The sequence below is a fragment of the Parabacteroides gordonii MS-1 = DSM 23371 genome (assembly GCF_000969825.1).
GTDB lineage: Bacteria > Bacteroidota > Bacteroidia > Bacteroidales > Tannerellaceae > Parabacteroides > Parabacteroides gordonii.
Genome location: NZ_KQ033919.1, coordinates 2,474,671 through 2,832,743, shown reverse-complemented (window position 1 = coordinate 2,832,743; position 358,073 = coordinate 2,474,671). Strand labels below are relative to the sequence as shown.

Below are 358,073 nucleotides of genomic sequence, written 5' to 3'. Positions count from 1 at the left end.
TAAATCTTTCAAAGAACTTTCGCTTTCTTTTCGATTGCGGCTGCAAAGGTAAGGACTTTTTTTTAACTACCAAATTTTTCAGAAGAAAATTTGAAAAGTTTTTTTTCAGTCGCTGTGGCGGTTGGATTGTTGCTTAGCATCGCTAACCTCATCCCCTCTCCTCAGGTTACCTCTTTCATCATGTATCATGCGCCGTTCTCTCTCGAATGCGGGTGCAAATGTAGTCGATTACTACATATACTCCAAACTTTTCACCAATTATTTTTTATTTATTTTTTCACGGCAGGCACTGTATTATAATGTACGCATAAAAGAGAAGAAAAAATCTTTTCGGCAGTAAAACACGAAACGATCCGCTAGTGACCTTTACAACAGTACGGCCTTAAAAGTGTTTCACCTATATGAAACAAGTGTTTCTTCTGGGTGAAACAACTGTTTCTCTATAATGAAACACTTTTAAGGCTATATTGTATAGACATGCAAACGCTCTAGATTACATCACAGGAGCATCCGGAGCTTTACCAGGCTTCGGCGCTTCTCCTTCTTTATAGTCAGGTAATGCTCCCATTTCATATTTCTCCGGGCCATAGCGAAGAGTAGATGCCATAATCTCATCCCAGGAAATAGGTTTTCCGGTATAAGCAGCTTCACGTCCGAGAATAGCAACCTGAGTAGAATAGGCCAATGCCTCTGCCTGATTGATTTTTTTATCCAAACGTATTGACTCCACCAGATGAACATGTTCCTGATCATAAGGATTCTTCACTGGTTTATTCTTATAATCATATTCCCAAAGGGTATTTCCATTATAATCGAGGATTTTTATTTCCCCGCGGTCATTCAACTGGGCAACACCTTTGGTTCCATAGACTTGTTCGGAAACATTTCCGTCGCAACCATCGATCTGACGGGCGGTTGCCAACATGCGTTTATTATTGTTATAGTAATAATCTACGCTAAAAAAATCGTAGATATCACCGGTAAGACGTTGCGCACGGCCTCCGAAACCGACTGCACGAACAGGACGGTCTTCCATAAACCAAGTCACCACATCAATATTATGAATAGCCTGATCCAGCAGATGGTCACCACTTAACCATTTAATGTTAAACCAGTTGCGGATACAATATTCCATATCGCTCCATTCTGGGCGTTTACGTTTGTTCCACCAGGCACCCTGATCCCAATGAGCTGAACTAGATACGATATCGCCGATCAAACCGTTCTTCACCTGTACATAGGCTTCCCAGTAATCTTTACGGTGACGGCGTTGGTTACCGGTAACGACCGTTAGCCCCTTGGAAGTAGCCACTTTAGCTGCCGCAATCACAGTACGGATGCCCGTCGGATCAACCGCACAAGGTTTCTCCATAAAGATATGTTTGCCTGCCTCAACAGCTGCTTTAAACTGTTCCGGACGGAAATGCGTCGGAGTACAAAGCAGAACTACATCGATATCGTTCAATGCCAACACCTTCTGATAGGCATCAAAGCCGAGGAAACAATTGGCATCAGGTACTTCATTCTGGAATTCATCTTTTAATACTTTCCGGCAAGTAGCCATCCTGTCGGGAAACAGATCGGCCAAAGCAATGATAGATACATTCGGCCCGGATTTGAGAAACTGGGTAGCTGCTCCGGTTCCACGGTCGCCACAACCAACTAAAGCTGCTTTCAAAGGTTTTCCGTCGGGAGCGACTTCTACGAAAGAAAACATTCCCAATTCTTCCGGAGAATAATTTTTCGCAGTAGTATCTGCATCTTGTTGTTGTGTACACGAGGTCATTACAGCCGACGACATACCCAGCGGTATTCCGGCCCCCAGCAAAGCTGTGTTTGTTAAGAAATCTCTTCTTTTCATGGTATTTAAAATAAATAGTATAGTTATCTGACGCCCAAATATATGAATTCAAAAGCAAAGAGACAAGTATAAATCAGGTTTTATACCCCACATTACTAGACGTATATACAGAACTTATATGTATTCTATACAATAAGATAACAGATATTGTAGAAAATACGGCAAGTATACAGCCTGAGTGCCAACATTCAGTAATACAATAACTAAAAAAGTCTAAACAAAAGATGTATCATCTTCCAAAGCATATTTTTCGTACCTTTGAAGCCTAAACAATAACATTTATAGTATGATGAAAAGCTCAAATTATCTTCTCCTCCTCGGATTGGGGCTTACTACTCTATTCTCCTGCGAAGAAGCAAAAGCACCGGATCCTGTTTATCCTATCCCGACTCCGGAACAAGTAGAATGGCATAAAATGGAAACCTATGCTTTCGTTCACTTTGGTTTGAACACGTTCAATGATCTCGAATGGGGATATGGAGATACTCCTGCCTCCACTTTCAATCCTACCAACCTGAATTGCGACCAATGGGTACGCACGATCCAGGCTGCCGGGCTAAAAGGAGTGATCCTCACCGCCAAACACCACGACGGTTTCTGCCTGTGGCCTACCGCAACAACAGAATACAGCGTCAAAAACTCTCCTTGGGAAGACGGTAAAGGAGATATGGTAAAAGAGCTGTCGGACGCCTGCCACAAACACGGACTGAAATTCGGTATTTATTTATCACCGTGGGATCGCAACAGTGCCAATTACGGACAACCCGGCTATGTGGAGAAGTTCCATGCCCAACTGCATGAACTGGTTTGCAACTACGGCCCTTTATTTGAATATTGGTTCGATGGTGCGAACGGGGGAAACGGCTGGTATGGCGGAGCGAACGAAAGCCGCTCCATCGATCCTACCACTTATTATAAATATGAAGCAGCTGTCGATACGATCAGAAAATATAATCCTTCCGTGATGATCTTCGGTGGAACCGAGCCGACTATCCGTTGGATCGGCAATGAAGAAGGCTGGGCCGGAGATACACAATGGAGCATGTTCACCAAAAAAGAGGGTATCCACTACCGTCAAAGCCAATGGGGACTGGAAGACGGCGACCAATGGCTGGGTGGCGAGTGCGACGTATCCATCCGTCCGGGTTGGTTTTATCATGCACGCGAAGATCATCAGGTAAAATCATTATCCCACCTGGTCGACCTGTATTACCGCAGTGTAGGCCATAATGCCAACTTCCTATTGAACTTCCCCGTTGCCCTGAACGGACAAATAAGTCCGACCGACTCTATCCGTGCAGTCGAATGGTACCAGACGATTCAGAATGACCTGAAAACAAATCTCTTGAAAGGAGTTTCCGTAGAAGCCAGCAACTCCCGCGGCGGCCAGTTCAAAGCCGGCAAGGTTAATGACGGCGACTGGGATTCCTATTGGGCTACAGAAGACGGCGTTACAAGCGGAACACTTACATTTACATTTAAGAAGCCGACGGATGTAAACCGCCTGATGATACAGGAATACATTCCGTTAGGCCAACGTGTGAAAGCTTTCACCATCGAAACAGAAAAAGACGGACAATGGACACCGGTTGAAGCTGCCGACTCGACTACCACCGTCGGCTATAAACGTATCGTCCGTTTCCAAACGGTAAAAGCCGATAAGATACGTATCAACTTTGAAGACGCACGCGGCCCGTTATGTATCAATAATGTAGAAGCCTTCCTCGCTCCTGCGTTGCTGACAGAACCGGCTATCCGGCGCGACCTGAAAAATATGGTTACCATCCGGGTAGAAGACAAAGGTTCCGAACTCCACTACACAACAGACGGATCAGAACCCACAAAAGACTCCCCTCGTTATACGGAGCCTTTTGCCTTCGATCAAAAAGGAACGATCAAAGCTATTTCATACGACCGCACCTTCGATAAGAGCAGCCCTGTATCGGCTAAGGAGTTAGATATTCCGGCTTCCGGTTATACGGTTGTTTACCCGAAAGATGAGAAAACAACGGTTATGTTCGATGGAAACGGATATACTACTTTCTATCTGCCGAAAGGAAAACAGGAAATTGAAGTACAACTGTCTGCCGAAATGCCGATTGCCGGCTTCCGGTATGTACCGAACCAAGGACGTGATGCAGGTGGACATATCTCAAACTATCAATTGTTTGTAAACAACAAGAAAGTAGCAGAAGGCGAATTCTCCAACATCAAACATAATCCGATAGAGCAGGAAATACGTTTCCCGGCCGTAAAAGGGGATAAGATACGCTTCGTGGCAACACGCATTGTCGATAACCAGCCACAGGCGGGAATTGGGGAGTTTTCAGTGATTACGAAATAATTAAAAAATCAACATTAGATGGGACTACCTTAAAAAGATAGCCCCATCTAATTTTTACACAATTTCACACCAATGAGTCATTTATTACCCCTATCGTTTTTTCATAACTCATTTTCAAAACTTCCTTCACATCCATACTCTCCCAATATCCTTTATTAAATAATTCTACCGATAAAGCACCCTGAAATCCGGAATCATACAATAAAGGGATTATCTTCTTAAAAGGGCATATACCATCACCAGGAAATACCCGATCCGAATCTTTTAACTTTTCCCGAGGAGGCAAATCTGGATAATCGTTAATATGTAATACAGGAAGAGCTTTCCCATTTACCAGATGTAGGCTATCAAAACTATTTCCACCTCTATACAGATGGTAAAAATCCAATAAGACCGATGCCTGAGGATGCCCCGTGGCTATAGCAATAGCAATAGTATCTGACAATTGATTTAACACACCTGCTCCCCAAAGCTCCAAGATAGGAGTTACACCAATCGCATTGCCCAATTTCAATATTGCTTTATAACGTTCTGCATATTCGAATAATTGTGACCGATCAAAATGAGTAATGCCTTGTACAGGAGCTGCGATAAATTTACCACCAAGCCTCGAGGTCATTTCCATATCATGCCTCATCTGCTTCAATCCTTCTTCACGCTTCAGAGGATCATCTGCAAACCAGGCTGCAAAGCCAATCATATTTTCCAATAAAAGTCCTGACTCTTTCAACTGTTTACTCAATTCCTCATATGATCCTCCTTGATCCACAAAAGCTTGTACATCCCGAGTCCACAATTCAATTCCTTCAAAGCCAGCCTCAGCACATAAAGCGATTTGTTGCTGTACTGATAATTTATATCCTGATATCGTCGAAACATTTAGACTTACACGGAACGGTCGTTTATCTGAAGAGGCATTCATCGAATTCTTTTTTCCAGGAATACAGGAAGTCCATTCAGCGAATGCACTCCCCAAGAAAGCAGATCCGGTAGTTAGGAGCATATCACGTCTTGAAATCTTTTTCCCAAGCATATTTTTATGCATTAATATTAAACTTCTAATGATTTCCGAGCCTCACGATCCGGATCATTCCGAACCTCACACACATTATTCAGTATCATAACTTCTCCATTTTCCTCTGAATATTCCGGCCAAACAGATAATTCACCACCATTCGGATCGCCTGTCCGCATAAAGTTTAATAGAGCTCCTGACATTTTATCGGATAATACACGAGGAATTTTGCCTCCTCCTGTATGTGTAAACATCCGATCTGTATTTTTAAACCAAAAACAAATATCCAGGCAATGAAATGCACGCATACGATTATTAAATAAAGGGGGACACCAACCAAACCATGCCACATATACAGGCTGACCTTGTTTCAATTTTGCATTGGCAGTCTTTACCACCTGCTGACGGGAAGAAGATATCATAGCCCACAACTCCATCGGAGTTTTATCCGGGAAATTCTCAGCAAAAGCTCTCACTATCGATTCTGCCTTATCTCCATATTGAGTTCTAATCTTTTCTACAACCTCTTCTTGAGTAATCATTTCTAAAACGGCATCCGCTCTATTGGGATTCCACTCATAGAAAGTCGTACAAAAAATCATAGGTACAACCGGAGAATCCAAAGGACTCTCCCCCGAATAAAAGACTCCAACAGGAATATTCCTATCATCGGCAACAGGACCAAAAGTCCTTCTCATATTGATATTTTGATCCTCCCTGCACTTTTTACAAGCCCTATCGGCAATATCCAGATAATCCCTCCAGGGTATTTCCTGGAGTTTATCAATTTGAGAAGGGGTTAACCCAGCCTCTTTCAATATATACTCGCCAACTTTCCGGGTCATCGCCTGATCTGAAGCTCCTATTGTTGATCCGCTTAATGCAACAGCCCTATGGATCAACCCTTTTGCAGCAGGCATAGCAGCCACAGTACATACTTTGGACCCTCCGCCGGATTGTCCCATTATCGTTACATTTTTCGGATCTCCTCCAAAATTAGATATATTATTATGAACCCATTCTAAAGCAGCAATGATATCCAACATTCCTACATTACCGGAATCCTCAAACTTATCACCTCCCACAGCTGAAAGATCGGAAAAACCAATTGGTCCTAACCGATGATTAATAGAGCAAAACACCACATTCCCTTCCCGACTGATATTCTCGCCATGATATCCATCCTGCTCAATACCACTACCATTTGTAAAACCTCCCCCATGTAGCCAAACTAAGACCGGACGTTTTCTCCCATCCGCTATCCCCGGAGTCCATACATTTAAGTAAAGACAATCTTCACTTACATCCCAATAATTCCAATGATCAGCAAAAGTCCCATAATTATTAGGCCAGCGATTCTCCATTCGCTGAGGAGCCGTATTTCCATAAAAAACAGCGGGTCTAACTCCTTCCCATGATTCAGGCTTCTGAGGTGGCATAAAACGATTTTTACCAGAAGTATCCGCCCCATAAGGAATCCCGAGAAAAGTATATACATTATTCAATAAATAACCCTGTATTTTCCCATATTCCGTCTGGGCTATAGCGATATCATCACCTATAAAAAGGATCTGATCATCGTTATTTACCTTTCCACTTTCATTATGGGAGTTTCCGGATGAAACACATGAAGCAGAACACATCAAACTTCCTATACTCAATGTAGCTGTACCCATCCCCAAATTTCTTACAAATTGTCTTCTGTTTATTTTCATAATAATCATTCTTAATTCATATCAATAACCAAAACCTCTTTGGGGGTTAATTCAAGATTTTCTGTGAAAGTGATCACTCGCTTCGTTAAAACATCCTTTCCTTTTGTTCTTCCTCTCAATGATTCGGCATAACGAGCAAGTGGTAATTCCACCTCTTTATTTGAGCCATTGATAAAAACCATAACACTTCTATTGTCCAAATAACGTTCATAGACATAAACACCAGATTGAGGCATGAAATGTTTCATTTTACCTTCTGAAATAATCTTATTACCTTTTCTCCATTTTAATAGCGTCTGCAAGTAGTCCCATGCCTCATTTTGTAAAGAGGAACGTCCTTCACGAATAAACCAGTTTTGAGAATCATCGGCCCATCCACCTGGAACATCCAATCGAATATTTCCATCTCCACCCGGACGATTCTTTGTTCCATACATTAACCACTCATGTCCGTAATATAATTGAGGAGTACCCGGAATTGTCAATAAAAACGCTGCACCCTGTTTATATCCATCTAAATCCGTAGGTTCAGACCGCAGGAAACGATCCGTATCATGATTATCCAAAAAACGCAAGACATTTTTAATATCCGGATAAACAAAATCATAGCACAAATGATCATAGATTTTATTTAATTGTCCTTCAGATGCTGATTTATCATTAAATATACCACTGGCAATATCCATTAAAGTAAAATCCATAACTGATTTTAGTTCTGTGCTTTTCCCGAAATTCAACTTACAGTCCTTTTGCCACCAAGCCGTACCAATCGTATAATTCGTCCAAATTTCTCCTACAATATTAAATTGAGGATATTCATTCATTACCTGAATATTCCATTCCCGCATCATATCAAAATCTGCATAAGGATAAGTATCTTGCCTTATCGCATCAATCCGGGCATATTCTATCCACCAAATTGAATTTTGGATAAGGTATTTAGCGATATGCGGATTAGCTTGATTAACATCAAATCCAAAACCAGCATATTTCATCACATCAGAATCATATGTAGATGCATAAGTATCATAAAATATAGCTTTAGCATGATTCCCTCTTTTAGATGGACTCTCATTGAACCAATCTTTAGAAGGAACATCCAAAACCCATGGATGATTTCCACCTATATGATTAAAAATCATATCCATTACCACTCGTAAACCTTTTTTATGCGCTTTGTCAATCAAACGCAAATAATCCTCATTTGTTCCCAAACGCCTATCTACATGATACATATCTGTCGAGAAATAACCATGATAAGATCCGCCCTTTGCATCATTCTCCAAAACAGGATTTAGCCAAATAGCAGTCACACCTAAATCCACAAAATAATCAAGATGGTCTTCTATTCCTTTCAAGTCACCTCCATGCCTTGCTCCCGGCTTACTGCGATCCACTACATATTCAGCAGACATAGGGACATGGTCATTGGAAGGATCACCATTGGCGAAACGATCCGGCATAATCAAGTACAATACATCTGAAGAATCATATCCCTGAATATCAGAAGTGTTTGCTTTACGTTCTTTTAATTCATAGGAATACACAATTTTCTTTTTCCCTTTTACAAAAGTTATATCAAAAAAGCCAGGTTGAGCTTTAGATAAATCAAGATATAAAATCTGATAATTGGGACTTTCAACCGTTACATAGTTTTTCAAACAGACATGAGGATCACTTATAATCGGATGATATTCAGAAATATGATCCCCATATACCATCAATTGAAGTTCCGGATTTTTCATTCCTGTCCACCAAAACAGAGGCTCTATTTTATTTATATTTTGAGCAGCAATATCTCCAATTATAAACAAAAAGTAAAAAACAAATACCATTATTTTTCTATACATAACTAATCTGGATTTAAGAGTAACTGATAAAAAGAGCGAGGAATACTCGCCCTCAATAAACATAGTTCTTACATCAATTCATATTAACATCTGGATTTCCATTTTGCTCAACATCCGGAATTTGGAACATAACTTTATGAGAATCCCATGCTTCTCCACGAATAGGTTGTTTCAAGCGTTTTAACTCAAACAATCTTTCTCCTTGCAATGCTATTTCCAAACGACGTTCTTTTTGCACCGTTTTGATAATAGTTGCTTTATCACGATTTACAGTCATCACTTTTCCATAAGCCCTTTTCTCTATTTTTTGGAGTGCATTCAATGCTAAATCCATATTACTGTCAGATTCAGCCAATGATTCTGCATATATCAGAAGTAACTCATTATAACCCATAATTATCCCGTCCATATGTTCATAATCGAATTTAACAGTGTACCATAAGCCATCAATATTTTTATAGAAAGTCTGAAAACGACGGTCGTTGTTATGATCATAAGCTGCTATCAGGGCATTAGAAGGTCTACTTGTAGGCAATGCCAACCCATTAGTACGATAGTCCCTTAATCCTCCCCATGAATCTTCGATTAAAGATACAGAAGGAATCATCATAATAGTTTCTTTTGTAATCGTCTTCTTCTCTGCTCTTGCATATTTAGCAGACAAATCTTCATCTAAATCATATTTTTGAGTATTAATTAATTCTTCTGCACATTTTGCGGCATTTGCAAAGTCATGTTTATAAAAATAGACTTTTGCCAGTAAAGCTTTAGCACCGTCAGCAGTAGCTCTTCCTGAAGCTGGATTTTCTGTTTCGGAAAGATGGGCTATTGCATATTCTAAATCCGAAATAATTTGCGAATAGACTTCTTTTACACTTGAACGTTGAACTATTTCAAACGCAGATACCCTATCCATCACTCCACGTAAACGCAGAGGGACTCCCATCTCGGGCACATCCTTTGTTTCTTGAGCATAAGGAAGCCCAAAGGCACGAACTAAATGAAAATACCCAAACGCGCGAATAAAAGAAGCTTCCGCCTTAAACTGAACCTCCTTTTGTGGATTTTCAGATAATATGCTTTCTCCCAAATCACTAAATGCAACTTGATTCACCATATTAATTGCTTTATATGTAGCTGTCCAAGTATCACGTCCAACGGCATTTACTAAGTTCATCGTATGAGCACTCATCTGGACCCATTCAAATGTTGCAACATCTGCAACACCATCATCGGCAATCACATCAAATCCACGTAATGTACGTCCACCATAAAAACCTGAAGACCGAATTTCATTATAAGCTCCTAACAACAATTTATCTAAATCTTCGACTGTCTTTATGCGATCATCCGTCAATTCCAGACTATCCGGTTTGATTTGCAAAAATCCCATATCATCACATGAAGTATAGGCTAATTGAGCGCCTAACATTATTATTGCAATATATTTTGTTTTCATAATATCTTCAATTTAAAAGTTTACACTTAATCCAACTGTATATGTACGAGCCTGAGGAGGAGTCAAATAAGTTACATTCAAACTTAAATTTCTCTTTTGGGCCGAATCGACATCACGCATAATTTCAGGTTCACCACTGTATTTATTATAATACTCACTGAAAAGAGTTAGTAAGTTGGTAGCCTGGGCATATAAACGAATGTCACGAATATTAAGCTTATTAATTTTAATACCTTTAAACGTATAACCTACGCTCACATTTTTCAAACGCAAAAAACTCGCATCATGTAAATACTCCGTTGTATTTCTAGCTAATTCAATTCCACTTTTACCCAAACTAACACGAGGTATATCGGTAATATCACCAGGCTTTTGCCATCTGTCAAGAACATTGCTTTTCAAATTCCACGTACCGACATTATTCATTTGGAACTTCTCTCCGTCATCATAAATATTACCACCGATCTGGAATGTAAACATAAATCCAAAATCCCAATTCTTATAAGTAAATGTATTATTTAAACCGCCAACAAAATCAGAATAAGGGTGTCCTACTGGTTGCCGATCTCTATCTGCATTATATTCCTTTGTTTCTCCAATGGGTTTCTTATTTTCATCAAGCATTTCATAAACAGGCATACCGTCCTCCGGATCTACACGCAAAACTTTAACAAGGTAGTTGACTCCAATAGGCTGACCTACCAGAACTCGTGTATCGCCTTCTCCACTTAATGCATCGGGTCCGGCATTGCCAACATCCAATACTTTGTTCTTATTGTAACTGATATTAAAATCAGTAGTCCAGGCGAAATTTCTATTTGTAATATTCACTGATTTAATATTAAATTCCACACCAGTGTTACGTACCTTTCCTATATTTGCCAAAAAAGCTGTATATCCGACAGAGGCTGGTACACTTACATTCAGGAAAAGATCCTTGGAATTTTTATTATAAAAACCTATTTCACCGGAAATACGATTCTTCAAAAATCCATATTCCAACCCTACATCAAACGTAGATGTAGTTTCCCATTTTAAATCCGAATTTTTCAGCGAATTAATATGCCAATAATTATCTCCTACATATAATTGATTCGTATTCACACTAACAGCTCCCCATTGTGCATAATTGGGAATCTCAGCATTACCGGTTATACCAAAACCTGTTTTCAATTTCAATAAACTTACTACATCATTGTCCTTCAAAAAATCCTCTTCCGTTATAAGCCAACCGATAGAAGCAGCGGGGAAATTACCAAATTTATTATTTTCCCCAAATCTAGATGAACCATCCCTACGATAAGTTCCGGTAAACATATATCGATCCATTAACGTATAATTTATACGTCCGAAGAAAGAAATAAATGAAAAATCCTGATTGGGATATCTCGTAAATGTCTTATTTGCCTCATCAAAAACAGGATTTTTAAATAACCAATTTTCTTTTCCCTGTTCAAATACAACATTCGTATAATTTGAAACACGTGTAGACTTGAGAACTTCTGTACCTAACAGGAAATGAAATCGATGTTTATCATTAATTGCCAGACTATAATTTAATAGAGCTTTTGCATTCCAATTTGTTTCATAACGATTTGTCACGTTACTATTGGGCTTTGTCGATAACTCTTTAGTTCTCAAATAATTTGATTCATTATCCCGGTAATCAATATTTCCTTCCAAACGCAATGACAGCCCTTTTATAATCTGTAAATCCGTATATAAACTAGCCATTGTCCGTTGAGTAAATATTCTACGCCTTTTCTCATTAACCTCTGTCACCGGATTTGTTGACAGAGGAAAAACATAATAACTGCCATCTGAATTATATGCCGGATAGTAAGGTAAGGAACTACTAACAGCACGTCCCCAGCCACCATCCCAACTTGAAGGAGTAGGACGATGATCTGTATGAGAGAAACTAAAATTTCCTCCTATCTTTAAAATATCAATAGGTTTATAATCAATATTGAGGCGTATACTTGTCCTTCCAAAATGATCATTTACCAAATATGAATTCTCCGCAACATTAGATATACCTAGGTAGGTTTGAATCTTCTTATTACCCCACGAAACTGAAAGATCATTATAAGTAGAGACTCCCGTTCTGGTAATAAGATCCTGCCAATCTGAATTATTTTGTAATGCTTGTTCTTCTGTAAAACCTCCAGGATAGGTTGAAACTGTAGAAGGATCAGGAGCTCCAGTAGGATTATAATTATAATCATTATCCAAAGCCTCTTTATAAATTTTCAAATAATCTTGCGTTCCTAACATATCAACTTTACGGTTAAGAGTTGAAAATGCAACTTTAGAACTAAAATTAACTTGTGGTCTTCCTGATTTCCCGCGTTTTGTACTAATCAAAACAACACCATTCGCACCTCTGGAACCGTAAATAGCCGTAGCTGAAGCATCTTTCAAGATTTCAATACTCTCAATATCATTCGCATTAATTGACGACATCGGATTATCTTGTGCTGCTCCTACCCGATCTCCTGCATTTTGCATAATAGGGATTCCATCAATGACAATCAGGGGATCACCACCTGCAGTAATAGAAGCAATACCTCTTACACGAATAGCGGCACCCGAACCAGCTAAACCAGATGTTTGAGTAACCTGTACTCCAGCAGCACGCCCTTGTAATGCTGCATCAAAAGAACTGGTTGGAACCGACATCAGTTCTTCACTACCTACTTTGGCTATCGAACCAGTGACATCCCTTTTATTTTGTACACCATACCCAACGACCACCACTTCATCAAGTGCTTCTATATCTTCCGACAAACGAATATCAATACGAGTTTGATTACCGACCTTTATTTCCTGCGATTTATATCCAATATAAGAATAAACCAAAACCGCATCTCTATCAGGAACATCTATATTATATTTCCCGTCTATATCTGAAGTTGTCCCTGTTATTGTTCCTTTCACCTGTATCGCTATAAACGATAATGGCTCTCCAGTATTGGCATCAGACGCCGTTCCTGTAACCTTAATTTGCGCAAATGCTGTTAATGAGAAAAGTGTAAGCGCAAAACTGATTAGAAATTTACTAATACTTCTCATGATTATTAAATTTAAAGTTAAACAAGTTCTAAAATATAAACACCACGGGCAGGAATGCTCACAGCCGTATCTAATGTAATATTCGTATCATTTATAATATCCTTTCCAGACTTATACTCTTTTACGACTTCATGAAAACGCCCCATATCCAATATCTGATCTTGATCTGTACCATTCATCAAAACAAGTACTGTTTTGTCATCCTTTACACGTGCATATACATAACAGCCCGATTTATCTGGTGTGTAATGTACTAACTTTCCAGTTGTTATAGCATCATTACCTTGCCTCCACATCAATAATTTTTTCATATAATTCCAGGCTTGATTCTGTAAAACTGTACGCCCTTCAGATGTAAAAGCATCTTTCTTATCTTCTGCCCATCCTCCTGGAAAATCAGTACGTATAACTCCATCACCTTCTGCTTTTGTACCAGACATCAGAATTTCCGTTCCGTAATAAATTTGAGGAATACCACGAGTTGTCAATAAAAATGCAATAGCCTGTTTATACCGCCTTAAATCAGAATCTTCTTTTTGCATAAATCTGCCTAAATCATGATTATCTAAGAAAATCAATACATTATTTGGATCTGGGAACAAAAAGTCTTGTGCTATTACCTCATAAATTTTAAACAAGCCAGCCTCACTACCTTCACGACTGGAGCACTCATCCGTGAATGCCTTCTGACAAGTAAAAGTCAAATCAAAATCCATGACCGTTTTTAAATTACTGTTTGAATTATTGATTTTCGAACCTTTTTGCCACCATGCCGAGGCCGTACCTCTAGGATACCAGGCCTCACCTACAATATTAAAATCAGGATACTCATCTTCGACAGCCTTACACCAGGCAGCCATAAAGTCATAATCAGCATAAGGATGCGTATCTTGACGAATACCATCAATACGTGCATACTCAATCCACCAAATACTATTTTGTATTAAGTATCTGGCCAGATGTTTATTCTTCTGATTCAAATCTGGCATTCCTCTTCCAAACCACCCATTCACAAGAATATCTTTTTCCGACTCCGGAGCATGAATATCCATCAGAGTCCATTTAAAATGAGTTGTCTGAACAAAGTTATCCTGATTATTCAGCCAATCAGAAGAAGGAAAGTCTTTTAACCACCAGTGTGAACTTCCACAATGGTTAAAGATCATATCCATCACAACCTTTAAGCCTTTATCATGCGCTTTATCAATCAACTCGCAATATTCTTCATTTGAACCAAACCGAGGATCCACGTTATAAAAATCAGTAATTGCATATCCATGATAAGATCCTCCAGGCATCTTATTCTCCAAAACTGGGTTTAACCAAACTGTTGTAACCCCCAACTCATGGATGTAATCTAATTTATTTATTATCCCCCTCAAATCACCACCATGACGGGCTCCTCCTTTAGAGCGGTCCACTTTCACCTCATCCAAATTATCATTCGATGGATCTGCATTGGCAAAACGATCCGGAGTAATCAAATACATTACATCAGTTGAAGAGAAGCCGGCAGCACCAGGTTTCCGACTTCTTTCCTTTAACTCAAATTGCTGTACTTTCTTATCCTTTCCATTCTGGAAAGTAATATTCATAATACCCGGTTGAGCGTCCTGAGATATATCCAGATAAATGAATAAATAATTAGGATTTTCCAATCCAACAACTTCTTTCATTCTGACACCGGGATACTCAATCCGTACTTGAGAATGGGCTATGTTTTTACCATATACCATAATCTGCAATTCGGGATTTTTCATACCTACCCACCAACAGGCAGGTTCTAGTCTTGTAATGTCAATCGCATACACAAGACAAACATTAAATAAGAAAATGGCAAATAATAATAGTCGTTTCATAATTATACATATTAAATTTCAGGAAATCTCCAAGGCTCCCGATAAACCTTCTTCAGGTATGCGTCTGCTTTAGGATTATTAACAAACTTGCGAGCATTAGGGTCATATGCGACACGAGTTCCTGTCAGATACGAGATGTTAGCCATATGGGCAAGGATCGTTGCAAATACACCTTTCTCTATTGGGCTGTTCGTAGCCGTTGATTTATTTAATATGCACTTACACCAATTCGTTGCATGAGCCTCAACACCACCATCTTCGAATTTTCCGATCAATTGTGCACGGTCTGTCAATAAAATACCCTCTCGGGTTTTCTCCGGAATCAGCTCATAGCCGTCACGGTTGCACACCAAAGTTGCTTTGCTTCCGACCCAGGCTACTCCTTGATTTCTGTTGTATAAATAAGCTACCTGTTGAGCCCATTCTATATGAAAATTCTTATATTGAAAAATACTTGTCTGACAACTGGGAGTTTCGTTAAATGATGTGGGATCTTTATATGCTGTAGAAAACACGGCTTCAGGATATTCACGATCACATAATCCCAATGCTTTCAGACCGTCAAAAGCAGAATCGATCCAATGCACGCCCCAATCCGTTTGCTGTCCACCACCATAATCCCAAAAACCACGCCAGCCACGAAAGCGGGAATTATTGAAGGGACGTTCGGGAGCCGGCCCTAACCACATATTATAATCTAATGTAGAAGGAGCGGAAGAGTCCGCCACTCCCGGACGCGGATTGGTGGATTGACACAGCCATAACTGTACCTTATAAACATCACCTAAGACTCCTGATTTCAATATCTCGTTAGCCGCCTTGAAATAACGTTGGCTTGTTTGCCAAAGCCCAGTGGTCACTATTCCCCGATATTTTTTCTGAACATCCATCATCACATTACATTCCGAAATAGAATTAGCTACGGGTTTTTCCACATAAATCGCCTTTCCGGCTTTCAATGCCTCGACAAATATATAAGGATGCCAGTGATCCGGCGTAGCAATAATCACTCCATCAATATCCTTGTTTGCCAGAACTTCTCTAAAATCATTATAGGCTTTAACGGAGGCTGTTTGTTCCGGATAATCCGCCTTAAATCGGGCAATCTGTTCATCAAGCCTTACTTTGTTTACATCACACATTCCCACGCAATGCACCCAGGGATTATCCGTTAATGCTCCCTGCAGATCCCGGCATCCCATCCCCACACCGATCACTGCAATATTCACCCGTCCATTAACTACTTCTTCCTTTTTCTGAGTTGCTGGCGATGGTGATGCCGATGATAAAAGAGGAGAAATACCCAAACCTGCTGCTAACATCGTCGAACTTTTTAAAAATTTTCTGCGTGTTGTCATAAGTTATTATTTTAAGGTTAAACATTATTCTATAAATTACGAATCCATATATTCCGGAAAGCAACTTCGACTCCATGATCCTGCAGACTAAGGGGCATACGACCATGAGCAACATATTTAGGCAAACCGGTATAAGGAGTTGTACCTTTCAGCACATAATTATTCTGTACTACAATGCCATTCAACACAACCGTTATCATTGCCGGAGATTCCAATACATCGTTCGTACCAAAACGAGGAGCTTTCCAATATATATCATATACCTGCCATTCATTCGTCTTCGTAAAAGCATTTGCCAATGGCGCACTTTGTTTATAAATACTACCAACCCAACCGTTTACGTAAGTAGGATTATCTTCACAATCCAAAACTTGTACTTCATAACGGCTCTGCAACATGATACCACTGTTGCCTTTCATTTGCAGTGTATTCTCTTTTCCGGGAACAGGAGTTTTAAATTCAATATGCAGCTGACAATCTCCAAAGTATTCCTTCGTTCGAATTGATCCAGTTCCTGGAACTACAATCATTGCCTGATCTTTCACTGTCCATTTGGCCGGTCCACCTTCTTTACCTGCCGATTCCCACATAGAAAGATCTTTCCCGTCAAACAGAATAACAGCATCGGAAGGAGCTCCGTTCCCTATCCCTGGTTTTACCTTAGGCGGTACGGGAGAATACCATTCTGTACTTTCCGGTTTCCATTTTTGTTGTTGGCTACTCTGTTGGGCATTCATACAAAATGTCACACATAAAAGGTAGATAAATACAAATTCTTTTTTCATATCAATAAGTATTAAATTAATGTATCCTGTATAAATCAAAATATGAAGCTATCACAAATGTATTACTGATTCTAAAAATCAAACCATCTAATCATATCAAAATCATTTCAGATTGTTGCAATCTCTCAATATCCGGACTTTTTCATCTATTGATGAGAAAAACAGATCATGAATGATACGATTTTACACAACGAAGCAAACCATATCCTTCCGTCATATTGCGTCTTCTTTCACGAATTTCTTCCAATGTCTGTGAATCTCCGATAGAAGGCATTTCGTGTTTCTTCGCATCTGTCAAAAACCTCCAGGCATATTCAGAAGCTATCGCCGCATCAGCCATTAAGGGTAACTGTGGATTGATTGTTTTTGTCTGAACAGAATCTGCAAACAAATTACAGAGGATATCTATATTCTTTCCACCATAAGGTTTTTCTATTTGAAGAGTCGTATTTACTCCTCGTAAATCTACGATTGCCGTTTTAAAATCATGAGTCATGCGGACGATACCTTTCGTACCTATTATATCAACATAGGAGTTATGCGTTTGTTTTTTAGACAATTGCCCGTATACATGCCCTTGGGTTATATCAAAAACGATTCCATTCTCGAAAGTGCCATGACACTGCAACCACCAGGGTTCGTGATAGTCCCACATTCTAACAGCCTGTGCATGCCAGGTCTTATATTCACATTCGGCATACCAACGGGCGATATCCACATAATGCATACCACAATCATGAAAAGACGGCCCCTCATACTCATGTCCTTCACCCGGTGCTAACCCCGGAGTCATATGGCAAATGCGGATAATTGCCAGTTCTCCGATTTCCCCTTGTTGAATAAACTCTTTAATCGCATTATGATACCAGGAATTACGCAAATACAGGTTTACCGTCGAAAATAAAGCAGTATCCTTTACCGTTCTGACAACCTCCCATTCATGTTCAATCGTGTCAGCAATCGGTTTTTCTGAAATTATATGCTTCCCAAATGTCACAGCTTTTCTGATCTGTCTCAAGCGGGAATCAGCCAGAGTGAACAAGCCGACCACCTCTACCTCCGGATCTTCAAATATAATTTGCTCATCAGCTATTATTTGTGTATTCGGAGATTTACTTTTTGCCAACTCTCGTGCAGCTGGATCTGTATCACAAATATATACAAGATCCCATTTCTCACTTTTCCGCATCTCTTCCAAATAAAAACCGCCCATGCGGCCAAAACCGATTATTCCTACTTTTACTTTTGAACTCATATGATTAATCTTTACATGTTCATACTGACTATGCCAAAAGTAAACAGCCACAGAGCAAACATCCCGGATTATTTTATCAAATTTGTTATCTTTCGTATCAAAAAGGCCATATTTCAACTGACAGATAAAAATACCCATACAAAAAGACGGATATTGATACGATATGAAATGGAATGACACAAATATTCAAGAACAAAAACAAAAAAGTTGATATCTTGCAAACCAAATAAGAAATACAAAAAGGATATGAAATATCTATTTACTTTATTATGCTTATTCAATCTCGCTAATACGAGTGCTAATCCCTATTACTTCAAATCTTATGGTATGGAGGACGGATTAAGCAACAATCATGTTACATGCTGCATACAGGATCATTATGGTTTTATGTGGTTTGGAACCAGGGACGGACTGAACAGATTTGACAGTAAGAAATTTCATACGTTCAAAAACTATTCTACTGAAAACGGATCATTAGTCAGTAACTATATATTAGATTTAGCAATCAGTCCGACCGGAGATATTTGGGTTAGTACCAATATAGGCATTCAAAAGTATGATTATCAAACAGATTCATTTTCTCTTATAGAATTTACAAAAGGAATAAGCTGCCATTCATTACAATTTGATCAACAAGGAAATTTATGGACACTTCTCTACGGAAATTCTCTCGTAAAATACAATGATTCTCAGAATTTACATATAAATTATTCATACAAAGGAGATCCTGTTACTTCTTTTTATATCACCACACAAGATCAAATCTGGGCAACGACATCCAACGGCGATATTATATTCTTCGATCATATCCTGAATGAATTTGTAGCTTTAGACTTAAACAATCAAAATATGCAACAACCTATTTATAATATGACAACCATATGGTCTTCTCCTTCAAACGATATATTATTAGTAGGTACTAAAGATAATGGTATCAAACGAATTGACACACAGACAAAAACATACAAAGACATTTTGCCTCTACAAAAAAAATCGCCACTCTATACGAGGAATATTATACCGATAACCAATGAAAAAGTATGGATCGCCACTTTCAATGGCATTTACATTTATGATATTCTTTCAAGCTCCATAATGCAAATACAACAAAATAAAAGTAATCCCTACTCACTGTCCAATAACGCGATTAAACAGATTTACAAAGATCAGGAAGAAGGAATTTGGATTTGCACGGATAACGGAGGCATTAACTATTGTCCTCCATATTCCAATATCAAACGGTATTACAATATCCCAGGAGAAAAAACGATCAATGGAGATATTGTTCATGATATTTGTATCGATACAAATAATAATATCTGGATCGGAACAGAAGACGCAGGAGTTAATAAACTAAATACCAGGGAACAAACTTATACTTATTTCAACGACACAAACGGGCTTTCCCAGAATTGTATACATGGTTTGACCTTAATCGGGAATCACCTTTGGATAGGGACACATGCCAACGGGATTGATGTCATGGATATACATACAGAGAAAATTATCAAACACTATACCATAGCCTCTAATCCTTATGTCGATAAAAATGATATCATTGTATATTTATATAAACTCCATGATAACAACTTATTAGTAGCAACAGCACTGGGTCTGTATCAATATAATGCTCAAAAAGATATCTTCGAACGATTCAGCCAGTTTCCTGATAATTGCAGAATACAAACTATTTTTGAAGATCATGAAGGAGTTATCTGGGCAGGAACATTCAGTAAAGGACTGTATTTTTATAATCCGGTAAATCAGCAACAGGGAGAATTCAGACTGGACTCAGTAAATACAAACTCAGACCGGATGATTAATGATATTTATGAGGATAGTAATAATAACCTATGGTTTGCCACCGGAGATGGATTAAAAATGTATGACCGCGTTAGCCGGAATAATATAAAATACAGCGTAAAAGATGGATTACCCAGTAATGTGATTTATCGTATTGAGGAGGATAATAAAGGACAAATGTGGATCAGTACAGCCAACGGGCTTGTTTGTCTTAATCCTATAAGCCGTGAAATAAAAGTTCTGAAGAAAGAGCACGGCTTAACTTCAAATCAGTTAAATTATAACTCTTCGATGAAAACACCCGATAAGGAATGATCAGTTTTCATCCGGACAATATCCGGGAATCTACGAGTCAGCCCAAAGTATATATGACACAAATCAACTACAATGACCCGGAGAACAACATGTTACAGCAGGAAGACATCACATTCAAACAGAGCATCATCTTAAAATATGACCAATCGACATTCTACATCGATTATACTTCATTAAACTTCCAGGCTCCCAATCTTACTCAATATGCTTATTGCATGGAAGGATTAAGCTCCAAATGGTATCATGTAGTCGGAGAAAACCGGGTATATTTCACTAAACTCTCACCCGGGAATTATACTCTTAAAGTAAAAACAGCCAATCTATCCGGTATATGGAATGATGTACCTGCCACTTTTAATATTACCATCCTTCCCCCCTGGTGGCTCTCTACTACTTCACTAATTATATACGGAATAATAGCAATTGGAATTATTATTTTACTATTTATCATGATAGATAAACATAGCAAGACCGAAATTCGAAAAAAGATACAGGAGTTCGAAAATGAAAAGGAGAAAGAACTCTATCTTGCTAAAATCAACTTTTTCATCAATATAGCCCATGAGATCCGGACTCCGCTAACGCTCATTAAAAGTCCATTGGAAAAAGTAACCAAAGATATAAAATTATCACCTGCTGCTAAAAATTATCTGGCAATAGTAGATAAGAATGCAAACCGGTTACTGGATCTGGTAAATCAACTTTTAGATTTCAGAAAAACAGAGATAGAAGGATATAAACTTAATTTTGTACATACGGACGTCATCTTGCTTATACATGAAACTTATGAGCGTTTTCAGGATACAGCCGAAAAAGAATCTCTGAAAATGGTCATTGAAGAGGATATAAAATCATTCTACGCATTTGTTGATAAAGAAGCCTGTACAAAAATACTCAGCAACCTCCTGTCGAATGCTATCAAATATGCAAAAAGTAAAATCATCATTCGTTTTGAATCAAAAGTGAATGACCATTTTACTATAGATATAATGAATGACGGAAATCCAATATCCAATGATATAAAAGAAAAAATATTCAAACCTTTTTACAGGGATGAATCTTCCTTTCACAAATCCGGAACCGGATTAGGATTACCATTGGCCCGCTCATTGGCCGAGATGCACGAAGGATCATTAACACTGGAGGAAGTATTTTCCGGCTTAATTACTTTTAGATTGCGTTTGCCAGTCAACCAACCCAATTCCCTGAAGCTAGACGAGGAAAAGGAGAAAAAAGAAATTACTCCCACCATTGATCGGGAATATATTATAAAAGAATCACAGCCAACTATACTTATTGTAGAAGATAACCGGGAAATGCTACACTTTATAGGACAAGAAATAAACCTTCACTATAATGTAGTCACAGCCAGTAACGGCGAAGAGGCCATTCTATGTCTGAAAAAACACGGCATACAGCTGATTATCAGCGATGTCATGATGCCAGTCATGGATGGATTTACTTTATTGAAAAAGATTAAAACCGATCTTGAGTTCAGCCACATTCCGGTGATCCTTCTTACTGCAAAAAGTACTTTGCAATCCCGTATGAAAGGCCTTGAACTCGGAGCGGATGCGTATATAGACAAACCTTTCTCTATGGATTTATTATTAACTCAAACAACAAACCTGCTGAACAACCGGACTAATATGCGGACTTATTATTTCAACTCCCCGATAGCAAATATGAAATCCATAGCCTATACCAAGGCTGACGAGAGTTTTCTGAAAAAACTCAATGAAATCATTAATAGCCATATCAACGACGTTGATATGGATGTCGATATGATAGCCGGCTTAATGAATTTAAGCCGGCCCACTCTTTACCGTAAAATCAATGGTTTATCCAATATGACTCCGAATGAACTGATTAAGATCAGCCGCTTGAAGCGAGCCGCAGAACTAATCCTACAGGGAGATATGAAGATTTATGAAATAGCCGAAATAGTAGGATTCAACTCCCAGTCATATTTCAGCCGGGCTTTTGCCAAACAATTTAACATGAGCCCTTCACAATTCGCAAAAGAAAACAACGTAGAGATAAAATAAGCCGATTGTGATGGAGTAGCGATAATTAAAATAAGGCAACTATCACCCTTATAATCATAATGCCACAGATATAAAATTGTTTTTTATTTTCACGACGAATACGTCATAAACCAATGTGTCACCTTTTCGCTATAGGTTTTTGAGATAGGGATATCAGGGACTTTTTCGATACCGAGTTCCAGGTAAATGCCATCCTTTTCGCGGCGTATTACTTTCACCTGGTCGAAATTGACCATATAGGAACGATGACAACGCAACACATTCGTTTCCGCCAGGCTTTCCTCTATGGCTTTCAACGAATTCCGAAGCATGAACTTTGTCAGGATACCTTTATTAAGGTACCAGATACAGACATAGTTATCGGCAGATTCGATATACAAAAGATTACTCCGTTTCACCGACAACCGCAATTCATGCTTCTCGTCATAAAAAGAAAAGACAGACAGCTTATTCGCCGTCTCAGCCCTATCCTCCTCCAATAAGCGCAGCTGCCGCTCTTTCTCCTTATACGAAAAATACAGGTGTAAGACAGAATAAGGCAGCAATAATACCAGGCTCGTATTGATGGATGACTCTTTAAAGGCACTCAGGTACTCCCGTTCCGGATTTAACACCAACGTATAGATGGTATAGAATAAAGACATAAAAAATATCTCCAGCAATATCCATAACGCATATGCCCCGGTTGTTATCTCATGCTTCTTCCCCCAATAATACATCACGATCCGGCTGATAACGACAACCAGTACACCCGTCAGAATGATCAGGCTGGAGAAAACGAAAAACTTGAATTCGGAAACCGAATACCAACTGGAAGAACTGAACGGTTTATAGATATTGATAAACACCAAAGCAAAAAGTGCCGTCAGCAGAATCAGACGAACAATATTCGACTTCTCATAAATATATCCGGGGATTTTATAACCTAACATTCCCATATCTTTTGCCTCTTATTTGGTAACAAATGTACTATAAATCCCGAAACATTCGCCCCGCATATAAAAAATTCGCCCCTATATACTACTTTCCGCCCCTTTTGATATTCGCCGGAACCATTTATTTGCCGGGATTGTTTTTATAGTGTTTGTTTGCAGAAAAAACAAGAATGTTATGGATATCTCACTTCGCACACAACAACTCAACAGCCTTTTCTCGTACGATAAAAAGGCACGCCTGGAAGAGAGCCGTCTGGATATAATTCCTTTTCGCTTTACGCAAACAATAGCAGCCGGCGAGATCGATGAATTCCAGAAAGAACTTGCCACAACCGAATTCTGTTCTCTCACGGACGACCATATCCAGGAAAATAAATCATTCAATTATACAATCTTTGCACCTTCCGGAAAGGAGAAACGGGACAAAGCGATCATTCTCCTGCATGGGCTGAACGAACGTACCTGGGAAAAATACCTGACCTGGGCCGAATACCTGGCCGAAACAACCGGAAAGCCGGTCATTCTTTTCCCTATCGCTTTCCACATGAACCGTACACCGGGCAGCTGGTGCAACCCGCGGGCTGTTCTTCCCTGGGTAGGACAACGTAAGCAGAAAATCAACGATCTGGTCAACTCCACCTTTGCCAATGTAGCATTGAGCAGCCGATTGTCGATCAATCCGCTACGCTTTTATGCATCCGGCCGCGAATCGGTTTACAATCTCTGGCAACTGGTACATGAAATTAAAGACGGACGGCATCCTTTATTCAAGGAAGATACTTCCATCAACCTGTTCGCCTATTCGATCGGGGCCTTGTTATCGCAGGTGTTACTACTCAGCAATCCGGAGAAAATGTTCAGCGACACCCGCCTGTTTATGTTTTGCGGCGGCTCCATCTTCAGCCAGATGAATGGAAGTGCACGCGATATCATGGATCAGGAAGCATTCGACAGCTTGCAACGTTATTACCGTCATGACTTCCTGGAGAACCGTTTGTTACCGGGTTCCTTCAAAAATGATTTTCTAGAACAAGCTTTTAAAGCGATGATACGTCCGGACGTATTGCAGGACTACCGCGAATCGTTCTTCCAGCGGGCCTGCAACCGTATCAGGACTATTTCATTGAAAAAAGATATCGTAATGCCAACCACCGGAGTGATCAAAGCATTGGGCAAAGCATCCGATAAAATACTGGAAGAAATAGATTTTCCGTTCCAGTATTCTCATCAGATACCGTTCCCATTCCGGTCGAAAGCGGATCAAAGGCTCGTCAATCAGGCTTTCGACTCTATTTTCAGTAAAGCGGCTGCATTCCTTTAGAAAAAAGTGTTTAGCTATATAACATGTAGCGTTATTTCAGTATTTTATGCAGCCAGGGAATTATCAACTCATTCTTAAAATAATGGGAAGGCGGATCAACATTTACCAATTCGAAATAAGCTTGTGGAGTCAGACCTTCCGAAAGGTGCTCTACATCATTTCTCTTAGTTTTATCGGCAAACTTCGGATAATGATGAAATTCCACATTTTCTGGCTTCCCACAATCATCATAAGCAGACTGAATCAGGCGGAAATCGCGATCAAGGCCTCCTTCCGTAAAGATAATCGGACGGGGAGCGAGAGAAGCTGCAACATCCGGAAAGTTGAAATACTTCCAATAGTCAGGAATCAAATGACGGATAGAGTTAGGAAAAGGTCGCCTGTTTTCTTTATTCGGTGCCGTTATAACAACAGCCCGTTCCTGTGTCTGACATAAAAAATCATTATACACAAAAGCATAAATATCCCTATCCAATACACCTAAAACCATCATAGGCTCTGTTCCCAACGAAAAACCACTTACTACGATCCGATCTTTTTTTATGAAAGACTGTTTTTTCATCCATTTCAATACCTGCATATCCAGATAAGAGGTGTATCCAAGCCAATTCCAGCCCAGTTCCAACAAATAACGGGAAACCACGTCATAATCATAATTCCATCCTTTATCATAACACTCAAGGTCGGAAGCTTCACCGGCCGCAGCATTATCGACAGCAACAGCCACATAGCCTTCCTTTACAAGGTTCAAAGCCATTGTCACTTTCGGATCAGTCGTATCTTCTGTTAACTTAGGACATATACCGGGTTCTCCGGCCAACCCTTCCTTTGTTCTTCCAGACCCCGGAATACACAAGATACCGGGAACAGCATCCTTCAGGTTGTGCGGTTTCAATACAAGAAAGGTCGATACACTCTTAGAAAATGGATAAAACTCCCATTTTTCTATTGTATATCCATCCCTTTTTTCCGTTTTGACACAAACAGGATCGGGCTGATTCTTCACCTCCGGAAATTTCATAATTGTAACCATAGCACTTCGGACACTATCCTTCCATTGCTCAAATTCGTCGCCAGACATACCCGTCCGATAAGCAAACTTCGGATGCGTATCTTTCAGCATTTCATGTACAATACCATACGAACTCAGAAAGCGCCCATCCGGACGATCCGATTTCAAAACTGCATGTTCCTGGGGGTTATAATTCTGCGAATAACCAGTCAGGAAGAAACTACAGATTAAAAGAAGAAGAACAGATATTTTCATTTTCATCAGAATTTAATAGTATACATATAAAAAGAGCCGGACATAAATAATACATCCAGGCTCTTTTCTATTTTAATTATCATAGCCCGGAGTCTGTTTGATCTCCGGATCACCGTTCAAAACCTCAACATCTACAGGCCACAACATCATATAAGACTGATCGTCTGTCAAAATAGGTAACGTACTACCATAATGTGCTTTAGCAGAAAAGACAAATGGTTTACCGTTGGCATCCTTCAGACGAAGAAGGTCGAACCAACGACTACCTTCACCAACAAACTCCTTATCACGCTCCTGTAAAATAGCCCATTCATTATCCGCAAAACTACCTCCTATAAATTCATGTCCCGCAAATTTATCACCGTAAGCACGTTGGCGGACATCATTAATATATTTCGCACACTGAGCCGAATTTCCTAAACCGTTTTCACACTCTGCCAGCATTAGCAACACATCCGAGTAACGGTAAATAGGAACGTCCGAATCATAGTAGTGAGTACCTCCATCGGTATGACCTATCAGCTTTTTCCAACAAGCACCACGGGTTTTTCCTTCAAATAAATATTGGAAGAAGGTCGCATCCAGACGCGAATCGTCTTTATCATAGATATCTACAAACGCTGTCTTATATTCATAGCGAAGCGGCCCTGCCGTCAACAACTTCAAAGGATCTGCATCATACCTATTACCATCCAGGTCTGTTGCATTCGTGAAAAGAGCAACATTATAGAACCAATTCGCTCCCCAATTGGTCAGTTCGTTTTTGTCGAAACACAAAGCAAAAATAAGTTCCTTATTTTTCTTTCCTTCCGGTGTCCATAAACCGGCGTAGTCCGTTACTAACTCAAATTGTTGGTTCAAAAGATTCGACAAGGCAGTTTTTGCTGTTTGCAAATCGCTGTTACCCGGATCGACCGTGGTTACCGAAGCAATATGGCCTCCCTCTCTATCCGCACCTGTCGTCACCTTGGCAGACCACATATAAATCTTTGCTTTCAACATTTCCGTTGCATAATACGACCATTCATATAAAACGGAAATTTTCTTATCAGCCTTACCGAAGAACTCTTCCGATTTATTTATATCCGTTTTAATAAAGTTCAATGTTTCTTCCGGAGTCGAACGAGCCTTGTATAAGGCTGTAATATCAATGTTACCCTCTGTGACAGTCGGCTCCGTTTCCAGTGGAACCCCACCAAACGTACGATAAAGATAAAAATAATAATAAGCACGCAAACCATAGGCTTGTCCGAGATAGAATGATTTCTCGGCTTCGGTCATATAGTCGATATCCCTGTCTACATTTTTTATAAACAGATTTATATGCATGATACCCGGATATAGCTCATACCAATCCTTAATACCTGTATTATCTTTGGTCAGCAAGTTATTTGTCATAGGGGGACCATATACTCCTTCCCCCATAGAGGTAACATCGCTTATAAGAAGTTCGCTTCTGAACTCTCCCAAAGTAACCGGCATCTGGTATTTACTTCTCAAATCAGCATGGATACCGGTCATGAACATCTCAGCCTGTGACTTTTGACTCCAGAAGTTAGTTGAGCCGTAATAATCTTCAGGCGACAAATCTAATGAATCGCAGGAGTTAAGTCCGATCATCCCTGCTAATAATATGCTTATGCTATAAAATAACTTTTTCATAATCTATCTTATTAGAATGTAACATTTAGGCCAAACACAACCGATCTGGGCATCGGATAGCCACCATTCTGACTAACACCATATTCAGGAGTAGCCATATTCTTAGCTGCCGTGATATAACCCAAATTCTGAGCTGTAACAGACACATTAACTTTACTCAAACCCGTCTTCAGAATCCAGTTCTGGGGCAATGTATATGCCAGACTTACTTCACGGAAAGCAAGGTAGTCGCCACGATAGCAATTGATATCCGAAATTCTGTCATAATTACGCTTTCCCAAGAAGTCAGCCCATCCATAAACAGGATATTTTCCATTCGGATTGGTTTCCGACCATGAATCTTTTACCAAAGAAATAGTATTAAATGTTCCCTGCATATTCCCCATGATCCAAGGTGTTTTAAAATCGTGCACCCAGAATCCAAGAGCATAATCGAGGCGACAATTCAGTGATAAACCTTTCCAGGATGTATTGATATTAAAACCTCCTGTCCAATGAGGAATCGTATTACCCAGCTTCACCCGATCATAATCGTCGATAACTCCATCACCATTTACATCAAGCCATTTAACATCACCGGCCTGTATAGGTAAACCTTTTTCTTTTTCAGCATCCGACATCTTGGCCCATGCATCAGGTCCATACAGAACTTTTGCATCCGCACCATTCTCGGTATAAGTAGATCTGTCGATTAAGTTACCGGCAATTTCACTCTCACTTTTATAAATACCCAACGATTTAAAGCCGTAGATAACACCATATTCCTGTCCTTCCTGATAGCCGCCTACCCATTTTTTCTCATAACTTCCGTCAGACAACTTATTACCGGTGTAAACCTGATAAGCATCCTGCATATTATTAGGCAGACCGTTATATGGTAATGATACTATTTTATTTTTATTATATGCCGTATTCATACTAACCGTAAATTTCCAGTCTTTCGTGCGCAGGATATTGGCAGTGAGTTCCAACTCCATACCCTGGTTCTGTACTTCTCCGTTATTCGACAGGAAAGAAGAAACACCGCTATGAGAGGGTAATGTAATTTCCGCAAACTTATCTTGTGTATGTCTGTTGTAGTAGGTAAAATTCAATACGTACTTATTATTGAGGAAACCCAGATCCAAACCTGTTTCAAACGTATATGACTTTTCCCATCGCATGGTCGGATTAGGCAGATCGTTCAACATCAAAGGAACTTTACCGTTATAATTAGCTACAGTCTTTCCGTCTTTGTCTTTCATAATACCATAAGAACCCTGCACGGTATAATAATCGAGTCCGGTTACAATATTGCCGTTAGCATCGAGTACTCCCGACACATTTCCATTAGCACCATAGCTGGCACGTACCTTTGCATAAGAAAGTACATCCGCCATATCTTCCATAAAGCCCTCTTTTGAAAATACCCAACCACCGGAAATACCGGGGAATGTTCCCCAACGATTATCTTTCGGTAATTTTGAATATCCGTCACGACGCAGAACCAGACTCAGCAAGTATTTAGATTTATAATCGTAGTTTACTCTACCGAAAAATGAAAGAATACGCTGGCGGTAATGCCATGAATCGATTTGTCTTACACCGGAAGCTGTCGATGTGTAATTCAGATCTTGAAAATCGGACAATGGCGAACCATAACCGGAAGCAGAGAAACCTTTCTTGTAAGAATCATAATATTCCACCCCCAGCATGGCATCCAACGTATGATCCTGCAAGAAAGTAGTCTGATAATTCAAAATACCATTGTATGTCTGATCCAATAAACGCTCATGTTTGTTGGATGTACTATGGTTGGTATCGTAGACTGGTCCGGTAGCTACAATATAATCGCCTTTAAAAAACTCACGACTATCGTCAAAATAATACCAGGCTCCGGTAGCCTTAAAAGTCAGTCCCTTCATAATATTAAAAGTAAATGACTGGCTAATATTGAACTTGTCGGTGTTATTATCGTAATTCAAAGCATCTTCATACACCTTTGCTGTGGTCCAACCACGTGCGTAAGAAGCCACGGCAGGTCCGGCCAACCAATCACCATCAGGACTTTTTACCCTGAAAGTTGGAGGTACGGATAATGTGGTACTAAAGAAATTTGTCTCACCGGCATATCCGGCAGCACCATCGTCCCATTTTGAATCGGTAAACGATAAAGAGGAATTGGAAGTCAGCCAAGGCTTGATCTTATAGTCGGCATTGATGGTAAAGTTCAACCGGCGATACCAGTTATTTACAGCATTACCTTCACTATGATTGTATCCCAGGCTGGCATAATAATGTCCTTTATCATTTCCACCCGAAACACTCAGGTTGTAATCCTGCGAAATAGCCGGCGATTTAATATTATAATCCTTTAGCTGATTATCGGCATAGATAAGCTTCTGACCCGGATTAACAGGATCATCCATTGTTTGCCAACCCTGCTTCAACAGAAAAGCCAGGTCGTCGGTATAATTCATTACGCCCCAAACAGCCGTATTATCTTTGTTTCCGTTCAGTATATTCCCGTTAGCATCAAAATAACGGTTTCCCGTACCATAAGGCTGTGTACCAGAAAGCGTTGCATCACTGGCAAAACCACGCCAGTTTCCCGATTGATCCTGCCAGATATGAGAAGAACGATGAAAAGCCGAGCGCATATAATAAAGATAATCGTGCGCATCTAAAAATTCATATTGGCTATGAAAGAAATTCAATCCGACTTTAGCACTCAGATTCACTTCCGTCCGGCCTGCTGTTCCTTTCTTGGTTGTGACCAGGACAACACCGTTGGATGCACGTGCCCCGTAAATTGCAGTAGCACCGGCATCTTTCATCACCTCCATCGATTCGATATCTTCGGGATTAACATCGCTCAACGATTCACGAACCGCTCCGTCGATGATAATTAAAGGCGAACCGCTACCATCCAGGTTAGTTCCTCCACGCAGAACCAGTGTCGGTGTTGCATTCGGCTTACCGCTTGTCTGCTGCACTCTCAATCCAGCCACTGCTCCAGATAATGCCTGTGCAGGATTGGTATAAGTACCGTTGGCTAATACCGAGTTATCGACCTTAGCTATAGAGTTGGTCATTTTCGAGCGGAGTTGCGTTCCACCATACCCGGTGATGACAACTTCTTCCAATGTTTTGTTATCTTCTCTGAGAGATATCTTTAAAAAATGGTTTTGTCCCACCGGCAGAGTCTGCGTCATATAACCGATATACGAGATTATCAGCTTCGCCCCTTTATCGACTTGCAAACTAAATTGTCCGTCGATATCAGTTATGGTTCCGTTGGTCGTTCCATCCTCTATGATGTTAGCACCGATAATAGCCTCCCCCTTTATGTCGGTTACGGCACCTTTTATCGTAACCTTTTCCTGTTGTACAAACTGATTTACCGGAGCTGTCTTAACTTCCGCTTTGCGGATCATTACCTGCCGGTTGCGAATATTATATTCCAGGTTCGTACCGGAAAAAATTTGTTTAAGAATCTCTTCTACAGGCTTATTATATACATCTACGCTTACGCGGTGAGACAGATCGAGGTCCGTATCGTAAATAAAAATAAACTGACTATTCTTTTCAATCCACTCCACAACACTTTTCAGCGTTTGGTTTTCCATGGAAATGGTGAAATTGGTTTGTTCTGCATAAGTCAGTTCACTATTGTTGGCATTAGAATTGCCGGAAAATGTTAAAAAAATCGCCAAACTCATACATTTTGTGAAATCAGGCATGAGTTTTATTCTATTTATATTCTTTTTCATATATTCGATTGTTTTTTCTATTATTTCGAGGAAAATAATTAGATCACTTTCTAAACCAGGTAGTACTGCAAATACTATCTGGTTTGTTAATTCTACTACTTTTTCACTTATATCATAGGCAACAAATGTTTTTATGGTTTATACTATTTTTTAAGGCTCACATATATTTCTTTCGATTCGTTCATTGTATATTTTAAAGGGAATGACAAACAAAGATTATCCAACACATCTTTGATATCGGGAAGCAGATCCAGTTTACCGGTAATCGACATGGCAGCCACTCCCGACGTATACTGAATCCGGTAACCATAATACAAGGCCAACTTACTGAAAACTTCATCGAGATGCTTCTGATTTATTTTAAGCATGTTTTCTTTCCAACTGATATACTCGGAAACATCCACTTCGCGTACCTGCGTTTGATTTCCTTTAATGTCGATCAGCTGATTCGGCTTCAGTTGTACTTCGTGCTTGTCTTCCGTAGTCACCACGACACTTCCCTGTACCAGCACAACCGATGCAGAAGTCTCTTTTCCATAAGCCGAAACATTGAAGGATGTACCCAACACACGGATATCAAATCCTTTTGTCTTGACTATAAACGGACAATGGGGGTTTTTCGCGACATCCAGATATACTTCGCCTTCCACCAGTATTTCGCGTTTATCGTCAGCAAACACTGCCGGATAAATAACCTTACTGCCGGAATTTATATACATTTTCGTCCCATCTGAAAAGACGATGTCCACTCGTTTACCATCGGGCACGACAATTTTATGCATTTCATTTTTCAGAACAGGCGCTTCCGTTGTCTGATTATCTAAAACATATTGTCCAAGGTTTAAACTATCACCCGCATCATATTTCAGAAAGGATTCGTTTTTAAGGTTCACCGCCTGATTACCGGCTACCAGAGTTACCTCTCCATTATTTATTGTCGTTGTATCGTTCAATAAAGCGATGTCTAATCCGGAGGGGGTGGCAGTATCGGCAACCCACCAGGTTGCAACAAACAGTAGTCCGACAACGGCCGCTACAGAAGCAGCCCACCAATAAAGCCGGCGCAACTTCGAATGCGACCGGATCTCCTTCACCTGCCCCATCACAAGCCGGAAAGAATCGTCGATTTCACGATCGTCAACCGTGTCGGCTTTCCGAATCCGTTCAGCTAGCCTACGACTTGCTTGTAGAAACTCGTCCGGAGAAAATGTCGGTTTATTTTTTTTCATACTGCACTTCTTTTACAGGAAAACGGTGCAGAGAAAAAAACATACTCAAAAAAAGAAAAGAAAATTTCAATCAGATCAATTTTTTTCGCCATCATCGGAAAAAAAATATTCACGCAGATGCACTAACGTCCGTGACAAAAGATTTCGGCACGATTGCAGATTCATTTCCAAAATAGCTGTGATTTCCTTATAACTTAATTCCCTTATATAATATAGGTATAAGATTTCACGCTGGCGGGTAGATAAAGAGGCGATCGCGGAAGCCAATTTCTTCTCATTGATTACGTCTGTATCATCTTTTGCAAATAAAGAATTGATAATTTCTTCATTTAGCGAAAAAAAGTCCTGGTATTCCTCAATCGTCTCCATCCGACGTGAAGACTGAATAGCGTCAAGCAGTTTATTTCTGAAAGCACAAAGCAAATAGGCCTCAGGATTATCGGTAGAGTGCAGATTCTTACAGTTCAGAATAAGTTTGACGAAAAGGTCCTGAATCGTATCGATCACCATTTCACGGTTTCCAACCATACGGATGCCATATGCATACAATGAAGAATAGAAGCGACGATAGATTTTTCCAAAAGCTATCTCATCCCCCTGCAGGAAGTCGTTCCAGCATTCAACATCGTTTTGTCTCGTTTCATCCATAGTATTATCTCATCGTCTCCCTTCTTGAATATCATTCCGATAACGAAAAAATCAGTAGATAAACACAAATATAGTTATAGTTTCCACAAAACAAAACCCTTAATAAAATAATTTTAATATATTAGAGCAAATTTCGTACTATTATTACATACAGAAGCGGAATAAATAATATATTTTCTAATAACAAAAGAGATAAGACACAAAAAACGCAGACTTACGCAGACTTATTAACCGAAAAATTAATAATATCTGCATGAGTCTGCGTTCTTTCTATACTGTCCGCTTTGTCAGTATTTCTTAACAGCGGGACTGCTATTTTGTTTTATTCTAACGTAATCACCTTATACTTCGGAACCAATGCCTTCATGATCACCCATCCGATCAGATAGGCAACAGAGCATACACAGAAGATAATGAAATAACCGGCCGGTTTACCCTCAAATCCCATAAAGGTCATTTGAGTTTCATCAGCATAAACGAACAGGTTACCGGCCACTTTCTGCAGGATCATCGAGCCGACACCACCGGCCATACCACCGATACCCGTGATACTTGCAATAGCCGATTTCGGGAACATATCCCCTACGGTAGAGAATATATTAGCCGACCAGGACTGATGAGCCGCTCCACCGATACCGATCAGGATAACCGGAAACCACGGGGAAATAGTACCCAACGGTTGTGCCAGCAACACCACCAACGGGAAGAAAGCAAAAATCAACATCGCTTTCATACGTGCAGCATATGGGTTCAGTCCCAAACGGTTAATAAAGATCGTCGGAAGTTTACCTCCATAGATGGAAAGCATTGTAACGGCATATAAAGTAAAGATCAGCGCCATCCCCAGAGGATCGGAAGTCTTGATCCCAAACTGTGTATTCAGATAAGAAGGTGTCCAGAAAAGGAAGAACCACCACACACCGTCTGTCATAAATTTACCGGCAATGAACGACCAGGTCTGTTTGTAGCTGAAGCACTGCAGGAAACCGATCTTCTTCTCTTCTTCCTCCGTTTTTACGATACCGCCATCTTCATCCTTATCTTGTTCGATATAAGCCAACTCCGCTGCATTCACATGCTTACTCTTATCAGGAGTCGTATACATGAACACCCACATACCCATCCAGATGAAACCAAGCGCACCAATCACGATGAAAGCCATTTCCCAACCCAGCCATTTAGCCAACGGGGGAATAGAGATCGGAGCGATCAACGCACCGATAGAAGCACCGGCATTAAAAATAGAGGTCGCATAAGCACGGTCTTTCTTCGGGAAATATTCGGCAGTTACCTTAATGGCAGCCGGAAAGTTCCCGGCTTCACCCAATGCCAGTACACAACGTGCTACCAGAAAGCAATACATACTGACAGTTGCCAGGATTACGACCACATCCCCTGTTGCTGCGATCAGCTCGGCAGCGCTGTTCATTCCTACATAATGTTCTGTCACTAGACCGCAACCGGCATGCATACAGGCACCTACCGACCAGACTCCGATTGACCAAAGATATCCTTTTTTCGTTCCCATCCAGTCGATAAACCGTCCGGCAAACAACATACAGATAGCATATACAATAGAAAAGACAGATGTAATCGTACCGTAGTGTGATTCGTTCCAATGAAATTCGGGTTTAATAAATTCGTCCCAGGTAAGGGATAAGACCTGACGGTCGAGATAGTTTACTGTTGTTGCAAAGAACAACATCGCACAGATTGTCCATCTGTACTGGGTCATTTTCTGACCTACATTGCCTAATGTGCTCATTTCTTACTGGTTTTTCATGATTTGCGGCAAATATATATCATTTTTTTTAAATACAAAGCATATTGTGTGTGCGAATACACGTTTATTAATATTTTATCAAATTCTTATTAGACTATTGGGGGATATAGTTATTTTTAGCACCTTTGTATAAGGTTTCATGAAACATAAGATTAAGCAGGTTTATGAAAAAACACATTCTTAGCATTCTTCTGCTGATATTCTTCTTGTCTGGGATACAAGCTGCAGACAGAAAGCCGTTCAACTATTACTTTTCTCATATTTCGAGTGAAGAAGGTTTGTCGGAGAGTCAGGTAAAAGTGATCCTCCAGGATAGCTACGGGTTTATGTGGTTCGGAACCAAAAACGGACTCAATCGTTACGATGGAACCTCGATACGCACTATCAACTGCGACGATTATATAGCAGGGACGGGCAACCATAACATATCCGCCCTGTTTGAAGACGAACAGAAAAAGCTATGGGTCGGCACCGACCGGGGGGTATATATTTACGACCCGGTATATGACATCTTCACTTTTGTCGACCTGAAAACAGAAAACGGCGAACGGATGGGAAACTGGGTGGCCCGTATTACCTCCGACCAGGCTGGTAATATCTGGGTACTAATCCCCGACCAGGGTGTATTCCGTTATAAAGCAGGGAAACTCTACTATTATGCCATCACTAACAAGGATAACATCAAACGCGAAAGTCCCGGTGCTATCTGCGTACGCAAAAACGGCGAGGTCTGGATCGGTACGGCCGGCGTAGGTCTTTTCCTTTACGATCCTAAGACGGATTCGTTTACCCAGTACCATACCGATAAGGATGGCAATACCCTGATGGGGGAGTATATATTCGCGATGTGCGACTACGGCGATTGGATTGCACTGGCCATCCATGACGGAGAATTAAAAAAATACAATCCTTCCACAAACACCTTACAGACCATAAACGCTCCCGGCGTCCATCATACAGTCTTGCGTGATGTAACCAGCTTCGACGGTAAGCGATTGTGGGTGTGCTCTCATGCCGGCTTATTCATCGTCAATGAACCGGAAGGAAAAGTGACCCATCTGAAGGAAGACCTGATGCACTCTTACAGCCTCTCCGACAATATCATTTTCTGTATCTATAAAGACCGGGAAGGCGGTATCTGGCTCGGCACGAAATTCGGCGGGGTTAATTACCTGCCAAACCATAAGCTGTTGTTTGAGAAATACGTACCTTCCAGTTCCGAAACCTCCCTCAATACCCGGCGTATCCGTGAAATGGTAGAAGCACCTAATGGTGATATATGGATTGGAACGGAAGATAACGGAATCAATATCCTCGATCCGCGTACCGGGGAAGTGTCGCAACTCAACTATCCGGCTGCCGAACAGAAAAATCACCTGATGACACATTCTATGATCCTGCATGACAAACAGGTTTATTGCGGCCTCTTCAAATATGGGCTCGACGTGATTGATATCGACAACCGCCGTATAAAACATCACAGTCACCAGGCACTCAATATCGATGAAGAAAGCGTCTATGCCCTTTTGGTAGATAGCAAAGGACAGACTTGGTTAGGCAACGGATGGGGGCTTTACCGTGCCGAAGCCGGATCATTGCAATTCAGTAAGATCAGCGAAGTAGGACTCGACTGGATCTTCCACCTGATGGAAGACAGCCGGGGCCGGATATGGGTTGCCTCGATGGGAAGCGGTGTATGGAAATACGATCCGAAAGACAACTCATACAAGAAATACGACAACGATCCCAAAAAGCCGAACAGTCTGAGTTCTAGTTCCGTCAGTTCCATTATGGAAGACAGCCGGGGACAAATATGGTTTTCGACCGATCGTGGCGGTATATGCCGTTACAATGAAGCGGACGATAACTTCACGACCTTCTCTAAAGAACAGGGATTGCCGGATGATGTAGCCTATAAGATACTGGAAGACCGCAACCACAATTTTTGGTTCGGTACAAACCAAGGACTGGTTAAATTCAATCCGGAAACAGGAGATATCCGTGTATTCACCACCGAGGATGGGCTGACCGGCAACCAGTTCAGTTATAATTCAGCTTTGAAAGCCTCTGACGGAAAATTCTATTTCGGCAGTATAGACGGTCTGATAGCTTTCAATCCCGATGACGACGAAGACTCAGAGTTTATTCCTCCTGTTTATATTTCCCGTTTCAACATATATAATAAGGAAGTAACCGTACATACCCCAAACTCACCGCTCACGAAAAGCATCGTACATACCGGAAAGATCGTTTTACCCCACGACCAGTCGAATATCAGTTTCGATATAGCGATCCCTTCCTACTCGTCGACCCGTTCCAACCAATATCTTTATAAGATGGAACCGCTCGACAACGATTGGGTCAAATCCGGGGATAACCAAAATATCTCGTATGCCAAACTACCTCCCGGAAATTACATATTCCAGGTAAAAGCCCGGCACGAGAACGAGCATACCGATCCTCCCATCACATCCCTACGTATCACGATCCTTCCCCCGTGGTGGTTATCCACATGGGCCTATATAATATATGTAATAATCGTACTATGTATTATATATGGTTGGTTCCGCTGGTACAAACGCCGCAAGGAACGGCAGATGGAAGAAAAGCAGAAACTCTTTGAGATAGAAAAGGAAAAAGAGCTTTACGAAGCCAAAGTAGAGTTCTTTACCGAGATCGCTCACGAAGTACGCACCCCCCTTACCCTGATAAACGGGCCGCTCGAAAGCATTCTCGATATGAATATCCAGGATAACAAGATCACGCGTAACCTGAACGTTATTGCGCAAAACACCAAACGTCTGCTCGAACTGACCAGTCAACTGCTCGACTTCCGCAAAGTGGGAGCCAATAAATTCAAGATGGATTTCACGATGGTTAATGTCACAGCCTTGCTGAATGAAACCATCCAACGTTTCGATCCAACGATCACCCAGCAGAAGAAAGAGTTATCGTTGCAAATTCCTGATGAGGAGATCATTGCGGCCATCGACCGGGAAGCGGTTACCAAGATACTGAGTAATCTGCTGAATAATGCACTTAAATATTCCAAACACTCCATTCTTGTCTATCTGGAGCGCAACGACACAACCTTCAGCATCCGTGTGACAAGTGACGGCGACCGCATCCCTGCCGATCTCAGCGAACAGATATTCGAACCTTTCTATCAGATAAACAAAAAAGAGAACACCTCATCAGGTGCGGGTATCGGTTTACCGCTGGCACGTTCGTTAGCGGTACTTCATTCCGGAAAACTATATCTGGATGACGATCTATCCAATAACACCTTTGTCCTCACTCTACCTCTAATGCAGGAAAAAGTTCGTGTACAGGAAGAAATAGCCATACACGAAGAAATGATCTATCCGGAAGAAGAAATGGCAACTACCGCTGACACCAGGAATCATACGCTCCTTTTGGTAGAGGATAACGAGAACCTCCGCTCTTTCCTGTCTGAAAAGCTGAGTGAACTATTCATCACCGAAACAGCCACCAACGGACGGGAAGCCTTGGAAATACTACGCAACCATAGCATAGACATTGTAGTAAGCGATATTATGATGCCTGTTATGAATGGCCTTGAACTCTGCCGCGAGATCAAAGCAGACATCGACCTCAGCCATATCCCCGTTATCTTCCTTACAGCCAAGAATGACCTCGACAGTAAGATCAACGGCCTGCGACTGGGAGCAGAAGCTTATGTAGAAAAGCCTTTCTCGTTCAATTACCTGACAACACAAATCCTCTCGTTGTTGAACAACCGCCGCAAAGAACGCGAGGCTTTTGCCAAACGCCCGTTCTTTCCGGTTAATAATATGCAAATGAATACGGCCGACAAAGAGTTTATGGATCACATTATTGCCGTCATCCATGAGAATATTGCCGACGAGAGTTTCGGCGTAGAACGTTTGGCGGAAATCCTGCACATGAGCCGTTCAAGCCTGCTGCGTAAGATCAAGGTGTTGTCCGGACTATCGCCGAACGACTTCATCCGTCTGATCCGCCTGAAAAAAGCAGCCGAACTGATACTCGACGGTAAACACCGCATCGGAGAGGTTTGTTATCTGGTAGGCATCAATTCGCCATCCTATTTCAGTAAAGTCTTCCTCAAACAATTCGGTGTTACGCCCAAAGACTTTGAGAAGCAACACCAGGCGTCTTAAATACAATATTCATAAAGAGGAAAGAGGAAGAAACGGAAATACATCAACAAAAGTTTTCTAAAATAAATCCTTCATTCATTCAGCATTGCGGATATATAACTGATTATCTAATATTTAAAGCTGAAGGAAAATGATTTAGCTGAAGGAATTATCCTGGATTTTGTTTTTTTATTCATAAACTGCAACCTCCGGTAGTATAAAAAGAGCAAATAACTTCCGGCCGATTACCTGTTAGCCTATTTTAGGCTAACGCATGAGTAGTGACCTTCTAGCTCTATTGTCCTTTCCTTTTTTCTATTTGTCACTTGTCGAACGCTTGTTTGTCAGATGTCGAACGCTTGTATCACGGTTATCGAACAAGCGTTTGACATCTGACAAACAACGAAGAAGTACTGACTTACATGATAACAGCATATTATATATCCTATTATCAGTTATTACTACAGCCTTACTCTTTGCCTAAAGGAATGGACTAAGAGATGTGTTGATTTTGGCCGGGAATATGAAACATTAATCTGAAAATAAAGCCGTTTCCTTCATTCAGTAGAAAAATCATTCAGCTTTAAATAAAAGATAATCAATCATATATCCGCAATGCTGAATGAATGAAGGATTTATTTTAGAAAACTTTTCCAGTATGCCATAAGCGCAGTGAAAATAATAAAAACATCGCTATTATACATGCTGAGAACAGAAATAATGGTTATATTTGTGATTTACAAAATAATAACCATTATGACTAGTATAGAGTTAAGAACATCAATATTGACAGAAATAGCCTCTATCATGGATAACGAAGAACTGATGAAGCAAACACTTGCTTATTTGCGTAAAATAAGGCAAAGGAATATAGATACGCCTTGTCGCTTTACAGTGGAAGAATTGAAAGAAGAGATTGAATTATCGGAAGACGACGATCGTCACGGTCGGTATTACACAACAGAAGAGTTGCGCAAAAAGCATCCATTATGCAACAAATGAAACTAAGATGGATGAAACGTGCTGTCAAACATCTTGATACAGTCTATGATTTCCTTGCTAAGAAAAATGAACAGGCCGCAATAAAAGTATATAATGAATTACTTGATACGGCAGATACTTTATTAACTTTTCCATTAGCAGGAAAAGAAGAAGATGTATTAAAAGATAATCCGAAAAATTATCGTTCTTTGGTTGCCTGTAAGCATTATAAATTAATATATCGTATAGAAAAGGATATTATAAAGATTGTTGCAGTCTGGGATTGCCGACAAAATCCAAAGAAACTGAAAAGAGTTATTTAAGTACCCTTATCTACAATTATAAACAAGACATGCCTGTTTTTATTCCATTTTGTGTAAATGTTTTCGCGCACACATCATAGGAAATTAAATATAATCTACTACTTTTGCACTGGATAATAAAAGTTTATGCCATGAATAAAAAAGTAATAACCTTTGGAGAGATAATGCTCAGACTGGCCACACCAGATTATCTCCGTTTTAGTCAGAGTAATCAACTGAATGCCACCTTTGGCGGTGGTGAAGCCAATGTTGCCGTATCATTGGCAAACTATGGGATTGCAACAGAGTTTGTTACCCGTTTACCGAAAAACGATATTGCACGTGCCTGTGTAATGGATTTACGGAAATATGGTGTCGGTACTTCACATATTGTTTATGGAGGCGACCGCCTGGGTATCTATTTCCTGGAAACAGGAGCCGTAGCCCGTGCCAGCAAGGTTGTTTACGATCGTGCACATTCTTCTATCGCTGAAATCCAGCCGGGAATGATCAACTGGGAAGAGGTATTGAAAGATGCTTCCTGGTTCCACTGGACAGGTATCACTCCGGCTATCTCACAAGGTGCAGCCGATGCTTGCCTGGAAGCTATACAGACGGCCAATAAACTGGGTATTCCGGTATCCTGTGATATCAACTACCGCAAAAACTTATGGAAATACGGAAAGACAGCATCCGAAATAATGCCCGAACTGGTTGCCGGATGCGATGTTATCCTGGGAAATGAAGAAGATGCGGAAAAAGTATTCGGAATCAAACCGGAAGGATTTGACGTGGCACAGACGGCCGGTCAGGTAAATGCTGCCGAGTTCGAATCGGTTTGTACACAATTAATGAAGAAATTCCCGCGTGCAAAGAAAGTGATCATCACCCTGCGTGGATCTATCAATGCCAACCATAACACATGGGGCGGCGTTCTGTATGCCGACGGAAAACTATATCAGTCACGCCGTTACGACATCACACATATCGTAGACCGTGTAGGTGGTGGCGACTCTTTCATGGGAGGCCTGATCTATGGTCTGCTCACTTATACAACTGACGATCAGAAAGCGCTCGACTTCGCTGTTGCTGCTTCCTGCCTGAAACATACCATCTACGGGGACTTCAACCAGGTAACTGTAGACGAAGTGGAGAAACTGATGGAAGGCGACGGTTCCGGACGCGTTTCAAGATAACAATTACATTAAATAATTATTTACAATGGCCAGATTTAGTAAAATGCAGGTATTGGATGCGATGATCAGCACCGGGATGGTACCTGTCTATTATAATAAAGATATAGAAACAGCCAAACAGGTATTGAAAGCCTGTTATGAGGGTGGTGTGCGTGCATTTGAATTTACCAACCGCGGTGACTTCGCCCATGAGGTGTTTGCCGAACTGGTAAAATATGCTGCCGTGGAATGTCCGGAAATGGTGCTGGGTATCGGTTCGATCGTCGATCCGGCTACAGCAGCCTTGTTCCTGCAATTGGGGGCAAACTTTGTGGTAGGCCCGCTGTTCAATCCGGAAATCGCTAAAGTATGCAACCGCCGTCTGGTTCCTTATACACCGGGATGCGGTTCTGTTTCCGAAATAGGTTTTGCACAGGAAGTGGGATGCGACTTATGTAAAGTATTCCCGGCAGGCAATGTGGGAGGCCCTTCTTTTGTCAAGAATATCAAAGCCCCGATGCCCTGGTCTATGATCATGGCTACAGGTGCGGTAGAGCCGACGGAAGAAAACCTGTCAGCCTGGTTCAAAGCGGGTGTAACTTGTGTAGGAATGGGTTCCAACCTGTTCCCGAAAGAAGCCATCGCCGCAAAAGACTGGAAAGCGATCACGGCTCTTTGCAGCAATGCATTAAGTATTATCAAAAAATACCGTTAAGATATGAAACCATTTCTTGATTCAGATTTCCTGCTTCAAACGGAAACAGCCAAAAAGCTGTATCACGAACACGCAGCGAAAATGCCGATCATCGACTACCATTGTCACCTGATCCCGCAGCAGATTGCCGACAACTACCAGTTTGCCGACCTGACAGAGATTTGGTTGGGTGGGGATCATTACAAGTGGCGTGCCATGCGTGCCAACGGTGTCCCCGAAGAATATATCACCGGCGACAAACCGTCATTCGAGAAGTTCCAGAAGTGGGCTGATACTTTGCAACACGCTATGCGCAACCCGCTTTACCATTGGACACATCTGGAGCTCAGCCGTATATTCGGTGTCGATAAGGTGTTGAACCCTTCGACAGCCCGTGAAATATACGACGAATGTACAGCCAAACTACAAACGCCCGAATTCCGTGCCCAGGCCATTATGGAGCGTATGAACGTGGAAGTGGTTTGTACTACTGACGATCCGATCGACTCACTGGAATATCACCAGGCGATCCGCAACACCGGCCTGACCACGAAAGTGCTTCCGACCTGGCGTCCGGACAAAGCTATGGCTATTGAAAACGTGGCCATTTACAATGACTATCTGACTAAACTGGAAGCCGCTTCCGGTATATCGATCCTGTCTTTCAAAGATTTGCTGGCTGCTTTGCAAAAGCGTCACGACTTCTTTGAATCGATCGGTTGCCGTGTATCGGATCACGGGTTGAGCACATTCTATGCTACTCCTTATACCCATGCGGAAATAGAGGCTATCTTTATGAAAGCCCGTATGAATAAGGTGCTGACAGGTGAGGAAATTGATAAGTTCCGCTCCGCCATGCTCTACGAACTGGCTGTTATGGATGCCCGCAGCAACTGGGCGCAACAGTTCCATATCGGCCCGACCCGTAACAACAATGCCCGCATGTTCAAGAAACTGGGCCCGGATACTGGTTATGATGCGATCGGTGACCTTGAAATAGCCGAACCGATGATCCGTTTCCTCAGCCGCCTGGAAGCAGAAGGATTGTTGACAAAGACAATCTTCTACAACCTGAACCCGAAAGACAGTGCCGTGATGATGACAACGGCGTATAGCTTCAACGACAGTTCACTGCCGGGCAAAATGCAATACGGTGCCGGTTGGTGGTTCCTGGATCAGATCCACGGTATGGAAGACCAGATGAACACGCTTTCCGACCTGGGATTACTGAGCCGCTTTGTCGGAATGTTGACCGACTCACGCAGCTTCCTGTCGTATCCGCGTCATGAATACTTCCGCCGCATCCTCTGCAATATGTTGGGGAAAGAGGTGGAAAACGGAGAACTGCCAGCTTCCGAACTACCTTTCATCGGCAAGATGGTAGAGGATATCAGCTACAACAATGCAAAGCAGTATTTCGGATTTTGACCATTGATAGTTTTTAGCATAATAAAAGGTGTATCGAAATAGCAATGCTATCAGATACACCTTTTTCTATTATTTCCTATTTTCGTTATTTCTTACGAGCACGAGCTGCCGCCTCTTTGGCCTTTTGGGCTTCACGGCGGGCTTTCTCTTTGGCTTTGAGTGTCTCCCGATACTGTTTTTCCTTTTGCTTGCGTGCTTTTTCTTTCTGCTTCTGCTTTTCCTTATAATCGCGTTCCTTCTGCTTACGCAATTCTTCGCGGGCTTTCATCTTGACTTTACGATCGGCTTCTGCCTGTTTCAGCTTATTCTTACGATCTTGTTCAAGCTGTTTTTCACGTTCAGCCTTCGCTTTCAGAAGGGCTTTTTCTTCTTCCTGCTGCTTCTTCAGTTCGTCCGCACGCTCCTTGGCCTTTTGTTCCTGCAATTCTTTTTCAGCTTTCTGTTGTGCTTCAAACTCTTTGCGGGCAGCCTCTTTACGAGCGGCTTCCTCTTCGGCTTCACGCTTACGGATGGCTTCGATCTCTTTTAATGTGAGCTCTTTCTCTTCCGGAGCCTGAACGGCAGGAACAGTATCCTGCGGTGTTACGGTAGTTACTGTTTCCGGTATAATTGGTTGTACAGAGACAGTATCGACCGGCAATACAGGGACAGGAACAGTTGCAATACTGTCAGGAATCGTGACTTCCGGGATGACGGTATCTTTCTCAGTTGGCTGCTCTACCGGTCTTTCGGCTTCTGCCGGAACTTCTTCACGACGGGCAGGCTCTTCAGCTTCAGTCGCCTTGGCCGGAGCATCTTCTTCCGGACGAACTTCTTCCGATTGTTGTTCTTCAGCTGCGGCTTCTTCCGCCTTCTCTTCTTCGGCTTCCATACGGTTCTGCCAGCGGGCAGCCAGTTCGGGGACTTCTTCACCGTAGTTTTCATCAAAGAAGTTGATGTATTCTTCCAACGTCTTTCCGCGCATCAACGTTTCGTAGTTGTCGTCGGAGATCGGAAGGATAGCCACATTCTTATCCAGTGCCTGGGCGTAACCGTCCTTACCATATATCATCTTATAATACTGGAGTATTTCATTGATTCCGTTAAATCCACTGATGTTCAGCATTGACATCGGGCCTGTCTCTTCAAAGGTCAGGTCGAACTCCTTCACCATAAAGTTGGCAAAGTTGTAAGCGGCTACGGCAAACAGCAACTGGTTCTTATCCACACTTCCAGTCGGATACATCAGGATCATGCGATACGAAGTATTCGGTTCGGCAGTGAAGGTTCGTGCCGAGTCTGCAGCCGACAATGAACCGTCTTCACCCAGGCCGAAGCGCAGGTTCCAGCTCATACCGGTTACGCTACCCTGCATCAACGTACGGCCACGAAGAATACCTTTCAGCATTTCGCCGGCCAACTCCGTTACGTCGGCTGTCGGATATTTTTCAACAAGCGCTTTCAAGGCTGCTTTAAAGCCTTCGGCGTCGCCGGCTTGCACATAAGTCAATGCTTCCAGGAACATGAACTTAGGAATAAGTGTTGCCAGCGGGTATTTGCTTGTGACTTCGCGGTAGTTTTTACGCACGGCACTCGTGTCGCTTGCCAGATAGCTATTATACGTCTGTTGGTAGATAGAATCCTGTACAGAGTCCATCATACGTATATTATATTCGTAATTCGGATCGGATATGGCGATCGTGTAATCGGCATCCGGGAAAGCATTCGTCATCTTGGTCTTGTACTCGGCCGCCAATGCGGTATTACCCGTACGGAGTGCCATCAAGTAGACCTGGTAATAACTTTCCAGACGATGCGAGTTATCCGGAAAACGGCGTTCCAGTTCCTCGAACGCTTCTATCGATAAGGGCAGATCTTCCAGTTTATCTTTATAGATCATGGCCATATTATACAAGCCGTCTTCTATAATAATATTGGATGCGGCTACCTCTTCTTCGGTGAACGGTAATTGCTGTATATAATATTCGCGTGACTTCGGATCATCGGCAGCGACTCCGGGCAAGCCGGCTTCCAGCGAATCGGCAGCGAGCGGCTGACCGTCTGCACCTACTGCTACGGAGTCTGCCTCTTCCATTCCTTCTTCCAAAGGTTCTTCATTGAAAGTAGACATCTCCTTCTTACGGCGGCGCCAGTTATCTTCCAGGGCGCGTCGTCCCCATTTACGCTGGAACTGCGCTTTACCTTGCGAGACGGTAGAAGGGTTATAGAAATAGAAAGTAGCTCCGCCGGCTGTAGTCGGCAGCACAATACCACCTGTTTCTGTTCCGGGGCGGTCGATACCTGAGCCTTTCGCCGCCTGGTCTGCCAGATAGGCTTCCTTCTCGGCCAGCGCCTTGGCTTCTTCTTCCTCTTTCTTTACCTGTTCGATGATCTTGTCGATCACAGCTAGACGTTCCGGTTCCGGCATCTTAGCCAGGGTCTGCAGGCTATCCTGCAAATGCACGGCTTCTACGTGCACGACCAGTTCGTCGAGAACGGCCGACAGTTTCGAGACGCGCTTAAAGTCTTTGTATTCTTTCTGGATACCCGATAAGGCTCCACTAAAACAAGGTTGTGCCTTTACATAGTCACGCATGGTGAAATAGATATCCCCCAGTTTGATCTGGCAGATCGCTTTCTCCAATCCGTTCTGTGTACTCTTTTCGATACCCAGTTCGTAGTTCTTGATGGCGTTTACAGTATCTTCACGGTTCAGATAGATATTTCCCAGAGCATAATATACCTGATCCAGATAGTTTTTATTCTTATCACTCTTCGCCATACGTGTAAGCATCTTGACTACCTTCTGGTAGTTGGCGCCGGTAAAAACTTCAGTCTGACGGATACGGGCGGCAAATTCCAGTTCGTAAGGTGGATTGGCCCTGGCTACTTCGTTGAACATCTTATAAGCCATTCCGTCCTGATCCTGTGCGGCATAGATCTGTCCCAACAGGTATTTCATACGGGTACGCTGCCGCTTGTTCTTTTCCGACTTGATGGCCGATTTGAAGTAGGGGACGGCATCGTCGAACTGCTTGTTCTTCACCAGATAATCGGCATATACGGAAGCATACTGTTTCAGGTTCTTTTTAGGTATCCCGTTCGTATTCAGCTTACCCAGAATATCTTCGGCTTCATAGAACCATTCCATTTCCGAATAGCAGCGGGCTTGCCACAGGCGAGCCTCGGCAACCATTTCTTCATCCTGTGCATAATGGCGGGCAATATAAGAGAAGGTGGCGGAAGCTTGCAGGAAGTCGGCATTATAGAATTGCCCCTGCCCTATCAGCAGCCAGCATTTCTTCAGGAAAGGGTTGTATTCCTCCTGCTCCTGGAAAGCACGTTGCTTGGGATCATTTCGCCAACCGGGTTTCTTGGCGGGTTTCGCTTTGATGGAATGCAGTTTGATCGCTTTGTTACCTTTCTCGATGGCCCGGTCGAAAGGCCCTCCGGTCTCCTTCTTGTCCTTCGGCTGTGCACTGATCGGGTACATATGGATCATTTCAGAGAAACTTTCCTTGTAGCCGGTCTGCATCCCCAACAAGGCCTCATCGAAAGAAGTCTTCCCGTTAAAGTAGATGTTATAGCGGGAGTTAAAAGCATGGTAGAACCGGCTTGCCTTGGTGTTTTTCTTCGTGCTGCACGACCAAAGTAAGAGTACTACGAATATCGAAATTATATAGTAAAAACCTTTCTTCACGTATTATGATAGCTCTTTATCATATAATAAACTAAGAATAACCTGTTTTATTGCTTTTTTGTAAAGAATAATACGCCTTTAAGGATCAGAAAGACCAGCACCAGCACCAGGATGATAAACGCCCCGGAAGGCACGTTCAGAAAATAAGAAAGAACCAGGCCGGTTACGCATCCCAGGAAGCCCAGGACGATGCTACCCAGGATGATCTTCCTGAAGTCGGATGTGAAGAGGTTCACTGTGATCTGCGGCAAGGTCAGCAGGCTCATCAACAGCATGATACCGACCAGCCGGATCGACAACACGATGGTGACGGCTATAAAGAACATCATCATATATTCGATCCATTTCACATGGATATGTTGCGTTTTGGCAAAGTCGCTGTCGAAAGCCACATATACGATTTCCCGGAGATAAAGGGTAAAAACGGCGATCAGCACCACGGCAAAGGCCGCTATCCAGATGATATCGGACATAGAGATTGTCAGGATATTTCCAAACAGATAGGCGGAAAGGTTCGGTGAATATCCGGGGGTCAGGAAAATAAAGATGACCCCGAGTGCCATCCCCAATGCCCAGACACCGGCTATCGCCGAGTCTTCACGGACATTCTGCGTCTTGCTGGCCCACTCTACCCCGAATGCGGAAAGGACGGAAAAAACCATCGCCATCAGGATAGGGTTCGTTCCCAGATAGAAACCGAGCCCCAGACCTCCGAAAGAAGCATGGGTAATACCGCCACTGATAAATACCAGACGGCGTGCGACAACGTATGTCCCGACAATTCCGCAGGTAATGGCGGTAAGCAGGCTACCCAGCAGTGCATGTTGAAAAAAAGTATATTGTAGTAAATCCATATTTAATGTATTCTCCGTTCCCCAACGATCAGGAACGCTTCATCTTTCAGCGCATCCGGCAGGTTCACGGCGCGAAGCTGCAAGCTGCGGAGCCATCCGGCCACTTCTTCCGACTGCAAGGTGTAAAGCACTTCGCGGAACTCGTTGACGGACTCTTCATCATATTCGTCGCTTTCCAGTCCCCGGAAACGATCCAGTTCCTCATCGTCGTAATATTCGATTTTTTTACTTACGGCAGCCAGCAGGCTGTCGCGTTCGCAGGTTTCATGCTGTCCGCAACACTCTTCCGGTATTTCGCGGGCTTCAGGGATCTCGCTGATCTCCCCGCGTTCCAGCATCTTCTGCAATTTCTTATTCCTGAAATAACCGGCTACGGCGGCAATTACCCCCAGCACAATTATACCTATGACGATATACCACATATTAAACCTCCTTCACTGTAAAGCCCTCTTTCCTGAGATTGTCCCAGAAAGTCGGATAACTCTTAGTCACCACTCCCGGATCGGCTATTGTAATTCCCTGCGGTAAGACCAAAGCGGCAGGGGCAAAAGCCATCGCCATCCGGTGATCTTCGTAAGTGGCGATAACCGGATCGGCTTCCGGTTCGCATCGCTCTCCGTTCCATTCCAGGATGCTGTCGTTGCTGTCGGTCAGCAGATAACCGAGTTTGCGAAGTTCTGTTTTCAGTGCTTCGATACGGTCGGTTTCTTTTATCTTCAGCGATTGCAGTCCGGTGAAACGGAAGGGGATATTTAGTAACACGCAGACCACGACAAATGTTTGCGCCAGGTCGGGTTCGTTTATGAAATTATAAACAAGTTTCTTTACCACATTTCCGTTATGTTTCAACCGGACACCACGGTCGGTAAAAGTTGTTCCTACTCCCAACTGAGCGAACAGTTGTGCTCCGGTAGCGTCTCCTTGCAGACTATTTTTAAACAGTCCGAGCAATTCGACCTCGGCGTTTTTCGACAAAGCCATCATTGCATACCAGTAAGAGGCGGCACTCCAATCTGATTCGACAGTGAAATGAATCGGTTTATATTCCTGGGGAAGTATCTTGATCGTTTGTCCGTTCCAGGTTGCTTTCACACCGAATTGTTCCATCAACTGCAAGGTCAGATTGATATAAGGGCGGGAAATGATATTGCCTTCCAGGTTCAGCGTCAGGCCATTCTCCATCAACGGGGCGATCATCAGCAAAGCGGATATATACTGCGAACTGACACCTCCGGCCAATGAGATCTCTCCTCCCTGCAAAGCACTTCCGAAGATACGCAAAGGCGGATAACCTTCCTTTTCGATATATTCGATGCGGGCTCCGAGCGAGTTGAGCGCATCCACCAGCAATTTGATAGGACGGTTCTTCATCCGTTCTGTCCCGGTAATCGTCCATTCGCCGATCACTTTGGATAGGAAAGCGGTAAGGAAACGCATCGCTGTACCGGCTGCTTTAATATCGAAATCGCAACCGTTGGAGTTAAGCGCTTTGATCATCACTTCCGTATCGTCACAGTCGGAAAGATTCTGTATGTCATACGGACTATAGCTTAAGGCATTCAATATCAATGCACGGTTACTGATGCTCTTGGAAGCAGGGAGTTGTACGGAAGCCCGAAGTACGTCTTCCGGGCTTTTTATCAGATATTTCATTGCTTTTGTCTGTTCGTTAAAATGAGAACACAAAAGTACGGAAATTTCCGGATAGTTAGGTGTTCTTTCCACGAATACGACGTGTCAAATATCTAATACTGGTTCCAGTAGTCGCGTTCATGCCTTCATACACACCTGCATCCACTGATTAATAATAGATATCGGATGAATCCACATTCCGTTTCGGCTTCATAGAGGTTTCATTTGACCGTCATAAGACGATGAAGATAGTTGCTGAGCGCTCATAAAACCAAGAACCAGGACGCGGATGATGCGGATTAACGCAGATTTGATATATGGTTACCACTGTGCCATATATTATGATACTGTAGTATCATATATTATAACATTTAAATATCATATATTGTGACACTTTATTGCCACAATATATGGAATTTTCATGAACACTGAACCCTATTACCGATCATTAAACTCTTTTACCGCATCAAACATAGCAATAATATTAGCCGGTGGAACATCGGGAAGGATATTATGTACGGTATTAAAGACAAAGCCACCACCGGCCGACATAATCTCCAGCCGTTGCAATACCTGCTCGCGCACCTGTTCCGGCGTACCGTTATTCAGTGTGCCGACAGTTTCCACACCACCACCCCAGAAGGTACAATCCTGTCCGAATTCTCTCTTCAGGAACTCCGGCTCCATATTCAGGGCATTTGTCTGAATCGGATTGAATACTTCAATACCGGCTTCGATCATATCGGGCATCAGTGCAGAGATGGAACCGCAGGAGTGGATAAAGGTATGCATCTTGCTATGCGATTTGACGTAATCGCATAATTGTTTATGACGGGGTTTGAACAGGGTCTTATAGGTATCCACATCCATGAAAGGGCCGGTAGTCATTCCCAGGTCATCCCCGAAACGGATGATGTCGACGATATCGCCAACAGAAGAGCAGACCTTTTCGAGTGTAGCCAGATGACGCTTCAATAATTCGTCCAATACCCGTTCTACCTGGTCGGGATCACAAAGCAAATCCATCAGGAAGTTATCCATCCGGCGCAGGAAGGTTCCCCATTCGAAGAGATTGCAGCCGCAGACGATCATCAATGCCTTATCGGTCGTTTCCCGCAGATAGATGGCATTCTTCCGTAGCTGTTCCCAAAAGCCTGAGTCGGCTGCATGATCCCAGGGACTATGTACGTAACGCGACCAGAGGACACGTCCCATTTCCTCATCCAATCCCTCGTAATTATCCGGGTAGCCGTCTACATAAGGGAAATAAGACTGGTCGAAGAAAGTAGCTCCTTTCGGCATCATAGCCAGGAGACGTTTCCCGTCCGTATCATAACAGTGATACGATCCGTTCGGCTGAAGAACAGGATTGAACCAAGCGGGATATAAGGCCTTATCACCATTTGCCAGTATGGTTTCCTGCCAGTCGGAAGGCTGCAGGTTGAAGGTACGGCCAATGTCGAGCACGTCGATTCCGAACTGGTCGATGATCGACATATCCGGCTGCGCCAGTTGCTGTACGACATCGTATATTTGTACGGGAAGTTCAATCCGCCCCAGATGTTTCAGCAGGTTTGAATAGGCGATAGCTGAGATACCCGAACTGGGAGTTGCACCCATATCGACCGGGACACGGTCGGGTTGTTTATGTGCGATAGCTGATAAGACACGTTCTCTTGAAGTCATTGAAATACTATTTATTTATTTGTTATTCTATTCTTTATTCACCGCCGCTCATTCCGATAATGAAAGAAGCAGCGATCAGTACGACCAGCCCGGCATACATCCATCCTTTTGTCTTCAGGTCAGTCGCTTTCCATTCTCCCCGGTACAACCCCCAAAGGGTAGCAAAGACAATGGTCAACGACATCAGTATCCCCCAGGCTGTGAACGAGAATTCTCCCATGCGGCTTTTCCCCATACCGTAGAAGATAAAGTTTACGAACCACAGGAAACCCGCCAGTCCGCAATACAGGTAATTCTTTGAAACGGCAATCTCTTTTGTCTTTGTAAATACTTTCAGGTTCTTATTCTTTCCGGCAAGGAACAGGCACCAAAGCGCAGTCGCCACAAAAGAACCGCCGAACATCAACAGAAAGACAGGTAAGGTTTGAAACAACGGATCGATACCCGATGCCACCAACGAAGAAGAAATACCGCTTCCCTGTTCTATCCCCAGGGCTTGTGAAGCTCCGGTGATACCGACAAAGAATACCAGTATCAATCCTTTACCGAAGTTCAGCTCTGAATTGGCTTCCGGCCCGGCTCCCTTATCTTTCCTGTAACCGGCATAGCCGCTTAACCCGATACCGACAGCAGCGATCAGCAGCCCGGCAATCAACATCGTCCCACCGGATTGTTGCAGCATAACCGCCAGCCGTCCGTCGATAGCCGGTGGAATAATCGTCCCTAAGATCATCATTAATCCCAGAGAGAGCGAGAAGCCGAGCGACAATCCCAGGTAACGCAAAGACAACCCGAAGGTCAAATTACAGATGCCATAGATAATACCCAGCAGGAATATCCAAGCCAATGTACCTGACGGCACACCCGACAAGACATCCATAAAACCGGGACAAAACACCCAGCAGGCGACTGCCGGAACGAGTACATAAGCAAATAAACTATATATCAGCCAATAGTTTTCCCACGCCCACCCCCGGGTCTTCCCGAACGGGATGGAAAAACTTCCGGAAGAGAATGCACCGATGGCAATCAATCCGATTCCTAAAAACAATTCAATGGTCATATTCTATTAATGGGTTTTACGTTTTATTCTTCTGTACACACAAGTTGCACTATTGCATATTTCACAGCCATAGGGACGTTTCTTAACAGCGTCGCCTATACCGATTATCCCGCTTACCGACTTGATCGGTTGCATCAGACAGGATTCATTGAGGGTTATGCCTGTAGGATGGTCTCCGATATAAGCAAAGAGATCACGCTGCCCGGATAAGGGCCATTCGCAATAACCGGGGCTGTACCGGTTCGTGATCTTCTTTCCTTCCCTTGACATTTCTTCTTCCAGGCAGCGTTGTACTTTATCCATTGCGTTCTCTACCGTAGCTGATCCGATCGATTCGACGACAAAGGCTTCCAGAAAGTCGCCATTCTGCTGGTAGGCATGGGACAAATCCGTGAAAGCGGCACCAGCCGTACAAATGAACAGGGCTATTTCCGAAGCTCCTGCCATATACCCGCTGATCCTTCGGCCGGGTTGTAACACGACATCCCCGTAATCCAGTATCCGGTACCCGCCAATGATCTCGCGGGAGTCTTTCAAGGCCGCAAAGGTGGACTCCACGATCCCGGCAACCAACGGGTAACTGTCGTTATCCGGTATCTGAAGATAATCCATCAGCACCTTTTCATCCGGCCTGACCTCATCGAAAGTAAATGTATAAGAGCGGAACATGATTATACAGCGTTAAAGTCAGCGATAGCCCGGTAAAAAGCCTTGATATTTACATCCGGAACAAATGGCGGCATATCGCATCCGGAAGAGATAACAAAGTTCTTATATTGTGCAGTCTTTGCCAGCAGATCGGCTGTGATACGGTATACTTCTTCCGGTGTTGCCTGCTTCAGGATTCCTACCGGATCGATATTACCCATCACAACTAGATTTGACGGACACTGTTCCAGGGTTTCCACCATATTCACCGCATTACCGAAATGAAGTGCAGCCGCACCCGAATCGATCATAGCTTGTGTACAGTGGCCTTTATTCCCGCAATTATGCAGAACAACAGTGAAGTTATCGTCCTGTACGGCTTCTACGATCTGTTTGACATAGACGGTCGAGTACTCCAGGCAATCTTCATTGGAGAGCAGTCCCGCAGCAGGTTCCGCCATGATAACACCTGTTGCACCGATTGCTTTCAGTTCCTTACAGTATAAGGTAATATACTCGGTACATTTATCCAGCAGTGTTTTGAGCACATCCGGCTCTATATAGATCCCGACCATGATCTCCGACATGTCGTACAACCTGCCGGCCAGGGAAAAAGGGCCGATACAACCGGATAATACAGCCTTGTCCTTTATATTCTCAACCGCCAGGCGGTTCGCTTTCAGATATTCAGGCATTCGCCTTGCCGACAAAGAGGGAACCTGCAAGCGGTTCACAGACTCTTCATCACAGACCAACCGGCCTGTAACACTGGGCACTTCATGTTCCGGCATGCTGATCGCACAACCGAATGCTTCCGCTTCGACCGTCAGATCCATAATAACGGTACAAGCCGTTGTATCATACGTTTCCGTCACATTCTTTATGGCCTGATAATGAACTTCACCATCTGTTACGGCATCGATCACATTCTTTCCGATCGCTTCAATACCGGGATGTGTCATGATAGGGATAGCTATCCGCTTATCGCTATTCAGTAGTTGTTGGATAAAACTATTCATACGCGTTCAGGCTACAATTGAGTCCAACCAGTTGATATTATCCTGCGGGTCGCGGGCATAAGCATCCGCACCGATCTCCTGAGCAAAAGTGGCATTCAAAGGAGCTCCCCCCACGATTACTTTTGTATCTGGATGCTTCTCACGGATACTGGCGATCATGGGTTGCATATTACTCATGGTTGTTGTCAGCAAGGCAGACATTCCACAGATAGCTCCCGGATGCTGGTTCAAGGTATCGATATACTTCTCTGCCGGTACATCCGTTCCCAGGTCTATCACTTCCCAGCCGGCACCTTCCACCATCATTCCTGTCAGGTTCTTTCCTATATCATGTAAGTCTCCCATCACGGTTCCGATCACGAAAACTCCTTTACGCTTGATCTCGCCACTCTGGAAATAAGGTTTCAGATGCTTCATCGCACTGTTCATCGCTTTGGCCGACAACAACATCTGTGGTACAAATATTTTCCCTTCGGTAAATTTATTGCCTACCCGGTTCATGGCCGGGATCAGCGCATCATTCAGGATAGCCTGGGGAGAGATACCGTTCTCCAAAGCCTCACGGGTCAGTTCGTCTGCACCGGGCAGTCCTTTCATTGTCGGTGGATAGGGTGATGCCAGATTGATCTTGCCGAATTCCACGCATTCGCCAAGTTTACTAATAATGTCATTCATGTTCTATAATATTTAAAGCCTGTTTATTTCGAAAGAGAGAGAATATAGATTCAATCCGTATGGAATACTTCTTCCATTGCCGCCCACCATTCTCCAGGAGCACGATTTTCTACTGCCTGCTGACAAGGGTCGGTCAGCTTCCACCATTCCTGCGTGGTCGGGTCTGCCGCCATCCTTTGCATGTCTTTTTCGTAGTTGTCACCGATGTATTCATAATAACTGTACAATATCCCGTCTTTATAAAAGATAGAATAGTTACGGATATTGCATTCCCTGATCATTGCCAACACGCCCGGCCATACGGCGGCATGCAACTTCTTATATTCTTCCAGCTTTTCCGGCTTTACACCGATAATACTCCCATAACGTTTCATATTCTTCTCTATATTAGATTAAGTATCACAAAGATAAAGGATAGAGAACTGCAGGAGTTTTCAATATTCGTGGTTATTTTGACTGTTTCAGGGATTTACCGGTTTAAAATCGATATAAAACAAAAAGCCCCTGACAGGAGAAGTCCCACCAGAGGCTTTTATTATTAATAGATGATCAATATCCCGGGTTCTGTACCAACGCTCCTTTAGACAAATCAATTTCAGTCAGAGGAAGTGCCCATAAATAGTTCTTGTTCGGATCGAACTTACGCTGTTCCACCAAAACCTTTTTCCCGTCGAAAGTCATACCGTAAGCCGGTTTGTTTACACAGGCTTCCGTCGTTCTCCAGCTGCGGGTCTCGAACAGGTGAATGCCTTCAAACGTAAACTCAACACGGCGTTCTCGGCGAATAGCTTCGCGCATCTGGTCTTTTGTCAGATTAGCCGGTAAAGGCGGAAGTTCCACGCTCGGACGTTGGCGAATCCTATTGACAGCTTCATATACGGATGCATCCGGCCCGCTCAATTCATTCTGTGCTTCCGCATAGATCAGTAAGACTTCTGCATAACGGAACAGGATATAGTTAATCCAGCCCGGATATTCATTCCCTACATTCTTTGGATTAATATATTTACGCATCGTATATCCAGTACGGGTGGCATTACCATTCCCCATTGTCCCTTCTGTACTATAAATCTGTCCTCCGAACTCGCAACCATGCCACAGGATAGAATAGGCCAGGCGGGGATCACGGTTCTCAAACGGCTTTTCAGGATTGTAAAGCTTCGACTCACCAATGGATTTCCCATCCGTACATTCGTATGCATCGATAAGATCCTGTGTCGGCGACAATGCTTCCCAGCCTCCCATCATCAGCGGAGAGAAGAACTGGTCGATCCAACTGCCGGTATAATCATAATCCAATGCATTCTCCATATATTGATGATCGAATATCACTTCGCTGTTATTTTCATGTTCTGCAGAGAACAGATCGCCGTAATTACCATACAGGTTGTAAACACCCAGGTTCATCACTTCTTTAGCTGCGCTGGCCGCTACATCGTATTTCTTCATCAGATAACTGATATGAGCTTTCAATGCTAATGCAGCCCCCTTGTTGGCACGTCCTAGTTCCGTGTTATCGGAACGGGTCAACGGTAACTTTTGTGCAGCCTTATCGCATTCCTCTACAATAAACTTATAGACTTCTTCTTCCGTATTCCGTGAAGGGATCGTTTCGTTCAACTCCAAAGCACGGGTCAGGATAGGAATACCCCCATAGAATTTCAATAAAGTGGCATGGAAATAAGCCCGTAAGAATTCAATCTCACCGATCAGGATCGTTTTCTCATCTTCTTTCATCTCCACCTTGGCTATATTATCAAGGAAGATATTACAGCGGCGGATACCACGGTAAGCATCCTGCCAAACCTGTTTAAAGTGAGGATTTGAAGCCGTTGCCGTACAAGAAGAGATATCCCCCTGCTCCGCATGGATATGAACAGGAATGGCATTGTCGGTATAGCAATCGAGCATGACCATATGGTTTCCCGACTGGACAAGATAGCGATAAGTAGCTGCCGAATATTTCACGGCATCCTCTTTTACCATCCAGAAAGACTCGTCGGAGAGCTGGTCTGTCGGGATCTTATCCAGAAACCCGTCGTTGCAACCGGTTCCGAATAACGAGATAAGCGATATAAATAAATATTTTAGTTTCATAATTCGTCTACAGTTTTATTAGAATGAAAGGTTAACACCAAATGAATAATTTCTTGTCAGCGGATAATAGCTACTAACCACGGATAAGTCTTTCATGTTGTAAGCCGATTCCGGGTCAACACCGTCAAATCCGGTAATAGTGAACAGGTTATCGACACTGAAGTATACTCTCAGGCGGGTAATACCCGAACCGGCCAGTACCTGTTTAGGCAATGAATAACCGAGTTGCATATTTCTCATCTTCAGATAAGAAGCATTCTGCATCCAGAAAGTAGAAGTCATCCAGTTCTTTTTAGAATCTTTCATCGACAAGCGGGGATATGTAGCATCAAGGTTTTCCGGCGTCCAGCGATCCAGGTGATATTCAGTCACTTTACCTCCATTGTAGAATGCCTTGTTGATTTCATCCTTCACAATTGCATTAACCATTCCGGCACCTTGCAGCAAGGCTGAAAAGTCAAAGTTCTTATATTCGAAGCCCAGACGAAGCCCGTAGTTTATTTTAGGGAAATAAGTACCCAGCGACTGACGGTCGTTTTCATCGATCTTCTTATCATTGTTCAAATCCTTATATTTAAGATCGCCCGGTTTAGCACCCCAGATCTGTGTAGGATGTCCGTCGATCTCCGCCTGGTCTTTGAAGATTCCTTCGCAAACATATCCATAGATATTGTTGATAGGATCGCCTACAGAACGTCCGGGAGTATCACCTCCGCTCAGGTCGGTAATTTCATTATGCACATAGCTGAAGTTGAATGTTGCATAATACTTGAAATCATTGATCTGGTTGTTATGGCTGATCTGCATTTCCATACCTGTATTACGAACCTTACCGGCATTCTGCATCGGCGGTTTCACCCCTACGATTTCCGGGATAGGCAACTCCAGCAGGATATCTTTTGTGTTCTTAACGAAGAAGTCACCGGTGAAGCTCAGCTTGCCACCGAAAGCATCCGCATCGACACCGATATCAATCTGGTCTGTCTTTTCCCAGGTAATGATCGAGTTAGCCATCTTTTCATTGATTGAAATACCCGGATATAACATATTACCGAAGTTGTAGTTCTGGCCGAACATATAGGTATTATAGAAGGCATAATCGCCAATCTCCTGATTACCTAATTGTCCCCAGGAAGCACGTAACTTCAGATTATCGATCCAGGAAGCCGTGAAGAAACTTTCTTCAGACACACGCCATCCGGCAGAGAAAGAAGGGAATGCACCGAAACGGTTATCTTTCGGGAAACGTGAAGTACCGTCGTATCTGATATTCGCTTCCAGCAGGTAGCGGTTGTCGAATGTATAGTTCACACGGGCAAAGGCTGAACGCAAAGCGTATTCCACCATATTCCCCTCGGAAGTCTGTGTCGTTATATCGCCCGCATTAATTTCACCCAGGCTGTTATTCAAAGGTAGATCCTTACGGGATGCTCCTAAGATGCGATACTGGTTATATAACTGGGAATATCCCAACAAACCTTTCAGGTCGTGTTTACCGAAGCTCTTTGCATAATCCAGATATGCCTGAAGATTTACTTCCAGCATCTTATTATCCTTGTTCTCCACTTCACTGCGAGTCGTACGGATAGGATCAACAGACTCGGCGGTATAAAACTTCATACTCCTGAGGAAAGTATGTTCGTCTTTCAGATTGAATGTCGTTGAAGCATTTCCACGCAAGGACAATCCGTCGATGATCTTATAGGTAAAGGAAGCACTTCCCTGGAAATTATTATTGTAGGTACGTGCCAGACCACTTTCACGGGCAGAAGCGACTGAGTTATGTTCGTTCTTGAATAATCCGTAATTTCCATTCTGGAACTGGATCGGAGTAACCGGCGTTTCACGAAATGCATAATACATTATACTGGTCATGCCGGTAGCAGGAGCCGCCATACGGCTACGATAGGCCGAAAGGTTCAAAGAGACATTCAACCGGTCGTTGATCTTCGCATCGAGGTTCGAACGGACATTGAACTTATTATATTCAGTGTTCGGCATCAACCCTTCCTTATTATGATAACCAAAGGAAAGAGAATATTTAATTGCCTCAGACCCACCGTTCACACTCAAATGGTGATTATGAAACAGCCCGTTTTCGCTGAATAACGTACCCAACCAATCGCTATTGGCAAAATGATCCGGATCGGAACCATCTTTAAACTTTTGCAGGTCAGGGTCTGAATACAATCCCTCCAATCCGTCATTCTTATAAGCCTCATTCAAAAGGACAGCATAATTATACGAGTCCAGATATTTCGGTAAGCGGGTCGCTTCCTGCCAGCCAACATATCCGTTATAGGAGATCACGGGCTTGCCCACAGCACCTCTTTTGGTAGTAATCAACACAACGCCGTTTGCCGCACGCACACCATAGATAGAAGCTGCCGCAGCATCTTTCAATACGGAAATATTCTCGATATCGTTCGGATCGACATTGCTCATCGACGACTCCACTCCATCGATGATAACCATCGCTTCGGAATTCCCCAGCGTACCGACACCACGGACACGCAAAGCAGCTCCGTCGGCTCCCGGCTGTCCGGCATTCTGTACAATGGTCACACCCGATACGTTACCGGTCAGCATATTGACCGGGTCGGAAGTCGTTCTGTTCTCCAGCACATCGGCCTTTACACTGCTGACTGCACCGGTCAGGTTCACCTTCTTTTGTGTTCCGTAACCGACAACAACGATCTCATCCAGATTCTGTGTATCATCCAAAAGAGAGACAGAGATATCGCTCCGGTTATTCACCGGGATTTCCTGTTCCATATAGCCGATATAGGAGACTTGCAAAACGGCATTCTGGGGAACTTCCAACGTAAAACGCCCATCGAGGTCTGTCACCGTACCGTTTGTTGTTCCGCGTTCTATTACATTGGCTCCAATCACCGGTTCTCCGGTTTTGTCCTTCACAACACCTGTTACTTTCTTCTGTTGTTGCGGAGCCGACGCTTTAGTGGTCTTTTGCGAGATAACGATCATTTTCCCCTGGATAGAGTAGCTTAATCCTTTATCCAGGATAGCCGACAAGACTTCTTCGACAGATGCATCCTTAAAATTATGATTGATCTGTTTTTGCTCATTCACTTCATCTTTTTTATAGATGACTGAATACTGGAGCTGTTTCTCCACTTCCTCCAGTACTGTTTTCAAAGGGACGTTCCTGAACTGCTGAGTGATTTTCTGAGCGTCCACCGATAATGAGCCGGAAAGTAGCAAGGCCAATATTAAAGACCTTCCCACATGCTTTTTGTACATCATAAGATAGATAGTTAGTTATTAGATTTAATACATATATAAACAAAGCGCGCTATTGTTTTTTGATATAAATATCTTCTCCCTGCCGCTCAAAGCGTATCGGAATGATATCGGAAAGTGCCTGCAGGAACTGGCCGATAGTCTCTTCGTTCCGCAATGAGACCCTGAAGGTGGCGTCTTCATCAAGTGCAGTATCCAGATGTATCTTCACATCATACTTCCTTGACAGGCGGACAGCCAGTTCGCCTAATGCTATTTCGTCATATTCAACTCTTCCTTCAATCCATGACCGGTATTGCGAAGCCTGTACATGGTGGCTGGAAAAATCTTTTTTCTCCTTATCGAAGCAAAGTAATTCGCCGGGCTTTACTTCCAGTTGCCTTCCTTCGTACAAAACATTGACAGCTCCTTCCAATAGAGTAGTTGTAGAAAAAGGATCTTCAGCATAAGAGGTCACATTGAACTTTGTACCTTTCACCAATACATCGTAACAACTTGTCTTAACCAGAAACGGCGATTCGTCCGATTGCTTTTCTACTTCAAAATAGGCTTCTCCCTCCAGTTGCACTGTCCGGTTGCTTGCATTAAAGTTATCCGCATACCGCAAAGTCGATCCGGCATTCAACCAAACGACCGTTCCATCGGTCAGTATCACTTTGCTTTTCTCACCATAAGCAGTGACCAGAGCGAAATAATTCGGATCGGCTTGTTTATTGAAGAAAGACAATGCCCCATAAGCACCGCTCAACATGACCACCACGACTACAGCAGCCACGGCAACTACCTGACGCAGGCTATATTTCTTATGTCCGAACATATCCGGCATATTGCGTTGTATCTGAACACGTCGTTGTAAATGTTTCCATTCGCTGATCACACCCAGGTCGGGTGTAGCCGATTGCATCCATTCTTTTTCCCATCGACGGAACATCTCATAATTATCCGCACAGGCATTCACAAAGCGAAAGAGTTCTTCCTCCTCCTGCAAAGTAATACGCCCTTCAAAATAGTGTACGGCTAACTGATGAATATTCTCCTTTTCCAATTCCATAATTTCCTCTTTCTATATGATGTAACAACCCATTCTTTTTTTACCCAACCCCCGATGTTCTATTTTTTTCTCCTTATCCCTTTTTTTCTTTCTGCCTGCCTACTAATATAAAGTACCGGACGTTTTATATTTTTGACCAAGGTCGAAAAGATTTACCACCTAGGTCAAAAACGTTTACTACCAAGGTGACAAACGTTTACTACCAAGGTCAAAAAATTAAAACATAGGGAGAAATGTAATAGCAAGTCTCCTGTTTCTTGCTAATCAGATAGCAACCATGCAATAATAACAATATAGATATCGAGAGGATACTTGTCTTTAAAGTGTTTGGAGAAAGTCGTTAATGCTTTGGCTATATGCTTTTCCACAGCAGTCGTAGAGATACTTAAAGCTTCTGCTATCTCACGATTCTTCTTTTTATCAAAGCGGCTCATAATAAATACTTCACGGCAACGCGTAGGCAGCGTGTCTATAACTACATTCACTTGTTCCTGCAATTCGTTGTATAATAAAGTGTATTCCGGAGAAGGATTAAAATCAAGGCTATACAGTTCCTCTCTCCCGGCAATAGAGGCCAGATGTTCTACGTTGTGTTGTTCTACTATTTGAAGATGTTTCAGATAATTCAGACAGGCATTCCGAACCATAGCAAACAAAAGGGCAGAGACGGATATGGCTTCTATCAACTCACGCTTTTCCCAGAATTTCAGGAAACTTTCCTGAATAATATCCCTCACAGCCTCCTGATCTTCCACAAAACGAGATGCATATCCACGCAAACGAGGATAATAGCTTTTGAAAAGAAATTCAAAAGCCTGATCATTTCCATCCTTTATTTCTTTCAGTAATATTTTCTCGTCGGTAAAATCTGCCATAAAAAGTTTACAATAAAAGAACGCTGTATCTTACTAATAATAATTGTACAAATCTATTAGTTTTTTTCGAAAGTCATTCATTCCCGGAAATATAAAAGCTGTAAAGGAACAGTGAAGTCTCTTTACAGCTTTTACCGGCACTCTCTGTTTTACAAAGATGTAATCAATGAATTAGTTATTTATCTTCACTTAGGATTTTCTTTACCCAGGGTATAATCAGATTTTCCTTAAAACAATGATTCGGTGCATCCACGTTCGTCAAATCAAAATAAGCTTCTCTATTTACCCCCTCCGGCAAATTCCCTTTTGTTTTCCGACTGTCAGGATCTGCATATTTAGGATAAAAATGAATTTCTATATTTTCCGGATGACCGGCTATTCGATAAGCCTGCCTTACCATCTCCAAGTCCCGATCCAATCCTCCTTCCGTGAAAATAATCGGCCTGGGTGCCAAAGACGAAACGATGTCGGGGAAATCAAAATTACACAGGAACTCAGGAATCAGGTGCTCAATCGAATTTGGAAAAGGGCGATATCCGTTTTCTTTCGGTTCAGTCATTACAATTATGCGCTCTAATGTACGACAAAGAAAATCGCTATAAACAAAACCATAAATAGTCGGGTCCAAAGCACCTAGAACCATTAACGGCTCAGTGCCCAAAGAATGTCCGCTTACAATCAAACGCTCTTTCCGGATAAATGGTTGCTCTTTCATCCAACTTAACACATGCATATCCACATAGGAAGAATACCCTAGATAGCTCCACCCCAATTCTAATAAACAACGGGCAGATTCATCAAAGTAATAAGAAGGAGCAACCGTGTATTTCTCCAGATCAGAGCATTCTCCTATACAGGGATTATCAACAACTACTGCTACTAATCCTATCTTAACGTATTTAAGCGCCATTTCGTTTTCCTCCTGAAACCTGGGTCTGGCATATTTTGTCTCAAGTTCAGGTTCACCTGCCAAAGACTCCTTCGTACGTCCTGATCCTGGTATACACAAGACTCCTGGAACTGGATTACCGGCATTCACTTGATCCGGAATCAGCATTAAAAAAGGTACGACACATTCCGGTAATGGATAAGATTCCCATTTCTCAATCCGATATCCCTCCCGCTTCTCACAACTAACTCGTTTAGGAGTCGGCAAGTCCCGAAGGTTCGGATGACGCATCAAATCTTTCATTTTCCCCCGAAGCCCCTCTTTCCAATAATTAAACTCACGCTGAGAAAAGTCGGAATGGAAAGCATAAGCCGGAACATTTCTTTTCATCAATGCATGTACTACCCCTCTGGTACTGATATAGCGTCCGTCTTGTCTATCTGTTGAAATCACTTTGTTCTTTTCAATATCTAACCCATACGCTTTATTCTGTCCATCCGTCTGCATTAGAAACGGATACAGACAGAAAAGAAGAAAAATATATTTTATCTTTTTCATCATGTTCTCTTATTTAATTTAATTTTCATATCCCGGATTATTCACTAACTTCGGATCATTATTCAATGTCTCAATATCAATCGGCCATAAAATCATAAATGACTTTTGCTCATTCAATACCGGAGACGGATCATCATAATTTGCCTTGGAAGAAAAAACTAATGACTTCTTTGTTCCATCACACATACGAACAAGATCGAACCAGCGTTTTCCTTCCCATACGAATTCTTTATCCCTCTCTTTCAATATTGCCAATTCATTCTGTTCAAAGGTCGAGTTCTCATAGACATGAACTGCCGGTTTAAAACTTGCACCATAAGCACGTTGACGAACCTGATTGATATATCCGGCCACATTTCCTCCTTGTAGGTTCTCGATTTCAGCCATCATCAACAAAACATCAGCATATCTATAAATGATGTAGTCATCGCAGTATGAACGATTGCCGTTTGAGTTCAGCATCCCCATAAATTTCCGTAGTATCAGACCGGCTTGAGCTCCATCCTGGTAATAACAGTCGAGAAATGTTGACCTTTTTCTCGTATCGTCATCATCCATGGAAGCAAACAACCCCCACTTATATTCATTTCTCAACAATCCGTTACCCTTCGTTTCTAATGTATCGGCCATCAACTGACCGTTTTGTCCATAAAACTGATTATTAAAATGTTGAACATAGTAAGTAAAGTTCTCTGCGAAATTAGACTTTTCACCGTCGGCAAATCCTATCGCAAAAATGATTTCATCATTGCCTTTATTCTCATAATCAAAGACATCCTTAAAATCAGGCAATAGTCGGAATTGACCGATCAACGGCTCCAGGGCCTTTTTAGCAATCGTTGCATCATCAGGTACAGCTATTTGATCTTCAGTTGACACTTTAGCTGACCATAAATAAATTTCAGCCTTCAACATTAGAGTAGCCGGCTTAGACCATAAAGTTCTTCCTTTCCCGATCTGTCCATTTGTCCCAAACAATTCTTCTGATTTTTGAATATCACCTTTGATAAAGTCAAATGTTTCTTTCGCTGAGCTCCTTTCCAAGTACAAGTTCTCAGCATGTGTGACACCATTCATTACATTCGGGAGCTTGACTAAAGGTACACCTCCATATGTCCGGTAAAGCATAAAATAATAGAAAGCCCGTAGTCCATATGCCTGGGCTAAGCCTTGATTCCTCTCTTCCGACGTAAGAAAATCACATTCATTTTCTACCTTCTGAATGAACAAATTGACTTCCAATATATTCTCATATAATCCATTCCAGTTATTTATACCTGTCAGGTATTTGGAAAATGTATTCGTCTTTATTGGTGAACTATAATCGAGACTATTATTGAGAAAAGACGTTCCGGATTTAAGTGTTCCACCTCTCGCCTCCCCTAAAATAAATAATGACTCTGCTTTCTCCCGCAAACGGCCATGCAGACCGATCATATATCCTTTTACCTGCGAACTGTTATTCCAAAAATTACTACTTCCGTAATAATCTTCCGGAGAAAGATCCAAAGCATTGCATGACACAAGCAAAAAAAGAATCAAATATGTCGAAATAATATAATTTATACGTTTCATATCGTTTATTTTTCGTTCATAACAAGTTATCAAAATGTAAGATTTATACCTAAAATAAAAGATTTAGGCAATGGGTATCCTCCGTTATGAGGGTATTTGTCACTTCCATCCTCTGAATACTCCGGAGAGAATATACTTTTGGCAGCAGTTAGATATCCTAAGTTTTGTCCGGTAATAGTAAAAGACAAATCCTGAATATTCCATTTGCTCAATAAACTTTTCGGCAATGCATACATTAACGAAAGTTCTCTAAATGCCAGATAACTGCCTTCGGAAACAAACATAGAAGAATTTCTTGCATAGTTTCTTTTTTCCAATTGGTCAGCCCAGGTATAAGTCGGATATTGGGCATTCGGATTAGATGGAGTCCATGAGTCCTTCGTTGCCTCCACCGTATTATAGTAGCCGACCATATTCCCCATAATCCACGGAGTACGGTTATCTATTATTTTATAATCTAGCGCATAATCCATTCTGGCAAATAAAGAGATGTTCTTATAACGAAGCGTCGTACTCAGCCCACCTGTCCAATGTGGCACCGTATTTCCCATCTTGACCATATCATAATCATCAATAACACCATCATTATTTACATCTTTCCATTTTACATCTCCGGGCTGAATGGGTAATGCCGCAGCTTTACCATCCGACTTAATCTTTTCCGATTCCGGTAATTTTGCCCATGCTTCCGGCCCATATAGCCATAAACCGTTGCTACCGTTATTTCCACTTGTTTTATCTATCAGATTCCCTGGAATTTCACTTTCATCCCGGTATAAACCCTCTGCCTTAAAAGCATATAGCATACCAGGTTCTTGTCCTTCCTGATATCCTCCTACCCACATTAAATTGCCGCTCTTAGGATCATATACCTGAAATGCATTCTGCCGGTTCCTCTCCAGGCCATTATCCGGTAATTTTATGATCTTATTTATATTATAAGCTCCATTCCATTGTATATTCCATGTCCAATCTTTTGTATTCAACACTTTAAAAGACAGTTCCATCTCAAAACCTCTGTTTCTGATCTCTCCATTATTGGTACGAAAAGAAGTAATACCAGAAGAGCCCGGCAATGGTATATCAGCATATTTATCCTGGGTCAATCGGTTATAAAAAGTGAAGTTGGCATTTATCTTATTTTCCAATATGCCCAGATCCAAACCGGCCTCTACCGTTTGTGACTTCTCCCATCTAAGACTTTCATTCGGCAAGCCGCTTTGATCCGGAACTCCTCCCAGTATAAAGCCTATATTCCCCATGTAATTAGTTGTCCCATAAGATCCTTGTAGTTCATAAGCCCCAATTCCGGAGACATTCCCATTCAACCCATAACTAAGTCTCAATTTTGCGAAAGAAAAAATATCTTGTAACGGTTCCATGAATTTCTCTCTTCCAAAAATCCATCCGGCAGAAAAACCAGGAAACACCCCCCATCTGTTTTTTCCCATCAATAAAGAATATCCATCATCACGAAGAGTCATCGATAATAAATATTTTCCTTTATAATCATAGTTTATACGTCCAAAAAAAGAAGTGATACGTTCCCGCTGATGCCAGGAATCGATCTCTCTCTTTTTCTCTTCAGTAGATGTCAATCCCAGATCTGCAAAATCATCCGTGGGGGCACCCGAACCGGAAGCACTGAAACCCTTCACATAATTATCAAAATATTCAAAACCAACCAACGCATTTAATGTATGTTCCCGCAAAAATACCAAATCATAATTGGCAACAGCATTGTAAGTCTGCTTGTGAATGCGTTGATACTTTGCAGAAGATGTTCTGGTTCTATTCCATGTCCCTGCAGACTGAAGATAGTCCTTATCAAAATGCTCATTCAAGTCCTCATCATACATCCAGATTGCACCTATTTTCAGATATAAATTTTTCAGGATATCAAATTTAAAACTCTGGCCTACTGTTAACTTCCGGTTATTATTATCTCTGATAAAACGTCCCAGGTTTACCTGCATATTACCGGCATCACTTTTATTCCCCAATAAAACTTCGCCATTAGGCCCACTACCGCGAACTGTCGGAGGACAAGATATGATTGCTGTGAAATACCGGTCTTCCCAATCTCTGTTCAATTCACGCCCATTAGGCAATTGATTGTATTTTGCATCCGAGAAATTAAAATTCGTATATGAGGTAAACCAAGAGCGAATCTTATAATCAGCATTGAATGTCGCTGTGATACGTTGATAATAATTATCTAACGGAAGCCCCTCCGAATGATTATAGCCCAAACCGGCATAATAACTGCCTTTATCATTTCCTCCTGATATATTCATATTGTAGTCCTGAGTAATAGCGGGGCTCTGGATATTGGATTTAACCATATCATGGTCATAAAAAATAATCTCTCCCCCATAAACCGGATCGGTCATGGTCTGCCAGCCCTGATCTAAAAGAAATGCCAGATCCGGTGTATAATTCATCGGACTCCACATGGCATTCCCATCCTCATTTCCAATTGCTGGTATTTTTCTTTCTGCATCCGCCCAATAAATATTACCTGTACCGTAAGCTTTCGGAGCAGATAATGAACTCATATCCGTTGTACCTACCCATTCTCCCTTTTCACTTTTAAATATCTGGGCAGAACGTTGAAAAGATGTCCGCATCCAATATAGATAGTCCCTTGCATTCAAGAATTTGAATTGACTGTTGTAATAATTAAAGCCTAATTTAGCTTTTACATTTACTGAAGTCTTTCCTTCTTTACCTCTTTTTGTTGTTACTAATACCACTCCGTTATTGGCCCGGGCACCATATAAAGCTGTCGCTCCGGCATCCTTCAGTACATCCATAGATTCTATATCTTCAGGATTAATATCACTCAAACTCTCACGCTGCTGTCCATCCACAATAATCAACGGAGCACCTGTTCCATCCAGATTGGTACCTCCACGAAGAACTATTTCTGGAACTCCACCCGGATTTCCGGTAGACTGGATCACTCTCATCCCTGATACAGCACCGGATAAAGCCTGTGCCGGATTGGAGAACATACCAACCTGTAAATGTTCCTCTTTCACACTCGCTATAGAATTCGTCAGTTTAGAACGTACCTGCGTTCCTCCATACCCGGTAACAACCACCTCGTTCAGCTGCTCTACATTCTCGGATAACTTTATATTAACTACAGATTTACCACGTATATCAACTTCTTTAGGAACATAACCTATATAAGAAAATATCAATGTACCATCATTTTTTTGAAGCTCCAATGAATATTGGCCATCCAAATCTGTTATTGTGCCGTTTGATGTTCCTTTTTCAACAACATTGACACCAATAACAGGTTCACCTGTTTCATCAGAGACAGTACCTTTTATCTGTACATTTTGGGGAGACTGTTGATTTTTTGACTTCGAGGATAATACAATCTGGTTATTTTCTCTCAAAAAATAAGATATATTAGTCTGTTGCATAATCTGTTGCATGACTTTTTTAATATCAGAATTCTCTGCAGCAACAGAAATACGTTTATCCAAGTCAGCAAGGTCTTCACTATAGAAAAAACGATAATTGCTTGTCTTCTCTATTTTCTCTATCACTTCCCTTACCGGTTTATTTTTAACTGTAAGGGAAACCTGGGCCATAGTCATGAAACCGGATACAACCAGTATCATATTACAAAATAAAGCCCGTATTATAAAATGCTTGATGTTACTCATTTTTAAGTGTTTTTTTGATAATACATAGATTATATATAGTAACTTTACAAGCTGAAATCGAATACGAAATGCCTTTAAAGACAGCCTGCCAGTTGTCTTTAATTCAAAGGTGTCTTATGTATTTATCGATTTTAGCTAAAAAACTTTGATATTGGGACAACTTCAATGATAGTTGTCCCTTTTCATTATATTAATACTATTCCATAGGCATTCAATTTTAAGATTAACACTCCCTTTATCCTCTCACATTCTATCTATCGTTTTTCACTTAATATAATTGTATCTTCTTTTGCTTCGTATAAAATTGGAGCAGTCAGACTTATTATCTCAATCACATTATCCAGACTATTATTCTTTATAACCCCGGAGAATCGATACTGCTTGATCTTTTCTGACTTAAATTCAACCTGAACATTATAGATCCGATTCAATCTGATGGCTATATCATAAAGAGTCTCTCCTTTAAATGCCAATTCATTATCCCTCCACATTCGGGAATAAGCAATATTATCCGGTCGTTCCACTTTCAACTGTCTATTTTCACGATTGAACAGGACTTGCTGATCCGGTAAAAGTATTACCGAATGATCCCCACCTGTAGCCTGAATACTTCCATTATACAACGTTGCTACAATACTTTTATCTTCTTTATAAGCCTTCACATTAAATGATGTACCCAAAGCTTCAACCTCCATTTCCCCCGCATTCACGACAAAACGATGTTCCTTGTCCTTTGAGACCTCGAAATAAGCTTCACCATTCAAAAAAACATTACGTTCTTTTAGGCCATAATCACTTTTATAACGGATTTCAGTATGAGAGTTCAACCATACTTTGGTCCCATCAGGTAATGTAACACTTGCTCTCTGTCCCTTCTCTGCTGATACTATATATTCACTGGTTATCGGTAAATCCTTCTGAGTGTATAAGTAAAAAGAGAATGAAATACCTATGCATAACAAAATAGTGGCAGCATAAGGTAGAAAACGCGAAAAGGACGATCTTAATTTGAATCTCTTTCTATCCTCCTCTTTTTTATGCAGGTTTTCCATTTCATGCATTCTCTCTTTGATACGCAGGTACATACGTCCCTGTATTTCTGCCGGCAATTCATCTTCAGGAACCTCACTCCAGCGCTGTTGATAAAATTCTAGAATCTCATCTTTGGACGCCGAATTGCGGAACCATTCCAGAAGTAACTGTTCTTCTTCCGGCAATGTTTCACCACGCATAAAGCGATCAAGCAAGTCAATATTTATATTATTTTTTGTCATCGTTTAAGTTATATATCCAAATAGAAGGGGAATCCCTTACAAGGGGAATGAAAAAAGTACGTATTTAACATTCGTTAGCCAAAATAACTAATAATATAGCCAACAAATTATCATCAGATAATTTCTGTTTCAGGAAACGCAACGAACGATAAAGCTGAGTTTCAACCGTCTTCTCGGAGATTGACAGACGGATAGCAATTTCTTTATTCGACAGGTGGTCTCTTCTACTTAATTTAAAGATTTCTTTTCGGGAAAGGGGTAATTGTTCTATCAGTTTATCAATATACAAACGTAATGAGTCTGCATCAATTTTTTCTTCGGTCAAGACATCTTCATTCGTTTGCTGCTGGGATAATGCATAAAAAGCGGATTCAGATAACAACCGATTTTCCGTTTCCTTATAAACCATATTACGGGCTATTGTGAACAGATAAGCATCAAACCCTTTATCCAGGTCGATCGATTCATGCTTCTCCCATATCTTCATGAAAACACTTTGGGTAATATCTTCAGATAAGATCCTATCGTATAATAATGAGTTAATAAAATTAAAGACATGAGAATTGTATTTCCAATAAATAGATTCGAAAGCAGCCTCATCTCCTTCCTTCAGGCGCTTCAATAAAGCGATATCAATATTCTTCAGTGTGTGCTTTTCCATCTCTCTCCTCTCTTTATTGAGGCAAAGATAAATATTTATTCGAATATTTGATATTCGGCAGTGCCAGAGTCTTATCCGAAATAAAGAAGAGAGAATCTTGCCGGATCCTCTCTTCTAAAATGCGTGATTCAATTAAACTTCCATTGCCGTGGAATAATGTTTAATCTTAAAACGCTCAAAAGTATGAATAATAGACGTATACTTGCTTCTGCAAACCTAAAAAGAAGCATAAAAATATTGAATTATCCATCGGAGAACTGATCTTCGGCCGATGCAGGAATATTAAATCACACCTTTTAAAGAATAAAACTTATATTTGCATCATAAGAAAAGTATGTCTGTAAAAACGGCTTTTCTTTTTTAAAAACTAAATTACCATGAACAGTAAACACTTAATCTTATTTTTTCTTGTCTGTTTCTCTTTTTCTTTACAGGCAAGTCCGATAGACGGTTTGTTGGAGCGCATAGACAAAGGCGCCTCCCGTAAGTTCATTATCGAACAAGTAAAATCACCCACCGACTTTTTTGAACTGGATCAAAAAGGAGAGAAAGTTGTCATCCGCGGTAACAACTATGTAAGTATTGCAACCGGAATAAACTGGTATCTGAAATATCATGCCGGTATCCATCTGTCCTGGAACGGTATGCAGGCTAAACTTCCGGAAATTCTTCCGTCGGTGTCAAATAAAGAAAGGCACGAGACAGAGATGAAGCTTCGGTATGATTTCAATTATTGTACATTCTCCTATACGATGGCCTTTTGGGACTGGAACCGTTGGGAGGAAGAAATCGACTGGATGGCTTTGCATGGCATTAACCTGCCACTGGCTATGGCAGGTGTAGAAGGCGTCTGGTATAATGTGTTGAAAAAGTTAGGATACACCAAAGAGGAGATCAATGAATTTATCGCCGGCCCCGGTTTTATGGCATGGTGGCTGATGAACAACCTGGAAGGTTGGGGAGGCCCTAATCCCGACAGCTGGTATCAACAACAGATTGCTTTGCAAAAAAAGATACTGAAACGCATGCGTGAATACGGTATTGAACCGGTATTGCCCGGCTACTCCGGGATGGTTCCTCACAATGCAAAAGAAAAACTGGGGCTGAATGTCTCTGATCCCGGATTATGGTGCGGTTATCGTCGTCCGGCTTTCCTTCAACCTACAGATCCTCGCTTTCAGGAAATAGCCTCTCTCTATTACAAAGAGATGGAGAAATTATTCGGTAAAGCAAACTATTACAGCATGGATCCATTCCATGAAGGAGGCAGCGTTGCCGGAGTAGACCTGGATGCTGCCGGAAAAGCAATCATGTCCGCCATGAAGAAAACCAACCCGAAAGCAGTCTGGGTAGCACAGGCATGGCAAGCCAATCCACGTCCTCAAATGATAGAACATCTGAATGCAGGAGACATGATCGTTCTGGATTTGTTTGCTGAAAGTCGTCCGCAATGGGGAGATCCGGAGTCGACATGGTATCGTAAAAACGGATTCGGCCAACATAAATGGATCTATTGTATGCTGCTGAATTATGGTGGTAATATCGGTCTGCATGGAAAGATGGCTCATGTAATCGATGAATACTATAAGGCGAAAGAGAGTTCTTCCGGTAAAACACTATGCGGTGTCGGTATGACGATGGAGGGTAGCGAGAACAATCCGGTCATGTACGAATTATTAACCGAATTACCCTGGAGGAAGGACAAGTTCTGTAAAGATGAATGGTTGGCAAGTTATATCCGTGCCCGTTACGGGACAGAAAACAAAACAGTGGAAGAGGCCTGGACGATACTTAGCAACTCTATCTACAACTGTCCGCCACAATCCGTACAGCAGGGGACACATGAGTCTATCTTTTGTGCCCGCCCGTCGGAACATGCTTATCAGGCATCCAGTTGGTCGGAGATGTCCGACTATTACAATCCTCAGGATGTTATACGTGCCGCACGCCTGATGGTATCGGTTGCCGATCAATATAAAGGAAACAATAACTTCGAATATGACCTGGTTGATATCGTTCGCCAGGCTATTGCGGAAAAAGGACGCCTTTTATATAAAGCGGTTATGGCAGCTTATGCTTCAGGAGATAAACCACTGTTCAACCTTGCTTCCCAACATTTCTTGCAACTGATCCTTCTACAGGATGAGTTATTGGGAACCCGCCGGGAGTTTATGGTAGGTAACTGGATCACTCAGGCTCGCAACCTGGGAAATACCTCGGAAGAAAAGGATTTATATGAATGGAATGCCAGAGTACAAATAACAACCTGGGGCAATCGGCAGGCAGCCGAAGAAGGTGGCTTAAGAGATTATGCACACAAAGAATGGAACGGGATATTGAAAGATTTTTATTATATGCGATGGAAACATTATTTCGATAATCTTTCCCTGAAGATGGAAGGAGAAAAACCGGAAGAGATAGACTTTTATGCGTTGGAAGAACCCTGGACAAAGGCTACTAATCCGTATTCATTTAAACCGGAAGGTGATTGTATTCCGACAGTAAAACGTATATTCAAGGAGATTTTCCCACACACTTGTCGTTGAGACCTTGCCATCCTTGAAAAAGTTTCCCGCCGATGAAACAAATGTTTCTTCCTTGTGAAACAAAAGTTTCATCGGTAGGAAACAAAAGTTTCGCCCTATTGAAAAAGGTGAAACTCTTTAGTCTGACCAGATACTCTTCTTATTTTATTCTCTCGAACCAGGGCAGACGTTCCAAAGGAGCATTCACCTCTATTGTCTTAGGTCCGCGGAATTTCTTACCAGTATCATCCTTCCATTGTCCTTTGGGCAACATCACTTGACGTGTATGTTCTTTGGTCAGGATCGGTGCGACCAGATATTTATCGCCCAGCATGAACTGGTCTTTACAGTCTACAAACCCTTGATGTGGAAATGCATATTCCATATGGCGCAATATCGGTTCACCAGTTTGTGCCGAATGACGTGCCTGTTCCAGAATATATCCACCCATCTTTTCATGCAGATGAGCGTATTCACGGCAAATAGCTAAATGCTTTTCATCCAAAATACGCCAAGGAGCCACAGAGAACTGCATCATAGGCATCAAAGTATGTACCTGACAAGAACGGACGATCAGCTCCTGGTCGAGTTTCGTCTGATCGACACCGAGGAACGAACCAAACTGACCTCCACCGATCATATCCGGGCAAGCATATGCATACCCCATCAGTCCGGCTGCAATCATATCCGGGATCAAAAGCCCTACAGCATTCCAGGAGTAATCTTTATCCCCCAGACGCTGTACCAGTGCCTGTCCACCCATCTTCCAACCGGCACGATATTCATTGAAAGGAAAATCCAAACCGATCTTGGCCCAATATTCGCACATATCGACAGAAGTCGCTGACTTATCATAAAATTCCAGGTTCGGATCATTATAATGGCCAATATCACCAGCATCAAACTTAAAACCATCAACTCCGTATTTCTCCTGCATTGTGCGCAATTGCAACTTCAAATGTTCGGCTGCAGCCGGATTACTCAAGTCATAGCAAGCGCTATATCCATTCCACCAGGGAATGATGGCTGCCTGCTTTGTCCCCTTTTGTTTGATCAGGTATCCCTTTTGTTGCAACTCACGGAATTCAGGGCTATCCGGACTGACAAACGGACAAATCCACAACATAATACGGAACCCGTCTTTATGTAACCGGTCGATCATTCCTTTCGGATCTGGAAAACGTTCCGGCTTAAAATCAAAGTTTCCGTAATACTTCTGCCAGTTGTCATCTACCATGAATACTCCAACCGGGAATTTATTGGTCAATATATTGTCGGCATACTTCAGGATATCTTCCTGGTTTTGATTGTACATCAACTCGATCCAGGTATTATACTGCGGCATGGAGAAGAACAACGAGTCAGGCAGTTGGCCGGAAGAAGGAAAATGTTTGGCAGCAGCGGCCAGATAGGCTTCCTTCAATGTGCTGCCGGCCAATACAGGTTCCATCTTCTCGTAATCGGAGTAGATATGTATATTCCCATTTTCCACCTTGAAAGAAAATGGCTTATCACTCCAGATATAGCGTCCTTCGGAAGATAATAGAAGAGGGACATTCTGATTATTTAGGTTTTCTGCCGAAAGATCGAACAAACGCAGATTCTCTTTAAACGGCATCTGAGAACCAAGTGCCACCATACCTCCCCACCATTTCTCATTTTCCAGGGATGATATCCGGGATTCGTATTTACCAGCAGCCCGGCAGGGTAATGCCACTAAAAGGATAAGTAAAGACAAGAAAACAGTTTTCATCGAGTTATTCATGTTCATTTCATTAGATTTATTAAATATCTCCACAAAGATATATTTACGGGCGGAATATAAAAAGGAGATAACTCCATTAATTTCAGAGTTATCTCCTTTTCTTTTGATAAATAGTCTTATAATTTCATTTGATTGACAGCTCTACTTCCGTTGATTGTAAAAGAGGAGATGTCAGTTTTACCTTTACTGAACCGGCATTGTCCGTCACTTTCAGATAACCGACAAGTTTACCTGATCTGCACCGCTGCTTGTTATCTCTGTAATTGTCCGTCACATTCCCATCCCCACTTTCAAGACCAATTAGACGAACCGGACCTTCCAAATGGCAGGTAACTTCATTATCTGCCAGAACAACCGGAATATCATTTTCATCCACAACACGGATCAGCATTTGCAACATTGTGTCTTTTCCAATATGTTCTTCCTCTAAGAATACGGCTTTCAACGCATAAGGACGTCCGGAAGTCTGTATCTTGTCTTTCGATACGATTTTCCCGTTATTATAGCCAACGACTTCCAAAACACCTGAGATATAAGGTATATCCCAGGAGATAACAGCAGTCTCGTCATCATAAGGTTTACGAACTCCTACCAGCTCCCCGTTTAAATAAAGTTCAGCTTCCTGGCAATTCGTATAAGTTACGACACGTATCGTCTCCCCCTTCTCATAATTCCATACGGCCGGGGCATTTGTCATCAGCCAACGATTCCGCTCTTCAGGCTTATAAGTACCCACATAGACAACCGGGGATTCCGACCATAAAGCACGTTGATAATATCCGCCAGGTTTTATATTTCCAGCCATATCTATTAATCCGGCAGTCGACCCACGCGAGGGCCAGGGACCAGCTTCCCCTAAGAAGTCATATCCTACCCATATAAACTGTCCAAAAATATAATCATTATCCCGTACATATTTCCAAGGTTCTAACCCATGTCCTGTTTCACTTCCATACAAAATACGATCCGGATATTTCTCGTGATCTTGCCGATAACGCTTTTCCGTATAATTATATCCTACCACATCCAATACTTTCGGATAATCCGTTTCATTAGACATGACTGGACCCGCCAAAGCAGCAGTGACCGGACGGGATAAATCATACTTTTTAGCTTCACGCACCAGGTTGCGGGCAATCTCGCCCAAACGTTCCGCACACGGTTGTTCTTTCTGATACCCTTTGACATGTTGTTGTCCGATGCCTTCCTGATCCAAGACTGGATGTGAATAAGGATCATTTGGATAATCGACCTCATTTCCTATACTCCACATAATAACGGAAGGATGATTTCTATCGCGACGGATCATATCAGCCAGATCACGTTCCGCCCATTCCCGAAAATAGTCGGCAGATCCCTGAAAACCAGGGATACCACGATTCCAACCGGTAATCCATTTTTTCTTAGGATATTCCCATTCATCAAAAGCCTCGTCTTTAACCAACAATCCTAATTCGTCACACAAGTCATACATATAAGGAGCTTGGGGATTATGACTCATTCGAATTGCATTGCAACCTATTTCCTTTAGAATTAATAAGCGGCGACGCCAAACTTCTTTCGGGACAGCTGCTCCCAAACATCCGGCATCATGATGTATGCAGACTCCTTTTATCTTCATGTTCCGTCCATTCAATGAGAACCCTTTATCCGGATCAAAATGCAGGGTACGAATACCAGCACGTGTTTCCGAGCCATCTATCTGTCTCCCATTTTGAGAAATATGCGTTTTTATCGTATACAAATAAGGATTATCCAAATCCCACAAAACCGGAGAGTTGATCGTACACGACTGTTCCAATTTCTCCACACAGTTTGCCGGTAAACTAAGGCTTTTGGAAACTTCACCGACCTTATGGTTTTCACGGTTAAACACTTCCTGTTTCACTGTTAATGCAGCAGGTTTATCCGTTGTATTGTTTATTTCCGTCTGAATAGTGAGAGCAGCATTCTTTCCTTTTACTTCAGCAACATAGCTCACTCCCCACAAATTAATATGTACAGGATTTGCATAAACTAAATAAACATCCCGGTAAATTCCGGATCCGGTATACCACCTCGAATCAGCAGACTGCGAATGATCGACTCTTACAGCCAAAACATTACGCCCTCCCCAATGGATGTAGGGAGTAAGGTCATACATAAAAGAGATGTATCCGTTGGGTCGTTTCCCAATCCATTTACCATTTATAAAGACTTCGCTGTTGTTATATACACCTTCAAAATAGACATACAGGTTTTGTCCTTCCTTATCCGCAGGAATATCCAGATCTTTACGATACCATCCAATACCTCCTGGCAGGAATCCCGTACAACTGGCATTACCGGGACTCGCAATCTGTTCAACACTCCAGTCATGAGGGATATCCAGCTTTTGCCAACCGGAATGGTCAAAATACTCAGCTCCTGCATACTTAGTATCACCCGGATAGAAGAACCAATCATGATTAATCTGTTCACTTTTGCCAAAACCCTGGCACCAAACATTAACAGAGAATAATTGCATCAGCAATAACACAACCCAATATTTCATGTTTTTCATAATTTAGATGTTCTAAAGACAAATGTGGCCAAGAGGCTAAAACCTCCTGACCACCAAAGATATATCATTATTACTTATTAGAATGTATGATTCAGGAATTGTTTCGCCCAAATCAGATTCGGATTCAGATCTATCGCCTTCTGAAGCAATGCCTTTCCGGAACTGTCATTACCGTTTGCACATTCCAGCAGACCTTTCAGATAGTTCAGATTCGCTATCCGCTCATCCTTTGAACCATCTTCACCAAATTTGGAATAGGCATCAACAGATACACGTCCGGCCAATTGCCCGTCGATCTCTGCCGAGAGCTTCTGCAACAAATCTTTCGACTCTGCCATTCTTCCAGTCTCACCCATAGCCAAGGCATTGAACAATGTATTTTCCGAGGCCAACTGCACTCGTCTTCTTCTCACCTGGCTGTTTGCTGCTATTTCAAAACATTCTTTGGCTTTCTTTTTGTTACCTAATGCCTGGTAAGCTTTACCCATGTAATAATAACCCTTTGCACTATGACCACCTGTTTCCGGTCTTCCGACTTCCAGGTTCTCTGGATAGAGATCGGCCACCTCAAATTCACTGATAGCCTCCTTCTGTTTTCCGGATTTAAGCAGATCCATCCCTTTCAGTAAATGGGAGTCGACATAAATATCATGAATTTCTCCGCCGCCTTCCCAGACATGGAAATGGCGGTTTGCCATAATATCGATCGCTTTATCATAAGCGCCGGTTTCATTATACAATGTCAGCAAACGCATTACAGCCTCATCGTGTTTCATTACAGTCTGAATATTTTGTTCGAGTATAGCCAGACGTTCTGTTGCCGGTTTTTTATTCTTTTCATATAATATATCCAGCTCCTGGAAAATACGAGGATCCTTATTATTAAATGCGATAGCCTTTTCATAGCCGGCAATTGCTTTACCCGGTTCATTCTGACGATTATAACCAAAGCCTAAATTACGCCAAGCCTGAGCAAATTGGGTATCTTTTGATACAGCCTGTTCCCAACAAACCATTCCTTTTTCTTTTTGTCCGAGGAAATAGTACAAATTACCCAGATAATAAGGAGCACGGGCATCAGCAACAGATTCCGAGCATACAGTATTCAGGATATTTATTTCTTCCAGGCGGAACGGGAAACACCAATCAGTGGACAATGAAGAAGCTTTCTTCCATTGTGCCAATGCAGCTTCCTTATTTCCTGATTGCAGATCGTAATAACCCATATAATAATAAACCAATGGAGATGAAATATAAGGTTCACCTATCTGCAGTGCTTTATCCAGCAAATGTGTTGCTTCTGCATAAGCTCCCACATGCGCATATTCCAAAGACATTTCCAACAATTCCTGAACGCGGATAATACCTTCACCACGTTGTTTCTCTGCTTTATCCAGGAAGTTTACTCCATTACCATTCAACAGACTTTGCTCCGACATGCTCCAATAATCCAATGGATCGATCTCCATAACCAACTCTAGCAGTTTGGCAGCCTCATCAGCCTGCCCCAGCTTTCTTAGCAAATAAGCTTTTAATGTAAGAGCTTTCGTATCCCTTCCTCCGACAGCCAGTGATTGGTCAACTAACGCCAGTGCTTCCGGTAAATTACCTTTCAGACCGGATAGCTGTGCCAATGCCAAATAAGCCGAATGCTGGAAAGTCGGATACCAGGTAGCCTTCCAGTACTGGTCTGCCGCTTCTTTGTAACGACCTTGCATCTGATAGATCAAACCCAGATAATAATGAGGTTCCGGGTCTTTCACCACCGTATAATCCTTGGCCGGACGAACCAACGCCCTTTTCAGATGTTTTTCTGCCAAATCCCACTGTCCGGCTTTTGCATATCGTATACCTACAACAGTATTGACACGCGAATCGAGTGAATCCCTGCTTAATGCCTCATTATAAAAATCCATTGCATTTAAACGGGCATTATGGAACTGGTCGACACGGAGCCCTGCATAATACAACTCCTCCACAGTCTGATACTCTTTAACCGGCTTTGTACCTTCAACAACAGACGGGAGTTCCTTATTATCCAGTTCTACCGGCTGATAAGCAACTAACTCATTACCCTGCTTATCCAGTAAAACAGCATATAGATCGGCATCTTTCACCGTTTTAGGGACAGGTAGAGTAGCAGTAAAAGGTGTTGCAGGATCAATAGAAATAACTTTCTCAAACAAGACATTGCCACCTTGTTTCAACAAGACTTTTGCATCCGTATATTTAGTCGTTGCATTAAAACCCAGGAATACTTTATCCGGTGCCCGTCTTTCCAGATTAACGGCTGCATCGTCATTCGCATTCTTTACAGAACCGATATCACGGATGCCATACCAACGCTGCACGAATTCACGAGTTTCCCCCGGTCCTACCCAGCTATAATCCGGTTGATTGTCTGAATAGGCACCCACCATCAACTCCAGATAATGACCATCTTTATCCGACAACATTTTATTCCACATTTCTGCACTGGGGTTATTGCCCCACAAAAAGAATTTCTTCCCATTTACAATATGGTGATTAGCTACATGAACAGTACCGGCTTGTTTGCCATGATCGTAACCAGCTAAAAAGTCATCCTCAAAGTTCCAGGCAAAGATAGAACGTGAATTACCGGTATAGTTCTTCCACCATGCAAGTTCAACATCGTTACCACTGCCACGAACAGCTTCTCCCATCGGCCACTTTGTAAAATACACTTTCGAATGGTCTGTTCCGAATTGTGTTGCCGGTGGGAAAATTACTTCATAATCCTTATTACAATGTACTGACACATTCGCCCAATAAAGAATGGATTGCACAAATGGAGTACGGTTGATGATCTTCACCCGTGCTTCCACCCACGAACGATTCGGATAAACTGTTACACCAACCGACCATTTCATACGATGGCGTAATTCCATTTCACCCACCCAGATCGTTTTACTTCCATCTTTGTTTTCTTCGATTTTCCAATCGATCGGCATATAACTGGAAGGGCGGTGATGATGCGGTATATTCCATTCTACCCCACCCGACAACCAAGCTCCGAGCATGCCGATCAAAGCTGGTTTTATTCCTGTCTGCCGATAAAATATTTCATAATTGTTCGTTTTATCCGTAGCCGATAGTATCCTACCGCCAATTTCCGGTAAAACACAGACACTGACATACTCATTATCCAGGTAAACAGCATCATACGTTTTATCAATCTTTTCATCCGTTAATATATCGTACAGGGGATATGGATAAATATGTCCCTGTGCTCCCTGATAAACACGGCCTGTAAAAAATATCGGATTGACATCCGGCGCACCTATCTCATAGGTGGGAAGAACTAAAGGTTTCTCCGTAACCTTTACGGTTTGAGCTGATAGTTGGGGGACTGACAATAATAAGGACAGTCCCAGTAAAAGTGTATTTTTCATAGACAAATCTATTTAATGTTACAATTAATAATGGATAGCCGGTGTTTTAGGAATATCGACACTATATGGTTCAACTTTACCTGTTGCCACATCATATATGCGTTCATTCGTTATTGTCATAGCCTCTGTTAATTCCGGATAAGGAATATTACAAGCCGTAACAACACCTATGTTATAATTCTCACCATCGAAACGGCCATAATAAGGCTGATCGATCCATTGAAAATAATGCATACCGACCAATTCTGGCCTTGCAAAGCCCTGTTCGATATAATTCCGGTAAGCGGCGGCACGTTCCTGCTGATTCAATACCCCAATAATACCGGTTGCAGGCAATGCTCTGTCTACTGCCCCCTGATGGAACTCTCCGATCATTACCGGTTTTCCGCTTCGTTCGGCAATCTCGGCCGTTGGAGGAGGAACCAGACCATAACCATTGATAGAAAATACATCAAAACGTTCTCCCGCCTTATAAAGCAGGTCGGAACTTAACCAGGCATAACGCATCCCTAAATTCAGATGGTTCTTATCTATTTTAATCACTTCATCACAAGGAATATCGACATACATCTTGACCATAATGGTTGAGAATTCATGAAAATCATCTTTGGCCACTTCCGACGGATATTCTTTAAACGTACGATCCTTCAAAGAAGCAAAATCCTTAAGATCCAAATTCCATTTGGCATTTACCTCTTTTACATTCCCTTGATACTTCTTTTCCAACCAGTTAATAAACCCATCTTTTGTGTGGGAAACTTGTTGGGTCGCAAACATTTCATAAGCCAGATTATGATAGCCGAAAGCCCATTGAGGTTCATTTCTCAAAAAATAACCAACCATATACGGATCATCTTTATAAGCTTTCAGTTGCTGTGCAAATTCCTTTGCATTTTGCAGATACTCATCGGAAAACACATCCGGGAAATCGCGATAAATAGAAACTTCCGTGCTTGGAAAATCCCGCAAAGGTAAAACATACGGAATGCGGCTTTTACGGGCAAAATCAATATCCGACCAATTGCCAACCGTGTTAAACCGAATTTTCTTCATCAAATTCTCTGTCACCTTATCCCATTGGTTTCTCCAGTCCTGTCCATATATACGGATCATATTCGCCACATAAAAGTCTACTGTTTTAAACCCTCTACGCTCTTTTACAGCTTCTGCGTATTCAGAATCATTATCCCCGGGAAGCCAATCGAACAAATCTTCAATACCATTAACCGGGCCACTGGAGTTCGGACCGATACAATCAATACCGACACTCAAAAAAGCATAACCGTCCGGATCTACCAGCCACCAACGGGTTCCGTCATGCTGAGTTCTGAAAAAACCGGTACTTTTAAACGGTTTCTTTTTCCAACCACCAAAACGCCCCCACTCCGATGGGAATCGGGCATTCTCAATCTTTTTAGCCATCTCTTTATTTTGTAGAACCATGTCTTTCTCATCTTTCAGCCTACCCGGCCATTCTTTATCTTTCCACTGTCCGAGCCGGTCTATAACCGGTGTTGAAATATCAGGGTAAGGTTCAGGCAAGGAGTCTGTAATAAAAATGGAAGCCAACTCATAAGAAGGTAGATAGTTTGTACCGTCGTAAGGTCCGAAACGGAGAACTACCTTGACGATATCTTCAGGAGCCAAACGATTACCACTTACAGTCCCTTTCAACTGGCGTGGAGAACGGGGAACAAACAATTGCTGTGCATCCAAATAAGACAAAGGAAAAACGACCTGAGTCTTCAATTGGGGTAATGTCCCCATCAAACAAGATATCCACGGCATATCCTTCTCCGTGCCGGATGTTTCCCCTCCTTGCAAAACAATCTTTTCAGCAACGAAATTTTTCATATCCTTATAAAACTCAATATTGATAACACCGCTGTATTCTGCTTCGCCATACACTTCGAAAACCAGATAATTACCTTTATCCCAGGCAGGCTTATCACCTTTTTCCCAGATCACCACACCCTCATTACCATCTGCCGGCGAAATATACAATATATCCTTTCCAAAGATATCGCTTGCTTTCACCTTTGTCTCTGCATTGGAATAGTGTGCAGCTATTTTCTGCATATCAAATTGCTGTACTCCGCCAGTCTGCGAATTACACGAAACAAACAATACACCCAGTATGCCCCAGATAAAAGTACTTATACTATTCTTTTTCATAGACTATCTCCTCCTTCCTTCTGTAAACGGAATATTCCATGTTTCCTCCAAATCTTCATACTGCAAATCTACCTGCACCGAAGAAGCCAGTAAAGTAGCCTTATCTGCTTTTACCTTTAGAGTAAACTCATCCCGTTTTTTCTGTTTATCCAATACCTGAACAACCTTCTTCCCTTCTGGATCGATCCACGTTATCGCGCCTTTCACGTTTTCATCTAGTGGCTCCAGCAATCTGATATTTATAATGTTACCTTCTTCTTCCACCTGTATTTGCAAGGGGAAGCTCCATTTAGCCCAGGCCATAGTCGATTCTTTGGTATACTTCCGATCCGCGCCTTCCAGTTTTACCTTGTCGGCAAAAACGCCGGATCCAATCTGTTCGTAAGCTCCAAAATCTGTATGACCATCATCCAGAGGATTTCCCCAAAAGTCATGTTCACCGGATAACGGGACATAAACTCCTGTATTAATACACGGAGAATTAGGTTGTAGCTGATAACCTTTTAATGAACACAATCCTTCACCACCACTTCCCGGAGCAACAAATAACGGATCGGCAACCAACTTTTCAGGATCATCCGGTATACCGTTTTTCCAGGGGCCAAAATAACAATTATGATAGAATAATTTGTCCAATGCTCCAGTTTCGGGCTTAACCGATTCATCAAAAGTTCGACTCAATACCTCACCTGTGGAATAAGCTGTTCTGAAATAGCTCTGCCCGGACGCATAGAAAATATTGTTGTAATATACAGCCCCCAGCTTACTCTTATCCGCAGAACCATCATTACCGCAGAAAAAATCCAGATCTACTGTACCATAGTCAATATAAAATACATTATTGTACAATACATTACGATCACTGATATCGCACTGCATCTGAACCAGATGAGTCTGGTCGTTCTCACTGATATTATAGCGGGTTACATTTTCAAAAGTACGATTCATCAATAATAAGAAGCCATGATTATTACGGCTGTAATTGTATTGCGCTATACAGCGTTTACAATAAAAATCGAAATCATAAGCAAATCCATCTCCGTTACCGGGTTGACGACCAGTATCATAAACAGCATTATACTGCATAATCGTTTCTTCTGCATCCTGTATCCAGATCGCTGCCGTATGAGGCCACCATGTTTCGCCACCTTTCAAATCCAAGTATCCTGAACGCATACAGGTACGTTTTGCCACATTATGTTCGATCATACCTCTGTAACAACCTCCTACAAAAATACCGTCGCCCCCCAAATTCTCCATATAATTATAGCGGACATTCAGATTATTTTTACATCCGCGAACGATGATCCCGCACTTATCAAAGCGTTCGATACGATTATTCTCGATCAGTACGTCATTCAGGCTTGTATTCAGACGATTGTTGTTCATCCCGCCTCTTTTATTTTGTATCTGTACCAATATGGCACAACTGTTGTAGCCTGTATATTCCGTATTACCACCGAGCTGCCCCCAAATATCATGGATATGGCAATTGCGCACAATGATATGTTCCACATGCTGATCTTCCCCCTGAGCCAGTGCGACAATTCCCTGCCGTCCGATTTCCAGCTCCGGGGCTGCACCACTGGTAACTTCCATATTTTCCACAATCCACCAAGATTGATTATAAAGGCGGATACCAGCCCCCTCGGCCTTTCCTATGTTAATCACGGGTCGGTTCTCACCCCCATAACTGGAAAGAAGGATAGGGTTTCCCTCGGCTCCCGAACCTTTCAATTTTAACTGTCCATACCAGACAGCTCCCGATTCAAACAAGATTTTGTCGCCAGGGAGAAACGTAGTATTGTTTACTTTATCCAGACTTTTCCACGCATCCTTAATAGATAATCCAGAAGCATTGTCATTACCGTCCAGAGAGACAAAATATGTTTTATTCTGGCTATATACAGCCAATGCCGTAAAAATCAGGCATACTGTTAATAAAATCTTCTTCATGTTCATGATATTAGTATTAATTACTTACTGAAGAGGAATACATAGGAGAGGTAGTATGGGAACAATGTTATTGACACCTGCCTCGACAGCATTGTTCCCATATACCTCAACAACGTTGTTCACATGCTACTCGATAATGCTGTTCACATGCACCTCGACAACGTTGTTGATATACCCCTCATAAATAAATGTTAAAACACACCTGTTTGTGCTACAAGATCGGAATCAATAACCCGGATTTTGTTCCAGAGCACCATTAGAGAGAGTCACCTGATCTTCAGGAATAGGCAGCAATTCACTTTTCCCCTCTACAAAGTTCTGTCCTTTTATAGAATTGTATTTCTGAGAATAAGCTTTCATGACCTTACCCAAACGGCCTTGTCTGGCCAAATCCCAGAAACGCTGTCCTTCACCGGCCAGTTCAACACGTCTTTCATGCCAAATCAGATCACGCAACTTCGATTTTTCAGTCTCCGTTATTCTAGGTAATACATTCTCTTGGGTTGCATTCAGGCGGGCTCTCGAGCGTACCTGTTCCAAAAAGTCTAACGCTTCAGTAGTCTTACCTAACTCATTGGCGGCCTCTGCCATATACAATAGTACATCTGCATAGCGGTAGAAAATTATATTCTTCGGACAATCACTCTGGTCAACCTGGGAACGCTGAGCATAAGGAATATACCATTTCTTTGGTTGATATCCGGTAGAACTGGCTTTATTCTCATTGATACGTCCGTCGAAGAATTCGCCGGGGAAAATAACCGTTGCATTCAGACGAGGATCACCATCTTCATAACTATTTACCAAATCCGCAGTAAGACAATGCATAGACCAGCCATTATGCCATTTTACAGGATCGTCAGGATCTGCATCATGTTCATAAAACGACAGGATCGACCCTTCATTGTCATCCGCCCAGCCAGTACCACTTATACCGTGCTGAATCTCAAAAAGGGATTCTATTCCATTTTCATGTTCTAAGGTAAAGACATCGGCATAGTTAGGTTCCAAACCATACTCTCCAGAATTAACAACCTCCTTTAAAGCCTCGTATGCTTCCTGAAATTTCCCCTGATAAATATAAACTTTACCAAGCATTGCATAAGCAGCTCCCTGTGTTGCACGACCTAAATCTGCAGCCTGATACTCACTTTTCTTGGGTAAAAGCTCTATCGCCTGTTTCAAATCCTGTACCATAAACTCCCATGTTTCTTCGATAGAGGCACGAGGTGTATAATATTCATCATAAGTTAGCACATGATCGATAATAGGCATCCGACCATATTGACGAGTCAGGAAGAAATAATTAAAAGCCCGCAAAAAGTATGCTTCGCCCAAAAACTGATCTTTCTTTGCCGGAGATAGATGCTCACTATTGGCAGTTATACTTTCTATTGCCTGGGTAGCAGCAGAAATACCCCTAAAAGCCTGTGCCCATAAAGCATTACTTACCCAATTAGTCGGCAAGTTATCAAACTTCTGTAAAGATTGAGCAACAGAGCCAAGCCATGAAAAAGCTTCACTATTGCTATTTCCCAGATCCGAATCGTCCGAACAATCATCTCCGATAATCATAAAAGGAGCCAATTGAAAAGATTCATTCTGCATAATAGAATAAATACCGATAATAGACGTATTTGCCTCATCATCTGTCGAGTAATAAGTTTGAACCGAGGTCTGAACCAAAGGAGTCTTATCCAGAAAATCCGAACACGAACTCAGCAACAACAATGATAATCCTACTAATATATTTTGTGTTTTCATATACAAATCTCCTTAAAAGTTAATAACTGTTCCAACCATAAATGACTGAGCCTGCGGATATTGCCCTCTATCCACCGACAAGTCTGTTGCGACTTCCGGATCAAATCCGCTATAACCGGAAATAGTAAATAAATTCTGGGCTGAAATATAAAGACGAATAGAAGGCTTAAATCCTTCAGCAAGCTTTGGAGAGAAAGTGTATCCTAACTGGATATTTTTCAAGCGAAGATAAGATCCGTTTTCAACATAATAATCAGAGTTACGGAAGTTACGGCTATTTCTTGTCAGATCCTTGGTAGGGATAGGTTGGGTGTTCGATGTATTTTCTCCTCTCCAATAATCATCCAGATATTCCGCACGTACATTCTGCTTCCCGTCGAAACGCATATAATAATACTTGGCAGCATTATATATTTGATTTCCTGCAACCCCCTGGAATAATATACTCAAGTCGAAATTCTTATAACTAGCATCAAATGACAAGCCATAAGTAATATCCGGAATAGGATTACCTATAAAATCCATATCGCCGTCATCAATCTTTCCGTTGTTATTCAAGTCCTTGAACTTACGATCACCAGGCTTGGCATCCGGTTGGATCAGTTTACCGTCTTTCACATAAGCATCGATCTCGGCCTGATTCTGGAATATGCCATCCGTCACATAACCATAGAATTGTCCGTAAGGTTTGCCTACTTCACTCCGAATTATATTTCCTAATGCACCCTGTAAATCAATCAACGTATAATCGTAAGGGAAACTAGCCACTAAGGCTTCGGAAGTACCTAAACTGGTTACTTCGTTTTTAACCAGTGCCAGATTTCCATTCAGACTATAAGAGAAATCACCTTTATTCCCTTTAAACCCAAGTGTAAACTCAAATCCTTTATTCTGCATACCACCTACGTTACGAACCATACTTCCAAATCCTGAAATCCGGGGGATCTGTTGTGTCAACAAAATATCTTTTGTCTTTCTGATATAATAATCAGCCGTAAGGCTGAACCTGTTATTAAACAAGCTTAAATCTACACCGAAATTCAACTGTGTGGAAGTTTCCCATTTAGCATCGACATTACCGATACCGGAAGGTAACGAACCATTCACTCTGTCCTGGTTTTGTCCCAAAGTATAATACCTCTGTTGCGCTATAGGAGTCAAATACGGATAATAAGAAGATATATTTTCATTTCCGATCTCCCCATAACCAGCCCTTACCTTCGCTGAACTTAAGACACTCTGTTCCCAGTTTTTAAAGAAGTTTTCTTCTGATAATTTCCAGGCAAGGGCAGCAGAAGGGAAGTATCCCCATCTGTTATTTTTCATAAAGCGGGAAGAACCATCCGCACGAATACTGGCCGTAATAAGATAACGATCCAAAAGGCCATAATTGATACGTCCCAGATAAGACAACATAGTCAGTTCCGCACCATCACCTTTTGCCAGAGGATTTTCCGTAGCAGCATCAAAATACCAGAACTCCTCATCTTCGATCGGAACATTTTGTTTAGTCACTTCATAAGCATCGTTTGTATAACTCCGGGCAGACATAGCAGCCATCACTGTCAAATCGTGCTTCTCATTGAAATTATGATGATATGTCAACATGTTCTCCCATGTCCAGTCTATTGTTCGAGCTGTTTTTCTAGTAACCGTATTCATTAATGTCGAATTATCGGCTGTTTCATAAAATACAGGTTGGAAATCACTATCATGATTATTTCTAAACTTTATACCAAAGCGGGAAGTAAATACCAGATCTTTCGTCAAATTAAGATCGGCACTAAAGTTACCTACAAAATAAAGGCGTTTATTGTTACCATTATTCCTGGCGATACGCCCGGCCGGATTTTCCAATCTCATTTTACGGATACCTGTATAATAGTTCGTTTCCGGATCGATAACTGGAATATCAGGAGGAGCAATCAAAGAAGACAGGAAAATACTGGTAGGATCCAATCTTTTATGATTGGTCATAGCAACGGATAGCGATGTCGTGAATTTCAGAAAGCTGGTTGCTTTGAACACATTGTTCTGGTTTAACGATATACGGTCAAAATCCGTAGATTTAACGATACCTTCCCGTTTATAATAATTGGCACTGAAAACAGATTGTACTTTCTCGCCTCCACCTGTCATGCTGATATTATAATTCTGGAACTGGCCTAAATGAGATACGGTATCATACCAATCCGTATTATAAGGCATATTGGTAGTGCTTGAATACAAAGGCCCTTCACCGGCATTCTGGTACGCGATATTCGATAGTTCCGCATATTGTGAAGAATTAAGCATCGTCGGTTTTGAAGCAAGGTGTTCAATACCATAATAAGCATTGAAATTAACCTTCAAATCACCTGCTTTCCCTTTTTTAGTCGTAATTACTACCACACCATTAGCACCACGTGAACCGTAGATGGCACAGGCTGAGGCATCTTTCAATATCTCGATCGATTCGATATCGTTAGGACTTAGATGATTTATATCACTCATAGGAAAACCGTCGACTACATACAATGGCGAAGAATCGTTCGGAGTACCCACCCCACGGATCTGAATAGATGCCGTCGCATCCGGAGAGCCTGAACCTAGCGAAACAGATACGCCGGCAGCCCGTCCTTGTAATGCCGCAACCGGTGAACTGGTGGCTATTTTCGTAATATCTTCGGCTTTAACAGAGGATACAGATCCCGTCAGGTCGCTTTTCTTCACTGAACCGTATCCAACCACAACCAGTTCGTCCAACGTCTGGCTATCCTCTCTCATCACAATATTCAACGACTTCTGATTGGTTATTTTTATTTCCTGTGGTAAATAACCTACATACGTAAACTTCAACACGGCATCTTCCGAAACTTCTAAAGTAAACCGGCCATCCATATCAGAAATAGTACCGTTCGAGGTACCCTCTTCCAAAATATTTACACCGATAATAGGGCCACTCACATCTTTAACGATTCCAGTGATTGTCTTTTTTCCACTTTGCTGAGAAGATATTACTTCAGCCTTATACAATACAATATGGCGATCTTTAATCGCATACCGGAGCCCGGTATTTGCCGATATTGTATTCAGTAAATCCTGAATATTAACATCCTCCTTATTTATAGAGATTTTCTCATTCTTATTAATCTCTTCCAGATTATAGAAAAACAGGAATTCGGATTGTTTTTCTATTTGTTTCAGTACATTCTCCAACGTTTCATTCTTGGCAGAAACTGTTAGTTTGGCTGTCTGTGCATAGGTTGCGGCAAACACCTGCGACAGACAAACAGTTAGCATTAACACGGTTAACTTCATAATGTTTATAGCTCTTTTCAGGTTTACAAAAGCAACTATACGTTGATTATTCATACTCTAATAGTTTTAAGATTAAACACATTTTCCACGGCAATGGAAGTTTAATTGAATCACACATTTTAGAAAAGGGTATCCGGCAAGATATTTTTCCCAACTTCTTACTTTTTACTTTATCCACTCATACATTTAATTTTAAAGGTTAACTAATCCATACCTCTTATTCCGAAATTGTAACATGTCGTTTGTCGATCTTATATTTGATCGGGACAGACAGGTTAATGACCTCCATAATATCTTTTATACTTTCTCCCCGATAGAATGTACCGGTAAAAGTTCGTTTATTCAATGATTTTGAGAGAACGGTAAATTCAGCTCCGTAAACATGACTCAACCGGTCGAGAATAGCATCCAATGTTTGTTCCGAAAAATAATAGTAGCCGGTTGTCCATGATGTATATTGCCGGGCATCCACATAATTCAAAGAGGCAGTTTTCCTGTTTCGGTTATAAATAAACTGCTGATCAGGTCTTAGGATAGTCTCCCGGCCACCGCCTAAAGTCATTAAACGCACAGAGCCTTCCAACAAAGTGGTAATGACCAGCGAATCTGTCGGATAAGCCATTACATTAAATTTGGTTCCGAGAACTTCGATATCCTGCTCCATGGTCTTAACGATAAACGGTTTCTCCTTTTGCTTAGCTACTTCAAAATAAGCTTCACCTTCCAAATAAACAATGCGTTGGCTTTTGCCATAATTCTTATCATAATAGAAATTTGTTTTCGCACCTAAACAAACTTGTGTACCATCCGGTAATTCTACAATATCAGCCTCCAGGCCATCACCTCCTATATATTTGGTAAACAAATCACTCTCCACCTTCGCTGGATAGAAAAAGAAATACGTAGAACTAACCGCTACAGCAATTAAAGCGACAGCAGCATAGCTAGCAATCCGGTACCAAAGACTAAATCTGCGGGCTTGTGGCTTTTCCTTTTTATTAAGCAAGCGTTGCCAACTTTCATCTACATTCAAAGCGTTTCCTAAGGAAATGCCGGCATCGTACATTGCCTTTATCTCAAAGAACAGTTCCTTGTTTGAGGCACTCTCATTTACCCAATCATAAAAAAGATCGATCTCTTTCTCAGAGAGATTACCTTGTAAATAGCCAATGATTAATTCTGTATATTCGTTTTCCATGATATATCTCCTAAGCTTTTTCCTATGGGGTGACTTACCCCTTTATTTCCTTAACGAACGGTAGGAAAAAAGTACTCACATGAAAACGAACTTTTTTTCAAAAGAAATGATAAAGATGGAATAAAGCTCAAATCAATGTAAAGAAATAGAAAAACAGATGGGAACAATGTTTACGTAAATAAAGTAATGACCTGTACAGTTGATTCTCGACAGTACGGACAGAAAGCCCCAATTGATCAGCTATCTCAGCCGCTTTCATGCCCTTCAAATAAGAAAGACGAAAGATCTCCTGTCCACGTTCAGGTAATTCTTCTACTTTCTTCATCAGAAGATCCAGAAGGTCCTTCCGCATGAAAAGTTCATCGGACGATTCAAAATAATCCAACTCATCCAGTTTGAGTTGCACGGCACGGTTATCCAAAATTTCCTGTTCTACATTTGAACGACGCAGATGGTCGATACAAGCATTACGGACAGCAACATAGAGAATACGTTTCAGATCGTCATCCGGAAGAAGAAATACTTGCCTATCCCACAGTTTTAGAAAGACATCATGCACGATATCTTCAGCAAAGAAACCGGAAACAAACTTACCCGCAAAGCGAAGTAGCATTGGAGCATATTCAAGATATATGCGCTGATAGCAATTCGTGGTCTGATCTTTCACTTCCATCTTGCAAACATATAAAATATCAGGTATTATTCCGCAACTTCGCCAGCTTTTAACGCATATTGCCCGCTCAAATAGTTAAGTATAAGAGTTGTTTCACTTAGGAGAAACACTTGTTTCACCCTAATGAAACACTTGTTTCTCCTAAGTGAAACAAAAATAAGGTCACTTTACATAAATAATATGTACGGATGGTTCTTCGAAAGAGATAGAGTCGATCGTACCCGTTTCGGTGTTGAAGCAGCGGATCGTATCTTTTTCCGTATTCTGGATCGCTACTTTCCAGCCGTCAGCTTCGCGGTCGATCGACAGGATATCCGTTGTGTTGCTGCCGGGGGAGATTGCCAGGCCGTGGGCGTAATGGACGGTTTCGATATGATAACGTCTTACGTCGAGGGGGAATTTCTTGCCGTTGCAGACGAAAGTGGCGGTATGCTGTTCTTCATTGCTCTGCCAGTCGGTGTTCAGCAGATAGATGGTGCGGCGGTCTTTGCTGTCCCAAACGGTAAAGCCGATGGAAGGGGCAGACTCGATCCAGCCGGCAGTATGTTCCGCAGCAACGGTCGTTTCGCCGATCTCACGCAGGGCTGTTTCATACTGGCTTCGCAGGGAAGTTTCTGCCGGATAAGCGGGAGACGGGAAATAGACGATCTTTCCGTTTCCGAAGGCAATCTCCGTTTTGTCCGTCAGTGACTGGTAGTTATCGCCCAGCATTTCACGAATAACGGCATCGTTGGCCGGGAAGCGGACAGGTTGATCCGGCTGAAGTTCCGCATTCAGGTGGGCGGCGGTCAGCACAAGCGTTCCACCGTCGAATACATAGTTACGGATACGAAGGAAATCGTTCTCGTCGAAGCTGTTCCAACCCAGAAAGACCATTGCTTTATACTTATTCATTACATCCAGAGGAGCTTCCACCGGCAAGAGATCGACAGTTCCGTACGGAGTAGCCGTAAACCAACCTTGCGGGCCGCAAGCATCCACAATATTATCCGGATAGAAAACATTCAGCAGGTCGAAACTTTCGGTAGCCTTGTTGAACGCCCACTTATCGCCTTTCTGCGACCACAGGCTGGAACGTCCGAAAGATTTCCAGGCGTCGTTTCTTCCCTGGATCACGGCAATATTGCTTTTCTGTTCGCCACGGCGGGTATGCGTCTCGATAAAATCCAGTACGCGGTGCTGGGCATACAGATGCTCCTTGCCGGATTTTGTAAAACGATCGTTGGCATATTCGTCTGTCCACAAAGCCTCTTCCGTATTTATATGGGACGAGCCATGCATATAGGCAACCGCCAGCGACATATACAGGCGAAGCGCATGTTTCGGATCAGTAAACGGACGGGAGCCCCATTGCATGGCATGCAACGAACCGTAATGCGGCCGGCTGTAAGCACGGGATGCCCCGCGAAGGGAAGAAAGGATGATTTCTTCGGGGCCGTACATTTGCTCGGCTCCGAGCCAATTGTAACCTGCCTGATAGAGATAACGGAACAGGGAAGACGGGCCGGTATGGCGGGTACTTTCTCCTTTCGAATAACGGAAGTTCTCCACCAGTTTACGGGCACCGTCGGCCATATCTTTCACACCTTCGGGATCGTAATGGATAAAGACGCCGTGGTCGGTATAGATCGGACGATGTTTGGCAAAGATACCGCCGTAAGGACGGTTGCGGGCAGCCATATCGGAAAAGACTCCCTGATAGAGGAAATGTTGCCAGTAATAGTAACCGCCATCATTCTCGTGCGCCTGCTTGCCACGGAACATCGGTGAAGCGAGTGTTTCGAGGTCGGGATTAATACGTTTTCCGGCCAGCGTGCGTCCTTCCACCTGCCAGGCGTAAGGCATCTGAAGCTTATTCAACAAACCGGTATAGTGGCGGATAATTTCCGGATTAGCGACACGGAAACCGCTCCATTGGTACGAGGGACGGAACTGGTACCAGTTGCCGATACGGTTTGAAACGTACCATTTAAAGAAATAGTCATACGGAGTATATTCCTTATCGATATGAATTTCATCCCCGGAAGAGAGATACACTTCGTCCGGTTCCTTCTGAATGATCTGGCGGATCGAAACTTCCGCCTTGCGGGAACCATCGTCGAAAACCAGCGGCACGGCCGAAGCAAACTCATCCGCCCTGAACTCGACGACATGCAGGCCTGTCTCCTTCAGTTCTATCTCTTGTTGGGAAGGAGAGACGGAAGCCGGAGCCTGTACCTTCAGTTTTACGTTCGGCTTATTTGTTTCCAGCAACACTCCGAAAGCACTTCCGGCAGATACATATTCGGGAACGGATACTATTTCATAGTCACGCGCGCTCTCTTCTATGATCTCCAGGGAACGGAGTTCGTAGGGATAAGCGGCACGGTTATCTTCTTTCAATAGGGTTAGTTTCAGATCGCCCTTTCCCCCGACGGAAGCAGGCAGAGGGATATAAAAGTCGGCTACATCGGAAGCACGGTCGAAGATATTGCCTTCAAACACGGTCGTACCGTTATAATCCAGTTTCCAGCGCGGCCAGCTGCGGGTAGAGAGGTTACAGCCTGTCCAGTAATTATAATCGTCGGTTTTATCGGCAAACTTAGTAAAAGGGATAGCACAAACCGGTTTCTTGTTTTGCACCAGGCGGGGAGCTTCCACCCAGCATTCGCCGCTGAAATGAGTTCCACCGATACGCAGGAAGGCACAAGCCACATTCTCCGGAAGGGTAAACTTCGCGGTTACATCCCGGTATTTGCCTGTTCCTTCGGGTACACTGAAATATAGCAGGGAGTCCGGATGGTCGTAGATATCATCCTTATAACGCCCCGGTTTCTTATAAAAGAGTTCTATCTCCACGCCGAAGTCGCCACCGGAAGAGACCGACAGGTTCTGCCGTTGAATGACCGGTAAAGTAACAACCAGCTCGCCGGGTTTCAGCAAATCTCCCGAAATACGGTAATAGGCATGACGCTCGAAGTTATTGTCTTCCCCCTTGAAATAAAGGGAATACTTATCTTTCTTTACATGAACGGAGTCGAGATTATCATCGATATAGAACTCGGAGCGGCGGAACATCTCTTCCCCCCTACTCTGGAAAGGGGCAGGCATCTTCACACCACCTACCACACGAAGGAATTTCCGCGTCGGATAATTCGCCTGCTGAAACGAAACATCTTCGGTAATACTGTTTCCGGGAGTTAATAAATAAACTTTCTCACCGCCGGAAGGAGTGAAAACGACAGTTCGCGTCTCTGTCTGTATAGGGCCGGCAAAAAGCAACGACACCGCAAAAATCTGACTAACCAGAAGATAAAAGACTCTTTTCATAACTAATATTTAGATATATCTGTTAATAGATAGGTCAAATGTACGATTAATTTCCTTCTTTATGTACTTTTGTCTTTCCATTGAACGAGCGAAAGAAAAGAAAAATGATAGTTGTTAGAGATACGGAGTTATTGAAAGGGAAGAAACTGGCTGCCACCATCGGGTTCTTTGACGGTGTACACCTGGGACACAGGTTTCTTATTAATGAACTGAAAGAGGTTGCGCAGGCGCGCGATCTGCCTTCGGCCGTGATCACATTCCCGGAACATCCCCGTGCCGTATTGCATTCCGATTATCAGCCGAAGTTACTCAATTCGTTTGAGGAGAAACTGGAACAGCTGGCCTCGACGGGGATCGATTATTGTATCGTGCTCGACTTTACGATCGAACTATCGCACCTGACTGCCCGTGAATTTATCAGCAACGTGCTGGCCGACAAGCTGCATGTGGAAGCCCTGCTGATCGGTTACGACCATCGTTTCGGGCATGACCGGACAGATGGGTTCGAGCAGTATGTCACCTATGGAGCCGCCTGCGGGATGGAAGTGGTAAAAGCGTCTCCCTACGACGAAGGGCGTACGGCTGTCAGCTCTTCCGAGATCCGCAAATTGTTGACGGAATGCCGGGTGGAAGAAGCGAACAAGTTGCTTACTTACCCGTATCAACTACGGGGGACGATTGTAAACGGCTACAAAGTAGGGCGTAAACTGGGATTTCCGACTGCCAATATACAGGTGGACGAGCCTTTCAAGATCGTTCCGGGTATCGGTGTCTATGCCGTATGGGTATACTTGAATGGGGAGAAATATAAGGGGATGCTTTACATCGGCGACCGCCCCACACTGGACAATGGCAGCAATATCACGCTGGAAGTGAATATATTGGACTTCTCCGGAGATATTTACAATAACGAAATAACCGTTGCGTTTATATATTATGTACGGGGAGATATCAAATTCGGTTCGCTGGAAGAACTGAAAGAGCAATTGGGTAAAGACCGGAATACGGTCGGTAAATTATTAACGGAATAAACAAGATGGAACTTTACTACGAAGCAATAGATACTTTAAAAGGAATGATCAGCCGGCCTTCTTTCAGCCGAGACGAAGCGGCGGTAGCCGACTTTCTACAACAGACATGGCAGTCGGCCGGACATACGGTACATCGTAAAGGTAACAACCTGTGGATTGTCTCTCCCGGTTTTGACCTGGATAAACCAACCCTACTGCTCAATTCCCATATCGACACCGTAAAACCGGCATCGGGCTGGACAAAAGATCCTTTCAATCCCGAAGAGAGTGAAGATGAGAAGTTATATGGCCTTGGAAGTAATGACGCGGGAGCCAGTGTAGTCTCCCTGTATGCCGCCTTTACCCGGTTGATCGAAAAAGAGCAGGCTTATAACCTGATCTTTCTGGCTTCGTGCGAAGAAGAGGTATCAGGCAAGAACGGTATTGAAAGCGCCCTGGCGGATCTACCGCCTGTCGCCTTCGCCATTGTCGGAGAGCCTACGGGCATGCAGCCGGCCGTAGCTGAAAAAGGGTTGATGGTGCTCGACTGTGTTTCCATAGGGAAAGCCGGACATGCTGCCCGCAACGAAGGTATCAACGCGATCACTCTGGCCATGAAAGAGATAGAATGGTTCAACACGTATCAATTTCCGGAGAAGAGCGACTTTCTGGGGCCGGTAAAGATGAGTGTGACGATCATTCATGCCGGTACGCAACATAATGTCGTGCCCGACCGTTGCGAGTTTACCGTAGATATCCGTACCAACGAATTCTATCCCAACGAAAAGTTATTCGAACTGATCCGGGAAGAGGTCGGTTGCGAAGTGAAAGCCCGCAGCTACCGCCTCAACTCGACACGGACAGACCTGAATCACCCGTTCGTTCAGCGGGCTGTCATGATGGGGAAAGAACCTTTCGGTTCCCCTACGCTGAGCGACCAGGCACTGATGCCTTTCCCTTCCGTCAAGATAGGCCCGGGAAACTCTGCCCGCTCGCATGCGGCAGACGAGTACATCGGTTTAATGGAGATCAGGGAAGCGATCGACATGTATGTGCGTTTGCTGGATGGATTGAAACTATAATTATATGCTGAAAAAGATACTGGGGACAATAGGCACACGCTACCTGATTGCTTTCCTGAACCTGATGCTTATTTTCATTAATGCCAAAGCATTAGGGGTGGAAGGTGTCGGTTTGGTGGGTATTATCTTGGCATCGATCAGCATAGCGGTTGTATTTAATGGGGTACTTTCCGGAAATACGATCGTATATTTCATGAACCGCTATTCCATGCATACGATCCTGCTCCCGGCTTACATCTGGCCGCTGGCCGGCTCAGGCATTGCCTGCGGAGCCATGTTATTGTTCGGCTTGTTCCCAAAGGAATACTTCATTGATATTTACCTGTTATCTATTATATCTTCTTTTATAACGACTAACGCCCGTTTCCTGCTCGGGAAAGATAACATCACTGGTTTTAACCTGACTTATATGATGCAGGGTGGACTGTTGTTCTTCATTCTCCTATACTTTTATTATATAGCCGGCTTGCAGGAAGTATCTTCTTACGTTTACGGATTATATATTACCTATGGGATTGCATTAGTAGGCAGCTGCATCCTGCTATATCCTTATTTGACCGAAAAGGAAGATAAGCCGGTCAACAAACCCACCTTCTCCATATTAAAAGAGATGTTCACCTACGGACTATGGGGAAGTGCGGACAATATAGCAGAAGTACTGACTACCCGCCTGAACTATTTCCTGATACAGCGTTTCGCGGGCTTGGGAAGTGTAGGTTTGCTCGATGCCGGTACAAAGATCTCGGAAAGTGTCTGGCATATCAGCCGAAGCGTCAGCTTCATCGAATACAGCAGCGTAGCCCAGACAACCGATCCCGACAAACAGGTAAGGATTACGCTGAAGTTATTCAAACTTACCTTTTGTGCCATTGCAACCACCACCATCTGCATTCTGTTTATTCCGGAATGGGTTTATACCGAATATCTGTTCAGTCCCGAATTTACAGGCATGCGGAAAGTGATCTTCGGTCTGGCTACCGGGATTGTTGCTTTAGGTTGCAACAGCATATTAAGCCATTATTTTATAGGAAGCGGGAAAATACGTTACAGTGCTTACAGTTCAAGCATAGGGCTTATCACGTTGTTGATAGCCGGATACATACTGATACCCATCTACGGAGTGGTCGGGGCAGCCGTCACTTCCAGTATTGCATTCTGTGCCATGCTGACATTCTCAATAACCGTATTCTGCCGAAAAAACAGAACACGGTTATCTGAATTCATCCCCGATAAAGAAGATTTTAATGAATTAGTGAAACGGATTCATAAGAAGCTTAATATCTGAAACTTCCTCCTCCCAGGAACTCACGCAGAAGCGATGTACCGGGCAGTCCTACATCCGGGATATAGTTGAAATAACGAAGGAAGCGCAACAGGCGGTAGGCTTCCGCATTCTCGTCATCACTTTCACGTACCTCGGCCAGGATCGGCTCGGCAAACTTACGCAGGGCGGCCAACTCATACAACATGGCGCTGTTGAACATGGCATCCGCATTCTCCTGATAAGGGAAAATCCATTTGTCTTCTCCCCGGCGTACGCTCGGCCAACGGGCAATCGTGTCTTTTGCCGAATATCCCCGGAAACGGTAGTCACGGATGATACGGCGCAACAGGCGGTTGTCGGTTGTCGGTATCCAGTTATGGTTGTCCAGCGAGATAGAGGTAAGAACGGAGACATAAACCATGTACTTATACTTATCGTCTATCATCGAGGTCAGTTCGGGGTTCAGGGCATGGATACCTTCTATCACCAGGACTGAGTTTTCCTGCATCTTCAGCTTTTTGCCTTTATAAATCCGTTTGCCTGTTCCGAAATCGAAAGTGGGCACTTCTATTTCCTTTCCAGACAGTAAGTCTTTCATCTCACTGTTGAAATAAGGCAGGTCGAGGGCATAGAGCGACTCGAAGTCATACTCTCCGGTTTCGTCTTTCGGCGTATCTTCCCGGTTCAGGAAGTAATCGTCGAGTGAGATGGCTACCGGATGAACCAGGTTCGTTATCAGCTGGACTTCCAGACGTTTACAGAAAGTCGTTTTCCCGGAAGACGACGGCCCCGAGATCAGGACGATACGGACGCCCTCCTTATATCTCTCCGCTATTTCCTCTGCAATCTTGGCCACCTGCTTTTCCTGCATCGCTTCCGAAACCATAATAAGTTCAGAGGTATGGCCTTGTTCAATGGCACGGTTCAGATCGCCTACATTATTCAAATCCAGTGTACGCTGCAAGGTAAGGTGTTGCTTATAAGCCTCGAACATCTTATCCTGCTGGATAGCCGGTTCCAGTTCCAGCGGATTGCTTCTTTTGGGTATCTGGAGTAATACGCCGTCGAAATAAGGGACGATGTCGAACAGCTGGACATAGCCGGTCGAAGGAGTCAGACAGCCGTAAAAGAAGTTAATATAACCGTCCAGTTCGTAATATGAGGTATAAGGCATTCCGGCTGTTTCGATCAGACGGGCTTTATCATTCATGCCCCGTTCACGGAACAAGACCGTAGCGTCCACCGTACGAACCGTTTTATGCAGGAAAGGTAGATCGGCATCGATAATCTCACGCATCCGCTTCTTTATCTTGTCGATCGTTTCGGTATCGATCTTCTTGCCGTTATGGATTACACAGTAGTAACCTTTCGATATCGGATGCTCCAGATTCAACGTGGCGGAAGGAAGCACATCGTTCACCGCCTTAGAGAATATATGGCACAGGGAACGGACATAAGTTCGAAGCCCCGAAGACTGCGTATAATCCACAAACTCAACATCCTTCGGATGCCAGCAACGGAAATTCAGCCCTTCTACCTTGTTATTCACTTTTGCGTTCATCGGACGGTAACGCAAAGGCGCTCCCATCGTCGTATAGATATCCAATAAAGAAGAGCCCATAGGGACTTCTTTATAAGTATTGTTATTTTTGCAATAAATTGTGATTGTTTCAGACATATTATATCAGTTATTATTTGTAGTTTTGCTCACTAAAGTTAGGAATATTAATCGGATATACATCTACGTATAACTATTTTTTGATGGATAATACAATTTTTACCGTACTTAAACTGCTTGGATCACTTGCGCTATTAATGTACGGAATGAAAGTTATGAGCGAAGGTCTCCAGAAATTGACGGGAGATCATTTGCGAAATATCCTAGGCGCCATGACAACCAACCGGTTCACCGGATTGCTCACGGGTGCGTTTATTACGGCCGCAGTACAATCTTCAACCGCTACCACCGTTATGACCGTAAGCTTCGTGAATGCGGGACTCCTGACTTTAGCACAGGCCATCTCCGTTATTATGGGAGCCAATATAGGGACAACGGTCACAGCCTGGATCATGTCTATTTTCGGCTTCCAGTTCAACATGTCCAATATCATTTTCCCGCTGTTCGCAATAGCTCTTCCTTTAACTTTTTCGAAGAAAAGCGGACGCAAGTCATTCGGCGAATTCGTATTCGGATTCGCTTTTATGTTTTTAGGGTTGACGACCTTGAGGGAGAATGCGATGCATATGGATCTGGAACACAACCAAGCAATCCTTACTTTCATCACTTCCTGCAAGGAATGGGGCATGTTCTCCGTATTGTTGTTCCTGCTGGTGGGAAGTATCATAACGATGGCCGTCCAGTCGTCGGCTGCCGTCATGGCTATTACATTAATATTATGTTCGAGCGGGGTACTGGATCTCTATCTGGGTATTGCGTTGGTCATGGGAGAAAATATCGGTACAACCGTGACTTCCAATATAGCGGCGCTTACCGGGAATGCCCAGGCACGCAGGGCTGCTTTCGCCCATTTCATATTCAACTTCTTCGGGATCATCTGGATACTCTGTATCTTCCATCCGTTCATAGATGCCGTTTCTGGTATCGTCAATTATCTGGCTCCGAATACTCCGAAAGAGATTTCGATCACCTATACGCTTTCTGCGTTCCATACTGCTTTTAACATCTGCAATGTATTAATTTTAATATGGTTCATAAAACCGATCGAACGGTTAGTTTGTTTCGTGATCAAAGCAAAGCCGGAAGACGAGGAGTACCGCCTGCGTTATATAACCGGAGGTCTGCTATCCACAGCCGAACTATCTATATTACAGGCAAATAAAGAAATATCTCTGTTTGCGGAACGGACTACCCGTATGTTCAACATGGTGAAGGACGCATTTTATGAAAAAGACGAAGATGTCTTCATGAAAACGTATAACCGGATCGAAAAGTACGAGAATATCAGCGACCATATGGAGATTGAGATAGCCAACTATCTCACCCTGGTAGCGGAAGACCGCCTTAGCTCGGAAAGTAAAGAAGAAATCCGCATCATGCTCCGCGCCGTCTCGGAAATAGAAAGCATAGCCGACTCCTGTAATAATCTGGCACGTACGATCAAACACCGGAACGAAGGGAAGTCTGTCTTTACCGACAAGCAGAACCATAGTATAGACAAGATGTTCGAGCTGGTTACGAAGGCACTGCTGCAAATGAACTCGGTACTGAAAAAGCCGGAGTTGAGTCGTGACGATATCAACCCGTCGTACAATATCGAGAATGAAATAAACAATTATCGCAATCTGCTGAAACAACATAACGTAGAAGATATCAATAATAAGGACTACCAGTATCAGGACGGGGTATATTATATGGATATCATCAGTGAAGCCGAAAAGTTAGGTGATTACGTATTAAATGTTGTCCAAGCTGTTATCGAGAAGAAAATATAATATGCATACATTCATTTTAATCGGATATTTATCCACTTAAATTTACATAAATGGACTATTCTTTTTTTGATTTTCTTACGCTTGTAGGAGCATTAGGTATGTTCCTATACGGAATGAAAGTGATGAGTGAAGGTTTACAGAAAGTCGCGGGAGACAAGCTACGCAGCATCCTCTCGGTAATGACGACTAACCGTTTCACAGGTGTGCTGACCGGGATACTGATCACTGCACTTATTCAGTCATCAAGTGCTACTACCGTGATGGTTGTTAGTTTTGTTAACGCAGGACTTCTGACACTGACCCAATCAATCAGCGTTATCATGGGAGCCAACGTCGGTACGACGGTTACGGCATGGATTATCTCACTCTTTGGTTTTAAAGTAGACATCAGTGTCTTTTCCCTGCCACTTATCGGTATTTGTATCCCGTTAATATTCTCCGGTAAAAGCAAACGGAAGTCATGGGGTGAGTTTTTAATGGGTTTTGCATTCCTTTTCATGGGGCTGTCTTATTTGAAATCTTCTGTCCCCGACTTGCAAAGCAACCCTGAAATCCTTTCTTTTCTACAAGATTACACCTCCCTGGGATATCCTTCCCTCCTTATATTCCTGCTCTTAGGAACTATCCTCACAGTCATCGTACAATCATCCAGTGCAACCGTAGCCATCACATTGATCATGTGTACGCAGGGATGGATTCCTTTTGAAATGGCGGCTGCTATGGTATTGGGAGAAAACATCGGAACAACTATTACCGCTAATATCGCGGCTATTTCGGCCAACGTCTCTGCCCGTCGTGCAGCAATTGCCCACCTGATGTTCAACGTATTTGGCGTATGCTGGGTGATGGCCTTGTTCTATCCGTTCACCAATATGATCTCCTGGATCGTAACCAACTACGGCCCCGGCGATCCGAACGAAATGACCCAGTTCCTTAGCACACTCGATCCGAAGACGATCTCGCTGATCACTTCCAGTGCACAGATCACAGATCCACACCTGCTTGCCTTGCAAAAGCAGCTGATGACATTACAAGTTTCCGTTTCATACGGTCTTTCCCTCTTCCATACCGTATTCAATATAACGAACGTTTGTATCATGATCTGGTTTGTGAAGTTCTACGTATACGTTTGTTCCGCTCTTATCAAGCCGAAGAATGTAAGCGACGAAGAAGAATTCCAGTTGAAATACATTCCTTCAGGTATGCTTTCCACCTCTGAATTATCATTGATGCAGGCCAAGAAAGAAATCGCAGTATTCGGCGAACGTACACAACGTATGTTCGGAATGGTTAAAGAACTGATTTACGAAAAGAACGAAGACAATTTCCTGAAGATATACAGCCGTATCGAGAAGTACGAGAACATCAGCGACCGTATGGAGATCGAGATAGCCAACTATCTGACATTCGTTGCAGAAGGACGTCTGAGCTCGGAAGGTAAAGAAGAAATCCGCGTCATGCTGCGTACAGTAACGGAAATAGAAAGTATTGCCGACTCCTGTAACAACCTGGCACGTGGGATCAGACGCCGCAATGAAGGCAAATCGGAGTTTACAGACGGTCAAAATCACAATATAGATCAGATGTTCGCCCTGGTGGAAAAGGCATTAACCCGCATGAATCAAATCCTGCATATGCCTGAAGTGGAACATGACGACATCAACCAGTCTTACAATATTGAAAACGAAATAAACAATTATCGTAATCAGTTGAAGAGCCATAATATGGAAGATGTAAACAACAAAGTATACCAATATCAGGATGGCGTTTACTATATGGATCTTATCGCCGAATCTGAAAAATTGGCTGACTACATTCTAAATGTTGTCCAGGCAGTTATCGAAAAGAAAATATAATCGCATATTTGTTGGCATAACACACTTTAAAGTCCTGGTCTTACATAAGATCGGGACTTTTTCAATATAGAAAGAGGATAAATTACTGAGATTATTCAGCAATAAGGAAAGGTCTATAAACAATTAAAGCCTGTCTCACGACAAGCCCTAACCAACTTTGTTAACCTTAAATCTAATACTATTATGAAAAAACCACGATACAAAGATAAGGCTGCAGCAAGCGTTTGTCAAGTCTTTTACAGACAATATATGTTAAGTCCAGCCGCGTTCTTCTCCAAAAAATGTTATCGAACACAAAACTATATACACTATAATCAAAAACTACTAAAATTAACACAAAAGAGGTCTTTACAGGAGATTTTCCGAATCGGGAACACTTACAGTGTGTCTACAATTTTTCGTTGCTGTTCAAAAAACATGATGCGGTCTTTCTCCCCGCTTTTCGAGATAAGGGTAGATGTCCGGATAAGGGATTGCAACCACTTTTTCATCCGCTGAAAGATTTCCTCATCACATGAAGTTGCATCATTCAAGGTAAACGACTTAAGCATAGTTACATGGCTGTTACGGGTTTCCACATAACTATAACTGGTTTCAAAGTTGATACTACTGACAAAAAAATGAACATTCTTGCCTTCTTCCCAACATCCGCGAGCAGCCAGAACCTCCATATCATCGAGGAATTTATGCAACTCCCTTTTCAATAATTCTATTTCTTCATCGGTAATAAGATAGATGCTGGCAAAATATTTAATATCGTTCACCAGATACCGGAATGTCATGTTGTCTATTATATGGTAGGCATTGGCAGCCTGCCTTACTTCCATTACGATCTCATGATTAATCATCAAAAGCCTGTCGGGAGGAGTTATTTCACTATATTTTACCGGTACAGGATCACCACACTGATACATCCATTTGAAAAGATAAAAACGATAGATATTCCTGTAACCCAACACGATCGATTGGGGAAGGATATTCAAGGCATCCCCCACCTCCGAATTCGGATCATCCCTAAGATACCTCAAGCCATCGAGAAAATGTTCCAGCATCCTGTAATCCTCCTCCCTTGGATGGAGGAAATTTACCATCTTCATCTGAAAAGGCCTGCTCTTTTTCAGGGAACAACCGATAATATGATCGAGGGAGATATCCAGCTTATTGGCAATAGCTGCAATTTCGAAGATTGTGAACGGGACATCTCCCCTCAACCTCCGGTAAACTGCTTCTTTCTCTATCATCAACAGATCGGCTAACATATTTGTCAACTTTCCTCGCTCCGGATATTTCTCCCGGATCGCCATCACAAGGTTTTCATACAACACGTCATTTTTCATATTAAAATCTTTCATTCAAAATTGGTCTTTAACTCCTGCTGTGTGCTTGCCAAAACAACCTGACACCTTCCACAAATATATTAAAAACTTTTGATTATGTTCACATTAGGTAAGCCGACAGATGATGTTGTTTACTCTACAATTTGTCGTATATTTGCCGGACTCGTTAAATTTTGGGCGAAGGATGAAAGAGGCATTTATCAAACTTCATATCTCTATTTTACTGGCAGGCTTTACCGGACTGTTCGGAAAACTTATTTCTTTGAATGAAGGATTGCTGGTCTGGTATCGTATGATGTTTGCCGCTGTTTTGCTTTTCATCATTTTGAAAATCAGCAACAAGCTACAATCTATCACCAGGCAGGAACAGTTGAAAACAGCCGGTACCGGCTTTATACTCGGTCTGCATTGGGTATTTTTCTATGGAAGTATCAAGATGGCGAATGTATCTGTCGGGGTCGTTTGCTTTTCGCTGGTCGGGTTCTTTACCGCTTTACTGGAACCGTTGCTCATTCACCGTAGGTTTAAAATCAAGGAGTTGTTATTCAGCCTGATCACCGTAGCCGGGATCCTGCTGATTTTTCAATTTGATATGCGCTATCGTGCAGGCATCATAGTGGGCGTTATTTCATCGGCTTTAGCGGCTTTATTCACTATAACCAATAAAAAAGTAGGAGTACGGCATCCTTCACGTATAATGCTGCTATATGAAATGGTCGGTGGTTTTCTGGGACTAAGCTGTTTGCTTCCTGTATATCTCTATTTCTTTCCGGTCGAAACAATCCTGCCGGACATGAGTGATTTCCTTTATTTGCTAGTGCTGGCCCTGGTTTGTACGATCGGACTCTACCTGCTGCAAATACAGGTGTTGAAAACGATATCAGCCTTCACCGTCAACCTCAGCTATAATCTGGAACCGGTTTACAGTATTATCCTGGCTATGCTGTTTTTCGGAGAAGCAAAAGAATTAAATCCGGCTTTTTATACCGGATTAGGACTTATCTGCATATCCGTATTGCTACAAACCAGAGAGGCCCTCGTCAATAAGGCAAGGTGAACCAGAAACGAGATCCTTTACCGGGAGTTGAGCTTACACCGATATCTCCGTTCAATGCTTTAACGATCGTTTTGCAAATGGATAATCCTAACCCTGTTCCTTGTCTGAAAGAGTCCACTTTGGTGAAACGTTCAAAGATAGATTCAAGATGCTTGGCCGATATACCGATTCCGGTATCGGATATCTCAAACAGGATATGATCTTTTTTTAGAGTATAAGAAAGAGTAATCGAACCTTGTTCGGTAAACTTTATCGCATTCGACAACAAATTAGAGATAATCTGAGTAACTCGTTTAGGATCTGTATGGAGAGTTACATCAGGCAAAGCAGCCAGATCGCACACCATAGTCACCCCTTCCTGCACCTTTAGTGAATGTATCCGGTACTGTTCGCTACATATTTCTTTTATATTGACATCACTCAGCGAATATTCCATCACTCCGGATTCAATCTTTGAGAAATCAAGAATATCCGTGATCAGGCGAAGAAGCAAGTCGCAATTCTTGTTAATGATCTCTACATACTCACTTTTATCCTCTTCGGTATCCATCTCCGCAATAATGCCGGAAAAACCGACAATCGCATTCAGAGGAGTACGGATCTCATGGCTCATATTGGCCAGGAAGGTTGATTTCAGCATATCAGCTTCCCGGGCTTTCTGCATTTCCATTTCGTTCCTGCGTGATTCATCACGGGCTTGTTGCAACTTTTCCTCCAGTCTTTTTTCTTCCGTCAGATCAGTGATATAACAGATCACTTTACTGGGCTGCCCTTCTTTATTTATTTTATGGGCTTGTGCATTGATACGAATCCAGACAAGTTTATCTTCGACAGTTAGCTTATAGGTAAAACTACAATTGTTTATCTCTCCACGAATAACCCGCAGCAGAGGTAGCATAGTATTCTTCTCTTCCTCTCCGAACTGCCCGAGGTTGCGCAACTCCTGAATAGACAAGTAATTGTACATCTTCAGATAGTTGAACAAAGGATTATTTACCGCATGATCATTTAAAACCGGATCGATATACAACTCGTCATCCACGACATCATACTCACCCACAATAGAGCGCCCGGACAACAGGACAGCTTTCAGGATAGCCAGATTGTTTTTGGTCTGTTCGGCTTTTAGCTGGACATCCGTATTATCCGATATGATCACCAGATATCCTACCCGGCCAAATTCAGGATCATCCAGCCCGATACCCTTTATCTGCAGATACTTTATCTGATCGACAAAGGCGGAGGAGTAATAACTGGTATTTTGTATGGCACTGAAATCATAAACCAAAGGGAAACTGAACGGCTGCCCGTGTTTAACATTGGTAAGGATGTGAGGAGGAATCGCCGGATTGGCAAACAGGTCGATACCCAAAAGATCCTCCCGTGTGGTACCGAACATCCGGGCATCCGCCTCATTAAGGTCAACTAGAAATCCTTCAGCATCATACAACTCTACCCCGACAGGAAGATTATTAAAAAATTGTTTAAACTTCGTGCTGAGTTCCGAAAGATGCTTTCTCGACTCTTCCAGACTGTTTTGTGTTTGCAGCCGTTCTATAATGATGGAAAACATCCGGGCTATAATATGTAAGTCTTCAATATCATCCGAAGTCCAGAAACGCTGAACCCGAACGGAATCAAAGCCAATAAACCCTTTCACCTGATTATGAAAAGAGAGCGGGATAATAAGCATGGATTTGAGACGCTGCATTTCGAGCAACTGCTTATCGACATGTGCCTCCGGCGGTAAATCCTCCATACTACACATTATAATATCGCGTCCGGCCTTTACAGTATCCATAATCCACGGGATCGTTTCGTAGGTTAGCTCGGAATGATCTTCCTTCGGGACTTCAACCCATTCGCTCATCACCTCGCAAGGGAAGTCTGCCGTCTTGCCATCTTCTTCAAAAATAGCCACATACCCCCAATCCGCCTCAAAGAAGTTGAGAAGTAATCTCATGGATTTCTCTATCGGCTGTTCTTCTTCGTTGAATAACAAGACAAGCACCTCCGATATAATCCGTTTAATATTGGGAAATCCGGAAGAAGTTCTGTTTACGTTGGCTTTCTGTTCTTTGTCCCGTGCTTCCAATAATCGTATTAGCTCTTCCCTGGATAACTGACTATATTTACTCTTAGTTAGCGTTGACATCATATAGGGTATCTCTTTATAAACGCAAAAATATGGAATTGTTTTGATTTTTAAGGCATTTCAAGAAATTAATTACATTACATCTATGTTAAAATTGAAAGATAACCGCCAGTACCGGCGTTTCTTTAGAACAATTATGTTTTTAATCATAAGTCTGTTCAGCGTAAAAAGTTATATTTGCATGTTCTAATGTAGACGATTTTAATATGTTGAAGCAACAGTTACAACAAAAGTTACAGCAAAAGCTCTCTCCGCAGCAGATACAGCTTATCCGGCTTCTCGAGCTTCCCGCCATCGAGCTGGAAGAGCGTATAAAGCATGAGCTGGAAGACAATCCTGCCCTGGAGGAAGGAAAAGATATTGCGGACGACTTTGAACGGACTGACGAAGAAGGTGGTGATGATATATCTACAGGCGAGACAGAGACGGATATCTCACTCGGCGATTATATGACTGAAGACGACATCCCCGATTACAAACTACGCGAAATAAGCGAGAAAACAGAACGTAAAGAAGATATCCCTTTCTCCGTCAGCCAATCATTGAACGAATTCCTGCTGCAGCAACTCGGGTTACGCGACCTTCCGGAAAAACAGATGAAGATCGCCGAATATATTATAGGTAATATCGACGACGACGGTTACCTGCGCCGCGAACTTTCCGCCATAGCCGACGACCTGGTCTTTCAGGCCGGACAGGATGTAGACGAAAAAGAAATAGAAGAAGTACTGGCAATCATACAAGACTTCGATCCCGCCGGAGTCGGAGCACGCAACCTGCAGGAATGCTTATTACTGCAACTCAACCGCAAAGAACCGACAGCCGGAGTAGAAATGGCTACCCGTATCCTTACGGAGTATTTCGAAGAGTTTACCCGCAAGCATTATGACAAGATCATGCGGGGGCTGAACATCAGCGAAGCGATTCTGAAAAAAGCTATTCACGAAATAATTGCCCTCGATCCTAAACCTTGCAGTAGCTGGGGTGGTTCTATGGAAGTAGCCATGAGCCAGGTGATCCCCGATTTCCTGGTGGAAGCTATAAACGGAGAGCTGATCTTAAGCATGAACAACCGGGATATCCCCGATCTGAGGATCAGCCGCGATTATGCGGAAATGTTTCAGGATTATGCAGGCAACAAGGCCAACCAGACATCCCAGATGCGTGAAGCCGTGCAGTTCGTCAAGCAGAAACTCGACTCGGCCCAATGGTTCATTGATGCAATCAGGCAACGCCAGGAGACATTGCAACGCACAATGGAAGCCATCATTCTCCTGCAACGGGACTTTTTCCTGACCGGAGACGATGCCACCCTGCGCCCGATGATACTGAAAGATGTAGCCGAACGTGCCGGATATGATATATCGACCATTTCGAGGGTTAGCAACAGCAAGTATGTGCAAACCAACTTCGGCATCTACCCTCTGAAATTCTTCTTCTCTGAATCGATGCAGACCGACAGCGGCGAGGAAATATCCACCCGTGAAGTGAAGAAGATTATGAAAGAACATATTGACAGCGAGGATAAACGTAAACCCCTCACCGATGAGGAACTCACCACCATTCTGAAGGAGAAAGGTTATGTAATCGCCCGCCGTACAGTGGCCAAATACCGCGAACAGTTGGATATTCCGGTAGCAAGGCTTAGAAAAGAAATATAAAGTTGAAACGTTATGAGATTGTTTTCAAACATAATATCCGGTATGTTCCACCCGTTGCTGATGGTAACGTATGGAGTAATACTGGTACTGACATTTACATATCTTGCCATCTATCCCCCCACCATGAAACTGTTTCTGGTAGGCGGTGCGTTCCTGTCTACAGCCGTAGTGCCGGGACTGTTCATTTATCTGATGGTCAAGAACGGAGCGGCCGGCGACCTGGAGCTGACAGACCGTAAAGAACGAGTCGTTCCCTATCTGATCATCATCACGTCCATGATGGTCTGTATCTTTTATATGTATAAGATGATGATTCCCTTCTGGTTCCTTTCATTGCTGATGGGAGGATGCGTCGCGTTGCTGATATCCCTGTTCATCAACTTTTACTGGAAGATCAGTGCCCATACGCTGGGGATCGGAGGACTACTGGGAGGTATGATGGGTATCGCCCGTATCCACCTTATAAATCCTTACTGGGGCTTTATAATTGTGCTTGTGGCGGCCGGTTTGGTCGGTACGTCGCGTATCTTTTTAAAACGGCATACACCGATGCAGGTATATGCTGGCTTTTGTCTCGGATTTATATGTACCTTTGTAGCTTCATTATTAAGTTATATCTATTTATTCATCTAATAAAAACACTAAAATTATGAACTTTCCTGCTGATTTAAAGTACACAAAAGATCACGAATGGATTCGTGTGGACGGTAATGTTGCCTATATCGGAATCACTGACTATGCTCAGGGCGAACTAGGTGAAATCGTTTTCGTTGACATCACAACTGAAGGTGAAGTTGTTGCCAAAGAAGAAGTTTTCGGAACGATCGAAGCTGTAAAAACGGTTTCCGACCTGTTCATGCCGGTTAGTGGCGAAGTGATCGAAGCAAACTCGGAACTGGACGACAAACCTGAATTAGTGAACGAAGACGTTTATGGAAACGGATGGCTGATCAAGATCTCTATCTCTGATCCTTCTGAACTGGACGAACTGTTGTCTGCTGCCGAATACGAACAATTGATCGCAAAATAAATGACACCCGTAGTAAGTATTATCATGGGCAGCACTTCCGACCTGCCCGTAATGGAAAAAGCGGCCAAGCTGCTCGACGAGATGGAGATCCCGTTCGAAATGCACGCTTTGTCTGCCCACCGTACCCCGGCTGAAGTGGAAGCCTTTGCCAAAGGCGCTAAAGACCGTGGTATCAAAGTTATTATTGCTGCTGCCGGTATGGCTGCACACCTGTGTGGTGTTATCGCGTCGATGACTACCCTGCCTGTTATCGGTGTCCCCATCAACTCGACACTCGATGGTATGGATGCTCTGCTGGCTATCGTACAGATGCCTCCGGGAATCCCTGTTGCCACAGTCGGTATCAACGGTGCACTGAATGCCGGTATCCTGGCTGTCCAGATGTTGGCTGTCGGAGACGAACAACTTCAGGGCAAGCTGGCCGATTACAAAGAAAATCTAAAGAAAAAGATCGTAAAAGCGAACGAAGAGTTGGCTCAGGTATCTTTTAAATACAAAACTAACTAATCAGTTGACAGTTCACAGCTGACAGTTGACGGTCACAAGGCTGGTTCAACTGTCAACTGCGAACTGCCACTTGTCAACTATAAAAGATGGATTACTTTAATTACAGTCGCCGTAAATCGTCTGTTGTCAACATAGGGAACACTCCGCTGGGAGATGAGAATCCGATACGTATCCAATCCATGGCAAACGTTTCGACCATGGACACCGAAGCCGCCGTCCGCCAGGCCATCCGCATGATTGAAGCGGGAGCGGAATATGTACGTTTCACAGCCCAGGGCGAACGCGAAGCCCGTAACCTGGGAGAAATCCGCAAAGAACTGAACGCACAGGGATACACTACTCCTTTGGTAGCCGATATCCACTTCAACCCCAGAGCCGCCGATGCTGCCGCTGAAGAAGTGGAAAAAGTGCGCATCAACCCCGGCAATTACGTTGACAAAGTAAAGACATTCGATCTTCTGGAATATACCGACGAAGAATACGCCGCCGAATTACAGAAGATACGCGACCGTTTTGTCCCTTTCCTTAACATCTGTAAAGAACACGGTACCGCCATCCGCATTGGCGTAAATCACGGATCACTGTCCGACCGCATCATGAGCCGGTATGGTGATACCCCCGAAGGAATGGTTGCTTCCTGCATGGAATTCCTGCGCATCTGCCGGGATGAGAATTTCCCGGACGTAGTTATCTCCATCAAAGCATCCAACACGGTCGTAATGGTGAAGACCGTACGCCTGCTTGTCCGGACAATGGAAGCCGAAGGTATGCACTACCCGCTTCACCTGGGAGTAACAGAAGCCGGAGACGGCGAAGACGGCCGTATCAAAAGCGCCGTCGGCATAGGCACCTTGCTGACTGACGGCATAGGCGACACGATCCGCGTCTCCCTCAGCGAAGACCCGGAAGCAGAAATGCCGGTTGCCCGTAAACTGGTCGACTATATCCTGGAACGCCAGGGGCACAAGCCGATCACTGCCAGCCTCACCCCCGGTTACGATCCGATCACCGCCACCCGCCGCATCAGCCGTGTAGCGGAAGGCATCGGCGGGAACTTCCCCCCCATCGTGATCTCCGACCGCAGCAACGGCGACTTTGAATTCGATCATTTGTCCATGCCGGACTATATCTATATCGGGGCGGAAGATCCCGAAAACCTTCCCGACACGTTCCGCATGCTGGTCGACGCCCATTTCTGGAAAGAACGTCCGAATGCATTCCCTTACTTCATCGCCTCTGAAATAGAAGAAATGAAGAAATTCAACTCTCCGTTGAAGTTCATTCGTCTGACATTCAACGACCTGACAAGCCGTACGCTGGAGATCCTAAAACAAGACCCGACCGTCGTAGTCGTGCTAAGCACGCATCACCGGAACGCAGTAGGCTCACAGCGTGCCGCCATGCACAAACTGATGATTGCCGGTTGCGATGTCCCCGTCATTCTGCACCGTGAATATCATGAGACGGATAAAGAGTCGCTGCAACTGAAATCGGCTGCCGACTTCGGAACACTGTTGCTCGACGGTTTCGGCAACGGCCTTATGCTGCAAGACGACGATTGCGAAGCGACGACGACCGACAGCTGCATGTTCGGTATCCTGCAGGCTACCCGTACCCGTATCAGCAAAACAGAATATATCTCCTGCCCCAGCTGCGGACGTACGCTTTACGACCTGCAGACCACCATCGCCCGTATCAAAGAAGCCACTTCACATCTGAAAGGGTTGAAGATCGGTATCATGGGTTGTATCGTAAACGGCCCCGGTGAAATGGCCGATGCCGACTATGGTTACGTAGGTGCCGGACGCGGACAGATCAGCCTCTACAAAGGCAAGGAATGCGTACTGAAAAACGTCGCTGAAGAAGATGCAGTAGAACGTTTAGTTCAGTTAATAAAAGAGAACGGAGACTGGCAGAACTGATATTTGTACTATCTTCGTCCCTCAAAATCAAGATATAATAATGGAAGTAAAGATAATTAATAAGTCACATCATCCGCTGCCTGCCTATGCAACCGAATTATCGGCAGGTATGGATATCCGTGCAAACCTGACAGAACCCGTAGTATTAAAACCGCTGGAACGTAAACTGATCCCGACAGGGCTCTACATCGCCCTTCCCGAAGGATACGAAGCACAGATGCGTCCGCGTAGCGGCCTGGCACTGAAACACGGTATCACTCTGTTGAATACACCGGGCACGATCGATGCGGACTACCGTGGCGAGATCGGCGTTATCCTGGTCAACCTCTCTTCCGAGCCATTCACCGTGAATGACGGGGAGCGTATCTGCCAGATGGTAATCGCCACCTACAGCCAGATCGACTGGAAGCCGGTAGAGGTACTGGACGATACGGAACGGGGAGCCGGAGGTTTCGGACATACGGGCAAGAAATAGACCCTCCTTTTGACGGTGATCGTCAAAGGGCGTTGACGGAGGTCGTCACCCCTCGTTGACGGAGGCCGTCAGTTACCGTTGACGACTACCGTAACAAATCAGATTAAAATAAGAACATAGAATAATATATATGTTGAAACAATTAATATACGGGATACTCTTTTCACTCCTTCTGCTTACAGGCATCCATCCGTTGCAGGCTGAAGAAGTAAAGAAAGACGTCCCCACCAAAGCGAACGAGCTCAATGCAGCCCAACAAAGGAAGTTCGATTACTTCTTCTATGAAGGATTGAACCTGAAGACGGCCGGTAAATTCGACGCCGCTTTCGACGCCTTTAACCACTGTCTCGCCATCGACTCTACGGCCGCTCCTGTATTGTACGAACTTTCATCGTTCTACATACAACTGAACCGTCCCGAGAAAGCGGTCGATATGCTGAAACGAGCCGTTGCCAACAGTGCCGACAACTTCACCTACCGCATGGCACTGGCTACCATCTCCCGCAACCTCGGTATGTACGGAGAGGCCGCCGAAGAATACGAGAAACTGCTCAAAGCCTATCCCGGAAAGCCGGAGCTCAACTATTACCTGGCGGAAGCCCTGACCCAGGAAGGCGAGATCGGACAGGCTATCGACGCCTACAACGCCCTCGAATCGTCGATCGGCATGAACGAAGCCCTCTCCATGCAAAAGTACAAGCTCTACAATTCGTTGGAGCAGTCGGACGCCGCCTTCAAGGAGATAGAGAAGCTGGCAGCCAAATACCCGATGGAAGCCCGTTACCAGATCATCCTGGGCGACCTTCATCTGGAAAAGAACGACACGATAAAAGCACGTGCCTACTACGACAAAGCGCATGAGATCGACCCGGCCAATCCCTACTATATCGTATCGATGGCCAACTACTACGAAGCAACCGGCAACAAAGACGCTGCCGAAGAACAGATACGTACTGCCCTGGTCAACGAGAAACTGGATGTAGATACCAAAGTAGGCATCCTCTCCCGTTATATCCTGAAACTGCAACAGACGCAGAAAGATACCGACAGTTCGAACGCCCTCTTCCAGACCTTGCTCGAACAGCATCCGGAAGATACCGAACTGAAACAGATGTACGGCAGCCTTCTTCTCTCGCAGGGAAAGACGGATGAAGCACGTTTCCAGTTCCAGCTCATCACCGAAATGGAACCGGAGAATGCCGGAGCCTGGCAGCAGCTTCTCAACATGTCGCTCAAAGCCGAAGATATACCGGAAGTGATCCGCATCTGTACCAAATGCCAGGAGCTGTTTCCGGATGCCCCGGAATATTATTTCTACCTGGGTATCGCTTACTACCAGCAGGAAAAGTATCAGGAAGCCCTGAACACTTACTATGCCGGTATCGACATCATCCCAGCGGAGAACCCGAGGTTGAAATCTGACTTTTACGGCCAGATCGGTGACATCTACTACCAGATGAAGCAAATGGATCAGACCTATAAAGCCTACGACGAAGCATTGAAATATAACGACAATAACATCGTTGTCCTCAACAACTACGCTTACTTCCTTTCTTTGGACAAGAAAGACCTGAAGAAAGCGGAGCGCATGAGTGCACAATGTATCAAACTCGAACCGGACAATGCCACTTATCTCGACACCTACGCCTGGATATTCTTCGTACAGGGCAATTACACCCTTGCCAAGATATACATCGAAAGTGCGTTGGAGAAGGATAATACAAAAAGTGCAGAGCTGGTAGACCACTACGGTGACATCCTCTACATGACAGGCGATAAAGACAAAGCCGTCGAACAGTGGAAGAAAGCCCGCGAACTGGGTAAGGAAAGCGAAGTGCTCGACCGCAAGATAATCGAAGGCAAATACATCGAAGAGGAGGTTGCCCAATGAGAAAGATGACAGGCCATGTCCCCGCGCCCGACGCGGGGCCGCAGAAGAACCAACGGTTAAAGGCCGGTGCCTTTGCGATCCCGTGTCAGGCACGGGAACGGGTGGGTTTATTTTTTATTTTATTGCTCATCTTATTCTTTTCCGGTTGTAAGTCATCCAAGAAGATCGGAACGATCGTATCCGGCGGAGCCAAGGCACATAACGAGTTCTTCGAGCTGATGGAAGAACGGGCTTTTCAGTTCAACACCCTGACCGCCCGCCTGAATGCGGAGTTGAAGATGCCTAAAAACAATATGAGTTCCCGTGTAGACCTGAAGATGGTGCGCGACAGTGCCTTCCAGCTATCCGTACAACCGTTCCTCGGGATAGAGGTATTCCGTGCTGAGTTTACCGTTGACAGTATCAAGGTAATCGACCGCATGAACAAACGCTACGTAGCCGAGCGCTATGCCGACCTGAAAGGACAAACTCCGATCGAGTTCAACTTCTATAACCTGCAGGCATTGTTCACCAACCGTATCTTCCTGCCCGGTTATCAGGAGATCGAGCCGAAGCAATTCAAACGTTTCAAGCTGAATCAGGACGGAGATAAAGCCGAGATCAAGGTAAAAGATGCTCTTGGGCTACTCTATACCTTCTTTGCCGATGGCGAGGAGAAACTGCTGTCTACCTATATCACAGACCCGTCCGAACAATACGCCCTGCAATGGGACTATTCGGATTTCCGTGTAACGGACGGACAACCTTTCCCCCAGCTGATGGACGTGAACGTACTGGCAAACGGCTCCTCACAGGGAGGTATCGCCTTCCGTTTCTCCCGTATACAGACAAATGTGCCTGTTAATCTCGATTTTTCTATTCCTGCTAAATATAAACGTATTACCTTTGCACAAATCATAAAGTCAATCAGTAATAGCCAGAAATAGAGATGAAGTATATTTGGATTGTCATATTCACGTTATCTGCCCTGACCGCCTTCGGACAGAAGTCCGCCCGGGTGAGACAGCTTGAAGAACAGCGAAAGAAAGCGCTGGCCGAGATAGAAATGACAAACCAGTTACTGAAAGAGACAACCCAGACAGCCCAAAACTCCCTCAACCGCCTCAACCTGCTCTCGCAGCAGATCCTTTCGCGAAAGAAAGTGATCAGCCTGCTCAACCAGGAAGTAAGTGAGATAGATAACCAGATCGCTGCCACCCGCCGCGAGATCAACAAGCTGGAAAAAGAACTGGGGGAGAAACGCGCCAACTACGGTAAGTCCGCACAAAGCCTCTATAAACGTCGCAATTCGCAGGATAAGCTCTTGTTCATCCTCTCTGCCGACAACTTCGCCCAGTCTATGCGCCGTATGCGCTACCTGCGCGAATATTCCGACTGGCAAAAACACCAGGCTACGGAGATCATCGACAAACAAACGGAGATCAACCTGAAACAGCGGGAACTGGAAAAGACCCGTTCCGAAAAGAATGCCTTGCTGGGAACCCGCGAACAGGAAAGCCAGAAGCTTCAGACCGAAGAAAGCAGCCAGAAAGTAGAGGTACAACAACTCAACAAGAAACAAAAGCAACTGAAGGACGAACTCCGGAAGAAACAGCAACAGGCCAACGCCCTGAACCGCCAGATCGAAAAACAGATCGCAGAAGAAATAGCCCGTGCCGAAGCGGAAGCCAAGGCAGCCCGCGAACGCGAACGCCGTGCCCGTGAAAAGGCCAATGCCAAGGCAAAAGCCGAAGGAAAAGAGCCTGTGCAGGAACCTATCCGCGAAGAGCGTGTAGCCGACACCAAAGGCGGTTACGCCATGACCAAGGCGGAGAAAAAGCTCTCCGACGACTTTGCCAGCAACCGTGGACGCCTGCCGTTCCCGGTATCAGGACGCTATACCATTGTCGGTACCTTCGGCGAACAGCAGCACTCGGAACTCAAATACGTCCGCACCAACAACAGCGGTATCGATATCCAGACGACACCGGGAGGAGATGCCCGCGCGATATTCAACGGTGAAGTGACCCGTGTATTCGTAGTGCCCGGTTACAACAATTCGGTGATCGTCCGTCACGGTAACTATCTGACAGTCTACAGTAACCTGAGCCAGGTCTATGTAAAGGCAGGCGATAAGGTCAGCACCCGTCAGGCTATCGGCAAGATATTCACCGATACGGAGGCCGGCAATGCAACAATCCTTCATTTCCAGCTCTGGAAAGAAAAGACGAAACTGAATCCTACCCCGTGGCTTGATTAATTTTCGTATCTTTGCCCCGATTTTAACAGGATTATTATGTATTGGACGCTCTTTCTTACTTTCCTCAAAATTGGTGTGGGTACAATAGGCGGCGGATATGCCATGTTACCGTTGATACAGCGGGAAGTCGTAGACCGCGGCTGGCTATCCAAAGAAGATTTCATCGACCTCTTTTCCGTTGCACAGTCGTTGCCGGGTATTTTCGCGGTCAACATATCCATCTTTGTAGGCTACAAGCTGAAAAAGAACATGGGAAGCGTGGTCTGTGCACTCGGTACGATCCTGCCCTCGTTCCTGATCATCCTGCTGATCGCCACATTCTTTACCCAGGTTCAGGATAACGAATGGGTGGAAAAGATATTCAAAGGGCTGCGTCCGGCCGTTGTCGCCCTGATCGCAGTTCCCTGTATTACTACGGCACGCTCCATTAAGCTCAACTACCTGACGATGATCATTCCGATTGTGGCGGCATTGCTTATCTGGATGGGGGGCGTTTCGCCGGTATGGATTATCCTGGCGGCTATTGCCGGAGGATTAGTGTATGGTTTAAAGATAAAGAAGAATTGATATGATCTGGTTACAGTTACTTTATGTCTATCTGAAGATCGGCATCTTCGGTTTTGGTGGCGGATATGCCATGCTTTCACTGATACAGGCGGATGTAGTAGACCGTTACAAATGGATTTCCCTGCAGGAGTTCACGGATATAGTGGCAATCTCACAGATGACACCGGGCCCGATCGGCATCAATAGTGCGACTTATATCGGGTACACAGCTATTCATAACGCCGGATATTCTCCTGTGATGGCTGTTCTGGGTTCCTGCCTGACAACGTTTGCCGTCTGCCTGCCCTCATTCATCCTGGTATTGGTAATCTCCTATTTCTTTGCTAAATTCAAGAACAACAAATACGTAGTTGCCGCTTTCACCGGCCTGCGCCCTGCAACGGTTGGACTGATCGCCGCCGCCGCATTAATGCTGATGAACAAAGAAAACTTCATCGATTACAAAAGCTTCCTGATCTTCGGTGCCGCCTTCATCCTCACCTGGAAGTTCAAGGTTCATCCTATATTGATGATTTTCCTGGCTGGGATTGCAGGATTGATATTATACTGGTGAAAACAAACAATACAACGAAAGCCCCGGAAGGAAATCCTTCCGGGGCTTTGTTTTTTATCCATGTTCCCTCTTCACAGGGGTACTGACAGATGAACTTTATTTTATTACTTTAGTATTAATACGGCTACTTGTTCGCCCGTCGCGGGGTAATTGGTTGGAGTATAGACGCTGTAAGCAACGCCTATACCCGGCAACCGCGTAGCGGTAATTTTAGAATTATTTCATTATTTCTTATTTAACGATTGCTTTTACAGCAGCTTCGCCTTCGACAGCTACCACAACGATACCAGCAGGAGCAGCGATTGTAGCCTTGTCAGAAGTAACTACTGTGTTAGCAACAGTCTGACCAAGAACGTTACTGATAGTAACTTTCTTACCTTGAGCACCGTTAATGATAACTTCACCTTCAGAAGCAATAACTGATACATCAGAAGTACTTACACCTTCGTTAGCTGTCGGCATACCTTCTTCTTCTTCATTCATATTGAATACATCGCCATCAATGATATCATCAACAACAACTACTACACCGTTCATCCATTTTACATAACCTTCACCGTCACGTACAGCTTTGGTAGCACCCGGCAATCTGTTATAGTTAGCTGTTTCGATGCGGAATGACTTAGCATCTGTATCTACATATCGGAATGCAAACTTAGCCTGGTTGTAATCTTCAGTACCTACCATCAAAGTATCGTTTGTGCTGGCAATAACCAAAGAGTCTTCAATATGCTTAGCCTGAACAAAACCTAAACGATAATACTTTTCAGTATTGATATATGGATTATTGTCTTTGTGCTTGTTTGCAATATCCCATGCAATAGCTGTATCAACCAGGTTCACCAGATAACGGCCTTCTACCCAACCCTTAGATTCAACCTTGTGAGCATCCGGGCATGTAGGATCGTCACCGTGGATCGGACACCATTTACCAGCCGGAGTGATCTTCGGATCTACTACCAACATATACTGAGGACGATATGTATTGTTACGTACATAAGCTGTATCAGCAACCATTGCAGGAGCAATTGCAGGATATTGTGCCAGATTTTCCATTCCTAAGAAACCACCGTCTTCAAACAAAATCGATTTCGGATTATCGTTACGGAAAATAGAGATTGTATCCAAAGCATTTACAACCGGACGATACATCGGCTTTTCTGTCGGTTCTACTACGAACAAGTCATTTTCTGTACGGTTATAAATCCAAGTAGTATTCAAAATACCATTAGTTGCATCGCCTGCATATACTTTAGAATATTCGTCCCAAGCATTAAACACCTGATACATAGAAGCATCTCCCCATGTAGCATATTGTTCTTCTGTCATCGAAGCAACTTCATTAATTACCGGACGTAAGTTCAACTTACCGTTATCCACACGCAAAGTAAATTTCTGAGCATCTTTAGCTGCTTCTTCAACAGATTCATAACGCTTTTTAGTGTCTTCATCCTTATAAACTTGAGAGACATATCTGTTTTTATCATAAACCAACGGTTCTGTGAATTGGTTAACGAATGAGTAAGAAACAACCTTCAATGTATCTTTTGTCTCTTTATAATCTTTACCGGAATAGTAACCCATTGTACTGATTACATAGATAGAGTCTGTCGGAACATATATATCTTTATGCGTATTTACTTTGTCGTGATCAATCTTACGAGCAGCAGCATATTCTGTTGCAGTGAAGATCAACGCATCTTCCTGATCAATATTCAAACCGATTGTATGATTGTCTGTTCCTTCATGATTTTCAGTAAACCATGCATTTTCACCAAATACATTAGAAGAGAAACCGATATGGAACTTATTGTTCTTTACATCAGACAATGTTTCATAACCATCGTTTGAACTATGACTTTCAACAGTTTCGATCTTATAAATTACATTTCCACTTACATATAAGTTTTCACTTTCACCTTCATACAAAGTATTTGCAGCTAAAGACCATTTGTAATTTGGAGCTTCGCGATTTGTAAATACGTACTGACCTTCTTCATATGTTAAAGCGAACTGACCTTCCAATACGTTACCATAAGACGTTACAAATTCACAATATGTATGGCCATCTCCATTATACAGATCGTCAGCCACAGCTAATTTGCCAAGGACTTTACCTTTAGCATCCAATTTAGTTACAGTGTAGAACTTATTTTTTACCAGGAAGTCTTTCGGATCAACCACCTTGTTGCTACCCAAAGAAACCAGGATCGGCTTCAAAACAGTACTTACAGAAGCGGCCAATGTCGGAACTTCTTTAGTACCCAGATCTAAACGACCAACTTCAGCCCAACCTGCTGCCAAATTAACTCTCAATACATCAATTGCTTCAAGTTTTGTATAATCCGTATATTTAGCAGATACTTCAGCACGGAATTCTCCAAAGTAATTACCTTCTTTACGCAGAATATCATGTGTCAAAACAGTTTCTGAAACTGTAGTAAATGTATAATTAGACTGTGAAGTTACAGAACCGCTGGAAGCATACTTCTGGGCAACAATATAGTTACCTTCTACATCTTTCAGGTAAAAGCTATCCTCATCTTTAGTAGTAGTACCAAAATCAACGAACTTGCTGCCATTCCAATGCATCGGAGTCAAATGTTTCTGGAACGGATTACCTGCGATGTCTTCTTTCTTGAATTCACCATCTTCGTTCAGATATTTGATTGTTACGGAGAAACCGTCATTTTCAAACCACATCAGGTCTGCAACAGACAATACGTTGTTGCCGGCTTTGTAAAGACCAAAGCTCGCTGGAGTGTTATCATTTAATGTTAAACCATTAACAGCAAAAACGACACCTTTATTATATACAGCATTATTTTCAGGATAGAAAGTTCCATTAGTTCCTGTGCCAGCATTTGTTACAGATTTCAATTGAACACCATTCTTATTAACAAACTTATAATAATATCTACCGTCAGACTCCTGGCCTCTTGTCATTTTCCACAAAGCAGCAGGATTAGTTGCGTATTCTTTGATATTTGTTTCAGTTGCCGCAGTTGCGCTTGCAGTATTTGTTCCATCAATATTAATAATATATGCGAAACCATTTGCACTGCTAAGAATTAACATACTATAGTCTGAAGTTTCTTTTTCCTCCAATGCATAACCAAATACGTCTGATTTTGCCGGAGCAACAGCTGCAATTACAGGTAACTTTCCGTTATTAGGATTCTTTGCTTCACCATACAGTACGTTATTGTCAGTACATTCAATAGCTACATTAGCTGCAGTTACATCTACATCGGCCAAAGCTTCTAATAAATCTTCACTTGAACCATTAAAAATAACATCTGCATCAGCCGGTGTACTAGTTACAAGAGCCTTAATATAGTCCGCATTTAGATATTCTCCATTTGTACCTTTAACAGGAGTCACCTGAACTGATTTATAACCTTTGTTATCATCTGTAGCATAGTCTTTATACAAATAATCGACAGCACAATTCTCAAAAGTATTATTGCTAATTGAAGCTACATCAAAATCAGTGAGTTCGGCACTCTTTGTTTCACCCCCTGTAGGTAAAGCAATATCTTCAGCTACGATGATTGCGGAAGACTGCCATTTATCGTTTATAGTCTTGGCATTCTTAAATACATTTCCTTTTACTACAATTTTGGCATCTGCATCTGTCGGGAAAATAGAAATACCATTTGCCAATAAATTAACTCCTCCATCACAAATAATATTATTATCAATAATTGTTACTGAAGAAGAAACTACCGTAATAGCATTCTTATGATAAGAAGATGCATTACTTGTTGTCTTATTAAGAATAGTAAGGTTTTTTACAGTTACATTTTCACCTGTAATAACCAAACGGCCTGTAAATATCTTACCATGTCCATCGATAATCAGATTATTCTGATCAATTAACAGATAAGGAGTACTCTCATCTAAAGAAATATCAGCCAAGAAATCAATTTTACTGTCTCCCATATTTGTTACAGTATACGTCGTCGCATCAGCCTTAAAATCAGCCAATGTCTTCACATCTGTAGCATTCACGGAGACTAGCGCACCACTCAGCAGTAGCGTAGCCACAAGCGTAGAAAACTTTTTGTTCATAATCTAAATTTTAATATTAATAATAGTGTTAATGAAATAGTTCTTTTCTTCTTTGCGAACGTCCTTTCAAAGCAAATGACTAACTAAAAGGATCGTTTATTCTAGTCAATAATTTTGGCCTTAAAGCAATTGGTAAGCTAAATGCCGATTTTTGTACTGACTTTGCTATTGCGTTGATAAGAAAGAAGATACCAAAGGAAAAAATAATTGGAAAAGAATTGTGGTTTCAAAAGTTATAATTAATTTTGTTGGCGTATTTAAACGATCCTTTTTTTTAGTCATACTATATTTAGGCATTAAGCCTTGTTTTACAAATCATATATAGCATTTTTAATTCTCTATTTCATTCTTACTTTTATCATCTTTTCTATTTACCTGATACATTAATAATAAGTACGCGTACGTTAATATATATTACACAAATATGCAACTCTTTCTCTGTCGTTTTTCCGGTTCATTTATCGTTTTCTCCCCACAGAAAAAGTTTTCCTCATTTAGCCTTCATGGGTTCATACACCATTACATGAATTGAATAACAATCCATCCAGCATGAACCCACTTTTTGTTTCACCTTCATACGGCCTTCATTCCGGCTTCATCCCATCAGCCTTTTATTCTTCTTCCCGGGCATTACACAAGGCATCCGCAACCTTCTTCACCATCCCAATAAAATCGCTCACAAGAACTAAGCTCCCGGCACGGGAAAACTAACCTTTTTACTCCCTACAAATATTACCTTTTCTCCTTACTTTTATATTAGAAATATATACTTTACAAATAAGAAAGGCATGCCTTACTTTTTAGAAACTCTAGCTTTACATATTCGTAAAGCATGCATTACATATTAAAGATAGCGGAGTAAAATTATTAATTGTCCTATGCTAAGACCTTACTCTTCCCGAATAAGAACCTTAGCTTCCGGCACAGACTCAAAAGCAACGGAGCAGAGATATTGCCCAACCAAAACAAAGACGAGACAACCTATTTCAGGACGGGACACAGTCAACCAAAATCAAGACGAGACACATGAAGCCGGAATGAAAGCCGTATGAAGGCAAAACAAAAAAGCGGGTTCATCTAACATCAATTGTATATCAAAGGACATCTTCCTATATGAAGGCAATGAAGGCTAATATGCCAAAACTTTTTACAATTGCCCCGTTAAACCTTTTCTTTTTACTCTTGTCTATATTCCGATTGAGTTGTGTATATTTACAAACCTATTGATAAGTTTTAAAGTAGATACCATTGAAAATATGACGAAGAGAGTGAAGTGGGGCGTAACCGCCGCAATCCTTCTGCTGATTGCAGGAATGATTGCCTATCCACAGATTAAGACCAAGTTGACAGCATCCGGTAAGGCAACCGAAGTTGTTCCCGCACCGGGAACAAGCGTAAGGAAGCAGGTACTTAACATTAACGCTGAAGTGTTGAAATTCCAATCGCTAACCGACAAAGTCATTAGCACCGGCAGTATCATTCCCGACGAAGAAGTAGACTTATCCTTCGAGTCGTCCGGGAAAGTGGTGAATATCTATTTCACCGAAGGTACCCATGTGAAAGCAGGCGACCTGCTGGCAAAGATCAACGACAAACCGCTGCAAGCCCAACTCAGGAAACTGGAAGCCCAGATTCCGCTGGCTAAAGACCGGGTATATCGCCAACGTACCCTGTTGGAAAAAGATGCCGTCAGCCAGGAAGCCTACGAGCAAGTTACTACCGAATACGAAAAACTGATGGCCGACATCGACCTGGTGAAGGCTAATATCTTACAGACAGAATTGCGTGCGCCGTTCGACGGTATCATCGGTCTTCGCTCGGTCAGTGAAGGCGCTTATGTCTCCCCTACTACTTTCATCACCAAGCTGACGAAGATATCGCCGCTGAAGATCGAGTTCTCTATCCCGGAGAACTATGCGACCGACGTAACCGACGGTACTTCCATCGTGTTCCGCCTGGAAGACTCCAACGGCAAGATGCGCGATTACAACGCCAAAGTATATGCCGTAGAAAGTAAAGTGGATATGACGACCCGTACCCTGAAGGTGCGTGCCACTTACCCGAACACCAACGAGTCGATCTTCCCCGGACGTTATACTTCTGTGGAGATCACCAAACGCGAGATAAAGAATGCTTTGGCCATCCCGAGCGAGGCGCTGATCCCTGAAATGGGAAAGAATGTGGTCTACCTGTATAAGGGTGGAGTGGCCGAACCGGCCGAAGTCACGATCGGGCTGCGTACGGAAAGCCGTGTGCAGGTGCTCGACGGTGTACAGCCGGGCGACACATTGATCACTACCGGTGTGATGCAACTTCGTACCGGTATGAAAGTTACTATTGATAATCTGTATTAAATTCCCCTATGGCAAATATATCGGAAACCAGTATAAACAGGCCGGTTCTCTCGACAGTAATGATGCTTGTCATCCTGCTGTTCGGTATGATCGGCTACAAGTTCCTGGGGGTTCGCGAGTTCCCCAGTGTAGACCAGCCCATTATCTCGGTCAACGTTTCCTATCCGGGAGCGAATGCCGAGGTTATCATGAACCAGATCACAGAACCGTTGGAGCAGAATATCAACGGTATACCGGGTATCCGTTCGCTGAGTAGCGTCAGTAGCCAGGGTAGCAGTCGTATCACCGTCGAGTTCGAATTGTCGGTAGATATGGAAACGGCTGCCAATGACGTGCGCGACAAGGTTTCGCGTGCCCAACGCTACCTGCCGCGCGACTGTGACCCGCCAACCGTATCGAAAGCCGATGCCGATGCGTCACCGATCATGCAGATCGGTATCCAGAGCAACAGGCGTTCGCTGATGGAACTGAGTGAGATCGCCGAGCTGACGGTAAAAGAGCGCCTGCAAACGATCTCGAATGTGAGTAGTGTGGATATCTGGGGACAGAAACGTTATTCCATGCGCCTGTGGCTCGACCCGATCAAGATGGCAGGTTACGGTGTCACCCCGCTGGATGTGAAGAATGCGGTGGATGCGGAAAACGTGGAGCTACCTTCCGGTAGTATCGAAGGAAATACGATAGACCTGTCTATCCGTACCTTGGGATTGATGCATACGGCAAAAGAGTTCGACGACCTGATCATCAAGGAAGACGGCAACAATATCGTCCGCTTCAAGGATGTAGGGCGGGCGGAACTGGCACCGGAAGACCTGCGCAGTATATTACGTAAGAATGGCGAGCCGATGGTGATCGACGTGATCGTCCCCCAGCCGGGAGCCAACCATATAGAGATTGCCGACGAAGCTTACCGGCGTATCGAACAGCTGAAGAAAGACCTTCCGGAGGATGTCACGATCGAAATGGTGTACGACAATACCCGTTTCATCCGTGCTTCTATCTATGAGGTGGAAGAGACGATCTATGTGGCATTCGCCCTGGTGGTGCTGATTATCTTCCTGTTCCTGCGCGACTGGCGTGTGACGCTGGTGCCGTGTGTCGTTATTCCGGTATCGTTGGTCGGTGCTTTCTTTGTGATGTATATCTCCGGCTTCTCCATCAATGTATTGACCATGCTGGCCGTCGTGCTTTCGGTAGGGTTGGTGGTGGACGATGCGATCGTGGTGGCCGAGAATATCTATGTCCGTATCGAAAAGGGGATGAACCCGAAGGAGGCGGGGATAGAAGGTTCGAAGGAGATTTTCTTTGCGGTAATATCCACGACGGTCACCCTGATTTCCGTATTCCTTCCCATCGTGTTTATGGAAGGTATGACCGGACGTTTGTTCAAGGAGTTCAGTATCGTGATTGCCGGTTCCGTTGCTATTTCTTCCTTTGTGGCATTGACCTTTACACCGATGCTTGCCACCAAGCTGCTGCGCAGGCGCGAAAAGAAGAACTGGCTGTATGTGAAGACCGAACCTTTCTTCGAAGGGTTGAATAATATATATTCCCGGTCGCTCAACTATTTCCTGAGCCATAAATGGTGGGCTATCCCTATCGTGGTGATCCTGTTCGGTTCGATCGGGTATTTCTGGACGACGATCCGCTCGGAACTCTCTCCTTTGGAAGACCGTTCGTCTATCTCGATCAATATGCGTGCCCAGGAGGGAGCCACCTTCGAGTTTATCCGCGATTATTCCGACCGGATAGCGGAACTGGCCGACTCGATCGCTCCCGAACGTAAGTTCCTGACCAACCGTTCATCCAGCAGCAACGCCAATATCAGTGTAATCCTTCCGGATATCCAGGAACGTGAACGTTCACAGATGGAAATAGCTGAGAAACTATCGGCCGCCGTAAGGAAAGAGACGCAGGCGCGTGCATTCGTACAGCAGCAGTCCACTTTCGGAGGACGACGCGGAGGTATGCCCGTGCAATACGTATTGCAGGCGCCGAGCCTGGAGAAACTGGCGGAACATCTGCCCGAATTCATGCTGAAGGTAAACGAAAGCCCCGTATTCCAGATGGCAGACGTGAACCTGAAGTTCACCAAGCCGGAGACGCGTATCGAGATCGACCGCGACAAGGCTTCTTCCCTGGGAGTAAGTACCCGCAACATCGCCCAGACATTGCAGTATGCGTTAAGCGGGCAGCGTATGGGTTATTTCTATATGAACGGTAAACAATACCAGATATTAGGCGAGATCAACCGCCAGCAGCGTAACACGCCGCTCGACCTGAAATCCATCTATGTACGCAGCGATAACGGGGAGATGATCCAGCTGGACAACCTGGTAGCACTGCATGAAGACGTAGCCCCGCCACAGTTGTACCGCTACAACCGTTTCGTTTCGGCAACCGTTTCCAGCGGTCTGAACAAAGGCTATACGATCGGCGACGGTCTGGACGAAATGGATCGTATCGCATCAGAGACATTGGATAACAGCTTCCGTACAGCCTTGTCGGGCGAGTCGAAGGAGTTCCGCGAGAGTTCTTCCAGCCTGATGTTCGCCATGATCCTGGCATTGCTGATGATCTATCTGGTGCTTGCCGCCCAGTTCGAGAGCTTCAAAGACCCGTTGGTGGTGATGTTCACCGTGCCGTTGGCCATTGCGGGGGCATTGATGTTTATGAGTTATTCGGGTATCACGATGAATATATTCAGTCAGATCGGTATCATTATGCTGATCGGGCTGGTGGCAAAGAACGGTATCCTGATCGTGGAATTTGCCAACCAACGCCAGGAGGCGGGACTAAGCATGGCGGAAGCGATCCGTTCGGCTTCTACACAGCGTTTGCGTCCGATCCTGATGACCAGTGTATCCACGATCCTCGGACTGGTTCCGCTAGTATATGCAACAGGCGAAGGGGCACAGGGACGTATTGCGATGGGTATTGCCGTTGTAGGCGGTATGTTGGTATCTACCTTCCTTACCTTATTCATCGTCCCGGCAATGTATAGTTTTATCTCAACAGACAGAGCAAAGAAAAAATGAAAAGAGTAGCAATGATCATACTGGCTGTTTCCTGCTACCTGGGCGTACAGGCGCAGGATGTATACAGCCTCAGAGAATGTATCGAAACCGGACTGGAACGCAACTACTCCATCCGGATTATACGTAACGAACAACAGATAAACGATAATAACGCCACACCGGGCAATGCCGGCTACCTGCCTACCGTAGATATGAGCGGCGGGTTCAGCGGATCGGTCAACAACAACCGCAACAAGCTGATGGACGGCACAACGGAAAAACAAAACGGCGTAAACAGTGAAACTGGCAATATCGGCCTGAACGTGAACTGGACTGTGTTCGACGGTTTCGGCATACAGGCCGAATACTCCCGCCTGAAGGAATTGCAACGGATGGGCGAACTGAATACACGCATGACGATAGAGGATTTCGTGGCCGACCTGTCTACCGAATATTACAACCGGATACGCCAGAATATCCGCCTGCGTAACCTGCGTTCGTCCCTCGATCTTTCCCGCGAACGTGTCCGTATTGCAGAAGAACGCTACCATATCGGTTCCGGTTCGCGTATGGACTTGCAGCAGGCACAAGTCGATTTCAACTCCGACAGTTCGAAGGTGCTGAATCAGTTGGAAGTAGTCAACACCTCACGCATCCGGCTCAACGAACTGATGGCACTCGAGAATGTAGAAGAAAACATCGCAGTCAAAGACTCAGTAATCTATCCGAATATCTTCCTGGATGAAGTGGAGCTATGGAAAAGCACGATCGAGTCGAACGCTTCCCTGCTGATCGCCCAGAAGAACAAGACGCTTTCCGAACTGGATTATAAAAAGGTGAAAAGCCGCAATTACCCTTACGTCAAACTGAATGCCGGTTATGGCTACACCGCCAACTGGTATGAAGTAGGCACCACCGACCTGCAGCAACGTTTGGGTCTGAATTACGGTATAACCGTCGGACTGAGCCTGTTCGATGGATTGAACCGCCGCCGCGAACGCCGGAACGCCCGTATCGAGATCGAGAACAAGGAACTGCGCATGCAGGAACTGGAACTCGCCTTACGTGCCGATATGAGTAACCTGTGGATGGCTTACCAGAACAACCTCGACCTGTGGAGCCTGGAAAAAGAGAACCTGGTTGTCGCACAGGAGAACTACCGTATCGCCATCGACCGCTATAAGCTGGGTGAGCTGTCGGGTATCGAACTGCGTGAAGCACAGAACAGTTTGCTGGAAGCAGAAGAACGCCAGTCTATCGCGGAATACTCTACCAAACTTTGCGAAGTATCCCTGCTGCAACTGAGCGGCCAGATACTGACCTACGTAGCTCCCGATCCGGAGAAAGCCAGCGAATGATCGTCACCGGTATCAATTGAACATATAACGTATGCCGATCTGCATCTGCCAGCAGTTACTGCTACTCTGAACAGCACTAAAAGTTTGAGTGGGAAGCAGTAACTGCCCATCTTCCACATAGTGGGTCATATTGTAGAGGGGAACGTTATCGGCCGTTACGCCTTTACGTTCCAGGATACGACCGCCACCGGACTTGGCCGCCGACTTATAAAGTCCCCATGAGTTGTTAAGCAGGTTGCCCACATTCAGTATATCAAGGCTGATCTGCAATGTATTGTTCTGTTTGCCGGCCTGCACACTGAAGTTTTGCAGGATACGCAGGTCAAAACGATGCGCCCAGGGATTAAAAGCAGAGAAAGCCTCGGCATATTCCCCTTTATGTTTGCTGAGATATGGATCCTGGTTCACGAAGTTCCAGAAAGCATCCGCCTGCTCTGCTGCGGTAAAGATTACTTTGTCCTTATCCTTTTTATCCGTAAAAGTCAACTCATCCTTTGTCTTGGGGATATAGAGAAGATCATTACTCACTCCGTCGTTATTCATATCGCCAGTATAGCAATAGGTGTAACTGCCGGTACGTTCACCCGTATAGATCAGAGCCACCGAAGTAGCCATATGCTTGCGGGCATAAGGTATCGTATAGTTGACAGAAGCAACCACACGGCTGGGCGAAGCAAGGAAAGACGGGTTCTGAAGGAAGAGGTTATTAGGGCCGTCGACAGACATCTGGTTCTTCCAGGAAGATATAGGGTCATTGCCTTGGTTATAGAACAGGCTCTTGGAGCCGGTATACGTGTACGACACAAGAAGATCCAGGTTCCGCACAGGGCTGGCCTGCAAGGAGGTATTCAAGGTGTAACTGTATCCTTTGGAGGTATTGCTCATCAACAACGCATCGCTGTTTTTCGCCAATACCTTATTATCAGCACCGCCCGGATAGAAATAACGGTTGTCAGGGCCGCTGAAACGCTGCATCTTCCCGTTATCCAGCGAGATCACATTATAATTACTCTGCACAATCGCATTGATATCCTTTATAAAGATACCTTCGAATGTGAAGTTGGCATCGAACGGGAGTGGCAACCGATAATCGGCAGCGATAGACGTTTTCCATACCTGAGGGAGCTTGAAATCTTTGTCGAGCGTAGCCAGGGAGTTGACAGTACCGGGCTCTGTGGGGAGATCGAGCAGTTGGATCACCTCGGAAGCGGAACGGATACCGCCGGCCAGCTTATCGAGTGCGGCCTGGTTATCCTTTTCGGTATAAGTAACGGTATTTTGTATCATACCGCTGTTACTCTGTATATTGGTAAGAAATACGAGCGGCATGCGTCCCGTAAAAATGCCTGTTCCTCCGCGTAGCTTAAGCGACTGGTCGCCCAGAATATCCCAGTTAAATCCTACACGGGGAGAGAATAGCACTTGAGTTGCAGGCCATGCATCGGCATAAAGACGGCGGCCGTCAAAGTCGAGTCCGGCTACGGCCGGGTTAAGCAGCTTATCACTGAGGTAGATCGGCAGGTCGATACGGAGGCCGTAGATCAGCTTCAGGCGGTCGCTCACATTATGCTCGTCCTGCAGATAGGCGGCAAACTGCCCCATTTTGACCTCGGCGGTAGGACTGTCACCACCGGTAAGTGAGTAAGTAAGCGTATAAACAGAGGGAGCTACTTCATTCACAAAATCTTCGTAACTGTTGTAACGGTAATAACCGAGTCCGCTCCTCATATAAGAGTTGGATACATTGATCAGATCGAACGAAAGTCCGGTAGTCAGGCTGTGACGTCCCAAATTGTAGGAAAAGTTATCGCTTATCGAAAGGGTCTTATCGAGCACACCGTTATTCCAGGCATACTGGTCGTAACCTGCATTCATAAAGGTATAAAGGCTTCCGCCCTCGATAGGCTTCATGATATCGATAGTAGGAAAAGGCCCTCCGTCGATCGCTTTCCGGCGATTATTCTCGACAGAAGTATAGGAAATGGAGAACTTGTTATATTTATTTCTTCCCAGCGTACTGTTAAGTTCAGCCGTGAGAGAAAAGAGATTATTATCGACCGTGTAACAGGAGTTGCGGAAAGACATACTGTACGGACCGATACGGGCACCGTTCATGGCTACTTCACCTCCGCGGCCATTGCTGTAGACAGGATTATAAACGCTGTTTTGTGTATAATTATAGCGGAACATCAGTTTATGAGCCTGATTAATATTCCAGTCGAGGCGCACAAGAGCCCGGTAGGCTTTCTCACCACCGGAGAAATCTGTCCATGAACCGGTATTATAGCCGTAGCGGTTCTTCAAAACGGAGGAAAAGGCCGCCATATCAGCTTCTGTTACCCGCGAAATAAGGTTGGCATCATCCCTGACCCCATCCGTCGAATAGGTGTACTTGGTCATCGGCTTAGGGGAATTATCCATCTCACCATTGATGAAGAAGAAAAGTTTGTTCTTAATGATAGGCCCGCCCAGCGTCACCCCATAAATATAAGCGGCTTCTTCCGCACGTTCGCCGAGATCGAATCCGTCTACCGTATTCCCCCGCAATTTCTCATTCCTTATATAGGTATAACCACTGCCTTTGAACTGGTTGGTTCCGCTTTTAGTGACAGCATTAATACTACCGCCCACAAAGTTGCTCTGGCGCACATCGAAAGGGGCGATATTGATCTGTACCTCTTCCAACGCTTCGGTAGAGATCGGTTTACTTCCTAACAGGAAATTTCCCAGTCCCATATTATTGTTGAAGCTGGCTCCGTCGACAGTAAAACTGTTCTGGCGCTGGTCGCGTCCACCAAAAGCATAAGTTCCCCCATTGGCATAAGCAGAGTATTTGACCAGTCCGTCCAATGTCTGCCCGATATTAGGAGTCTGTGCGATCTGGCGGGAGTTGATATGGTTGGAAGCACCTGTCTTCGTACTGGCAAAAGGACGTCGGCTGGCAGTAACAACCACCTCCGACAGTTCGGTCGATTCTTCAAGGGATACATTTAGCACATACGTCTCGCCCAGAACAAGCCGCAAATCGGTATAGCAGACCGGCTGGCATCCTACATAGGAAACTTCCACCTTATAAGGCCCGCCTGTATACAAGCCCTGAAGAAAGTATTGCCCTTCCAGGTTAGTTATCGTCCCATAACGGGTACCTGTCGGCTGATGAACAGCCAAAACCGTAGCACCGGCCAGTGCTTCCCCTTCAGAAATTACCCGCCCGGACAAACCGGAGGTAGTGACTTGCCCCGTTACTACCTGAAACATACAGATGAGACATCCGATGATTAAAATAAATCGCTTTAACATACCCCCTCAATCATTTTCTTGTTTAAACCGAAAATCAAGGGGCAAATATCTTTATAAATCTTTTAATACACAAGCAAAATCAAAGGATCTTAAAAAAATAAGAATATGCCAAAAAGCCTTAAGGCGAGAGATAAGCTTGCCATCACAGACATACAACCAAGTACTATTCATAAAAATACTTGAGAATACTTACCTAAAGCAAAAAATATTTCTATAATTTTGGAACAAGATAGCACTGCGTAATGAACACCATGACATGATAAAGATATTACTGTTAACCGATTTTTCCAGTGGCTATAGCAGATCACTTCTGGAAAATGTAGTCAGATATGCAAAGGAAGTAGGCCCCTGGGCTTTTTACCGGATGCCCTTGTATTTCAGGGAGCTTTACGGTGATGAAGGAGTCGTGGAGTGGGCAAAGAAATGGGGAGCGGATGCCATCATCGCCCAATTCACAGATATAGACCTGTCTGTACTGAACCAGTTGCACATACCGATCATTGTCCAAAATTACAAAGAACGAAGCCCCGGTATCTCTAACCTGACTGGTGACTATTTCGGAACCGGTGTAATAGCAGCAAACTTTTTCCTGCACAAAGGATATAAATCGTTTGCCTATTATGGGCTGACGGATACAGTATGGGGACGTGAACGAGGCGAAGGCTTTAAGAAAGCTGTCAGCAATCAGGGCTATGACGTTTATGAGTTCAGTAACCGGAAACGGATACCCAGTGAAAAGTGGAGTTTTGATGTTGAACTCGTAAGCAAATGGCTACAAAGCCTGCCAAAACCGGTAGCTCTTTTCGCTTGTGACGATTATTATGCATTGCAAATCACCGAAGTCTGTAAAATGTATGATATAAGCATTCCGGAGGAAATTGCAGTCCTGGGAGTAGATAATGACAAACTGCTGTGTAATATTTCCGACCCCCAATTGTCATCCATAGAACTGGATATCAAGAACGGAGGTTATGAAGCAGGGAAACTGATTCACCAATTCATCGAAAAAAAGATCGTTACCCCCGTCGATATAATCATAAAGCCAGTACGAATCGTCCCTCGCGCTTCCACCGAACGCTTTGCCGTTTCCGACAAATATATCGAACAACTGTTGCATTATATAGATAACAACCACCGGGATCCCCTATCTATAGACGACCTTATCCGGATGGTCCCCTTTTCAAGACGTGTTCTGGAGAAAAAGTTCAAAAGGGAAACAGGTACATCTGTCTGCCAGTATATTCAGGAACTGCGTATAGAAAAATTTGCCGATTTATTGGTTACAACTGATCTACCATTGGTAGAAGCCGCTGCTAAAGTCGGTTTTACGGATTACAAGAACATTTCCCGAACATTTACAAAGGTAAAGGAAATGACCCCCTTTCAATATCGGAAACGATTTACTTCTAAAAACAAATAAAAGATGTACCGACTTTCTATCCGGTCCGTTCGTTTTTTGAGGATTTTATTTCGCAATCAGCACATAAAAAGAAGATTCATTCTACTTACTTTGTACTGTTTGAACAATAAAAACAGTGCCATATGAATACAATATCAGCATCACACGAAAAAAAAGTAGTCCGCAGGCTCATCACCAACGGAAAATTAATCCAGATCGACAAGATTCTGGAAGATGGTTATATCATCATTGAAAATGATAAGATAACTGCTATCGGCACAGGCCATCCGTCATCGGATGATATCGATGAAATCATCGATGCTGACCAGCAGTATATATCTCCCGGGTTTATTGACCTTCATACACATGGAGCCGGAGGTGCCGATTTCATGGACGGTACGGTAGATGCTTACCTGACCGTAGCCAACACACATGCCTGCTATGGTACAACCGCCCTTTTACCCACCACGCTGACCTGTCCTGACGAAGAACTCTTCCACACATTTGAAATCTACCGCCAAGCAAAAAAACAAAACACGAAAGGTGCAAAGTTTCTGGGCATTCATCTGGAAGGTCCGTACTTCGCCTATAGCCAACGTGGTGCGCAAGATCCCGCCAATCTGAAGGCACCGACTCCCGAACATTATACCAGCATATTGAATGCCACTGACGATATCATTCGTTGGAGTATAGCACCCGAACTCGACGGTGCCCTCTACCTGGGTAAACTATTGAAAGAAAAACAAATAATTCCATCCGTCGGGCATACGGATGCCATTTGCGAAGAGGTCATGGAAGCCCATAAGGCCGGATACTCCCTGATGACGCACCTCTACTCAGGTATGCAGACCGTTACCCGCCGGAATGCACTCCGTTATGCGGGCGCTGTAGAAGCCGCTTTCTTACTGGAAGATATGGATGTAGAAATCATTGCCGACGGCATTCACCTCCCCAAAAGCCTGCTTCAACTTATACATAAATTCAAAGGAGCAGACAGAATAGCATTGGTTACCGATTCCATGCGCGGCGCCGGAATGCCGGAAGGGGTATATAAATTAGGAAGTTTAAAGGAAGGACAAACTGTAATGGTAGAAGAGGGAGTAGCCAAACTACTCGACCGAAGTGCTTTTGCCGGCAGCGTGGCAACTGCAGACCGTCTGGTCCGGACAATGGTTCAATTGGCAGAAGTATCCTTAACAGATGCAGTAAAAATGATGACGGTAACGCCTGCCCGTATTCTTCATATGGAAAATAGAATCGGTTCTTTAGAAGTAGGTAAAACGGCAGATATTCTTTTATTCGACAATCAGATCAGGATATCACGTACCATCATAAACGGACAGACGGTTTACCAGGCATAACTTCTTTCCAGACATTATTACCGGCCTCTCCATTCTGACGCATTTTGAGGATTTTATTTCGCAAGATGGGAGAAAATGAATAATTCATCCTTTTACTTTTGTCGTATTGAGATCCATTAAAAATTAATCAGTATGACAACGAGACGCAGTTTTATAAAAAAAGCAGTAGCCGGTACGGCTATGTTATCATTCGGTGGCGTGTTGCCTGGGTTCAGTGCAAAAAGTTATGCAAACATAGTAGGAGCAAACGACCGGATCCTAATCGGTTGCATAGGAGTGAACTCCCGCGGAGCCGCTTTAGCCCGGAATTTTACCAAACAAAAAAACTGCATCGTAAAACACATTTGCGATGTCGACTCCAGGGCCTTAAACAAATGTATCGCAGAAGTCACAAACATCAGCGACACGACTCCGAAAGGATATAAAGATCTGCGCCTGATGCTTGAAAAGAAAGACTTGGATGCTGTAGTAATAGCAACTCCGGATCATTGGCACGCCCCGGCTGCCTTACTGGCAATGAAAGCCGGAAAGCATGTTTATCTTGAAAAACCATGCAGTCACTCTCCCGAAGAAGGCGAAATACTAATCCAAGCCGCACAAAAATACAACAAGGTCGTACAGATGGGAAACCAGCGCCGTTCGTGGCCCAATGTTGTAGAAGCGATCAATGAGATCAAAGCCGGAACAATAGGGAAAGTTTATTTCGGCAAATCATGGTATACGAACAACCGTGCCCCTATAGGCAGAGGAAAAGAAGTTCCCGTCCCCGACTGGCTCGATTGGGACTTGTGGCAGGGAGCGGCTCCACGGACAACCTACAAGGATAATATCGTTCATTATAACTGGCACTGGTTCTGGCGATGGGGCACCGGTGAAGCCTTAAACAACGGAACCCATATGATAGACCTGCTACGATGGGGTATGGAAGTGGACTACCCGACTTCCGTGCAATCCACGGGTGGACGTTACTATTATCAAGACGACTGGGAAACTCCTGACACGCAAGTGATCAGTCTGAATTTCGGAGACAAGAAGTCAATGATCTGGGAAGGACACTGTTGCAATGCTTTTAAAATAGAAGACAATTCCGTCGGTGCACTTTTCTACGGGGAGAAAGCCAACCTGCTGATCGGAGGAGGTAATTATTACAAAATCATGGACCATAAAAACCAAATCATCCGCGAGGTGGAAAGTAAAATACAAACCGATCCCCGCAACCGGATGGATCCGGCGCAGCAATTGGATGCAATCCATATCCAAAACTTCTTCGATGCAATCAAAAAAGGAGAAAAGCTGAATGCGGGAATAGAGTCCGGGCACATAAGTACATTACTCGTCCAGTTAGGGAATATAGCCCAGCGTTCAGGAGAAAAACTGGAAACAGACCCGGCTAACGGACATATCAGAAACAAACAAATTGCGGATAAATACTGGAGAAGAACTTATCAGGAAGGATGGGAGGTAAAATTATGATAAACAATCATCATACAACAGAAAAAAGGCAAGTCATAACAGGAATCATTATCATCGGAATTGTATTCTTTATCATCGGCTTTGTATCATGGGTCAACTCGATACTGATTCCTTACTTCAGGATTGCCTGCGAATTGACAAATTATCAATCATATTTTGTTACATTCGCTTTCTATATAGCCTATCTCGTCATGTCGATTCCGGTTTCCTATCTATTAAAAAAGACGGGATACAAAAAAGGAATGATGTACGGTTTCTTTTGTCTGGCCGCAGGCGCATTGCTATTTGTACCCGCTGCGCTGGACAGAACATACTGGATATTCCTTACCGGTCTGTTCACGATGGGTACAGGATTGTCGGTTCTGCAAGCTGCCGCAAATCCATATATCACGATCATCGGTCCTATTGAAACAGCAGCCCGGCGCATCAGCATAATGGGTGTATGCAACAAGTTCGCCGGAATCGTTTCACCTATTATCTTTGCTGCAGTCGTGTTGGGGAAAAGCCAAAATATCCTGACATCCGTCGAATCCGGGCTCCTCAACGGCATAGAAAAGGAAGCAGCACTCAATGAACTTATGCGTGGAGTAATACTTCCTTACAGCATACTTAGCCTCATCCTTCTCACAATCGGATTGTTTATCTATAAATCAAAATTACCGGATATCAACCCTGAAGAGGAGAATGAAGAGATAGCAACCGCCAATTGCGGAAAAACCTCCGTCTTTCAATTCCCCTACCTGCTACTCGGCGTATTGGCCCTGTTCCTGCATGTTGGGACACAAGTCGTAGCTATAGATACGATCATCAGTTATGCAGGTTCTATGGGCGTAGGACTTTTGGACGCCAAGTTCTTTCCTTCCTATACGCTTGGAGCGACAATTCTGGGTTACTTGCTCGGAATCCTGTTAATCCCGCGTTTTATATCCCAGAAAAATGCATTGATCGTTTGTACAGTTTTAGGGTTAATCCTCTCTCTAGGAGTAATTCTCACCCATACGAATATTTCCCTATTGGGACACAATGCAGGTTTATCCATCTGGTTTCTGGCTTCCCTCGGTTTACCGAACTCTTTGATATATGCAGGTATCTGGCCCCACGCCATCCGGAATCTAGGGCGTTTCACCAAAATTGGTTCATCCATGCTAGTTATGGCATTGTGCGGAAATGCCATCCTTCCCCTTGTTTACGGCAAACTGGCAGACATAACTTCTTTGCAAACCGGATATTGGGTATTGATACCTTGCTATTTATATCTAATATGGTATGCCGCCTGGGGATATCGCATCGTAAGTTGGTCATCAAAAGTATAAATACAAACACCGACTTCCTATAGCCTAATAACAGTTTCTTCCTAATGAAACTAATGTTTCACCTAAGAGGAACAAATGTTTCACCAGCATGAAACAAGTGAAACAAACGGAAAGATCACGTTTGCTAACAGTATAAATCAAAAATAATCAATATGATAAATTTAAAAAAGAACAAGCTTACTGTACAGGTATTCCCTGACAGGCAATCTATGGGAAAGAGTGCAGCATCGGATGTTGCGCAGGCTATATGCAAATTATTAAAAGAGAAGGAAGAGATCAATATGATCTTTGCTGCTGCTCCCTCACAAAATGATTTCCTGGCAGCACTCACAGCCGATAAATCGATCGAATGGAACCGTATCAATGCTTTCCACATGGATGAATATATCGGATTGAAACCCAATGCTTCTCAGGGATTCGGCAATTTCCTGAGTGAGCATATATTCACAAAAGTGGCCTTCAAACAGGTCTATTATATACAAATGAAGAAAGACGATTTTGAAGCCGAATGCGAACGCTATACCCGCCTGCTGTCAAAACGAGCGATCGATATCGTTTGTATGGGAATAGGAGAAAACGGACATATCGCCTTCAACGATCCGCATGTAGCCGATTTCAACGACAAAGACTGGATGAAGGTAGTCGACCTTGCCCCCCAATGTAGAGAACAACAGGTGCACGACGGATGTTTTCAATCTCTTGATGAAGTTCCCACACAGGCATTCACGCTCACCATCCCGATTCTGATGTCTGCCGCATATACATTCTGTATCGTTCCAGCCTCCACAAAGGCAGAGGCTGTTTACAATACCTTATATGCTCCTCTATGCGAAAAGTATCCCTCTACGATCCTGCGCGAAAAAGAAAACGCCCGGTTATATCTGGATATGGACAGCGCTTCGCTTCTACCTGTAAAAATACAAGAAAATAATTAACGAATCCCTAAAAAGAACAACTTATGAAACGTAATGTATTATTACTGCTCATTATTCAGTTTCTTGCCATAACTTCACTTCACTCGCAAGAGATCATCCGGTTAGGCATTATCGGACTGGACACCTCTCACTCCGAAGCTTTTATCAAATTAATAAACGGAGAGAACCCGCAACCAGATTATATTGGTTTCAAAATTGTAGCCGCCTATCCATACGGCTCCAGAACTATCGAGTCCAGTTATAGCCGCATTCCCAAATATACGGAAACAGCCCGGCAACACGGAGTCCGTATAACTTCATCGATTGCGGAGCTTCTGAAAGAGGTAGACTGTGTATTACTAGAAACAAATGACGGGACTTTGCACCTCGAACAGGCAAAGGAAGTGATAAATAATGGTAAACCCCTATTCATCGACAAACCGGTTGCTGCACGGTTGTCCGATGTACTGAGTATCTACGGAATGGCAGAAAAGAAACAGGTTCCCATTTTTTCATCATCGGCATTACGCTTTTCCCCCCGGAACCTGGAATTAAGAGCCGGAAACGGCCCGGAAGGGAAAGTCGCCGGTGCAGACTGCTACTCTCCCTGCACGAACGAACCCTCACACGCCGGATTTTTCTGGTATGGAATTCATGGAGTAGAAATATTGTATACGCTAATGGGGACCGGATGTAAATCTGTCTCCTGCATCTCGGACGAAAGCGCGGACCTGGCTGTCGGACTATGGAACGACGGAAGAATAGGAACCTTTCGCGGGCTACGGAACAGTGCACATACATACGGTGGTACGGCAATCTGTACAAAGAAAGTTGTACCCGCAGGAGGATATGAAGGTTACGAAGGACTGTTGAAGGCCATCCTTACTTTTTTCCGCACGGGCATAGCACCTGTCAGTAAAGAGGAAACGATCGAGATATACACATTCATGGAAACAGCCAATGAAAGTATCCGGCAAGGCGGTAAGCCTGTGAACACAAAAGAAATTTATGAAAAAGCATTATCCTTAGTAAAGGATCAGGAAGTTTATTAATCTTAAAAGTACGATGGTATGAAAAAAATCAACAATGCAAAAAGACTGGTATTAAATCTATTAGTTATGGCCTTCCTGTTTATGACCATAGTACCGGTTTTCGCAGAAGAAACAACGAACAACACTTCTGCTATCGAGCAAAAGCAAACAGTAACTGGAACCGTCACCGATAACAACGGTGATGCGATACCTGGTGTAAATGTAATGGAAAAAGGGACTACCAACGGAGTGATAACCGATGTCAATGGTCAATACACCATAAGCGTAACGAATGGAAATTCGATACTGGCTTTCTCCTTCATCGGATACGTCACCAAAGAAGTTCCTGTAAAAAAACAAAAGACCATTAATATCTCCCTAGCGGAGGAGGTATTAAATCTGGAAGAAGTAGTTGTTGTGGGCTATGGAGTCCAAAAGAAAAGAGACCTGACAGGTGCAGTGACCCAGGTAAAGGCTACTTCATTGGAAAAGGAACGTCCGGCTACCGTACAAGACATATTAAGAGCAAATGTTGCTGGGTTGAACATCGGACTCGACAACTCAGCCAAAGGAGGCGGCAGTATGGAAATTCGCGGAAAACGCTCCATCAAAGCCAGCAACGAACCCTTATTGGTTGTAGACGGTATTATTTACTACGGCAGTCTCGATGAGATCAACCCCAATGATATCGCCCAGATCGACGTCTTGAAAGATGCCAGTTCGGCAGCCGTATACGGAGCGAAATCAGCCGCCGGTGTCGTGCTGATTACAACGAAAAAAGGAGCAGCCGAAAAACCCACCGTTCAATTCAATGCCAGCGTAGGTATCGCAACTTTGGCAAAGAAGATGGACGTTTACAGTCCCCAGGAATACCTGGCCTGGAGGGAAAATGTACAGGAAAGTATTTTCGAAGATCATAAACCTGGCGAGTTCTCGAACCCGAACAATCTTCCGGCAGGAGTAACCCTGGAAGATTGGATCTCCTACCGCCCCACTACCGGCAATTATGAATACGATTGGCTAGTTCGACTGGGACTGTTCGAACCGGAAATCGATAATTATTTCGCCGGAAGAACATTCGACTGGTATGATGAGACTTACCAGAAAGCATTTCGCCAGGACTACAATGTCAATATCTCCGGAAAGAAAGATAAAGTAAGTTACTACTGGTCATTAGGATATCTTAATAATGAGGGTATCGTTATCGGTGATAAATACAAATCCTACAGAAGCCGCCTGAAACTGGATTTCGATGTCACCAGCTGGTTCTCTGCCGGAGTGAACGTACAATATTCTTACCGCGACCAGGGAGCCATTCCACGTAGTGTAAACCAGATATGGGCAAACACTCCTTACTCCACTCCTACTGACCTGGATGGTAATCCAATGCTTTATCCGACAGGAATTGACAACGCAAGTTCCATCAACTCAGCCTACAATGATTCATTTATCGACCGTTCTGCCATACGTAATTCCTTTACCGGGACAATGTATGCAAAGATCAAATTGCCATTCGGTATCTCATACCAAGTGAATTTCTCTCCGCGCCTGTTACTGTACAATTACAGGAACCACCGTTCGTCACAGCATCCCGTATGGAAATCTTTCGGGGGAGATGCAGAACGAAGAAGTGAAATGGCATATAACTGGCAGGTGGACAACCTTATTCGTTGGGAACATACCTTTGCAAAAAAACATCAGGTGGAAGTCACTTTATTACAGAATGCCGAGGAAAACCAAGCCTGGCAGGAGATACAGACTACCCAGCAATTCGCACCCAGTGACGTATTGGGATATCATCGGATGCAGGCAGGTACAGTCCCCGCCATTTCATCCAACGACACCAGAAATACGGGAGATGCCCTGATGGGCCGTGTGTTTTACTCATTCGACAAGAAATACATGCTTACAGCCTCCATCAGACGTGATGGTTACTCTGCATTCGGTGTATCCAACCCACATGCCACCTTCCCTTCCGTTGCCCTAGGATGGGTGTTTACAGAAGAACCGTTTTTCAAATTTTCTGCAATGGATTTCGGTAAACTCCGTGTCTCATGGGGTAAGAACGGGAACAGGGATATCGGTATGTATGCAGCTTTGGCAGAAATGAATACCGACCAGTATCTATACCAGACGCTAAACGGTAATATTAATTTATCGAACTCTGTATATGTAAAAACAATGGCAAATAAAAACCTGAAATGGGAAACGACGAGCTCCTTTAACTTCGGTCTCGACTTCGGTTTTCTCGACAGCCGCATTTCAGGAAATATCGATGTATACAAAATGACGACCTCCGACTTACTGATTAACCGCAGTCTGACAGAAACGATCGGCTTCGGCGAAGTAATGGCCAACCTGGGTGAAGTACAAAACACCGGGTTCGAGATCGCTTTGAGAACGCTCAATATCGATAACAGGAACTTCCAGTGGAATACCACCTTCAACTTTTCCCTGAACAGGAACAAAGTAAACCATCTATACGGTGATTACGAAAACATTCTGGATGACAACGGAAATGTAGTCGGCCGGAAAGAGATGGACGATATCAAAAACGAATGGTTTATCGGGAAGGATATCAGTTCTATCTGGACATATAATGTAACCGGTGTATGGCAGGAAAACGAAGCTGAACAAGCCGCAGAGTACGGTCTCCGACCTGGCGACATGAAGATCAAGGATGTGGACGGTAATAAAATTTACGATAACAATGACAAGGAATTCATTGGCTACAAGACCCCACGTTTCCGTTGGACCCTCCGTAATGAGTTCACCCTGTTCAAAAACTGGAACCTCTCTTTTATGCTCTATTCATATTGGGGACATAAGGCTCCTTACCAGCGTGCAAAACATTTTGAAGCAGGCACACTGACAAAAACAAACTACTTCAAAATCCCATACTGGACTGCCGAGAACCCGACGAACGAATATGCCCGCCTGTATTCGGATGATAAAAATATCGGTGCTAATTTCTACCGTTCTCTGTCATTCATCCGCCTGGACAATATTTCGGTCGGCTATACCGTACCCAAATCATTCCTGAATAAATTCCATATCGAAGGTATGAACATATACGGTACGATCAAGAATGTAGCATGCTGGGCTCCCGACTGGGAATACTATGATCCTGAAGCCTATAATCCGGACAGTCCGAACACAGTAAGCAGTACCAACCGTACTTATACACTGGGTCTCAATGTAACATTCTAATGTTTAACTCAATAATACTATTCAGTCATGAAAAAAATAATATATACAGCACTGACAACAATACTTCTGACCACAAGTTGTAGCGAATCCTGGTTGGAACCGGATCCACTGTCATTCTATTCACCGGGCAACACCCTGATCAATAAAGAAGGTATGCTGAGTTCCATCACCTCCTGCGACCGTTTGTTACGTGAAGAGTTTGTGGGACAGCACGCCCCTATACTTACCGCTATGATTTTTTCGGAACAATGTGTATTAGGAACAACAGATATCTCCGGACCTGCTCAGAACCTGAATGAGAAAATTCTACCGACAGCCAACAATAACTGGGACCAGACAAATCGTATGTACTGGTACTGGACGAACGATTATCTGGGAATACGTTATGCCAATACCGTTATAACCCGAATAAACGATGCAATATACAGTTCCGAAGCCGAACGCAACAACATTCTGGGTATGGCTTTATGGCACAGAGCCTTCCGGTATTACCGTCTCTGCATGTTATTCAATGATATACCGGCTATCTTCACAGAAGTGGAAACACCAGTCACCAACCTCTGCTCTGTTGAACGCGACGGCATACTGAAGAAGATCAAGTCGGATATGGAGTTCGCAGCTCAATGGGTTGCGGAAAACAATGACAGGGGACGTGTCTCCAAAGGAGCCTGCTACCACCTTCTGGCAAAGATATGCCTGACGCTGGGTGAGTTCGATGAAGCAATAAAAGCTACCAGTTCCATTATCGATGACGGACGCTATAGCCTAATGACCAACCGTTTCGGTATCGATGCCTCTGATAATTCCAAAAATGTTCTTTGGGACTTACACCGCCCACTGAACAAAAACAGTACGGAAAACAAGGAGGTATTATTGGCTACACTCGACCGCTACGAATATCAAACAGCCAAATCCTCCCAAAAAACATTGTCAATGCGTAACTTCGTTCCATTCTGGGTCAATACGACCAACCGTATACAAACTCCCGACGGGAAACCAGGTATGTCCGACAAACGTTTAAAGGAACCCGAGCTGGATTATAACGGTATTTATGGCCGTGGAATCGGACGTTGTCGCCTGACCTGGTATAGTTCGAATGGAGTATGGGACGATGGCAACGACCTGCGTCATACTCCCGGTAACTGGATGAAAATGACCGATCTCGTCTATAACAATCCGGATCTCAAAGGAACTCCGTATTACCACCAACCGATACGTTTATGGAGCGACGACGGACAGCTATTATGTATCGACACGCTAAGAAACTGGGGCGAATGGGCTCATTACAAATTATACATTGAAGAACCTGACGCAGCCACAGCCGCCCAATATAACGGAGGTTATTCGGATATGTACATCATGCGTCTGGCTGAAACTTACCTATTACGTGCAGAGGCTTATCTATGGAAAGACGACCCCACTTCGGCAGCCCGCGATATAAATGCAGTACGTACCCGTGCTGGTGCTGCTCCGTTAAATGTTGGAGAAATAAATATGGAAACCCTGTTGGACGAACGTACCCGCGAACTGCTATACGAAGAAAATCGCAAGATCGAGTTAACCCGTATTGCATTGTTATATGCAAGAACAGGAAAGTCCGATTACAAAGGAAGGACCTACAGTATGGCCACATTGTCACAAAATAACTACTTTTACGACCGGATTATGGATAGAGGGAACTTCTATAACAAAGGGGTGAAAGCATTGAATGGGGCAGAATTTAAAATGAGTCCTTACCATATCTGGTGGCCGATACCACAGAACGATATCGACGGTAATTCATCCGGGCGAATCAATCAAAACCCCGGATATACAGGAGTGGAGTTGAATATAACACCATTGGCGGAAGTTCCGGAAACCGGCTTATCTACTCTATAAATATCAAATTATAAACAATCATGAATATGAAAAACATATCAACAAGTCCTATACATAGCCTGAAGTACATATGTATACTGATACTGCTTACCTTCGCGTTATGTCCATCTGTTTATTCATCGCCTAAGGCGATGAATAAACAGGATTTCACTGTCAAAGGTTTCCACATTGATCTTCGTTGCGAGGTAATGACCATGCCTGCTCTGAAAAACTTTGCTAAAGAACTAGCTGGCTTCGGCATCAACACAATCATTATGGAATGGGAAGGTTCCTTTCCTTACAACAAACATGCGACCATCTCCAACAAATATGCCTATACACGTGAAGAGGTAAAGTCGTTTATCACCTACTGTACTTCCCTCGGTATCGATGTAATCCCACTGCAAAACTGTTTTAGCCATTCCGAATACATTCTCCGCCACGACCGATATGCTCACCTGAGAGAAGACAGGAAAGAGGTATCACAGGTATGCCCTTTAAAAATAAACGAATGCAAACCCATATTCACAGAAATATTCAAGGATATGGCCGAACTTCATCCTTCCCGTTATTTCCATATCGGATGTGACGAAACCTACTTGTTAGGCAGTTGCAAAGCATGTGCTGAAAAAGTACAGAAAGAAGGCAAGTCGAAGCTCTTTGTCGATTACGTAAAGGCAATGTGCGAAATTGTCAAATCAATGGGAAAGCAACCTGTCCTTTGGGCAGATATCATCCTGAAATACCCAGAAGCACTGAATGAATTGCCTAAAGATATTATCTATGTCGACTGGAATTACGGCTGGGACCGTAATCATTTCGGGAATCTGGACAACCTGTTCAATGCCGGAGTGACTTTCTGGGGAGCCCCATCCATCCGAAGCCATCCGGATAATATCTATCTGACACAATGGGAAAAGCATTTCAACAACCAGAAAACATTTATACCTTATGCCCGTCAAGTCGGCTATCAGGGAATGGTCATGACTTCCTGGTCCACATCCGGAACTTATGGGTTCAGTTACGATACCGGCTGGGAAGTCATCGAAATGTTTCCTGTCAGATATGTATATCCGTTATCAGGCTTCCGAATCCTGGTTGCAGCCTACGGAGAATCTCTAAAAAACAACACACCTATCGACCCGCAAACATTTGTCGTTAAATACGGGCAGGAACGTTTTGGTTTTACGCCACAAGAAAGCGAAATACTGTGGCAAACACTGAAAGCACCACAGGAAACTGTCACTCGAGGAAAAGATCCTAAAGGAAAACCTGTCCAAGAGATGAAAACTGATGCCATCGCCGTGCAAAGACAATTATCTGCACTGCAACCGAAAAAAAACAATACAGAATTCGAGCATCTGCGTCTGATGAACGATATACGCGTACAATACCTAAGTTTTAAGGAGATAGAAAACAGATACCAGTCAGATCGGTTTGAAAGGGGGAGTGCTAAAACATTCTTGAAAGAACTGGAACCGCTAATCCGGGAAGCAAAGATGCTGGACAAACGTTTCCTCACCTTGAACAAAGGATTTCTACACGACGAAGAGATCGCAGAAATAAACCGTACACGCAATGAGAAATTATATACGATGTACGAAACACTGAATAGAATAGTAAATTAAACCTTATTTCCTATGGCTTCAGAAGAAGGATTAACCAGACGTAATTTCTTGGCTGGCATAGCGACTATGGGCCTGGGCAACAGTATTGGCTCCGGTTTACTGCTCACCTCCTGTTCGGATAAGGAAAAACAGATTCCTTTGCATCCCGTCGACGAGCTATATATACCGGAACTTCCGGACAAAGCAATTGACGGAAAACCGATAAAAGCGGCATTAATAGGTTGCGGAGGGAGAGGTATCGGAGCAGCTTTCAACTTTTTAGAGGCAGGAGATGATCTGTCAATAATGGCTTTGGCGGATCTTTTCCCAGATAAACTGGAAGCAGGACGGCAACGACTAAAAACAGGGAAAAACGTGGATATCCCTGACGAATTATGTTTTACAGGCTTCGATGCCTATCAGAAGGTCTGCGAGCTACCTGTCGATCTTGTATTGATAGCTTCTCCCAACTGTTTTCACCCCGAACAGATGAAATATGCCATAGAAAAAGGGAAACACGTCTTTGTCGAAAAACCGGCAGCTATCGATCCGGTGGGTTACCGTACCTTTCTGGCAGCAGCAAAACAAGCTGTAAACGTAGGTCTCAGTATCTTACCCGGCACACAGTACCATTTCGACCGCCCATTTGTCGCTTCCTTCCGGAAAGTGCAGGAAGGAATGATCGGACGGATCATATCCGGATATGTCTATTACCACACGGGACGCGACCAGTACATCGTACGCCATCCCAAATGGACAGATATGGAATACATGATTCGCGGCCATTTCAACTGGAACTGGGTAAATGGTGACCAGATCAGTAATATGCTGGTTCATTGGATCGATGTATTTAACTGGTTCTCTATGTCTAAACCGATAAACGTCATAGCTTATGGCTCCAGGATACGTAAAAATATCGGGAATGTATACGATAACTTCAGCATGCATTTTGAATACGAGAATGGGGTCACATTAGATGGCATGGTACGGAGAATCGATGGTTGCGACAACGGAGCCGGTATCATCATCCACGGAGAGAAAGGCTCCTGGCACAGCAGTGACTTTTCCATCCGAAACAGGAACGGAGAAGTGATCTGGCAATACGACCGTGAAGAAGCAAAAGCAAAGTTCAAAGTACATGATATGTACACGCTCGAACATATCATGCTGATAAACCATATTCGGGAAGGGAAAGTACTGGATATAGCAGAAACAGTCGCTACGTCTGCCCTAACCGCTGTCATGGCACGTGAATCAGCCTATTCAGGAAAAAAATATACCTGGGAACAAATAATTTCTTCACCACTGAATACATTGCCAGAAGAAATTGCGCTGGTCAATGTAGACTTGAAAAAGTTTGAAATACCTCTTCCTGGCATTACTTTTACAAAAGACGAATAACCGGTTATCGAATAGATGAATTAAGGAAGAGACTGCCCCCACATTACCGGACAGTCTCTTTTTCTTCTGTGTTAAAGATCAATGCTCCCCTGTCGCACCATCTTTGCTCAACACGATATTCCTTGCCACATACGATTCATTGCCGGCTGCATCGGTGCAATAGACCATCAGGTGGTAATTTCCTTCCTTTGCGTTGGCCGGTATCTCGATCTCGTGATGGTGGATATGCGTATTCTTCTGGCCTGATACGTCCCATGACCTGTTGAATGCGAAAGCGACCGTTTCATCTGCTGCCGCCTTCGTATGGTCGTGTCCGTCGAAATTGTTATGTATCTCCACCTTATAGGAACCGAGCATCACATCGTCCAACAGATCCATTTCAAAATGGATGGTAGAACCGGGCTTCAACATCGCTCCCTCTTCCGGTTCGATCAGGTTGATGACCGGCTTCGTTGTGTCGCCGTCTTTTTCATCGTCCGAACATGATACAAACAAGGCAGATACTGCCAGAATACTTACTATCGATAGATAAAATGCTGTTTTCATTTGAGTAATTTTTTAAATGGAATCTTTATTAAAATCTGGAAGTTACGTCCCGGTTCCGGGATCTCAACCTTCCGGTAAAAACTAAGGTGATTGTAATATTTCGTATTCAGTAAATTCCGGGCAGACAAGGTTACCTCTACATCCGTGCTTCCCACAGGAATACGGAAACCGGCACCCAGATGCAATAATTGCGCACCCGGCGTAGGGTCTTCATTCCGGGCTACCCGGTTCTGATCGGCTATATACTGATGCTCAGCATAGAAACGCAAACGTTTCTTTTCCCACGAAAGCGTGTTCCGTAAAGAACCCGGAGGGGAGAAACTAAGCGGTATATGCTCGTCGCAGTTGTAGGTATAGACATATTCGCCACCCAACTCGTAAGTGAAATGCAACGGTAGATACACCTTCGCCGAGATTTCTCCCCCGGCAAACAGGGCTTCGGCTCCCGTATAGCGGTAGATCTGTCCCGCATGAGGAAGCACAGACCATTCACCGGTCGGTTTCAGATAGATATAGTTGCTGAACCAACTGGCAAAGGGCGATATAGTTACCGAAAAGAACTTTCCGAAGAAGGAATAAGCCATATCCAGTTGCCAGCCCCGCTCGGAGTCGAGGTCGGGATCACCCTGCTCATGGCGGAAAGTACCGTGATGTACGCCATTGGATGCCAGCTCATTCGCTCCCGGCAAACGGAAACTGTGACCGACATTCACTTTCAGAAGATGCTCCTTTGCCGGCGACCAGACGATACCCAATGAACCGGAGTAATCGCCGAAGCTCCTGTCTACGGCATGGCTGCGAATCTTATTCATCTCTATGACTTCCTGGCTATATCCTTGTTCCTGAAGATAAGTGGCGAGATAAGCGTCCGTAAAAGGACTGATATCAGTTTTCCCAATATCATAACGCAACCCGCCGCTGACCGAAAATACATCCGTCGGCTTATAGGTAGTCAGCCATGAAAGGCCTGTCGTAAAACGGGTATATTCCGGCAGCAGGAACGAATAACCCGAAATGGTATTCCGCTGATACTGCAAATCCCATCCGGCACTATGATCCCACACCTGAGATCCCGTAAACCGCACCTTCACCCCCGAACTGAACGTATTCAGGGTAAAAGCCAGCTCCTTATCCGGATCTTTGTCAGGCACAGGCTGCGTGCCGTAATGGGTATGGAACTGGCTCCATTCCTCCCGGTGGTTATTCTGGTAACCCAGATCCCACTGAAGCAACAGCTTCTCCCACGCATACTCCTGGTGGGTAGTCGCTTTCAGGTGGTTTACAAAACTATACGGCAACTCTATATTCCGTGAACTGCCGTCGTCCTGCACCCGCGACGGATCAGGAATACCATGAGCCCCTGGAAAGAAACCCACCTTCTGATAAGCATTACTGACTGCATAATTACCCATATAACGCCCCTTCCGGTACTGAGTGAACAGACTTGCGTCGCGCTCAAACCCGGCGGTATTCTTCAGCCGACGGTTATAGACGGGGATCTTCTGTGTCAGGTAACTGATCGTATCCGTCGGGATACGGTAATCGCCGAAATGCTGCTCCGAATAGCGCAGCTTCGTATACCAGCGGTCTTTCTTTACACCAAGCATTAGGGAGCCACCGAACAGGCCGTTGACCGACTTGCCCAGCAGATCGACTTCGCCGAACACCTGGTCGTCGAACGGAGGAGCCGCCTGTGTGATCTCCACCACGCCGCCCATCGCATCGCTCCCGTACAAGAGCGAAGCCGGCCCTTTCCTGATATTAACCTGCTCCACATTGAAAGCATCTATTTCGAGCCCATGGTCGGCACCCCACTGCTGCCCCTCCTGCTTGATGCCGTTCTCCGTAACCGATACCCTGTTGAAACCCATACCACGAATCACCGGCTTGGAAAAGCCGGAACCGATATCCATAGAATGAACCCCGGGAAGTTGTTCCAGAGTCTGCATCAGATTGCCGGAGAAATGCTCTTTTAGAAACTCTTTCCCAACCACATCCAGATGAAGCGTCGTATTCTTATTCCGCAGATACTGGAAATTTTCAGTAACCACGATCTCGGAAAGCGACACATTGCGGAGTGAATCGGGATCTTGGGCATGAAGGGTACATACATGACATACCGCAAGCATACCCGGAATTATTCCGATACGCATAAATACAATCTGTTTAATTTAGAAAATAATGGATTTAATATGTATCAGGCTACCGGCGGAGCACGGAGGTTAGGAGAATAAGAAAGCTGGAAAGCCTTCCCATTCGGGGTAGTCATGCGCTCGACAGGACTGAGCGTCAGTATAAAATGTAAATCAAGTGAATGCGACTCAAGGAAAGGAGACAGGAAGAAATTACAGATCAGACAGTGGTCGGGATTCTGCGAATGGGTATCCCCTTTTTCGGTATGTGAAGCAGTGCAGCAGGTCGTCTCTTTCAGTTCATGCCGGTGCGCGATCTTCACGACGAAGAACGGAAGCATGACCAAAAGCAATACCCACGCCAGGAATACTTGTTTTCTTCTTTCTGCCTTCACAAATGGTTCCACTAGAATGATAAATAACCTTATTGCCGCGACAAATATATAGATATTCTCTTTCTGTCCGTAATCATTAGATGCTAATTATTGCCAATAAACAAGAATATCTTACTTTTGTGTGGCAAATACAAAATGTGAAATGCAGATAATACCCAAAGCTAATACCTTGCGCAAAAGCGTACTCTTATACCGGGGCATACGGTACCGCCGCGGTTACGGAGTTCATTCGCCATTCGTATTCAACCTGATAACGAAGGTGATTGAGGAACGTTGCTCGTATTATAGCTTTTACGATATAGAGCTGATCCGGAAACAGCTTCTTTTCCGCGACGATGTCATTGCCTATCCCGACAGGCAGCAGAAAGGGAAGTTGCGCCACCGTACGGTCGGAGAGATAGTGGAACGCGAAGCGATCAAGCCAAAACACGGGGCTTTGCTCTTCCGGCTGGCAAACTATTTTAAATCGCGGAACATACTGCAACTGGGTTCGTCGATGGGATTATCCACCCTCTACCTGACCTCGTATGCCCCCGGACTGAAATGTATCGCCTTCGAAAACGTTCCGGAGTTTGCACCTATCGCCCGGATCGCCTACGAAAAAGGAGGCCACAACCCGGTCGACCTGCGCATCGGGTCTAATAAGGAACTGCTTCCACAAGCACTGGAAGACCTTAAACAAGTGGATTTTGTATTTTTTAATACCTTATATGAACAACCTGATAACGTTTGGTTGTTTAATGAATGTACGAAGTATGCACACGACGGCTCTCTCTTTGTTTTTGAGGGAATCAAGGCCAATCAGAAAATGAGGGAGTTCTGGAAGGAAATCTGTGCGCGTCCGGAAGTAACGGTAACGATCGACCTCTATTCAATGGGGATCGTATTCTTTAATAAGAAACTGCATAAACGGAATTATATCGTCTACTTCTGACGGCGGGAACAGAAAAGAGAGTGTTGAAAATTAAAAAAAGAAGTATATGAAGAAAAGTATTATTTACACCGGAGGCGGAGACAAGGGTAAAACCTCTCTCGTAGGAGGCCAGCGGGTATCGAAAGCGCACCAGCGCATAGAAAGTTACGGAACGATCGATGAACTGAATTCATTCATCGGGTTGCTTATCACTGCCCTCGACGACCAGGCGGATATCGACTTCCTCTCATTCATCCAGCATAAGTTATTCACGATCGGTTCCTACCTGGCAACCGATCAGGAAACAACCGAGCTGAAGATAGAAAGTAAAGTCACCCCCGAGAGCATCACACGCATCGAACGCGAAATAGACCGCATCGACAGCGAACTGCCGCAGATGAAAAACTTTATCCTTCCCGGAGGAAGCCGTTCCGCCTCACTGGCACATGTCTGCCGCACAGTCTGTCGTCGTGCAGAGCGCCAGATCTACCGCCTGGCCGAAACAAATCCGGTAGAAGAGCCTGTACTTATTTTTATCAACAGACTCTCTGATTATCTGTTTGTTCTGGCCCGGAAAGAGTGTATAAAGAATAATGGCAAAGAAATTATTTGGGATTATACTTGCATCTAAGAAATATTGTTTTATTTTTGCGGAAAATTTGAGAACCAAACTGCCTTCAAGGCAGTTGTTAATACTAGACAACTATGTATTGGACATTAGAGTTAGCTTCAAAACTGGAAGACGCACCCTGGCCTGCAACCAAGGACGAATTGATTGACTATGCACAACGTTCCGGTGCGCCACTGGAAGTAATTGAGAACTTGCAGGAAATGGAAGACGAAGGCGAGATTTACGAATGTATGGAAGACATTTGGCCTGACTATCCAAGTAAAGAAGACTTTTTCTTCAATGAAGAAGAATATTGATGTGCTGTAAACACAACGTATTGAAATAAAAGCGAGGTGGTGGGCTCTAACGGTTCCCTGCCTCGTTTGTTTTTTTGTGCGAAATACAATTTATACCTTTTCGCCGCGTTATTGTAGGGGTGAAACTTCTTTCACCTCGTTAGTTATAGTTAAATGAAGAGAGTCTTCCTGTTTATTATTGCATTGATTACCTGCACGGTCAGCGTGCGGGCACAGGATGATGTGCAGTTAAGCCAATACTTCCTGGGTATGGGGTATTACAACCCCGCCTATGCCGGAACGACAGGAGATTTGAACATGCTCGGCTTCTTCCGCCAGCAATGGATCGGGATGCCCCAGGCCGGAACCTCTTTCTTTGTGATCGCCGATATGCCCCTGACATTCGGAAAGACAAACCACGGTATCGGACTGGTAGTCAACACGGAAAGTATCGGACTTTACCAAAACACGAAGGTCGCCTTTCAGTATGCCTATAAGCAGAAACTTTTCGGTGGGACATTAAGTGTCGGACTGCAGGGAGGCATCTTCAATAAAACTTTCGACGGGACAAAGGTATATATTCCCGAAAGCGACTACCACCAACTGGAAGACGAAGCCATTCCCCGTACATCCGTACAGGCTATGGCACTCGATGTGAATGCCGGCGTTTACTATACCCACAAGCATTTCTACGTCGGTTTCGGAGCAACCCACCTGACCGCCCCTGAAATGCAATTTGAAGAAAATGCCTATACCTACCTGTCTACAGGATTAAATTTGACAGGTGGATACAATATTCAATTTAATAATCCGTTGTATGAATTACAGCCTTCTGTATTTCTAAAAACGGACATGCAGACGTTTCAGGCGGACATTACCGCCCGAATGGTATATAATAAAATGTTTAACGGAGGTCTTTCCTGGCGTGTGAATGAATCGGTAGTAGTATTATTGGGAGCCACATTCGGCAGATTTCAGGTTGGATATGCTTACGATTTCCCTACCACGGCGATATTAAAGGCAAGTACCGGTAGCCACGAAGTAGTAGTACGGTACCAGTTGAAGTTGAAGAAGACAAAAACAGGAAAGAACAGACATAAAAGTGTACGTATATTATAGTATATGAAAAAAGTATTATTAGTACTTATGGCAGTAGCCTTGCTTACCTCATGTGGTAAATCCCTTTCCGGAGCGGGAGGAGAAGTTACCGGGGTACGGTCAGTGGCTTTTAATGAACCCTCGCCTTATGGCATGGTTCTGATCAAAAGAGGTTCGTTCGAAATGGGGCCGGCAGACAAAGACTCGTTGTGGGGGATCAATCCCGAAACAAAGGGAGTTTCGTTTGACGCTTTCTGGATGGACGAAACAGAAATAACCAACGCCAAATACCGTCAGTTCGTCTACTGGGTACGCGACTCTATCATCCGCGAACGCCTGGCCGACCCTGCTTTCGGTGGCAACGATCTGTTCAAGATCACCGAAGACAGATATGGCGAACCTGTGACTCCGCATCTGGACTGGAGCCGTCCGATCCCCTGGAAACGGGCCAACGAAGACGAGCTGCGCGCCATCGAGAGCGTTTACTATGTGCACCCGATCACCGGCGAGAAACGTCTGGACGAAAAGCAGATGGTCTATAAATATGAGTGGTACGACTACACATCAGCCGCTCTCCGCAAGAACCGTCTCGATCCGGACGAACGTGTGCGTAACACCGATATACAGGTCGACCCGAACGAGGTAATCATGATCTCGAAGGATACGGCCTACATCGACGACGACGGTAATATCATCAACGAAACCCTCACCCGTCCGCTGAGCGGCCCGTGGGATTTCCTTCACACCCGCTTCGTCAATGTCTACCCGGATGAAACTTGCTGGGTAAACGACTTCAACAATGCTTACAACGAGCCTTATATGCGCATGTACTTCCAGCACCCGGGATATGACGATTATCCTGTAGTAGGTGTTTCCTGGGAACAGGCTACCGCATTCTGCGTATGGCGCACCGATATGTTCAAACAGTCGTTGAACTTCCCGTCCGGACAAGCCATCGAGCCGTTCCGCCTGCCCACAGAGGGTGAATGGGAATATGCCGCACGTGCCGGTAAGAACGAGAACAAATATCCCTGGTCGACCGACGAGCTACAAAACTCCAAAGGTTGTTTCATGGCCAACTTCAAACCCGGAAAAGGAAACTATACGGAAGACGGCCACCTGATCCCTTCACGGGTAGGTTCCTTCGCCCCGAACGAATTCGGCCTGTTCGACATGGCCGGTAACGTGGCGGAATGGACATCTACCATGTATTCTGAATCAGGCCCGAGCCAGATGAGCGATATGAACCCCGACCTCCGTTACAATGCGGCGAAGGAAGACCCGTATGCCATGAAGAAGAAAGTGGTACGCGGCGGTTCATGGAAAGATGTCGCACAGTTCATCCGTTCGGATATGCGTACGTTCGAATTCCAGAACGAAACACGTTCATATATCGGTTTCCGTTGCGCACGTACACAAGTAGGGTTCTCCCGTTCAAAAGGTAAAAAATAATATAAGAAACATACAACATTATGGGAAAATATAGAAGATATAAAAACAGAATTGAGATGTTCCTTTCCAGCGAAATGGGAAAGAGAGCGTTGAATTTCTGTTACAGCTGGGGAGCATCTATCGTTATTATCGGTGCCTTGTTTAAGTTACTGCACGTACCATATGCTAACTGGGTACTTGGTATAGCCATGACTGTGGAAGCATTGGTATTCTTTATCTCTGCGTTCGAACATCCTTCAAACGAATATCACTGGGAAGAAGTATTCCCGGTTCTGAAATCGAAGAATCCGATGGATCGTCCCGACTTTGCAGGAACAGGCATGAGCAATCTGATCAATTCTCCTGAAAACCAGGAAGACGATAATACCTCGACAGGCATCAACATCAACGTCGGTGGCGTTAAAAAAGCAAGTATCGCAGGCGACCTCGGTGGAGCTTCCGTCCTGAGCAACCTCGACGTCAGCGAAGAAGACACCAAGAACCTCTCAGAAAGCATCAAGAAACTGAGCGGTGCAGCCGAACAGATCTCGAAGATGGCGGAACTGACCGAAGCCACCCAGAAATACCTGGAACAACTGTCGGGCATGTCGGAAAACATGGAACGTTTCAGTCATGTAACCAACTCACTGACCGACGTTTCGGACACGCTGCTTAACTCTTATAAGAGCATCACCGACAACTCGGACGGTATCAGCCAGAACTCACGCGGCTATGTGCACCAGATGGAAACGCTGAACCGCAATATCTCCGGTTTGAACACTATCTACGAAATACAATTGAAGAGTATCAGTTCACAGATCGAGTCGATCGAACATATCAACGGCGGCCTGAACCGCATCCGCGAAATGTACGACGGTTCGGTAACCGACAGCTCGGTATTCCGCAACGAAACGGAAAAGATGACCCGTCAGCTGGCCGAACTGAACCAGGTATACAGCCGTTTGCTGCAAGCTATGACTGTCAATATGGGTGGAGCCCCTGCTTACCAGCAACCCGCACCGCAACCACAACAGCCGCAGCCTAATTACCAGCAACAGCAGACTGCCTATCAGCAGCCGTACCAGCAACCGTACGGATACCAGCAGCAGCCTCCGTATACAAACAATCCTGGCCAGCAACAAGCCGGTAGATAACAAACAAACGAAACTGAAGAAAAATGTCTGGAATAGCAAATAATCCCAACTCGCCCCGTCAGAAGATGATCAACCTGATGTATCTGGTGTTCATCGCGATGATGGCACTGAATGTGTCGTCGGAGGTTCTCGATGGTTTCGAGTTAGTGGAAGACAGTTTACGAACGTCTATCGACAACTCGTCCCACCGAAACGATATCGTATCCGGCGAACTGGCTGCCTATTACCAAAGTAACCCCGAAAAGGTGAAAGAATGGTACGACAAAGGCCAGCAGGTCAAGACGGCTTCCGACAGCCTGTACAACTACGTACAGGAGCTGAAAGAACGTATCGCAGTCATTGCTGACGGAAAAGATGCCGACGTAAATAAGATCGACCATAAAGACGACCTCGAAGCCGCTTCACGCGTCATGCTGGCCCCGGTCACCGGTGAAGGCAAGAAATTGCGCGAAGCCATCGACTCCTACCGTTCCATGATGGGTGAAATGGTGGAAGACAGCGCCAAGACCCGTGTCCTGGAAGCGAGCCTGAGCACGACACCTCCCCACAAAGCCGGTATCAATACCCGCACCTGGGAAGAGGCCTTGTTTGAAAATATGCCGGTGGCAGCAGCTGTTACTTTGCTGACCAAGCTGCAAAGCGATATCCGCTATGCGGAAGGAGAAGTGCTGAACAACCTGTTGAGCAGCGTCGACGTAGGCGACTACCGTGTAAACCAGATCAGAGCCCAGGTAATACCGGAAAGCCAGATCGTGATGCGCGGAAGCCAGTATAAAGCGAACATCGTCCTGTCGGCAGTCGACTCGACCAAACGTCCAACCGTCTTTGTCAACGGAAAGGAACTGCCGGCTGACAGCAAGGGGCTATTCACCGCCGTAGCAGGTACACCGGGAACTTACCCTATCAAGGGATATATCGAAATGCCTAATAACGACGGTAGCATAATGCGCCAGAACTTCGAAAGCGAATATTTCGTGACCGAACCGAGTGCAACCGTAGCACCGTTGTTAATGAACGTATTATATGCCGGTATCGCCAACGATATGCGTATCGCCGTACCGGGTGTACCGAGCGGAAACATTACAGCTACCATGACCAACGGTACCCTGACACGCAAGGGCGATATATGGGAAGCCCGCCCGTCGAAGGTAGGAACCGATGCCGTGATATCCGTCAACGCCCGTATGGCCGACGGCCGCAGCGTGGAAATGGCCAAGAATACCTTCCGCGTACGTGCCCTGCCCGATCCGATGCCTTACATCGAGTATAAGGATCAAAACGGGAATGTGCGTAAATTCCGCGGTGGTAACATGAGCAAGCGTAATCTGATCGAAACAGAAGTCCTTCAGGCTGCTATCGACGATGATATATTGAATATCAAATTTAACGTATTACGTTTCGAACTGCTTTTCTTCGACTCGATGGGAAATGCCATACCTGAAGTATCTCAGGGTGCCAGCTTCTCGGACAGCCAGAAAGACAGGATACGCCGTCTGACAAGAGGTAAACGTTTCTTCATCCGGGGCGTAGTAGCCAAAGGGCCCGACGGACTGGAACGTACCCTTACACCGATCGAAGTCATTGTAAATTAAGTAGGGGCGGTTCGCGAACCGCCCTCAAACTAAGAATATAAAATATGAAACGTTTTTATTACATACTGGCAATTGCAAGCGCCCTGTTCTTCACAGCGACCTCCATACAGGCACAGGAAGAAGCAGGAAACACCCAGCAACGGGCAAGAAGAAGCCCGCAGGCCACCCGCGGAGAACGGGCAAATGATAAGAAAGACACCGGTATACCCGAACTGACCGTGCGGGCACAGGATATGAACGAGCGTATGACACAGGAAGTGGGCAACGCCCGCTGGATGCGTGTCATGTACCGTCAGATAGACCTGATGAAGGAAAAGAACGCTCCCCTGTATTATCCGGTCACTCCGATGAACGGGCAGATGAACCTTTTCTCCATCATCTTCAGTCTGATCAGCGAAGGTAAGATCGATGCATACCAGTATGAAGACGGTTACGAAGATTTCAGCGAGGGCAGCAAGGTCAACCTGAAAGAGATGCTCGACCGTTTCAGTATCTACTACGAGGAAGTGGCCGGCAGAGGGACTGAAGGCAGCACTTTCGTGATCAACGAAAGCGACATACCTTCCGAAAGCGTCCGCTCCTACTATGTAAAGGAAGCCTGGTATTTCGACCAGAATAATTCGGTATTCGATGTAAAGACACTGGCTATCTGCCCGATCATGACCTCTTCGGGTGATGTGGGCGAAGTAACCATGCCGATGTTCTGGATCCCTTACGAAAGTATCCGTCCGTATATCAATACAGCGTTTATCATGACGTCCAACATCAACAACGCTATGACCTTTACGCTCGACGACTATTTCCGCCGCCGTATGTTTGAAGGAGATATCATCAAGACACAGAACCTGATGAACCAGCCGTTGCAGGCTTATTGCCCGACTCCCGACTCGATGAAGAGGGAACAGGATCGCATCGAAGGCCAGTTGGTTGCCTTTGAAAAGGCTCTCTGGTTCCAGCCTGACACAACCCAGGTGGAAGACCCGAAAGTGGCTAAGAAGGCTAAGAAATCGGCTCGCGGACAGCAAGGTGCCACCACCGAAAAGGCGGTCAAGGAAACCAAAGAAAAGACAGTCAAGACAAAAGCTCCGAAAGCCCAGAAATCATCTCCGGTACGTAGCGTACGTCGCAGAAGATAAAAGGAAACTGAAAGATAATACCCGCTAGTCGGGATAATAACAGTGAATAGCCGCCGGTTGTTATTCACTGTTATTTTTTTTGCAGGAGATAGCACATACGGAAAAACATCCTCTAGTCCCCAATCGGGGCGCTTTCAAAAATTAACTAAATACTTATCTCTTATTCCACTTACAATCATTACCTTTGCAAAAGCGTGAACTTTATTTTATCAATACGTCAGGCTAAAGACGTAGAACATGAGTATGTAATTTCCTATTTCGTTTGTAATTGGCACCTTGAGATACAACGTTATACCCCCCTGAACCAGTAAAAGCAAACAAAAGGAAAGTCATATTTGTTTATTATTAAAAAGAATGGCGAAGGCATATATATATTATTTCATCGGATTACTGTCCTTACTATTCCAGGCATGTACAACCGGAGAAGAGTTGAAAGATAATTCACCTCCTTCTAATAACAAAATCCAATTCGAACTTTACACAAAATCAAGTTCTTACGGATTACCTATCACCCGTGCAGGTGCGAACGAAAATGCACTCGATCAAACTCCTTGGGTTCTGGTATTTACCGGTTCTGACGGCAACGCGACATTCGCGGAGGCAGCCAAGGCGGAATACAACAACGGCAAGTCGTACGTTTATCTGGATAAACAGACAGGCCCCTGCCAGTTATTGATGCTGGCCAACCCCCAGGATAAGTTCTATATCGGAAGCACAGCCTACGATTACAGCGAAGATGGATTTAATGCGGCATTGAAGGATCCTGTCCGCAGTCTTCAATATGCCAGCGAAAAGATATTAACGGAACCTCTGGGCAATCCGCAGACTACTGCACCTTTCGTAGGTGAGAAACTAAGTATGAATGCCCTGGTCAGTGTTTCCGGCATCGATGTCGGCATCCCGATACCGACTGTCGAGCTGAAACGTGTTGCAGCCAAAATCGTTGTGTCGAGCACATCCCCCTATTTTACACTGCTGGGTATCACAGCCGTTGTCAATACATCGAAACAGTCAAGGTTATATAACTGGAACAGTTCGCTCACTTATGCGAATACAAACCTGATAGAATACCGCAGCAACGCATCCTACAGTCCCGACTTTATACAGGCCGAATCGAACAGTACGGCAAGCAACCCGATCTACCTGTATGAATCGGGGTATGATGCTGCCGCCAACGACACCTACCTGATCATCAGGGGAGAATACAGGGGACAGGCGTCTTATTACAAGATGGGCTTGGTGGCAAACGGAGAAAGGCTCGATGTGGAACGCAATTATTTATACGAATTTACCATTACCTCCGTGGAAGGGCCCGGATATGCCACGATAGAGGATGTAAAGAAATCACTCGCCTCGAATACGGGACTGAACTACGAGGTACTCATACAAGACAACTCAGGATATGAGATACAGGCGAACAACGATTATTACCTCGGCGTAACCAACTCGCATTACGAGCTCTATGCACCGCAAAACGGTGCAACCGAATATACGGCATTTACGATGGTGACCGACTGCAAAACGCCTTTCCCGGATAAGAGGACGGTCAGATCCCTGACTACAGGTCTGGAGATCGTCGCTCCGTCGGACGGGCTGATTCCTCTTTCGAGCACTACCCCGTATGATGTCAAGATAAAAGTCACCAACGGGTTTACCGAGGGTGAGATCGAAATCCATCTCGGAAGCCTGCAAAAGATTATCACCGTCCGACGCTATGCTCCCGTAAGCACCGGAACCGTGATCAGCAACTTTACTCCGGATGTCGGCAAATACACATCGGCCTATATCGAAAATTACCCGATGATAGACAGCAACACGCCCAATCCGAGCAATTGGCTTCAACTTTCGCCCGGAGGGGAACCGGTTCGCAACGATCCCCACCGGATTACGGTTGACAACGGATTGATTGACCTGCATGTCAACGGGAGCGGCGAAGGCGATGCGTACGTATCGATGAGTAAAAAGATTACAGAATACTTGACAGCAGAACAACGAATAAAAGTACATATCATTGTATTATAATTATAAATGCACTAATGAATAGAAACTTACATTTTATATTACTGCTTCTCGGCTGTATCGTCTCTTTTGTGTCCTGCTCCGAGGAGTTCGAGCAAAAGCAAACAAGCGGAATAGCCCATTTGTTTATCAAAAGCAACACGCTTTTCCGTTCTAATTACCCGGAAAATGCGGAGCTCGACGATAAGATCGTAAATCTTCGTATCCTGGGATTCGATGCAATGGGTGTATGTGTCAGCAACAAAAGATACGAGGCAAAAAAATACGATATCATCAAGCATGAGATCCCCAAAGGGACATACAATTTTATCTTTCTGGCCAACGAGCCGTATCCGGAAACCACCTCCCCCTTAAACGGGATAATGACCTATTCCGACCTGAAAAACATCTCTTATCCGGCTTCGGCGGTCAACTCTTTGAACGAGATCCCGATGAGCCAGGAAATAAAAGAGGTGGAAGTGCTCGGCAACGAAGGCCAATCGAAGGTAGACGATGTGACACACAATCCGCTGGAACTTAAACTAAGCCGGCTGGCCACCCGTATCGACATCCAATTGGAAGCCAACGAAAACCTGTCGGACGATTTCAAAGGCGTGACATTCGGTAATATCCCTGCCGAAGTGCCGTTACTTTCCGGCGACAACAGCTCTGCCGCCAGGAACGTCACCCGTACATTTACTGTCGACGAGGATTATTTTCAACAGGTTGCACCCACCTCCGAACAAACGGCCAGGGGCGTAGTATGGGTGCAGCAAATGACCCGCTTCATCCTCCCTTTCAGTAATTTCTCGCCGACAGACGAAGAAGACAAGGCGGTGGTATTCAGCGTTAATTTAGAAAGCCTCTACGATCCCGCCGCCAAACTGAAAATACATACGGCAGGAGTCGACGGCGCGGAGAAAGATAATTATACCCTTCCCCGTGATGCGGCGCTGTTGGTGCAGGCATCGGTCAAACTTCCATTCGACCTGAATATCACCGTCTCCAACTGGGGAGAAAGAGAAGGAGACTGGCAGGTACAAGACCGCCAGCTGAATGTCTCGCAGGTAGAAGCCGACATAACCGATTTCAACGGGGCGCGGATCACCTTCTCTTCCAATCTGGCGAAGGTACATGTATTGCCAGACGTATATGTCGGCACTTCCGGTACGACAAGCAGGTTGACAGATGAAACATTTAATGATCTGCCGCTCAAAGACGGAGATATAACAGATTACGGTACTTATGTAGAATACAAAACCTCCCGCTTCTCGTACACCTACGACAAGGGCCTGAAGACAGGACACGGCTACATGGATATATTGCTCGACGAATATAACGATCCGGGCGAACAGACATTCCGCCTGATCCTTTCGGGAGAAGATCTGTATGGAGGCAAGCTGCAACGGGAAATTACCGTCCGAACCAAACAACAAGGTCGCCGCTTCGGACACATGACCTGGGAATATCCCTATGTAGGTGTATTCTCCCGCGACAACGAAACCGGCGAACGAATCATTACCGGACAAAAAGGAAGGATCGGAAGTACCAGCAGGCTGGCGAAATGGGAAGCCTGGGTAGAAGACGGAGAGGATCAGGTAATTATAAGCACTACCCCCAGCTTCGATCCAAAGGTCGGAACAGACTCGCCCGGCGATCCTGAAAAATATCCTGTTGTCCCTAACAGTTATCAAAATGAAGGAGGTACGTATATCAAAGGAAGAGGCCGAATCTATTTCCGGGTGGGCTGGAAGACGGCAAATACTTCGGATGCGTCAGGACAAGGTAGCTTAAAGAAGCCCAGATATGCCACCATATTTGTGAAGCACGAATATGGTAATGACGGATGGGAACCGGGAGACCGCATCTACGTCAGACAGGGGGAAGCCGACGATTACGTCATGCGCCCGGAAGACGGTATAGGACAAGGCCCTTTAGCGTCGCAAACCCGTAACATGGCAAGGAAGGTTTCCAACTTTAACCTGACGGCCAACCAGTTCCTGAATGCAAGTAACAGGACAAACATATATTACGACCTTTCGGTGAAAGGTGCCAAATTCGTGGAGTATCCGTCGCAAGCCGGCAGCCTGTTCCAATGGTACTCGCCTGTAAATCCCCGCCGGGCTTACAATCCGGCCTACCCGGACGCGACTAACCTGGGAAGCGACTGGAGCGAAGAGGAATACCCGCGCCCGATCTGGGATAACGGCACCGGAGACGGGGTGACATGGAATATGAAGGCTAACTACGAACTGTGCCCGGAGGGATACCATCTTCCATCGGACGGATATACCAATCAGGTGAGTTACAACGGGCTTTATCCCAACTTCAACCGGGTTAACGATTCCAACGTTTTTATGTTCCAATGCGATTACCTGGGGAACCAGACAACACCGACCGACCATAAGGATCAAATACAATATTCGGAATGGCGGCAATCGATGTGGGCCAATCCTGTAGCAGGAGATATCGGTGAATGGACAGGGCCGCTCGACACATACCCGAACAGGATAGTACAACGCTACAACTCTTCGCCGACCTATCTCGAAAACGTGGAAGATGAAAAGAACCTGAAACAGCGCTACGGCCTTTATGCCGACGGTTATTTCGACCGCCGCCCGATCAAGAGGCAGGTGGACGGTACAACATCAGCAAGCCGTTATAGCGTTGCTTCAAGCACGGCACAGGTAGCGTATCCAGGGGTGGTTATCTTTAACCCGAATAACAAGGCCTCTATCTTCCTGCCTTCAGCAGGAAGAAGAAGCCCCAATCAGGAAATGGGATTGCTGTATTATCCCGGAGAAACCGGTTATTACTGGACGTCTTCTGCTTCGGCACCGTTTCAGAATACAGGAAATACCAATGTATGGGCGCAAGAACACAACAGATGGAAACCGGGTAGCATATCTACCACATCATTGAATGCCGCTTCCATCCGTTGCGTCAGGGATTAAGCGATACTCAGATCATCTTTACCACCCATACTCCCTGCTGTACATAACAGCAGGGAGTATCACCGGGTAACACACGAGCCACCACCGGCTGATTGTCCGGCAGAGCCACTTTCTCTTCTTTCTCATTTGTCTCCTTCTTTTTAAGGCCCAACAAAAAGCCCAGCAGGGCCCTGATAAATTGCAGGATTTGTCTTAGTTTGTTCATTGTAGTCGTTGTTTTATAGTTCATAATTATTTCCGGTTATGCCGCCCTGCCCCGCATCCAATCGTACATATCCTTTAATGTGACGATCTGCTCGTAGACGGCAACCAGGCTGCGGCGATACTGCTCGCGGTTATCCCCGTTCTGTTCGCTGATATAGGGGCTGTAGGCAATCTCCTTGGCATAGGCTTCCGGCTGGCGGCTGAAACTCCAGGCACGATGATAACCGCTGCGGATCAGCCGGGCAAAATCCAGGAAAGAGAATTCCGCCCCGCCATAACGACGGAAATAATGTACCCCGTTCGCCCCCTCTATCCTGGCCCTCTCACCGTGCCAATAGCCATTCGATGCGCCATACCCCATAATGCCGAAGTAGTTACGATGTTCCCTGGCCAGGAAGGAAGTACCCCAGCCGCTTTCCAGGGCACCCTGTGCCAGGATCATTACCGGGTTCATGTCATACGTGTAACCTGCCTTCTCGGCCGCCGACAGACAGGTTTGCAGATACTGCACTTGTTGATCTTTTTTCATACGTAATTTAAGTGTTTAATGTTTGCATATATGCCTGGTTATTAGTATATTTATAGCTATACAAACCTTCAATAACAAGCATTATGGAAAATTCATTCAATCAAAACAGAGTATGGGGATGGGGCGAGCTTGCCTTGCAATATTTCCCGAATATTTCTCAGAAAAGTGCTACGATGCAGCTGCTGAAATGGGTTCGCGTAAGCGACAAGCTCGTCGACCAACTGGAAGCCTCCGGATGGCATCCCCGTAAGAAGTTCCTTACACCCAGGCAAAAAGACTATATCGTCCACCACCTGGGTGAGCCCTGAGGGGTGGTTACTCGATCACCGGGCGGTCGTCTTCGCCACCGCCGCCTTCGTTGCCCCCTGTGGTGTCGGACGGTTCGGGTATCTTTTCAAAGGAATAATTGCTGATCGAGTCGCGCAACACCTTACCGGGACGGAATACGATACGCTTGCTTTTGATCAACGCCTGGTTGAATTCCTTCTTCGTCGCCGTACCGGTACTGCCGAACTGCAACTGGAAATTACCCAGTTCGCCCACCTGTACGACTTCCCCTTTCCCCAAACTGCGCTTCATCACCTCGATCAGCGAGTCGAGGATCAACCGCACATCGCCCGGCGAAGCGGTAGACGACAGCGAGATCAGATCGCACAATTCATACATCCCGCAGGTTCCCGCCGCTTTCGCATTGGCATAATATAACTTGCTGTCTTCCGCAGCCCCTTTGCGCATGTCCTTGCGCAACACTAATGTGTACTTTGCTGGCATAATCATTTAGTTTTTTAAGTAAAACACCTTGTTTATTAATCACATAACAAAGATACAACCACCCCCGCCCGGCCAGCGGAAAGCAACGGAAAGAGAGGGAGAGAGTGGAAAGATGGGGAAGAAAGAGGAAAAACCACCCTATAACCTATCCCCCGCCCCCCTAAAGGGTACTCCCTCCCACGATATAGGGTGTTGCAGGGTACGTCATAGGGTAGGCTACTGATTAATAAGCATTTGAAAGAGCAAAGGACAGAAAAGGACAAAAAGGACACCGCCACAATTTCAGGCGGCGGGGGTAGTCGTTTTGCGATAGAGGCCGGGAGACAGGCGGGTGATGTACTGCGGTTCCAGACGGGAGAGGTGGCGGCGGACGGTGCGGTCGCTGATACCTACCGCCTGGGTGAGCGCATAGAGGTCGGAGAGATTGAACTCGGCAGGCAGGCGGTCGAACAGCTGGCGGAAATAATCCGGACAGGTCAACTCGGGTGTCTCGTCGGATGCTTTCAACTGCGTCATCAGCAGGCGGCTATGTTCGAGGCAGACATCCACGATAGCCAGGGCGGCACGGAAATGCACGGCGTTGCAATATTGCTTATCCACCCCGTAATCGAGCGAGGCGGCTTCGAGCGCCGTAAAGATCATACAGAGGCGGTAGGCCATCAGTCCGTGACGCTTTACGGCACCCAGGAAGGTCTCGTCGCCAAACACATCCGTTTCGTGCAGCAGACGCTCGAAATGACGGTTCAGTTCCACCCATTGCTCCTGCGTAAGCAATACCTGCAAACGACGCTTACGCAACAGCAGGGCAACCTCCATGACCCGTTCGCTGAGCGTGCTGAGATACGTATCGAAATGGATCGCCTCGCCCGCCGACGATACATCCTGCCATACCGCCTGGCTCCGGCAGGTATAAAGCAACAGGCGGCTGGCAAAACCGTTCTCCACATCCGGCACCAGCCGCGAAAACTGTCCCGGCGTACCGGCCAGCAACACAGCCAGACGCGGACGTTCGATGCGTATCATCTCGTTGCCGGTCTTCCGTGAAGAAGCCACCGGTTCGTGCTGGAAAGCCTTACGCAGCAGGTCGTCGAACTGGCCGTAGTCCTGCCGCCCGGCACTGAGCAGGGTATCGATCTCACTGTCTACCATCAGGCCGCCCGTCTCGCCGTTCTCGGCCAGATGGATCAGCAGCTTCGCCTTGGTGATCTGGGTAGGGATAAAGAAATAGCAGGTGGATGCTTTTTGCGGGGCATCCGCCATCCTGACCGGTTGCTTCTTCTGATGGGCGAGCGTCTTTTTCAACTCCCATTCTTCGAGTTGCTGCAGGTAGTCGTCCTCCTTGCGCTTTGTCTCCGCTTCGATCAGCGAGGCGTACCGGTCGGCCAGGCAGCGCATATCGTTGATACAGCCTTTACCGGTAGCCGGGGGAGCCACTTCGACCGTGAAAAGATGGGGGTAGACACGCTTACGGTTATATACGCCCCACACACCCGGCAGGCAGGCGCTCAATACGGTGCAGGCGGCCAGAAAAGCCATGTCGCGTTCCCGACGGTCGGCATAGAAGCGAAGGGCATCGGCCAGTAACGGGGGCAGGCCGTCGGTGATTGTGAACGGTAGAAAAGGGGTACGTTCACGCAGTTCCTCACCTGAAATTGTGGCGGTGTCCTTTTTGTCCTTTTGTGTCCTTCCGGTATTCCGGCGGGTGTCGTGTTCGCAGGTATTACCCTGATACGCAGACGATAAGGCTTGCAATATTTCTTCTTCGGAAAAGTCCGGAGCCTGCAACAGGGGTACGCTGAAACGGGCTGTTTCTTCCGCGTTGAAGCCCCGCCGGTTGGCCTCACAACCGAGACGGTAGACGGTGTGATTGCGGTTGCCTTCGAGGGCGGGATGGGCGCGCAGCCAGTCGTGTACAAACACCTGTGCGGGAACAACGGAAGCGGGGGAAAAGGTTTCGGCATCGGGATTGTACCAGGCTTCGGGATCGTCGCTGACATAACAGCAGCGGCAGATATCCTTACAGGCACGGTCGGCCGTGAGCCCCGACGCTTGTTCGTAGCAGGCAGCCACCGCAGCAAAGGCGGCGGCATGGTGTTCGCGGTCGGTATCGACCACGACAAACACTTTCAGTCCCTGCCCGCCGGGGCTGACGAAAAGGGCCAGCGTAAAAGCCAGTCCCCGGAAAAGGGCGGCCAGGGCAGCCGGGTCGGGCACATGGTCGAAATCGAGGCCTATGATACGGCTGTAGGTTTTCAGCTGGTTGGCACGGTGACCGCCGTCGAACGATCCCGACGGGGTGAAGCCGGGTAGTTGGCTTTTCAGCTTCCCCGCTCCTTCCTTGTCGCCGGCAGCCAGTGCAGCCCGGTAGGCGGTTATCCCATGTTCCCAGCGGCGGGTACGGATCAGGATGATGATCTCTTCGAGGGTCAGGGGGTTGGAAGCCGGTAGGTAAAGTCTCTCAAAAAAGGAAACAGAGGATGTTGCATTCATAATGTTTAGTATTGTGCCCTGAGGCCGGTTTATTATACGCGAAAGTTAGCCATTTCGTTTCGAAGGATAAAGCCTTAAAAAAGACCGGATACAGAGGACTCGGGCACTCTTCGGCAAAGCCCGAAACAGCCCTGAAGCCGTCTGAGCCGTGCAAGAGACAACACAGAGCCTCCATAGCCGGTCATTTTTAGAGCGGAGAGGGGTAAAATTTATTTACCTGTTTTCTTCTCATCTTCCGACATGTAGTAATATCGCAGGATGGTTCTGGGGGAAACATCGAAATCGAAGATGTCGAGCATCAGATGGAGAAGCTTCCCGTCATGTTTTTCGCCGCTGCGCTCCTTCAGGTAGCTGTTTATCTTTCCCATATCGAATGCGATCCGCACATGTTCCGTAGTTGGCACCCGACGTCGGTCTTCGGGATAGATCACTGCGGCACCGAGCAACTCCCTGAGGAGTTGTTTGTAATGCTTCAACAGCCGTTCATTACTACGCGACAGCCTGCCGTCGGTTTGTTTCATCCGGCGCAGCCGTTCGATTTCGCTGTGCAGCGCTTCCAATGAAGAAGGGGCCGCATGAGAGGTTTGTTTTTTTTCATCTTGTTGGATGTTTATGTTTGAATTATTTCTAACGACGAAAGCCCGGAAGACGAATCCTCCGGGCTTTGTTTTTGTCTGTTTTTGCTCTTCACAGAGATCGAACAGAAGAACTTTATTTCATTACTTTAGTATTAATACGACTGCTTGTTCGCCCTCACGGGGTAATTAGTTGATTCTTGTATAGGGCATCAACCGCGCAGTCAAATTTAAATTTATTGATTATAAATAGTTTCTATTATTTTACGATTGCCTTTACAGCTGCTTCGCCTTCTACGGCTACTACTACGATACCTGCAGGAGCAGAGAGGGTAGCGTTGCCGGAAGAAAGAACTGTGTTAGCGATTGTCTGACCAAGAACGTTGCTGATAGTAACTTTCTTACCCTGAGCGCCGTTGATAACAACTGCACCTTCTTTAGCAATTACTGATACTTCACTTGCGTTGATACCTTCGTTGGCTGTCGGGATGCGAGTTTCGTCAGCATTCAAGTTGAAGATGTCGGCTTTCTTAACGTCATCTACTACAACTAATACACCGTTCAACCATTTCAGATAACCCGGCTTTTCAGCGTATTCGCTTGAACCGAAATCTTTACGGCCTGTTTCGATAACGAATGATTTAGTATCCTGATCTACGATGCGGAAGGCAAACTTAGCTACGCTATGAGAGTTTGCTTTTCTATCCATCGGCAGACGATCGAACTTACCGGCTACTCGTTCTACGAACAAAGAATCTTTTGTATGATAACCTTTCACGAAGCCCAGCTTAGCATAGCTTTCGCCATCTTCTTCGTTGATGTACTTGTTGTCATGGATATGCGTTTCGGCATATACATTGGCAGAATCCATCAGGTTAACCAGGAAGCGTCCGTAAGTAGTATCGGCATGGAACTTCTCGTGAGAAGGTATACCGCAATCGTCGTTCACAATCTTGCGAACAGCTTCCACTGTCAACAAATATTCCCAACGGTTGTTGTTGCCACGATCTACATAAGCGGTGTCGACATACAGAGCAGGATTGATTTTCGGGAACTGAACTGCATTTGCAATGCTCAGGAATTCACCCTTTTCATATACCACCTGTGCATCGTTTTCAGCACGGTAGATACGGATCGTATCACCCATAGCGATCTTACGATATGCAGGAGCATCCATCTTTTCTACAACGAACAGGTCGTTTTCTGTCTGGTCATAGATGTCGGCACGGTTAGTAATACCATTGTTTTCGCTGGTTCCGGCATACATCTTCAAATCGCCTAATGTATTAGTCTTATATGAACCAATCTTATCATCAGTCTGATCGATCTCAACCAGGTTGTAAGTACCGTTCGGTTTCATCTTCAGAGCGAAACGCTGGGCAGCAGCCTTAGCACCTGCTTCATCCAATGTACTTTCACCATTGAACGGATTGCATACATAATGCTTCATCAGATCGTTATCCTTGATATTAGAGTCAACTCCATATCTTACATATTCGCCGTTAGCATCGTTTTTCACGATATACGGAAGGATAGCCAATGTATCTTTCTTATCCGATTTGTAATCGTTGCCATCGTAATAACCTAATGTGCTTACTACATATACGGTATCGATTCTGGAAACGTTCTTGGCCGGGCGTCCTGCATATTCTTTTGTCAAAGACCAGATAACTGCATTGGCAGCATTCTTATCCAAACCGATCTGGTGTTTGCCGGCATGGTTTTCTGTCAGATAAGCATTTTCTGTTACAGGCAGATAAGCAGCGATCTTGAACTGTTCGTCTCTCAATGCATTTTCATCCATGTTGGCGAAACCGTCGAACTTAGTTGCATTGTTTACGAATTCGATCTTAACAGTATCCTGAGAACCTGCGAAAGCATATACATTGTCAGCTTCTACATTATATAATGTCTGAGCATCCAATGCGATTGACGGATTTTCACGGTTGGTGAATACCAACTGGTTGCTACTGTTCTTCGTTACAGCCCACTGAGCTTCCGGAGAAGTCAACAGAACCTTAGAAGCATCCACATAACCGGCTTCACTTTCTGTATTGATTGCATATACTTTACCATACCCTTTTGAGTTGTATTTAGCAGCAGTATTTGCATTCACGATAGTAACGAACTTACCTTTCAGCAAAGTCTTGATGTCTGTCAGGTTAGAACCACCGAACTTGATGAACGGCCAGTTTTCTACACGGCTACCGTCTGTTTCGATAGAGTTGGATGTTGTCAGCATGTTCTTGCCGTCTACAGTAGCAACATACAGTTTACCGAACAAATCGCTTTCAGTAGTTGCACCAGTATTGTACACATTAATAGCCAGAGCTTTTGCATCGGATGCTTTATAAACACCGGCACTATAACTTACACCAAAGGTATATTTATACTGAGCTTTCATGTCTGCATCACCGCTACCTGATTCTCCTACGGTCATTGCCCAGAAGTCTTCTTTAGAGATAGTAGCCAGTTTGTAACCACGATCCTTAGAGTTTTCACCATTCAAGCTTTCAGAAGATTCACTCCATGTAGATTCAGTATCCAATACGATGAAGTCGCCGGCTGCATTCTGCAGGTAGAAACGTTTATCCGTATTTGCATTTGCAGCAGTTGAAACAACTTTATTGTTCGTCTTTGCAACAGATCTTACCGGAGTCAAAGTACCTGTGAACGGATTTGCTTCGATAGAAGTCTTCTTGAAGTCTTTGTCGATAGCAATCGTTACATCAAAACCGTTACCCAGCTTTTCAGTCAGATATTTACCATCCAGCAACATACCCGGAGCTGCATACAAACCGAAGGTTGCAACTGTTTCACCCTGGGCAGCCTGCGAAAGAGCAATACCATTAGTAGCATCAGTGATAACCATTGTCTTTGATGTTGCACCATTCAGCTGTAACTGTACGGCTAAGTTTGTATTATAAGACAAACCGCCAACGCTTTCAAAGTCGGAACCGCCTCCCAATACTAAAGGCTTATCTGTTGTACTTGCAACAGTCGATAAAGTATAGTGCTTAACACCACCGAATGTAGATTCTGTTACTTTCCACAATACATTCTTCAATGCATCATCTGTAGCTGAAACAGCACCGGCATTCTCTGCACTAACCACCTCTGCAGAAGTCTTTTTCTCTAAAGTAGTACCATTCCAAGACAAGTAGTTCTGTCCGCCATCAACAGATAACAGATAATAATTACCGTCATTCTTAACCAAACTATAAGCTTCGTGAGTTGTGTTTTCAGGAGCCTGAGCGATTACGGAAGAAGCAGCCAATTTGGTAGCGGCGGCAGCAGCATAATTTTCAGCTTTAGCACCTGTATTCGTAAAGAATACATTTGCACCTTGCTTTGTATAACCAAATTTGAATGTTCCACTAATAGTCGTAGTTGTGTTTGTTGCATCCGTATAATAAGCAAACGTACCACCGTTAGCAGTCAAAGCAAAAGCAGTTGCTTCAGCAGGATCTGCAGATTTTAAACCAGGAGCGACATCCAGGAATCTTTTTGCTTCACCGGCATTCTTCAATGCTACTGATTCGTATTTACCATTGTTTACCAACCAGGATGCAGCAGCGGCTTTAGCACCATCTGTCAGGCTCCATTCGCTAGCAGCAATTGTCTTAACTTTACCACCGTCAACGATCAGTAAGTTTTCACCTAACTTAACCAATACAGGAGTAGTAGCATCCGGAGCGACCGTCAAGTTTCCACCAGCTTCAGGATCAGCCGGAGTTGCCGCTTTTTCTACTGCGGTAAGAACCTGAGCACCGTTAGCCAGAGCTACCTGTGATTCTGTTCTTTCAGCAATTACGTAAGTTCCGTCAGCCGGAGCTTCGCCTGTGCCTAGTTTAGGAGTTCCTGATACAGTATTAGTTGAAACAGCATACAGATATGCATATTTAACACCGTCACCTTCAGCTTTTAATTGTAGCTTATTGCTTACAATTGCTAAATAATTGCTTCCTGATTTCAAACGACCATCGGCACACAAAGTGAAGGTAACTTCACTTGTTGCTGCTAATGTCATATCAGCATCTGCACTTCCTGTCAAAAGGCTCTTAGAAGCACCGATCTTGCCATCTTTTACTGTCCACTGGCTAGTAGCGTCTACTGAGCTAAGATTAGTAATATTAGCGGCTTCTGCTTGTGCTAATTCTTCGGGGGTAAAGATAATAGGATCTGCATCCGCAGAGCCAATAGATCCTTTATTATCATCAGCAACCTTTGCTAAATAGATCTCTCCAGCAGTTATTGACTGTTTCTGGCTACCTCCACTTTTAGGATAAGCATAAATATTATTACCTGTGCTTGCCGAACTTCCTAGAACAATATCACTACCTGAAACCTGCAAGAATTTCGTACCGATCTTTACTTCATAAGTGGATTCATTTAAGCTAATAGCAGAAGCATCATCAGCATTATCTACAAACTCAAGAGTTGCATCATTCTGTTTCAAGTAAAGTGTTCTTCCATCGGGAGTAGAGAAACTTACTTTATTACTTGCATCAACAGTAAAAGCAGAAGTTGTAAAAGTTCCATCAGAAATAGTAGTTCCCAAAGAAAGCTTTTCAGCAGTAGTCTCCGAATACCCTGCAGCAACCTGGCTACTAACAGCTATTTCAGCAGCTTCCTTCACATTCTGTCCCAAAGCAAAAGCCTCAGTTGTACTTGCTGTATTTGCCACTGTTCCTACAGCAGTAAATACGCCAACAAAAGCTTCACCAGCCCCCGGAGTCGCTTTCAAAGATAATGCACCAGTAGTGGTATTTACAATAAGGAAATCAGTACCGGATTTAAGATTTTCACCTTCAAATGTAAAAGCAACAGCGCCATCAGGTGCTGCGTCGCCAGAAGCAGGAAGCAATACGACTTCTCCTGTTGCAGCCTTTCCGATATAACTTCCGTTAGCAGTAACCAGATTAGTAGCCGATTGATTTGCTTTACCTTTCCAGATCTTTGCATTTTCAAAAGTCAGTTCAGCAGACAGTGCCTCACCTTTAACAGTATACTCTGCAGGAGAAGCAGCTCTGGTTTGAACCATCACATACTTAGCTCCACCATCCACATCCGGCAGGATCATTGCATCTACAGCGTAGAACAATCCACCAGAAGCTAACAGTGCAGCTACTAACGTAGAAAACTTTTTGTTCATAATTCTTTAATTTAATATTAATAATAGTGTTACTTAAAAAGCCTATTCGTAGAGGATGCCTTAGTGTTGCCTATTGTTAAATGACTAGCCAAAACGTTCCTTTTTTTTAGTCATTCTTCCGGAGGCCTTTTGCTTTCGTGTAGAAAAGGAGCAATTTCATACATATTTTGCTATCCGGTTGATAAGAAAGCACATAGATCAGATAAAATAATTCTTAAAAGGATTGCACATTCAAAATTAAGCGATACCTTTGTATGACTAAAAAAAAGGAACGATTTATCTAGTCAGTCCTTTTTTGGCATCTATCCTTTATTATTCAAAAGTTCATACCCCGTATTCGACTACCCCTATTTATATAAATATGTACCCGCGCGCGTTTCATAATAGCCTGTGTTTCAATGGGCATTATTTCGGGTTTTTGCCGGGGATTGTAAAAAGGGGGTTTTTGGAGTGATTTTCCCCAATATTTCTTATTGGTGGGGAAAGAGTCTCTAAACTTCACATGCTCATTCTCTTTGAAGCCATGAAAAAAGCAGCTTCATCTTTTGATATAAATAAAAAACAACTATCTTTGTCCCGTTACCCGCTAGTGGGTAACAGACCATTAAAACCATTGACATATGGAAAAGTACGTTAATATCATGCTGGATAGCGCTTTTAAAACCGTATTCGGAGTAAAGCAAGTAGCCATCGACTTTATCAATGCCGCCCTCGAAGGCGAGCACCGGGTGAAAGACCTGACTTATCTCGATAAAGAAATCCAACCGGAAGTAGTAGAACAGCGCACGGTGATCTTCGATCTCCTTTGCGAAGATGTGGATGGAAGTAAATTTATTTTGGAGATGCAGAATTGCCCGCAACGTTATTTCTTTAACCGCGGATTCTATTATCTTTGTAAAATGGTCTCCCGTCAGGGAAGGATCGGTGATGACTGGAAGTACAGCCTGCTTCCGGTGTATGGTATCTACCTGTTGAACTTCAGCCTGCCTGAGTTTCATAGTTGGCGCACGGATGTGGTTTTGGCGAACGAGGCAACGGGTAAAGCATTTGGCGAGGTCAAGTTGAAGCAGATCTATCTGTCGTTCGACCTGTTCAATTTAAGTGAAGAGGAGTGTAAGACGCCTCTTGAAAACACGATTTTTATATTGAAGAATATGAATTTATTTGATATGTCTCCGTTCAAGGAGAAAAATGATGCCTTCAAGCGTCTGCTCGATGTATCGAAATTAGAAGCAATGACCGATCACGAACGTGCCGTCTATGAGGAGAATCTAAAGATTTACCGCGACTGGCGTGCTACGCTGGAATATGCTGTAGAAGAAGCTGAAGAGAAGGGTTTGAAGAAAGGATTAGAGAAAGGCAAAATGGAAGGTCTGGAGAAAGGCAAGGCAGAAGAACAACGTCTCATTGCTGCGAACTTAAAAAAACAGGGAATTAATATTGAAACGATCGCTCAGTGTACCGGATTGTCGGTGAAAGAGATTGACGAATTGTAATTTATGACTGCATAATATATTAAATCAGCCGGGGTATCTTGATATAACACCCCGGCTGATTTTGTTTCTGTTCTTGCCAGATCTTACAGCTTATGTATCACCTTCATCAACTGTTCACCCAGGCCGATCGTGTATCCCTGGGATACGAATACGACGCGGTTGAAAGTGTCGGCGATGATGAAGATCGGCAACTGGCTTGCATTCTGCAGCTTCATGGCCGATGCGATCTCCTTCTGGATATGGTTGTCTGCATCGATACCGTAAGTGATAGTGCCGGGCAGGTCGCCGAACTCTTTCGGATCGAAGCTGTTGTAACCCTTTTCATCCGGGAAAAGAAGCACCATGCTGCGTCCCCATGCTTCGAGGTCTTTCTTCACGGCGGCGATGTCGCGCATAGCGTGGTTGGTCGGTTCCTGACGGGCACCGAGGATAGCCACTACGAAGTAACCACGGCCGGTTGTTGCCAGTACACTGGTTTCTTCGCCGTTATCGGCACGTTTGAACTTATTCTCGGAGTTGAAGTTACCGATCACCTGCACTTCTTCGAGGTTCTCACGCATCTCCAGTTTGATATTGGTTGTCTTATCCGGTTCTATGTTGAAGAACGATACTTCGGCCAGTACGCTGCCGTTTGCCATACGGGTTCCGGTCACCATCATATAGTTGCCTTCGTCGATAGCCTGCGGTTTCTTCAACAAGCTGCTCCAGGTGGTACCTACACCCATATCGGTACTTGCACTGCGGAAGTTCAGCGTCTGCAATTTAGCATCCGGAAGGATCTTGGCGATCGTGAAATGGCTGTAATATTTCGGATCCTGCAATGCCTTGATCGGAGCGTAAGTAGCTGTAACCTTACCTTGCTTGGCTGTAGTCTGAACGGCTGCTTCGAAGTCTACATCCATCCACCGGCCGTCTTTCATAAACTGTACCTTGCGTGCTACCGGCTCGATACGGGCAGGGATACCCAGGCTACGTGCCACAGCGATAAAGAAGATGTCGCGCGATCCGGTATCAGCCACACGCGATTTGAATACGCCCATCGGCATAACAGGGATACGCTGCGAGTTGAGTTCGTTCTTGATCGTGATATTCTTCTTCACCCAGTCAACCAGTGCCATCGGATCTGCCTGAGCCTGTTTGGCCAGTTCCGGATCTATGTTGGCAATGAAATAGCTGCGGTAAGGAGACAGGAATTCGTTGGCTACACGCGGGTTCAGGATATATCTGTTGAACTGATCCGAGTTAACCACTTCCGTATTGTTCAGATGGTCGGCCAGTACAGAAGCAGGTGTATCGCGAAGGTCTTTCGCAGAGATCACATCCAGCAAAGCCATTGCTACCGGACGTTTGTCGGACGGAGTTTCGCGCAGGAACTTCTCGATCTCCATCCAGTTGCCACGGCTGCCGATCAGGAAGTCGGACGTTTTCAACGGGTCGATACCCAGCTCTTTTGCCAGGGCTTCCGCTTTCTCTTCGGTATAGAAGGTAGCTACGTATTTATTACGGATAGCGTCTTCTTCCAACAGGCGTTTCGCATTGGTTTCCTTCTGTTCGGGAGTTACTTCAGCAGGGATGGAACCGTCTACCGGCGGGATAACATCCAGAGCGACTGCTTCGATGGCGTCACCCGGCTTCTTATCCAACTTGATCGTTACATCGCCTTTACCGAAAGATACTTTGTCGAAACCGAACTTGCCGTCTTTGGTAGCCCAGACGAACATATCGCCTTTACCGGCTGTCAGGAAGGTCTTTCCTTCGGCGTCGGTCTTTTTATTGGCTACGGTATAGAACTCGGCATAGTTGTATATCTTGAATTCAACGCTGGCATCGGGAACGGGCTTGCCGTCGGCATCCACTATCGTTACGATGGCTTTGCCTGTCGGTGCGTAGTTGTCGATCACATTGATCTCGGTGTAACCGTCTGTTTCGAGCATGACTTCTTCGGGGCCGTTGTATTTGCCGAATACCTTGGTGTGCATCAGCATGCCACGGTAAGCGGGGCCGTTAAACCATCCCAGGTTCAGGATCGGTTCCGGTTCGCAAGCGCCCAGGAACATCCATTTGCCGTTCACCCAGGCTTCCACCCAAGCATGGTTGTCGTCGGTGTGTGCCCAGCGCGGGGTATATACCTGGCGGGCGGGGATACCTACCGAGCGGAGTGCGGCCACCGTAAAGGTTGACTCTTCACCGCAACGTCCGTAAGCTGTCTTTACAGAGGCCAGCGGCGAGCTGGTACGGGCATCGGAAGGGGTATAGATTACTTTCTCATGACACCAGTGGTTTACTTCCAGCACGGCATCGTACAAGGACAGGCCTTTTACACGGTCTTTCAGTTCGTCGAAGAAGACCATACGGCTTTCGTCCAGGTTCTCGTTGTTCACGCGGATCGGCAGGACGAAGTGACGGAAGATGTCTTCAGGGATACTGTCGCCCCAGGGCATTTCCTGTTTCGCCTTGAAAGAACTGCGGATGTTATCCAGATAGAGTTTCCCGTCATAATCGGTAATGTCACCGATCGGCATGTAGGCGTAAAGGAAGGTCAATGCCTCTTTCTCCTGCGGCGTCATTTCCTGATTGAAAACTGCGAACAGATCTCCGTCAGGCAGGGCAACCTGTTTGGCCTGGAAATCTTTCTCTACTTCCGCTCTGAATGCATTGTCAGAGATGAAGTGTTGCTGCTTGCTGCATGCTGCACATAAAAGAAGGGTGCACAGCAATGTGAATAGATGTTTTTTGTTCATAGAGTGATTATGTATGTGTGCCAAAAGTAGTGAATAAAACGATAAGATACAAGTCTATACAAAAGGAAGAGGATGTTTTTACGGAATATATCCACACCCTCTTCCTTAATTATGTAATTACTGTTCAAACGTTTCCCGGCAAGACTTATTTCTTATCCCACCACAGGCGGCCGAACTCGTCGGTAATCAAACCGAATTCAGGATCTTTAGCCATTGTTTCGATTCTTTCAACCAGGTTGTCATGGTTAGGACTACCCACAGCCGGGTATGAGAAGCGCGTTCTGCGCGGTACATCCTGCTGGATACCGCCGATGAAAACCGGATCGAAAGTAATAACGGTAGACTGCTGGTTGGGATAACCTGTACGGCGCCACATAGCCCATGTCTCATTGTTGTTCTTGAAGTGTTCGACGAATGACTGGCAATAGATCTGTTCCTTTGCGATGGAAGGATTCCACTTGATGCCGTCCTGAGCCATAAAGGCTTCCAGTTCTGCATCGGTTACCGCTTCGTAGTCATTGATCTTGCAATAGTCACCGATCTTGCTCCATTGCGTGATAGAAGCACGTACGCCTTCTTCATACCATTCCTGTGCCGTCTTGGAGCTGTTCACACCATCCAGTACGAACTCGGATGCCATAAAGCAGAAGTCGGCATAAGTAAGGATCGGGAACCACGAGCCACCGCTACCGTTATCCTGCATACCTTTCCAAAGGCGGGTCTGAGGTTTGTTGGCCGCACGCATATCCGTACCGTCCGATTTCAAAGAGCGGGCCAGGTAACGTTTGTCGGTTGACTTGAAATCGTTGCTGACCGTACCCCCTTCCCAACGGGTGAAATCTTCCGGGATATATTTATCCGGGTCTGTCTGCTCCGCATTATATTTCGCTACATTTTCCGAAGTCAGGTTGTTGATCTGGAAAAACAAGCGTTTTCTGGGGTCGTTATATTTCTTCAGATAAGTCATGAACGGAGCAGAAGCGCGATCCATGTCGATTACCGAATGCCAGTCGCCACCGCTGGTGAACAACTTATCGAAATACATGATAAAGCTATCGTCGATACTTGCCGGGATATCAGCTGAAGCCAATACCTCTTTGACGATGGCTTTCGCTTCTTCCGGATTCCGTTTATATATACGAAGAGCGATACGCATACGGACTGCATTGGCCGTCTTTACCCATTTCTCCATTTCGCCATCAAAGCAAACATCGTAGCCTTGCAGAGAGATCTGGTCACCGCCCAGGTTCGCTTTGATGGTAGCAGCAGCTTCTTTCAGCTCCTTATTCCATACATCGAAAAGCTCTTCCTGTGTCTGGAAATGCGGTTCGATCAGGTCTTCATGTCCTGAACGCATTCCCCATCCTTCGGAATAAACCAGTGATCCGTGCATATCGGTCGTAGCGATGCCTTTTGTGATCAGGATAATACGGCCTACTTCGATCAAGTCCTGATATCTAGCCGCTTCCTCAGCCGGCAATTGCGAAACAAGATATTCGATATGCTTGGTATAGGAACCTACATCATTATATTCCGTATATAACGTCTCGCCAATACGGGAGTTGAAGAATGTAAAGTTAGTCGTACCGTATCCCCAGATACCTGTACAATATTGCATCCATCTCAGTTTGCAGGCATACGAGTCGTCCCACATAGACTGGTAGGTATTATATTTAGACTCGGCCTGGTAAAGCATTGTTACCGGATCTACCTCCAATACGGTACCGGTATCGGTATTGATTTTTACGAAATCATTGTTGCAGGAACAAAGCGATCCTAAAAAAACCGGAAGGGCATAGGCCCATATTTTTAATTTATTCATGATTTTCTTCGTTTAAATAAGGCATTAGAAAGATACGTTGATACTGAAACCATAGTTACGGGTCAGGGCAGAACCACCGGCTTCGTAGTATTCTGAAGTGTAGTTACTTCTCAGACCTTCCGGGTTGATGTTATCCGGCAGGCTATTATACAGGAAGCCGACGTTACGGCAAACAAGGCCTACGTTTACGTTCTGCACGTATAACTTGCTGATCCATTTTGACGGTAATGAATAACGCAGCGACAGCTCACGCAAAGCGATCCAGGAACATTTCTGGATACCTGTCTCACGGATACCCGATCCCCAGTCGGCCAGGTTAGCATAATATTTGTAGGCCGACAACGGCTTAACCAACCCCTTTTCGTAGGCTTCCTGATAGCTCATACCGGAAACATCCGTACCGTTGATGTTGATTCCTTCGGCAAACACTCCTTCCGGGATCATACCGTCGTTGATAACACGTCCGTCGTCGAGTGTACGGGGCAATCCGCCGTATTCTTCCGTACGACCGAACAGAGAGGATTTCAGAATACCGTTAGACATACCATAGTTGTAAGAACCGGAGAAGATATCACCACCGAAGCGGGCATCCAGCACCACGTTGAAAGAAAGGTTCTTCCAGGTCAGGGAAGAGCTTAAACCACCCAGCAACTTAGGCTGGATACTACCGATCTTTTCGCTGGTACCCGAGCGGCGCCATGAACCGTCCTGGTTCAGGATCTTTTCACCTGCCTCGTTGCGTGTATAAGCATAGCTGGTGTAGATATCGCCATAAGCACCACCTACCGTAGCCCATGCTTCCGTATCACCACCACCGCCTTTCAGCTTGTAGCGTTCAACGCCCGGAGCCAGTTCGATGATCTTGTTGCTGTTGTGTGTCAGGTTAAGAGACAGATCCCATAACCAGTCTTTTGTCTCGATAGGAGTGGCATTGATCAACAGTTCCACACCGGAGTTCTGAATATTACCGGCATTGATCCAGCGGGCGGTTACCCCTGTTTCTTTAGGCATACTGAGTGCCAGGATCTGGTTCTTTGTATTCGTCTTATAATAAGCAAGGTCAAAGCCTAAGCGGTTATTAAAGAACTTGGCTTCGAGACCGAACTCGAGAGCATACTGCTTTTCAGGTTTCAACGCATTATTCCGCAGATACTCGGAGTCGTATTTGTAGTAAGGATAATCCTTGCTGTCGAACGGGTTTACATACGTATTGTCGAATGTATAATAACCGGTAGCTGTTGTCAGATACGGATCACAGTCATTACCTACCACGGCATAAGAACCTCTGATCTTTGCGAATGACAGGAAGTCGGGCAGCCGGTCGCGGAACGTTTCCGTCATGATCCATGAAGCACTGACAGAAGGATAGAAATAAGAGGTCGTACCTGTTCCATCGGCATAGATCAAAGCAGACGACCAGTCGTTACGGCCGGTGATATCCAGGAAGATCTGACTCTTATAGTCCATATTGGCAAATGCATAGACCGAGTTGATGCGTTTACGCTTTGTCTTATAACGTACTTCTGTCGTAGCCGGAGCCACCGAGTTAGTCATATCATACTGTCCGGGAATACGCAGACCGTTTGTAGATTTGGTCTTGTGGTAACCTGAACGGGTATCCCATTGCTCGGCAGCCACTGATCCGCTGATATTGAAATCCTCGAAACTATGATGGGCACTCAACATACCGGTCACCTTATACTGATCTTTACGTTCGTCGTTGATTTCATATTTCGATCCGTCGTAATTGCTTTGGCCTGTTGCAAAGACTTTTGCTTCATATGTCTTGAATATCTTGTAGATATCCCCTTTCACCTTCAATGTCAACCAGTCCAGGATCTTCACATCCAGTCCGAGGTTGGCACGGAAGTTGTCTTCCACCTGCGAATAGCGGTTCTCCAGATAATCGAACAACGTGCTGGAGTAGCCGAACGGATCTTCCCCGTTGTAACCGTCGCCTTTAGCGCTCTTGTAATTATTCAGCCAGTATTTCACGTCATATTCACGCGGAGCGTTGAACATAAAGTCGTACACCGGTGATTTATCTCCACCCTGGTAAGTCGGGTTGATTGCTTTGGAGCGGATGTAGGCAAATCCTCCTTCTGCTTTCAGGAACTTGCTCAGGTCGCGGGAAGCGTTCAAGCTAAAGCTATTTCTTGAGAAGTCGTTGTTGAAGGTTACACCATTTGATTTAAGGTTGGAGTAAGAGAAACGGAAAGCTCCTTTTTCATCACCACCCGATACAGCGACGTTGGTATTCATATAACGCCCTGTCTGGTACATGTCTTTAATGTTGTTCTTGGAAGCCTGGAAGATTCCTTCATAATTATCCACGTAATAGGGCTGGCCATCAAAACGCGGGCCGAAGTTACGGCCGGTCGAGATATGACGGTTGTCGCTTCCATCCGAATTCAGGCTCCATACCGGCTGCGTACCCATACCGAATTCGTTCTGAACGTCCGGAGTGGCATACACCACATCCCAGGTTTCAGAGTGCGACAGGCTGACACCTATACCTGATCCTTTTTTACCTTTCTTGGTTGTGATCAGAACCACACCGTTAGCGGCACGCGAACCGTACAAGGCGGTTGCAGCGGCACCTTTCAGGACAGACATCGACTCGAAGTCGTCGGCATTCAGGTTCTTCAGGTCGTTACCGAAGTCTTGTGTCTGGCTGTTCACCTTATCCGGATCCATTACTTCGTTGTCGATGATAACGCCGTCGACCACAAAGATCGGCTGGTTGTTACCGCCCAAAGAAGAGTTACCACGGATCAGGATACGTTGAGAAGATTGCGGCCCGGAGTTACCCATATTGATCTGTACACCGGCCACTTTACCCTGTATACCATTGATCGGGTTCACCACGTTCACCTTGGCGATTTCATCCCCTTTGATTTCTGTCATTGCATAACCCAGCGCCTTCTTTTCGCGGCTCATACCTAAAGCGGTTACAACGACTTCATCCAGAAGCTCCGAGTCTTCTTTCATTTCAAGATTGATCACAGTCTGTCCCTTTACCTGTATAGTTTGGGATTGATACCCCATAAAGGAAAAGACCAACTCGGCATTTGCCGGTACATCGATAGAGTAATTTCCATCCACATCAGAAATCGTACCGGTGGTAGTACCTTTCACGGCAATATTAACACCCGGCAACCCGAAACCGGTTGCATCGATAATCTGACCGGTAACCTTAATAGTCTGCTGTTGGGTTACTGCCATTTCCGTGCCGGCCTTGGCGAATACCGTCTGCGGAAATGCTAATCCTGCCGTCAAAGCCAAACATAAGCATAAGGATGATGCTTTTAATGGCTGGCCATTAAAAGCAGAGTTATAACTCTGCTTTTTTGAACAAAACATTTGTTGGTTCATAATTTGAAGTTTGTAATAGTAATAGTAGTGTGTTTAATACTAGTGCGAAATCAACATCAAGTCACTTTGTTTTTCCATATTTGAATTTACTTTTTCCTTATTTGGAATAACTTATCTCTCCCGCACCAAATATATATCTGTAGATGTATTATTAATATCTATTTTTGTTAATATTGGTTATCGATGTTTTACAACATTGCTTCATTTCCTTACACCATGACAGCCAGACCAAGGGTAATCAATCGTAAAACCAGTATTTTAGCAACATATTGCCATTCTTGTTTTTTATTTTAACGTTAGCAATTATTTTTATTTATCATGCACGTTATTTGGTATAAGTTTGCGAACTTTGTATCATATTATACATCACAGAGTAAAACCGTTTCCGCTTATGTTCCACGACTTAGAGATTCTACATAATGCGGAAGGAATCTTGTTGATTGCTTCCGTCATTCTTTTTTTCAGTATTTTCGCCGGTAAGGCAGGTTATCGTTTCGGACTCCCCGCGTTATTGCTATTCCTGGGAGTCGGTATGTTATTTGGTAGCGACGGACTGGGTATTCAGTTCAGTAATCCGAACGCCGCACAGTTCATCGGTATGTTGGCGTTGAGTATCATTCTGTTTTCGGGCGGTATGGATACGAAGATATCCGAGGTTAAGCCGATTGCATCGCAAGGGGTTATCCTGGCAACGGTCGGGGTGCTGGCCACTACGTTTATCACGGGTGGCTTCATTTATTACATCTCCAAACTGGTTACGGGCTACGAAACCCTCACCTTTCCCGAATCGCTGTTGATGGCGGCTGTTATGTCGTCTACCGATTCTGCGTCTGTCTTTTCCATCCTCCGTAGTAAAGGGGTATACCTGAAGCAACGGCTGCGTCCCACGCTGGAGTTGGAAAGTGGTAGTAACGACCCGATGGCCTACATGCTTACCTTGCTGCTGATCGCTTATATACAGACAGCCGGGATGAACCTGGCCGATGCTGCTCTTTCGCTGGTGATCCAGTTATCGGTAGGTGCTATTGCCGGCTTCCTGCTGGGTAAACTGGCCGTGCTGATCATCAACAAGATCGATATAGATAATGAGTCGTTGTACCCGATCTTATTGCTGGCTACCGCTTTCTTCACCTTCGCCGCCACTACGCTGTGCAAAGGGAATGGATATCTGGCTGTTTATATTGCCGGGCTGGTGGTTGGAAATGCCAAGATCGTACATAAGAAAAGTATCGGTACTTTCTTCGACGGCTTTGCCTGGTTATGGCAGATTGTGATGTTCCTTACGCTGGGATTGCTTGTCAACCCCCACGAATTGCTGCCGGTTGCCCCGATCGGGCTCACTGTCGGTATCTTCATGATCCTCTTTGCACGTCCGATCAGCGTATTCCTTTGTCTGCTCCCTTATAAGAATTTTACAACGAAAGGGAAGTTATATATCTCCTGGGTGGGCCTTCGCGGAGCCGTCCCGATCATCTTCGCCACTTATCCGCTGATTGCCGGAATTGAACATGCCGGGCTGATATTCAATGTGGTATTCTTTATCACCATCCTCTCCCTGCTTATCCAGGGAACTACCGTGACGCAGGCAGCCAAATGGCTCGGACTGATCGACGAACCGGAACGGAAAGACGTATTCGGCATCGAACTCCCGGAAGGCATCAAAAGCGCCATGAGCGAGATCGATATCACTCCGGAAGTCCTTACGCACGGTAACAAGCTGATGGAACTTACCTTGCCCGACCATACACTGGCCGTTATGGTGATGCGCGACGAACGTTATTTCATCCCCAAAGGCAATACGGTTCTGATGGAAGGCGACAAGCTGCTGATGATCTCCGACAACGACGAGGCATTGCTCCAGGCTTATGAAGCGCTGGGCATCACAGACTACACGATGAAAAAGAATTAACATCATCTACATCCCTTTTCAAAAGAACAGTAATAGCGAGGAAGCAGAGAGGCTTTCCCGCTATCGCTATGCAGATTCTGTCTCCTGCGGGCGGATATAAAAGACCGTAAAAAACAGCGAAGAATATACAAAACAGTAAAACGCATCGTTATTATGTAAACTATTCCGATTAAATTTGTAAGAACTAATAAGGTAATAATATGGCAGTAAAGAAAGACAGAGTACTTTGGGCAGATGATGAGATCGATTTGCTGAAACCTCACATTTTGTTTTTGCAGGACAAAGGATATGAAGTAGTTCCGGTAATCAGTGGGCAGGATGCTATCGACTGTTGCAGGGAGCAATCGTTCGATATTATTTTCCTCGACGAGAACATGCCCGGTCTGACTGGTCTGGAAACGCTGGCCCATATCAAAGAGATCAACCCCAACGTACCGGTCGTGATGGTGACCAAAAGCGAAGAAGAAAGCATCATGAACCAGGCTATCGGCAACAAGATTGCCGATTACCTGATCAAGCCGGTCAACCCGAATCAGCTTCTTCTGTCTATCAAGAAGAATGTACATAAGAATGTGATTATCTCGGAAACGACTACGGTCGGTTACCAGCAGGAATTCGGCCGTATCGGCATGCAGATCAACGACTCATTGACTACCGACGACTGGATGGAACTATATAAGAAGTTGGTTTATTGGGAGCTGGAACTGGAAAGCAGCCAGACGCAGATGTCCGACATGCTCCGGATGCAGAAGGAAGAGGCTAACAATGCTTTCGGTAAGTTTGTAAAGAAGAATTACGTAAACTGGATACAGAACCCGGCCGAACGCCCTTTGATGAGTCCGGATCTTTTCAAGAAAAAGGTATTCCCGTTGCTGGACAACGAGGAGAAGGTTTTCTTTATCCTGATCGATAACTTCCGCCTGGATCAGTGGCGCGTTGTAAAAGACCTGTTGGCCGAATACTTCACCTTCGACGAGGGGTTGTATTACAGCATCCTGCCTACCGCTACGCAGTATGCCCGCAACTCCATCTTCTCAGGCTTGATGCCCTCGCAGATAGAAAAGATGTTTCCCGACCTTTGGGTAGACGAGGAAAGCGAAGAGGGTAAGAACCTCAACGAGGCTCCGTTGATCCAGACACAGATAGACCGTTTCCGCAAGAAATATACGTTCTCCTACAACAAGGTACACGACTCGCAATATGGCGAAAAGTTGCTGAATATGATCTCATCCCTGACGCATAACCAGCTGAATGTCGTGGTACTGAACTTTGTGGATATGTTGTCGCATGCCCGTACGGAAATGAAGATGATCCGCGAGCTGGCACAGAGCGAAGCGGCTTACCGCAGCCTGACCCGTTCCTGGTTCCAGCATTCCACGACCCTGGAACTGTTCCGCCGCATCTCCGACAAAGGTTATAAAGTGATCGTGACTACCGACCATGGGACAATCCGTGTAGATAATCCGATAAAGGTGATAGGCGACCGGAATACCAACACGAACCTGCGTTACAAGGTAGGCAAGAACCTCAACTACAACCCGAAAGAGGTATTCGAGATACGCGATCCGGAAAAGATAGGTCTCCCCTCGCCCAACCTGAGCAGCAAATATATCTTCGCCATGAACGACGATTTCTTTGCCTATCCGAACAACTACAACTATTATGTGTCCTACTACAAGAACACATTCCAGCACGGGGGTATTTCAATGGAAGAAATGATGGTGCCGTTTATCACCATGATCCCAAAATAGTTGGCGGTTGACGGCTGACAATCGACAATTTAATATACCTTTGCGGCATAATAAAAGAACATTATCGACAGACATCATGAGTACTATCAAGATTGAGAATTTAGATACCATCCGTCAGGCAGCGAAAGAGTTTATTGCCGGTATGGATGATCGTACAGTCTTTGCATTCTACGGTAGCATGGGAGCCGGAAAGACTACTTTCATAAAGGCTATCTGCGAAGAACTGGGTGTAGAAGATGTTATCAACAGCCCGACATTCGCCATTATCAACGAATACCGTAGCGAAACTACCGGCGAACTGATCTATCATTTCGACTTCTACCGTATCAATAAGATCAGCGAAGCGGAACAGATAGGCACGGAAGATTACTTCTACAGCGGTGCCCTTTGCTTCATCGAATGGCCGGAAAAAGTTGAAGAGATGTTGCCGGGTGATGTGGTAAACGTAACGATCAGCGAAAACCCTGACGGATCACGAACCGTTGAAGTAAAATAACCGATGGAACCGACCGATTATTTCATATTAGTCATTTTCATGGCGCTGGGAGCCTTCTCCCTGATCGCCGCGATCTTCAACTTCGACTGGTATTTCGAGACCAACGGAGCAGCGACCTTCGTAAATAAATTCGGAAGAAAAGGGGCACGCATCTTTTATGCTTTATTGGGATTAGCGCTAATTAGCTGCGGCACACTCGGTTTGATTTACTGGTAAAAAAATAACACATCATAAACAAGGAATAGAAGTCTGTCTAAGGATTTCTATTCCTTGTTTTTCCTACCTTTGTACCCTACTAGTATTGCTATTGTATTTACCTGTCTAAATAAAAATGCTTATGAAGCGAATAAACTATTTTCACAACATCGTAGCATGTATGCTACTTATGTGTATTACTGCCTGTGATAAAGAGAACTCAACAATAGAAGATGTGATTCCCGCAGCAATCAAAAGCGACTTCTCCAAAAGATATCCATCTGCTGAGATCACTTCTTTCATGAATTATTCGGATGGCATCGACCAAATAAAATTTAAAGATCCGGAACAAAATGAGGCATTGATCTCGTATGTCAATGATAGCTGGAAAATGACCTATACAGAGATCAGCGATATCCAACAACTCCCCATTGAAGTTCAGACTTCTTTCCTGCAAGCCGGATATATTGGCGTACAGGACATTGAGATATTTAAAACAGAACGAGCAGGGATAACAAGGCCCCTTTACACATTACATTTCACGTATCCCTGGAAAAAATCCGACAACATGCAACATTATATTTATATCAATGACGACGGACTTTACTTGAGAACCCTTAGATGTATTCCAAACGATACACGCTGGTTTGTAAATCTGCCCGAAGACCATTTTAATTTTATACACGAAAAATATAAAGGGGCAGAGATAAGAGGATACATGAATGACGGAGAGCATGAATACTTCATCCTTCACAATGATACAATTAAACATGTTTTCTTTCATGGGGAAATAGCAACGGACAGAGGTTTCTGGAGAAGGACAGTGTATGAATTAAGCATGGATACTCCTATCCCGGACAATGTTGCCAAAGTATTAAAACATGACAACCCGGACTTTATCTATACAAACCTTTACTATATCGAATCCGAAGAAGGAAACTCATATCTTTTCCAGGATAAAAAACGTGATGACGAATTAGGATACACTATCGGCGAAAACCTCCAGCCTGCTGAAGAATAATACGACTTTATCACTTTCCTTATAAAATAAAAGAGACAACTGATTATTAATGATAGGTTGTCTCTTTTATTTTATCCAGCAATATCTTCTTTATTCCATCAACATAAAGTCGAGCTGCTTACGTTCCAGGTTGGCATTGGCTATCTTAACGGTAACCGGATCACCCAGACGGAAACGGCGTTTCTTACGACGACCGATCAGGCTGTAGGTTTCTTCGTCCATATCGTAGAAGTCGTCACCCAGATCACGGATAGGAACAAGGCCTTCGCACTTATTCTCGTTCAACTCGACGTATAATCCCCATTCGGTAACACCGGAGATAACACCGTCGAACACCATACCCAGTTTATCCTGCATAAATTCTACCTGCTTGTATTTGATAGAAGCACGTTCGGCATTGGCTGCCACCTGCTCCATAGTAGAACAATGGTCGCATTTTTCTTCATATTTCGCTTTTACCACGCTGCGGCCGCCATCCAGATAACGCTCCAACAGGCGGTGCACCATCATATCCGGATAACGACGGATGGGAGAGGTGAAATGTGTATAATATTCAAAGGCCAGACCATAGTGGCCGATATTTTCTGTCGTATAACGGGCTTTCTGCATCGAACGGATAGCCAGTGTCTCGATCAGGTTCTCTTCCGGCTTATCGTGTACTTCATCCAGCAGACGGTTCAGGTTGCGTGAGATATCGATCTTACTGCTACCTTCCGTCTTCATCTTATATCCGAAACGACGGATAAAGGCGGCGAAGTTCTCCAACTTGTCTGGATCGGGCAAGTCGTGGATACGATAGACAAACGTCTTCTTCGTTTTCCCTTTTGGCACTTTGCCGACAAATTCTGCGACCGTACGGTTTGCCAGCAGCATGAACTCTTCAATCAGCTTATTGGCATCTTTCGACTCCTTGATATAGGTGCTGATAGGCTTTCCGGTTTCATCGATCTCAAACCTTACTTCAAAGCGGTCGAAGTTGACGGCCCCATTCTTGAAACGTTTCTCGCGCAGCTTCTTTGCCAGCGCATCCAGTTTCAGTATCTCGTCTTTATAATCGCCTTCCCCTGTTTCAATCACCAGCTGTGCTTCTTCGTAAGTGAAACGGCGGTCGCTCTTAATCACCGTACGCACGATACGCGATTTCTTCACATTGGCATCTTCGTCCAGTTCAAAGATGGCGGAGAAACTTAACTTTTCTTCATCCGGACGCAGCGAACAGATCTGGTTGCACAACCGTTCCGGTAGCATCGGGATCGTACGATCCACCAGGTAGACGGATGTCGCACGGCTTTCGGCTTCACGGTCGATCAGGCTTTCCGGTTTTACATAATGGGTCACGTCGGCGATATGTACGCCCACTTCCCAGTTGGCATTATCCAGTTGGCGGATGGAAAGAGCATCGTCGAAGTCTTTCGCATCTTTCGGGTCGATAGTGAAAGTCAACACATTACGGAAGTCCTCACGTTTAGCGATCTCTTCTTCCGTAATCGTATCGGGTATTTTATTCGCAGCTTTCTCCACATTTTCAGGATAGACATACGGCAAACCGAACTCAGCCAGGATCGCATGCATTTCTGCGGTATTCTGACCGGCCACACCTAATATGTCGACCACTTCACCCAGCGGGTTCTTGGCATCTTCCGGCCATTCCACGATACGGACGATCGCTTTATCGCCGTTCTTACCACCTTTCAGTTTGTCTTTCGGGATGAATATATCGTTTGCCAATGTCTTGTTCTCTGTAATCAGGAAGGCAAAACCTTTCGTTACCTGCAGTTTACCGACAAAGCTCTTGTTCTTACTTTCCAGCACCTCGATCACTTCGGCTTCCGGCTCTGCACCTTTGCGTTTGGCAAATAGCTGTACTTTTACCTTATCACCGTCCATAGCATGTCCGGAGTTGCGCTCAGCCACAAATACAGGGGTTCCGCCATCTTCGGGGATGAACGAGTTCTTTCCGTTGCTGCGGCGTCCGAATGTACCGATAGCTGTTGTTCCCAGGCCGTTATAGCGATAACGGCCGCGGTCTATTTCCGTAATAAAGTTTTCGGCGGACAGATCATACAGAAGATCCACTACCTGGAGCTTCTGAACCTGACTTTCCACGCCGATCAGCTTGCTTATCTGTTTATAGTTAAATGGTTCCTTGGGAGAGGACTGAAAAACGGACATTACGGAATGCAGCATGGCTTCTTTCTTCATGCGCTTTCCTTTTCCCTTTTTCGGTTTGTTTTCTCTATTGTCCTTTTTCCCGGATTTGTTTTTCGTCATATATTTCTTTCGTAATTAAATGAGAGATGTATCATCTCCCTACAAAATAAACAATTATAATCGAGATACTGTTTACAAACAGACTAAATTATATCGCTTACCCTGTTATTATTTGAAGCAGTAAGGCTCCGGGCCGTTTACTCCCGGCTCACAAACAAAAAGACTGCCGCTAAGGGGGTATTCTTCCAGTTGTTCGTCAGAAAGTCCGGCGCGTGCCGTTGTTATGTAGAGCGTATTCATATCCTCGCCGCCGAATGCACAGGAAGCGACATGAGGAGCCGGCACCTCTACTTTTGCCAGCAATTCTCCCGTATAGGGATTATAACAATAAACACCGAAACCTCCCCATTGGGCTACCCAAAGGTTATCGTTGCTATCGATCGTCATACCGTCGGGGGAACCGGTACCCGGACGCATCATAACAGCCACCCCGTCGAACAGGATCTCGGCCGTCTTTTCATCATAACGGTAACGGGCAATCCTTCCTGTTGCCGTATCATTATAATACATGTATTTCTTGTTGGCAGACCACACGATACCGTTGGAGATCGTCACTTCATCCAACTTGGTCGTTACGGTTCCGTCAGGAAGTACGGTGTAAAGTGTTCCGGCACCTTTAGGAGCACCGAATCCCATCGTACCGATCCACAGACGGCCGGCCGGATCGCATTTCCCGTCGTTACAGCGAACCTTTCCTTCGTGGTCGGGTATCGGAGCGATGGATGACAGACCGCCGTCGTTCAGGTTTACCCGCACGATCTCATCCTGAAGGGAGACAACAACCGTACTATCCGTTTCCGGCACTACGGTAGACACCATGCGGTCGAACTCCCAGGTTTTACAATCCTGCTTTTCAGGATAATACTCATATAACGTTTTGCCCTCGATATCAACCCAGAATAACGTATTTCTATCCGGATGCCAGATAGAACCTTCTCCGGTTGTCGCTTCTGCTTTAAAGGCTAAATTTGCATTGAGAACTTTCGGCTCGGACGAACATCCGCCTGTTATAAAAGGTATTGTCAACATAAGTATTCCTATTAAGTTTTTCATGGTAAATAATCAATTTCACTGCCTGTTATTAAGTGCAAATATAGCGTATTTTACTCATCAGCAGGTAATCGATATCAATTAAACGACCTTATTCGTGTTAAAAGTCCTAATCTTAGCTTCAAAGAAACAATCTAACGAATTAATTATGTAAATTTGCCGTTCAAACTAAAAATAACCGATGAGCGTAGTAATTAAAGAAGTTACCAGCAAAAAAGAGCTTAAGAAGTTCGTTAAGTTCAATATCGATTTATATAAAGGCAATCCATACCACATACCGGGATTGATTGAAGAGGAGATGGTTACGTTAGATAAAGAAAAGAATCCGGCTTTTGAAGTCTGTGATGCTGTCTATTATCTGGCTTACAAAGACGATAAGATAGTCGGCCGCATTGCCGGAATGATCAACCGCCGCAGTAATGAGGTGTGGAACCAGCAACGTGCCCGATTCGGATTCCTCGACTTTATCGATGACGCTGAAGTAGTAGACGGTCTGTTCAATGCTGTTGAAAAATGGGCGACTGAGCAAGGTATGACTGAAATTCACGGGCCGATGGGATTCACCGACATGGATCATGAAGGGATGTTGGTTGAAGGTTTCGACCAGCTGGGTACAATGGCTGCCATTTACAACTACCCCTATTATCCGAAACATATTGAACGTATCGGTTACGAGAAGGATCAGGACTGGCACGAGTTCAAGATATATATACCCGAAGGTATTCCGGAGAAGCATCAGCGCATCGGAGAGATCGTAAAAAAGAAATACGGCCTGAAAACCATGAAGTTCAAAAAGACAAAGGAGATATGGCCGTATGCACAAAAGATATTCGAAACGCTGAACGAATCCTATGCACCTCTGTACGGCTTCGCTCCGCTGACACAAAAGCAGATCGACTATTATGTAAAAATGTATATTCCGATGATCCGCCTGGATCTGGTCACCCTTATTATCAGGGAAGAGGACGATACGGTAGTCGGTTTTGGTATCTCACTGCCCAGCCTTTCGCACGCTATGCAAAAAGCAAAAGGACATTTGTTTCCTTTCGGCTGGATACATTTGCTGAAAGCGTTGAAGACAAAACCGAAGGTAATCGACCTGTATCTGACGGGCGTATTACCGGAATACCAGAATAAGGGAGTAAATGCGTTACTGTTTAACGATCTTATCCCCGTATATATCGGCTTAGGTGTCGAATATGCCGAAAGCAACCCGGAACTGGCAAGCAATAATGCCGTACAGGCTCAATGGGATTACTTCAAGCGTGAACATCATAAAACAAGAAGAGCTTTTATCAAAAAATTAAAATAAGGATTTTCTATGGAAGAACTGAATTCAACAATGCAACAACCGACAGCGTATAATGACGACGATATCAAGACGCTGGATTGGATGGAACATATCCGCCGGCGCCCAGGTATGTATATTGGTAAATTGGGAGATGGTAGCTATGCGGATGATGGTATCTATGTATTGCTGAAAGAGGTACTCGACAACTCCATTGACGAATACATGATGGGGTATGGCAAAACCATAGAGGTCACCGTAGAAGAAGGAACCGTTTCTGTCAGGGACTACGGACGCGGCGTTCCTCTGGGAAAAGTTGTCGACGTTTCCAGCAAGATGAATACAGGTGCCAAATACGACAGCAAGGCTTTTAAGAAGTCAGTCGGACTGAACGGTGTCGGTATCAAGGCCGTAAACGCCCTAAGCAGTTATTTCCTTATCACCAGTTTCCGCGATGGAGAATGCAAACGGGTGGAATACAGCAAGGCGATCATTACAGAAGAGTCAAAGATACAGCCTACTACGGAATCAAACGGTACATCGATCTATTTCATCCCCGACCGCGAAATATTCAAGGAATACCAGTACAAAGACGAGTTCATCGAAAGTCTCCTGAAGAATTACGTCTTTCTGAATTCCGGCCTGACGATTATATTCAACGGCAAGAAGTTCCACTCCCGCAACGGGCTGGTCGACCTGCTGAACGAGAACATGACCACCGAACCGTTATATCCGATCATTCACCTGAATGGCGAAGATATTGAAGTGGTTATCACCCACAGTAACCAGTACGGCGAAGAATATTACTCATTCGTCAACGGCCAGTACACGACACAGGGGGGAACGCATCTTTCCGCTTTCCGTGAAACACTGGGACGTGTTATCAAAGAATATTACAATAAGAACTTCGAATACTCCGATATCCGTGCCGGTATCGTTGCCGCCATCAGTATCAAGGTGGAAGAACCGGTATTCGAAAGCCAGACAAAAACAAAGCTGGGATCGAAGGATATAGGCCCCGAAGGCCCTACGGTAGCCAAGTTTGTTGGCGACTTCATCAAGAAGGAGCTCGACAACTACCTGCATAAGAACGTAGACACCTCGGAAGCCCTGCTTCGCAAGATACTGGAATCGGAAAAAGAGCGCAAAGCCATTGCCGGTGTGACCAAACTGGCCCGCGAACGAGCCAAGAAAGCCAACCTGCACAACAAAAAGCTACGCGACTGCCGTATCCACCTGAACGATACCAAAGGCGACCGTACGGAAGAAAGCTGTATCTTCATCACCGAGGGCGACTCGGCCAGCGGATCTATCACCAAGAGCCGCGACCCGAATTATCAGGCTGTATTCAGTCTGCGTGGTAAGCCGCTCAACAGCTTCGGTCTGACCAAGAAGATCGTATATGAAAACGAAGAGTTCAACCTTCTGCAGGCAGCCCTCAATATCGAAGACGGCCTGGACGGTTTGAGATACAATAAGGTTATTATCGCAACCGATGCCGATGTCGATGGTATGCACATCCGCCTGTTGCTGATCACTTTCTTTTTGCAGTTCTTCCCCGACCTGATCAAACGTAATCATGTCTATATCCTGCAAACCCCGCTTTTCCGTGTCCGCAACAAGCAGAAAACGTATTACTGCTACAGCGAAGAAGAGCGTCTGGCAGCCATACAAGCTGTAGGAAAGAACCCCGAAATCACCCGATTCAAAGGATTGGGAGAGATCTCACCGGACGAGTTCAAGCATTTTATCGGCAAAGATATACGCCTGGATCCGGTTACAATGAAAAAAGAAGACCTGGTAAAAGATATGCTCGAATTCTATATGGGTAAAAATACCATGGAAAGACAGAACTTTATCATTGATAACCTGGTTGTTGAAGAAGATGTGGTTAATTAAACACGAAGAATGAAAAAGCGTATCGCCCTTTTCCCCGGAACATTCGACCCGTTTACCATCGGACATCAGTCGCTGGTAAGCCGTGGACTGGCTCTGGTAGACGAAATCATTATCTCTATCGGTATCAACGAGAAGAAGCAAACCTATTTCTCGATTGAAAAACGGATAGAAGCGATCAGTAACCTATATAAAGATGAACCTCGGGTTAAGGTGATGTCATACAACTCGCTCACGGTAGATTTTGCCAACGAGGTGGGTGCTGCATTCATCCTGCGTGGTATCCGTACGGTAAACGACTTCGAATACGAGAAAAGCATTGCTGACGTAAACCGTAAACTCAGCGGCATCGAAACGTTCATCCTGTTTACAGAACCCGAGCATACGCATATCAGCTCCAGCATCGTACGCGAACTGCTGAATTATGGAAAAGATATATCCCAGTTCGTGCCGAAGGGTACGAACTTATATTGACAACTTACGAAATAAAGATCAAAAATGAGACAAATCCTATTCACCCTGCTCGCAGCAATGCTCGTCATCACTTCGGCAGTGGCCCAGAAACCGAATCAGGATGCCCGCAAATTATCCATGGCCCTGTATGCCATATCGAATCTGTATGTAGATCCGGTGGATGATTCCAAGCTGGTAGAAGATGCGATTATCGGTATGCTGGAAAAGCTGGATCCACATTCAAACTATATGGATCCGGAAGAGACAAAAGAAATGACCGAACCTTTGCAAGGGAATTTCGACGGTATCGGTATCCAGTTCAACATGCTGACCGATACGCTATACGTTATCCAGGTTATTCCCGGTGGCCCGTCTGAAAAGGTAGGCCTGGTAGCCGGTGACCGTATCATCATGGTTGACGACACCCTAATTGCCGGTGTTAAAATGAAAACAACCGATATTATGAAGCGTTTGCGCGGGCCGAAAGGTACCGAAGTAAGCGTAAAGGTATTGCGTAATAAAAATCCGGAACTGATCGAATTCAAAATCATCCGTGGAAAGATACCTGTAACGAGTATGGATGCCGCATATATGGCCGACAAACAGACCGGATACATCAAGCTGAACCGTTTCGCAGCCTCATCTGCCGACGAATTCCGTGAAGCGCTTGCCAAGCTCCAGAAACAAGGAATGAAAAACCTGATCCTCGACCTGCAAGGAAACGGGGGCGGTTATCTCAACATTGCCATCGAACTGGCTGATGAATTCCTCAACAAAGACAAACTGATTGTCTATACCGAAGGGAACAAGCAGCCGCGCGACGAAGCCAAATCGACTGCACGCGGTGGATTTGAAGAAGGACGCCTGGTAGTATTGGTTGACGAATCGTCTGCTTCCGCCAGCGAAATCCTGGCCGGTGCCGTACAGGACTGGGACCGTGGAGTGGTTGTAGGACGCCGTACATTCGGTAAAGGTCTGGTGCAGAAACCAATCCCCATGCCCGACGGTTCTATGATCCGCCTGACAGTAGCACGTTATTATACGCCTACCGGACGAAGCATACAGAAACATTACGAAAACGGTAAACTGGAAGATTACCAACACGACCTGATCGACCGTTATAACCGTGGCGAACTGATGAGTGCCGACAGCATCCATTTCCCGGACTCGATGAAGTACAATACACTGGAAACAAAACGTATCGTTTACGGTGGCGGTGGCATCATGCCTGACGTATTCATCCCGGTAGATACCACCCGCTATACGGATTATCACCGTAGCCTGGTTGCCACCGGACTGGTGAACCGTGTTGCCATGAATTATCTGGATCGTAACCGCAGTGAAATGAACAAAAAATATCCGAAGTTCAGCCAATATAAAAAAGGATTCGTCGTTCCCGAAGAGACGCTGCAGGAACTGATCGATCTGGGTAAAGAGGAAAAGATCGAGTTCAACGAAGAGCAATATAACCGTTCAAAACCGCTTATCACACTTCAGGTAAAGGCCTTAATAGCCCGCGACCTGTACGATATGGCTGAATATTTCCAGGTAATCAATGACGATAACCAAAGTTATCAGGAAGCGCTGCGCATCATCAATGATGAAACGGTTTACAATAAGGAACTAGGAAGGTAAAGAAGATTTCAATGCGAGCCTGTTATGGTTCTAAACAAATAAAGGGGATGTGCCAAAAATTAAATAACTGGTACATCCCCTTTTTAATTAGTTATCACATACGATTATCTTTGTATCCATATTTAAACTTTACAAAATGAATTTATCAGGAATAGACACTTTAATCTGGGATTGGAACGGAACACTATTAGATGATGTAGACGTAAACGTCAGGGTTATCAATGAAATGCTTTTAAAAAGAGATTTACCTCAACTGGATTTAAATACTTATAAGGAATTATTCTGCTTCCCGGTCAAACAGTTTCACAGACAAATAGGTATCGACTTTGAGAAAGAGTCGATCGAGGAAGTATCAGCCGAATATATGGAACGTTACAAGAGTTATGAGAAAGAGATAAAGTTGCATATGGATGTTCCTTTCATTTTAGACACAGTCAATAGCCTGGGGATCAACCAATATATCTTATCTGCTGCCGGAAAGAATGACCTGCTGCGTATGCTCGATCATTTCCGGCTGACCGGAAAGTTTAAAGGTATATACGGCTCGGGAGATATATGCGCAACAGGAAAAGTAGGGATCGGCCAGAAGTTATTGAAAGACAATTTCCTGAACCCGGATAAGGCCCTGATCATAGGAGACACATTACATGATGCCGAAGTTGCAAATGCTTTAGGAGTAAACTGTGTGTTGTATGCTGGCGGACATAATAGTCATAACCTCTTAATAGAAAAAGCCGAAGTAATTACAGACCTGAAAGATATTATCCAAGAATAAAAACACCCGATTGGAAACTCCAACCGGGTTAATAATATATAGTCCGAATACGGTCTTACATTAATATAAGTACAGCTCCTTCATCTTTTGGATATCTATATCTAATGTCTCCGTAAGGAATTTAGTCATAGAACCATATTTCTTATCAATTGCATCATAAGCCGCATTCAGGTATTTTTCATCGACAGTAACCAGCGGGGCAATCTGAGGATAAATTTTCAAGAAACTGCTATATTTGCTTGCAATATAATCTTTACTAAGCAGATAATCCTTCATGATCGTTTCCTTATCCACATCAAGAGCCGAGAGTATAAGCATAGTAGCAACTCCCGTACGGTCTTTACCTGCTGAACAATGGAAGCTCAACGGCAAAGTATTTGCGTCCTGAACATATTTAAAGAATTCCTTATATTGAGCGACATAATCATCAAAGTTTACCATTTCCACATAAGAATCAATCATGATCTGTGCTGTTTCTTCTTCGCTCATACCCTTTGATATTGCTCCGATGATTTCATCTGAAAAGATATTACCGGCATTGATCTTTAAATCATAAGTATTCTTTACGGTAGATGGCAGAATATCCGGAGCAGCAGGCAACATACCACCCAGACCTCCTTCTTTTTCAGTATCAGTACGGAAATCGACAACAGTTTTCAAACCGGTACTTACCAAATAAGCAAGATCGGCTGCGTTCAATTTGTTCATTTCATCGGTACGGAATAATTTTCCCCAACAAACAAAACGGCCTTCTTTGTTCTTTATACCGCCCAGATCTCTGAAATTGTACCCTTTTTCGATAGGCAAACGTCTTTCTGCCAATAACACCTGACCTTCAGAAGTCTTAAACAAGAAAATGGATCTTTTTTGTGTATCGACACTCAACTCGAAAGAACCTTTCCCATCCCCACTCTTGCATGGTGTACTCATATCGATATCGTCTGCCGAAGAACCTGCATATAAATCCCAGGCATTATCACCAGAGACATTCAATGTCGCTTCTTTGGATGTCAGATCACGCACAAGTTCAACCTGTCCGCTTATATCTTTACCGGAATAACCGGTAGTTGGTTTTTCATCATCATCATCACAAGAAGTTAATACCCCGGAAGCACAAAATAACAGCAACAAATAACTAAATAAACTCTTTTTCATAACACGCTTTTCTTCTCTATTTTACATTAATAAAGCGCGCAAGTTACAGGTTTAAAACCAATTACGCAAAATCAAAACCCCATTTAGGCTCATAAATGAAATTTAGAATATCGTTTATTTATTTTAGAATATAAAAGGAATCATCTGCTTTTCGAGACTCTTTTATATAATCCTCAAAGTCCCCATCTCTCCCTGTTCTGCTCCGTATCCGGATAAATATGCCATAGGCTGACTTTGTCTTTGATTATTTCCGCTATCCAGATGGCAGGAACGTTATTTAACACTTCATCGGAGCAGACAGCGTATCCCTGCAATATAACGGTCGATCCTTTTACGAGTATTTTCTCAAAGATATTATGATAACCGGGAAACAAACGAAAGAAAGGTTCCCAAGCCATTTTCCGGTTATTCAATTTCCCCTCGATACGGGCATTTGCCATGTCAATAAAAACATGGTCATCCGTCATTAAGCCAACAAGGCCTTCAATATCTGCATTACCAATGTATTCATTGAACTTCAATGCGATTGATTTAGGATCGATCGGTGTTTCCATTTTATATTTTTTGTGTAATAAAGATCATATCGGTAAGGAACATCCCATCCGGCTCAGGATATTCTTTCCGCAATAAATTGACTATTGTAAATCCGGCATCCGACAACAATATCTAGGAAATTCGGATTTTTATCATTCGTTTTATATATTACTCTGCTCCCCATACTCCTTAATCTTCTCCTCACAAATCCGCTTCGTTATATCCCTAAGCAATTCTACCTTTGGGATAAGCGCATCGATATCCTCTTTAGTCACGACGAAGTGGGGATTGTACCGGGCATCTACATAAGCGGCTTTTAATAGTTTAAAAAGTCGTTTCTCTTCAGGAGTGTTCTGAGGGAACACAGTACTCAGATCATCGGAATAACGCCTGGTTGTAGAAGACAGTTTCGATAAATTATGCTGTTTATTATTTCGTAAAGTAAATGTCAAGCGAATAGCATAATAATAGTTTTCACAGGCCTGGTGAAGCATAAAAGAGGCTTTTTTATACTGTTCTTTTTGATAAAAATATTCTGTAGAATCCAAAAATTCATTGGCATTGACAAACTTCTCACCAAAATACTCCTGAGCTTGCTCCTTTATCTCCGCAAAGTTGAGTTTTCTCCTACGAGACAATTTGTATTTTCCACTATTATAAAGTATTACTCCTTCCTGCTTTATCTGTGTATGGAAATACCGTCCCTCTTCAATAAACTTATTAAGCTGTGCAATATCATCGTTAATAAACTCAACAGGGGTATCGCGGTCAAAATCTTTTCCGGCAAAGAAGATATCTTCTACGTTATCCAGTATGGTTTCCGCCTTTTTGCTGTTTATTCCGCTCGTTATCACGTAAATATCATAATCTGAAATTTTAACGGTAGGAATGCCGCCGTCTTCAATCCGTATGCTACGGCGAACATAATTGCCCCTCGCATAACTTCCATACAGAATAATAAACTCCGTCTGAGGTAAGCGACGAAGTATCTCCGTTACAAGAAAATTTAGTTCTTCCTGTTTGTCTTTAGGTAGATAAGCGATCGAGTCTTTCATTATGCTTGATTATGTACAACGTTAAAATACAAAAGTACAAAAAAAGCAGAATTGCCTTTAGCTTTTTGATTCTAAATCATATATTTGTACAACGTTCCTGTTTTTATTTGTTTTGTTTGTTATTACAAAATGAATAAGTCTATATAATACAGGTAATTAAAATATCATAGTATTAATATAGGCTCGATTCCCCCGAATCAGGCTTAAAAAGGAACGTATTCATATGGACAATAATAATATAGTTGGGATAAAAAGCTATTACTATCTGCTACAACAAATTACTTCTTTATTAAATCTGTCATTACCAGAAATCAGACAGAAATATATAAACTATCCATATTGCTTAATAGACTATTTCGAAAAAGAGGTGGAAGAAAAATCGATCGAGATACGATTTGACCAGGAAGAGTTTACATTGACTTGTCTTTTCAGCAATGATGGTAAATGTGAGTTTGTTTATTTATTCCCTGATAAAAATGAGTATATAAAAGGATTCATCTCTTATCTGGAGATAACCCAGAGCTACGACTATTTAAAGAATAGATGGACGACATCAGGCTGTTACATAAAAGCACAAACAATAGCCCATCTACCCAGTGACATTTGTCTGATGTTTTATAATTAATCGTATAGTCCCTAAACCATAAAAGACTATACCCAAAAGCCTCTTTATACTTTTTACAGGCACGGATTATACGGATTTGACAAATTGTTTATTTATCTGAACAATGAAATCTGTGTAATCCGTACTTGAAATATATTATCATGAAGAACTCACGAATATCAAACTGTCAATTCAACCCGCCTCCAGAAAGGCTGCACGGGGGAGAATCAACACTTGCTGCTTTTCACGCTCCTGTCAGAGACTTCATGAATAACACATTATCCAATCAAAGCCAAATAAAACAATATTATAATGCAAATATCAAATTAAACAGGACAATCAATCAAATATTTATCACATACACTACATATATGTCAACCAACATACAACACTCATTTACTCTGCCGCAGAGGACAAAAAATGTTATTCAACACACTTTTGTACTACAAAACAGTACCCGAAAATGCCAAATTCAATATTTATTAACATAAATCTCACTTCAAATAAACCTTAATCTCGTTTTAAACGAATTATATTTTCGTTTAAAACGAGATTAAATTCCCTTTCAGACGAATTATAAAAGCCATATATGAAGAAAATATTGTTAAATATTGTATTCAACAATCTTCTACAACACCAATTTGGCGCAATACACAAGTTACAAAAAGGGCTGTAATAAAATCTTTTTTATTCAAAAGCAAAGTATTATTGTTTCATTTTGTCAAACCCCATAATTTCACTTCAAAAGTTCGTGTTGCCATCTTATCATTTCACGTAATATCCCACTTTAACACATTGCTTTAAAGAATAAAATATCTGTTTTCCAAATATTTACTATCTTTAGGAACCCTATCGAATCAGTTCACATTAAATAGCAACAAAAGAATAAAAAGAAAAGACATATGATTGAATCCAAAAACGTCGATAAAACCGGTACTACTTTCGGCAATATTCTGACCGACAGGTTGATTATACGGTTAGCAAACCCGGATGATGCGGAAGAAATATACGCTTACCGCTCTGATACCATTGAAAACCAATATCAGGGTTGGTTCCCCGAATCCGCAAAGGAAGTTCGTAATTATATAACCAATATGCCGATGACTATAGATATAGCCGACGTATGCTTTCAATTTGCCATTCTAACCAAGAATGAAAACCGCCTGATCGGAGATATGGGAATAATCTTCACAGGACATGAAAGAATGCAGGTAGAGGTCGGTTGTACGTTGAATAAAGCTTTTCAGGGCAAAGGATATGCCACCGAAGCATTGACGGCAATGGTAAACTATTTTTTCACAATCCTAAAGAAACATCGTATTGTAGCATCTATCGATCCAAGAAACACCGCCTCTATCCGACTTATCGAACGATTGGGATTCAGGAAAGAAGCTCATTTCAAAGAGAGTTATTTCCTTCGTGGCGAATGGGTAGATGATATAATTTATGCCATGCTCGATAAAGATTGGAGTAATTGAGTAGGGGAAGCTAAATAAATATCCACATATTGTATTTCTAAACAAATTTGTTTATTTTTGTAGTGATATGAAAGATCAATTAGAAATATTGAAAGGTATTCACCCTGGCTTATTTTTAAGCAGGGAGTTACGAAATCGTCAATTAAGAAGTGGTGCATTTGCAGAATCCATAGGAGTTCATCCTCAAACGTTAAGTGCCATCATTAAGGGACGAAGAAATATGAACATACCTTTGTCTCTAAAGATCGAGAGATCACTCCATTTAGACGAAGGACTACTAATGACCTTACAGGTTTATTATGATATTGAATTGGAAAAGAAGAAAGAAGCTCAATCATATCATCCTGATCTTTCTATATATCGTAAGATCTTGTTTTGGGATACAGACTTTGATAAATTAGATTGGAACACCAATAAACGGTATATCATTAATCGTATTTTTGAACGGGGAAATGAAAAAGAAATACTTGAAACAATTCGTTTCTATGGCAGAGACACAATCCTGTCGTTGCTGGACTTAAATAATAAGTATGCAGTCAATCTAAAATCTAATATTCAAAAATATCTGAATTATGCCAACAAAACTCAAATATCAAACAGTAACACCATTACTAAAAAAGGTATTGACACAATTAATGTCTAATGAACTTTTTCAACCTTTCCAGCTTGTAGGTGGAACATCATTGAGTTTACAGTTAGGACACCGTATCTCTGATGATATAGATTTATTTACTGATTACGAGTATGATTCTATTGATTTTAGGGTTATTCAAAACTGGCTAAGACAAACCTAGTAAACAGCATTAAACAAAAAATCCTTCTAAGAACATCTTAGAAGGATTTTGCATTTTGTGCGGCTGAAGGGACTCGAACCCCCACGCCGTGAAGCACCAGATCCTAAGTCTGGCGTGGCTACCAATTACACCACAGCCGCATTTGGATTGCGGTGCAAAGGTAATCCTTTTTTATTAATCTGCAAGTTTTTTAGCGGAGATTTTACTTTTTATCTGCCTCAAAGACTATTCATCAAAAAGTTTCATCTGTCCTGTTATCTCATCGATAATATCCGAATTACTCTGATCCAGCTCTTCATCGTCATCCTCCGAATTACCGGTGTTCCCCTCTCCTGTCGGTTGGTCAGGTGACGCAAACCGGGTCGGTTCGAGTTCGTTGACTGTTTCTACCTCAAAGGTAGTGATACGTTTGCCTTTCGCTTTGAAGCCTTTCACAGCGATAAACTCTTCGGCATCCAGCACAAGAGGTTCGCGGAAAGCGTCGTGCCCACCGAATACCACCTCGATACGCGGATACGTTTCGTCGGTAAGCAACAGCAAGCGGCTCTTCGGGTTGTCCCCCAGGAAGTTCTGTTTACGGCTGCCGGCTTCAAGCTGGAAGCGCTTCATATAAGGATATTTCTGATCTGCATCATACAGGGCAGCCGTCCATACCTTATTCGCATCGAATTTCTCGATTATCTGTATATTATCTTCGTAATGGTTACTAAGATCGAAGTTCGTTGTGTAGAAGTCACCGTTGCGCAAAACAACCAGGATCACATCGTCGCTCTGGAACTCGCCCAGTTCATCGCCACGCCCGTCATAGTTCAGGCGTAACACATCCCAGTCGAACCAAACCTGACGTCCTCCGAGAGTTGAGCTACCCTTTTGTTTCAAGCTGATCTTATGTACATCGGCTTTTGTCAGGATATTACCCATCGAACCACGTCCCTTGATAGCAATCTCACTGAAATCTTTCTCAAAGACAAGCAACTTCTGACGTGGTTTAGGTTTCAGTATCACTTTCACCGTTTCAGCTTCTCCATTCGGGTTGGCACTGAAATACAGGACACGTGATCCCTCTGATCCTTTCGTTACATCATACTCCTTGTCACGCGTTACCCCTGTAACTGCAAAACGCTTGATATAGTTATAACCGACCTTACCATCGCGATAGATAACATTATAGATCGTACGGTTATCGTTGCGCTTGAACACATTCAGATATAATACGTCTTTTCCGACAAACATCTTATCGCAAACCTTCACGATCTTATACGTACCGTTGCGATAGAAAATAATTACATCGTCGATATCAGAGCAATTGCAAACATACTCGTCCTTTTTCAGGCTCATACCAATGAAACCTTCGGCACGGTTGATATACAGTTTTTCGTTTGCTTCCACTACTTTGGTCGCTTCAATCGTATCGAAGTTGCGTACTTCGGTCATACGCGGATGATCCTTGCCATATTTCTCCTTCAGCATAGTGAACCAATCGATCGTATAATCTACGATATTTTCCAGATGATGGTTGATACGTTCGATCTCTTCGCGTATCTGGGCAATCAGGGCATTACTCTTATCTGAATTGAATTTAAGGATACGGCCCATCTTGATCTCCATCAGTTTAAGAATATCCTCACGGGTCACTTCACGGATAAAATCAGGCTTGAACGGAGTCAGGCGCAGGTCGATATGGGCAATTGCTTCATCCATATCTTTCGCGTTTTCAAACTCTTTATCCTTATAAATGCGTTCTTCGATAAATATCTTTTCGAGGGAAGCAAAGAACAGCGTTTCTTCCTGCTCAGCCTTATGGATTTCCAGCTCGGTACGCAGCAGATGCAAGGTATCGTCTGTTGAATGGCGCAACACGTCACTTACCGTGAGGAAGTGGGGTTTGTTGTCCATGATCACACAACAGTTCGGAGAAATACTGATCTCACAATCGGTAAATGCGTACAGCGCATCGATCGTTTTATCCGATGAAACGCCCGGAGCCAGATGCACCAGTATCTCTACGCCGCTTGCCGTATTATCGTCTACCTTCTTAATCTTGATCTTTCCCTTATCATTTGCTTTCAGGATCGATTCGATCAGGGAAGAAGTCGTTCTACCGTAAGGAACTTCACTGATAACTAATGTTTTGTTATCCAGCTTTGTTATTTTGGCACGGACTTTTACGGAACCACCGCGTTCGCCGTCATTATATTTTGTTACATCGATAAATCCTCCCGTCTGGAAATCGGGATACAAAGTGAACTCCTCCTCTTTCAGATAGGCGATCGATGCGTCCAGCAACTCATTGAAGTTATGCGGCAATATTTTGGAAGAAAGACCAACCGCAATACCTTCCACACCCTGAGCCAGGAGCAGAGGGAATTTTACCGGCAGAGTGACCGGTTCTTTGTTACGTCCGTCATAAGACAGTTGCCAAAGGGTTGTTTTCGGGTTGAACACTGTTTCAAGAGCGAACTTGGAAAGACGCGCTTCGATATAACGGGGAGCAGCGGCACCGTCACCGGTCAGAATATTACCCCAGTTTCCCTGACAGTCGACCAACAAGTCTTTCTGTCCCAATTGCACCAGCGCATCGCCGATAGAAGCATCACCATGCGGGTGAAACTGCATGGTATGTCCGACAATATTGGCCACTTTATTATACCGTCCGTCATCCAGACGTTTCATAGAGTGAAGGATACGACGTTGCACCGGCTTCAATCCGTCGTTGATATGCGGCACGGCACGCTCCAGGATTACATACGAAGCGTAATCCAAAAACCAATCCTGATACATCCCTGAGAGATGATAGGATACACGTCCTTCCCCTTTACCGGGTATTTTGTATTCCGAATGTGTAGCAGCATCAGACGGCTCATTTGGTTGAGAGTCTGCATTTGTTTGCTCTATTTCCTCGTTTTCGTTTTCTCCTGTGAAATCTTCAATATCCTCTGGTTTCATATACTTATATCGTGCTCTTTCTTCTATATTCAGCCCCTGAATGGAAATAATTCCGGGGCGTAAATATACGAAATATTAGCGAGATAATAAAAAAGCGTTATTGTTTCGATGAGATATATTATTTCTCCCTATATTTGCCCCCTCAAAATAGACATTCATGCTCACACTTGATAAGATTTATCAGGCATCTTTTGCCCTGAAAACAGTTATCCGTCGCACAGATTTGATTAGTGCGCCCAATATCAATCCGGACTCACAGATATATCTGAAACCGGAAAACTTGCAGATAACAGGTTCATTCAAAGTCCGCGGGGCTTGTTTTAAAATATCCCAACTGACGGAAGAAGAGAAAGCGAAGGGCGTCGTGGCGTGTTCCGCCGGAAACCATGCGCAGGGAGTTGCTCTGGCAGCTACTACACATGGTATCAAATCGTTGATCTGTCTCCCCGACAATGCTCCGATCTCCAAAATAGAAGCGACCAAATGGTACGGTGCCGACGTTTGTCTGGTAGAAGGCGTATACGACGATGCTTACCAGAAAGCGTTGAAGCTGAGAGACGAGAAAGGGTATACCTTTGTTCATCCATTCGATGACGACGATGTAATTGCCGGACAGGGAACAATCGGCCTGGAGTTGCTGGAACAGTTGCCTGACCTGGATGCCGTTATCGTTCCCATTGGCGGGGGTGGCCTGATCTCAGGAGTCGCCTTTGCAATCAAGCACCTGAATCCAAATGTAAAAGTATATGGCGTACAAGCCAGTGGCGCTCCGAGTATGCTTAATTCCATCGAGCACAACAAGATCGAACGAATGGGTTTTGTCCGCACGATTGCCGATGGTATTGCCGTAAAAGAACCGGGTGAACATACGTTTGAATATTGCCGCCAATACGTTGACGAGATTGTAACTGTCAGCGACGATGAAATATCTACCGCCATCCTGGCTTTGATCGAACAGCAAAAGCTGATAGCCGAAGGAGCCGGTGCCGTCGCAGTTGCTGCCGCCATGTTCAACAAGGTTCCGGTCAAAGGGAAGAAAGTGATCTGCCTGGTATCGGGTGGCAACATCGACGTAACGATCCTCTCGCGTGTGATCGGACGTGGTTTGCAGAAATCCGGCCGTTCTTATACCATGACGATCGAACTGGTCGATAAGCCGGGACAGTTACAGCATGTATCCGAGATCATTGCCGGTACAGGAGCTAATGTTGTCTCCGTACACCATGAACGGGTCAGCCATACAGCCGACATCAACGGTTGCTATCTCCGCCTGGAAATGGAAACCCGCAACCAGGATCACATCGACCAGATACAATATACGCTGACAGCAGCGGGGTATAAGATTATTCCGGGATAGTGATTCCGCATCGATAGCTTGCTTATACCGGTAAAGGAACACAGTAGTGTTAAGACAGCCAACACTACTGTGCTGATTTGCTTAATACTACTGTGCCAATCTACTTATTACTATAGTGCTAAGGATGCAAGACCTTCGCATCCTTGCCCATTTCAATAATAATCTTTCCTCCTTTCAGCACTTCCTCCTGTGATATTTTAAAGCCATTGATCGGTTTTCCGTTTAAGGTAACCGATTGAATGTATTTATTTTCCTTGGAGGCGTTGGGAGCTTCTATCACAAAAGTCTCGCCCCGGTTATACTTTCCATCCAGGCGGATTGTTATTTTGGGGTAACGGGGAGAAGCTAACTCATAGAACGGTTTCTCCGAACAACCACCCTCCATCTGGAACAGGCCGATAGCACTCATCACAAACCAGCTGCTCATTTGTCCCAGATCCTCGTCTCCCGGATAAGCATCATAAGGAGTAGTTCCGTAGTACTGTTCCTGTATCGCCCGTATCCATTTCTGTGTTAAATGGGGAGTACCCGCCCAGTTAAAAAGATAGGCCACTTCCATAGAAGTTTCATTTCCATGATTGATCGGGAAAGCGGAGAAATTATCTCCCGCCGCATTAAAGTTAGCATGGGCGGATTGCTCCATCGCCTTGTCTAACCGATCGACAAAACGTTCCTTGCCAACCATACGAATCAATTTTTCAGGATTATGAGGAACAAACCAGGAATAGTTAAATGCATTCCCTTCCGTAAATCCGGGTGTATGATAAGGGTCGAAAGGTTCTATCCATTTCCCGTGCTCATCTTTAGGACGGATGAAACCGGATTCAGCGTCAAACAAGTTATACCAGTTGTCAGACCGTTTGTCAAAGAAATGAAAATCGTCTTCTTTTCCCAGCAGGTGAGCCATTTGCCCCAGACACCAGTCGTCGTAAGCATATTCCATCGTATTGGAAACAGTACCTTTCCCTGCCGGAATATATCCATACTCCATATAAGGCACCAGATTCTCAACGCCGACAGTGCCTCCTCCCTCATACTTTTGGGGTGGTGTCAGCATCATCTTCTTCAAGCCGTCGTAAGCCACATGCATATCAAAGTCACGTATACCACTCTGCCAGGCCCCCAGAATCTGGGAAATCGGATGCATAGCCACCATAACTCCCGTATGCTCGATTCCGGCAGGGTCTGTATTGAACCATCCGCTGTTCTGATACAACTGGATAGCCGAACGAGCCCATAGACTCGATATTTCGGGAGTAATCAGGTTAAACAACTGTTGGTTATTCCAAAACGTATTCCAGTATTCACCGCTGACAATACAATCGCCTGGTTTCTCCAACTGTCTGATTCTCTCATTCTCATCCACAAAACGACCGTCCACGTCGCTCCAGGTTGCTTTGGCAGCCAGCGCACGATAAAGATTCGTATAGAATTTCTTCTTTTGCAGGTAATCGTCCGTTTCAATATCGATCCTTCCCAAATACTCATCCCAGACGGAACGGGCGTTATTCACTACTTTCTCAAAATCCCATCCGAATGGGTCAGCCAGTTCCTGTTTCAAATTATTTCTTGCTCCTGCCATGTCTACCAGAGAGACACCGGAACGGACAAGAACCTCTTCCCCCTCTGCAGTCTTATAGCTCAGGAAGATTCCGACATCACCCTTCCCTTCTATCTCGTCAATATTCTGACTGATCTCTGCAGGTGTATCAAATTCATGATTTCTGTTCCATCCCGGTATATAACCCGTCACAGGTTTAACGCCTTCATTGACCCAGCCCCCCATCGACTCGAAAGGCTTACTGAACTGAAGGACAAAATATAATGTATAAGATTGCTCCAACGTATAACCGGTAAAGGCATTGTAATAGGTTGCATATCCCTCTATTTCAGTATCATTGACTTTAGTTATATGTGCGTTCACCAGATTATGCGGATACTCGTTGGGAGTAAACATATCGATCAGGATACGGGCATCTTCCCTTGCCGGAAAAATATAGCGTTGTAAGGCGGCGCGACGTGTTGACGTAATCTCCGCCTTGATTTTTGTATCGGTCATATAGACGGAATATCTGCCTATTTCGGCCTTTTCGGAAGCCTTATCAATACGAGAACGATAGCCTTCGTCGGGAAAATCTTCCCTGCCGGGATTTACTTGCAACTCCCCACAGGTTGGCTGCATCAGGAAACCGGTCATCGTCCAGTCGCTGAAATGATTGAATCCCATGATATTTTCGATCGTATATTCATATCCGGCTTTCCATATCTCGTCCTGGTTGTCGGGAGCAATCTGCACCATACTCAGCGGAAGGCTAGGTCCCGGCTTGAACATCCAGCGTGAATTACCAGTTCCCATCAGCAAATCGACATCATCCGAATAGGAATGAAGAGGTTGCCGGCTACGGGTAATTTCGCCTTTATAAACAATCTCCTTTCCATCCTGTATTGTGAACTTTAAAGTTTCCTGTTTACCTGTTGTTTTTGCAGCAGGCATTAATATTTCCTGAATGCTCTCCCCTACTTCGATTGTACGCGAAACAGGCTGACATCCTTCTACCCGGAATATTAATTCCCGGGAACAGTCAAACTGGTTCATATCCACCAAAACCGGTTGCATACGTTCTCCGTTTTCTTTTTGGTATTCAAACGGAGCTGCTTCGACAGAACGTATCAGGGAAGAAGAAGCTTTTCCCAATTGCATGTTGGCCGGAGTCTCCAAGCGGATACAATCGAATATTGCCCAGGTTCCTTTGATTGTTCCCAACTGGATTTTATTCATCCCTGTGGTAAGCCACGAGGCGGGGAACTGTATTTTTATTTCTTTAGCCTTTCCGTCTTCCTTATTCGTAAGTAACTCTCCAGAGTTTTCTCCATTCAAATCCTCCTCAAACCGGTTACCGTTTATCTCCACCCGTATCTTAATAGGATTACTGTTATGTGCTCCGGTAAAGAAAAAGGTCAGATAACATTCTCCCTCTGCAGATGTCTTATCAAGATTAAAAAACACAGAAGGGAAATGACGCGGATGGAATCCGGCCCAATACCCACCACCGGCCCAGTTATCCAACGGCCCCGGTAAAACATAAGGCCAATGCTTATCGGCAGTCGAATAACCGACATAAAAAGATTTCTCCCCTCCGAAGTTAGCCAGAAAGCTATTATAGTTATCAGGATATAATGCAAACTCAGCCGCTGAGTTATCCTGCTGTCCTATTTCGAATAAGACTTTATTTCCGGCAGACAGGCCGGAAGACGATAAAAACAAGAATAGAAGTAAGAGTAAATGCTTCATTTCAATTATTAGAATTAGAGTCTGTTACTAACAAATTACAAAATAAAAACAACCATCATTATTGGAAAATAGCAAATAGTTGCCTATTTGATGGATTATTATTGCTTTTATATGAACTACCGGATTATTTGGATCTGTTTAGGGTCTTCTGATGTTATCACTGATAATTGCAAGAATATTGCTGGCAGCTATCAATCTATTTTGTTGCTGATAATTATGCGCAGGCTTGTTGACAATTATGAGTAAGTTTGTTGATAATTGCAAGCAGGCTTGCCGATAATTATCAACATATTTAAGTTATCTTTACCTGCTAATTACAGAATACACGAAAAATGAAAATATTAATCCTATGTACCGGCAACAGTTGCCGTAGCCAGATGGCACAGGGCTGGTTACAATCTTTCGATAAGAATCTGATCGTTCATTCAGCCGGAACGGATCCTGCAGGGGAAGTAAACCCGCTCGCCATTAAGACAATGAAAAATTCCGGAATAGATATCAGCAGCCATACGCCGGAATCGGTCGAGCGCTATCTGGATGAACCCTGGGATTATGTAATTACAGTATGCGGAGACGCAAACGAGAATTGCCCCGTATTCAGAGGAAAAGTCCGCCATCGGTTACATATCGGCTTCTATGATCCTTCACGTGCAACAGGAACACCTGAATTTATCGAAAGTGAATTCCGCCGGATATGCATACAGATCAAAACAAAGATGTATGACTTTTATAATGATGAAATACTTAACGGTGACGGAGGCCCGACCTGTACTTGTGGTGCCAATCGTTTCTGCCGATGTAACTAAAAAAAGCACTACATATAATATGTAGTGCTCTTTTACTATATCATCGATTTTCTGTTATACATTATAATATTCTTCCCAACCTTTACGTGGCGGCTCACCAACCAACATCTGGTTAGCAAAATCATCGTTCACAATCTCTTTTGTATTGCGATCGAAAACTAGTTTACGGTTCAGGCGCTGTGCCAATACACCCATACAGAACACCTGACTTAACGGGCCGGCAATAGAGAACGGAGAGCGGGTCTTTTCTTTTCCCTGGCAAGCCAGCAGAAAGTTTGCATAATGATTAGATGTGCTCTTTTCGTATTCAGGCAACTTCGGATTCATATCCTTGGCTACCTGATCAGGAATAACAGACAATGTACTGCCATGAGACCCCCCTTTAAAGGTAAGCGTCTTCGAATATATCTCTTTACCCGGATTCAGTTTCATCAATTGCAGTTTACCGCCTGCAACAGTCGGAATATTTGGATCGACATCCGATGAACCGAAGTTCTCGGGAACAGCCGGAATATTATCCAAGCCATCATACCAGGTGACATCTACAGCCGGCATATTATTCCTTTCGGGGAATTTAAACAAGATGGTAGACGACATCGGGTAGAAAAATGGATTATGATCTTTCAGGTATAACGGATTAACTTCCGAAGGCAAACCTAAATCCAGGAATTCGTGTGCCGTATCCAGGATATGTGCCCCCCAGTCACCCAGCGCACCCATACCGAAGTCATACCAGCAACGCCATTGTCCCATATGGTAATCATGGTTATAATCATGATGCTGCACTACACCCAGCCAGGTATCCCAGTCCATTGTCTCAGGAATAGGCTCACCCATCGGCATATGTTTGATATTCGGATTCCATCCGTGCCAGCGGCGGGGAGAGTTCATATGCGCTGTTATGGCTGTTACATCTTTTATAAGTCCGGCTTCTTTCCAGGCTTTGAACTGGTAATAATTCGCTTCAGAATGTCCCTGGTTACCCATTTGAGTGACTACTCCGTATTTCTTTTCGCCCCTCATCATCAGTTCCACTTCATTGAAGGTACGAGCCATCGGTTTTTCCACATAGACATGTTTACCATGAGCCATCGCTTCAATTGTAATAGGGAAATGCGAGTGATCGGGAGTTCCTACCGAAACTGCATCGATCTTGTCCGCCATCTTATCAAACATCTGGCGAAAATCCTGAAAACGCTGGGCTTTCGGGAACATAGATATAAGTTCCTGCGTATGCTTGGCCCCCATATCCACATCACAAAGAGCCACTACATTACATAAGCCTGTCTTATATAACTCTTTGGCAATCTCGCCACCCCGGTTTCCGATGCCGATAAATGCAATATTAACTTTTTCGTTAGGACTAACGAAAGGTACACCTGGAAAAGCATTCGCCTTTGAAGGAATCCAAAACGACGGGATCGCCGTAGCTGCAGAAAGTGCTAATGCCCGCTTCAGAAACGAGCGGCGTGAAATGTCTTCTGATCTCATGGTATTTTATATTAGATAAATTAAGTCTGTTTGCGCAAACATTAAAAACATCAACTATGCAAAAATAGATATTTTTTGTTGATTCAAAAGGAATCAGCTAATAAACTTCTCTATTTTATTCAAAAACAGAATGAAAGTATATCGGAGAAGAATTACCAAGTACTATTGGTTCCATGATCAGAGAGCATGGCTTCCACCTTCTGTTTATAAGCTTCCGCACCAGCAGCAATGTTCTTGGATGCGTCACTTGTCCCCATGCCATAGACAACCAAAGGCGTTTGCCAAACCATTCCGGCATGGATAGCACAGCCCTGATAAGGACGCAGCAATTCATCCATAGTGAAACAGTTGCGTCCGCCACTCCGGTAGGCCGCATATTCCGATCCGGTAGTCGTAACGACTTGCAAAGGCTTACCGGCCACGGCGGGTGTCTTGGCAAGCGATGTAAATACCTCATCAAGCCATCGTTTTAACAAGGAAGGAGCTGACATCCAATGAAACGGGAACTGGAAAATAACCATTGAAGCATCAGAAATAATCTTACTCCAGATATTCACATCGAAAGATTGATTCTGATATTCATATAAATCATATACCATTACACCGTCAATATCTTTAACTGAATCAGCCAGAGCTTTGTTTGCCTGCGATTCGTTTAAATTGGGGTGAGCCAGAAGAATTACTACTCTCTTGGAATTGTCATTCATAATATTTAGTTTTATATTGTAATACCCTAGTTGATCCGTTATCACAAAAATAAGCAAATCCATAAATATCCTACAATGAATCAACATATTTATTTTATATCAAAGACTTTCTTATAATAACCTTTTGAGAGACTAAAGAATAAACCCGGGACCAAATATTCAACATAATTTTTGATGGTGAAGAGTGGTTGTAGTGGTCACACTTCTTTATATGTATTAACGAATAAGGCGCGTAAAATGCTGTAACTTACAGAAAAAATCATTTACTTTGCAGGTTGATAATAATGTGCAGGGCACATTGGCATATTAAACAAATTGGCAAATTATAGTTATGGCACAAGAAGATGTTTTCAAGAAACTGGTTTCACACTGTAAAGAATACGGATTTGTATTTCCCTCTTCAGAAATATATGATGGTTTAGGCGCAGTGTATGATTACGGACAGTATGGCGTTGAGCTGAAAAACAATATAAAAAAATACTGGTGGGACAGTATGACATTACTCCATGAAAATGTAGTAGGTCTCGACTCCGCCATCTTTATGCACCCGACTATCTGGAAAGCATCCGGCCACGTCGATGCATTCAACGATCCGTTGATCGACAACAAGGATTCAAAGAAACGTTATCGTGCAGACGTCCTGATTGAAGATTATCTGGCTAAGATCGATGACAAGATACAGAAAGAGGTGGACAAAGCTGCTAAGAAATTCGGCGAAGCTTTCGACGAAACACAATTCCGCGCCACGAACGGCCGCGTATTGGAACACCAGGCTAAACGTGACGAGATACATACCCGTTTTGCAAAAGCACTGAACGATTCCAACTTCGAAGATATCCGCCAGATCATTATCGACTGCGAAATAGCCTGTCCGATCTCAGGAACACGCAACTGGACAGAAGTACGCCAGTTCAACCTGATGTTCTCTACAGAAATGGGTTCTACTGCCGAAGGAGCTTCTAAAATATACCTGCGTCCCGAAACGGCACAAGGTATTTTCGTGAACTTCCTCAACGTGCAGAAGACAGGCCGTATGAAGATTCCTTTCGGTATCGCACAGATCGGTAAAGCATTCCGTAACGAGATCGTTGCCCGTCAGTTCATCTTCCGCATGCGTGAGTTCGAACAGATGGAAATGCAGTTCTTTGTTCGTCCGGGCGAAGAAATGGAATGGTTCAAGATGTGGAAAAAGACTCGTCTGAACTGGCACAAAGCGATGGGACTGGGTGATCAGAAGTATCGTTACCACGATCACGAAAAACTGGCGCACTATGCTAATGCCGCTACAGATATCGAGTTCGAAATGCCGTTCGGCTTCAAGGAAGTGGAAGGTATCCACAGCCGTACAGACTTCGACCTGAGCCAGCACGAGAAATTCTCCGGCAAGAAAATGCAATATTTCGATCCGGAACTGAATAAGAGCTATACTCCGTATGTGATCGAGACATCTATCGGTGTAGACCGTGTATTCCTGAGCGTTATGGCAGGTTCATACTGCGAGGAAACGCTTGAAAACGGTGAAACCCGTGTTGTATTGAGACTGCCGGCTGCCCTGGCTCCTATCAAACTGGCGGTATTGCCATTGGTAAAGAAAGACGGTCTTCCTGAAAAGGCAGAAGAAATTATCAACATGCTGAAGTTCGACTTCCGTTGCCAGTATGATGAAAAGGATTCTATCGGTAAACGTTACCGTCGCCAGGATGCTATCGGAACCCCGTACTGTATTACAGTTGACCATGACACTTTGAAGGATAATTGCGTAACGATCCGTTTCCGTGATACGATGGAACAGGAACGTGTCAGCATCGACAAGTTGCACGACATTATCTCCGAAAAGGTAAATATGAAGACATTATTAAAAAAGATAATTGAATAAGTACATGAAGAAGTACCTGCAAATCGCGTTGATGATTTTTTGTATATCCGCCGTCTTTACTTCCTGTAAGGATGACGATGATAATAGTGATGATATAGCTGTTGAAGCATATAAATTGGAAAATGAAAAGGCTTTCCAGGCGAAAGCCAATGATCCGGATTATATACAAATGAAAATAGCCGGGGCAGGTGATTATTTCGTCTATGCCAAAAAGCTTCAGGAAGGGAAAAAACCGGCAATTCCAATCTACTACAATAGCCGTGTTACTGTTTATTATAAGGGATGGTATGCCACTGGCAAAGATGATGAATATTTCGACAAGAGGGAATTCGAAGACGGAAATCCTGCCCTATTTGCAGTCAGTGCAGCCTCAGCTGTTTACAATCAAATTTCCAACCCTATAGCTGGATGGACTATTGCCTTACAAAATATGACAGTAGGCGAAAAATGGGAAGTCTGGATTCCCCAGCAACTTGCTTATGGTACAGCAGACTATCAAGCTCCCGGATCTAGCGAAATTATTCCTGCTTACTCCACTTTGGTTTTTGAAATAGAAGTGGTTGAACGAACTGTAGAAGCGGCTGGTACTACTATTTAGCCGGTTTTTATATAATTAAAAAAGGGAATATCTGTTTTGGATATTCCCTTTTTATTATCTGTTAGTTTGATATAAAAAGGCTTGCAGCAAAGCAAACCCCTATAAACAATTAAAGCCTGTCTCACGACAAGCCCTAACCAAACTTTGTTAACCTTAAATCTAATACTATTATGAAAAAACCACAGTACAAAGATACGGCTGTAGAGGGCTTTTGTCAAGTCTTTTCAGACTAATAAACGTTAAGCAAGACACTTATCCGTGCCAAATTTTGTTACTGAACACAAAACTATATACATTACAATCAAAATCTGCTAAAATTAACAGTTTTCCCGTCCGATTTTAGCAGATCTGATTGTATATATACGATTTGTCAGTTATCAGTATGCATCACTTAGCGAGATAATTTTCAACTGCTTCTCAAAGTCCGATACCGAAAGTGTCGATTTTACTTTGACTGCAACGGTTTCTCCCGGAAGTATATCAAAGTAATTATTTTCGAAGAAATTATCGATCCCATTTAAAGACATAAATACCGCACGCGCAAATTTGTCAGAAGTGAGAAGAACCTCATATCCTCCATCCACTGATTTAATTTGCTTTGAGATCATGGCTCGGGGATAATTTATCTCTTTTTGCTGTAACAAAAAGTAATTATTGGTATATATCTTTCCTGTTTTATCCACCAAACGTGCATGTATTACCACTTCGTTCTTTGAGCGATCTTGTATCAAGTGACCGACATTCATCGACAAAACATTTTTACTTGTATTGGCTGCAATTGTCACTGTCTTCTGTACTTTATCAATAACCGTACCATCCAATGTCAATGCTGTCAAAGTAAGTTCCCCTTTGGTGGCTGTTAATCTGTCGGACACTACATATACTGATAACCTGTTATCTTTTTCTATAGGAGAAATCAATATATCCCTATAAGCATCACGGGCAAAATAATGTTGGGCTTTCCAACGACCATAATAATCACGGCTAGACCATGAAGCCACAGGCCAACAATCATTATGTTGCCAAAACAAAGTACCCATGCAATAAGGCATATCCCTCCGATGAGCCTCCATCGCAATCTTAACGGCATCACCCTGTAAGACCTGATTCATATAAAGGAAAGATTCAAAATCTTTAGGTTTTCTGTATTCATTCAAAAGATATTCTTCTATCAAATTGTTCGCATAAGATCCGGCTCGTTGATGTTCCATCATAACCTCAGATGTAATCGCCCAGTCTCCGGATTCCGGCGCATATATCTTAACCGACTCAAACTCAGGGAAGGATTGAAATCCGTATTCACTAAAGAATCGACTTCGCTCATTGTTATATTGAGTAATAGGTTTCCTGCCATGCCATACTTCCCAATAATGCCGGTCTCCATTTTTATCATCACATCCTTGCCCCGGAAGACCATAGGGGGAAGAAGGCCAATAAAATGCACCCGGAGCATACTGTTCCACCATATCCGGCAACAGTTTATGGAAAAGATCAGCGTACTGTTTCCACATAACACGCGCGTATTCCGGATTTTGTTTGGTATAGTCTTCTTTACGGCCCCAACCGAACCAACCATCGTACGATTCGTTATTCCCGCACCAAAGAGCAATTGAAGGATGGTTCCTCAAACGTTTTATATTATCTATCGCCTCATAGCGAACACTTTCAAGATAGTCTCCTTCAGAAGGATACATGCCACAGGCAAACATAAAATCCTGCCAGACCAAAATACCGTGTTGATCACAAAGATCATAAAATATATCGTTCTCATACGTTCCTCCACCCCAAACCCTGAGCATATTCATATTGGTATTCACGGCATCGAGGATCGTCTTTTCATATTTTTGCTTGGTAACACGAGGTAAGAAGTTATCACCAGGGATGTAATTCGCTCCCTTCATAAATACCGGAACTCCATTTAATTCAAAATAGAATGTCGTACCATACTGATCCGGTTTATTAATCACTTTTACCGACCGTATGCCTGTTCTGGAAATATTGGAATCAATCACCTGAGAACCTAAAACGATATCTGTCTGAAATTCATACAGGTGAGGTTCTCCTAATCCGTTTGTCCACCACAATTGAGGATTATTGATTACAAAATCAGTTGTTGCAACGTTTGTACCCTTCTTTAAATCTGCCGTATATGTAGCATAAGTCTTTCCTGATTTTTTGTCTTTTACAATGATTTGCGCACCGGAGATATCCTTATCAGACAAAATATCAACGTGAACTGTAATTGAAGCCTTTTGTTTATTCACCTCTTTTTGCTGGATAAAAACATCTTCCAGCTTGGCCTCATTCCATGCCTCTAAATAAACCGGACGCCAAATGCCGGATGTAACCAGGCGCGGCCCCCAATCCCAGCCATAATGATATCCGGCCTTACGTGCAAACGAACTAACCGTTTTATTAAAGATACCACCTTGTTGCGATTGATCCGGTCCTGTAGGGTATTGATAAGGCAACGCATCCCATTTAGGTATATCTTCTTTTATAGGAGAACGAAACAGAACCTCCAACTTATTGTCTTTCTGCTTTACCTTATCTTTTATATCCACTTTCCATTCACGAAACATATTGTCGCCTTCCAATATCTTTTCGCCATTCAGATATACACTGACGTAAGTGTCCAATCCCATAAAGTGCAACCGGATGTTTTTCTTATCAAACATTTCATCGTTCAGATCGAAAAATGTTTCATACATCCAATCTTCCTTATCAACCCATTGCACGCTTCGCTCGTTAAGACGGAAAAAAGGATCTTCAATAATCTTATTTGCAATAAGATCCGTATGAACCACACCGGGAACCGTAGCCGGATACCAGTTGTTCAACCTCCACTGTCTAAAACGCCATCCGGAATTCAACTCCGTTTTTACTGGAGCCCCGCTAACTCCCGTATAAGATAAAATCAATAGAAAAAAGATTATGATTCGAGTATAGTTATTCTTTCTTTGAATGTTCATGTCAATACGTTATTAAATACTTGAAAATAAAAGGGGGTAATATAGAATATAACAATATTACCCCCATACTCCACAACTACAGTTTATATTTCAGATTGCCTTGTGCAATTTAATTAATAACCCGGATTCTGATCATCCTTTGTTAAACTCGGATTATTATTGATTTCGGAATCAGGGATAGGATAACGCATGTGGTATTCCTGAATCGTATTCGATTCTCTTGCCCAACGGTTACGTTGTTTGATCAACTCCACAAATTTACCTGTCCTGATAAGGTCCATACGCCTCCATCCTTCAAAACAAAGCTCCCGCATACGTTCATCCATAATTTCGACCCGGAACTGTTCTTTCGACAATCCTTTCCATTGCTTATCTGCCGGAAGATTCCCCCCCCAGGCACGTCTACGGATTTGATTGTTTACAATATCTATCGCCTGAGCAGTGTTTCCTACTTCATTCAAACATTCGGCATAACAAAGCAGAACATCGGCAAAACGGATCATCGGATAATTCTTACCCACGCGATAATAACTTCTATTGAAAACGTTGGGATATTCAGGTGCAAATCTGTCGATACGTCTGTCTTCCCATTTCTTAATATGCGGGTCCAACTCGTCGGCAGCATCCGTAGGAACAGTATAGGTAATACCATCATAAGTCCATTCATAGCGCAAGTTTACATTTTTACGCAAGTCGCCTTCTTCCCATACACCACCGTCTTCTCTCATGCTATACTGGTATACTGTCGGCATAATCACATCCCATCCGCCTAAATAACATTCTTCACTATAACCGGCTTGTCCTAAGGTTTTAGAACCCATATCCCATTGCCAGCCGCTTCTTCCGTTATCATTCGGTTCGTAATCGATCTCAAACACCGATTCAGGAGAGTTAAATTCCAACGTTCCCCATTCGTCGAATAATGTTCCGTAATCCGGTTCCAAAGAATAAAGCCCATTATTCATTTGCTCGAAATAACCGATAGCCTTCTGGAAGTCGCGATAACCGCTTTCTTCAGGTGCATACATGCAAACCTTACCCAACATGGCAATAGCCGATCCTTTGGTAGCGCGTGGGCCTGTTTGTCTACCTTCGCTCAGGTTTTCTGAAGCGTATGTGAAATCATCGAAGATTTGTTTCCATACTTCAGGCAAAGGTCTTCTCGCATAATCCGTATCTGTTTGATCCAAAGATGTAATTTCAACGATAGGAACCTCTCCCCAATGCATAGCCAGTTCAAACATAGACATGGCACGCATGAAACAGGCATTTGCCTTCAGCAATTTGATTTTTTTCAGATTTTCGTCATTTGTTTCTGACTCCTCCAGGATAGTAAGACCACAAATAGACAATGACGCCGTATTTATGATAGGCCATTTGCTTTGCCACATAGCCGAAATCTTATCGAGTGCGCTGTTCAGCTGTCCGTTATAATAATCAAAGCCCGGCTGGCTCGAATAAGTGAGCACTTCTTTAATACCTTGCTGAGCTTCGTCCGTACCGATCATATAGAAAGTAAAACCTTCCCTGTTGACTTTCGTGTTACGAAAACTGGTGTACAATCCGTTAACCGTAGGCTCCAATCTGTCCAAATCCGTATAGATCTGGTCCGCTGTCAATGCGCTCTGTGGTGTCTTATCCAAAAAATCCTGACAAGAGCTTGTCCCAAACAAACACAAAGCCGAAAGTGATAATATAGTTATTGCTTTCATAAATTTCATTTTAAACATTATAAATAAGTTCTTTTATCAATGGTAGCTTAGAATGATACATTAAGACCAAAAACAAACATTCTTGTCGGTGGATACCAGTCGCCCGTTTCCGGATCATACCCCTTATACGGAGTCAGACAGAATACATTCGATGCCGTACCGTACACTCGCAGATTATCCAGTTTCAGACTATTGACAATCTTTCCGGGAAGCGTATAAGCCAGCGTCAGTGTAGATAAGCGCAGGTAAGAAGCTTTCTGTACAGAAAAATCCATCTGGCTGGCACTAAACGGGTTATACGACGGAGCCGAATCGTTACCATCCTGATACATCGGACGGGGGAATTTAGCTCCCGTATTTTCAGGTGTCCAACGGTCAAGCAGATCGACCGATGCAAGCGAACTACCCGTACTTCCAACCAATGTTTCATACAAAGGACTTAATTTTTTTGCACCGTAAGAATAATTGAATACAAGGTTCAATGAAAGACCTTTGTAACTAAGATCCGTACTGAATCCTCCGTAAAATTTAGGATCGGGAGAACCTACAACAACGCGGTCGTATTCATCGTCGATCTTTCCATCGGGTACACCATCAGGACCAGAAACATCCAACGGATATAGATCACCAGGACTTACATTTTTCCCCTGCCAATTGATCTGATTCAGACGATCCATATCACCAACCTGGGCAATACCTCCGGTTTTCCAGATATAAATAGTGTTACGCGACTGGCCCAGGAACAGGTTACCCTCTTTTTCCAGGTTATGATCCCCATTATATTTCTTAATGAATTCCACTCCGTCACCATACAACTTGGTCACCTTGTTACGGTCTCTTGAGAAATTGGCTGATATATTCCATTCCCAATCTTTCGTTTTTAGAGCATTTACATCCACAGTGAACTCAACCCCTCTGTTCTTGATTTCACCGATATTCATTACTGCAGTTTTAAAACCGGAGGTCTCTGCCAGATTTCGTGTCAGCAGCAAGTCGCTGTTGATAATATTGAAATAGTCTGCCGAAAATTTAATCCGGTTATTAAGAAATGCCATATCGAATCCGAGATTGAACTGACGCTGTCCTTCCCAAGTAATATCTGATGTACCTTTTTTAGAATCAGGAACATAAGTAGTAGATCCGGTAGTGACATTAGGTTTATATAATGTAAGGAAAGCATAATTATCGATTTCCTGATTACCCACGATACCATAACCCAGACGTAATTTTAACTGGTCGAAGATTGTCTGATCCTGCATAAAATCTTCCTGAGTAATATTCCATGCACCGGAGAAAGAAGGGAACAAACCCCACCTGTAGTCTTTGCCGAATTTGGAAGATCCGTCGTAACGAGCCGTTACAGTCAGATAATATTTATTGTCATACGTATAGTTGGCACGCAAATAATAAGACATCAATGAAGAAGAATAGAAATCCGATTCAATACGTCTGTCTCCGGTTTGTTCAGATGCACCGATGTTATGGTATCCCAAAAGGTTAGAATCGAATCCACGGCCGGTTGCATTAGTATAGTTACGGGAATTATTAGAAGCACTAGTACCCAACATAGCATTGATACGGTGAACTCCACCGAAAGTATTATCATACGAAATAGTATTATCCCACTGCCACATAGTTACATTATCCCGCTTATGCTGCGTTTCTCCATGATTGGAATAACGGATAGCCTGCTGGATATCGTTCGGTTGATATCTGAAAGTCGATTCTTCCAAATGGTTCAGTGAAAAAGTCGTACGGAAGTTCAAGCCCTTGATCGGATTAATATTCAAAAAGTTAGAACTGATAAAACGGTTTCTTATCCGATCGTGGTCGATACGCATCGTACCCAGCGGGTTAAAATAGTTTTCGTCAATACGATCACCATAATTCAATGTAAGCAAATCATAATCAATTGGTAACATAGGGTTCGCACCTCTTGCTTTATCGAAAACATCGTCATTTTCTGCTATTTCCGATTCAGTACGTATAAACGAAGTATTGGTACCGACTTTCAACCAGGATTTAACATTGTAATCGACATTGACACGGCCGGTAATATTCTTGTTACTCAGGTTTTTCACCATTCCTTCCTGATTGGCAAAGCCAAGGCTTATAAAATAAGTACCTTTATCACTTCCACCGGCAAAACTCAATGAATGATTATGTTCTATGGCATTACGAGTCACTTCGTCCAGCCAGTCGTAATCCTGGAAATTAGGATTGTTGTAGGCATCCAATTCGTATTGTCCGAATACATATCCTCCTCCTCCAAGCGGGTTATAAGGTGTCATGATACGATTTTGCAGATTGGCATTAATCTCTGCTTCCGTTGCATTAGGATGACGAGCGGCAAAACTATTCATTGCAGCATCTCTACGAAGTTCGAATAACTGTTTGGAATTCATTGTTTCAGGTCTTTTTGCATAAGAACGAACGCCAATCCATCCGTCATAGCTAACTTTACCTTCTCCCTTGCTTCCTTTTTTGGTTGTGATCAAAACGACACCATTGGCTGCGCGTGAACCATACAAGGCTGTAGCCGAAGCATCTTTCAAAACTTCGATGGAAGAAACGTCATTCAGGTTGACTGCATTAAATCCACCTCCATAATTGTCCATGATCAAACCGTCGACCACATAAATAGGATCTGTAGCCCCATTAATAGTATTGATACCCCTGATCTTAATAGATGAGTTATCTCCCGGTTTTGCTGCAGAACTGATAAACACACCAGCCACACGACCTTGAAGTGCCTGGTTTATATCGGTTACAGGCTTTTCCTTTAACACTTCACCGCTAACACTGCCCACAGCACCGGTCAGATCACTCTTTCTCATCACAGTACCCACAACAATCACTTCGTCAATGGATTGTGAATCTTCCGAAAGTGCAACGTTGATCACATTCTGGTTTCCTACTCTTATTTCTTTGGTATCATAACCGATATAGCTGAACACCAGTGTGGCACCCGGTGTCGCCGTGATAGAGTAATTTCCATCCATATCGGATACAGTCCCTTGCGTTGTTCCCTTGAGAACAACGCTCGCTCCTAGGAGCGGCTCCGACGTATTAGCGTCGGTGATTATCCCTGTGATCGTGGCGTTCTGGGCAAACATCGTGCCGCAACATAACACAAGCATCATCAAAATACTGAAAATCTTGATCTGTTTCATAATTGATTAATTTAGGTACACCTTAATTGTTTATAATTTTATATAGTAATACATCTGCGGAAGGAACTGCTACCTGCATGTATCCCTTTACGTTTTGCTCCTGTCCGCTCCAAAGTTCTTTAGCTTTATACTCTGTGGCCGGGTTCAACCCTATTCTTTCGAGTGAAATCGTGGCATTCATATCTTTATCCGCATAGTTAAAGATAGCGAAATATGTGGTTCCATCGGCATTGTGAAGAACAAATTGGTTCTCCGAGCGCTCGCCGTTCCCTTCCACCGGAGCAAAAGAAACACCTGTCGCAACGGCATTAACTTCGGGATTGGTCAGGAACTTCATGGCACGTTCCTTGTCGATGGATTTACCTCCTGCACTGAAATCATCCCCTACAATATACAATCCGGTGATGGCACCCGAAGTAATGCGGGCACGATTTTCACCCTCGGTAGCTTCGCGCAGCACCAGATGGTCGGCGTCATTATACTGATACACTTCATCCTGCCACCATCCGTAAGAAAGGGCATTCAACGTATATTCGGTATCTTTGATCTTATTCCAGGCATCACAGGCGATACGGCGCGACTGTGCATAATGAGCCGGGAATACAGGCGAGATAGACAAATTGATGTACATATCGCCAAAATACTTATCCAGCAGCTGCATACCATAGTTATACGCCTGGATACCTGTCTGAATATCGGGGTTATACCACTTGTCGGCTTCCATCGCGCCGTGCGTCATAAAGTCCATCTTGACATACTTGAAACCACTGCGGTGGAACAGATCGGATGTCTTTTTCATCATTTCCTCGATAGCCGGGTGAGTCGGGTCGATGGCATAAGCACCGTCCAGTTCTTGCGGCTGTCCGTTGGCATAGAGATAAACATCTTTATAGGTGTAACCGGGAGCATCCTTGATGATATTATCAGGGCGTTTACCCCAATCGGTGAAAGGAGTCCAGTAAACACCGGCTATCTGGCCGTTGGCAGCACAATGATCGACAAAGCTTTTCAACTCTTCGTCGGAAAAGCTGTTCCAGCCGGAGTCGAGCCCGATCGTTACGTTACCGTCAGTATTCACGAAATGGTTGTTCTGAAGATTGTTCTTGAAGAAATCAGACACTTCAAGCGCTTTCTTGTAAGTCAGGTTGAACTGCAAAGCACCCCAGCTATTCCAACCGAAAGTAACGGCACCCGGCCATTTCTTTACCGGAGCAACGACAGCGTTTGCCTTTCCATACTCCTCCAGCCCGGTACGCCAGTCATTGAAGAAGCCGAGGAAGATCTTCGGCGATTTCACTTCCTTGCCTTTCAGTGCGCCATGTGCTTTCGAGTCACGCGTCAACGTGTCGGCCACACCACCGAAGCAAACCAGCGAACCGATATTATTACGGTCGCCCCGGCTCATATCGATACCAGTCTTCCAGTCCGTATGTTCCACCGATCCAACGATAAGACCGTTACGGTCGTTATTATTCAGGACGGTAGCCACTTCATAACTACGCAATTTATCGAATGTAAGCGGATGAGACTGATAGCGGATCCAACAGTCGTTATCGAATGGCTGAAACAGGGCACGGTTATCCCCTTCGGCCAGAATAGCAGGCATCGGGTCGATATTGACCGGAGCCATGTAGTTCGATTCAATGTCGGCATCCCCTCCCTGAAGAGTGAATTCCGTCAATAGATAATCTTTCTCCGGGTAGATATAGAAAGATTGTACCAGTGTAGGCAGGTTACTGTCCGTATAAGTAACCTGTAATAAAGATCCCTGGCCGAAAGCGTCGTTGACAGGAGTCAGCTTCGCCCGGCTCTTTTGGTAATCGCGGGTCGTGACTAGTTTATCACCCAGCTTATAAGAAGCGTAGGTGCCACCGGAAAGAAGTTGATTTTCTTTCTCGATGCGATAGCCTTTCTGTTGGCGGTCGTAACTAACCTTCCATTTACCCGATGAAACGGACGGTTCGCTACAAGATACCAGCAAGGCGAGAAATAGCAGCAGATTTAAATTGATAAGTCTCATTTGTTGATAATTAATATGTGTTCTTATTGTTCCGTGATCAGCAGGACGGTACTTTCGTACGTATTCCCGATTGTCAGGCTGATACCGGCTTTCATCAGATAATCGCCGGGGAAGACCTGGCCGTCGCCATAGAAAGTACTGTTCCCGGCTTTATTCAACTCCGTTACCTTATACATTTTAGCCGGGTCCAGTCCTTTCAACTTGGTCTCAAAGAATGTTGTACGTCCATGGTATTTCAGGCTGTATGCGAAAAATACCGATTCTTTTTTATCTTTAGATATATACATATGTGAAGCCCAACCGTTTCCGTCGTAAGGGGATTTCAGGCGATAAAGGTCGCCCATCTGCACGATCGGACGGATACGTTTATAATTCTTCACGGCTTCTTCTGCAAAAGGAAGTTCATCGCCGGTCAGGTCTTTGGGTTGCAGTTCCATACCCAGACGGCCGGTCATAGCCACATCAAAGCGGAACTTCAGCGGTGCCATCATACCGGTTTGATGATTCGGAGTGGTCGAAACATGGGCTGCCGTAGCCTTAGCCGGGAAGAAAAGGTTTGTGCTGTACTGAATGAATATACGGTCGAGCGAGTTGGTATTGTCGCTTGCCCAGAACTCATCGTGGTATTTCAACGCACCGAAGTCGAGACGGCCGCCACCGGAAGAACATAGCTGAATCATAATATCCGGATGGTTCTCACGGATACGTTCATAAGCACTGTACAGTCCTTTCGTATATTCAATCCAGAAATGAGTCTGGTTTTCTTTGGAAAGATAATCGGAACCGAAATTGTCGACGTGACGGTTTGCATCCCATTTTATATAGGAGATATGGGGCGACAAGGCCACTACCTCATCGAATGTCTTTACCACGAAGTCCTGCACAGCCGGATTACTCAAGTCGAGCAGCCACTGGTTACGCATCGGGATAATATCACGCTTACCGCTCTTTACAATCCATTCGGGATGTTTTTCCGCCAGTTCGCTCTTGGGGCTTACCATTTCCGGTTCGATCCAGATGCCAAATTTCAGTCCTTTATCTACCGCATATTTAGCCAGGTAATCGATTCCGCGCGGCAGTTTCTTCTTATTCACCTGCCAGTCTCCCAGACTGACCTTATCCGAATTACGAGGATACTTATTTCCGAACCAACCGTCGTCGAGTACGAACATTTCAACACCGAAAGCAGCAGCGTCATCGATCATATCCGTAATCGTTTTTTCACTGAAATCAAAATAAGCACCTTCCCAGCTATTCAGGACAACAGGCAATTCCCAGTCACCATGAGCCAGCGCATAGTTGCGCGACCAGTCGTGCAGGTTTCTCGATACCTGTCCCTTACCGGTAGAACTGTATGTCCATACCATTTCAGGCGTCTGCAACGTTTTACCCGGTTCCAAATTATAGGTAGAGGCAAAATCATTCATACCGCTCATAACATGAAGCAAACCGCATTCATCTATCTCAAAGGAAGACAGATAGTTGCCCGACCAGGCCAGAGAACCGGCATACACTTCGCCCCTGTCTTCATTAGCCGGGCCATTCAGCGAAAGCAGGAAAGAAGAGTTTTCGGACTGGGTAGTACGTACTCCCTTCTTCGACTCCACCCGTTTCACACCCGGCGTCAGCTTCTCTTCTACCAGTTGCATTTCAGAAGCCCAGGCTCCGTGGAAATGGGTCAGATAATAAGAGTCTGCATGCAGGGGAAGGTAAGCGGAAGCAATATTCTCGACAGCCAGTTTGTTCTTCTCCTGATGAGATATGGAAACTGACTGGCAGATCACATTTTCTTTGCGGTAAGCCGTGAAGTTCAGGTTAACGAAAACTGGATACAAAGGATCTTTCAGCCGTATCACTGTTTCCGTTCTGTTATTATCTATATTCTTTACCTGATGATCTGCATAGATTAATTCGGTAGTCTGCACACCATCGTTATGGGTCAGTTTCAACGCCGGGTTCAGGAAGAAACGTCCCCCGTAGGCCGGATAGATCACCGGAGCATAACCGATCCCGTTATCCGGTTGTTCCTTATACTTCTTATTAAGGAAAGGAGATACATGCTGGAATTTATCCCCGAAATAGTTATACACCACTTTCTTATCCGCCGAGATGGAAAAGACCATACTCAGGTCGTTCGTAGAAACGGTAATGATACCCGTATCCTTATCTTGCGAGGAAGCAGTTATACATCCCAACAGCAGGGCAACAGTTAACAATAGTGCTTTCATGTCTATCAATTTTATACTTATTATTCATGGTTGACGATGCAAACTAAACCAATAAATAATAGTACAAAAAGCACGGATTCGCCAATTACTTGTAATTATGAGCTTAATTAATAAGGACTTAATGAAGATGCAACATTTGTGTCATTTTTTGACGCATCTGTTACAATGCGGAGAATAAAAAAAGGCCTGCATCGGATAATGCAAACCTCTATAAAACATTAAAGGCTGTCTCACGACAACCCCTAACCAACTTTGTTAACCTTAAATCTAATACTATTATGAAAAAACCACAATGCAAATATACAGCTGCAACAAGCATTTGTCAAGTCTTTTACAGACAATATATGTTAAGCCGTCGAGGCATTGTAGCTAAAAATTGTTTCCGAACACAAAACTATATACATTACAATCAAAATCTGCTAAAATTAACAGTTTTCTTTCCTCTTTTTATAGAGAAAGACGCTCTTTCAGTAACTTATATCCGCCTGCACTTGCCCGCAGGGAAACACCTGTCTTCAGCCGAACCTGCCAGGTTTCTTTTCCGAATAACTCTACACGCATGATATAGTCACTATTCACAATACAAGAGCGGTGAATACGGATAAATGTCTTTTCCGGCAGATGCGATTCAAAATATTTCATTGTCTGTTCTTTGACGTATTGCCCATCTGAAGTAAATAGTGTGACATAATCGCCACTTGCCTGAATATAAAGTAGTTCATCCAGCTGGATTAAATGAATGCGGGAACCGTCTTTAACGGAAATTCGATCCAACAATTCCTCTTCAGCCGACAATGCCGTTCCTGTAACAATTTGCCGATCCTCAGACTGAACATCCACCTGCTCCTCCTTCTGAATCTCCTTCCAACGAATAAAATACCATTGAGCCAGAATGATCCAGCCCAAAAGGCCGAACAGAAGACGGAAAGGGATTGTAGAAACAAACCAATCCATATGATCAGGACAAACCAGTGCCATCACCATATATCCTCCTATAATAGAAATAGCCAAAACACCCAAAGCTAATGCAATCTGAGCTTGTACCTGTCGTAATATGCCTGTTACATACCAGAACAAAAAACCTGCCATTGAGAAAAGGCCGACTGAAACCAGACTGTCCAGCCACGCAACGAGCCATCCCGCATGCCCATAGTAATACAACAACAGAGCACCTATACTACAAGCGAGCAAAACCAAAGTAATACCGGCAATCCTATACAGAACAGAATTTATAAATGGATGATTCTGCATAATCAGCTCTTAATTTCAACTCCCCCGAAAGTAATATTTCCACGTATAATCAATACATGTCCCTTATCCAACTCCACAGAGGAGTTAAAACGTTTGTCTTCGCATCCCCCCATTATTGGAGAAGTACTAAAATGAATACGCCAATCGGAAGGAACATAAATCTCCAAACCGGCAAACCGGCAATCAACATCAATATAAGTTTTCGGATCACCGAGCGTTGTTCGTCGCAGATCCAGAACTGTTCCACCAAACAACACTTTAATCCGTGCACCTTTAAAAACCGGATCCAATATGATCTGTTCCACTGAACTGAATGTATTATCTGATTCCACATAGCCATCGGTATTAACGAAGCTTTCTGTCGTACGCCCCATAGATACATTTTCGGGATTTAAATGACCATGACGTTTATGGTGTGATTTCCTGAACAGAGGTTTCAGCAGAATGATGATACCTATTACGACTAATGTAATCGGCCAGTTCACACTCAGCCAGTTGCTGTCTATCCATCCCAGTTCGGGCATCAGGAACAGTGCACCAATCATAAAGGTGATCAAACCACCGGTAAAATGCCGGCTCAACATATTGCCTACGCCAACATACATCAACAGCATCTGCCAGGAGACAATTATATCGAACAGTTCGAATGTAACCATCCCCATATTTCTAAGCAACCATACAATCCCCACCACAATAAACGGGATCGCCCAAAATACATTTTTCCTTACGTTCATAATAAATACAGTTTAATTGTTTGAGGACAAAAGTATGCTCCGGCCAGCCTTCCGGCAATAGAAATACGTTGTACCACCGTCAAATATCGGTGAATTACCGATAATTACCGACAAAAAAGGGGAGATATTTAGCATATCCCCCCTAATTTTTACTTACTTGTTTGTTTATTTCACGCTAACCTTGCGAACGGAAGTATCGTTTCCGGTTCCAAGTTTTACGATATAGATGCCTGCAGCAGGAACAGGTATCTGTGTAGCGGAACTAACGATATCGTTATAGATCAGTTGTCCGTTCATACTTACCACCAGAACATTGACAGACATAGCCGGTTCGATACGGATCGCATGATCCTGACCGTATACACGGGTATTGGCAATCAATTCTTCCAGACCGGTAGCTGCATCGACAGTCACCACACAGGTAGCCGTCTTGCCGCCATCTTCGGTTGTTACCGTGATAGTAGCTTTACCGATGGCAACCGCTGTTACTTTACCGTCTTTATCGACAGTCGCAATCTTATCGTCGCTGCTCTTCCAGGTTACGCTCTTGTTGGAAGCATCGGATGGGGCAACAGTTGCTTTCAGGGTATAAGTGCCCTTTACAGCCAGAGTCAGCTCGGATTTGTCGAGGGAAACACCGGTTACGTCAACGTCGGGATCAGTACCGGTACCTGGGTTAACCGGCTCAGATTTAAAACCAATAGAGTTGGTAGGATAAGCAATTGTATAATTATCCGTATCGCCACCATTAACCAGGAACGAGTTAGTACCGGTTTTAACCACATTTACCTTTGCTGAAATAGCTTTAGCCTCTGCACCGGTAATCTCTGCACCTGTTTCACGGATTACATAGGTGATTTTGTTCTTTACATCACTTTCACTGGAAGCACTTGAAGGCAGTTTTGCCTCTAAAGTGGACTTAATAATATTACCTTTGCTAGTAGATGTACCCATCGTATAGTTTCCGTTTAACTTCCCCCAAGTTATATCAATGTCTGTTTTCACCTCTATTGAAGTAAAAGTAGCTGTCAACGGAACTTCTTCGCCGGCAGCAAGTCCTTCAGCAGAGTAAGTGTTTAGAACAACTTTATTGGTACCGTCATAGTATTTGCTGACAGCGCTGGTTACTTTCAATTCGCTTGGAGTAATATTTCCCTTCAACGAAGCTGTTTCCAGTTGATAATTGCTGGCATTAGCACCTTGCAACAGAATTGTCTTGGACGGATAGATAGCAATATTATCTTTAGCATCTTTAGATGCATAATCAAATGTGATATCTTTCAGATCAAGAGCAGCATCGACCATGCCTGTTGCACTTAAAAGGATATTGGCAGTTGTGGTACCATCGTATGATTTATTAGTACCCGTAGCTGTCAACTTGATCGTTTTCGGATTCACTTTGACAGTCATGGAAGAAACGGCACCATCCTTTGTAAATATCAAGGCTGCATTACCTACACCTACTGCTTTTACTGTTCTTGAGGCAGCAGAACCTTCCACTGTCAAAATATTCGGGTTCGAAGATTCAACGGTATAGCCGCTTACTCCTGTAAATGTAGCAGATTCATCATAAGTAAACTCTTTATCAACAACAACCGCTGCTTTTGTCAAGCTGTTCGTTGTTGCCTTTTGTGTCCAACTAATAGTTGGTAATGTTGCTTGTGCTGCTGCGAGTTCTACCCCCCGTGAAATCTGTGTATTACCATAGTTGACATAAGCATATTTTTTACTATCGGAGCCGTTTCCTATTTGTACAGTTAAACCTTCCCAGCCTTCCGCATCGACCAATACACCGGTCACACCACTGGCATTTGTCGTATTAACAGTAATAACCTTCGGAGTTCCTTTGATGATATCAACTTTTCCTCCATTTGCGGTAATAGTACCGTAATTAGGGAAAGATACTTTGCTTACATCAATTGTATAAGAACCTTCCGGCCCTTCGGTAACAATGATAGCACCTGTACGCATAGCTGTGGTAAGCGTTTCATTATTAACGAAACCTTCTACTTCTAAGTCATACTTAAGCGCATTTACAGGATCATTATATTTACGGCTTACGTTCGTTGCTTTGACAACCAAATTGCCGGCTTTGCCAATAGAACCTTTCAGGTCTGTTGGCTGTACCAATTGATAATTAGTTTTTTTTTCTCCACTCAATTTAAGAGGTTCGGACAAAGTGATGCGTTTATCAACTCCACAATTGGCATCAGCATAGGTTGCGTCAACTTTCGCTACTGTTATAGCATCGTTATTAACCAAACCATTCACCTTGTAAGTTACATCGGCTGTGTTCGTTCCGTCATAGGTTTTTGAAGCTACGGTCGGAGTAACAGTCAGTGTTTTCGGTTCAACAGTAATGGTTTGTTTGGCAACTGCCGTTACATACTGGTCTAATGTTGCCGTAACAGTAATTGTAGCCTGACCTGCGCTCTTAGCAATAACCTCCGTCTTATCAGCATTGAAATCAAGAACAGCTGCGCTTGAAGTAGTATACTCTACCGTTGCTCCTTCTGCATACCCTTCAGCCAGTATGGATGCTGTGCTACCATACACCAAACGATTCAGTTCGGTAGTAAAGTGGATGTTCTGCAATTTTGCGTTCAGCGCAATAGAAGAAGAAGTAACTTTTTCCGATGTAAGTTCCTTAGAATCAGAAACAGTCAGATCCACCGTATAAGCAGCAGAGGTTAGTCCTGTTATATCTGCAGCAAAAGTACCATCAGCATTGACTTTGATATCATCGACAGTCTTAGTTGTTTGATTTCCCGTTTTAGCTTCCAGCTTGGCAACTAACTTATCTGTTTGCGTACCGCCATTTGATAAGACACGGCCGCTAACGGTAACAGAAGCATTTGCTCCTACCGAATTAACCTTTACACCTGTCAGTTCGGCTGTCGGTGCTATTGCATTAATTTTCAATTGTGCAGCCTTGTAAGTAATAGTATAGTTCTGTGAAGTATAACCGAAAGGTGTCACAGAATACTCGCCAGCCAAAGAGGTGGTAGTTGCAGGACAGTCAAATTCGAGCTTACCGCCTAAAGCCTCACTATTTTCGCCATTTACAAAGCCGGATGCTGTTGCTCCGAATGTCGGTATTTCAGCACCAAAGTTTATCGCGCTTGGTTTTGTAGCTGTTACTGTCAAAGCTACTTTATTAATCTTAGCAGTAACGCCTGTTATTTCTGCCAGGTCGTAATAATCATTCTTACTCTTAAGTGTAGCTGTTACTTCAACAGGCACGGCATCGCCGGCATTAGCAGAAGAGAGTTTACCGGTAGGAGTATTTAGTATATTGGCACCGGTATCATCACCAACAAGGCCATTTACTACCATCTGATCAGTGACCAGTGTAATATCTGTTCCCCCGTTATAATCTCTTGCTGTTGCAGTGATACCACTTACCGTAAGCATTTTCTTTGTTACTTTCAATGTTTGGGTATTGGCAGCATCGTCGTTGTCACTAACAGTTAGATTGAGAGTAACTGTACCGGGCTTCAAAATTGTCAATTTCTGACTCTGTTCTTCAGTAGCCAAGCTCGCAACATCCGAACTACTTCCATCAATTGCAGCAGTCACATTCTCCATATTGAAAGCCAGTGTAATTGGTTCCGTACCATATACTACGCTTTCAGGTAGGTTCGTGATAGTTGCAAGAGTTTTTACATAGGTGCTGATAGTATATCGGCTTTCAGCATATGCCAACAACTGTACATTCCTACCCGCCTTAAGCAGTTCTTTCGCTTTAGTTTCATTTGTTGCAATTACGGCATCGGAACATTCGATGATGATATCTTTAGAAGAAAGATCTTCTTTCTTTTCGGCTTTATTCATTTCAGTCACCACCTCATTCGCCGTAGCCTTTATTTGAATTGTTCCTCCAACAGCGATAGCTGTCATCACATTATCTAAAGGCACACTCAATGTCCCGTTATTAGTCAGCGTTACATCATTGGCTATTTCCAGACCATTGTTGAATGCCCAGGTCTTACCTTCAGGGATTGTAAATGCTTTTATCGTACTTGAAGAGCTGGCTACAAAAGGCTTAATATATCCTTTTGCTCCGGTAAGCGTAACATTTGCACTACCCAAACCATCACTTACACCAACTTCCGGAAAAGCTTTTGTACCCTTAAAAACAAAATTCACACTTTCAGGAACTCCATATTCCGATCCCTGGTAACCTAATAGTGTGTTGTAAGTTGCACCTAAATAAGCATAGATATCAGTAGCCTGATCAGGGAAAGTACAATTATCAAACGTAAGTGATATCTCTTTAGACTTTCCACGATTCACTGCTGCAATCTCAATTGGATATGTTGATTTTTTAAACGTACAGTTAGTCAATGAACCAACTACTTTATCGCTACGCCCGTTTGATCCATTACCATATATTCCACCTGTTATAGTTGCATTTTTAATATCAGCCGTAACATTTTTAATATACCCTTTGGCTCCATCTGTTCCACCTAACGCGATAAGGCTATATGTACCTCCATTAATATTCAGAGTTGCAGACTCAACCGTATTATTGCTTTGGTCAAATTCTACATAGTTACCTCCGGATGTCTTTCCATTTTCATCGCCACCACAAATCAACCAATAGTTGCCTTTACCTGCAGGATCTCCAATAAATGTGTTACCCGATATATTGATTACAACATCTTTTGAATGAGCATAAAATCTACCGCCACCAAACATGCTGTTTGATACTGTCCCTCCTGTTATAATCAAAGTCGTTGTTTCTGTTACACTTGCTGATTTGCCTTCAGCAGTACCATAACCACCACCATACAATCTGTACACAGTACCACTTTTCATTGTAATATTGGAAGAAGTAACTGTTCCTTCTTTACTACCACCAAATATAACCGGATTTTCAGATTCGGCTAACTCTATAAAATCACTTTCACTCAGACTGATTCTAACCTTTTTATCAGCTACACCTTCTATGGTTACAGGATTCCCGTTTGCATAGATAAATTGAGTATTGTTTATTGTCCCTTTTTCTAACGTAAGTTTTGAATTCTTCCAATAACGCATATCTGTCGTATTATCGGCCCCTCCTTTTCCCAGATAGCTAATCCATCCTTCGGGAGCAATAACAATGTTTTCATTATCTGTAACTTCCGACCATATCTTTGCCGGTTCTTCAAATAATGAAGCAGCATCGAATTTGAAAGAAACCGTATAAGATGTCTTTTTACTCTTATCCACATTTACAGCCCCCCATACATTTTGTTGGGTATGTAAACCTGTAGCTTCTACTGTTGAATGAACCAGCAAACCGGCATTTGCATTGCCTGACAAGTATACGTTATTAAGTACAGTTTTCATTGCAGACTGTGCATTGATACCGGAAGCTAAAGAGCTACCCACAGTCACGTTTTCAAGAGTCACAGTTCCGGTTGCATCTCCGAGAATGGCAACCAAATGTTTATTCTCACCCTCTATCATCCCGGAAGGAATAATCCAGTTGTGGGGATCCAACGGTTGAATAATCGTCTTTATCGGATCTACAGCCTTTATAGAAAGAGGCTTGTTAATAACCAACATCCGGTCAAGGAAAAAGTGGCCTTCCGAGAGATTGATTGTAGCATTTTCCGCAGCAGAAGCAACAGCAGCACTTAAAGAGGCATAGTTTTCGTTGCCAATAGAAACAGTCGGTGCATCTGCATTCTCACTGACTGTCAAACTAAAATCAGCCGTTTTTACTACAGTACCTTCACTTGCTTCTTTAATCGATAAAGAATAAGTATATTCGCCAGCCGTAGCAGGGGTCATTCTAAAATAAGAGGTTCCGTCGATCAATGGAAAACCATTAGCCGGACCGTACATATAAACGCCGTTTTCCGGTGTCCAGTCTTTCCATCCGTTTGGTTGTTGATTTGCTTCATAATATTCCATCTTCCAACCGCTCAGATCAGTATCAGCATTCATTTTCAATTCAACACGAACTGTTTTATCTTCAGAGCCTTTTTGTGTGGTTACTGAAAAAACAATAGGTTTTCCCTTTTGTGCAACCTCCAGATCGGTTTTAATATCTGCAGAGATATTTCCTGCCCATCCAACACTTGTCGCCAACCCTATCATGGCTACAAGCAATAGAAGTATTCTTTTCTTCATAAATCTTCTTAATTAAAATATTAATATCTAGTGTTTGTTTCCGGGTGTGATTTTAAGTTGCCCGGACAACTTACCTGATTTGCATGCCCTTTCCCTATAAAAGAGTATACAGATGTGGTTTTCGAAAAGATTATACTTACCTCATTAGCAATATGGATTTAGGTATCCATCAGTTCCCGGAGTGGATGTTTATAAAAATAAAGAAGGCGTAGGAACTGTTGAATATATCTATAGATGAGGCCTTCGACTGCCCTAGGGATTGATATAAACAACGTACCCACGCCCTTTATCTTGTATATAGACGTATGTATGGCATACGAAAGATATAACAAGGAAAGGTACGTGAGCGTTCTGTTGTCCATTATCCAATCCCTATGAAAGTGTCGAAGTTTCATCTACTGGATAATATCTTTTAAACGCTTCTCGTAATCAATAAGATGTACTGAACAGCAACGCTTTGCCGGAGTACAGGGGCAAAAGTAGGTAGAAGGGATAAGATAAACAAGTAAAAATCAGTTATTTTTCTGTCATGCACCGATATTCCGTCTTTCGCATTCGTTGCTTGTTGCTCTTTCAGTCTCCCGAAAGAATGTTTTTAGCCATCGTGCCTTCAGGGTTCATTGAGGGTCGATAGTTACTGTTTTTCAATAGAAACGAGCATGAACCCTGAGTCGGTTTTGCTTTCATAGGGGCTTCATTTGGGGTTCATTAATTTAGTTATTAAAGATGAATGTTTCAGTGATTGCCAGCCTCAAGACTCAAAATCTTCCTATAACGACTCTATTTCTTCGACCGACAAACCTGTACATTCTGCAATGCCTGTAGTCGCTATACCCATACGCTTCATGTTAACGGCCGTTTGACGCAGGGCTTTAGCCTCGCCTTCGGCCAGACCTTCGATCCGGCCTTCCCATTTGGCGGTGTCGAGGACGTCGTTCTGGATCATGATTACATTCAGGTGTTCGTCGTAACCATTCGCATCCGGAAGGATTGTTGACTGGTAAGTTACTGGTCTTTAGAAGATAAAAATGCCATATATTGTGATACTGGATTGTCACAATATATGATACTTGAGTGCCATAATATATGATACTATAGTATCACAATATATGACACAGCAGTAAGCCTGTATCAATCGATATCGACATCTGCACCATCCGCGCTCTATGAAGGCACAATGAAGCCACTATGAAGGCAAAAAGCAAAGCGGGTTCATTCGCTATGCATTATTAATCAATAGATGCGAAGGTAATGAAGGCCATGAAAGCAACTTTGGGAAGTGGTGGTCGATAGATTAAAGAAACCCCTATAAACAATTAAAGCCTGTCTCACGACAAGCCCTAACCAACTTTGTTAACCTTAAATCTAATACTATTATGAAAAAACCACGATGCAAATATACTGCTTACTCTAACTTTATCAAGACTTTTTGTGCTAAATCATGTTTCATGCCGTATAAGAAAAGCTAACAAGTTTCAATATGTTTGTTTTTTGCTTCCAAAGTGTTAAAATAAACACTTTCCTTTCCTATTTCTTCTTCAAAATACGTTGTGCACAGTCGGATAACACGACCAATGCTCCGGCTATGATAGCCGTGTCTTTTATCACCAGGCGGCCTGCCCCGGTCAATAACGGGAAACCATGCTCGCCACTACCCAAGTCAGGCACCCATACTTCAGGAGTTGTGACAAGGAAAGAGAGCGTCCCGATAGTCATTATAATAGCCAGGCCGGCACCGACCAGGCCGATCTTCGGTGAGAAGATACCGAGGAAAGTAAGGATACCTATCCCCATGATAAGAATACCCAGGCCATGCGAAAAGCCATACGTATTATTTTCTACATGCCACTGATGTTTTGCTTCATTGAATTCGCCTTCCTTCAACTTATATTCCTTGTATTCCGGAGCACTCTTTGTATAAAAGAAACTCATAAAAGGACTGTTTGCCACAAAGGGTACAATACCTTCCGCCTCATAATTATAAAACTTCAGGCCGCCGATCCATACAAAGATGATCAGGATAGCTACACGTATCAGGTTGATACCCAGCTTCTGAGTGGAAGCGGCAATGTTGAGGAATGTGTAAAATAAATCTTTCAGTTTAGTAGTCATGTCTTTCTCTTTTTTATGTGTTTAACTTATGATGCAAAGATCAGACATTTCTACCCTTTGATAAATGGCAATTCTGCCAGATAACTTGTCAATTGTTCCCTATTATACGAAAAAGAGGTTGTGTCGGTGAATATTTCGACACAACCCCTGCAGTATTTTATCAATGAATGTTATTTCCGAACGCCTAGTTCCGTCAGTTTTTCCACATCCAGTGCATATTTACGTTCGATGCTCTGCAATACATCTTCGCTGATATCCACGGGGCGGTTCAGTTTCTTCATTTCACGGTATCCCTTATAGACCTGTGTAATCATCTTGCGGGGATTGAAAACAAGCGACGATGTGATCCAGCATCCATGCGTACACCAGCAATTAGCCTTATCGCCATGACCGATAGCGGCAATCTCCTGCTTCATGGCATCGCTCGCCATGATCTTTGCGATATTGCAATCGTAATCCTTGACATTGCCGAGCGGTTCGCGAAGTTCGCAAGCACGGAAACGGCCGTCATAGTCGATCACCAGTGTTGTTTCGCCAGCCGTACAATCCATTCCCCAGGGAGTAGGATGATCGATGTTGGTGGCACGTACATTATATAAGGTACGGATAAAGCCCAGATAGAAGAAACGGGCGATAGGTTTCCTGAAACCACCGGTTTCCTCCGCCATACGCTCTCCATAGACATTATAGATAGGTACAACCTTATCCTGCAAAGCACGTAAAGTAGGCTCGGTAAGGATCTTCACTCCGTCGTCGCGGGTCATTCCGCGGGCAGCTTCGATGATATGGTTGGAAAGATGGAAACGTCCCAACATCCATACCATCAGATCTTCCACTTCGGTCTCGTTATATTTGGTAATCACGGTTGCCAGGTTTTTCAGGACTCTGCCGTCGTCAGCAAAGTTTTTCTCAATCAACTTCAGCGTTCCCATTGCTTTGTAGAAGTTACCGGGAACCCCGCGTTGCACATCGTGCGTATCACCGAAACCGTCCAGAGAAAGGCTGAGATTGATGTTCAGCTCAGGACAGTTCTTGCGGATTTGTTTTACCCAGGCAACGATCCGGTCGGGCTTCAACCCGTTGGTAGGAATGTTTACGTCTTTGATCTCATTGTTCTTATAGAACATTTCTATAATCTCCGGCAGCTCTTCACGAAGGGTCGGTTCGCCACCGGACACCCACAGGCGGTTGAACTGACCGGCTGTTTCGGAGATCTTCTTTATTTCTTCAAAAGTAAGGTCTTTTTCCTTTTTATCCATGTCCTCGGCATAGAAACACATCTTACATTTGGCATTACACCGTCCTGTGACAAACAGGAAGATAGATTCTAATTTTCTGTTTGTGCTCATTGCCCTGAAAGAGCTCTTTGTTCGTTTCGTACTCATTGTTATTATCGATTAGATTTCTCTATTAGTATTAGCTCCCATATCTTATATAGCAGATAGACAAATATATACCATCCCAATTAAAACTATCGGCCAGACCTGAAAACATTCGCAAATTTCAACTATTATATAGCACCAAACAATCTCCATTTGTGGGATTCGATGTTCTATATTTAAGAATATCGACCAACAAATCTAAATAATCTTATATTTGTACATTCAAAATAGTGAAGACAACAACATGGAAGACAATATTCCTAAATTCGATCTTCCCCGGGACTTTATTGTCGGAGACAGTATTACGGGTGAAATTTTAAATCAATACGGTCGCTTCCCTTGTAAGATCAAAGCCGGTATTTTCGTACTTTGCGTACAGGGTACTGCACGTGCAACCGTCAACCTGACTGAGTTCATTATCAAGCAGAATGACTTCATCACGCTTCCACCGGGCTGCTTCATCCAGATACATGAAGTGTCCGACGATATCAAACTCTGTTTTGCGGGGTTCTCATCTACGTTCGTGAGCCATATAAACTATATAAAAACGATCACGAACTATCTGCCTGTTATCTTCGACAGTCCGGTCATGCCGTTACCTGAGCATATATCCTTATTATACCAACAGGCTTTTTCTGTCCTGATCAATGCTTATACCATGCCTAAAGCGATCGAGAATAAGGAGATCATCAAGGCGGTCTTTACTATTTTTATGCAGGGGGTTATCGAGTTGTACCGGAATCACACTCCGTACAGCAATGCACCGATGACGCGCAATATGGAGATCTGCCGGGAATTTATCCAACTGGCGATGGAGAACTATACGAAAGAGCATAGCGTCTCTTATTATGCGAAGCGGCTCAATATTACTTTACAGCATTTCTGCTACGTAATTAAAAAGGTGAGCGGGCGCACCGCTTTAGAGATACTTTCCAACATTATTATCATGGATGCAAAAGCGCAGTTGAAATCGACCGACCTTCCGGTAAAAAAGATTGCATTCGCCCTGGGCTTCGACAATCTGTCGTTCTTCAACAAATACTTCCGGCAGCATGTGGGAATGACTCCACAGGAATACAGGGAGAGCTAAAAAAAGGGATATGCCGGACGCAAACCCCTATAAACAATTAAAGCCTGTCTCACGACAAGCCCTAACCAAACTTTGTTAACCTTAAATCTAATACTATTATGAAAAAACCACAGTACAAAGATACAGGTATTCTCCAACTTGTCAATAGTTAAAGTGCTAATTAGTGTTGTATAGCATATAAGAAACACTAACAACATTCAATATATTTATCTATGGCTTCACAAATGTTAAAATAGAGGCAAAAAAGAAGAGGCGCTGCTATAAGCAACGCCTCTCCGGTTATACATTATATATATGTATATTAGTCTTGCAATTTAGCACAGATGAACTCACGGTTCAAACGGGCGATGTTGCTGACAGAGATGTTCTTCGGACATTCCATTTCGCAAGCACGCGTGTTGGTACAGTTACCGAAGCCCAGTTCGTCCATCTTGGCAACCATTGCTTTCGCACGGCGAGCAGCCTCCACCTTACCCTGGGGAAGCAATGCCAACTGGCTCACCTTTGCAGAAACGAACAGCATAGCCGAACCATTCTTACAAGCAGCAGCACAAGCACCACAACCGATACATGCAGCAGCATCCATAGCCATTTCAGCATCTGCACGAGGGATAGGTATAGCATTCGCATCAGGTACACCACCTGTATTCACAGAGGTGAAACCACCTGCCTGGATGATTTTATCGTAAGCATAACGGTCTACCATTAAGTCGCGGATTACCGGGAAACCGGCAGAACGCCACGGTTCGATCGTAATCGTTTCGCCATCGTTGAAACGACGCATATAAAGCTGGCAAGTAGTTGCACCGGTTGCAGGTCCGTGCGGATGTCCGTTTACATATAATGAACACATACCGCAGATACCTTCACGACAGTCGTGGTCGAATACGATCGGCTCTTTACCTTCACTGACCAAACGTTCATTCAAAATGTCTAACATTTCCAGGAAAGAAACACTCTGATTGATTTTGTCTATTTGGTAAGTCTCAAATTGTCCTTTATCTTTCGGACCTTTCTGACGCCAAACTTTAAGTGTTACTTTTATATCTTTATCCATGATTCTAATTTTTGTGATTGATGATTATTACTTCTTGTAGTTACGTGTTTGAGGAACAACGAACTGATAGTTCAAATCTTCCTTCAGCATAACCGGGTCTTTGTCTTCACCCTGGTATTCCCAACAAGATACGTACATGAACTTATCGTCATGACGCAGGGCTTCGCCTTCCTCGGTCTGGTGTTCTGTACGGAAGTGTCCTCCACAAGATTCGGCACGATCCAATGCATCGTGTGCCATCAATGTACCAATCTCAATAAAGTCAGCCAAACGCAATGCCTTATCCAACTCTACATTCAGGTTATCGGCTTCACCCGGGATATATACATTACTCCAGAACTCTTTCTTCAGCTCTTTCAACATCTGGATCGCTTCCTGCAAACCTTTTGCATCACGTGCCATACCTACATGTTCCCACATGATATGACCCAGTTTCTTATGGATAGAATCTACCGACTCTTTACCCTTGACGCTCATCAATTTCTTGATGCGGTCTTTGATACCCTTTTCAGCTTCTGCAAACTCAGGCAGGTCGGTGCTGAAACGCGGAACCTGAATCTGGTCTGACAGATAGTTCTGAATTGTATAAGGCAATACAAAGTAGCCATCGGCCAATCCCTGCATCAACGCAGAAGCACCCAGACGGTTAGCTCCGTGGTCAGAGAAGTTTGCTTCACCGATAGCGAACAGACCCGGAATAGAAGTCATCAATTCATAGTCAACCCACAGACCACCCATCGAGTAGTGCAATGCAGGATAAATCATCATCGGAGTTTCGTATGGATCGTCGTTGGTAATTTCTTCGTACATGTCGAACAAGTTACCATATTTAGCTTTTACAACATCTTTACCCAGACGGTTGATGGCGTCGGAGAAGTCAAGGAACACGGCCAGACCAGTGTTGTTCACACCGAAACCGGCGTCGCAACGTTCTTTAGCGGCACGTGAAGCCACGTCACGCGGAACCAGGTTACCGAATGCCGGATAACGACGTTCCAGATAGTAGTCGCGGTCTGCTTCAGGAATGTCTTTACCTTTCTTTGTTCCAGCCTGTAATGCTTTTGCATCTTCCAGTTTCTTCGGAACCCAGATACGACCGTCGTTACGCAATGATTCAGACATCAAAGTCAGCTTAGACTGGTAGTCGCCTTTCACCGGTACACAAGTCGGGTGGATCTGCACCATACAAGGGTTAGCGAAGTAAGCACCTTTCTTGTAGCACTGCCATGCAGCAGAACCGTTGGAAGCCATTGCGTTAGTAGACAGGAAGAAGGTATTTACATAACCACCTGTTGCCACCACTACTGCGTGAGCAGAGAAACGTTCGATCTGACCTGTGATCAGGTTACGTGCAATGATACCGCGGGCACGGCCATCCACCTTAACAACGTCCAACATTTCGTGGCGAGTATACATCTTTACTTTGTTCAAACCGATCATACGGCTCAAAGCAGAGTAAGCACCCAGCAACAACTGCTGTCCGGTCTGACCGCGGGCATAGAACGTACGGGATACCTGAGCACCACCGAATGAACGGTTATCCAGCAGACCACCGTATTCGCGGGCGAAAGGAACACCCTGTGCTACGCACTGGTCGATAATAGAGTTTGACACTTCAGCCAGACGATAAACGTTTGCTTCGCGGGCACGGTAGTCACCACCTTTAATTGTATCGTAGAACAGACGGTAAACAGAGTCACCATCATTCTGATAATTCTTTGCAGCATTGATACCACCCTGTGCAGCGATAGAGTGAGCACGACGGGGTGAATCCTGGATACAGAAGTTCAATACGTTGAATCCCATTTCAGCCAGAGAGGCAGCAGCAGAAGCACCTGCCAGACCTGTACCTACTACAATCACGTCCAGACGACGTTTGTTCGCGGGGTTCACCAGTTTCTGATGATCTTTATAATTTTTCCACTTCTCAGCCAACGGGCCCTGAGGGATTTTAGAATCTATTTGAGTCATAATGATTTATTTTCAATATTGTTACACCTTAAATTAATGTCCTGCACAAACAGCTACATAGTCACCACCTACACCATTCAGGTAGAAAACGATAGTAATGATAGCAAACACTACACAGATTACTGTTGCAAGAACCTTAGAGATACAGATCCAACGGTTCATCCAGATTGTATTACTCCAACCGATTGTCTGGATAGCGCTCCAGAAACCATGAGTCAGGTGGAACCACAAAGCTACATACCATACCAGGTAAAGAACTGTGTTCAGGATATTACCCTGGAAATAGTAGTTGATGAATGCTGCACCGTCCTGAGGAGATACGGTGGTCGTTCCGTCGCAAAGAGTTACCATGTGATTGCCCAGAAGTTCGGCGAACATCATCTTATACCAGAACTGGCTGAAGTGCAACACCATGAACAGGATAATGATAATACCCAGTACCAGCATGTTCTGAGATGCCCATTCCACACCTTTCGGACGAGCGTTAATTGCATAACGGTCGTTACCGCGGGCCTTACGGTTCTGCAGTGTCAGAAGAACAGCATACACAAAGTGAATCACAACTCCTGCCGCAAGTACCAAAGTAGCAGCAACAGCATACCAATTAGCTCCCAACAATGAGCAAATCATGTTATAGGCTTCTCCCGAGAAAGCTGCCGCCACATTCATTGACAAGTGGAACAATAAGAACAAAACAAGAAAAAGGCCTGATACACTCATTATCAGCTTTTTCCCGATAGAAGAATTAAGTAACCACATAAGATAATAATTTAAGTTATTTAATTGTTTTTAAAGATTCGTTTCAACTAGCTTAATTATCACGCAAAGGTATGCTAAATACACGTATCACGCAAACGATTAAAGAAAAATTTCGCCAATCAAACCCATGCTTTTCGGGGGAAATAAACTAAGCATTCTTTACCGTGCAATAATTAACTGATATATTCCGTTTCTTATCAGGAAATAATCTATTTTCACCGGATAAATTATGGATTTGCATGTTACATCATAAAATACTGTGTCTCATAGTTGTCGCACTTTACAGTACAACGGTTTCTTCCCAACAGAAAGACAGTGTAGTTGCCGTGCATACAACACATGAGTTTGAAGCTGCTTTCAATAAAATATCAGACAATAAGGTTTTCAAAATGCTGCATATCCCGGTACCCCTGTTTGCCATATCAGCGTTGACTTACAGTCAGGGAAGCAAGTTCCGGACTATGAGGACTCTTATGCTCCGAACTTCCATTACCGCTACGACGATTTCCTGCAATATGCCCCTTTGGCCGCCGTAATCGGAATGAAGCTGGGGGGCGTGGAAAGCCGTAGTTCATGGGGACGAATGCTGGCTTCGGATGCTTTCGCGATGACGCTGATGGGAATCACGGTAAACAGCATGAAGTATTCCATCCACCGGACGCGCCCGGACGGTTCGGCTAACAACTCCTTTCCTTCCGGACACACTGCCACGGCTTTCATGGCTGCCACGATCATGCACAAAGAATACGGGCTCACCCGCAGCCCTTTATACAGTATCGGAGGATATACGGTTGCCACCGCCACCGCATTCAGCCGCCAGTTGAATAATCGCCACTGGCTGAGCGACGTACTGGCAGGTGCGGGTATCGGGATATTGTCTACCGAACTCGGTTACTTTCTGGGGGATCTTATATTTAAAGACAAAGGATTGAACCTGCCCGACAAAATAAGGGAAACGGCTCCTAAAGGCGGCCGGCCGTCATTCCTTGAATTCGGTGTGGGATACAGCATTGTAAACGGAAGTATCGAGATCGGGAAAAATATCCGGCTTTCTTCACCGGGTGCTACTCATATCAGTGCCAAAGGTGGTTATTTCTTTAACCCTTATATCGGTGTCGGTGCCGAAATTACAGCGATTACCAGCCCGATGGCTTTCGATATGTCCTTATTCACCGGGAATTCCCCTTCCGAGAAATATAACATCACCCAGGTTCATGCTGATCCGACAAGCATCTTCACCTTTACCGCCGGCCCTTACTTTTCACTACCAGCAGCAGGAAAGCTATTACTGGGCACCAAATTCCAGGCAGGCTATTCCCAGTTGATAGGGAATGATGTTGAAATGGATTTGCAAGAAAGGAAAGCTCCTTATACTAAAAAAGACAATGTCATCTTTATGAAAGGCAGGAGCAGCAGCAACGTCATTATGCGTACCGGAATTTCTGCGACAGGCATTATCAACCGGAACCTGGGTATCCGCATGTATGTGGATTACGACTACACCTTCCTGAACGCTCCTTACCAGATATTAATGAATCCGGGCGAAGAAAAACCTGTATACGACGACCTTCATTACAGTAAACACAAAATGCATTATTTCACGATCGGTGCCGCGGTAACGGCTTTATTCTGGTAAATGTTTCATCTGGGAGAAACAGTTGTTTCTCCCAGATGAAACAAAAATTACCTAATCTGTGATACTACACAAGATGAAAGAAGAAATTAAACGAATTAGTTAGCCGGTGAGTCGGAAGAATTGAACTTTTTTAGCTATGTTTGCAAAAGCATAATTAAAAAGGCAATGAAAACACTGGTACACACAGAGAAAGAACATATAGAGGAAATTATCCGCAGCTGCGACGTTTGTTTCGTCGGCTTGGCTGATACGGATGGTACACCTTATGTAATTCCCATGAACTTTGGCTATCGCGATGGTGTTATTTATTTACATTCCGCCCAGGAAGGCCGCAGCATCTCGATACTGGAACGTAATCCGAAGATCTGTATTACATTCAGTACCGATCACGACCTGGTATTCCAGCATCCCGAAGTGGCTTGCAGCTATCGTATGCGCTCAAAGAGTGTTATCGCCTGGGGAGAAGTGCGGTTTGAAGAAGATTTCGACAAGAAAACGGAAGCACTGGATATCATCATGAAACAATATTCAGATAAAGAATTCCGTTATTCGGATCCGGCAGTAAAGAACGTGAAAATATGGCTGGTAGACCTCGATGAAGTGACTTGCAAAGAGTTCGGGGCGCCACACAAGAAATACTAAACATTAATAAGAGAGTGAATTTATGAAGAATCTGTTAGCGATATTTTTAATGGCGATCCTGTTCGTTTCGTGCGAAGGACCACAAGGAGAGCCAGGCAGAGACGGTGCATCAACCTACTGGATAATAGAAGATGAAATAGAAGTCAAATCGAACGATTGGAAATTGAGCAGTAACGAAGAAGGAGAGCCAATCTATACCTATGATTTCAGGATCAAAGATAAAGATTACGATCTTTATATGAATGCCTATTATACGGGATTGGTCAGCTGTTATATGTATCTGGATTTTGGAGACGATAAGCTGGAAGCACAAACACCGCTCCCTAACCCGGTTGACCGGCAAGATAAGGATGGCAACAAATGGACAGAAACTTATTCATACGATTACACTATCGATGGTTTTATCATCTTCAAAGTGTCAATCTCTGACTTCTTTCTCGACCAGAAGCCACCAACAACATATTTCAGAGCAGCAGCTTTAACCTATTAAAAAGTACGCATATATCAGATATTTAATGTACTTTTGCCCAAAATAAGACTTTCAAAATAATGGGATTGCAAAAGCATAGCAAGGTACTGAATGAAACAGTAGAGAAGCTTTCGGACGAGAGCTCGTACAAACAACTGTTCCATGCCTACCGTGACGAAGAAGCACTACCTTCAGGAGAGGTACTGAAGGACATCATAGACCTGTGCCGTGCAATCCTGTTTCCGGGCTACTACGGGAATGCGCGGATCAGCAAACAAACGATCCGCTTCCATACCGGAGTAAATATAGAAACCTTGCACACCTTGCTCTGCCGGCAAATCTATGCCGGACTTTGCCTGGCCGATACGAGCTGTACCTCCTGCCCGGAAGAAAAAATCCAGGCAAGGGCGGAAGAGCTTACCGAAGCATTTATCGCTACCCTGCCGGAAATGCGAAGCCTGCTTGCCACCGATGCCGAAGCCGCCTACAACGGTGATCCGGCTGCACAGAACATCAACGAAGTCATATTCTGCTATCCGGGGTTCCGGGCAATCTGCAACTACCGCATCGCACACCAGCTCTATAAGCTGAACGTTCCTTTCATCCCCCGTATGATCACCGAAATGGCTCACTCCGAGACAGGTATCGATATTCATCCGGGCGCTGAGATAGGACACTATTTCTCTATCGACCACGGGACAGGAACCGTGATCGGCGAAACCAGTATCATCGGAAACCGTGTACGTATCTTCCAGGGTGTCAGCCTTGCAGGAGAAAAGCTACCTCCCGACGAGAATGGGAATGCTATCCGTGGCGTAGCCCGCCACCCGATCCTTGAAGACGATGTAACCGTCTATTCCAACGCGACATTGCTCGGAAAGATACGGATCGGTAAAGGCGCTACGATCTGTGGTAACGTATGGATCACCGGGGATGTTCCTCCCGGCGATGTAATCACGCAAAATAAAGTAACTAAATAATATCTTTTCTTACAACGCACACAAATGAGTAACGAGACATTTGACATGGTGGCCAAAACCCTTTACGGGTTAGAAGAAATACTGGCCGGTGAGTTATTAGCTATTGGCGCCAACGACATAGAGATCGGACGCCGGATGGTATCCTTCACAGGAGATAAGGAAGTGCTTTACAAAGCAAACTTCTGTTGCCGCACCGCACTGCGCATCCTGAAACCGATCTATCGATTCAAAGCCAAAGACGCCGATACGGTTTACAAGGAAGTAAAAAAAGTAGTATGGGAAAACTATATGTCGCTGGACAAGACCTTCGCGATCGACTCCGTGATCTATTCCGATGACTTCAACCATTCAAAGTTCGTTGCCTACCGCACAAAAGATGCTATTGTCGACTACTTCATGGAGAAGCACAACAAGCGTCCTTCCGTACGTGTAAACAATCCGGATCTGTATATCAATATACATATCTCACACAACGACTGTACATTGTCGATCGACAGTTCGGGCGAGAGCCTCCACAAACGCGGCTACCGTGTCGAACAGACCGAAGCCCCGCTGAACGAGGTACTGGCTGCCGGTATGATCCTGAAAACAGGTTGGAAAGGCGATTCAAACTTCGTCGATCCCATGTGTGGTTCGGGAACCCTGCTGATCGAAGCGGCTATGATCGCGCTCAACATCGCCCCGGGTATCCACCGCAAGGAATTTGCCTTCGAGAAATGGATCGATTTCGACCAGGAACTGTTCGACCGTATCTATAACGACGAAAGCAGGGAACGCGAGTTCACCTTCAAATGCTACGGTTCGGATATCAACCCGGCCGCTATCGAGATCGCACAGAAGAACATACGCAGTGCCGGACTCGTTAAATACATCGACCTGAAGACATTGCCCTTCCAGCAATATGCCGATGCCCCGCAACCGGGCATCATGGTTACCAACCCTCCTTACGGCGAACGTATCTCTTCCCGCGACCTGCTGGGACTTTATAATATGATCGGCGAACGCATCAAGCATGTATTCACCGGTTATAAAGTGTGGATCTTAAGCTACAAAGACGAATGCTTTGACAAGATCGGGCTGCGTCCGAGCGAGAAGATGAAGCTGATCAACGGCTCGCTCGATTGCGAATACCGTTGCTACGATATCTTTGAAGGAAAGAACAAAGACTATAAGAAAGCATTGAACGAAGAAGGGGGAGAATCCTCTTCCGGCAACTCACGTCCTAAAACGGAATTTCCGAGAAAAGAATACGGAAGCCGCGGCAACGACCGTCCTTCGCGTCCCAACTTCAAGTCCGACCGCCTGGATCGCCCCGAACGCCGCTTTGCCGCCGCCCATAGCGAAGATGAAAGCGAACGCGCTTCAGCTGCTCCCGGCAAACGCTTCTTCGGTGAAGAACGTAACGACGGACGCCCTGCCCGCAAACAGTTTGCCGGCGACCGCCCCGTATTGCGCAAAGCCGGTGAGAAACGCCCTGTCAAGATGCGCTACAACGACGACGACGATAAATACTCAAAGAATAAAAAGAGCTTCGGAGACAGAAAACGCGGAGAAGGTCGTGCATTCAAGAAACCATTCAAAAGAGGTACTGATGATTTTAAGAATGACTTTGAAGATTAAGTATCTGTTACTCCTTTGCGTGTTCGTTTTATCAACCCCTCTGACACTGATGGCGCAAGACAAGCAGTTTACATTGCACGACCTGATCCCGGGCGGGAAGACATACAGCCGTTTCGTACCCGAGAACCGGTCGCAGTTGCAATGGGTAGGCGACGACATGTATATATATGTAGAGAAGGACATCGTGATAGGTGCCCAGCCCAAGCACTATCCGGAGATACGCGTCAGCCTTACCGGACTGAACCAGGCTTTACAGGCTGCCGGACTCGATACGGTAGCCCGCATGCCCAATTTCTCCGTACCCTATAAAGGCCAATGGATACTGGCGTTCACCCAGAAGCAGCACCGCATCCATTATGATATGGAGCAGGGAAAGGTTGTAGCCGATTATCCGTTGGATAAGAAATGGAGCAACTACGAGTTCTGCCCGGCTAACAGCTACCTGGCTTTCACGGAAGGGAATAACATAAAGATTCTCTCACCGGACAATCAACAGGGAATTGTTACACGTGAAACAAAAGAGGGTATCGTATGCGGACAGGCCGTCCACCAACGGGAGTTCGGCATCAGCAAAGGCCTGTTCTGGTCGCCGGAAGGTTCCGCCCTGGCGTTCTACCGCATGGACGAGAGCATGGTGACCGACTATCCGATCGTCAATATCGACGCCCGCTGTGCCAAGGCCGAACCGGTGAAATACCCGATGGCCGGCATGAAGAGCCATGAGGTAACGGTCGGTGTCTACCACCTGTCGACAGGCAATACCGTCTGGCTGAAAACAGGCACCCCGAAAGAGAAGTATCTGACTAACATCGCCTGGAGCCCCGACGAAAAGAGCATCTATATCGCCGAGCTGAACCGCGAACAGAACGAAATGCATCTGGTACGCTACTCCGCCCTGACAGGCGAGAAGGAAGCCGACCTGTTCACCGAAACGAACGAGCATTACGTCGAACCGCAGCAGCCCGTCCTCTTCCTGCCCGGCGATCCGCAGAAATTCATCTGGCAAAGCCAGCGTGACGGATACAACCATCTCTACCTCTACGATACCACCGGCAAGCTGCTGAAACAGCTCACCAAAGGCGAATGGGTAGTCAGCCGGGTGATCGGCTTCGATGCCAAAGGCGAGAACCTTTTCCTCACCTCCACCCAGCCGCACGTATTAAGCTCATTCAGCTACGGAACGCCGATGAATGTAAACGGCTGGAAGCTGAACCTGAAGAAAGGGACAACGCAGCTCCTCACCCGGAGTGCGGGACTGGAAAGCGTGCACAACCTGTCTGTCAGCCCTTCCGGCAAATACGCGATAGACAGCTACGACGCGCCTGAAATCCCCCGCAAGATAGACATCGTGCAAACGAAAGACGGCAAGGTGATCGAAAACCTCCTGACCGCCAAAGATCCGTACGAAGGCTATGCCATGCCGGAAATAGAAGCCGGAGTCATAAAGGCTGCTGATGGCGTGACCGACCTGCATTACCGCCTGGTGAAACCCGTCGGACTGGATGAAAGCAAGAAATACCCGACCATCGTCTACGTATACGGCGGCCCCCACTCGCAACTGGTGACAGGCGGCTGGCTGAACGGCGTCAGGGGTTGGGATATCTATATGGCACAACGCGGATACGTGGTCTTCACTGTCGACAACCGCGGAACCTCCAACCGGGGATTCGCCTTTGAAAGCGTGATCCACCGTAACCTGGGTGTCAACGAGATGGCCGACCAGATGAAAGGCGTGGAGTTCCTCCAATCGCTGCCCTACGTGGATGCCGACCGCATCGGCGTACACGGATGGAGCTACGGAGGCTTTATGACGACCAACCTGATGTTGACACATCCCGACGTATTCAAAGTGGGTGTAGCCGGCGGCCCGGTAATCGACTGGAGCAACTACGAGATCATGTACGGCGAACGGTATATGGATCGTCCGCAAGATAATCCCGAAGGATATAAGAATGCCAACCTGAAGCTGAAGGCCAGCAACCTGAAAGGACACCTGTTGCAGATACATGGCGACATCGACCCGGTAGTGGTCTGGCAGCACAGCCTGGGCTTCCTCAGAGCCTGCGTGAATGCGGACACCTACCCCGACTATTTCGTCTACCCCCGTCACCAACACAACGTGATCGGCAAAGACCGCCCGCATCTCTACGAGAAGATCACGCGGTATTTCGACGACTATTTAAAATAACCGATATAAATAATTAAGATATGAACATATTACTATTAGGCTCCGGCGGCCGCGAACACGCAATAGCCTGGAAGATTGCTCAAAGCCCGAAAGTGGACAAGCTATTCATTGCCCCCGGTAACGCCGGTACTGCACAGGCAGGAACCAACGTATACATCAAAGCAGACGATTTCCAGGCCATTAAAGACTTCGTACTGGCAAACAACGTAAACATGGTAGTTGTCGGCCCGGAAGACCCGCTGGTAAAAGGTGTTTACGACTTCTTCAAGAACGACGCTTCACTGGCCGGCATCCCGGTGATCGGCCCCTCCAAAGCCGGTGCACAGCTGGAAGGCAGCAAGGATTTCGCCAAGGCGTTCATGATGCGCCACAACATCCCGACCGCCCGTTACAAGAGCATCACCGCCGAAAACATCGCCGAAGGTTATGCTTTCCTCGAATCGCTGCAAGCTCCTTACGTGCTGAAAGCCGACGGACTGGCAGCCGGTAAAGGCGTGCTTATCCTCGAAACACTGGAAGAAGCGAAAAAGGAACTGGGCGACATGCTGAACGGTATGTTCGGCGATGCCAGCAAGACAGTCGTTATCGAAGAGTTCCTGACAGGTATCGAATGCTCCGTATTCGTCATGACCGACGGTACAAACTACAAAGTGCTCCCCGTAGCCAAAGATTATAAACGTATCGGCGAAGGCAACACCGGTCTGAATACCGGCGGTATGGGTGCCGTTTCTCCCGTTCCTTTTGCCAACGACGCTTATATGGCGAAGGTGGAAGAACAGATCATCCGCCCGACCATCGAAGGGCTGAAAGCGGAAGGCATAGACTATAAAGGTTTCATCTTCCTCGGCCTGATCAACGAGAACGACCCGAAGGTGATCGAATACAACTGCCGCATGGGCGACCCGGAAACGGAAGTAGTGATGCTCCGTATCCAGAGCGACCTGGTAGACCTGCTGGAAGGCGTAGCCGAAGGCGATCTTGACAAGCGCACCCTGACGATCGACCCGCGTGCTGCCGTAACGGTCATGCTCGTAAGCGGCGGTTACCCCGAAGCGTATGAGAAAGAGAAGATCATCTACGGACTCGACGACATCACATCCGACAATATACTCTTCCACGCCGGCACCATCTCCGCCAGCGGCCGTATCCTGACCAACGGTGGCCGTGTCATCGCCGTCAGCTCTTACGGAGCCAACAAGGAAGAAGCCCTGGCCAAATCATTCGCCGGAGCAAAGAAGATCCTGTTCGACAAGAAGTATTTCCGGAGCGACATCGGCTTCGACTTGTAAAAGGTTCAGACAGGAAGCAAAATGAACAGTACATACAGTTACTCCCGCAGACATAACTTATTCGGCACCACGACATTTGTTGTGGTGCTGTTGGCATGTATCGGCTGCTGGATCGCCAGTTATCTGAATTCGGTCGGTTATCCGGTATATGGGGAAGTGACTGCCACACCGTTATGGAATGCCATCTGCCAGGTACTGCCCGGCAAGGCTTTCACCTACGGGATCGGTATGCTGCTGATGTTCGGTGGGGCTTTCCTGCTTCACCGCGCCAACTACATCCTGGTGTTGATACGCGAAAAGACACTGCTCCCCTTCCTTTTCTATGTGCTGTTCATTAGTACCAATCCGGACTTTCTCCCGCTGAAGTCCACTTCGCTGGGCGTATTCTGCCTGATCCTGGCTATCTACCAGCTATTCACCTCCTACCACGATCCCGAGGCCAAAAGCAATGCCTACAACGCGGCGCTGCTAATCGGTGTAGGTAGTCTCCTGTGGGTGCATATCCTCTGGTTCCTGCCCCTGTTCTGGATGGGGATGTATAATTTCAGGACATTGAATATACGTACTTTCCTGGCCTCCCTGCTGGGTATCGGCACCATCTACTGGTTCCTGTTAGGCTGGTGCGTATGGTTCCGCGACTTTACACCCTTCACGATCCCGTTTGCCGCCCTGTTTAAGATCCGTTTCCTGATCTCCCAGGAGCTCGGCCTGCTCGATTGGATCGGTATCCTCTGGATGGCGTTGCTGACAACCGTGTCCGCCATCAACATCATTACGCATGAGTTTGAAGACGTGCTGCGTACGCGCCAGTTCCTGTCTTTCTTGATCGCCATGTCGGTATGGGCTTTCGCGCTCTACCTGCTTTACGAACAGGTTTCCGAAGAATTTCTGGAGACAGCCTGTATCCCGGCTTCCATATTGATCGCCCACTTCTTCACCGTGATGCGGGGTAAGGTCATCTTCTGGACTTTCTATTCAACGATTGTGCTTTATATAACTCTCCTGGTATTACGCTTATGGAATTTCTTATAGAATACGGATATATCGGGGTGTTCATCGCCTCCTTCCTGGCAGCTACCATCCTGCCGTTCAGCAGTGAGGTGGTACTGACGGGTGTCTTACTGGCCGGTTCGTCCTACTGGCCCTGCATGGTTGCCGCCACCCTGGGGAACTTCCTCGGCGGCATGAGCTGCTACTGGCTCGGTATGTTGGGCAAGGTGGAATGGATCGAGAAATACCTCAAACTGGATGCCAAAAAGCTGCAAAAGGTACAGGACTGGATCGCAGGCAAAGGCTCATGGATGGGCTTCTTCGTCTTCCTCCCTGGCATCGGCGACTTTATCGCAGTGGCACTGGGTTTCCTCCGTGCCAACGTCTGGATCGTCGCCATCTCCATGTTCCTGGGCAAAGCCATCCGCTATTGGGTGTGGATGGAGTTCGTTTATAAGGTGCAGGGGTGGCTGTAAAGAGTTTCAGATATTCCTAATAATAGTATGATAGAAAAATAGGACTATAATGATAGGATATCTATCACTATAATCCTAACCTACCTGACACTATAGTCCTACGATGGTCAGCACTACTATGCTATTCGTAGCTTAAAAATTATTCCGCCAGCCACTGGTTCAGTTGCGTCAGAATCTTTTCCTTGATATCTTCCGGCATATTACCGATACGCGAACGGTGGCTGCCGCGGGGTTGGAAGTAGACCTGTTCGTTCTTCTTGCCTTTGAAGACGGGGACATGTGCCGCACTCCACGGATCGATCTCTCCGTAGATGAAGATCATCTTCGGGTCGTTGTCCTTCAGGAAGTCGTAGATCTTATGATAGAGAGCCGGGCGGAATTCGATCTTGTCGACCAGCTCTTTGGGGAGCATGATGCGGTTAAGATAGCCTTTGCTGCTGTCGATGGTGAGGTACTTGCGGAAAGGCTTCGTGTCGTAGCCATAGTAACCCAGTTCACGGGCGGCTTGTACGAAGAAGGAGATGTTGGGCTGGTTCTCGGCAAAGTAGTCGGGGCTGCTGATCTCCATCAGGTGTTTGAATAGGGTTTCGTTGTCGGCATTCGATGAAGGGATGACGGAGACCGGGGTGCCCCATTGCCAGAGGGCGAAAGGATATTCCAGTACACAATAGTCTAGCACTTCGGCCATCGGAATACGGTATTCCAGTTTTTTATCTTTGGAGAAGACTTCGAGCAGAGGGAGCATATCGGCTTTGCGCTTCAGGACTTCTTGCTGAAAATCTTCTATCTTACGGCGTTCCTTCTTGGTACCTACCTTGCGCAGGAACGGTTCGTGACGGCCGTCTTCAACACCTTTGCACAGCGGGCCGACGTACGGGACGGAGATATCCACATCGTCGGGAAAGAAGGCACGGTAGAGCATGGTGGTCTGGCCGCCCTTGCTGATACCGGTGCTGATCCATTTGCCGGTGTAGAGCTGGCGGAATGTCCGGTTGACGTTATGCAGGTCGTAGGCGGAGTTCTCGGCAGTCAGGTAATCCCAGTTACAGGGTTCGGGGGTCGACTCGAGGAAGTAACGGTATTCGACGAAGATCAGGTTAGCGTCGAGCAGTTTGGTCAGCTCTTCCTGGTATTTGGGGTTGAGGGCGTAAGCGCCGCCGTATCCTTCGGTCACGATCACGGTAGGACGGTCGAAACCGACATGGCCCACAACGACACGCTGGGTAAATGTACCGGCCGAAGGATCTTTCGGGTCTACGGGTTGGGTGATGCGTACCAGGTACTTTTCCGGATAGACATCCGATTCGAGTTGTTCGATGTTACTGATCCCTTTGAGGGAAGCGAGCTTCTCTTTCAGTTCGCCCGGAGCGGCAAAGGCTGCCAGGGTACAGAGGAAAGAGAGGAGCAGGAGGTTGAATGTTCTTCTCATGGTGTATGTTTATTTGTTGTTGATATCCTTTTTATTGCTGATTGTACGGATCAGCCCTTCATATTTCGCCCGCTTAACAGCCGACTTGGCAAAGATACGATTATAATCTTCACGGGTAAAGTCTTGCAGGCTCTCTTTTTGAAGGGAAAGGAAGTCGGGCGTGGGATGGAAAGCAGCTTCGCGGGTGGGACGGGCGAAACGGTTCCAGGGGCAGACTTCCTGACAGGTGTCGCAACCGTAGAGGCGATTGCCCAGACGGGCGGCCTGTTCGGTAGGGATATCGCCTTTATGCTCGATGGTGAGGTAGGAAAGGCATTTACCGGCATCGAGATGGCCGGGGCGTTCGAGGGCTCCGGTCGGACAGGCGTCGAGACAACGGCGACAGGAGCCGCAACGGTTCGCTTGGGGGTGGTCATAATCCAACTCCAGTGTCGTGACGATCTCGCCGAGGAAGAAGAAAGAACCTTTGCCGGGGATGATCAGGTTGGTGTTCTTCCCGATCCAGCCGAGACCGGCTTTCCATGCCCAGTAGCGTTCGAGAATAGGGGCGGAGTCGGTGAAGATACGGGCGACAGAAGGGTGATCCGTATGAATATCCGATTGATCCGGCCTGTTCGCTTGCGACCCCGTGTCGAGCACGGGGACAAGGTCTGTGATGTATTGCCAGAGTTGGCGCAGTTTGTCTTTTACTACGAGGTGGTAGTCTTTTCCGTAAGCGTAATAGGAGATGCGGGGGGCATCGGGCGATTGCTTCACGGCCGGGTAATAATTAAGGGCGACGGAGATAACGGAACGGGCACCTTCCACCAATCCTACCGGATTGAGACGGATGTCGCGGTAGTTCTCCATATACTTCATGCCGGCATGACAGCCTTCGGCTATCCACCGGTCAAAAAACAAAGCTTCGGTGTCTGCGGAAGCTACTTCGGCTATTCCGCAGGCATCGAAGCCCAGTTGGTTGGCTTTGTTCTTTATTTGGGTGGACAAGTCCGCCATGACAGATTATTCAAACACCTTAAACGTATATCCTTCCTTTTGCAGCCATTCGATGGCGCGGGGCATGGCTTCGCGCATGTTCGTTTCGGCTTTGAGGGAATCGTGGAAGACGATGACGGAGCCGTTGCGGGTATAGTTCTTTACCACATTGAAGACACCGTTCGGGGTCATATGGGGACTGTAATCGCGGGTGACGACATCCCACATGATGATCTTGTACTTCCTTCGTAGAGCAACTACCTGGGGGAAACGCATATGACCGTGCGGCGGACGGTAGAGGTCGCTATGGATATATCCGGCGGCCTTCTCGATGTTATCCAGATAGTTTTTCGTCCAGTATTGAAGTCCCTGGATATGGTTAAAGGTGTGATTGCCTACCCTGTGTCCGCGGTCGAGCACCATCTGATAGATATCAGGATGCTTACGGACGTTATCTCCTACACAGAAGAAGGTAGCCTTCACACCATATTTATCGAGTATATCCAAGACCCAAGGGGTAACCTCGGGAATAGGGCCGTCGTCGAAGGTGAGATATACACACTTCTCCTTGGCCGGTATCCGCCAGATTACCCCTGGAAACAGGACCCTGTAAAACCAGGGTGGTTGTTCTATAAACATATATTACTTATTCCCACGAACCGAACCGTAAGCCATCCGATAGTTGTCAAACTCTTCCTGATACTTAGTTGCAAATTCGGGATTATAATGTTTGCTGACTGCCAGCACTTGCTGCATAACGGCCAGGTTATGTTCCAATTCTCTTGTTACAGAGGCCAGCTGAGACGGTTTCAGACGGAAGAACCAATCGATATTACGCATTGCATTCTCTGCAATTCCGGTAAATACCTCTTCTGCCTTTTCGTTTTCATCGAGTGCATAATACAGTTCGCCGGTAGAAAGAGCCGTGTAATCCAACGGCACATTTTCCGGGGGCAATACTTCCATGCTCTTGTTCAGCACGTTCAATGCTTTCTCGTTCTTACCTTCTTTCAGCAGGTCTTCCGCCAGTTTGTTGAACAGGGCCATACGGTAGCTCTTACACATACGCATCACGTTCTCGTCGATGTAAACGCCCGGCTGGTCTACGCCACCCCATTTGAACTTGTTCATGACGTTATCATACATCTTTTCCGTGTTCGTTTCCCTGTTGGCATTCTTCGGAACGATCTGGTAAGCCAGACCTGTTTGTTCGAAGTAGCCGTCCAGACCGACGAACTGGTCGGGGTTGACAGTGATCGCGTAATAGATAGGACGTTCCCAGTTATTTGTCTGCAACATATCCAGGATCATCAGTTCCTGTTTGCCCAGTGCGTTCTTGCCTTTCAGGTTGATCGTCATTTCCTTCAGCAGACCGGTTGAGTCGGTTGCCAGGCCTTTGGCTACTGCTGTGGCAGAGTCGACTTTATAGATCAACGTTTCAGAAGGGATATAATCGAGTTCCTGGCTGATACCCGGTATCTTCTTGAACTTCGGATCGTTGCTACGGACAAAGTTCAACGCTGTATTCAGGTCGATAGGCTGATCCGTCATCGGGAATACATAAGCCGCATCGCGTGTACCCTGCACATAGTCCGCACGGTTCCAGGAGATAGGCAGCGGAGCCGATTCGTAAGCCTGCTTCTTCATCTGGTCGATATACCAGTCGGTTTGCAGGTAGCTGGTGTTACATACACGTACGTCGGTACGGATGCCTTCCACTTCCTGTGCATACCACAGCGGGAATGTATCGTTATCACCGTTGGTGAAGATCACGGCATTCGGTTCGCAGGATTCCAGGTAGTTAGCACCGAAATCGCGGCAAACGTAACGCCCTGAACGGTCGTGGTCGTCCCAGGTCTGGCTAGCCATCTGGATGGGAACGAACAGGCACAGCACGGTTGCGAGAGAGCCTGCCACTACCGGAGACAACTTGCCATACTGCCGCATCAACTTGGCCAGTGCCGCGACACCGAACCCGATCCAGATACAGAACGCATAGAAGGAGCCTGCATAGGCATAGTCTCGTTCACGCGGCTGATAAGGCGTCTGGTTCAGGTAGAGCACAATGGCAATACCCGTCATGAAGAAGAGGAAGAAAGTGATCCAGAAGCTCTGGATACCCCGCTGTCCGGAATAAGCCTGATACAACAGACCTAAAATACCGAGCAGGAGCGGCAACATATAGTATACGTTGTGTCCTTTATTATTGGCTATATCATAAGGCATGTTATCCTGCGGGCCGACAAGTACTTCGTCGATGGCTTTGATACCGGTGATCCAGTTACCGTTCATCACCTCGCCATTTCCCTGGATATCGTTCTGACGTCCGGAGAAATTCCACATGAAATAACGCCAGTACATGAAGTTGAGCTGGTAAGCGAAGAAGTAACGGAGATTCTCGGCAAAGGTCGGTTTCATCACCGTCACATTCTCTCCACAACGGTTAAACTTCACGGGCTCTCCCTTGAATTGCGACCATTCCTTATAAGCTCCCACATGGGCATCCACATTACTGTACATACGCGGGAAGAGCATACTCAACTCGTCTACATATTCATATTCAACGTCGTGACGGGAAACATAATACTTATCTTTCTCGTTCGGATCTTGTTTGATCACGCGGCTCCAAACGGCTTCACCTTCCTTGGTTACAGGAGAACAGTTACCACCTTGGTTTTCGCGCTTCACTTCCGAAGCAAATGTCTGTCCGTAGAGCAGCGGGGTTTTACCATACTGTTCACGGGCCAGATACGAACGCAGGGTGAAGATATCGCTCGGCGCATTCTGGTTCATAGGCGTATCGGCGGTAGCACGGATCATAGTCAGTGCATAAGATGAATAACCGACAACGATTACCATCAGGCAGACCAGTATCGTATTCAGCAGCTTGATATTAACTTTCTTGCTCATGAAGAGATAAGCGCTCAACGCAGCCGTCAGGATAACGGCCAATACATAACCGCTACCGATGAACGGAACACCTACCAGTACAACGGCCAGGATAAAGGCGATCTTCATACGTGTCGGATTGATCTCGTCGCGCATCGTCTCCCAGATAGCCCATATCAGTACACCGGACAGAGCAAATACATAAGCAAATACACCCGAGTTGTAAGGCATTCCGAGTACGTTGACGAACAGCAGTTCGAAATAACCGCATACCTCAACCAGTCCCTGTACGACACCATACATCATCAGTCCTACGATTGCGAACGAAACCAACAATGCATAGATGGTACCTTTCATCGTCGGATTCGGGAATTTCTTATAGTAATAAACCAGCACGATCGCCGGGATACACAACAGGTTCAGCAGGTGGACACCGATACTCAGCCCCATCAGGTAAGCGATCAGTACGATCCAACGGTCGGCATGAGGGCGGTCGGCCGCCTCTTCCCACTTCAGGATCAACCAGAATACCAGGGCTGTGAACAGGGAAGAATAAGCATATACTTCACCTTCTACCGCACTGAACCAGAAAGTATCGCTAAAGGTATAAGCCAAAGCTCCTACCAGACCGCTACCCATGATAGTGATCATTGTACCCAGAGAAATTTCATTCTCCTCGTTCACCATGATCTTACGGGCCAGGTGGGTAATACTCCAGAACAGGAACAGGATAGTCAGCCCACTGAACAGTGCCGACATAGAATTGACCATTTTAGCTACTGTGGAAGTGTCCGACGCAAGCTGTGTGAACAGGTTGGCCGTCAGCATAAAGAACGGTGCTCCGGGCGGGTGTCCTACTTCCAGTTTAAAGGCAGAAGAGATGAACTCACCACAATCCCAGAAGCTGGCAGTGGGTTCGATCGTCATCAAATAAACGGTGGTTGCGATCAGAAATACGACCCATCCCAACACGTTGTTGATTAGTTTATACTTTCTCATACGTTTGTATAAAGTGTGATAATTAATTGTCTAAAAAAGCTATCCTAACACAGACAGTCGGCCGCAAAGGTAAGCATTTACGTTTAATACCAACGCCCTAACACTCTATAAATTGTATTGAAGAGATTAGAATTATATTAAAAAACGACTGATATTTAGCTGACAAAAAAATGACACCAATGTCACACTGATGTCATTTTTCATTTATCTGTAAATCAATTAGATTCACTTGATCTTTTTTACCTTATTCAATATTTTATAAACCGGATAAGCCCAGTAGTTACGAAGTCCGAAGCCTCTGGCTTTTTCAGTAAACTGCCTGTTAAAAATAATGTCTTTGGTGGCGATATCGAACACAACGACATTGTAAGTAGCCTGTGTCTTTCCTTTGTTAAGCAGCCCCGCAATGAAAACTGCGCCATATCCCTGAGCATTTCCGGTATTAAACTGACGGATATGTTCCGCTATTTCGTCACCAATCAATTGATAACTATCGTCACTGGTAAAAAGATCAGCTTTCTTTATCTGCTCGATAAGATTCTGAGAAGTTTCCAGATCGGTTGTTACAGCAGCGTCAAAGGCCTTAGCCGTATCATACTTTTTCGGCTCGCGCTGGAATAGCGTATTTATACCATAGAAAGCATCCTTGAACTGTTCCGTCGTCTCATCAGCACCGTACACTTTAGCCATAGAAAAGTCCACACCAAAAAATGTCAGTTTGTCTATATCCTTCAAATTTGTTTTATCCTGCGCATTTACAAGGCTTGTCAGGAATAAAAACATCAATACCATCAACTGTTTCATACGATTACATTTTAAATTAGTACTAAATTATCGCAAATCTATAAATTTAATTGCTTTCCTGCTCATCTGGGGCATCTGAATTTTAGCCACATAGTCAGGGGAAGCAAACTGAATGGTAGGCGCCACCCGTACTTTTGAACGGAACAGATCCTTGATTTGCTTGGCAAAAGCTTCTGTTTGCCTGTCGCTTCCTACCCGGATCAAAATATCATCGGTACCGAGATCGTTCGTATATACTTCCACTACATAATTCTTTACGCCGGGAATATTATCGAGGATATCATATAAAGCAGGCGGATAAAGGGTTGTTCCTTTATATTTTATCATCTGCCCTTTGCGACCCAACACAGAACTCAGCCTCACCGTATTCCGTCCGCAGGAGCAAGGTTCCGTATAGTGATAACAGATATCGCCCGTCTTAAAGCGTAACAAAGGCATTCCTCTAACCCCCAATGTAGTGATAGTGACCTCACCGGCTTCTCCTTCGGCTACAGGTTGGTTCTTATCATCCAGAAACTCTACAATGATCAGTTCCGGCTGCAAATGTCCTCCCCGACAGGCCTCGCATTCCGTAAAAGAAGACTGCATTTCTGTTGAAGCATACGTAGACTGCAACAAAGGAGTACTCCATTTCTCATGGATACGCTGTCCCAGAGTGTTCAGGGAGAAATCCGGATTGCGTAAGGCTTCACCGATACAAATCGCTTTCCGTATGGAAGAATTGTTATAATCGATCCCGTTGGCTTCCGCATATTCTATCAGTTTGACCAGAAAAGAAGGGACAACCATGCAGAAAGAAGGATGTATCCGATGGATCGTATCCCATTGCAATTCCGGTATTCCATTACCGACACGCACCACGCCGGCTCCCAGTTCACGGGCACCCATATAATAAGCCAAGCCGGCCATAAAGCGCCGGTCGAGCGTTGTCATCAACTGCATGACATCTTGCTTCGTACAGCCGGCAGTCGTGAACGATAAATATTCATTATAAGATAACCTGTCCAGATCGTCACCGGTGAGAACAAATGTCACCGGATCACCCAACGTTCCGGAAGTCGTTACGTAATCAATTATATCCGCTTTGTCTACACAAATAAAATCGTCATTATGCAGTTGCAGGTCTGTTTTTGTCGTGACCGGCAGTTGCTGCAAGTCCTCTAATGTCCGGATATGGGAAATATCGATCCCTTCTTCTCTGAACATGCGTTGATAAAATACGGAATGATTATTCAGGTATTCCAACTCACCGGCCAGTCGAAACTCCTGATAAGCCTTTATCTCTGCCGGGGTTTTAAATTGTATAGCACTATACTTATCCATATCGTTCATTATTTTATTTTCTCTTGTAGAGCCGTACGCTCCTCTTCTTTAGGAATTTCTTTTGTTAAAGCGGTCTGCCAGGAGAGGATCGCTCTATCTTCCGCACCAAATGCCTGATAATAATCGCCGACCAACTGCCAGGAATAGTAGAACTCGGGATTTGATGCTATAAACTCATCCAGCAAAGCTTCATCAAGGGGAGTATGACTACCGATACTATGACGAATATCCTTCGCCAAATTCTTATAAGTCAACAATTGCCGATAGACCGGACTATCCAACAAGGTATCCGCCGGCAATGAAAGACTATCGATCCGTAACTCTCCCGTATCAGTGGGATGAGCAAATATCTTATTCAGATCATAGGCCACATATTCACCCAGTTGCCAGGGAGCAGTCGATACCCACATCAAGCGATTAGCAGGTTCAAAGATGACAGAGTGGTGGGCTATAAACTGGTTGATCGCCTTTTCATTGGTCAATCCGATCTCTTTTCCCTCTTCTCCAAAGCGGTTACGCAGTATGGAAGCCGCTTTCGATGGATCTACCGGGAGATTATCACTTAATAATTCATCCAGCCGGGCCTGTCGGTAAGGGCTGTCGGAGGTAGCTATATTTTCCTTGTTACGGGCATCTTCTTTAAAAGTATCCGACTGGTAATGGTTTGTACAGATAATCCGGTTTGTTCCCGAATAGAAAAGAGCAATCTTATCGGTCGATTTCTCAATAATAGCCGCTTTACCATCTTTCGCCGAACCGATCAGCAGAGACTCCGCGACAAAGGTTTTATGCTTCTGTGCAATCGCATAAGCCTCCTCTATCGTAGAAGCATACTGCAATATCTCACGTGCCAGTAGGGAGATAGGCATAGCAGCCGATACCGGCATCGTTGATTTGGCTGCATTGATCGTCACAGTCAGTCCCGTTTCGTTCATACCCGACAATACTCCGGTCATTCCCGCCCAACCGACAGAAGCAAAACGATACCCGGCGGAAGGCTGATAAAAAGAGATCAGTTTATTACGGGCAAAATCATCCCCTACATAAAAGTCAAAATTACGCCCGATCAGTAAAGTAGAGTCCGCACTTTCATCTCCCCAAACACCGAAAGAGCTGCATCCGACCAGCATATAGTCCTGCATGGCATGGCCGATGTCATGCGCCGCATGATAATTCAACTGACGCTCATAAGGAGTTCCGATCGCATCATATTCATGGGAACAGGAAAGAGATATTCCATAAATCTCCGTCCTGTATTCTTCCGGTATATACTCACCCAGATTACGGTTAAAGAGGATCAGGAAGAAACGCAGGAACTTCAGATAACTGTCTGAAGGAATGATCTGGCGTATCTGATCGACAAAGACCTCTTCCTGATAATGCAACAAATCTTCCGCCAGCTTCCCGAAAGCCACTCCCCGCTCGGCAGGACTTCCCTGCACCGATAACTCCCACAAACCGCTTTTACTTTGCCGCAGATGATTAGGGCCATAGGTGCGTAAACTATCCGTTTTTATCAACGGATAATCCGGTAGGGTGTTCATATCTATTACCGGTTGCTTCATATCCGCAGTCAGGTAGAGAGCAGACGAAACAACCACTATCAATCCAATGAGACTAATAAAGGACAGGACGAGGTATTTCAGTATTTTCTTTATCTTCATATCAGGCTTCTCCTATTTTACGGGCCAGGTATTCCGAACCCACTAATTCCGTACAAGTCAGCATAGAGGTCAAAGTCACCCCCAAAGCACCATGTACATTCAGACTCTGTCCGGTCAGGAACAGGTTAGGGATGCGCGTACGCGTCGGGATCAGGGTAGTCAACGGATTATTATAATTCTTCATAATCCCATAGGCCGAACCTTCCGGGGTTCCGGTATAATCGCGGTAAGAGAGCGGCGTAGTCGTTACGATCTTCTCCGTGTTCAGTGATATACCGGGACAATAGCGTTCGGCAAAAGCGATCAACTGCTGCGCTTTATCTAATTTGAACTGCTCGTAATCGGAGCCACGCTGCCCGACAGTTGTATTTTCCCAGGCTTGTACTTCCGACAGATACATAGGCGAAAGCAGGCAGATCACATCCGTGTACTGCTCCAAGACGGAAGAAGGTTGCATCGAAACCATACAGGTATTGATCCGGGTATCTTCCTTGTGTCCGGTATTATACCAGGCATTCTGATCGCCCAATAAAAAGAAGTTCCGGTTACTATACGGAGTCGTCCCCCGCTTCTGAAGCAGATAGACAGAGAACAGCCCATACGAATTAGGCAGATGCTCCAAACGGGATAAAGCCGCTTTCCGTATGAGCGGCGATTTCTCCACCAAATTCAATGTATTGAAAGGATGCAGGGAAGATATCACATACCGGGATTCCAATCTTTCCGCCCGGTTGATTTCCACTGCTTGTATCTCATTTCCGGACAGGCATAGTTTACTTACTTCCGCACCAGTCAGCACCGTCCCTCCATTTTGACGGATCACATTCACCATCGCATCCACCACCTGCATACTCCCATCTACAAAACGCCAGGCTCCCTGCAAATAAGAATTTGTAATAATGGCATGATGATAGAAGGTAGAAACCGACTGATCGCCCCCATAAAGTAATACACTGCCGGATAAAACCTGTTGTAAGGTTGTATCTGAAGTGATTTCCCTGATTTGCTCCCAGGCGGAGATATAAAAGTTATCCATATTCCCGGATGACAATTTGCCTTTCCGCAACTGCTCCACACTGATAGAACGCCCCACACTATCCAGCAAACCAACATAACGTTTGAGCGCCTCTTTCTCTTTCGGAAACTCACGGGTCAATGTCTCGGCAAACCGTTCATGCCCCATAGCAAAAGGATAGAATTTATCCTGATAACAGATCACATCAAAAGCCACCTCATCCATCCGCCTCATCTTCAGCTTATCCATGATACCGAAATAAGTGAAGTATTGCCGCATGATCTCCCCTTCATCCATACTCCCGATATAATGAATACCGGTATCCAATACCCTGCCATATCGTTTAAAGGATTGAAAACAACCGCCAGGCAAAGCATTCTTTTCAAGCACACAGACATTATACCCTTCCTTGCTCAACGTTACACCGCAAGCCAGGCCGCCTAATCCGCTTCCTATGATAATAACATCATACCGGTTATCATTCATAAGCGACCTCCTTCTTTCTCAGGATATAGATCATATTGGAAGTAAAGCGGTCGTTTGCCCGCTGCTCTATCTCCAGATGAAAACGTTCCGCTACACGGATAAACTGTTCATGCGTCGGAAAACAGAGGTCATTCTCCCTCTTGTTAAATTCCAGCAAACGGGTGGAAAGTAATTCGGTAAACCGCGTCACACGGTGCTTTGTCGTTCCTCCGGCATCCCCGTCACGGATAATCAGCATACCACCCGGCAACAACTTGCCGATACAGGTTTCAAGCAACCGTTCCTGTGACGGATAATCCATATAATGGAGCATATCATTCATAACAAACACATCGCTTTCCGGCAGATCATAGTCTGCAACATTGGCACAAACGAAGCGTATACGCTCATTCCGGGAGAAATTATGATTAGCTACGGCAATCTTATCCGCATCATAATCGATCCCCAGTACCGTTCGCTCTCCGGAAAGCATCGCAAGCATATAGGACAAAGGCCCCAGGCCACAACCGATATCCGTAATCCGGGCTCTGCGCGGAACAATCCGGTTAAAAAAGTCATACTTATCCTCCATACGGACTTTGATACGGATATACCATTCTTCCACCGGGCCCTTATAAATATAGTTAGCCACCAACTGCCGGTAGAAATACGGGTTCCCCGGATTTGAATAAATATCACAAGTCTCCTGATAAGCCCTGCGGAAAGTTTTAGCTATCGCTTTGGAACGTTCCTGGTAAGTGACTCCGTAACTCGCATCCGTATACAAAATACGCGGTAATATCCGGGTGCATAACACTCCCCGTTTTACATAGAAAGGCTGCCGTTTCGAAATGATCATTCCGGTTCCGTAAAGAACTACCGGAAGTATATCCAACTGCAATTTCTCCGCCAGATAGAAAGCCCCTTTGTGGAAACGATGCACCTGGCAATCGGCCGAACGTGTCCCTTCGGGGAAAACAACAACGGAATATCCCTGCGCCACCTTGTCCCGAAGATGATGCAATACCTTTTCGTACCCATCTTCCGTTTGTACAAAGTCGGCATACTGTACGATCTTTCCAAAGACAGGAGAATGCCAGACCCACCTATTCGTCACCATCACCAGCTTAGGAGCCAGTGAGAGCATCACCAGGATATCGACAAAAGACTGATGGTTGGCAATGATCACCGCCGACTTCTCAAACGTTTCATTACCCGGATTGATATTCTCACGCCGGGCAATCCAGGCCGCTTTCAGGAAGATACGCAACATATACATCATGATCCGGCTGAACACTTGCTTCTTTTTCCGCCGCTTCACCGGAAGCAATACCAGCAGAAGGGCAACCCCCATCATCAACAGGCAACCGACAACGAACAACCCGAAGAACCAGACTGTAACCAGCAATCCGGAGAGCGTATAAGGGAAATTACCCCTCGATGCCGGCCCGGAGATAAAGAAGCGGAACAGAATCGGTAGAATAGTGTAAGACACCAGCACCACGGAGATCATTCCCAGGATCGAGATCACCGAAATGGATTGTAATGCCGGATGTTTGGCAAAGACCAGTACCCCCAGCCCCACTACAGCAGTGAATGAAGAGAAAAATATAGCCGTCTTATGGGAAGTCAGCATCTTCTTCCCCGTCCGGTACTCTTGTTGCAGGCCGTCCATAATAAAGATACTGAAATCATCCCCCAAGCCGAAAATAAAGGTGGAAAGGATAATATTCACGATATTGAACTGCGTTCCGGTAGCCGCCATCAACCCCAGGATAATCACCCAACTGACAGCCATCGGCGTAAAAGTCATCAAGGTCAGTTCGATCCGTCCATAGGAGATCAGCAAAGCAAAGAAGATAAGGAACGAAGAGATATACAGTATCAGGTAAAAGTCGTCGTTAATGGCAGACACCCATTTATTGGCAAAATACCCGCGATCAAAAATCACCAATCCGTCATTACCCGCAAAACGGTCGTAGACAGTCTCTTTATCCTCCTCATTCAGACGTACCTGTGTAATAAACATAGACAGGGAATCAGCTGAAGAAACCCAACTGTCCAATAGAGGTAAAGAAGAATCACCCGCAGTAAAGTCACAGGGAAGATACTGTTTATCTAGAAGGGCAAAGAAATCATGGAAGGTATCTTCGCGGAAATGGTACTTCGCAGCCCCGTTTTTAATATCCTCCCTTACCTGCGTTTTCCGTCCCTCCGTCCAATAACTATTCCAGCGTTCAATACGGCGCTGTTGTTCCGCATAAGGGATAAATATCTTTTCAGCAGAAGCGAATTCTTTGATCCTGCCCTCTGCTTTCAACGAATCCAGTTTACGGTTCGTTTCGGCATAATGCCGTAGCCCCTCATCGGGGGTGCTTCCGACCGATACGAAAAGCGTCGTTTTATTATCCGACTGGAACAGGTCGTTCAAACGTTGTTCGGCCGCCTTCAGGTTAGCCGGCTCAAAACTCAGGTTCATCATATTACTGTCGAACGTCACCTTCCCCGACATATAAAGAGACACAAAGAAGACAACTACGATCGTAATAACCAACGGCTTATTCTTTTCATACGCATACCCGTTAATCTTCTCAATAAAACGGAGAACCCTCCCCGACTCCTCATGCCCTTCCTTCACTTTCAGGAAATGCGGCAGGAACACCAGACAGAAGAAGGTGGTTCCAATCAGCGCCAACGATGAGAACAGCCCAAAGTCACGCAACAAATCGGAACTGGTGAAAACCAACCCGAAGAAAGCGCCGACCGTCGTAAAACTACCCACAGTAAGCGGATAAGCCAGCTCCTCGATCAACTGCCGGATAGACGAAACATGATTAAAATGCGACAGCACATGAATGGAATAACTCAGTGCCACCCCAAACACCGCCGCCCCTGCTCCGATAGCAATAGCCGAGACAGACCCTTTCAGGAAATAGATCAGAGCCAGCGAAAACACAGCCCCGTACAATACCGGCAATATAATCAGGATCACCGCCGAACGGCTCTTGAATACCAACGTGATAAAAACAATGATGATAATCAGCGCGATCGTCATCGTCAGCATCGTATCCGACTTGATCTGCCGGGCATTATATACACCGACCGACGGCCCGCCGAAATACTCTGCTTTCACGCCGGGATACCTGTCCATCGTCTCCCTTAGCTGCTTCTCGATCGTATCGATCAGGAACTCATTCTTCCCGGTACTTCCCGTCCCGTAATGCGGAGTAATAAAAAGCAGCAGGGTAGACATATCCCTCGAAAAGATATGCCCGTCATAGATCTCATAATTAGCCGTCATCTGGAAATCGCGCAACTTTTCCAGCGAGGTAGTCCCCAGCCCTACCGGGTCACGGGGTAATATACTTTTCAAAGCGACTCCCGCAGGAGATAGTAAATGCAGATAATTACTACGCATACGGCGTTCTATCCCATCGACCGTCAGTACAGAATCCATGCGGGCATAATCGTCCTCCGTCAGGAAAACCGGCAGATTATCATAAATGAAATCTGTCACTTTCCCGATCATATTCTCATCCACTTCCGAGAATATATCCGTGATGTATTCGGAACCGGCCTCAGCCAGCAAACTGTCTTTCAGCAAGTCACCCGCCTCGATCAGCCGATCGGACGGAACCGCACCGGAAACAGTGTCGGCAGACGACAACATAACGATGATCTTGTCTTTGACTTTCAGGTTCTGAAAAACGATCTCCGTACTCCTCGCATCCTGCGTATCAGGAAAGAAACGGGTTACGTCTTCCTCAAATTTTACCTGTACGGCGAAGAAAAGCATCAGCAGAAAGCTACCGGCCAGTAACAGGTAACGGAGAGCCGTATGGCGTTCCAGATAATTATATATATGAATAAACAACTTACTCATCCGGCAATACGTTCAGGTTTCCTGAACAACGAAAGCAACGTTAAACAAACAAAGCCGGCCAGCAATCCGCAGATAACGGCAAAAACCATACTCCCGGCCAGATATTGCAGCAGCGAATCTTTGATCGTATCAAAAGTAACCTCGTGCAACGTCAGCGTCACAGGCTGATCCAGCACCCAGCCACCCGTCACATAACTGCCAAACAGCAGAAAAGGAATCATGGGCGGGATACTGATATTCGAGGCCACAATGGTAATGACCTTGTTCAATCCCATCAAATGCGCCAACACCCCGGCAACGATCATCTGATATCCCCAGATCGGAACAATCCCCATGAACACGCCGAACATGACCGCCAACGCGATCCGCAAATTCGACTCTGCGGAATGCGTAATATTCTTAGAGACAAACTTTTTCACATTCTCTTTCGTCACACTCCGCACACATTTCCACGGCCAGTACCATAACAAGGCGATCAAGACGAGCACCGAGTTCAGCAAACTGATACGCGTAAAGTCGCGCAACGGACGAAAATGGCTGATCCTTTCCCCAGCCGGCGGATAATACACCTTTATCGGTACATTCGCCACCCGTATATTCCTCCAAGCAGCCTGTACGATTATTTCCAGTTCATATTCATATTTCGTAGTGAAAAGATGCATCTTCTTCAGCTTGTGCAAAGGATAAAGCCGAAAGCCCGACTGCGTATCCGACAGCCGGATGCCTGTCTCCAGTGTAAACCAGAAATTAGAGAATTTATTGGCGAAGGTATTTTTCCCGGGCATGTTATCGGAAGCCAGATTACGGGCTCCGATCAGCAAACTATCGGGATAAAGGGCTATTTCTTTCAAGAAAACAGGTATATCATCCGCATAATGCTGCCCATCCGAATCAAGGGTAATCGCATAACGGTAACCGGCTTCCGTAGCAGCCTTCAATCCGGTATTCAAGGCATATCCTTTTCCCTGGTTGTCAGGATAACTGATTACACGTATCCCGGGAAATCCTTTCAGAACCTCCAACGTATTATCCGTAGAACCGTCATTCACCACTATGACAGGAAATGAATAAGCCAATACATCTGTCAGTACCTGACCGAGTGTCCCCCCGTTATTATAGGTCGGGATCACAATAACCGATCGACTTTCCTGCTGATGATATTCCGGAAATGTATGTGTAGTATTTGTTACCATTTATAAGTCGTTACTCTGCCACAATCGTTGCTTTTAGTTTCAGCACAGTTACTCCGCCTGCATTAGCTGTAACCTGTAGCCTGTTTGAATCCTTCAATGAAAATATAAAGTCCAGCAACTCCTGCTCCGATGGATTTACCACAGAAAGGAACTTGCAACTGGTTACTGTCTGAAAACGAACCGGGGTATCTAAGATTGTCGACATGCATTCCTTAATTATACGAAGCATACAAACGCCGGGAACCACCGGCATACCCGGAAAATGCCCTTTATAAACATCATGTCGCGGATTCAACCGGATCGTACAATTATATTCCCCGCCTTGTTCTGCAATAGCTTCTATCGTATAAAAGTTAGTCAACATCCCTTTCCAATATGCATTTAGTGTGACAAAGGTAGGGAAGTTTTTCTATTATGTTGGTCAGTTTCGAATCTTTTTGAAGGTATTAACCCTTGCTATACAATATCCCTTTCCTCAGATAATCAGAATGATGAAGAATTTCTTAATTCAACACATCCAACCCGATGGAAAGCTTCAACCCCGTATGCCTGATACGGATCGTTTCCTGTCCGGAACTGTCCGGGAAAGAGCGGAAAGTGGTTTTGCGCAGGCCGGAACCGAGTTTGATCTCCCGCATACGATTTTCCACACCGTCTATCCGGTAATAACCGTTGAAGCCGGGAGTGGATAGCTTATATACGATATCTGTCTGTGGATTGGTGCAGTTATAAACAATCGCCTTATTTTCCGGCGGTATGTTCAAACCGAAAAGGACCGAGAAGTCGCGATAGAACAGAGACAGTATCTTTTTCTTATTCAACGGTTCGATGCAGTGATGTACCGTCAGACTATCCGAACCGATCTCCAGGTCGAAAAGACTCAGTCCGAAATGCGTACTGAACAGCGTACGGTACGTGCCCGTCTCCGTCTTCTTCACCAATAACAGCCCACTGAAGTGCTTCCGCATAAAGTCGATCGTCATATTGTATTTACACAGGCGGGAAGAAGCATCTATCATAGGTGGGAATTGCCCTTTCGTAGCGGACACAGTTTCCCCTTTCCGGCATTCACGTGTGATAGAGGGGGCACACGAACAACAGACCAGCAACAAGCAGAGACTAGCGGATAACAAACTTTTCATCACTGGTCAGCGTATTGTATTTCCGGTTCGTAAAATGATATTCCGTATAATCCTTTGCATTCTCCGACAAACGCAGAGTCTGTACAGACATATCTTTCTTATCTATCGAAATGATGATCTCCGAGATATAAGCCTGTACGCTCTTGGAAACCGGACGGATCTTCACCACATAAAGGGAAGGGGATTCATAATATTCCAGCCGGTAAGCCGACGACATCACTGTCAGGTCGCCGATCATGCAGGCTGCCAGCATTCCTTTCATCTCGTTCATCATCTGGTTGGAACCGAGGTTGACTACATTGCTTTTCCCTTCGGAAACGATCTTCAGCTTCTGCCCGTTTATAATGATCTGATAATCTATCGGAGAGGTGTAATCCATCCGGATCATATTCTCCTGCTTATAATAGAAACGGCCTTTCGATACGATCTTCTCATTAAAGACATCCAGAAATTTCTCCTGCGTGAAGTCGCTTTCAATGGAAGAAAGCGACGCTGCTTCCTTTTTCAGCCGTTCCTGAAACGCGGTAACGGATGCCAGCGGGGTTAAGTCTTTCTGTGCAGCTAACGGCAGACAAAAAACCACCAACAGGAATGTATATATATATTTATTCATCTTCTTTTCCATACGGATCAGGTATATCAAACATTTTATCCAAAGGAATAACCTCGTAATTTATTGTCTTCAAATGTTCCAGCAAACGGGTTAGCAGAGAAGCTGCACCCGGCATACGGTCGTGTAAAAGGATAACGGAACCCGGCTCTATCTGTTTTATTATCCGACGAAACACTTTATCTTCCGACTCTCCCCGCGTATCAAAAGAACGGATACTCCAACCTATTATTGTATATAGCATATCGTCCACCAACCAAGCAACTGTCGGATTTGTCACGCCAAAAGGAGGGCGAAAAGTAAGAATCGGCCCTGCATGTGACAGTAAAGAGTCTTCACACAACGACACATCCCAACGCATCTTTTTCCGCGAAAGAAACGGGAATTTCCATGAATGACTGTCAGAATGATTTCCGACGTGATGCCCCTCCGATGCGATGCGTCTCATTACGGCAGGATTTTCGCGTACCTTCGCCCCGATGCAAAAAAAGGCAGCCTGCACCTGATACTTTTTCAGTACATCGAGCACCTGCGGCGTATATTGGGGATCGGGGCCGTCGTCGAAGGTCAAGCAAACAACGCGCTTATCGGTGTTTCCCCGGCACAAAGCTTTCACATATACTCCTGAACGAATGCTGTAAGAGGCATAAAAGAGAAATGCACCCATACAGATTAAAACCGCTATAAAGACCAGCCATACCATAAAACTATACCCTCCTTATTAATAGAAACGAGTGATTATCCAGAAAAGAGTTATACAGCAGGATCGAACGCGGGGCATCCGTCTCCTGCACGCGGTGACAGGCCTGCCACAGAGCAAAGGACATCGCTACCGGATATTCGCCGCAATATTGTTTGTATTCATCCGGAAAGACCACCTCTGCATCGCTTGCTTCGTTATGAAGCAGGAAGGCGGTCATCCGTTCCTTTATCTCTTCTTCCGTAAAACGGCCGCTGAACAATTCCATATCCCGGAGCTCCGCCACGCATTGCGGTGAGCAGTTCCCCGACAAAAGGAAGAATGCCGCCCCTTCTCCCGGCTTGTTCTTCTCCCAGAAACCCAAACGGCCGAGGATCGTTTGCAGCGTCGGTGTCATTTCATCGACCGCCCCAACCAGAACAAACTGCGCTTCTTCCTCTTGAACTAGCAAAGCGGCATCGAGCAAAGCGCTTTCCAGAGAGAAGGCACGGTGCACATAGGTCGTATTGTAACTATGGTTTCCGGTAAGCAGGGCAATCTGTGCCCCGATCGTATTGAAAGTGGACTGGATAAAGGCCGTAGGGGTAAGCAGCTCCTCGTTATGATCCAGTATCGTATTCATAAACTTTTCCGTATCGGCCAGACATCCCAAGCCTGTAGCCGTCAGGATCGCATCGACAGGAGCCGTTGCGTCTTCAAAACACTGCAACCCGGTTGCCACCCCCATACGAACCATACGGCTCATCCGGCGGCGAAGCGTGGCATTGGGGATCAGGAACTTGTAGTCCGGTTCTTTCAACACGTAACCATCGTCTGTCCGTTCAAAAGAGGCTGCCGCCTTATCTATATAAACCGATTTCGTAAGCATAACCTATTTATCGTATTTCCGGAAAAGCAGGGAAGCGTTGTTCCCTCCAAAACCAAAAGAGTTAGACAATACCGAACGCAGGGATATTCCCTCCTGATAACGGGTAACGGGAATCAAGCCCGTTTCCTCTATCGGTGTAGTGAAATTCAGATTGGGATAAAGGATACCCCGTTTCAGAGAGAGTACGCTGAATACGGCTTCGAGGGCTCCGGCAGCCCCCAGGGTATGCCCGATAAAGGCTTTCGTCGAACTGAAAGACGGTATCCGGTTCCCGAAAAGACGGCGGATCGCCTGGCTCTCGGAAGCATCGTTGTTCGGTGTGCCTGTTCCGTGCGCATTGATATAATCCACCTCCTCCGGTTGCAGGCCGGCCTTTTCCAAAGCGCCTTTCATGGCGAGGAAAGCACCCGTACCTTCGGAAGAAGAAGCCGTCTGATGGAAAGCATCATTGGCATTGGCGTAACCGGATAAGAGGCAATAAGGAGTTTTACCGACCGTTGCTTCCGACTGAAGCACCAGATAACCGGCCCCCTCGCCCAGATTTAACCCGGCACGCGAGACATCAAAAGGACGGCAAGGCTTTTTATCGAGTATCATCAGCGAAGCGAAGCCGTTTAAAGTAAACTTGCACAGTGCATCCGTTCCTCCGGCGACCACTACATCGAGCATCCCCTGCCGGATCATCCGGGCACCCAGCATAATCGCGTTGGCGGCAGACGAACAGGCGGTACTGACGGTTGTACGAAATCCGGTAATGCCCAGGAAAGAAGCGATCCGTTCCGTACTGTCACCCGCATCGTGCGAAGCGACATACCGCAACCGACCCTGTGCCGGATTTTCCCGGAAGGAAGGGTAGAAAGACTCTGTCAGATCCATACCTCCGGTAGAGGTAGAAGAGATCAGGCCGACGCGAAGGGGACAATCCCGATCGGAGAGATCCAGCCCGGAGTCGGCAAGCGCTTCGAAAGCTGCCGTCATTCCCAGCAAGGCCGTGCGTGACAATGCTGCGGATACGGGAATACCCAGTTGCTCTTTCAAAGCCTCATTCGTGCGCTTCACTTCGGAGACCGGTTCTTCATGGCGTGTAGGAAAGAGCGTGACAGCTCCCAGCCCATCCCGCCCGTCACGAAACGAGCGAAGATGTTCCTCCACATTCAGACCGATGCCGGACACACAACCGATGCCTGTGACGCAGACTCTCATTTCGTACGGTTTGCAGTGATAAAGTCAGCCAGCGTACGCACAGAATAGAAGATAGATTTACCTTCAGCCGGATTCGCAATACGAATGCCGTAGTTGCGTTCCAGGATCAGAATGATTTCGAGTGCGTCGATCGAGTCGAGCCCCAGCCCTTCATCACCGAAAAGAGGTGCTTCGTTATCGATCTCATCCGGGGTGATATCTTCCAGGTTCAGCGATTCGATCAGCGCTTCTTTCAATTCTTGCATTAATTGTTCCATATCGTTTGTTCTTTAATTATTTGCTATTATTGTTTGTTCCAGCAGTCGAAACGGGCTTCATACCGGTCCCCCAGCAACTCGCACCAACCGGTCAGGCAGGCACGCAGTTTCTGTTTCCGCATCACCAGCGCGGCGTAGTCGCAGATGAAAGATTCCGGATAACGGTTATTGATAAAGAAGGTGTTCTCGCCCTGTATCTTATAGCGGATACAGAGTTCGCCCAGCACCACATTCGGCAAGGTATAGACAAACACAGCCGGGCTTGCTTCCCGATCGCCCATCGTATCGATAATATGTTGATGTTTCAGATCCGTATCCATCGAGGAAGAAGCATTTGCGCATATGATTCCGACTTCGCCGGGTTCATATCCCGTTTCCCCCCCGTTCCGGGCAAAAAGACAGGCTGCCGCGATATATCCAAGCTTACACAGATCGTCCATCTTATAAAACTTCCGGTCATCCAACGCTAAAGACTTATAAGCAGCACGGATAAAGGTAGCAAACGCCCCCGCCGGTTCCGTTTCCAGAAGCACCTCTCCATCCAGCACGATCTTCCCCCGCTCTATTACCACCGTGCGCCGGGAGTATCCTTTCCCCTCTCGAGAGGGGGCAGGGGGTGTGTCAATGCTCTTCCCTTCCAACGACAGCACAACCGCCGCATTACACCCGCCAAAACCTGACGCCGTTTTCACGCAATGCGCCATCGCCACCTTTTTATGCGCCGCACTTACCGATAACGGGTAAGGAACCCCACAGGCTTCAAACCCGAATGTCCCGAACACCTCACCGCTACGAAGCTCCTCCATACAGGCAATCACTTCGATAATGCCGGAAGCGCCGAGCGTATGCCCCCAGTAAGATTTCATACTGTTGAGCGGCAGATGATCGAGCCCCGCCCAATGCAGGGCTTTCGATTCCATTTCATCGTTATATAAGGTTGCCGTCCCATGTGCATTGACAAAAGAAATGGCTTCCTGTTGCAGGCCTGCCTCATCCATCGCCTGGCTGATCGCATAATACAGGCCATCGCCGGTTCGTGAAGGCCCCGAAATATGGTTAGCATCGTTGGTGATGGAACCGCCTGCTATACTAACCGGCTGTTCCTCCCCGACCAATCCCCGGTCGGAAGTCACCAGCACAGATCCGCAGGCTTCCCCCAATGACAAGCCGTCACGTGCCTTATCATAGGGTTTACAGATCTCCGGACTGACCGATTTGAAAGATTGAAAGCCGGTGACAACAAAGCGGGTCAGCAGATCCCCTCCGGCCACCAGTATATGTTTATATTTCCCGGCTTCTATCAACCGGGAAGCTACTATCAACGCAGACACACCGGAGATACAGGCATTGGAGATAACTACAGGTTCATTTACGCAACCGAAATGGCCGGCAACACGCATCGCCATTTCATAAAGTTGGGAAGAAGCTCTTCCCTTACCTGGGAAGTCAGTCTTCCCTGCACTAGTAAGGGTGTCTTCCCTGCTCTGGGAAGCCTGTGTTACCAATACTGGTAAGTCCCTCTTACCAAATAGAAGGTCTATATTTCCTTTTGTAGTAGAAATAATCATCCCGCAGCCCGGATCGGCAGGATCGATGCCACTCTGCCTAATTGTATCCGACAAGGACAAGATAAAGAGTTGCTCCATCCGGGTGTAGCCGTCCAGCTCCTGTGCCAGTACCTTTAGCCGGGTATTGTCTATCCGTGCCGCCATAAAAGGCGTATCGAAAAGGGCAGTATCTTCCACCCGGGCAATACCCGAACGGTATTCACGGATGCGGGAGAAATTTTCTTCCGTGCCGAAGCCCAGCGAACTGATGATCGAGCCGGCGGTTATATAGCTGTTTATCCGATATTCCATTTCTCTCTCCACGCTTGATAAAAGTCCGGATTATTCAATTCCAGCTCCCCCGTGCGGCTATCCACGAAAACCTGCGTACTGGAACCGGTAGCCATCACCGCCCCGTCGCTTTCGCGAAAGATTATATATTCGAAAAGGATCTTAGCCGCTTCCGTCCGGATATACCGTGTCTCGACAATAGCCGACTCACCGTATTTCAGCGATTGCTTATACTGGATGTTCAGTTCGACGATCGGAACTACATAGCCGGCATCCCGTATCTCCGTATAGCCGATACCGTACTGGCGACCGAAAGCTTCCCGCCCGTCTTCCATATAGCGGACATATTCGCCATGCCAAACGACTTCCATCGAATCTACCTCGCTGAACCTGACCCGCAAAGTCGTGCGGTTGGTCAATGCCGCTTCCTGTATTTTCATCCGTCTCATGCGTCTTTCTTTAGAAATATCTTAAGCTGACCTTCGGCTACCGTAGTGCCATTCACCTGTACGGTGGCCGAGATAAGCGTTATATCAAAAATCTCCTGCTCTACCCGGATCGTGGTATGCAATTCGTCCCCCACCTGCGGCAAAGCATAGAAGTTCATTTTATTCACCGAGCCGATAAAACCGACCGGGATCTTTTCGCCCGCACACCGATAGAGATAGCCCACCCTTACGGCAGCCGATTGGGCGATATGTTCCGTTATGCCGCATTCATCCAGTTGGCCGTCCTGGCAAAACAGGTTCGAGTCCTCTACCTTCAATCCGGTATAAGACCCGTTGTCGTCCATCCCGAAGAAACGGTCAACCATCACGATCGGCGCACGCTGCGGGATCAAGTCCAGAAGGGCATCACCGGACAATAATGGGGTATCGAACGAGATTGCTACCATATCTATTTCAGTTTACATTGCATAATACTATGTCCCAGCCCCAGGCCGTCATGTATCTGTTCGATCGCCAGTCCGGCCTTTTCTACCAGGCGGGCCATATCAGCGGAATAATACATTTTGCTGTTACCGTTGGCCATTGCCGTAAAATAAAGGCTGGTCTGCGCCAGGCAATAAGAAGCGGTCTCGAAACGCTGACGATCCCAGAAAGTCTCCATGATATACAGGCGGCTGCCTGCTTCCATCGACCGGGCTGCACGTGACAGGATGCTCAGTACCTGCTCCTCCGAGAAACAATCGAGGAACTGGCTCATCCAGATGGCATCGAATGGCTGAGGGAAACTTGTTCCGTCGTCCAACAAATCCGCTGCATGGCCATGAATACGGTCGGCCCCTTCCAGCTCCCGGGTCTGTTCACGCATCATCTCCAACTGCTGGGGCAGATCCATAATAGTCACTTCCACCTCCGGCGAATAAGCCACGCATTGCGTCGCCCAACGCCCGGTATTGCCGCCTACATCCAGTAACGTACGCACCGGATTGGCAAAAACAATCTCCAGAGCTTGCTTAAAGGAGTTGTCGGAATAGAAATGGTCGAAACCGAACCAGCTCTCCTGCACCTTTTCCGGCAGGCTGGACAAGCCTTCGTAAATGGTCGGCCAGTTACCGAAAACCTTCAGGCCTTCGGGCTTGCCATTCAGCAAAGCCTCTTCCAACCGGAACAGTCCCAGATAGTTCACATCGTGGTTGAAATCCATATTGACCCGGGCCATTTCATCGTTCAGCAGGAACCATCCGGCTTTTCCCAGATGGAAATGCCCGTCTTTCAACAGGATCGTACCGATCGTCAACGACGATTCCAACAACACCTGTACGGCATAATGGGAAAGGCCTGTCTTTTCCGCAATCTCATCCATCGTCAGGCCGCCCTGTGCTTCGCGGAGCATTCCGAAGATCCCGAATTTAACCATCAGGCGCGACACCTGGAAGACTACCGGGCCAAAAGCGATCTCCTGTGCCAGACGTTGCGCCTGTACAGCCGAAAAACGATCCTTTGCGTATATTTCTTTTTGAGGAGATGATAATTCCATGTTCTCTCTTATTCTATCTGTTATTTCCAGAAGTCATAGTAATTAAACCATTGTTCCGGAGATTGTTTCACTACCGATTCCAACGCCGAGACATACTGTTTCAGCAATCCCTGTCCGGGAACCACCCCTTTGACGCGCTTCTCCGGTTGCGCCAGTACAAAGTTAAACTTATAGTGCATTCCTTTCTCACGCACAGCGAAATAAAATACGACAGGTACCCCCAGGCGGGATGCCAGCAGAAAAGGGCCGGCAGGAAAAGAGGCCTCCGCACCGAGGATAGTTTCCTTAAAAGTCTGCGTGCCCTCCACATAACGGTCTCCCTGAAAACAAACATATTCCCCGTTGGCCAGGACATCCCTGATCCGGAATATATGTGTCAGATTATCTTCATTTACAGGGATAACCTTGTAGTTCTTTCCGTTCGTATTCTTCTCCAGTAACTCTTTTATCTTCTGATATTCGGCATCGAACATCACAATATTCATCTTCTTCCCGTAATCGTCGAAGAAAGGGGCGCCGATCTCCCAGTTGCCTACATGGGCACCGATCATCACCACTCCCTCGTTCCCGTTCAATACCTCCAGAAAATCGGAATATTGCGTACCGAAGTCAAAAGTATATTGTTCGGCCATCCCGGCACCGACCGCCACTTTATCGATCAGGGTTTGTCCCAACCGGTAATAATTCTTCAACAGGAAACAGGCGGAACGGAAACGGCTGTAACCCAGCCTTTGCCGCGCATATCTCCAGACCGCACAGGTCGCCTTCGGGGCAAACGGTACAAAATAGACCACGACCAGACAAAGAAATGCATACGCTGCCTTTACCCCCAGCCCTTTTATCAAGAGAATGAAGAAGAGGTAACCGAAAGAACCTCCGCGCGTTTTACCTTTCCAGCCTGTATCGTTACTATCACCCATTCACACGTGAGTCAATAAAGTCGTAGAAGTCCTGGAACGTTTTAATCCCGATAAAGTCCTGCGCTTTCAGGGTAAAGCCGAAGTTGTGCTCTACCAGTACGACCATATCCACCAGGTCGAGGCTATCGAGTTCGAGTGTCTGCATCAACGGGGCATCGGGCTGTATCAGTTCTATATCTATTTCGAACTCCTCCGATAGTTTCTCGTTGATCTTTTGAATTAATTCTGTGCTTGCCATTTGTTTATTGTCTGTTAAGATTTGAATTTCCTGATTATTAATGTAGAGTTGGTTCCTCCGAAGCCAAACGAGTTGGACAGGAACGTATCGAACTCCAGTTGTTTCGTTTCCGCCGGAATGTTCAACAAGGCAGAAGCCTCGTCGGGTTCCGTAAAGTTTAGATTGGGAGCGATAAACCCGTTCTGCATCATCAGCATGGAATAGATCACTTCGCTTGCCCCGGCCATCCACATCTCATGTCCGGTCATTGATTTGGTAGAGGTGACATACGGAGACGTTTCTCCGAAGACGGCAGCAATCGCCTTCGCCTCATTCAGGTCGCCCAGCGGAGTGGATGTTGCATGTGCATTTACATATTGTATATCGCAGGCAGCCAGTCCTGAGTCTTTCAATGCCATTTCGAGTGAGCGCTGTGGCCCGTCTACGTTCGGGACGGAAATATGTTCGCCGTTGGAAGAAAAGCCATAGCCTACCACTTCCGCCAGGATATTCGCCCCCCGCCGTTTGGCCGACTCGTAACTTTCAATGATAACGGTCGCCCCTCCCCCACTGGGAACCAGTCCGTCACGGTGTTTGTCAAACGGGCGCGATGCCTTTCCGGGCTCGTCCTCCCTGACAGAGAAAGCCGCCAGCCCATCGAAACTGCCGACCGAATACATATTCACTTCCTGCGCCCCGCCGCATACGATACAATCCTGCATACCCGAACGGATCAGGAAATATCCCATCCCAATGGCATGAGAACCGCTGGCACACGCACCGGAGATCGTAAAGTTGACACCCCGCAGCTTGAAAATAACCGACAGGTTCATCGTCACCGTCGAGTTCATGCTCTGAAAGATAGAGCCGGAACCGACCAGCGCCGTATTTCTTTTCTCACGGATGATATCCACCGCATTGATCACAGGAGCCGTACTGCTGTCGTTTCCGTAAAGGATACCGACTTCGTGGTTCAGCAGATACTCTTCGTCTATCCCCGCCTGTGCAAAAGCTTCGGCCGTTGCCAGATAAGCATATTCGCCCTGTTCGGGAAGACCGATACGCTGACGGCGATCCAGTACGCCTTTCAGGTTCGGTTTATCCAATAGTCCCGTTAATGCCGAGCGGTATCCGAATTCTTTACGAACCGGATCGATACCGATACCCGATTTCCCTTTATATAATGAAGTCTTTACCTCCTCCAGGTTCTTTCCGATGCAGGAGTAAATACCCATTCCTGTAATAACAACTCTATTCATATATCTTTATTATCAGGTATATAATCCTCCGTTTATTGAAATCACTTCGCCGGTAATATACGAGGCGGCAGGCGAAACAAGGAAAGCCACCAGGGCGGCCACCTCTTCCGGTTCGCCGAAGCGGCCTGCAGGCACCAGTTTTTTCAGCTCCGCTTCATCCAGATCGCCGGTCATATCCGTACGGATAAAACCGGGAGCAACAGCATTTACCGTGACCTTCTTCTTGGCTACTTCCTGCGCCAGCGCTTTGGTTGCCGCAATAATACCGCCTTTAGCCGCCGAATAATTGGTCTGTCCCGGCATCCCCTTTATCCCTGACAAGGAAACGATATTGACAATCCGTCCAAAACGTTTTACCAGCATGTCTTTCAATAAAGGCTGCGTAACGTTAAAGAAACCCGACAGGCTGATATCGAGCACACGGTGCCACTCCTCTCCGGTCATCCAGAGCAGGAGGTTATCTTTGCGAATGCCTGCGTTATTGATCAGCACTTCGATATAGGCATCCGGATGGGCTTCCGTCCATCCGTTAAGGGCAGCAGTCACTGCTGCGGCATCCGTTACGTCAAATTTCAGCAGTTCGCCGTCCGATCCTTTTTCGCGGACAAGTTGCAGGGCATGTTCTGCCTCCGTATCGTTACTCTGGTAGTTTATCAATAGGGCATATCCCATTTCCGCCAGCCTGACACTGACGGCACGCCCTATGCCGCGGCTTCCGCCTGTTACTAATGCGTATTTCATGCAATCGGTTCTAAATTCTTGTTCTTCAACCACTCGATCATTGTTTCGATCTCCTTGTATTTGGGAGTATCTTCGGTAAACACCGGGAAGAAAGAACGTATTTCGTTATAAATATCCTTTGTACGGGGAGACAACCGATCCTGTATCTTCAGGTAATCCACTGCCTGCACGATTGCCATAAAATGGATCGCCATCACCTGAAAACCGTTCTCTATAACTGTTTTAGCCAGCAGGGCGGAATTTGTCCCCATACTGACAATATCCTGGTTATCGTTATTATTCGGAATGCTGTGCACATACATCGGATTCGACAAGGTCTGACTCTCTGCCGTTGTGGAAGTTGCCGTAAACTGGGAAGCCTGCAATCCGTAGTTCAAGCCCAATACCCCCAGATTGACAAACGGCGGCAGAATACCGTTGATACGGTCATGGAACAGATAATTCAGCTGGCGCTCGGTCAGCATGGTTAATTTGGTTACGGCGATCTTCAGTTTGTCCATCTCAAAAGAGATATAATCGCCGTGGAAGTTACCCCCATGATATACATTTTCCGTTTCCGGGTCGACGATCGGGTTATCACAGGCAGAGTTCAGCTCGTCGATCAGTACCTTTTCCGCATTGACCATCTCGTCGAATACGGGGCCCAGTATCTGGGGAACACAACGCAGCGAATAATAAGGCTGTACCTTATGTTCAAATATCTTTTCCGTATGGCGACAGTATAATTCATTCTCACGTTTACGGACAGAAGAACTTCCCGCCACCCATTCACGCATGGCACGGGCAATCGTCTGCTGCCCTTCATGCCGTTTAACGCCGTTCAGGGCAGGCGACATGAAGTCGTCATACGAAGATGCGATCTCGTTCATCATCACGGAAGCTATTACCGACCAGGTAAGCAGCTGTTTGGCATAGATCAGGTTGACCATACCGATACCGGTCATGACCGATGTCCCGTTCGTTACGGACAGGCCTTCACGTATCTTCATAGTAAAAGGTTTCAGTCCGGTTTCCTTCATGACCTCTGCCGTATCGCGGCGTTCACCTTTATAGAAAACCTCGCCTTCACCGATCAGGGCCAACGCCATATGTGCCAGCTGCACAAGATCCCCACTGGCTCCCACACTGCCGTGTTCGGGAATATAAGGGCAAATATCCCGGTTGATAAACTCAACCAGCAATTCGACCAGTTCTACATGTACACCCGAATACCCCTGTAAAAAGGTCATCAGTCGTGCAATCATCGCCGCCTTGACATACAAAGGAGACAGCGGAGCACCCGCCCCGGTCGAATGACTGCGTATAATATTGTATTGTAACTGTTTCAGGGAATCATCCTCTATGCGGTACTGGGCCATCGGGCCAAAACCTGTATTAATCCCATAAATGATCTTATCCGCTGAAAAATCTTTCAAAAAAGTATAGCTATGATCCACCTTTGCCAAAGCCTCTGTGGATAATGTAAGTATTCTCTGTTGAAACAACAAAGCCCGTACTTCATTCAGGGTTAAGTTAGCATTGGGGTTGTATAATACATCCTTCACCATATATTCCTTTATATTCTCGTGCAAAAGTAGCTTTTTTGCTCAAGTATACAAAGCTAAGTAACACTTTAACTTAAAGTTATAAGCCTCCTCATTCCCCACAAGCTCTTTTCCCGGAAAATATGAAAGTCAAAGATGGATAAATCAATAAGATGTCACCGCACTCCAGCTACCCGACAATTGCAGGTTATTCACACCCAGCAAGGGTAGATTAACAGGGATGGAAACTGTAATATTCTTTATAGGAGTCAGAACTGTACTCAATATAGCACTCAGCAAAGGTATTCCTCCCAGTATACCATCGATATTCGCAATATTCCCAAGTTTTACACTCAGCGTAAGCGAATGGTTTCCATCGGTTTGCTGGGTATATGATTTAAGCCCTAAGTCGACAAAGGAATAATCGGCTTTATAACGCATATTCGTCGCCACGTTAGCCGTTACCGGATCTGTAATATCGATAAAAGCACCATTCAGCAAAAGAGGCCCGTCGATCGTATTCTCAATCAGAAAACCGGATATAAGCCCGTCACGTATGGCACTGATACGGCGAACATCGAAACTACCATGAAAACCACGGATAAGGATATCTTTTTCACTGTAAACATTTCCTCCGGTAAAATTAAACCTGAACCTGTTCACTCCGGTATAATAGTCTGTCACATTATTGTTCAGATCAACCGACTTCGGGAAATTATTAATACTGACAATGGCCGTACGAGCCGAATCGCCCACCCAGGGATTCAACAAAACACCGATTCCGCTAAGCGCTCCCTGCTGATTAGCATTTCCGGTCAGCGCCAATCCGATCTGATTTACTAATTGTTGCAGCAAAATATTATAAAGAGCATCTGTTACAGGAATCAGCAAAGCATCGGCTACAGCATTTACAACATTATCAGCAAGAGGGACAAGAGGAGTAACAGTAATTTGTTTTAATAAATACCGCAATGAGCCAGGAGTCGTTATCGATCCTCCTACCGTAGTTTGTATATAATTCTTATACTGTATCTGTGTCACAATATTGTTAACTAGTTGGTTAAGCGCTGTCTGTGCATCCACAAAATTACGGTGTACCTTAAACATTCCGATGATCCGTTGTAACACAATATTCGGATTCGGCGCAGCAGGCGAAAAACTCACCTTCGCTTCATAATATTCCGACGTATCGGAAAAAGGGCCGTTGGGCAATACGATACGTGCATCCGACATCTGCCCTTTATAGTTCAGTAACACATCTGCCACTCCCTGTCCACCGCCCGTAACAGGGTAAGGGAACAAATTCTTATCCGTGTTTCCCAGGAAAACAGCCGTATAGACTCCCCTTGGCAAAGTATCTCTTATGGCAGATAATGGCCAGGTCGTTGTCTCGGAAGTCAGAGGCAACACCTCTTTTTCCTTTACAAACGTCCCTGATTCATTATAAACAAGGTAACGAAGATGACGAACCCGCCCATCCAGGCCACTCACAGGAGTCCGGGTCATACCGCTTTCCGGTGAGAATGTTACTACAAAATATCCCTCCGGGACAACACCGGAGCCTCCGTCATCAGGAGTCTCTGCCGGCTTTTCCGTTTCAACGGGCGCCAATTCTTCCTTCTCACAGGCAGCAAAAAGCAAGAGCGGAAGCAAACCAACCCAAACAAGAATAAATGTCTTCATCTTCGTTACTCTTTTAATAGTTTTGAATACCATCCCAGGCATTATCATCCAGATTAATATTATTGGATAAGGTAAAACCCAAGTTGATTTTATTGTAATCACCATCAATCCGTACCCAATGGTTCGGTGAGAATATGATTCGATTGCCGGAGACAACATTGGCAACATCAGCAATCTTCACCGTGTACTGCTCCGTAATACCCGCATAAATAACATCCAGATATAAAAGCGTTTTACGTGCATCCAAAGTAGGCAACATAAACATGTTGAATGTGACTTTACCGGATGCGGGAGCTAATAACCCCAACGTCCTTACCCCGGTGTCACCGACAACCTGCCATTGCACAGGAGTACCATCAGCGGCCTTCACTGCCGTAACCAGCTGTTCGGCTCTCAAACGAATAGAGCTCACATAGGCGGGAATATTGGTAATATTCAGCGTTAAACCACTGGAAATCCTGTTTAACGTCCCTTTTATATTATTTACCAGCTCGGGTTTAAATAATCCTCCAACCGAAACAGTTCCATTATATCCATTACCCATACAGGAAAACAGTTCGGGAACATCCGTTGCATTGATCAACTTCAAATTCACATCGGCCAGGGTCGACGGCCGACCGGATATTCCCAGGTCGAAACGTCTGCCGGAAGCGGCCGGATTAGCGAAGTCATAATCATTCCGGTTATAACCGATCACCATTAACTGGTATGTCGAGCCGGCAGTCATCCGGAGCATAGCCGTATTCAAAGGGAATGCATTTAGATCGATCTGTTTGACGGCTGTATAATCCGGTACAAAATTGGCCGGATCATTCGCCAGGGATTCATTCGTCTTTTTAAACGGCAGGATCAATACCCGATTCACGGAAGGGGTAGCATCTCCCAACGCACGGGTGAGATTGCTCCCTTCTTCCATGATCGACAAAGGAACAGAAACCGTTCCGACTTCCTGATCGAGAGGAATATCATCCGTAGAACACCCTCCCAGCCATAAGGAAGCCAGGAGAGCGGCCCAAAAATAAACATCTGTTGTCCGACGCATAATATTCATACGACATTCAGTTTAAGGAGTCTGTAGAACCAAATCGTGAATAGCCACCCAGTTAGGAGAGATAGTGATGGTGATTGTTTGGTCAGTCAGCAAATCGATCGGATTATCGTTATCATTCGGATCATCCGGATCTCCAACAGTACTGCCTGCAGTCACTTTCCTACCTAACGTATAGAAATGGTTGGCCAGAATATCGAAGCTCGTACCTGTTCCGGGAGAAGAAACCGCCCATGTCCTGAGAGCTGTTCCACTCGCATCATACAAGCCCAAAGTCATTGTAATAGCACTAACAGGAACCATATATTTACCGCTAAGCTGTGAATTCGCAACTTTGACAACACCAGACCCAACCGTATTTCCGGTATAAACATCATTCGCTGTACCTTGTGTAGAAAGGTCGATATCGATAATATTGTACGGACTGGTTCCCGCTGTCGATCCGGCACCTGTAGAAAGGTTCGTCACTTTATTGGTGGCCGATACTGAAAGCCGCAGGTACTTAACAGCAGTTCCGTCTACCGTTGTCGGTACATTCTTAAAATATCCCAGAACACCGGCTATCTGACGAGTCATCTGGATACTGACACGGCTACCCTGGGCGATGATCGTATAAGGGGTAGAACCGGCAAAGATCTCCGTTTCGTTACCTGTCGTAGCAATAGTAGCCACCATATCTTCAAACTTAGTCGTGGAAGCAGTAGGTGATGTTATTGCAAACTGATTATCCGCTCCGACTCCAACCGCCAGGAACTTATAATCTCCCATAGCCAGTTTGTTCTCTTCCGGAACGGAAAAACGTTTGAAAGTCGTACCGTCCGTCCAGCCTGCAATATTGTACGATTTTTCAAAAAGATAATCCGAGCCACTCTTTTTAAAAGCATACACATCCACCTGGGTTACATGCTGGGTGGCTTCCTGGCTATAAACCGGAGCACGTGTCACCGAGCCACTCTCTATTTCATTCACTGCTGACAGTTCAAAAGTAACTGAACCGTTTTCACTCTCTACAGGATCTACGTTGTCTTCATTTGAACATGAGGCAAACATCAGTAAAGAAATTACTGATAAAAAAACAACACTTTTCATAAGCCGAAATTATTAAAGTAAATAACTAGAAAAAAGAATATATTATTTGGTGTTTAAGATATCCAAATGATGGATCATAGTCCACTCACCATCGACATACGTCCATATCTCCAATACGTCGGTGATCTTATTATAGTTAACCTCCACAGCAGTTACCTGATTTCGATTCATTATAAGAGGTATTTCCGGAACAACAAGTTCTTTAGATGCATTCCCGGAAGTACCGGAAAAGAAACGAAGGTGTAACTTCGAACTTCCCCCCGCCACAGAAGGTGCCAGCACAGTCTCAATAAGAGGTTTAACAGGCCCCGTTTTGTGAACAGTCGTATTCCCCGTATACTTCAAATAAGGATCTACCGTATCATATAATGAAGTAACTTTTTCTTCTACCTGCGTTATCTCAGACGGGAAATTCGAACAAAGCAGAAGCAAATCACCTTTAGCTCTCTCCAGCATTAACAGGTCGGAAAAAGGCTCGGAAGTAAAAGTGATATTTTTATTGGCAACATAAGTATCTGTCAACTCATTACCATTATTATGTAAAATACCGGTTGCCATATCCGATTGTATATTCCCCCACACAGTAAGATTATAATCACCCTGAGGCAAATTATTGAACTGAATTGTATAGAACTGGTCACTATCACTTAATGCATTATCTGACTTTTCTTCAACAATTTGTCCGGTTTTTATATCACGTAACTGATAATGCACCGTACTAATAAATGCACGATAAGGCAAGTTTTCATCTTTCTTTACCAGCTGGAAAACACTCTCTATATTTGAATAATTCTTATCCTTTACATATACTTTTACAGTATGTGTTATTACACAATCATCCATATCTTCTTTTATGCAAGATGATAATAAAAAAAGTATACCAATGGCATGAAGAAAATACACAATTCTTCCCATAATAAAACAAATTTATCTTGTGATTAACTTAACACCTAAAATACCGACCAGAGTCATTTTAGTACAAGGAAAGGACAGAGGAAGTATATTTCTTTCGATTTGCATATAGAACAGAAGCTGTAAAAGTTTTGTTTAAAAAGTAAATCCTCTTTTTGGTTAAAAATCAATCGTATAAAAGTTAAAGTAATAAACATTCAAATATACCCAAAAATGATTTATAAAAAGCCATTAAAATGCAAGGTAAATCAGATAAAAAGGATCAATGGAAATAAAAAAATAGAGCCTATATATGAAATATAAACTCTATTCACCTGATTTTACCACTAACTAAATAGTTAGTCAGTTTCACACACTCTCAAAACACTTTGCAAACATCTTATTACCTATAGACTATTACTTCCTTCTTTTTCAAATATTCCATATAGGTGATCTCCCCATTGGTTTGTCAAATCCAGAACATACGTATCTGCATCTAAACCACCTAAATCAATCATAGTATATTCTGCTTCTGAAGCCGAAACTCTCGCTTCATAAAGAACAATGCCATCTTTCGATATTCGTACAACAATATCGGAACGCTGGCTGGAACTTTGAATAGATAAGATATCCCCATTAATAACAGCAGAAATAGGAACAACTCCGGAAGCAGAACGATGCCCTTCTGTCCACCAACCGCCAAATGTAACTGCGGACATTGTCTTTGCAGACAAATCCTGTACTATTAATCCACTGAAAATAAGTACAAAAAATACACATACAATCCATGTAAACATTTTTTTACCCTTTACCATGATTTTAATTATTTGAGATGATTAATACATAACAAAGATATGTGTTTTGCAACAAACAAGGATAGAATCAATGTGGACATCCACAAATTATAAAATACTATTAATAAAGCAATTACCATCTATTATATCCATAAAATACGGACAAATCATTTTTCAATATTCCCAAAGAAAAGCGTCGACTGAAGTTTCCCTATCCAGGGGAGTAACCAAATGTTGGCTGATACGTTCTTTTAAACGCTGTTTCCGTTTAGTTACGGAAGAAGAGGAAATTCCTGTTAATGTCGCTATAATGGGGTTGCTCAGATGCAATTTAATCAGACAACAAATCCGGAGATCACTATCCGTTAATGTGGGGAAATCTTTCTGCAGACGATAAGTTAAATCCTCATAGACCATATTTACTAAATCGAAGATTTCAGTCCATTTATCATCTGTTATATAACGAGGAGATACTGCCAGGTTATTTAATACTTCCATTCGTTTTACCAATTCGTTACAAAGGAACTTTTCACGGTCATGCAAAACTGTATTTTGAACTGCCAAACATTCATAAGTCTCTATCTCAATTCCTTTTTCCTGTAACTTATAAATGTAGTTTTCTATATTCTCCTGTAAAAGCTTATTTTGACCAAGTAGTGATTCATTCTTTTGGCGAATACATTCAATTTCAAAAATTCTATCCTGCAAAGACTCCTGCAGTTCCGTATTTTCTTCTATTTGCAAAGATAATGATTTGATCAAACCTTCATTCTTTCTGATAACAGATTCATTTTCACGCAAATGAACTAAATGAGACTGCAACTGCTTTTTCGTTTTCTGAATATCACGCTCTTTACGCAATAATTTACGTTGGTAGACAAATATCAATGAACCGATTAGTATAAGCAATAAGATCAGAATGGACAAAGCACTTTTTATAAAATGACTTTTTTGAATCAACAATTGATTATTTTCGTTTAAAAGCTTTTGCCGGTCATATTTTGCCTGTATTTCAGCCACTTTCATACTACGATTAATATTCTCTACCGAATCCATATACATTCGATATAAATCATTATGCGCTATCGCTTCTTTATATTTTCCGAAATCCCGATACAAATAGTATAATTCCTGGCTTGCATTTTTTTTAACATATACATTCGTCGTATTCAACGCACTTTCTAAATAGTAATACGCCGAATCAAACTGCCCCATCAAGCGATATGTCTCTCCTATACCTAAACGTATCTGTGAAAAATCAAGGGAACCAGATCTTTCATCTATACCTAATGATTTTACCTGATAATACAAAGACGAATCCAGCTCCCCCATTCTGGTATATGCCATTGCTATTTCTGCACAAGCCGAAGTTAAAGCTCTTTGACTTCGACATTTTTCGGCAATATCTATAGCTTCCTTATAATAGCCCACAGCTTTATCCATATCGCCACAAATTATAGAAGCACGCCCTAAATATGAAAAAGAGTATGATATAGTTGCACTGTCTCCCAATAACAGGGAGTAATCATGAGCAAGCTTATAGGCCTCAGTTGTTTGAGTACATAAGTCCCTATGAAGATACAATGTTCCCAGATGGGAATTTATCAAACAGAGCAAATTATAATCCGTTGTATTCTTTGCTACATCCCGTGCACGTAAATAGAATGTTGCAGCTTCCTCTGCCCTATTCATATCGTAGTTCACACGTCCTTCATAATACAAGGCTGTTGCCTTTCTGAGCGGATCATCCTGTTTTTCAAAATATTCGAGAGCTCTATTTATTAAAGAATCCGACGTATGTTTCAGGTAATTTTTATCTCGAGCCTGTGTAATAAGCAAACACCAGGTAGCATACTGTAATTCATTTTCTGGAGACGGTATCTTCATTGAATCAAGAATAGCCAGAGCACTGTCCGGATGGCTCAACATTAAAGATTCGGCATGTACTAACTCAGGCGGCAATACTTCAGAGTGTTTATTACACATCACAAAAGTTAACAGACAGAGTATAAAGTAAAAAGCGCTTTTCATTCGTTTATCGTGTGTCATTATAAGTTAATCAGATAATTTCCGTCAGCTTCCAAGCCTGAATATGCTGTATCCCTTTATTGGAAGGAAAAGAGAAATCATCAAGAGACACAACATACTTTTCATAGTTATCCTGAATCGCTTCCAAAGAAGCATATTCGCGACGGACAGTTTGTTCGTCCGAAAGCAGATACGTACTTTGCAAATAAATAATACGATCACCTTTACTGGCCACAAAATCGACCTCTTTATCCCGCATCGCGCCCACATACACATTATATCCGGAACGTCGCAATTGTAAATAAATAAGATTTTCCAGTTTATAACCAATTCCGTAGGCAAAACCAGAATAAAGATAATTCTTAAAAGCAAGATCGTTAATATAATACTTACAATTACCCGATACAGTATCTTTCCCTTTTATATCATAGCGTTCAGCCTTATGAATCAAAAAAGTATTCTCAATATAACTTATATAGTTAGATATTGTATCATAAGTAGTTTTCCTTTTATTGCTTTTAAAGAAGTTCAGAATATTAGTGATCGAAACCAGGTTGGAGGCATTATTTATAAGATAAATAAAAATATCTTCCAGCAACTTCGGATCTTTTATACTGTTTCGTTGAATAATATCCCTTAATAAGACAGTATCTTTTATTGCCGCGATATAATTACGCTTGGTTTCATTATTGGGTAAAATAAATAACTCCGGCAAAGCCCCGCTTTCCATATATTCAATATAGCTTTGTCTGCTCTCACTTTTACCAGTTATGCCTGCATATTCTTGAAAGCTAAATGGAAATATTTCAAAATTCACATATCGCCCGGACAGAAGGGTAGCCAATTCTCCCGATAACATTTTCGAGTTCGAACCACTGATAAAGATTTCATAACTATCTATAAAGTTCTGAGAATAAGAGTTTACAAAATGCTCCCAGCCAGATATATTTTGTATTTCATCTATGAACAACCAAACTTTCCCATCAGGATTCAAAGCTTCTTTATACTGTTTCAACAAAGTTTCCAAATCATGATAATCTTGTACACAGTCAAAATCAGTAAATTCTTTATTGATATAAAATATATTCCGAGGATTTATTCCACTTTGAATTAACCGGTAAGCAATTTGCCGAAGCAGATAGCTTTTCCCTACACGACGCTGTCCTACAAGAACTTTGATCAGCTTATTTCCTGTGTAATCAAAAATCTTATCTGTATAACCAACCCGTATAAAACCTAATTCAGGAACATTCCCATTCCAAAAATTGTATTGACTCAGTAATGCAAAATTTTCTTCCATACTCGAAAATATTTCTTCAAATGTAAGAATATTCTTCCATACTCGAAAATATCACAGTGTCAAAATCATGTTTCCGGTCTTATTTCTGATTTGTCTACTTTACAAAAGCTCCTTTTTCAGGAAATCCGAAAGATGAAGATGCATAATCCCTTCCACATCGCTTCCTCTGTTGAACTCATCCAGACTAACTACATATTTCGGATAATTATCCTGGATAGCCATCAGGTTCCCAAATTCACGTTCCCGGGTTTTTTCATCCGGAATCAGATAAGTCACCTGTATATACACTTTCTTCCCCTGCTTTAAGGCAACAAAATCAATCTCTTGATTATCTTTCTGACCGACATATATTTCATATTGAAGAAAAGAAAGATGTAGATAAACAGCATTCTCCAACAATTTATGAATATCTCGTTGCAGGTTAAAGCCCAAACGGCAATTACGCAACCCCAGATCTTCAAAGAAATATTTATCCCCTATTTCAAATTTCTTCAATCCGTTTACATCTACCCGCCCTACTTTATTGATCAAATAAGCATTACCTAATGCTTTCAAATAATTTATCACCTGTGTTGTTGAAATATCTACCCGTTGAGATTTAAGATATTTACTGATATTATTGGCCGAGAACAAATTGCCGACATTATCTGCTGCATAAAGAGCCAGCGTTTCCAGGAAATCAACATTACGGATACCCTCGCGCTTGACTACATCCTTCAATAAAATGGTAGCATAGACATTTCGAAGATATTCGAACGCCAGTTCATCCGTCAATGCCAACTTTGAAAGATAGGGCATCCCTCCGTAAGTAAGATACAGGAGCAAGCTCTGATTATTATCCGGTAATTGGTGGAAAACAAGAAATTCCGTATAACTCAGGCTATGTATATGAAATTCTATATAACGTCCGGAAAGGAAGGTTGAAAGCTCACCTGACAACATCCGGGCATTACTACCCGTACAAAATATATCACAACTTTCTTTCGCCTGCAAACTGCGTAGCACATGTTCAAACCCTTCAATATCTTGTATTTCATCAATAAAAAGATAATTGTCACCCCCTTCTATTATTTTATCTTTCAGGTAAGCAAACAAATCATCTTCATTATGGATCATACGAAACTCCTCATGTTCCATATTGATATATATGATGTTGGCATCCACATTTTCCTTACGAATATCTTCCATCAACTGCATCATGATGTAGCTTTTACCCACTCGGCGTTGACCGGTGAGCACTTTTATAATGCCTTTACCAATAAAAGGTTTTATTCGTTTGCTATAAACAGGCCGCTCTATTATCTTCATAATTTTATAAGTTATACTTGATAAACGAAGCAAATATAGCATTTTTATCAATCATAACTTATAAACAACAGAAAATATAACTATATATAAGTTATGTTTGATAACCCAACAATGATACAGCAGTATCGTCGTACTTTCTTTCATTCAAAATGAAAGATATCATTCATTATTATCGAAAGATATTTTATCTTTGTAGCAAAAGGTTATTCCTGTTAAGATTACGGCTATGATAAGACAAGAAGAAATAAGCCTGGTGATAGACTCACAGCGGGAAGTGTTTTTGAAACAAGATTCTGGCTTTAGCCGCGATGCCTTGTCCCAGATACCAATAGTGAATTCATTCGCGACCATCATAACCGGGATACGTCGTTGCGGGAAAAGTACATTATTGCTACAATTACTTCGCCGGGATTATCAGAATGCCATATATCTTAATTTTGACGATATACGTCTTTCCGGTTTTGAAACAGCCGACTTTACCCGTCTGCACAAAGAAATTGAACGTAGAGAAATACGGGTATTATTCTTCGATGAAGTGCAGGTCATAGAAAACTGGGAAAAGTTTATTAACCAATTATTACGTGAAGGTTATAAAGTTTTTATTACCGGTTCTAATGCCTCTATGCTTAGTGTAGAGCTAGGCACACACCTTACAGGCAGATATTTATCAATGGAACTGTTTCCGTTTTCCTACTCCGAGTTTATTCGTTTCAAAAAATTGAACAATGACGAAAATGCAGTGATCGATTATCTGAAGACAGGAGGAATTCCCGAGTATGTGAAAAGTAGCGTTTCATACGTACTGAATGCTTTAGTGGATGATATATTAATGCGTGATATAGCAATCAGACATTCTGTTCGGGATGTTAATTCACTGCGTCAACTCACTGCATACCTGATAACCAATATTGGAAATCTTGTTTCCGCAAATAAGTTGGCAGGAATGTTCGATATAAAATCGCCGGCAACCTTTCTGGAATACTTTTCATTCCTGAAAGACGCTTATCTACTGGATTTCATCCCCATGTTCAGCCATTCACTGAAGATACAGGCACGTAACCCCAAAAAAGTGTATGTGACAGATATGGGGCTCTACACTGAAAACGCCCTATCAACCAGTGACAATATGGGCAGGCGCCTGGAAAACCTCGTTTTCTTACATCTGCGCAGAAAATACAAACATATTTTCTATTATAAAGACCGTGGCGAGTGCGATTTTATCGCAATTGAGAAAAGCACTGTAAAAGAAGCCATACAAGTCTGTTTGACTATCACCAATGAAAACTTCGACCGTGAATATAACGGCTTATTGGAAGCCATACAAAATCTCGGCATAAAACAAGGTACTATTGTAACCCTTAACCAGAGTGACACATTTGAAAAAGACGGCATAATCATCAAAATGATGCCTGCCGCCTCTTTATTGTATGTTTAATGATGTCCGAATGACTTAACATAAAAGATTCGGCATGTACTAATTCAAGCGACAACACTTCAAAGCGTTTATTACACATCACAAAAGTTAACAGACAGGATATAAGGTAAAAAGCGCTTTTCATTCATTTATCGTGTGTTATTCAAAGTGGAAAATTAGTAATTTTTCCACTAATTCAGGTACTATTATATAGAATAAATCATAGGAATAGACCCGATTCTTTAACACTTGTACTTACAACATCTCTTTTTTCAATCTAAGAAAGGGAAAAAGATGGAATTATGCCCACTTCTTTCCCTTGTATTTTGCTCCTTGTTGACTAACTGATTAAAAATTTACTCTTACACCTTCGTAAACAGCCATAAAAAGACGTTCCATTTCTTCCAGTTTCAACTTACGTGGATTGAATCCTGTACACGGATCAGACATTGCATGTTCAGCCATACGCTTTACTTCCTGATCCCAAGTCTCTTGCTCAATACCACAAGCCTTTACCGACGGTGCAACATTTACTTCTGTGCGCAACACCTCTATTGCTGTAGCAAACTCCTCACTAGTGCTTTTTCCCAACAAACGTGCAAGGTCTGCGTAACGTCCGGTTACAGCAGCATTATAACGAATTACACTCGGCAGAACAATCGCATTGGCACAACCGTGAGGAATACCAAAAGTTCCACCAATCTGATGAGCCATCGAATGAGCAATACCCAACCACGCATTAGTAAAGGCATATCCTCCAAGACAAGAAGCATCGTGCATATTCTGTCTTACAGTTTCGTTTTGAGGATCAGCTATTGCTTGTTTGAGATTATTAAAGATAAGTTCAATACCACCTTTGGCAAATGCATCAGCATAATTATCGTCAATATTAGAAACGTAGGCTTCCACGCAGTGAGTCAGCGCATCAAGTCCTGTATTTGCAGTAACATCAGCAGGCATCGATTTACATAATACTCCATCGACGATTGATATATCTGGAAGCAACTCATACGAAACTAACGGGTATTTCACATTGTTCGTACGATCAGTAATAACTGCCAATGCTGTAATTTCCGTACCTGTTCCGCTGGTTGAAGGGATAGCAATAAAGCGTGCCTTGTTACGCAACGGTGGAATACCACCAATTTGAGTCATTGTTTCAAACGTCAGTTCAGGATGTTCATACAAAGCCCACATAGCTTTTGCTGCATCAATTGCCGAACAACCACCTAATCCGATCACCCAATCGGGTTGAAACTCCATAAAAAGGGTTGCGCCCCGTCGGGCTGTTTCAATGGACGGGTCTGCCTCTACGCCACTAAATACGGTATGTTGCAATCCGGCTTCATCTAAAAGAGCCGCAACCTTCTGTAAACTTCCGTTTTTAACCACCGAACTACCGCCAATTACAATGACAGCCTTTTTACCTTTAATGTTTTTAAGTTCACCAAGTGAACCTACTCCGTGATAAAGCTCCGGAGTTCCAAATAATTTAGCCATACTATTTTATCTTTAGAATTATGCCGCAAAGTTACCGCTGTTCTTTGTAGCCGGATTTATAAAATAGGGCTGATGATTTATAAAATAGGGAAACAACTACAACTTTCCTGCAGACAATCGCAAAACATGTTCTTTCAACTCCGATGGTGTCATTGAGAATTTAGTGGCAATATATTTATTCAAAGCTGACTGTGAGGAAAAGCCAAACCTGAATGCCATTTCTTTCAACGTGATGTCTTCATACAAGAAACATTTCTTAATTTCCAACGATAAACGTTCATGAATTAATACGGATGGGGATATTCCACTATAAAGCAGGCATAAAGCTGTCAGTTTTTTGGCAGACACCCCTAATCGAGTGGTATAAAAATTCAATTTACGCTCCGTGGCATAATACTCGTCTATCAAGGATCGAAAATGAATGTAATGTTGAATATCCTTATCCGCACCTGAAGGTGAATGATAGGTTGGGGCTTGGTCTATTAATTTTAGAAGAAGTATCTTCATCATGAACTTAATCTGCATTTTTCGAATCAGATTAAGTTCTGCATACAATTCACGAATATTTTGTTCGATGGTGAGTAAACTTAAAAACTCTTTTTCTTTACCATTAAAAGAGATTGAGTTTAGCCTTTTGTGAATATCCAAATTATATTCTTTCAATTCATTGGCAAGTATCTCCGAACAAAACACTGTCTTGTCAAATAAAACAACCTTACCTTCTGCATCCGCAGAAAACTTACATTTGTGTATTTGCTGAGGGAAAACGACAGCTGCAGCAGGTGACTCAATGGAATGTGTAACAAAATCGATTGTATGAATAGCCGAACCTTTTGTCAGCAATACTATTTGATAATAATCATGCCGATGCAACTCTTCGGGGTGAACATACATTGCGTCAGGAAAGCTATCCACCCCGAAATTCATACATTTTCCCCCACTTAAAAGATCTGTAAGTTGTATGGTCTGCAATTTTTGTCTAACAATATCTATCATTGTTTTTTACTTGTTATACTTATAGTTACACAATACAAAGGTATTGAAAAAACTGAAAGTCAAGGACAGAAAGTTATATTTTCATTCTTCTTCCCTTACGGATAATTATTTCGTATATATTCCAAAAAGATCCCGATCTCCTGAACAATTCACCCCGTTGTTTTGTATATTTGTAGCCAACTTATTCAGTGGCCGATAATTGTCGACCAACTGGCCGATAGTTATGAGCCAGTTGGCTGATAAATGTGAGCAGGCTGGCCGACAATTATCAGCCAGCAATTACCCGGCGAAAAAAAGAGATTACTCCTAAGAATAATTACAAACAGATCGTAACCCAAATAAACAGATATGGGAATAAAATTCAAGATACACGACACTCCACAGCCCAACGGCAGGAAAGGAAAGGCTCTAAGCCATGCCCGGGCTTTATCACGCGGGACTGTGAAAATGGATGATCTTTGCGAAATTATCTGCCAACGCGGATCGATTTCTTCCGCCGATGTCAAAGCCGTACTCGACTCGTTTGTATGGGCAATCGGACATTCATTAAAATATGGAGACAACGTAGAACTGGAAGACTTGGGACATTTCTCTCCTTCCCTACGTACCCATCCACTACCGGACGGAAAAATGCGGGTGACAGTAGACAATGTAAATTTCCGCTGTTCTAAAAAGTTGAAAGAGACATTGAAAGCAGCCAAACTGGAACAGGTCAGTCCACCCGCCAAACAGACTTTTCCCCAACGTAAAGCCAAGCTAATCAAATATCTGGAGCGAAACGAACATATCACAACACGAGGATACTCCATTCTCAACGATTGTTCACGCTATCAGGCACAGAAGGATTTGAAACTGTTAGTAACCGATAAAGAAATATATCAATTGGGAAGTGGTACACACATTATGTTTGTGTTACCCGATGATAATGATAATAAATAAGTAACTAAATAATAAATATATAGTAATGAGACAACAACGACTCCTCTGTCTTTTCCTGCTGACCTTCTTCAGCCTTTTCCAGCTGGCAGCACAACAGCAGGAACTGCAACCACTGCCTATCGATCCGCAGGTTCGTTATGGTAAGTTACCCAACGGATTAACGTATTATATCCGTCACAACAAACTGCCGAAAGAACGGGCGGACTTCTATATCGCCCAGAATGTAGGTTCCATGCTGGAAGAAGAAAACCAGCGCGGACTGGCTCACTTCCTGGAACACATGGCCTTTAACGGATCGAAAAACTTCCCCGATAAAGGGATGGATGAATTTACCGAAAGTGTCGGTATGCGTGGCGGTGAAAACTTTAATGCTTATACCAGCTTCGATGAAACGGTGTATATGATCATGAATGCACCGGTAACCCGTGAAAGCGTAGTCGACTCCTGCCTGCTGATCCTGCACGACTGGTCGAACTTCATTACGCTGGCCGACTCTGCGATCGAAAAGGAACGCGGCGTGATCCGTGAAGAATGGCGTACACGACAGGATGCACAGGCTCGTCTCTGGGAACAACAATTGCCGAAAATGTATCCGAACAGCCGTTATGCCCATCGGATGCCGATCGGAACGATCGATGTAATCAACAATTTCAAACCGGATGAACTACGCGATTATTATCATAAATGGTACCGTCCGGATCTGCAGGCTATCATTATTGTAGGAGATATTAATGTCGACCGGGTAGAAGCGGCCGTTAAAAAGATATTTGCTGATATTCCGGCTCCGGTAAACCCGGCTCCGCGTAAAATGTTCGAAGTAGCCGACAACGATATGCCGCTGATCTCCATTGCAACGGATAAGGAAGCATCAAACACCATCTTATCCATCTTCTACAAACATGAGAAGATGCCGCAGGATATGTACGGAACGATTGCCGGCGTGGTAAAAGATTATATCCAGAGCGTAGCCGCCACAATGATGAACGAACGTTTCAACGAAATGGTACAGAAAGCCAATCCCCCGTTCGTTGCAGCCCAGGCTTCAGACGGCGATTATATGATCTCGAAGACGAAAGGTGCCTGGTCGGTTGCCGCACTGGTGAAGGAAAACGAAGTGGACTCAGCGATGAATGCATTGGTGACAGAGACGGAGCGTGTAAAACGTTTCGGTTTCACACCTTCGGAATACGACCGTGCCCGTATCAATGTGCTGAAACAGTACGAGTCTATTTATAACGACCGCGATAAACAACGCAACAGTGCCTTCACCAATGAATATGTGCGCCATTTCACAGAAGGCGGATATATCCCGGGGATCGAAACCGAATATGCACTGATCGGGCAGATCGCCCAGGCGGTTCCGGTGGAACAGGTCAACAAATATATTCAGGATATGATCGACGAAAAGAATATCGTTATCAGCTTGACCGGGCCTGAAAAAGAGGGCATCACTTACCCTACGGACGAGGAGCTGCTTCGCGACTTTATGAAAGCGCAACGTATCCCTGTCGAACCCTATAAGGAAACTCTTTCCAACGAGCCGCTGATCTCTGAACTGCCTGCTCCCGGCAAGATTACGGAGAGTAAAGAAGATCCGCTGTTCGGTGCAACCGTATTGACTTTAAGCAACGGCATCAAAGTGGTATTGAAACATACCGACTTCAAAAAAGATGAAATCGTTATGACGGCAACCAGCCCGGGCGGAAGCACGCTGTTCGGCAACAAGGACATCGACAACCTGAAAATATTCAACGAAGTCATCGATTTGGGTGGCCTGGGTAACTTCTCGTCAACCGACCTGAACAAACTTCTGGCCGGAAAGAAAGTGTCCTGTTCTCCATCACTGGGAATGGATAGTGAAAATATGAACGGTTCTTCCACACCTTCCGACCTGAAAACGTTGTTCGAACTGATCTATCTCTATTTCACCGCTCCAAGAATGGACGAAGAGGCATACGCATCGTTCGAGAACCGTATGATCGCCCAGCTAAAAAACGTGGAACTGAACCCGATGGTGGCTTTCAGCGACTCGCTGACCAAGGCTATTTACAATAACAACCCGCGCGCCATGCGTATCGAGCCAGCTGATTTCAAAAACATAAGTTACCCGCGTATCATGGAAATGTATAAAGAGCGTTTCGGTGATGCTTCCGGCTTCGTCTTCACTTTCGTAGGAAATATCGATACCGATAGTATCCGTCCGCTGGTAGAACAATACCTGGCAACCTTGCCGGCCAACGGTAAAATTGAAAAAGGAAATGTAAAAGAAGTCCCGCCCATCCGCAAAGGCGAATACGTCAACCGTTTCAAACGCCAGATGGAAACCCCGAAAGCTTCCGTCGTAAACTTCTATTCCGGTCAGATAGATTACAACCTGGAAAACATCCTTACGGCAACCATGTTGAAGCAGGTGCTTGACCTTGTTTATATGGAAAAGGTACGTGAGGAAGAGGGTGGAACATACGGTGTACAAACATCTGCACGTATCTCCACTTTCCCCGAGGGACAAACCTTCCTGCAGGCTTACTTCGATACCGACCCGGATAAACGGGAACAGATGAACACAATCGTCCGCAACGAGCTGAAACGTATCTCCGATATCGGCCCGCGTCCCGAAGATTTCAAAAAGACGCAGGACAATATTCTGAAACGTCATGCAGAAAACCAACAGGAAAACAGTTACTGGCTGAATACGCTGGATAATTATTACTACAAAGGCTTCGACGGTGCAACAAAGTATGTCGAAACGCTGAATAGTATTACTCCGGCTAAAATACAGGCTTTTACCAAAAAGCTACTTGGTCAGGGAAATAGTATCGAGGTGGTGATGGAGCCGTAAATAAAGAGCAAATTGAGAAACTACAAGTAAAAAAATATTCTCAATTTGCTCTTACTTCTATTCATTACAACACAAAAAATCACTATTCTATACTAAATAATCATATTTATTAATATATCTTCATTTAATCTATTTGCAATTGAATATATGTTTATCGAATAATAAAATATACAAAAGTAATTTTGAATTGTATTTATTAATCATTTAAATTATAAGTCATGAAAAAATTACTATTCAAAATTATGGTACTGACAGCCATATGTGCAATGACATCTTGTTCAGATAATATATTATCTGATGATGGTAGTATTCCTGTAACAAAAGCATCTTCCACCGAACAGAAAGATCTTACAGCAATAGGAATAAATTTAATGGAATCATTTAATGCAACTCCATTACGTTCTAATACCCTGCTTTATCCTGATTATTACTGCGGTGCATACATTGATAATAATAATTTTGTTATTCTTGTTAATAAAGACACGGCTCTGTATAAAGATAATTTCATACAGAGAACAAAAAGTAACGATTTTATTCTGAAATTAGCAACATATTCAATGAATGAATTAAATGAAACATTAGATTTACTAAATTCATTTATGTTCAACGAAGTAAATAAATCTATAATTGAAAAATGCGGATTAGAAAGTTTTGGACTTCTTCCTAACAAAAATAGAATATTCATTGAATTGAATGATTGCAACGAGGAAAAAATCACTCAATTCAAAGGTCTTGTTATGGATTCGCCAATGCTAGTATTTGAAAAATCAGTTGACAAAATAATGGCACATGCAGAGGTTTATCCTGGAGAAGAATGCCAAGGTTCTGGGGTCGGGTCTTTTGGATATCGAGCACGTTCAAATGGATCCAATGGCATAGTAGCATCAGGCCATGTTGTAAGGAGTTATGGAGAGTCTGTTTATGGGCCTGAAGGCTTTATTGGAACATGTACAAATACAATGATTGGTGGTTCAGTTGATGCAGCTTTTGTACAAACGAATAATCCTAGCAACTACACATTTTGGCAAAATATCTATATATCATCTTATGTAGAAACTCCTTTTCAAGGAGCAAATGTAACTATGGAGGGTAAAAATAATCATGCAGGATTAAGATCACAAGTCATTGCAACTAATGTTACCGGAACAATAACTATTCCTAGTATGGGAATAAAAGTAACACTTTACGGACTAACTAAAGCGAATTATCCTAGTCAAGACGGAGATAGTGGTGGAATCGTTTATTCAGGTAGTAATAATATTTATGGAATACATGAAGCTGCAGGTGGTGGCTATTCATACTTCATTTCTGCGTCAGAAATAAATAGAACAATGAATCTCACAACATACTAAACCTATAATAAATACGAAAGTACTATGGAAAACCATAATACTTTCGTATTTTTATCATCCACTATATACAAAGTATGAAACAACTCCTAACAATACTAATTATAATACTATTCCTTTGTTATTGTACAAGTCCCAACAAGGATAGTTCCATCAACTCCAATCAGGATTTTGCTCAAAAAAAGATTTTGGAGCAAAGGAATAAATCAGAGGGTGAAGCTTATCCCCTTAAACCCGAAAATTGGCCAAGAAGAATTTCATTGGCTACATATAGAAAAAACTTATTAACAATCAGAGATTATTATAGAGAGAAGAAAAAATACCCGGATTTCTATGGTGGGAATTTTACTGATGATGATTATAATCTCATAATCTATATTGTAGGAGATACATTGAAAGGGAAAAAAGAAATGACCAAAATTCTTAATAGTACAGACTTTTCTATTAAATCATGTAATTTTTCGTATAACCATCTGACAAAGGTAGATAGTATATTAACCCAATTTCTTCAAGATAAAAAGAACAGTTCTATTATAGATAGTATCAAGATAGTAGGTCATATGCTGAATTTTGAAGATAATCACATATATGTAAGCCTGAAAGAATGTAGTGATACCATTATAAATGCCTTTAAAAACACTATTTTAAATGATAAATGTATCGTCTTTATAAAAGAGGATCCTAATGCTCCCATAATAATAACAGAGTAAATATTTCATATTTACTCCCTGCATAATGAATCTATATTAATAAATACAAGGCATTCCCATAATTTTTTCATTTTTTGTTTGACGGTTCAGACATTATTCTTACTTTGCGTTGATACGTTGAAAATAAGACGCCACATAAACACCATTTAACAAAAAAGAAATTGTATGAAAACGAATATAGCCTTACTAATAGAACAGTCCGTAAATGAGCTTGACTCCTTGAACAAAGGTTTACGGCTTACCACGGAAGAACAATCCTTTTTCTGTGAACACTTCAAACGAGAAGAAATAAAGAAAAATGAATTTTCCATCAAAATCGGTGATTTTGAGAACTATCTTTACTTCATAGAAAAAGGTATCCTCCGTTATTGGACTACTACTAGTCATAATGATCCTGATAAGGAAATTACTTTTTGGTTCTCCTTTCCCGGAGAATTTGCGAATTCCTATTTCTCTCTTAAGCAAAAAGAACCCTCTATCATAAATATTCAAGCTCTGACTAACTGTATAATCTGGAAATTGGCAAAGCAAGACCTGGTCAACTTATATGAAACCTCCTTGAATATAAATAAAATCGCACGAATCGTTCTAGAAGATGCTTTAGTACGAAAGATTAACCGAGAAATACAATTATTGGGACTTTCATGTGAAGAAATATATAAAGAGCTAATGACTAAAAACAAAGATTTTATTCAACAAATTCCTTTAAAATATATAGCTTCTTATATAGGAGTAGCTCCTCAAACACTAAGCCAGATCCGTAAAAAGATCCATTAAATATATTATTTCCTTTTATAGTTATAATTCCAAAAACAGTTTACCTTATGCAAAACAAATTCGACAACATGACATTAAAAGACTTTGAGAACCGGGGAGAAGACCTTTTGACCAGAGCCAAACAAATAGATGATTATATTTCATATAGACATCAAATCCAACATTTGCCCTACCGTGTTATCTCATTAACAGGTTCCAATGCACGAATGAAATTGATAGATCCTTACTCCAATAAAGAAAAAGAAGTAATCAGCTACGTATCAAATGATTATCTAGGGATATCACACCATCCGGAAGTAATAAAAGCCGGTATAAAAGCACTAGAACAGTATGGAGCCGGTGCTGGTGCCAGTCCATTAATCGGGGGACATAATTTTTTACATGAGCAATTAGAGCAGGAAATCGCCCGTTTCATGAAAAACGAATACGCTCTATCATACACTTCCGGATATGCAGCCAATTCAAGCACCTTACTCTCATTAATGGGAAAACAGGATATTGCAATAATGGATATGTTCACACATGCCAGTGTTTTTGATGGTTGCTTATGTACCAATACGAAAAGATTTCTCCATAACAATGTAGATTCACTTATTCATGTACTAAAAAACGCAGGAGATTTCAAAAATAAGTTTGTTATTATAGACGGCGTGTATTCACAAGATGGCGATATCGCTCCGTTAGATAAAATATATACGGTCTGTAAGGAATTTGGTGCTTACTTAATTGTGGATGATGCACATGGAATTGGTGTCTTAGGAAAAACAGGAAGAGGAATTATTGAAGATTATGACCTATTGGATAAGGTAGATATGATAACCGGAACATTCAGCAAGTCTTTTGGATGTGTTGGCGGATATGCAATTGCCAGAAAAGAAATCATAACTTTATTAAGATATTATTCAAGACAAAATATATTCTCCGCTGCTGCCACTCCGCAAACGGCTGCTTCCGCCATTAAAGCGATCCAGCTCGTTGATAAGGAACCGCAATTAAGAAACAACCTACTTGATAACATCAATTACTTTAAGAAAGGACTTGAGCAACTACACCTGGATTTCGGGAATACAGAATCAGCTATATTTCCTGTTATGGTGCGTAGTGAACAAAATGTAAAAGAGGCTGCTCGTGTATTGTTCGATCGAGGTATATATGTAAATCCGATTAGTTATCCGGTTGTCCCTGAGAAGTTATCCCGGTTACGTTTCAGCGTAACAGCCATGCATACAACAGAAGATTTGGATCAAACGTTGGATATTCTTGAATCAATTAAGAGCACATATAATCTAATAAAAGAATAATACTGCTATGAAAACATATATAGAAATGTTAAATTATTAAATTTAATGAGGGTGTGCCAAACTAAAATGAACTCTAAAAATTAGACAAAAAACTTTTGGAATTCACTTTAGTTTGGCACACCCGTTTATATCTTTCCTCTATAAATCTAGTCACGTAAGAATCTTGATGTTACCATCTTATCAAGAAGTCAAACGAAAAGTCTCGGGCATCCGTTGTTCGATCTCAGGCTCTTGCACACAAAGTGTTTAGTCTCATTTACCAAAAGTAAGGTTGACAAATACAAAATGTAGTTAATTAATACTCATAAATCAACAACTCAATATAAACAACTATATAAATTAATGAAAATTCAGATTCATAGTCAAATTATGAATACATATTCATCTTAGCCATGCATAATATTACTTAATTTTGAAGTGAAAACAAGAATTTATCACATTAAAACAAATATAGTCCATGCTTTCAATTCATAAAACATTTACAATATTATTATTATTCATTACTCTCACTCTTTTTTCTTGTAATAAAGAAACAATATCAATAGAATCATCTATTAATAAGACCTATGTCTTTGATGGCAGTTATTTATTAACAGATTTAAATTTATACCTTGGAAAAAGGGGATTAATAAAAGATTTTAATGAACAAAAAGCATTAACCTTTTGGCCTAATATTAAAATGCCTTACTCTGATACAATAATAATTAACGAAAATTCAGATTCACTAATTCTGAAAATCAAATCAATGGATCCAATTTACTTTGAAACACACAAACATAATGATTCTATATTCATTTTAAGAAATGATCAATCATACACCTTTTTCTGTACAGTAGATAACAACAATGACGAAATTACAACACATCTCGGTTTTTATATTGTGCGCAAATCTAATAACGCATTGGGAGTCAGTTTATGGAAAGGAAGTGATTTTGATTTACAATCATTTAATAAAATATTTCACAAAAATGGTTATTTTGAAAAACCTAGTGATATGTTAAATAACAATGATATAGCTGCTTGGTGCAATATATATTATAGGTTTAAGAAAATGAATTAGTATAAGCTAAATAATATCAAACAATTAAAAAGCGAAGATTATGAAAAAGAAAATTTATTATTTTGCAATTTTATTACTTATTTTTGCATCTTGTTCTAAAGAAGATCTGGAATATAGTGATATCAGTGAAAGTAGTTCAGACAAGATCTACACACCAGATCCCATTATTATCCCTTCCAAAACTCTTGATTGGGATGAATCTTTTCATCCTTATGGAATAATAAGTAAAGGACAAAATCAAAGTTCTGAAATAGCAATTACCTCTGTTAATTTATTTATTGGAGGAGTCTATACTGCAGCTTCTATAAATGATTTAACTATAAATCCTATAAATAAACCTGTAAAATCAATTTCTGTAGCTTATACTTTTCCAGGATTTTTTACAGACGTAATTCCAACTCCTGGAGTTGTATCTATGTATACATCTTTAGGTAAAGCTGTAGAATCTCCTAAATTTTCAGGACAACAATCATTGTCATTTGAATATGATTTTCGACAGTTCTCATATTATAATGAAATGAAATTAGCATTTGGAGGAAATATCAATATTTTCAATATTTTAAAAATAGATGCAACATACGAAAGCGGTAAAATAAAGCAAAAAACTGGTCTATTTGCAAGAATCCTACAGAAGAATTTCTCTGTAATCATGGATTATCCTACTGATGGTAATATTTTCAAGAATCAATCAGATTTAGCTGCAACATCTCATCTATCCCCTGTGTATATTAATTCAGTCACTTTTGGAAGAATGGGTATAATATCAATAGAAAGCGAATCAAATTATGAAGAAGTAAAGAAGGCTTTTAAATTAGCTTTAACCGTAAAAGCTGTCGGAGGTGAGTTACAACTAGATGCCACATCCAAAGAATTACTCGAAAAAGCAGAAATTCGGATTTTAGTTTACGGTGGAGCAGGCTCAGAAGTAGCAAAATTAGTAATGGGATTCGACAAATTTCAAGAATTTATTGTAAATGGGGGAGAATTTTCAAAAGAAGTTCCTGGTGTACCTATATTCTTTACTTGTAATTACGCAAGTGATAACTCTATATTTTCAACATCATTTACAACCAATTAATCATGAAAAACTATATAAATATAACAGCGTTAATTTTCTGTTTCACAATTGTTTTATCATGTTCAAACGAAGATGAAAACGACATCACTAGTATGATAGAATCAGTAAAAAACACTCCTCTATCAATTGATATATCTACATATAGAAATATAGAAAACATAGATTCAATTAGCTTATTAACAAAATCTTCTGGAAATCCTTTAATACAGGTAAGAAATGTTGAAACATCAGAATCTATTGTGCTTCCTGAGCTTTTGCCTCATGTATGGCTTGGAAATATCATAAAGAAAAGTTCAGTAGCTGATTTGGATTATAAACCCTTAACATATCAAAGAAATCCGATAAGAGTGGGATTAACTTTACTTGGAACAACAGCTAGTACAATCAATAATCCTTCTTATATAACCATTGGCCAATATGTTGAATCTCAAACTCAAAAAGGTAATTTCAGTCAGAATCAGGAATTCAATTTTTCTGTAGAACAATTCACTTCATATAATGAACTCAAAAGTTCATTTGGAAGCAACAAAGACGTATCAGGGCTATTCTGGGGTTATTCGACAGAAGAAGGTGGAGAGGATATAACCATTTCTAAATCAACCGGACTTACTGTAAGATTTTACCAAACCAGTTTTAAAGCCATTATGGACTATCCTCAAAACGGTATAGCTTCTATACCTGAAAATGAAATTGACGAAGCTGTCTATATGAATTCTATTGCTTACGGACGATTAGGTGTTTTAACATTGGAGACTGATTCTTCTGTTAATACATCTAAGGAATATATCAATAAAGTATTTAAATCAATTTTTATAAATAATTCAACGAATTTCACTAAAGAAGAGAAAGATTTTCTACAAAGTTGTGATTTTAAAGTATATTTAGTTGCAGGGAATGGGATGAGTTCGGCTCAATCATTTACTGGTTTAACTGGCTTCTTAAACCATATAAAAAAGGGAACCTTTAGCAAAAATGAACCAGGAGTACCCATATTTGTAACTTACGCTCATGCTAGAGACAATTCACCACTATTAATAAAATTCACTTATAATATTAAAATAATACCGGTTTATGTTGAAATGACAGAAGAAAGTCTTGAAAGTTCATTTAAAAACCTTTATTTGACTTTTTATAAAAATTCTTCTAAAATTCCAACAATTGCACCATCTTTTATACAATTCGAAATTTCTCATAGAAATAAATTTATTACTTATCGACCAAATCATAAGGAAACTATATCATATGAAGATATAAAAATTAAAAACAGTAGTCATAAGACAACATTAAAAGTAGTATCTGAAGCCAGATATAATCAATCTCATAGTGTTGGTCAAGTAGATATGTGGGATAGATACCATTCGTATACTCTTAAGGAAAGTCCATATTATCGCATTTTAGGAACAAAAAAATTCGGATGGGATTAATTAGTGACCTAAGTCCTTCATCAGAGGCCAGGTAATTTAAGATATAGACAATAAAATGCTAACAGACAACATTAAAGAAACAGACTTTAGTAACTTGGACATTATTAAATGAGCAAGTCACTAAAGTATGCTTCATATGCCCCTCTATAAATCGCTTACTTTCAACTTCATACCTCATCATAAACAATCCTTTACCAGAACGATGCTGACCTACAAGAACTTTTACCAGCTTATTTCGCAAGCCCCCGATAAAGTATCCGTATAAATTATAGAATCGCTATATAAATCTAATAAGTTTATAGCGATTCTCTGTTTATAAGATGCTTTTCATTAGAGTATTGTTAGATTTCTTTGGATTTTCTCTGTTTCCAGTAATTGGGTAGCAACTCTTTTAGGTCTTTTCCCTTATCTCTTGTGTAATATGGTAGCCAAGCAATTATATCGATAAGCCATTCTCTGGGATTAACTTGAGATGCTTTGCATGATACTAACAATGAACATATAACAGCTGTGTTTTCCGCCGCCTGATGATTCCCACAAAACAAGAAGTTTTTTCTCAATAAAGCTATTATTGAAAAAGGAAATGTAAAAGAAGTCCCGCCCATCCGCAAAGGCGAATACGTCAACCGTTTCAAACGCCAGATGGAAACCCCGAAAGCTTCCGTCGTAAACTTCTATTCCGGTCAGATGGATTACAACCTGGAAAACATCCTTACGGCAACCATGTTAAAACAGGTGCTCGACCTTGTTTATATGGAAAAGGTACGCGAAGAAGAAGGTGGAACATACGGTGTACAGACTTCCGCACGTATCTCCACTTTCCCCGAGGGACAAACATTCCTGCAGGCTTACTTCGATACCGACCCGGGCAAACGCGAACAGATGAACACAATCGTCCGCAACGAACTGAAACGTATCTCCGACATCGGCCCGCGTCCCGAAGATTTCAAAAAGACGCAGGACAATATCCTGAAACGTCATGCAGAAAACCAACAGGAAAACAGCTACTGGCTGAATACACTGGATAATTATTACTACAAAGGCTTCGACGGCGCAACAAAGTATGTCGAAACGCTGAATGGTATTACTCCGGCTAAAATACAGGCTTTTACCAAAAAGCTGCTTGGTCAGGGGAATAGTATCGAGGTGGTGATGGAGCCGTAAGACTAAAATAGCAGATTGTTTATAAGTAGTAAAAAAAGAGGATGAATTCATCCTCTTTTTTTATCTTTGACCCGTAAACCTTAAATTAGACAACAATGTATATCAGAATAATACTATTTATTACCGCTTTATCTATCTTTTCAGGGTATGCCACAGGACAAATAATATCCGACAATATAGAAAGGATGCTGCAAAGTCTTGACTCTCTGGTTGTAGAAAAGGAAACATTTGTTGTTGCCAAAGAGAAACGGATCGAAGAGTTGAGGAAAATGGAGAAAAAGGTTCAGACAGAGGAAGAACAATACTGGATGAACAAACTGTTTTACGAGGAATATATGGTATATGACAGTGACTCTGCCCTGAGCTATATACATAAGAACCTGGATATTGCCCAACGGCTGAATAATCTCCAATGGGTGGCACAATGGAAAATAGAACAATCATTCATATCATCCGCTACCGGCTTTCTGAAAGAGGGACTGGATCTGCTGAACGAGATAAAAGTAGAAAACCTGTCATCCTATGCCAAGACAGATTATTACGGACAGATGATGTATCTGTATTCACACTACGGACAATACTCGGGAGAGAACTCCAGCCAGACCGCTCTTTACAACATACAGGAAAAATCATACCGCGACTCCGTCTATTTTCATATTCCCGGCGACCATCCTTTATATTTGTGGTACAGAGGATGGCAGTCCAAAGGAACGCCTCAGGCCGCAGAGGTAAGAGATCAGCTGTCCCACGTACTGGCTACTTCCAAATTCAATTCACGTCCGGACGCCATGAATTCTTATATCCTGGCCCAGCTATATAAAGAGGAGAACAAGGAAGAAGAATTTCTCCGTTATCTGATTCTCTCGTCAATGGCCGATATAAGGTCTGCCAACCATGATATTGCATCATTGGAGGAGTTAGGGAAAATACTCTATGAGAAGGGAGAGATAGACCGGGGATATTCTTACCTGAATTATTGCCTGAGTTGTGCACAACTCTACAAGAACAGGATACGGATGATCGGTATCTCCTCTGCCCTGGATGCCATTCATAAAACCTACGAACAGAGAAATAAGAAACAGGAAGCCGATCTACGCCGTTATTTGCTTATCGTCAGTATGTTGTCGTTAGTCCTGCTTGCGGCCATCTTCTTTATTGCCCTACAAATGAAGAGGTTGAAAGATTCACGAAAGAAGCTCAATGTCGCCAATCAGGCGTTGAATAATCATGTGGACGAACTGGAACTGGCACATGTGCAACTGGCCGAAGCAAACAACCAGCTTCAGTCGTTGAACGGACAGTTGCTGGAAGCCAACAACAAACTGACCGAATCAAATTACGTCAAGGAAGAATATATCGGTTATGTATTCAATATCTGTTCCAGCTATATCAGCAAGCTCGATGAATACAGGAAAAACATAAACCGGAAGATCAAAGCCGGTATGGTGGAAGAGGTAAAAAAGATGACAGATGCCTCTTCGTTGGCTTCTAACGAACTGAAAGAATTCTATGCCAATTTCGATGCCATCTTCCTGCATATCTATCCTGACTTTGTTTCCGATTTCAATGCGTTGCTGCAACCGGACAAGCAAATCATACCCAAGGAAGGGGAATTACTGAATACCGAACTCCGTATCTATGCGCTCGTGCGGCTGGGGATCAGTGACAGTGTAAAGATAGCCGAGTTCCTGCACTGCTCTGCCCAGACTGTCTACAACAACCGGCTGAAAACACGAAGTAAAGCGATCGTCCCCAGAGAGAATTTTGCGGAAATTGTAAAATCTTTAGGAAAAATAGAGCGCTGAAACAGTTCTCAAAGCCTCCTTTGCTTCGTATAACAACTTACTTTTTGCACATTTGCAAAAAGCTTACACAGCTGTGTAACAATAATATACAAAAATTATCAACTTACTTCTCCGGTTTACCAGCCTATTGAACCCAATAAGCCACACACTACTTTTGCAAGTACAACAAAAGTAAAAACGATTAGTATGTTAACTTTAAAAAATGTATTTATCTTATGAAAAGCATTTTACCAAAAAGAAGGCTTTGTAAAGGGATCATTCCTCTATTATGCCTGTTATTATTTCCTACATTAGTGTTTGCCCAGAAACTTACAGTTAACGGACAAGTAAAAGACACCCAGGGTGAACCGATCACCGGTGCGAATGTTGCGATAAAAGGCACTACCACCGGTACGATAACGGATCTGGATGGAATGTTCTCAATTCCGGATGTCGAGCAAGGCTCCATCGTGGAAATCTCTTTTATAGGTTATTTGGGCCAGACAGTAAAAGCGGCGAACAATAACCCTTTATCTATTATCCTGAAAGAAGATAACCAGGCATTGGATGAAGTAGTCGTTATCGGTTACGGTGTCCAGAAAAAGAGTGTGGTTACTGCCTCTATCGCCCGGGTTTCGGCCGACGATTTAAGCACGACAGCCCCCGTTCGTGTGGATAATGCGCTGAAAGGTCTGGCATCAGGTGTACAGGTAACGACGACCAATGGTCAGCCGGGTTCAGAGGCCAAGATCCGTATACGTGGTACCGGTACCATCAACAATTCCGACCCCCTTTATATTGTTGACGGTATGGCTATCGACGGCGGTATTGACTATCTGAACCCGAATGACATCGCTTCTATCGAAGTGCTGAAAGATGCGGCTTCCGGAGCTGTTTACGGGGCACGTGCCGCCAACGGCGTTGTTTTGGTGACCACCAAAAGCGGTAAAGAAGGTAAGGTAAGAGTGACTTACGATTTTTCTTTCGGATGGCAGCGTCCCTGGAAAGAACGCGAACTCCTCAACGGCACACAGTATGCCACTTTGATGAACGAGGCCAGCAACTATGCCGGTGAAGGGAATATGTATGACAATCCTGCCCAGTACGGAGCAGGTACAAACTGGCAGAAAGAAACTTTCAACTACAACGCTCCGGTACAGAACCACCAGGTAAGTGTAAGCGGTGCCACGGAAAAGATCAATTATTTCCTGTCTCTGGGTTACTACAACCAGGAAGGTATTGTGGGTGGCGACTACGACCGTTCCAACTACAAACGTATGACCATGCGTTCCAATACGACTTATACCCTGTTTGATGAAAGCAAAAAGCGCAATTGGCTAAGTAAAATGGTTATCGGTGTGAATGCCGCTTATTCCCGCATTAAGAATACCGGTATCGAGACTAACTCATTGACCGGTTCCGCATTGGGTAATGCCATGTTCCTCTCTCCGCTGGATGGCGTATATGCAGATGATGAAGCAGCTATGTACAAACAATATGCCGAGGAGATCAAGCAATACGGCGATCTGGTAAGAGACAAGAAAAGCGGCCGGTTGGTCACTATCCCCAGCAAAGATTTCAACGAGATCAGCAACCCGCTGGGATATCTTTCCCTGCCGGGAGAAACGAACAACTCAGATAAGTTCGTTGCCAACTTCTATGCAGAAGTAACCCTTTGGGATAACCTGAAGTTCAAGACATCTTACGGTACCGACCTGGCCTTCTGGGGCAAAGACGGATGGAGCAAGGCTTATTACCTGGCAGTAAACAGCCACAACGACAAATCGAAAGTATGGTCGGAAATGAACCGTGGCTGCACCTGGCAGCTTGAAAATATCCTGACTTACGACAAAACATTCGGTGCCCATTCGTTTGCAGTCGTATTAGGACAGTCGGCAAAGAAATATACCGGTCGTAAGATTGGCGGTAGCGCTTATGATATGATCGCGGAAATGGAAGACAAAGCCAACCTCGATTTCACATCCGGACTGGCATCCGACGGTAAACGCGATGTATACGGCGGTATGTTCGACCCTTCCACCCTGGCTTCGTATTTTGGCCGTATCAGCTACAACTACAACGAACGTTATATGTTGCAGATGACCGTACGCCGTGACGGTTCTTCCAACTTCGGCCCGAATAATAAATGGGCAACTTTCCCTTCCGTCTCTTTAGGATGGAATATCACCAACGAATCATTTATGGAAAAACGCCCGGACTGGCTGACCAGTACCAAACTGCGCCTGTCGTGGGGTAAGAACGGTAACGAGAACATCGGAGCCTTCAGATATACTGCCAACGTAGCAACCGGCAACAACTATGTATTCGGTGGCGGAACAAACCAGCAGATCATCATGGGTAGCAAGCCGTCGGGCACGCCCAATGCCGACCTGAAATGGGAAGAATCGGAACAGTACGACGCAGGTCTCGACTTCGGCTTCTTCGATAATGCCCTGACATTGAGCGCAGATTACTTCAAGAAGAAAACGAACGGCATGTTGAAAGAAATGAGCATACCTTCCTATTTGGGTGAATCCAAACCCTGGGGTAACGTGGGTAGCATGGAAAACTCGGGTGTTGAAGTAGACCTGGGGTATAAGTTCGGAGCAGGCGACTGGAGCTTCAAGGTGGGCGGTAATATCAGTTACCTGAAGAACAAACTGATCAACCTGGGTAACTCGGACGGCTTCGAAATGAAGGACAACGTTCACCAGCTGGGAAATGTCAGCCGTGCGGAAAACGGTGAAGTCTACCCGTTCTTCTACGGTTATAAGACAGCCGGTATCTTCCAGAACCAAGCACAGATCGATGCGTATGTAAACAGTAAGGGAGAAAAACTTCAGCCCAATGCCGAGCCCGGTGATGTTATCTTCGTCGATGTAAATGAAGACGGAAAGATCAGCGATACCGACCGCACAAAAATCGGTAAAGGTACACCGGACTGGACATATGGTCTTAACTTCCAGGCTGCCTGGAAAGATTTCGACTTCAGCATGTTGATCGCAGGATCTATCGGCAACGATATTTTCGATGCCACCCGCCGTATCGACCTGCGTTACGTGAACCTGTCATCTGAAATGATGGATCGCTGGCACGGCGAAGGGACATCCAACTCCGTTCCCCGTTTCACCTGGGCCAACAACAACGACAACTACCGTGTTTCAGACCTTTACATCAAGAACGGTTCCTATATGCGCCTGAAGAATATCCAGTTAGGTTATACATTGCCTAAGACGCTGACTTCAAAAGCATTCATTTCCAGCCTACGCGTATATGTAGCGGCTGAGAACCTGCTGACACTGACCGGTTACAAAGGTTTCGATCCGGAGATCTCTTACGACGCATCTTCAGGTATCGACCGGGGTATCTACCCGCAAGCCCGTACGTTTACAGTTGGTTTAAACCTTAATTTCTAACATTCAAAAAGATAAGACAACATGAAAAAGATAATAATAACATCCTGTGCAGCTCTGACTATCTTCGGAGCGACCTCATGCGGAGACGATTTCCTGTCCGTTGAACCCTCCAGCAGCGTACCTATCGACGGATATTACAATTCGGAAAGCCGTATCATGGAAGCGGTTACCGCTGCTTACGACCCCTTGCAATGGTACGATTATTTCAGCGGTTGGGCTCCTTTAAGCCTGGTGTACGATTGCATGAGCGACGATGTATATGTAGGTGGCGGTAGCACCAGCGACCAGGGCGAGCTCCATCTGATCTCACAATACTTGTCCGACCCGATCAAGACGATCGCCGGCGCATGGACAACCAGCTATTCCGGTATCAACCGTTCAAACCTGGTGATCGCCGATGTGGAAGCATCCGAAATGGGTGAAACGGATAAGAAGAAATTGATAGCCGAAGCCCGGGTGTTGCGTGCCTGGTACTATTCCGTCCTGTGGAAACTGTGGGGTAATGTTCCTTATTACGATGTAAACCTGACTTTCCCTTACATAGCCGAACAGAAAACGGCTAAAGAAGTGTACGACCTGATAGAAGCAGATCTGGCCGATGTGCTCGACAGCAATGTGCTTCCGATGAAACAACCGGCAGAATGGGCCGGCCGCGTGACCCAGGCAATGGCGTCCATGCTATACGCCGAATACGTTATGTACCAGCAGGACGAAAGCAAATATGCCAAAGCGCTGGGTTATATGAAGAGCGTTATTTCTTCAGGCCAATACTCCCTGCAACCGTTTGAGAACTTGTGGGAAGCTGAATTCGAATGGAACAATGAAACGATCTTCGACATCAATTATATCTCCAAAGGCGGTAAGAGAACCTGGGGAGATGCCAACTTCACCGGAGGTACCGTAGTTCCCGCCATGATCGGCATCGACGGCCTGAGCGGTAGTCCCGATTATGTAGGAGGCTGGGGATTCGAAGCGGTTGCCAAAGAGGCATACGATGCTTACGAAGAAAACGATAAGCGCCGTGACATCGGTATCCTGAATATGGATAAGTATATCGCAGACAATGCAGCCAAAGGCATAACCGTTACCTACGGAGGCCGTTACCAGAACACCGGACTCTTCATGCGCAAGTATCTGGGACGCATCGGCGGCAATGCAGGTTGCGTTGGTGATGCCGACCTCAACTGGGACAACAACCTTCGTATCTACCGCTATGCGGAAACACTGCTGAATGCCGCTGAACTGTCCCTGCGCACCGGCGACACAGGAACAGCCAAAGGCTATCTGGATCAGGTTCGCGAACGTGCAGGCGTTGCCCCGATCGATGCCAACCTCGATAATATCCTGAATGAACGCCGCCGCGAATTTGTAGGCGAAGGGAAACGCTACTTCGACCTGGTTCGTTTCAACAAAGCGGAAGACGTACTGAAAGCCAAAGGCGGAAAAGTATTGGATAAGAGAGGCGGCAGCTATGTAAAAGACGGTATCCCCGAACGCGTTCAATGGACGGTAAATAAGAAGTATCTTCCTATCCCACAGAGTGAAATTGAAGCATCGAAAGGAACCATCACACAAAATCCGTATTAATAACCAGGAATAACTATTATACCCATGAAAACATCAGGATCAACCATTTTCTATACAGGCCTGCTGGCGCTCTCCCTAACGGCGTGCAGCCAACCTTCGGGATCAGGGAAGGAGGCCTCTGTCGACAGGCAGGTAGAGGAACTGCTCGGTAAAATGACTTTACAGGAAAAGATCGGGCAGATGAACCAGCTCAGTCCGTTCGGCGGCCCGGAAGAGGTAGCGGAACAGATACGTAAAGGAGAGATCGGATCTTTACTGAACGTGACAGATCCGGACGTTGTCAACCGGATACAGAAAATAGCGGTGGAAGAATCCCGGCTCGGCATTCCTGTATTAATGTCGCGCGATGTTATTCATGGGTATAAAACTATTTTTCCTATCCCCTTGGGACAAGCAGCTACCTTCAATCCGCAGATCGTGGAAGACGGCGCCCGTGTGGCAGCCATCGAAGCGTCTGCCGACGGTATCCGCTGGACATTTGCCCCGATGATCGATATTTCACGTGATCCCCGCTGGGGACGTATAGCCGAGAGTTGTGGCGAAGACCCGTACCTGAGCGCCGTTATGGGTGTAGCTATGGTGAAAGGTTTCCAGGGCGACTCCCTGAATGATCCTACTTCGATAGCAGCCTGTGCCAAGCACTTCGTAGGTTATGGAGCCGCAGAAGGGGGACGCGATTATAATTCGACCTCTATCCCCGAACGCCAGTTACGCAACGTCTACTTCCCCCCGTTTGAAGCAGCCGCCAAAGCCGGATGTGCCACCTTTATGACCTCTTTTAATGATAACGACGGTGTGCCTTCGACAGGCAACAGCTTTATCCTGAAAGATGTATTGCGCGACGAATGGAACTACGACGGCATGGTTGTGACCGACTGGGCATCGACTGCCGAAATGATCTCCCACGGTTTCTGTAAAGACGAAAAAGAAGCAGCCATGAAGTCTGTCAACGCCGGAGTCGATATGGAAATGGTGAGCGGCACCTTTATCCGCCACCTGGAAGCGCTCGTAAAAGAAAAGAAAGTATCGGAAGCAGCGATCGATGAAGCGGTACGCAACATCCTACGCCTTAAGTTCCGCCTGGGGTTGTTCGACAATCCTTATGTAAATACAGACCAAGATGTAAAATATGCCCCCACCCATCTGGCAAAGGCCAAAGAAGCGGTCGAGCAATCGGTAATCTTACTGAAAAATGACGGGGAGACTTTGCCTTTTACAGATAAGATCCGCACCATTGCCGTCGTAGGCCCGTTGGCTGATGCCGCCCACGACCAGATGGGAACCTGGGTATTCGACGGGGAGAAAGCCCATACCCAAACGCTACTGCCCGCCTTGAAAGAAATGTATGGCGACAAAGTTACATTCATCTACGAACCGGCTTTAGGTTACAGTCGCGACAAGAACACCGCCAATATCTCCAAAGCCGTCAGCGCCGCCATGCGTGCCGACGCCGTACTAGCCTGTGTCGGAGAAGAATCCATCCTTTCCGGTGAAGCCCATTCGCTGGCCGACCTGCACCTGCAGGGAGCACAAAGCGAACTGATAGCCGCCCTGGCAAAGACAGGGAAACCGCTCGTGACGGTGGTTATGGCAGGCCGTCCGCTGACGATCGAACAGGAAGTAAAGCAATCGGACGCCGTCCTCTACGCTTTCCATCCGGGAACGATGGGGGGCCCGGCCATCGCCGACCTGCTTTTCGGTAAAGCGGTACCCAGTGGCAAAACGCCCGTCACCTTTCCGAAGATGGTCGGACAGATCCCCGTTTACTATGCCCATACGAACACAGGCCGCCCCGCTTCCCGCCAGGAGACATTGATCGACGATATCCCGTTGGAAGCAGGTCAGACCTCTTTAGGTTGCACCTCTTTCTATATGGATGCCGGCTTCGATCCCTTATTTCCCTTCGGTTACGGATTATCCTATACCACTTTCGGATACGATAACCTGCGGCTGGCTACCGATAAACCGTCTGCGAACGGTACGCTGGAAATCAGCTTCGACCTGACAAATACCGGCAAGTACGACGGCACGGAAGTCGTACAACTATACGTACAAGATAAAACCGGCTCCGTCACCCGCCCGGTAAAAGAACTGAAAGGGTTCCAACGCGTATCCCTGAAGCAGGGGGAAAAGAAAACAGTCTCCTTCTCCCTTCCTATCGAAGAACTGGCATTCTGGAACATAGACATGCAGAGAGTGGTCGAGCCCGGAGAGTTCAACTTATGGGTAGGCCCCAACAGCGCAGAAGGGTTACAAACATCATTCACCATCGAATAACAACAAAAAACAACTGATATGAAAAAGAATATATATATAACGATACTGCTCCTGCTGGTTTCCTTCACCGGATGTCGGCAGCATACAGGGCCGGGCGAGGCGGAAATCTCTGCCCTGCCTCCGGAAGCCTTTATCCGCATATCCGGAACCGACCTGATCACTCCCAAAGGACAGAAGTTCTTTATCAAAGGGACAAACCTCGGCAACTGGCTGAATCCGGAAGGCTATATGTTCGGTTTCAGCAAGACGAACTCCCCGGGACGCATCAACCAGCTATTCTGTGAAATGGTAGGCCCCGACTTCACCGCCGAATTCTGGAAAGCATTCAAAGACAACTATATCACCCGTGAAGATGTACAGTTCATCGCCGGGACGGGAGCCAACACCATCCGTCTCCCCTTCCATTATAAACTGTTCACCGACGAGGATTATATGGGACTGACCGCCAACCAGGACGGTTTCGCCCGCATAGACAGCGTTGTGAACTGGTGTCGGGAAACAGGCCTCTACCTGATCCTCGACATGCATGATGCCCCGGGCGGACAGACCGGTGATAACATCGACGACAGCTACGGGTATCCCTGGCTATTCGAAAGCGAAGCCAGCCAGCAGCAGTTCTGCGACATCTGGAAAAAGATCGCCGCCTACTACAAGAACGAACCCGTTATCTTGGGCTACGAACTGATGAACGAGCCTATCGCCCCCTATTTCAGTAATATGGAAGAGCTGAATGGTAAACTGGAACCGTTGTACAAACGGGCCACCGCCGCTATCCGCGAAGTAGATACCAACCATATCATCCTGTTGGGCGGTGCCCAGTGGAACGGCAATTTCCGTCCTTTCACCGACTCCACCTTCGACGACAAGATCATGTACACCTGCCACCGTTACGGCGGCGAGGCCACCAAAGCGGCCATTCAGGAGATCATCGACTTCCGCGACCGCGTCAACCTGCCGATGTATATGGGAGAGATCGGACACAACACGTCTACCTGGATGAACGCTTTCTGCCATACAATGCAAGAGAACAATATCGGCTGGACATTCTGGCCGTATAAGAAGATCAACGACTCCGCATTCGCCGGCATCAAACCTCCGAAGAACTGGGAACGGGTGGTCGCCTTCTCCGAAGCCCCGCGCGGCACTTACCAGGAGATCCGCGACGCCCGTCCGGATCAGGAAGAAGCCAGGGCTGCCCTGATGGAGTTCATCCGCAACAGCCGCCTGTCGAACTGCATCATCCAGAAAGAATATATCCGCTCACTAAGTTTAAAAATACACGAATAAGATGAAACTGATCAAGTACATAGCCTGTTCCCTGCTATTGTTGCCCGCTTTTGCACAGGCGCAGCAGGAAGTCCCGGTTTACCTGGATAACAGCAAACCGATAGAAGAACGTGTGGAAGACGCCTTGTCGCGCCTGACACTCGAAGAGAAAGTAGCGCTGACACATGCGCAATCCAAGTTCTGTTCGCCGGGAGTGGCCCGTTTAGGCATTCCCGAGTTCTGGATGACCGACGGCCCTCACGGCATCCGCCCCGAAGTATTATGGGATGAATGGGAACAGGCCGGATGGACGAACGACTCTTGTGTTGCCTTCCCGGCACTAACCTGCCTGGCGGCAACCTGGAACCCTCAAATAGCTTTGCTGTACGGAAAGAATATCGGCGAAGAAGCCCGCTACCGCAACAAAACGGTATTGCTGGGCCCCGGTGTGAACATATATCGCTCACCACTGAACGGTCGTAACTTCGAATATATGGGCGAAGACCCTTACCTGGCCGGAAAGATGGTGGTTCCCTACATACAAGGCGTTCAGCAGAACGGTGTAGCCGCCTGTGTGAAACACTACGCACTGAATAACCAGGAAGTGAACCGCCACACGACCAACGTAATCGTAGACGACCGCGCCCTGTATGAAATCTACCTGCCGGCCTTCAAAGCCGCTGTCCAGGAAGGAAAGACCTGGGCTATCATGGGCTCGTATAACCTGTATAAAGACCAGCACGGCTGCCATAACCAGTATCTGCTGAATGACATCCTGAAAGGCGAATGGGGCTTCGACGGCGTTGTCGTTTCCGACTGGGGTGGCGTTCATAATACGCAGGAAGCAATCACCAACGGGCTCGACATGGAGTTCGGAAGCTGGACCAACGGATTATCCAACGGGGCAAGCAACGCCTACGATAATTATTACCTGGCAAACCCCTATCTCCAATTGATCCGGGAAGGTAAAGTCGGGACGAAAGAACTCGACGACAAGGTAAGGCGTATCCTTCGCCTGGCCTACCGCACCAATATGGATAGAAACCGTCCTTACGGGGCGCTCTGCTCGGAAGCCCATTTCGCCGCAGCCCGCCAAATCGGTGAAGAAGGTATTGTCTTGTTGCAGAACAACAATAATGTACTGCCTATCGACCTCAGCCGTGCAAAGAAAATAGCCGTTATCGGTGAAAATGCCATCAAGATGATGACCGTAGGCGGCGGCTCTTCTTCCCTGAAAGTGAAATACGAATTATCCCCGCTGGATGGTATCCGCAAGCGGGTGGGCGACCAAGCCGAGGTCGTTTATGCACGTGGTTATGTGGGTGATCCGAGCGGTGAATACAATGGGGTGAAGTCCGGGCAAGACCTGGAAGACAACCGTTCGCCGGAAGAACTGCTGGCCGAAGCCGTGGCTGTGGCCAGGGAAGCCGACTATGTGATCTTTATCGGTGGCCTGAACAAGAGCGCACACCAGGACTGCGAGGATGCAGACCGCAAGGAACTAGGCTTGTCTTACGGACAGGATCAGGTAATAGAAGCTCTGGCTCAAGCTAATAAGAACCTGATTATGGTTAATATCTCCGGTAATGCCATCTCCATGCCGTGGGTGAAAGAGGTTCCGGCCATCGTACAGGCCTGGTATCTAGGATCGGAAGCAGGCAGTGCCATTGCTTCGGTATTGGTAGGTGACGTAAATCCGTCCGGCAAGCTGCCGTTCACTTTCCCTGTCTCTTTGCAAGATGTAGGTGCGCATAAACTGGGCGAATATCCGGGTACTCCCAGAAACGACGGAAGCCATATAGTAGACCAGAAATACAACGAAGGTATCTTCGTCGGTTACCGCTGGGCCGACAAGCAGAAAGCCAAACCGCTCTTCAGCTTCGGCCACGGCCTGAGCTATACCACCTTCGAATACGGCAAGGTGACTGCCGACAAGAAAACGATCGCCCCGGGCGAACCGATCACCTTCACCCTGACCGTCAAGAACACAGGCAACCGCGAAGGAGCAGAAGTCGTGCAGCTTTATATCAGCGACAAGAAGTCGTCCTTGCCCCGCCCCGTAAAGGAACTGAAAGGTTTCCAAAAAGTCTACCTGCAACCGGGCGAAGAGAAACAAGTCTCCTTCACCATCGGCACCGATGCCCTGAGCTTCTTCGACGACGGCAAGCACGAATGGGTAGCCGAACCGGGACAGTTCGAGACACTGATCGGTGCATCAGCAACCGACATCCGCAGCAAAGTAGCATTTGAATTGAAATAACTACTCATCCTTTCCTTAAGGAAGTGAAGTAAAATTTATAAATGAAAAGGTATGCCCCATAAGAAGCATACCTTTTCACTTCAATCTGTTTTGCTATTATTCTCCGGCTACGAAGGTATACACATTCCCTCCGAAGTCGACCGCGATCAGCGCATTACCCGATACGGCCACCGAACCGAATACCGGGGCACCTGTGGCATGTTTCCATACCAACTGGCCGTCTTCCTTATTGATCCCGTAGATCGTACCGTCGGAAGCACCGACATAGACGGTCTTTCCGGCCAGTACCGGGCTGGTTTCGATAGTCGAAGCCGGTTTGCGGGAATAAGGGGAAGTATAGACAAGGGCATTCTCCGTCGCGAACTTCCATTTCAGTTCCAGCGTCTCATTATCCAAAGCGATCAGGCCGTCTTTCGCCGAACCGAAGATGATCTCCTTATCCGTCAGCAAAGGAGTAGAAGTGACATCCACACTGAACGGCAACTCCTTACGCACAATCACACGGCCATTCTCAGCATCCAGGATAAAGAATGACTTATCCGAGATGATATAAAGCAGACCTCCGTGGACGGCTGCCGAGGCACCGCGGTTACGCAAGCCGTTCGTGTTGGCTTCCCATTTCAGCTCGCCGGTTTTCAGGTCGTTGCCGTAGAGGGCACGCCATTGGGAAGAGCCGACCAGTATGTTGTTGGCGACAGAGAAGGTGGAAGTTGTACCTTCGCCTTGCCCCCATCCTTTGTTCCGCCAGATCTCGCGACCGTCTTTGGTGTCGATGGCACAAAGGCCTTTGCCTGTTCCGGCATAAACAACACCGTCGGCAGCCACCAGTCCTTCGATCAGGGCGGGCAGACCATTGATAGGCAACTGCTTCTCCCAGCTGAGCTTACCGCTTGCCGCATCGATGGCGTAGAGCCAGCCTTGTGCATCCTGTGCCAGCACACGGCCATTGTCTACTACGATCGTGTTCTTGATGGAGTTGCGCACGGGGTATTTCCAAACCAGTTCACCGGTTTTACCATCGAGGGCATATACATGGCCTTCACCCTGCAGGTTCTCGTCGACGGAAGCAATATAGACTTTGCCGTTATGAACGAGAGGAGAAGTCATATAGATATTGGCACCGACGTTTTTGATCCAGGCCAGCTGCAAAGGTTGGTTTAGCGCAGGCTGGGCGGTGGCGGCGTGCTGCGGGTTTCCGAGCAGGTTCTCCCAATTACCGGCCAGCTTTACTTCTGCCGGAGTGGCGTGGTAGGTGAAAGCGCTTTCCGTCTCTGCTACTTCGCCGTTGTTGAAGCGGGCTTTCAGTTTTAGGGTGACGACTTTACCTTCCTGCTTGGCGGTCAGAGGGACTTCCGTGTTCCAGCACCAGTCGGTAGCCTGTTGCAGCTTCTTGTTGGAGAAGATGGCTTTACCGTCTACCAGGCAGGTATAAGTCACTTCCTTTACCGGAGTGACCGACGAATATACATTCACCGCCAGCGGGACGGCGCCGGATGCCAGAACAGGTACCTGGCCTTCTACGGGAGAAGCGATCTGTATGTTCTTATCCAGATACGTATAGCGAAGTTCGGATACGAAGTCGCCTTTCTTGTCTACATGCAGCACACGGAAAGCGCTTGTCGAGTGGTCGATACCGCCTTTGTCGAGCGTAGCCGTGGAGATGGAATAGACATCGCCCTGCTTCTTCATATAATTGATATGCCAATGACCGTAGACCCAGGCTTTCAGGTTATGTTCATTCAGGTTGATCTGTTCCTGATCGTTGATACCGAAGATGAACTGGTCACCGTAAGTCAGCAGGTCGTGGTTGAAGACAACGATAGGTTTTCCCTGCGGAACCTGTGCCAGATCGTTCTTTAACCAGCGGTAGACATCTTCCTTGGTATAGCCCGGCTGATAGTCTCCTCCGGCCATCGGGGTGACGATATAATGGGTACTTCCGGCATCGAAAGAGTAATAGACCGGGCCGTAGATACTTTCAAAAAGCTCTTCACCGTATTTGCCTTTTACGAGGTCGTGGTTACCGATGCAATAGAACATCGGGCAATCCATATTGGCAGTGTTCATCAGTTTGATATGGGCTTTCAGGCCGTTATCATAACAAATATCACCGGTGTGAATAATGAAAGCAGCCTGTTCATTAGCGACATAGTCGCGGACGTTGTTCACCCAGTCACCGTGATTTTCGGTGTTGAAGATCTCAGTGTCGGCGATATGCACGTATTTATGGCTACCGTCTTTCTTGATGCCACCGTTGTAGGATTGCAGGCCGAAGTCATAAGATACCTGGTCGCCATTGATTCGGTGGTAATGCTTGTTGTCTGTCTTATATCCGGAAGGGGTCGTGATAAAGATAAAACGTTCACGGTCGTGACCGGGAAGGGAGAAAGTACCGTCGGATGCCGTCTTTACGACATTCAGGCCGTCGGAGACGGCTACACCTGCCATCGGTTTTTCGCCTTTATCAAAGACGCCGTTGTTGTTCTTGTCTACAAATACACGTCCTGTATAAGCGGCACTGGCAGAGAATGCCACACAGCTCAACAAGGCGATGTTCAGAAATGTCTTTTTCATGTTTCTCAATGTTTATATTTAGAATGTGAGTTGTAAGTCTTCAATCCAGGGCACCAGCGGTTGCGAACGGTCGGTAATACCCAGTTCTTCGGGGCCGGGGGCGATGAATTCGCTTTTTACGCCTTTCAACTGCATGCCGTCGCCAGTCAGTGTAACGATCCCGTAGAGGGCATCCTTATAAGGTAAGGTGTATTTCAGAGCAGGCCGCTTCTGATTGATCTCGTCGCTGAAACGTTCCGGGCAGGCGTACTTCTCTCCCACCCACTGGTTAGAGGCGCTGTTGATCTGGATATAAGCAATGCCGTTAATCTCTTTCATATAATTGGTATGATCATGGCCACTGAAGGCCACTGCTACTTTCTTATAACCGGCACGCAGGTTCTCGTCCTCAAAGATCTTGCGTATCTCTTCGCGGTTCTGTGAGGAGCATTCAAAGCTCTGGTGGGAGAAGATGATGCATCGTTTATCGGTAGCCTGAAGATCTTTCTTCAGCCATTCGACCTGTTCGGGGTCGACGTAAGAAACTTTCTCGCCGTAACCGAAGTAGTTACCGTTCTCGTATGGGATATACTTTTCCCCATCATATATATTATTAGGGTCGAGGATGACGAAATGGAAGTCTCCTTTATCAAAGGAATAATAGCGGTTGTTCATACCGATAAACTGCATGACTTCCTCTTTCGAGCAGTTATCCATATCATGGTTACCCAGCAGCATGTATTTCTCGCCGGCGTAATCCTGCCAGCGTTTCAGGAAAGGTTTGTTCTCTTCCTTGGGCATACAGAAGTCGCCCAGCTCGATAATGAAGTCGACCTGGTTATCGTTGGCTGCACGCAGGAAAGTACTCAGGCGTTCTTCCGCATCATGTGCTATATCCTGATGAAGGTCGGAGACGACGGCGAACGTAACGGGTTTCATTTCTTTCTGGCAGGCGGCAAAGCCCAGACAGACAAGAAGGGATAAGAATAAGTGTTTCATCTGATTATTTCTTGATTTTAAAGGTTGTCAGTACAAATCCGTGATCGGAAGCATAGAAGAAGTCTTCTCCCTTGAAGGAAAACGTTTCACCGAGGATATTATCATAGCATTCAGACTCGGTAGCCTGTATGGTCTTGCCCTGATAATAGATGAAGTCAATGCGATCCTGGCGGTTGACGGTTTCCAGCGAGTCGGCATCAGTCAGCCAGGTAGTGCCGATATTCTTCACCGGGTCGGGGTTGATCTCACGGAAGCTGTCTTTAAAGTTAGCGGCTGCGATCTCCTTGGAGACAGTCCAGTTGACAACGGCACCACCGTGGTTATACATATCTTTGGTCGCTTCCGTCCAGTCAAGATGCGAATGGCTGTTGAAGTCGCCGCCCATGATAAGAGGAATACTGTCGGTTTCTGCGATCATCGGTTTCAGGACGGAAAGGATCTTACGGATCTCTTCGTCGCGAGTGCCGGCATCATCCCAGGCCAGTATCTCTTCTTCCGTTTTGTCTGTCGGAACAAGACGCATATCGGGTAGGTAATGTATCCAGGTATCGAACAGGCGGACAGGTGTACCGTCCATATCGATCTCCACCCCGCCGAAGTTGAATGTCCCGATCTGATCGGGGAATGCATATTTCTTTACGATCGGATAGCGGCTGTAGATGCAGAGGTTATCCGATATCAGGTGATAGTTATAGCCCAGCGAATCGGCAACCATAGGGGCGGATCCGTAAGTTTCGACCATCAGGATGACATCGGCCTGACTTTTCTTCAGCACGCCGATAATCCCGTCACAGGCTTTCTGCCCATAGGTTTTAGAATGTCCGCCATGCCAGATATTCCAGGAGAGGACGGTGAGGTGCTGCTCTTTTTGTTGTTCTGAACAAGAGGTGAACATGCCCAGAAGGAGTATTACCAATGTAACACTGGTAAGAATTTGTGTTTTCATGTATATAACTTATCGATATTAATATAATTCAATCACAAAGATAGAAAGATAAAAACGAATCAAAAATATATCTCAAAAGTCTGTATCTGTTAATGCAAAAGATACAGCTTTTGAGATATAAGAATTATCAGCTCTTACTGAGAGTAAGAAGCAATAAAACATCACTTCCAGTATTGGTTCTGAACCAAGTTCGGATTATAAGTCAAGTCTTCAGTTGCAATCGGAGTATAGTAATATTTAGGATCAACAAAGGTCCATCGACCAACTTGTGAAATCATGCGAACATATCCCTTATCACCATTGGTAAGCGAATACGTATTACCATCCAATATTTCAACCTGCAAATTATATTTATCCTTATCCTCCTGGGGAATAGCATCTGCATCTGCCTTTGTAGCTACGATAGCATAATCCGGTTGTCCATCACCAGTCACATCCAAATAGCCAGGTTCCAAATAAACACCTTCCGGAACGTTGGCAAGCAATTTACCACAGCCCCAACGTCTCAAATCACCATAACGAAAACCTTCACAAGCCAACTCAATACGACGTTCACGGCGTATCTCATAAACCGCCCCTTTTTGTGAGGAAGAAACATTCGAATAACGGTTAGCTTGAACCGGATCTATATTACTCAACCAATCAGTCAATGAAGCACGTGGCATTCCTACACGATCACGTAGCAAATTGATCGTCCGATCTATATCATCCTGCGTTAACTCTCCCAGTTCAGCCTTTGCTTCGGCATACATCAACAATACTTCGGCATAACGAATCAAAGGAAGGTCTGTATAGGAGTTATTCCAAGTTATTTGATCAGCTGTACGAGGGGAGAATTTCACTTGCGGATAACCACCCATAGTTAACTTCGGACGATATGCATCTACTTTATCTGCCCGAACAAAACCCGGTGTCATAAAAGTCTGTCGCATACGAGGATCTCGATTTTCGAACACCTCTGTATATTTTTTAGTTGCATACCCCGATATATCCTGGAATCGTTTCGTTTTTCCATCTTCTACCACCAGATAATCTTCCATTAAATCACGTGACATACTGGAATTGAAGTCGAATAATGATCCTCCGGCATTATGAGTACGTCCCAATGCTTTATCATAATCCTCATAGATAATCATTTCCTTATTGTTACTCAAATCCTGACTACAGAACAAGGCTTCATAAGCATCTATCTCACCAGATTTGGCTGTTGACAATTCATACATGCCTGAATCCATAATCTTTTGGCAAGCTTCTACCACCACCTGCAAGAAACGCTCTGAGTCATTCAGGTTCAATTCCGGATGATATTTGCGCCAGCAGCCTTCATCCAGGGCAATACGAGCCTGCATGGCCAAAGCACCATTCTTAAACCAACGAGTCCGGCTGGTTCCGTTTGTCATATTATTAACAGCAAACTCCAAATCTGCCATAATAGAATCTACGACCAATGAGCGGGGATCTTGTGTCTTATAGAGCAAGTCCTTATCCGTTGTCTGCAAGTCACGGCTGTACCAAGGCACATCTGAAAAAGACAAAACCTTGTCATAATACAGTTTCGCACGGAACATACGAGCCAATCCGATATAATGATTAATTTCAGCAGGATCACCTTGTGCCTTGTCGGCTCTGGCCAACATAAAATTGACATCCCGAATATCTTCCCAATCCCAGGTGCTCCGGTTATCCGGGTTCACCTCTCCGCGCATCATACTGTAAATATCCTTACTTTCCGTATAAATCATATTATCGGAAGGAGCATCCGTATAACCCGAAGTAATCTTCTCATACAAACCGTTTGTATAGGCTTCCAAGTCACTAGTATTGTTGAAAAAACCGTCTTCCGTGATTGAAGTTTCCAGATGTTTTTCCAGAAAAGAGTCGTTACATCCGCTTAAACCTAAAAGACCGATGCACCCGAACATCCATATTTTTATATTATTCTTGATCATAACTTATGTCTTGCTAAAATTAGAATGTAACATTTAAACCGAAAGAATAGGAGCGCTGCAACGGATAAATCTGTCCGCCCAAACATTCCGGATCCATCTTATAGTATTTGTAAAGACCAGTGATTTCACACAGGTTATCGCCGGAGAAGAAAATACGAAGGCGACTGATATTAACCTTTTCCACCCATTTTTGCGGAAGCGTATAACCGACCGTCAGGTTCTTCAGACGAGCATAAGCTGCATTCTGCAAGTAACGTGTCTGCGGAATAGCCAGCCCCCTATCGGCAACATACGCTTGGTAAGACTTAACACGCGGGAAGAATCCATTCGTATTTTCGGTTGTCCAATGGTCGTTGTAGTTACCATACGTAAGATTTGTCCACGGATCATAATACATACCCCAGAAATATGGGTCGCGAGTCGGATAATAATCCTTTTTCATAATACCCTGTATAAATATACTGAAATCGAATCCGTTCCAATCGCCATTAGCAGTGAAACCGAAAGCATAACGAGCCTGATCATTACCTATGACCGTATAGTCACCATGGTCGGCCAATGTGTTAGCGCCTTTATTAATCTTGCCATCGCCGTTTAAATCTTTATATTTAACGTCACCAGGAGCCATAGGAGGTGTACCGGGATACGGATCAACCTCTGTATGGTCGGCACTATTATTGATATCTTCCTGAGAAGTAAAGAAACCATCATTCACCAACCCCCAGATTTCACCCCATTCTTTTCCTACATAATGTTCGCCATCACTTAAACTACCTGTCGTATTTGCATACTTCGTAATCCAAGAACGGCTGTCACCAATATTAAAGCTCACACCATAATTAAATGGTTTGCCTGCCAGCTTGAATTGGTCACGCCAATTGATTGTCAAATCCCAACCGGTAGTTTTCAGGTCAGCAGCATTTTCCAACGGAACAGCCGTACCCAATACTGACGGTAGCTTCGCACCAGTTCTCAACATGTCTTTCGTACGACGAATATACCCATCAACTGTTGCCGTCAAACGATTATTGAAGAAGTTGACATCCATACCCCAGTCAGCAGTCGTCACCGTTTCCCAAGTTAAGTCGCCGGCAACCAATCCCGGAGAAGAAACATAGACAGGTTGTTTGCCATCCAATATGACTTTCGACTTATCGGAACTCATCGTTGCCAAATAAGGATAATAATTGTCTTTCAGATATTGATTACCCAAACTACCATAAGAAAAACGTAATTTCAGGAAGTTAACCACATCTCTAAGAGGCTCAAAGAAACCTTCCTGTGAAATGACCCATGCAGCAGATCCGGACGGGTTGAACACAAAGCGGGAATCTGTCGGGAAACGTGAGGTTCCATCATAACGGGCATTCACCGCCAAGATATAACGATTATCATACGTATAATTCAAACGCCCAAAAACACTTCGGAAAGACAACTCTCTAATACGTTGAGTAACAGTCATGTCACCCGTAGCCAGATTCGGTGTAGGCAGTCCGTCAGTAATCAGCTCTTTGCGCTGAGCATACTCATAAGATTCACTCCAGCTTTCCTGGTTGTAACCCGCCATCGCCGTGAAATCGTGCTTGTCATTAAACAACTTATGGAAAGTTGCATACGCATCGAAAGTAACCGTTGACGCTTCCGTATTATCAAAGAAAGCGGAAGAAACCGAGTTCTGATACAGAATAGGAGTTTCCGGACCTTTCCGGTAAGGAACAGACAATTGCGCACCGTCCTTATTATTCCGGTTAGCGACATAGGCAAACGAACCGTTAACAAAAAGAACATCTTTAATAATGTCCAGCTTAGTCGTAAACTGCGTTGTCAAGGTTGTTTTGTTTTCTTTCTTACGTCCACCTTCCGCAAAACGTCCCATGATAGCGGCGCCGTCTTCAGTATAAGAACCATCCGGATTCTTTATAGGCACCAATGCATTACGACGGTTCACAGCCCAATAATAATCATCTCCCAAAAAGTAAGGAGCATCATAATCAGAAATTACCAAACTAGTATTATTGCCCAACGTCCACCAATCAGTCAGTTTGAAGTCCAGTTTGGAACGAAGATTGTATCGGTTGAACTTATCTGTTCCTTGCGAAACCATACCATCCTGGAAGTTATAACCGGCAGAGAAATAGTAGTTCAGCCGGTCGGTCTTTCCAGAGACATCGACAGTGTGGTTCGTTGAGAATGCCAGGTTTTTATAGGCTTCACCAAACCAATCGGTCTGACCGAAATAAGCATAAGTTCCATCCGGCTTCAAGAAATAAGGAGATACGCTCGGATCAGACGAAACACGTTTCGCATATTCTAACTCTTCCTGATTATGATTAACACCCCAGGGATAGTAGAAATCATTACGTGCCGTTGCCACTGTATAAGGGTCAGTAATCACCTCTGCCATACTACTCAACTTACGCATGGCAAAATTGTTACTATAATTAACGGTCAGTTTTTCCTGTCCTGCCGTCTTCGTTGTCACCAAAATTACACCGAATGCTGCACGTGAACCATAGATAGCAGCCGAAGCAGCGTCCTTCAGAACGGAGATGCTTCCAATATCGGAAGGATTCATACGGTTTAATTCTTCCGAGGTAGAAACTACTCCATCGATAACGATCAACGGATCACCGCCGTTAATAGAGGTTGTACCACGTATGTTAAATGTTGGAGAATCCGTAGCCTGACCACTACCGATCGAAACTGTCATGTTAGCAACCGATCCCTGCAGAGCTTGTCCGACTGTCAAAACCGGACGGTTTTCCAATACTTTTGTTGAAACAGTTGCCACCGCTCCGGATAAATCCACTTTCTTCTGTGTACCGTAACCGATAACAACCACTTCATCCAGCGATTCGCTATCTTCGCTCAGGGTGATATTCAGCGCACTTTTCCCTTTCAACGCAATATCTTGTGTCCTGTAACCTATATAAGAAATACTGATCGTTGCATCGGGATTCACTTCCGATAAAGAGAAATTACCATCTATATCCGTTATACCACCGATAGTTGTACCTTTCACCAAGACATTCACACCGATCAGTGGCTCGCCTGTCCCATCTTTGACATTTCCTGTTACAGTAATTTTCTTTTCCTGTTGAGGAGCCGCCACAGGCATTTGCTTTACTTTCGTTTCATTTCTACGGATGATAATCTGACGGTCATTAATAATATACTCAATATCCGTTCCGGCAAACATATTATCCAAAATGGTTTCAACAGGTTTGCTGTTAACGTCCACACTCACCCTCCTGTTCAAATTAATATTTGAACCATGGTACACAAAAATAAATTCACTGTTCTTTTCAATGTAATTAAATACATCTTTTACAGTCCGGTTGTTCATGCGGACAGTCAATGTGGTTTGCTCCGCATAGACTGATGCTGCACAGATAGCAGATCCTCCATAACTTACCAGACATAAGGCTAGACATGCACTTTTAAGAAAATGAGCCGGTTTTCGGCTGAATTCTTCATTCTTTTTCATACATTTGTAATGTTTTTTCTTTGATACATAAATTAATAGATTAAACAAAAACTATTGAACCGGGTGATATGGCCGTATCATTCGGTTCGTTTTTTTACTCGACGTCTTTTACATAGGCATTCTATTTTGATATTATTATGTTATTGTTCGCATCAGTTTTGTATTGCAGGAACAAAGACTGACAAAGGATATTGATCACATCTTCAATGTTCTCACGCAAGTCCAGTTTTCCGGAAAGAGGAATATTTCCTATTTCTTCATTATACCAGATACCACGTCCATAATAGCGCGAAAGACGGTCGAGAGTCTCTCCAGCTTTCCGACCGTTCAGTAACATCATATTATCTTTCCAACAAATATATTCAAATACATCTACTTCGCTTATATTCGAACCCTTCTCATCGATTTCAATCCGCTGGCTGGGAGAAAGCTGTGATTTTTTATTCCTACCCATCCGAACCTCCACACTTCCGTTCACCAGAACCACAGAGGCTGAAGTATCCTCTTTATATGCACATACATTGAATTCAGTCCCAAGCACTTTCACGTCAAATCCATTCGTCTTGACTATAAAAGGACGTGAAGGATCTTTCTCAACCTCCAGATAAACTTCACCTTCCACCAATATTTCCCTTTTATCTTTTTTGAATACAGCCGGATAAATAACCCGCGTACCGGCATTTACATGCATTCTGGTACCATCTGAAAATGTAACATTAGCCCTTCTCCCCTTCGGCACAATGATTTGGTTTACTTCATCTTTCTTCTCTTCTCTTTCGACAGCCGCTTCCTTCTTGATAACATGCTCTTCCACATTCGATTTACCTTGGGCATCATATCGGATAGAAGATTCGTCTTTCAATTGCATTTTATCTTCATTTTCTATCAGGACGATCTCATCACCGGACAAGGAAGAAGCTGGCGTTTCCAACAAAGCCAATGACATGAATGAGTCATTCTCTGTCTCCATCCAATAGTAAATTCCAATCGAGAGAAGAACCGCAATAGAAGCAGCAATGGAAAGGATACGACGGATATAAAAGCCGGATGCGGAACGGGGCTTTTCCAAATGTGCCTCTATTTCCTGCCATGAGTTCAACGCCTCACGCAACTCCTTTTTCTCCGCCACACGCACCTTTTTAAGCAAGTCCTGGCCAGCCTGTTCAAATGATTGTTTATCTGATATATTTTGTTTTTTATCCACGAGTAACCCCTTTTTGCCTTTATTACGGGGAAATTTTCATTTGGTACTCACTTTCCGGAATAAAAATCAATTATTTTTCAAATATAATCTTCTCAGCTTAGACAAAGACCTGAATAATAGGTTTTTACTGGATTGATAATTTATTTCCATAATCTCTGCAATCTCTTCATGCTTCAGTTCATTTACATAATAAAGATAGATGATCTCCTGCTGATGAGGGGACAATTCGGAAAAAACCTTCATCAAATGTTTAGCGCGATGATCTGTATCCGAATCATCGAAAGAAAGTAAAGGGAGTAATTCGTCAGTTATAAACGTTTCTTCATAAAGGGATATATCATCGGTGGTTCTTTCCTTTTCCAATGTATCATATAATTTGTTACGCAGGGCTTTTAACAGATATCCTCTTACATTCGGAGTCGAAGAAAGAGACTGATAATTCTGAATCAGTTTAATGAAAATATCCTGTATGCAATCTTTCACCAAATCCTGGTCTGAGACTAATTTAGAACCATAATTATATAACAGAGAATAAAAGCGGCAGTAGATTTCCTTAAAAGCCTCTTTATTCCCCGTCAAGCATGATTCCCATAACTTTTCATCGGATATTTGCATATAAACAACTACTTATAATTATTGTAATAGCGCCTCAACGGCAATTGGGTGCGCAAAAATAGAGACACTGTATTACACTCACATTACATCAAAATTAAGTAAGCATTAGTATTAAGATTATATAATTTGAAAATTTCCCAATAGTATTATTCATCAAAACATATCTATCTCTTTTAAATTAAACGGTTGGAGAAATAGTTCTGTTAGAACAAACACACCAACAACTGCAAATATAACTCATTTTTATTATAATAGGTTAAATTGGGAAGAAGAATGAATGTCCTAAATTGTCATCAAAATTCCCCATTTATTTTTTTAGAGTGGGGAGTTTTCCCCATATAAGCGGGGATTCATACCCATTATAGTGGGGCATTATCCCCATTGTAGTGGGGAAAACTATGTACAAAAGCTTTTCAACAAACTATTCAGGCACGGAATTTGTGAGATCCGTGCCTGAATAAAAGTTATTATAGAGAGTCATTATTTCACTTTAATATGGTCGAACCCTTCCCCGTACACACCGATGACAGAACTCTGTGAGACGAATGCTTCCGGGTCTATATCCTTGATCAAGCGGAAGATAGTGGTCGATTCGCGCTTTTTGGCCAGAACGAACATCATCTTAATCCCCAGGCCGGTGTACAGTCCGGTTCCGTCAATCACCGTCACCCCACGGTGCAGATCTTTATTGATACGGCGTCCAATCTCTTCATATTGCTTGGAAATGATGAAGAACTGTACAGACTGACGCGCACTGTTCACCACCTGGTCGAGCACAAAGCTGGAAATATAAAGGGTGGCAAAACCATAAACAACCTTCTCCCAATCGTGCAGTACGAAATAACTGGAAGAAATAATAATCATATCCGTCATCAGGATCACGCGTCCCAATGTAATATCACGGTACTTATTGATGATTGCGGCAATAATATCCGTACCTCCCGAACTGCCGTTGGCAGAAAAAGCGATACCGATACCACTTCCACAAAAAGAAGCACCGATCACGCAAGCCATGAACGGCTGATCACCAAGTAAGTGCAAACCGGATGTCGCACTCTGGATAATAGGCAGGATAAAAGTCATGACCAATACGGCAAAAATAGTTTTCACACTGAACTTCCATCCAAGAACAACCAGAGAAGCGATCAGTAGGCCACCGTTAATCGCAAAATAGGTATACTGTACATTCAGGCCGGTTGCCCAATATACAATAGAAGCAATACCCGGCACCCCTCCGGTAGTAATGTCATTGGGCAACAGAAAGACAGTCCACCCGATGGCATAGGAAAGCATTCCCAGAGCGATCATCAGATAATCATGCATTTCCCTCCACATTAATTGTCGTGAAGTAACTGATAAAGAAGGTTTCATTTCAAATGTTTATTATGTATTAAAGATCTATTGCCACAAAACAAATTTTGCAGCCCCGCGAAAGCGAAGCTGCAAAATTAATCAAGATTAAATCAATTTATTGATATGGCCCTGATGAATTTATAAAAAAAATCAGTAGCTCCATTTATCCAGCCATTCTATGACAGGCTGGTCACCTTCAAAGCGGATGGGAAGCCAGATATAACGGCCATCGATCGCATTCTCGGGAGTCCAGCGGTCGCCCATATAGATGAACTGTCCCGGTTTGCCCGGAGCAGGTAATACATACGTACTCTGCGAATGGAAAGAAAGGTCGGCATCCGATCCGACAAACGGATTTTCAAGTTCTTCCCAAGGCCCCCAGATAGAAGAAGCTACAGCCGAACGACCGGCATTCGGTGCCCAACCTGTACAACCGGACATGATCAGATAATATTTACCGTCACGTTTGAACATGGCCGGCGCCTCCATAAAACGTCCGGGGAAGAAGCGGGAATAAGTACCGGAATAGTTTGTATAATCATCTGTCAGTTGAGAGATATGCAATGTACTATTCTCCTCGGAAGAGTAGATATGATACGCTTTACCATCGTCGTCTACGAAAAGATTCATATCGCGCGCCATCTGGCCGCCTTCCATATCCCGTCCCAAGAGGTTCAGGCTATCGGGATGTGCAGGCAGACTACCGCCTGTAAAACCTTCACGATCAGTCAAAGGCACCTTAGTCTTATGTACATCCTGCACATTCTGCGGCCAGTAACCGGCATTCGGACGAACGGCACGGAGAAATTTATAAGGGCCTGCCGCCTGGTCGCTGACAGCGATACCGCTAAGCGCACCGGAATAACCAGCTCCTTTAGGTTCCAGATGGAACCACATCACATAGTTATTATTCTTTTTGTTATAGATCACCTTAGGACGTTCCAGGATACAACCTTCCGCAATACTATGCGTAGGATCGTCTTTCACAACGGATAAAGCGACGCCTTCATCTTTCCAGTTATATAAATCTTTGGAAGAATAGCAATGGACACCCACCAACGCATTATTCCCGGCAGTTCCTTCTGTCTTATGTTCACCAAGCCAGTAATAAGTATCTCCGACATGCAAGATACCGCCACCGTGAGCGTTAATATGCACGCCGTTATTGTCCGGCCACAATTCACCCGGAGTAAACGATCCTTCGGGTTTACATCCTGCGAACACGAGAGCGAAGAACAGGATGCAAAGCTGTATCATTCTTATCTTACTCATCTTATCAGACATCACAGATACGGATACATTTTTCAAGGGAAGCGATCTTATCCGGCTGGCGGGGAACAAACTCCTGCCCTACAAATCCTTTATAGCCGGTCTCTACTATCGCTTTCATGATAGCCGGATAATACAATTCCTGTGTTTCATCGATCTCCGCCCGACCAGGGTTACCTCCGGTATGAATATGGGAGAAATATTGGTGATACTTCTGGATATTTTCGATGATATTCCCTTCCATGATCTGCATGTGGTAGATATCATACAATAATTTGAAGTTGGGTGAACCTACACGGCGGCATAATTCAACACCCCAGACCGTATGATCGCACTGATAATCTTTATGCCCTACGCTGTTCAGTAATTCCATAGTAAGGACCACATTATGTTTTTCAGCCAGCGGCATCAGGCGTTTCAAGCCCTTTTCGCAATTTTCCCAACCTTGCAGGTCTGTCAGTCCGTTTCGTTTACCGGAGAAGCAGATCAGATTGGTCAGTCCGGCTTCGGCAACCAACGGGATCACCTGTTCATAGCTGGCAACTAACTCGTCATGCAGCTTCGGATCATTAAATCCTCTGTCGATACCCAGGCCGGCACCCTGTGCCATCGCCACGGTAAGGCCGTGCTTCTGAACGATTGGCCAGTCCTTCGGATCGAGCAATTCGATGGATTCGATACCAATCTTCTTACATATTTCGCAAAACTCTTCCAACTCATAATCGCCAAAGCACCATTTACTTACGGAATGGCGGATATTCCCTTTCAGGGGTTGGGGAGCTTCCGCTTTTTTCTTTTTTGCCGGATTTGCAGCCTCCAGGCCGGATACAGCTATCGCTGCTCCTCCAACTAATGCGGTCTTAATTGCAGTTCTTCTTGAAATGTTTTCCATGCTATTAGAATTGATAATTAATTAGATGCTACAAATATAAGTAAAATAAATCTACTTCAATAACTCATCCAGCCAGGGCAATACCCATTCTTCTTTAAAATAATGATTCTTCGGATCTACATTCGCCAGATTAAAGTAAGTATCCCGATCCACTCCTTCCGGAACCTGCTCCAGTTGTTTCCGGTCTTTCGGATCGGCAAACTTTTTATAATGATAGAAGGTAAAGTTATCCGGTTTACCTGACAACCGATACGCTTTCTTTATGAGGTTGAAATCACGATCCAATCCGCCTTCGGTACAGATCACCGGGCGGGGAGCCAAAGCGGCAACCAGATCGGGAAAGTCGAATTGCTTCAGAAAACCGGGGATCAGGTGTTCGATCGAGTTGGGGAAAGGACGAACTCCCTTCGAATCCGGCTGGGTCATTACGAGTATCCGTTCGAGCGTACGGCACATAAAATCATTATAAACAAAGGCATAGATAGAAGGATCCAAAGCTCCCAGAACCATTAACGGCTCGGTTCCCAAAGAGAAACCGCTGACAACAATCCGTTCTTTATCCACATAGTTTTGTGTTTTCATCCAGTTAAGGATATTCCAGTCCTGCCAGGCGGTAAGGCCGAGATAACTCCATCCCATCTCCAGCAAGATACGCGAAGTGTTGAGATAGTCGAAATGCCCGTTGTCCGAAAGTTCGGCACATGACGGATTATCCACAGCGACCGCAACAAAACCCTTCTTTACGTAATGTAAAGCCATCGCATTCTTTTTTACCGGTTCCACGGGTGATGAAGTCAGTTCATAATCGCCCTCCGTCTCACCTGCCAGCCCTTCTTTGCTACCACCAAATCCAGGTATACAAAGCATAGCAGGAACTTTATGTCCGGAACCGACACCATCCGGTATCAATACCAGATAGGGAACAACGCTACCGGGTAACGGATAAGACTCCCATTTCTCGATCCGGTAACCATCCCGCTTTACTGTCCTGACACAAACAGGGGCGGGTGAATCCGCGATCTCCGGGAAATGCATCAGCTCTTGCATTGCAGAACGTAAGCCGGCCTGCCATTCTTTAAATTCTGTTTCAGTAAAATCCGGATTGAAAGCATACGCCGGTTTCATCTCTTTCAACATATACTGGACAGTTCCTCTCGAGCTTAAGAAGCGGCCATCTTTGCGGTTTGTCGTTATCCTGGAAGGATCGTCCGGATTAGAAGTTCTCTGACCGGTTTGTCCCATTACCGGAAGAACCAGCAACAAGCCAAACAGAAGATTAATTATTCTGCACATACTATTTTTAATTTAAGATTAGACAAGTTCCAACGCCTATACAGCTATCATCGGTTCCATATATCTATGCGGTATCCTATAGGTAAAAGAAAAGTTTCATAGGCATGAAACAGTTGTTTCACCTAGAAGAAACAACTGTTTCACTATAGAGAAACTATTAGCGGAAGCTATTACCGTCATTTGAAAACAGACGGACGATCAAATCAAAGTTAGCGTCGCGGAAAGAAGTTTCCCACGGCGTAGTATCCGCCTGATCATTGCGGGATTTAAGCATTCCGGCGGCTTTCTCCTTTTCACCGTTATAAATGGCGGCACACCATTGGACGATACGATTTTCCGGGAAACTAGTAGCCCATGAAGCCACCATACGATCCGCTTCGGCCTGTTTTCCCGATTCACGCAAAGCAAGTGCACTTAATAGGTTTCCGGAACCGAAATGAGAACGGGCGCAGGGATAACCGGCAACGGATGCCAATAAAGCTTCCGCTTTCTGCTTATCGCCCAATCCCGCATATGCCTGCGCTTCCATATAATCTTCCAGGCGACTGTCGATCATATTGTCGTAAGGCTTGCCTACGCCTAAGTTTTCCGGCCATTCCTTCGATGTTTCCACATTCTTCAAAACCTGTTTATAACTCTTTTTACCCAGTTGTTCCATTGCCTTATACAAATTGGCTTCACGGTAGACAGCCCGTCCGGCATAAGAACCTTCATTGGGAAGAACCTGTATCTTACTTAATAAGGAGATACACGGCTGATACTGGCCTGTCTCACACAATGCTTTTGCATACTTCAAACCGATATAGTAGTTCGACGGATACTTTTTAGTGTATTTCTTTCCTGTTTCAACCGCTTGCTGCCATTGGTTATTGGAGATATAATAGTTGATCAATGCAAAACCGGTGCGCCATGACATTTCTGTCTGCTCCGCTTTCAGTAGGTCGGCCAACCGGGCTTCGCCGCTCTTCAATGACGCACGGCTCAGGTAGAAAGGAGCATAATCCGCTTCACCACAGCCGTTAAAGAGTTCGAGTGCTTTCTCCTTATTATGGTTTGCCCAATAAATAAGACCTTGATAATAACCGATCTTCCAGTCGGGGCGAACCGTTTCAGCCCACTTCAATGCTTCCAGTGTGGAAGGACGGAAAGGAAATACCGACTGGGGAGATCCGGCGTTTGCCTTCTCCAGAGCGGCCAGACTTCCGGCTTCATCGCCTTGCTTATGCAGGAGATAGGCCTTCTTATAGTTTGCCACCGGATAATCGGGGACAAAAGACAGTAATGTCAATGCTTCTTCGTCACAGCCGGCAGACTCATACCATTCGGCCAACTCCATATATGTTTCGAAAGGAAGTTCGTTGCGGATCAACGATCCGAAGTCATTTTTATCCGCACCATTCAGCAGATAGTTTTCAAACCGTGCAACATGATACAACGGAAGTTCCTCCAAGAGCGAAGAGATGATCGCTTTCGCTTTTTCCGGTTGATTTGTCTTACGATAGACAACCATCAGCACATGATCGGCACTCAGGTTCAGCGTATTGAAGTCAAGGCTCTTCAACGCATAATGTTCCGCTTTCTCCCAGTTCTGATCGATCAGGAACATTTCCGCCAGCTTTTCATAAGCGGCACTGCGTACCGATGGGGAATAAGAAGCAACAGAGAAACCGTCCTTAGCATCGGTATTATTTCCAAGCGCCTTGTTACATAAGCCATACAGATAGTTGGCTTCTCCTTGATATGTATTAATGCTCAACGCCGTACGGCAATGCTTCAATGCCTCTTCGTACCGTCCTTCCCGGTAATACAGGGAAGCCAGGCTTGTCAGCGCCGGAAGGAAATAAGGATCTTTCTCCAATGAAGCGGAGAGGTATTTCTCTGCCTTATCGTATACTTTCTGGTTCATCCACTGATCGCCCTGCGTATAAAGGCCGTAAACAGAATTCCAGTCAAAGTCCGACGGCAATTGTTTCGGGCGGTTGGTAATATTATCCGACGGGACTTCCGAATAAACCAGCAGGTCGTTGCCGACTACCACTTTCAGCTTTCCGGCAGCAACCGCATTATCCAATGGAACAGAATCCTTCCATGTCTCCAAAACGCCACAACGAAGAGGAACGGAACGAACCATCTTATCACCATCATAAAGCTTGACCTCTGTGGACAGCTGTTGCAACGGAGAGAAATATAGTTTCAGGAAACCGTCTTCCCTCAACACATTCAACGCACCGATACGTCCGGCTTTGGATACGCCTTTTATGCCTTTCACCGGAAACCAGTATTCCGTCCACTGGTCGGTTGCCTGCGGGCCGAATGCGGTATGCTTATACGGAGTAAAGCTACTGCCCGATGCCGGTTGGTTATACATGCGGCCGGATTGCAGTTCGATATACTGGCCATCCGTATCTGTCAGCAGGTCTTCCCAGATACCGCCTTCACGGGACAGTCCCCAAAGGAATATCTTCATACCCAGCTTCTCGTCGTAATCGGCATGATGGATGGAACCGAAATCGTCATCGTGCCAATAAGCGCCGTAGAAGTCGTTGTATTTACCCAGCACATGATAGGATTTGGAGTTTCCGAAGTCATTCTTTTCATACCAGGAGATATCACGGCCCTGTTCATCGAGCGGGAAAGAAAATAGTTCGCCCCCATGACCGATATAATTAGTTCCGGGATAACAGAACTGTGCGTTTCCGGCTGCCTTATAGCCCGCATTCATCCATTGATAATATGGCTGGTCGATGGAAGAACTGTTATGCCAAGTTGTCTTTGTTGTAAAATAAGCTTTGTCCTTCGGCAGGTTTACTTCCACTGTCCAGAGCGTACGGGTCACCAGATCGTAGGAAGATACATAACAGCTTACGCTTCCGTCGGCTTTCTGGCGGGTCAGGTAATCGATAGGTGTACTGGAAGTCGGAGCATGACCGATAATGCCGAAGTTAAATTCGATACCGCCGGAAGTCCACGGCCCACGCATGGCAATATCACGGAACTTCACGACATGGTTGTTATAAATAAATTCCTTTTGGGAAGTCTTATCCACTGCTCCCCATATCTTCCCTCCTATTTCGGGAAAAAGAGTCAGTTTGATATAGTCATTTTCAAGTGCCACCACTTTCCACTCTTTATCCACCCCTTTAGCGGCAAAGCCATCAAAACGAAAATAGGGATAGAACAGGTCGGAAGGATCAGCCACCGGATCAGGATCGGAGAATGGATAGGTTTTAACCGTTTGTACACTTTCAGAAACAGTAGCCTGTTGTTGTGCAGATAAAGGTTGCAATATAGCGGTTGCACAAAGAAGGATGAGAATCTTTTTCATGGTAATTTCTTTAAATAATAAACAATTGTATAGGGGGAGCAATTCTCCCCCTATACAATTAAGGAGTACATTTACTGTCAATTATACTATATCAGCCTGCGTTATTTTGCAATAATTAACAAGCCTTTCCCTTTAGGTACTGTGATCTCATCACCCGGTTTCCAGGTTGCTTCGGTCTGGAAATCAGCTATGGCCGGAGCATACAACGTTACTTTCGACGGATCGAGACCCAGTTTCGCCCAATCGACAGAAAGAGTGACCTTAGCATCGCCATCTTCCCAGGTAGCCAGCGAGATCAAGGTCTTCTCTCCCGGGTGGCTGTAAATGGTTGCCAATGTTTTATCGCTGTTCGTCTTCACCGGATTATCTTTCACCCAGTAGCCGATCATTTCACTTTTCTGCATGCCGAATGAATCCCAAAGATGCCACAACGGCCCATTGTCTACCCGCGGACTACGCCCGGTCATGCCATACAACATTCCGCGCCAGGGGTTACCGCCGCCTTCCAGCATTTCACCCATCAATCCGTAGGGGATGCCGGATACTTCAATCAGCCAGAATTCGGGTGGGAAATCATAATTAAAATATTCACCGAACCACAAACGATCCAGATACGGGAAATGCTCGAGATAAAGATTGGCACTGTTGGCAAAACCGTCCTTCGGATTATACTGATTAGCGGAATGCAGGTCGATCATTGCGCCCGGATTCGTACGGTTCAGTACCTTACGGATACGTTTCATCGTCATACGGTCGAATGCCAGGTCATCGATATACAGACCGTCAATACCGACATTCTTTACCAGCCAGTCGAGTCCTTCCAGATAATAATTATGCCAGCGGGAAACACCACTGTTCACAATCGCAGCATCTTTCAGGTGGGGAACGAACCAGGCTCCGATATAATTTTGATCCAGATGCTCCTGCAACCAGGAGAAACCACCGCCAGGGCCTTCCGAGAAGATCTCATTACCTAGACTGCGAAGGGCATACATTTCCACACAACTGTTAGACAACTCGCGGACAGTATTATAGATCTTCACCTTCATATCCCGTGCATGTGCGCCATCGATATAAGCCTTCATTTCCTTCGTACGAAGGAACGGATAGTTGATAAACGGATTGATACCCGTTGCATGGTGAATATTCAGCACATTCGCACCCAGCTTCTCTACCTTTTCGATAAAGTCATAACTATGATAATAACGTTCGCGCCATTGCTTATCCGTATCGATCGGGCGGAACGGGGTAATTGCCACATTGAAATAGTAATACAGCTTATCGCCTTTCTTTACTTCCCGTTTGCCGGAATAAGCATTGATCCGTGTTCCGTCGGAAGCGTTATTAATGTCGATACCTCCGTTTCCGTTATTACACCAGGACAGAGGCATATGTAATGGCTTCTGATGATAGAAATTCGTATTCAGCGGACGCTCGTATTTATTATCGTAGAAACGGATCTGAAGGCCGGCATTTACATCGCCTACCCACGGGCCGTCCTGGTTCTTTTCAACATCCCATTTCCAACGCAGGTCGTTAGGACAATAGCCGCCTTTCTCTCCCAGTCCCATCATATAACGTCCGATGCCGGGAGCCAGATGAGTACGCAGACCGATATCTTCGACGGATGCATTTTCGCGGGCAACCAGCGTCACCTTATATTCGATATTTCCATCCGACTCCATTTGTCCTTCCAGATCCATCAGAAAACGGCTGTTCTGGTTCAACGCCTTCCAGGCAATAGCTCCCTGTTTATGTTTTGTGATTTCGAAGTTCAGATTTTCCCAAGCACCACCGTCTGCCGCCAGTTCCATAGGTGCGGCCAGGATAGAACGGCCATCGGTACCGATACCGGTCATCGTTTCTTTAAAGTAACTGGTGATATCTGCCGGTAGTCCGAGAGAAGACAGCTTCACTTCACGTCCCAGACAGCTGATCGTTTTATCTTTCAGGACTAATGGCGTGTAAGGAGCAATCACCTCATCATCAAAACCGATCTGTGAGTTCAGCCAACGCAAGCGGGAATGACGCCAGGGTTCATTATCCCCATGATTGGCTATTATATTCTTAGAGACATTCAACGTAACCTGTACAGTCTTACTTTCGGCATTGGCGGCAGACACAATAACCGTTCCCTGATACGTTCCCGAAGAAAGGTGTTCGGGCAACTGGGTTCCAATCCATAACGCCTGAACCTTGCCTTGCTCAACAGAACAGTTCTTCTTGAAAACAGTACCCGTTACATCCGTTCCTTCCGTATTGAAACAGGTAAATGAAGATGCCGGAATCTGTTCGCCGGTAGCTGTATTTGTCAGAGCAGAGAAGTCTACGTGCAGGTTCTCCACCTTTGAACGGGCAGCCCATACGCCTAACTGAAAAACATAATATTCGCCCTTGTCCGCCTGGCCGCTGAAATGGTCGTGACGGTCGTCGACAATCCATTTATAAGGAATATCGGTGGTCATACGGATCGGATATTCCCGGTCTTCGGTGAACAGGATATATTTTTCTCCCGAACGCCCTTTCAGTAAGCGGGCCGTTTCATCAGCCGTAGCAATCACTTCCATCGGATAGAAACTGTTCAACTGGTTTATAGCCTGGAATTGTACCACCTTCGCAGCCGGAAGCGACGGCGCTTTCTTTCCCGACAGTTTATTCTTCTTCACCCAATCGGCTGAAGCCGTATTTTCGAACGGCGGATAATTAACGGTCGGATAATACGGGCTGCCGCTCATTACATTCTTCAGGTAATAGATATAATATTCGCCCGGAACCGTCTGCGGTTGGAAAGCGACTTCCCCTTTCTCCCGGTTCACTGTAAAACGACATACATTGGTAATACGTTTTCCCGTAGCAGCATCCACCACGATCAAATTCTTATCTTCCGGATTCAAATCACGGCGACGCCAATCGATCGTTGCCAACACGGCATCCGACGGTTTCTCTACCGAAACGACTACCCGATGGTTTCCCAGGGAATCGGCATTCCAGGTTCCCAGCCCGTACAACTCGTCGGTAGGCACGGTTTGAGCTTGTAAGTTACTGAAGGTAAACAAACAAAGCAGAGTAAATAGCATTTGTTTCATACGCATTAGTTTTTAACGATTAATATTGTTTTATTCGATTGATCAATTCATCCTGCGGACGCCTTTTCTCGAGGTCGGTCGAATCGGCCTGCTGAATAAAAGCGTTCTTTAAACGACTGTTTTCTTCATTAAAAACAGCTATCTCCCTGTCGGAAAAGCTATCTCTCAGTAGATCAGGGGGAGTACATAAGGAATACCCCAGTTGCTGCAAAAGATCTCCGGCTACGGATTCAAAGATAGTAATATCTTCCGAAGATAATTCACGCAGGAACTTATTCGTATTATCTTTTAGGATCGGCTTGGTTACATTCGACCACATCTTACCGGCTACGGCTGTATTTTCTGACTCCCGGCTCTTATAGTACTCCATTACCCGATCGGAATAAGGGACATGCAGGAAGTTACAAAGGCGGCGCATCGTTTCTTCCGGACAGGCAATCAGCGTTTCATAATTCAGCATAAAAAAATGATCTTCCGCAGTCTTTTCTTTTAAGCGAAGTGCCGCCTCCTGGTCTTTCTTCCAGTTTTGAGCCAGCGCATAAATATGCTTTTCTCCTACAATCGCTTTTTTAAAAGAAAGGGCGACATCACGTCCGTCACGATAGAGATAGATGTAATAAGGTTGAATACCCGTAGACTCGATCCCTTCAGCATAAAACATATTCTTCATACTCTTGCAAAGCCAGAAAGAAGCTCCGGTTTGACGGGCTGCCGTTTCATAGATTACACGGAACAGTTCATAGACTGTTTGCTGTTTACAGGCTGCCAGTATTTCATCGGTTCGGATGCTTATTCCCTCCCAGGGTACGGGATTTACCGTGACCAGCTCGCAGATATCCGCTGCCAACCGATGGAAATTCGACTGATCCGACAGGTCGCCATACTTCGGCAATAAGGGCAGGAAACGCTGAAGAATATGCGGTGGATGCGGAGCGACAATCTGTTCTATACCATCCAGCATCACACGCAGCAGATTGGAACCGGATCGCTGCGTTCCAATCATTTGTATTCCTTGTATTGTATTCATAGAATTAGAATAAGATAAAACCCGCCACACCTGCTCCAAGGATCAGGTAGATCGGGCTGATTGTGTATTTAAATGAGATAAAGAATGTAACAACAAAAATAGCCGCAGCAGCAACCGACAGCGTAATGGTCTGCCCGATCGTTATCGCCGAAGCAAAGATCATTCCGATAACAGCCGCCCGGATACCTTTCATCGCCGCTTTTACTACAGAAGAATGATTTAACGCTTCTACAAAACGGGATAACAAAACTGTCAGGGCAGCCGGTGGAGTAAATATGGCAACAGTAGCCAGCAAAGCCCCCAATACCCCGGCCACTTTATAGCCTATAAAGGCTGCCGTAATAAAAATAGGCCCGGGAGTGATCTGCCCGATAGCAATCCCATCCGCAAACTCAGCCGAAGTAAGCCATTTCAGATTCTCCACGAACAATTCATGTAATGCCGGAATAACGACATAACCTCCGCCAAACAGGGTAAGACTTATTCCGGAGAAAGTAGATAAAATCTGAATATCTTTCGGAGCTTCCGGGCTTTGTCCGCCCCATAACAACGTGCAAAGCAATAACAACAACACTATACCGGATATGATCAGTTGTTTTCTGCCTATAAAATTCTTACCGGTAGACATCGTATCTGTCCCGGCAGGCTGACGGAACAGGAAAGCGCCGGCTACTCCACTACCTACAAGCAATAAGAATGTAACCGTAAAGCCTCCGATAAAGATCAGCAATAAAGCGGCCAGCAGACAAATGACCCATTGTATAGGAACTTTCACGGTCTTACGCGTCATCCCGATTGCTACCGTAACGATCAGGGCCGTGATAGCCGGTGTAATCCCGCTGAATATATTTTTAACCGCCGGAATATTACCATAGGAAAAATACAACCAGGAGAGAAGGATCACCAACAAAAAGGAAGGAATAATGATCCCGATAAAAGCGACAATCGCTCCGGAAATTCCCCTCAGGCGGTACCCGACATAAGCGATCGTATTAACCGCTACAGGCCCCGGTAATACGGACGTCAACGAAATGCCATCCAGCAAATCTTCTTCTTTCAGCTTCTTGTCTACTTCTACTAACTGCTTCTGTACGACAGCAATAAGCGACATATAACCGCCAAACGCCGTAGCGCCCAATTTCAGGAACGTAAGGAATATATATAGAAGCGAAACCTGTCCCATTTTACTTGATTTCTTTAAAATATTGATCCCAGGTTTCTACCGGTACGTACACCGCCCGATAGGGTGCAAAGTGCAAAACACTTTCCCAAAGTACCTTTCCCTTCTTATCCGTAACCATCACCGAACCAGTCTTCGAACTGCACTGTAGCAAGTTTCCATTTGGCAACATAGAGGCATTGCCCATCCGTGAAGTATATTTATCGGCAGGTAATAAAGCATTGATTGTTGTTTCGGCCGTACGGTTCTCTTCATCCAACCGGAAAGCCTTCCCTCCGGAACGCTGATTATGTAAACCATTATCGAAAAGCATCAGATCGCCATTCTCCATAATATAAGGCGAATGCTGAAAAGAGAAATAAGCCGTTGTATCCATTTTAAAGTCTCCGTCACGCCCAAAACGCCAGACTAGTTCGCCGCTTTTGGCATCCACCTTCCAAATCTGATCTTCAATAGGGGCCGACAATAAATAATTGCCATCTTTATCAAAGCAAAGCCCATTAATATGGAAACGGTCATAACGATATTCTGCGATATATGGGTCCTTCTCAATATCCCATACATCCCAGGCAGACCATTTTTTCAATACATTCCCCAATGTGTCGATGACCATAATACCATCACCTCCTAATGTATCCGTCTCCATTTTACCATTGACCGAAATTGTTGCCACTTTCTTCGGGCGGTACAATGTATGTATATGATGATCCTCATCCATTAGTATATCATGATGAATCACTTGATAATCTTTTCCCTTTTCTATCTTATCCAAGTCAAGACGCCACATCGTTTCGCCCGTCAGCGACACTTCTGCCAATCCAGTTCCACCGGCAAACCCGATCGAACCGCGCCGCATCGGTTTTTTATGTTCATCGTTACGTACTTGCTCCGGAGTCATCGTATAATCATCTATAACATCCTTCACAAACGGACGCAACATTGCCAGGAATGTTCCCCGCGGAGTCAGTGAAACGGCACGTACGCCAATATCTTCAACCTGCCAATACCAACGAACCTCGCCCTCGTTGTCGATCAGCATCATATAACCGGGCAGACGGCCAAAACATACTAATATCATTCCGTCTCCCAAAGCCGTCGTGTCATGGGGATGCCCCTCATTAAACCAATGGTTCACCAACCAAGGTGATTGTTCACGGGTCTTAAAAGTCAAGTCTTTCGATTTCTGTTTAAATAAATTATCTATAATAACACGATATGTATATTCGGTATTAGCCTTTAAAAGCAACAAATCAATATGATGAAGCGTGTCTGTTCGGGATATCCGGGAACGATACGATTTTCCAGTCTTCTTTTCCGTATATTCAATATATACCGGAGCCGGCTTTGCCAACAAGATATCGACTTTATTATACATCGCTGTGTTATTAGGAGAAGTCAAAGTAATAGATTTCAATGTGTTTTTTTTCATCCAACAAAAAAATACCAACACGACACAACCTATAACACCAACCATTGTAATCAAACGCTTCATATCCATCTTAAACTATTAAATTAAATAAAAAGAGGATGTGCTCCTAACCCCTTTCCGGTTTTCCACACATCCTCCCCCATTATTTATTTCGGTAACCGTGAAGGATTCTCTGCTGCCAAATTCGGATTCAATTGAGCATCATTCAACGGATACGGGAAATACCGCAAACTAGAAGTTACATTTGTCGGCTGAGCGATACCCAGCTTCTTTAAATGCGCATTTACGACTTCCTCATATTTTCCAAAACGAATCAAGTCTGCACGACGCTGGAATTCAAACACAAGTTCATAACCACGTTCTTTAAGAATAGCATCGTTCATTGCTTCTTTCGTTGAAGGAGCCGGGAAACGATTATGCTTTCCATATTCCGGAGCACCGGCACGAGCACGAATCTGATTCAAGTAAGGAAGAGCTGCAGCCGGACCATTCAAGTTATTCTCGATTTCCGCCTTACAAAGGATCACATCCGATAAGCGGAAAATACAAACCGTACGCCCATCATAATAAGCATCTGAAATCATATCGTAGGTATATTTCATGGTAGCTACGTTTTGCATATACTTCGTCGTATCATTCGGAACAACCGTTACACCCTCATCCGGAACCATGTAACGAAAACCATAATCAGATTGATCATCACGTTTTGCATCCCCCGTATAATCATAATAAAAGAACTCACGACGAGGATCTTCTTTGTCATAACTACGCCAAAATGGAAGGGATACACCATAATATTGCCAACGTCCCGGTACTTCCGGATGATCCGAGGGACCAAAGTGACAGGCAATCTCGGCAGCATTATTTCCCGTTTCATGCAATAAAGCAAAAATCATCTCCTTTCCATATTTGTTGTTTTCCGACCATACATATTTGAAATCACTTTCCAATTCATACTGGCCACTGTTCAACACCATGTCGATATACGTTTTCGCATTCGCATAATCATGATTACGCAAGTAGATCTTTCCCAGCAATGTAGCGGCGGCTCCACTCGTGGCACGAGCCAAATCCTGACCACTCCAACTAGCAGGCAAAAGATTGATACATTCTTTCAAATCAGAAATCAATGTCGCTTCAATTTCGGCTACCGGAGTCAATGTCGCATCATTCATGGTAAACGGATTCTTCACCAACGAAGTGATAAAAGGAACTGCCCCCCATGCATCTGTCAAATCACGATAAGCCATCGCCCGCAAGAATTTAGCCTGTCCCTTCACCAAGTTCTTCTTTTCTTCCGACATATTGACAGCATCTACATTATCCAGAATCGTATTGGCATTCGATACCACATTATACATATCCCTCCAGTTGTTGCTGAAATAACGGTTGCTGGCATCATACGTCATATTACTCAGTTTAGTCGGGTCGCCAGCCGCAGTAGAATAACCTATATCGGTAGCATAATCGGTAATCATAATCATATACCCCCCGTAATATAACCAAGCATCTCCCGGATAAGGATTCATATCCGAATATAAACCCACGACGGCTGCTTCAATATCCGACTCCGTACCATAAGCATTCGCTGTCGTCAAATTACTATATATTTCAGGATCCAGATCGGTACAAGCCGAAACCAACCCCATCGTAACCAGACCTAATAAATATTTCTTACAATTCATTTTCAAATTCTCCTTTCCATTAGAACGTAATATTCAAACCTACCGTATAAGTACGCATAGCAGGATAAGCATTGAAATCCATACCAGCACCAGCATTCGCCGTTTGTTGGCTTCCACCTGACTGGGCAGCCTCGTTAGCTTTCGTATCCACTTCCGGATCCCAACCGGAATAACCTGTGATTGTAAACAAGTTCTCTGCAGAGAAATATACCCGGCAAGAACTTACCACCTTTTTAAACGGAATCGTATAACCCAATGTCAAATTCTTCAGACGAAGGAATGAAGCATCTTCGATAAAATGATCGTTCACATATCCACCATACTGCGAATAGTAGAAACCGTTACGCGGAATATCCGTATTCGTGTTCGAAGGCGTCCAACGATTCAATGCGTCTGTTGTACGTTTCCACTCCAAGTTCATACGTGTCATGTTCAACAAATCGTTACCGATAGATCCCTGGAAGAAAATAGACAAATCAAATCCTTTCCAGGCAAAGTTGTTGGTCAAACCAAAAATCAAATCCGGATTGGCATTACCTATAATCGTACGGTCATCGGCATCTATCTTACCATCATTATTCACATCTTCGAATTTCGGATCACCCGGTTTGGAATTGGGTTGTGGAGCATATGTCTCTCCTTCCTGCAATACACCGATATATTTCCATCCATACAAAGAGCCCAAAGGCTCTCCTTCACGTACAATAGCATAAGCATTTTCCGATACAGTTCCCACCGGTTTTGAAGATGTGATACGTATGTCACCACTACTCCCCAAGTCTAATACCTTATTCCGGTTGAGTGCCAAATTAAACTTCGTATCCCAAACGAAATCACCAGTCAAATTATGAGAAGTAATATCCAATTCAAAACCACGATTCGAGATCTCACCAACATTCTGCTGACCGGAAGTAAAGCCGGTATAATAAGGTAAGGAAACTTTCAGCAATAAATCTTTTGTCTTTTTCCAGTAACCATCCAACGTTACAGACAAACGGTTATCAAAAAATCCCATATCGAAACCAACATTATACTGAGTTGTCGTTTCCCACTTCAAACTGGCATTTTCAGGACTACTTTGGCTAAGATGCGTACCCGGCATATTGCTTGAACCATCCAAAGTGACATGGTTGGTAGAAACCAAAGCATACGATGCATAGTCGCCGATACGTTCGTTACCCGTGACACCGTAACCTGCACGTACTTTCAAGTTGCTAAAAACATCCCAATTCTTCACAAAATCTTCTTCACTGGCACGCCAAGCCAAAGAACCCGACGGGAATGTTCCCCAATGATTATTCGCTCCAAACCGGGAAGAACCATCCCGACGAACCGTTACCGTTGCAAGATATTTATCATTGAACGTATAATTCACACGACCGAAGAATGAAGCCAACAAATTCTCAGTCTTGGCAGAAGAAACCCCTTTAATGGAAGCAGCTCCCAAATTGTTCCATTCGAATAAGTCGGTAGAGAAGCCTTTTCCGTTTGCTGAACGAGATTCTGCACTATACTTCTCATACGAATATCCCAACATCACATTCAAGTCGTGCATATTGTTGAAAGTCTTCATATAATTTAAAATACCTTCAAATACCTGCCGAGTTGCCCTGAAATCATACGTAGAAGCAATACCTCCTTCTATTTCTCCCGCATAAGTAGTAGATTTTGGCAAATAAGAGCCTTTGAAATTATGTAACAGTTCAACACCGGCTGTAGCTTTTGCCGTAAATCCTTCAAACGGACGAATTTCAAGAAAAGCCGTCCCGTTGAACTTGTCATTTACCACCTCTTTCTTACGTTCCAGCAAATTGGCCAGCGGGTTATCTCCACGACCACCAGGAACACGCCCGTACGTGCCGTCTTCGTTGTAAGGCTTTACCGTCGGATCGTAACCCATCACACTCAACATTACATTCTCGCCCAAAATATTACCGCTATAAGTCTGAGCATTCGAACGTTCACGATGAGCATACATCGTAGCACCGGCCTTAATAAAATCGTTGATAGTTTGGTCAACATTTATACGTCCGGAAATACGATTAAAATCCGTATTCTTCAAAACACCCTCTTGCTTATAATATCCAAGACTGGTCAAGACTTTTGTCTTTTCGGAGCCGCCACGGAACTGGATGTTATGATCTTGTACCAAAGCAGTCCGCGTACAGACATCCAACCAGTCGGTATCTACGGTAGACTGCAATTGCGACGGCGTATAAGCCCCGTTCGGGTTCCCCGCCTGGCCGTCGATCTCCTGATACAACGCGTTTTGCAAATTCATATAATCCTTTGCATTGATAAAATCGAACGGATTATCCACCTTCTGAGCTCCCAGATAACCACTGTAAGAGATTTTATTTTCACCCGCTTTTCCTCGTTTCGTCGTAATCAATACGACACCATTCGCCCCACGTGCTCCATAAATGGCCGTGGCCGACGCATCTTTCAGTATTTGCATGGACTCAATATCATTCGGGTTCAAATTCAAGCCTTCCGAAGAGGGGAAACCATCCACTACATAAAGCGGTTCATTTGTAGACGAGATTGAGTTGTTACCACGGACACGTACTGAAATAGTACCTCCCGGTGCTTTTGAACTTTGCGACACTTGTACACCGGCCGTTTTACCTTGCAGTGCTTGTGCTGCATTACTTACCGTACCACCCATCACCATATCATCAGCCGATACAGTCGAAACAGCACCTGTCAAATCTTTTTTCTTCACATAGCCGTAACCAATCGCAACCACCTCATTCAGGCCGATTGCTTCTTCAGCCAAACTGACATTTACCACAGGCTGGGTACCTACTTTAATTTCTTTCGTAGTATAACCAATAAAAGAAATAACCAAAGTTGCATTATTAGGTACATCTAGGGTGTACTTACCGCCCACATCAGTAACTGTACCATTTGTGGTTCCTTTCTGCACAACATTGGCACCCGGTATGGGCTCTCCGGCACTGTCCGTTACTACACCCGACACCTTTTTAGCCTGTTGAGTGACCATAACACTTTCATTCTTTGCTTTCGCTGCATCCACTCCACCAGGAATAGCATACGAAGAAACGAGGGAAGATATACATAATCCAGCTATAAGACCGGATCTTGATAACACCTTCCGCGTCTGAGAATCCACTGCTCTTGCAGTAAAATTTTCTTTCAGTAAAGCGTTGTTCATAAATTTAAATTATTAGATTTATATCTGCATACAATTGCATCCCCTTTACAGTAAACTTGTCAGAATACTAACAATTGACCTGAGTTCGATAAGAACTCTTTCA

At 44.3% G+C, this 358,073-nt stretch carries 235 protein-coding genes, 1 tRNA gene and 3 pseudogenes; 97 read left to right on the top strand and 142 right to left on the bottom strand.

The genetic code is table 11. From position 1 onward, the window contains the following. Positions 1–493 precede the first annotated feature (493 nt). Entirely contained in the window at positions 494–1,861 is a 1,368-nt protein-coding gene (locus HMPREF1536_RS10695; RefSeq protein ID WP_044193633.1) for a Gfo/Idh/MocA family protein, read from the bottom strand. Between the two features lie 289 nt (positions 1,862–2,150). Between HMPREF1536_RS10695 and HMPREF1536_RS10690 the strand changes: the two genes are divergently transcribed. Beyond that, positions 2,151–4,205, top strand: coding sequence for an alpha-L-fucosidase (locus HMPREF1536_RS10690; RefSeq protein WP_028730369.1), 2,055 nt, complete (start codon positions 2,151–2,153; stop codon positions 4,203–4,205). A gap of 64 nt (positions 4,206–4,269) precedes the next feature. Here HMPREF1536_RS10690 and HMPREF1536_RS10685 read toward each other — a convergent pair whose 3' ends face one another. From HMPREF1536_RS10685 to HMPREF1536_RS10645, 9 genes are all read right to left on the bottom strand, one after another. Beyond that, positions 4,270–5,238, bottom strand: a complete 969-nt coding sequence (locus HMPREF1536_RS10685) for a sugar phosphate isomerase/epimerase family protein (protein WP_028730368.1) — start codon at positions 5,236–5,238, stop codon at positions 4,270–4,272. A 17-nt stretch (positions 5,239–5,255) separates the two neighbouring features. After that, positions 5,256–6,935, bottom strand: coding sequence for a carboxylesterase/lipase family protein (locus HMPREF1536_RS10680; RefSeq protein WP_028730367.1), 1,680 nt, complete (start codon positions 6,933–6,935; stop codon positions 5,256–5,258). Between the two features lie 11 nt (positions 6,936–6,946). Beyond that, a complete protein-coding gene (locus HMPREF1536_RS10675) occupies positions 6,947–8,785 on the bottom strand; it encodes an alpha-amylase family glycosyl hydrolase (protein ID WP_028730366.1) in 1,839 nt (612 codons plus the stop codon). 73 nt (positions 8,786–8,858) lie between these two features. Continuing rightward, on the bottom strand, positions 8,859–10,244 hold the full coding sequence (locus HMPREF1536_RS10670; RefSeq protein WP_028730365.1) for a RagB/SusD family nutrient uptake outer membrane protein: 1,386 nt from the start codon (positions 10,242–10,244) through the stop codon (positions 8,859–8,861). 12 nt (positions 10,245–10,256) lie between these two features. Further along, positions 10,257–13,319 carry a SusC/RagA family TonB-linked outer membrane protein gene (locus HMPREF1536_RS10665; RefSeq protein WP_044193632.1) on the bottom strand — a complete coding sequence of 1,021 codons (3,063 nt, stop codon included), beginning with the start codon at positions 13,317–13,319 and terminating at the stop codon, positions 10,257–10,259. A 17-nt stretch (positions 13,320–13,336) separates the two neighbouring features. Next, positions 13,337–15,178 (bottom strand): glycoside hydrolase family 13 protein, encoded by a 1,842-nt coding sequence (locus HMPREF1536_RS10660; protein WP_028730363.1) that lies wholly within the window; start codon positions 15,176–15,178, stop codon positions 13,337–13,339. Positions 15,179–15,189: 11 nt separating this feature from the next. Then, positions 15,190–16,536, bottom strand: coding sequence for a Gfo/Idh/MocA family protein (locus HMPREF1536_RS10655; RefSeq protein WP_028730362.1), 1,347 nt, complete (start codon positions 16,534–16,536; stop codon positions 15,190–15,192). A gap of 29 nt (positions 16,537–16,565) precedes the next feature. Beyond that, positions 16,566–17,321: a 3-keto-disaccharide hydrolase gene (locus tag HMPREF1536_RS10650; protein WP_028730361.1), complete on the bottom strand. Its 756-nt coding sequence runs from the start codon at positions 17,319–17,321 to the stop codon at positions 16,566–16,568. 166 nt (positions 17,322–17,487) lie between these two features. Further along, entirely contained in the window at positions 17,488–18,576 is a 1,089-nt protein-coding gene (locus HMPREF1536_RS10645) for a Gfo/Idh/MocA family protein (protein ID WP_044193689.1), read from the bottom strand. Positions 18,577–18,822: 246 nt separating this feature from the next. Here HMPREF1536_RS10645 and HMPREF1536_RS28425 point away from each other — a divergent pair. Next, a pseudogene (locus HMPREF1536_RS28425) lies at positions 18,823–22,742 on the top strand (hybrid sensor histidine kinase/response regulator transcription factor). Positions 22,743–22,831: 89 nt separating this feature from the next. Here HMPREF1536_RS28425 and HMPREF1536_RS10635 read toward each other — a convergent pair. Continuing rightward, complete coding sequence (locus HMPREF1536_RS10635; protein WP_028730359.1) at positions 22,832–23,674, bottom strand: LytR/AlgR family response regulator transcription factor; 843 nt, start codon at positions 23,672–23,674, stop codon at positions 22,832–22,834. Positions 23,675–23,852: 178 nt separating this feature from the next. Here HMPREF1536_RS10635 and HMPREF1536_RS10630 point away from each other — a divergent pair, with 178 nt between their 5' ends. Continuing rightward, complete coding sequence (locus HMPREF1536_RS10630) at positions 23,853–24,998, top strand: DUF6051 family protein (RefSeq protein ID WP_028730358.1); 1,146 nt, start codon at positions 23,853–23,855, stop codon at positions 24,996–24,998. A 31-nt stretch (positions 24,999–25,029) separates the two neighbouring features. Here the strand turns inward: HMPREF1536_RS10630 and HMPREF1536_RS10625 are convergent, their stop codons facing one another. The 6 genes from HMPREF1536_RS10625 to HMPREF1536_RS10600 form a co-directional block, all read right to left on the bottom strand. Continuing rightward, positions 25,030–26,265, bottom strand: coding sequence for an alpha/beta hydrolase family protein (locus HMPREF1536_RS10625; protein WP_028730357.1), 1,236 nt, complete (start codon positions 26,263–26,265; stop codon positions 25,030–25,032). A 72-nt stretch (positions 26,266–26,337) separates the two neighbouring features. Further along, on the bottom strand, positions 26,338–27,927 hold the full coding sequence (locus HMPREF1536_RS10620) for a RagB/SusD family nutrient uptake outer membrane protein (protein ID WP_028730356.1): 1,590 nt from the start codon (positions 27,925–27,927) through the stop codon (positions 26,338–26,340). A gap of 11 nt (positions 27,928–27,938) precedes the next feature. Next, positions 27,939–31,679, bottom strand: a complete 3,741-nt coding sequence (locus tag HMPREF1536_RS10615; RefSeq protein ID WP_028730355.1) for a TonB-dependent receptor — start codon at positions 31,677–31,679, stop codon at positions 27,939–27,941. A 143-nt stretch (positions 31,680–31,822) separates the two neighbouring features. Beyond that, positions 31,823–32,908 (bottom strand): FecR family protein, encoded by a 1,086-nt coding sequence (locus tag HMPREF1536_RS10610; protein WP_028730354.1) that lies wholly within the window; start codon positions 32,906–32,908, stop codon positions 31,823–31,825. Between the two features lie 75 nt (positions 32,909–32,983). Beyond that, on the bottom strand, positions 32,984–33,556 hold the full coding sequence (locus tag HMPREF1536_RS10605) for an RNA polymerase sigma factor (RefSeq protein WP_028730353.1): 573 nt from the start codon (positions 33,554–33,556) through the stop codon (positions 32,984–32,986). 322 nt (positions 33,557–33,878) lie between these two features. Beyond that, positions 33,879–35,321, bottom strand: a complete 1,443-nt coding sequence (locus tag HMPREF1536_RS10600; protein WP_028730352.1) for an MFS transporter — start codon at positions 35,319–35,321, stop codon at positions 33,879–33,881. Between the two features lie 182 nt (positions 35,322–35,503). Between HMPREF1536_RS10600 and HMPREF1536_RS10595 the strand changes: the two genes are divergently transcribed. The 6 genes from HMPREF1536_RS10595 (at position 35,504) to uxaC (ending at position 44,061) form a co-directional block, all read left to right on the top strand. Beyond that, positions 35,504–39,502, top strand: a complete 3,999-nt coding sequence (locus HMPREF1536_RS10595; RefSeq protein ID WP_028730351.1) for a hybrid sensor histidine kinase/response regulator transcription factor — start codon at positions 35,504–35,506, stop codon at positions 39,500–39,502. A 735-nt stretch (positions 39,503–40,237) separates the two neighbouring features. Continuing rightward, entirely contained in the window at positions 40,238–40,483 is a 246-nt protein-coding gene (locus HMPREF1536_RS10590; protein WP_028730350.1) for a hypothetical protein, read from the top strand. Beyond that, complete coding sequence (locus tag HMPREF1536_RS10585) at positions 40,471–40,785, top strand: type II toxin-antitoxin system RelE/ParE family toxin (RefSeq protein ID WP_225607950.1); 315 nt, start codon at positions 40,471–40,473, stop codon at positions 40,783–40,785. The genes HMPREF1536_RS10590 and HMPREF1536_RS10585 overlap by 13 nt, the downstream gene beginning before the upstream one ends. Positions 40,786–40,916: 131 nt before the next feature. Beyond that, complete coding sequence (locus HMPREF1536_RS10580) at positions 40,917–41,960, top strand: sugar kinase (protein WP_028730348.1); 1,044 nt, start codon at positions 40,917–40,919, stop codon at positions 41,958–41,960. A 25-nt stretch (positions 41,961–41,985) separates the two neighbouring features. Beyond that, positions 41,986–42,654, top strand: a complete 669-nt coding sequence (locus HMPREF1536_RS10575) for a bifunctional 4-hydroxy-2-oxoglutarate aldolase/2-dehydro-3-deoxy-phosphogluconate aldolase (RefSeq protein WP_028730347.1) — start codon at positions 41,986–41,988, stop codon at positions 42,652–42,654. Between the two features lie 3 nt (positions 42,655–42,657). Further along, a complete protein-coding gene (gene uxaC, locus HMPREF1536_RS10570) occupies positions 42,658–44,061 on the top strand; it encodes a glucuronate isomerase (protein ID WP_028730346.1) in 1,404 nt (467 codons plus the stop codon). Positions 44,062–44,146: 85 nt separating this feature from the next. On the opposite strand, the gene porW is transcribed toward uxaC, so the two are convergent. From porW to HMPREF1536_RS10475, 19 genes are all read right to left on the bottom strand, one after another. Further along, a complete protein-coding gene (gene porW, locus HMPREF1536_RS10565; RefSeq protein ID WP_028730345.1) occupies positions 44,147–47,740 on the bottom strand; it encodes a type IX secretion system periplasmic lipoprotein PorW/SprE in 3,594 nt (1,197 codons plus the stop codon). Positions 47,741–47,787: 47 nt separating this feature from the next. Next, the gene (locus tag HMPREF1536_RS10560; protein WP_028730344.1) at positions 47,788–48,594 is read right to left on the bottom strand and encodes a metal ABC transporter permease; all 807 of its coding nucleotides are present in this window, start codon (positions 48,592–48,594) and stop codon (positions 47,788–47,790) included. Between the two features lie 2 nt (positions 48,595–48,596). Beyond that, a complete protein-coding gene (locus HMPREF1536_RS10555) occupies positions 48,597–49,016 on the bottom strand; it encodes a hypothetical protein (RefSeq protein WP_028730343.1) in 420 nt (139 codons plus the stop codon). 1 nt (position 49,017) lies between these two features. Then, positions 49,018–50,247, bottom strand: a complete 1,230-nt coding sequence (locus HMPREF1536_RS10550; RefSeq protein WP_028730342.1) for a 3-phosphoshikimate 1-carboxyvinyltransferase — start codon at positions 50,245–50,247, stop codon at positions 49,018–49,020. Between the two features lie 417 nt (positions 50,248–50,664). After that, a complete protein-coding gene (locus tag HMPREF1536_RS10545) occupies positions 50,665–51,912 on the bottom strand; it encodes a uroporphyrinogen decarboxylase family protein (protein WP_028730341.1) in 1,248 nt (415 codons plus the stop codon). Positions 51,913–51,946: 34 nt separating this feature from the next. Next, positions 51,947–52,975 (bottom strand): L-rhamnose/proton symporter RhaT, encoded by a 1,029-nt coding sequence (locus tag HMPREF1536_RS10540; protein ID WP_028730340.1) that lies wholly within the window; start codon positions 52,973–52,975, stop codon positions 51,947–51,949. Positions 52,976–52,981: 6 nt separating this feature from the next. After that, complete coding sequence (locus HMPREF1536_RS10535) at positions 52,982–53,644, bottom strand: vitamin B12 dependent-methionine synthase activation domain-containing protein (protein WP_028730339.1); 663 nt, start codon at positions 53,642–53,644, stop codon at positions 52,982–52,984. A gap of 2 nt (positions 53,645–53,646) precedes the next feature. Continuing rightward, on the bottom strand, positions 53,647–54,642 hold the full coding sequence (locus tag HMPREF1536_RS10530; protein WP_028730338.1) for a methylcobamide--CoM methyltransferase: 996 nt from the start codon (positions 54,640–54,642) through the stop codon (positions 53,647–53,649). Positions 54,643–54,648: 6 nt separating this feature from the next. After that, positions 54,649–55,317: a cobalamin B12-binding domain-containing protein gene (locus tag HMPREF1536_RS10525; protein ID WP_028730337.1), complete on the bottom strand. Its 669-nt coding sequence runs from the start codon at positions 55,315–55,317 to the stop codon at positions 54,649–54,651. Positions 55,318–55,367: 50 nt separating this feature from the next. Continuing rightward, the gene (locus HMPREF1536_RS10520) at positions 55,368–55,691 is read right to left on the bottom strand and encodes an L-rhamnose mutarotase (protein ID WP_028730336.1); all 324 of its coding nucleotides are present in this window, start codon (positions 55,689–55,691) and stop codon (positions 55,368–55,370) included. Between the two features lie 175 nt (positions 55,692–55,866). Further along, entirely contained in the window at positions 55,867–57,414 is a 1,548-nt protein-coding gene (locus HMPREF1536_RS10515; protein ID WP_028730335.1) for a RagB/SusD family nutrient uptake outer membrane protein, read from the bottom strand. An 18-nt stretch (positions 57,415–57,432) separates the two neighbouring features. After that, positions 57,433–60,678, bottom strand: a complete 3,246-nt coding sequence (locus HMPREF1536_RS10510) for a TonB-dependent receptor (protein WP_044193629.1) — start codon at positions 60,676–60,678, stop codon at positions 57,433–57,435. Between the two features lie 52 nt (positions 60,679–60,730). Then, entirely contained in the window at positions 60,731–61,729 is a 999-nt protein-coding gene (locus HMPREF1536_RS10505; RefSeq protein WP_028730333.1) for a FecR family protein, read from the bottom strand. A gap of 260 nt (positions 61,730–61,989) precedes the next feature. Further along, a complete protein-coding gene (locus HMPREF1536_RS10500) occupies positions 61,990–62,604 on the bottom strand; it encodes an RNA polymerase sigma-70 factor (RefSeq protein ID WP_028730332.1) in 615 nt (204 codons plus the stop codon). A 175-nt stretch (positions 62,605–62,779) separates the two neighbouring features. Next, positions 62,780–64,051, bottom strand: coding sequence for an alpha/beta hydrolase family protein (locus HMPREF1536_RS10495; RefSeq protein ID WP_087880978.1), 1,272 nt, complete (start codon positions 64,049–64,051; stop codon positions 62,780–62,782). Between the two features lie 18 nt (positions 64,052–64,069). Next, positions 64,070–65,626, bottom strand: coding sequence for a RagB/SusD family nutrient uptake outer membrane protein (locus HMPREF1536_RS10490; RefSeq protein ID WP_028730330.1), 1,557 nt, complete (start codon positions 65,624–65,626; stop codon positions 64,070–64,072). Positions 65,627–65,655: 29 nt separating this feature from the next. Next, positions 65,656–69,312, bottom strand: a complete 3,657-nt coding sequence (locus tag HMPREF1536_RS10485) for a TonB-dependent receptor (protein ID WP_225607951.1) — start codon at positions 69,310–69,312, stop codon at positions 65,656–65,658. 254 nt (positions 69,313–69,566) lie between these two features. Further along, a complete protein-coding gene (locus HMPREF1536_RS10480; protein WP_028730328.1) occupies positions 69,567–70,586 on the bottom strand; it encodes a FecR family protein in 1,020 nt (339 codons plus the stop codon). 64 nt (positions 70,587–70,650) lie between these two features. Then, a complete protein-coding gene (locus tag HMPREF1536_RS10475) occupies positions 70,651–71,247 on the bottom strand; it encodes an RNA polymerase sigma-70 factor (RefSeq protein WP_044193624.1) in 597 nt (198 codons plus the stop codon). Between the two features lie 377 nt (positions 71,248–71,624). On the opposite strand from HMPREF1536_RS10475, the gene HMPREF1536_RS10470 reads away from it, so the two are divergent. Next, entirely contained in the window at positions 71,625–73,793 is a 2,169-nt protein-coding gene (locus tag HMPREF1536_RS10470; protein WP_028730326.1) for an alpha-N-acetylglucosaminidase, read from the top strand. Between the two features lie 139 nt (positions 73,794–73,932). On the opposite strand, the gene HMPREF1536_RS10465 is transcribed toward HMPREF1536_RS10470, so the two are convergent. The 10 genes from HMPREF1536_RS10465 to HMPREF1536_RS10420 form a co-directional block, all read right to left on the bottom strand. Continuing rightward, positions 73,933–75,525: a glycoside hydrolase family 31 protein gene (locus HMPREF1536_RS10465; RefSeq protein ID WP_028730325.1), complete on the bottom strand. Its 1,593-nt coding sequence runs from the start codon at positions 75,523–75,525 to the stop codon at positions 73,933–73,935. Positions 75,526–75,661: 136 nt separating this feature from the next. Continuing rightward, positions 75,662–78,079: a glycoside hydrolase family 2 TIM barrel-domain containing protein gene (locus HMPREF1536_RS10460; protein ID WP_028730324.1), complete on the bottom strand. Its 2,418-nt coding sequence runs from the start codon at positions 78,077–78,079 to the stop codon at positions 75,662–75,664. A 77-nt stretch (positions 78,080–78,156) separates the two neighbouring features. Continuing rightward, positions 78,157–81,492 (bottom strand): tetratricopeptide repeat protein, encoded by a 3,336-nt coding sequence (locus tag HMPREF1536_RS10455; RefSeq protein WP_028730323.1) that lies wholly within the window; start codon positions 81,490–81,492, stop codon positions 78,157–78,159. Positions 81,493–81,516: 24 nt separating this feature from the next. Beyond that, positions 81,517–83,667, bottom strand: coding sequence for a hypothetical protein (locus HMPREF1536_RS10450; RefSeq protein ID WP_028730322.1), 2,151 nt, complete (start codon positions 83,665–83,667; stop codon positions 81,517–81,519). A 3-nt stretch (positions 83,668–83,670) separates the two neighbouring features. Next, positions 83,671–85,623 (bottom strand): right-handed parallel beta-helix repeat-containing protein, encoded by a 1,953-nt coding sequence (locus tag HMPREF1536_RS10445; RefSeq protein ID WP_157395745.1) that lies wholly within the window; start codon positions 85,621–85,623, stop codon positions 83,671–83,673. A 225-nt stretch (positions 85,624–85,848) separates the two neighbouring features. Beyond that, positions 85,849–87,387 (bottom strand): RagB/SusD family nutrient uptake outer membrane protein, encoded by a 1,539-nt coding sequence (locus HMPREF1536_RS10440; protein ID WP_028730320.1) that lies wholly within the window; start codon positions 87,385–87,387, stop codon positions 85,849–85,851. 12 nt (positions 87,388–87,399) lie between these two features. Beyond that, on the bottom strand, positions 87,400–90,741 hold the full coding sequence (locus HMPREF1536_RS10435) for a TonB-dependent receptor (protein ID WP_028730319.1): 3,342 nt from the start codon (positions 90,739–90,741) through the stop codon (positions 87,400–87,402). Between the two features lie 163 nt (positions 90,742–90,904). After that, a complete protein-coding gene (locus tag HMPREF1536_RS10430) occupies positions 90,905–91,885 on the bottom strand; it encodes a FecR family protein (RefSeq protein WP_028730318.1) in 981 nt (326 codons plus the stop codon). Positions 91,886–92,012: 127 nt separating this feature from the next. Next, complete coding sequence (locus HMPREF1536_RS10425; protein ID WP_044193623.1) at positions 92,013–92,558, bottom strand: RNA polymerase sigma-70 factor; 546 nt, start codon at positions 92,556–92,558, stop codon at positions 92,013–92,015. Between the two features lie 162 nt (positions 92,559–92,720). Continuing rightward, positions 92,721–95,867, bottom strand: a complete 3,147-nt coding sequence (locus HMPREF1536_RS10420; RefSeq protein ID WP_028730316.1) for a hypothetical protein — start codon at positions 95,865–95,867, stop codon at positions 92,721–92,723. Between the two features lie 104 nt (positions 95,868–95,971). Between HMPREF1536_RS10420 and ribF the strand changes: the two genes are divergently transcribed. The 3 genes from ribF to HMPREF1536_RS10405 are packed head-to-tail and all read left to right on the top strand — an operon-like array spanning position 95,972 to position 99,244. Further along, on the top strand, positions 95,972–96,898 hold the full coding sequence (ribF, locus tag HMPREF1536_RS10415) for a riboflavin biosynthesis protein RibF (protein ID WP_028730315.1): 927 nt from the start codon (positions 95,972–95,974) through the stop codon (positions 96,896–96,898). Between the two features lie 5 nt (positions 96,899–96,903). Then, a complete protein-coding gene (locus tag HMPREF1536_RS10410; RefSeq protein ID WP_028730314.1) occupies positions 96,904–97,959 on the top strand; it encodes a M20 family metallo-hydrolase in 1,056 nt (351 codons plus the stop codon). 4 nt (positions 97,960–97,963) lie between these two features. Further along, positions 97,964–99,244, top strand: coding sequence for a lipopolysaccharide biosynthesis protein (locus HMPREF1536_RS10405; RefSeq protein ID WP_028730313.1), 1,281 nt, complete (start codon positions 97,964–97,966; stop codon positions 99,242–99,244). On the opposite strand, the gene HMPREF1536_RS10400 is transcribed toward HMPREF1536_RS10405, so the two are convergent. Beyond that, on the bottom strand, positions 99,234–100,901 hold the full coding sequence (locus HMPREF1536_RS10400; RefSeq protein ID WP_028730312.1) for a nucleoside kinase: 1,668 nt from the start codon (positions 100,899–100,901) through the stop codon (positions 99,234–99,236). The genes HMPREF1536_RS10405 and HMPREF1536_RS10400 overlap by 11 nt on opposite strands. Positions 100,902–100,984: 83 nt before the next feature. Here HMPREF1536_RS10400 and HMPREF1536_RS10395 point away from each other — a divergent pair, with 83 nt between their 5' ends. Together HMPREF1536_RS10395 and HMPREF1536_RS10390 are read left to right on the top strand one after the other, a co-directional pair. Then, complete coding sequence (locus HMPREF1536_RS10395) at positions 100,985–102,676, top strand: Na/Pi cotransporter family protein (protein ID WP_028730311.1); 1,692 nt, start codon at positions 100,985–100,987, stop codon at positions 102,674–102,676. A gap of 50 nt (positions 102,677–102,726) precedes the next feature. After that, positions 102,727–104,532, top strand: coding sequence for a Na/Pi cotransporter family protein (locus HMPREF1536_RS10390; RefSeq protein ID WP_028730310.1), 1,806 nt, complete (start codon positions 102,727–102,729; stop codon positions 104,530–104,532). A 377-nt stretch (positions 104,533–104,909) separates the two neighbouring features. Here the strand turns inward: HMPREF1536_RS10390 and HMPREF1536_RS10385 are convergent, their stop codons facing one another. Then, the gene (locus HMPREF1536_RS10385; RefSeq protein ID WP_225607952.1) at positions 104,910–105,884 is read right to left on the bottom strand and encodes a helix-turn-helix domain-containing protein; all 975 of its coding nucleotides are present in this window, start codon (positions 105,882–105,884) and stop codon (positions 104,910–104,912) included. Between the two features lie 169 nt (positions 105,885–106,053). On the opposite strand from HMPREF1536_RS10385, the gene HMPREF1536_RS10380 reads away from it, so the two are divergent. Next, positions 106,054–106,926: a DMT family transporter gene (locus HMPREF1536_RS10380; protein WP_028730308.1), complete on the top strand. Its 873-nt coding sequence runs from the start codon at positions 106,054–106,056 to the stop codon at positions 106,924–106,926. Here HMPREF1536_RS10380 and HMPREF1536_RS10375 read toward each other — a convergent pair. Continuing rightward, a complete protein-coding gene (locus HMPREF1536_RS10375) occupies positions 106,910–109,084 on the bottom strand; it encodes an ATP-binding protein (RefSeq protein ID WP_044193620.1) in 2,175 nt (724 codons plus the stop codon). The two genes, HMPREF1536_RS10380 and HMPREF1536_RS10375, sit on opposite strands and share 17 nt — an antisense overlap. Positions 109,085–109,287: 203 nt before the next feature. On the opposite strand from HMPREF1536_RS10375, the gene rpoN reads away from it, so the two are divergent. The 11 genes from rpoN (at position 109,288) to HMPREF1536_RS10320 (ending at position 119,926) form a co-directional block, all read left to right on the top strand. Continuing rightward, positions 109,288–110,742, top strand: a complete 1,455-nt coding sequence (rpoN, locus tag HMPREF1536_RS10370; RefSeq protein ID WP_028730306.1) for an RNA polymerase factor sigma-54 — start codon at positions 109,288–109,290, stop codon at positions 110,740–110,742. Between the two features lie 12 nt (positions 110,743–110,754). Beyond that, the gene (locus HMPREF1536_RS10365; RefSeq protein ID WP_028730305.1) at positions 110,755–111,375 is read left to right on the top strand and encodes a phosphatase PAP2 family protein; all 621 of its coding nucleotides are present in this window, start codon (positions 110,755–110,757) and stop codon (positions 111,373–111,375) included. 16 nt (positions 111,376–111,391) lie between these two features. Next, positions 111,392–111,772, top strand: a complete 381-nt coding sequence (gene gcvH / locus HMPREF1536_RS10360) for a glycine cleavage system protein GcvH (RefSeq protein WP_028730304.1) — start codon at positions 111,392–111,394, stop codon at positions 111,770–111,772. Continuing rightward, a complete protein-coding gene (gene purE, locus HMPREF1536_RS10355; protein ID WP_028730303.1) occupies positions 111,773–112,279 on the top strand; it encodes a 5-(carboxyamino)imidazole ribonucleotide mutase in 507 nt (168 codons plus the stop codon). An 86-nt stretch (positions 112,280–112,365) separates the two neighbouring features. After that, complete coding sequence (locus tag HMPREF1536_RS10350) at positions 112,366–114,201, top strand: 4-hydroxy-3-methylbut-2-en-1-yl diphosphate synthase (protein WP_028730302.1); 1,836 nt, start codon at positions 112,366–112,368, stop codon at positions 114,199–114,201. Positions 114,202–114,241: 40 nt separating this feature from the next. Next, positions 114,242–114,676, top strand: a complete 435-nt coding sequence (dut, locus tag HMPREF1536_RS10345) for a dUTP diphosphatase (protein ID WP_028730301.1) — start codon at positions 114,242–114,244, stop codon at positions 114,674–114,676. Positions 114,677–114,806: 130 nt separating this feature from the next. Then, on the top strand, positions 114,807–116,567 hold the full coding sequence (locus HMPREF1536_RS10340) for a tetratricopeptide repeat protein (RefSeq protein ID WP_028730300.1): 1,761 nt from the start codon (positions 114,807–114,809) through the stop codon (positions 116,565–116,567). Continuing rightward, positions 116,564–117,493, top strand: a complete 930-nt coding sequence (locus tag HMPREF1536_RS10335) for a lipoprotein insertase outer membrane protein LolB1 (protein ID WP_225607953.1) — start codon at positions 116,564–116,566, stop codon at positions 117,491–117,493. The genes HMPREF1536_RS10340 and HMPREF1536_RS10335 overlap by 4 nt, the downstream gene beginning before the upstream one ends. A 2-nt stretch (positions 117,494–117,495) precedes the next feature. Then, positions 117,496–118,806: a murein hydrolase activator EnvC family protein gene (locus tag HMPREF1536_RS10330; RefSeq protein ID WP_028730298.1), complete on the top strand. Its 1,311-nt coding sequence runs from the start codon at positions 117,496–117,498 to the stop codon at positions 118,804–118,806. 36 nt (positions 118,807–118,842) lie between these two features. After that, on the top strand, positions 118,843–119,373 hold the full coding sequence (locus HMPREF1536_RS10325; protein ID WP_028730297.1) for a chromate transporter: 531 nt from the start codon (positions 118,843–118,845) through the stop codon (positions 119,371–119,373). Between the two features lies 1 nt (position 119,374). After that, on the top strand, positions 119,375–119,926 hold the full coding sequence (locus HMPREF1536_RS10320) for a chromate transporter (protein WP_028730296.1): 552 nt from the start codon (positions 119,375–119,377) through the stop codon (positions 119,924–119,926). Between the two features lie 231 nt (positions 119,927–120,157). Here HMPREF1536_RS10320 and HMPREF1536_RS10315 read toward each other — a convergent pair whose 3' ends face one another. Further along, complete coding sequence (locus HMPREF1536_RS10315) at positions 120,158–124,000, bottom strand: DUF6383 domain-containing protein (protein ID WP_028730295.1); 3,843 nt, start codon at positions 123,998–124,000, stop codon at positions 120,158–120,160. Positions 124,001–125,256: 1,256 nt separating this feature from the next. Between HMPREF1536_RS10315 and HMPREF1536_RS10310 the strand changes: the two genes are divergently transcribed. Genes HMPREF1536_RS10310 through HMPREF1536_RS10300 form a run of 3 tightly spaced genes read left to right on the top strand, consistent with a single transcriptional unit; the run spans position 125,257 to position 130,729 of the window. Further along, positions 125,257–126,354: an efflux RND transporter periplasmic adaptor subunit gene (locus HMPREF1536_RS10310; protein WP_028730294.1), complete on the top strand. Its 1,098-nt coding sequence runs from the start codon at positions 125,257–125,259 to the stop codon at positions 126,352–126,354. 8 nt (positions 126,355–126,362) lie between these two features. Next, complete coding sequence (locus HMPREF1536_RS10305; protein ID WP_028730293.1) at positions 126,363–129,392, top strand: efflux RND transporter permease subunit; 3,030 nt, start codon at positions 126,363–126,365, stop codon at positions 129,390–129,392. A gap of 11 nt (positions 129,393–129,403) precedes the next feature. Then, a complete protein-coding gene (locus HMPREF1536_RS10300) occupies positions 129,404–130,729 on the top strand; it encodes a TolC family protein (protein ID WP_394364724.1) in 1,326 nt (441 codons plus the stop codon). 12 nt (positions 130,730–130,741) lie between these two features. Here HMPREF1536_RS10300 and HMPREF1536_RS10295 read toward each other — a convergent pair whose 3' ends face one another. Continuing rightward, positions 130,742–134,029 carry a TonB-dependent receptor gene (locus tag HMPREF1536_RS10295; protein ID WP_028730291.1) on the bottom strand — a complete coding sequence of 1,096 codons (3,288 nt, stop codon included), beginning with the start codon at positions 134,027–134,029 and terminating at the stop codon, positions 130,742–130,744. A 256-nt stretch (positions 134,030–134,285) separates the two neighbouring features. On the opposite strand from HMPREF1536_RS10295, the gene HMPREF1536_RS10290 reads away from it, so the two are divergent. The 10 genes from HMPREF1536_RS10290 (at position 134,286) to HMPREF1536_RS10245 (ending at position 149,595) form a co-directional block, all read left to right on the top strand. Then, positions 134,286–135,449 carry an AraC family transcriptional regulator gene (locus HMPREF1536_RS10290; RefSeq protein WP_028730290.1) on the top strand — a complete coding sequence of 388 codons (1,164 nt, stop codon included), beginning with the start codon at positions 134,286–134,288 and terminating at the stop codon, positions 135,447–135,449. A 122-nt stretch (positions 135,450–135,571) separates the two neighbouring features. Continuing rightward, positions 135,572–136,789 carry an N-acetylglucosamine-6-phosphate deacetylase gene (nagA, locus tag HMPREF1536_RS10285; protein ID WP_044193617.1) on the top strand — a complete coding sequence of 406 codons (1,218 nt, stop codon included), beginning with the start codon at positions 135,572–135,574 and terminating at the stop codon, positions 136,787–136,789. A gap of 132 nt (positions 136,790–136,921) precedes the next feature. Further along, entirely contained in the window at positions 136,922–138,262 is a 1,341-nt protein-coding gene (locus HMPREF1536_RS10280; protein ID WP_028730288.1) for a Gfo/Idh/MocA family protein, read from the top strand. Further along, complete coding sequence (locus HMPREF1536_RS10275; protein ID WP_028730287.1) at positions 138,259–139,575, top strand: sugar MFS transporter; 1,317 nt, start codon at positions 138,259–138,261, stop codon at positions 139,573–139,575. The genes HMPREF1536_RS10280 and HMPREF1536_RS10275 overlap by 4 nt, the downstream gene beginning before the upstream one ends. A 143-nt stretch (positions 139,576–139,718) precedes the next feature. Next, entirely contained in the window at positions 139,719–140,510 is a 792-nt protein-coding gene (locus tag HMPREF1536_RS10270) for a 6-phosphogluconolactonase (protein WP_028730286.1), read from the top strand. A 23-nt stretch (positions 140,511–140,533) separates the two neighbouring features. After that, complete coding sequence (locus HMPREF1536_RS10265) at positions 140,534–141,541, top strand: Gfo/Idh/MocA family protein (protein ID WP_028730285.1); 1,008 nt, start codon at positions 140,534–140,536, stop codon at positions 141,539–141,541. 18 nt (positions 141,542–141,559) lie between these two features. Next, entirely contained in the window at positions 141,560–144,730 is a 3,171-nt protein-coding gene (locus HMPREF1536_RS10260) for a SusC/RagA family TonB-linked outer membrane protein (protein WP_225607954.1), read from the top strand. Positions 144,731–144,757: 27 nt separating this feature from the next. Next, entirely contained in the window at positions 144,758–146,608 is a 1,851-nt protein-coding gene (locus tag HMPREF1536_RS10255) for a RagB/SusD family nutrient uptake outer membrane protein (protein ID WP_044193615.1), read from the top strand. 131 nt (positions 146,609–146,739) lie between these two features. After that, a complete protein-coding gene (locus tag HMPREF1536_RS10250; protein ID WP_052349951.1) occupies positions 146,740–148,215 on the top strand; it encodes a beta-N-acetylhexosaminidase in 1,476 nt (491 codons plus the stop codon). A 12-nt stretch (positions 148,216–148,227) separates the two neighbouring features. Next, positions 148,228–149,595, top strand: coding sequence for a Gfo/Idh/MocA family protein (locus HMPREF1536_RS10245; RefSeq protein ID WP_028730283.1), 1,368 nt, complete (start codon positions 148,228–148,230; stop codon positions 149,593–149,595). A gap of 78 nt (positions 149,596–149,673) precedes the next feature. Here HMPREF1536_RS10245 and HMPREF1536_RS10240 read toward each other — a convergent pair whose 3' ends face one another. Genes HMPREF1536_RS10240 through HMPREF1536_RS10230 form a run of 3 tightly spaced genes read right to left on the bottom strand, consistent with a single transcriptional unit; the run spans position 149,674 to position 152,668 of the window. Then, positions 149,674–150,141, bottom strand: coding sequence for a DUF4625 domain-containing protein (locus HMPREF1536_RS10240; RefSeq protein ID WP_028730282.1), 468 nt, complete (start codon positions 150,139–150,141; stop codon positions 149,674–149,676). Next, entirely contained in the window at positions 150,138–152,294 is a 2,157-nt protein-coding gene (locus tag HMPREF1536_RS10235; RefSeq protein ID WP_028730281.1) for a TonB-dependent receptor, read from the bottom strand. Before HMPREF1536_RS10235 ends, HMPREF1536_RS10240 begins: the two co-directional genes overlap by 4 nt. A gap of 44 nt (positions 152,295–152,338) precedes the next feature. After that, entirely contained in the window at positions 152,339–152,668 is a 330-nt protein-coding gene (locus HMPREF1536_RS10230; RefSeq protein WP_046151786.1) for a hypothetical protein, read from the bottom strand. 142 nt (positions 152,669–152,810) lie between these two features. On the opposite strand from HMPREF1536_RS10230, the gene HMPREF1536_RS10225 reads away from it, so the two are divergent. The 10 genes from HMPREF1536_RS10225 (at position 152,811) to HMPREF1536_RS10180 (ending at position 165,850) form a co-directional block, all read left to right on the top strand. After that, complete coding sequence (locus HMPREF1536_RS10225) at positions 152,811–153,602, top strand: O-methyltransferase (protein WP_028730280.1); 792 nt, start codon at positions 152,811–152,813, stop codon at positions 153,600–153,602. Between the two features lie 46 nt (positions 153,603–153,648). Beyond that, a complete protein-coding gene (locus tag HMPREF1536_RS10220) occupies positions 153,649–154,212 on the top strand; it encodes a cob(I)yrinic acid a,c-diamide adenosyltransferase (protein ID WP_028730279.1) in 564 nt (187 codons plus the stop codon). A gap of 74 nt (positions 154,213–154,286) precedes the next feature. Then, the gene (locus HMPREF1536_RS10215; protein WP_005633363.1) at positions 154,287–154,508 is read left to right on the top strand and encodes a DUF2795 domain-containing protein; all 222 of its coding nucleotides are present in this window, start codon (positions 154,287–154,289) and stop codon (positions 154,506–154,508) included. 153 nt (positions 154,509–154,661) lie between these two features. Beyond that, on the top strand, positions 154,662–155,606 hold the full coding sequence (locus HMPREF1536_RS10210) for a PorP/SprF family type IX secretion system membrane protein (RefSeq protein WP_028730278.1): 945 nt from the start codon (positions 154,662–154,664) through the stop codon (positions 155,604–155,606). A gap of 3 nt (positions 155,607–155,609) precedes the next feature. Beyond that, positions 155,610–157,037, top strand: a complete 1,428-nt coding sequence (gene porK / locus HMPREF1536_RS10205; protein WP_028730277.1) for a T9SS ring complex lipoprotein PorK/GldK — start codon at positions 155,610–155,612, stop codon at positions 157,035–157,037. A 20-nt stretch (positions 157,038–157,057) separates the two neighbouring features. After that, positions 157,058–158,170 carry a type IX secretion system motor protein PorL/GldL gene (gene porL, locus HMPREF1536_RS10200; RefSeq protein WP_225607955.1) on the top strand — a complete coding sequence of 371 codons (1,113 nt, stop codon included), beginning with the start codon at positions 157,058–157,060 and terminating at the stop codon, positions 158,168–158,170. A 23-nt stretch (positions 158,171–158,193) separates the two neighbouring features. Next, the gene (gene porM, locus HMPREF1536_RS10195; RefSeq protein WP_028730275.1) at positions 158,194–159,762 is read left to right on the top strand and encodes a type IX secretion system motor protein PorM/GldM; all 1,569 of its coding nucleotides are present in this window, start codon (positions 158,194–158,196) and stop codon (positions 159,760–159,762) included. A 44-nt stretch (positions 159,763–159,806) separates the two neighbouring features. After that, complete coding sequence (porN, locus tag HMPREF1536_RS10190; RefSeq protein ID WP_028730274.1) at positions 159,807–160,898, top strand: type IX secretion system ring subunit PorN/GldN; 1,092 nt, start codon at positions 159,807–159,809, stop codon at positions 160,896–160,898. 354 nt (positions 160,899–161,252) lie between these two features. Next, positions 161,253–162,920, top strand: coding sequence for a hypothetical protein (locus HMPREF1536_RS10185; RefSeq protein WP_028730273.1), 1,668 nt, complete (start codon positions 161,253–161,255; stop codon positions 162,918–162,920). 14 nt (positions 162,921–162,934) lie between these two features. Further along, positions 162,935–165,850, top strand: coding sequence for a FimB/Mfa2 family fimbrial subunit (locus HMPREF1536_RS10180; protein ID WP_150115615.1), 2,916 nt, complete (start codon positions 162,935–162,937; stop codon positions 165,848–165,850). 7 nt (positions 165,851–165,857) lie between these two features. Here the strand turns inward: HMPREF1536_RS10180 and HMPREF1536_RS10175 are convergent, their stop codons facing one another. Both HMPREF1536_RS10175 and HMPREF1536_RS10170 read right to left on the bottom strand, forming a co-directional pair. Then, on the bottom strand, positions 165,858–166,055 hold the full coding sequence (locus HMPREF1536_RS10175) for a hypothetical protein (RefSeq protein ID WP_044193606.1): 198 nt from the start codon (positions 166,053–166,055) through the stop codon (positions 165,858–165,860). Between the two features lie 36 nt (positions 166,056–166,091). Beyond that, the gene (locus HMPREF1536_RS10170; protein WP_028730271.1) at positions 166,092–166,583 is read right to left on the bottom strand and encodes a glucosaminidase domain-containing protein; all 492 of its coding nucleotides are present in this window, start codon (positions 166,581–166,583) and stop codon (positions 166,092–166,094) included. A gap of 83 nt (positions 166,584–166,666) precedes the next feature. Between HMPREF1536_RS10170 and HMPREF1536_RS10165 the strand changes: the two genes are divergently transcribed. Next, on the top strand, positions 166,667–166,891 hold the full coding sequence (locus tag HMPREF1536_RS10165) for a DUF4248 domain-containing protein (RefSeq protein WP_028730270.1): 225 nt from the start codon (positions 166,667–166,669) through the stop codon (positions 166,889–166,891). A 7-nt stretch (positions 166,892–166,898) separates the two neighbouring features. Here HMPREF1536_RS10165 and HMPREF1536_RS10160 read toward each other — a convergent pair whose 3' ends face one another. From HMPREF1536_RS10160 to HMPREF1536_RS10145, 4 genes are all read right to left on the bottom strand, one after another. Beyond that, positions 166,899–167,354, bottom strand: a complete 456-nt coding sequence (locus tag HMPREF1536_RS10160) for an HU family DNA-binding protein (RefSeq protein ID WP_028730269.1) — start codon at positions 167,352–167,354, stop codon at positions 166,899–166,901. A 282-nt stretch (positions 167,355–167,636) separates the two neighbouring features. Further along, the gene (locus HMPREF1536_RS10155; protein ID WP_028730268.1) at positions 167,637–169,844 is read right to left on the bottom strand and encodes a DUF3987 domain-containing protein; all 2,208 of its coding nucleotides are present in this window, start codon (positions 169,842–169,844) and stop codon (positions 167,637–167,639) included. Positions 169,845–170,053: 209 nt separating this feature from the next. Beyond that, positions 170,054–170,365, bottom strand: coding sequence for a hypothetical protein (locus tag HMPREF1536_RS10150; protein ID WP_150115614.1), 312 nt, complete (start codon positions 170,363–170,365; stop codon positions 170,054–170,056). Positions 170,366–170,678: 313 nt separating this feature from the next. Then, complete coding sequence (locus HMPREF1536_RS10145) at positions 170,679–175,574, bottom strand: DUF6383 domain-containing protein (protein WP_028730266.1); 4,896 nt, start codon at positions 175,572–175,574, stop codon at positions 170,679–170,681. A gap of 620 nt (positions 175,575–176,194) precedes the next feature. Here HMPREF1536_RS10145 and HMPREF1536_RS10140 point away from each other — a divergent pair. Beyond that, positions 176,195–177,070 (top strand): Rpn family recombination-promoting nuclease/putative transposase, encoded by an 876-nt coding sequence (locus HMPREF1536_RS10140; RefSeq protein WP_028730265.1) that lies wholly within the window; start codon positions 176,195–176,197, stop codon positions 177,068–177,070. A gap of 83 nt (positions 177,071–177,153) precedes the next feature. Here HMPREF1536_RS10140 and HMPREF1536_RS10135 read toward each other — a convergent pair whose 3' ends face one another. The 3 genes from HMPREF1536_RS10135 to HMPREF1536_RS10125 form a co-directional block, all read right to left on the bottom strand. Next, positions 177,154–179,811 carry a transglutaminase-like domain-containing protein gene (locus HMPREF1536_RS10135; protein WP_044193603.1) on the bottom strand — a complete coding sequence of 886 codons (2,658 nt, stop codon included), beginning with the start codon at positions 179,809–179,811 and terminating at the stop codon, positions 177,154–177,156. A 145-nt stretch (positions 179,812–179,956) separates the two neighbouring features. After that, positions 179,957–181,633 carry a SusD/RagB family nutrient-binding outer membrane lipoprotein gene (locus HMPREF1536_RS10130; protein WP_028730263.1) on the bottom strand — a complete coding sequence of 559 codons (1,677 nt, stop codon included), beginning with the start codon at positions 181,631–181,633 and terminating at the stop codon, positions 179,957–179,959. A gap of 24 nt (positions 181,634–181,657) precedes the next feature. Then, a complete protein-coding gene (locus HMPREF1536_RS10125; RefSeq protein ID WP_225607956.1) occupies positions 181,658–185,008 on the bottom strand; it encodes a SusC/RagA family TonB-linked outer membrane protein in 3,351 nt (1,116 codons plus the stop codon). A gap of 391 nt (positions 185,009–185,399) precedes the next feature. Between HMPREF1536_RS10125 and HMPREF1536_RS10120 the strand changes: the two genes are divergently transcribed. The 5 genes from HMPREF1536_RS10120 to HMPREF1536_RS10100 all read left to right on the top strand — a co-directional run bounded on the left by HMPREF1536_RS10120 (position 185,400) and on the right by HMPREF1536_RS10100 (position 190,380). Beyond that, the gene (locus HMPREF1536_RS10120; protein ID WP_028730261.1) at positions 185,400–186,917 is read left to right on the top strand and encodes a potassium/proton antiporter; all 1,518 of its coding nucleotides are present in this window, start codon (positions 185,400–185,402) and stop codon (positions 186,915–186,917) included. Between the two features lie 200 nt (positions 186,918–187,117). Then, positions 187,118–188,668, top strand: coding sequence for a T9SS response regulator signal transducer PorX (gene porX / locus HMPREF1536_RS10115; RefSeq protein WP_028730260.1), 1,551 nt, complete (start codon positions 187,118–187,120; stop codon positions 188,666–188,668). Between the two features lie 76 nt (positions 188,669–188,744). Beyond that, complete coding sequence (tsaE, locus tag HMPREF1536_RS10110; RefSeq protein ID WP_028730259.1) at positions 188,745–189,164, top strand: tRNA (adenosine(37)-N6)-threonylcarbamoyltransferase complex ATPase subunit type 1 TsaE; 420 nt, start codon at positions 188,745–188,747, stop codon at positions 189,162–189,164. A 3-nt stretch (positions 189,165–189,167) separates the two neighbouring features. Next, positions 189,168–189,380, top strand: coding sequence for an immunity 17 family protein (locus tag HMPREF1536_RS10105; RefSeq protein ID WP_028730258.1), 213 nt, complete (start codon positions 189,168–189,170; stop codon positions 189,378–189,380). Positions 189,381–189,501: 121 nt separating this feature from the next. Continuing rightward, the gene (locus HMPREF1536_RS10100; protein WP_028730257.1) at positions 189,502–190,380 is read left to right on the top strand and encodes a hypothetical protein; all 879 of its coding nucleotides are present in this window, start codon (positions 189,502–189,504) and stop codon (positions 190,378–190,380) included. 90 nt (positions 190,381–190,470) lie between these two features. Here the strand turns inward: HMPREF1536_RS10100 and rnr are convergent, their stop codons facing one another. Together rnr and HMPREF1536_RS10090 are read right to left on the bottom strand one after the other, a co-directional pair. Further along, on the bottom strand, positions 190,471–192,651 hold the full coding sequence (gene rnr, locus HMPREF1536_RS10095; RefSeq protein ID WP_028730256.1) for a ribonuclease R: 2,181 nt from the start codon (positions 192,649–192,651) through the stop codon (positions 190,471–190,473). Positions 192,652–192,759: 108 nt separating this feature from the next. Next, positions 192,760–193,680 (bottom strand): SMP-30/gluconolactonase/LRE family protein, encoded by a 921-nt coding sequence (locus HMPREF1536_RS10090; protein ID WP_028730255.1) that lies wholly within the window; start codon positions 193,678–193,680, stop codon positions 192,760–192,762. A gap of 202 nt (positions 193,681–193,882) precedes the next feature. On the opposite strand from HMPREF1536_RS10090, the gene HMPREF1536_RS10085 reads away from it, so the two are divergent. From HMPREF1536_RS10085 to HMPREF1536_RS10065, 5 genes are all read left to right on the top strand, one after another. After that, positions 193,883–195,013 carry a hypothetical protein gene (locus tag HMPREF1536_RS10085; protein ID WP_028730254.1) on the top strand — a complete coding sequence of 377 codons (1,131 nt, stop codon included), beginning with the start codon at positions 193,883–193,885 and terminating at the stop codon, positions 195,011–195,013. A gap of 9 nt (positions 195,014–195,022) precedes the next feature. Beyond that, complete coding sequence (locus HMPREF1536_RS10080) at positions 195,023–196,888, top strand: DNA topoisomerase IV subunit B (protein WP_028730253.1); 1,866 nt, start codon at positions 195,023–195,025, stop codon at positions 196,886–196,888. Positions 196,889–196,897: 9 nt separating this feature from the next. Next, a complete protein-coding gene (coaD, locus tag HMPREF1536_RS10075; RefSeq protein ID WP_028730252.1) occupies positions 196,898–197,359 on the top strand; it encodes a pantetheine-phosphate adenylyltransferase in 462 nt (153 codons plus the stop codon). 24 nt (positions 197,360–197,383) lie between these two features. Then, the gene (locus HMPREF1536_RS10070) at positions 197,384–198,973 is read left to right on the top strand and encodes a S41 family peptidase (RefSeq protein ID WP_028730251.1); all 1,590 of its coding nucleotides are present in this window, start codon (positions 197,384–197,386) and stop codon (positions 198,971–198,973) included. A gap of 136 nt (positions 198,974–199,109) precedes the next feature. After that, a complete protein-coding gene (locus tag HMPREF1536_RS10065; RefSeq protein ID WP_028730250.1) occupies positions 199,110–199,748 on the top strand; it encodes an HAD family hydrolase in 639 nt (212 codons plus the stop codon). Positions 199,749–199,808: 60 nt separating this feature from the next. On the opposite strand, the gene HMPREF1536_RS10060 is transcribed toward HMPREF1536_RS10065, so the two are convergent. From HMPREF1536_RS10060 to HMPREF1536_RS10050, 3 genes are all read right to left on the bottom strand, one after another. Next, positions 199,809–200,903, bottom strand: a complete 1,095-nt coding sequence (locus HMPREF1536_RS10060) for a tyrosine-protein phosphatase (protein WP_028730249.1) — start codon at positions 200,901–200,903, stop codon at positions 199,809–199,811. Between the two features lie 173 nt (positions 200,904–201,076). After that, the gene (locus tag HMPREF1536_RS10055) at positions 201,077–201,457 is read right to left on the bottom strand and encodes a nuclear transport factor 2 family protein (RefSeq protein WP_028730248.1); all 381 of its coding nucleotides are present in this window, start codon (positions 201,455–201,457) and stop codon (positions 201,077–201,079) included. A gap of 141 nt (positions 201,458–201,598) precedes the next feature. Beyond that, positions 201,599–202,492 (bottom strand): HEPN domain-containing protein, encoded by an 894-nt coding sequence (locus tag HMPREF1536_RS10050; protein WP_028730247.1) that lies wholly within the window; start codon positions 202,490–202,492, stop codon positions 201,599–201,601. Positions 202,493–202,715: 223 nt separating this feature from the next. Between HMPREF1536_RS10050 and HMPREF1536_RS10045 the strand changes: the two genes are divergently transcribed. From HMPREF1536_RS10045 to HMPREF1536_RS27070, 4 genes are all read left to right on the top strand, one after another. Continuing rightward, entirely contained in the window at positions 202,716–203,117 is a 402-nt protein-coding gene (locus tag HMPREF1536_RS10045) for a hypothetical protein (RefSeq protein WP_028730246.1), read from the top strand. An 881-nt stretch (positions 203,118–203,998) separates the two neighbouring features. After that, on the top strand, positions 203,999–204,574 hold the full coding sequence (locus HMPREF1536_RS10040) for a GNAT family N-acetyltransferase (RefSeq protein ID WP_044193598.1): 576 nt from the start codon (positions 203,999–204,001) through the stop codon (positions 204,572–204,574). Positions 204,575–204,641: 67 nt separating this feature from the next. After that, complete coding sequence (locus HMPREF1536_RS27635) at positions 204,642–205,217, top strand: helix-turn-helix transcriptional regulator (protein ID WP_150115613.1); 576 nt, start codon at positions 204,642–204,644, stop codon at positions 205,215–205,217. Further along, complete coding sequence (locus HMPREF1536_RS27070) at positions 205,147–205,368, top strand: nucleotidyl transferase AbiEii/AbiGii toxin family protein (protein ID WP_310591715.1); 222 nt, start codon at positions 205,147–205,149, stop codon at positions 205,366–205,368. Before HMPREF1536_RS27635 ends, HMPREF1536_RS27070 begins: the two co-directional genes overlap by 71 nt. A 58-nt stretch (positions 205,369–205,426) precedes the next feature. Here HMPREF1536_RS27070 and HMPREF1536_RS10030 read toward each other — a convergent pair. Continuing rightward, a tRNA-Leu gene (locus HMPREF1536_RS10030) sits at positions 205,427–205,508 on the bottom strand. An 85-nt stretch (positions 205,509–205,593) separates the two neighbouring features. Further along, the gene (locus tag HMPREF1536_RS10025) at positions 205,594–208,314 is read right to left on the bottom strand and encodes a DNA gyrase/topoisomerase IV subunit A (RefSeq protein WP_028730244.1); all 2,721 of its coding nucleotides are present in this window, start codon (positions 208,312–208,314) and stop codon (positions 205,594–205,596) included. A gap of 157 nt (positions 208,315–208,471) precedes the next feature. Here HMPREF1536_RS10025 and ilvA point away from each other — a divergent pair, with 157 nt between their 5' ends. Further along, entirely contained in the window at positions 208,472–209,671 is a 1,200-nt protein-coding gene (gene ilvA, locus HMPREF1536_RS10020; protein ID WP_028730243.1) for a threonine ammonia-lyase, read from the top strand. A gap of 118 nt (positions 209,672–209,789) precedes the next feature. Here the strand turns inward: ilvA and HMPREF1536_RS10015 are convergent, their stop codons facing one another. Beyond that, positions 209,790–212,963: a GH92 family glycosyl hydrolase gene (locus tag HMPREF1536_RS10015; protein ID WP_028730242.1), complete on the bottom strand. Its 3,174-nt coding sequence runs from the start codon at positions 212,961–212,963 to the stop codon at positions 209,790–209,792. Positions 212,964–213,295: 332 nt separating this feature from the next. On the opposite strand from HMPREF1536_RS10015, the gene HMPREF1536_RS10010 reads away from it, so the two are divergent. Further along, positions 213,296–213,769, top strand: coding sequence for an arsenate reductase ArsC (locus tag HMPREF1536_RS10010; RefSeq protein WP_028730241.1), 474 nt, complete (start codon positions 213,296–213,298; stop codon positions 213,767–213,769). Positions 213,770–213,823: 54 nt separating this feature from the next. Here HMPREF1536_RS10010 and HMPREF1536_RS10005 read toward each other — a convergent pair whose 3' ends face one another. Together HMPREF1536_RS10005 and HMPREF1536_RS10000 are read right to left on the bottom strand one after the other, a co-directional pair. Next, entirely contained in the window at positions 213,824–215,260 is a 1,437-nt protein-coding gene (locus HMPREF1536_RS10005) for a Gfo/Idh/MocA family oxidoreductase (RefSeq protein WP_028730240.1), read from the bottom strand. 152 nt (positions 215,261–215,412) lie between these two features. Further along, entirely contained in the window at positions 215,413–215,967 is a 555-nt protein-coding gene (locus HMPREF1536_RS10000) for an NAD(P)H-dependent oxidoreductase (protein WP_028730239.1), read from the bottom strand. A 331-nt stretch (positions 215,968–216,298) separates the two neighbouring features. On the opposite strand from HMPREF1536_RS10000, the gene HMPREF1536_RS09995 reads away from it, so the two are divergent. Both HMPREF1536_RS09995 and HMPREF1536_RS09990 read left to right on the top strand, forming a co-directional pair. Continuing rightward, positions 216,299–217,843 (top strand): glycine--tRNA ligase, encoded by a 1,545-nt coding sequence (locus HMPREF1536_RS09995; protein WP_028730238.1) that lies wholly within the window; start codon positions 216,299–216,301, stop codon positions 217,841–217,843. A gap of 4 nt (positions 217,844–217,847) precedes the next feature. Further along, entirely contained in the window at positions 217,848–218,441 is a 594-nt protein-coding gene (locus HMPREF1536_RS09990) for a BamJ family beta-barrel-assembly machinery protein (RefSeq protein ID WP_028730237.1), read from the top strand. 377 nt (positions 218,442–218,818) lie between these two features. Here HMPREF1536_RS09990 and HMPREF1536_RS09985 read toward each other — a convergent pair whose 3' ends face one another. The 11 genes from HMPREF1536_RS09985 to HMPREF1536_RS09940 form a co-directional block, all read right to left on the bottom strand. Further along, entirely contained in the window at positions 218,819–221,413 is a 2,595-nt protein-coding gene (locus tag HMPREF1536_RS09985; protein WP_081693438.1) for a beta-mannosidase, read from the bottom strand. A 113-nt stretch (positions 221,414–221,526) separates the two neighbouring features. Continuing rightward, on the bottom strand, positions 221,527–223,125 hold the full coding sequence (locus tag HMPREF1536_RS09980) for a RagB/SusD family nutrient uptake outer membrane protein (RefSeq protein WP_044193676.1): 1,599 nt from the start codon (positions 223,123–223,125) through the stop codon (positions 221,527–221,529). A gap of 47 nt (positions 223,126–223,172) precedes the next feature. Then, positions 223,173–226,298 carry a SusC/RagA family TonB-linked outer membrane protein gene (locus tag HMPREF1536_RS09975; RefSeq protein WP_028730234.1) on the bottom strand — a complete coding sequence of 1,042 codons (3,126 nt, stop codon included), beginning with the start codon at positions 226,296–226,298 and terminating at the stop codon, positions 223,173–223,175. A gap of 22 nt (positions 226,299–226,320) precedes the next feature. Then, positions 226,321–228,318: an alpha-galactosidase gene (locus HMPREF1536_RS09970; protein ID WP_028730233.1), complete on the bottom strand. Its 1,998-nt coding sequence runs from the start codon at positions 228,316–228,318 to the stop codon at positions 226,321–226,323. A gap of 23 nt (positions 228,319–228,341) precedes the next feature. Continuing rightward, positions 228,342–230,546: an alpha-galactosidase gene (locus HMPREF1536_RS09965; protein WP_028730232.1), complete on the bottom strand. Its 2,205-nt coding sequence runs from the start codon at positions 230,544–230,546 to the stop codon at positions 228,342–228,344. Between the two features lie 447 nt (positions 230,547–230,993). Further along, positions 230,994–231,797, bottom strand: a complete 804-nt coding sequence (locus tag HMPREF1536_RS09960) for a LytTR family DNA-binding domain-containing protein (RefSeq protein ID WP_028730231.1) — start codon at positions 231,795–231,797, stop codon at positions 230,994–230,996. 2 nt (positions 231,798–231,799) lie between these two features. Continuing rightward, the gene (locus tag HMPREF1536_RS09955; protein WP_028730230.1) at positions 231,800–232,531 is read right to left on the bottom strand and encodes a LiaF transmembrane domain-containing protein; all 732 of its coding nucleotides are present in this window, start codon (positions 232,529–232,531) and stop codon (positions 231,800–231,802) included. A gap of 165 nt (positions 232,532–232,696) precedes the next feature. Then, entirely contained in the window at positions 232,697–238,657 is a 5,961-nt protein-coding gene (locus tag HMPREF1536_RS27625; protein WP_044193594.1) for a YDG domain-containing protein, read from the bottom strand. 769 nt (positions 238,658–239,426) lie between these two features. Then, on the bottom strand, positions 239,427–239,603 hold the full coding sequence (locus HMPREF1536_RS27620; RefSeq protein ID WP_225607958.1) for a hypothetical protein: 177 nt from the start codon (positions 239,601–239,603) through the stop codon (positions 239,427–239,429). 581 nt (positions 239,604–240,184) lie between these two features. Then, positions 240,185–240,769, bottom strand: coding sequence for a DUF417 family protein (locus HMPREF1536_RS09945; protein WP_028730228.1), 585 nt, complete (start codon positions 240,767–240,769; stop codon positions 240,185–240,187). Between the two features lie 170 nt (positions 240,770–240,939). After that, positions 240,940–242,154 (bottom strand): radical SAM protein, encoded by a 1,215-nt coding sequence (locus HMPREF1536_RS09940; RefSeq protein WP_028730227.1) that lies wholly within the window; start codon positions 242,152–242,154, stop codon positions 240,940–240,942. A gap of 241 nt (positions 242,155–242,395) precedes the next feature. Between HMPREF1536_RS09940 and HMPREF1536_RS09935 the strand changes: the two genes are divergently transcribed. Continuing rightward, positions 242,396–243,241 (top strand): helix-turn-helix domain-containing protein, encoded by an 846-nt coding sequence (locus HMPREF1536_RS09935; protein ID WP_028730226.1) that lies wholly within the window; start codon positions 242,396–242,398, stop codon positions 243,239–243,241. Positions 243,242–243,542: 301 nt separating this feature from the next. Here HMPREF1536_RS09935 and HMPREF1536_RS09930 read toward each other — a convergent pair whose 3' ends face one another. Genes HMPREF1536_RS09930 through HMPREF1536_RS09920 form a run of 3 tightly spaced genes read right to left on the bottom strand, consistent with a single transcriptional unit; the run spans position 243,543 to position 247,028 of the window. After that, positions 243,543–244,298, bottom strand: coding sequence for a succinate dehydrogenase/fumarate reductase iron-sulfur subunit (locus HMPREF1536_RS09930; RefSeq protein WP_028730225.1), 756 nt, complete (start codon positions 244,296–244,298; stop codon positions 243,543–243,545). A gap of 27 nt (positions 244,299–244,325) precedes the next feature. Continuing rightward, positions 244,326–246,269 carry a fumarate reductase/succinate dehydrogenase flavoprotein subunit gene (locus HMPREF1536_RS09925; protein ID WP_028730224.1) on the bottom strand — a complete coding sequence of 648 codons (1,944 nt, stop codon included), beginning with the start codon at positions 246,267–246,269 and terminating at the stop codon, positions 244,326–244,328. A 33-nt stretch (positions 246,270–246,302) separates the two neighbouring features. Next, on the bottom strand, positions 246,303–247,028 hold the full coding sequence (locus tag HMPREF1536_RS09920; RefSeq protein WP_028730223.1) for a fumarate reductase: 726 nt from the start codon (positions 247,026–247,028) through the stop codon (positions 246,303–246,305). Positions 247,029–247,551: 523 nt separating this feature from the next. On the opposite strand from HMPREF1536_RS09920, the gene HMPREF1536_RS09915 reads away from it, so the two are divergent. The 9 genes from HMPREF1536_RS09915 to HMPREF1536_RS09875 all read left to right on the top strand — a co-directional run bounded on the left by HMPREF1536_RS09915 (position 247,552) and on the right by HMPREF1536_RS09875 (position 257,318). Then, positions 247,552–248,664, top strand: a complete 1,113-nt coding sequence (locus HMPREF1536_RS09915) for a phosphatase PAP2 family protein (RefSeq protein WP_225607959.1) — start codon at positions 247,552–247,554, stop codon at positions 248,662–248,664. Between the two features lie 165 nt (positions 248,665–248,829). Continuing rightward, positions 248,830–249,306, top strand: a complete 477-nt coding sequence (locus HMPREF1536_RS09910) for a pyridoxamine 5'-phosphate oxidase family protein (protein WP_028730222.1) — start codon at positions 248,830–248,832, stop codon at positions 249,304–249,306. Positions 249,307–249,328: 22 nt separating this feature from the next. Beyond that, on the top strand, positions 249,329–249,796 hold the full coding sequence (locus HMPREF1536_RS09905; protein ID WP_028730221.1) for a hypothetical protein: 468 nt from the start codon (positions 249,329–249,331) through the stop codon (positions 249,794–249,796). Positions 249,797–249,855: 59 nt separating this feature from the next. Continuing rightward, a complete protein-coding gene (locus tag HMPREF1536_RS09900) occupies positions 249,856–250,755 on the top strand; it encodes a serine O-acetyltransferase (RefSeq protein WP_028730220.1) in 900 nt (299 codons plus the stop codon). 24 nt (positions 250,756–250,779) lie between these two features. Beyond that, entirely contained in the window at positions 250,780–252,375 is a 1,596-nt protein-coding gene (locus tag HMPREF1536_RS09895; protein WP_225607960.1) for a THUMP domain-containing class I SAM-dependent RNA methyltransferase, read from the top strand. After that, a complete protein-coding gene (locus HMPREF1536_RS09890) occupies positions 252,359–254,563 on the top strand; it encodes a S9 family peptidase (protein WP_028730218.1) in 2,205 nt (734 codons plus the stop codon). The genes HMPREF1536_RS09895 and HMPREF1536_RS09890 overlap by 17 nt, the downstream gene beginning before the upstream one ends. A gap of 20 nt (positions 254,564–254,583) precedes the next feature. After that, positions 254,584–255,852: a phosphoribosylamine--glycine ligase gene (purD, locus tag HMPREF1536_RS09885; protein ID WP_028730217.1), complete on the top strand. Its 1,269-nt coding sequence runs from the start codon at positions 254,584–254,586 to the stop codon at positions 255,850–255,852. 21 nt (positions 255,853–255,873) lie between these two features. Then, positions 255,874–256,884 carry a hypothetical protein gene (locus tag HMPREF1536_RS09880; RefSeq protein WP_028730216.1) on the top strand — a complete coding sequence of 337 codons (1,011 nt, stop codon included), beginning with the start codon at positions 255,874–255,876 and terminating at the stop codon, positions 256,882–256,884. Further along, positions 256,869–257,318, top strand: coding sequence for a YqaA family protein (locus tag HMPREF1536_RS09875; protein ID WP_028730215.1), 450 nt, complete (start codon positions 256,869–256,871; stop codon positions 257,316–257,318). The genes HMPREF1536_RS09880 and HMPREF1536_RS09875 overlap by 16 nt, the downstream gene beginning before the upstream one ends. Before the next feature lie 139 nt (positions 257,319–257,457). Here the strand turns inward: HMPREF1536_RS09875 and HMPREF1536_RS09870 are convergent, their stop codons facing one another. From HMPREF1536_RS09870 to HMPREF1536_RS09705, 34 genes are all read right to left on the bottom strand, one after another. Then, positions 257,458–258,747: an alpha/beta hydrolase family protein gene (locus HMPREF1536_RS09870; protein WP_028730214.1), complete on the bottom strand. Its 1,290-nt coding sequence runs from the start codon at positions 258,745–258,747 to the stop codon at positions 257,458–257,460. A 9-nt stretch (positions 258,748–258,756) separates the two neighbouring features. Then, a complete protein-coding gene (queG, locus tag HMPREF1536_RS09865; protein WP_028730213.1) occupies positions 258,757–259,743 on the bottom strand; it encodes a tRNA epoxyqueuosine(34) reductase QueG in 987 nt (328 codons plus the stop codon). A gap of 6 nt (positions 259,744–259,749) precedes the next feature. After that, on the bottom strand, positions 259,750–260,361 hold the full coding sequence (locus tag HMPREF1536_RS09860; RefSeq protein WP_028730212.1) for a polysaccharide deacetylase family protein: 612 nt from the start codon (positions 260,359–260,361) through the stop codon (positions 259,750–259,752). Between the two features lie 3 nt (positions 260,362–260,364). Then, complete coding sequence (locus tag HMPREF1536_RS09855) at positions 260,365–263,610, bottom strand: DUF2723 domain-containing protein (protein ID WP_028730211.1); 3,246 nt, start codon at positions 263,608–263,610, stop codon at positions 260,365–260,367. Between the two features lie 225 nt (positions 263,611–263,835). Next, positions 263,836–264,414, bottom strand: coding sequence for a hypothetical protein (locus HMPREF1536_RS09850; RefSeq protein WP_028730210.1), 579 nt, complete (start codon positions 264,412–264,414; stop codon positions 263,836–263,838). 27 nt (positions 264,415–264,441) lie between these two features. Further along, positions 264,442–265,737 carry a flexirubin biosynthesis putative acyl-CoA ligase FlxY gene (locus tag HMPREF1536_RS09845; protein ID WP_028730209.1) on the bottom strand — a complete coding sequence of 432 codons (1,296 nt, stop codon included), beginning with the start codon at positions 265,735–265,737 and terminating at the stop codon, positions 264,442–264,444. An 8-nt stretch (positions 265,738–265,745) separates the two neighbouring features. After that, positions 265,746–267,401 (bottom strand): C45 family autoproteolytic acyltransferase/hydrolase, encoded by a 1,656-nt coding sequence (locus HMPREF1536_RS09840; RefSeq protein ID WP_028730208.1) that lies wholly within the window; start codon positions 267,399–267,401, stop codon positions 265,746–265,748. Position 267,402: 1 nt separating this feature from the next. After that, the gene (locus HMPREF1536_RS09835; protein WP_028730207.1) at positions 267,403–268,902 is read right to left on the bottom strand and encodes a phytoene desaturase family protein; all 1,500 of its coding nucleotides are present in this window, start codon (positions 268,900–268,902) and stop codon (positions 267,403–267,405) included. After that, the gene (locus HMPREF1536_RS09830) at positions 268,895–272,764 is read right to left on the bottom strand and encodes a trifunctional MMPL family transporter/lysophospholipid acyltransferase/class I SAM-dependent methyltransferase (protein ID WP_028730206.1); all 3,870 of its coding nucleotides are present in this window, start codon (positions 272,762–272,764) and stop codon (positions 268,895–268,897) included. Before HMPREF1536_RS09830 ends, HMPREF1536_RS09835 begins: the two co-directional genes overlap by 8 nt. After that, a complete protein-coding gene (locus HMPREF1536_RS09825; protein ID WP_028730205.1) occupies positions 272,761–273,957 on the bottom strand; it encodes a DUF2062 domain-containing protein in 1,197 nt (398 codons plus the stop codon). Before HMPREF1536_RS09825 ends, HMPREF1536_RS09830 begins: the two co-directional genes overlap by 4 nt. Positions 273,958–273,967: 10 nt before the next feature. After that, positions 273,968–274,321, bottom strand: coding sequence for an ApeI family dehydratase (locus HMPREF1536_RS09820; RefSeq protein WP_028730204.1), 354 nt, complete (start codon positions 274,319–274,321; stop codon positions 273,968–273,970). A gap of 139 nt (positions 274,322–274,460) precedes the next feature. After that, complete coding sequence (locus HMPREF1536_RS26610) at positions 274,461–275,099, bottom strand: flexirubin biosynthesis protein LolB2 (RefSeq protein WP_147337525.1); 639 nt, start codon at positions 275,097–275,099, stop codon at positions 274,461–274,463. After that, on the bottom strand, positions 275,077–275,724 hold the full coding sequence (locus HMPREF1536_RS09810) for a flexirubin biosynthesis/transport protein LolA2 (protein WP_225607961.1): 648 nt from the start codon (positions 275,722–275,724) through the stop codon (positions 275,077–275,079). The genes HMPREF1536_RS26610 and HMPREF1536_RS09810 overlap by 23 nt, the downstream gene beginning before the upstream one ends. Beyond that, positions 275,705–276,376, bottom strand: coding sequence for a polysaccharide deacetylase family protein (locus tag HMPREF1536_RS09805; protein ID WP_225607962.1), 672 nt, complete (start codon positions 276,374–276,376; stop codon positions 275,705–275,707). Before HMPREF1536_RS09805 ends, HMPREF1536_RS09810 begins: the two co-directional genes overlap by 20 nt. Positions 276,377–276,416: 40 nt before the next feature. Beyond that, a complete protein-coding gene (locus HMPREF1536_RS09800; RefSeq protein WP_044193588.1) occupies positions 276,417–277,277 on the bottom strand; it encodes a beta-ketoacyl synthase chain length factor in 861 nt (286 codons plus the stop codon). A gap of 3 nt (positions 277,278–277,280) precedes the next feature. Then, complete coding sequence (locus HMPREF1536_RS09795; protein WP_028730199.1) at positions 277,281–278,480, bottom strand: beta-ketoacyl-[acyl-carrier-protein] synthase family protein; 1,200 nt, start codon at positions 278,478–278,480, stop codon at positions 277,281–277,283. Then, a complete protein-coding gene (locus HMPREF1536_RS09790; protein ID WP_028730198.1) occupies positions 278,477–278,737 on the bottom strand; it encodes a phosphopantetheine-binding protein in 261 nt (86 codons plus the stop codon). Before HMPREF1536_RS09790 ends, HMPREF1536_RS09795 begins: the two co-directional genes overlap by 4 nt. Before the next feature lie 26 nt (positions 278,738–278,763). Then, positions 278,764–280,596, bottom strand: a complete 1,833-nt coding sequence (locus tag HMPREF1536_RS09785) for a beta-ketoacyl synthase N-terminal-like domain-containing protein (RefSeq protein WP_028730197.1) — start codon at positions 280,594–280,596, stop codon at positions 278,764–278,766. Continuing rightward, complete coding sequence (locus HMPREF1536_RS09780; protein ID WP_028730196.1) at positions 280,581–281,024, bottom strand: acyl-CoA thioesterase; 444 nt, start codon at positions 281,022–281,024, stop codon at positions 280,581–280,583. Before HMPREF1536_RS09780 ends, HMPREF1536_RS09785 begins: the two co-directional genes overlap by 16 nt. Further along, complete coding sequence (locus HMPREF1536_RS09775) at positions 281,021–281,470, bottom strand: hotdog family protein (RefSeq protein ID WP_044193585.1); 450 nt, start codon at positions 281,468–281,470, stop codon at positions 281,021–281,023. Before HMPREF1536_RS09775 ends, HMPREF1536_RS09780 begins: the two co-directional genes overlap by 4 nt. 2 nt (positions 281,471–281,472) lie before the next feature. Beyond that, the gene (locus HMPREF1536_RS09770; RefSeq protein WP_028730194.1) at positions 281,473–282,558 is read right to left on the bottom strand and encodes a FlxJ family methyltransferase; all 1,086 of its coding nucleotides are present in this window, start codon (positions 282,556–282,558) and stop codon (positions 281,473–281,475) included. A gap of 20 nt (positions 282,559–282,578) precedes the next feature. Continuing rightward, entirely contained in the window at positions 282,579–283,478 is a 900-nt protein-coding gene (locus HMPREF1536_RS09765; RefSeq protein ID WP_028730193.1) for a lysophospholipid acyltransferase family protein, read from the bottom strand. Next, positions 283,471–283,716, bottom strand: a complete 246-nt coding sequence (locus HMPREF1536_RS09760; RefSeq protein WP_028730192.1) for an acyl carrier protein — start codon at positions 283,714–283,716, stop codon at positions 283,471–283,473. The genes HMPREF1536_RS09765 and HMPREF1536_RS09760 overlap by 8 nt, the downstream gene beginning before the upstream one ends. 14 nt (positions 283,717–283,730) lie before the next feature. After that, positions 283,731–284,954 (bottom strand): beta-ketoacyl-[acyl-carrier-protein] synthase family protein, encoded by a 1,224-nt coding sequence (locus tag HMPREF1536_RS09755; RefSeq protein ID WP_028730191.1) that lies wholly within the window; start codon positions 284,952–284,954, stop codon positions 283,731–283,733. Between the two features lie 12 nt (positions 284,955–284,966). Then, positions 284,967–285,695, bottom strand: a complete 729-nt coding sequence (gene fabG, locus HMPREF1536_RS09750; protein WP_028730190.1) for a flexirubin biosynthesis SDR family reductase FlxB — start codon at positions 285,693–285,695, stop codon at positions 284,967–284,969. Continuing rightward, a complete protein-coding gene (locus tag HMPREF1536_RS09745; protein ID WP_028730189.1) occupies positions 285,692–287,242 on the bottom strand; it encodes a flexirubin biosynthesis tyrosine ammonia-lyase FlxA in 1,551 nt (516 codons plus the stop codon). The genes fabG and HMPREF1536_RS09745 overlap by 4 nt, the downstream gene beginning before the upstream one ends. 141 nt (positions 287,243–287,383) lie before the next feature. Further along, the gene (locus HMPREF1536_RS09740) at positions 287,384–288,901 is read right to left on the bottom strand and encodes a hypothetical protein (protein ID WP_028730188.1); all 1,518 of its coding nucleotides are present in this window, start codon (positions 288,899–288,901) and stop codon (positions 287,384–287,386) included. Positions 288,902–288,914: 13 nt separating this feature from the next. Beyond that, the gene (locus tag HMPREF1536_RS09735; RefSeq protein ID WP_044193583.1) at positions 288,915–289,952 is read right to left on the bottom strand and encodes a hypothetical protein; all 1,038 of its coding nucleotides are present in this window, start codon (positions 289,950–289,952) and stop codon (positions 288,915–288,917) included. Positions 289,953–289,964: 12 nt separating this feature from the next. Further along, positions 289,965–291,038 (bottom strand): FimB/Mfa2 family fimbrial subunit, encoded by a 1,074-nt coding sequence (locus HMPREF1536_RS09730; protein ID WP_028730187.1) that lies wholly within the window; start codon positions 291,036–291,038, stop codon positions 289,965–289,967. Between the two features lie 42 nt (positions 291,039–291,080). Beyond that, positions 291,081–291,881 carry a FimB/Mfa2 family fimbrial subunit gene (locus HMPREF1536_RS09725; protein WP_052349942.1) on the bottom strand — a complete coding sequence of 267 codons (801 nt, stop codon included), beginning with the start codon at positions 291,879–291,881 and terminating at the stop codon, positions 291,081–291,083. 455 nt (positions 291,882–292,336) lie between these two features. Next, the gene (locus tag HMPREF1536_RS09720; RefSeq protein ID WP_028730185.1) at positions 292,337–292,744 is read right to left on the bottom strand and encodes a DUF3244 domain-containing protein; all 408 of its coding nucleotides are present in this window, start codon (positions 292,742–292,744) and stop codon (positions 292,337–292,339) included. Positions 292,745–292,897: 153 nt separating this feature from the next. After that, positions 292,898–294,754 carry a tetratricopeptide repeat protein gene (locus tag HMPREF1536_RS09715; protein WP_028730184.1) on the bottom strand — a complete coding sequence of 619 codons (1,857 nt, stop codon included), beginning with the start codon at positions 294,752–294,754 and terminating at the stop codon, positions 292,898–292,900. A 28-nt stretch (positions 294,755–294,782) separates the two neighbouring features. After that, a complete protein-coding gene (locus HMPREF1536_RS09710) occupies positions 294,783–296,051 on the bottom strand; it encodes an ATP-binding protein (protein ID WP_028730183.1) in 1,269 nt (422 codons plus the stop codon). Between the two features lie 99 nt (positions 296,052–296,150). Next, positions 296,151–297,359 carry an ATP-binding protein gene (locus HMPREF1536_RS09705; RefSeq protein ID WP_028730182.1) on the bottom strand — a complete coding sequence of 403 codons (1,209 nt, stop codon included), beginning with the start codon at positions 297,357–297,359 and terminating at the stop codon, positions 296,151–296,153. Between the two features lie 226 nt (positions 297,360–297,585). On the opposite strand from HMPREF1536_RS09705, the gene HMPREF1536_RS09700 reads away from it, so the two are divergent. Next, positions 297,586–298,794 (top strand): ATP-binding protein, encoded by a 1,209-nt coding sequence (locus HMPREF1536_RS09700; RefSeq protein ID WP_028730181.1) that lies wholly within the window; start codon positions 297,586–297,588, stop codon positions 298,792–298,794. A 327-nt stretch (positions 298,795–299,121) separates the two neighbouring features. Here the strand turns inward: HMPREF1536_RS09700 and HMPREF1536_RS09695 are convergent, their stop codons facing one another. Further along, positions 299,122–300,273: an iron-containing alcohol dehydrogenase gene (locus tag HMPREF1536_RS09695; protein ID WP_028730180.1), complete on the bottom strand. Its 1,152-nt coding sequence runs from the start codon at positions 300,271–300,273 to the stop codon at positions 299,122–299,124. 96 nt (positions 300,274–300,369) lie between these two features. Beyond that, on the bottom strand, positions 300,370–301,269 hold the full coding sequence (locus tag HMPREF1536_RS09690; protein ID WP_028730179.1) for an AraC family transcriptional regulator: 900 nt from the start codon (positions 301,267–301,269) through the stop codon (positions 300,370–300,372). A 348-nt stretch (positions 301,270–301,617) separates the two neighbouring features. On the opposite strand from HMPREF1536_RS09690, the gene HMPREF1536_RS09685 reads away from it, so the two are divergent. From HMPREF1536_RS09685 to HMPREF1536_RS09645, 9 genes are all read left to right on the top strand, one after another. Then, positions 301,618–302,208, top strand: a complete 591-nt coding sequence (locus HMPREF1536_RS09685; RefSeq protein WP_028730178.1) for an HU family DNA-binding protein — start codon at positions 301,618–301,620, stop codon at positions 302,206–302,208. Positions 302,209–302,233: 25 nt separating this feature from the next. Continuing rightward, positions 302,234–305,047, top strand: a complete 2,814-nt coding sequence (locus HMPREF1536_RS09680; protein WP_044193579.1) for a M16 family metallopeptidase — start codon at positions 302,234–302,236, stop codon at positions 305,045–305,047. Positions 305,048–305,265: 218 nt separating this feature from the next. Continuing rightward, on the top strand, positions 305,266–306,399 hold the full coding sequence (locus HMPREF1536_RS09675; RefSeq protein WP_147337524.1) for a chymotrypsin family serine protease: 1,134 nt from the start codon (positions 305,266–305,268) through the stop codon (positions 306,397–306,399). A gap of 74 nt (positions 306,400–306,473) precedes the next feature. Next, complete coding sequence (locus HMPREF1536_RS09670; RefSeq protein WP_028730175.1) at positions 306,474–307,106, top strand: hypothetical protein; 633 nt, start codon at positions 306,474–306,476, stop codon at positions 307,104–307,106. Between the two features lie 165 nt (positions 307,107–307,271). Further along, a complete protein-coding gene (locus HMPREF1536_RS09665) occupies positions 307,272–307,883 on the top strand; it encodes a Crp/Fnr family transcriptional regulator (RefSeq protein ID WP_028730174.1) in 612 nt (203 codons plus the stop codon). Between the two features lie 47 nt (positions 307,884–307,930). Beyond that, entirely contained in the window at positions 307,931–309,184 is a 1,254-nt protein-coding gene (locus HMPREF1536_RS09660) for an aminotransferase class I/II-fold pyridoxal phosphate-dependent enzyme (protein WP_028730173.1), read from the top strand. A gap of 457 nt (positions 309,185–309,641) precedes the next feature. Continuing rightward, positions 309,642–310,244, top strand: a complete 603-nt coding sequence (locus HMPREF1536_RS09655) for a hypothetical protein (protein WP_028730172.1) — start codon at positions 309,642–309,644, stop codon at positions 310,242–310,244. A 40-nt stretch (positions 310,245–310,284) separates the two neighbouring features. After that, positions 310,285–311,322, top strand: coding sequence for a thiol-activated cytolysin family protein (locus HMPREF1536_RS09650; RefSeq protein WP_052349941.1), 1,038 nt, complete (start codon positions 310,285–310,287; stop codon positions 311,320–311,322). 2 nt (positions 311,323–311,324) lie between these two features. Then, complete coding sequence (locus HMPREF1536_RS09645; RefSeq protein WP_044193577.1) at positions 311,325–312,746, top strand: thiol-activated cytolysin family protein; 1,422 nt, start codon at positions 311,325–311,327, stop codon at positions 312,744–312,746. Positions 312,747–313,087: 341 nt separating this feature from the next. On the opposite strand, the pseudogene HMPREF1536_RS09640 reads toward HMPREF1536_RS09645, so the two are convergent. Continuing rightward, positions 313,088–313,315, bottom strand: a pseudogene (locus HMPREF1536_RS09640) (IS66 family transposase); the annotation flags it as partial. A 1-nt stretch (position 313,316) separates the two neighbouring features. Here HMPREF1536_RS09640 and HMPREF1536_RS09635 point away from each other — a divergent pair. The 7 genes and pseudogenes from HMPREF1536_RS09635 to HMPREF1536_RS09605 all read left to right on the top strand — a co-directional run. Next, positions 313,317–313,910: pseudogene (locus HMPREF1536_RS09635) on the top strand (insulinase family protein); the annotation flags it as partial. 95 nt (positions 313,911–314,005) lie between these two features. Then, positions 314,006–315,715, top strand: a complete 1,710-nt coding sequence (locus HMPREF1536_RS09630) for a DUF6377 domain-containing protein (RefSeq protein WP_028730168.1) — start codon at positions 314,006–314,008, stop codon at positions 315,713–315,715. A gap of 215 nt (positions 315,716–315,930) precedes the next feature. Continuing rightward, positions 315,931–319,110, top strand: a complete 3,180-nt coding sequence (locus tag HMPREF1536_RS09625) for a SusC/RagA family TonB-linked outer membrane protein (protein ID WP_028730167.1) — start codon at positions 315,931–315,933, stop codon at positions 319,108–319,110. 21 nt (positions 319,111–319,131) lie between these two features. Further along, positions 319,132–320,697 carry a RagB/SusD family nutrient uptake outer membrane protein gene (locus HMPREF1536_RS09620; RefSeq protein ID WP_028730166.1) on the top strand — a complete coding sequence of 522 codons (1,566 nt, stop codon included), beginning with the start codon at positions 319,132–319,134 and terminating at the stop codon, positions 320,695–320,697. A gap of 24 nt (positions 320,698–320,721) precedes the next feature. Further along, positions 320,722–322,974, top strand: coding sequence for a beta-glucosidase BglX (gene bglX, locus HMPREF1536_RS09615; RefSeq protein ID WP_028730165.1), 2,253 nt, complete (start codon positions 320,722–320,724; stop codon positions 322,972–322,974). Positions 322,975–322,992: 18 nt separating this feature from the next. Continuing rightward, positions 322,993–324,261 carry a glycoside hydrolase family 5 protein gene (locus HMPREF1536_RS09610; protein ID WP_028730164.1) on the top strand — a complete coding sequence of 423 codons (1,269 nt, stop codon included), beginning with the start codon at positions 322,993–322,995 and terminating at the stop codon, positions 324,259–324,261. A 1-nt stretch (position 324,262) separates the two neighbouring features. After that, positions 324,263–326,500: a glycoside hydrolase family 3 C-terminal domain-containing protein gene (locus HMPREF1536_RS09605; RefSeq protein ID WP_028730163.1), complete on the top strand. Its 2,238-nt coding sequence runs from the start codon at positions 324,263–324,265 to the stop codon at positions 326,498–326,500. A gap of 96 nt (positions 326,501–326,596) precedes the next feature. On the opposite strand, the gene HMPREF1536_RS09600 is transcribed toward HMPREF1536_RS09605, so the two are convergent. From HMPREF1536_RS09600 to HMPREF1536_RS09515, 18 genes are all read right to left on the bottom strand, one after another. Then, a complete protein-coding gene (locus tag HMPREF1536_RS09600; protein ID WP_028730162.1) occupies positions 326,597–329,074 on the bottom strand; it encodes an outer membrane protein assembly factor BamB family protein in 2,478 nt (825 codons plus the stop codon). An 18-nt stretch (positions 329,075–329,092) separates the two neighbouring features. Next, entirely contained in the window at positions 329,093–330,052 is a 960-nt protein-coding gene (locus HMPREF1536_RS09595) for a metallophosphoesterase family protein (RefSeq protein WP_028730161.1), read from the bottom strand. Between the two features lie 4 nt (positions 330,053–330,056). Beyond that, a complete protein-coding gene (locus HMPREF1536_RS09590; RefSeq protein WP_394364723.1) occupies positions 330,057–330,947 on the bottom strand; it encodes an endonuclease/exonuclease/phosphatase family protein in 891 nt (296 codons plus the stop codon). 212 nt (positions 330,948–331,159) lie between these two features. Further along, entirely contained in the window at positions 331,160–332,947 is a 1,788-nt protein-coding gene (locus HMPREF1536_RS09585; protein ID WP_044193574.1) for a RagB/SusD family nutrient uptake outer membrane protein, read from the bottom strand. 19 nt (positions 332,948–332,966) lie between these two features. Beyond that, positions 332,967–336,434, bottom strand: coding sequence for a TonB-dependent receptor (locus HMPREF1536_RS09580; protein WP_044193572.1), 3,468 nt, complete (start codon positions 336,432–336,434; stop codon positions 332,967–332,969). 121 nt (positions 336,435–336,555) lie between these two features. Further along, positions 336,556–337,638, bottom strand: coding sequence for a FecR family protein (locus HMPREF1536_RS09575; RefSeq protein WP_028730157.1), 1,083 nt, complete (start codon positions 337,636–337,638; stop codon positions 336,556–336,558). Positions 337,639–337,704: 66 nt separating this feature from the next. Next, a complete protein-coding gene (locus HMPREF1536_RS09570; protein WP_028730156.1) occupies positions 337,705–338,253 on the bottom strand; it encodes an RNA polymerase sigma factor in 549 nt (182 codons plus the stop codon). A gap of 480 nt (positions 338,254–338,733) precedes the next feature. Further along, positions 338,734–339,624 (bottom strand): YitT family protein, encoded by an 891-nt coding sequence (locus tag HMPREF1536_RS09565; protein ID WP_028730155.1) that lies wholly within the window; start codon positions 339,622–339,624, stop codon positions 338,734–338,736. Between the two features lie 132 nt (positions 339,625–339,756). Further along, positions 339,757–340,863: a glycoside hydrolase family 43 protein gene (locus HMPREF1536_RS09560; protein ID WP_225608065.1), complete on the bottom strand. Its 1,107-nt coding sequence runs from the start codon at positions 340,861–340,863 to the stop codon at positions 339,757–339,759. 19 nt (positions 340,864–340,882) lie between these two features. Further along, the gene (locus HMPREF1536_RS09555) at positions 340,883–341,767 is read right to left on the bottom strand and encodes a hydroxypyruvate isomerase family protein (protein ID WP_028730153.1); all 885 of its coding nucleotides are present in this window, start codon (positions 341,765–341,767) and stop codon (positions 340,883–340,885) included. 51 nt (positions 341,768–341,818) lie between these two features. Beyond that, positions 341,819–343,009 carry an alpha/beta hydrolase family protein gene (locus HMPREF1536_RS09550; RefSeq protein WP_044193665.1) on the bottom strand — a complete coding sequence of 397 codons (1,191 nt, stop codon included), beginning with the start codon at positions 343,007–343,009 and terminating at the stop codon, positions 341,819–341,821. Between the two features lie 208 nt (positions 343,010–343,217). Continuing rightward, the gene (locus tag HMPREF1536_RS09545; RefSeq protein WP_028730151.1) at positions 343,218–346,385 is read right to left on the bottom strand and encodes a DUF5107 domain-containing protein; all 3,168 of its coding nucleotides are present in this window, start codon (positions 346,383–346,385) and stop codon (positions 343,218–343,220) included. Between the two features lie 101 nt (positions 346,386–346,486). Beyond that, positions 346,487–349,471: a glycoside hydrolase domain-containing protein gene (locus HMPREF1536_RS09540; RefSeq protein WP_028730150.1), complete on the bottom strand. Its 2,985-nt coding sequence runs from the start codon at positions 349,469–349,471 to the stop codon at positions 346,487–346,489. Positions 349,472–349,490: 19 nt separating this feature from the next. Beyond that, positions 349,491–350,474 (bottom strand): sulfotransferase family protein, encoded by a 984-nt coding sequence (locus tag HMPREF1536_RS09535; RefSeq protein ID WP_233426401.1) that lies wholly within the window; start codon positions 350,472–350,474, stop codon positions 349,491–349,493. A gap of 28 nt (positions 350,475–350,502) precedes the next feature. Next, a complete protein-coding gene (gene chrA, locus HMPREF1536_RS09530; RefSeq protein WP_044193570.1) occupies positions 350,503–351,681 on the bottom strand; it encodes a chromate efflux transporter in 1,179 nt (392 codons plus the stop codon). A 1-nt stretch (position 351,682) separates the two neighbouring features. Beyond that, positions 351,683–353,053: an aryl-sulfate sulfotransferase gene (locus tag HMPREF1536_RS09525; RefSeq protein WP_209435514.1), complete on the bottom strand. Its 1,371-nt coding sequence runs from the start codon at positions 353,051–353,053 to the stop codon at positions 351,683–351,685. A 200-nt stretch (positions 353,054–353,253) separates the two neighbouring features. Beyond that, positions 353,254–354,792 (bottom strand): RagB/SusD family nutrient uptake outer membrane protein, encoded by a 1,539-nt coding sequence (locus HMPREF1536_RS09520; protein ID WP_028730146.1) that lies wholly within the window; start codon positions 354,790–354,792, stop codon positions 353,254–353,256. A 19-nt stretch (positions 354,793–354,811) separates the two neighbouring features. Next, entirely contained in the window at positions 354,812–357,970 is a 3,159-nt protein-coding gene (locus tag HMPREF1536_RS09515; RefSeq protein ID WP_028730145.1) for a SusC/RagA family TonB-linked outer membrane protein, read from the bottom strand. Positions 357,971–358,073: the final 103 nt, after the last annotated feature.

Bases quoted from the DNA above. Each gene is read 5' to 3' on its own strand.
- HMPREF1536_RS09795 (WP_028730199.1), bottom strand. From the start codon at position 278,480: ATGAGAGTCTGCGTCACAGGCATCGGTTGTGTGTCCGGCATCGGTCTG.
- ilvA (WP_028730243.1), top strand. From the start codon at position 208,472: ATGCTCACACTTGATAAGATTTATCAGGCATCTTTTGCCCTGAAAACA.
- HMPREF1536_RS10575 (WP_028730347.1), top strand. From the start codon at position 41,986: ATGGCCAGATTTAGTAAAATGCAGGTATTGGATGCGATGATCAGCACC.
- HMPREF1536_RS10545 (WP_028730341.1), bottom strand. From the start codon at position 51,912: ATGACTTCAAGAGAACGTGTCTTATCAGCTATCGCACATAAACAACCC.
- HMPREF1536_RS10210 (WP_028730278.1), top strand. From the start codon at position 154,662: ATGAAGAGAGTCTTCCTGTTTATTATTGCATTGATTACCTGCACGGTC.
- HMPREF1536_RS09870 (WP_028730214.1), bottom strand. From the start codon at position 258,747: ATGAGAAGAACATTCAACCTCCTGCTCCTCTCTTTCCTCTGTACCCTG.
- HMPREF1536_RS10090 (WP_028730255.1), bottom strand. From the start codon at position 193,680: ATGTTGACAATACCTTTTATAACAGGCGGATGTTCGTCCGAGCCGAAA.
- HMPREF1536_RS09660 (WP_028730173.1), top strand. From the start codon at position 307,931: ATGCAAAACAAATTCGACAACATGACATTAAAAGACTTTGAGAACCGG.
- HMPREF1536_RS10630 (WP_028730358.1), top strand. From the start codon at position 23,853: ATGGATATCTCACTTCGCACACAACAACTCAACAGCCTTTTCTCGTAC.
- HMPREF1536_RS09565 (WP_028730155.1), bottom strand. From the start codon at position 339,624: ATGAAACCTTCTTTATCAGTTACTTCACGACAATTAATGTGGAGGGAA.
- chrA (WP_044193570.1), bottom strand. From the start codon at position 351,681: ATGGGACAGGTTTCGCTTCTATATATATTCCTTACGTTCCTGAAATTG.
- HMPREF1536_RS10550 (WP_028730342.1), bottom strand. From the start codon at position 50,247: ATGAAATATCTGATAAAAAGCCCGGAAGACGTACTTCGGGCTTCCGTA.
- HMPREF1536_RS10395 (WP_028730311.1), top strand. From the start codon at position 100,985: ATGGATAATACAATTTTTACCGTACTTAAACTGCTTGGATCACTTGCG.
- HMPREF1536_RS10005 (WP_028730240.1), bottom strand. From the start codon at position 215,260: ATGAGATCAGAAGACATTTCACGCCGCTCGTTTCTGAAGCGGGCATTA.
- HMPREF1536_RS10100 (WP_028730257.1), top strand. From the start codon at position 189,502: ATGAAGCGAATAAACTATTTTCACAACATCGTAGCATGTATGCTACTT.
- HMPREF1536_RS10520 (WP_028730336.1), bottom strand. From the start codon at position 55,691: ATGAAACGTTATGGGAGTATTATCGGTGTAAAGCCGGAAAAGCTGGAA.
- HMPREF1536_RS09670 (WP_028730175.1), top strand. From the start codon at position 306,474: ATGAAACAACTCCTAACAATACTAATTATAATACTATTCCTTTGTTAT.
- HMPREF1536_RS10685 (WP_028730368.1), bottom strand. From the start codon at position 5,238: ATGCTTGGGAAAAAGATTTCAAGACGTGATATGCTCCTAACTACCGGA.
- HMPREF1536_RS10215 (WP_005633363.1), top strand. From the start codon at position 154,287: ATGTATTGGACATTAGAGTTAGCTTCAAAACTGGAAGACGCACCCTGG.
- HMPREF1536_RS10300 (WP_394364724.1), top strand. From the start codon at position 129,404: ATGATCATACTGGCTGTTTCCTGCTACCTGGGCGTACAGGCGCAGGAT.
- HMPREF1536_RS10625 (WP_028730357.1), bottom strand. From the start codon at position 26,265: ATGAAAATATCTGTTCTTCTTCTTTTAATCTGTAGTTTCTTCCTGACT.
- HMPREF1536_RS10055 (WP_028730248.1), bottom strand. From the start codon at position 201,457: ATGGAAACACCGATCGATCCTAAATCAATCGCATTGAAGTTCAATGAA.
- HMPREF1536_RS10635 (WP_028730359.1), bottom strand. From the start codon at position 23,674: ATGTTAGGTTATAAAATCCCCGGATATATTTATGAGAAGTCGAATATT.
- HMPREF1536_RS10070 (WP_028730251.1), top strand. From the start codon at position 197,384: ATGAGACAAATCCTATTCACCCTGCTCGCAGCAATGCTCGTCATCACT.
- HMPREF1536_RS10495 (WP_087880978.1), bottom strand. From the start codon at position 64,051: ATGAAAAAGATAAAATATATTTTTCTTCTTTTCTGTCTGTATCCGTTT.
- queG (WP_028730213.1), bottom strand. From the start codon at position 259,743: ATGGCGGACTTGTCCACCCAAATAAAGAACAAAGCCAACCAACTGGGC.
- HMPREF1536_RS09855 (WP_028730211.1), bottom strand. From the start codon at position 263,610: ATGAGAAAGTATAAACTAATCAACAACGTGTTGGGATGGGTCGTATTT.
- HMPREF1536_RS09680 (WP_044193579.1), top strand. From the start codon at position 302,234: ATGAGACAACAACGACTCCTCTGTCTTTTCCTGCTGACCTTCTTCAGC.
- HMPREF1536_RS10690 (WP_028730369.1), top strand. From the start codon at position 2,151: ATGAAAAGCTCAAATTATCTTCTCCTCCTCGGATTGGGGCTTACTACT.
- HMPREF1536_RS09800 (WP_044193588.1), bottom strand. From the start codon at position 277,277: ATGCTTACGAAATCGGTTTATATAGATAAGGCGGCAGCCTCTTTTGAA.
- HMPREF1536_RS09980 (WP_044193676.1), bottom strand. From the start codon at position 223,125: ATGAAAGCAATAACTATATTATCACTTTCGGCTTTGTGTTTGTTTGGG.
- HMPREF1536_RS10405 (WP_028730313.1), top strand. From the start codon at position 97,964: ATGCTGAAAAAGATACTGGGGACAATAGGCACACGCTACCTGATTGCT.
- HMPREF1536_RS10145 (WP_028730266.1), bottom strand. From the start codon at position 175,574: ATGAACAAAAAGTTTTCTACGTTAGTAGCTGCACTGTTAGCTTCTGGT.
- HMPREF1536_RS09845 (WP_028730209.1), bottom strand. From the start codon at position 265,737: ATGGATAAGTATAGTGCTATACAATTTAAAACCCCGGCAGAGATAAAG.
- HMPREF1536_RS10290 (WP_028730290.1), top strand. From the start codon at position 134,286: ATGATAAAGATATTACTGTTAACCGATTTTTCCAGTGGCTATAGCAGA.
- HMPREF1536_RS09685 (WP_028730178.1), top strand. From the start codon at position 301,618: ATGGGAATAAAATTCAAGATACACGACACTCCACAGCCCAACGGCAGG.
- HMPREF1536_RS10235 (WP_028730281.1), bottom strand. From the start codon at position 152,294: ATGCGTATCGGAATAATTCCGGGTATGCTTGCGGTATGTCATGTATGT.
- HMPREF1536_RS09940 (WP_028730227.1), bottom strand. From the start codon at position 242,154: ATGAGTACGAAACGAACAAAGAGCTCTTTCAGGGCAATGAGCACAAAC.
- HMPREF1536_RS09965 (WP_028730232.1), bottom strand. From the start codon at position 230,546: ATGAAAGCACTATTGTTAACTGTTGCCCTGCTGTTGGGATGTATAACT.
- HMPREF1536_RS09690 (WP_028730179.1), bottom strand. From the start codon at position 301,269: ATGATAGATATTGTTAGACAAAAATTGCAGACCATACAACTTACAGAT.
- HMPREF1536_RS10310 (WP_028730294.1), top strand. From the start codon at position 125,257: ATGACGAAGAGAGTGAAGTGGGGCGTAACCGCCGCAATCCTTCTGCTG.
- HMPREF1536_RS09835 (WP_028730207.1), bottom strand. From the start codon at position 268,902: ATGAATGATAACCGGTATGATGTTATTATCATAGGAAGCGGATTAGGC.
- HMPREF1536_RS10305 (WP_028730293.1), top strand. From the start codon at position 126,363: ATGGCAAATATATCGGAAACCAGTATAAACAGGCCGGTTCTCTCGACA.
- HMPREF1536_RS10505 (WP_028730333.1), bottom strand. From the start codon at position 61,729: ATGGAATTGGAAAAGGAGAATATTCATCAGTTAGCCGTACACTATTTT.
- purD (WP_028730217.1), top strand. From the start codon at position 254,584: ATGAACATATTACTATTAGGCTCCGGCGGCCGCGAACACGCAATAGCC.
- HMPREF1536_RS09740 (WP_028730188.1), bottom strand. From the start codon at position 288,901: ATGAAGACATTTATTCTTGTTTGGGTTGGTTTGCTTCCGCTCTTGCTT.
- HMPREF1536_RS27625 (WP_044193594.1), bottom strand. From the start codon at position 238,657: ATGAAGAAAAGAATACTTCTATTGCTTGTAGCCATGATAGGGTTGGCG.
- HMPREF1536_RS09745 (WP_028730189.1), bottom strand. From the start codon at position 287,242: ATGGTGAAGGATGTATTATACAACCCCAATGCTAACTTAACCCTGAAT.
- gcvH (WP_028730304.1), top strand. From the start codon at position 111,392: ATGAACTTTCCTGCTGATTTAAAGTACACAAAAGATCACGAATGGATT.
- HMPREF1536_RS10525 (WP_028730337.1), bottom strand. From the start codon at position 55,317: ATGAATGACATTATTAGTAAACTTGGCGAATGCGTGGAATTCGGCAAG.
- HMPREF1536_RS10085 (WP_028730254.1), top strand. From the start codon at position 193,883: ATGAGCGTAGTAATTAAAGAAGTTACCAGCAAAAAAGAGCTTAAGAAG.
- HMPREF1536_RS09620 (WP_028730166.1), top strand. From the start codon at position 319,132: ATGAAAAAGATAATAATAACATCCTGTGCAGCTCTGACTATCTTCGGA.
- HMPREF1536_RS09770 (WP_028730194.1), bottom strand. From the start codon at position 282,558: ATGGAATTATCATCTCCTCAAAAAGAAATATACGCAAAGGATCGTTTT.
- HMPREF1536_RS10475 (WP_044193624.1), bottom strand. From the start codon at position 71,247: ATGGAAAAGCACACACTGAAGAATATTGATATCGCTTTATTGAAGCGC.
- HMPREF1536_RS10530 (WP_028730338.1), bottom strand. From the start codon at position 54,642: ATGAATAGTTTTATCCAACAACTACTGAATAGCGATAAGCGGATAGCT.
- HMPREF1536_RS10165 (WP_028730270.1), top strand. From the start codon at position 166,667: ATGGAAAATTCATTCAATCAAAACAGAGTATGGGGATGGGGCGAGCTT.
- HMPREF1536_RS10410 (WP_028730314.1), top strand. From the start codon at position 96,904: ATGGAACTTTACTACGAAGCAATAGATACTTTAAAAGGAATGATCAGC.
- HMPREF1536_RS10280 (WP_028730288.1), top strand. From the start codon at position 136,922: ATGACAACGAGACGCAGTTTTATAAAAAAAGCAGTAGCCGGTACGGCT.
- HMPREF1536_RS10155 (WP_028730268.1), bottom strand. From the start codon at position 169,844: ATGAATGCAACATCCTCTGTTTCCTTTTTTGAGAGACTTTACCTACCG.
- HMPREF1536_RS27070 (WP_310591715.1), top strand. From the start codon at position 205,147: ATGCCAACAAAACTCAAATATCAAACAGTAACACCATTACTAAAAAAG.
- HMPREF1536_RS09900 (WP_028730220.1), top strand. From the start codon at position 249,856: ATGGGATTGCAAAAGCATAGCAAGGTACTGAATGAAACAGTAGAGAAG.
- HMPREF1536_RS10560 (WP_028730344.1), bottom strand. From the start codon at position 48,594: ATGGATTTACTACAATATACTTTTTTTCAACATGCACTGCTGGGTAGC.
- rnr (WP_028730256.1), bottom strand. From the start codon at position 192,651: ATGACGAAAAACAAATCCGGGAAAAAGGACAATAGAGAAAACAAACCG.
- HMPREF1536_RS09705 (WP_028730182.1), bottom strand. From the start codon at position 297,359: ATGAAGATAATAGAGCGGCCTGTTTATAGCAAACGAATAAAACCTTTT.
- HMPREF1536_RS09775 (WP_044193585.1), bottom strand. From the start codon at position 281,470: ATGGTAGCAATCTCGTTCGATACCCCATTATTGTCCGGTGATGCCCTT.
- HMPREF1536_RS10065 (WP_028730250.1), top strand. From the start codon at position 199,110: ATGAATTTATCAGGAATAGACACTTTAATCTGGGATTGGAACGGAACA.
- HMPREF1536_RS09590 (WP_394364723.1), bottom strand. From the start codon at position 330,947: ATGTTCACCTCTTGTTCAGAACAACAAAAAGAGCAGCACCTCACCGTC.
- HMPREF1536_RS10265 (WP_028730285.1), top strand. From the start codon at position 140,534: ATGAAACGTAATGTATTATTACTGCTCATTATTCAGTTTCTTGCCATA.
- HMPREF1536_RS09905 (WP_028730221.1), top strand. From the start codon at position 249,329: ATGAAGAATCTGTTAGCGATATTTTTAATGGCGATCCTGTTCGTTTCG.
- HMPREF1536_RS10080 (WP_028730253.1), top strand. From the start codon at position 195,023: ATGGAAGAACTGAATTCAACAATGCAACAACCGACAGCGTATAATGAC.
- HMPREF1536_RS10450 (WP_028730322.1), bottom strand. From the start codon at position 83,667: ATGAAAAAGAATAGTATAAGTACTTTTATCTGGGGCATACTGGGTGTA.
- HMPREF1536_RS10510 (WP_044193629.1), bottom strand. From the start codon at position 60,678: ATGTACAAAAAGCATGTGGGAAGGTCTTTAATATTGGCCTTGCTACTT.
- HMPREF1536_RS09645 (WP_044193577.1), top strand. From the start codon at position 311,325: ATGAAAAACTATATAAATATAACAGCGTTAATTTTCTGTTTCACAATT.
- HMPREF1536_RS10220 (WP_028730279.1), top strand. From the start codon at position 153,649: ATGAAGAAAAGTATTATTTACACCGGAGGCGGAGACAAGGGTAAAACC.
- HMPREF1536_RS09985 (WP_081693438.1), bottom strand. From the start codon at position 221,413: ATGAACATTCAAAGAAAGAATAACTATACTCGAATCATAATCTTTTTT.
- HMPREF1536_RS10585 (WP_225607950.1), top strand. From the start codon at position 40,471: ATGCAACAAATGAAACTAAGATGGATGAAACGTGCTGTCAAACATCTT.
- HMPREF1536_RS10615 (WP_028730355.1), bottom strand. From the start codon at position 31,679: ATGAAAAAGAATATAAATAGAATAAAACTCATGCCTGATTTCACAAAA.
- HMPREF1536_RS09760 (WP_028730192.1), bottom strand. From the start codon at position 283,716: ATGGCAAGCACAGAATTAATTCAAAAGATCAACGAGAAACTATCGGAG.
- HMPREF1536_RS10135 (WP_044193603.1), bottom strand. From the start codon at position 179,811: ATGAACAAAAAACATCTATTCACATTGCTGTGCACCCTTCTTTTATGT.
- HMPREF1536_RS10670 (WP_028730365.1), bottom strand. From the start codon at position 10,244: ATGAAAACAAAATATATTGCAATAATAATGTTAGGCGCTCAATTAGCC.
- fabG (WP_028730190.1), bottom strand. From the start codon at position 285,695: ATGAAATACGCATTAGTAACAGGCGGAAGCCGCGGCATAGGGCGTGCC.
- HMPREF1536_RS10400 (WP_028730312.1), bottom strand. From the start codon at position 100,901: ATGTCTGAAACAATCACAATTTATTGCAAAAATAACAATACTTATAAA.
- HMPREF1536_RS10245 (WP_028730283.1), top strand. From the start codon at position 148,228: ATGGCTTCAGAAGAAGGATTAACCAGACGTAATTTCTTGGCTGGCATA.
- HMPREF1536_RS09925 (WP_028730224.1), bottom strand. From the start codon at position 246,269: ATGACTCAAATAGATTCTAAAATCCCTCAGGGCCCGTTGGCTGAGAAG.
- HMPREF1536_RS10040 (WP_044193598.1), top strand. From the start codon at position 203,999: ATGATTGAATCCAAAAACGTCGATAAAACCGGTACTACTTTCGGCAAT.
- HMPREF1536_RS10175 (WP_044193606.1), bottom strand. From the start codon at position 166,055: ATGAACAAACTAAGACAAATCCTGCAATTTATCAGGGCCCTGCTGGGC.
- HMPREF1536_RS10665 (WP_044193632.1), bottom strand. From the start codon at position 13,319: ATGAGAAGTATTAGTAAATTTCTAATCAGTTTTGCGCTTACACTTTTC.
- HMPREF1536_RS10480 (WP_028730328.1), bottom strand. From the start codon at position 70,586: ATGACAAAAAATAATATAAATATTGACTTGCTTGATCGCTTTATGCGT.
- HMPREF1536_RS10465 (WP_028730325.1), bottom strand. From the start codon at position 75,525: ATGAAAACTGTTTTCTTGTCTTTACTTATCCTTTTAGTGGCATTACCC.
- porL (WP_225607955.1), top strand. From the start codon at position 157,058: ATGGGAAAATATAGAAGATATAAAAACAGAATTGAGATGTTCCTTTCC.
- HMPREF1536_RS27620 (WP_225607958.1), bottom strand. From the start codon at position 239,603: ATGATCCAGAACGACGTCCTCGACACCGCCAAATGGGAAGGCCGGATC.
- HMPREF1536_RS10445 (WP_157395745.1), bottom strand. From the start codon at position 85,623: ATGAAGAAGATTTTATTAACAGTATGCCTGATTTTTACGGCATTGGCT.
- HMPREF1536_RS09780 (WP_028730196.1), bottom strand. From the start codon at position 281,024: ATGAGACGGATGAAAATACAGGAAGCGGCATTGACCAACCGCACGACT.
- HMPREF1536_RS09725 (WP_052349942.1), bottom strand. From the start codon at position 291,881: ATGGATGATTGTGTAATAACACATACTGTAAAAGTATATGTAAAGGAT.
- HMPREF1536_RS09880 (WP_028730216.1), top strand. From the start codon at position 255,874: ATGAACAGTACATACAGTTACTCCCGCAGACATAACTTATTCGGCACC.
- bglX (WP_028730165.1), top strand. From the start codon at position 320,722: ATGAAAACATCAGGATCAACCATTTTCTATACAGGCCTGCTGGCGCTC.
- HMPREF1536_RS10340 (WP_028730300.1), top strand. From the start codon at position 114,807: ATGTTGAAACAATTAATATACGGGATACTCTTTTCACTCCTTCTGCTT.
- HMPREF1536_RS09975 (WP_028730234.1), bottom strand. From the start codon at position 226,298: ATGAAACAGATCAAGATTTTCAGTATTTTGATGATGCTTGTGTTATGT.
- porK (WP_028730277.1), top strand. From the start codon at position 155,610: ATGAAAAAAGTATTATTAGTACTTATGGCAGTAGCCTTGCTTACCTCA.
- HMPREF1536_RS10435 (WP_028730319.1), bottom strand. From the start codon at position 90,741: ATGAATAATCAACGTATAGTTGCTTTTGTAAACCTGAAAAGAGCTATA.
- HMPREF1536_RS09600 (WP_028730162.1), bottom strand. From the start codon at position 329,074: ATGAAAAAGACATTTCTGAACATCGCCTTGTTGAGCTGTGTGGCATTC.
- HMPREF1536_RS09720 (WP_028730185.1), bottom strand. From the start codon at position 292,744: ATGGTAAAGGGTAAAAAAATGTTTACATGGATTGTATGTGTATTTTTT.
- HMPREF1536_RS09735 (WP_044193583.1), bottom strand. From the start codon at position 289,952: ATGAATATTATGCGTCGGACAACAGATGTTTATTTTTGGGCCGCTCTC.
- porN (WP_028730274.1), top strand. From the start codon at position 159,807: ATGAAACGTTTTTATTACATACTGGCAATTGCAAGCGCCCTGTTCTTC.
- HMPREF1536_RS10240 (WP_028730282.1), bottom strand. From the start codon at position 150,141: ATGAAAACAGCATTTTATCTATCGATAGTAAGTATTCTGGCAGTATCT.
- HMPREF1536_RS10260 (WP_225607954.1), top strand. From the start codon at position 141,560: ATGAAAAAAATCAACAATGCAAAAAGACTGGTATTAAATCTATTAGTT.
- HMPREF1536_RS10330 (WP_028730298.1), top strand. From the start codon at position 117,496: ATGAAGTATATTTGGATTGTCATATTCACGTTATCTGCCCTGACCGCC.
- HMPREF1536_RS09540 (WP_028730150.1), bottom strand. From the start codon at position 349,471: ATGAAACAAATGCTATTTACTCTGCTTTGTTTGTTTACCTTCAGTAAC.
- HMPREF1536_RS10420 (WP_028730316.1), bottom strand. From the start codon at position 95,867: ATGAAAAGAGTCTTTTATCTTCTGGTTAGTCAGATTTTTGCGGTGTCG.
- HMPREF1536_RS09955 (WP_028730230.1), bottom strand. From the start codon at position 232,531: ATGAACGTAAGGAAAAATGTATTTTGGGCGATCCCGTTTATTGTGGTG.
- HMPREF1536_RS10695 (WP_044193633.1), bottom strand. From the start codon at position 1,861: ATGAAAAGAAGAGATTTCTTAACAAACACAGCTTTGCTGGGGGCCGGA.
- HMPREF1536_RS09970 (WP_028730233.1), bottom strand. From the start codon at position 228,318: ATGAGACTTATCAATTTAAATCTGCTGCTATTTCTCGCCTTGCTGGTA.
- HMPREF1536_RS10540 (WP_028730340.1), bottom strand. From the start codon at position 52,975: ATGACCATTGAATTGTTTTTAGGAATCGGATTGATTGCCATCGGTGCA.
- HMPREF1536_RS10680 (WP_028730367.1), bottom strand. From the start codon at position 6,935: ATGAAAATAAACAGAAGACAATTTGTAAGAAATTTGGGGATGGGTACA.
- HMPREF1536_RS10315 (WP_028730295.1), bottom strand. From the start codon at position 124,000: ATGAACAAAAAGTTTTCTACGCTTGTGGCTACGCTACTGCTGAGTGGT.
- HMPREF1536_RS09995 (WP_028730238.1), top strand. From the start codon at position 216,299: ATGGCACAAGAAGATGTTTTCAAGAAACTGGTTTCACACTGTAAAGAA.
- HMPREF1536_RS09610 (WP_028730164.1), top strand. From the start codon at position 322,993: ATGAAAAAGAATATATATATAACGATACTGCTCCTGCTGGTTTCCTTC.
- HMPREF1536_RS10025 (WP_028730244.1), bottom strand. From the start codon at position 208,314: ATGAAACCAGAGGATATTGAAGATTTCACAGGAGAAAACGAAAACGAG.
- HMPREF1536_RS10015 (WP_028730242.1), bottom strand. From the start codon at position 212,963: ATGAAGCATTTACTCTTACTTCTATTCTTGTTTTTATCGTCTTCCGGC.
- HMPREF1536_RS10350 (WP_028730302.1), top strand. From the start codon at position 112,366: ATGGATTACTTTAATTACAGTCGCCGTAAATCGTCTGTTGTCAACATA.
- HMPREF1536_RS09605 (WP_028730163.1), top strand. From the start codon at position 324,263: ATGAAACTGATCAAGTACATAGCCTGTTCCCTGCTATTGTTGCCCGCT.
- HMPREF1536_RS10255 (WP_044193615.1), top strand. From the start codon at position 144,758: ATGAAAAAAATAATATATACAGCACTGACAACAATACTTCTGACCACA.
- HMPREF1536_RS10385 (WP_225607952.1), bottom strand. From the start codon at position 105,884: ATGAAAGATTTTAATATGAAAAATGACGTGTTGTATGAAAACCTTGTG.
- ribF (WP_028730315.1), top strand. From the start codon at position 95,972: ATGATAGTTGTTAGAGATACGGAGTTATTGAAAGGGAAGAAACTGGCT.
- HMPREF1536_RS09920 (WP_028730223.1), bottom strand. From the start codon at position 247,028: ATGTGGTTACTTAATTCTTCTATCGGGAAAAAGCTGATAATGAGTGTA.
- HMPREF1536_RS10590 (WP_028730350.1), top strand. From the start codon at position 40,238: ATGACTAGTATAGAGTTAAGAACATCAATATTGACAGAAATAGCCTCT.
- HMPREF1536_RS10180 (WP_150115615.1), top strand. From the start codon at position 162,935: ATGAATAGAAACTTACATTTTATATTACTGCTTCTCGGCTGTATCGTC.
- HMPREF1536_RS10335 (WP_225607953.1), top strand. From the start codon at position 116,564: ATGAGAAAGATGACAGGCCATGTCCCCGCGCCCGACGCGGGGCCGCAG.
- HMPREF1536_RS09700 (WP_028730181.1), top strand. From the start codon at position 297,586: ATGATAAGACAAGAAGAAATAAGCCTGGTGATAGACTCACAGCGGGAA.
- HMPREF1536_RS09545 (WP_028730151.1), bottom strand. From the start codon at position 346,385: ATGAAAAAGATTCTCATCCTTCTTTGTGCAACCGCTATATTGCAACCT.
- HMPREF1536_RS09830 (WP_028730206.1), bottom strand. From the start codon at position 272,764: ATGAGTAAGTTGTTTATTCATATATATAATTATCTGGAACGCCATACG.
- HMPREF1536_RS10130 (WP_028730263.1), bottom strand. From the start codon at position 181,633: ATGAATAAATTAAAAATATGGGCCTATGCCCTTCCGGTTTTTTTAGGA.
- HMPREF1536_RS09695 (WP_028730180.1), bottom strand. From the start codon at position 300,273: ATGGCTAAATTATTTGGAACTCCGGAGCTTTATCACGGAGTAGGTTCA.
- HMPREF1536_RS10460 (WP_028730324.1), bottom strand. From the start codon at position 78,079: ATGAAAAACATGAAATATTGGGTTGTGTTATTGCTGATGCAATTATTC.
- rpoN (WP_028730306.1), top strand. From the start codon at position 109,288: ATGTTGAAGCAACAGTTACAACAAAAGTTACAGCAAAAGCTCTCTCCG.
- HMPREF1536_RS10650 (WP_028730361.1), bottom strand. From the start codon at position 17,321: ATGAAAAAAGAATTTGTATTTATCTACCTTTTATGTGTGACATTTTGT.
- HMPREF1536_RS10000 (WP_028730239.1), bottom strand. From the start codon at position 215,967: ATGAATGACAATTCCAAGAGAGTAGTAATTCTTCTGGCTCACCCCAAT.
- HMPREF1536_RS10490 (WP_028730330.1), bottom strand. From the start codon at position 65,626: ATGAAACGTATAAATTATATTATTTCGACATATTTGATTCTTTTTTTG.
- HMPREF1536_RS10320 (WP_028730296.1), top strand. From the start codon at position 119,375: ATGATCTGGTTACAGTTACTTTATGTCTATCTGAAGATCGGCATCTTC.
- HMPREF1536_RS09930 (WP_028730225.1), bottom strand. From the start codon at position 244,298: ATGGATAAAGATATAAAAGTAACACTTAAAGTTTGGCGTCAGAAAGGT.
- HMPREF1536_RS10600 (WP_028730352.1), bottom strand. From the start codon at position 35,321: ATGAGCACATTAGGCAATGTAGGTCAGAAAATGACCCAGTACAGATGG.
- HMPREF1536_RS10295 (WP_028730291.1), bottom strand. From the start codon at position 134,029: ATGTTAAAGCGATTTATTTTAATCATCGGATGTCTCATCTGTATGTTT.
- HMPREF1536_RS09875 (WP_028730215.1), top strand. From the start codon at position 256,869: ATGGAATTTCTTATAGAATACGGATATATCGGGGTGTTCATCGCCTCC.
- HMPREF1536_RS09935 (WP_028730226.1), top strand. From the start codon at position 242,396: ATGGAAGACAATATTCCTAAATTCGATCTTCCCCGGGACTTTATTGTC.
- HMPREF1536_RS10010 (WP_028730241.1), top strand. From the start codon at position 213,296: ATGAAAATATTAATCCTATGTACCGGCAACAGTTGCCGTAGCCAGATG.
- HMPREF1536_RS10470 (WP_028730326.1), top strand. From the start codon at position 71,625: ATGAACAGTAAACACTTAATCTTATTTTTTCTTGTCTGTTTCTCTTTT.
- HMPREF1536_RS09805 (WP_225607962.1), bottom strand. From the start codon at position 276,376: ATGGGTGCATTTCTCTTTTATGCCTCTTACAGCATTCGTTCAGGAGTA.
- HMPREF1536_RS10595 (WP_028730351.1), top strand. From the start codon at position 35,504: ATGAAAAAACACATTCTTAGCATTCTTCTGCTGATATTCTTCTTGTCT.
- HMPREF1536_RS09860 (WP_028730212.1), bottom strand. From the start codon at position 260,361: ATGTTTATAGAACAACCACCCTGGTTTTACAGGGTCCTGTTTCCAGGG.
- HMPREF1536_RS10660 (WP_028730363.1), bottom strand. From the start codon at position 15,178: ATGAAACGACTATTATTATTTGCCATTTTCTTATTTAATGTTTGTCTT.
- HMPREF1536_RS09895 (WP_225607960.1), top strand. From the start codon at position 250,780: ATGAGTAACGAGACATTTGACATGGTGGCCAAAACCCTTTACGGGTTA.
- HMPREF1536_RS10675 (WP_028730366.1), bottom strand. From the start codon at position 8,785: ATGTATAGAAAAATAATGGTATTTGTTTTTTACTTTTTGTTTATAATT.
- HMPREF1536_RS10380 (WP_028730308.1), top strand. From the start codon at position 106,054: ATGAAAGAGGCATTTATCAAACTTCATATCTCTATTTTACTGGCAGGC.
- HMPREF1536_RS10500 (WP_028730332.1), bottom strand. From the start codon at position 62,604: ATGGCAGATTTTACCGACGAGAAAATATTACTGAAAGAAATAAAGGAT.
- HMPREF1536_RS10325 (WP_028730297.1), top strand. From the start codon at position 118,843: ATGTATTGGACGCTCTTTCTTACTTTCCTCAAAATTGGTGTGGGTACA.
- HMPREF1536_RS09580 (WP_044193572.1), bottom strand. From the start codon at position 336,434: ATGAAAAAGAATGAAGAATTCAGCCGAAAACCGGCTCATTTTCTTAAA.
- HMPREF1536_RS10125 (WP_225607956.1), bottom strand. From the start codon at position 185,008: ATGAACCAACAAATGTTTTGTTCAAAAAAGCAGAGTTATAACTCTGCT.
- HMPREF1536_RS09890 (WP_028730218.1), top strand. From the start codon at position 252,359: ATGACTTTGAAGATTAAGTATCTGTTACTCCTTTGCGTGTTCGTTTTA.
- HMPREF1536_RS09560 (WP_225608065.1), bottom strand. From the start codon at position 340,863: ATGATACAGCTTTGCATCCTGTTCTTCGCTCTCGTGTTCGCAGGATGT.
- HMPREF1536_RS10150 (WP_150115614.1), bottom strand. From the start codon at position 170,365: ATGAAACAAACCGACGGCAGGCTGTCGCGTAGTAATGAACGGCTGTTG.
- HMPREF1536_RS09910 (WP_028730222.1), top strand. From the start codon at position 248,830: ATGAAAACACTGGTACACACAGAGAAAGAACATATAGAGGAAATTATC.
- HMPREF1536_RS10105 (WP_028730258.1), top strand. From the start codon at position 189,168: ATGGAACCGACCGATTATTTCATATTAGTCATTTTCATGGCGCTGGGA.
- HMPREF1536_RS10250 (WP_052349951.1), top strand. From the start codon at position 146,740: ATGAATAAACAGGATTTCACTGTCAAAGGTTTCCACATTGATCTTCGT.
- HMPREF1536_RS09625 (WP_028730167.1), top strand. From the start codon at position 315,931: ATGAAAAGCATTTTACCAAAAAGAAGGCTTTGTAAAGGGATCATTCCT.
- HMPREF1536_RS10535 (WP_028730339.1), bottom strand. From the start codon at position 53,644: ATGTTCCGCTCTTATACATTTACTTTCGATGAGGTCAGGCCGGATGAA.
- HMPREF1536_RS10185 (WP_028730273.1), top strand. From the start codon at position 161,253: ATGGCGAAGGCATATATATATTATTTCATCGGATTACTGTCCTTACTA.
- purE (WP_028730303.1), top strand. From the start codon at position 111,773: ATGACACCCGTAGTAAGTATTATCATGGGCAGCACTTCCGACCTGCCC.
- HMPREF1536_RS09790 (WP_028730198.1), bottom strand. From the start codon at position 278,737: ATGGAACAATTAATGCAAGAATTGAAAGAAGCGCTGATCGAATCGCTG.
- HMPREF1536_RS10375 (WP_044193620.1), bottom strand. From the start codon at position 109,084: ATGATGTCAACGCTAACTAAGAGTAAATATAGTCAGTTATCCAGGGAA.
- HMPREF1536_RS10390 (WP_028730310.1), top strand. From the start codon at position 102,727: ATGGACTATTCTTTTTTTGATTTTCTTACGCTTGTAGGAGCATTAGGT.
- HMPREF1536_RS10515 (WP_028730335.1), bottom strand. From the start codon at position 57,414: ATGAAACTAAAATATTTATTTATATCGCTTATCTCGTTATTCGGAACC.
- HMPREF1536_RS26610 (WP_147337525.1), bottom strand. From the start codon at position 275,099: ATGAAAAGTTTGTTATCCGCTAGTCTCTGCTTGTTGCTGGTCTGTTGT.
- HMPREF1536_RS10170 (WP_028730271.1), bottom strand. From the start codon at position 166,583: ATGAAAAAAGATCAACAAGTGCAGTATCTGCAAACCTGTCTGTCGGCG.
- HMPREF1536_RS10440 (WP_028730320.1), bottom strand. From the start codon at position 87,387: ATGAAAACACAAAATATATTAGTAGGATTATCATTGTTGTTGCTGAGT.
- HMPREF1536_RS09515 (WP_028730145.1), bottom strand. From the start codon at position 357,970: ATGAACAACGCTTTACTGAAAGAAAATTTTACTGCAAGAGCAGTGGAT.
- porX (WP_028730260.1), top strand. From the start codon at position 187,118: ATGGCAGTAAAGAAAGACAGAGTACTTTGGGCAGATGATGAGATCGAT.
- HMPREF1536_RS09715 (WP_028730184.1), bottom strand. From the start codon at position 294,754: ATGAAAAGCGCTTTTTACTTTATACTCTGTCTGTTAACTTTTGTGATG.
- HMPREF1536_RS09595 (WP_028730161.1), bottom strand. From the start codon at position 330,052: ATGAAACACTTATTCTTATCCCTTCTTGTCTGTCTGGGCTTTGCCGCC.
- HMPREF1536_RS09630 (WP_028730168.1), top strand. From the start codon at position 314,006: ATGTATATCAGAATAATACTATTTATTACCGCTTTATCTATCTTTTCA.
- HMPREF1536_RS09535 (WP_233426401.1), bottom strand. From the start codon at position 350,474: ATGATTGGAACGCAGCGATCCGGTTCCAATCTGCTGCGTGTGATGCTG.
- HMPREF1536_RS27635 (WP_150115613.1), top strand. From the start codon at position 204,642: ATGAAAGATCAATTAGAAATATTGAAAGGTATTCACCCTGGCTTATTT.
- HMPREF1536_RS10425 (WP_044193623.1), bottom strand. From the start codon at position 92,558: ATGGAAGTGAAAGATCAGACCACGAATTGCTATCAGCGCATATATCTT.
- tsaE (WP_028730259.1), top strand. From the start codon at position 188,745: ATGAGTACTATCAAGATTGAGAATTTAGATACCATCCGTCAGGCAGCG.
- HMPREF1536_RS10140 (WP_028730265.1), top strand. From the start codon at position 176,195: ATGGAAAAGTACGTTAATATCATGCTGGATAGCGCTTTTAAAACCGTA.
- HMPREF1536_RS10655 (WP_028730362.1), bottom strand. From the start codon at position 16,536: ATGACAACACGCAGAAAATTTTTAAAAAGTTCGACGATGTTAGCAGCA.
- HMPREF1536_RS10430 (WP_028730318.1), bottom strand. From the start codon at position 91,885: ATGGAAAACGAATATACAGAATTAATCATTGGCTATTTACAAGGTAAT.
- HMPREF1536_RS09520 (WP_028730146.1), bottom strand. From the start codon at position 354,792: ATGAATTGTAAGAAATATTTATTAGGTCTGGTTACGATGGGGTTGGTT.
- HMPREF1536_RS09655 (WP_028730172.1), top strand. From the start codon at position 309,642: ATGCTTTCAATTCATAAAACATTTACAATATTATTATTATTCATTACT.
- HMPREF1536_RS09675 (WP_147337524.1), top strand. From the start codon at position 305,266: ATGAAAAAATTACTATTCAAAATTATGGTACTGACAGCCATATGTGCA.
- HMPREF1536_RS10605 (WP_028730353.1), bottom strand. From the start codon at position 33,556: ATGGATGAAACGAGACAAAACGATGTTGAATGCTGGAACGACTTCCTG.
- dut (WP_028730301.1), top strand. From the start codon at position 114,242: ATGGAAGTAAAGATAATTAATAAGTCACATCATCCGCTGCCTGCCTAT.
- HMPREF1536_RS10225 (WP_028730280.1), top strand. From the start codon at position 152,811: ATGCAGATAATACCCAAAGCTAATACCTTGCGCAAAAGCGTACTCTTA.
- HMPREF1536_RS10045 (WP_028730246.1), top strand. From the start codon at position 202,716: ATGGACAATAATAATATAGTTGGGATAAAAAGCTATTACTATCTGCTA.
- HMPREF1536_RS10580 (WP_028730348.1), top strand. From the start codon at position 40,917: ATGAATAAAAAAGTAATAACCTTTGGAGAGATAATGCTCAGACTGGCC.
- HMPREF1536_RS09525 (WP_209435514.1), bottom strand. From the start codon at position 353,053: ATGTATAATAAAGTCGATATCTTGTTGGCAAAGCCGGCTCCGGTATAT.
- HMPREF1536_RS09820 (WP_028730204.1), bottom strand. From the start codon at position 274,321: ATGTTGACTAACTTTTATACGATAGAAGCTATTGCAGAACAAGGCGGG.
- HMPREF1536_RS09710 (WP_028730183.1), bottom strand. From the start codon at position 296,051: ATGGAAGAAAATTTTGCATTACTGAGTCAATACAATTTTTGGAATGGG.
- HMPREF1536_RS09960 (WP_028730231.1), bottom strand. From the start codon at position 231,797: ATGCAGAATCATCCATTTATAAATTCTGTTCTGTATAGGATTGCCGGT.
- HMPREF1536_RS09765 (WP_028730193.1), bottom strand. From the start codon at position 283,478: ATGGGTGATAGTAACGATACAGGCTGGAAAGGTAAAACGCGCGGAGGT.
- uxaC (WP_028730346.1), top strand. From the start codon at position 42,658: ATGAAACCATTTCTTGATTCAGATTTCCTGCTTCAAACGGAAACAGCC.
- HMPREF1536_RS10365 (WP_028730305.1), top strand. From the start codon at position 110,755: ATGAGATTGTTTTCAAACATAATATCCGGTATGTTCCACCCGTTGCTG.
- HMPREF1536_RS10060 (WP_028730249.1), bottom strand. From the start codon at position 200,903: ATGAAAAAGAGTTTATTTAGTTATTTGTTGCTGTTATTTTGTGCTTCC.
- HMPREF1536_RS10160 (WP_028730269.1), bottom strand. From the start codon at position 167,354: ATGCCAGCAAAGTACACATTAGTGTTGCGCAAGGACATGCGCAAAGGG.
- nagA (WP_044193617.1), top strand. From the start codon at position 135,572: ATGAATACAATATCAGCATCACACGAAAAAAAAGTAGTCCGCAGGCTC.
- HMPREF1536_RS09785 (WP_028730197.1), bottom strand. From the start codon at position 280,596: ATGGAATATCGGATAAACAGCTATATAACCGCCGGCTCGATCATCAGT.
- HMPREF1536_RS09840 (WP_028730208.1), bottom strand. From the start codon at position 267,401: ATGAAGATAAAGAAAATACTGAAATACCTCGTCCTGTCCTTTATTAGT.
- HMPREF1536_RS09990 (WP_028730237.1), top strand. From the start codon at position 217,848: ATGAAGAAGTACCTGCAAATCGCGTTGATGATTTTTTGTATATCCGCC.
- HMPREF1536_RS10485 (WP_225607951.1), bottom strand. From the start codon at position 69,312: ATGAGTAACATCAAGCATTTTATAATACGGGCTTTATTTTGTAATATG.
- HMPREF1536_RS10120 (WP_028730261.1), top strand. From the start codon at position 185,400: ATGTTCCACGACTTAGAGATTCTACATAATGCGGAAGGAATCTTGTTG.
- HMPREF1536_RS10455 (WP_028730323.1), bottom strand. From the start codon at position 81,492: ATGAAAAATACACTTTTACTGGGACTGTCCTTATTATTGTCAGTCCCC.
- HMPREF1536_RS09555 (WP_028730153.1), bottom strand. From the start codon at position 341,767: ATGGAAAACATTTCAAGAAGAACTGCAATTAAGACCGCATTAGTTGGA.
- HMPREF1536_RS09550 (WP_044193665.1), bottom strand. From the start codon at position 343,009: ATGGGACAAACCGGTCAGAGAACTTCTAATCCGGACGATCCTTCCAGG.
- HMPREF1536_RS09650 (WP_052349941.1), top strand. From the start codon at position 310,285: ATGAAAAAGAAAATTTATTATTTTGCAATTTTATTACTTATTTTTGCA.
- HMPREF1536_RS09570 (WP_028730156.1), bottom strand. From the start codon at position 338,253: ATGCAAATATCCGATGAAAAGTTATGGGAATCATGCTTGACGGGGAAT.
- HMPREF1536_RS09755 (WP_028730191.1), bottom strand. From the start codon at position 284,954: ATGAATAGAGTTGTTATTACAGGAATGGGTATTTACTCCTGCATCGGA.
- HMPREF1536_RS10610 (WP_028730354.1), bottom strand. From the start codon at position 32,908: ATGAAAAAAAATAAACCGACATTTTCTCCGGACGAGTTTCTACAAGCA.
- HMPREF1536_RS10645 (WP_044193689.1), bottom strand. From the start codon at position 18,576: ATGAGTTCAAAAGTAAAAGTAGGAATAATCGGTTTTGGCCGCATGGGC.
- HMPREF1536_RS09810 (WP_225607961.1), bottom strand. From the start codon at position 275,724: ATGGAAAAGAAGATGAATAAATATATATATACATTCCTGTTGGTGGTT.
- HMPREF1536_RS09665 (WP_028730174.1), top strand. From the start codon at position 307,272: ATGAAAACGAATATAGCCTTACTAATAGAACAGTCCGTAAATGAGCTT.
- HMPREF1536_RS09730 (WP_028730187.1), bottom strand. From the start codon at position 291,038: ATGAAAAGTGTTGTTTTTTTATCAGTAATTTCTTTACTGATGTTTGCC.
- HMPREF1536_RS09825 (WP_028730205.1), bottom strand. From the start codon at position 273,957: ATGGTAACAAATACTACACATACATTTCCGGAATATCATCAGCAGGAA.
- HMPREF1536_RS10275 (WP_028730287.1), top strand. From the start codon at position 138,259: ATGATAAACAATCATCATACAACAGAAAAAAGGCAAGTCATAACAGGA.
- porM (WP_028730275.1), top strand. From the start codon at position 158,194: ATGTCTGGAATAGCAAATAATCCCAACTCGCCCCGTCAGAAGATGATC.
- HMPREF1536_RS09945 (WP_028730228.1), bottom strand. From the start codon at position 240,769: ATGACTACTAAACTGAAAGATTTATTTTACACATTCCTCAACATTGCC.
- HMPREF1536_RS10050 (WP_028730247.1), bottom strand. From the start codon at position 202,492: ATGAAAGACTCGATCGCTTATCTACCTAAAGACAAACAGGAAGAACTA.
- coaD (WP_028730252.1), top strand. From the start codon at position 196,898: ATGAAAAAGCGTATCGCCCTTTTCCCCGGAACATTCGACCCGTTTACC.
- HMPREF1536_RS10555 (WP_028730343.1), bottom strand. From the start codon at position 49,016: ATGTGGTATATCGTCATAGGTATAATTGTGCTGGGGGTAATTGCCGCC.
- HMPREF1536_RS10620 (WP_028730356.1), bottom strand. From the start codon at position 27,927: ATGAAAAAGTTATTTTATAGCATAAGCATATTATTAGCAGGGATGATC.
- HMPREF1536_RS09850 (WP_028730210.1), bottom strand. From the start codon at position 264,414: ATGAAACAGTTGATGGTATTGATGTTTTTATTCCTGACAAGCCTTGTA.
- HMPREF1536_RS09585 (WP_044193574.1), bottom strand. From the start codon at position 332,947: ATGATCAAGAATAATATAAAAATATGGATGTTCGGGTGCATCGGTCTT.